319 protein-coding genes, 1 tRNA gene, 1 pseudogene and 3 riboswitches (1 of these 324 only partly in view) are annotated in these 365,707 nt (G+C 74.1%); of the genes and pseudogenes, 134 read left to right on the top strand and 187 right to left on the bottom strand.

Translation table 11 applies throughout. The features are described 5' to 3' along the window. The 6 genes from IE219_RS13210 to IE219_RS13235 form a co-directional block, all read left to right on the top strand. Window positions 1-42, top strand: partial view of a hypothetical protein gene (locus tag IE219_RS13210; protein WP_189976872.1) — the final stretch only. It extends 180 nt beyond the left edge of the window; only the last 42 of its 222 coding nucleotides appear in the window; the start codon falls outside the window, past its left edge; the stop codon is at window positions 40-42. 159 nt (window positions 43-201) lie between these two features. Then, window positions 202-283, top strand: a riboswitch (cobalamin riboswitch). Between the two features lie 54 nt (window positions 284-337). Beyond that, on the top strand, window positions 338-1,312 hold the full coding sequence (locus IE219_RS13215) for a cobalamin biosynthesis protein (protein ID WP_189976873.1): 975 nt from the start codon (window positions 338-340) through the stop codon (window positions 1,310-1,312). Then, window positions 1,309-2,880: a cobyric acid synthase gene (locus tag IE219_RS13220; RefSeq protein ID WP_189976874.1), complete on the top strand. Its 1,572-nt coding sequence runs from the start codon at window positions 1,309-1,311 to the stop codon at window positions 2,878-2,880. Before IE219_RS13215 ends, IE219_RS13220 begins: the two co-directional genes overlap by 4 nt. 49 nt (window positions 2,881-2,929) lie before the next feature. Beyond that, entirely contained in the window at window positions 2,930-5,005 is a 2,076-nt protein-coding gene (locus IE219_RS13225) for a putative cobaltochelatase (RefSeq protein WP_189976875.1), read from the top strand. Further along, a complete protein-coding gene (cobO, locus tag IE219_RS13230; protein WP_189976876.1) occupies window positions 5,005-5,613 on the top strand; it encodes a cob(I)yrinic acid a,c-diamide adenosyltransferase in 609 nt (202 codons plus the stop codon). Before IE219_RS13225 ends, cobO begins: the two co-directional genes overlap by 1 nt. Beyond that, window positions 5,607-7,007: a cobyrinic acid a,c-diamide synthase CobB gene (locus tag IE219_RS13235; protein ID WP_189976877.1), complete on the top strand. Its 1,401-nt coding sequence runs from the start codon at window positions 5,607-5,609 to the stop codon at window positions 7,005-7,007. The genes cobO and IE219_RS13235 overlap by 7 nt, the downstream gene beginning before the upstream one ends. Window positions 7,008-7,009: 2 nt before the next feature. On the opposite strand, the gene IE219_RS13240 is transcribed toward IE219_RS13235, so the two are convergent. Further along, window positions 7,010-7,789 carry a ZIP family metal transporter gene (locus IE219_RS13240; protein WP_189976878.1) on the bottom strand — a complete coding sequence of 260 codons (780 nt, stop codon included), beginning with the start codon at window positions 7,787-7,789 and terminating at the stop codon, window positions 7,010-7,012. Window positions 7,790-7,795: 6 nt separating this feature from the next. On the opposite strand from IE219_RS13240, the gene cobC reads away from it, so the two are divergent. Further along, on the top strand, window positions 7,796-9,448 hold the full coding sequence (gene cobC / locus IE219_RS13245; protein WP_189976879.1) for an Rv2231c family histidinol phosphate aminotransferase CobC: 1,653 nt from the start codon (window positions 7,796-7,798) through the stop codon (window positions 9,446-9,448). A 203-nt stretch (window positions 9,449-9,651) separates the two neighbouring features. Here the strand turns inward: cobC and IE219_RS13250 are convergent, their stop codons facing one another. Next, entirely contained in the window at window positions 9,652-10,662 is a 1,011-nt protein-coding gene (locus tag IE219_RS13250) for an SCO1860 family LAETG-anchored protein (protein WP_189976880.1), read from the bottom strand. 343 nt (window positions 10,663-11,005) lie between these two features. Next, on the bottom strand, window positions 11,006-11,722 hold the full coding sequence (locus IE219_RS13255; protein ID WP_189976881.1) for a siderophore-interacting protein: 717 nt from the start codon (window positions 11,720-11,722) through the stop codon (window positions 11,006-11,008). Window positions 11,723-11,829: 107 nt separating this feature from the next. On the opposite strand from IE219_RS13255, the gene IE219_RS13260 reads away from it, so the two are divergent. Both IE219_RS13260 and IE219_RS13265 read left to right on the top strand, forming a co-directional pair. Beyond that, the gene (locus IE219_RS13260; RefSeq protein ID WP_189976882.1) at window positions 11,830-13,911 is read left to right on the top strand and encodes a penicillin acylase family protein; all 2,082 of its coding nucleotides are present in this window, start codon (window positions 11,830-11,832) and stop codon (window positions 13,909-13,911) included. Further along, a complete protein-coding gene (locus IE219_RS13265; protein ID WP_189976883.1) occupies window positions 13,908-14,471 on the top strand; it encodes a GNAT family N-acetyltransferase in 564 nt (187 codons plus the stop codon). Before IE219_RS13260 ends, IE219_RS13265 begins: the two co-directional genes overlap by 4 nt. 68 nt (window positions 14,472-14,539) lie before the next feature. Here IE219_RS13265 and IE219_RS13270 read toward each other — a convergent pair whose 3' ends face one another. After that, entirely contained in the window at window positions 14,540-15,625 is a 1,086-nt protein-coding gene (locus tag IE219_RS13270; protein ID WP_189976884.1) for an amidohydrolase family protein, read from the bottom strand. Window positions 15,626-15,710: 85 nt separating this feature from the next. Here IE219_RS13270 and IE219_RS13275 point away from each other — a divergent pair, with 85 nt between their 5' ends. Then, window positions 15,711-16,808 carry a pyridoxal-phosphate-dependent aminotransferase family protein gene (locus tag IE219_RS13275; RefSeq protein ID WP_189977294.1) on the top strand — a complete coding sequence of 366 codons (1,098 nt, stop codon included), beginning with the start codon at window positions 15,711-15,713 and terminating at the stop codon, window positions 16,806-16,808. 65 nt (window positions 16,809-16,873) lie between these two features. Here the strand turns inward: IE219_RS13275 and IE219_RS13280 are convergent, their stop codons facing one another. Further along, window positions 16,874-17,941, bottom strand: coding sequence for an alkene reductase (locus tag IE219_RS13280; protein WP_189976885.1), 1,068 nt, complete (start codon window positions 17,939-17,941; stop codon window positions 16,874-16,876). 134 nt (window positions 17,942-18,075) lie between these two features. On the opposite strand from IE219_RS13280, the gene IE219_RS13285 reads away from it, so the two are divergent. After that, window positions 18,076-18,579 (top strand): MarR family winged helix-turn-helix transcriptional regulator, encoded by a 504-nt coding sequence (locus IE219_RS13285; RefSeq protein WP_189976886.1) that lies wholly within the window; start codon window positions 18,076-18,078, stop codon window positions 18,577-18,579. A gap of 21 nt (window positions 18,580-18,600) precedes the next feature. Here the strand turns inward: IE219_RS13285 and IE219_RS13290 are convergent, their stop codons facing one another. From IE219_RS13290 to IE219_RS13305, 4 genes are all read right to left on the bottom strand, one after another. Then, window positions 18,601-19,659, bottom strand: a complete 1,059-nt coding sequence (locus IE219_RS13290) for an aminotransferase class V-fold PLP-dependent enzyme (protein ID WP_189976887.1) — start codon at window positions 19,657-19,659, stop codon at window positions 18,601-18,603. A 100-nt stretch (window positions 19,660-19,759) separates the two neighbouring features. After that, window positions 19,760-20,476, bottom strand: coding sequence for a DsbA family oxidoreductase (locus tag IE219_RS13295; RefSeq protein ID WP_189976888.1), 717 nt, complete (start codon window positions 20,474-20,476; stop codon window positions 19,760-19,762). Window positions 20,477-20,535: 59 nt separating this feature from the next. Beyond that, a complete protein-coding gene (locus IE219_RS13300; protein ID WP_189976889.1) occupies window positions 20,536-21,012 on the bottom strand; it encodes a GNAT family N-acetyltransferase in 477 nt (158 codons plus the stop codon). Window positions 21,013-21,079: 67 nt separating this feature from the next. Continuing rightward, window positions 21,080-22,576 (bottom strand): aldehyde dehydrogenase (NADP(+)), encoded by a 1,497-nt coding sequence (locus IE219_RS13305; RefSeq protein WP_189976890.1) that lies wholly within the window; start codon window positions 22,574-22,576, stop codon window positions 21,080-21,082. Window positions 22,577-22,701: 125 nt separating this feature from the next. Between IE219_RS13305 and IE219_RS13310 the strand changes: the two genes are divergently transcribed. The 7 genes from IE219_RS13310 to IE219_RS13340 all read left to right on the top strand — a co-directional run bounded on the left by IE219_RS13310 (window position 22,702) and on the right by IE219_RS13340 (window position 33,104). Beyond that, a complete protein-coding gene (locus tag IE219_RS13310) occupies window positions 22,702-23,472 on the top strand; it encodes an IclR family transcriptional regulator (protein WP_189976891.1) in 771 nt (256 codons plus the stop codon). An 87-nt stretch (window positions 23,473-23,559) separates the two neighbouring features. After that, complete coding sequence (locus IE219_RS13315) at window positions 23,560-25,008, top strand: peptidoglycan D,D-transpeptidase FtsI family protein (RefSeq protein WP_189976892.1); 1,449 nt, start codon at window positions 23,560-23,562, stop codon at window positions 25,006-25,008. Window positions 25,009-25,216: 208 nt separating this feature from the next. Then, window positions 25,217-25,621, top strand: coding sequence for a hypothetical protein (locus IE219_RS13320; protein ID WP_189977296.1), 405 nt, complete (start codon window positions 25,217-25,219; stop codon window positions 25,619-25,621). Between the two features lie 73 nt (window positions 25,622-25,694). Then, entirely contained in the window at window positions 25,695-26,903 is a 1,209-nt protein-coding gene (locus IE219_RS13325; protein ID WP_189976893.1) for an MFS transporter, read from the top strand. A gap of 45 nt (window positions 26,904-26,948) precedes the next feature. Continuing rightward, window positions 26,949-29,066: a SpoIIE family protein phosphatase gene (locus tag IE219_RS13330; RefSeq protein WP_373298823.1), complete on the top strand. Its 2,118-nt coding sequence runs from the start codon at window positions 26,949-26,951 to the stop codon at window positions 29,064-29,066. Continuing rightward, on the top strand, window positions 29,063-31,825 hold the full coding sequence (locus IE219_RS13335; RefSeq protein WP_189976894.1) for a SpoIIE family protein phosphatase: 2,763 nt from the start codon (window positions 29,063-29,065) through the stop codon (window positions 31,823-31,825). Before IE219_RS13330 ends, IE219_RS13335 begins: the two co-directional genes overlap by 4 nt. Before the next feature lie 34 nt (window positions 31,826-31,859). Continuing rightward, window positions 31,860-33,104 carry an amidohydrolase gene (locus IE219_RS13340; protein WP_189976895.1) on the top strand — a complete coding sequence of 415 codons (1,245 nt, stop codon included), beginning with the start codon at window positions 31,860-31,862 and terminating at the stop codon, window positions 33,102-33,104. A 370-nt stretch (window positions 33,105-33,474) separates the two neighbouring features. Here IE219_RS13340 and IE219_RS13345 read toward each other — a convergent pair whose 3' ends face one another. After that, on the bottom strand, window positions 33,475-34,443 hold the full coding sequence (locus IE219_RS13345; protein ID WP_229849750.1) for a helix-turn-helix transcriptional regulator: 969 nt from the start codon (window positions 34,441-34,443) through the stop codon (window positions 33,475-33,477). A 56-nt stretch (window positions 34,444-34,499) separates the two neighbouring features. On the opposite strand from IE219_RS13345, the gene IE219_RS13350 reads away from it, so the two are divergent. Together IE219_RS13350 and IE219_RS13355 are read left to right on the top strand one after the other, a co-directional pair. Then, window positions 34,500-34,739 (top strand): hypothetical protein, encoded by a 240-nt coding sequence (locus IE219_RS13350; RefSeq protein WP_189976896.1) that lies wholly within the window; start codon window positions 34,500-34,502, stop codon window positions 34,737-34,739. A 36-nt stretch (window positions 34,740-34,775) separates the two neighbouring features. Then, window positions 34,776-36,032 carry a TerD family protein gene (locus tag IE219_RS13355; RefSeq protein WP_189976897.1) on the top strand — a complete coding sequence of 419 codons (1,257 nt, stop codon included), beginning with the start codon at window positions 34,776-34,778 and terminating at the stop codon, window positions 36,030-36,032. Window positions 36,033-36,051: 19 nt separating this feature from the next. On the opposite strand, the gene IE219_RS13360 is transcribed toward IE219_RS13355, so the two are convergent. The 4 genes from IE219_RS13360 to IE219_RS13375 form a co-directional block, all read right to left on the bottom strand. Then, the gene (locus IE219_RS13360) at window positions 36,052-37,068 is read right to left on the bottom strand and encodes a 1-aminocyclopropane-1-carboxylate deaminase (RefSeq protein WP_189976898.1); all 1,017 of its coding nucleotides are present in this window, start codon (window positions 37,066-37,068) and stop codon (window positions 36,052-36,054) included. Next, on the bottom strand, window positions 37,059-37,868 hold the full coding sequence (locus tag IE219_RS13365; RefSeq protein ID WP_189976899.1) for a GntR family transcriptional regulator: 810 nt from the start codon (window positions 37,866-37,868) through the stop codon (window positions 37,059-37,061). The genes IE219_RS13360 and IE219_RS13365 overlap by 10 nt, the downstream gene beginning before the upstream one ends. A 115-nt stretch (window positions 37,869-37,983) precedes the next feature. Next, on the bottom strand, window positions 37,984-39,426 hold the full coding sequence (locus IE219_RS13370) for an alkaline phosphatase PhoX (protein WP_189976900.1): 1,443 nt from the start codon (window positions 39,424-39,426) through the stop codon (window positions 37,984-37,986). 137 nt (window positions 39,427-39,563) lie between these two features. Beyond that, window positions 39,564-41,021, bottom strand: coding sequence for a hypothetical protein (locus tag IE219_RS13375; protein WP_189976901.1), 1,458 nt, complete (start codon window positions 41,019-41,021; stop codon window positions 39,564-39,566). 257 nt (window positions 41,022-41,278) lie between these two features. Between IE219_RS13375 and IE219_RS13380 the strand changes: the two genes are divergently transcribed. Both IE219_RS13380 and IE219_RS13385 read left to right on the top strand, forming a co-directional pair. Further along, the gene (locus IE219_RS13380; RefSeq protein WP_189976902.1) at window positions 41,279-41,734 is read left to right on the top strand and encodes a GNAT family N-acetyltransferase; all 456 of its coding nucleotides are present in this window, start codon (window positions 41,279-41,281) and stop codon (window positions 41,732-41,734) included. Window positions 41,735-41,816: 82 nt separating this feature from the next. Beyond that, window positions 41,817-42,701, top strand: a complete 885-nt coding sequence (locus IE219_RS13385) for a 4-hydroxy-tetrahydrodipicolinate synthase family protein (RefSeq protein ID WP_189976903.1) — start codon at window positions 41,817-41,819, stop codon at window positions 42,699-42,701. On the opposite strand, the gene IE219_RS13390 is transcribed toward IE219_RS13385, so the two are convergent. Next, complete coding sequence (locus IE219_RS13390; RefSeq protein ID WP_189976904.1) at window positions 42,680-42,904, bottom strand: hypothetical protein; 225 nt, start codon at window positions 42,902-42,904, stop codon at window positions 42,680-42,682. The genes IE219_RS13385 and IE219_RS13390 overlap by 22 nt on opposite strands. 256 nt (window positions 42,905-43,160) lie before the next feature. Here IE219_RS13390 and IE219_RS13395 point away from each other — a divergent pair, with 256 nt between their 5' ends. Beyond that, window positions 43,161-44,357 carry a PQQ-binding-like beta-propeller repeat protein gene (locus IE219_RS13395; RefSeq protein WP_189976905.1) on the top strand — a complete coding sequence of 399 codons (1,197 nt, stop codon included), beginning with the start codon at window positions 43,161-43,163 and terminating at the stop codon, window positions 44,355-44,357. Window positions 44,358-44,385: 28 nt separating this feature from the next. Here IE219_RS13395 and dapD read toward each other — a convergent pair whose 3' ends face one another. Then, on the bottom strand, window positions 44,386-45,372 hold the full coding sequence (dapD, locus tag IE219_RS13400; protein ID WP_189976906.1) for a 2,3,4,5-tetrahydropyridine-2,6-dicarboxylate N-succinyltransferase: 987 nt from the start codon (window positions 45,370-45,372) through the stop codon (window positions 44,386-44,388). Window positions 45,373-45,524: 152 nt separating this feature from the next. On the opposite strand from dapD, the gene IE219_RS13405 reads away from it, so the two are divergent. Then, window positions 45,525-46,604 carry a DUF7847 domain-containing protein gene (locus IE219_RS13405; RefSeq protein ID WP_189976907.1) on the top strand — a complete coding sequence of 360 codons (1,080 nt, stop codon included), beginning with the start codon at window positions 45,525-45,527 and terminating at the stop codon, window positions 46,602-46,604. A 73-nt stretch (window positions 46,605-46,677) separates the two neighbouring features. Here IE219_RS13405 and IE219_RS13410 read toward each other — a convergent pair whose 3' ends face one another. From IE219_RS13410 to IE219_RS13445, 8 genes are read right to left on the bottom strand one after another with little or no spacing between them, the layout of a single operon-like run. After that, window positions 46,678-47,016 (bottom strand): metal-sulfur cluster assembly factor, encoded by a 339-nt coding sequence (locus tag IE219_RS13410; protein ID WP_189976908.1) that lies wholly within the window; start codon window positions 47,014-47,016, stop codon window positions 46,678-46,680. Continuing rightward, window positions 47,013-47,474: a Fe-S cluster assembly sulfur transfer protein SufU gene (gene sufU, locus IE219_RS13415; protein ID WP_189976909.1), complete on the bottom strand. Its 462-nt coding sequence runs from the start codon at window positions 47,472-47,474 to the stop codon at window positions 47,013-47,015. Before sufU ends, IE219_RS13410 begins: the two co-directional genes overlap by 4 nt. 13 nt (window positions 47,475-47,487) lie before the next feature. Continuing rightward, window positions 47,488-48,756, bottom strand: coding sequence for a cysteine desulfurase (locus tag IE219_RS13420; protein WP_189976910.1), 1,269 nt, complete (start codon window positions 48,754-48,756; stop codon window positions 47,488-47,490). Beyond that, entirely contained in the window at window positions 48,753-49,517 is a 765-nt protein-coding gene (sufC, locus tag IE219_RS13425; protein WP_189976911.1) for a Fe-S cluster assembly ATPase SufC, read from the bottom strand. The genes IE219_RS13420 and sufC overlap by 4 nt, the downstream gene beginning before the upstream one ends. 7 nt (window positions 49,518-49,524) lie before the next feature. Further along, the gene (locus IE219_RS13430; protein ID WP_030492833.1) at window positions 49,525-49,842 is read right to left on the bottom strand and encodes a bifunctional 3-phenylpropionate/cinnamic acid dioxygenase ferredoxin subunit; all 318 of its coding nucleotides are present in this window, start codon (window positions 49,840-49,842) and stop codon (window positions 49,525-49,527) included. After that, window positions 49,842-51,023 carry a Fe-S cluster assembly protein SufD gene (sufD, locus tag IE219_RS13435; protein WP_189976912.1) on the bottom strand — a complete coding sequence of 394 codons (1,182 nt, stop codon included), beginning with the start codon at window positions 51,021-51,023 and terminating at the stop codon, window positions 49,842-49,844. Before sufD ends, IE219_RS13430 begins: the two co-directional genes overlap by 1 nt. A gap of 60 nt (window positions 51,024-51,083) precedes the next feature. After that, window positions 51,084-52,499, bottom strand: a complete 1,416-nt coding sequence (gene sufB / locus IE219_RS13440) for a Fe-S cluster assembly protein SufB (protein ID WP_189976913.1) — start codon at window positions 52,497-52,499, stop codon at window positions 51,084-51,086. Then, complete coding sequence (locus IE219_RS13445; protein WP_189976914.1) at window positions 52,496-53,221, bottom strand: helix-turn-helix transcriptional regulator; 726 nt, start codon at window positions 53,219-53,221, stop codon at window positions 52,496-52,498. The genes sufB and IE219_RS13445 overlap by 4 nt, the downstream gene beginning before the upstream one ends. A gap of 225 nt (window positions 53,222-53,446) precedes the next feature. On the opposite strand from IE219_RS13445, the gene IE219_RS13450 reads away from it, so the two are divergent. From IE219_RS13450 to IE219_RS13460, 3 genes are read left to right on the top strand one after another with little or no spacing between them, the layout of a single operon-like run. Beyond that, complete coding sequence (locus tag IE219_RS13450) at window positions 53,447-54,382, top strand: ABC transporter ATP-binding protein (protein WP_189976915.1); 936 nt, start codon at window positions 53,447-53,449, stop codon at window positions 54,380-54,382. Beyond that, the gene (locus IE219_RS13455) at window positions 54,379-55,143 is read left to right on the top strand and encodes an ABC transporter permease (protein WP_189976916.1); all 765 of its coding nucleotides are present in this window, start codon (window positions 54,379-54,381) and stop codon (window positions 55,141-55,143) included. The genes IE219_RS13450 and IE219_RS13455 overlap by 4 nt, the downstream gene beginning before the upstream one ends. A gap of 52 nt (window positions 55,144-55,195) precedes the next feature. Continuing rightward, window positions 55,196-56,185 (top strand): COX15/CtaA family protein, encoded by a 990-nt coding sequence (locus IE219_RS13460; protein ID WP_189976917.1) that lies wholly within the window; start codon window positions 55,196-55,198, stop codon window positions 56,183-56,185. A 7-nt stretch (window positions 56,186-56,192) separates the two neighbouring features. On the opposite strand, the gene IE219_RS13465 is transcribed toward IE219_RS13460, so the two are convergent. The 3 genes from IE219_RS13465 to IE219_RS13475 all read right to left on the bottom strand — a co-directional run bounded on the left by IE219_RS13465 (window position 56,193) and on the right by IE219_RS13475 (window position 58,766). Next, window positions 56,193-57,269, bottom strand: coding sequence for an amidohydrolase family protein (locus tag IE219_RS13465; protein ID WP_189976918.1), 1,077 nt, complete (start codon window positions 57,267-57,269; stop codon window positions 56,193-56,195). Between the two features lie 93 nt (window positions 57,270-57,362). Further along, on the bottom strand, window positions 57,363-57,716 hold the full coding sequence (locus IE219_RS13470) for a hypothetical protein (RefSeq protein ID WP_189976919.1): 354 nt from the start codon (window positions 57,714-57,716) through the stop codon (window positions 57,363-57,365). A 96-nt stretch (window positions 57,717-57,812) separates the two neighbouring features. Beyond that, window positions 57,813-58,766, bottom strand: a complete 954-nt coding sequence (locus tag IE219_RS13475) for a heme o synthase (RefSeq protein WP_189976920.1) — start codon at window positions 58,764-58,766, stop codon at window positions 57,813-57,815. A gap of 397 nt (window positions 58,767-59,163) precedes the next feature. Here IE219_RS13475 and tkt point away from each other — a divergent pair, with 397 nt between their 5' ends. The 5 genes from tkt to pgl are packed head-to-tail and all read left to right on the top strand — an operon-like array spanning window position 59,164 to window position 65,825. Further along, the gene (gene tkt, locus IE219_RS13480; protein ID WP_189976921.1) at window positions 59,164-61,251 is read left to right on the top strand and encodes a transketolase; all 2,088 of its coding nucleotides are present in this window, start codon (window positions 59,164-59,166) and stop codon (window positions 61,249-61,251) included. 35 nt (window positions 61,252-61,286) lie between these two features. Beyond that, the gene (tal, locus tag IE219_RS13485) at window positions 61,287-62,441 is read left to right on the top strand and encodes a transaldolase (RefSeq protein WP_189976922.1); all 1,155 of its coding nucleotides are present in this window, start codon (window positions 61,287-61,289) and stop codon (window positions 62,439-62,441) included. Between the two features lie 5 nt (window positions 62,442-62,446). After that, a complete protein-coding gene (zwf, locus tag IE219_RS13490; protein WP_189976923.1) occupies window positions 62,447-63,979 on the top strand; it encodes a glucose-6-phosphate dehydrogenase in 1,533 nt (510 codons plus the stop codon). After that, window positions 63,976-65,064, top strand: coding sequence for a glucose-6-phosphate dehydrogenase assembly protein OpcA (gene opcA / locus IE219_RS13495; RefSeq protein ID WP_189976924.1), 1,089 nt, complete (start codon window positions 63,976-63,978; stop codon window positions 65,062-65,064). Before zwf ends, opcA begins: the two co-directional genes overlap by 4 nt. Beyond that, window positions 65,061-65,825, top strand: a complete 765-nt coding sequence (gene pgl, locus IE219_RS13500; RefSeq protein ID WP_189976925.1) for a 6-phosphogluconolactonase — start codon at window positions 65,061-65,063, stop codon at window positions 65,823-65,825. Before opcA ends, pgl begins: the two co-directional genes overlap by 4 nt. A gap of 28 nt (window positions 65,826-65,853) precedes the next feature. Here pgl and IE219_RS13505 read toward each other — a convergent pair whose 3' ends face one another. The 15 genes from IE219_RS13505 to IE219_RS13575 form a co-directional block, all read right to left on the bottom strand. Beyond that, window positions 65,854-67,392 (bottom strand): PH domain-containing protein, encoded by a 1,539-nt coding sequence (locus IE219_RS13505; RefSeq protein ID WP_189976926.1) that lies wholly within the window; start codon window positions 67,390-67,392, stop codon window positions 65,854-65,856. After that, window positions 67,389-67,889 (bottom strand): PH domain-containing protein, encoded by a 501-nt coding sequence (locus tag IE219_RS13510; protein WP_189976927.1) that lies wholly within the window; start codon window positions 67,887-67,889, stop codon window positions 67,389-67,391. The genes IE219_RS13505 and IE219_RS13510 overlap by 4 nt, the downstream gene beginning before the upstream one ends. Before the next feature lie 4 nt (window positions 67,890-67,893). Then, window positions 67,894-69,558 carry a glucose-6-phosphate isomerase gene (pgi, locus tag IE219_RS13515; RefSeq protein ID WP_373298824.1) on the bottom strand — a complete coding sequence of 555 codons (1,665 nt, stop codon included), beginning with the start codon at window positions 69,556-69,558 and terminating at the stop codon, window positions 67,894-67,896. Window positions 69,559-69,706: 148 nt separating this feature from the next. Further along, window positions 69,707-70,042 (bottom strand): RNA polymerase-binding protein RbpA, encoded by a 336-nt coding sequence (locus IE219_RS13520; protein WP_003957010.1) that lies wholly within the window; start codon window positions 70,040-70,042, stop codon window positions 69,707-69,709. Window positions 70,043-70,119: 77 nt separating this feature from the next. Further along, window positions 70,120-70,350 carry a preprotein translocase subunit SecG gene (secG, locus tag IE219_RS13525; RefSeq protein WP_017238647.1) on the bottom strand — a complete coding sequence of 77 codons (231 nt, stop codon included), beginning with the start codon at window positions 70,348-70,350 and terminating at the stop codon, window positions 70,120-70,122. 98 nt (window positions 70,351-70,448) lie between these two features. Continuing rightward, window positions 70,449-71,225: a triose-phosphate isomerase gene (gene tpiA / locus IE219_RS13530; protein WP_189976929.1), complete on the bottom strand. Its 777-nt coding sequence runs from the start codon at window positions 71,223-71,225 to the stop codon at window positions 70,449-70,451. Window positions 71,226-71,231: 6 nt separating this feature from the next. Further along, a complete protein-coding gene (locus IE219_RS13535; RefSeq protein WP_189976930.1) occupies window positions 71,232-72,443 on the bottom strand; it encodes a phosphoglycerate kinase in 1,212 nt (403 codons plus the stop codon). A 118-nt stretch (window positions 72,444-72,561) separates the two neighbouring features. Further along, complete coding sequence (gap, locus tag IE219_RS13540; RefSeq protein WP_189976931.1) at window positions 72,562-73,572, bottom strand: type I glyceraldehyde-3-phosphate dehydrogenase; 1,011 nt, start codon at window positions 73,570-73,572, stop codon at window positions 72,562-72,564. Window positions 73,573-73,802: 230 nt separating this feature from the next. Continuing rightward, window positions 73,803-76,757: a M14 family metallopeptidase gene (locus IE219_RS13545; protein ID WP_189976932.1), complete on the bottom strand. Its 2,955-nt coding sequence runs from the start codon at window positions 76,755-76,757 to the stop codon at window positions 73,803-73,805. Between the two features lie 326 nt (window positions 76,758-77,083). Next, a complete protein-coding gene (gene whiA, locus IE219_RS13550; protein WP_189976933.1) occupies window positions 77,084-78,073 on the bottom strand; it encodes a DNA-binding protein WhiA in 990 nt (329 codons plus the stop codon). Further along, window positions 78,064-79,104, bottom strand: coding sequence for a gluconeogenesis factor YvcK family protein (locus IE219_RS13555; protein WP_189976934.1), 1,041 nt, complete (start codon window positions 79,102-79,104; stop codon window positions 78,064-78,066). The genes whiA and IE219_RS13555 overlap by 10 nt, the downstream gene beginning before the upstream one ends. Next, window positions 79,101-80,117 carry an RNase adapter RapZ gene (gene rapZ / locus IE219_RS13560; RefSeq protein WP_373298825.1) on the bottom strand — a complete coding sequence of 339 codons (1,017 nt, stop codon included), beginning with the start codon at window positions 80,115-80,117 and terminating at the stop codon, window positions 79,101-79,103. The genes IE219_RS13555 and rapZ overlap by 4 nt, the downstream gene beginning before the upstream one ends. After that, entirely contained in the window at window positions 80,104-82,083 is a 1,980-nt protein-coding gene (gene uvrC / locus IE219_RS13565) for an excinuclease ABC subunit UvrC (protein ID WP_189976936.1), read from the bottom strand. The genes rapZ and uvrC overlap by 14 nt, the downstream gene beginning before the upstream one ends. 224 nt (window positions 82,084-82,307) lie before the next feature. After that, complete coding sequence (locus tag IE219_RS13570; RefSeq protein WP_189977301.1) at window positions 82,308-83,156, bottom strand: hypothetical protein; 849 nt, start codon at window positions 83,154-83,156, stop codon at window positions 82,308-82,310. A gap of 2 nt (window positions 83,157-83,158) precedes the next feature. After that, the gene (locus IE219_RS13575; protein WP_189976937.1) at window positions 83,159-83,791 is read right to left on the bottom strand and encodes a papain-like cysteine protease family protein; all 633 of its coding nucleotides are present in this window, start codon (window positions 83,789-83,791) and stop codon (window positions 83,159-83,161) included. Window positions 83,792-84,098: 307 nt separating this feature from the next. On the opposite strand from IE219_RS13575, the gene IE219_RS13580 reads away from it, so the two are divergent. Beyond that, entirely contained in the window at window positions 84,099-85,028 is a 930-nt protein-coding gene (locus IE219_RS13580) for a hypothetical protein (protein ID WP_189976938.1), read from the top strand. A gap of 111 nt (window positions 85,029-85,139) precedes the next feature. Here the strand turns inward: IE219_RS13580 and IE219_RS13585 are convergent, their stop codons facing one another. The 6 genes from IE219_RS13585 to uvrA all read right to left on the bottom strand — a co-directional run bounded on the left by IE219_RS13585 (window position 85,140) and on the right by uvrA (window position 94,212). Continuing rightward, window positions 85,140-85,577 carry a Rieske (2Fe-2S) protein gene (locus tag IE219_RS13585; RefSeq protein WP_189976939.1) on the bottom strand — a complete coding sequence of 146 codons (438 nt, stop codon included), beginning with the start codon at window positions 85,575-85,577 and terminating at the stop codon, window positions 85,140-85,142. 189 nt (window positions 85,578-85,766) lie between these two features. After that, the gene (locus tag IE219_RS13590) at window positions 85,767-87,026 is read right to left on the bottom strand and encodes a wax ester/triacylglycerol synthase domain-containing protein (RefSeq protein WP_189976940.1); all 1,260 of its coding nucleotides are present in this window, start codon (window positions 87,024-87,026) and stop codon (window positions 85,767-85,769) included. A 36-nt stretch (window positions 87,027-87,062) separates the two neighbouring features. After that, entirely contained in the window at window positions 87,063-87,668 is a 606-nt protein-coding gene (locus tag IE219_RS13595) for a phosphatase PAP2 family protein (RefSeq protein ID WP_189976941.1), read from the bottom strand. After that, window positions 87,665-90,070 carry an MMPL family transporter gene (locus tag IE219_RS13600; RefSeq protein WP_189976942.1) on the bottom strand — a complete coding sequence of 802 codons (2,406 nt, stop codon included), beginning with the start codon at window positions 90,068-90,070 and terminating at the stop codon, window positions 87,665-87,667. Before IE219_RS13600 ends, IE219_RS13595 begins: the two co-directional genes overlap by 4 nt. Further along, complete coding sequence (gene uppS, locus IE219_RS13605) at window positions 90,067-90,801, bottom strand: polyprenyl diphosphate synthase (RefSeq protein ID WP_189976943.1); 735 nt, start codon at window positions 90,799-90,801, stop codon at window positions 90,067-90,069. Before uppS ends, IE219_RS13600 begins: the two co-directional genes overlap by 4 nt. 396 nt (window positions 90,802-91,197) lie before the next feature. Continuing rightward, on the bottom strand, window positions 91,198-94,212 hold the full coding sequence (gene uvrA, locus IE219_RS13610; RefSeq protein ID WP_189976944.1) for an excinuclease ABC subunit UvrA: 3,015 nt from the start codon (window positions 94,210-94,212) through the stop codon (window positions 91,198-91,200). A 226-nt stretch (window positions 94,213-94,438) separates the two neighbouring features. On the opposite strand from uvrA, the gene IE219_RS13615 reads away from it, so the two are divergent. The 3 genes from IE219_RS13615 to IE219_RS13625 all read left to right on the top strand — a co-directional run bounded on the left by IE219_RS13615 (window position 94,439) and on the right by IE219_RS13625 (window position 97,251). After that, window positions 94,439-95,128, top strand: coding sequence for a maleylpyruvate isomerase family mycothiol-dependent enzyme (locus IE219_RS13615; RefSeq protein WP_189976945.1), 690 nt, complete (start codon window positions 94,439-94,441; stop codon window positions 95,126-95,128). Between the two features lie 33 nt (window positions 95,129-95,161). Beyond that, complete coding sequence (locus IE219_RS13620; protein WP_189976946.1) at window positions 95,162-95,818, top strand: MBL fold metallo-hydrolase; 657 nt, start codon at window positions 95,162-95,164, stop codon at window positions 95,816-95,818. Window positions 95,819-95,958: 140 nt separating this feature from the next. After that, window positions 95,959-97,251, top strand: coding sequence for an MFS transporter (locus IE219_RS13625; RefSeq protein WP_189977303.1), 1,293 nt, complete (start codon window positions 95,959-95,961; stop codon window positions 97,249-97,251). 81 nt (window positions 97,252-97,332) lie between these two features. Here IE219_RS13625 and IE219_RS13630 read toward each other — a convergent pair whose 3' ends face one another. From IE219_RS13630 to IE219_RS13650, 5 genes are all read right to left on the bottom strand, one after another. Next, on the bottom strand, window positions 97,333-98,340 hold the full coding sequence (locus tag IE219_RS13630) for a TerC family protein (RefSeq protein WP_189976947.1): 1,008 nt from the start codon (window positions 98,338-98,340) through the stop codon (window positions 97,333-97,335). Between the two features lie 253 nt (window positions 98,341-98,593). Further along, window positions 98,594-100,852: a TerD family protein gene (locus tag IE219_RS13635; RefSeq protein WP_189976948.1), complete on the bottom strand. Its 2,259-nt coding sequence runs from the start codon at window positions 100,850-100,852 to the stop codon at window positions 98,594-98,596. A 150-nt stretch (window positions 100,853-101,002) separates the two neighbouring features. Beyond that, window positions 101,003-101,581, bottom strand: a complete 579-nt coding sequence (locus IE219_RS13640) for a TerD family protein (protein ID WP_189976949.1) — start codon at window positions 101,579-101,581, stop codon at window positions 101,003-101,005. A gap of 109 nt (window positions 101,582-101,690) precedes the next feature. Continuing rightward, window positions 101,691-103,829, bottom strand: coding sequence for an excinuclease ABC subunit UvrB (gene uvrB / locus IE219_RS13645; RefSeq protein WP_189976950.1), 2,139 nt, complete (start codon window positions 103,827-103,829; stop codon window positions 101,691-101,693). Between the two features lie 75 nt (window positions 103,830-103,904). Then, complete coding sequence (locus IE219_RS13650; protein ID WP_189976951.1) at window positions 103,905-104,798, bottom strand: MHYT domain-containing protein; 894 nt, start codon at window positions 104,796-104,798, stop codon at window positions 103,905-103,907. 274 nt (window positions 104,799-105,072) lie between these two features. On the opposite strand from IE219_RS13650, the gene IE219_RS13655 reads away from it, so the two are divergent. Further along, window positions 105,073-105,627 carry a methylated-DNA--[protein]-cysteine S-methyltransferase gene (locus tag IE219_RS13655; protein WP_189976952.1) on the top strand — a complete coding sequence of 185 codons (555 nt, stop codon included), beginning with the start codon at window positions 105,073-105,075 and terminating at the stop codon, window positions 105,625-105,627. 359 nt (window positions 105,628-105,986) lie between these two features. After that, on the top strand, window positions 105,987-107,288 hold the full coding sequence (locus tag IE219_RS13660; protein WP_189976953.1) for an MFS transporter: 1,302 nt from the start codon (window positions 105,987-105,989) through the stop codon (window positions 107,286-107,288). Between the two features lie 17 nt (window positions 107,289-107,305). Here the strand turns inward: IE219_RS13660 and IE219_RS13665 are convergent, their stop codons facing one another. Next, window positions 107,306-107,665 carry a cupin domain-containing protein gene (locus tag IE219_RS13665; RefSeq protein WP_189976954.1) on the bottom strand — a complete coding sequence of 120 codons (360 nt, stop codon included), beginning with the start codon at window positions 107,663-107,665 and terminating at the stop codon, window positions 107,306-107,308. Between the two features lie 287 nt (window positions 107,666-107,952). Here IE219_RS13665 and IE219_RS13670 point away from each other — a divergent pair, with 287 nt between their 5' ends. Then, complete coding sequence (locus IE219_RS13670) at window positions 107,953-108,873, top strand: pseudouridine-5'-phosphate glycosidase (protein WP_189976955.1); 921 nt, start codon at window positions 107,953-107,955, stop codon at window positions 108,871-108,873. Between the two features lie 114 nt (window positions 108,874-108,987). Further along, on the top strand, window positions 108,988-109,896 hold the full coding sequence (locus IE219_RS13675) for a carbohydrate kinase family protein (RefSeq protein ID WP_189976956.1): 909 nt from the start codon (window positions 108,988-108,990) through the stop codon (window positions 109,894-109,896). Here IE219_RS13675 and IE219_RS13680 read toward each other — a convergent pair. Next, entirely contained in the window at window positions 109,888-110,532 is a 645-nt protein-coding gene (locus IE219_RS13680; protein WP_189976957.1) for a nucleoside/nucleotide kinase family protein, read from the bottom strand. The two genes, IE219_RS13675 and IE219_RS13680, sit on opposite strands and share 9 nt — an antisense overlap. Before the next feature lie 486 nt (window positions 110,533-111,018). Here IE219_RS13680 and IE219_RS13685 point away from each other — a divergent pair, with 486 nt between their 5' ends. The 3 genes from IE219_RS13685 (at window position 111,019) to IE219_RS13695 (ending at window position 113,615) form a co-directional block, all read left to right on the top strand. Next, window positions 111,019-112,302 (top strand): acyltransferase family protein, encoded by a 1,284-nt coding sequence (locus IE219_RS13685; protein ID WP_189976958.1) that lies wholly within the window; start codon window positions 111,019-111,021, stop codon window positions 112,300-112,302. 131 nt (window positions 112,303-112,433) lie between these two features. Further along, window positions 112,434-113,195 carry an SDR family NAD(P)-dependent oxidoreductase gene (locus tag IE219_RS13690; protein ID WP_189976959.1) on the top strand — a complete coding sequence of 254 codons (762 nt, stop codon included), beginning with the start codon at window positions 112,434-112,436 and terminating at the stop codon, window positions 113,193-113,195. Between the two features lie 42 nt (window positions 113,196-113,237). Further along, window positions 113,238-113,615, top strand: coding sequence for a MerR family DNA-binding transcriptional regulator (locus IE219_RS13695; RefSeq protein WP_189976960.1), 378 nt, complete (start codon window positions 113,238-113,240; stop codon window positions 113,613-113,615). On the opposite strand, the gene IE219_RS13700 is transcribed toward IE219_RS13695, so the two are convergent. After that, a complete protein-coding gene (locus IE219_RS13700; protein ID WP_189976961.1) occupies window positions 113,600-114,352 on the bottom strand; it encodes a winged helix-turn-helix transcriptional regulator in 753 nt (250 codons plus the stop codon). The two genes, IE219_RS13695 and IE219_RS13700, sit on opposite strands and share 16 nt — an antisense overlap. Window positions 114,353-114,444: 92 nt before the next feature. Here IE219_RS13700 and IE219_RS13705 point away from each other — a divergent pair, with 92 nt between their 5' ends. Together IE219_RS13705 and IE219_RS13710 are read left to right on the top strand one after the other, a co-directional pair. Further along, window positions 114,445-115,656, top strand: coding sequence for a pyridoxal phosphate-dependent aminotransferase (locus IE219_RS13705; protein WP_189976962.1), 1,212 nt, complete (start codon window positions 114,445-114,447; stop codon window positions 115,654-115,656). Window positions 115,657-115,738: 82 nt separating this feature from the next. Continuing rightward, complete coding sequence (locus IE219_RS13710) at window positions 115,739-116,473, top strand: DUF2293 domain-containing protein (RefSeq protein ID WP_189976963.1); 735 nt, start codon at window positions 115,739-115,741, stop codon at window positions 116,471-116,473. A 45-nt stretch (window positions 116,474-116,518) separates the two neighbouring features. Here IE219_RS13710 and IE219_RS32415 read toward each other — a convergent pair whose 3' ends face one another. The 3 genes from IE219_RS32415 to IE219_RS13725 all read right to left on the bottom strand — a co-directional run bounded on the left by IE219_RS32415 (window position 116,519) and on the right by IE219_RS13725 (window position 121,582). Further along, window positions 116,519-117,265: a chaplin gene (locus tag IE219_RS32415; protein ID WP_189976964.1), complete on the bottom strand. Its 747-nt coding sequence runs from the start codon at window positions 117,263-117,265 to the stop codon at window positions 116,519-116,521. 181 nt (window positions 117,266-117,446) lie between these two features. Continuing rightward, window positions 117,447-118,724 carry an SWIM zinc finger family protein gene (locus tag IE219_RS13720; RefSeq protein WP_189976965.1) on the bottom strand — a complete coding sequence of 426 codons (1,278 nt, stop codon included), beginning with the start codon at window positions 118,722-118,724 and terminating at the stop codon, window positions 117,447-117,449. Window positions 118,725-118,741: 17 nt separating this feature from the next. Next, entirely contained in the window at window positions 118,742-121,582 is a 2,841-nt protein-coding gene (locus IE219_RS13725; RefSeq protein WP_189976966.1) for an SCO1167/SCO6262 family helicase, read from the bottom strand. 300 nt (window positions 121,583-121,882) lie between these two features. On the opposite strand from IE219_RS13725, the gene IE219_RS13730 reads away from it, so the two are divergent. Both IE219_RS13730 and IE219_RS13735 read left to right on the top strand, forming a co-directional pair. Next, window positions 121,883-122,218, top strand: a complete 336-nt coding sequence (locus IE219_RS13730; RefSeq protein ID WP_189976967.1) for a hypothetical protein — start codon at window positions 121,883-121,885, stop codon at window positions 122,216-122,218. Window positions 122,219-122,293: 75 nt separating this feature from the next. Further along, window positions 122,294-122,608 carry a DUF6343 family protein gene (locus tag IE219_RS13735; RefSeq protein ID WP_189976968.1) on the top strand — a complete coding sequence of 105 codons (315 nt, stop codon included), beginning with the start codon at window positions 122,294-122,296 and terminating at the stop codon, window positions 122,606-122,608. A gap of 19 nt (window positions 122,609-122,627) precedes the next feature. Here IE219_RS13735 and IE219_RS13740 read toward each other — a convergent pair whose 3' ends face one another. The 4 genes from IE219_RS13740 to rpsA all read right to left on the bottom strand — a co-directional run bounded on the left by IE219_RS13740 (window position 122,628) and on the right by rpsA (window position 126,393). Continuing rightward, on the bottom strand, window positions 122,628-122,996 hold the full coding sequence (locus IE219_RS13740) for a tetratricopeptide repeat protein (RefSeq protein ID WP_189976969.1): 369 nt from the start codon (window positions 122,994-122,996) through the stop codon (window positions 122,628-122,630). 55 nt (window positions 122,997-123,051) lie between these two features. Beyond that, a complete protein-coding gene (coaE, locus tag IE219_RS13745) occupies window positions 123,052-123,657 on the bottom strand; it encodes a dephospho-CoA kinase (protein WP_189976970.1) in 606 nt (201 codons plus the stop codon). A 31-nt stretch (window positions 123,658-123,688) separates the two neighbouring features. Continuing rightward, window positions 123,689-124,627, bottom strand: a complete 939-nt coding sequence (locus IE219_RS13750; RefSeq protein ID WP_189976971.1) for a PAC2 family protein — start codon at window positions 124,625-124,627, stop codon at window positions 123,689-123,691. 260 nt (window positions 124,628-124,887) lie between these two features. After that, complete coding sequence (rpsA, locus tag IE219_RS13755; RefSeq protein ID WP_189976972.1) at window positions 124,888-126,393, bottom strand: 30S ribosomal protein S1; 1,506 nt, start codon at window positions 126,391-126,393, stop codon at window positions 124,888-124,890. A gap of 350 nt (window positions 126,394-126,743) precedes the next feature. Between rpsA and IE219_RS13760 the strand changes: the two genes are divergently transcribed. Then, window positions 126,744-127,595, top strand: a complete 852-nt coding sequence (locus IE219_RS13760; RefSeq protein WP_189976973.1) for a class I SAM-dependent methyltransferase — start codon at window positions 126,744-126,746, stop codon at window positions 127,593-127,595. A gap of 106 nt (window positions 127,596-127,701) precedes the next feature. Beyond that, on the top strand, window positions 127,702-130,275 hold the full coding sequence (hrpB, locus tag IE219_RS13765; RefSeq protein ID WP_189976974.1) for an ATP-dependent helicase HrpB: 2,574 nt from the start codon (window positions 127,702-127,704) through the stop codon (window positions 130,273-130,275). Here the strand turns inward: hrpB and pgfA are convergent. From pgfA to IE219_RS13780, 3 genes are all read right to left on the bottom strand, one after another. Continuing rightward, window positions 130,259-131,272, bottom strand: a complete 1,014-nt coding sequence (gene pgfA / locus IE219_RS13770) for a cell envelope lipid trafficking protein PgfA (protein ID WP_189976975.1) — start codon at window positions 131,270-131,272, stop codon at window positions 130,259-130,261. The two genes, hrpB and pgfA, sit on opposite strands and share 17 nt — an antisense overlap. Before the next feature lie 9 nt (window positions 131,273-131,281). Beyond that, window positions 131,282-131,422 (bottom strand): SPW_0924 family protein, encoded by a 141-nt coding sequence (locus IE219_RS13775; RefSeq protein ID WP_189976976.1) that lies wholly within the window; start codon window positions 131,420-131,422, stop codon window positions 131,282-131,284. 183 nt (window positions 131,423-131,605) lie between these two features. Then, window positions 131,606-133,504, bottom strand: coding sequence for a lytic transglycosylase domain-containing protein (locus IE219_RS13780; RefSeq protein ID WP_189976977.1), 1,899 nt, complete (start codon window positions 133,502-133,504; stop codon window positions 131,606-131,608). A 281-nt stretch (window positions 133,505-133,785) separates the two neighbouring features. Between IE219_RS13780 and IE219_RS13785 the strand changes: the two genes are divergently transcribed. Beyond that, entirely contained in the window at window positions 133,786-134,676 is an 891-nt protein-coding gene (locus tag IE219_RS13785; protein WP_189976978.1) for a DUF4184 family protein, read from the top strand. Between the two features lie 82 nt (window positions 134,677-134,758). On the opposite strand, the gene polA is transcribed toward IE219_RS13785, so the two are convergent. Further along, window positions 134,759-137,479 carry a DNA polymerase I gene (gene polA / locus IE219_RS13790; RefSeq protein WP_189976979.1) on the bottom strand — a complete coding sequence of 907 codons (2,721 nt, stop codon included), beginning with the start codon at window positions 137,477-137,479 and terminating at the stop codon, window positions 134,759-134,761. A gap of 123 nt (window positions 137,480-137,602) precedes the next feature. Between polA and IE219_RS13795 the strand changes: the two genes are divergently transcribed. From IE219_RS13795 to IE219_RS13825, 7 genes are all read left to right on the top strand, one after another. Then, complete coding sequence (locus IE219_RS13795) at window positions 137,603-139,891, top strand: FdhF/YdeP family oxidoreductase (RefSeq protein ID WP_189976980.1); 2,289 nt, start codon at window positions 137,603-137,605, stop codon at window positions 139,889-139,891. Between the two features lie 79 nt (window positions 139,892-139,970). Beyond that, entirely contained in the window at window positions 139,971-140,477 is a 507-nt protein-coding gene (locus IE219_RS13800) for a PaaI family thioesterase (RefSeq protein WP_189976981.1), read from the top strand. 994 nt (window positions 140,478-141,471) lie between these two features. Beyond that, a complete protein-coding gene (locus tag IE219_RS13805) occupies window positions 141,472-142,710 on the top strand; it encodes a branched-chain amino acid ABC transporter substrate-binding protein (protein WP_189976982.1) in 1,239 nt (412 codons plus the stop codon). 106 nt (window positions 142,711-142,816) lie between these two features. Then, window positions 142,817-143,746, top strand: a complete 930-nt coding sequence (locus IE219_RS13810) for a branched-chain amino acid ABC transporter permease (protein ID WP_189976983.1) — start codon at window positions 142,817-142,819, stop codon at window positions 143,744-143,746. Next, entirely contained in the window at window positions 143,743-145,587 is a 1,845-nt protein-coding gene (locus IE219_RS13815; RefSeq protein WP_373298827.1) for a branched-chain amino acid ABC transporter permease, read from the top strand. The genes IE219_RS13810 and IE219_RS13815 overlap by 4 nt, the downstream gene beginning before the upstream one ends. Before the next feature lie 3 nt (window positions 145,588-145,590). Next, window positions 145,591-146,610, top strand: coding sequence for an ABC transporter ATP-binding protein (locus IE219_RS13820; RefSeq protein ID WP_189976985.1), 1,020 nt, complete (start codon window positions 145,591-145,593; stop codon window positions 146,608-146,610). Next, window positions 146,607-147,323, top strand: coding sequence for an ABC transporter ATP-binding protein (locus tag IE219_RS13825; protein WP_189976986.1), 717 nt, complete (start codon window positions 146,607-146,609; stop codon window positions 147,321-147,323). The genes IE219_RS13820 and IE219_RS13825 overlap by 4 nt, the downstream gene beginning before the upstream one ends. Window positions 147,324-147,394: 71 nt before the next feature. Here IE219_RS13825 and IE219_RS13830 read toward each other — a convergent pair whose 3' ends face one another. Then, window positions 147,395-148,048: an ANTAR domain-containing response regulator gene (locus IE219_RS13830; RefSeq protein WP_189976987.1), complete on the bottom strand. Its 654-nt coding sequence runs from the start codon at window positions 148,046-148,048 to the stop codon at window positions 147,395-147,397. Window positions 148,049-148,161: 113 nt separating this feature from the next. Here IE219_RS13830 and IE219_RS13835 point away from each other — a divergent pair. After that, window positions 148,162-148,236, top strand: a tRNA-Leu gene (locus IE219_RS13835). A 107-nt stretch (window positions 148,237-148,343) separates the two neighbouring features. Continuing rightward, entirely contained in the window at window positions 148,344-149,126 is a 783-nt protein-coding gene (locus IE219_RS13840; RefSeq protein WP_189976988.1) for a helix-turn-helix domain-containing protein, read from the top strand. A gap of 169 nt (window positions 149,127-149,295) precedes the next feature. Here IE219_RS13840 and pyk read toward each other — a convergent pair whose 3' ends face one another. Continuing rightward, entirely contained in the window at window positions 149,296-150,723 is a 1,428-nt protein-coding gene (pyk, locus tag IE219_RS13845) for a pyruvate kinase (RefSeq protein WP_189976989.1), read from the bottom strand. Between the two features lie 343 nt (window positions 150,724-151,066). Between pyk and IE219_RS13850 the strand changes: the two genes are divergently transcribed. Next, a complete protein-coding gene (locus IE219_RS13850) occupies window positions 151,067-152,866 on the top strand; it encodes a bifunctional metallophosphatase/5'-nucleotidase (RefSeq protein WP_189976990.1) in 1,800 nt (599 codons plus the stop codon). Window positions 152,867-152,877: 11 nt separating this feature from the next. Here IE219_RS13850 and IE219_RS13855 read toward each other — a convergent pair whose 3' ends face one another. From IE219_RS13855 to IE219_RS13880, 6 genes are all read right to left on the bottom strand, one after another. Beyond that, window positions 152,878-154,290, bottom strand: coding sequence for a lysine N(6)-hydroxylase/L-ornithine N(5)-oxygenase family protein (locus IE219_RS13855; RefSeq protein WP_189976991.1), 1,413 nt, complete (start codon window positions 154,288-154,290; stop codon window positions 152,878-152,880). Further along, complete coding sequence (locus IE219_RS13860) at window positions 154,287-155,663, bottom strand: pyridoxal phosphate-dependent decarboxylase family protein (protein ID WP_189976992.1); 1,377 nt, start codon at window positions 155,661-155,663, stop codon at window positions 154,287-154,289. The genes IE219_RS13855 and IE219_RS13860 overlap by 4 nt, the downstream gene beginning before the upstream one ends. Before the next feature lie 299 nt (window positions 155,664-155,962). Then, window positions 155,963-158,449, bottom strand: a complete 2,487-nt coding sequence (gene pepN, locus IE219_RS13865; RefSeq protein ID WP_189976993.1) for an aminopeptidase N — start codon at window positions 158,447-158,449, stop codon at window positions 155,963-155,965. Window positions 158,450-158,693: 244 nt separating this feature from the next. Then, a complete protein-coding gene (locus tag IE219_RS13870) occupies window positions 158,694-159,683 on the bottom strand; it encodes an asparaginase (RefSeq protein ID WP_189976994.1) in 990 nt (329 codons plus the stop codon). Then, the gene (locus IE219_RS32420) at window positions 159,683-160,075 is read right to left on the bottom strand and encodes a chorismate mutase (RefSeq protein ID WP_308434022.1); all 393 of its coding nucleotides are present in this window, start codon (window positions 160,073-160,075) and stop codon (window positions 159,683-159,685) included. The genes IE219_RS13870 and IE219_RS32420 overlap by 1 nt, the downstream gene beginning before the upstream one ends. An 11-nt stretch (window positions 160,076-160,086) precedes the next feature. Next, the gene (locus IE219_RS13880; protein ID WP_189976995.1) at window positions 160,087-160,995 is read right to left on the bottom strand and encodes a helix-turn-helix transcriptional regulator; all 909 of its coding nucleotides are present in this window, start codon (window positions 160,993-160,995) and stop codon (window positions 160,087-160,089) included. 79 nt (window positions 160,996-161,074) lie between these two features. On the opposite strand from IE219_RS13880, the gene IE219_RS13885 reads away from it, so the two are divergent. Beyond that, the gene (locus tag IE219_RS13885; RefSeq protein ID WP_189976996.1) at window positions 161,075-162,835 is read left to right on the top strand and encodes a glycoside hydrolase family 35 protein; all 1,761 of its coding nucleotides are present in this window, start codon (window positions 161,075-161,077) and stop codon (window positions 162,833-162,835) included. An 82-nt stretch (window positions 162,836-162,917) separates the two neighbouring features. On the opposite strand, the gene IE219_RS13890 is transcribed toward IE219_RS13885, so the two are convergent. Beyond that, window positions 162,918-163,667 (bottom strand): S1 family peptidase, encoded by a 750-nt coding sequence (locus IE219_RS13890; RefSeq protein ID WP_189977307.1) that lies wholly within the window; start codon window positions 163,665-163,667, stop codon window positions 162,918-162,920. A 210-nt stretch (window positions 163,668-163,877) separates the two neighbouring features. On the opposite strand from IE219_RS13890, the gene IE219_RS13895 reads away from it, so the two are divergent. Then, a complete protein-coding gene (locus tag IE219_RS13895) occupies window positions 163,878-164,762 on the top strand; it encodes a zinc ribbon domain-containing protein (protein WP_189976997.1) in 885 nt (294 codons plus the stop codon). A gap of 72 nt (window positions 164,763-164,834) precedes the next feature. After that, the gene (locus tag IE219_RS13900) at window positions 164,835-166,310 is read left to right on the top strand and encodes an ankyrin repeat domain-containing protein (protein WP_189976998.1); all 1,476 of its coding nucleotides are present in this window, start codon (window positions 164,835-164,837) and stop codon (window positions 166,308-166,310) included. A gap of 7 nt (window positions 166,311-166,317) precedes the next feature. On the opposite strand, the gene IE219_RS13905 is transcribed toward IE219_RS13900, so the two are convergent. The 7 genes from IE219_RS13905 to IE219_RS13935 all read right to left on the bottom strand — a co-directional run bounded on the left by IE219_RS13905 (window position 166,318) and on the right by IE219_RS13935 (window position 176,276). Further along, window positions 166,318-166,743 carry a guanyl-specific ribonuclease gene (locus tag IE219_RS13905; RefSeq protein WP_189976999.1) on the bottom strand — a complete coding sequence of 142 codons (426 nt, stop codon included), beginning with the start codon at window positions 166,741-166,743 and terminating at the stop codon, window positions 166,318-166,320. 268 nt (window positions 166,744-167,011) lie between these two features. After that, a complete protein-coding gene (locus tag IE219_RS13910; protein WP_189977000.1) occupies window positions 167,012-167,626 on the bottom strand; it encodes a TetR/AcrR family transcriptional regulator in 615 nt (204 codons plus the stop codon). A gap of 37 nt (window positions 167,627-167,663) precedes the next feature. Next, window positions 167,664-168,182, bottom strand: coding sequence for a pyridoxamine 5'-phosphate oxidase family protein (locus IE219_RS13915; protein ID WP_189977001.1), 519 nt, complete (start codon window positions 168,180-168,182; stop codon window positions 167,664-167,666). 173 nt (window positions 168,183-168,355) lie between these two features. Continuing rightward, a complete protein-coding gene (locus IE219_RS13920; RefSeq protein WP_189977002.1) occupies window positions 168,356-168,736 on the bottom strand; it encodes a VOC family protein in 381 nt (126 codons plus the stop codon). 151 nt (window positions 168,737-168,887) lie between these two features. Further along, window positions 168,888-170,348, bottom strand: coding sequence for a glutamate synthase subunit beta (locus IE219_RS13925; RefSeq protein ID WP_189977003.1), 1,461 nt, complete (start codon window positions 170,346-170,348; stop codon window positions 168,888-168,890). Beyond that, window positions 170,341-174,912, bottom strand: a complete 4,572-nt coding sequence (gene gltB, locus IE219_RS13930) for a glutamate synthase large subunit (RefSeq protein WP_189977004.1) — start codon at window positions 174,910-174,912, stop codon at window positions 170,341-170,343. Before gltB ends, IE219_RS13925 begins: the two co-directional genes overlap by 8 nt. A 635-nt stretch (window positions 174,913-175,547) precedes the next feature. Then, entirely contained in the window at window positions 175,548-176,276 is a 729-nt protein-coding gene (locus IE219_RS13935) for a VIT1/CCC1 transporter family protein (protein ID WP_189977005.1), read from the bottom strand. Window positions 176,277-176,577: 301 nt separating this feature from the next. Between IE219_RS13935 and IE219_RS13940 the strand changes: the two genes are divergently transcribed. The 7 genes from IE219_RS13940 (at window position 176,578) to IE219_RS13970 (ending at window position 184,718) form a co-directional block, all read left to right on the top strand. Next, window positions 176,578-177,570, top strand: coding sequence for an ADP-ribosylglycohydrolase family protein (locus IE219_RS13940; protein ID WP_189977006.1), 993 nt, complete (start codon window positions 176,578-176,580; stop codon window positions 177,568-177,570). Window positions 177,571-177,782: 212 nt separating this feature from the next. Continuing rightward, on the top strand, window positions 177,783-179,090 hold the full coding sequence (locus tag IE219_RS13945) for an ADP-ribosylglycohydrolase family protein (protein WP_229849751.1): 1,308 nt from the start codon (window positions 177,783-177,785) through the stop codon (window positions 179,088-179,090). Further along, the gene (locus IE219_RS13950) at window positions 179,071-180,222 is read left to right on the top strand and encodes an ADP-ribosylglycohydrolase family protein (protein ID WP_189977008.1); all 1,152 of its coding nucleotides are present in this window, start codon (window positions 179,071-179,073) and stop codon (window positions 180,220-180,222) included. The genes IE219_RS13945 and IE219_RS13950 overlap by 20 nt, the downstream gene beginning before the upstream one ends. Before the next feature lie 206 nt (window positions 180,223-180,428). Next, window positions 180,429-181,790: an ADP-ribosylglycohydrolase family protein gene (locus IE219_RS13955; RefSeq protein ID WP_189977309.1), complete on the top strand. Its 1,362-nt coding sequence runs from the start codon at window positions 180,429-180,431 to the stop codon at window positions 181,788-181,790. After that, a complete protein-coding gene (gene rbsK, locus IE219_RS13960; protein ID WP_189977009.1) occupies window positions 181,787-182,707 on the top strand; it encodes a ribokinase in 921 nt (306 codons plus the stop codon). The genes IE219_RS13955 and rbsK overlap by 4 nt, the downstream gene beginning before the upstream one ends. Continuing rightward, a complete protein-coding gene (locus tag IE219_RS13965; protein ID WP_189977010.1) occupies window positions 182,704-183,906 on the top strand; it encodes a CaiB/BaiF CoA transferase family protein in 1,203 nt (400 codons plus the stop codon). The genes rbsK and IE219_RS13965 overlap by 4 nt, the downstream gene beginning before the upstream one ends. After that, entirely contained in the window at window positions 183,903-184,718 is an 816-nt protein-coding gene (locus tag IE219_RS13970; protein WP_189977011.1) for an HpcH/HpaI aldolase/citrate lyase family protein, read from the top strand. The genes IE219_RS13965 and IE219_RS13970 overlap by 4 nt, the downstream gene beginning before the upstream one ends. Before the next feature lie 85 nt (window positions 184,719-184,803). On the opposite strand, the gene lgt is transcribed toward IE219_RS13970, so the two are convergent. The 11 genes from lgt to hisI all read right to left on the bottom strand — a co-directional run bounded on the left by lgt (window position 184,804) and on the right by hisI (window position 193,799). After that, window positions 184,804-185,844, bottom strand: coding sequence for a prolipoprotein diacylglyceryl transferase (lgt, locus tag IE219_RS13975; protein ID WP_189977012.1), 1,041 nt, complete (start codon window positions 185,842-185,844; stop codon window positions 184,804-184,806). Between the two features lie 68 nt (window positions 185,845-185,912). Next, a complete protein-coding gene (locus IE219_RS13980) occupies window positions 185,913-186,767 on the bottom strand; it encodes a DsbA family protein (protein WP_189977013.1) in 855 nt (284 codons plus the stop codon). A gap of 75 nt (window positions 186,768-186,842) precedes the next feature. Continuing rightward, window positions 186,843-187,664, bottom strand: a complete 822-nt coding sequence (gene trpA, locus IE219_RS13985; RefSeq protein WP_189977015.1) for a tryptophan synthase subunit alpha — start codon at window positions 187,662-187,664, stop codon at window positions 186,843-186,845. Beyond that, a complete protein-coding gene (trpB, locus tag IE219_RS13990) occupies window positions 187,661-188,899 on the bottom strand; it encodes a tryptophan synthase subunit beta (protein WP_189977017.1) in 1,239 nt (412 codons plus the stop codon). Before trpB ends, trpA begins: the two co-directional genes overlap by 4 nt. Before the next feature lie 188 nt (window positions 188,900-189,087). Next, window positions 189,088-189,324 (bottom strand): tryptophan biosynthesis modulator TrpM, encoded by a 237-nt coding sequence (gene trpM, locus IE219_RS13995; protein ID WP_229849765.1) that lies wholly within the window; start codon window positions 189,322-189,324, stop codon window positions 189,088-189,090. A 7-nt stretch (window positions 189,325-189,331) separates the two neighbouring features. Continuing rightward, the gene (trpC, locus tag IE219_RS14000) at window positions 189,332-190,141 is read right to left on the bottom strand and encodes an indole-3-glycerol phosphate synthase TrpC (RefSeq protein ID WP_189977019.1); all 810 of its coding nucleotides are present in this window, start codon (window positions 190,139-190,141) and stop codon (window positions 189,332-189,334) included. 130 nt (window positions 190,142-190,271) lie between these two features. Then, a complete protein-coding gene (locus IE219_RS14005) occupies window positions 190,272-190,802 on the bottom strand; it encodes a DUF2752 domain-containing protein (protein WP_189977021.1) in 531 nt (176 codons plus the stop codon). 87 nt (window positions 190,803-190,889) lie between these two features. Then, the gene (locus IE219_RS14010; protein WP_189977023.1) at window positions 190,890-191,144 is read right to left on the bottom strand and encodes an HGxxPAAW family protein; all 255 of its coding nucleotides are present in this window, start codon (window positions 191,142-191,144) and stop codon (window positions 190,890-190,892) included. A gap of 118 nt (window positions 191,145-191,262) precedes the next feature. Further along, window positions 191,263-191,913 (bottom strand): TIGR02234 family membrane protein, encoded by a 651-nt coding sequence (locus IE219_RS14015; protein ID WP_189977025.1) that lies wholly within the window; start codon window positions 191,911-191,913, stop codon window positions 191,263-191,265. A gap of 6 nt (window positions 191,914-191,919) precedes the next feature. Further along, window positions 191,920-193,419: an anthranilate synthase component I gene (locus IE219_RS14020; RefSeq protein WP_189977027.1), complete on the bottom strand. Its 1,500-nt coding sequence runs from the start codon at window positions 193,417-193,419 to the stop codon at window positions 191,920-191,922. Window positions 193,420-193,430: 11 nt separating this feature from the next. Continuing rightward, window positions 193,431-193,799 carry a phosphoribosyl-AMP cyclohydrolase gene (gene hisI / locus IE219_RS14025; RefSeq protein WP_189977029.1) on the bottom strand — a complete coding sequence of 123 codons (369 nt, stop codon included), beginning with the start codon at window positions 193,797-193,799 and terminating at the stop codon, window positions 193,431-193,433. An 84-nt stretch (window positions 193,800-193,883) separates the two neighbouring features. Between hisI and IE219_RS14030 the strand changes: the two genes are divergently transcribed. Further along, complete coding sequence (locus IE219_RS14030; protein ID WP_189977031.1) at window positions 193,884-194,519, top strand: TIGR03085 family metal-binding protein; 636 nt, start codon at window positions 193,884-193,886, stop codon at window positions 194,517-194,519. A 7-nt stretch (window positions 194,520-194,526) separates the two neighbouring features. Here IE219_RS14030 and IE219_RS14035 read toward each other — a convergent pair whose 3' ends face one another. The 10 genes from IE219_RS14035 to hisD all read right to left on the bottom strand — a co-directional run bounded on the left by IE219_RS14035 (window position 194,527) and on the right by hisD (window position 202,235). Beyond that, a complete protein-coding gene (locus IE219_RS14035) occupies window positions 194,527-195,765 on the bottom strand; it encodes an MFS transporter (RefSeq protein ID WP_229849753.1) in 1,239 nt (412 codons plus the stop codon). Then, a complete protein-coding gene (locus IE219_RS14040) occupies window positions 195,762-196,349 on the bottom strand; it encodes an ArsR/SmtB family transcription factor (protein WP_189977032.1) in 588 nt (195 codons plus the stop codon). Before IE219_RS14040 ends, IE219_RS14035 begins: the two co-directional genes overlap by 4 nt. A 118-nt stretch (window positions 196,350-196,467) precedes the next feature. After that, window positions 196,468-197,223 (bottom strand): imidazole glycerol phosphate synthase subunit HisF, encoded by a 756-nt coding sequence (gene hisF, locus IE219_RS14045; RefSeq protein ID WP_189977033.1) that lies wholly within the window; start codon window positions 197,221-197,223, stop codon window positions 196,468-196,470. Continuing rightward, window positions 197,223-197,630 carry a RidA family protein gene (locus IE219_RS14050; RefSeq protein WP_189977034.1) on the bottom strand — a complete coding sequence of 136 codons (408 nt, stop codon included), beginning with the start codon at window positions 197,628-197,630 and terminating at the stop codon, window positions 197,223-197,225. Before IE219_RS14050 ends, hisF begins: the two co-directional genes overlap by 1 nt. Further along, window positions 197,627-198,355, bottom strand: coding sequence for a bifunctional 1-(5-phosphoribosyl)-5-((5-phosphoribosylamino)methylideneamino)imidazole-4-carboxamide isomerase/phosphoribosylanthranilate isomerase PriA (gene priA, locus IE219_RS14055; RefSeq protein ID WP_189977035.1), 729 nt, complete (start codon window positions 198,353-198,355; stop codon window positions 197,627-197,629). Before priA ends, IE219_RS14050 begins: the two co-directional genes overlap by 4 nt. Then, window positions 198,352-198,999 carry an imidazole glycerol phosphate synthase subunit HisH gene (hisH, locus tag IE219_RS14060; protein WP_189977036.1) on the bottom strand — a complete coding sequence of 216 codons (648 nt, stop codon included), beginning with the start codon at window positions 198,997-198,999 and terminating at the stop codon, window positions 198,352-198,354. Before hisH ends, priA begins: the two co-directional genes overlap by 4 nt. Then, on the bottom strand, window positions 198,996-199,160 hold the full coding sequence (locus IE219_RS14065) for a CG2302 family histidine operon protein (RefSeq protein ID WP_189977037.1): 165 nt from the start codon (window positions 199,158-199,160) through the stop codon (window positions 198,996-198,998). The genes hisH and IE219_RS14065 overlap by 4 nt, the downstream gene beginning before the upstream one ends. A 2-nt stretch (window positions 199,161-199,162) precedes the next feature. After that, on the bottom strand, window positions 199,163-199,756 hold the full coding sequence (hisB, locus tag IE219_RS14070; RefSeq protein ID WP_030205445.1) for an imidazoleglycerol-phosphate dehydratase HisB: 594 nt from the start codon (window positions 199,754-199,756) through the stop codon (window positions 199,163-199,165). Next, window positions 199,753-200,895 (bottom strand): histidinol-phosphate transaminase, encoded by a 1,143-nt coding sequence (locus IE219_RS14075; protein ID WP_189977039.1) that lies wholly within the window; start codon window positions 200,893-200,895, stop codon window positions 199,753-199,755. The genes hisB and IE219_RS14075 overlap by 4 nt, the downstream gene beginning before the upstream one ends. Further along, entirely contained in the window at window positions 200,892-202,235 is a 1,344-nt protein-coding gene (gene hisD / locus IE219_RS14080) for a histidinol dehydrogenase (RefSeq protein WP_189977041.1), read from the bottom strand. The genes IE219_RS14075 and hisD overlap by 4 nt, the downstream gene beginning before the upstream one ends. Window positions 202,236-202,449: 214 nt before the next feature. Between hisD and IE219_RS14085 the strand changes: the two genes are divergently transcribed. The 4 genes from IE219_RS14085 to ybaK all read left to right on the top strand — a co-directional run bounded on the left by IE219_RS14085 (window position 202,450) and on the right by ybaK (window position 206,538). After that, window positions 202,450-204,057, top strand: coding sequence for an oxidoreductase (locus IE219_RS14085; RefSeq protein WP_189977043.1), 1,608 nt, complete (start codon window positions 202,450-202,452; stop codon window positions 204,055-204,057). Between the two features lie 158 nt (window positions 204,058-204,215). Further along, window positions 204,216-205,274, top strand: coding sequence for a hypothetical protein (locus IE219_RS14090; RefSeq protein ID WP_189977045.1), 1,059 nt, complete (start codon window positions 204,216-204,218; stop codon window positions 205,272-205,274). 10 nt (window positions 205,275-205,284) lie between these two features. Then, complete coding sequence (locus tag IE219_RS14095) at window positions 205,285-206,022, top strand: LON peptidase substrate-binding domain-containing protein (RefSeq protein WP_189977048.1); 738 nt, start codon at window positions 205,285-205,287, stop codon at window positions 206,020-206,022. 18 nt (window positions 206,023-206,040) lie between these two features. Continuing rightward, window positions 206,041-206,538 carry a Cys-tRNA(Pro) deacylase gene (gene ybaK / locus IE219_RS14100; RefSeq protein ID WP_189977050.1) on the top strand — a complete coding sequence of 166 codons (498 nt, stop codon included), beginning with the start codon at window positions 206,041-206,043 and terminating at the stop codon, window positions 206,536-206,538. Window positions 206,539-206,570: 32 nt separating this feature from the next. On the opposite strand, the gene IE219_RS14105 is transcribed toward ybaK, so the two are convergent. From IE219_RS14105 to IE219_RS14120, 4 genes are all read right to left on the bottom strand, one after another. After that, complete coding sequence (locus tag IE219_RS14105) at window positions 206,571-207,194, bottom strand: DUF2567 domain-containing protein (protein ID WP_189977052.1); 624 nt, start codon at window positions 207,192-207,194, stop codon at window positions 206,571-206,573. Between the two features lie 34 nt (window positions 207,195-207,228). Continuing rightward, window positions 207,229-208,047, bottom strand: coding sequence for an ABC transporter permease (locus IE219_RS14110; protein WP_189977315.1), 819 nt, complete (start codon window positions 208,045-208,047; stop codon window positions 207,229-207,231). Window positions 208,048-208,185: 138 nt separating this feature from the next. Next, the gene (locus tag IE219_RS14115; protein ID WP_189977317.1) at window positions 208,186-209,160 is read right to left on the bottom strand and encodes an ABC transporter ATP-binding protein; all 975 of its coding nucleotides are present in this window, start codon (window positions 209,158-209,160) and stop codon (window positions 208,186-208,188) included. 20 nt (window positions 209,161-209,180) lie between these two features. Continuing rightward, window positions 209,181-210,449: an NYN domain-containing protein gene (locus IE219_RS14120; RefSeq protein ID WP_189977054.1), complete on the bottom strand. Its 1,269-nt coding sequence runs from the start codon at window positions 210,447-210,449 to the stop codon at window positions 209,181-209,183. 235 nt (window positions 210,450-210,684) lie between these two features. On the opposite strand from IE219_RS14120, the gene IE219_RS14125 reads away from it, so the two are divergent. Continuing rightward, a complete protein-coding gene (locus tag IE219_RS14125) occupies window positions 210,685-210,855 on the top strand; it encodes a hypothetical protein (RefSeq protein ID WP_189977056.1) in 171 nt (56 codons plus the stop codon). Between the two features lie 75 nt (window positions 210,856-210,930). Here the strand turns inward: IE219_RS14125 and dnaE are convergent, their stop codons facing one another. Further along, entirely contained in the window at window positions 210,931-214,470 is a 3,540-nt protein-coding gene (gene dnaE / locus IE219_RS14130; RefSeq protein WP_189977058.1) for a DNA polymerase III subunit alpha, read from the bottom strand. A 160-nt stretch (window positions 214,471-214,630) separates the two neighbouring features. Here dnaE and IE219_RS14135 point away from each other — a divergent pair, with 160 nt between their 5' ends. From IE219_RS14135 to IE219_RS14155, 5 genes are all read left to right on the top strand, one after another. Continuing rightward, window positions 214,631-215,956 carry a DUF2252 domain-containing protein gene (locus tag IE219_RS14135; RefSeq protein ID WP_189977060.1) on the top strand — a complete coding sequence of 442 codons (1,326 nt, stop codon included), beginning with the start codon at window positions 214,631-214,633 and terminating at the stop codon, window positions 215,954-215,956. A gap of 70 nt (window positions 215,957-216,026) precedes the next feature. Continuing rightward, the gene (locus tag IE219_RS14140) at window positions 216,027-216,710 is read left to right on the top strand and encodes a hypothetical protein (RefSeq protein WP_189977061.1); all 684 of its coding nucleotides are present in this window, start codon (window positions 216,027-216,029) and stop codon (window positions 216,708-216,710) included. Window positions 216,711-216,769: 59 nt separating this feature from the next. Further along, window positions 216,770-217,582 carry a DsbA family protein gene (locus IE219_RS14145; protein ID WP_189977063.1) on the top strand — a complete coding sequence of 271 codons (813 nt, stop codon included), beginning with the start codon at window positions 216,770-216,772 and terminating at the stop codon, window positions 217,580-217,582. A 147-nt stretch (window positions 217,583-217,729) separates the two neighbouring features. Then, window positions 217,730-219,397 (top strand): alkaline phosphatase D family protein, encoded by a 1,668-nt coding sequence (locus IE219_RS14150; RefSeq protein WP_229849754.1) that lies wholly within the window; start codon window positions 217,730-217,732, stop codon window positions 219,395-219,397. A gap of 327 nt (window positions 219,398-219,724) precedes the next feature. Then, complete coding sequence (locus IE219_RS14155) at window positions 219,725-220,684, top strand: zinc metalloprotease (RefSeq protein ID WP_189977065.1); 960 nt, start codon at window positions 219,725-219,727, stop codon at window positions 220,682-220,684. Between the two features lie 78 nt (window positions 220,685-220,762). Here the strand turns inward: IE219_RS14155 and IE219_RS14160 are convergent, their stop codons facing one another. From IE219_RS14160 to IE219_RS14185, 6 genes are all read right to left on the bottom strand, one after another. Continuing rightward, the gene (locus tag IE219_RS14160) at window positions 220,763-221,344 is read right to left on the bottom strand and encodes a dienelactone hydrolase family protein (RefSeq protein WP_189977067.1); all 582 of its coding nucleotides are present in this window, start codon (window positions 221,342-221,344) and stop codon (window positions 220,763-220,765) included. 48 nt (window positions 221,345-221,392) lie between these two features. After that, window positions 221,393-222,979, bottom strand: a complete 1,587-nt coding sequence (locus IE219_RS14165; protein WP_189977069.1) for a Na+/H+ antiporter — start codon at window positions 222,977-222,979, stop codon at window positions 221,393-221,395. 85 nt (window positions 222,980-223,064) lie between these two features. Further along, entirely contained in the window at window positions 223,065-223,532 is a 468-nt protein-coding gene (locus tag IE219_RS14170) for a GNAT family N-acetyltransferase (RefSeq protein ID WP_189977071.1), read from the bottom strand. Continuing rightward, entirely contained in the window at window positions 223,529-224,470 is a 942-nt protein-coding gene (locus IE219_RS14175; protein WP_189977073.1) for an RluA family pseudouridine synthase, read from the bottom strand. Before IE219_RS14175 ends, IE219_RS14170 begins: the two co-directional genes overlap by 4 nt. A 52-nt stretch (window positions 224,471-224,522) precedes the next feature. After that, window positions 224,523-225,101, bottom strand: a complete 579-nt coding sequence (lspA, locus tag IE219_RS14180) for a signal peptidase II (protein ID WP_189977075.1) — start codon at window positions 225,099-225,101, stop codon at window positions 224,523-224,525. 192 nt (window positions 225,102-225,293) lie between these two features. Next, complete coding sequence (locus IE219_RS14185; protein WP_189977077.1) at window positions 225,294-226,232, bottom strand: TraR/DksA family transcriptional regulator; 939 nt, start codon at window positions 226,230-226,232, stop codon at window positions 225,294-225,296. 551 nt (window positions 226,233-226,783) lie between these two features. Here IE219_RS14185 and ileS point away from each other — a divergent pair. Beyond that, window positions 226,784-229,927, top strand: coding sequence for an isoleucine--tRNA ligase (gene ileS / locus IE219_RS14190; protein WP_189977079.1), 3,144 nt, complete (start codon window positions 226,784-226,786; stop codon window positions 229,925-229,927). Between the two features lie 159 nt (window positions 229,928-230,086). On the opposite strand, the gene IE219_RS14195 is transcribed toward ileS, so the two are convergent. The 16 genes from IE219_RS14195 to rsmH all read right to left on the bottom strand — a co-directional run bounded on the left by IE219_RS14195 (window position 230,087) and on the right by rsmH (window position 247,681). Continuing rightward, a complete protein-coding gene (locus IE219_RS14195; RefSeq protein WP_189977081.1) occupies window positions 230,087-231,154 on the bottom strand; it encodes a DivIVA domain-containing protein in 1,068 nt (355 codons plus the stop codon). Between the two features lie 67 nt (window positions 231,155-231,221). Further along, window positions 231,222-231,512 (bottom strand): YggT family protein, encoded by a 291-nt coding sequence (locus tag IE219_RS14200; RefSeq protein WP_189977083.1) that lies wholly within the window; start codon window positions 231,510-231,512, stop codon window positions 231,222-231,224. A gap of 82 nt (window positions 231,513-231,594) precedes the next feature. Then, window positions 231,595-232,215 (bottom strand): cell division protein SepF, encoded by a 621-nt coding sequence (locus tag IE219_RS14205; RefSeq protein WP_189977085.1) that lies wholly within the window; start codon window positions 232,213-232,215, stop codon window positions 231,595-231,597. A gap of 121 nt (window positions 232,216-232,336) precedes the next feature. Next, a complete protein-coding gene (locus tag IE219_RS14210; RefSeq protein WP_189977321.1) occupies window positions 232,337-233,056 on the bottom strand; it encodes a YggS family pyridoxal phosphate-dependent enzyme in 720 nt (239 codons plus the stop codon). Window positions 233,057-233,073: 17 nt separating this feature from the next. Further along, on the bottom strand, window positions 233,074-233,808 hold the full coding sequence (pgeF, locus tag IE219_RS14215; protein ID WP_189977087.1) for a peptidoglycan editing factor PgeF: 735 nt from the start codon (window positions 233,806-233,808) through the stop codon (window positions 233,074-233,076). Further along, window positions 233,805-235,016 carry a cell division protein FtsZ gene (gene ftsZ, locus IE219_RS14220; RefSeq protein ID WP_189977089.1) on the bottom strand — a complete coding sequence of 404 codons (1,212 nt, stop codon included), beginning with the start codon at window positions 235,014-235,016 and terminating at the stop codon, window positions 233,805-233,807. Before ftsZ ends, pgeF begins: the two co-directional genes overlap by 4 nt. Before the next feature lie 278 nt (window positions 235,017-235,294). Next, on the bottom strand, window positions 235,295-236,098 hold the full coding sequence (locus IE219_RS14225; RefSeq protein ID WP_189977091.1) for a cell division protein FtsQ/DivIB: 804 nt from the start codon (window positions 236,096-236,098) through the stop codon (window positions 235,295-235,297). A gap of 25 nt (window positions 236,099-236,123) precedes the next feature. Continuing rightward, the gene (gene murG, locus IE219_RS14230; protein WP_189977093.1) at window positions 236,124-237,218 is read right to left on the bottom strand and encodes an undecaprenyldiphospho-muramoylpentapeptide beta-N-acetylglucosaminyltransferase; all 1,095 of its coding nucleotides are present in this window, start codon (window positions 237,216-237,218) and stop codon (window positions 236,124-236,126) included. A 6-nt stretch (window positions 237,219-237,224) separates the two neighbouring features. Continuing rightward, window positions 237,225-238,556 (bottom strand): putative lipid II flippase FtsW, encoded by a 1,332-nt coding sequence (ftsW, locus tag IE219_RS14235; protein ID WP_189977095.1) that lies wholly within the window; start codon window positions 238,554-238,556, stop codon window positions 237,225-237,227. A 57-nt stretch (window positions 238,557-238,613) separates the two neighbouring features. Further along, entirely contained in the window at window positions 238,614-240,053 is a 1,440-nt protein-coding gene (gene murD / locus IE219_RS14240) for a UDP-N-acetylmuramoyl-L-alanine--D-glutamate ligase (protein ID WP_189977097.1), read from the bottom strand. After that, window positions 240,035-241,105: a phospho-N-acetylmuramoyl-pentapeptide-transferase gene (gene mraY, locus IE219_RS14245; protein WP_189977099.1), complete on the bottom strand. Its 1,071-nt coding sequence runs from the start codon at window positions 241,103-241,105 to the stop codon at window positions 240,035-240,037. Before mraY ends, murD begins: the two co-directional genes overlap by 19 nt. Next, window positions 241,102-242,526, bottom strand: coding sequence for a UDP-N-acetylmuramoyl-tripeptide--D-alanyl-D-alanine ligase (locus IE219_RS14250; protein ID WP_189977101.1), 1,425 nt, complete (start codon window positions 242,524-242,526; stop codon window positions 241,102-241,104). Before IE219_RS14250 ends, mraY begins: the two co-directional genes overlap by 4 nt. Before the next feature lie 4 nt (window positions 242,527-242,530). Continuing rightward, window positions 242,531-244,189, bottom strand: coding sequence for a UDP-N-acetylmuramoyl-L-alanyl-D-glutamate--2,6-diaminopimelate ligase (locus tag IE219_RS14255; protein ID WP_189977103.1), 1,659 nt, complete (start codon window positions 244,187-244,189; stop codon window positions 242,531-242,533). Window positions 244,190-244,207: 18 nt separating this feature from the next. Further along, a complete protein-coding gene (locus tag IE219_RS14260) occupies window positions 244,208-246,172 on the bottom strand; it encodes a peptidoglycan D,D-transpeptidase FtsI family protein (RefSeq protein WP_189977105.1) in 1,965 nt (654 codons plus the stop codon). Window positions 246,173-246,179: 7 nt separating this feature from the next. Then, the gene (gene ftsL / locus IE219_RS14265) at window positions 246,180-246,728 is read right to left on the bottom strand and encodes a cell division protein FtsL (RefSeq protein WP_229849755.1); all 549 of its coding nucleotides are present in this window, start codon (window positions 246,726-246,728) and stop codon (window positions 246,180-246,182) included. Next, window positions 246,725-247,681: a 16S rRNA (cytosine(1402)-N(4))-methyltransferase RsmH gene (gene rsmH / locus IE219_RS14270; RefSeq protein WP_189977107.1), complete on the bottom strand. Its 957-nt coding sequence runs from the start codon at window positions 247,679-247,681 to the stop codon at window positions 246,725-246,727. Before rsmH ends, ftsL begins: the two co-directional genes overlap by 4 nt. A 401-nt stretch (window positions 247,682-248,082) precedes the next feature. Here rsmH and IE219_RS14275 point away from each other — a divergent pair, with 401 nt between their 5' ends. The 4 genes from IE219_RS14275 to IE219_RS14290 all read left to right on the top strand — a co-directional run bounded on the left by IE219_RS14275 (window position 248,083) and on the right by IE219_RS14290 (window position 253,541). Then, on the top strand, window positions 248,083-248,646 hold the full coding sequence (locus IE219_RS14275; protein WP_229849756.1) for a beta-class carbonic anhydrase: 564 nt from the start codon (window positions 248,083-248,085) through the stop codon (window positions 248,644-248,646). A 148-nt stretch (window positions 248,647-248,794) separates the two neighbouring features. Beyond that, window positions 248,795-249,835, top strand: a complete 1,041-nt coding sequence (locus IE219_RS14280) for an AAA family ATPase (RefSeq protein WP_373298831.1) — start codon at window positions 248,795-248,797, stop codon at window positions 249,833-249,835. Window positions 249,836-249,849: 14 nt separating this feature from the next. Then, window positions 249,850-251,214, top strand: a complete 1,365-nt coding sequence (locus IE219_RS14285; protein ID WP_189977328.1) for a DUF58 domain-containing protein — start codon at window positions 249,850-249,852, stop codon at window positions 251,212-251,214. Next, entirely contained in the window at window positions 251,211-253,541 is a 2,331-nt protein-coding gene (locus IE219_RS14290) for a transglutaminase TgpA family protein (RefSeq protein WP_189977109.1), read from the top strand. Before IE219_RS14285 ends, IE219_RS14290 begins: the two co-directional genes overlap by 4 nt. A gap of 145 nt (window positions 253,542-253,686) precedes the next feature. Here IE219_RS14290 and IE219_RS14295 read toward each other — a convergent pair whose 3' ends face one another. From IE219_RS14295 to IE219_RS14305, 3 genes are all read right to left on the bottom strand, one after another. Beyond that, window positions 253,687-254,082, bottom strand: a complete 396-nt coding sequence (locus tag IE219_RS14295; protein WP_189977111.1) for an SCO2097 family morphological protein — start codon at window positions 254,080-254,082, stop codon at window positions 253,687-253,689. Window positions 254,083-254,366: 284 nt separating this feature from the next. Then, complete coding sequence (locus IE219_RS14300) at window positions 254,367-255,155, bottom strand: methyltransferase (RefSeq protein WP_189977112.1); 789 nt, start codon at window positions 255,153-255,155, stop codon at window positions 254,367-254,369. Window positions 255,156-255,221: 66 nt separating this feature from the next. Continuing rightward, window positions 255,222-255,695, bottom strand: coding sequence for an SAV_6107 family HEPN domain-containing protein (locus IE219_RS14305; RefSeq protein WP_189977114.1), 474 nt, complete (start codon window positions 255,693-255,695; stop codon window positions 255,222-255,224). 287 nt (window positions 255,696-255,982) lie between these two features. Between IE219_RS14305 and IE219_RS14310 the strand changes: the two genes are divergently transcribed. From IE219_RS14310 to IE219_RS14330, 5 genes are all read left to right on the top strand, one after another. Continuing rightward, window positions 255,983-256,708, top strand: a complete 726-nt coding sequence (locus IE219_RS14310; RefSeq protein WP_229849763.1) for an ATP-binding cassette domain-containing protein — start codon at window positions 255,983-255,985, stop codon at window positions 256,706-256,708. Next, on the top strand, window positions 256,680-258,824 hold the full coding sequence (locus IE219_RS14315) for a YhgE/Pip family protein (RefSeq protein WP_189977117.1): 2,145 nt from the start codon (window positions 256,680-256,682) through the stop codon (window positions 258,822-258,824). The genes IE219_RS14310 and IE219_RS14315 overlap by 29 nt, the downstream gene beginning before the upstream one ends. Window positions 258,825-258,853: 29 nt before the next feature. Beyond that, the gene (locus tag IE219_RS14320; RefSeq protein ID WP_189977118.1) at window positions 258,854-259,465 is read left to right on the top strand and encodes a TetR/AcrR family transcriptional regulator; all 612 of its coding nucleotides are present in this window, start codon (window positions 258,854-258,856) and stop codon (window positions 259,463-259,465) included. Between the two features lie 477 nt (window positions 259,466-259,942). Then, a complete protein-coding gene (locus IE219_RS14325) occupies window positions 259,943-260,578 on the top strand; it encodes a DUF4126 domain-containing protein (protein ID WP_189977120.1) in 636 nt (211 codons plus the stop codon). A 10-nt stretch (window positions 260,579-260,588) separates the two neighbouring features. Then, window positions 260,589-262,019 (top strand): phytoene desaturase family protein, encoded by a 1,431-nt coding sequence (locus IE219_RS14330; protein ID WP_189977122.1) that lies wholly within the window; start codon window positions 260,589-260,591, stop codon window positions 262,017-262,019. A gap of 97 nt (window positions 262,020-262,116) precedes the next feature. Here the strand turns inward: IE219_RS14330 and IE219_RS14335 are convergent, their stop codons facing one another. The 5 genes from IE219_RS14335 to IE219_RS14355 all read right to left on the bottom strand — a co-directional run bounded on the left by IE219_RS14335 (window position 262,117) and on the right by IE219_RS14355 (window position 266,424). Next, window positions 262,117-262,944, bottom strand: coding sequence for a hypothetical protein (locus IE219_RS14335; RefSeq protein ID WP_189977124.1), 828 nt, complete (start codon window positions 262,942-262,944; stop codon window positions 262,117-262,119). 54 nt (window positions 262,945-262,998) lie between these two features. Further along, window positions 262,999-263,913 carry a methylenetetrahydrofolate reductase [NAD(P)H] gene (gene metF, locus IE219_RS14340; protein WP_189977126.1) on the bottom strand — a complete coding sequence of 305 codons (915 nt, stop codon included), beginning with the start codon at window positions 263,911-263,913 and terminating at the stop codon, window positions 262,999-263,001. A 125-nt stretch (window positions 263,914-264,038) separates the two neighbouring features. Further along, window positions 264,039-264,692 carry a thiamine phosphate synthase gene (gene thiE / locus IE219_RS14345; RefSeq protein WP_189977128.1) on the bottom strand — a complete coding sequence of 218 codons (654 nt, stop codon included), beginning with the start codon at window positions 264,690-264,692 and terminating at the stop codon, window positions 264,039-264,041. Window positions 264,693-264,765: 73 nt separating this feature from the next. Further along, window positions 264,766-265,131 carry an Rv2175c family DNA-binding protein gene (locus IE219_RS14350; RefSeq protein ID WP_189977130.1) on the bottom strand — a complete coding sequence of 122 codons (366 nt, stop codon included), beginning with the start codon at window positions 265,129-265,131 and terminating at the stop codon, window positions 264,766-264,768. 69 nt (window positions 265,132-265,200) lie between these two features. After that, window positions 265,201-266,424: an NAD(P)/FAD-dependent oxidoreductase gene (locus IE219_RS14355; RefSeq protein ID WP_189977132.1), complete on the bottom strand. Its 1,224-nt coding sequence runs from the start codon at window positions 266,422-266,424 to the stop codon at window positions 265,201-265,203. Between the two features lie 83 nt (window positions 266,425-266,507). After that, window positions 266,508-266,620, top strand: a riboswitch (TPP riboswitch). On the opposite strand from IE219_RS14355, the gene thiO reads away from it, so the two are divergent. From thiO to IE219_RS14380, 5 genes are all read left to right on the top strand, one after another. Beyond that, a complete protein-coding gene (gene thiO / locus IE219_RS14360; RefSeq protein WP_189977134.1) occupies window positions 266,618-267,802 on the top strand; it encodes a glycine oxidase ThiO in 1,185 nt (394 codons plus the stop codon). Its footprint overlaps the riboswitch before it by 3 nt. After that, window positions 267,799-267,999 (top strand): sulfur carrier protein ThiS, encoded by a 201-nt coding sequence (gene thiS / locus IE219_RS14365; RefSeq protein ID WP_189977136.1) that lies wholly within the window; start codon window positions 267,799-267,801, stop codon window positions 267,997-267,999. Before thiO ends, thiS begins: the two co-directional genes overlap by 4 nt. A 5-nt stretch (window positions 268,000-268,004) precedes the next feature. Continuing rightward, a complete protein-coding gene (locus tag IE219_RS14370) occupies window positions 268,005-268,799 on the top strand; it encodes a thiazole synthase (RefSeq protein ID WP_189977138.1) in 795 nt (264 codons plus the stop codon). Between the two features lie 126 nt (window positions 268,800-268,925). Then, window positions 268,926-270,839 (top strand): Stk1 family PASTA domain-containing Ser/Thr kinase, encoded by a 1,914-nt coding sequence (gene pknB / locus IE219_RS14375; protein WP_189977140.1) that lies wholly within the window; start codon window positions 268,926-268,928, stop codon window positions 270,837-270,839. 7 nt (window positions 270,840-270,846) lie between these two features. Next, window positions 270,847-271,698 (top strand): deoxyribonuclease IV, encoded by an 852-nt coding sequence (locus tag IE219_RS14380; protein WP_189977142.1) that lies wholly within the window; start codon window positions 270,847-270,849, stop codon window positions 271,696-271,698. Window positions 271,699-271,789: 91 nt separating this feature from the next. On the opposite strand, the gene IE219_RS14385 is transcribed toward IE219_RS14380, so the two are convergent. Then, a complete protein-coding gene (locus IE219_RS14385) occupies window positions 271,790-272,458 on the bottom strand; it encodes a sulfite oxidase-like oxidoreductase (protein WP_189977144.1) in 669 nt (222 codons plus the stop codon). 189 nt (window positions 272,459-272,647) lie between these two features. On the opposite strand from IE219_RS14385, the gene bfr reads away from it, so the two are divergent. Further along, entirely contained in the window at window positions 272,648-273,124 is a 477-nt protein-coding gene (gene bfr, locus IE219_RS14390) for a bacterioferritin (protein ID WP_189977146.1), read from the top strand. Here the strand turns inward: bfr and IE219_RS14395 are convergent. Both IE219_RS14395 and IE219_RS14400 read right to left on the bottom strand, forming a co-directional pair. Then, the gene (locus tag IE219_RS14395) at window positions 273,121-273,381 is read right to left on the bottom strand and encodes a (2Fe-2S)-binding protein (protein WP_189977148.1); all 261 of its coding nucleotides are present in this window, start codon (window positions 273,379-273,381) and stop codon (window positions 273,121-273,123) included. The genes bfr and IE219_RS14395 overlap by 4 nt on opposite strands. A 122-nt stretch (window positions 273,382-273,503) precedes the next feature. Further along, a complete protein-coding gene (locus tag IE219_RS14400) occupies window positions 273,504-274,850 on the bottom strand; it encodes a class II 3-deoxy-7-phosphoheptulonate synthase (RefSeq protein WP_189977332.1) in 1,347 nt (448 codons plus the stop codon). Between the two features lie 244 nt (window positions 274,851-275,094). Between IE219_RS14400 and IE219_RS32665 the strand changes: the two genes are divergently transcribed. Together IE219_RS32665 and IE219_RS14405 are read left to right on the top strand one after the other, a co-directional pair. Continuing rightward, the gene (locus IE219_RS32665; protein ID WP_506004926.1) at window positions 275,095-275,157 is read left to right on the top strand and encodes a trp operon leader peptide; all 63 of its coding nucleotides are present in this window, start codon (window positions 275,095-275,097) and stop codon (window positions 275,155-275,157) included. Between the two features lie 98 nt (window positions 275,158-275,255). Further along, the gene (locus IE219_RS14405) at window positions 275,256-277,127 is read left to right on the top strand and encodes an anthranilate synthase family protein (RefSeq protein WP_189977150.1); all 1,872 of its coding nucleotides are present in this window, start codon (window positions 275,256-275,258) and stop codon (window positions 277,125-277,127) included. A gap of 15 nt (window positions 277,128-277,142) precedes the next feature. On the opposite strand, the gene IE219_RS14410 is transcribed toward IE219_RS14405, so the two are convergent. From IE219_RS14410 to IE219_RS14425, 4 genes are all read right to left on the bottom strand, one after another. After that, complete coding sequence (locus tag IE219_RS14410; protein WP_189977152.1) at window positions 277,143-278,144, bottom strand: 2-hydroxyacid dehydrogenase; 1,002 nt, start codon at window positions 278,142-278,144, stop codon at window positions 277,143-277,145. Window positions 278,145-278,280: 136 nt separating this feature from the next. Continuing rightward, window positions 278,281-278,928, bottom strand: a complete 648-nt coding sequence (locus IE219_RS14415) for a response regulator (protein ID WP_189977333.1) — start codon at window positions 278,926-278,928, stop codon at window positions 278,281-278,283. A gap of 41 nt (window positions 278,929-278,969) precedes the next feature. Continuing rightward, window positions 278,970-280,199, bottom strand: a complete 1,230-nt coding sequence (macS, locus tag IE219_RS14420) for a MacS family sensor histidine kinase (protein ID WP_189977154.1) — start codon at window positions 280,197-280,199, stop codon at window positions 278,970-278,972. A gap of 39 nt (window positions 280,200-280,238) precedes the next feature. Further along, window positions 280,239-280,970: a lysophospholipid acyltransferase family protein gene (locus tag IE219_RS14425; protein WP_189977156.1), complete on the bottom strand. Its 732-nt coding sequence runs from the start codon at window positions 280,968-280,970 to the stop codon at window positions 280,239-280,241. A 190-nt stretch (window positions 280,971-281,160) separates the two neighbouring features. Between IE219_RS14425 and IE219_RS14430 the strand changes: the two genes are divergently transcribed. Together IE219_RS14430 and IE219_RS14435 are read left to right on the top strand one after the other, a co-directional pair. Then, entirely contained in the window at window positions 281,161-281,943 is a 783-nt protein-coding gene (locus tag IE219_RS14430; RefSeq protein WP_189977158.1) for an alpha/beta hydrolase, read from the top strand. After that, window positions 281,936-282,616: a hypothetical protein gene (locus tag IE219_RS14435; protein WP_189977160.1), complete on the top strand. Its 681-nt coding sequence runs from the start codon at window positions 281,936-281,938 to the stop codon at window positions 282,614-282,616. The genes IE219_RS14430 and IE219_RS14435 overlap by 8 nt, the downstream gene beginning before the upstream one ends. 7 nt (window positions 282,617-282,623) lie before the next feature. Here the strand turns inward: IE219_RS14435 and IE219_RS14440 are convergent, their stop codons facing one another. The 6 genes from IE219_RS14440 to IE219_RS14465 form a co-directional block, all read right to left on the bottom strand. After that, on the bottom strand, window positions 282,624-283,400 hold the full coding sequence (locus IE219_RS14440) for an endonuclease/exonuclease/phosphatase family protein (protein WP_189977162.1): 777 nt from the start codon (window positions 283,398-283,400) through the stop codon (window positions 282,624-282,626). 163 nt (window positions 283,401-283,563) lie between these two features. Next, complete coding sequence (locus tag IE219_RS14445; protein WP_189977164.1) at window positions 283,564-284,505, bottom strand: ROK family glucokinase; 942 nt, start codon at window positions 284,503-284,505, stop codon at window positions 283,564-283,566. Window positions 284,506-284,571: 66 nt separating this feature from the next. Further along, the gene (locus tag IE219_RS14450; protein WP_189977166.1) at window positions 284,572-285,030 is read right to left on the bottom strand and encodes a DUF5304 family protein; all 459 of its coding nucleotides are present in this window, start codon (window positions 285,028-285,030) and stop codon (window positions 284,572-284,574) included. Between the two features lie 53 nt (window positions 285,031-285,083). Further along, window positions 285,084-286,376: an ArsA family ATPase gene (locus IE219_RS14455; RefSeq protein ID WP_189977168.1), complete on the bottom strand. Its 1,293-nt coding sequence runs from the start codon at window positions 286,374-286,376 to the stop codon at window positions 285,084-285,086. Between the two features lie 31 nt (window positions 286,377-286,407). Beyond that, window positions 286,408-286,848, bottom strand: coding sequence for an SRPBCC family protein (locus tag IE219_RS14460; protein WP_189977170.1), 441 nt, complete (start codon window positions 286,846-286,848; stop codon window positions 286,408-286,410). 103 nt (window positions 286,849-286,951) lie between these two features. Beyond that, window positions 286,952-287,719: a metallophosphoesterase family protein gene (locus IE219_RS14465; RefSeq protein ID WP_189977172.1), complete on the bottom strand. Its 768-nt coding sequence runs from the start codon at window positions 287,717-287,719 to the stop codon at window positions 286,952-286,954. A 270-nt stretch (window positions 287,720-287,989) separates the two neighbouring features. Here IE219_RS14465 and IE219_RS14470 point away from each other — a divergent pair, with 270 nt between their 5' ends. Next, complete coding sequence (locus IE219_RS14470; protein ID WP_189977174.1) at window positions 287,990-289,786, top strand: AMP-dependent synthetase/ligase; 1,797 nt, start codon at window positions 287,990-287,992, stop codon at window positions 289,784-289,786. Window positions 289,787-289,838: 52 nt separating this feature from the next. Here IE219_RS14470 and IE219_RS14475 read toward each other — a convergent pair whose 3' ends face one another. After that, window positions 289,839-290,981 carry a glycosyltransferase family 4 protein gene (locus IE219_RS14475; RefSeq protein WP_189977176.1) on the bottom strand — a complete coding sequence of 381 codons (1,143 nt, stop codon included), beginning with the start codon at window positions 290,979-290,981 and terminating at the stop codon, window positions 289,839-289,841. A 95-nt stretch (window positions 290,982-291,076) separates the two neighbouring features. Between IE219_RS14475 and IE219_RS14480 the strand changes: the two genes are divergently transcribed. Both IE219_RS14480 and IE219_RS14485 read left to right on the top strand, forming a co-directional pair. Next, window positions 291,077-292,345: a glycosyltransferase 87 family protein gene (locus IE219_RS14480; protein WP_189977178.1), complete on the top strand. Its 1,269-nt coding sequence runs from the start codon at window positions 291,077-291,079 to the stop codon at window positions 292,343-292,345. Between the two features lie 54 nt (window positions 292,346-292,399). Beyond that, window positions 292,400-293,878 carry a DUF2079 domain-containing protein gene (locus IE219_RS14485; RefSeq protein WP_189977180.1) on the top strand — a complete coding sequence of 493 codons (1,479 nt, stop codon included), beginning with the start codon at window positions 292,400-292,402 and terminating at the stop codon, window positions 293,876-293,878. A gap of 58 nt (window positions 293,879-293,936) precedes the next feature. Here the strand turns inward: IE219_RS14485 and IE219_RS14490 are convergent, their stop codons facing one another. From IE219_RS14490 to IE219_RS14515, 6 genes are all read right to left on the bottom strand, one after another. Beyond that, window positions 293,937-294,392 (bottom strand): RICIN domain-containing protein, encoded by a 456-nt coding sequence (locus IE219_RS14490; protein WP_229849757.1) that lies wholly within the window; start codon window positions 294,390-294,392, stop codon window positions 293,937-293,939. A 151-nt stretch (window positions 294,393-294,543) separates the two neighbouring features. Further along, a complete protein-coding gene (locus tag IE219_RS14495; RefSeq protein WP_189977182.1) occupies window positions 294,544-295,770 on the bottom strand; it encodes a hypothetical protein in 1,227 nt (408 codons plus the stop codon). A 60-nt stretch (window positions 295,771-295,830) separates the two neighbouring features. Next, window positions 295,831-296,856, bottom strand: a complete 1,026-nt coding sequence (locus IE219_RS14500) for a C40 family peptidase (RefSeq protein WP_189977184.1) — start codon at window positions 296,854-296,856, stop codon at window positions 295,831-295,833. A 185-nt stretch (window positions 296,857-297,041) separates the two neighbouring features. Then, a complete protein-coding gene (locus IE219_RS14505; RefSeq protein WP_189977185.1) occupies window positions 297,042-298,088 on the bottom strand; it encodes a C40 family peptidase in 1,047 nt (348 codons plus the stop codon). A gap of 262 nt (window positions 298,089-298,350) precedes the next feature. After that, window positions 298,351-299,718, bottom strand: coding sequence for an NYN domain-containing protein (locus IE219_RS14510; RefSeq protein WP_189977187.1), 1,368 nt, complete (start codon window positions 299,716-299,718; stop codon window positions 298,351-298,353). Window positions 299,719-299,753: 35 nt separating this feature from the next. Beyond that, a complete protein-coding gene (locus tag IE219_RS14515; protein ID WP_189977189.1) occupies window positions 299,754-299,996 on the bottom strand; it encodes a hypothetical protein in 243 nt (80 codons plus the stop codon). A 162-nt stretch (window positions 299,997-300,158) separates the two neighbouring features. On the opposite strand from IE219_RS14515, the gene IE219_RS14520 reads away from it, so the two are divergent. The 7 genes and pseudogenes from IE219_RS14520 to IE219_RS14550 form a co-directional block, all read left to right on the top strand. Further along, window positions 300,159-300,893, top strand: coding sequence for a rhomboid family intramembrane serine protease (locus tag IE219_RS14520; RefSeq protein ID WP_189977191.1), 735 nt, complete (start codon window positions 300,159-300,161; stop codon window positions 300,891-300,893). Further along, window positions 300,890-301,171, top strand: a complete 282-nt coding sequence (locus IE219_RS14525; RefSeq protein WP_189977193.1) for an Lrp/AsnC family transcriptional regulator — start codon at window positions 300,890-300,892, stop codon at window positions 301,169-301,171. Before IE219_RS14520 ends, IE219_RS14525 begins: the two co-directional genes overlap by 4 nt. Before the next feature lie 128 nt (window positions 301,172-301,299). Further along, complete coding sequence (locus IE219_RS14530) at window positions 301,300-301,578, top strand: small hydrophilic protein (protein ID WP_189977195.1); 279 nt, start codon at window positions 301,300-301,302, stop codon at window positions 301,576-301,578. A gap of 59 nt (window positions 301,579-301,637) precedes the next feature. Continuing rightward, on the top strand, window positions 301,638-302,990 hold the full coding sequence (locus tag IE219_RS14535; protein WP_189977335.1) for a sensor histidine kinase: 1,353 nt from the start codon (window positions 301,638-301,640) through the stop codon (window positions 302,988-302,990). Between the two features lie 26 nt (window positions 302,991-303,016). Next, window positions 303,017-303,676 carry a response regulator transcription factor gene (locus IE219_RS14540; protein WP_189977197.1) on the top strand — a complete coding sequence of 220 codons (660 nt, stop codon included), beginning with the start codon at window positions 303,017-303,019 and terminating at the stop codon, window positions 303,674-303,676. Between the two features lie 80 nt (window positions 303,677-303,756). Beyond that, a complete protein-coding gene (locus tag IE219_RS14545) occupies window positions 303,757-305,187 on the top strand; it encodes an SLC13 family permease (RefSeq protein WP_189977199.1) in 1,431 nt (476 codons plus the stop codon). Then, a pseudogene (locus IE219_RS14550) lies at window positions 305,184-306,385 on the top strand (glycerate kinase family protein); the annotation flags it as partial. The gene IE219_RS14545 and the pseudogene IE219_RS14550, both read left to right, overlap by 4 nt. Here the strand turns inward: IE219_RS14550 and IE219_RS14555 are convergent. The 6 genes from IE219_RS14555 to ctaE all read right to left on the bottom strand — a co-directional run bounded on the left by IE219_RS14555 (window position 306,346) and on the right by ctaE (window position 313,543). Then, window positions 306,346-307,773, bottom strand: coding sequence for an aminotransferase class V-fold PLP-dependent enzyme (locus IE219_RS14555; RefSeq protein ID WP_189977203.1), 1,428 nt, complete (start codon window positions 307,771-307,773; stop codon window positions 306,346-306,348). The pseudogene IE219_RS14550 and the gene IE219_RS14555 overlap by 40 nt on opposite strands. A 202-nt stretch (window positions 307,774-307,975) precedes the next feature. Further along, window positions 307,976-308,091, bottom strand: a riboswitch (SAM riboswitch). Window positions 308,092-308,175: 84 nt separating this feature from the next. Continuing rightward, window positions 308,176-309,240 carry an anthranilate phosphoribosyltransferase gene (gene trpD / locus IE219_RS14560; RefSeq protein WP_189977205.1) on the bottom strand — a complete coding sequence of 355 codons (1,065 nt, stop codon included), beginning with the start codon at window positions 309,238-309,240 and terminating at the stop codon, window positions 308,176-308,178. A gap of 128 nt (window positions 309,241-309,368) precedes the next feature. Beyond that, window positions 309,369-310,994 (bottom strand): cytochrome bc1 complex cytochrome b subunit, encoded by a 1,626-nt coding sequence (gene qcrB / locus IE219_RS14565; RefSeq protein WP_189977209.1) that lies wholly within the window; start codon window positions 310,992-310,994, stop codon window positions 309,369-309,371. After that, window positions 310,991-312,043: a cytochrome bc1 complex Rieske iron-sulfur subunit gene (gene qcrA / locus IE219_RS14570; protein ID WP_189977211.1), complete on the bottom strand. Its 1,053-nt coding sequence runs from the start codon at window positions 312,041-312,043 to the stop codon at window positions 310,991-310,993. Before qcrA ends, qcrB begins: the two co-directional genes overlap by 4 nt. Further along, a complete protein-coding gene (qcrC, locus tag IE219_RS14575) occupies window positions 312,040-312,849 on the bottom strand; it encodes a cytochrome bc1 complex diheme cytochrome c subunit (protein ID WP_189977213.1) in 810 nt (269 codons plus the stop codon). The genes qcrA and qcrC overlap by 4 nt, the downstream gene beginning before the upstream one ends. 73 nt (window positions 312,850-312,922) lie before the next feature. After that, window positions 312,923-313,543, bottom strand: coding sequence for an aa3-type cytochrome oxidase subunit III (gene ctaE / locus IE219_RS14580; protein ID WP_189977215.1), 621 nt, complete (start codon window positions 313,541-313,543; stop codon window positions 312,923-312,925). Window positions 313,544-313,767: 224 nt separating this feature from the next. On the opposite strand from ctaE, the gene IE219_RS14585 reads away from it, so the two are divergent. Further along, a complete protein-coding gene (locus IE219_RS14585) occupies window positions 313,768-314,169 on the top strand; it encodes a DNA-binding transcriptional response regulator (protein ID WP_189977217.1) in 402 nt (133 codons plus the stop codon). A gap of 27 nt (window positions 314,170-314,196) precedes the next feature. Here IE219_RS14585 and IE219_RS14590 read toward each other — a convergent pair whose 3' ends face one another. From IE219_RS14590 to ctaC, 4 genes are all read right to left on the bottom strand, one after another. Then, the gene (locus tag IE219_RS14590; RefSeq protein ID WP_189977218.1) at window positions 314,197-315,450 is read right to left on the bottom strand and encodes a L,D-transpeptidase; all 1,254 of its coding nucleotides are present in this window, start codon (window positions 315,448-315,450) and stop codon (window positions 314,197-314,199) included. 112 nt (window positions 315,451-315,562) lie between these two features. Then, the gene (locus IE219_RS14595; RefSeq protein ID WP_189977220.1) at window positions 315,563-315,961 is read right to left on the bottom strand and encodes a cytochrome c oxidase subunit 4; all 399 of its coding nucleotides are present in this window, start codon (window positions 315,959-315,961) and stop codon (window positions 315,563-315,565) included. Next, window positions 315,958-317,691 (bottom strand): aa3-type cytochrome oxidase subunit I, encoded by a 1,734-nt coding sequence (gene ctaD, locus IE219_RS14600; protein WP_189977222.1) that lies wholly within the window; start codon window positions 317,689-317,691, stop codon window positions 315,958-315,960. Before ctaD ends, IE219_RS14595 begins: the two co-directional genes overlap by 4 nt. Next, window positions 317,688-318,653, bottom strand: a complete 966-nt coding sequence (gene ctaC / locus IE219_RS14605) for an aa3-type cytochrome oxidase subunit II (protein ID WP_189977224.1) — start codon at window positions 318,651-318,653, stop codon at window positions 317,688-317,690. Before ctaC ends, ctaD begins: the two co-directional genes overlap by 4 nt. A 335-nt stretch (window positions 318,654-318,988) precedes the next feature. Here ctaC and IE219_RS14610 point away from each other — a divergent pair, with 335 nt between their 5' ends. Further along, a complete protein-coding gene (locus tag IE219_RS14610; protein WP_189977226.1) occupies window positions 318,989-320,356 on the top strand; it encodes a cysteine desulfurase/sulfurtransferase TusA family protein in 1,368 nt (455 codons plus the stop codon). Between the two features lie 67 nt (window positions 320,357-320,423). On the opposite strand, the gene IE219_RS14615 is transcribed toward IE219_RS14610, so the two are convergent. Further along, window positions 320,424-321,398 (bottom strand): carbohydrate kinase family protein, encoded by a 975-nt coding sequence (locus IE219_RS14615; protein ID WP_189977228.1) that lies wholly within the window; start codon window positions 321,396-321,398, stop codon window positions 320,424-320,426. Between the two features lie 130 nt (window positions 321,399-321,528). Between IE219_RS14615 and IE219_RS14620 the strand changes: the two genes are divergently transcribed. Together IE219_RS14620 and IE219_RS14625 are read left to right on the top strand one after the other, a co-directional pair. Continuing rightward, entirely contained in the window at window positions 321,529-321,732 is a 204-nt protein-coding gene (locus IE219_RS14620; protein ID WP_189977230.1) for a hypothetical protein, read from the top strand. A 78-nt stretch (window positions 321,733-321,810) separates the two neighbouring features. Next, the gene (locus IE219_RS14625) at window positions 321,811-323,268 is read left to right on the top strand and encodes a hypothetical protein (RefSeq protein WP_189977232.1); all 1,458 of its coding nucleotides are present in this window, start codon (window positions 321,811-321,813) and stop codon (window positions 323,266-323,268) included. Window positions 323,269-323,406: 138 nt separating this feature from the next. Here the strand turns inward: IE219_RS14625 and IE219_RS14630 are convergent, their stop codons facing one another. Then, window positions 323,407-323,763, bottom strand: coding sequence for an iron-sulfur cluster assembly accessory protein (locus IE219_RS14630; protein WP_189977234.1), 357 nt, complete (start codon window positions 323,761-323,763; stop codon window positions 323,407-323,409). A 246-nt stretch (window positions 323,764-324,009) separates the two neighbouring features. Here IE219_RS14630 and nadA point away from each other — a divergent pair, with 246 nt between their 5' ends. Next, complete coding sequence (gene nadA / locus IE219_RS14635; protein WP_189977236.1) at window positions 324,010-325,191, top strand: quinolinate synthase NadA; 1,182 nt, start codon at window positions 324,010-324,012, stop codon at window positions 325,189-325,191. Between the two features lie 93 nt (window positions 325,192-325,284). On the opposite strand, the gene IE219_RS14640 is transcribed toward nadA, so the two are convergent. The 5 genes from IE219_RS14640 to IE219_RS14660 form a co-directional block, all read right to left on the bottom strand. Next, the gene (locus tag IE219_RS14640; protein ID WP_189977238.1) at window positions 325,285-328,407 is read right to left on the bottom strand and encodes an efflux RND transporter permease subunit; all 3,123 of its coding nucleotides are present in this window, start codon (window positions 328,405-328,407) and stop codon (window positions 325,285-325,287) included. 208 nt (window positions 328,408-328,615) lie between these two features. Then, a complete protein-coding gene (locus tag IE219_RS14645; protein WP_189977240.1) occupies window positions 328,616-329,305 on the bottom strand; it encodes a response regulator in 690 nt (229 codons plus the stop codon). Continuing rightward, window positions 329,305-330,525, bottom strand: coding sequence for a sensor histidine kinase (locus IE219_RS14650; protein ID WP_229849764.1), 1,221 nt, complete (start codon window positions 330,523-330,525; stop codon window positions 329,305-329,307). Before IE219_RS14650 ends, IE219_RS14645 begins: the two co-directional genes overlap by 1 nt. Window positions 330,526-330,666: 141 nt before the next feature. Next, window positions 330,667-330,948, bottom strand: a complete 282-nt coding sequence (gene pspAA, locus IE219_RS14655; RefSeq protein ID WP_189977241.1) for a PspA-associated protein PspAA — start codon at window positions 330,946-330,948, stop codon at window positions 330,667-330,669. 29 nt (window positions 330,949-330,977) lie between these two features. Then, window positions 330,978-331,775 carry a PspA/IM30 family protein gene (locus tag IE219_RS14660; RefSeq protein WP_189977242.1) on the bottom strand — a complete coding sequence of 266 codons (798 nt, stop codon included), beginning with the start codon at window positions 331,773-331,775 and terminating at the stop codon, window positions 330,978-330,980. Between the two features lie 305 nt (window positions 331,776-332,080). On the opposite strand from IE219_RS14660, the gene IE219_RS14665 reads away from it, so the two are divergent. The 3 genes from IE219_RS14665 to IE219_RS14675 all read left to right on the top strand — a co-directional run bounded on the left by IE219_RS14665 (window position 332,081) and on the right by IE219_RS14675 (window position 334,822). Next, complete coding sequence (locus tag IE219_RS14665) at window positions 332,081-332,683, top strand: DUF3043 domain-containing protein (RefSeq protein WP_189977243.1); 603 nt, start codon at window positions 332,081-332,083, stop codon at window positions 332,681-332,683. A gap of 65 nt (window positions 332,684-332,748) precedes the next feature. Further along, a complete protein-coding gene (locus IE219_RS14670; RefSeq protein ID WP_189977244.1) occupies window positions 332,749-333,525 on the top strand; it encodes a class I SAM-dependent methyltransferase in 777 nt (258 codons plus the stop codon). A gap of 199 nt (window positions 333,526-333,724) precedes the next feature. Next, window positions 333,725-334,822, top strand: coding sequence for a S1C family serine protease (locus tag IE219_RS14675; RefSeq protein ID WP_189977245.1), 1,098 nt, complete (start codon window positions 333,725-333,727; stop codon window positions 334,820-334,822). A gap of 63 nt (window positions 334,823-334,885) precedes the next feature. Here the strand turns inward: IE219_RS14675 and IE219_RS14680 are convergent, their stop codons facing one another. Continuing rightward, on the bottom strand, window positions 334,886-335,101 hold the full coding sequence (locus tag IE219_RS14680) for a hypothetical protein (RefSeq protein WP_189977246.1): 216 nt from the start codon (window positions 335,099-335,101) through the stop codon (window positions 334,886-334,888). Window positions 335,102-335,192: 91 nt separating this feature from the next. Between IE219_RS14680 and IE219_RS14685 the strand changes: the two genes are divergently transcribed. The 4 genes from IE219_RS14685 to IE219_RS14700 all read left to right on the top strand — a co-directional run bounded on the left by IE219_RS14685 (window position 335,193) and on the right by IE219_RS14700 (window position 340,131). Further along, the gene (locus IE219_RS14685; protein WP_189977247.1) at window positions 335,193-336,395 is read left to right on the top strand and encodes a bifunctional adenosylcobinamide kinase/adenosylcobinamide-phosphate guanylyltransferase; all 1,203 of its coding nucleotides are present in this window, start codon (window positions 335,193-335,195) and stop codon (window positions 336,393-336,395) included. 77 nt (window positions 336,396-336,472) lie between these two features. After that, complete coding sequence (gene cobT / locus IE219_RS14690; RefSeq protein WP_189977337.1) at window positions 336,473-337,552, top strand: nicotinate-nucleotide--dimethylbenzimidazole phosphoribosyltransferase; 1,080 nt, start codon at window positions 336,473-336,475, stop codon at window positions 337,550-337,552. A gap of 111 nt (window positions 337,553-337,663) precedes the next feature. Further along, entirely contained in the window at window positions 337,664-339,424 is a 1,761-nt protein-coding gene (locus IE219_RS14695) for a phosphatidylglycerol lysyltransferase domain-containing protein (RefSeq protein ID WP_189977249.1), read from the top strand. Further along, window positions 339,421-340,131: a hypothetical protein gene (locus IE219_RS14700; RefSeq protein ID WP_189977251.1), complete on the top strand. Its 711-nt coding sequence runs from the start codon at window positions 339,421-339,423 to the stop codon at window positions 340,129-340,131. Before IE219_RS14695 ends, IE219_RS14700 begins: the two co-directional genes overlap by 4 nt. Here IE219_RS14700 and IE219_RS14705 read toward each other — a convergent pair. Further along, window positions 340,071-340,835, bottom strand: coding sequence for a hypothetical protein (locus tag IE219_RS14705; RefSeq protein ID WP_189977252.1), 765 nt, complete (start codon window positions 340,833-340,835; stop codon window positions 340,071-340,073). The two genes, IE219_RS14700 and IE219_RS14705, sit on opposite strands and share 61 nt — an antisense overlap. A 77-nt stretch (window positions 340,836-340,912) precedes the next feature. Between IE219_RS14705 and IE219_RS14710 the strand changes: the two genes are divergently transcribed. Beyond that, entirely contained in the window at window positions 340,913-341,677 is a 765-nt protein-coding gene (locus tag IE219_RS14710; protein ID WP_189977254.1) for an adenosylcobinamide-GDP ribazoletransferase, read from the top strand. A gap of 189 nt (window positions 341,678-341,866) precedes the next feature. Here the strand turns inward: IE219_RS14710 and IE219_RS14715 are convergent, their stop codons facing one another. Genes IE219_RS14715 through IE219_RS14735 form a run of 5 tightly spaced genes read right to left on the bottom strand, consistent with a single transcriptional unit; the run spans window position 341,867 to window position 348,419 of the window. After that, window positions 341,867-342,664 carry an endo alpha-1,4 polygalactosaminidase gene (locus IE219_RS14715; protein WP_189977257.1) on the bottom strand — a complete coding sequence of 266 codons (798 nt, stop codon included), beginning with the start codon at window positions 342,662-342,664 and terminating at the stop codon, window positions 341,867-341,869. Then, on the bottom strand, window positions 342,661-343,278 hold the full coding sequence (locus IE219_RS14720) for a spherulation-specific family 4 protein (protein WP_189977259.1): 618 nt from the start codon (window positions 343,276-343,278) through the stop codon (window positions 342,661-342,663). The genes IE219_RS14715 and IE219_RS14720 overlap by 4 nt, the downstream gene beginning before the upstream one ends. 13 nt (window positions 343,279-343,291) lie before the next feature. Further along, window positions 343,292-344,770, bottom strand: coding sequence for a hypothetical protein (locus IE219_RS14725; RefSeq protein ID WP_189977261.1), 1,479 nt, complete (start codon window positions 344,768-344,770; stop codon window positions 343,292-343,294). Further along, window positions 344,767-346,302 (bottom strand): GT4 family glycosyltransferase PelF, encoded by a 1,536-nt coding sequence (gene pelF / locus IE219_RS14730; protein WP_189977263.1) that lies wholly within the window; start codon window positions 346,300-346,302, stop codon window positions 344,767-344,769. Before pelF ends, IE219_RS14725 begins: the two co-directional genes overlap by 4 nt. A 32-nt stretch (window positions 346,303-346,334) precedes the next feature. Next, window positions 346,335-348,419: a hypothetical protein gene (locus IE219_RS14735; protein WP_229849758.1), complete on the bottom strand. Its 2,085-nt coding sequence runs from the start codon at window positions 348,417-348,419 to the stop codon at window positions 346,335-346,337. Between the two features lie 294 nt (window positions 348,420-348,713). Here IE219_RS14735 and IE219_RS14740 point away from each other — a divergent pair, with 294 nt between their 5' ends. From IE219_RS14740 to IE219_RS14765, 6 genes are all read left to right on the top strand, one after another. Beyond that, window positions 348,714-350,228, top strand: a complete 1,515-nt coding sequence (locus IE219_RS14740) for a leucyl aminopeptidase (RefSeq protein WP_189977265.1) — start codon at window positions 348,714-348,716, stop codon at window positions 350,226-350,228. 312 nt (window positions 350,229-350,540) lie between these two features. After that, window positions 350,541-351,929 carry a dihydrolipoyl dehydrogenase gene (lpdA, locus tag IE219_RS14745; RefSeq protein ID WP_189977268.1) on the top strand — a complete coding sequence of 463 codons (1,389 nt, stop codon included), beginning with the start codon at window positions 350,541-350,543 and terminating at the stop codon, window positions 351,927-351,929. Between the two features lie 63 nt (window positions 351,930-351,992). Then, window positions 351,993-353,753, top strand: coding sequence for a 2-oxoglutarate dehydrogenase, E2 component, dihydrolipoamide succinyltransferase (sucB, locus tag IE219_RS14750; protein ID WP_189977270.1), 1,761 nt, complete (start codon window positions 351,993-351,995; stop codon window positions 353,751-353,753). Between the two features lie 105 nt (window positions 353,754-353,858). Beyond that, window positions 353,859-354,482, top strand: coding sequence for a GntR family transcriptional regulator (locus tag IE219_RS14755; protein WP_189977272.1), 624 nt, complete (start codon window positions 353,859-353,861; stop codon window positions 354,480-354,482). 324 nt (window positions 354,483-354,806) lie between these two features. Continuing rightward, window positions 354,807-357,509: a pyruvate dehydrogenase (acetyl-transferring), homodimeric type gene (gene aceE, locus IE219_RS14760; protein ID WP_189977274.1), complete on the top strand. Its 2,703-nt coding sequence runs from the start codon at window positions 354,807-354,809 to the stop codon at window positions 357,507-357,509. Window positions 357,510-357,543: 34 nt separating this feature from the next. Next, window positions 357,544-358,509, top strand: coding sequence for a helix-turn-helix transcriptional regulator (locus IE219_RS14765; protein ID WP_189977276.1), 966 nt, complete (start codon window positions 357,544-357,546; stop codon window positions 358,507-358,509). Here IE219_RS14765 and IE219_RS14770 read toward each other — a convergent pair. Continuing rightward, complete coding sequence (locus IE219_RS14770; protein ID WP_189977278.1) at window positions 358,500-359,429, bottom strand: SDR family oxidoreductase; 930 nt, start codon at window positions 359,427-359,429, stop codon at window positions 358,500-358,502. The two genes, IE219_RS14765 and IE219_RS14770, sit on opposite strands and share 10 nt — an antisense overlap. A 98-nt stretch (window positions 359,430-359,527) precedes the next feature. On the opposite strand from IE219_RS14770, the gene IE219_RS14775 reads away from it, so the two are divergent. Continuing rightward, entirely contained in the window at window positions 359,528-360,055 is a 528-nt protein-coding gene (locus IE219_RS14775; protein WP_189977280.1) for a DUF4240 domain-containing protein, read from the top strand. 50 nt (window positions 360,056-360,105) lie between these two features. Here the strand turns inward: IE219_RS14775 and IE219_RS14780 are convergent, their stop codons facing one another. Both IE219_RS14780 and IE219_RS14785 read right to left on the bottom strand, forming a co-directional pair. Continuing rightward, a complete protein-coding gene (locus IE219_RS14780; protein ID WP_189977282.1) occupies window positions 360,106-360,963 on the bottom strand; it encodes an SDR family NAD(P)-dependent oxidoreductase in 858 nt (285 codons plus the stop codon). After that, on the bottom strand, window positions 360,963-361,757 hold the full coding sequence (locus tag IE219_RS14785) for an SDR family NAD(P)-dependent oxidoreductase (protein ID WP_189977284.1): 795 nt from the start codon (window positions 361,755-361,757) through the stop codon (window positions 360,963-360,965). Before IE219_RS14785 ends, IE219_RS14780 begins: the two co-directional genes overlap by 1 nt. Before the next feature lie 83 nt (window positions 361,758-361,840). Here IE219_RS14785 and IE219_RS14790 point away from each other — a divergent pair, with 83 nt between their 5' ends. Continuing rightward, window positions 361,841-362,545: a TetR/AcrR family transcriptional regulator gene (locus IE219_RS14790; protein WP_189977286.1), complete on the top strand. Its 705-nt coding sequence runs from the start codon at window positions 361,841-361,843 to the stop codon at window positions 362,543-362,545. On the opposite strand, the gene IE219_RS14795 is transcribed toward IE219_RS14790, so the two are convergent. Beyond that, complete coding sequence (locus IE219_RS14795; RefSeq protein ID WP_189977288.1) at window positions 362,542-363,042, bottom strand: GNAT family N-acetyltransferase; 501 nt, start codon at window positions 363,040-363,042, stop codon at window positions 362,542-362,544. The genes IE219_RS14790 and IE219_RS14795 overlap by 4 nt on opposite strands. Before the next feature lie 46 nt (window positions 363,043-363,088). On the opposite strand from IE219_RS14795, the gene IE219_RS14800 reads away from it, so the two are divergent. Both IE219_RS14800 and IE219_RS14805 read left to right on the top strand, forming a co-directional pair. Continuing rightward, complete coding sequence (locus IE219_RS14800; protein ID WP_189977290.1) at window positions 363,089-364,003, top strand: TIGR01777 family oxidoreductase; 915 nt, start codon at window positions 363,089-363,091, stop codon at window positions 364,001-364,003. 335 nt (window positions 364,004-364,338) lie between these two features. Next, complete coding sequence (locus IE219_RS14805) at window positions 364,339-365,631, top strand: FAD-dependent oxidoreductase (RefSeq protein WP_189977339.1); 1,293 nt, start codon at window positions 364,339-364,341, stop codon at window positions 365,629-365,631. The last annotated feature ends 76 nt before the right edge of the window (window positions 365,632-365,707 follow it).

Raw genomic sequence — 365,707 nt, forward strand, 5'->3', positions numbered from 1 at the left:
GCGGCCGCCGTCGCCTACGGCATCTACCTGATCGTCGCCTGACCGGCGGTCCCCGGACGGGGCGGTCCGTGCCTGCGGGTGCGGGCCGCCCCTCCGTCGTGTCTGTGGCGCTTCGCACAGTGACCCGCCGCAGGTCAAGCCCGGGTTGACGGCTGTTCGCGGGGCGTGGTGGACTGCCGGGGCCATTACGGCGGCAATGGAGAGGAAGCCCGGTGCGATTCCGGCGCGGTCCCGCCACTGTGACCGGCCCCCGCGACCAGCGGGGTCCGGGAGCCAGGAACTCTCGCCGCCGGTCACGTCGACCCAGGGCGCGGACCCTGAGTGAGGACACGCCGCCATGCCCGGCCGCACCCCCGTGGCTTCCCGAGCCACCGCAGTCTTCGCGTACGGAGCGGCCGCCGGCCTCGCCGTCGACCTGCTCCTCGGCGACCCCCGCCGGGGCCATCCCGTCGCCGCCTTCGGGCGGGCCGCCGCCGCCGTCGAGGAGCGGCTGTGGCGCGACGACCGGGGCCGGGGCGTCCTGCACACCGCCGTCTGCGCCGGGACCGCCGTCGCGGCCGGCGCGCTGGCCGCCCGGACGGTGCGGGGCAGCCGCGCCGCCTCCGCCGCGCTGACCGCCGCCGCCGTGTGGGCCGTCGTCGGCGGGACGACCCTGGGCCGGGAGGCCCGCGCGATCGGCGGCGCCCTCGAAGCGGGCGACCTGGAGGCCGCCCGCGAGCGGCTGCCGCACCTGGTGGGGCGCGACCCGCAGGCCCTGGACGGTCCGGCGATGGCCCGCGCGGTCGTCGAGTCGGTCGCCGAGAACACCTCCGACGCGGTCGTCGGCGCCCTGGTCTGGGGCGCCGTCGCGGGCGTGCCGGGACTGCTCGGCTTCCGGGCCGTCAACACCCTGGACGCCATGGTCGGCCACAGGTCCCCGCGCCACCGCCGCTACGGCTGGGCCTCGGCCCGCCTCGACGACGCGGCCGGCTGGCCGGGCGCCCGGCTCACCGCCGCCCTCGCCACCGTCGCGGGAGGGGACCCGCGCGGGGCCGTACGGGCCTGGCGGGCCGACGCGGCGAAACACCCCAGCCCCAACGCCGGACCGGTCGAGGCGGCGTTCGCGGGCGCCCTGGGCGTACGGCTCGGGGGGACGCTCTCGTACGGCGGGCGGGTCGAGCACCGGCCCGTGCTGAACGGGGCGGGGCGGCCCGTGGCGGTCGCCGACATCGACCGGGCGGTGCGGCTCTCGCGCCGGGTGACCTGGCTGACCCTGGCCGCCTGCGCGGGCGGCCGGCTGATCGTGGACGCGGCGAAGCGGAGGACGAAGTGAGGGGTGGGGGGCTGCTCGTCGCCGGGACGACCTCCGACGCGGGCAAGAGCGTCGTCACGGCGGGCATCTGCCGCTGGCTGGTCCGGCGGGGCGTGAGCGTCGCGCCGTTCAAGGGGCAGAACATGTCCCTCAACTCCTTCGTGACCCGGGAGGGCGCCGAGATCGGGCGCGCCCAGGCCATGCAGGCGCAGGCCGCCCGGGTCGAGCCGACCGCGCTGATGAACCCGGTGCTGCTCAAGCCGGGGAGCGACCGGTCCAGCCAGGTCGTGCTCATGGGGAAGCCGGTCGGCGAGATGAGCGCCCGGGGCTACCACGGGGGGCGGCAGGCGTCGCTCTTCGAGCCGGTGATGGCCTGCCTGGAGGAGCTGCGGGCCACCTACGACGCGGTGATCTGCGAGGGCGCGGGCAGCCCGGCCGAGATCAACCTGCGGCGCACCGACATCGTCAACATGGGCATCGCGCGGGCCGCCCGGCTGCCCGTGGTGGTGGTCGGCGACATCGACCGGGGCGGGGTCTTCGCCCAGTTCTTCGGGACAACGGCGCTGCTCGCGCCCGAGGACCAGGAGCTGGTCGCCGGATACCTGGTGAACAAGTTCCGGGGCGACGTGACGCTGCTCGAACCCGGGCTCGACATGCTGCGCGGGCTGACCGGCCGCCGGACCTTCGGCGTGCTGCCGTACGCGCACGGCCTCGGCATCGACGAGGAGGACGGCATGGGGGTCCCCCCTGGTCGAGCGAAGTCGAGACCTTGGGGGAGGGTGTCGCTGCGGGGCGCGGTCCGCGAGTCGGTCGTCGCGCCGCCGGTCGGCGCCGACGTGCTGCGGGTCGCGGTCTGCGCCGTACCGCTCATGTCCAACTTCACCGACGTGGACGCGCTGGCCGCCGAGCCGGGCGTGATCGTGCGGTTCGTGGACCGGCCGGAGGAGCTGGCCGACGCGGACCTCGTCGTCCTGCCCGGCACCCGGGGCACGGTCAAGGCGCTGGCGTGGCTGCGCGAGCGGGGCCTCGCCGACGCGATCGCCCGGCGCGCCGCCGAGGGCCGCCCGGTCCTCGGGATCTGCGGCGGCTACCAGGCCCTCGGCGAGCGCATCGAGGACGAGGTCGAGTCGCGGGCGGGCGCGGTCGACGGGCTCGGGCTGCTGCCCGTACGGGTGCGGTTCGCGCGCGAGAAGACGCTCGCCCGGCCGGTCGGCGAGGCGCTCGGCGAGCGGGTCGAGGGGTACGAGATCCACCACGGCGTCGCGGACGTGCGCGGCGGGGAGGCGTTCGTCTCCGACGGCGAAGGACGCGGCCTGGACGGCTGCCGGGTCGGCGCCGTGTGGGGCACCCACTGGCACGGGTCCCTGGAGGGCGACGGCTTCCGGCGGGCGTTCCTGCGGGAGGTCGCGGCGGCGGCGGGCCGGGCCTTCGTGCCCGCCCCCGACACCTCCTTCGGCACCCTGCGCGAGGAGCAGCTCGACCGGCTCGGCGACCTGATCGAGGAGCACGCCGACACGGACGCGCTGCTGCGGCTCGTCGAGGAGGGCCCGCCGAAGGGCCTGCCGTTCGTCCCGCCGGGCGCGCCGTGAGCGCCCGGTCCGTCCCGTCATCCGTACGCACCGAAGGAGTGGGCCCCCGATGAGCACCCGTTTTCCGTTCACCGCCGTCGTCGGAATGGACGACCTGCGGCTCGCGCTGCTGCTGAACGCCGTCAGCCCGAGCGTGGGCGGGGTGCTCGTGCGGGGCGAGAAGGGGACCGCGAAGTCGACCGCCGTACGGGCCCTCGCCGAGCTGCTGCCCGAGGTGGCCGTCGTCGACGGGTGCCGGTTCAGCTGCGATCCCGCCGCGCCCGATCCCGGCTGCCCGGACGGGCCCCACCGGGACGCGGGGGCGGGGGCGCGGGCCGCGCGGATGGTCGAGCTGCCGGTCGGCGCGTCCGAGGACCGGCTCGTCGGCGCGCTGGACATCGAGCGGGCGCTCGCCGAGGGCGTGAAGGCGTTCGAGCCCGGGCTGCTCGCCGCCGCGCACCGGGGGATCCTCTACGTCGACGAGGTCAACCTGCTCTCCGACCACCTGGTGGACCACCTCCTCGACGCCGCCGCCATGGGCGCCTCGCACGTCGAGCGCGAGGGCGTCTCGGTGCGGCACGCCGCGCGGTTCCTGCTGGTCGGGACGATGAACCCGGAGGAGGGCGAGCTGCGGCCGCAGCTCCTCGACCGGTTCGGGCTGACCGTGGAGGTGGCCGCCTCCCGGGTGCCCGAGGAGCGGGTGGAGGTCGTACGGCGGCGGCTGGCGTTCGAGGACGACCCGGCCGGCTTCGCCGCCCGCTGGGCCGGGGAGGAGACCGCGCTGCGCGAACGGATCGCCGCCGCACGGGAGTTGCTGCCCCGGGTGGTCCTCGGGGACGGCGCGCTGCTCCAGATCGCCGCCACCTGTGCCGCGTTCGAGGTGGACGGCATGCGCGCCGACATCGTCATGGCGAGGACCGCGACCGCGCTCGCCGCGTGGGCGGGCCGGGCGGAGGTGACGGGCGAGGACGTGCGGCAGGCCGCGCTGCTCGCGCTCCCCCACCGGCGGCGGCGCAATCCGTTCGACGCGCCGGGGCTCGACGAGGACAGGCTCGACGAGACCCTGGAGCGGTTCGGGGACGACGCGCCGAAGGACGATCCGGACCCGGAGCCCGACGGGCCCGGTGACGGCGGCCCCGGGGACGGCGGGCCCGGCGGGGGTGGCGGCGGGGTGCCGCCGCAGGGCGGCGAGGGGCCCGCGCCCGAGACCGGCGACGGGCCCGGGGAGACCTCCGCGCCCGAGACCGTCGACATGCCGGAGAAGGCGCCCGCGCCCGCTTCCGGCGGGGGCGCGGGCGAGCGGGCCGCTGTGAAGGCCGCCGAGCCGTTCCGTACGAAGGTGCTGAGCGTGCCCGGACTGGGCGAGGGGGCCGCCGGGCGGCGGTCCCGGGCCCGGACCGAGCACGGGCGGACCACCGGGGAGACCCGGCCCCGGGGCGTGCTGACCAAGCTGCACCTGGCCGCGACCGTACGGGCCGCCGCCCCGCACCAGCGGGCGCGCGGGCGGTCCGGGCCGGGGCTCGTGGTGCGCCGGGACGACCTGCGGCAGGCGGTGCGGGAGGGGCGCGAGGGGAACCTGGTGCTGTTCGTGGTGGACGCCTCCGGGTCGATGGCGGCGCGGCGGCGGATGGGCGCCGTGAAGGGCGCCGTGCTCTCGCTGCTGCTCGACGCCTACCAGCGGCGGGACAAGGTCGGCCTGGTCACCTTCCGGGGGCGGGACGCCGAGCTGGCGCTGCCGCCGACCTCGTCCGTGGACGCGGCGGCGGCCCGCCTGGAGGAGCTGCCCACCGGGGGCCGTACGCCGCTGTCCGCCGGGCTGCTCAGGGCGCACGACGTGCTGCGGGTGGAGCGGCTGCGGGACCCCTCGCGCCGGCCGCTGCTCGTCGTCGTGACCGACGGGCGGGCCACCGGCGGCGGCCCGGACCCGGTGGGGCTGGCGGCGCGGGCCGCGCGGCTGCACGCCGCCGACGGCACGGCGGCCGTCGTCGTGGACTGCGAGGCGGGCCCGGTGCGGCTCGGCCTCGCCGGGAGCCTCGCCCGTGATCTGGGCGGCACCGCCGTCACCCTGGACGAACTGCGGGCCGACGCGATCGCCGGGCTCGTACGAGAAGCACAGGACAACCGCTCTGTCAGGAGGGCCGCTTAATGCCGCAGGGACAGCCGACCGTCGTGCCCGACGACGGCCTCACGACCCGTCAGCGCCGCAACCGGGCACTGGTGATGGTGCACACGGGCGTCGGCAAGGGGAAGTCGACGGCCGCCTTCGGGATGGCGCTGCGCGCCTGGAACCAGGGCTGGCCGATCGGGGTGTTCCAGTTCGTGAAGTCCGCCAAGTGGAAGGTCGGCGAGGAGAACGCCCTCAAGGCGCTCGGCGAGACCGGCAAGGGCGGCACCGTCACGTGGAACAAGATGGGCGAGGGCTGGTCCTGGATCCAGCGCGAGACCGCCGAGGGCGAGCCGTCGCACGAGGACAAGGCGCGCGAGGGCTGGGAGCAGGTCAAGCGGGACCTGGCCGAGGAGACGTACAAGTTCTACGTCCTCGACGAGTTCGCGTACCTGCTGCACTGGGGCTGGATCGACGTGGCGGAGGTCGTGGAGGTGCTGCGGGACCGGCCCGGTCAGCAGCACGTCGTCATCACCGGCCGCAACGCGCCGCGGGAACTGGTGGACTTCGCCGACCTCGTCACCGACATGTCCAAGGTGAAGCACCCGATGGACGCCGGCCAGAAGGGCCAGCGGGGCATCGAGTGGTAGCACGTCTCGTCATCGCCGCGCCGTCGTCGGGCGCGGGCAAGACCACGGTGGCGACCGGTCTGATGGCCGCGTTCGCCGGACGCGGGCTCGCGGTCTCCCCGCACAAGGTGGGGCCCGACTACATCGACCCGGGCTACCACGCGCTCGCCACCGGCCGCCCGGGGCGCAACCTCGACGCGTTCATGTGCGGCACGGGCCTGGTCGCGCCGCTGTTCGCGCACGGGGCGCGCGGCTGCGACCTGGCCGTCGTCGAGGGCGTGATGGGGCTGTACGACGGCGCCGCCGACCAGGGCGAGCTGGCCTCGACCGCGCAGGTGGCCAAGCTCCTGAGGGCGCCGGTGGTGCTGGTCGTGGACGCCTCCTCGCAGTCGCGGTCGGTGGCGGCGCTCGTGCACGGCTTCGCGTCCTGGGACCCGGAGGTGCGGATCGGCGGCGTGATCCTGAACAAGGTCGCGACCGACCGGCACGAGCACCTGCTGCGGGAGGCGCTGGGCGAGTCGGGGGTGCCGGTCCTCGGCGTGCTGCGGCGGGCACCGGCGGTGGAGACGCCGTCCCGGCACCTGGGGCTGGTGCCGGTGGCGGAGCGGCGGGCGCAGGCCGTGGACGCGGTCGCCGCGCAGGCCGAACAGGTGCGTGCCGGGTGCGACCTGGAGGGGCTGCTCGCGCTCGCCCGGTCGGCGCCGCCGCTCTCCGCAGAGCCGTGGTCGCCGTCCGCGGAGCGGGCGGGCGCTTCGCGGGACGGAACGGACGGGCACGACGCGGCCGGCGGCCGGCGGACGGCGCCCGGCTCCGGCCGGAGGCCGACGGTGGCCGTCGCGGGCGGCGCGGCGTTCACGTTCTCGTACGCCGAGCACACCGAGCTGCTGGAGGCGGCCGGCGCGGAGGTCGTCGCCTTCGACCCGCTGCGGGACGAGGCGCTCCCCGAGGGGACGGCCGGCCTCGTCATAGGCGGCGGCTTCCCCGAGGTGTACGGGGCGGAGCTGTCGGCCAACGAGCCGCTGCGGAAGGCCGTGGCGGAGCTCGCCGCGTCCGGGGCGCCGGTCGCCGCCGAGTGCGCCGGGCTGCTGTACCTCGCGCGGTCGCTGGACGGGCACCCCATGTGCGGGATCCTCGACGCCGACGCGCGCATGTCGGGGCGCCTGACGCTCGGTTACCGGGACGCCGTCGCCGTGGGCGACAGCCCGCTCGCGGCGGCCGGGACCCGGGTGCGGGGGCACGAGTTCCACCGCACGGTGATCGAGCCGGGCGCGGGCGAGCGGCCCGCCTGGGGGCTCTTCCAGCCGGAGCGGCGCCTTGAGGGCTTCGTACGGGGCGGGGTGCACGCCAGCTATGTGCACACGCACTGGGCGGGGGCGCCGGGGACGGCCGCACGGTTCGTGGAGCACTGCGGGTGAGTTCAGCCGCCGGAGAGGCCCACCACGAGCCAGATGAAGGCCACGCCCGCCACCGTGCACAGCAGGGTGGAGCGGGCGGGGTGTTCGTGGTGCGCCTCGGGCAGGATCTCGGCGGCGGCCAGGTAGAGCAGGGCGCCGCCGAAGAAGCCGAGATAGGCGCCGAGCAGTTCCTCCGGAAGGGTGAACAGCAGGGTGGAGGCGGCGCCGACGAGCGGGGCGACCGCGTCGGCGACGAGCATGCCGATCGCCTTGCGGCGGGCGTTCCCGTACAGGCTGGTGAGCGTGTACGTGTTGAAGCCGTCGGCGAAGTCGTGGGTGATGACGGCGAGCGCGACGGTGGCGCCCATGCCGCCGCCGACCTGGAAGGCGGCGCCGAGCGCGACGCCGTCCATGAGGCTGTGCAGGACCATCGCGGCGGCGGCCGTGAGTCCCACCTGGGGGACCCTCTCGCCCTCCTTCCGGCCGCCGCCCCCCGGCCGGGTGCCCTGCGCGGCCCCCCAGTCGGAACCGGCGCCGTGGGCGGCGCTGCGGACGGCGAGCAGGCGCTCCATGACGTGGGCGAAGAGGAAGCCGCCGACGAAGAGGAGCAGGGCCTCGGGGACGCCGAAGACGTCCTGCCCGGCGGCCTCCAGGGCCTCGGGGAGCAGGTCGAGGCCGACGACGCCGAGCATGAGGCCGCCGGCCAGGCCGAGGACCAGGTGGCGCCGGTCGGTGACGCGCTGCGCGACCCAGCCGCCGAACAGCGTCATGAGGAACGCGCCGAGCGCGACGACCACAGCCATGGCCCCTTGCTACCGGATGGTGCGCCGGGTCTGCACGTCGGCGTCGGGGTCCGCTCGGGGGCGACGGCGAAGGAGGTCCTGGAGCTGGTGGAGGCGGCGCTGACCCGGGCCGGGGAGGTCCTGGCGGAGGCAGGGCTCCCGGGAGCGGGGACTGCGGGGGGCGGTTCCCCGGAGGGCGGGTGCGTGGGGGTGTCCGCGCGCGTGGCCGGGTTCGCGACGGTGGAGGCGCGGGCGGCGGCGCCGGGGATCGTGGCGGCGGCGCGGCGGCTGGGGGTGCCGGTGACCGGGTTCCCGGCGCGGGTGCTGGCCGCCGTGCCCGTACCGCATCCGTCGGGGACGGTGCTGGCGGCGGCCGGGACGGCGTCGGTGGCGGAGGCGGCGGCGCTGCGGGCGGCGGGCCCCGGGGCGGTGCTGCTCGTGCCGAAGCGGAAGGGGCCGCGCGTGACGTGCGCGATCGCCGTCTCCGTCCCGGTTCGTCCCGGCGACGTGAGATCCGTCGCACGGTTGTCGCTCTTGACGTGCGGGTACATCGGTGGCGAGCCTGACTCACCCCCCACCATCCCCACCCCCCACACGACGGCGGACATGGACACCCACACGGACATCCCCCCGGCGGGCGGCCACGCCCACGACCTGCGGCACCACGGTGATGCCGAGGTCCGGGACGAGAGACTCACCGACCTCGCGGTCAACGTCCGGACGGCGACCCCGCCGGACTGGCTGCGGGAGCGGATAGCGCGGTCGCTGACCTCCCTGGCGGCCTATCCCGACGACCGGGCGGCGCGGGCGGCGGTGGCCGGGCGGCACGGGCTGCCAACCGGCCGGGTGCTGCTGACGGCGGGCGCGGCGGAGGCGTTCGTGCTGCTCGCGCGGGCGCTGCCGGTGCGGCGGCCGGTGGTGGTGCACCCCCAGTTCACCGAGCCGGAGGCGGCGCTGCGGGACGCCGGGCACGAGGTGCGCCGGGTGCTGCTGCGCGAGGAGGACGGCTTCCGGCTGGATCCGGCGGCGGTGCCCGAGGACGCGGACCTGGTGGTGATCGGCAATCCCACCAACCCGACGTCGGTGCTGCATCCGGCGGAGGCGATCGCGTCGCTGGCGCGGCCGGGGCGGTACCTGGTCGTGGACGAGGCGTTCATGGACGCGGTGCCGGGCGAGCGGGAGGCGCTGGCCGGGCGGACGGACGTGCCGGGGCTGGTGGTGCTGCGGAGCCTGACGAAGACCTGGGGTCTGGCGGGGCTGCGGATCGGTTACGCGCTGGCGGACCCGGACACGGTGGCGCTGCTGGAGCGGGCGCAGCCGCTGTGGCCGGTGTCGACGCCGGCGCTGGTCGCGGCGGAGGCGTGCGTGGAGCGGGCGGCGCTGGCGGAGGCCGAGGAGGCGGCGTACCGGATCGGCGTGGAGCGGGACCATCTCCTTGCGGGGCTGGCGGAGTTCGACGAGGTGCGGGTGGTGGCGGCGGCCGAGGGGCCGTTCGTGCTGCTGCGGATCGAGGGCGCGGACGCGGTGCGGGAGCGGCTGCGGCTGCTGGGGTTCGCGGCGCGGCGCGGGGACACCTTCCCGGGGCTCGACCGGCACTGGCTGCGGCTCGCGGTCCGGGACCGGGTGACGACGAATCGTTTCCTCCAGGCCCTGGACCAGGCCCTGCTGCTGGGCGGCTGACGGGCCCTCCGCTCACGGCGGCGGGCCCGGCTTCGGCGCCTTCTTCCGCTCCGGCCGCTGCCGCCCCGCGGACGCGGGAACGGCGGCGGGCCGGGGCGGGCGGTGTGGTCCACCGCCCGCCCCGGCCCGGTTCCCCCTCGGGTCCGCTCGGCCGCCCCCGTCCCCCGTGGGCGCGCTCCCCGTGGCGTCTCCCCCTCGGGCGGTCAGTTCTGGCCGCGGCGCCTGCGGGTCAGGGCGAGGGCGCCGCCGCCGGCCAGGACGAGGGCGAGGGCGCCGGCCGCGAGGTACGGGGTGGTGGAGCTGCCGCCGGTCTCGGCGAGGTTCTCGGTGGGGACCGCTCCGCCGTTGTTCGTCTTCGGGCCGCCGTCGTCCCCGGGCTCGGCGGGCCGCGTCGCGGGCCCGTCGGTCGGCTTGCCGGTGGGCTCCCCGGTCGGCTCCTGGGTGGGCTGTCCGGTCGGCTCCCCGGTGGGGGTGGGCTGCTGGGTCGGGGCGGGGCCGTCGGGCGTCTCGCAGGTGGCCTGCGCGAGGGTGACGGTGCCCTTGACCTTGGCGACGCCGAGGTCGAGCGGGTCGACCGCGACGTCGAGCTCCAGGGCGGTGGCGGCGGCGGTGCGCGCGGTGGTCCCGGTGCGGGAGAGGTCGAGGGTGACCCGGCCGACGCCGGGCACCTTGACCTCGGTGCGGCCGCCCGCGGTGAGGGTGACCTTCTTGCCGAGGACGCGGACGTGTCCGAGGACGTTGGACTCGGCGACCGGCTTCTTCCCGGTCGCGCAGACCGCCCGGGAGGTGACCTTCTCCAGTTCGACGACGGCGATCCGGGGGAGGCCGGGGACGTGGACGCGGGCCTTGGCGAGGTTGACGTACCCCTCGGCCTTCGCCTCGTCGACGGTGGCGGTCGAGGTGGCGACGTCGGCGCTGAGGATGTCGATCGGCTTGCCGCCCTCGGCGCCGCGCACCTTCAGGCTGAGCGCGGTCTCGCTCTCGCTCTCGGGCGCCTGGACCTCGTTGAGCGTGGCGCGGACCGGGACCTGGACGGTCTCGCCGAGGAGGGAGACGTCGAGTCCGGCGCGCAGCACGACGGCGGCGGCGCGGCCCTTGCCGTCCGCGGCCTGTGCCGCCGGTGCCGCGAGGAGCGCGGGACCGACGGCCAGGGCGGCAACGGTCGCGGCGGCCGCGGTGCGGCGTGCGGGCGCGCGGAAGGTGTTGCTGTTCAAGATGGTGGAACCCCCACAGGAGACATGGCGTCGCCGGCCGCTCGCCACGGGGACGGTGGGTCTGCGCGGCTCCGGCGACTGAGACACGGGAATCTTTACGCACGGAGAGTGAACCGACAGTCGCCTGACGTGAGTTCACTCCAAAGGGGGGTTTCCGTGTTCATTTTCGATTATTTTCGGCACAACCGTTCCCGCTTTTCCCGCGTGTTTCACAGGATGGGGTCCCGGAGGCACCGAGCGGACAAGCAGAACGATCCGCGCCCCGGCGGGGTCACGGATCGTCAACGCGGCACCTCACCCGGGTGGACCAGGGCCCGCCCGGCGGACCTTCGCCGGACGGACCCTAGGGCCGCCAGTACCCCAGCGCGTGGACGCGCTCCTTCGGGAGGGCCAGTTCCTTGCGGACGTAGCCGGCCAGGGTCCGGGTGGTGGCGGTGTCGCAGGCGATCCACACGTACGCCTCCGGACCGGCGAGCGCGGGCAGTTCGGCCCTGACCCGCTCCACCAGCGCCGCGCCGGCCCGCTCGCGGGGCACCCGGCGCAGGTCGTGGCGGTCGGGGTCGACGCGGAAGGGCAGTTCCCCGTCCGCGTCGTGCCGGGTCTCGAACCAGACGGTCGCGGGCAGGTCCGGGTGCGCGTCGAGGAGCGAGTTGACGGCCGGCAGCGAGGCCGCGTCGCCGATCAGGAGCAGCCGCTCCGGGCGGGGTTCGGGGGTGGTGAAGCCGGTGCCCTGGAGGGTGGCCTCGACGGTGTCGCCGGGGGCGCAGGCGCGGGCCCAGTGACTGGCGGGCCCGTCGTGGAGGGCGAACTCCAGGCTGAAGGTGCCGGTTTCCGGGTCGGGGTCGACCAGGGTGTAGCCGCGCTGGTGCGGCCGGCCCGCGTTCTCGAACCAGATCCGGACCCACATGGTGGGGTGGACCCCGGCGGCGGCGAGCAGCCCGCCGTCGGTGAAGTGGACCCGCCGGTAGTCGTCGGTGACCCGCTCGGCCCCCGTGACGGTGAACGTGAAGTCCTTGGCGCCCATCAGTCTCAGGACCGCGCCCTGCCATCCGTGTCCCACCGCGTGCTCCTCCCCCGGCGGCCCATGGGTTACCGTGAGCCGACGATCAATTTAGGACAGCCTAACCTAAGGCTGCCCCGCATCGACAGGGACGGATCGGGACGGGCGTGAGCATCGAGGTCTACCGGGACGCGTACGGCGTTCCCCATCTGCGCGCCGGGAATCCCCGGGAACTCGCCTTCGCCCAGGGCCGGGTGACCGCGCGCGACCGGGCCTGGCAGCTGGAGGTCGAGCGCCACCGGGCCCGGGGCACCACCGCCGCCTTCCTCGGCCCCGACGAGACCGGCTGGGACGTCTTCGTCCGGCGCGCCCGGCTCGCCGACACCGCCCGCCGCTGCCTGGCCCGGCTGACGGAGACCGACCCCGCCACCGCGGACTGGGTCCGGGCCTACGCGGACGGGGTGAACGACGGACTGCCCGAAGGGGCCCGCCGCGCCCCCGAGTTCGCCGCCACCGGCCTCGTCCCCGGCCGCTGGGAGGCGTGGACGCCGCTCGCCGTCTGGCTCTCCACCCACATCCTCTTCGCCGGCTTCCCCACCAAGCTGTGGCGCGAGCGGGTCGCGGCCGGGCTCGGCGAGGAGTGGACGGAGCTCTTCGCCGCCGACGGCCCGGCCACCGCCGGCTCCAACGGCTGGCTGGTGACCGGCGAGCGGACCGCGAGCGGCGCCGCCCTGGTCGCCGGGGACCCGCACCGCTTCATCGAGGCGCCCGGCGTCTACCAGCAGATCCGGCTGGCCTGCCCCGAGTACGACGTCCTCGGCCTCGCCGTCCCCGGCGTGCCCGGACTCGCCCACTTCGGCCACGCCGGACCGGTCGCCTGGGCCATCACCAACGCGATGGCCGACTACCAGGACCTGTACCGGGAGCGGCTGCGGCGCACCGGCGACGGCGGCGTGGAGGCGTACGGCCCCGACGGCTGGGAACCGGCCGCCGTCCACACCGAGACGGTCGAGGTCTCCGGCGGCGACCCGGTCGCGGTCGAGGTGGTCGAGACCCGGCGCGGCCCGGTGATCACCGGCGACGGGCCGGCCGGGGTCGAGGGGGAGGGGGAGGGGCTCGCCCTTCGGTACGTGCCCCGGGTCACCGGCCGGCTCGGCTTCGAGGCCCTGCCGCGCCTGCTCGCCGCCCGGACCGTCGCCGACGTCGACGCCGCCCTCGACGACTGGGTGGAGCCGGTGAACGTGGTCCTCGCCGCCGACACCGCCGGTGGGCTGCTGCACCGGGTCGCCGGGCACGTGCCCGTACGGGACCGGGCCAACGCGCTGCGGCCCGTGCCCGCCTGGGACGCCCGGCACGCCTGGGGGCCAAAGCCCGCGCCGACGCCCCGGGCCGAGGTGACCGGCGGGCACGCGGTGATGGCCAACGCCCGGGGCATCGCCGCCCCGCTCGGCGTCGAGTTCGCCCCGCCGCACCGGGCCGACCGGATCGCCGCCCTCCTCGACGCCTCCGACGCCTGGACGCCCGGGGCGACCGCCGCCGTCCACCGCGACACCGACAACCGCTCGGCCGCCCCGCTGCTGGCCGCCGTCGCGCGCGCCGCCGATGGCCTCTCCCCCGCCGCCTCCGCCGTCCGCGACCGGCTGCTGGCCTGGGACCGGCGGATGGACGCCGACAGCGCCGACGCCGGACTGTACGCGGCCGTCCGGGGCGCCGTGGTGCGCCTGCTGACGGCCCACGACGCCTTCGCGGCGCTGCGCGGCCCCGCCCCGTACCCCGCCCTCTTCCACCCCTGGCTGCTGCTCCTCCCCCGGGTCGGCCTCGCCCTGGAGACGCTCCTGACCGGCGGTCCCGTGCCCGCCGGGGACGTCGACCGGATCGTCCGCGAGGCGCTGGAGGAGACCGGCGCGGGCGCGCCGCCGCCCGCCTGGGGGACCACCCACCGGCTCGCGCCCTGGCAGGCGCTGCCCGACCCCGACGACGCGCGGTGGCCGGGGCTCGGCGGCGACCACGACTGCGTGCTCTCCACCTCCAGCGTCCCCGGCTTCACCGACCGGAGCGCGCGGGCCTCCGCCGCCCGGTACGTGTGGGACCTCGCCGACCGCGAACGCGGCGGCTGGGCCGTGCCCTTCGGCGCGTCCGGGGTGGCCGGCGACCCGCACCACGAAGACCAACTCCCCCTGTGGCTGCGGGGCGACCTCGCCCCCGTCACCACCGACTGGCACCGTCTCACCAAGGAGCAGCAGGCATGACCACCCCCGTGCACGTCCAGACCGTCGAGGGCCTCGGCACCGTCTCCGTCCGGCCGATCGACCCGGCCTCGGACGCCCCGCTGATCCACGCCTGGGTCAACGAGGAGCGGGCGGTCTTCTGGGGCATGAACGGCACCACCGTCGAGCAGGTCAGGGACGTCTACGCCCACCTGGACTCGCTCACCACCCACCACGGCTTCCTGGTGGAGCTCGACGGGGAGCCGGTCGCGGTCTTCCAGACGTACGAGCCCGCCGCGGACCGGGTGAGCGAGTGCTACGAGGTCGAGGAGGGCGACGTCGGCTGCCACCTGCTGATCGCCCCGGCCGCCGCCCCGGCCCCCGGCTTCACCGCCGGGCTGCTCTCCGCGCTCGTCGCCTTCTGCCACCGCGACCACCTGCGGATCGTGGTCGAGCCGGACGCGGCCAACGAGAGGGCCGTCGCCCGCATGGTGCGGGCCGGCTTCGAGCTCGGCCCGGAGGTCGTCCTCCCCGAGGTGGACCTGCCGGAGGTCTTCATCCCGGAGAAGCGCGCCCGCCTGGCCTTCCTCCGCCGGGGCTGAACCGGACGGCGGCCGGACCGGCGAGGGCCGGGGGCCGGTCGGAACGCAGGCCCGGCCCCCGGCCCCCGTCAGGCGATGACCCGTCCCCGCAGGACGACCCGGTGGGGGGCGGCCAGGGCGCGGACGTCCGCGCGGGGGTCCTCGGCGTAGACGACGAGGTCGGCGGGGGCGCCCTCCTCCAGGCCCGGACGGCCCAGCCAGGACCTGGCCCGCCAGGTGGTGGCCGCCAGGGCGTCCAGCGCCGGGATGCCCGCCTTCGTCAGCTCCTCGACCTCCTGTGCGACCAGGCCGTGGGCGAGCGAGCCGCCCGCGTCGGTGCCGACGAAGACCGGGATGCCCGCGTCGAAGGCGGCGCGGACCGTGTCGTACCGCCGTGCGTGCAGCCGCCGCATGTGCGCCGACCAGCGGGGGAACTTCTCCTCGCCGCCGTCCGCGAGGTGCGGGAAGGTCGCGATGTTGACCAGGGTCGGCACGATGGCGACGCCCCGCTCGGCGAACAGCGGGATGGTGTCCTCGGTCAGCCCGGTGGCGTGCTCGACGCAGTCGATGCCCGCCTCGACCAGGTCGCGCAGCGAGTCCTCGGCGAAGCAGTGCGCGGTGACCCGGGCGCCCAGCCGGTGCGCCTCCGCGATGGCCGCCCCGACCTCGGCGCGCGGCCAGGACGGGGCCAGGTCGCCCACCTCGCGGTCGATCCAGTCGCCCACCAGCTTGACCCAGCCGTCGCCGCGCCGCGCCTCCCGCCCGACGTACTCCACCAGGTCGGCGGGCTCGATCTCGTGGGCGTAGTTGCGGATGTAGCGGCGGGGGCGGGCGATGTGCCGGCCGGCCCGGACGATCCTCGGCAGGTCCTCGCGGTCGTCGATCCAGCGGGTGTCCGAGGGCGAGCCCGCGTCCCGCAGGAGCAGGGCGCCCGCGTCCCGGTCGGTCAGGGCCTGCTTCTCGGCGGTGGCCGCGTCCACCGGGCCGTGCCGGTCGAGGCCGACGTGGCAGTGGGCGTCGACCAGGCCGGGCAGCGCCCAGCCGGTCACCTCCAGGGCCTCCCCGGCGGGCCGCTCGAAGGTGATCCGCCCGTCCACGCACCAGAGTTCGTCCCGTACGTCCTCCGGGCCGACGAGGACCCGCCCCCGCACGTGCAACACCTCGTGATCGCTCATGCCAGCACTGTACGAGGGCGGCCGGGAGGGTGGGCGTACGCTGGCCCCGGCCGTACCACCGACCCGAGAAGGCACCACCGTGACCGTGACACACCCGCTGCTGGACCTGGCCCCGATGACCGCCGCGCACTTCGCGTCGATCGAGCGGCGGGTCGCCGCGCTGCTCTCGACCGAGCAGGACGTGGTGATCACGCAGGGCGAGGCGCTGCTGCCCCTGGAGGGGTGCATCCGCAGCGGGGCGCGGGCCGGCTCGACCGCGCTGAACGTGGTGACCGGCCCGTACGGGCAGACCTTCGGCGACTGGCTGCGCGACTGCGGCGCCACCGTCGTCGACCTGGCCGTGCCCTTCCACACGGCGGTCACCGCCGAGCAGGTGGAGCGGGCGCTCGCCGAGCACCCGGAGATCGACTTCGTCTCGCTGGTGCACGCGGAGGCGGCGACCGGGAACACCAACCCGGTGGCGGAGATCGGCGAGGTCGTGCGGGCGCACGGCGCGCTGTTCTACCTGGACGCGGTCGCCTCGATCGGCGCCGAGCCGGTGCTGCCGGACGCCTGGGGCGTCGACATGTGCATCATCGGCGCGCAGAAGGCGATGGGCGGCCCGGCGGGCGTCTCGGCGGTGTCGGTGAGCGCGCGGGCCTGGGAGCGCTTCGCCGCCAACCCGGCCGCGCCGCGCCGCTCGTACCTCTCCCTCCTGGACTGGAAGGAGCGGTGGATCGACGGCGGCCGCAAGGCGCTGCTGCACGCCCCGGCGCAGCTGGAGATGCTGGCCCTGGAGGCGTGCGTGGAGCGGATCGAGGCGGAGGGCCTGGACGTGCTGATGGCCCGGCACGCCTCGGCGGCGGCGGCGACCCGGGCGGGCGCGGTGGCGCTGGGCGGCGGTCTGGAGCCGTACGTGCGCGAGGCGCGGGACGCGGCTCCGGTGGCGACGACGCTGCGGGTGCCGGCCGGGCTGAACGCCTCCGAGGTGGTGGCGAAGGCGCTGGCGGCCGACCCGTCGCTGCCGCTGATCGCGGGCGGCGGGGCGCTGGCCGCGGAGATGATCCGGGTGAACCACTACGGGGCCGACGCCACGCCGAACGCGGTGCAGTCGTCGCTGGCCGCGCTGGGCGCGGTGCTGGGCGAGGCGGGCCGGCCGGTGGACCTGGAGGGGGCGCGCCGGGCGGTCACCGCGGCCTGGTAGGCGGGACGCGTACGGGAGGGCGGGGTCCGGTGCCGGACCCCGCCCTCCCGTGCGTCCCGGGCCGGTTACAGCGCGGGGTAGTCGGTGTAGCCGGTCCGGTCGCCGCCGTACAGGGTGGCGGCGTCCAGCTCGTTGTAGGGGCCGCCGGCGCGCAGCCGGGCGGGCAGGTCGGGGTTGGCGGCGAAGAGGCGGCCGAAGGCAACGAGGTCGGCGACGCCCTCCTCGACGAGGGCGAGGTCGGCGGCGCCGGTGGGGCCCTCGGTGGCCGGGTTGAGGACGAAGGCGCCGGCGAAGCGCTTGCGCAGCTCGTGGACGAGGGGGCGGCGCTCGGGGGCGGTCTCCAGGACGTGGAGGTAGGCGATGCCGACGGGCTCGATGGCGTCGAGCAGCGCGCGGTAGATCTCCTCGGTGTCGGTCTCGGCGATGTCGTTGAGGGTGTTGGCCGGGGAGATGCGCAGGCCGGTGCGGTCGGGGCCGATCTCGGCGGCGACGGCGCGGACGACCTCGACGGCGAAGCGGACGCGGTTCTCGACGCCGCCGCCCCACTCGTCGGTGCGGTGGTTGGAGCCGGAGGCGAGGAACTGCTGGATCAGGTAGCCGTTGGCGCCGTGGATCTCGACGCCGTCGAAGCCCGCCTCGACGGCGTTGCGGGCGGCGGTGGCGAAGCCGGTGACGGCCTCGCGGACCTGGTCGCCGGTGAGGGCGCGCGGGGTGACGAAGTCCTTGGGTCCCTCGTGGGTGAAGACCTGTCCGGCGGCGGCGACGGCGGAGGGGCCGACGGGGTGCAGGTCGCCGTCGAGGAGGTCGGGGTGGCCGATCCGGCCGGAGTGCATGAGCTGGGCGAAGATCCGGCCGCCGCGCTCGTGGACGGCGTCGGTGACCTCGCGCCAGGCGGCGATCTGCTCGCGGCTGTGCAGGCCGGGGGTGTCGGGGTAGCCCTGGCCCTCGGGGACCGGCTGGACGCCCTCGGTGATGATCAGGCCGGCGGAGGCCCGCTGGGCGTAGTACTCGACGACGGCGTCGGTGGGGGTGCGGGTCTCCCCGTCGGCCCGGCTGCGGGTCATGGGGGCCATGGCGACGCGGTTGGCGAGGCGGGTTCCGGCGAGGTCGTAGGGGTCGAAGGCGGTGGTCATGACGGTCCCCTCACAGGAATTATGTGGTCGGCCAAGTATGTGGCCCGTCGCCACTGTAACCCATTCCTTGGCCAGCCAATCAAAAGTGCGGGTCACGGTAACCTGGAGGGGAGGAACCGCCCCGAGGAGCCCCGATGACCACAGCCGATCCCGCCTGTACCGACCAGACGCCGTCCGCCGCGCGCGGCGGCCCCGTCGGCATCACCCTGGCCCGGGTCGCCCGGGCGCACCGGATCGCGATGGGGCGGCGCCTGCGCGATCTGGGCCTCTACCCGGGCCAGGAGCTGATGATGATGCGGCTGTGGGACTGCGGGGCGGCCCGCCAGTCGGAGCTGATCCAGTCGCTCGGCCTGGACCCGTCCACTGTCACGAAGATGCTCCAGCGGCTGGAGCAGTGCGGATACGTGCGCCGCTCCCCCGACCCCGCCGACCGGCGCGCGGTCCTGGTCGAGACGACCGAGCGGGGGCGGGCGCTGCGCGCCGGGGTGGAGCGGGCCTGGTCCGACCTGGAGGAGAGCTCGCTGGCCGGCCTGGACCCGGCCGGCCGCGCCGAACTGGCCCGCCTCCTCGGCCTGGTCGCGGAGAACCTCCGCGACGAGGCGGACGAGGCGGGCGGCTGCGCACCGCTGAACTGCTGAAGCGCCGAGACCGGGCCGGGGTCAGCCCGCCAGGACGTCCAGGGCCCGGTCGACGTCCGCCGCCGTGTTGTACAGGTGGAAGGAGGCCCGCAGATGGCCCGCGCGGGCCGAGAGCAGGACGCCCGCCTCCCGCAGGGCCTCGGCGCGGTGCCCCAGCCCGGGGACGGCGACGACCGTCGAGACGTCCGCGACCGGCTCGTGGCCCAGGGAGCGCAGCCCGGACCGGAAGCGGGCCGCGAGCCCCTTGTCGTGCGCCTCGATCCGCTCGACGCCGATCTCCTCCAGGAGCGCCAGCGAGCGGGCGGCGCCGTGGTACGAGGGGAAGGCCGGGGGCTCGTCGAAGCGGCGGGCGGAGCGGGCCAGTTCGCGCACCGGGCCGTAGCTGTTGACCCACAGCTCCTCGCCGCTCGTCCACCCCGCGTGGATCGGCACCAGGCTCTCCTGGGCCTCCTCCGTGACCGTCAGGAAGGACGTGCCGCGCGGGCAGAGCAGGTACTTGTAGGCACCGGCGACCGTGTAGTCCCAGTCCCCCGCCCGCAGCGGCAGCCAGCCCGCGGACTGGGTGGCGTCGAGGAGGGTGCGCGCGCCGTGGGCCGCGGCGGCGGCCCGGACGGCGGCGAGGTCGGCGGTGCGGCCGTCGGCGGACTGCACGGCAGAGAAGGCGACGAGCGCGGTCCCCGGGCCGACGGACCCGGGGAGCCGCTCCAGCGGCACGAAGCGGGTCTTCAGGTCGCCGCGCACGGTGAACGGCGTGATGACGGAGGAGAAGTCGCCCTCGGGGAAGAGGACCTCGGCGCCGGGCGGCAGCGACTGGGCGATCATCCCGCAGTGCACGGCGACCGAGCTGCCGACCGCGACCCGCTCGGGCGCGACCCGGACCAGCCGGGCGTACGAGGCGCGGGCCTCGGCCACCACGTCGAAGCTGCCCGCGCCGCCGGGCCGCCCGGCGGCGGTCTCCTCCATGAGGAGGGTGACCGCCTCGACGGCGCGGCGCGGCAGCAGGCCGCAGGCGGAGGTGTTCAGGTAGGTCCGCTGGGGGGCGAACTCGGCGCCGCCCAGCGGCTGGTCGAGACTGTCCATGGCCCCACCCTGGGCTCCCCGGGACCGCCCGTCAATGCCCGGGGATCACGGGGAGACCCCCAAGCGGCGCTTATCGCCGCAGGTCAGGGCTGGTGCGGGGTCAGTCGCGCGGCGGGACCTCGCAGCCGTCGGGGCCGCATGCCTCCGCGTCCCGGCCGGCGGCGGCGACCGGCTGGAGGGTCCGGCCCTGCCATGCCTGCTCCAGGGCCTGGGTGAAGACCTCGGCGGGCTGGCCGCCGGAGACGCCGTAGCGGCGGTCGAGGACGAAGAACGGCACGCCGTTCGCGCCGAGTTCGGCGGCCTCGCGCTCGTCGGCCCGGACGGCGTCGGCGTACGCGGAGGGGTCGGCGAGGACGGCCTTCGCCTCGGCCTCGTCGAGACCGGCCTCGACGGCGAGGGCGAGCAGGGTCGCGTCGTCGAAGACGGACCGCTCCTCGGCGAAGTTGGCCCGGTAGGCGAGGTCGAGCAGCGCGTCCTGCCGTCCGCGCTCCCTGGCCAGGTGGAGCAACCGGTGGATGTCGAAGGTGTTGCCGTGGTCGCGGCCGTCGGTCAGGTACTCCAGGCCCTCGGCGCGGGCGTTGGAGGCGACGTGCTCCTCCATGGCACGGGCCTCGTCGAGGGTCCGGCCGTACTTGGACGCCAGCATCTCCAGGACCGGGCCCGTCTCGCCCTTGGCGCGGTGCGGGTCGAGCTCGAAGGAGCGGTGCACGACCTCGACGCCGTCGCGGTGGGCGAAGGCCGCGAGCCCCTTCTCGAAGCGGGCCTTTCCTATGTAGCACCAGGGGCAGGCGATGTCCGACCAGATCTCGACGCGCATGGGTTCCTTCTCCGGGGGCGGGGGGTTCGTTCCCCTGTTCAACCCCCGGGGAGCGGATCTCATTCCGTTTCGGTGCCGAGTGTGAGGCGGAGCACCAGGTGGTCGCCCGAGCGGGGGCGCTCCGGGTCGGGCCGCCAGCCGCGGGCCGCGTAGAACGCCCGCGCGCGGGCGTTGTGCTCGAAGACCTCCAGGCGGGCGGTGCGCAGGCCGGCCGCCCGCCAGGCGTCGGCGCAGGCGGTGTGCAGGGCGGTGCCGACGCCGTGGCGCCAGTGGGCGGGGGCGACGTGGAGCTGGGTGAGGTCGGCGACGCCCTCGGCGGTGCGGTGGGCGGCGATCCCGGCGACGGCGCCGTCCCGCTCGGCGACGAGGACGGCGCCCCGCTCGATGGCGGCGGCCCACCCGGCGCGGGAGCGGGCCGTCTCCTCCGCGCCCGCGTACTCCTCCTCCGGAAGGTGGCCCCGGTAGTAGGTGGCACGGGCCTCGGCGTGCAGGGCGGCGACGGCGTCGAGATCGGCGGCGGTGGCGTTTCTGATCATGTCCGGTCAGGACGCCGCCGGTCGGGCCCCGGTTCCCCGCCCCTCCTCCGGGAGCCCGGGCCGGGGGTCAGCCGCGCCGGGGCAGGTCCAGGGGGTTGCCGTCGCGGAGTTCCGGCGGCAGGAGGTGCTGGGGGGTGGACTGGTAGGTGACGGGGCGGAGCCAGCGCTCGATCGCGGTGGCGCCGACCGAGGTGGCGGCGGAGGTGGCGGCCGGGTAGGGGCCGCCGTGGTGCTGGGCCTGGGCGACGGCGACGCCGGTGGGCCAGCCGCCGACGAGGATCCGGCCGGCCAGCGGGGTGAGGGCGGCGAGCAGGCCGGCGGCGGCCGGATCGTCGTCGGCGCAGTGCAGGGTGGCGGTGAGGTTGCCGGGGAGGAGGGCGAGGACGGCGGCGAGCCCGGCCTCGTCGGCGTAGCGGACGACGACGGTGACGGGGCCGAAGCACTCCTCCAGGAGGAGGCCGTGGCCGCCGGCGGCGAGCCGGTCCGCGTCGACGGCGAGGACGCCGGCGCGGACGGTGTGCTCGTCGGCCGCGCCGGGCGGGACGGGGGCGGTGACGCCGTCGAGCGCGGCCCGCTCGGTGACGCCGTCGACGAAGGCGGCCCGCATCCGCCCGTCGAGCAGGACGGCGGGCGCGGTCTCGGCGACGCCCTTGGCGAGGGCCGCGAGGAAGCGGTCGCCGTCGGCGCCGGCCGGGACGAGGACCAGGCCGGGCTTGGTGCAGAACTGCCCGGCGCCCAGGGTCATGGAGCCGGCCAGGCCGGTGCCGAGCTCCTCGGCCCGCCCGGCGGTGGCGGCGGGGGTGAGGACGACCGGGTTGAGCGAGCCGAGTTCGCCGTGGAAGGGGATGGGGACGGGGCGGGCGGCGGCGGCGTCGAAGAGGGCCCGGCCGCCGCGCACGGAGCCGGTGAAGCCGGCGGCGGCGACGAGCGGGTGGCGGATCAGCTCGACGCCGGCGTCGAAGCCGTGCAGGAGGACGACGACGTCCTCGGGCAGGCCGTGCTCGGCGGCGGCCCGGCGGAGCAGTCCGGCGGCCAGCTCGGAGGTGGCCGGGTGGTCGGGGTGGGCCTTGACGACGACGGGGCAGCCGGCCGCGAGGGCGCTGGCGGTGTCACCGCCGGGCACCGAGAAGGCGAGCGGGAAGTTGCTCGCGGCGTAGACGGCGACGACGCCGAGCGGGATCTTCCAGCGGCGCAGGTCGGGGCGGGGCGGGACGGCCGCCGGGTCGGGCAGGTCGATCCGCGCGTCGAGGAAGGCGCCCTCGTCGACGACGTCGGCGAAGGCGCGGAGCTGGGCGGTGGTGCGGGCGAGTTCGCCGGTGAGCCGGGGGGCGCCGAGGGCGGTCTCGGCGTCGGCGGTGGCCACCACCTCGTCCGCGGCGGCGTCGAGGAGGCCGGCGGCCGTACGGAGGAAGGCGGCCCGGACCGCGCGGTCGGCGAGGGCCTCCCGGCCGGCGTGCGCGGCGCGGACCGCGCGGTCCACGTCGGCGGCGGTGGCCTCCGTCGCCACCCGCTCGCGCCGCTTCCCCGTCCGGGGGTCCACACTCCACACTGCTGCTGCCGACACCGCCACACCTCTGTTCACTATGATGAACGCCGTTCTTGTGTATGAACGCTCGTAGGTGGACTCTATGGAGGCGGCGGACGTTCCCACAAGGCCGTCCGGACATCGGAGAGAAAAGGGGAGGGGCCATGGCGGGTGCCGAGGCGAGCGGGGCACAGGTGAAGTCCGCGGTGCGGACGGTGGAGCTGCTGGAGTTCTTCGCCGGGCGGCCGGGGATGCACGCGCTGGCCGCCGTCCAGGAGGCCGTGGGCTATCCCAAGTCGAGCCTGTACATGCTGCTGCGCACCCTGGTCGAGCTGGGCTGGGTGGAGACCGACGCCACCGGCACCCGGTACGGGATCGGGGTGCGGGCGCTGCTGGTGGGGACCTCGTACATCGACGGCGACGAGGTGGTGGCGGCCTCCCGGACCACCCTGGACCGGCTCTCCGACGACACCGCCGAGACCATCCACCTGGCCCGGCTCGACGGCACCAGCGTGGTCTACCTGGCCACCCGGCAGTCCCGGCACCACCTGCGGCCCTTCAGCCGGGTCGGGCGCCGGCTGCCGGCCCACGCGACCGCGCTCGGCAAGGCGCTGCTCGCCACCCACGACAACGACCGGGTGCGGGCGCTGCTGCCCGCCGCGCTGCCCGCGGTGACCGAGCACACGATCACCGACCGGGAGCGGCTGATCGAGGAGCTGGCGGCGGTGCGCGAGCGGGGGTACGCGGTGGACCGGGAGGAGAGCACGCTGGGGCTGCGCTGCTTCGCGGTGGCGATCCCCTACCGGACGCCGTCCCGGGACGCGCTGAGCTGCTCGGTGCCGGTGGCCCGGCTGACCCCGGCCCACGAGCAGCTGGTCAAGGACGCGCTGTTCGACGCCCGGGACCGGCTGACGCTGGCGACCCGGCGGCTGTGAGGCGCGGGCCCGGCCCGCATGAACGTTTCCTGAGAATCCGGGCACATCCGGAACGCCGCGTACCGTGCCGTTCGTCCCCCTGGTGCCATGAACAAGACGATCAGGCGCACCTCGGTCTTCGTCCTGCTCCTCGTGCTGGCCCTGCTGGGCCGGGCCACCTGGGTGCAGGCGTACGAGGGCAAGGCGCTCGCGAACGACAGCAAGAACCGGCGGAAGACCATCGCGCAGTACGCGCAGCCGCTCGGGAACATCGTCGTGGCCGGCACGCCGGTCACCGGCTCGAAGGCCACCGGGAGCGGTGACCTCGCCTATGAGCGGACGTACACGGACGGCGAGCTGTACGCGGCGGTCACCGGCTACAGCTCGCAGGCGTACGGCTCCACCCAGCTGGAGGGCATCTGGCCGGGCGTCCTCGACGGCACCGACGACCGGCTGCGCGACCCGCTGGACGCGGTGACCCGCGCGCCGGGGAAGCCCGGCACCGTGGTCACCACCGTCGACCCGGCCGTGCAGAAGGCGGGCTACCGGGCGCTGGGGAGCAAGAAGGGCGCGGCGGTCGCGATCGACCCGGCCACCGGCCGGATCCTCGCCATGGTCTCCACCCCGTCCTACGACCCCTCCGCCATCGCGGGCACCACCGACGGCGACGCCTGGCGGAAGCTGCTGGACGACCCGGACAAGCCGCTGGTCAACCGGGCGCTGCGGCAGCCGCTGCCGCCGGGCTCCACCTTCAAGCTGGTGGTGGCCGCCGCCGCCCTGGAGGAGGGTTTGTACTCCTCGGTGGACGTGCGGACCCAGAGCCCCGATCCGTACACCCTGCCGGGGACCCGGACCGTGCTGCGCAACGAGAACGCCTCCGCGCCCTGCGAGAACGCCACCCTGCGCACCGCGCTCCAGTACTCGTGCAACAACGTCTTCGCCAAGCTGGCCGTCGACCTGGGGCAGGACAGGGTGCGGGCCATGGCGGAGAAGTTCGGCTTCGACGACGCCGAGCTGGACGTGCCGGTCCGCGCCTACCCGAGCGTCTACCCGAAGGGCATGGACCGGGCGCAGACCGCGCTCAGCGGCATCGGCCAGTTCGACGTGACCGCGACCCCGCTCCAGATGGCGATGGTCTCGGCGGTGATCGCGAACGACGGGCTGCTGGCCGCCCCACACATGGTCTCCGAGGTCGTCGACTCCGACGGCGACGCGCTGGAGTCCTTCGGCGGCGGCGCCCCCGCCCGGGTCGTCTCCGCCGCCACCGCCGAGCAGCTGCGCAGCGCCATGGTGACGGTGGTCGAGGAGGGCACCGGCGGCAACGCGGCGGTGCGCGGGGCCGAGGTCGGCGGCAAGACGGGCACGGCGCAGCACGGCGAGAACAACAGCAAGACGCCCTACGCCTGGTTCACCTCGTACGGGAAGGACGCGTCGACCGGGAAGCAGGTGGCCGTCGCGGTGATGATCGAGGACTCGGGCGCGGCCCGCTCCGAGGTCAGCGGCAACGGCCTGGCGGCCCCGGTGGCCCAGAAGATGATGGCGGCGGCGCTGAGGTAGCGGGCCGGGAGCGGCGCCGGGGAGCGCGGGCCGGGGGCCGGTTTCCCGGCCCAAGTGGGCGGTGCGGGGCCCCGATTGGCCCCGCGGCCCTCCGGCGCGATATGCAGAGTCACGTTCGAACACGCAGCACCCTCTCGAACTGCCGATCTCACCCGTCCCGCGGAGGACCCCCGTGCGCCGCCTGCCCCGTTCCCTGTCCGGCTGGACCATGGCCGTCTTCGGCGTCCTCGCCGCCGCCCTGGGGGTGGTCGGGCTGGTCGCCCCGGACGTCCTGATCACGGTGATGGGGTTCGAGCCGGTGCCCGAGGGCGCGCGGGCGGACGGCGACCACACGCTGGTCTTCCTCACCGCCTCCTCGATGGCCGCGCTCAACATGGGCGTCTACTACGTCCTCGCGGCCCTCTCCGACTGGAAGGCGTTCTTCCGCTGGACGGTCCCCTTCCGGCTGCTGACCTGTACCGTCTTCACCCTCGCCGTGGTCACCGGCCGGGCTCCCTCCGGCTTCCTCGGCGTCGGCCTGTGGGAGGGGCTCGGGGCCGTGGTGACGGGGGCGGCCCTCTGGTACGAGAAGCGGGCCGCCGCCCCGGGGACTCAGTCCGCCGCACGTCCCTGACCTGCGCGGAAGCCGCCGGAAATAGGGCGGTCGCCCGATCCGGCGGGGCCTCCTCAGGGGCCACGCTGCGGTCATGCGCTGGTATCTGACGGGTGTGGTCGTGTCCGGGTTCGGGACGACGGCGATGTGGCTGGTCTCCGGGATCTGGGTCAAGTCGCTGACGGGTTCGGACAGTCTCGCGGCCCTCGCCGCCTTCGCCCTGTGGGCCCCCGCCCTCCTCGGGCCGCTGCTCGGCACGGTCGCCGACCGGTTCCGCCGCCGCCCGCTGCTGGTCGGGCTCGACCTCGCCATGGCGGGGCTGCTGCCGGTCCTGCTGTGGGTGACCTCGGCCGACCGGGTCTGGCTCCTCTTCGCCGTCCTCGTGCTGTACGGCGCGCAGGGCACCGTGCACGACGCGGCCGAGCAGGCACTGCTCTCCGCCGAGGTCGACAGGGAGCGGCTCGGCGCGGTCAACGGCTGGCGGATGACGGCCGGGGAGTCGACCAAGCTGATCGCCCCGCTGGCGGCGGCCGGCCTCTTCGCCCGGTACGGGGGCGAACCGGTGGTCCTGCTGGACGCGGCGAGCTTCGTCCTGGCCGCCGGTGCCTTCGCCGCGATGCGGGTGCGGGAGGAGCCCCCGGCCGCCGCCCCGGCCGGGCGCGGGGCCCGGTGGCGGGAGACCGCCGAGGGCGTCCGGCTGCTGGCCGCCTCGCCGGGGCTGGGCCGGCTGGTCGCGACCGGCTCCTTCACCATGCTGCTCGCGGGGGTCAACGGCGCGGCGGTGTACGCGGTGGTGGACGGGGTCCTCGGCCGCGCCCCGGCGTACGCCGGAGTGCTGTACGCGGTGCAGGGCGCCGGTTCGGTGGCGGCCGGGCTGCTCGCCGGGCCGCTGCTGCGGCGGCTGCCGGAGCGGCGACTCGCCCTCGCCGGGCTCGTCCTCTTCTCGGTGGCGGCCGGGGCGCGGGCCCTGCCGTCCGGGGCGGTGGCCCTGGCGGCGAGCGCGGTGCTGGGGCTCGGCCTGCCGTGGGTGCTGGTGGCGGTGGCGACGGCGGTCCAGCGCGCGGCCCCGGCCGGGGCCGCCGGGCGGCTCGCGGCGACCGCGAACACCCTGCTCTTCGTCCCGAACGCGCTGGCCCTGGCCCTGGGCGCGGCGCTCGTGACGGCCCTGGACCCCCGGGTGCTGCTCCCGGTCCTGGCGGTGGCGGGCCTCGCCGGGGCGGCGGTCGCCGACCGCCGTCCCCGGGCGCCCCGCCCGCCCCGTACGCCCCGGCCGCCGCGCTCGTGGTGCGTGGCCGGGAGGTGACGGGGAGCATGGAAGGGGTGTCGGGCTCGGCGGGAGGAGGGCAGGGTGACGGCCGGTTCCTTCCCGGGCGCGGGCGCGGGCATGGGCGCGGGCACGCATGCGGGCACGGGCGCGGACGGTCTCCCGGGTCCGGTGGCGGACCTCGACGCGAAGGGCCTGCTCGACGTGCTCGGGGTGGCCGCCGTGGTGGTGGACTCCGCCGGGCGGATCGTGCTGTGGAGCCCGCAGGCCGAGGGCCTGTTCGGCTACCGCGCCGAGGAGGCCCTGGGGCAGTACGTGGCCCGGCTGATCGTCGACGAGGAACACCGGGCGGAGGCGGTGCGCCTGTTCGGCGAGGTGCTGCGGCACGGCACCGCCTGGGCGGGCACCTTCCCCGTACGGCACAAGGACGGATCGGCCCGCGAGGTGGAGTTCCGCAACATGCGGCTCACCGACGACCTGGGGGGCCTGTACGCGCTCGGCATCGCCGCCGACCGGAGCGCCGTGGACCGGGTGGAGACCGGGCTGGCCCTCTCCGACCGGCTGGTCTCCCAGTCCCCGATCGGCCTCGCCGTCCTCGACACCGAGCTGCGGTACGTGCTGGTCAACCCGGCCCTGGAGCGGTTCAACGGCATTCCGGCCGCCCGCCACCTGGGCCGGCTGCCCTCGGAGGTGCTGACCGGCGTGGACACCGGGCCGGCGGAGGCGGCGGCCCGGCAGGTGCTGGCGACCGGGGTGCCGCGCCTCGGCTTCCAGGTGCTGGGGTCCGTGCCCGGCGACCCGGGCGGCCGGCGCGCCTGGTCGGTGTCGTTCTACCGGCTGGAAGCGGCCGGGGGCCGGGTCCTGGGGGTGGCGACCTGGGTGGTGGACGTGACCGAGCGGCACCGGGCGGACGCGGCGGCCGACCGGTCCCGGCGGCGGCTCGCGCTGGTCGCGGACGCCTCCGCCCGGGTCGGCACCACCCTGGAGGTGGAGCGGACGGCGGGCGAGCTGGCCTCGGTGGTGGTGCCGGCCCTCGCCGACGTCGCGGCGGTCGACGTCCTCGACGCGGTGCTCTCGCCGCACCGGCCGGGCGGCCCCGGGCACGGTCCGGCGCTGTTCCGGGCGCTGGCGGTGGCCACCGAGCACGAGACGGAGGCGCTGCCGGCCGCCGACCGGCCCGGCTCGGTCGCCCTGTACGGGGCGGACCGGCTGGTCACCCGGTGCGTGCGGACCAGGCGGCCGGTGCTGGTGCCCCGGGTGGGCCCGGCGGACCTGGCGCGGATCGCGCGCGACCCGGAGGCGGCCGAGCGGCTGGCGCGGGCCGGGGTCCACTCGTACCTGGCGGTGCCGCTGATCTCCCGGGGCGAGGTGCTGGGGGCGCTCGACCTGAAGCGGGACCGCAATCCGCTGCCCTTCGACGAGGACGACGTGCTGCTGGCGGTGGAGCTGGCCGCGCGGGCGGCGGTCGGCATCGACAACGCCCGCTGGCACCAGAGCGTGCGCAACGCGGCGGTGACCCTCCAGCGCAGCCTGCTGCCGGGCGAGCCGCCGGCCCGGCCCGGCCTGGAGGTGGCGGCCCGCTACCAGCCGGCCCAGGCGTCCAGCGGGGTCGGCGGGGACTGGTACGACGTGATCGCCCTGCCCCGCGACCGGACCGCCCTGGTGGTCGGCGACGTGATGGGCAGCGGCATCGACGCGGCGGCGACCATGGGCGGGCTGCGGACCGCCACCCGGGCCTTCGCCGACCTGGACCTGCCGCCCGAGCAGGTGCTGCGGCACCTGGACCGGATCACGGTGGCCCCGGAGCACTCCATCGCCACCTGCCTGTTCGCGGTGCACGACCCGGCCCGGGGCCGCTGCCGGATCGCGAACGCCGGCCACCTGCCGCCGGTGCGGCTGCCGGCCGCCGGACCGGCCGAGCTGGTGCCGGTGGCGACCGGGGTGCCGCTGGGGGTGGGCGGCGGGGCCTTCCGCACGACCGGGGTGCCCTTCCTGCCGGACGACCGGCTGGTGCTGTACACCGACGGGCTGATCGAGACCCGGGACGCCCCCATCGACGAGCGGCTGGCGCTGCTGGTGCGGCTGGTGGAGGAGACCCGGGGGCTGCCCCTGGAGGAGAGCTGCGACCGGCTGCTGCGGGAGCTGCGGCGGCCCGGCGCGCCGGACGACGTGGCGCTGCTGATCGCCCGGAGCACCCGGTGAGGCGGCGCCGGCGCGGGCCGGGGCGGGAGCGGAGTTCCGGGCTGCGGAGCCTGGCCGGGCAGGTCTTCGCGCTGGAGGCGCTGATCGCGCTCCTCGTGATCGTGGCGGCGGTGGCGATCACCTTCCACCAGGCCCGGCAGGACGTGCTGCGGGACGCCCGGCTGCGGTCGCTGGCGGTGGCGGAGGCGTTCGCGAAGGCGCCCGGGGTGGAGACGGCGCTGGAGTCGCCGGATCCGACGGCGGCCCTCCAGGGGCGGACCGAGCAGGTGCGGCGGGCGACCGGGGTGGACTTCATCGCGGTCCTCGGCCCGGACGGGGTCCGGTACACGGACCCGGAGCCCGCGCTGATCGGGACGAAGGCGGCCGGTGACTTCTCCCGGGCGGTGGAGGACGGGGAGGCGTACACGGAGACCTTCCGGGGCGCGCCGCACGACGCGGTGCGGGCGGTGGCGCCGGTGGAGGACGCGGGGGGCCGGACCGTCGGGCTGGTGACCAGCGGCATCGAGGTGGAGAGCATCAGCGGGGTGACGCGCGGGCGGCTGCTCGTGCTGACGGCGTCGGGCGCGGGGGCGCTGGTCCTGGCGGTGGGCGGGGCGGCGCTGGTGTCGCGGCGGCTGCGGCGGCAGACGCACGGGCTGGGCCCGGCGGAGATGACCCGGATGAAGGAGCACCACGAGGCGGTGCTGCACGCGGTCCGGGAGGGGGTGCTGATCGTCGGCGCGGACCGGCGGCTGGTGCTCGCCAACGACGAGGCGCGGCGGCTGCTCGGGCTGTCGGCGGACGCGGAGCGGCGGCCGGTGGCGGAGCTGGGGCTCGCTCCCCGGACGGTGGAGCTGCTGGAGTCGGGGCGGGAGGTGACGGACGAGGTGCTGCGGGCGGGCGGGCGGCTACTGGCGGTGAACGTGCGGCCGACGCCGGCCGAGGGCGGGGCGGCGGGGTGCGTGATGACGATGCGGGACAGCACCGAGCTGGCGGCGGTCTCCGGGCGGGCGGAGGTGGCGCGGGAGCGGCTGGAGCTGCTGTACGAGGCGGGCATGCGGATCGGGACGACGCTGGAGGTGGTGCGGACGGCGGAGGAGCTGGCGGAGGTGGCGGTGCCCCGGTTCGCGGACTTCGCGTCGGTGGAGCTGCTGGAGCCGGTGCTGCGGGGCGAGGAGCCGCCGCAGGACGCGACGCTGTCGCGGATGCGCCGGACGGCGCTGAGCGGGGTGCGGGCGGAGGGGCCGCTCCAGCCGGTCGGGGAGGAGATCCGCTTCCACGTGCCGAGCACGCCGATGGCGCAGGCGCTGGCGACCGGGCACGCGGTGGCGCAGGAGCTGGCGGAGGCGGAGGGGTGGCGGGCGCAGGACCCGGCGGGGGCGGCGCGGGCGCTGGCGTACGGGATGCGGTCGCTGCTGACGGTGCCGCTGCTGGCGCGGGGGGTGGTGCTGGGGATGGCGAACTTCTGGCGGACGGAGGCGTCGGAGCCGTTCGGCGAGGAGGACCTGGACTTCGCGGAGGAGCTGGCGGCGCGGGCGGCGGTGGCGGTGGACAACGCCCGCCGGTTCACCCGGGAGCACGCGATGGCGGTGACGCTCCAGCGGAGCCTGCTGCCCCGGGTGCTGCCGGAGCAGGACGCGGTGGAGGTGGCGTACCGCTACCTGCCGGCGAAGGCGGGGGTGGGCGGCGACTGGTTCGACGTGATCCCGCTGCCGGGGGCGCGGGTGGCGCTGGTGGTGGGCGACGTGGTGGGGCACGGGCTGCACGCGGCGGCGACGATGGGGCGGCTGCGGACGGCGGTGCACAACTTCTCGACGCTGGACGTGCCGCCGGACGAGATCCTGGGGCACCTGGACGAGCTGGCCGGGCGGATCGACGAGGAGGCGGATCCGGCGGCGGGCGGCGACGGGCGGCGGGAGGAGAGCATCACCGGCGCGACCTGTCTGTACGCGATCTACGATCCGGCGTCCGGGCGGTGCGTGGTGGCGAGCGCGGGGCATCCGGGTCCGGCGGTGGTGGGCGCGGACGGGCGGGTGGAGTTCCCGCCGCTGTCGCCGGGGCTGCCGCTGGGGCTGGGGCTCGGGCTGGGGGACGTGCCGTTCGAGACGACGGAGCTGCTGCTGCCGGAGGACAGCAAGCTGGTGCTGTTCACGGACGGGCTTCTGGAGGACCACGGGCGGGACCTGGGGGCGGGGCTGCGGCTGCTGCGGCGGACGCTGGAGCGGCCGGACCGGAGTCCGGAGCAGATCTGTGCGGACGTGCTGGCGAACCTGCTGTCGCCGACGCCCCGGGACGACATCGCGCTGCTGGTGGCGCGGGCGCGGCGGCTCCCGGCGGACCGGATCGCCGAGTGGGAGGTGGCGCGGGACCCGGCGGCGGTGTCGCCGGTGCGGAACGCGGCGGCGGCGAAGCTGGCGGAGTGGGGTCTGGAGGAGCCGGTCTTCGCCATGGAGCTGATCCTGAGCGAGCTGGTGACGAACGCGGTGCGGTACGGGGCGGACCCGGTGCGGGTGCGGCTGCTGTACGACCGGACGCTGGTGTGCGAGGTGTCGGACGGCAGCAGCACCTCGCCGCACCTGCGGCACGCGACGGACACGGAGGAGGGCGGGCGGGGGCTGTACCTGGTGGCGCGGTACGCGGAGCGGTGGGGGACGCGATACGGGCCCCGGGGGAAGACGATCTGGGCGGAGCTGCGGGTGGGGCCGGACGGCGGGGAGGGCCCGGAGCCGGGTCCGGCGGCGGATCTCGACCTGGACGCGCTGGAGAAGCTGGCCTGGTGAGCGGGGCGCCGCCCCTCCGGACCGCGGATCCCGCATGGTATACCAAAAGGGTCCGTCCGAACCGAAGGAGAAGCCCGTGAGCCCCACCCCTCCCACCGTGACCCTCTTCCACGACGTACGGCCCTTCGGCGGGCCGTCCGGCGACCTGGTCTCCGTCGACGGCGTGCTGGTCGACCGGGTGCCCGAGGGCGCGGCGGTCGAGCGGGTGGACGGCGGCGGGCGCCTCGCCCTGCCGACCCTGGTCGACGCCCACATCCACCCGGACAAGACCTCCTGGGGCGAGCCCTGGTACCGCCGCCGCCCGGCCGAGGGCATCGCCGAGTTCGTCGCCGGCGACGTGGACCTGGCCCGCTCGCTGCCCACCCCGGTCGGCGAGCGGGCGCTGCGCCTGATGACCCACGCGGCGACCCGGGGCACCCGCGCGATGCGGGCCCACGCCGACGTGGCCCCCGCCTACGGCCTGGCCGGCGTCGAGGGCATCGCGGCCGCCGCCGCGAAGCTGGCCGGGATCGTCGACGTCGAGCTGGTGGCCTTCCCGCAGCACGGCGTGATCCGTGCCCCGGGGGCGGCGGAGCTGCTCGCGGAGGCGGCGGCGAGCGGTCTGGTCAGCCACATCGGCGGCATCGACCCGACCGGTTTCGACGCGGGCGGCGACCGGGACGGCGACCAGCTCGGCCTGGTCTTCGCCCTGGCCGAGAAGCACGGCCTGGGCCTCGACATCCATCTGCACGACCGGGGCGAGCCGGGCCTCGCGGTGATCCGGGACATCGCCGCCCGCACCCGCGCCGCCGGGCTCGGCGGCAGGGTCGCGGTGGCGCACGCCTTCGCCGTCGCGGGCCTGTCCGGGCGGGAGCTCGACGAGACCGCCGACCTGCTGGCCGGGGCCGGGGTGGCGCTCACCACGGTCGCCCTGGGCGAGACGACGATCCTGCCCTTCCGGCGGCTCGCCGAGCGCGGGGTGACCGTCGGCCTCGGCTCGGACGGCGTCCGCGACAGCTGGAGCCCGTACGGCGACGCCGACATGCTGCACCGCGCCTGGCTGGCCGGCTGGGCGCTCGACGCCCGCCTCGACGAGGAGCTGGAGGCGTGCTTCGCCGTCGCCGCCGACGGCGGTGCGGCGCTGCTGGGTCTGCCCGCCGCCGACCTGCGGCCGGGCTCCCCCGCCGACTTCATGCTGGTCGAGGGCGAGTGCCTGCCGCAGGTCGTGGTGGACCAGCCGCGCCGCGACCTGGTGGTGCGGGCGGGCCGGGTGGTGGCCCGGGACGGCCGCCTGGTCTGAGCCGCGCCGGACGCGGGAACGACGGGTACGGACGGAACGGGACGAGCGGGACGGGCGCCGGACCCGGCGGGCCGCGGCGCCGGCGCTGCCGGGGCCGGTCGCCGGACGGAGCGGGCGTCCGCGGGCCCGGCCGGTGATACGGGGGAGCCGGCCGGGCCCGGTTCGACGGCGCGCGCTGGCAGCGCCGGACGCGACCACCGTAGGCCGCCGCCCGGGCGCGCCGCGATCCGCGGAACGCGGCTCCTGTCCGGAATGCGCGGCGGTTCGGCGCACGCGGACGCACGGGAGGGGCGCACGGCTCCCCCACAGGGACCGCACGGGTCCCGGCCCGGTCCAGGCCCGACGCGGCCCCGGACCGGTCCCGGCCCGGTCAGTGGCGTCCGGTGCGCAGGGTCCGGGACGGGGACTCGCCGAACCTCTCCCGGTAGCGGGCCGCGAAGCGCCCCTGGTGGGTGAAGCCCCACCGCCAGGCGACCTCGCTCACGCTCACCTCGTCCGGCTCCGCCGCCCGCAGCTCCTCCCGCACCCGGTCCAGCCGGACCTCCCGGAGGTACGCCATCGGGGACATGCCCACGCACTCCCGGAAGGACTCCTGGAGCCGGCGCACGCTCACGCGCGCGTGCGCCGCGAGTTCGGCGGTGGTGAAGGGGTGCTCGGGGCGCTCCCGCACCGCGTCCATGGCCCGTTTGACGGGGGCCGGCCGGTGCGGTCCCGAGGGGTGCGCGAGCTCGTCCCGCCAGGGGTGGTCGGCGGCCAGCAGCAGCCCGTTGAGCAGCGCCTCCTGGAGCGGCCGGGCGACCAGCTCGTGCCGGACCAGGCCGCCGTCGGCGCGCGCCTCGGCGGCGATCCGGCGGGCGAGCCGGACCCAGCCGAGGCCGGGACCGCACGCGATGTCGAGGCGGGGCCGCAGGACGAGCGGGCCCCGGGGCGGCCGGCCGAGCAGGCACTCCAGCCGGTCGCGCAGTTCGGCGGCGCCCACCTTCACGGAGAGGATCCGCGCGTCGCCGCTCCAGCGGTCGAGGAAGGTGTCCCCGGCCGGGTCGAGGAGCAGCGCCTCGCGGGCGGTGGCCCGCAGTGCGGGGCCCCGGCCCTGGCGCATCTCCATGGTGCCGCCGAGCGGGGCGTTGAGGTGGTGGGCGCCGAGCTCGCCGAAGCTCATCCGGACGTCGGCGCCGCAGCTGAGCTCGCCGATCACCAGCGGTCCGAAGTCGACGATGTCGAAGCGGGCGGCGAAGGTCCGGTGGGGGTCCACGACCGCCATCCGGCTCGCGTAGTACCGCGCGTCGAGTTCCTCGCGCGCCTCGTCGACGTCCCCGGTCGTGAAAGAGCTCCCACCCACGATGCGAAAGATAATTCATATGACGGGCCTGTCCGGGAGCGGGCAGGATGCCCGGCATGCCGCGACCTCAGGGATTCACGTACGAAGAGCGCCGGGACGGCTCCGTCGTCCTCACCCACCAGGGGCGGGCCGCCGGGGTGCTGCGCGGCGCCCGCGCCGCGAAGTTCCTGGCCGAGGTGGCGGCCGGGGACGCCCAGCTGGTGATGGCCCGCTGGACGGGGGCGTACCGCTTCGGCAACGAACGGCAGGCCCGGAACCATCCCCGTAACCTGGGTGGCCGAACCGGCCGAAGGTAAGGGAACGGCAAAGGCCCCTGGCTCGTTGTGCCTGGCATGACCGCAATGACCCCCGGCTCGAACCTTCCTCTCACCGCCGCCCGCGTGGCGGTGGACGTCGCCGCCCCGGTGCGGCTCGACGTCTCGGGCCTGCTGCTCGGCGCCGACGGCAAGGTGCGCTCGGACGACGACTTCATCTTCTACAACCAGCCCGCCGGGCCCGGTGTCACCTACCGCTCCGGCGGCGGCACCGCGCCCGACGCGATCCTGGTGGACACCGCCGCCCTGCCCGCCGGCATCGAGCGGATCGTCGTCACCGCCAGCCCGGACGCGGCCGGCCAGACCTTCCAGGGCATCGAGCCCACCGCGACCGTCCGGGAGGCCGACGGCGGCGCGGTGATCGCCACCTTCACCCCGCCCCGGCTCGCCACCGAGACCGCCCTGGTGGTCGTCGAGATCTACCTGCGCAACGGCGCGTGGAAGGTCCGCGCCGTCGGCCAGGGATACGCGAACGGGCTGGCCGGCATCGCGACCGACTTCGGCGTGAGCGTGGACGAGGAGCCCGCCGCCCCGGCCGCCGCCCCCGTCGCGCCGCCCGCGCCCGCCGCTCCCCCGGCCCCGCCCGCCTCGCACCTCCCGCCCCCGCTGGTGACGCCGCCCGGCGCGCAGGACCCCCGCGCCACCTTCGGCGCCCCCGTCGCACCGCCCGCCCCCGCCGCTCCCCCGGCCCCCACCGGCAAGATCAACCTGGACAAGGGCCGGGTCAGCCTCCAGAAGAACCAGACGGTGTCCCTGGTCAAGGGCGGCCGCCCGCTGCTCTCCCAGGTCAAGATGGGCCTCGGCTGGGAGCCCGCCTACCGGGGCAAGGACATCGACCTGGACGCCTCCGTCATCGCGTACGGCCCCCAGCGCAACCACCTGGACAGCTGCTACTTCGGCAAGCTGACCATCCTGAACGGCTCGATCCGGCACTCCGGTGACAACCTGACGGGCGAGGGCGCCGGGGACGACGAGGTCATCACCGTCGACCTGGGCCGCCTCCCGGCCGACGCCACCGGCCTGGTCTTCACCGTCAACTCCTTCTCGGGGCAGAAGTTCACCGAGGTCGCCAAGGCGTACTGCCGGCTGCTCGACGCGGCCACCGGCGAGGAGCTGGTCCGCTTCGACCTGACCACCGCCGAGCCGCAGACCGGCGTGATGATGGCCAAGCTCATCAAGCAGTTCTCCGGCGAGTGGGAGATGACCGCGATGGGCGAGTTCGTGAAGTCCCGGACCGTGCGGGGCATGGTGAAGCCGGCCGCCCAGTCCCTCTGAGCGGCCGGCCCCGGCGCGGCTAGAAGAGCGCGCTGTAGGCGTTGAGGGCGGGCTGGCCGCCGAGGTGGGCGTAGAGGACGGTCGCGTCACGGCCGATCTCGCCCCGGTCCACCAGGTCGATCAGGCCCGCCATCGACTTCCCCTCGTAGACGGGGTCGGTGATCATGCCCTCGGTGCGGGCGGCGAGCCGCATCGCGTCGAGGGTGGCCTCGTCCGGGACGCCGTAGACGCCTGCGTGGTAGCGGTCGTCCAGCTCCACGTCGGCGCCGGTGAGGTCGCGCTCGACGCCGATGAGGGCGGCGGTGCCCCGGGCGATCCGGGTGATCTGCTCGTGCGTGGCGGCGGGCTTCGCGGAGGCGTCGATCCCGACGATCCGGCGCGGCCGGCCGCCCTCCTCCACCAGCGAGGCGAAACCGGCGACCATCCCGGCCTGGGTGGAGCCGGTCACCGAGCAGACGACGACGGTGTCGAAGAAGACGCCCAGCTCGCGCTCCTGCGCGGCCACCTCGTACGCCCAGTTCGCGAAGCCCAGGCCGCCGAGCGGGTGGTCGGAGGCGCCGGCCGGGATGGCGTAGGGCTTGCCGCCGCCCTCCTCGACCTCGCGCAGCGCCTGCTCCCAGCTCTCCTTGAAGCCGATCCCGAACCCGGCCTTCACCAGCCGCACGTCGGCGCCCGCGAGCCGGCTGAGGAGGATGTTGCCGACCTTGTCGTAGACGGCGTCCGGCCAGTCGACCCAGCTCTCCTGCACGAGGACGCACCTGAGCCCGGCGCGGGCGGCGACGGCGGCGACCTGGCGGGTGTGGTTGGACTGCACGCCGCCGATGGAGACGAGGGTGTCGCAGCCCTTCGCGAGGGCGTCCGCGACCAGGTACTCCAGCTTGCGGGTCTTGTTCCCGCCGTACGCCACGCCGGAGTTGCAGTCCTCGCGCTTGGCCCACAGCGTGGCCCCGCCGAGGTGGTGGCCGAGCCGCTCCATCGGATGGACCGGAGAAGGCCCGAAGAGGAGCGGGTAGCGGTCGAAGTCGTTCAGGGGCATGACGGCTCTCCCAGGGGTGGATGGGGACGGGGTACGACGACGGGTACGGCGGCCTCACGGGCGTCCGGTACGGCATCCGGTACGGCTCCCGGGCCCGCGTCCGGACCGGCTCCCGGCGCCGCGGGGATGCCCGTGACGTCGGCGACCTCGATGGCGTCGTCGGCGAGCTGCTCCAGCGCGGCCCAGATCTCGCTGGTGATGCGGACGGCCCCGTCGGCGTCCCCGGCGGCGCAGGCGTCGATGAGGCGGGCGTGCAGTTCGGCGGAGCCGCAGCTGCCGGTGTCGCCGAAGAGACGGCGCTCCACCCGGCGGACGAGCGGGGTGTACCGGTCGATGGTGGCGGCGACCGCGTGGTTGCCGCTGGCGCCGACGAGGACCTGGTGGAGTTCGTCGTCGGCGGCGAGGGCCGCCTCGACGTCGGCGGCGCGGACGGCGGCGGCGAAGCGCTCGTTGGCGTCGCGCATGGCGCGGATGGCCTCGGGGCCGAGCAGCGGCACGGCGGTGCGGGCGGCGAGCTCGTGCATGACCCGGACCACGGAGGCGGCGTCCCGGACGACGCGGCTGACCGGCCGGGTGACCCGGGTGTAGCTCTGCGGCTTGGTCTCGACGAGCCCCTCGGCGGTGAGCCGGGCGAGGGCGTCGCGGACCGGGGCGCGGGAGAGGCCCAGCCGGTCGGCGAGGTCGGAGTCCTTGAGGAGGGCGCCGGGGGCGAGGTCGCCGCGCACGATCGCCTCGCGGAGCGCCTCGTAGGCCCGGTCGCGCAGCAGGGTCCGGCCCACCGGCCGCAGAGCGTCGTCCATGGACTGACAGGTTAGATGTCAGTCCATGGACGGCGACAGGAGTGCGCGGCGATCTGGCGGGAACCCGTCGGATTCCCGACGGGTTCCCTCACGGGGAGCGGGGGGTGACCAGGGGTCAGCCGCGGGGCTGGCGGCGCCAGGGGCCGGTGATCGCGACCATGATGCCCGGCTCCTGGATGTTGGCGTACAGCGTGTCGCCGTCGGGCGAGAAGACGACGCCGGTGAACTCGCTGTCGTTGAGGTCGTTGCGCGCGATCGGGTAGGTGCGGCCCGAGTCGGTGGCGCCGAAGAGGTGCGACACGCCCTCGCCGTCCTCGGCGATGACCAGGCCGCCGTACGGGGAGACGGTGATGTTGTCCGGGCCGTCGAAGGCGCCGTCCTGCTCGGGCGCGGCGTTCACGCCGAGCAGCACCTTGAGGGTGAGGGTGCGGCGCTTGGGGTCGTAGAACCAGACCTGGCCGTCGTGGGCCGCGCCGGGGCTCTCCTCACGGGCGTACGAGGAGACGACGTAGGCGCCGCCGTCGGCCCACCACATGCCCTCCAGCTTGCGGGCGCGGGTGACCTGGCCGTCGGCGAACTGCTTGCGGACGGGGGTGGTGCGGGCGTCGCGGTCGGGGACGTCCACCCAGTCGACGCCGTAGACGGTGCCGATGCGGGTCGCGCGGGAGAGGTCGTCGACGAACCGGCCGGAGGAGTCGACGCACTTGAACGCCTGGAGCACGCCGGCGTCGGCGGCGAGGGTGCGCAGCCGGCCGCGGCCGTGCTTGAAGCCCTTCGGCGGGACCCAGCGGAAGAAGAGGCCGTTGGGGCCGGAGGCGTCCTCGGTGAGGTAGGCGTGGCCGGTCTTCGGGTCGACGACGACGGCCTCGTGGTCGTAGCGGCCGAAGGCCTTGATCGGCCGGGGGTCGCGGTTGGCCCGGCGGTCGCGCGGGTCGACCTCGAAGACGTAGCCGTGGTCCTTGGTCATGCCGTTCTTGCCGGCGAGGTCGGAGTTCTCCTCGCAGGTCAGCCAGGTGCCCCACTCGGTGCGGCCGCCGGCGCAGTTGGTGGAGGTGCCGGCGATGCCGACCCACTCGGCGACGGTGCCGTCGCGGTGCACCTCGACGACCGTGCAGCCGCCGGCGGCGGCCGGGTCGTAGACGAGGCCCTCGGTGAGCGGGACCGGGTGCTCCCACTTGGAGCGGGCGCCCTTGAGCTCGTGGTTGTTCACCAGGTACGTGACGCCGCGCGGGCCGGCGAAGGTGGCCGTGCCGTCGTGGTTGGAGGGGGTGAACTCGCCGCTCTCCAGACGGGTCACGCCGGTGCGGGTGATGACCCGGTAGGTGAAGCCCTCGGGCAGGGCGAGGACGCCGTCGGGGTCGGCGACCAGCGGGCCGTAGCCGAGGCGCCGGTGGTGGTCGTGCCCGTGGCCGTGGCCGTGCTCCCCACCGTGGCCGCCGTGGGAGCGCTCGTCGCCGGCGAGGGCCTCGGGGGCGGTGGCGAGCACCCCGACGGCGCCGGTGAGGGCGAAGCCCGCGACGGCGGTCTTCTGGGTGAACTCTCTGCGGTTGAGGGCCATGGTGTGCGTTGTCTCCCCTGCTGGTGGCCGGATCTCGCCCCCACCATGGCGGGCCCGCGCGAACGGCGGCTGAACTCCGGCCGAACGGCCGCGGAGCGCCTCCCCCGGAGTGGGGAAAGGCGCTCCGGGGTTTCCGGTCAGGCGGATCCGGCGCGCGAGCGGGCCTTGAAGGCGGCCTTGCGGGCCTCCTTGGCGGCCGTCCGGTCCGGGTGGAGGCGGCCGACGGCGTCGAGGACGTCGGCGGTGGCGGGGTGCTCCACGCGCCAGGCGCTCTCCAGGAAGCCGGTGTGGCTGCTGGTCAGGTTCTCGACGAGGTCGCGGAGCTCCTCCAGGTCCCCGGCGACGTCGAGCTGGGCGGCGATGGTGTCCACGGCGAGCCAGAAGATCATGCTCTCCGGCGGCGGGGGGACGTCCGAGGCGCCGCGCTCGGCGAGCCAGACGCGGGCGAGGCCGCCGAGTTCGGCGTCGTCCAGGACGGCGCGGACGACCGGCTCGGCCTCGGCGCCGACGAGGGCGAGGGCCTGCTGGCAGTGGAGGCGGCGGAGCGGGGCCTCCGGGTCGAGGCCGCGGGCGGCGGCGAGGAGTTCGGCGGCGGCGGGCACCGGCTCGCGGCCGGCCAGCCAGCCCTCGGTCTCGGCGCGGGCGGCCGGGCCGGGGTAGCCGGCGAGGGCGGTGAGCAGGGCGTCGGCGCCCTTGTCGGCGAGGTCGCCGACGGCGGGGGCGTCCACCCCGGCCTCCAGCATGCGGGTGCGGATGGCGTAGAGGCCGAGCGGGGTGAGCCGGACCATGCCGTAGCGGCTGACGTCCTCGTCGTCCACCGGCGGGGCGGGCTCCTCGCCCTCCTCGGCCATCAGGGCCTCGTCGACGGGCCGGTAGGCGACGAGGCCGATCGGCTCCAGGAGCCGGAACTGCTCGTCGAGCCGCATCATCGCGTCGGAGACCTGCTCCAGGACGTCGTCGGTGGGCTCGCCCATGTCGTCGGGGACGACCATGGAGGCGGCGAGCGCGGGCAGCGGCACGGGGCCGTCGCCCGCGCCGCCCTCGCTGACGGTCAGCAGGTAGAGGTTGCCGAGGACGCCCTCCAGGAACTCGGCCTCCGCCTCGGGGTCCCAGTCGACGGCGTCGAGGTCGAGGCCGCCGTCCTCGTCGAGGAGCGGCTCGATGTCGTCGAGGAGGGGGGCGACGGCGTCGGAGAAGACGGCGTCGAAGGCGTCGAGCCAGAGGGCGAGGACCTCGCGGGGCGAGCCGCCGGAGACGGTGGCGAGGGCGGCGCCGGGGGCGGCGGTGCCGGGGGTGTCGTCGTCCGGGCCGTCCTCGACGTCGACGAGGCCGGTGTCGACGGCGAGCCGCCAGGCGTCTCCGGCCCAGTACTCGGCGTCCTCGGCGTCCTCGTCGTCGTCGAGGCCGAGGAGGCGGACGGCCTCGGGGAGCTGCTCGTCGACGAGTTCGCCGCCCGTGCCGACGCGGGTGTCGGGGCCGGCCCAGCGGGCGAGGCGCACGGCGTGGGCGAGGAGGGGGGCGGACAGGGCGTCCCGCGCCAGTTCCGCGTCCGGGAGCAGCCGGACGGGGGGAAGGGTGGGGTGCTCCGCGGCCATGTGGGGGATCTCCTCGACGCGTGCGTGATCGGGCGGGGTCAGCATCCCAGCGTAGACGCAATCGGACGGCCGTCCGGCGGTTCGCCGGACCGTCAGTCTTCGTACAACCGTCGACTCCTGACGGCGCCCCCCGCGCGCGGCGGGAGCGGCGTGCGCGGATCCGTCAGATCCCGCGTCCGGGGCCCGTGGCACCCCTCTCCTCCCCGGCCCTCCTCCCCGGCCCGCCGCCGCCCGCCGGCCGTGGAAGACTTCCGGCCATGTCCGCTCTCCTCCTCCGCCCCGCCCGGCGTGCCGAACTCCCCGCCGTCCTCGCCCTGCTCGCCGACGAGGACCGGGTCGTGGACCCCGCCGCGGTCCGGGTCACCGAGGCGTACGAGCGGGCCTTCGCCGCCATCGAGGCCGACCCGCGCAACGAGATGCTGGTCCTGGTCGACACCGACGGCCTCGTCCTCGGCTGCCTCCAGGCCACCTACATCCCCGGCCTCGGCAAGGGCGGCGCCGAGCGGGCGCTGGTCGAGGCGGTGCGGATCCGGGCCGACCGGCGGGGCGGCGGGCTCGGCCGGCTGCTGATGGGGCTGGCGGCCGACCGGGCGCGGGCGCGCGGCTGCGCGCTGGTGCAGCTGACCTCGGGCAAGGAGCGCGCGGACGCCCACCGCTTCTACGCCTCGCTGGGGTACGCGCGCAGCCACGAGGGGTTCAAGCTGCCGCTCTGAGCCGATCCTTCAGGTGAGGTGAAGCTTCCGGCCAAGCAGATCTAAGTGGACCTTCACGGTCGGGGGCGCCCAGACTTTCCGCATGAGCACTCACCGCCCCTTCGGCCGCGCCCTGTGCGCGATGGTCACCCCGTTCACCGGCTCCGGCGCGCTCGATCTCGACGCGGCCGGGAAGCTGGCCGCCCGGCTCGTCGGCGAGGGCTGCGACGGCCTGGTCCTCAACGGCACCACCGGGGAGTCGCCCACCACCACCGACGCCGAGAAGGAGGCCCTGGTCCGGGCCGTGCGGGCGGCGGTCGGGCCCGGGCCCTCGCTGGTCGCGGGGGTGGGCACGGCCGACACCCGGCACACCGCGGAGCTGGCCCGCCGCGCCGAGGCGGCCGGCGCGGACGGGCTCCTGGTGGTGACCCCGTACTACAGCCGCCCGCCGCAGGACGCGGTCGCCGCCCACTTCCTGGCGGTCGCGGACGCGAGCGGGCTGCCGGTGATGGTCTACGACATCCCCGGCCGCACCGGCACCCGGATCGAGCCCGACACGATGCGCCGGCTCGCCGAGCACCCCCGGATCACGGCCGTGAAGGACTGCGCGAACGACCTGCTGGCGTCGGCCCGGCTGATCGCCGAGACCCCGCTGGCCTACTACTCCGGCTGCGAGGAGCTGAACCTGCCGCTGTACGCGGTGGGCGGCGCCGGGTACGTGAGCACGGTCGCCAACGTGGCGCCGGGCCCGCTGCGGGCCGTCCTGGACGCCTTCGACGCGGGCGACACGGCGCTGGCCGCCGCCCGGCACGCCCGGACGCTGCCGCTGGCCGAGCGGATGATGGCGGCGGGGCTGCCGGGGACGGTCACCGTCAAGGCGCTGCTCGGCGGCCCGGTCCGCGCCCCGCTGCTGCCCGCCGGCCGGGAGGCGGCCGACGGGCTGCGCGCGCTGCTCGGCGCGCTGCTTCAGGCGGAGTCGGTCGTGTAGGTCGTCCCCAGGATCGCGGCGTGCTCCAGGACGTCCTCCAGCGGGTCGTCGATCTGCCCGGTGTGCAGGGAGAACAGGGGCCCGTTGGTGACGGTGGGCCCGTGGTGGACGTGGGTGTGCGTCTCGTCCGCGCGGGCCGCCGCCGCGGGCAGCAGCACCGCCGCCGCGGTGAGCACTCCGGCGACCATCGGTGTCGTCCTCATGTGGGTTCCTCGTCCCGTCTCTCGGTGGAGCGGTCGCTCCGCCCTGCCTAACGCGCCGTGGTCACGGAGGTCGCCGCGCGGTCACGAGCTTCACGGTCGTGTCTCCGTTCCGTACCGGAAACGGATCCGGCCCGTCCGGCTGGCTAGGCTCCAGGCCGTCGCACAGCCGAACACGAGACCGAACCGGTCGAGGAACACGAGGAACGGGGGCGGACGGATGACACCGCGCGCAGGGCACGGGATCTCCCGCAGGGGAATGCTGCGACGGGCGGGCGCCGGGATCGGGCTCGCGGTCCTCGGCGCCGGAGCCTGGGGCTGCGGCCCCGTCGAGGACCCGGCCGCCGCCCCCTCCGGCCCTTCCGCCCCCTCCGCCTCGAAGGGCACTCCCGGCGGCGACGCCTTCACCACCCCGCCGCCCGGCACCGCGCCGAAGCCGCTGTGGCAGCGGAACACCGCCAAGGGCAGCCTCGGCCTGGACGCCCTCGCCGTCGCGGGCGACGTCGTGCTCGTCTCCGGCGACCCGCTGATCGGCCGGGACGTCACCACCGGCGAGGAGCGCTGGCGGCGCGAGGAGGTCGCCATCCCCGGCGCGAAGATGCTGGTGCGCGGCGGCACCCTCTACCTGGCGAGCGCGCAGTACGACGGCGACCTCGTCGGCCTCGACCCGGCGACCGGCCGGGAGACCTGGCGCAGCCGGCTCGGCAAGCGCTACTCCCAGCCCCGCCCGATCGCCGCCGACGAGAAGCGGGTGTACGTCCTGGCGGGCATCCTGGAGAAGGACTTCCGCGTCGAGCGGAACGTGATCGCGGCGATCGACACCTCCACCGGCAAGGTCGCCTGGCAGGAGCGGCGCGACGCGGGCACGGAGGAGTACGGCATCACCGGCGAGGCCACCGGCCGCCACCTCGTCTACACCGACTTCCGGGAGAACGTCACGGTCCGCGACACCGCCACCGGGCGGCAGCTCTGGACGAAGAAGATCGGGCGCTCCAACAGCGGCCGGCTCGCCCTCCACGAGGACCTGGTGATCGTCGCCGACGCGGGGAGGCTGCGCGCCTTCGCGCTCGCCGACGGCACCGAGCGCTGGTCGCTGGCGTCCGAGGAGTTCACCCGCTTCCACGGCATCGGCGTCCTCGACGGGATGCTGTACGCCGCCGACTCCGGCCACGTGCTGCGGGCGGTCGACCCGGCCACCGGCAAGGAGAGCTGGCGCACCGGCACCCTCCTGGAGGTGGCCTACCCCGGGCAGTTCGCCAAGGTCGGCACCACCCTCTACGCGGCGACCGAACTCGACGACAAGGGCGGGGTCCTCGCCTTCGACGCCCGCGACGGAAAGCTGCGCTGGCGGTACAACGACGGCAGCAAGGCGCTCGACCAGTGGTACGTCGCGGCGGCCGGCAAGCGGCTGGTCGCCCTGCACGCCGAGCGGCTGACCGCCCTCCCGGCCGTCTGAGCCGGACCGGGAGGGCGGGCCGGGCCCGTCAGTTGTGGCTGTGCAGGACCTCGTTGAGGCCGCCCCAGACCGCGTTGTTGGGGCGGGCCTCGACGGCGCCGGTGACCGAGTTGCGGCGGAAGAGGATGTTCGAGGCGCCGGAGAGGTCACGGGCCTTGACGACCTCGCCGTCGGGCAGGGACACCCGGGTGCCGGCGGTGACGTACAGGCCGGCCTCGACGACGCACTCGTCGCCGAGCGCGATGCCGACGCCCGCCTCGGCGCCGATCAGGCAGCGCTCGCCGATGGAGATGACGACGTTGCCGCCGCCGGAGAGGGTGCCCATGGTGGAGGCGCCGCCGCCGATGTCGGAGCCGTCGCCGACGACGACGCCGGCCGAGATGCGGCCCTCGACCATGGAGGTGCCCAGCGTGCCGGCGTTGAAGTTGACGAAGCCCTCGTGCATGACGGTGGTGCCGGCCGCCAGGTGGGCGCCGAGGCGGACCCGGTCGGCGTCGGCGATGCGGACCCCGGCGGGCACCACGTAGTCGGTCATGCGGGGGAACTTGTCGATGCTGGTCACGGCGAGGTGCAGGCCCTCGGCGCGGGCGTTGAGCCGCACCTTCTCGACGTCGTCCACGGCGACCGGGCCGAGCGAGGTCCAGGCGACGTTGGCGAGCAGCCCGAAGACGCCGTCCAGGCTCTGGCCGTGCGGCTTCACCAGGCGGTGGCTGAGCAGGTGGAGGCGGAGGTAGGCGTCGTGCGCGTCGAGCGGCTTCTCGTCGAGCGAGGCGATGACGGTGCGGACGGCGACGACCTCGACGCCGCGGCGGGCGTCCACGCCGAGGGCCTTGGCGGCGCCCTCGCCGAGGGCGTTCACGGCCTCGTCCGGGGAGAGCCGCGTCGTGCCGGCCGGACCGGCCTCCTCGGCCAGCTCGGGGGCGGGGAACCAGGTGTCGAGGACGGTGCCGTCACCGGCGATGGTGGCGAGGCCGGCGGCGACGGCGCCGGTGGTACGGGGAGCAGTGCTGGTCATGACGGAAAACCTAACGGTCGGCCCCCCGCCCCGGCCAACCGGTCTCAGGTGACGGTCGTGTCTCCCGGAGCATCCGCCGGAGCCGGGGGCCGCGCCCGGGAGCTTCGCACGGGCCGGTCACCCGTACGGACCCCGCCGCTACCGTATGGCGCATGACCTACGCCCCTGGACCGTACGGATACGGCCACGTCACCGTGCCGCCTCCGCCGAAGCCCGGCGTCATACCCCTGGCGCCGCTCGACCTCGGGGACGTCCTGTCGGGCGCCTTCGGCACCTACCGCCGGTACTGGAAGGTGCTGCTGGGCGTCACCGCCGCCGCCTACGGGGTGGCGGCCGTCCTGGTCCTCGCGGCCGGGACGCTCGGCTGGGCCGCCGTCACCGACGCGCTGGACCGCCTCGCCGACGCCCCCGACCCGCAGGCCCCCGGGCCGGCCGAGATGATGCCGCTGTTCGCCGCCCTCGGCGCGATCTGGCTGGCCGTCGTGGTGGGCATGCTGATCGCGACCGGGCTGCTGCACGCGGCCGTCGCGGCGGTGGTCCAGGAGGCGGTGCTCGGCCGCCCGGCCCGCTTCGGGGCGGTGTGGCGCCGGGCCTGGTCGCGGCTGGGCTCGGTGCTGGGCGCGCTCCTGCTGCCGACCCTGGTCTTCCTGCTGCCGATGGTGGGCTTCCTGATCGGCTTCTGCTTCGTGGTGGTCGGGATCCTCGTGGACATCGGCTCGGACGAGCGGGGCCTCGCCGATGGCAGCGCCGGGCTGTTCCTCACCGGTCTGCTGCTGTTCGTCCTCTCCCTGCTGACCCTGCCGATCGTGCTGTGGATCTGGATCAAGTACAGCCTCGCGCCGACGGCCGCGGTCGTCGAGTCGGCCGGCCCGCTGACCGCGCTGCGCCGCTCCTCGGCGCTGGTGCGCGGCTCCTGGTGGCGGATCTTCGGCTGCACCCTGGTGATGATGCTGATCGTCTCCGGGGTCGGCTTCGTGGTGCAGACGGCGCTGTCGATGGTGGGCCAGGTCTCGATGATCGGCATGGACTTCTCCCCCGACCGGGGCCCGACCTCGGTCTTCGCGGCGCTGACGCCCCTGATGGGCCTCATCGCCCTCGTCCAGTTCCTCGCCCAGGCCGCCCTGGCGCCCCTCCAGCCCCTCACCTCCGGCCTCCTCTACGTCGACCAGCGCCTGCGCCGCGAGAACCTGGGCCCGGTCCTCGCCGAGGCCGCGGCGGGCCCCGCCGCCTGACCGGGGACCGGGACGAAAAGACGCGGAAGGGCCCCCGGCGCACGGCCGGGGGCCCTTCTCGTGGTCACACCGCTCAGACGTTGAAGCCCAGGGCGCGGAGCTGCTCGCGGCCGTCGTCGGTGATCTTGTCCGGGCCCCACGGGGGCATCCAGACCCAGTTGATCCGCAGCTCGTTGACGATGCCGTCGGTGGCGGCGCGGGCCTGGTCCTCGATGACGTCGGTCAGCGGGCAGGCCGCCGACGTCAGCGTCATGTCCAGCGTCGCGATGTTGGAGTCGTCGATGTGGATGCCGTAGATCAGGCCCAGGTTGACGACGTCGATGCCCAGCTCGGGGTCGACGACGTCGTACAGCGCCTCGCGGACTTCTTCCTCGGAGGCCGGCTTGATGGTGGCCTCGGCGTTCTCGGTCATGCCGACTTCCCTTCGGAGCCGCCCAGCGCCTGGGCGGTCGCGTCCTTCCACGCCATCCAGCTGAGCAGCGCGCACTTCACCCGGGCGGGGTACTTGGAGACGCCGGCGAACGCGACCGCGTCCTCCAGCACCTCCTCCATCGCCTCGTCCGGCTCGACCTGGCCCTTGGACTGCATCAGCTCCAGGAAGGTCTCCTGGATCCGGCGCGCCTCGGCGAGCTCCTTGCCGACGAGCAGGTCGTTGAGGACCGAGGCCGACGCCTGGCTGATGGAGCAGCCCTGGCCCTCGTACGAGACGTCCTCGATGCGGTCGCCGTCGTACTTCACGCGGAGCGTGATCTCGTCCCCGCAGGTCGGGTTGACGTGGTGCACCTCGGCGTCGCCGTCCCGCAGGCCCCGCCCGTGCGGGTGCTTGTAGTGGTCCAGGATGACGTCCTGGTACATCGAATCCAGCTTCACAGCTTCTGCCGCCCTATCCGAAGAAGTTACGGACGTGCTCCAGCCCCTCGACGAGGGCGTCGACCTCGGCCGGGGTGGAGTACAGATAGAACGACGCCCGCGTGGTCGCGGGAATTCCGTACCGCAGGCAGACGGGCCGCGCGCAGTGGTGGCCGACCCGGACCGCGATGCCCTGCTCGTCGAGGACCTGGCCCACGTCGTGCGGGTGGATGTCGCCGAGCGTGAAGGAGATCGCCGCGCCGCGGTCCTCGGCCGTGGTGGGGCCGATGATCCGCAGGTCCGGGACCTCCTGGAGGCGCCGGACGGCGTATTCGGTGATCGCGTGCTCGTGGCGCGCGATGTTCTCCATGCCGATCGCCGACAGGTAGTCCACGGCCGCGCCGAGGCCGACGGCCTGGGCGATCGGGGGCGTACCCGCCTCGAACTTGTGCGGGGCCGGGGCGTAGGTCGAGGAGTGCATCGACACGGTCTCGATCATCTCGCCGCCGCCGAGGAAGGGCGGGAGGTCCTCCAGGAGCTCCTGCCGTCCCCACAGGACGCCGATGCCGGTCGGGCCGCACATCTTGTGGCCGGTGAAGGCGACGAAGTCGGCCTGGAGCGCCTGCACGTCCAGGACCATGTGCGGGGCGGCCTGCGAGGCGTCGATGCAGACGAGGGCGCCGACCTCCTGGGCCCGCCGGACGATGGTCTCGACCGGGTTGTAGGTGCCCAGCAGGTTGGAGACGAGGGTGAAGGAGACGATCTTCGTCTTCTCCGTGATGACCTCGTCGATGTTGGAGAGGTCGAGCCGGCCGTCGTCGGTGAGGCCGAACCACTTCAGCTTCGCGCCGGTGCGCTGCGAGAGCAGCTGCCACGGGACGATGTTGGAGTGGTGCTCCATCTCCGTGATGGCGATCTCGGTCTCGTGGTCCACGCGGTAGGGCTCGTCGGCCCAGCCCAGCATGTTGGCCACGAGGTTGAGCGACTCGGAGGCGTTCTTGGTGAAGATCACCTCGTCGCGGCTCGGCGCGTTGATGAAGGCGGCGACCTTGTCGCGGGCGCCCTCGTACAGCGCGGTGGCCTCCTCGGCGACCGTGTAGACGCCGCGGTGGACGTTGGCGTTGTGCCGCTCGTAGTAGGCGTTGAGCGCGTCGAGGACCTGGCGGGGCTTCTGGGAGGTCGCCGCGGAGTCCAGGTACACGATCTTCTTGCCGTCGTGGACCGTGCGATCCAGGAGCGGGAAGTCCTTGCGGATCGCCTCGGTGTCGAGGAGGCCGGTCAGCCCCTGATGGGCGGAAGTCACGCGGATGCGCCACCCTTCACGTACTTGTCGTAGCCCTCGTTCTCCAGCTGGTCGGCGAGCTCGGCGCCGCCGGACTCGACGATGCGGCCGTTCGCGAACACGTGGACGTAGTCGGGCTTGATGTAGCGCAGGATGCGCGTGTAGTGGGTGATGAGGAGGGTGCCGACGTCACCGGTCGAGCGGACGCGGTTGACGCCCTCGGAGACGATGCGCAGGGCGTCGACGTCGAGGCCGGAGTCGGTCTCGTCGAGGATGGCGATCTTCGGCTTGAGGAGCTCCAGCTGGAGGATCTCGTGGCGCTTCTTCTCACCGCCGGAGAAGCCCTCGTTGACGTTGCGCTCGGCGAAGGCCGGGTCCATGGACAGCTGGTCCATGGCCTCGCGGACCTCCTTCACCCAGGTGCGCAGCTTGGGGGCCTCGCCGCGGATGGCGGTGGCGGAGGTGCGCAGGAAGTTGGAGACCGAGACGCCGGGGACCTCGACCGGGTACTGCATGGCGAGGAAGACGCCGGCGCGGGCGCGCTCGTCGACGGACATCTCCAGGACGTCCTCGCCGTCGAGGGTGACGGTGCCGCCGGTGACCGTGTACTTGGGGTGGCCCGCCAGGGAGTACGCCAGGGTCGACTTGCCGGAGCCGTTGGGGCCCATGACCGCGTGGGTCTCACCCTGCTTGATGGTCAGGTCGACGCCCTTGAGGATCTCGCGGGGGCCGTTCTCCGCGTCGACGGAGACGTGCAGGTCGTGGATTTCGAGCGTTGCCATGGGTGACTCAGGACTCCTGGGTGACGGAGACGAGCACATCGTCCCCTTCGATCTTTACGGGGTACACGGGGACGGGGCGCGTCGCGGGAAGGCCGGACGGCTTGCCGGTGCGGAGGTCGAAGCTGGAACCGTGCAGCCAGCACTCGATGGCGCAGTCCTCGACCTCGCCCTCCGAGAGGGAGACGTTGGCGTGCGAGCAGATGTCGTTGATCGCGAACACCTCGCCCTCGGTGCGCACGACCGACACCGGCGTGCCGTCGACCTCGACCCGCTTCGGGGTGTCGGCCTCCAGCTCGCTCAGCGCGCAGACTCGGACGAAGGCCATCAGACGGAGGCCTCCAGCTCGGCCTCGACCTTGGCGATGAGGCGCTCCTCGACGTCCGGCAGGCCGATCTGCTGGACCAGCTCGGCGAAGAAGCCGCGGACGACGAGGCGGCGGGCCTCGGTCTCCGGGATGCCGCGGGCCATCAGGTAGAACAGCTGCTCGTCGTCGAAGCGGCCGGTGGCGGAGGCGTGTCCGGCGCCGGCGATCTCGCCGGTCTCGATCTCCAGGTTGGGTACGGAGTCCACCCGGGCGCCGTCGGTGAGGACGAGGTTCCGGTTGAGCTCGTAGGTGTCGGTGCCCTCGGCGGCGGCCTGGATGAGGACGTCGCCGATCCACACCGCGTGCGCGTCCTGGCCCTGGAGCGCGCCCTTGTAGGCGACGTTCGAGGTGCAGTGCGGGGTGTTGTGGTCGACCAGGAGGCGGTGCTCCTGGTGCTGGCCGGCGTCGGTGAAGTACAGGCCGAAGAGTTCGGCCGAGCCGCCGGGGGCGGTGTAGCTGACGCGCGGGTGGAGGCGGACGACGTCGCCTCCGAAGGTGACGACGACCGACTTGAAGGAGGCGTCGCGGCCGAGGAGCGCGTTGTGCTGGGCGACGTGGACGGCGGTCTCGTCCCAGTCCTGGACGGAGACGACGGTGAGCTTGGCGCCGTCGCCGAGCACGTAGTCGACGTTGGCGGCGAGCACGGCGTCGCCGGTGTGGTCGATGACGACGACGGCCTCGGCGAAGGCGCCGAGCTCGATCACCTGGTGGCCGAAGGCGGTGCCGCCCTGGCCGTGCACCGAGACGCGGATCGGCTCGGTGAGGACGGCCTCCTTGGCGACGGTGACGACCGACGCCTTCTCGAAGGAGGAGTACGCCTGGGCGGCCACGCGGTCGACCGGCTTGCCGGCCTTGCGCAGGCGCTCGTCGTCGCGGCCGACGGTCTCCACGGTGACGCCCTCGGGGGCCTCGATCTCCACGCGGACGCCCTCGCCGGTGGCGACGGCGGTGCCGTCGTGCAGCCCGCGCAGACGGGCGAGCGGGGTGAAGCGCCACTCCTCCTCGCGGCCGTGCGGGACGGGGAAGTCCGCGACGTCGTAGGAGGGCGGGGCGCTCATGCGCGTGGCGACGGTGGACTCGGCGGCCACCGCGATCGAGCCGGCGGTGGTGGATCCCGCCGGGATGTTCTGGACGTCAGCCATGGCTGTCGGTCTGCTCTCTTCCTGCGTACGTGTCGGTCGGTCGCTGCGGGGCGGGGGCTGCTAGCCGACCGCGCCTTCCATCTGCAGCTCGATCAGCCGGTTCAGCTCCAGGGCGTACTCCATGGGCAGCTCCTTGGCGATCGGCTCCACGAAGCCGCGGACGATCATCGCCATGGCCTCCTGCTCGGTCAGACCGCGCTGCATCAGGTAGAACAGCTGGTCCTCGGAGACCTTGGAGACGGTGGCCTCGTGGCCCATGGTGACGTCGTCCTCGCGCACGTCCACGTAGGGGTACGTGTCGGAGCGGGAGATGGTGTCGACCAGGAGGGCGTCGCAGAGCACGTTCGACTTGGAGCCGGGGGCGCCCTCGCCGATCTCGATGAGGCCGCGGTAGGAGGTGCGGCCGCCGCCGCGCGCCACCGACTTGGAGACGATGGACGAGGAGGTGTTCGGCGCGAGGTGGACCATCTTGGCGCCGGCGTCCTGGTGCTGGCCCTCGCCGGCGAAGGCGATGGAGAGGGTCTCGCCCTTGGCGTGCTCGCCCATCAGGTAGACGGCCGGGTACTTCATGGTGACCTTGGAGCCGATGTTGCCGTCGACCCACTCCATGGTGGCGCCCTCGTAGGCGACGGCGCGCTTGGTCACCAGGTTGTAGACGTTGTTCGACCAGTTCTGGATGGTCGTGTAGCGGCAGCGGCCGCCCTTCTTCACGATGATCTCGACGACCGCGGAGTGCAGCGAGTCGGAGGAGTAGATCGGGGCGGTGCAGCCCTCGACGTAGTGGACGTAGGCGTCCTCGTCGACGATGATCAGCGTCCGCTCGAACTGGCCCATGTTCTCCGTGTTGATGCGGAAGTAGGCCTGGAGCGGGATCTCGACGTGCACGCCCTTGGGGACGTAGATGAACGAGCCGCCGGACCAGACGGCGGTGTTCAGGGAGGCGAACTTGTTGTCGCCGACCGGGATGACGGTGCCGAAGTACTCCTTGAAGAGTTCCTCGTGCTCCTTCAGCGCGGTGTCGGTGTCGACGAAGATGACACCCTGCTCCTCCAGGTCCTCGCGGATCTGGTGGTAGACGACCTCGGACTCGTACTGGGCGGCGACGCCGGCGACGAGGCGCTGCTTCTCCGCCTCCGGGATGCCGAGCTTGTCGTACGTGTTCTTGATGTCCTCCGGCAGGTCCTCCCAGGACTCGGCCTGCTTCTCGGTGGACCGCACGAAGTACTTGATGTTGTCGAAGTCGATGCCGCCGAGGTCGGAGCCCCAGGTCGGCATGGGCTTCTTACCGAAGAGACGGAGGCCCTTGAGGCGGAGCTTCAGCATCCACTCGGGCTCGTTCTTCTTGGACGAGATGTCGCGGACGACGGCCTCGTTGAGGCCGCGGGTGGCGGCGGCGCCGGCCGCGTCGGAGTCGGCCCAGCCGTACTCGTACCGACCCAGGCCCTCAAGCTCGGGGTGGCTGATCTCGGTGGTCATGCGGGCTTCCTCCCGGCGGTACTTGCGGATGCTGTCTCAGTGGTCTGTGGGGTGCCGTGCGGGATGAACGTGGTGCAGACGCCGTCACCGTGGGCGATGGTGGCGAGGCGCTGGACGTGCGTTCCCAGGAGGCGCGAGAAGAATTCCGTCTCGGCCTCGCACAGCTGGGGGTACCGCTCGGCGACGTGGGCGACCGGGCAGTGGTGCTGGCAGAGCTGCTCGCCGACCGGCGCGTTCCGCGCAGTGGCAGCGTACCCGTCCGCCGTCAGGGCCTTGGCCAACGCCTCTGCCCGCCGTTCGGGTGCGACCGCCTCGACGGCCTCCCGGTAGGGCTCGGCCTGGGCCTCGATCCGGTCGCGCGCGAAGGCGGCGACGGCCGCCTCTCCCCCGGCGTGGCGCTCGATCCAGCGGAGCGCCTCGACGGCGAGGGAGTCGTACGACTGGTCGAAGGCGTCCCGGCCGCAGTCGGTGAGGGCGAAGACCTTCGCGGGGCGGCCCCGGGTGCGGGCGCCGTAGACGCGCTTCTCGCGGGCCTCGACCACCTGCTCGGCGGCGAGGGCGTCCAGGTGCCGGCGGACGGCGGCCTGGGTCAGACCCAGCCGCTCCGCGAGGTCGGCGACGGTGGACGGCCCGTGGTCCAGGATCGAGCGCGCGACCCGGTTGCGCGTGGAGCGTTCTCGGGTCGCGAGTTCCTCCGCAGGAGCCGCGCCAAGGTTTTTCACAACGCCATTGTTGCGTAATTAATCTGGCAGTGACAACCCACGTCCGGACGGGTGACGATGGCGTGCATCACTCAGGTAAGGCTTACCTGACCTGCGGAAACGATCATTCGTAGGATGAATGATCCCCGTCCTGACCAGCCCGTTCGCCGTCCCCTCCACCCCTTTTCCGCGCCGCGGACCGTCCCCCGCGCCGACCCGCTCCGGCGGGTCCTTAGACTTCCCGGCATGCGAAACGAGTCCGCCGGCACCGCCGTCCGCGTCCGCGGCCTGGTCAAGCGGTACGGGCAGAAGACCGCCGTCGACGGCCTCGACCTCGACGTGCGGACCGGCACCGTCACCGCCGTCCTCGGCCCCAACGGCGCCGGCAAGACCACCACCATCGAGACCTGCGAGGGCTACCGCCGCCCCGACGCCGGCACCGTCCGCGTCCTCGGCCTCGACCCGGTCGCCGACGCCGCCGCCCTGCGCCCCCGCGTCGGCGTGATGCTCCAGTCCGGCGGCGTCTACTCCGGCGCCCGCGCCGAGGAGATGCTCCGGCACACGGCGAAGCTGCACGCCCACCCCCTCGACGTGGACGCCCTGATCGAGCGCCTCGGCCTCGGCTCCTGCGGCCGTACGACCTACCGGCGCCTCTCCGGCGGCCAGCAGCAGCGGCTCTCCCTCGCGATGGCCGTCGTCGGCCGCCCCGAACTCGTCTTCCTCGACGAGCCCACCGCCGGCCTCGACCCGCAGGCCCGCCGCGCCACCTGGGAGCTCGTCCGCGACCTGCGGACCGACGGCGTCACGGTCGTCCTCACCACCCACCACATGGACGAGGCCGAGGAGCTCGCCGACGACGTCGCCATCGTCGACGCCGGCCGGGTCGCCGCCCAGGGCAGCCCCGAGCGGCTCTGCCGCGGCGGCGCCGAGAACACCCTCCGCTTCGGCGGCCGCCCCGGCCTCGACCTCGACTCGCTGGTCAAGGCGCTGCCCGACGGCAGCGAGGCCGCCGAGCCGGCCCCCGGCTCGTACCGGATCACCGGCTCCGTCGATCCCCAGCTGCTCGCCACCGTCACCACCTGGTGCGCCCAGCACGGCGTGCTGCCCGACCGGATCTCGGTCGAGCGCCACACCCTCGAAGACGTCTTTCTGGAGCTGACCGGCAAGGAGCTCAGGTCGTGAGCGCAGGCACCTACTCCCCGAAGCCGGGGGCCGCCCCCGTCGGGCGGATGATCGCCGCCCAGACCGCCCTGGAGACGCGGATGCTGCTCCGCAACGGCGAGCAGCTCCTCCTCACGGTGATCATCCCCTCCCTCCTCCTGGTGCTCTTCTCGACGGTGGACGTCGTCGACACCGGCGAGGGGAAGGCCGTCGACTTCCTCGCCCCCGGCGTCCTCGCGCTCGCCGTGATGTCCACCGCCTTCACCGGCCAGGCCATCGCCACCGGCTTCGAGCGCCGCTACGGCGTCCTCAAGCGGCTCGGCGCCTCCCCGCTGCCCCGCTGGGCCCTGATGACCGCCAAGACGCTCTCCGTACTGGTCACCGAGGTGCTCCAGGTGGTGCTGCTGACCCTCATCGCGCTCGGCCTCGGCTGGTCCCCGCACGGCGACCCGTTCTCGGTGCTCCTGCTGCTGGTTCTCGGCACCGCCGCCTTCTCCGGGCTCGGCCTGCTCATGGCCGGCACCCTGCGGGCGGAGGCCACCCTCGCCGCCGCCAACCTGGTCTTCCTGCTGCTCCTGGTCGGCGGCGGGGTGATCGTCCCGCTGGAGAAGTTCGGAGCGGCCGGCGACGTGCTCGCCCTGCTGCCGATCGCGGCCCTCTCCGACGGCCTGCGGGACGTCCTCCGGGACGGCGCGGGCCTGCCGTGGGCGGACGCCGGGATCCTCGCCGTCTGGGCGGTCCTGGGGCTCGGGGCGGCGGCGCGGTTCTTCCGCTGGGAGTAGCCGGAAGGGTCCAGAGGGTGACGTTTCCCGACAAGCCACCCCTCGTGAAAGCATGCACAAGCCCGCGCCTACGATAGGGCCCGTGCAGACCCCCCTTGCCTTCATCGCCCAGCGCTGGACCCCGTCCCCCCGGATCCTCCGGCGCGCCGCGCTCTCCGCCGTCGTGATGAGCGTGCTCATCATCGTCACGGGCGGGGCGGTCCGGCTGACCGGTTCCGGTCTCGGCTGCGACACCTGGCCCAAGTGCACCGACGACAGCCTGATCGTCACCGCCGAGCAGGGCCTCCACGGCGCCATCGAGTTCGGCAACCGGATGCTGACGTACGTCCTGTCGGCCGCCGTCGGCTGGGCGATCATCGCCGCCCGCTCGACCAAGCCGTGGCGCCGCACCCTCACCCGCTGGGGCTGGGCCCAGTTCTGGATCGTGATGAGCAACGCCGTCCTCGGCGGCATCACCGTCTGGATGGGCCTCAACCCGTGGACCGTGGCCGGCCACTTCCTGGCCGCCAACGCGCTGCTCACCGTCGCCGTGATCACCTGGCACCGGACCGGCGAGGGCGACACCGCCCCCCGCCCGCGCGTGCCCGGACCGGTCCGCAAGCTGTCCTGGGCGATCACGGTCGTCTCGGCCCTGCTGATCGTGGTCGGCACCACGGTCACCGGCGCCGGCAAGCACGCGGGCGACAGCAGCGACGTGCCCCGCATGCCGTGGGACTGGACCGTCGCCGCCCACGTCCACGCCGTCGCCGCCTGGGCGGTCTGCGCCCTCGCCGTCGCGATGTGGCTGGTGCTGCGCGTCGTCGACGCCCCGGACGACACCCGCGCCCGCGCCCGCGACCTCCTGATCGTGCTGCTCGCCCAGGGTGCCATCGGCTATGTGCAGTACTTCACCGGCGTGCCGGAGCTCCTGGTCGGCGCCCACATGCTCGGCTCCTCGCTGATGTGGATCGCGGTGCTGCGACTGGCCCTGAGCCTGCGCGAGCGCCCGCTGCCCACCGCCGACATCCCGGCCCAGGCCGACCCGGAGCTCGCCTCCGCGTGAGCCCGGCTCACCCCAGCCGGTAGACCCGCGTCGCGTTTCCCGCGGCGAGCATCGCGGCGACCCGCCGGGCGTCCGGGAGGGACCAGGCGCCGTCCTGGACCCAGGCGCCCAGCACCCGGCCCAGCGCGGCGCGGAAGGCGTGCGCGGCGACCACGTGGAGCTCGGGCAGGGCGCGGGCGCCGCTGGAGTAGAGCAGCTTGCCGAACGGGGCCAGCTCCAGGATCTCCGCGAGGACGTCCGCCGCCCGCGCCCCGGTGTGCGTCAGGGCGGCGCCCAGGTCCGCGTAGACGTGCGGGAAGGCCCCGGCCAGCCGGGCCGCCGTCCGGTGGTGCGGGGAGCCGTGCAGCAGGACGAGGTCGGCGCCGAGCCCCGCGGTGGCGGCGGCGAAGCCGGCCAGCGCGCCCGGGTCGCGGTCCCCGGTGTGCAGCTGGAGCGGGCGGCCCGCGCCGACCGCGATCCACAGCAGGTGGCGCAGGAGCACCGGGTCGTCGAGGGGGCCTCCGGCGCGGCGGCGGGCCAGCCAGCGCCCGGCGGCCCGGCGCACCTCGACCCGCCCGGGGGTCTCCGGGACGGCGACCAGGCCGCAGCGGGGCGCGGCGGCCGAGGAGAAGGCGACGGAGCGGGTGGCGGCGGCCTGGACGGCCTCCGTGAGGTTGCCGAGGAAGGACTCGGCGGTGCCGGAGGTGTCGGCGACCTGTTCCGCGAGGGGTTCGAGGCGGACGATCTCGTGGGCGCGGGCCGCCCCGGCGCCCGCCAGTTCGGCGGGGCCCGTGAGGTCGCCCGGGGCGCCCGTGTCGACGAGGTACGTGCCGATGCCCGCGGCCCGCAGCAGCCGGCGGCCGGTCTCGGCGACGCCGAGCTCGCGGCGGCGGGCGAGGTAGCGGGCGGGCGGGCAGTGGGCTTCGAGGCCGAGCAGCGGCGGACACCAGCGGCGTACGGCGAAACCGGTCTGGGTGTCGAAGAGGGTGGTGCCGGAGGCGGGCGGGGCGGCGGGGCCGAGGTGGGCCTCGAAGGTGCCGAGGCCCAGCTCCGTCCGGAGCACCCCGTGGCAGTACTGGTCCACCAGGCGCGGCGTGTCGATCATCTCGGGGGGCTCCCTGTGTGGGCGTGTCTCCACACGTCCTAACGGGTGAGCCCCGCGCGAGGTTGTTGCCTGGCGGCGGTGCCGTCGGCCGGTTCAGCCGTTGGCGGGGCCGCCGATCTGGATGCCGGCCATCCGGGTCCACTCGTACGGGCCGGTGACGACCTTCGCGGCGAACTCGCCGTCGAACTCGTCGTGCAGGGTCAGCCCGGCCTGTTCGGCGGCCTGCCGGGCGATGTCGTACGTGGGGGCCACCAGGTCGCCCCAGCCGCCGTCCTCGCCGACGAGGACGATCCGGGTGCCGGCCTGGCCGATGTGGGCGAGCTGGCCCTCGACGCCGCCGTGCTCCTTGCCGAAGGCGCGGATCTCCTTGGCCAGCTTGGCCGCCCGGCGTCCGGTGCGCGGGGAGGCGGCCGGGGCCTCTTCCTTGGTGTCTGCGGTGTCTGCCATGGCCACGATGCTACCGATGGGTAGATCACGTGGCGACGGCCGGGCCGCGTGGGACAGCCCACACGACCCGGCCGTCGGAGCCGGTCGGTTCCCGCGTCAGCGCAGGAAGGGGTCCACCGCGACCGCCACGAAGAGCAGCGACACATAGGTGATGGACCAGTGGAAGAGGCGCATCTCCTTGAGCTTCGCGCCGCCGACCTCGGCCTTGGCGCGGTTGAGGAGGCCGTGCGCCTCCCACAGCCACCAGCCGCCGGTGAGCAGGGCGACGGCGGTGTAGAACCAGCCGGTGTAGCCCAGCGGGGTGAGGAGCAGCGAGACCGCCACCATGACCCAGCTGTAGAGGACGATCTGCTTCGCGACGACCTTGTTGGAGGCGAGGACCGGCAGCATGGGCACGCCCACGCGCGCGTAGTCCTCCTTCACCTTCATCGACAGCGGCCAGTAGTGCGGCGGCGTCCAGAAGAAGATGACCAGGAAGAGGATGACGGCGGCCCAGGACATCGAGTTCGTGACCGAGGACCAGCCGATGAGGACCGGCATGCAGCCGGCGATGCCGCCCCAGACGATGTTCTGCGCGGTCCGCCGCTTCAGGATCATCGTGTAGACGACCACGTAGAAGAGGAGCGCGCCGAGCGACAGCCAGGCGGACAGCCAGTTGACGAGCAGGCCGAACCAGAGGGTGGAGACCACGGCGAGGCTGAGGCCGAAGACCAGGCCCTCGCGCGGCGACACCATGCCGGTGACCAGCGGGCGCTGCGCGGTGCGGTCCATCAGCGCGTCGATGTCGCGGTCGATGTACATGTTCAGCGCGTTGGCGCCGCCCGCGGAGAGGTAGCCGCCGAAGCAGGTGGCGAGCACCAGCCACAGGTCGGGCACGCCCTGCTCGGCGAGGAACATCACCGGGACGGTGGTGATGAGCAGCAGTTCGATGATCCGCGGCTTGGTCAGCGCCACGAATGCCTTGACGCGGGCCCCGAACGGCCGATGGCCCCCCGGGCTGGGAGTCAAGACGACCCCTGCGGGTCGGGACTCGACGGCCGTCACGCACACCCCTGACAGAGAAATCCCAGCAAGTTCCCCGGATAAAGGCGGGGTGAAACTTGCGCGTACCACGCCACTCTAGACGTTGCCCAGACGCCGATCTTCGCGGGGGTGGGGTCGTGTTGGGGCGGCTCTCCCCCGGGCGCGCCCCCGGGACGGGCCGGGCGCGCGTCCGGTCCCCGGCCGAGCGCACGTCAGGCCCCGCGCGCGGTCCGGCGCGCCGCTCGGGAGGCGAAGGCGCGCGCGGGGCGGCAGGCTTGCTCCGTGTGGGGTGGCGGGGTCGCTCCGCGCGCTCATATGAGGGGCATGGACACGGAAAGAGGGGGCCTTTTCGGGGGTAGGCTCGACACCGCCGGTACACCCTCAGTCACCGGCCTCAGACATGTGGAGAGGAGCCCTGACCAGGGTGAGCACTAAGCCGACCACCACAGACCTCGAATGGGCCGATTTGGACCAGCGGGCCGTCGACACCGCTCGCATCCTGGCCGCGGACGCCGTACAGAAGGTCGGCAACGGCCATCCGGGTACGGCGATGAGCCTCGCTCCGGCCGCGTACACCCTCTTCCAGAAGGTGATGCGGCACGATCCGTCCGACCCCGCGTGGGTCGGGCGCGACCGGTTCGTGCTCTCCGCGGGCCACTCGTCCCTGACCCTCTACACCCAGCTGTACCTGGGGGGCTTCGGACTGGAACTGGACGACCTGAAGTCCTTCCGCACCTGGGGTTCGAAGACCCCGGGCCACCCGGAGTACGGCCACACCGCCGGCGTCGAGACCACCACCGGCCCGCTCGGCCAGGGCGTGGCGAACGCGGTGGGCATGGCGATGGCCGCCCGCTTCGAGCGCGGCCTGTTCGATCCGGAGGCGGCGGCCGGGACCTCCCCGTTCGACCACCGGATCTACGTGATCGCCGGTGACGGCTGCCTCCAGGAGGGCATCTCCGCCGAGGCGTCCTCGCTCGCGGGCCACCAGAAGCTCGGCAACCTGATCCTGCTGTGGGACGACAACCACATCTCGATCGAGGGCGACACCGAGACCGCCGTGTCCGAGGACACGATGAAGCGGTACGAGGCGTACGGCTGGCACGTGCAGCGCGTGGAGCCGCAGGAGAACGGCGACCTGGACCCGGCCGCGCTGTACGCGGCGATCCGGGCGGCCGAGGCCGAGACCGAGCGCCCGTCGTTCATCGCGATGCGCTCGATCATCGCCTGGCCCGCGCCGAACGCGCAGAACACCGAGGCCGCGCACGGCTCGGCGCTCGGCGACGAGGAGATCGCGGCCACCAAGCGGGTCCTGGGCTTCGACCCGGAGCGGACCTTCGAGGTCTCCGACGAGGTCATCGCGCACACCCGGGAGCTCGGCGAGCGCGGCCGCGAGGCCCGTGCCGCCTGGGAGAAGCAGTTCGCCGACTGGCGGGAGGCCAACCCGGAGCGCGCCGCCACCTTCGACCGCATCGAGGCCAACGAGCTGCCGGAGGGCTGGGAGGAGAGCATCCCGGTCTTCGAGGCGGGCAAGGGCGTCGCCACCCGCGCGGCCTCCGGCAAGGTGCTCCAGGCGCTGGGCGCGGTCGTCCCCGAGCTGTGGGGCGGCTCGGCCGACCTCGCGGGCTCGAACAACACGACGATCGACAAGACGTCGTCGTTCCTCCCCGAGGGCAACCCGCTGCCCGAGGCGGACCCGTACGGCCGCACGATCCACTTCGGCATCCGCGAGCACGCCATGGCCGCGGAGATGAACGGCATCGCGCTGCACGGCAACACCCGCGTCTACGGCGGCACCTTCCTGGTCTTCTCGGACTACATGCGCAACGCGGTGCGCCTGTCGGCCCTGATGCACCTGCCGGTGACCTACGTGTGGACGCACGACTCGATCGGCCTCGGCGAGGACGGCCCGACCCACCAGCCGGTGGAGCACCTGGCCTCGCTGCGCGCGATCCCGGGCCTGAACCTGGTCCGCCCGGCCGACGCCAACGAGACGGCGATCGCCTGGCGCGAGATCATGAAGCGGCACACCCGCGAGTACCTCAAGGGCGCGCCGCACGGTCTGGCGCTGACCCGCCAGGGCGTGCCGACCTACGCGCCGAACGAGGACGCGGCCAAGGGCGGCTACGTGCTCTTCGACGCCGAGGGCGGTTCGCCGGAGGTCGTGATCATCGCGACCGGCTCCGAGGTGCACCTGGCCGTCGAGGCCCGGGAGGCGCTCCAGGCGGAGGGCGTCCCGGCCCGGGTGGTCTCGATGCCGTCGGTGGAGTGGTTCGAGGAGCAGGACCAGGCGTACAAGGAGTCCGTCCTGCCGCCTTCGGTGAAGGCGCGCGTGGCGGTCGAGGCCGGCATCGGCCTGACCTGGCACAAGTACGTCGGGGATGCGGGCCGGATCGTGTCGCTGGAGCACTTCGGTGCCTCGGCGGACGCCAAGGTCCTCTTCCGTGAGTTCGGTTTCACGCCGGAGGCCGTCGTCGCCGCCGCCCGGGAATCGATCGCCGCCGCCGCGCGCTGACGCGGATACGTACGACTTTTGGAGATGCAACTCTCATGACAGACGCTCTCAAGCGCCTCTCCGACGAAGGCGTCGCGATCTGGCTGGACGACCTGTCGCGCCAGCGGATCACGTCCGGGAACCTGGCCGAGCTGATCGACCAGTCGCACGTGGTCGGTGTCACCACCAACCCGTCGATCTTCCAGAAGGCGATCTCGTCGGGCTGGGGGTCCCCCCGTTCGAGCGAAGCCGAGAACGGGGGAGGGTACGAGCAGCAGCTCGCCGACCTGGCCGCCCGCAAGGTGACCGTGGACGAGGCCATCCGCATGATCACGACGGCGGACGTCCGCGACGCCGCCGACATCCTGCGCCCGGTCTTCGACTCGACCGACGGCCAGGACGGCCGGGTGTCGATCGAGGTCGACCCGCGGCTCGCCCACGACACGGCGGCCACGGTCGCCGAGGCGAAGCAGCTGGCGTGGCTGGTGGACCGGCCGAACACGCTCATCAAGATCCCCGCGACGAAGGCCGGCCTGCCGGCGATCACCGAGGTCATCGGCCTCGGCATCAGCGTCAACGTGACGCTGATCTTCTCGCTGGAGCGCTACCGCGCGGTGATGGACGCCTACCTGGCGGGGCTGGAGAAGGCCCGCGAGCGCGGCCTCGACCTCTCCGAGATCCACTCGGTGGCGTCCTTCTTCGTGTCCCGCGTGGACACGGAGATCGACAAGCGCCTGGACGGCATCGGCACGGACGAGGCCAAGGCCCTCAAGGGCAAGGCCGCGCTCGCCAACGCCCGCCTGGCCTACCAGGCGTACGAGGAGGTCTTCTCCTCGGAGCGCTGGGCGGCCCTGGACAAGGCGCAGGCCAACAAGCAGCGTCCGCTGTGGGCCTCGACCGGCGTGAAGGACCCGGCGTACAAGGACACGCTGTACGTGGTGGACCTGGTCGCTCCCGGCACGGTGAACACCATGCCGGAGGCCACCCTGGAGGCCACCGCCGACCACGGCGAGGTCACCGGTGACACCGTCCGCGGCACGTACGAGCAGTCCCGCGCCGAGCTGGACGCCGTCGAGAAGCTGGGCATCGCCTACGACGACGTCGTGCAGCTCCTGGAGGACGAGGGCGTCGAGAAGTTCGAGGCGGCCTGGAACGACCTGCTCGGTTCGACCGAGGCGGAGCTGAAGCGCCTCGCCCCCTCGGAGGGCTGACCACAGTGAGCACCGTCCACGGAGCCAACCCGCTCCGTGACGCCGCAGACCGACGGCTCCCGCGCATCGCGGGGCCGTCGGGCCTGGTCATCTTCGGTGTCACGGGCGATTTGTCCCGTAAGAAGCTGATGCCTGCCGTCTACGACCTGGCCAACCGCGGCCTGCTGCCGCCGGGCTTCTCGCTCGTCGGCTTCGCCCGCCGGGAGTGGCAGGACGAGGACTTCGCGCAGGAGGTCCACGACGCGGTCAAGCAGCACGCCCGCACGCCCTTCCGCGAGGAGGTCTGGCAGCAGCTCATCCAGGGGATGCGCTTCGTCCAGGGCGACTTCGACAGCGACGAGGCGTTCGAGCAGCTGAAGGACACCATCCAGGAGCTGGACAAGGCGCAGGGCACCGGGGGCAACTTCGCCTTCTACCTGTCCGTGCCGCCGAAGTTCTTCCCCCTGGTGGTCCAGCAGCTGAAGAAGCACGGCCTGGCCGACCAGAAGAACGGCTCCTGGCGCCGCGCCGTCATCGAGAAGCCCTTCGGCCACGACCTGGTCTCCGCCAAGGAGCTCAACGAGGTCGTCCACGAGGTCTTCCCGCCCGAGGCGGTCTTCCGCATCGACCACTACCTCGGCAAGGAGACCGTCCAGAACATCCTGGCGCTCCGCTTCGCCAACACCCTCTTCGAGCCGATCTGGAACCGGTCGTACGTCGACCACGTGCAGATCACCATGGCCGAGGACATCGGCATCGGCGGCCGGGCCGGCTACTACGACGGCATCGGCGCCGCCCGCGACGTCATCCAGAACCACCTGCTCCAGCTGCTCGCGCTGACCGCGATGGAGGAGCCCGCCTCCTTCGACGCCGACGCGCTCGCCGCCGAGAAGACCAAGGTCCTGGGCGCCGTCCGGCTGCCGAAGGACCTGGCGGAGACCACCGTGCGCGGCCAGTACGCGGCGGGCTGGCAGGGCGGCGCGAAGGCCGTCGGCTACCTCCAGGAAGAGGGCATCGACCCCCAGTCGAAGACCGACACCTACGCGGCGGTCAAGCTGGAGATCGACAACCGCCGCTGGGCGGGCGTCCCCTTCTACCTGCGCACCGGCAAGCGGCTGGGCCGCCGGGTCACCGAGATCGCGGTGGTCTTCCAGCGCGCCCCGCACTCCCCCTTCGACCACACGTCGACGGAGGAGCTGGGCCGCAACGCCATCGTCATCCGGGTCCAGCCGGACGAGGGCGTGACCGTCCGCTTCGGCTCGAAGGTGCCGGGCACCCAGATGGAGATCCGGGACGTGTCGATGGACTTCGCCTACGGCGAGTCCTTCACCGAGTCCAGCCCGGAGGCGTACGAGCGGCTCATCCTCGACGTCCTGCTCGGCGACTCCAACCTCTTCCCGCGCGTGGAGGAGGTCGAGCTGTCCTGGAAGATCCTCGACCCGATCGAGCGCTTCTGGGACGAGCACGGGAAGCCCGCGCAGTACGAGTCCGGGACCTGGGGTCCGGTCGAGGCGGACGAGATGCTCGCACGAGACGGCAGGAGCTGGCGCCGGCCATGAAGACCGACCTGACGGACACCACGTCCTCGAAGATCAACAAGGCGCTGGTGCTCGGGCGGCGGGCGATCGGCACGCCGGCCGTCGGCATGGTGCTCACCCTCGTCATCGTCACCGACGAGGAGAACGCCTACGACGCGCTGAAGGCGGCCAGCGAGGCGTCCCGCGAGCACCCCTCGCGGACCCTCGTGGTGATCAAGCGGGTCTCGCGCTCCCCGCGGGACCGTGCCAACACCCGGCTCGACGCCGAGGTCCGCCTCGGCGCCGACGCCGGCTCCGGGGAGACGGTGATCCTCCGGCTGTACGGCGAGGTCGTCGACCAGGCACAGTCGGTGGTCCTGCCGCTGCTCCTCCCGGACGCCCCCGTCGTCGTCTGGTGGCCGGTCAACGCGCCGACCGACCCGGCCCGCGACCCGCTGGGCGCGCTCGCCCAGCGGCGGGTGACCGACACGTACGCCGCCGAGCAGCCCATCGAGGAGCTGACCGCGCGCGCGGACACCTACACCCCGGGCGACACGGACCTGTCGTGGACCCGGATCACTCCGTGGCGCTCGATGCTGGCCGCCGCGCTCGACCAGGTCGCCTGCGAGGTGACCTCGGCCGACGTGGAGGGCGAGGAGTTCAATCCGAGCGTCGAACTGCTGGCGATGTGGCTGGCCGAGCGGCTGAAGGTGCCGGTGCGGCGCTCGAAGTCGGCCGGTCCCGGCCTCACCTCGGTGCGGCTGGAGAGCAGCGCCGGTCCGATCGTGCTCGACCGGCCGGACGGTTCGCTCGCCACCCTCTCCATACAGGGCCAGCCCGACCGGGCGGTGGCGCTCAAGCGCCGCGAGACGGCCGAGCTGATCGCGGAGGAGCTGCGCCGGCTCGACCCGGACGACACCTACGCGGCGGCGCTCCGCTTCGGTCTGGAGCGGCTCGACGAGGAGGCGGCGGTCACCGCCCCCGCCGCCGGGGAGCCGGTCGACGTCACGGCGGCCGGGGAGCCGACCGGCGAGGAGTCCGTGGAGGAGTCCGGCGAGGAGTCCGGGGAGCGGCCCGCGAAGAAGGCTCCGGCCAAGAGGGCCGCGGCGCGGAAGGCGGCGAAGTGAGCGCCCCCCGGCTGGTGGTCCACCGCGACAAGGAGCTGATGGCCGAGGCCGCCGCGGCCCGCCTGATCACGGCGGTCGTGGACGCGCAGGCCGCCCGGGGCACCGCCTCGGTCGTCCTGACCGGCGGCCGCAACGGCAACGGGCTGCTCGCCGCCCTCGGCCGGGCGCCCGCCCGGGACGCGGTCGACTGGTCGCGGCTCGACCTGTGGTGGGGCGACGAGCGCTTCCTCCCCGGCGGCGACCCGGAGCGGAACGTCACCCAGGCCCGCGAGGCGCTGCTGGACCGGGTCCCGCTGGACCCCGCCCGGGTGCACGCCATGCCCGCCTCGGACGGCCCCCTCGGGGACGACGTCGACGCGGCGGCCGCCGCCTACGCGGCCGAACTGGCCGCGGCGGCCGGTCCCGGCGACCCGGCGGGCGTCCCGGTCTTCGACGTGCTCATGCTGGGCGTCGGCCCGGACACCCACGTGGCCTCGCTCTTCCCCGGGCTCCCGGCGGTCCGGGAGACCGGCCGGACGGTGGTCGGGGTGCGCGACGCGCCCAAGCCGCCGCCGACCCGGATCTCCCTGACCCTCCCGGCGATCCGGGCGGCGCGGGAGGTCTGGCTGCTCGCGGCCGGCGCGGACAAGGCGGCGGCCGCGGCCACCGTGCTGTCCGGCGCGGACGAGGCGGCGGCCCCGGCGGCCGGCGCGCGCGGCCGCGAGGCCACGCTGTGGCTGATGGACGAGGCCGCCGCGGCGGACCTGCCGCGCGAGCGGTAGCCCGTACGGTACGGCCCCCGGGCCCGGTTCACCCCTCGGTGGACCGGGCCCGGGGCGTTTCCGGCTGTTCCAGGAAGGGCCGCAGGAGCCCCGGCACGGCCTCGTCGGCCAGTGCCAGGCCCGCCGTCTCCCCCACGTCCAGGACGCTGTAGGCGCCCTCCCCGGCGGCCGTGGTCGCGGTCAGGGTGAGGAGTCCGGCGCGCCGCTGGAAGTACGACTGCTCGACCGTCCAGCCGATGATCCCGGTGCGCCGGAGGGCGACCGTGCTCCGGCGGACGGTCCCGGAGCGGCCCACCAGGTGGCCGCCGGCGAGGGCGTGCCCGAGGGAACGGTACGCGTCCCGGGCGAGGAGCAGGGCGAGCGGGGTGAGGACGACGGTCCAGCCGGCCGCCACGTACAGCAGCACCGGGGTGAGGAGCGCCCCGAGGGCGGCGAGGAGGACAGCGGGGCCGAGGACCGCGGCGAGTGCCCAGCGCAGCCGCCGGGTGCGGGCGGCGGGCGGGTGGGCGGCGAGCGGGGCGGAGGTGGGGGCGGTGGTCTCGCGCAGCACCTCGGCGGCGACCCGGTCGGCGACGGCCCGGGGCACGGCGGGCAGCAGCGCCTTGAGGTCGGTGTGCTTGTCCTCGTCGTCCTCGGTGAGGCCGGTGGCGACGGCGTCGAGGCGGGCGGCGCCGAAGAGGCGGACGCCGAGCGGCTCGACCAGTTCGACCCCGCGCAGCCGGCGCTCCTCCAGGGTCACCGAGCGGCTGGTGAACAGGCCGCGGCGGACCCGGAGGGTGCCGCCGGGTTCGCGTTCGAGCCGGTGGTTCCACCACATCTCGACCCAGAGGCCGAGGGCGCCGACGGCTCCGGCGAGGGTCGCGAGGAGGACCAGGTCGACGATCATCCAGGGCAGCGAGACGTCCCGGAAGCGGTCCCCTATCCAGTCGAGGACCTCGGCCTGGGCGCCGAACCACTCGCTGACCTGCATGACGGCTCCGGCGGCGGCGCCGCCGAGGGCGGGGGCGACGAAGGAGACGGGGGCGTAGCGGATCCAGCGGGGGTCGAGCACGGCGAGGACGCCGTCGTGACCGGCGTCCGGGACGGCGGCGCGGGCGAGGAGGGTGCGGCGGAGCCGTTCGCCCTCGGCACGGGTGACGAGTTCGAGTTCGAGGGTGGACTCGCCGCCGCCGGTGGACTCCCCGGTGCCGATGCGGACCTTGGTGAGGCCGAGGACGCGCTGGAGGGGGTTGGCGGTGAGGTCGACGCTGCGGATGCGGTCGCGGGCCAGCGAGCGGCTCTTGAGCAGCAGCAGGCCGGTGCGGAGGTCCACCCGGTCGGGGCCGATCCGGTAGCGGGTGCGGCGCCAGCGGACCCAGTCGCCCGCGGTGCCGGCGAGGATCAGCAGCAGGGCGCCGGCCAGCACCCAGCCGACGGCCTGGGCGAGCGGCCGGTCGCCGGCGAGTCCGGCGGCGACCGGCACCCCGGCACCGCCGGCGACCCCGGCGAGGACGGCCGCGGTGACCAGGAGGGTGCGCCGGTCGAGCCGCCGCCACTCCTCCCCGTCCGGGTCCCCGGCGGGGCTCACGTGGCGTCCCCGGGGGCGGCGCCGGTGAGTTCGGTGAGCCGTTCGGCGAGCTCCGCGGCGCGCTCGTGGTCGAGTCCCTCGACCCGGAGCGCGCCCTTGGAGGAAGCCGTGGTGACGGTGACGGTGGCCAGCCCGAACAGCTGCTCCAGCGGGCCGCGCGCGGTGTCCACGGTCTGGATCCGGGACATCGGCGCGATCCGCGACTCCTGCCACAGGGCGCCCGTGCGGACGTACACCGCCTCGTCGGTGACCTCCCAGCGGTGCACCCGGTACCACCAGGAGGGGAAGAAGGCGGTCCAGGCCAGGCCCGCCGCGGTGACGGCGGCGGCCGAGGCGAGCAGCCAGCCGCGGGCCGGGTCGATCAGGACGCCGAGGACGGCGAGGACGGCCGCCGGGACGGCGGTGGTGACGAGGCACTGGGTGCGCCACCAGCCGACGGCCCGGGTGTCCACGGCGTGCCGGGGCGGCCGGAGCCGTATCGCGTTCTCCCCCTCCACCGGTCTACTCCCGGCCGCGCAGGGCGCGGTAGGCGGAGACGAGTCCGGCGGTGGAGCTGTCGAGCCCCTCGGCGGCGCCGTCGCCGGTCAGGACGGGTTCGATCCGCTTGGCGAGGACCTTGCCGAGCTCGACGCCCCACTGGTCGAAGGAGTCGATGTTCCAGATCGCGCCCTGGACGAAGACCTTGTGCTCGTAGAGCGCCACCAGCTGGCCGAGGACCGACGGGGTGAGGGCGTCGGCGAGGAGGGTGGTGGTGGGGTGGTTCCCCGCGAAGGTCTTGTGCGGGACCAGTTCCTCGGGCACGCCCTCGGCGCGGACCTCGTCGGGGGTCTTGCCGAAGGCGAGGGCCTGGGTCTGGGCGAAGAAGTTGGCCATCAGCAGGTCGTGCTGGGGGACCAGGCCGGGGGTCAGGTCCTCGACGGGGCGGGCGAAGCCGATGAAGTCGGCGGGGATGAGCTTGGTGCCCTGGTGGATGAGCTGGTAGTAGGCGTGCTGGCCGTTGGTGCCGGGGGTGCCCCAGACGACCGGGCCGGTCTGCCAGTCGACCGGCTCGCCCTGGCGGTCCACCGACTTGCCGTTGGACTCCATGTCGAGCTGCTGGAGGTAGGCGGTGAACTTGGACAGGTAGTGGGAGTACGGCAGGACGGCGTGCGACTGGGCGTCGAAGAAGCCGCCGTACCAGACGCCGAGGAGGCCGAGGAGGAGGGGCGCGTTCTCCTCGGGCGGGGCGGTGCGGAAGTGCTCGTCGACGAGGTGGAAGCCGTCGAGCATCTCGCGGAAGCGGTCCGGGCCGATGGCGATCATCAGGGAGAGGCCGATGGCGGAGTCGTACGAGTAGCGGCCGCCGACCCAGTCCCAGAACTCGAACATGTTGGCGGTGTCGATGCCGAACTCCTCGACCCGCTCGGCGTTGGTGGAGAGCGCCACGAAGTGCTTCGCGACGGCCTCCTGACCGGCCTTCAGCCCGGTGAGGAGCCAGGTGCGGGCGGACGTGGCGTTGGTGACCGTCTCGATGGTGGTGAAGGTCTTCGAGGCGACGACGAAGAGGGTCTCGGCGGGGTCGAGGTCGCGGACGGCCTCGTGGAGGTCGGCGCCGTCGACGTTGGAGACGAAACGGACCGTCAGGTCGCGCCGGGTGTAGGCGCGGAGGACCTCGTAGGCCATGGCGGGGCCGAGGTCGGAGCCGCCGATGCCGATGTTGACGACGTTCTTGATGGGCTTGCCGGTGTGGCCGGTCCACTCGCCCGAGCGGACCTTGTCGGCGAAGGCGGCCATCTTGTCGAGGACGGCGTGGACGGCGGGGACGACGTTCTCGCCGTCCACCTCGATCACGGCGTCGCGGGGGGCGCGGAGCGCGGTGTGCAGGACCGCCCGGTCCTCGGTGGTGTTGATCTTCTCGCCGCGGAACATGGCGTCGCGCAGTCCGGCGACGTCGGTGGCGGCGGCCAGGTCGCGCAGGAGTTCCAGGGTCTCGTCGGTGACGAGGTGCTTGGAGTGGTCCAGGAGGAGGTCGCCGACGCGCAGGGTGTGGCGGGTGCCGCGCTCCGGGTCGGCGGCGAACAGGTCGCGCAGATGGGTGCCGGCCAGCTGTTCCCGGTGCTTGCCGAGTGCCGCCCACTCCGGCAGCCGGTTGAGCCTGGTGCGTCCCTCAGTGGTCATTTCTGACATCGCCCACTTCTTCTCGTACGTTTCTGCCCCGCTGCGCCTCCCAACCTAATTGATCGCACGGGACGATCCGCGCCACCGGAGGCGGACACGTCGAAGGGCCCCGGACGCGAACGTGGTTCGTGTCCGGGGCCCTTCGGCGGGCAGTGTGTCAGATCTCGCCCCGCAGCTTGGCGAGCGCCTCGGCGAGGATGGCCTCGCCGTCCGCGTCGCTGCGCCGCTCGCGGACGTACGCGAGGTGGGTCTTGTACGGTTCGGTGCGCGGGGGGTCCGGGGGGTTGTCCCGGTCCTGGCCGGCCGGGAATCCGCAGCGGGGGCAGTCCCAGGTGTCCGGGACCTGCGCGTCGCTGGCGAAACTCGGCTGGGTCTCGTGCCCGTTCGAGCACCAGAAGGAGATGCGGAGGCGCGGTGCCGACTCGCCCCGCTCGGCCTCCCCCATCGGCCCCGCGCCGACCCGGCTTCCCCGGATCGCGTTGCCACTTGCCACGGTCGTAACTCCCTGCGTGATGGTGCTCGAAGATGCCCCAGTCTACGGAAGGCCCAACGCGCGTCCAGTGTGCGGAGTTACCCGTCCAGCTTCATGAGCAGACCCAGCACCACGATGCAGGCGAACCAGAGCAGCCCGACCACGACCGTGATGCGGTCGAGGTTGCGCTCGGCGACCGAGGAGCCGCCGACGGAGGACTGCATGCCGCCGCCGAACATGTCGGAGAGGCCGCCGCCCTTCCCCTTGTGCATCAGCACCAGCAGCATCAGCAGGCCGCTGAAGACGATCAGGGCGATCGAGAACCCCATAACCACGGCTGGACCAACTTCCTCGGACTGAATAGGGACGGGGGCCGGGCACCTGCCCGACCCCCGCAAGGGTACGACGGATCGCCGCTAGCGCATACTCACTGGTCGCGGAAGCGCACGATCTTGACGAACTCCTCGGCGTCGAGCGAGGCCCCGCCGACCAGGGCGCCGTCGATGTCCGGCTTCGCCATGATCTCGGCGACGTTGCCGCTCTTGACGGAGCCGCCGTACTGGATGCGGATCTTGTCGGCGACGTCCTGGGAGTACAGCTCGGCGAGCTTGCCGCGGATCGCCCCGCAGACCTCCTGGGCGTCGTCGGCGCCGCAGACCTTGCCGGTGCCGATGGCCCAGACCGGCTCGTAGGCGACGACGACCGTCTCGGCCTGCTCGGCCGGGACGTCCTTGAGGCCGCCCTCGACCTGGGCGAGGGTGTGCGCGACGGCGTTGCCGGCCTCGCGCACGTCCAGCTCCTCGCCGACGCAGAGGATCGGGGTGATGCCGTGGGCGAAGGCGGCCTTCACCTTGGCGTTGCACAGCTCGTCGGACTCGCCGTGGTACTGGCGGCGCTCGGAGTGGCCGACGGCGACGAAGCCGGTGTTGAGCTTGGCGAGCATGGCGCCGGAGATCTCACCGGTGTACGCGCCGGACTCGTGGGCCGACAGGTCCTGGGCGCCGTACTTGATCTTGAGCTTGTCGCCCTCGATCAGGGTCTGCACGGAGCGCAGGTCGGTGAAGGGGACGAGGACGGCGACCTCACAGGCGTCGTAGTCCTTGTCGGTGAGCGAGAAGGCGAGCTTCTGGACGTGGGCGATGGCCTCCAGGTGGTTGAGGTTCATCTTCCAGTTGCCCGCCATCAGCGGGGTACGGGTGCTCACGGTTGTTCAGTCCTCCAGTGCGACGAGGCCGGGGAGCTGCTTGCCCTCGAGGTATTCGAGGGAGGCGCCGCCACCGGTCGAGATGTGTCCGAAGGCGTTCTCGTCGAAGCCCAGGGTGCGGACGGCGGCGGCGGAGTCTCCGCCGCCGACGACCGTGAAGGCCGGGGAGTCGACGAGGGCCTGGGCGACGGCGCGGGTGCCGTCGGCGTAGTCGGGGTGCTCGAAGACGCCCATCGGGCCGTTCCAGAAGACGGTGGCCGCGTCGGCGAGCTTCGAGGCGTACAGCTTGTTGGTCTCGGGGCCGTTGTCCAGGCCCATGAAACCGGCGGGAATGGCGTCCGCGGCCACCGTGCGGTGCTCGGTCGGGGCCTTGGCCTTGAGGTCCGGGAAGCCCTCGGAGACGACGACGTCGACGGGGAGCACGAACTCCACGCCCCGGTCCTCGGCCCGCCGGAGGTACTCCAGGACCGCCGGGATCTGGTCCTCCTGGAGGAGCGAGCTGCCGACCTCGTGGCCCTGGGCCTTGAGGAAGGTGTACGCCATGCCGCCGCCGATCAGGATGCGGTCGGCACGCTCCAGGAGGTGGTCGATGACGCCGAGCTTGTCGGAGACCTTGGAGCCGCCGAGGACCACGGCGTAGGGCCGGCGGACGTCCTCGGTGAGCTTCTTGAGGACGCCGACCTCGGTGGCGATGAGGTAGCCGGCGGCGTGCGGGAGCTTGCCGGGGAGGTCGTAGACCGAGGCGTGCTTGCGGTGGACGGCGCCGAAGCCGTCGCCGACGTAGAGGTCCGCGAGGGCGGCCAGCTGCTCCGCGAAGGCGTCGCGCTCGGCGTCGTCCTTGGAGGTCTCGCCGGCGTTGAAGCGGAGGTTCTCGATGACGGCCACGCCGCCGTCGGCCAGGCCCGCGACGGTCGCCCGCGCGGACTCGCCGACGGTGTCGGTGGCGAAGGCCACCTCGGTGCCGAGCAGCTCGCCGAGCCGCGCGGCGGCCGGGGCGAGGGAGAAGGCCGGGTCCGGGGCGCCCTTGGGGCGGCCCAGGTGGGAGGCGACCACGACGCGGGCACCGGCGTCGGCGAGCGCCTTGACCGTGGGGACGACGGCGCGGATCCGGCCGTCGTCGGTGATGGTGGTGCCGTCGAGCGGCACGTTGAGATCGGCGCGGACGAACACCCGCCTGCCCTCGACGCCCTCGCCGAGAAGCTCGTCGATCGTCTTCATCTGTTCACTGACTCCTTGGTACGCGGTGGAGCACACGAGACAGGGCTCGCGCAGCGCTTCGTCGCGCCGCCCGAGCCCTGCTCACATCGAAAGCCCTGCCCTGCCGAACCCTAGTACGTCAGAGCTGGGCGCCGACGAAGGTGGTCAGGTCGACGAGGCGGTTGGAGTAGCCCCACTCGTTGTCGTACCAGCCGAGGATCTTCACCGAGTTGCCGTCCTGGACCATGGTCAGCGAGGAGTCGAAGGTGCACGACGCCGGGTCGCTGACGATGTCGGAGGAGACGATCGGGTCCTCGGTGTAGAAGAGGATGCCCTTCAGCGGGCCGTCCTCGGCCGCCTTCTTGAACGCGGCGTTGACCTCGTCGCGGGTGACCTCGCGGTCCAGGGTGACGACCAGGTCGGTGGCCGAGCCGGTGGGGACCGGGACGCGCATGGCGATGCCGTCCAGCTTGCCCTTGAGCTGCGGGAGGACCAGGGCGGTGGCCTTGGCGGCACCGGTCGTGGTCGGGATGATGTTCTCCGCGGCGGCGCGGGCGCGGCGCAGGTCCTTGTGCGGGAAGTCCAGGATGCGCTGGTCGTTGGTGTAGGCGTGGACCGTGGTCATCAGGCCGCGGACGATGCCGAAGTTCTCGTCGAGGACCTTGGCCATCGGCGCCACGCAGTTGGTGGTGCAGGAGGCGTTGGAGATGACGTCGTGGTTCGCCGGGTCGTACTGGTCCTGGTTGACGCCCATGACGATGGTGATGTCCTCGTCCTTGGCCGGAGCCGAGATGAGGACCTTCTTGGCGCCGCCCGCGAGGTGCTTGGCGGCGTCCTCGCGCTTGGTGAAGATGCCGGTCGACTCGATGACGACGTCGACGCCGAGCTCGCCCCACGGGATGTCGGCGGGGTCGCGCTCGGAGAGCACCTTGATGGTGTGGCCGTCGACGGTGATGGTGTCGGCGGTGTGGGAGACCTCGGCCTTGAGGCGCCCCAGGATGGTGTCGTACTTCAGCAGGTGGGCCGTGGTCGCGGTGTCGCCCAGGTCGTTGACGGCCACGACCTCGATGTCGGCACCCTGCTCAAGAAGCGCGCGGAAGTAGTTGCGACCGATACGGCCAAAGCCGTTGATGCCTACGCGGATCGTCACGAACCGATCTCCTCGTTAGGAACGCCGGTGATATCTCACACCAGCGAGATCTTGATTTTTTGGGATGTCCCCGACCGCTTCCGACCCTACCTCTCCGGGCGCTCCGGAGTGACATCGAGCGCAGCCGTTCGAGCCCGCCACGCAAGGGGAGAACGGTGTGAGAAGCCCGACGGCCCGTACCCGGCAACGGGTACGGGCCGTCCTGGGACCTTCGGCCCCACTACGCGGCGTCAGCGGCGGAGCGCGGTGAGGGCACGGTCGAGGAGCCGCTGCCGGTCGGCCGCGGCGGGGACGTGCTCCAGGCCGAAGCCGAGGAGGACGGTGTCGCGGGTGGTGACGGCGGCGACGGAGTGGAACAGCGCCGGGGAGCGGGTCCAGTCGGTGGTGTTGCCGGGGCTGCCGGCCGGGGCGCCGGGCACGGTCCAGGCGCCGAGGGAGGTCTCGAAGCCCTCCTTCTCGGTGCCGGCGGCGGTGGTGAGGCGCAGGTCGTCGACGAAGGCGCCGGTCTCGCCGGTGCCGGGGTCGGAGACGTACGAGAAGGAGAGTTCGACCTGCTTGCCCGCCCAGGGCGAGAGGTCCACGGAGGCGTCCTTCCAGCCGTTGGAGGGGCCGGTGAAGGCGTTCCAGGCGCCGCTGGTGCCGGTGGGCGCGCAGTCCTCGCCGCCGAGGGTGAGGTAGCGGCCGAGGGCGGGGTGGAGCTGGAGGTAGTAGCCCTCGCCGCAGTCGGCGGGCGGGGTGGCGGAGGTGCCGCCGTTGCGGTCGGGCAGGGTGGTCCAGTCGTCCTGGCCGGCGGTGCGGGCCTCGACGATCAGGTTGTCGTAGCCGGGCTCGGTGTCGTAGCTGATCCGGAAGTCGAGCCGGGGGGCGTCGGCGGCGGTGGTGCCGGTGAGGTCGACGGTGCGGGCGAGCCGGGCCCAGGTGTTGTCGGCGTGCCGGACGGCGGCGAAGGAGCTGCCCTCGGCGGGCTCGAAGGGGGTGCGGAGCCCCGGGTAGTCGCCGGCCGGGGCGCTGCTCGCGAACTGCGGGAAGTCCTTCGGCGGGAGGCTGTCGGAGGTGACGGTGTAGGCGCCCGCGTCGTCGAGCGGGTTGCCCTCGGCGGCGCCGAGGCCGAGGGCCGGGCCGGCGAGGCGGCCGGTGCCGGCGAAGGAGGTCGCGCCGTTCAGTCCGGCGCGGCGGTAGGCGCCGAGGTAGTACTGGGCGAAGTCGTTGGACTCGGCCCGGCCGACCTGGGAGAGCCCGCCGGTCTTCTCACCGGCGTTGACGAGCTTGCCGCCCTCGTTGAGGTAGGAGCGGACGGCGAGCTGGACGGCTCCGGAGGGGCTCTCGGCGCCGGTGTACCAGACGACGGCGGGGAAGTGGGAGAGGACGCCGAGGGCGTGCGGGGCGCCCTGGGCGGCGACGTCCCAGACGGCTGCCTTCCGGCCGGTGGCGGCGAGCGCCTTCACGTAGGTGCCGGTGTTCCGGGCCGCGGCGGTGCCGCCCTCCTCGGCGAGGACGAGGACGTCGGCGCGGGGCCGCTCGGCGACCCGGTAGGTGAAGGGGGTGGTGGAGGCGGTCCGGCCGGCGCGGTCGCGGCCGGTGAACCAGACCTCGACGGAGTTCCCGGGCCGGGTGCCGGTCACGGTGCCCCGGTACTCGTCGTAGAGGAGGTTGTCCTCGCCGCCGTAGGTCTCGCCGCCCTTCCAGGCGGAGAGCGGGGCCCTGTGGACGCGTCCGCCGTCGATCCGGTACTGGAGGGTCTTGCCGCGCAGCGACCTGCGGGCGGTGACGGCGACCGGCTGGTCCTCGCCGCGGGCGGCGTAGGAGGTGGTGAAGGCGTCGGGGACGAGGGCCGGGGCCGGGGCGCCGACCGGGGAGACCGGGTCGTCGGCGCGGGTGGCGGACTCGGCGACGGCGAGCGCGAAGGGGAGGTTCTTGGCGAACTCGGCCTGGATCAGCTTCTCGTCGTCGGGGAAGGTGAAGACGGAGGCGCAGTCGGCGGCCTCCCAGGCGTCGTTCGGGTCGACGCGGGAGGCGGTGGCGCAGGTGGACATCTCCGGGGTGAACATCTGCATCCCGTTGACGTTGGCGGCGTGTCCGTCGGCCTCGCCGTTGGTGGTGTAGAGCTCGGAGGAGACCTGCGGCCGGTAGCCGGGGATCGCGGACTTCTCCGGGGTGCCGGCGAGCGCCTTCAGGGCGGTGTCGTCGGGGGTGTCGGTGGCGACCTGCCAGCCGACGCCGTACAGCAGGAGCTGGGCGGCGGAGTGGTAGTTGATGCCGTAGGCGAAGCCGATCCGCTTCTCGAAGGCGTCGAGGGCGCGGGTCTCCGGCTCGGACATGGCGGACGGGCCGCGGTAGGTCTCGTCGGCGGGGTCGGGGGACGAGCCCTCGTTGTCGTAGCCCCACTTGTAGCCGAAGTTGCGGTTGAGGTCGACGCCGTCGCCCGCGGTGATCCGGCCGTCGCCGTCGTTGTCGCGGAGGTTCTTGCGCCACTGGCGGTTGGCCGGGTCGGCGTGGGTGTGGTCGTAGCCGTCCGGGTTGGCGGAGAGCACGAACCACAGCTCGGTGGAGTCGACGATCCGGGTGGTGCGGGGGTCCTTGCCGTAGCCGTCGAGGTAGTGGTGGAGGAGGCGCCGGGTCATCTCCGGCGTGATCCACTCGCGGGCGTGCTGGTTGGAGACGTACAGGGTGGCGGGCTTGGCGCCGTCCTTCGTCTTCCGGGCGCCCTTGGTGACCTTGACGGCGAGGATGTCCTGGCCCTTGAGGGTCTTGCCGATGGAGACGACCTTGGTGAGGTCGGGGCGGGCGGCGGCGGTGCGGAGGAGTTCCTCCTTGAGGCCGCCGGGGCCGCCGTAGGGGCGGAAGACGCCGTCCCCGGCGGTCGCGGCGCGGCGGGCGGCGGCGGGGCCGGGGTCGTGGGCGGCGAGGGCGACGCCCCGGCCGCGCAGGGCGGCGGCCTGGTCCCCGGTGAGGTAGACCTCGACGGTGGCGGTGCCCCGGGCGGGGACCTCCTCGGTCAGTTCCCGGGCGTCGGCGCCGGCGTCGACGAGGAGCGGGACCTGCGCCCTGGTGAGGGTGGCCCGCCAGACGGAGAGGGCGTCGCCGCCTCCGGGGTCCGCCGGCCGTGCTCCGGCCGCGGGTGCCGCCGCCAGACCGGCGATCAGCAGGGAAGTGGCGGCGAGGATCGCTCGCGCGCTTCGTCTCATGGGCCCCCCTTGATGCGATCCGTCACGAAACCGAACGGAGGCAAGGCTCTTGGGCGCCCCGGGGCCTGTCAAGGGTGCCGCGCGCGGCCCGTCCGTTCGGAGGACCGTCCGCGACTCCGCGTCAGAAACGTTTCTGCACAGGGGAGTTACGGACTCCGCATGAAAAGACGGAGGTACCGGTACCCGGACAGCGTCCCTCCGGTACGCGGACACTCCCCTCCGGTATGCGGACACCCCCCTCCGGTGGGCGGGCCGTTCCCTCCGGTACGCGGACGGCCCCCGCCCGGGAAGGGGCGGGGGCCGTACGGGAGGCCGTCCGGGGCGCGTCAGCCGACGAGGCTCTCGTCGAGCTCCTCCGTCAGGTTCGACTCGGTGCCCGGGATGCCCAGGTCCTGGGCCCGCTTGTCGGCCATCGCCAGCAGGCGGCGGATGCGGCCCGCGACCGCGTCCTTGGTCAGCGGCGGGTCGGCGAGCGCGCCCAGCTCCTCCAGGGACGCCTGCTTGTGCTCCATGCGCAGCCGGCCGGCCGCCGCGAGGTGCTCGGGCACCTCCTCGGCGAGGATCTCCAGGGCGCGCTGCACCCGGGCCCCGGCGGCGACGGCGGCGCGGGCCGAGCGGCGCAGGTTGGCGTCGTCGAAGTTGGCCAGCCGGTTGGCGGTGGCCCGGACCTCGCGGCGCATCCGCCGCTCCTCCCAGGCCAGCACCGACTCGTGCGCGCCGAGCCGGGTCAGCAGCGCGCCGATGGCGTCGCCGTCGCGGACCACGACCCGGTCCACGCCGCGGACCTCACGGGCCTTGGCGGCGATGGAGAGCCGGCGGGCGGCGCCGACCAGGGCGAGCGCGGCCTCCGGGCCGGGGCAGGTGACCTCCAGGGAGGAGGACCGGCCCGGCTCGGTGAGCGAGCCGTGGGCGAGGAAGGCACCCCGCCAGGCCGCCTCGGCGTCGCAGGTGGCGCCGGAGACCACCTGCGGGGGGAGGCCCCGGATGGGCCGGCCCCGGCCGTCGACCAGTCCCGTCTGCCGGGCCAGCTGGTCGCCGCCCGCCACCACCCGCACCACGAAGCGGGAGCCCCGGCGCAGTCCGCCGGGGGCCATCACGATCAGCTCCGAGCTGTGCCCGAAGATCTCCATGATGTCCCGCTTCAGCCGCCGGGCCGCCATCGCCGTGTCCAGCTCGGCCTCGATCACGATCCGGCCGCTGACCAGGTGCAGACCGCCCGCGAACCGAAGGATCGACGAGACCTCCGCCTTCCTGCAGCAGGTCCGGGTGACGGGGAGCCGGGAGATCTCGTCCTTCACCGCTGCCGTCATCGCCATGGGCCGATCCTTCCATGCATCCGAAAAATACGGTCGTACGCGGCGGCCAGGCGCTCCGGGTCGTGCTTCGGAGAGCCGTCGGCGCGGGCCACCGGTGCCAGTTCCAGGGCGGCGCCGAGCCGCTTGGCGGCGTCGACGAGGGGCTCGCTGGCCGACACGTCGGGCACGGCGGCCTCATCGGCCAGCACCACGTCCAGGGCGAGTTTAGGGGCGTGTCGTCCCAAAACCTCCAAATGACGCTGCGGTGAGAAGCCCTCTGTTTCTCCGGGCTGGGGCGCGAGGTTCAGCGAGAGCACCTTGCGGGCCTTCGTCTCGACCAGCGCGTCGAGCAGTTCGGGCACGAGCAGGTGCGGGATCACCGAGGAGAACCAGGAGCCGGGGCCGAGGACCACCCAGTCCGCGTCGAGGACCGCCTCGACCGCCTCCGGCACGGCCGGCGGGTCGTGCGGGACCAGGTGCACGGACTGCACCTCGCCGGGGGTGAGGGCCACGGTGGCCTGGCCCCGGACGGTGTCCACGTCGTCCGGGCGCTCCGGGTCGTGGCCCCTGACCAGGGCCTGGAGCTCCAGCGGCACGGCCGACATGGGCAGCACCCGGCCCTGGGCGCCGAGCAGCCGGCCGACCAGGTCGAGGGCCTGCACGGGGTCGCCGCCGAGCTGCTCCCAGAGGGCGACGATCAGCAGGTTCCCGACGGCGTGGCCGCCCATCTCGCCCTGGGACCGGAAGCGGTGCTGGATGACCCGGGCCCAGGTCTGGCCCCAGTCGTCGTCGCCGCAGAGCGCGGCGAGCGCCTTGCGCAGGTCGCCCGGGGGCAGCACGCCGAGCTCCTCCCGGAGCCGGCCGCTGGAGCCCCCGTCGTCGGCGACGGTGACGACGGCGGTGAGGTCGCCGGTGATCCGCCGCAGCGCGGCGAGGGAGGCGGACAGGCCCATGCCGCCGCCGAGGGCGACGACCTTCGGCTGGGCGCCGCGCCTGCGGAGCGCCCGCTTCACCGAGAGGGTGGAGGAGGGGCGACGGCGGTACGGCTTCACTCGCGCCCCATGTCGCGGTGGACGACCACGGTCTCCACACCCTCGGCGGCGATGCGGGCGGCGAGCTTCTCGGCGGTGGCGACCGAGCGGTGCTTGCCGCCGGTGCAGCCGACGGCGATGGTCACGTACCGCTTGCCCTCGCGGCGGTAGCCGGCGGCGATCAGCTGGAGCAGCTCGGTGTAGCGGTCCAGGAACTCCTTGGCGCCGGGCTGGTTGTAGACGTAGTTCGCCACCTCCTCGTTGAGGCCGGTGTACGGGCGCAGCTCGGGGACCCAGTGCGGGTTGGGCAGGAAGCGCATGTCGACGACGAGGTCGGCGTCGACCGGCAGGCCGTACTTGAAGCCGAAGGACATGACGGTGGCCCGCAGTTCGGGCTCCTCCTCGCCGGCGAACTGGGCGTCCATCTTGGCGCGCAGTTCGTGCACGTTGAGGCTGGAGGTGTCGATGACCAGGTCGGCGTCGCCGCGCAGTTCGCGCAGCAGGTCGCGCTCGGCGGCGATGCCGTCGACGATCCGGCCGTCGCCCTGGAGCGGGTGGGGGCGGCGGACCGACTCGAAGCGGCGGACCAGGGCCTCGTCGGAGGACTCCAGGAAGACGATCCGGCGGGTGACCTGCTTGGCGTCGAGGTCGGCGAGGGACTCCCGCAGGGCGTCGAAGAACTGCCGGCCGCGGACGTCGACGACGACGGCGATCCGGGCCACGTTGCCCTGGGAGCGGGCGCCGAGCTCCACCATGGTGGGGATCAGCGCGGGCGGCAGGTTGTCCACGACGAACCAGCCGAGGTCCTCCAGGCACTTCGCCGCGGTGGACCGGCCGGCGCCGGACATGCCGGAGATGATCACCAGTTCGGGGATGGCCGCCTCGGCGCCGTTCTCGCCGGCGGTCTCCTTCGTGCCCGTACTCACGTGTGCTGCTCCGTCTTCTCGGTGGTGCGCATCGTGCGTGTGCCCGTCGCGCGGAAGTGCTCGGTCGTGGGGGCCGGTCTCCGGGACCGCCCGGTCACAGGGTGGCACCTTCGTCGTCCTCCAGGATCTCGCCCGTGGCCGTGTTCACGGCGGGGGCGGCGGGGGCCGCCGCGGCGAGGGCCGCGGCGACCGTCTCCGCGGTCTTCCGGCCGATGCCGGGGACCTCGCAGATCTGGTCGATTGTCGCCTGCTTCAGCCGCTTCACCGAGCCGAAGTGCTTGATCAGGGCCTGCTTGCGCGTGTCGCCGAGGCCGGGGACGGCGTCGAGGGGGCTGCTGCGGAGCCGTTTGGTCCGCTTGGACCGCTGGTAGCGGATGGCGAAGTCGTGAGCCGTGTCACGCACCCGCTGGAGGAGGTAGAGGCCCTCGCTGGAGCGGGGCAGCACCACGGGGTCGTCGTCGCCGGGCAGCCACACCTCCTCCAGGCGCTTGGCGAGGCCGCAGACGGCGACGTCGTCGATGCCCAGCTCGTCCAGGGCGCGGCGGGCGGCGGCGACCTGCGGCTGCCCGCCGTCGACCACGACGAGCTGCGGCGGGTAGGCGAAGCGGCGGGAGCGGCCGGTCTCCTCCGGCGCCTCGCCGGGCTCCTCGGCCTCCTCCCACTCCCCCGTGCGCTCCTTCTCGGCGAGGTAGCGCCTGAAGCGGCGGCTGATGACCTCGTGCATGGAGCGGACGTCGTCCTGCCCCTCGAAGCCCTTGATCTGGAAGCGGCGGTACTCGCTCCTGCGGGGCAGCCCGTCCTCGAAGACGACCATGGAGGCGACGACGTCCTCGCCCTGGAGGTGCGAGATGTCGAAGCACTCGATGCGCAGCGGCGCCGCGTCCAGCTCCAGGGCCTCGGCGATCTCCTCCAGGGCCCGGGAGCGGGTGGTGAGGTCGCCGGCACGCTTGGTCTTGTGCAGGACGAGGGCCTGCTGGGCGTTGCGCGCGACGGTCTCCAGGAGGTCCTTCTTGTCGCCGCGCCGCGGGACGCGCAGCGAGACGCCGGAGCCGCGCCGGGCGGTGAGCCAGGCGGTGACGGCCTCCGCGTCGTCCGGCAGCTCCGGGACCAGGACCTCCTTGGGCACGGTGTCGCCGCTCTCCTCCCCGTACAACTGCTGGAGGGCGTGCTCGACGAGTCCGGCGGTGTCGACGGCCTCGACCTTGTCGGTGACCCAGCCGCGCTGGCCCCGGACGCGGCCGCCGCGCACGTGGAAGATCTGGACGGCGGCCTCCAGCTCGTCCTGGGCGAGGGCGATCAGGTCGGCGTCGGTGGCGTCGGCGAGGACGACCGCGCTCTTCTCCATGGCCTTGCGCAGCGCCTCGATGTCGTCGCGCAGCCGGGCGGCCCGCTCGTACTCCATCTCCTCGGCGGCCTCCGTCATCCGCTTCTCCAGGCGGCGGAGGTAGGTGCCGGTGCGGCCGGCCATGAAGTCGCAGAACTCCCCGGCGAGTTCCCGGTGCTCCTCGGGGGTGACCCGGCCCACGCAGGGAGCCGCGCACTTGCCGATGTAGCCGAGGAGGCAGGGGCGGCCGGCCGAGGCGGCGTTGCGGAACACGCCGGCCGAGCAGGTCCGGACGGGAAAGACCCGGAGCATCAGGTCGACGGTCTCGCGGATCGCCCACGCGTGCGCGTACGGCCCGAAGTAGCGCACGCCCTTCTTCTTGTGGCCGCGCATGACCTGGACGCGGGGGAACTCCTCGTTCAGCGTGACGGCGAGGTAGGGGTAGCTCTTGTCGTCCCGGTACTTCACGTTGAACCGGGGGTCGTACTCCTTGATCCAGGAGTACTCCAGCTGGAGCGCCTCGACCTCGGTCGAGACGACCGTCCACTCCACGGAGGCGGCCGTGGTGACCATGGTGGCGGTGCGCGGGTGCAGGTTGACCAGCGGCTGGAAGTAGTTCGCCAGCCGCTGCCGCAGGGACTTCGCCTTCCCGACGTAGATCACCCGGCGGTGCTCGTCCCGGAACTTGTAGACGCCCGGGGAGTCGGGGATCTGCCCCGGCGCGGGGCGGTAGCTGGAGGGGTCGGCCATGGCTCCCACCCTACTGGCGCGGACCGACACGGCGGGGCGGGAAGGGGCCCCGGGGAGGGCGCGCGCCCGGCGGCCCGGACCGCCTCGTGGGCGGCCCGGGCCGGGGGTGCCGGCGGCCTCGTGGGCCGGGCGGCGGGTGGGAGGGGACGGCGGTGGAAGGGGAGGGGCGGGGAGCCGTCGGGAGCAGGGGGAAAGCGGATGCGGGTCGGGGACGGGGGGAGCCGTCAGGGGCGGTCGGAGGGGGGTGTGCGGCGGGCGGCGGCGCGGCGGCGGAGGGTGGCGGCGCCGATCAGGGCCAGGGCGGTCGCGGCGCCGAGGGCGGCCGCCGTGGAGGCCGCGGTGGCCGCCGCCGGCTGGTGGCGGGTGCCCGGCTCCGCCGCGGTGGCGGGGGCGGCCCCGGGGGCCGTGCCGGCCGCTTCGGGGCCGTAGCCGCCCGCCGCGCCCTTCCGGGCGTAGCCGGAGCCGGGGAGCTTGTCGCCGTAGGCGCGGGCGACCCGCTCGCGGTAGGCGGCGAGGGTCGTGCCGCCCGCGCCGACGGCCGCCACCGCGTCCTCGTCCAGCGGGAGCACCCTGCCGCCCTTCTGGACGTACCAGGCGTCGATCTGCGGCTCGCGGAAGACGAGGCCGCCGGGGAGCCTGCGGGCCCCCTCGCCGGTGTAGCGGGTCTCGTCGTCGCCGGTGGCGATGTTCACCACCTGCCAGCCGCCGGCGCGCTTCACCGTCCACAGGGAGGCGGTCCGCCCGTCGGCGGCGACGGCGAGGCTGGCGCGGTACTCCTCGCGGGCCACCGGGGCGCCGGGCCGTCCGGCGACGAAGTCCGGGGAGAGGATGCGGACCGGGACGGACGCGCCGGATATCCGGGGCGCGGCGGCGCGGGCCCCGGCGGCGGCGCGGGCGGGCGCCTCGTCGCGGGCGAAGAAGCGGCCGAGGGTGGCGAGCGTCTCCGGCGCGGCGGCGGCGCGCTCGGCGGTGGGCGCGGCCGGCAGCGGGTCGGGGGCGGCCGTGGCGGGGGCCGCGCCCGCGAGGGCGAGGAGGGCGGCGGCGGTCGCGGTCACGAGGGCCTTGGCGGTCATGGTCACGCCCCGATCCGGTAGAGGGAGTGGGTCCAGGAGAAGGAGGCGTTGTTCACGTACCAGGCGTGGGAGGCCCAGTTGTAGCGGGTGCTGGAGGGCCAGGGGTCGCCCCAGTAGACCCAGCTGTTCGCGTCGTCGTAGCCGTACAGCACGTGCATGTGGCCGCCGCCGGAGGACCACTGGATGCGGGTCTCGACCGGCCGTCCCGCGCTGATCTCGGCCTGCACGGTGGGGTAGCGCAGCCAGCCGTCGACGTACGCGCCGGGGCGGACGCCGGCCCAGCTCAGGCCGGTCTGGACGTGGGCCAGGGTGGCCTGGGAGTTGGGGCACTCGTAGCCCTGTTGGCGCTGGAAGGCGGCGTTGCAGAACTGGTTCTGGGTGTAGCCGCGGCCGAACCAGGTGGCGATGGTGTTCCCGGAGGCCGCCCAGCACCAGTTGCTCTTCTGCTGGGCCTGCATGGTGATGTTCAGGCGCTGGGCGCCGAGGACCGCGACACTCCCGGCGGCCGGGGCGGTGGCGGTCGCGGGGGCGGGGGCCGGCGCGGCGGACGCCGTGGCCGCGCCGGGGACGAGGAGGAGTGCGGCGGCGGCGAGCGCCACCAGGCCCTTCTTCCTGCTCTGGAGTCGTCTGCGCATGGGGTTCCTCCCAGTGCGTGGGGGTGGGGATGGGTGGGGGTGGAGGTGACGTCCGGACGCCGCTTGGAGCATCGATCGTTGTCGGGAGCGGGTCAACACGCTTGAATGCGGGGTGGCATCGGGCTGTGAACGGTGCGGCGCGGGTGTGAACGGGCGTCCGTGTCCCACCTGCCCGCCCGCCGTCCGGGCCGTGGCGGTCCGTACCCCGGGCGTGAACGTTCACCACGCGCGCCCGCGCTCCCACCGCCCCGCACATCCGTACGAGCCGTACGCCTCCGCCGTACGCCGAGCACACCGAGGAGCCCGTGTGAGCCACACCGAGGCCGATCTGGTGCAGTTGCTGCACACCGGTCCCTTCCACCTGGCGCTGCGCACCGCGCTCGCCGTGCGCGGGCTGCCGCTCCAGCGGGTCCAGCACCACCTCGCCCACCGGGGCGTGCGGGTCGGGGTGACCTCGCTGAGCTACTGGCAGCAGGGGGCCCGCCGGCCGCAGCGGCCGGAGTCGCTGAAGGCGGTGCGGGCCCTGGAGGAGGTGCTCCAGCTGCCCGGGAACTCCCTCCTGCGGCTGCTCTCCGAGGACGCGGCGGCCCGGGAGGGCGCGGAACGGCCGGCGGGCCGCTCGTACCGCTCGCTGGTGGAGGCGTCGGGGGTGGTGGAGGAGCTGTTCGCGGAGCTGGAATCGCCCGCGGACGGCGGGCTGCACACGGTGGGCCACCACGAGCGGGTGCGGATCGGGGCGGACCGGGAACTCCTGGGCCGCGAATCTCAGCACGTGGTGCGGGCGCACCGGGACGGCGTGGACCGCTATCTCGCCCTCCACCTCGGCGACCCGGGCTGCGACCCGGCGCGGGTGCGGGTGCGGGCGCTGGAGAACTGCCGCACGGGGCGGGTGCGCTGGCACGCCGGGACCGGGGTGGTGGTCGCGGAGCTCCTCTTCGACGCGCGGCTGCGGGCGGGCGACACCCACCTGTTCTCGTACGGCTTCGACGACGGGACGGCCGGACCAGGCGCGGAGTACCAGCGGGGATTCAGCTTCGCGGGCGGGCAGTACGTGCTCCAGGTCCGCTTCGACGAGGCGGCGCTGCCGGTACGGTGCCGGCGCTTCGCCCAGGCGTCGGCGGGCGCGCCGCGCGGGGGCCGCACGGAGCTGACGCTCAGCGGCCGGCACCGCACGGTGCACCTGGTGGAGCAGGGCGTGCGCCCCGGCATCCTGGGGATCGACTGGGACTGGGCCTGAGCCGGGGGCGTCCGGGGTGTGCGGGGCTGTCGGGTCCCCCGGGGCGTCCGGGACTCCCGGGGGCCTGAGGCCCCGGGGCTCCGGTGGCTCCCGGGACCGCGGGGGCGGGCGTCAGGCGCCGGCGGCGGTCTTGGGACCGGCGACGAGCTGCCCGCCCTCGACGCGGATCTCGACCGCGGGGAGCGGCACGGTGGCGGGGCCCTGGAGGGCCTTGCCGGTGGTGACGTCGAAGCGGCTGCCGTGGCAGGGGCAGTTGCCCGCGTTGTCCTCGATCTTGTCGAGGACGCAGCCGGCGTGGGTGCACTGGGCGCTGAACGCCTTGTACTCGCCCTTGGCCGGACAGCTCACCAGGACCCGCTGCTCGCGGTAGAGCTTGGCGCCGCCGACCGGTACCTCGTCCGGCGAGCCGAGCGCGACCGGGGCGGTCGGGGTCGGCGTCTGGGCGTGGCCCAGCTTGGAGTCGGTGGAGCAGGCGGCGACACCCAGCCCGGCGGCACCGGCGAGCGCGGCACCCTTCAGGACGGTGCGGCGGGTGGACTGGCCGGACATGATCGCTCTCCACGGGGCGGGGGACGGGTGGTCTGCCCCGACGATACCCGCGCCGTTTGGGCCGGTTTCGTGCGGGACCCGTCGCGCGGGGACGGCCGGTGCGGACGCCGTACGGGGCCCCTTCGACGGCCGGTGCGGACGCCGTACGGGGCCCCTTCACCGGCCGGTGCGGACGCCGTACGGGGTCCTTCAGGCGGGCGCGGTCGCCGCGTGGGCCTCGGCGACGGCCTCCTCCCACCACCCGGCGAGCCGGTGGAGTCCGGGGAGGGCGGCGTCGGTGAGGAAGTACACGCCGGTGGTGCCGTTGTAGCTGCACGCGACGATCGAGGCGGGGTGGTGGCGGGGCAGCCAGGTGGCGATCCGGACCCCGGTGACCGGGTCGCCCCGGTAGCTCAGCGGGTGGGGGAAGACGACGTGGGAGGTGTCGACGACGGCGCGCGGCGGGGTGGTGACCCGGTCCGCGACGGCCCGGCCGACACACGCGGGCGTCCGGTCGAGGAGGGTGCGGGTGGCCGCGCGGACCAGGGGGTCCTTCGGTCGCCGGGTGGCCGCGACGATCGCGTCGAGCCGCTCCTCGTGGGTGGGCCGGTGGCTGGGCAGCGGGAGCGTGGCGTGGGCGAACAGGTTTCCGGGGCGGTCCGCCTCGTGGGGGCGGCGCACGTCGACCATCATGGCCGCGGGGACCGCCCGGCCGGCCCCGCGCGGCCAGTACGCGCGCGTCCAGGTCCGCAGGGCGGAGGCCAGCGCGGCCAGGAGGGCGTCGTTGCCGCTGCCGCCGCGGGCCGCCCCGACGGCGCGCAGCACCTGGGTCGGGGCACTGGCCCAGGTGCCGGTGCGGGCGTTGCGCAGGGGGTGGGCGGGGTCGTTCCAGAGGTCGTTGCGGGCGAGGGCGCCGAGCATGCCGCCGAGCGTCCGGGCGTGGACGCGGACTCCGGCCCGGGGCTCCGGCCGCGCGGGCGCGGCGGTTGCGGGGACGGCGGTTGCGGGCGCGGCGGTTGCGGGGGCGGCGCCGAACAGCGTGCACAGGACGTGGCGCAGGGCCCCGCCGTTCTGGCAGGAGTGGTGGAGGCGGTAGCAGAGCGCGTACCGGCCGGGGGCGTGGCCGTGCAGCAGCCACAGGTCCCATGGCAGCGGGTGGGCGAGCAGGTCCTCCAGGGCGGCGTCGAGGCGGTCCGGGCCGGCGGCGACCGCCCGCTCCCCCACGCGCCGCTCCAGGTCGGGCCGGGGGTCGTGGGCCCAGCGGGCGCGCAGTCCGGGGCCGTGGAGGTAGTGGGTCAGGGCGGGCAGCCGGTCCAGCCGGCCGGCCACGTGCGCGCGGAGCTCCGCGAGCGCGGGCGGGCGGCCGTCGAGCTGGAGGACGACGCCGAGCGTCTGGTCCAGCCGGGGCTGCTTCTGGGCCATGTCGTGCAGGGTCAGGTCCATGAGACCGGGCCGGGTGGCGGTGAACACGGGGCGCCTTGTCGGGAAGGGGGCGGGGGCGGGCGGTCAGCGCAGGAGGGCGAAGACCGGGCCGCCGACGAGGGTGCCCAGGACGGCTCCGACGACGGTCTGCGCGGGGGTGTGGGCGCCCAGCCGGACCCGGGACCAGCCGAGCAGGACGATCAGCGGGGCCAGGACCAGGGTGGGGGACCCGTACACCAGGGTGAGGACGGTGAGCGTGCCCGAGGCCACCGAGGTGTGCAGGGACACCTTCCACACCGTGGTGATGCCCAGCACCACGGCCGCGGAGCAGACCATCGCGACCAGCAGGGCGGTGATCTCGGCGGGGGCGTCGAGGGCGGCCGTCGCGGCGAGGCCGACGGCGACGGACGCCATGCAGGCGGGCAGCAGGAGCAGACGGTCCTTGAGGCGGGGCAGGTGGCGGCTGTCCCAGTAGCCGAGGCGCCGGCCGGCCGTGATCAGGGCGAGGGGCACGGCGGCGGAGAAGAACGCGGCGAACAGGCCCCACGCGACGCCCTGGAGGCGGCCGGCGTGCCAGCCGGTCAGGACGGTGACGAGGACCAGGCAGGGCACCGGGTCGAGCAGTTCGCTGACGAGGCGGGCGGCGCGCGAGGACGCCGCCCGGGACGGGGCGGGAACGGTGGCGGTCATGAATGCTCCGGGGCGGATGCCGTGGACCGGCGGGCGGCGTCGGCCGCCGCCGTCGGCGGTGTCGGGGGACGGGCGGGTACGGGGACGACCGGGGGCGGCGGGGCGGGCGGGGGCGGTGCCCCGGGCGCGTGCGGTGATGTGACCGGGCTCGATGGGGCGGGCGGGTACGGCAGGTGCGGTGGGTGCGGCAGGTGCGGTGAGGTGGCCCGGGCCGGTGGCGCGGTCCGGGCGGGTGGCGCGGGCGGGTGTTCGTGCGGGCCGACGCGGGCGTGGAGGCGGCGCAGCCACGGCGGGGCCCACCAGTTGGCGGGGCCGAAGAAGGCCAGCGCGGCGGGCACGAGGACCGGCCGGATGACGAAGGCGTCGACCAGGACGCTCAGCGCGCTCCCGATCCCTGCCATCTTCAGCATGGTGAGCGGCGAGGCGGCCAGCGTCAGCAGCACGGTGATCAGGATGACGGCGGACCAGGAGATCGTGGCGGAGGTCCGCCGCGCGGCCTCGACGGCGGCGGCGCGCGTGTCGCCGGTGAGGAGGTGGTGCTCGCGCAGCCGGGAGAGGAGGAACATCTCGTAGTCGGTGGCGAGCCCGAAGCACACGCAGACGACGAGGATGACGACCGAGGGGTCGAGGTATCCGGGGGCGCTGACGTCGCCGAGCAGGAACGCCGCGTACCCGTCCTGGAAGACCGCCACCAGCACGCCCATGCCGACGGTCAGCCCGAGGGCCGCCAGGACCAGGGCCTTCACCGGCATCAGCACGCTGCCGGTGAAGAGGAACAGCAGGACGAAGGTGCCGGCGGCCAGGAAGCCCAGCGCCCAGGGCAGCCGCCCGGCCAGGGCGGCGAGGGTGTCGGCCCGGTCCACCGTGCCGCCCACGGCGGTGACCGGCCCCGGCGCGGGGAGCGCCCGGAGGCGGGCCAGCGTCGCCGCCGCCCCGTCGCCGCTCGGCGCGCCGGCGGTCACCACCCGGACCACGGCGCGGCCCGCCGGACCGGGTGAGGTCAGGACCGCGGCCCGCGCCACGCCCGGGGTGCGGGCCACGGCCCGGAGGTACGCGGCGGTCCCGGCGTCGCGGGCCGAGCCCGGGGGCAGCAGGAGCCACACGGGGTCGAGGTCGCGCGGATCGAACCGTGTACGGATCCGCTCCGTCGCCTCCGCCACGGCCGAGGTGTCGCGCAGCATCCGCTCGTCGGAGGGGGTGAACGTGGCGTGGGCGAAGGGCGCGGCGAGCGCGCACAGCAGCAGCACCGACGGGACGGCCCACCGCCAGGGGCGCGCGCTCGCCAGGGCGGCGAGCCGGGCCCAGCGCTCCCCCTGGGCGCGGGCCGGGGGCGCGGCCGGCAGGAGGAGCCGGTCGCCCCGGTCCCCCAGCAGGGCGACCGCGCACACCACCACGGTCACGGCGCTCACTGCGGCGACGGCGATCACGCTCAGCCCCGCGTAGGCCAGCGACGACAGCGCGTAGACCGGGAAGAACAGCAGGGCCAGCAGGGCGGCGCAGACGGCGAGCGCGGAGTAGGCGACCGTGCGGCCGGCGGTGCGGGCGGTGATGTCCAGGGCCCGGTCGCGGTCGTGTCCCGCGGCGCGTTCGCTCCGGTAGCGGGAGAGGAGGAAGAGGCTGTAGTCCACGGCGAGGCCGAAGCCGAGCGCGGTGGTGAGGTTGAGGGCGAAGACGCCGACCGGGACGACCGCCGTGAGCAGCCGCAGCAGGGCCAGGGTCGTGGTGACGGCCACCACGCCGACGGCGAGGGGCAGCAGCGCCGCGGTCGGGGACCGGAAGGCCAGCAGCAGGGCGAGGAAGGTCAGGGGGACGGCGAGGAGTTCCGCGCGCAGCAGCGCGTCCTGAGCGTCGCGGGTCAGCTCGCCCTGGACCAGGGCCCGGCCGGCCGCCCCCACCTCCACTCCCCCGGTGCGCGCCGCCCGGTCGGCCAGCTTCCGGGCGGTCGCGGCGGCGGCGCGCTCCGGCCCGGCGACGTGCACGAGGACCAGGGCGGTGCGGCCGTCCGCGCTGAAGAGGGGGGAGCCGGGAGGAGCCGTCCACGGGTCGGCCGCGACCGTCACGTCGGGGTGGGCGCGGATCCGGTCCGCCAGGGCCCGGCCCGCGGCGGCCGCCGCTCCCGACCGCACGCCGTCGCGCCCGTGCACGGTGACGACGAGGTTCGCGTCGGCGGGGAGGCGGAAGTCGGAGGCGAGGACGTCGACCGCCCGCCGGGTCGCCGCGTCCCGGTACTGGTATCCGCCCGCCGACAGGCGGTGGGCGGTGTCCGCGCCGAGCACCGCCGACACCGCCAGCAGGACGCCGAGTCCGGCCAGGATCCGGCCGGCGTGGCGCCGCAGCGCGCGCGGCCATCCGGAGGGGCGGCGCCGGGCCGGGTCGTGCTGTCCGTCGGGCCCCGCGCTCACGCGCCCGCGCTGACGGCGGCGGCCGGCTCCGCGGGCCGGGGCACGTCGCCGAAGCGGCGCCGGCGCCGGTGGTAGAGCTCCACCGCCTGGCTGAAGTGCTCGGCGCGGAAGTCGGGCCACAGCACGTCGAGGAAGACCAGTTCGGCGTAGGCGGCCTGCCACAGCATGAAGTTGGACAGCCGGTGCTCGGCGGAGGTGCGCACCAGCAGGTCGATGTCGGGCATGTCGGGGAACTGCATGTGCCCGGCGAGGGTCTCCTCGGTGACCTGGTCGGCCGGTACGCCGTGCGCGACGATCGAGCGCGCCGCGCGCGCCAGGTCGCGGCGGCCGCCGTGGTCGAGGGCCACGGTCAGGGTGAGGGTGCCGTTGTCGCGGGTCAGCTCCTCGGCGGCGGCGATCTCCTCGCGTACGTCCTCCGGGATGCGGGCGTCGGCCACCCCGAGGTAGCGGACGCGGACGCCCATCTCGTTCCAGTCGTGGACGTTGTCGCGGAGCACCCGCCGGTTGAGCCGCATGAGGAAGTCGACCTCGGAGCGCGGACGGCGCCAGTTCTCGGTGGAGAACGCGAAGGAGGTCAGCCAGGTGACCCCGCCGTCCACGGCGGCCCGCACGCTCTCCACGAAGGCGTCCTCGCCGGCCGCGTGGCCGTCGACGCGCTCGCATCCCCGCTGCTCGGCCCAGCGGCCGTTGCCGTCCATGATCAAGGCGACATGACGCGGAGGTGTGTGCACGACCTGCTCCTCACATGCGGTAGCTGGTCTGTAGTGTGCTGCCACCCCGGGGGGCCGGAGGCGCGGGATCACCCTCCGCGCTGCAATCCTCAGCCCTTCGTGTCACCCCGGGTCCGGCGGTTGACGCCGCTCCGGGTCCGGCTCGAACACACCTGGGCGCACCGTCCGGTTCTTCCTGCGAACGACCGACCGGCCCGCGCCGGAGTGCCCGGCGACCGGACCACCGGGGCGGTGGACCGCCGGACGGTCGGAGGCCGGGGCCGGGCGTCCCGCGCACGGGGGGCGGGAGCGCCGCCACCGCGGTGGTCGCACGCGGGCGCACGCGTACGGGAGCCGTACGCGTGCGCCGTCCTTCCCGGGCGGCGGGATCGCGGGGCCTCGGGAGGGCCCCCGCGGTCACGCCTTGCGGGTGCGGGCCGCCGTCTTCTTGGCCGGGGCCTTCTTCGCCGCCGCGGCCGTCGTCCTCGCGGCCGTCTTCCCGGTCGCCGCCTTCTTGGCGGCGGGCTTCTTCGCGGCGGTCTTCCGCGTCCGGGCCGCCGGGGCGGTCGCGGCCGCGTCGCTGACGCGGTCCGCGCCGAGGACCTCGCGGAGGAACTTTCCGGTGTGGCTGGACGGCACCGAGGCGACCTGCTCCGGGGTGCCCTCGGCGACGACGACGCCACCGCCGCTGCCGCCCTCGGGACCCATGTCGATGATCCAGTCCGCGGTCTTGATCACGTCGAGGTTGTGCTCGATGACGATGACCGAGTTGCCCTTGTCGACGAGACCGGACAGCACCTTGATCAGCTTGGAGATGTCCTCGAAGTGGAGGCCGGTGGTCGGCTCGTCGAGCACGTAGACCGTGCGGCCCGTGGAGCGCTTCTGGAGCTCGGAGGCGAGCTTGACGCGCTGGGCCTCGCCGCCGGACAGGGTCGGCGCGGACTGGCCGAGCCGGACGTAGCCGAGTCCGACCTCGTGGAGCGTCCGCAGGTGGCGGGCGATCGTCGGGACGGCCTCGAAGAAGTCCAGGGCCTCCTCGATGGGCATGTCGAGGACCTCGGCGATGGACTTGCCCTTGTAGTGGACCTCCAGGGTCTCCCGGTTGTAGCGGGCGCCGTGGCAGACCTCGCACGGCACGTACACGTCCGGGAGGAAGTTCATCTCGATCTTGATGGTGCCGTCGCCGGAGCAGTTCTCGCAGCGGCCGCCCTTGACGTTGAAGGAGAAGCGGCCGGGCAGGTAGCCGCGGACCTTGGCCTCCATCGTCTCGGCGAACAGCCTGCGGACGTGGTCGAAGACGCCGGTGTACGTCGCCGGGTTCGAGCGCGGGGTGCGGCCGATGGGCGACTGGTCGACGTGCACGACCTTGTCGACGAGGTCGTCGCCCTCCACCCGCGTGTGCCGGCCGGGCACCGCCTTGGCGCCGTTCAGCTCGCGCGCGAGGTGGGTGTAGAGGATGTCGTTGACCAGGGTCGACTTGCCGGAGCCGGAGACTCCGGTGACGGCGGTGAGGACGCCCAGCGGGAAGGAGACGTCGATGTCCCGCAGGTTGTTCTCCTTGGCCCCGTGCACGGTGAGGGCGCGCGCGGGGTCGACCGGGCGGCGGGTGTCCGGGGTGGTGATCGCCCGGCGACCGGAGAGGTACTGCCCGGTCATCGACTCCTCGTTGGCGAGGAGTTCCTCCAGGGAGCCGGAGTGGACGACCTTGCCGCCGTGCTCGCCGGCGCCGGGGCCGATGTCGACGACCCAGTCGGCGACCTTGATGGTGTCCTCGTCGTGCTCGACGACGATGAGCGTGTTGCCCATGTCGCGGAGGCGGACCAGGGTCTCGATCAGCCGGTGGTTGTCGCGCTGGTGCAGGCCGATGGACGGCTCGTCGAGGACGTACAGGACGCCGACGAGGCCGGAGCCGATCTGGGTGGCGAGCCGGATGCGCTGGGCCTCGCCGCCGGAGAGGGTGCCGGCGGCGCGGTTGAGCGAGAGGTAGTCGAGGCCGACGTCGACGAGGAAGCGCAGCCGCTCGTTGACCTCCTTGAGGACCCGCTCGGCGATCTTCTTGTCGCGGGCGTCGAGGGTGAGGCGGGAGAGGAAGTCGGCGCAGTCGCTGATGGACATGGCGGAGACCTCGGCGATGGACCGGTCCATCACCGTGACCGCGAGGACGATCGGCTTGAGCCGGGTGCCGCGGCAGGTGGGGCAGGGCACCTCCCGCATGTAGCCCTCGAAGCGCTCGCGGCTGGAGTCGCTCTCGGCCTCGCCGTGCCGCCGCTTCACGAAGGAGACGGCGCCCTCGAAGGCGGGGCTGGTCCAGGCGCGCTCGCGCCCGTACCGGTTGCGGTAGCGGACCTCGATCTGGGTCTTGTGGCCGTGCATGAGGGCCTTCTTGGCCCGCTGCGGGAGGCCCGCGTAGGGGATGTCGGTGCGGAAGCCGAGGGCCTGGGAGAGGCCGTCGATCATCCGGCCGAAGTACTCCTTGGTGTGGCCGTGGGACCAGGGGTGGATGGCGCCCTCGTCGAGGGACTTCTCCTCGTCGGGGACGACCAGCTCGGGGTCGACCTCCATGCGGGTGCCGATGCCGGTGCAGTCGGGGCAGGCGCCGAAGGGCGAGTTGAAGGAGAAGGAGCGGGGCTCCAGCTCTTCGAAGGAGAGGTCGTCGTACGGGCAGTAGAGGTGCTCCGAGTACATCCGCTCGCGCTCGGGGTCGTCCTCGGCGAGGTCGACGAAGTCGAGGACGACCATGCCGCCGGAGAGGCCGAGGGCGGTCTCGACGGAGTCGGTGAGGCGGCGCTTGGCGCCGTCCTTGACGGTGAGGCGGTCGACGACCACCTCGATGGTGTGCTTCTCCTGCTTCTTCAGCGCGGGCGGCTCGCTGAGCTGGATCGTCTCCCCGTCGACCCGGGCGCGGCTGTAGCCCTTGGTCTGGAGGTCGGCGAAGAGGTCGACGAACTCGCCCTTGCGCTCGCGCACCAGCGGGGAGAGGACCTGGAAGCGGCTGCCCTCGGGGAGCTCCAGGACCTTGTCGACGATGGCCTGGGGCGACTGGCGGGAGATCGGCCGGCGGCACTCGGGGCAGTGCGGCTTGCCGATGCGGGCGAAGAGCAGGCGGAGGTAGTCGTAGACCTCCGTGATGGTGCCGACCGTGGAGCGCGGGTTGCGCGAGGTCGACTTCTGGTCGATGGAGACGGCGGGCGAGAGGCCCTCGATGAAGTCCACGTCCGGCTTGTCCATCTGGCCGAGGAACTGCCGGGCGTACGAGGAGAGCGACTCGACGTACCGGCGCTGCCCCTCGGCGAAGATCGTGTCGAACGCGAGGGAGGACTTGCCCGATCCCGAGAGTCCGGTGAAGACGATGAGGGAGTCGCGGGGGAGGTCGAGCGAGACGTTCTTGAGGTTGTGCTCGCGCGCGCCACGGACGATGAGACGGTCGGCCACGCCGGTCCGCACCTTTCTTCAGAGAGCGGATGTGTCTGTCGTGAGGGGGCGGATGCGCCTGGAGACCCGCAGGCGTCCGGGCACCCGACAAGCGTTCAACGCCCAAGGATGCCGGAAGCTTCCTCGGCGTCGGTCACCTCTCCCGAGCTTATAGCACGTACATTCGATTTCCGGCGGTTGCTCGTCTGCTTCACCCGAACGAGTGGCCGACGCTAGGGTCGGCGTCATGATCGATCACGAGCACGACCTCGCATCCGTCCGCGACGCCACCGAGCGGCTGCTCGCCGACGCCGCCTCCTGGGACAACGCCTCCGCCGCCGAGCCGTCACGGCTTCCCGGCTGGACGCGCGGCCACGTCCTCGCCCACCTGGCCCGGAACGCCGAGGCCCTGGTGAACGTCTTCGAGGGCCGCCCCATGTACCCGAGCGCCGAGGCGCGCGACGCCGACATCGAGCGCGACGCCCCCCGCCCGCTCGACGTCCAGCTCGCCGACGTGCGCGCGACCGCCGGCCTCTTCCAGGAGTCGGCCGCCGCGCCGGCCGACTGGGACCGCGTCGTCGAGCTGCGCAACGGCGTCACCGACAGCGCCTCCCGGGTCCCCTTCCGCCGCTGGGTCGAGGTGGCCCTGCACCACGTGGACCTCGGCTGCGGCTACGAGCTGGAGGACCTCCCGGAGGAGTTCGTCCGACGGGAGATCGACTTCCTCGCCGAGCGCTTCGCCGGCCACCCGCAGGTCCCCTCCACCGGGCTCCGCGCCGACGACGGCCGGACGTGGACGACCGGCGGCGGCGCCGAGGGCGGCCCGGTGGCCGTCTCCGGCCCCGCTCCCGAGCTCCTCGGCTGGCTCGCCGGACGCCGCGACGGCTCCGCCCTGAAGACCGAGGGCGGCCCCCTCCCCCAGCTCCCGCCCCTCTGACCCGAGGAGCCCCGGCGGAGCTAGTCTGAGCCCATGACGTACAGCGGAGCGGTGAGGGTGGGCGGTCCGGCCGACGTCCACGAGCTGAAGGACCTGATGATCTCCAAGGTCGCGGTCGGCCCGATGGACAACAACGCGTACCTGCTGCGCTGCCGGGCCACCGGCGCACAGCTGCTGATCGACGCGGCCAACGACGCGGAGACCCTGCTCACGCTGATCGGTGACGACGGCATCGCCGCCGTCGTCACCACCCACCGGCACGGCGACCACTGGCAGGCCCTGGCCGAGGTGGTCGCCGCGACCGGCGCCGCCACGTACGCGGGCGCGTACGACGCGGAGGGCATCCCGGTCGCCACCGACGTCCCCGTCGAGGACGGCGACGTGGTCCGGGTCGGCGAGGTCGAGCTGACCGCCCGCCGGCTCGTCGGCCACACCCCGGGCTCGATCGCGCTGGTCTACGACGACCCGCACGGCCACCCGCACGTCTTCACCGGCGACTGCCTCTTCCCCGGCGGCGTCGGCAACACCTGGAAGGACCCGGCGGCCTTCGCCAGTCTCCTGCGGGACGTGGAGACCAAGCTGTTCGACGCCCTGCCGGACGAGACCTGGGTCTACCCCGGCCACGGCAAGGACACCACGCTCGGTGACGAGCGCCCGCACCTCGCGGAGTGGCGCGAGCGCGGCTGGTGACCCGCCCGGCACCCGAGCGCCCCCGGTGCCACCGGGGGCGCCTCCGCACGCCCCCGTAACCCGGACGGCGGCCGGGCAGTTGGCGGCACATGCACCCCCGTCACACTCCGTCGCCGCCGGTCTCCCGCCCGGCGCCCCCGATGGCCCGGCTCGCCGCCGCCTCGCTGGTCGGCACCGCCATCGAGTTCTTCGACTTCTTCGTCTACGGGACGGCCGCCGCCCTCGTCCTCGGGCCCCTCTTCTTCCCCACCTTCTCGCCGCTCGCCGGGACCCTCGCCGCCTTCGGCACCTTCGCCGTCGGCTTCCTCTCCCGCCCGCTGGGCTCGGTCCTCTTCGGGCACGTCGGCGACCGGCACGGCCGCCGCCCGGTGCTCCTCGCCTCGCTGCTGCTCACCGGCTGCGCCACCGTCGCCGTCGGTTGCGTCCCCACGTACGAGTCGATCGGCGTCGCCGCGCCGCTGCTCCTGCTCGTGCTGCGCTTCCTCCAGGGGCTCGGTCTGGGCGGCGAGTGGGGCGGCGCCGTCCTGCTGACCGCCGAGCACGCCCCGCCGCACCGCCGGGCGCTGTGGTCGAGCTTCCCGCAGATCGGCCCGGCCGTCGGCTTCCTCCTCGCGAACGGGGTGATGCTGGCGCTCACCGCCGGCCTGAGCGACGCCGACTTCCGCACCTGGGGCTGGCGGGTGCCGTTCTGGGCGGCGGGCCTGCTCGCCGCCGGCGGGCTGCTGCTGCGCTCCTCGCTCGCCGAGACCCCACAGTTCGAGGAGCTGGCCGCGGCCGGACGGCGGGCGGGCGCGCCGCTCGCCGAGGTGGTGCGCGGGCACTGGCGGCTGGTGCTGCTGACCGCCGGGGCGCTGGCCGTGGGGTACGCGATCTTCTACACGGTCTCCACCTGGGCGCTGGCCTACGGCACCGAGCGGCTCGGCGTGAGCAGCACGGTGATGCTGGTCTGCGTGATGGCCGCGGTGGCGGTGAAGGGCGCCGTGACGCCCTTCGTGGCCCTGCTGGCCGACCGCTGGGGGCGGCGGCCGCTCTGCCTGGCGGGGTGCGCGGCGGCGGCCCTGTGGATGTTCCCGATGGTGGCGCTGCTGCACACCCGGCAGCCGGTGCTGATGTTCCTGGGCTTCCTGGGGGCGCTGCTCGCCTTCATCACCATGTTCGCGGTGGTGGCCGCGTACCTGCCGGAGCTGTACGAGCCCCGGGTGCGGTGCACGGGCGCGGCGGTGGGCTACAACCTGGCGGGGGTGCTGGGCGGGGCGCTGACGCCGATCGTGGCGACCGCCCTGTCGGACGGCGGCTCGGGCCCGCCGTGGGGCGTGGCGGCCTATCTGACGGTGGTGGCGCTGGTGAGCCTGGGCTGCTTCGCCCTCCTGCCCGAGACGCTGCCGGAGCGGCTCCCGGAGCGGGAGGAGGCCGTCGGGGGCGCGCCCGCCTGACGGGCGGCGGTACGGGAACGGCGGCGGCCGGTCCGGGGAGTGCCCGGACCGGCCGCCGCCGTCACGCGGGAAGGGGGCGGGTCACGCCTCGACGCCGGTCTTCCCCGCGTCCTCGCTGCCCGCGGCGTCCTTCTCGGCGGCCTCCAGGGCCGCCTTCTCGGACTGCTTCTTCGAGGCGATCAGGCTGGTGATGGTGGTGATCACCAGCACGCCGCAGATGACGCCGAGGGAGACCGGGATGGAGATCTCCGGGACGTGCAGTCCGGACTCGTGCATGGCGTGCAGGATCAGCTTCACGCCGATGAAGCCGAGGATCACCGACAGGCCGTAGCTGAGGTGGACCAGCTTCTTCAGCAGACCGCCGATGAGGAAGTACAGCTGGCGCAGGCCCATCAGGGCGAACGCGTTCGCCGTGAAGACGATGTACGGGTCCTGGGTGAGGCCGAAGATCGCGGGGATCGAGTCCATCGCGAACAGGATGTCGGTCATGCCGATGGCGAGCATGACGACGAACAGCGGCGTCATGACCTTCTTGCCGTGCTGCACGATGAAGAGCTTGGTGCCGTGGTAGCGGTCCGCGACCCCGAACCTCTTCTCGATGGACTTCAGCAGGCGGTTCTCGTCCCAGTCGTCCTCGTCCTCGTCGGACATGGCCTCCTTGACGAGCTTCCAGGCGGTGTAGATGAGGAAGGCGCCGAAAAGGTAGAAGACCCAGGAGAAGCTGGCGATGATCGCGGCGCCCGCCGCGATGAAGATCGCCCGCAGCACCAGGGCGATGAGCACGCCGAACAGCAGCACCCGCTGCTGGAGGTGGCTCGGCACGGAGAACTTCGCCATGATCAGGATGAAGACGAAGAGGTTGTCGACACTGAGCGACTTCTCCGTGATGAAGCCGGCGAAGAACTCCCCGCCCGCCTGCCCGCTGCCCCAGATCGTGATCCCGATGCCGAAGAGCACGGCGAGGGCGATCCAGACGGCGGTCCAGATCCCGGCTTCCTTGATCGACACGTCATGGGGCTTGCGCCCGATGAAGAAGTCGACCGCGATCAGGGCACACAGACCGAGAATGGTCAGCACCCACATGGTCATCGAAACGTCCACTGCGCCTCCGGCGTCGTACGGCTATGGATCAGCGTCGTCGCTGCCGGAGGTCTCTTCCACCCGGGGCCGCTCGCGCGACCGCCGGGCCGACGCCCCGGGATCGGATCTCTCTGATCCGTCCGTATTGACGGGTACGCCGCGCCATGGGGAGTACTCCCCTCCGCCCGAAAAGACTACCCGAAAACCCAAGAGAAGGTAAAGAGAAAGGCAAAGGGAAGACAAAACCCCAGGTGGGGGCGGTTTACCGACGGGCCTCCCGGACCTGGGCGAGGACCCTCCCGAGCACCGCGCTGCCCGCCGGGACCACCGGCGGCTCATAGGTCCAGGCATGCCCGACCCAGGGGTCCGCGAGGTGGTCGTCGGCCACCGGGGTGAGCCGCAGCAGCGAGCGCCACAGCGGGTCGAGCACCGGGCCGTACGCGGCGGCGTCCGCCCGGTCCGCCACCATCAGCAGGTGCACCCCGACCGAGGGGCCCTCGTCGGCGAGGTACCGCAGCCAGGTGACGGCCCGGTCGTCGAAGCCGTGCGGGAAGTCGTGCACCACGAGGAGCTGCCGGGCCGGGTCGAAGCCGGGCGGCAGGTCCTCGGCGGCGTCGCCGCGCATCGCCATCTGGAGCAGGTCCACCCGCTCGGTGAGCTGGGCGAGGACGGCGGCCACCCCGGCCGCGCCCCGGGCCGGCGGGGCGGCCAGCACCCCGGAGTCGGTGAGCGGGGCGAAGGCGGCGGCACCGGCGCCCGCCGCGTCGAGGACGTGGACGCTGAGGGAGCCGGCCGGGTGGGCGGCGAGCAGCCGGGCGGTGTGCGCGACCGCGCTGTCCAGGGCGAGCCGGCGCGTCTCGGCCTCGTCGAGGAGGCCGGCCGCCACCGCGCGGCCCCGGCCGGAGTCCACCCACAGGCCGCGCTCCAGCGGCAGCCGGACCAGGAAGGGGATGCGCAGGCCGGTCCGCTCCGGCAGGTGGAGGTCGCCGAGGCGCACCGCCATCGGCGGCTCCGCCGGGGCGCGGTAGGCGTGCCAGACGGGGTTGTCCCAGCGGGCGTAGGCGGGCGGCAGGGCGGGCTCGACGACCTCGGCCTCGGCGGTGAGCTGGGCGAGGTCCCGGTCGAGGACCTCCTGGGCGCGGCCGACCAGCTCGTCGTGGTGGGCGCGGGCGGCGGCGCGCGCGGCGTCCCCGGCCCCGCCGATCCGGGCCCTCGGGTCGGCGAGGACCTGGTCGATCTCGCGGTCGAGCCGGTGCTCGGCGAACTCGCGGGCGCTGCGGAAGGCGGCGACGGTCCGGGCCAGGTCCTCGAACATGCCCCACACCTGGTTGTAGAGCCGCTCGTCCATGGTCCAGCCGGAGGCGTCCCCGGCCACCGGCACGGGCCGCGCCTCCGCCTCCCCGTCCCGCGCCCCGGGGGCCGCCCCCGCCGGAGGTCCGGACGGAGATCCGGACGGCGGCCCGGACGGCGGTGGCGGTACGGCCCCGGCACCGGCGGCCGGCCCGGACGCGGGCGCGGCGGGCGGCACCACGGGCCGACGGCGCGGGTGGCTGTAGCTGATGGTCGCCCCGGCGTCCCCGCCGTCCGCGGAGGCGGAAGCCGGGTCGGGCGCGGAGTCGAACGCAGACACGGCCGCGGGCCCCGGCACCGGGACGCCGGGCCCGGCGACGGTGTCGGGACTGGCGACGGTGTCGGGACCGGTGACGGGACGGGTGTCGGGACCGGTGACGGGACGGGTGTCGGGCCCGGCGACCGGGTCCGCACCCGGTGCCGGGATCGCGTCCGGCCCCTGGATCGGGCCCGGTGCCGGGATCGGGCCCGGTGCCGGGATCGCGTCCGGCCCCTGGATCGGGTCCGGGGCGGGGCCCTGGGCGGGGGTCGCCTCCGGGGCGGGGAGGGGGTACGAGGCGGGGGCCGGGACCGGCACGGGGCCGGAGTCGGCGCGGGCCGGAACCTGTGCCGGGACGGCCGCCGCGGGGGCCGCCGCGTCCAGGACGGCGGCGGCGAGGTCGGCGGGGGCGGGAGCGCCCAGGTCGGCGAGGAGGGCGGCGAGCCCACCCTCGTACCCCTGTCCGACGGCACGGACCTTCCAGGCGCCCTGGCGGCGGTAGAGCTCCAGCGCGACGAGGGCGGACTCCCGGTCGAGGCCGGTGATCGTGTACGTGGCGACCTCGTCGCCCGCCGGGGTGCCGACCGAGACGAAGGGGGCCGCGGCGGTGCCGAAGCGGGCGGGGCCGCCGGTGCCCGGGGGCAGGGCCAGCAGCAGCGAGACCCGGTGGACGGTGTCGGGAAGCTCCGCCAGGTCCACCGCGACGCGGTGCTCGGCGGCGGCGGAGGAGGGGACCTCGATCCCGGACCGCGCGGGGGCGCCGGGGCGGACGATCCACTCCGCGCCCGCGACCAGGCCCCGCTCGTCGCCGAGGGCGGCTCCGGCGACGACCGGATGGCCCGCGGAGATCCGGAGCTCCAGGCGGGTGTCGGGCAGGGGGTGGTTCTGCCCCCGGACCAGCTCGGCCGTCATCTCGACTCTGTTCCCCTCGGCGGTTCGGTGTGCGGGTTCGGTGGTGCGGAGGCGTGGGTGCGGGGCCGTCGCGCGGTCCCCGTCGTCATGCGGGACAGCTCCCGGCGGACCGGAGTCCGCCGGGAGCTGTGGGTGCGGCGCGGCCGTCGCCTACAGGTGCGGCAGGATCGACGGCATCAGGTCCTGGAAGGTGCGGCCGTTGGCCGGGTTGCCCAGGGCCGTCATCTGCCAGCCGGAGCCGGCCCGGTGCACCTTCGCCATGATCTGGGCGGTGTACTGGCCGCCGCCGTCCAGGGTGTAGCGCGCGAGCTCCTGGCCGTTCGTCTCGTCGACGAGGCGGCAGAAGGCGTTCTGCACCTCCTGGAAGGTCTGCCCGGTGAAGGAGTTCACCGTGAAGACGATCTGGTCGATGTGGACGGGGACCCGCTGGAGGTCGACGAGGATGGCCTCGTCGTCGCCGCCCTGGCCGACGCCGCCCACCAGGTTGTCGCCGGTGTGGCGGACCGAGCCGTCGTCGCTGACGAGGTGGCGGAAGAAGACCACGTCGACCGGCTGCTTCTCGGCGAAGAGGACCGCGGACGCGTCGAGGTCGATCTCGCGGGTGCGCGACCCGAAGAGGCCGCGGCGCGGCGCGGCCTGCCAGCCGAGTCCCATCCGGACCTGGGTGAGGCTGCCGCCGCCCTGCTTCTCCAGGCTGATCGCCTGGCCCTTGGTCATGTTGACCGACACGCGTGTGCCCCTCTCGTCGTTGTGCCAGCACCCTACGCAGGGGGACCGACAGCGTGCCGGTCCCGGCCCGGTTTTGTGTCGCTCTTGCAACACACCGGGCGGCCCCGGATCAGGCCAGTCCCGCTTCCTTCATCTGGCGCAGTTCCTTCTTCAGCTCGGAGACCTCGTCGCGCAGCCTGGCCGCCACCTCGAACTGCAGCTCGGCGGCGGCGGCGCGCATCCGCTCGGTCATCTCCTCGATGACCGAAGCCAGTTCGGCGGCGGGCCGGTCGCCCAGCTCCAGCGTCGAGCCGCCCTTGGCGGCCTTCTTCCCGGCCTGGGGGGCGTGCGCGGCGAGCGAGGGGACGGGGGCCTTGGCGGCCTTGCCGTCCTTCCCCTTGCGGTAGCCGGTGCCGAGGAGCTCCTCGGTGTCGACCTCCTCGCGCGCGATGGTGGCGACGATGTCGTTGATCTTCTTGCGGAGCGGCTGGGGGTCGATCCCGTGCTCCTTGTTGTAGGCGACCTGCTTCTCCCGGCGCCGGTTGGTCTCGTCGATGGCCTGCGCCATGGCGGGGGTGATGGTGTCGGCGTACATGTGGACCTGGCCGGAGACGTTGCGGGCGGCGCGGCCGATGGTCTGGATGAGCGAGGTTCCGGAGCGCAGGAAGCCCTGCTTGTCGGCGTCGAGGATGGCGACGAGGGAGACCTCGGGCAGGTCGAGGCCCTCGCGGAGCAGGTTGATGCCGACCAGGACGTCGTACTCGCCGGCGCGCAGTTCGCGCAGGAGCTCGATGCGGCGCAGGGTGTCCACGTCGCTGTGGAGGTAGCGCACCTGGATGCCGAGCTCCAGGAAGTAGTCGGTGAGGTCCTCGGCCATCTTCTTGGTGAGGGTGGTGACGAGGACCCGCTCGTCGCGCTCGGTGCGCAGCCGGATCTCGTGGACCAGGTCGTCGATCTGGCCCTCGGTGGGCTTGACGACGACCTCGGGGTCGACGAGGCCGGTGGGGCGGATGATCTGCTCGACGAAGCCGTCGGAGCGGGACAGCTCGTAGGCGCCGGGGGTGGCGGAGAGGTAGACGGTCTGGCCGATCCGCTCCTGGAACTCCTCCCACTTCAGGGGGCGGTTGTCGAGGGCGGAGGGGAGCCGGAAGCCGTGGTCGACGAGGGTCCGCTTGCGGGAGGCGTCGCCCTCGTACATGGCGCCGATCTGCGGCACGGTGACGTGCGACTCGTCGATGACGAGGAGGAAGTCCTCGGGGAAGTAGTCGAGGAGGGTGTGGGGCGGGGAGCCGGGCTCGCGGCCGTCGAAGTGCAGCGAGTAGTTCTCGATGCCGGAGCAGGAGCCGATCTGGCGCATCATCTCGATGTCGTAGGTGGTGCGCATGCGGAGCCGCTGGGCCTCCAGCATCTTCCCCTGCTTCTCCAGCTCCTTCAGGCGCCCGTCGAGCTCGCGCTCGATGTCGTTGACGGCCCGCTCCATGCGCTCGGGACCGGCGACGTAGTGGCTGGCGGGGAAGACGTACAGCTGCTGGTCCTCGCTGATGATCTCGCCGGTGAGCGGGTGCAGGGTGGAGAGCGCCTCGATCTCGTCGCCGAACATCTCGATGCGGACGGCGAGCTCCTCGTAGACCGGGAAGATCTCGATGGTGTCACCGCGGACGCGGAAGGTACCGCGGGTGAAGGCGAGGTCGTTGCGGGTGTACTGGATGTCGACGAAGCGGCGGAGCAGCTGGTCGCGGTCGATCTCCTCGCCGACCTTGAGCGGGACCATGCGGTCCACGTACTCCTGCGGGGTGCCGAGGCCGTAGATGCAGGAGACGGAGGCGACCACGATGACGTCCCTGCGGGTGAGCAGGGAGTTGGTCGCGGAGTGGCGCAGCCGCTCCACCTCCTCGTTGATCGAGGAGTCCTTCTCGATGTAGGTGTCCGACTGGGGGACGTACGCCTCGGGCTGGTAGTAGTCGTAGTACGAGACGAAGTACTCGACCGCGTTGTTCGGCAGCAGTTCGCGGAACTCGTTCGCCAGCTGGGCGGCCAGGGTCTTGTTCGGGGCCATCACCAGGGTGGGGCGCTGGAGCTTCTCGATCATCCAGGCCGTGGTGGCCGACTTGCCGGTGCCGGTGGCGCCGAGCAGGACGACGTCCTTCTCGCCGGCGCGGACGCGCCGCTCCAGCTCGGCGATGGCCGTCGGCTGGTCGCCGCTCGGCTGGTAGGAGGAGACGACCTCGAAGGGCGCCACCGAACGTTCGATCTTGGAAACGGGCCGCATGGGACCACCGTACGACCCGGCACCGACAACCGGGCGGCGAACGGTCCTCCGCCCGGTCCCCCGCCCGGCCCCGCGTCACCAGTCCTGGGAGCGGTGCCCGCCGCGCGGCACCGAGCGGCGGAAGGCGCGCCCGGCGGGGCGGGCGGTCCAGTGCGCGGGCTCGCCGTAGCCGGGCACGTGCCGGGCGACCGGGACGCCGGGCCGGTACGGGGTGCGGACCGGGCGCCGGCGGTCGGGCTCGCCCAGGACGAGCAGCGGGTCGAACATGACGACGACCGCGGCCAGGACGAGGAAGACGGCGGGGCCGATCAGCATGGGCAGCAGCAGCGACCCGGGGCCGGCGGTGGCGTCGGTGGAGCCGAGGCCGTGCAGGTGGACGCTGACGGCGGCCATCGCGGTGTAGTGCATGCCGCTGACGGCGACGCCCATGACGACGCTGGCACCGAGGCTGGCGAGGAAGCCGTGCACGGAGACCGCCGCCCACAGGGCGGTGGTGGCCGCGACGACGGCGATGACCACGGAGAGGGCGACGGTCGGGGTGTCGTACTCGATCCGGCCCGGCAGTCGCATCCCCGCCATCCCGAGGTAGTGCATGGTGGCGATGCCGAGGCCGGTGATGGTGCCGCCGGTGACGAGGGTGAGCGCGGTCGCGCCCCGGTAGCCGACGATGAAGATGCCGATGCCGACCATGACGATGGCGACGGCGAGGCTGGCGAAGGTGATCGGCCGGTCGTAGTCGACGGGCGCCTGCCGCACCGAGAAGCCCATCATGGCGATGAAGTGCATGGTCCAGACGCCGGTGCCGATGGAGGTCGAGCCGAGGGCGAGCCAGCCGGCCTTGAAGGAGTCCCGGTGGCGCAGCGAACGGGTCGTGCATCTCAGCCCCAGGGCACCGCCGAGGCAGGCCATGAGAAAGGCCGCCACCGGCGTGACGAGCCCGTAGCTGAATCCGTCGACCGTGCCGTGCATGAGCGTGTGCCCTCCCACCCCTGGAAGTCCGAAAACAGTCGGTACCGCTGGGTAGTGCTACCGGGGCGAGATTATGGCCCGTCAGCGCTCCTTTGGGCACCTGACCGGGGTTTTTCCGGTCGTGAGACCGGAGCGAGACCGGTCTGTGATCTCCGGGCGGGGCCGCACCACCGGATCGCCGGTCCGAGGCCCTTCTGGCCGGAGGGCACCCTACGGGCCCCGGGGCGCGCCGTCACCGGGCGGGGCTGTCGGTGCCGGGCCGTACCGTGGGGGAATGGACATCGAGGACGGGCCGGGCGGGGTCACCGCGGAGTGGACGGTCGTGGACAGCGGCATCGGTCCGCTGTTCCTGGCGGCCACCGGGCGGGGGCTCGTGCAGGTCGGGTTCCACGCGGAGGCGGGGCGCCGGGAGCGGATGCCGGAGCGGCTCGCCGAGCAGCTCGGCGCGCGGGTCGTGGAGCGCGCCTCCGGGCTGCTCGCGGAGCCGGTGCGGCAGCTGGAGGGGTATTTCGCGGGCCGGTCGCGGGGGTTCGACCTGCCGCTGGACTGGTCGCTGACGACCGGCTTCAACCGCCAGGTGCTGCGCGAACTGGCCGAGGGGGTGCCGTACGGGACGGTGGTCGGGTACGGGGACCTGGCGCGGCGCGTCGGGCAGCCGGGGGCGGCCCAGGCGGTGGGCGCGGCCATGGGGTCGAATCCGCTGCCGGTGGTGGTGCCGTGCCACCGGGTGGTGGAGAGCGACGGCGGGCTCGGCGGCTTCGGCGGCGGTCTGGAGACGAAGCGGCGCCTGCTGGCCCTGGAGGGCGTCCTGCCGGAACCGCTGTTCTGAGACGGCGGGGGCGGGCGGGGAACGGCGGGAGCTGTTCCGTCGCACCGGAGGCGGGGGCGGCGAGGACGCTTCTGCCGCACGGGGGCCGGGGCGACAAGGGCCGTTCCGTCGTGACCAGGGCTCGGGGGGGGCGGCGAGGGCCGTTCCGTCGTGACCAGGGCTCGGGGGGGGCGGCGAGGGCCGTTCCGTCGTGACCAGGGCCCAAGGCGGCGAAGTCCGTCGCGTCATACCGGAGGCGGGGTGGGGGTCGTGCGAGTCGTCCTCCCAGGCTGGGGCCGGGGCGGGCGGTCACCGCTTCGACCTGGGGTTTTCAGGGGGCGGGCGTTCCCATCGGGGGGCCGGGCTGGCACACTCCCGTGGTGACCGAAACCCCCGACGCTCCTGACATCGCCCCGTCCGCGAAGGCGCCCGCCCCGATCGCGCCGGACGCGCTGCCGGGGCTGCGTCGGCGGGTGCGGGCCGTCCTCGTCGCCACCCAGATCCTCGGCGGCCTCGGGATCGCGACCGGCGTCGCGCTCGCCGCCGTGCTGGCGACGGAGGTGGGCGGTACGGAGGCGCTGGCCGGGCTCGCCTCGACGGCGACGGTCGCCGGTCCGGCGCTGCTCGCGATGCCGCTGGCGGCGCTGATGGCGCGGCGGGGCCGGCGGGCGGGCCTGGTGCTCGCCTATCTGCTCGGCGCGGCCGGTGCCGTGGTCACGGTGATCGGCGCCCTGGCCGACAGCTTCCCGCTGCTGATGCTGGGCCTGGTGGGCTTCGGGGCGGGGTCCTCCGCCAATCTCACGGCCCGCTTCGCCGCCGCCGACCTGGCGGAGCCGGACCACCGGGCGCGGGCCATCTCGACGGTGGTGTGGGCGACCACGATCGGCGCCGTCCTGGGGCCGAACATCGCGGCCCCGGCCGGGCGGAGCGTCTCGGGGTTCGGCATACCGGTGGCGGCCGGGCCGTTCGTGTGGGCCGCGCTGGTCTTCCTGGTCTCGGCGCTGGTGGTGTGGCTGCTGCTGCGGCCCGATCCGCTGCTGACGGCGCGGGCGCTGGCCGCCGCCGAGGGGTCCGGGGCGGCGGACCGGCCGGAGGGCCGGTCGCTGCGGGCCGGGCTCCGCGCGGTGCGGGAGTCGCCCGGGGCGCGGATCGCGCTGGTGACGGTGGCCGCCACCCAGACCGTGATGGTGTCGATCATGTCGATGACCCCGGTGGCGCTCACCCACCACGGCGCGGACATCGAGCTGATCGGGCTGGTCATCAGCGTGCACATCGGCGGCATGTACGCCTTCTCGCCGGTCATGGGCTGGCTCGCGGACCGGCTCGGGCGGCTGGCGGTGATCGGCCTGGCGGTCGGCCTGCTGGGCCTGGCGGCGCTGCTCGCGGGGACCGCGGGGACCAGCGACGGGCAGATCGCGGCCGGGCTGTTCGTGCTGGGGCTCGGCTGGTCGGCGGGCCTGGTGGCGGGATCGGCGCTGCTGACGGACTCGGTGCCGCAGGAGGCGCGGGCGGCCGTACAGGGCCTGTCGGACACGGTGATGAACACGGTGGCCGGCCTCGGCGGTCTGGTGGCCGGGGTGGTCGTCTCCCAGGCGGGGTACGGGCCGCTCAACGCGCTCGCCGCCTGCCTGCTGCTGCCGATGGCCGCCCTGGCCCTGCGGGGCGCGCTCCGCAGGGCCTGACGGCCGGGGCCGCCGGGTCAGGGCAGGGTGATGTGGTACGCCTTGCGCAGCGTCTCGTGGACGGTCCAGGTGGTCCGGTCGCCCTCGCGCAGGACGCACGCGTCGCCCGGTCCGACCTCCAGCGTGGGGCCGCCCTCGACGGCGACGGTGGCCCGGCCGCTGACCACGACGAAGAGCTCGTTCGCCTCGGTGTCGGTCACGACGCCGGGGGTGATCTGCCAGATGCCGCGCAGCTGCTTGCCGTCGGCGGACTCCCACAGCACCCTGCCGGTCACCTCGGGGGTGCCGGAGACGATCTGGCCGGGGTCGAGCGGCTCGGCTTCGAGCTCGGCGTCGGGGATGTGGACGGCGAAGGAGGGCAGGTCGTGAGTGGTCATGGCCGGTGACTGTAGCGGGGGCCGGCGGCGCCGCGAAGCACCGGGACCGCCGGAACGATTCCCTCCGTTCATGGCCCTGACCAGGCATGTCGTCCTCACGCCTGCGGGCGACGGATTCCGTACCGGCCGCTCCCCCGCTCCCCCGGCGGGCCCCGCCGGGATCGGCCCCGCCGGGGCGGGCGCCGGAGAACCGAATCCGTACCCCACTCGCACCCCCGTACGAAAGGGGTGTGGCGAGAGCTCGCCGCCGGTGTTTGCGGGGCGGGCGGCCGCGCCAGAAATGGACCATGACCACGACCACACTGGTGTCCGAAGAGGTACGGGAGGCGCTCCACGAGGGCCGGCCCGTCGTCGCCCTCGAATCGACGATCATCGCGCACGGCCTGCCGCGCCCCCGGAACCTGGCCGTGGGCGTGGAGCTGGAGGAGTCGGTACGGGCCCGGGGCGCCGTGCCCGCCACCGTCGCCGTGCTGGACGGGGTCGCCCGCGTCGGCCTCGACCGGGCCGCCCTGACCCGTATCGCGGAGGATCCCTCGGTGCGCAAGCTCGGCCACCGGGACCTGGCCCCGGCCCTCGCCACCGGCGCGACCGGGGCCACCACGGTCTCGGCGACGTCCCGGCTCGCCGACGCGGCCGGCATCCGGGTCTTCGCCACCGGCGGCCTCGGCGGGGTGCACCGGGAGTGGCGCGAGACCCAGGACGAATCGGCCGACCTGCGACTGCTCGCCGAGGTCGGCATCACCGTGGTGTGCGCGGGGGTGAAGTCCATCCTCGACGTCCCGGCGACGCTCCAGCGGCTGGAGACGCTGGGCGTGACGGTGGCGGGGTACGGCACCGCGACCTTCCCCGGCTTCTACCTCTCCTCGTCCGGGGAGCCGGTCGACTGGACCCTGCGCACCCCGGCGGAGGTCGCCGCGGTCATACGGGCCCGGGAGGCGCTCGGCCGCCCCTGGTCGGCGCTGGTGGTGGCCAACCCGGTCGCCCCGGAGGAGCAGTTGGACCCGGAGCTGCACGACCGGGTGCTCGCCCGGGGCCTGGCCGAGCTGCGGGAGAAGGGCGTCACGGGGCAGGCGGTGACGCCGTTCCTCCTGGAGTACCTGACGGTGCACACGGACGGCGCGTCGCTGGAGGCCAACCTGGCGGCGGTGCGGGGCAACGTCCGGCTGGCGGCGGAGATCGCGGAGGCGTACGCGGCGGGCGGGCGGTGACGGGGTGACGACGGGGGTACGCGGGGCCCGGGGCGGCGGCGAGGACGGCGGGGAGGCCCGGGGGCGGACCCGTGGGAGGGGCGGCCGGGCACGGGCCGGCGGGAGGACGGTCCGGTGAGCCGGGACGGGGCGCTGCTGGTCGTCGGGGACGTGGTCACCGACGTGATCGCCCGGCACCGGACGCCGCTCGCTCCGGCGACGGACACCGCGGCCGCGATCCGCACCCTGCCCGGCGGGGCGGGGGCCAACGCGGCGTGCTGGGCGGCCCGGTCGGGCCATCCGGACGTGCGGCTGCTCGGCCGGGTCGGCACGGACGCGGCCGACTGGCACGAGCGGGCGCTGACCGGGGCGGGCGTCCGGCCGCTGCTGGTGCCGGACCCCCGGGCACCGACGGCCACCGTGATCGCCCTGGTGGACGCGGCGGCGGAGCGCACCTTCCTGACCGACGGCGGAGCGGTGCTGCGGCTCTGCCCCGCCGACTGGTCGGCCGGGCTGCTGGACGGCGTGGCGGCGCTGCACCTCTCCGGCTACCTGTTCTTCGCCGAGCCGAGCGGGGCGGCGGCCCGGCTCGCCCTGCGGGACGCGCGGGCGGCCGGGATACCGGTGAGCGTGGACCCGGCGTCGGCCGGTTTCCTGGCGGAGCTGGGCCCGGAGCGGTTCCTCGCCGCCGTCGAGGGCGCCTCGGTGCTCCTGCCCAACGCCGACGAGGCCCGCGAGCTGACCGGCGCGCCGGACCCGGAGGCGGCGGCCCGGGAGCTGAGCCGGCGCGTGCCGCTGGTCGTGGTGACGCTGGGCGCGGCGGGCGCGCTGGTCGCCGAGGACGGCGCGGTCACGGCCCGGGTGGCGGCCGTGCCCGTGGCGCCGGAGCGGCGGGTGGACTCGACGGGCGCGGGCGACGCGTTCACCGGCGGGTTCCTCGCGGCACGGCGGGCGGGCGCGGATCCGGTGGCGGCGGCCCGGGCCGGATGCGCGGCGGGCGCGCGGGCGGTGACGGTGGTCGGGGGCCGCCCGCCGTCAGTCTGAGCCGAGCGCGCCGAGCCCGGTCCAGGCGGGGTGCCGGGGGTCGTCGGCGCGGACCACGACGTCGGCGGCACCGGCCGGGTCGGCCTCGGTCTCGTACCGGGCGAAGGCGGGCAGCGTCCACTCCTCCCCGCGGCGGGCGAGGGCGGCGGGCGAGAGCCGCAGGTGGACGGTGAGGTCGAAGGGGAACCAGTGGCCGAGGAGGAAGGGGCCGTGGAGCAGCAGGACCCCGCCGGGCGGCAGCGTGACGTAGGGGCTGCGGGTGGCCCGGTCCTTCACCGGGTCCCACAGGTCCGGCAGCACCCGCCCGGTGCCGCCGGGCTCCAGCGGGGTGAACACCTCGCGCCAGAGGGCGCCGGTGTCGGTCCAGCCCGCGTAGTAGGAGTCGGGGTCCCGCCGGCCGTGCTCGTACCGCAGCGACGCGGGCCGCAGGAAGCCCGCCGTGTCGACGACGTGCGCGGCCCGGCCCCGGTCGCGGAGCTGCTCGGCGAGCAGCCCGGCCAGTTCGCCGCCGCCCGCGGCGGGCGCGCCGTCGAGGGCCACCTTCAGCCGGTCGCCGCCGTCCCCGGGCGCGAGCCCGTCCAGGTGCCGCGCCAGCCGCCCGGCCATCCGGCCCCAGGTGATCGCCTCGTATCGCATCCCGCCCATTCTGCCCGCCCCCCTTCCCTCCCGATACGGACATTTCCCAACGGACCGGAAAACGCCCAGCGAGATGGCTCTCACCCTCCTCACAGAAGAGCCATAGATATGTTTAACTGCCGTGGCTCGGCCGCTGCCGAACTACTGTCCGCTTCACCCGAACCAGAGGGATTCAGTGACGTTCCAGCTCGCTTCTCCTGGGGCGATACCGCTCCGGCGGGCGGAAACTCACGGCGGTTCCCCCCTGCCCCGGGCCGGACAGTTCTTCGACTCGGCCCTTCGGCGCCCGGCCGGCACCGCCGTCCGCCGCCACCCGTAAACCGCACGAGTCCCGCGGCCGGCGCACCGGACCGCGCGATCGGGCTGCTCTGGTCCCGCCCGCAGGACCTCCGGATCCGACACGGTTCCGGCTCGCCGCGGGCGCCCCCCTTCCGAGGGCAGTCCTTTCTACCGCCTCTGGACCAGGGGCATGGGAGGTTGGCAACCATGGCCGGATCCGGCCGGGGGAACAGACTGTACGTACTGGACGGCCTGCGCCTGTTCGCCGCCCTGATCGTGGTCTTCTACCACTACGTCGCCCTCGCGAAGCCATGGGGCCACTCCACCGCGACCATCTTCCCGACCGCGCACAAGTTCGCGCAGTTCGGATGGCTCGGCGTCGAGATCTTCTTCCTCATCAGCGGATTCGTCATCTGCATGAGCGTGTGGGGGCGGACCGTCGGCGACTTCGCGGTCTCCCGTCTGTCCCGCCTCTTCCCCGCCTACTGGGTGGGGATCCTGCTCACCGCCCTCGTGGTGAAGACCTGGCCGGTCATCAGCTCCCTCGACGGCTGGAGCTCGGTCATCACCAACCTGACCATGCTCCAGGGCGGCAACAACACCCCGCCGGTCGACCAGGTCTACTGGACGCTCTTCGTGGAGCTGAAGTTCTACCTGTTGATGGCCGTCGTCGTGTTCTTCGGCGTGACCTACCGCAACTGCCTGATCTTCTGCGGGGTGTGGACGGCCTTCGCCGCCCTCGGCCCCGTCCTGAACACACCGCTGATCACGCAGATGGCGATGCCTGTCTACGCCCCGTTCTTCATCGCCGGCATCGCCTTCTACCTGATGCGCCGCTTCCGGCCCAACGCGGTGCTCTGGACGATCGTCGTCTTCCAGTTGCTGCTCTCGCAGCGGTACGTCGAGTACCGCATGGCCGTCAGCCTCGGCAAGGAAGCCGCCGAGGCCCTGCCCACCTGGCCGGTCCGTCTGGTCATCCTGCTCGGCTTCGCCGCTGTCGCGGCCATCGCCCTCGGGGTCTTCGACCGCATCCAGTGGAAGTGGCTCACCCACGCGGGGGCGCTCACCTACCCCCTCTACCTGATCCACATGTACATCGGCATGACGCTCATCCACAAGCTCCGCGACCGGGTGCCCGCCCCGCTCCTCGTGGTCTCGGTGACGGCGCTGATGATGCTCGCGGCCTGGCTCATCCACCGCTTCGTGGAACGCCCCGCGGGCAAGTGGATCCAGAAGGCGCTCAAGCGCGGGATCCAGGACGTCCGCGAGGGGACCCCCCTGCCCGCCGCCCGCCGCCCCGCGCCCTCGGCCGCCCCCGCACGGGGGTCCGCCGCCGCCCCGGAGCGCGTGCCCGCCCCCGCCGCCGCTCCCCCGCAGGCGACGGCCCCGGCGGAGCGGGACCCCGACACCCTCGCCTTCTTCCCCTCGTTCGACAGCCCGCGACCGCCCCTCGGCTCCTCCTCGGAGACCGGCAGCCGCACCCCGTCCTGACCCGTCCCACCGGTCCGATGGATCCCCGAGGCCCCCGCCCTTCCGGCGGGGGCCTCGCCACGTCCGGGCCGGACCCTCCGGGGGCGCGGGCTTGACCCTGCCGCTGGCGTCACGGTTCCATCCTCGTCCCCATGGAGACCACCACCACCTCGTCCGGCCGGGTCGTCGTCGTCACGGGCGGGGGCACCGGCATCGGCCGGGCCGCCGTGCGGGCCTTCGCCCGGCAGGGCGCGACCGTCGTCGCGGTCGGCCGCCGCCCGGAGCCGCTGCGGGAGACCGCGGCCGGGGCGCCCGGCGCCGTCCACCCGTACCCCGCCGACCTCACCGCCGACGGCGTGCCCGAGCGGCTCGTACGGGACGTGCTCGCCGCCCACGGCCGCCTCGACGTCCTCGTCAACAACGCGGGCGTCGCCGTCGGCGGCCCGCTCGGCACCCTCGGCCGGGAGGTGATCGGCCGGCTCCTGGAGACGAACCTGGTCGCCCCGGTCCTCCTCACCCAGGCCGCCGCGCCCGCCCTCCGCGCCTCCCGGGGCACCGTCGTGAACGTGACGACGGCCGTCGGACAGCGCGGCTGGCCGGCCAACTCCGTCTATCCGGCGACCAAGAGCGCGCTGGAGACCCTCACCCGCTGCTGGGCGCTCGAACTGGCCCCCGACGGCGTCCGGGTGGTCGCGGTCGCCCCCGGCGCGATCGAGACCCCGATCGCCGACCACACGGGGCTGTCGCCCGAGCGGCGGGAGGCGATCCGGGCCTGGCAGCTGGCGCACACGCCGCTCGGCCGGATCGGGCGGCCGGAGGAGGTCGCCTGGGCGATCACCGCGCTGGCCGCGCCGGACGCGGCCTTCCTCACCGGGACGGTACTGCCCGTGGACGGGGGCGCGCTGGTCACCTGAGGCGGGCCGGGTGATAGGAGTGGTCCGGAGGGGGTGGCGCGGGTGCGGATCGGTGAACTGGCCGACAGGACGGGCGCGTCGGTACGGGCGCTGCGCCACTACGAGCGGGCCGGGCTCCTCTCCTCGGCCCGCGCGGCCAACGGCTACCGGGTGTTCGAGGAGGGCGCGACGGTCCGTGTCGCCAACATCCGCTACCTGCTCGCGGCCGGGCTCACGCTGGAGGACGTGGCCGCCTTCCGGTCCTGTCTGGACGGGGACCTGCCCTCGGTGCCGCCCTCCGCCCGGGGCCTGGAGATCGCCCGCGAGCGGCTGGCCGTGCTGGACGCGCGGATCGCCGCGCAGACGGCGGCCCGGGACCGGCTCGCTGCGGCCCTCGCCGCGCGCTCCGGCCCGGAAGCCGCCCCTCAGCCCACCGGCTGAACGGCACCGCCCGCCCGCCGCGCACCACCCGCATCGTCCGCCCCGCCCGCCCCACCCATGCCTTCCGCCCCACCCGTGCCGTCCGCCCCACCCGCTCCGTCCGCCCCGGCCGTCCGCTCGACGACCGCGCGGCCAGAGGCGGTCGCCTCGGCGAGGGTCAGCGTGCCCTCGGCCAGGGCGCGGCAGGTGGCGGCGTCGGTCCGGAGCCGGACGTCGGGTCCCGGACCGCCGTACACCCCGTCCCCGTACCCCTCGTCCCCCCCGGTGCCCTCCCCGCCGCCGGGCAGCCTGAGGTGGAACTCGCCCTCGGCCAGGCTCACCTGGACGACGCCGGGGCCGAGCGGGGCGAGCGCGCCGAGGAGCGGGACGGCGTACCAGTGGGCGCGGACGGCGTCGGTGGGGCGGGGCTCGCCGAGTTCGGGCGCGCCCCAGGCGGCGAGGGCGCGCAGCACCGGGAGCAGCGTGCGGCCGCGCGGGGTGAGTTCGTAGACGTACGCCGAGGCGGGGGGCGCGAGGCGGCGGCGTTCGACCAGGCCGGTGGCCTCCATGTCCTTGAGGCGGCCGGCGAGCATGTCGGTGCTGACGCCGGGGAGGTCGGCGTGCAGGTCGGTGTAGCGGCGCGGTCCGGCGAGGAGTTCGCGGACGACGAGCAGGGTCCACCGGTCGCCGACGAGGTCGAGGGCGCGCGCGGCGGCGCAGTGCTGGTCGTAGCTGCGGCGGCGGGGCTGGCGTGACATGCGAGGCAGTCTAGACATGTTGTTGGACTTTCCAAGCTCGAACTTGGTAAAACCAAGCAACACACGTTCCGGGGTACTTGGGGAGGTCGGACATGGAGTTCCGGCAGTCGAGCAAGCTCAACGAGGTCTGCTACGAGATCCGCGGCCCGGTCATCGAGCACGCGAACGCCCTGGAGGAGGCGGGCCACAGCGTCCTGCGCCTCAACACCGGGAACCCGGCGCTGTTCGGCTTCGAGGCGCCGGAGGAGATCGTCCAGGACATGATCCGGATGCTCCCGAGCGCCCACGGCTACACCGACTCCCGCGGCATCCTCTCCGCCCGCCGCGCCGTCGCCCAGCGGTACGAGGCCATGGGGCTGCCGGACGTCGACGTCGACCACGTCTTCCTCGGCAACGGCGTCTCCGAGCTCGTCTCCATGGCCGTCCAGGCACTCCTGGAGGACGGCGACGAGGTCCTGATCCCCGCCCCCGACTTCCCGCTGTGGACCGCCGCCACCACCCTCGCCGGCGGCAAGGCCGTGCACTACCTGTGCGACGAGTCGGCCGACTGGTACCCCGACCTGGCCGACATGGCGGCGAAGATCACCGACCGCACCCGCGCCGTCGTCATCATCAACCCCAACAACCCCACCGGCGCCGTCTACCCCAAGGAGATCGTCGAGGGCATCCTCGACCTCGCCCGCCGCTACCACCTGATGGTCTTCGCCGACGAGATCTACGACCGGATCGTCTACGACGACGCCGTGCACCATCCGGCCGCCTCCCTCGCCCCCGACCTGGTCGTCCTCACCTTCGGCGGCCTCTCCAAGACCTACCGGGTGGCCGGCTTCCGGTCCGGCTGGCTCGTCGTCACCGGCCCCCGGCAGCACGCCCGCAGCTACCTGGAGGGGCTCACCATGCTGGCCTCCATGCGGCTCTGCCCCAACGCCCCCGCCCAGTACGCCATCCAGGCCGCGCTCGGCGGACGGCAGTCCATCGACGAGCTCTGCGCCCCCGGCGGACGGCTGTACGAGCAGCGCGACCGCGCCTGGGAGAAGCTCAACGAGATCCCCGGCGTCTCCTGCGTGAAGCCCCGGGGCGCGCTCTACGCCTTCGCCCGCCTCGACCCGGCCGTGCACCCGATCCACGACGACGAGAGGTTCGTCCTGGACCTGCTGCTGCGGGAGAAGATCCAGGTCGTGCAGGGCACCGGCTTCAACTGGCCCCGCCCCGACCACTTCCGCATCCTCACCCTCCCCCACGCCGACGTCCTCGAATCGGCGATCAGCCGCATCGGCCGCTTCCTGGGCGGGTATCGCCAGTGACACGGCCGCGTGCGGACCGCGCCGCCCGGCGGCGCACCCGGAGAAGGCCCGCCGCGCCCGTCCCGCACCGGAGGAGGCAGCCGTGGATCTCGTCGCCCCCGTCGTCGTCGAACCGCTGCGCCGCCGCCGCTGCGCGGAGTGCCGGCGCGGCCCGCTGGAGCGGATGATCGTCGAGTACGGCCGTCCGGTCTGTCTGGACTGCGCCGACCTCGGCCACCTGGTCTTCCTGCGCCGCGGCGACACCGCGCTCACCCGGCGGGCCCGGGAGCGGAGCGCCCTGTGGGCGGTGGTGGTGCGCCACAACCGGCGCCGCACCCGCTACGAGCGGCAGGGCCTGCTGGTGGAGGAGACGGCCCTCGCGGAGGCGGAGGCCGCCTGCCTCGCCGACACGGAGGCGCGGGCCCGGCGGCGGGCCCGGGACGCGGAGCGGCGCGCCGTCCTGGACGCCGGCGTCACCGAGGCGCTGCGGGCCGAGATCCTGCGCCTCTTCCCCGCGATGCCGGCCGCGCGGGCGGCCGAGATCGCCGTCCACGCCTCGGCGAAGGGCAGCGGCCGGGTCGGCCGGACGGCCGCCGGGCGGGCCCTGGACCGGGACGCCGTGACGGCGGCGGTGCACGCCTCGGTACGGCACGTGGACACGCCGTACGACTCCCTGCTCATGCGCGGCGTCCCCCGGCACCGGGCGCGCGCCCAGATCGCGCCCGCCATCGAACAGGTCCTGCGCGCCTGGCGGGCGCCGCTCCCCGGACAGCGGGACGCGCCCGGCGCGACAGGCGCGACGGGCGCGGAGGGGGTGCCGGGCCGGACGGACCGCTGACGGCTCGGACGCCGGCGGGACCGGCCCCGGCGGTGGCGGTCCGGGTCAGACCCGGCCGGCCGCGCGGCGGGCGCGGCGGTACATGATCGCTCCGCCGAGGAGGAGGGCGGCGCTGCCCGCGGCGGCGTACCCGGCCGACTCGCTGCCGGTGGAGGCCAGCGACGCGGACTCGCCCTGCGGCGCGGGCGCCGGGGGCTTCTGCTGACCGACCTGCTTCGGCGGCGCCGGGGTCGGCGTCCCCGGGCGCGGGGGCGGGATCACGACCGGCGGCTCCACGGGGGTGCCCGGGCCGTTGACCCCGGTGTTGCCGGTGGCCGGGTTGCCGATGCCGACGACGTTCACCGAGTTGCCGACGACGTTCACCGGCAGGTCGATCGGGAGCTGGAGGCCGTTCCCGGACAGCACGCCCGGGGAGCCCGCCACGTGCGTCTCCGCGGTGGAGCCGCCGCCGTTGACCGCGCTGCCGCCCGGACCGGCCTGCTCGCCGCCGCGCGGCGTGGCCGGCTGGTCCTTGTGGGTCCGGCCGTCCCGGGTCGTCCCCGCCTGCGCCGAGGTGTTGGCGCACGTGTTGCCCATGGCCGGGTTGAGCAGCCCGACCACGTTGACCGTGTTCCCGCAGAGGTTGACCGGTACGTGGACCGGCAGCTGGATCGTGTTGCCGGAGATGACCCCCGGCGAGCCGACCGCGGCGCCCCCGGCACCGGAGTCCGCGTGGGCGGCGCCCGCGGACAGCGCGAGCGCACCGCCCGTGACCATCAGTGTGGTCAGACCACTTCGGCGCATCTGCCTCATGGCTTCCTGCCTTCCGGATTGTGCACGGGCGAGTGCCCGTACCGGAATAAACGCGACGAACCCGTTTGCCGGATCCGTCCTCCGGGTGGATTCACTCCTTCGTGGGAGCCCCCGTTCGAGTGGCGCCCCGGGTCCGTACGGCCGCCGGACCGCCCGGAGTCCGCGCGCCGGAGCGGCGCCGCTAGCGTCCGGCCAGGGCGGTGAGGGCGCGGACCGGGTCGGGGTCCGGGGTGCCGCGCGGCCACCAGTCCTCCCGGTCACGGTCGGATTCGTACGGGTACCAGAGGCCGTCCCGGCCCAGCCGGAGCTGGAGCCCCGGGCGGGAGAGGCGGTTGTGCCGGGGACGGAAGCCGGGGCGGCCCGCGGCGGTCAGCGCGGGCCCCGCCCGGTCGAACGGCCCGGCGGGCGGGTCCCAGGGCTCCTCCAGGACGGCGAGGCCCTCCGCCCCGCCCTGGCGCCAGGCGGCGACGGCGCGGGCGAGGTCGGTGGGGGTCCGGCCGAGGGCGTGGGCCAGGTCCCGGTAGAGGGCGCGGGTGGAGGCGGTGAGCCCGGAGCCGGGGTGGGCGGCGGCCAGCCGGACCGCGTCCTGCCAGGGGGTGAGGGCGGCGACCGGGTCGTGCCCGGTGGTGAGGAAGGCGTGCGCGCGGGCGGCCGCCTCCCCGGCGAGGAGGTCGAGGGCGAGCGGATCGGGCGCGTACGGGTCGGGCGGGAAGACGGCGGGGCGGCCGGGGAGCTCCGGCGGCGGCAGCGGCGCGGGCAGCGGCGGCAGCGGCCGGACGGCGAGCACCTCCCGGGCGGGGACGGCGGGCAGGACGGGCGCGGCGGGGCCGGTCTCGGCGGCGGACCGGGCCGCGTTGCGCCGGGAGAGTTCGGCGAGGAGTTCGCCCTCGCCCCGGCCGCGCATGAGGAAGAGGACGAAGGGGTCCTCGTCGAGGAGGCGGGCGGCCTGGTAGCAGAGGGCGGCGGCGTGCTTGCAGGGGAAGCCGTCGTCGGGGCAGGAGCAGTCCGGCAGCAGGTCGCCGGGGGCGGGCAGCAGTCCGGCGACCGCCTCCAGGGCGTGCGGGACCTCCTTGTCGAGCAGGGCGGCCATGTGCTCGGGGCGGGCGGCGGCCTCGTCGAGGAACAGCTCCCAGCCCTCGTCTCCGAGGGTCCGCATCCGGATCTCGGTGCGGTACGGACGGATCCGGCTGCCGTGCACATAGGCGACGACCCGGCCGGGGGTGACGGTGATCGCGTCGACGTGGCCGCCCTCCGCGTAGGCCCGGCCCCGGGCGAGGCGGGCCTGGTCGAGCGCGGTGCGCTCCAGGGCGGCCGTCCAGGCGTTGCCCCACCAGGTGGCGGCGAAGCGGCCGTCGGCGGCCTCGCGGGGCGGGACGGCCGGGAAGGTGCGGCGGCGGTCGTCGTGGCGGGGCACGGCGCCGCGCGCGGCCCGGGCGAGGCGGCCCGCAGGACGGTTCACGACGGGGCTCCTGGGATTCACGCGGACCTCCGCAGGGAGACCAGATCGGCGAGTTCGCGGTCGGTGAGTTCGGTGAGGGCGGCCTCGCCGGAGCCGAGGACGGCGTCGGCGAGGGCCTTCTTGGAGCGGAGCAGTTCGGCGATGCGGTCCTCGACGGTGCCCTCGGTGACGAGCCGGTGGACCTGGACGGGCTGGGTCTGGCCGATCCGGTAGGCGCGGTCGGTGGCCTGGTCCTCGACGGCCGGGTTCCACCAGCGGTCGTAGTGGACGACGTGGCCGGCGCGGGTGAGGTTGAGGCCGGTGCCGGCGGCCTTGAGGGAGAGCAGGAAGACGGGGACCTCGCCGGACTGGAAGCGGTCGACCATCCGCTCCCGCTCGGCCACGGGCGTGCCGCCGTGCAGGAGTTGGTGGGGGACGCCGCGGGCGGTGAGGTGGTCGGCGAGGAGCCGGGCCATCGTCACGTACTGGGTGAAGACGAGCACGGCGCCGTCCTCGGCGAGGATGGTGTCGAGGAGCTCGTCGAGGAGGGCGAGCTTGCCGGAGCGGCCGGCGAGCCGGGCGGTGCCGCCGCCCGGGACGCTCTCCTTGAGGTACTGGGCGGGGTGGTTGCAGACCTGCTTGAGCGAGGTCAGCAGCTTCATCACCAGGCCGCGCCGGGCCATGCCCTCGGCGGCCTCGATCCGGCCCAGGGTCTCGCGGACGACGGCCTCGTAGAGCGAGCCCTGTTCGCGGGTGAGGGGCACCGGGTGGTCGGACTCGGTCTTGGGCGGCAGTTCGGGCACGATCCCGGGGTCGGACTTGCGGCGGCGCAGCAGGAAGGGGCGGACGAGGCGGGCGAGCCGCTCCACCGCCTCCTCGTTCTCCAGCTCCTCGCGGTTCTCGGCGGCGCGGGCGTGCCGGGAGCGGAACGCCTTGAGGGGGCCGAGGAGTCCGGGGGTGGTCCAGTCGAGGATGGCCCACAGCTCGGAGAGGTTGTTCTCCACGGGGGTGCCGGTGAGCGCGACGCGGGCGGGCGCGGGGAGGGTGCGCAGCGCCTTCGCGGTGGCGGAGAAGGGGTTCTTCACGTGCTGGGCCTCGTCGGCGACGATCATCCCCCACTCCTGCCCGGCGAGTTGGGCGGCGCGGCTGCGCAGGGTGCCGTAGGTGGTGAGGACGATGCCGCCGTCGGCGCCGCCGAGCTCGCGCTCGGCGCCGTGGAAGCGGCGGACGGGCACGCCGGGGGCGAAGCGCGCGGCCTCCCGCTGCCAGTTGCCGAGGAGCGAGGCGGGGCAGACGACGAGGGTGGGGGCGGAGCGGGCGCGGCGCAGGTGGAGGGCGAGGACGGTGACGGTCTTGCCGAGTCCCATGTCGTCGGCGAGGCAGCCGCCGAGGCCGAGCGAGGTCATCAGGTCGAGCCAGGCGAGGCCGCGGAGCTGGTAGTCGCGCAGGGTGGCGGTGAGTCCGGGCGGGGGGTCGACCGTGCCGGGGCCGGTGAGGAGCCGGTCGCGGAGGACGGCGAGCGCGCCGGCGGGGACGGCGGGGACGGTCTCGCCGTCGACCTCGGCGCTGCCGGTGAGGGCGGCGGCGAGGGCGTCGACCGGTTCGAGCAGGCCGAGCTCCCGCTTGCGGGCCTTGCGGACGAGGTCGGGGTCGACGACGACCCACTGGTCGCGGAGGCGGACGACGGGCCGGTGGGCCTCGGCGAGGGCGTCCATCTCGCGCGGGGTGAGGGGGTCGCCGTCGAGGGCGAGCTGCCAGTCGAAGCGGAGCAGTTCGGTGCTGTCGAAGAAGGAGGTGCCGTCGGTGGCGGAGCCGGGCGCGGAGCGGGCCGGGCGGACGACGGCGGTGGCGCTGAGCGAGCGGGCCAGGTCGCGCGGCCAGTGCAGGGCGACCCCCGCGTCGGCGAGGCGGGCCGCGGCGGGGCCGAGGAGTTCGTACAGCTCGCCCTCGGTGACGGCGAGGGCGTCGGGGGTGTCCCGCTCCAGGAGTCGGCCGAGCGGGGGCCAGATCCGGGCGGCCCGGCGCAGGGCGAGGAGGGCGTCGATGCGGGCGCGGGGGCCGAAGTGCTCGCCCTCCCCGGCCCACAGGGCGGCGGCGTCGATGACGAGGGTGGGGTCGGCGAGGCTGTGCACCTGGGGGATCGCGGCCGCGGCCCGCCGGTCCGGCCCGCCCTCGGCCTCCTCGGCGGTGTCGAAGAGCTCGGCGGCGGCGAGGTCGAGGCGGAGCGAGATCCGCACCCCGGCGTCCATGCCCGCGGCGGCCTCGGCGGCCCACGCCCGCGCGCCGGGGAGGTGCTGCGGCCCGGTGGCGGCGAAGGGCGCGCCGACCGCGTGCGCGGCGGCGGGGGTGCGGGGCAGGGTGTCGGCGACCGCGTCGAGGAAGGCCCGCACGAGGGCCTCCGGGTCGGGCAGTGCGAGCGGGCCGGGCCCCGTGACGGGCACGGGGTGCGCCTCGTACGGCATGGCGGCGGCGACGGCCCGCAGGTGGGCGATGTCCTCGGCGTCGAGCGGCCCGGCGCGCCAGGCGTCCAGGTCGTCGGCGGTGAGCCCGGGGAGGAGCCTGCCGCGGGCGACGAGGTGGAGGGCGTGCAGGGCGGCGGCGCCCCAGCAGGCGGTGGCGGGGTGGGCGGCGGGGTGGTGCCGGGCGGCGGTGAGCAGGGGCAGGGCGGTGGCGACGGGGAGGCTGACGGCGGGGACCTCGCGGCCCCGGGCCCCGCCGCCGTGGCGCCGGGCGACGGTGATCCGGGCGTGCTCGGCCCCGGCGAGGCCGTCCGGCTCGGGCAGGGCGGCCCCGTCGGGCGCCCAGAGGGCGACGCGGCCCTCGCGGGGCAGCGCGGCGGGCAGGAAGACGGCGGCGCGGGCCGCCCAGTGCTCGGTCATGCTCCCGCCCCTCCCTCCCCCGGGGTCCACCGGGCCGACGCGGCGGTTCCGCGTCGTCGTCCACGTCCACGACCTTACGGGCGGGGTCTGACAACGGGTCCGCGCCCCGTCCCCTCCCCCGCCCCGACCTCTGTTCCCCGCCCCACCCCGGCGGGGCCGGGGGGGCGTCCCCCTACCGGCCCAGCACCGGATGCCGGTCGGCGCCGGGGGCGGCAGGGTGGCGTCGACCAGGGCTTTTCGTCCCGGGGCCGCCGTCGGCGGTCCCACGGTCCCGACCGACCCGACCGAAGGGGATCCGCCATGTCCGTTCGACGGCGTCTCACGACCGCCACCGGGGCCGTGCTGCTCACGCTCACGGTCGCGGGCTGCTCGGGCCTCGGCCGCACCGCCGTCGGCCCCGTCACCTACGAGACGGCGGTCGGGGAGAAGGTGGTGCGGGTGCTCAGTCCGCCGGTCAAGGGCTGCCACCGGCTGCCGGCGGGCGCGGTGCGGATCGAGAACGGCACGCTGGTGGACCTGGTCCTGTACCGGACGCCGCACTGCCGGGGCGAGAACACGATCTATCTGCCGAAGGACAGTGCCGACTCGATCGCGACGGGGTCCCTGCCCTGGCGCAGCTACACGACCGTGCACTGACCCCGTTTCCCTCGGGGCCCGCGCGGGTGGACGCTGGAAGTGTCCACGGGCATCCGACGGGGAGAAGGCGCCGTCATGCGAACGGGGAGCGAACCGGTCACCGCGCGCAGCACCCTGCGGCTGCGGTTCTGGCTGAGCGTGTGGGGCCTGGCGTGGGCGGTCTTCGGCACGGTTGTGTTCGTGCTGGTGGGCCGTCCGGGCTGGGCCGCCGCCTGCGCGGTGCTGGTCGTGGTGGTGCTGGTCGACATGGTGCTGGTCGTGCGGCACCTGCGGCAGGGCCCGCACTGGCAGCCGGGCCCGGACGTGCCGCCGTACGAGCCGGACGACGGCGGGCGCGGGACCGCCGGCCCCGGGAGGAACGGCGGCGGGGACGGCCGCCGGGGCTCCTGAGGGCGGGCCCGGCGGGCGGTCAGTCCTCCGAGCCGAAGCCGGCGGCCTCCAGGTACTCCGGTCTGGGGTCGAGCGCGGCGGCGAGCCGGAAGTGGCGGATCGCGCGGGCGCCCTGGCCGGACCGCTCCAGGGTGCGGGCGAGGGCGAAGTGCGCGAAGGCGTTGTCCGGCTCGCGCTCCAGGACGAGCTCGAACTCCAGCTGGGCCGGGCGCAGCTGGGCGGCGGCGAAGAAGGCCCGCGCCCGCAGCAGGCGGGCGGCCGTGTTCTCCGGGTGCTCGGCGATGACCGAGTCCAGCAGTTTCACGGCGCCGCGCGGGTCCCGTGCGGCCAGGAGCTGTTCGGCGGCACGGAAGTCGATGACGTGCGTCTCCGGGTTTCTGTCGGCCATGGCAGGGATCCTTCCCACGTTCCGGCGCTCGGACACCGGACGGGGGTCCGGACGCCTACGCGGCCCGGGCCGCCCGCCGTGCCAGTTCTTCCCAGACCTTCCGCACCTGGGGTTCCAGGGCGTCGAGCGGTCCGTCGTTGTCGATGACGAGGTCGGCGATCTCCAGGCGCGCGGCGCGCGTGGCCTGGACCGCCATCCGGGCCTTCGCCTCGTCCTCGGTCATGCCGCGCAGCCCGACCAGCCGGTCGAGCTGCGTCTCGGGCGAGGCGTCCACGACGACCACGAGGTCGTAGAGCGGCGCGAGCCCGTTCTCGGTGAGCAGGGGTACGTCGTGGATCACCACGTCCCCGGGGCCCGCCGCGCCCTCCAGCTCGGCCGACCGGGCGCCGACGAGCGGGTGCACGATCGCGTTGAGCGCGGCCAGCCGCTCGGGGTCGGCGAAGACCACGGAACCGAGCCTGGGCCGGTCCAGGGTGCCGTCCGGGGTGAGGACGTCCTCCCCGAAGGCGGCCACGATCGCCGCGAGGCCGGGCGTGCCGGGTTCGACGACCTCGCGGGCGATGCGGTCGGCGTCGATCAGCACGGCCCCGTACGAGACGAGCAGGCGTGACACCTCGCTCTTGCCGGCGCCGATGCCGCCGGTGAGACCAGTCTTCAGCATGCGCCGCAGCTTAGGCCCTGGCTCCCGGGGGTCAGCCCTCGCCCTCCCGTTCGGCGAGGAAGCGCTCGAACTCGCGGCCGATCTCGTCGGCGGACGGCAGGTCCACGGGTTCGGCGACGAGGCTGCCGCGGGTCTCCGCACCGGCCACCGCGTCGTACTGGTGCTCAAGGCCCTGCACCAGGGCGACCAGTTCCTCGTCGCCCTGGCCGATCTGGCGCTCGATCTCGGTCTGGGTGCGGCGGGCCTCGGTGCGCAGGGAGTGGGCGACGCCGGGGAGGACGAGTCCGGTGGCCGCGGTGACGGCCTCCAGGGCGGTGAGCGCCGCGTCCGGGTAGGGCGAGCGGGCCACGTAGTGCGGCACGTGGGCGGCGACGCCGAGGGTGTCGAAGCCGGCCTCTTCGAGCCGGAACTCGACGAGGGACTCGGCGCTGCCGGGCACCTGGGCCTCGTCGAAGGGGCTGCGGTGGCCGGGCATGAGGTCGGTGCGGTTGCCGTGCGGGGTGAGGCCGACGGGCCGGGTGTGCGGCACGCCCATGGGGATGCCGTGGAAGTTCACCGCGAGCCGTACGCCGAGCCGTTCGACGATCTGGCCGACGGCGGCGGCGAAGCGCTCCCACTCGACGTCCGGCTCGGGGCCGGAGAGGAGCAGGAAGGGCGCGCCGGTGGCGTCCTGGACGAGGCGGACCTCGATGGCCGGGATGTCGTAGGCGGTCCAGCGGTCGCGCCGGAAGGTCAGCAGGGGCCGGCGGGCGCGGTAGTCCACCAGCCGGTCGTGGTCGAAGCGAGCGACGACCTGGTGGGGCAGGGTGTCGAGGACCCGGTCGACGATCTGCTCGCCGGTCTCCCCCGCGTCGATGTATCCCTCGAAGTGGTAGAGCATGACCAGCCCGGCCGACTCCTGCGCCAGGGCCAGGTCGACCACGGCCAGACCCTTCTGGTCCCATTCGTACAAATCCTGGGGATCAAGCACGGTTACCGCTCCTCCTCGCGTCCTCCAGGAGAACAGCCCCGGGGGCAAGGTCATTCCCGGCGGGGGCTTTCCGCGGGTCTTTCTCCGGTCTTTCTCCAGTCTTTCTCCGGTCTTTCCCCGGGCGGGCCCTGGGGGCTCTGCCGGTACGGGAGGGGGCGGGGCGCGGTTCCGCGTCCGGAAACGCGACCGGGGCCCGCTCCCCCGGGAGGGAGCGGGCCCCGGTTGTGCTAGCGACTAGCGCCGCTCAGCGGTGAGCCTGTTCAGCTCTGGCCGCCGGCGAGCTTCTCGCGCAGGGCGGCGAGGGCCTCGTCCGACGCCAGGGCGCCGGCCGTGTCGTCCGACTCCGAGGAGTAGGAGCCACCCGAGATGCCCGCACCAGCGTTGCCGGCGACCGGGGCGGCAGCGCCCTCGGCAGCGGCGGCCTCGTCGGCCTCGCGGGACTTGATGACCTGCGCCTGGTGCTGCTCGAAGCGAGCCTGCGCCTCGGCGTACTGGGCCTCCCACGCCTCGCGCTGGGTCTCGTAGCCCTCGAGCCAGTCGTTGGTCTCGGGGTCGAAGCCCTCGGGGTAGATGTAGTTGCCCTGGTCGTCGTAGGACGCGGCCATGCCGTACAGGGTCGGGTCGAACTCGACCGACGCCGGGTCGGCACCGAAGGACTCGTTGGCCTGCTTCAGGGACAGCGAGATCCGGCGACGCTCGAGGTCGATGTCGATGACCTTGACGAAGATCTCGTCGTTGACCTGGACGACCTGCTCCGGGATCTCCACGTGGCGCTCGGCCAGCTCGGAGATGTGGACCAGACCCTCGATGCCCTCGTCCACGCGGACGAACGCACCGAACGGAACCAGCTTGGTGACCTTACCCGGGACGACCTGACCGATCTGGTGGGTCCGGGCGAACTGCTGCCACGGGTCCTCCTGGGTCGCCTTCAGCGACAGGGAGACGCGCTCGCGGTCCATGTCCACGTCGAGAACCTCGACGGTGACCTCCTGGCCGACCTCGACGACCTCGGACGGGTGGTCGATGTGCTTCCAGGACAGCTCGGAGACGTGCACGAGGCCGTCGACGCCGCCCAGGTCCACGAAGGCACCGAAGTTGACGATCGAGGAGACGACGCCGGAGCGGACCTGACCCTTCTGGAGGGTCGTGAGGAAGGTCTGGCGGACCTCGGACTGGGTCTGCTCCAGCCAGGCGCGGCGGGACAGGACCACGTTGTTGCGGTTCTTGTCCAGCTCGATGATCTTCGCCTCGAGCTCCTTGCCCACGTAGGGCTGGAGGTCGCGGACGCGACGCATCTCGACCAGGGAGGCCGGGAGGAAGCCGCGGAGGCCGATGTCGAGGATGAGACCACCCTTGACGACCTCGATGACGGTACCGGTGACGATGCCGTCCTCTTCCTTGATCTTCTCGATGGTGCCCCAGGCGCGCTCGTACTGGGCACGCTTCTTCGAGAGGATCAGGCGGCCTTCCTTGTCCTCCTTCTGGAGAACCAGGGCCTCGATCTCGTCGCCGACCTTGACGACCTCGTTCGGGTCGACGTCGTGCTTGATCGAGAGCTCGCGGCTCGGGATGACACCTTCGGTCTTGTAACCGATGTCGAGCAGGACCTCGTCCCGGTCGACCTTCACGATGACGCCGTCGACGATGTCGCCGTCGTTGAAGTACTTGATCGTCTCGTCGATCGCGGCGAGGAAGGCTTCCTCGTTACCGATGTCGTTGACCGCAACCTGCGGGGTGGTGGCGGTGGTCTCGGTGCTGCTCGTCATGTGGGAAAGGGCTCCGGTACGGACATTGAAGTCGTAGGTACTGCTACGCCGAGAGCCCGTATCGCAGCTGAAGAAGCCGGACAGCCAAGGAAGCCCCTCTCCCGGGAACCGGGAAGGGCCTCGAAAACCGAGGGGACATACAACAGATGCGAGCGCGGCCTGCTCCGTCTGAGGCGCGCAGGCCCGCAGCGCAACCTTTAGCATACGGGGGCGGCCGGACAGGGTCAATGCGCGAAGCGCACAGCCGGGGCGGAACCACGCACACCCGGCACCATCGGGGGCCGTCCGCGCGCCGACGGCGGGCGTCCGCCGTCCCGCGGCACTGAGCGCAAACTACATCGACGGGCGAGATGAACCAAGACCACGGACAAGACCACGGGCGGGAAGACCGCTTCGGATCGAACCCCGACGAGGCGGAGGCGACCCGGCGTGACGCGGGGGACGCGGAGAGCAGTCGGGCCAGCCGGGGCTGGTGGGACCGGAACGCGGACGAGTACCAGCACGACCACGGCTCCTTCCTCGGCGACGACCGCTTCGTCTGGGGACCGGAGGGGCTGGACGAGGCCGAGGCGGGACTGCTCGGACCGGCGGCGGGGCTGAAGGGGCTCGACGTCCTGGAGATCGGGGCGGGCGCCGCGCAGTGCTCGCGCTGGCTCGCGGCGCGGGGCGCCCGGCCGGTGGCCCTCGACCTGTCGCACCGGCAGCTCCAGCACGCGCTGCGGATCGGCGGGGAGGTGCCGCTGGTGGAGGCGGACGCCGGGGCGCTGCCGTTCCGCGACGGCTCCTTCGACCTGGCCTGCTCCGCCTACGGGGCGGTGCCGTTCGTGGCCGATCCGGTGCGGGTCTTCCGCGAGGTGCGGCGGGTGCTGCGGCCGGGCGGGCGCTGGGTGTTCTCGGTGACGCACCCGATCCGCTGGGCCTTCCCGGACGAGCCGGGCCCGGAGGGACTGTCGGTCGCGGCCTCCTACTTCGACCGCACGCCCTACGTCGAGCAGGACGCGGAGGGGCGGGCGGTGTACGTGGAGCACCACCGGACGCTCGGCGACCGGGTGCGGGACGTGGTGGCCGGCGGCTTCCGACTGCTGGACCTGGTCGAGCCGGAGTGGCCGGCGTGGAACGGCCAGGAGTGGGGCGGCTGGTCCCCGCTGCGGGGGAACCTGATCCCCGGCACGGCGATCTTCGTCTGCGAGCGCGAGGACTGAGCCGGGAACGGTAAGGAAGGTCGGGGAAAGTCCGACAGTCCTACTTAAGGGCGGGCCTGTGGACAACCGGGCCCGCCCTTTTCGCCGCTCGTACGAGACTGAGTGCGTGATCCGACACGACGTACTCGACCTGCTTCCCGTCCGCCATGCCGTTCCGGAGCTGCTGGCCGCGCTCGACGAGCGCGGCACGGCGGTGCTGCACGCGCCGCCCGGCACCGGCAAGACCACACTGGTGCCCCTGGCGCTGGCGGGGCTCATAGGGGACGGGGCCGGGCGCCGGGTGCTGGTGGCCGAGCCGCGCCGGATGGCGGTGCGGGCTGCGGCGGCGCGGATGGCGTGGCTGCTGGGCGAGGAGGTCGGCGGGTCGGTCGGCTTCTCCGTGCGCGGGGAGCGGCGGGCCGGGCCCGCGACGCGGGTCGAGGTGGTGACGACGGGCGTCCTGCTCCAGCGGCTCCAGCGCGATCCGGAACTGGCGGGGGTGGACGCGGTCCTGCTCGACGAGTGCCACGAGCGGCACCTGGACGCCGACACGGCGCTGGCCTTCCTGGTGGACGTACGGGCCGCGCTGCGGCCGGAGCTGGCGCTGGTCGCGGCTTCGGCGACCAGCGACGCGGAGGCGTGGGCGCGGCTGCTGACCGCGCAGGAGGGCGGCGGGCCGGCCCCGGTGGTGCGCAGCGAGGGCGAGGGGCACGGCTTCGCGGTGCGGTACGCCCCGCCGCCGTCGGGGGTCCGGCCCGCGCACGGCACCTGGGTGGATCCCGCGCTGCTGCGGCACGTGGCGGCGACGGTCCGGGAGGCGCTGACGCGGCACGAGGGCGACGTCCTGTGCTTCCTGCCGGGCACCGGGGAGATCGCGCGGACGGCGGGGCTGCTCGACGGGGTGGACGCCGAGGTGCTCCAACTGCACGGGCGGGCTCCGGCGGCGGTGCAGGACGCGGTGCTGCGGGGCTCCGGAGCGGGCGGGCGGCGGGTGGTGCTGTCCACGTCGGTGGCGGAGTCGAGTCTGACGGTGCCCGGGGTACGGGTCGTGGTGGACGCCGGGCTGGCCCGGGAGCCGCGCATGGACCACGCCCGGGGGCTGGGCTCGCTGGCGACGGTGCCGGTGTCGGCGGCGGCCGCGACCCAGCGGGCGGGCCGTTCGGGGCGCGAGGCGCCGGGGACGGTGTACCGGTGCTGGTCGGAGGCGGAGGAGAGCGGCCGGGCCCGGTTCCCCGCGCCGGAGATCCGGATCGCGGACCTCACGGACTTCGCGCTGCGGGCGGCCTGCTGGGGCGATCCGTCGACGGAGGGCCTGGCGCTGCTCGACCCGCCGCCGGCCGGGGCGCTGGCGGCGGCGCGCGGAGTGCTGGAAGCGGTCGGCGCGGTGGACGGCGCGGGGCGGGTGACCGGGCGCGGCACGCGGATGGCCCGGCTCGGGGTGCATCCGCGGCTGGGGCGGGCCCTGCTGGACGGGGCGGCCGAGGTCGGGGCGCGGCGGGCGGCGGAGGTGGTGGCGCTGCTGAGCGAGGAGCCGCCCCGGGAGTACGGGGACGATCTGGCGGCCGCGTGGCGCGCGGCGCGCCGGGGCGGGGACGCCTACGGGGCGCGCTGGCGGGCGGAGGTCCGCCGGCTGGAGCGGGCGGCGGCCTCGGTGGCGGAGGACGGTCCGGGCGCTTCCGGCCGGGCGGAGGGCGGGGGCCCGGCGGCGGGTGGTGGAGGGGAGGACCGGGTGGCGGGGGTGGTGACGGCGCTGGCGTTCCCGGAGCGGGTGGCGCGGGCGCGGGAGCGGGGTGGGCACCTGATGGTGTCGGGGAGCGGGGCGCGGCTCGCGGAGGGGTCGGGGCTGCGGACGGCGCCGTGGCTCGCGGTGGCGGTGGCGGACCGGACGGCCCGGGACGCGACGGCACGGGTGCGGCTGGCGGCGGTGGTGGACGAGGCCGTGGCGCGGCGGGCGGCGGGGCATCTGCTCCGGTCGGGCGAGGAGGTGTGCTGGGAGGACGGCGACGTGGTCGCGCGGTCGGTGGAGCGGCTGGGCGCGGTGGAGCTGACGGTGCGTCCGCTGGGGGCGAAGGCGGATCCGGCGCTGGTGCGGGAGGCGCTGCTCGACGGTTTGCGGCGGGAGGGGACGGGGCTGCTGCGGTGGGGACGGGAGGCGGTGGAGCTGCGCGAGCGGCTGGCCTTCCTGCACGGGGCGGTCGGCGGGGCGTGGCCGGACGTCTCGGAGGAGGCGCTGGTGGAGCGGGCCGGGGAGTGGCTGGAGCCGGAGCTGTCGCGGGCGGTCCGGCGGGCCGATCTGGGGCGGATCGGGGCCGGGGAGGCCCTGCGGCGGTTGCTGCCGTGGGCGTCGGGCGAGGCGGGGCGGCTCGACGAGCTGGCGCCGGAGCGGATCGAGGTGCCGAGCGGGTCGCGGATCCGGGTGGCGTACGGGGAGGGGCGGCCGGTGCTGGCGGTGAAGCTCCAGGAGATGTTCGGGCTGGCCGAGACGCCGCGGGTGGCGGGGGTGCCGGTGCTGGTGCACCTGCTCTCCCCCGCCGGGCGGCCGGCGGCGGTCACCGCCGACCTGGCTTCGTTCTGGCGGGACGGCTACCGGGGGGTGCGGGCGGAGCTGCGGGGGCGGTATCCGAAGCATCCGTGGCCGGAGGATCCTTCGGCGGCGGCGCCGACCCGGCACACGAGCGCGCGGCTCAGACGGGAGGGGTGACGGGCTCGGGGGCGGGCCTCGGGCCGGGGCCCGCTCCAGGGGCGGATGCGGGTGCGGGGCGGCGGGAGCGGTGCTCCAGCCAGAGCGCGAGGGCGAGGAGGAGCAGGGCGAGGACGGCGAAGGACCAGGGGAGGTAGGAGGCGAGGAGGAGGACGCCGACGCGGTTGGCGGAGACCAGGTCGACGGTGGAGGCGATGAAGTCCTCGCGCATCTTCACGTGGCCGGCGAAGACGGTGACGGTGTCGGTTCCCATCAGGGCCTTGGCGCCGCGGAGTTCCTCCCGGTGGACCTCCTCGCCGTTGACGGGGGCGCCGGTGACGGGGTCCACCCAGAACATCCGCTTGGTGGTGTACCAGCGGGTGAGGCCGGTGGAGGCGATGAGTTCGGGGGTGATGCCCTCGATCGGCATCGTCTTGGGCATCGGCACCTGGGTCCAGGGGATGGTCTGCTCGAAGTAGTAGACCTCCAGGCCGCGGAAGGTGCGGGTGCCGGCGTAGTGGATGGGGGCGGAGGTGCGGGTCTGGGCGTCGAAGTAGAGGTAGTCGCGCTTCTCGGTGAAGAAGGGCCACTTGAACTCGATGCCCTCGCGGGTGACCCGGTCGCCGTCGACCGTCGCGCCGGGGACGTTCACGGGTTCCTGACTGTGGGCGTCGAAGACGTACCTCTCGGGGATCTTGGAGACCATCTTGCCGTCGGGGCCCATGACGTAGGAGAGGGCGTCCCAGACGACGACGTCGCGGTCGGTGCCGCGCTCGATCCGCTTCGACTCCTCGACGTTGCCCTTGAGGGTCTGGACGATCGTGATCTTCTCGACCTCGCGGGCCTTGAGGGTGCTGTAGTCGAGGAGGGTGGCGGGGCGGGCCTCCAGGGCCACCACCTGGTACTCGTTCGACGGGACCTTGGCCACCCGGGGGAAGACGTACCAGCGCAGGGTGGGGGCCATGGCGGCGAGGAAGACCGCGACGGAGAGGAGGACGAGGCTGGCTCGGCGGCGCACGGGGGCTCCCTACTTCCTGGGACCGGGATCGGTGGTGAGCAGGGGCCGCGGCGAGGTGGGGCCTTCGGGCGGCAGTTCGACCAGGGCGAAGAGCAGGACGACGCACAAGGCGGCCGCCAGTCCGATGGCGACGGCGACGAGGGCGCGCATGTCGGCCTCCCGGAAGGTGATCTGATGGGTCGTCAGGGCTGGGGCACCGTAGCAACGCGACCGTGAGATGAGAACAGTTCCGGAGCGGGAACAACCGGCGCCGGGGACGGGACGGAACGCGCGCCGCCCCCGGCGTCCCGGAGGGGGACGGCGCGGGGGCGGCGTGAGGGAGAGGGGTGCGGGTCAGGCGGACGGCGAGGGGCTCGCGGAGGTCTTGGCCGACGGGGAGGCGGACGGCGACGCGGACGGGGAGGGCGCCGCGGAGGCGGACGGCGAGGCCGTGGCCGTGGGAGCGGTCGTGGGGGCCGTCGAAGGGGACTTCGAGGCGGTGGGCTCCGGGGAGGGCTCCGTGGTCGCCGGCGGGGTCGTCGGGGGTGTGGTCGGCGGCGTGGTGGGCGGCGTCGGCTCGGTGACGGTGAGCGTCAGCTTGAGGGTGCCGCCGCCGGGCGCGGTGAGCCACAGCACGTAGGTACCGGCCTTGGCGCCCGCGACGAGGGCGTCGAGGGAGACGACGCCCTTGTCGTCGGCCTGGAGGACCTGGGTGCGGACGGGGTTGCCCGCCGCGTCCTTCTTGAAGAAGGGGCCGTCGGCGCTGGCCTCGGAGGAGGTCTCCGAGTCGCTGACCACCGCGGTGACGTCCACGCCGGGGGCGAGTGCGCCGTCGAGGCGGGCCTCGGCCTGGATGGCGCCCTGGTAGGCGGCGCCGGTCTCGGCGGTCAGCGCGCCGTCGCCGAGGCGGGTGAGGGCGTCGGCCTTGCGGACGTCGACGGTCGCCCGCAGTTCGGCGGCCGGCAGGTTGGCGCGGCCGGGGACGGTGGCGCGGATGGTGAAGTCGCCGGTCTTCTCGCCCGCCGTGAGCGCGGGGGCCTTGGCGAGGCCCTTCGCGTCCGAGGTGACGGTGACCTTGGCGGCGCCGCCCGCGAAGCGGGAGTCCGCGGTGCCGGTGATCTCGAAGAGGACGCTGACGCCGGCGACCGGGCGGCCCGCGGCGTCGAGGGCGGTGACGGCGGCGGTCTCGGCGAAGGCGCCGCCGGCGGTCGCGGTCAGCTTCGCCGTGCCGGCCTTGAGGGAGGCCACCTTGAGGGTCGCGGGGACCTCGGGCGGCTTGGTGGCCGGCGGGCGGGTCTCTCCGGGGGCGGGCTTCGACGGTGTGGTCGGGGAGGGCCGGCCCGGGGTCGGGGAGGGCGGGGCGGGGGTCGGGTTCAGCGGGACGCCGGGGCGGGGCCGGTCGCTGCGGTCGACCGGGAGCTGGCCGGTGCCGTCCGGGATCGTGTGGGTGCCGCGCTTGTAGTAGTCGAACCAGGAGAGGACGGTGTTCAGGTACTCGGTGGAGCGGTTGTAGCTGAGGATCGCCCGGTCGAGGTCGGCCTTGATGGCCAGGTTCCGGTCACCGGCGCACAGGTACATGCCCGCGGCCTGGGCGGCGTCGTAGATGTTGTTGGGGTCCTTCTTCCCGTCGCCGTTGCCGTCCTGGCCCCAGGAGGCCCAGGTGGACGGGATGAACTGCATCGGGCCGACGGCGCGGTCGTGGACCCGGTCGCCGTCGTGGAGGCCGCCGTCGGTGTCGGTGATCCTGGCGAAGCCGGCGCCGTTGAGGACCGGGCCGAGGATCTTGGTGTAGGTGGTGCCGTTGCCGTCGACGCGGCCGCCGCTCGCCTGGCCGGACTCCACCTTGCCGATGCCGGCGAGGAGTTGCCAGGGCAGGTTGCAGGCGGGGTCGGAGGCGCGGATCGACTGCTCGGCGCGGCGGTAGGCGTCCAGCACGGTCGCGGGTATGCCGGCCGCGGCGGGGCCGGTGACGATCGGCGTCTGGGGCTGGAGGGGCAGGCCGGTCACGTTCGGCGGGTTCAGCGGCGGCAGGTCGGTGTAGTAGGGCGAGTCACCCGTCGCCGAGCCGCCGTCCCCGCCGGGCGGGGTCGTGGCGTCGCCGGTGCCGATGGCCCGGTCGCCGCTGAGGTTGTCGGCGGGGGGCGGGGATATCGCCCCCGGTCCCTGCGAGGCGGCCAGTGCCGCGACCGCCGCGGCCACGATCGCTCCGCTCGTGGCGCCCCTGCGCAGTCGGCGGCCGAATTGCGCTGCCATACCGGTGCCCTCCCCATTCGACGTCGGCCGCACGCTCCCCGCGCGTGGCTCAGGCGACCCTACGCGATGTCCGTATCACGAGACACCGCAGGACGACCGGGTTTCACGCTTTCGTCACCCCTCGGCCTCCCGGCGGCCCGAGACGGAACACCGCACTCCGCATGTCCGGAAACCGTCGGGCGGTCCGCGGGGGAACCGCGCCGGGGGTGCGGCGCCTCTTGCACTCGGGCCGTCGATGCGCACGCGGGCCGTCGATCCGTACGACCGGGAGGTTCCGTTCCGTGCCCTTCACCCTGAGCCATGCCGCCGCCGTGCTGCCCGCGCTGCGGCGGGACGGGACCGCGCGCGGCCCGTTCGTCGCCTCGGCCCTCGTCGCGGGCAGTTTCTCCCCCGACCTCACCTACTTCGCGGCGACGGCCGTGCCGGGGGCGATGGAGTTCGGCGACGTGACCCACTCCCCCGTGGGGCTGGTCACCGTCGACGTGCTCATCGCGGCGGTGCTGGTGGGGCTCTGGCTGACGGTCCGCGAGCCGCTGGTGGGGCTGCTGCCCCGGCGGTGGCGCGGGCGGGTGCACGGGGTGCTGCGCGGGCGGCCGTGGCGGGACGGGCGGCCGGTGGCGCTCGCGGTCCGGTTCGCGGTCTCGGCGGCGCTCGGCGCGGCCACGCACCTCGTCTGGGACACCTTCACCCACATCGACCGCTGGGGGACGCGGACGCTGCCGTTCCTGGCGGAGGTGGTGGGCGGCTTCCCCGTCTACCAGTACGCGCAGTACGGGGGTTCGGCGCTGGCGCTCGGGCTGCTGGGGTGGTTCGGGCTGCGGGCGCTGCGGTCCGTGCCGGACGTGCCGGGGACGCCCGCCGGGGTGCCGGTGCCGGGCCGCCGGGGCCGCCGGGCGGCGGTGCTGCTGATCGGGGGCTGCGTCCTGGCCGGGGTCGCGCACCGGGTGCTGCGGTGGGCGGCGTACTGGGGCTGGAGCCGGATCGAGACCCCGCTCGACATCGTCCCGACCGCCTGCTTCGGCGCGGGCGCGGGCCTCTTCGCGGGACTGCTGCTGTACGGGACGGCGGCCCGGCTGCGGTGGCGGACGCCGGTGCCCGTACCGGCGCCCTCCCCCGTACCGGCATCGCCCGTGTCCTCCTCCGCGCGGCGCGCGCCCGGTTCCGGGGGCTGAGGGGAGACGCCGGGGGCCCGTTCCCTCCGGTCCCCTATAGCATAGAGACAGGGGACGGGAGGGAACGGGCCTCGGGTGTGCGTCAGTGGGCGGCGGAGTCCCAGTCGGGGCCGACGCCGACGGAGACGTCGAGCGGGGCGCGCAGGTCGGCGGCGGCCGACATCTGCTCGCGGACCAGGGCCTCGACGCGCTCGCGCTCGCCCGGCGCGATCTCCAGGACGATTTCGTCGTGGACCTGGAGGAGCATCCGGGAGCCGAGGCCGGCCTCGGTGAGCGCCCGGTCGACGCCCAGCATCGCGATCTTGACGATGTCGGCGGCGGTGCCCTGGATGGGGGCGTTGAGCGCCATCCGCTCGGCGGCCTCGCGGCGCTGGCGGTTGTCGCTGTTGAGGTCCGGCAGGTAGCGGCGGCGGCCGAGCATGGTCTCGGTGTAGCCAGTGGCGCGGGCCTCCTCGACGACCCGGTGCAGGTAGTCGCGGACGCCGCCGAAGCGCTCGAAGTAGGTGTCCATCAGACCGCGGGCCTCGGCCGGGTCGATGTTCAGCTGCTGCGAGAGGCCGAAGGCGGAGAGCCCGTAGGCCAGGCCGTACGACATGGCCTTGATCTTGCGGCGCATCTCGGCGTCGACGGCGGACCGCTCGACGCCGAAGACCTGGGAGGCGACGGTGGTGTGCAGGTCCTCGCCGGAGGTGAACGCCTCGATGAGGCCCTCGTCCTCGGAGAGGTGGGCCATGACCCGCAGTTCGATCTGGCTGTAGTCGGCGGTCATGAGGGACTCGAAGCCCTCGCCGACGACGAAGCCGTGCCGGATGGCGCGGCCCTCGTCGGTGCGCACCGGCACGTTCTGCAGGTTGGGGTCGGTGGAGGAGAGGCGGCCGGTGGCGGCGACGGTCTGGCTGAAGGTGGTGTGGATGCGGCCGTCGGCGGCGACGGTCTTGATCAGGCCCTCGACGGTGGAGCGGAGCCGGGCCTGCTCGCGGTGCCGGAGCATGATCACCGGGAGTTCGTGCTCGGTCTGGCCGGCCAGCCAGGCGAGCGCGTCGGCGTCGGTGGTGTAGCCGGTCTTGGTCTTCTTGGTCTTCGGCAGGTTCAGCTCGCCGAAGAAGACCTCCTGGAGCTGCTTGGGCGAGCCGAGGTTGAACTCGTGGCCGACGGAGGCGTGGGCCTCCTTGACGGCCTGCTGCACGGCCCCGGCGAACTGCTGCTCCATCGCCTCCAGGTGGTCGCGGTCGGCGGCGATGCCGTGCCGCTCCAGGCGGGCGAGGAGGGCGGAGGTGGGCAGCTCGACCTGGTGCAGGAGGTCGCGTGCGCCGACCTCTTCGAGCCGGGTCTCGAAGGCGGCGGCGAGGTCGAGGACGGCGCGGGCCTGGCTCATCAGGGCCTCGGCCTCGGCGTGGTCCTCGGCGCCGAAGGCGAGCTGGCCCTCGGTGGCGGCGGCGGGGGCCAGCTCGCGGCCGAGGTACTCCAGGGAGAGCGCGTCGAGGGCGAAGGAGCGGCGGCCGGGCTTGACCAGGTAGGCGGCGAGGGCGGTGTCCATGGTGACGCCGCCGACGGTCCAGCCGTGCTCGGGGAAGACCCGCATGGCGCCCTTGGCGTTGTGCAGGACCTTGGGGCGGTCGGGGTCGGCGATCCAGGCGGCCCAGGCCCGCTCGTCGGCCTCGTCGAGCTCGCTGGGGTCGAACCAGGCGGCCTCGCCGCCGGCGCCCGCGAGGGCGACCTCGGAAACGCTGCCGGTGCCCAGCGCCCAGGTGTCGACGGTGGCGACACCGAGGGGCCGGTCGCCGTGGGCGGCGAGCCAGGGGGCGAGTTCGCCGGAGCCGAGCACGGTGAAGTCGAGTTCGACGCCGGGGGCGGGGGCGGCCTCGGCCTCCTGGGCGGCGCCGGGGTCGACGGCGAGGAGCCGCTCGCGCAGCGAGGGGTTGCGGATCTCCAGGGTGTCGAGGACCAGGGTGAGGGCCTGGCGGTCGTACGGCTCGCGGGCCAGCTCGGCGACGGTCTTCGGCAGCTCGACGTCCCGGACCATCTCGGTGAGGACGCGGTTGAGCTTGACGGCGTCCAGGTGGTCGCGGAGGTTCTGCCCGGCGACGCCCTTGACCTCGTCGGCGCGCTCGACCAGCTCGGCGAAGGAACCGAACTGGTTGATCCACTTGGCGGCGGTCTTCTCGCCGACCTTGGGGATGCCGGGAAGGTTGTCCGACGGGTCGCCGCGCAGGGCCGCGAAGTCGGGGTACTGCGAGGGGGTGAGGCCGTACTTCTCCTGGACCTTCTCCGGGGTGAAGCGGGTCAGCTCGGAGACGCCCTTGGTGGGGTAGAGCACGGTGGTGTGCTCGGTGACGAGCTGGAAGGAGTCCCGGTCGCCGGTGACGATGAGGACGTCGAACCCGGCCGCCTCGGCCTGGGTGGCGAGGGTGGCGATGATGTCGTCCGCCTCGAAGCCCTCGACGGCGAACCGGGGCGCGTGCATGGCGTCGAGGAGCTCGCCGATCAGCTCGACCTGGCCCTTGAACTCGTCGGGGGTCTTGGAGCGGTTCGCCTTGTACTCGGGGAACTCCTCGGACCGCCAGGTCCGGCGGGACACGTCGAAGGCGACGGCGAAGTGCGTGGGCGCCTCGTCGCGGAGCGTGTTCGCCAGCATGGAGGCGAATCCGTAGATCGCGTTGGTGGGCTGCCCGGTCGCGGTGGTGAAGTTCTCCACGGGCAGTGCGAAGAACGCCCGGTACGCCAGGGAGTGCCCGTCCATGAGGAGCAGGCGCGGGCGGTTCTCTTCGGTCATCTGCGTCTTCTTCGCTGCTGTCTCGGCCACGGTGACGATCCTGCCACGGACCGCCGACATTCCCGTCCCGCTCCGGGCGGGGTGCCCGCTGTCGGTGGCGCGTGACAGGATCGGAGGCGTACCCCTCAGGTTCACCGCTCAAGGGAGAGCGCGATGGTCAGCAAGCCGCCGGCCGGCGACCCGGTCCAGGACGCACCGCAGGTCACGCCGCCGCAGCACGCCGCGGCCGGGCTGCCCGCGGTGGGGCACACCCTGCGGATCGCCCGGGAGCAGATGGGGTCGGTGCGCACGGCGCGGACACTGCTGAAGGTGAACCAGAAGGACGGCTTCGACTGCCCCGGGTGCGCCTGGCCGGAGGGCGACCGGCGGCACGTCGCCGAGTTCTGCGAGAACGGGGCGAAGGCGGTCGCCGAGGAGGCGACGCTGCGGCGGGTGACGCCGGCCTTCTTCGCCGCGCATCCGGTGGCGGAGCTGGCGGAGCGCAGCGGGTACTGGCTGGGGCAGCAGGGGCGGATCACGGAGCCGGTGCTGCTGCCGGAGGGCGGGGACCGGTACGAGCCGGTGACCTGGGAGCGGGCCTTCGCGATCATCGCGGAGGAGCTGACGGCGCTCTCCTCGCCCGACGAGGCGCTGTTCTACACCTCGGGGCGGACGAGCAACGAGGCGGCGTTCCTGTTCCAGCTCTTCGCCCGCGAGTTCGGCACCAACAACCTGCCGGACTGTTCGAACATGTGTCACGAGTCGTCGGGCTCGGCGCTGACGGAGACCATCGGCGTCGGCAAGGGCAGCGTCTCCCTGGAGGACCTGCACCGGGCCGACCTGATCATCGTGGCGGGGCAGAACCCCGGCACCAACCACCCCCGGATGCTGTCGGCGCTGGAGCGGGCGAAGGCGGCCGGGGCGCGGATCATCTCGGTGAACCCGCTGCCGGAGGCGGGCCTGGAGCGGTTCAAGAACCCGCAGACCGCGAAGGGCATGCTGCGGGGCGCGGCGCTCACCGACCTCTTCCTCCAGATCCGGATCGGCGGCGACCAGGCCCTCTTCCGGCTGCTGAACAAGCTGGTCCTGGAGACCCCGGGCGCGGTCGACGAGGAGTTCGTACGGGAGCACACGCACGGCTTCGAGGAGTTCGCGGCGGCGGCCGGGGAGGCGGACTGGGCGGAGACCCTGGCCGCGACCGGGCTGTCCCGGGAGGAGATCGGGCGGGCCCTGGAGATGGTGCTGGCCTCGGAGCGGACGATCGTCTGCTGGGCGATGGGCCTGACCCAGCACAAGCACTCGGTGCCGACGATCCGCGAGGTGGTGAACCTGCTCCTGCTGCGGGGGAACATCGGGCGGCCGGGCGCGGGCGTGTGCCCGGTGCGCGGCCATTCGAACGTGCAGGGCGACCGGACCATGGGCATCTTCGAGCGCCCCGCGCCGGCCTTCCTGGACGCGCTGGACAAGGAGTTCGGGATCGTCTCGCCGCGCCACCACGGCTTCGACGTGGTGCGCTCGATCCAGGCGCTGCGGGACGGCGAGGCGAAGGTCTTCTTCGCGATGGGCGGCAACTTCGTCGGCGCGACCCCGGACACCGAGGTCACCGAGGCGGCGATGCGCCGGGCGCGGCTGACCGTGCACGTGTCAACGAAACTGAACCGCTCGCACGCGGTGACCGGCCGGCGGGCGCTGATCCTGCCGACGCTGGGCCGCACCGACAAGGACGTGCAGCGCGGCGGGCGGCAGTTCGTGACGGTCGAGGACTCGATGGGCCTGGTGCACGCCTCGCGCGGCAACCTGCCGCCGGCGGGTCCGCACCTGCTCTCCGAGCCGGCGATCGTGGCGCGGATGGCGCGGGCGGTGCTGGGCGCGGACTCGGCGACGCCGTGGGAGGAGTTCGAGGCGGACTACGCGGCGGTGCGGGACCGGATCGCGCGCGTGGTGCCCGGTTTCGAGGACTTCAACGCGCGGCTGGCGGCGAGTCCGGGCGGTTTCGCGCTGCCGCACGCGCCGCGCGACGAGCGGCGCTTCCCGACGAAGACCGGGAAGGCGAACTTCACGGCGGCGCCGGTGGAGTACCCCCGGGTGCCGGAGGGGCGGCTGCTGCTCCAGACGCTGCGCTCGCACGACCAGTACAACACCACGATCTACGGCCTGGACGACCGCTACCGGGGGATCCGGGGCGGGCGCCGGGTGGTGCTCGTCCATCCGGAGGACGCCGAGGCGCGCGGGCTGGCCGACGGGGCGTACGTGGATCTGGTGAGCGAGTGGACGGACGGCACCGAGCGGCGGGCGCCCGGCTTCCGGGTGGTGCGCTATCCGACGGCCCGGGGCTGCGCGGCGGCGTACTACCCGGAGACGAACGTGCTGGTGCCGCTGGAGTCGACGGCCGACGTGAGCAACACCCCCGCGAGCAAGTCCGTGGTCGTGCGTCTGGAAGAATCACCGGCACCCTCCGCCTAAGCGCTTGCTCAGCCGCACGGGCGGGGGAAATCGACAGCCGTACGCAGAAGCAGCCGTACGAGGACGAACGGAGCCGGGCATGGGTGACGAGCAGCAGCAGGTGAAGTTCCCGCAGGGGGTCGTCGACGAGTACGCCGCGCTCGGCGTGGATCTGCCGGCCCTCTTCTCCGCCGGGCACCTGGGGAACCGGATGGGGGTCCGGATCGTGGAGGCGTCGGCGGAGCGGGTCGTCGGCACCCTGCCGGTGGAGGGCAACACCCAGCCGTACGGGCTGCTGCACGGCGGCGCGTCGGCGGTGCTCGCGGAGACCCTCGGGTCGGTCGGCGCCATGCTGCACGGCGGGGCGTCGAAGATCGCGGTGGGCGTGGACCTCAACTGCACCCACCACCGGGGCGCGCGCAGCGGTCTGGTGACCGGCGTGGCGACCCCGGTGCACCGCGGGCGGTCGACGGCGACGTACGAGATCGTCATCAGTGACGAGGAGGGTCGCCGGGTGTGCTCGGCGCGGCTGACGTGCATGCTGCGCGAGATCGGCCCGAAGGACGCGGAGAGCCTGCCGCAGGGCGGACGGACCGAGAGCGCCTGACCCACGGCCGGGCGGGCGGAAGCCGGACACCGGACCGGCCGCCGAATCGGCCGCCGCCGAGCCGACCGCCGCCGGACCGGCCGGGCACCGGACCGACCGCTGCCGGATCGGCCGGCCGCCGGGCTCCGGACCGGCGGGCGCCGAACGGCCGGACACCGCACGGCCGGAGAGCCGGAGGGCCCGACGGAGCACGGTCACGACGCGGTCCGGGCACGACCGGGCCGGCGGGGGCGACCTGAGCGCAAGCCGGAGCACGACCGGGGACCGGCGGGGGCGACCGGGGCCAGACCGAGGGGCGGCCGGGGCGGCGGGGCACCGGGGCGGCGATTGTCCGGATACCCGGTGGAGAAAGGCCGGAAAGGGGCGGTACGCAGGCGCGTACCGCCCCTTCGGCGTTCCGGGGGTGCTCACCCCCCGTGTCCCAACTTCCGCACGCCTGTGCCGCTTTCACGCCAGCCCCTCCCAACTCCCTTTCCTCGTAGACACGTTCGAAGGCGGTCACTTCCGGCCGTCCGGCGCCACGGCCGACCCCTCCCCCGGCCTTCACTTTCGTCACCATGTGTAATCAGTCCCGGGTTCCGCCGTCGAGTGCCGAGGCTTGACATCCGTCCGCTCAGTTCGGACCCCCTGTCCGATATCCGGAGACCCGGCGAAGTTCCCCGTCAGTACCAAGATTCCCTCAAGCCCCTTAGCGGAACTGGGCGTTCTCACGATGTGAACACCGTGTTACACGCCGCTATGACCAGATTCGCCCGGCGCGACGGGGCCTCCTCCACCCGTCGGCATAACAAGACAGTCACATCCTTCCCCCGCCGCTCCCCGACCCTCCCCACCTGCGCTTAGAGTCACGGCCAGTCACCGCGCCGCCGGGCGCGTCCTACTGCACGGCCTCGTACCAACCTCAGTACGGCCCGGCGTTCATACGGCACCTCTTGCTCCGCAGCTCCACGGCACCGCCTCAGCAGAGGGGGCCGCGCCTGGGAAAGGAACCTTCGTGCGAAACCGTTCGTTGCTCATACTCACCACTGCGGTCACCGCGGGAGCACTCACCCTCACCGCCTGCGGTTCGCGCGACGACAAGGGCGGCAGTGACGGCGGCGCGAGCGGTGGCGTGACCGTCACCATCGGTCTCGACGCCCCGCTCACCGGCGAGCTGTCGGCCCTCGGCCTCGGCATCAAGAACTCCGCCGACCTCGCGGTCCAGACGGCCAACAAGAAGGAGTACGTCAAGGGCGTCACCTTCAAGCTGGTCGCCCTCGACGACCAGGGCCAGCCTTCCTCCGGCCAGCAGAACGCCACCAAGCTGGTCGCCGACAAGTCCATCCTCGGCGTGGTCGGCCCGCTGAACTCCTCCGTCGCCGAGTCGATGCAGAAGGTCTTCGACGACGCGAAGCTGGTCGAGGTCTCCCCGGCCAACACCAACCCGTCGCTGTCCCAGGGCCCGAACTGGGCCACCGGTGACAAGAAGCGCTCCTACGCGTCGTACTTCCGCACGGCCACCACGGACGCCATCCAGGGCCCGTTCGCCGCGCAGTACGTCTTCAACAAGGCCAAGAAGACCAAGGCCTTCATCATCGACGACAAGAAGACCTACGGCGCCGGCCTCGCGGGCACCTTCAAGGGCGAGTTCGAGAAGCTCGGCGGCAAGGTCATCGGCACCGAGCACGTCAACCCCGACACCAAGGACTTCTCCGCGGTCGCGACCAAGGTGAAGAGCTCCGGCGCCGACGTCGTCTACTACGGTGGCGAGTACCCGGCCGCCGGCCCGCTGGCCAAGCAGATCAAGGAGGCCGGCGCGAAGGTCACCGTCGTCGGCGGTGACGCGCTCTACAGCCCCGAGTACGTGAAGCTCGCCGGCGCGGCCGCGGCCGAGGGCGACATCGCGACCTCCGTCGGTTCGCCGATCGAGAGCCTGCCGTCCGCCAAGGAGTTCCTGGCGAACTACAAGAACGGCGGCTACAAGGAGGCGTACGAGGCGTACGGCGGCTACTCCTACGACTCGACCTGGTCGATCATCGAGGCCGTCAAGAAGGTCGTCGACGGCAACGGCGGCAAGCTGCCCGACGACGCCCGCGCCAAGGTCGTCGAGGCCATGCAGTCCGTCTCCTTCGACGGTGTGACCGGCAAGGTCTCCTTCGACGAGTTCGGTGACACCACCAACAAGCAGCTCACCGTCTACACGGTCAAGAACGGCGCCTACGCCCCGGTCGAGTCCGGCACCTTCGGCGGCTGATCACCGGTCCCGCTCGCACCACTCAGCACCACCTACATCGCGCGGGGGGCCGCACCAGGCGCCCCGCGCGGTGTCACATCCGTCGAAAGTCTCGGAGGACAATGCGGTGAACGAACTGCCGCAGCAGCTGGTCAACGGCCTGCTACTGGGATCCATGTACGGGCTGGTCGCCGTCGGCTACACGATGGTCTACGGCATCGTCCAGCTCATCAACTTCGCCCACGGCGAGATCTTCATGACCGGCGGCTTCGGCGCCCTCACGGTCTGGCTGATCCTGCCCGGCGGCACGACCCTCTGGATCGCGCTGCCCCTCATGATCATCGGTGCCGTGCTCGTCGCCACGACGATAGCCGTCGGAGCGGAACGCCTGGCCTACCGCCCGCTGCGCGGGGGCCCTCGTCTCGCTCCGCTGATCACCGCCATCGGTCTCTCGCTCGCCCTCCAGCAGGCCGTCTGGTCGCTGTACCCGGAGGCGAAGTCCGCCCGGACCTTCCCGCAGATCCCCGGCGGCCCCATCGAGCTCGGCCCGGTCACCATCCAGACCGGCGACGTCTTCCTGCTGATCGCCGCCCCGGTCTGCATGGCCTTCCTCGCCTTCTTCGTGATGCGGACCCGCACCGGCCGCGGCATGCAGGCCACCGCGCAGGACCCGGACACCGCGAAGCTCATGGGCGTCAACACCGACCGGATCATCGTGATCGCCTTCGCCCTCGGTGCCGCCTTCGCCGCCGTCGGCGCGGTCGCGTACGGCCTCAAGTACGGCGTCGTCGACTACAAGATGGGCTTCCTCCTCGGCCTCAAGGCGTTCACCGCCGCCGTCCTCGGCGGCATCGGCAACATCTACGGCGCCATGATCGGCGGAGTCGTCCTCGGTGTCGCCGAGACCATGGCGACGGCGTACATCAGCCACATCCCGGGCATGAGCCAGCTCGGCGGCCAGTCCTGGGCCGACGTCTGGGCCTTCGTACTCCTCATCGTCGTACTCCTCGCCCGGCCCCAGGGTCTGCTCGGCGAGCGCGTCGCGGACAGGGCGTGAGCACCATGACCACCATCTCCGAGAACCCCCAGGCGCCCGGGAAGGCACCGGCCGCGCCGGCCGGCGGCACCGGCCTCATCGGCTTCCTGCCGCCGAAGGCCGCCCGCGCGCTCACCCTGACCGGCGCCGTCCTCACGGTCGCCAGCTGCTTCCTCTCCTGGACGTGGACCCCCGCCTTCCCCGGCGACCTCACGGTCTACGGCTACCCGGGCGGCCTCCAGCTCCAGGTCCTGGTGCTCGGCGCGCTCACCACGCTGTTCGCGCTCTCCTCGTACGGCGTCAAGGGCACTCGCTGGCTGACCCCGGCCGGCGCCGACGCGGCCCTGCGGCTCGCCGCCCTCGCGTCCTTCGCCACCGCCTGGTTCACCGTCGGCGCGATCAGCGTCGAGCTCGGCGGCCCGATCAACCTGGAGCCCGGCGGCGCGGTCGTCGCGGTCGCCACCCTGCTGGGCCTCGTCGGCGCCCTCGGCCTGCCGTTCACCCGGCCGAAGCTGCTGCCGCTGGACCCGGAGGACACCGGCTGGGACCGCTTCAAGCACCGCTGCGGCAACGGCTGGGCCACCTTCAAGGCGTCCTTCGCCACCGGCCCGGCGCGCAAGCTGCCGTCGATGCACTCCTCGGTCGAGATCCTGATCATCACCGGCGTCCTCGCCGTGGCGCTCGGCATCTTCACCTACGGCGTGGGCACCGAGTACGACGAGCTGTTCCTCGGCTTCCTGATCACGACCGGTCTCGGCTTCGCCGCAGTCAGCAAGTCGGGGCTGGTCCAGCAGGCCACCTCGCTCACCGGCAAGCACCAGAACCTCTCGATCGCCGGCGCGTTCATCGCCGCGGCCCTCTTCCCCTTCACCCAGACCGACGACCAGTACGCGACGCTCGGCGTCTACATCCTGATCTTCGCCACGGTCGCCCTGGGCCTGAACATCGTGGTCGGCCTCGCCGGTCTCCTCGACCTCGGTTACGTCGCCTTCCTCGGCGTCGGCGCCTACGCCGCCGCCCTGGTCTCCGGCGCCCCGACCTCGCCCTTCGGCCTGCACCTGCCCTTCTGGGCGGCGGTCCTGGTCGGCGCGGCGGCCTCGCTGGTCTTCGGCGTCCTGATCGGCGCCCCGACCCTGCGGCTGCGCGGCGACTACCTCGCCATCGTGACCCTCGGCTTCGGCGAGATCTTCCGCATCGCGGTGAACAACACGGACGGCACCTCCGGCCCGGACATCACCAACGGCTCCAACGGCATCGCGTCCATCCCGAACCTGAACATCTTCGGCTTCGACTTCGGCGCCGAGCACGTGATCGCCGGGTTCACCATCGGCCGCTTCGCCAACTACTTCTTCCTGATGCTGCTGATCATGGCGGTCGTCGTGCTGGTCTTCCGGCGCAGCGGCGACTCCCGCATCGGCCGCGCCTGGGTCGCCATCCGCGAGGACGAGACCGCCGCGCTCGCCATGGGCATCAACGGCTTCCGGGTCAAGCTGATCGCCTTCGCGCTCGGCGCCTCGCTGGCCGGCCTGGCCGGCACCGTGCAGGCCCACGTCACCTACACGGTGACGCCGGAGCAGTACCTCTTCGCCGGTCCCATCCCGCCCAACTCCGCCTTCCTGCTCGCGGCCGTCGTCCTCGGCGGCATGGGCACCATGAGCGGCCCCCTGGTCGGTGCCGCGCTGCTCTTCCTCATCCCGAACAAGCTCCAGTTCATGGGCGAGTACCAGCTCCTCGCCTTCGGCGTCGCGCTGATCCTGCTCATGCGCTTCCGCCCGGAGGGCATGATCGCCGACCGGCGCCGCCAGCTGGAGTTCCACGAGAAGGACGAGACGCCGGACGCGCTCGCCAAGGCAGGTGCCTGAACCATGACGACCACCACGAACAAGGCCGGGGCCCCCGCCGCGCCGGCCGCCCGCGAGACCGTGCTCGACGCGCGCGGGGTCACCATGCGCTTCGGCGGCCTCACCGCCGTCCGCGGCGTCGACCTCACCGTCAACAGCGGCGAGATCGTCGGTCTCATCGGCCCCAACGGCGCCGGCAAGACCACCTTCTTCAACTGCCTGACCGGCCTGTACGTGCCCACCGAGGGCGAGGTCCGGTACAAGGGCACGGTGCTGCCGCCGACCTCCTTCAAGGTCACCGACGCCGGCATCGCCCGTACCTTCCAGAACATCCGCCTCTTCGGCAACATGACCGTCCTGGAGAACGTCCTCGTCGGCCGCCACACCCGGATGAAGCAGGGCCTGTGGTCCGCGCTGCTCCGGCTGCCCGGCTTCCGCCGGGCCGAGGCCGAGGCGTCCCAGCGGGCCATGGAGCTCCTGGAGTTCATCGGCCTCCAGGACAAGGCGCAGCACCTCGCCAAGAACCTGCCGTACGGCGAGCAGCGCAAGCTGGAGATCGCCCGCGCGCTCGCCAGCGACCCGGGCCTGATCCTGCTCGACGAGCCGACGGCCGGCATGAACCCGCAGGAGACCCGGGCGGCCGAGGAACTCATCTTCGCCATCCGGGACATGGGCGTCGCCGTGCTCGTCATCGAGCACGACATGCGCTTCATCTTCAACCTGTGCGACCGGGTCGCCGTCCTCGTGCAGGGCCAGAAGCTCATCGAGGGCGACAGCCAGACCGTCCAGAGCGACGAGCGGGTCATCGCCGCCTACCTCGGCGAGCCGATCGACGAGACCCCGGCCGCCCCTGCGAAGACCGACGGGGCCGCCGAAACCGACGCCGCCGCCGAGACCGCCGAGGCCCCGGCGGACGAGGACGGCTCCGGCGAGGACGGCGCCGACGAGGCTCCGGCCTCCGAGGCCCCGGCCGAGGACGACACCCCGGCGGACACGGCGGACGCCCCGAAGGACGCCGCTGCGGGCAAGGAGAACGACGCATGACCGCACTGCTCGAAGTCGAGGACCTGCGCGTCGCCTACGGAAAGATCGAGGCCGTCAAGGGCGTCTCCTTCTCCGTGGAGGCGGGCGAGGTCGTCACCCTCATCGGCACCAACGGCGCCGGGAAGACCACCACCCTGCGGACCCTCTCCGGGCTCCTCAAGCCGGTCGGCGGCCAGATCAAGTTCGAGGGCAAGTCCCTCCGCAAGATCCCCGCGCACAAGATCGTCTCGCTGGGTCTCGCCCACTCCCCCGAGGGGCGGCACATCTTCCCGCGTATGTCGATCGAGGAGAACCTGCTCCTCGGCGCCTTCCTCCGGAAGGACTCCGCCGGGATCGCCAAGGACGTGCAGCGCTCCTACGACCTCTTCCCGATCCTGGGCGAGCGTCGCAAGCAGGCGGCCGGCACGCTCTCCGGCGGCGAGCAGCAGATGCTCGCGATGGGCCGGGCACTGATGTCCCAGCCCAAGCTGCTCATGCTGGACGAGCCCTCCATGGGCCTCTCGCCGATCATGATGCAGAAGATCATGGCGACCATCGCCGAACTGAAGGCCCAGGGCACCACGATCCTGCTCGTCGAGCAGAACGCCCAGGCCGCGCTCGCGCTGGCCGACCACGGCCACGTGCTGGAGATCGGCAAGATCGTGCTCTCGGGCACGGGCCGGGACCTGCTGCACGACGAGTCGGTCCGCAAGGCGTACCTCGGCGAGGACTGAGCCGCCGCACGGCCACGAGGAAGGCCCGCCCCGCGTCGCGCGGGGCGGGCCTTCCGCCGTACCGGTACGGGCTACTGCCCCTTCGCGGCCTTCTTCTCCTCGGCGTCCTCGATGACGGCCTCGGCGACCTGCTGCATGGACATGCGGCGGTCCATGGAGGTCTTCTGGATCCAGCGGAAGGCGGCGGGCTCGGTCAGGCCGTACTGGGTCTGGAGGACCGACTTGGCCCGGTCGACCAGCTTGCGGGTCTCCAGGCGCTGGCTGAGGTCGGCGACCTCCTGCTCCAGGGCGCGCAGCTCGGCGAAGCGGGAGACGGCCATCTCGATGGCGGGCACCACGTCGCTCTTGCTGAAGGGCTTGACCAGGTAGGCCATGGCGCCGGCGTCGCGGGCCCGCTCGACGAGGTCGCGCTGGGAGAAGGCGGTGAGCATGAGGACCGGGGCGATGGACTCGCCGGCGATCTTCTCGGCGGCGGAGATGCCGTCGAGGACGGGCATCTTCACGTCGAGGATGACCAGGTCGGGGCGGTGCTCGCGGGCCAGCTCGACGGCCGTGGCGCCGTCGCCCGCCTCCCCCACGACGGTGTACCCCTCCTCCTCCAGCATCTCTTTGAGATCGAGGCGGATGAGCGCCTCGTCCTCGGCGATGACGACACGGGTGGTCAGCGGCGGGACGTGGGACGCGTCGGCGTCGTCGGCGGGCTGGGGCGACTCGGGGGCGGTCACTCGGGCTCCTCGTTCCATGGCCTCGTTCCGAGGCGGATACAGCTCCCCATGAGCCTACCCACCTCCTGTAAGGTGGTGATCCGCAGGGGGCTACGCCACCCTTGGTTTCCAAGGCCCCAGTACTCCAATTGGTCAGAGAGGCCGCTCTCAAACAGCGGACAGTGTGGGTTCGAATCCCACCTGGGGCACTTTCCTGCGATTGCCAAAAACCGATCGACGCGAATCCGTCGCCCGCGCGTGTGAAGTCCGGGCGTGCGCACTCCGCAACCCGGGCACGGCGACGACGCTCAGTCGCATGCACGACATCGAAACACGCCGCCGGGCGCTCACCCTGCTGCGGGACGGCACCGGGAACGCGGACGTGGCGCGCCGTCTCGACGTCCCTCTGGGCACGATCGGCTACTGGAAGCACGTGGACCGGGCGCGGCGCGGAGAGGCTCCGGGCAGAAGGACCGCCGCCTGCCCGCGATGCGACGGCCGCGAGCTCGACGTGCGGGCGTACGCGTACCTCCTCGGGCTCTATCTCGGCGACGGTCACATCAGCCTGCCCCGGCAGCGCAGGACCCCGAGCCTGCAGATCAGCCTGGACGACGCGTGGCCCGGTCTGCAGCGAGAAGCCCGGACGTCCCTGCACGCGGTGTTTCCGGGCAACGCGACCTGTTGGATCCGGAGAACCGGATGCCACGACCTCAAGGTGTATTCCAAGCACCTCCCCTGTCTCTTTCCGCAGCACGGCCCCGGCAGGAAGCACGAGCGCCGCATCGCCCTCGAAGACTGGCAGCGGGAGGTCGTCGATTCCCGCCCCGGGGACTTCGTCCGGGGGCTGATCCACTCCGACGGTTCGCGGATCGTCAATTGGACGGAGAAGACGATCGGTGGCCGCACGAAGCGTTACGAGTACCCCCGCTACTTCTTCACCAACGCGTCGGACGACATCGTGCGGCTGTACACCGATGCGCTGGACCGGCTCGGCGCGCCCTGGCGGAGCAGGCGCCGTGCGACGGGGGCGCAGGACGTCTCCGTGGCGCGGCGCGAGGCCGTCGCCCTGCTGGACGTCCATGTGGGTCCCAAGTACTGACGACGCCTGCGCGGGCTCCGTGTGCCGCCCCGTCAGTTCACGCTCCTCGGTCAGCGGATGTGCGAGGACCCCGCCACCCAGGTGCCGGTGGCGGGGTTCAGTTTGGTACGCCTTCGCGTCCGGAGGGCGTGAGGGCGACCCGTCGGGGCCGTGCTCGCGGCCCCGACGGCTAGGACAGCGGTTCTCCGATGTGGTGGACGCGGACCAGGTTCGTGGAGCCCGAGACGCCGGGCGGGGAGCCCGCCGTGATCACCACGACGTCGCCCCTCTCGCAGCGCCCGATGCGCAGCAGCTCCTCGTCCACCTGGGCGACCATCGCGTCGGTGGAGTCCACCCGCGGGCCGAGGAAGGTCTCCACGCCCCACGTCAGGTTGAGCTGCGAGCGGGTCGCCGGGTCCGGGGTGAAGGCCAGCAGCGGGATCGGCGAGCGGTAGCGCGAGAGGCGCCGGACGGTGTCGCCGGACTGGGTGAAGGCGACCAGGAACTTGGCCTCCAGGAAGTCGCCCATCTCGGCGGCGGCCCGTGCCACCGCGCCGCCCTGGGTGCGCGGCTTGCTCCGCTCGGTCAGCGGCGGCAGCCCCTTGGCGAGGACGTCCTCCTCGGCGGCCTCGACGATCCGGCTCATGGTGCGGACCGTCTCGATCGGGTGGCGGCCGACGCTGGTCTCGCCGGAGAGCATCACGGCGTCGGTGCCGTCGATGACCGCGTTGGCCACGTCGGACGCCTCGGCGCGGGTCGGCCGGGAGTTGTCGATCATCGAGTCGAGCATCTGGGTGGCGACGATGACCGGCTTGGCGTTCCGCTTGGCGAGCTTGACGGCGCGCTTCTGGACGATCGGCACCTGCTCCAGCGGCATCTCGACGCCGAGGTCGCCGCGGGCGACCATGATGCCGTCGAAGGCGGCGACGATCTCCTCGATGTTCTCGACCGCCTGCGGCTTCTCGATCTTGGCGATGACCGGGAGGCGGCGGCCCTCCTCGTCCATGATCCGGTGGACGGGCTCGACGTCCCGGGCGGAGCGGACGAAGGAGAGCGCGATGACGTCGGCGCCGGTGCGCAGCGCCCAGCGGAGATCCTCGACGTCCTTCTCGGAGAGCGCCGGGACGGAGACCGCGACGCCCGGCAGGTTGAGCCCCTTGTGGTCGGAGACCATGCCGCCCTCGACGACCCGGGTGCGCACCCGGGGGCCGTCCACGGCGGTGACCTCCAGGGTGACCCGGCCGTCGTCGACGAGGATGCGCTCGCCGGCGGTGACGTCCTCGGCGAGGCCCGGGTAGGTGGTGCCGCAGATGTGGCGGTCGCCCTCCATCGGCTCGACGGTGATGGTGAACTCGTCGCCGCGTTCAAGGAGTACGGGGCCTTCGCGGAAACGGCCGAGGCGGATCTTCGGGCCTTGAAGGTCGGCGAGGACGCCCACGCTGCGGCCGGTCTCGTCGGCCGCCTTGCGGACGTGCCGGTAACGCTCCTCGTGCTCGGCGTAGCCGCCGTGGCTGAGGTTGAGTCGGGCCACGTCCATCCCGGCCTCGATCAATGCCTTGATCTGGTCGTATGTTTCGGTGGCGGGCCCCAGGGTACAAACGATTTTCGCTCGGCGCATGAGGCGAGCCTAGGGGCTACCACCCAGTAGCCGAGAGGCCGCGCATGACTACTCAACAACCTTTCCGTGAAAGCTTGTTGACAAGACATGAATCTGTGCGGAGCACTGCTCCGATGAGCGTTTTCCGCCCCCTCCGGCGACCCGTCCCGCAGTGCGGACACGCCCCCCGCACGCCCCCGCGCACCCCCTCCGGCGCGCCGGAGCCGCCCGGCACCGAGATCGATGGCATACGAACACTTTCCCACTCCGTAACCCGAAAGGGCTGTTCCCCGGGAGGCACGTGAGCCAGAATCTACGCGCGTTGTGCCACAAGCCGGCGCCGAACGAACCAAGGAGTACACACATGCCGCTGAACCGCCGGACGTTCCTGGAGAGCTCCGCAGCCCTCGGAGCCGGGGCCGCCCTCGCCGCCGGGGCCACCACCCCCGCCGCGGCCGCGCCCGCCCCCCGCCCCAAGCCGGCCAAGCGGTACTCCTTCACCGTCATGGGCACCACCGACCTGCACGGCAACGTCTTCAACTGGGACTACTTCACGGACAAGGAGTTCGACGACAAGGCCCACAACGACGTCGGCCTCGCCAAGATCTCCACCCTGGTCAAGAAGGTCCGCGCCGAGAAGGGCCGCGGCAACACCCTCCTCATCGACGCCGGCGACACCATCCAGGGCACCCAGCTCTCGTACTACTACGCCAAGGTCGACCCGATCACGAAGACCGGCGGCCCGGTCCACCCGATGGCGCGGGCCATGAACGCCATCGGCTACGACGCCGCCGCCCTCGGCAACCACGAGTTCAACTACGGCATCCCGGTCCTGCGCCGCTTCGAGGAGCAGTGCGACTTCCCGCTGCTCGGCGCCAACGCGCTCGACGCGAAGACGCTGCGCCCGGCCTTCGCCCCGTACAGCATCCACCGGCTGCGCACCCCGCGGGGCCGGGACGTCCGGGTCGCCGTCCTCGGCCTCACCAACCCCGGCATCGCCATCTGGGACAAGGCCAACGTCACCGGCAAGATGGTCTTCCCCGGCCTGGAGGAGCAGGCCGCGAAGTGGGTGCCGAAGCTGCGCTCCATGGGCGCCAACGTCGTCATCGTCTCCGCCCACTCCGGCTCCAGCGGCACCTCCTCCTGGGGCGACCAGCTCCCCTACGTCGAGAACGCCGCCGCCCTCGTCGCCGAGCAGGTCCCCGGCATCGACGCGATCCTCGTCGGCCACGCCCACACCGAGATCCCCGAGTACCGGGTGACCAACAAGGAGACCGGCAAGGAGGTCGTCCTCTCCGAGCCGCTGAAGTGGGGCCAGCGCCTCACCCTCTTCGACTTCGACCTGGTCTGGGAGAAGGGCCGCTGGACCGTCGAGAAGGCCGGCGCCCGCGTCCTCAACTCGAACACCGTCGAGGAGGACCCGGCCGTCACCGGGATGCTCGCCGCCGAGCACCGCGAGGTCGTCGCCTACGTCAACCAGGCCATCGGCACCTCCACCGCCGCCATGACCACGGCCGACGCGCCGTGGAAGGACGAGCCGATCATCGACCTGATCAACGTCGTCCAGGTCGAGACCGTGAAGGCGGCCCTCGCGGGCGGCGCCCACGCCGCCCTGCCGGTGCTCTCCCAGGCGTCCTGCTTCTCCCGCACCGCCAGCTTCCCGGCCGGCCGGATCACCATCAAGGACGCCGCCGGCCTCTACCCCTTCGAGAACACCCTGGAGGCCCGCCTGATGACGGGCGCCCAGCTCAAGGAGTACCTGGAGTACTCGGCGAAGTACTACGTCCAGACCCCGGCGGGTGCCCCCGTCGACACCGCGAAGCTCACCAACGCGGAGAACACCCCGGACTACAACTACGACGCCGTCTCCGGCCTCACCTACGACATCGACATCGCCAAGCCGGTCGGCTCCCGCATCACCGGCCTGTCCTTCGGGGGCAGCCCGATCGACCCGGCCGCGAAGTTCGTCCTCGCCGTGAACAACTACCGCGCCAGCGGCGGCGGCGCCTTCCCGCACGTCGCCAGGGCCGAGCAGCTGTGGGCGAACTCCGAGGAGATCCGCACCACCATCATCCAGTGGGTGCAGGCCCAGGGCACCATCGACCCGGCCCGCTTCGCCTCCGCGGACTGGAAGCTGACCCGGGACGGCGTGCCGGTCTTCTAGGCACGGCCCCCCTACTGCTGGACGAGAGGCGTCAGCTTCCGGCCCTGGGCCGGGATGCCGGGCGCCTCTCGCGCTTCCAGGCCGAAGCTGGTGAAGGCGGTGCGGCGCGGCAGCGGGTACGGCTCCTTGCCGGTGACCGCGTTCAGGATCACCGCGCTGCGCCAGGCCGCCAGGCCCAGGTCGGGGGCGCCGACGCCGTGGGTGTGCCGCTCGGCGTTCTGCACGAAGACCGCGCCGGTGACGGACGGGTCGAGGACCAGCCGGTAGTGCTCGTCGATCCGCGCCCGGCCCTCCGCGTCGTGCCGCAGGTACGGGTCGAGCCCGGCCAGCATCCGGTCCACCGGCCGCTCCCGGTAGCCGGTGGCGAGCACCACCGCGTCCGTGGTGAGCCGGGAGCGGGTGCCCTGCCGGACGTGTTCCAGGTGCAGCTCGACCTGGGTGGTGGCCACCCGGCCCGCCGTGCGGACCCGCACCCCGGGGGTCAGGACGGCGTCCGGCCAGCCGCCGTGCAGGGTCCGCCGGTACAGCTCGTCGTGGATGGCGGCGATCGTCTCCGCGTCGATCCCCTTGTGCAACTGCCACTGGCCGGGCAGGAGTTCGCCGCGCGCCTGCTCGGACAGGCCGTGGAAGTAGCGGGTGTAGTCGGGGGTGAAGTGCTCCAGGCCCAGCTTGGAGTACTCCATCGGCGCGAACGCCTCGGTCCGCGTCAGCCAGGTGATCCGCTCGGCCCCGGCCGGGCGGGCCCGCAGCAGGTCGAGGAAGACCTCGGCGCCGGACTGCCCGGAGCCGATGACCGTGACGTGCCCGGCGGCGAGCAGCTCCTCCCGGTGAGCCAAGTAGTCAGCGGAGTGCAGCACCGGCACCCCGGGGGCCTGCGCCAGCGGGCGCAGCGGCTCGGGGACGTACGGCTCGGTGCCGACGCCGAGCACCACGTGCCGGGTGTACGCGCGCCCCAGCGCGGCGGCCTCGCCGTCCTGGTCGAGCTGGGTGAAGTCGACCTCGAAGAGGCGCCGTTCGGGGTTCCAGCGGACCGAGTCGACCTGGTGGCCGAAGTGCAGGCCGGGGATCCGCTCGGCGGCCCAGCGGCAGTACGCGTCGTACTCGGCCCGCTGGATGTGGAACCTCTCCGCGAAGTAGAAGGGGAAGAGGCGCTCGCGGCCCTTCAGGTAGTTGAGGAAGCTCCACCGGCTGGCCGGGTCGGCGAGGGTCACCAGGTCGGCGAGGAACGGCACCTGGAGGGTGGCGCCCTCGATGAGCAGGCCCGGGTGCCAGTGGAAGGCCGGGCGCTGCTCGAAGAAGGTGGCGGCGAGGGGGCCGGGGACGCCGTCGGCGAGGGCCGCGAGCGAGAGGTTGAACGGGCCGATGCCGACGCCCACCAGGTCGTGCGGGCGGTCGAGGTCCTGCTGGGGGGTGGTGCCGGTCATCGGTGCGTGCTGCCTTCCACGAGGGTGACGAGCTGGGCCAGGTCGTCGGGGGTGGTGTGCGGGTTGAGCAGGGTGGCCTTGAGCCAGAGCCGGCCGTCGGCCGTCGCGCGGCCGAGGACGGCCCGGCCGTCGGCGAGGAGGGTGCGGCGGATCCGCGCCACCTCCTCGTCGGCGGCGCCGGCCGGGCGGAAGAGGACGGTGGTGAGGACGGGCCGGTCCCGCAGGTCGAGGCCGGGGGCCTTCTCCACCAGGTCGGCCAGGTCCCGGGCGCGCTCCAGGCAGAGGTCGACCAGGGCGCCGAGCCCGGAGCGGCCCAGCGCCCGCAGGGTGACGGCGGCCTTCAGGACGTCGGGGCGGCGGGTGGTGCGCAGCGAGCGGCCGAGGAGGTCGGGCAGGCCGGCCTCGGTGTCGTCGTCGGCGTTGAGGTAGTCGGCGGTGTGGGCGAGGGCGGCGAGGTCGCCGGGGTCGCGGACCGCGAGGAGTCCGGCGGCGACCGGCTGCCAGCCCAGCTTGTGCAGGTCGAGGGTGACGGTGCGGGCCCGGTCGAGGCCGTCGAGGAGGGGGCGGTGGGCGCGGCTGAAGAGGAGCGGGCCGCCGTAGGCGGCGTCCACGTGGAGGTCGGTGCCGTGCCGCTCGCACACCTCGGCGAGCTCGGGCAGCGGGTCGATCAGTCCCTCGTCGGTGGTGCCGGCGGTGGCGGCGGCCAGCACCGGGCCGTCGGCGGCGGCCAGTGCCCGGTCCAGCTCGCCGGGGTCGAGGACGCCGCGCGGGGCGGGCAGCACGAGCGGTGCGGGCAGGCCGAGGAGCCAGGCGGCGCGGCGCACGGAGTGGTGGGTGTGGGCGCCGGTGACGACGGTGGTGCCGGGGCCGAGCCGCTCCCGGGCGAGGAGCAGGGCGAGTTGGTTGGACTCGGTGCCGCCGGTGGTGACGAGCGCGTCGGGGCGGGCGGCGGCCGGGAAGACCTCGGCGGCGAGGACGGCGGTGACCTCCGCCTCCAGGGCGGAGGCGGCCGGGGCCTGGTCCCAGGAGTCCATGGAGGGGTTGAGGGCGGCGGCGGCCAGGTCGGCGGCGGCGGCGACGGCCAGCGGCGGGGTGTGCAGGTGGGCGGCGCACAGCGGGTGCGCGGGGTCGGCGGCGCCCGCCGCGAGCAGGTGGACCAGGGTGCGCAGGGCCTCGTCCTGGCCGGTGCCGGTCTCGGGCAGGACGGCGCCGAGGGTGTCGCGGACCCGGGCGGTGACCGCCCGGGGGCCGCCGGCCGGGAGCGGGCCGCCGCGTTCCTCCGCTCCGGTGCGCAGGGCGTCCAGGGCGATGCCGAGGAGGCGGCTGAGGGAGGTGGGCCGGGCGGCGAGCGGGGGTGGTGGTGCGGCGCGCATGGTCGCCAGGGTGCCGGGGGCGGCCGGGCCGTGTCCGGCGAGCGCGGCGACGTGACCCGAACGGGGGACGGGGCCCCGCCGGGGTGCCGCCCCGGGGGCCGCCGGCCCCGGACCGTTCGGAGGCCGGCCGGCGTGCCCCGTCTCCTCGTGTCCGCGCCGACGGGCGGCCGGGGCGGAGGCCGGACCGCCGGGGGCGGCCGGTGGCCCGGCGGCGGGCGCGGCGCGCCTGCCGCACGCCGCGCTCACCGGCTGGGACCGGGCGGCGGGCCCGGTCCAGGGCCGCCGCCGGGGTCCTGGGGTCAGGCTTCGCGGACGCGGAGGGCGCGGGCGAGGTCGTCGAGCTGGTCGACGAGCTTGCGGCGCAGGGCCGGGATCATGGTGTCGTCCGCGAGGTGCCGCTCGCCGCGGGCGAGGGCGTCGGCGTCGACCGCGTAGGCGGGGAAGGCGTACCGGCCGGCGGCCTCGGCCATGGCGGGGCCGCGCCGGTCGCCGAGGGCGGTGGCCGCCGGGTAGAAGCGCTCGACGTACTCCTGGACCAGGTCGGCCTGTTCGGGCTGCCAGAAGCCGAGGGCGGTGGCGGTGAAGAGGTAGTTCGACAGGTCGTCGGAGTCGAACATGGCGGCCCAGGCGGCGGCCTTGGCGTCCGGGTCGGGCAGTGCGGCGCGGCAGCGGGCGGCGCCCTCCTGGCCGGTGGCGCTGGGGTCGCGGTCCAGTTCGGCGGCGATGGCGGTCTCGTCGGTGGCGCCGAGGACGGCGAGCCGGGCGAGGATGCGCCAGCGCAGCTCGGGGTCGAGTTCGGGGCCGCCGTGGACGGTGCCCTCGTCGAGCCAGGAGGCGATCTGGTCGGGGGTGGTGGCGCTGTCGACGAGGGTGCGGACGGCGGTGAGGCGCAGGCCGGGGTCCTCGCCGTCCTCGGTGCGGCGGAGCAGGGCGCGGGCGATCTCGCGGAGGGTGGCGAGGGCGGCGGGGCGCTGGCCGGCGGGGACGTACCGGTCGGCGACCTGCTGCCGGGCGAAGGCCAGGACGCCCTGGACGATGCCGAGTTCGGTCTCCTCGGTGAGGTGGGCGAGGGCGAGTTCGAGGTAGTCGGCGGGGGCGAGTTCGCCGTCGCGGACCATGTCGCGGGCGCTGTTCCACACCACGGCCCGGGTGAGCGGGTCGGGGATGCGGGAGAGGCCGCGCAGGGCGGTCTCCTCGGAGACCTCGTCGAAGCGGAGCTTGGCGTAGGTGAGGTCGCCGTCGTTGAGGACGACGAGGGCGGGGCGGGGGCCGGTCAGGTGGATCGGCTCCCGCTGCGGCACGTCGGTGAGGACGCTGTCGCGCAGGGCGAGTTCGCCGTCGGGGCGGCGGTCGTAGAGGCCGGCGCGGACGCGGTGGGGGCGGCTGCCGTCGTGGTCGACGGAGAGTTCCCAGCGGTTGGCCTCGCCGGTGAGGCGGGGGGTGAGGGTGTCGACGCCGGTGGTGCGCAGCCAGCGCTCGGCCCAGGCGTGGACGTCGCGGTCGGTGGCGGCGGCGAGGTTGTCGATGAAGTCGGCGAGGGTGGCGTTGCCGAACTTGTGCCGCTTGAAGTGGATGTTGATGCCGGCGAGGAAGTCCTCCTCGCCGAGCCAGGCGACGAGTTGGCGCAGGGCGGAGGCGCCCTTGGCGTAGGAGATGCCGTCGAAGTTGAGGAGGGCGGAGGCGGTGTCGGGGACGGCCTGCGGGTCGGGGGCGACGGGGTGGGTGGAGGGGCGCTGGTCGGCGTCGTACCCCCATGCCTTGCGGCTGACGCCGAAGTCGATCCAGGTGTCGGCGAAGAGGTCGGAGCAGGCTTCGTTGACGGTCTGGTAGCCCATGTACTCGGCGAACGACTCGTTCAGCCAGATGTCGTCCCACCAGCGGAGGGTGACGAGGTCGCCGAACCACATGTGGGCCATCTCGTGGGCGATGACCATGGCGCGGGTCATCCGCTCGGTGGCGGTGACGGCGGAGCGGAAGACGAATTCGTCGCGGAAGGTGACGAGGCCGGGGTTCTCCATGGCGCCGGCGTTGAACTCGGGGACGAACGCCTGGTCGTAGGAGTCGAAGGGGTAGGGCTCGTCGAACTTCTCGTGGAAGCGGTCGAAGCACGCCTTGGTGACGGCGATGATCTCGTCGGCGTCGGCGTCGAGGTGGGGGGCGAGGGAGCGGCGGCAGTGGATGCCGAAGGGGAGCCCGGCGTGCTCGGTGCGGATCGAGTGCCAGGGGCCGGCGGCGACGCAGACGAAGTAGGTGGAGAGCGGCTGGGTGGGGGCGGAGGTCCAGCGGCCGTCCGCGCCGCGCTCGGTGACGCTGTTGGTGAGGACGGTCCAGCCCTCGGGGGCGGTGACGGCCAGTTCGAAGACGGCCTTGAGGTCGGGCTGGTCGAAGGCGGCGAAGACGCGCTGGACGTCCTCCATGAAGAGCTGGGTGTAGGTGTAGGAGGCGCCGTCGGTGGGGTCGAGGAAGCGGTGCATGCCCTCGCCGGTGTGCGAGTAGCGCATGGTGGTGGTGAGGGTGATCTCGTGCTCGCCCTCGGCCAGGCTCAGCGGGAGCCGGTTGCCGTCCAGGGCGGCGGGGTCGAGGGGCTGTCCGTCCAGGACGGCGGAGTGCAGGGTGACGGGCTTCAGCTCGACGAAGGTGTCCCCGGCGGCGCGGGCGGTGAACCGGATGGTGCTGGTGGAGCCGAAGGTCTCGTCGCCGGTGGTGAGGTCGAGGTCCACCCGGTAGTGGTGGACGTCGAGGAGCTGGGCACGGGTCTGCGCTTCGTCGCGCGTCAGTACGGACATGGGCCCTATGCTGCCCGATCGTCCGGTCGGCGGGCAGGGGTGGTGCCCCGTGGTGGTGCCGGGTACGCGCCCGGCGAACACGGGCCGGGGCGGCGGTCCGGGGTGGGGCCGGGGGTGGTGAGGGGAGTGCGGGTGGGGGCGGTGGTGCGGGGGGCCGGGGGCGGGCGGGGCGGCTCGGAGCCGTACGACTCCTGCTGTACGGGTGTTTCCGTACGGCTCCGTCCGCGCGGGGGCGGGGTGGGGGTCAGGCGCGGCCGGTGCCGTCGAGGTGGGCGAAGGCGGCGGTGATGCGGGGGCGGTCGTAGCCGTCGGGTCCCGCGGCGCCGCTGGAGACCAGGGCGGCGAGGAGCAGCCGGGCCTTGGCGGGGTCGAGCGGGCCGGCCGGGATCAGGCCGTGGTGGAGGAGGTCGTACTCGGAGCCGGGGCCCCGGTAGGTGGCGGTGAGGCCGGTGCCGGCGCCGGTGCGGGAGGCGAGGACGACGGGGATGCGGCGGGCCAGTGCGGCGAGCGGCTCGACCAGCCGGGCGGGGGCGTGGCCGGCGCCGAAGGCGGCGACGACGAGGCCCTGGAAGCGGTCGTCGACGGCGGTCAGGAGTTCGCCCCGGTCGCCGAGGACCAGGGTGACGAGGGCGATCCGGACGGCGGGGTCGTACGAGAGCGGGCCGGACGCGGTGGGGACGGCGGGCCGCAGCAGGACGCGCGGGACGCCCTCGACGACGGTGCCGAGGGGGCCCGCGCCGGGCGAGGCGAAGGTGGCGACGGAGGTGGTGTGGGTCTTGCGGGCGTGCCGGGCGGCGTGGATCTCGTCGGCGAGGACGACGAGGACGCCGAGGCCCCGGCAGCCGGGGTCGGCGGCGACGGCGAGGGCGGCGGCGAGGTTGGCGGGGCCGTCGGCGCCGGGCAGGTCGGCGCGTCGCATGGCGCCGGTGACGGCGACGGGGGCCCGGTCGGTGGGGCAGAGCAGGTCGAGGAGGAAGGCGGTCTCCTCCAGGGTGTCGGTGCCCTGGACGACGACCACGCCGGAGCCGGTGGCGAGGGTGGCGTTCACCTCGGCGGCGAGGGCGGCGAGGTCCTCGGGGGTGAGGGAGGAGGAGGGCAGCCGGCGGAAGTCGCGCAGGGCGACGTCCTCGGGGGCGCCGAGGGCGGCGAGGACCTCGGGGCCGGTCAGACGGGCCGCGTCACCGCCTCGCGCGGAGATGGTCCCTCCGAGGGTGAAGACCGTGACGCGGGCCATCAGCGGGCGCCGTCCGCGATCGTCTCGTGGTGGCGGATGACCTCGGCGATGATGAAGTTGAGGAGCTTCTCGGCGAAGGCCGGGTCGAGGCGGGCGCTCTCGGCGAGTTCGCGCAGCCGGGCGATCTGGCGGGCCTCGCGGTCCGGGTCGGCGGGCGGCAGCTGGTGCTCGGCCTTGAGGACGCCGACCTGCTGGGTGCACTTGAAGCGTTCGGCGAGCATGTGGACGACGGCGGCGTCGATGTTGTCGATGGACTCGCGCAGCCGGGTCAGGTCGGCGCGGACGGCGGGGTCGATCCCGGTGCTCCCGCCGGTGCCTCCGGGGGCTTTTCCGGGGGTTTCCTCGCGGTTCTCTTCGTGGGCGGCGCTGGTGTCGTTCCTGGTGTCGCTCATGGTCAGCGAGCTTAGACGGACTCCCCGGCCGGGGCCGGGGGGTGTTCGGGATCCGGAACGCCGCCGCCCGGAACGCCGCCGCCCGGGGCGCCGGGGGCGGGGCGGGCCCGCTCGGTGCGGAAGCGGGCGGGGGCGGTGCCGACCCTGCGGGTGAAGAGGCGGGAGAAGTAGGCGGGGTCGTCGTAGCCGACGCGGCGGGCGACGGCGGCGACGGGGAGTTCGGTGGCGGCGAGGAGTTCCTTGGCGCGGTCGAGGCGGACGGTGAGCAGGTAGTCCTTGGGGCCCCGGCCGGTGGCGCGGTGGACGGCGGCGCGCAGGGCGGCGGGGGTGAGGCCGTGGCGGGCGGCGTGTTCGGCGACGGTGAGGGGGCGGAAGGCGTCGCGGGCGAGGCCGGTGAGGACGGGGTCGGTGCCGGGGGCGGGGCCGGTGCCGGCGCGGGTGCGGCGCAGGACGACGAGGAGTTCGTGGACGGCGGCGGCGGTCTCGATCTCCAGGAGCGGGTTGCCGTGCCGGGCGGCGTGGGCGATGCGGGCGACGACGGCGCGGGCGGGGGCGGCGTCGGTGAGGGGGACGAGGGGCCGGTCGGCGTCGATGCAGCCGAGTTCGGCGTAGGCGGCGGTGGCGGGGCCGGTGAAGTCGACGAACGCCTCGTCCCAGCCGGTGGCGGGGTCGGCGCCGTAGTGGTGGGGGACGCCGGGGGTGAGCCAGAGCAGGGCGGGGGCGGTGACGGGGTGGCGGCGGCCGTCGGGTCCGGCGTACCAGCCGCCGCCGGCGGTGACGAGGACGGCGACGTGGTGGCCGAGGACGCGGGGGCCGACGACGGGCAGGGTGCCGTGCTGGAGGCCGACGCCGAGGCAGACGAGGCCGAGGCGGTGGTGGACGGGGCCGGGCGTGAGGTAGCGCGTCCAGGTGTGGTGCATCGGCCCGTCCTCCCAAGGTCCAAGCTGCGACGATCTTTGTCCATGGACCGGTCCGCCGCCAGGGGGCGAGGGTGGGGTCATGAGCACGTTCGCTGTGGGTGACGAGGACTTTCTGCTGGACGGGCGGCCGGTGCGGCTGCTGTCGGGGGCGCTGCACTACTTCCGGGTGCACGAGGGGCACTGGGGGCACCGGCTGGGGATGCTGCGGGCGATGGGCCTGGAGTGCGTGGAGACGTACGTGCCGTGGAACCTGCACGAGCCGGAGCCCGGCCGGTACGCGGATCCGGAGGCGCTGGGGCGGTTCCTGGACGCGGTGGCGGCGGCCGGGATGCGGGCGCTGGTGCGGCCGGGGCCGTACATCTGCGCGGAGTGGGAGAACGGCGGGCTGCCGCACTGGGTGACGGGGCCGCTGGGGCGGCGGGTGCGGACCCGGGACCCGGAGTTCCTGGCGCCGGTGGAGGCGTGGTTCCGGCGGCTGCTGCCGCAGGTGGTGGCGCGGCAGGCGGACCGGGGCGGTCCGGTGCTGATGGTGCAGGTGGAGAACGAGTACGGGAGTTACGGGAGCGACGCCCGCTATCTGGAGTGGCTGGCGGGGCTGCTGCGGGAGTGCGGGGTGACGGTGCCGCTGTTCACCTCGGACGGCCCGGAGGACCACATGCTGACGGGCGGTTCGGTGCCGGGGGTGCTGGCGACGGCCAACTTCGGCTCGGGGGCGCGGGAGGGCTTCGCGGCGCTGCGCCGGCACCGGCCGTCGGGGCCGCTGATGTGCATGGAGTTCTGGTGCGGCTGGTTCGACCACTGGGGGACGGCGCACGCGGGCCGGGACGCGGCGGACGCGGCCGGGGCGCTGCGGGAGGTCCTGGAGTGCGGGGCGTCGGTGAACGTCTACATGGCGCACGGCGGGTCGAACTTCGGCGGCTGGGCGGGCGCGAACCGGTCCGGGGAGCTGCACGACGGGGCGCTGCTGCCGACGGTGACCTCGTACGACTACGACGCGCCGGTGGACGAGCGGGGGCGGCCGACGGAGAAGTTCCACCGCTTCCGGGAGGTGCTCGCGCCGTACGCGGCGGGGCCGCTGCCGCCGCTCCCGGAGCCGCCGCCGGTGCTGGCGGCGGGCGCGCGGGCGGAGTTCGGGGGGTGGGCGCCGCTCGGCGCGGTCCTGGCGGAGCTGGGCGGGGCGGAGACGGAGGCGGGGGCGCCGCCCTCGTTCGAGGAGCTGGGCGTGGACCGGGGGCTGGTGCGCTACCGCTTCGCCGTGCCGGGGCCCCGGCGGCCGTATCCACTGGCGGTGCGGGGGCTGCGGGACCGGGCGCAGGTGTGGGTGGACGGGGTCTTCGCCGGGGTGCTCGCCGAGGAGGACGCGGTGCTGCCGGAGCCGGTGGCGGGTCCGGCGGTGGTGGAGCTGTGGGTGGAGTCGCTGGGGCGGGTGAACTACGGGCCCCGGCTGGCCGAGCCGAAGGGGCTCACCGGGGGGCTGCTGCACGAGCGGCAGTACGTGCACGGGGTGCGGGCCCGGGGGCTGCGGCTGGACGCGTTCACGGCGGAGGCGGTGGGCCGGGTGCCGTTCGGGGCGGTCCCGGCGGGCGGCGGGCACGGGCTCTACCGGGCCGTGGTGGAGGTGTCGGGCGCGGGGGACGCGGAGCTGCGGCTGCCGGGCGCGGGGCGGTGCTTCGTGTGGGTGAACGGCTTCTGCCTGGGGCGGGCCTGGCCGTCGGCGGGCCCGCAGGAGGGGCTGTTCGTGCCGGGTCCGGTGCTGCGGGAGGGCGCGAACGAGGTGTGGGTGCTGGAGGTGGAGCCGGCGGTGGGGGGCGGCGGGCCGGAGGGGGTGGAGCTGGCCTGACCCGTTCCCGCCGTGGAGGGGGCGGGCGCGGGACGGCCCCGGGGCGCGGTGCCGCGCTCCGGGGCCGTACGGGAGGAAGGCGCTACAGCGTGGCGGCCGCCGACTTGATGGCGGCGGCGAAGGTGGAGACCTCGGTGTAGACGCCCGGGTAGCCGGCGCGGGCGCAGCCCTCGCCCCAGCTCACGATGCCGACCTGGATCCAGGCGCCGGCGCTGTCCTTGCGGAACATCGGGCCGCCGGAGTCGCCCTGGCAGGTGTCGGTGCCGCCCTGGCTGTAGCCGGCGCAGATCTCCTCACTGGGGACGAGGTCGTTGCCGTAGGCGGACCGGCAGGAGGCGTCGGAGACGAAGGGCACGGTGGCCTTGAGGAGGTAGCGCTGCTGGGCGCCGCCCTCGCGGGCCGCGCCCCAGCCGGCGATGGTGAAGGTGCCGCTGTTGTAGGCGGTGGTGTCGGCGATCTTGAGGGTGGGGAGCGTGGTGATGGGGGAGGCCAGCTTGATGAGGGCCCAGTCCTTGCCCTTGCCGGTGTAGCCGGGGGCCTGGAGGACCTTGGTGGAGCGGACCTTGACGGCGCTGGAGGACTGGAGGTCCACGACGCCGGCGGTGGCGGTGATGCCGGTGTTGTTGCCGGAGCCGCTGACGCAGTGGGCGGCGGTGAGGACGATCTGGGGGCTGATGAGGGAGCCGCCGCAGCCCATGGAGAGCCGGACCATCCAGGGGAACTCGCCCTGGGCGGCGCGGGTGCCGCCGACGACGGGGGCGGGGGCGGCGGAGGCGCTGGTGACGGGCTGGAGGCTGAGGGCGGCGAGGGCGACGGCGCCGGCCGCCGCCATCTTCTGCAGGGCACGGACGAGTCGGTTCTTCTGCACGTGTCTGCCTTCTCTCGTGGGGGGATCGGCCCTGACGGCTGGGAGGCATGTACGTGACATGCGCCCGTCAAGGCATGTCCGGATTATGGACAGCGCCCGGCGACCGCCACAAGGAAGCCTTTTCGGCCAGATCCGGTGAGGGGACCGTACAGTTGACGGAGAGGGGGATCCGGCATGCCGAACCGCGAAGGGGCCGACCGTGTCGTCCACGGCTTCCCGCACCGCGCCGCCGTACGGGCCTCGCTGACCGCGCTGTACCGCCGCGTCTCCGCCGACGGCATCCGCCGCCACCCCGCCAGCGTGACCGCCGCCGAGGTCGCCCTCGGCGACGGCGAGGACCTCCACCTCGGCACCCTGCGGGTGGCCCGCGCCCTGGTCGGACAGCTCCGCATCCCCGACGTCCGCCTGGTGGTCGGCTTCCGCCGCATGGAGGAGGCCGCCGCCGTCGAACTCGGCCCGGGGCCCGAGTACTTCGTCGAGCTCAACGACCGCTTCCGGACCCGGCGCGCCGACATCGGCGCGGCCCTCGCCCACGAACTCACCCACATCCTGCTGCACCGCCTGGACCTCGCCATGCCCACCACCGCGGAGAACGAGATCCTCACCGACGTCACCGCCGCCTACCTCGGCGCCGGGTGGCTGCTGCTCGACGCCTACCGGCGCGACGGCGTCGAGAGCCAGAAGCTCGGCTACCTCACCCCGGAGGAGTTCGGCCACGTGCTCGCCAAGCGGGCCGCCCTCTTCGGCGAGGACCCCTCCCCGTGGTTCACCAGCGCCGTGGCCTACGAGGCGTGGGTACGCGGCCGGGCCGAGGCCGCGCGGGAGGCGGCCGCTCCCCCGCTGGCCGGCGCCGGCTGGGCCGAGCGGCGCCGCTACGGCTGGGAGCGCCGCCGCGGCCGGGCCTCCGACGGCGCCCCGTACGCCTTCACCGGCGGCTCCCCCGCCACCGCGGTCGCCTTCCCCTGCCCGGTCTGCGGGCAGCGGCTGCGCGTCCCGGCCGGACGGCGGCTGCGGGCCCGCTGCGGACTGTGCGGCACCGTCCTGGAGTGCGAGACCTGAGCCGCGCCCGGCCCCGCCACCGGCCCCGTAAGGGATTTGCGCCGGGACCGGACGGCGGGTCAAGGTCGGTCCATGCACACGCTGTGGGAGGCCGTCGGGGACCGGGACGAGGACGCCGTCGTCCGGGCGCTGCGCGCCGGGGCCGACCCGGACGCCCGGGACGACGACGGCGAGAGCGCCCTGTACCAGGCGGCGGTCGCGGACGCGCCGGGCATCGTCCGGCTGCTGCTCGCCGCCGGGGCCGACCCCGGCCGCCCCTCCGGCCCGGACGACGGCGACCTGCCGCTGTGCGGGGCGGCCTGCGGCGGCGACACCGAGACCGTGCGGGCGCTCCTCGCCGCCGGCGCCCCGGCCGACCAGGAGGAGGAGTTCGGCTTCACCGCGCTGGCCTGGGCGGTCCGGCTCGGCCACGCGGAGACCGTGCGGGCCCTCCTGGAGCACGGCGCCGACCCCGACCGGCCCGGCCCCGACGGGCTCGCCCCGCTGGTCGCGGCGGCCCGGCGCGGCTCCACCGGCTGCGTCCGGGCGCTCCTCGACCACGGGGCGCGGGCGGCCGGACCCGCGCTGGACGAGGCCCGCCGGTGGATCGGCGCCGACCTCGCGGCCGAACTCCGGCGCGGCCTGGTCGCCGGGAACGACGGCGGGGAGACCTACGAGGCCGTGGTGCGGCGGGTCCGGGAGGACGGCGGGATCACCGTCGTGGTGGAACTGCTGCGGGAGGACGGCCGGCCGGGGCGCGGCGACGAGCGGCAGACCGGGCACGCGGCCATCGCCACCCTCCTGGAGGAGGCGCTCGGCCGGGCCGCCCCGCACGAGGAGCTGGCCGGGCGGGCCCTGGCCGGCGGCGACCCGGAGCTCGACGACTGGACGACGGCGGTGGCCGCGCTCGCCGCCCGCGCCGACGAGGAGACCTTCGTGGCGGCGGCCGGCTGGTGCGCCCACCGCGACCCGCTGCGGCGGGCGCTGGGCGCGCGGGTGCTCGGGGCGCTGCCCGGCTTCGCGGCGAGCGCGGTGCCGGTGCTGCGGCGGCTGGCCGCCGGGAGCCTCCCGCCCGGACGGGAGCCCGCGCTGTCGGCGGTGACCGCGCTCGGCGCCTGCGCGGACCCGGCGGCCGTACCGGAACTCCTCGCGGCGGGCGGGCACCCCGACCCGGAGGTGCGGCGGGCGGCGGCCGGGGCACTGGTGGGACTGGTGCCGGCCGGGGACGTGGAGGCGCTGGGGGTGCTGCTCGGACTGAGCCGGGACGGCGACGCCCGGGTGCGGGACTGGGCGGTGCTGGCCCTCGCCGAACTCCCGGACGACACGCCGCTGGTGCGGGAGGCGCTGGCGGAGCGGCTGGCCGATCCGGACCCGGAGACGGCGGCGGAGGCGGCCCGGGGGCTGGCGATCCGGCGGGACCCGAGGGCCGTGGACGCCCTGGCGGCCGTCCTCGCGCACGGCGACCCGGACGGCGCGGCGCGCGAGACGGCGCTGGCCGCCCTGGAGTTCGTCCACGACCCCCGGGTGCGGACCCGGCTGGAGTGGACGCTGCCGCGCCGCCGGGCCTGACACCGGATCAGCAGGTCCGGTCGATCAGGTCGAAGGTGGCGTAGTGGTCGGCGGTGTAGTAGTCCTCGCGGTAGGCGGTGCCGGTGACGATCCGGCGGGCGCCGCGGGTGGACGAGCCCGGCGTCCTGACCGTGTACTCGTGGTAGTAGCCGAGGGTCCGGGAGGGCAGGACGCCCTCCCGGTTCTGGAAGACGGACCCGTCCTGGCGGTACGGGAACGGGCCGCCCGCCGCGATGAGGCGGAGCGTGTCGTACGCCTGGGAGGGCAGGGCGGAGTAGCAGATCTCCCCGTACGAGGCGGCCCGGGCGGCCGACGCGGTGACGGGCGCGGGGGCCGGGGCCGGGGCGGCGGTGGCCGGGGCGGTGAGGAGGAGGGACGACAGGAGGGCGGCTGCGACGCCGCCGGCGAGGCCGAAGCGGGATGAGGTGCGCATGCCATCGATGCTGACGCGCGTAGACCCCGCGCGGAAGCGGGGCCCCGTTCCCTTCCCCGGACGTTCACCGGCCGCCTCCCCTCGTTCACCGGCCCCCGCCGGACGTCCGCACCGCGTCCACGGAACGCCCGCACGACCGGGGTACGTACGGCCCGGGTGCGTACGGCTCGGTCCCGCACGGCTCGGTTCCGCACGGCCGGGGTGCGTACGGCTCGGTCCCGCACGGCCGGGACACGCGCGGCCCGGTCCCGTACGGCCGGGGTGCGGCTCAGTCCCGTACGGCGATCCCGTCGAGGACCATCGACAGGTACTGCCGGGCGATCTCCTCCGGGCTGTGCTGCCCGCCCGGCCGGTACCAGGAGGCGGCGACCCAGACCGTGTCGCGGACGAAGCGGTAGGTGAGCCGGACGTCGAGGTCCGCGCGGAACGTCCCGTCGGCCACCCCGCGCTCCAGCGTCCCCAGCCACGCCTTCTCGAACCGGCGCTGCGAATCGGCCAGGTAGCCGAAGCGGGGCAGGTCCACCAGGTGGCGGGACTCCCTCTGGTAGATGGCGACGGCGGCCCGGTGCCGGTCGATCTCCCGGAAGGACTCGGTGACCAGGGCTCCGATGGTCGCGCGGGGGCCGAGCCCGGCGGCGAGCACCGCGTCGTACCCCTCCCACAGCTCGGTGAGGAAGGTCGAGAGGATCTCGTCGAGCATCGACTCCTTGGAGTCGAAGTGGTAGTAGAGGCTGCCCGCGAGCATCCCCGCCGCGTCCGCGATCTTGCGGACGGTGGTGGCGTTGTACCCCTGCGCGGCGAACACCTCGGCGGCGGTCGCGAGGAGTTCCCGGCGCCGTTCGGGCGCGGCGGTGGTCACCTGGTTCTTCTTCTTGGCTGGCACCCGCCCATTGTCGGGCTTCGGCCGGCGGCCCGGCCGCTCAGGGCAGTTCGCGCGCCGGGACGTCGTCGTTGCCCCGGCCCAGCGTGCGGGCCCGGCGGCCCGGCCGCCAGGTGGTGAAGCGGATCTCGTCGCCCTCCACCCGGACCCTGACGACCTCGCCGGGCACGGCCCGGAAGAGGTGGAAGGGCTGCGGCGCACCCGTCCGTGCCGCGTACGCCGCGAGGAGGGCCGGCTCTGTGACCTCCTCGGCCCGCCCCGAGATCCGGACGTCGCCGCCGTCCATGTCCGTGCCGGGGCCCGGGTTGGCGAGCAGCGAGAAGCGGGGGTCGCGGCTCAGGTCACGCGCCTTGAGGGAGCCCGGCATCATGCCGAGCCACAGCTCGCCGTCCCGGAAGTCGGCCTCGATCCCGCTGAGCCGGGGCGAGCCGTCCTTCCGGAGGGTGGCAAGAACGTGGTGGACGTACCGGCCGAAGCGCTCGCGCACGGTCGCGGCCAGGACGGGTTCGGCGGCCTCGAAGGCCGCCCAGGAGGGCGTGGGGTCTCCGGTGGCGGACATGCCTCCAGGAGACACCGGAAACCCGACACCTCCTGTCCGGATTACTCCGCACGCCTCACACGTCCGTACGCCTCACACTCCCGTACGGCCCCGTGCTTCCACACGCCTCACGCTGCCGCACGCCCCGCGCTTCCGCGCGCCCCGGGTCGCCCGCACCCCGGGTCGCCCGCGTCTCAGGCTCCCGCCTCCCGCTCCCCCTTGCTGCGCTCCACGCAGAATTCGTTTCCCTCAGGGTCGAAGAGGGTGACCCAGCCGGTCCCGTCCGGCCGCCGGTGGTCGCCCGCGAGGGTCGCGCCGAGGGCGAGCAGCCGGTCGACCTCCTCGTCGCGGGTGCGGTCCTGTGGCTGGAGGTCGAGGTGGACCCGGTTCTTGACCGCCTTCGCGTCGGGGACGCGGATGAAGAGGAGGGCGGCGCCGGCCGACTCGACGAGGGCCTCGGGGTCGCCGGGGTGGTCGTCGTCGGCGAGCCTGCCGTCGAGGACCTGTGCCCAGAACCCGGCGAGCGTGTAGGGGTCGGCGCAGTCGATGGTGACGTGGCGTACGAGAGAAGTCATCCCGTGATGATCCCGGGGAGCACGGCACCGGGCCACCGTTTTATCGCGGACGCGCCGCGGCGCTCGCCCTGTTGTCCTTGGTCGGGGACGGGTCGGGCGAGCGCCGCGCTCAGTTCCGCACGTCGTTGTACGGGACGGTGGTGGGGCCGGATCAGACCAGCAGGGAGCGGTCCGTCGGGCGGATCGGGGCCGGCAGGGAGCTGGCTCCGGTCAGGTGGCGGTCGACGCCTCGGGCGGCCGAGCGGCCCTCGGCGATGGCCCAGACGATCAGCGACTGGCCGCGGCCGGCGTCACCGGCGACGAAGACGCCATCGACATTGGTGGCGAAGTCCGCGTCACGGGCGATGTTACCGCGTTCGTCCAGCTCGACGCCGAACTGGGCGACCAGGCCGTTGGCGACGTCGGTGCCGGTGAAGCCCATGGCGAGGGTGACCAGCTGGGCGGGGATCTTCCGCTCGGTGCCGGGCTTCTGGGTCAGCCTGCCGTCGACGAACTCGACCTCGACGAGGTGGAGGAACTGGACGTTGCCGTCCTCGTCGCCCTCGAAGTGGGTGGTGGAGACGGAGTAGACCCGCTCGCCGCCCTCCTCGTGCGCCGAGGTGACCTTGTAGAGCATGGGGAAGGTCGGCCAGGGCTGGTGGGCGCCGCGCTCCTCGCCCGGCTTCGGCATGATCTCCAGCTGGGTGACGGAGGCCGCGCCCTGGCGGTGGGCGGTGCCGACGCAGTCGGCGCCGGTGTCGCCGCCGCCGATGACGACGACGTGCTTGCCCTCGGCGGTGATCGGCGGGGCGACGAAGTCGCCCTCGACGACCTTGTTGGCGAGCGGCAGGTACTCCATCGCCTGGTGGATGCCGTTGAGCTCGCGGCCCGGGACGGGCAGGTCGCGGGCGGTGGTGGCGCCGGCCGCGACGACGACCGCGTCGAAGCGCTTGCGCAGGTCGGTGGCGGTGATGTCGCGGCCGACCTCGACGCCGGTGCGGAACTTGGTGCCCTCCGCGCGCATCTGCTCGACGCGGCGGTTGATGTGCCGCTTCTCCATCTTGAACTCGGGGATGCCGTAGCGGAGCAGACCGCCGATGCGGTCGGCGCGCTCGTACACGACCACGGTGTGGCCGGCCCGGGTGAGCTGCTGGGCGGCGGCGAGGCCGGCCGGGCCGGAGCCGATGACGGCGACGGTCTTGCCGGAGAGGCGCTCGGGGACCTGCGGGCGGACGTCGCCGCCGTCCCACGCCTTGTCGATGATCGAGACCTCGACGTTCTTGATGGTGACGGCCGGCTGGTTGATGCCGAGCACGCACGCCGACTCGCAGGGGGCCGGGCAGAGGCGGCCGGTGAACTCCGGGAAGTTGTTGGTGGCGTGCAGGCGCTCGGACGCCGCCGACCAGTCCTCGCGGTAGGCGTAGTCGTTCCACTCGGGGATGAGGTTCCCGAGCGGGCAGCCGTTGTGGCAGAACGGGATGCCGCAGTCCATGCAGCGGCCGGCCTGCTTGCTGATGATCGGCAGCAGGGAGCCGGGGACGTAGACCTCGTTCCAGTCGCGGACGCGCTCCGCGACGGGGCGGGTCTCGGCGACCTCGCGGCCGGTGGTGAGGAAGCCCTTCGGGTCAGCCATGGGTCGCCGCCTCCATCATCTTCTCGGTGGTCTCGCGCTCGGAGAGACCGGCGAGCTCAGCGGCGTCCTTGGCGGCGAGCACTGCCTTGTACGTGGTCGGGATGATCTTGCTGAAGCGGCCGGCCGCCGCGTCCCAGTCGGCCAGGAGCCGCTCGGCGACGGTGGAACCGGTCTCCTCCTGGTGGCGGCGCACGACGTCGTGCAGCCACGCGGCGTCGGTCTCCGACAGGGCCTCGACCGCGCCCTGGTTGCCGGGGTTGACGTTGCGGGGGTCGAGGTCGATGACGTAGGCGACGCCGCCGGACATGCCGGCCGCGAAGTTGCGTCCGGTCTCGCCGAGGACGACGGCCGTGCCGCCGGTCATGTACTCGCAGCCGTGGTCGCCCACGCCCTCGGAGACGACGAGGGCGCCGGAGTTGCGGACGCAGAAGCGTTCGCCGGTGCGGCCGCGCAGGAACAGCTCGCCGCCGGTGGCGCCGTAGCCGATGGTGTTGCCCGCGATGGTGGAGTACTCGGCCAGGTGGTCGGCGCCCCGGTCGGGGCGGACGATCACGCGGCCGCCGGAGAGGCCCTTGCCGACGAAGTCGTTGGCGTCGCCCTCCAGGCGCAGCGTGACGCCGGCCGGGAGGAAGGCGCCGAAGGACTGGCCGGCGGAGCCGGTGAAGGTGAGGTCGATGGTGTCGGCCGGGAGGCCGGCGCCGCCGAACCGCTTGGTCACCTCGTGGCCGAGCATGGTGCCGACCGTGCGGTTGATGTTGCGGATGGCGACCTGGGCGCGGACCGGCTGGGCCTGCTCGGCGGTGGCCGCGTTCAGGGCCTCGGCGGCGAGCTGGATCAGCTCGTTGTCGAGGGCCTTCTCCAGGCCGTGGTCCTGGGCGATCAGGGCGTGGCGGACCGCGCCCTCGGGCAGCTCGGGGACGTGGAAGAGCGGGGCGAGGTCGAGGCCCTGCGCCTTCCAGTGGTGCACCGCGCGGCTGGTGTCGAGGAGTTCGGCGTGGCCGACGGCCTCCTCCAGGGTGCGGAAGCCGAGCTCGGCGAGGAGTTCGCGGACCTCTTCGGCGATGAACTCGAAGAAGTTGACGACGTACTCGGCCTTGCCGGAGAAGCGGTCGCGCAGGACCGGGTTCTGGGTGGCGATGCCGACCGGGCAGGTGTCGAGGTGGCAGACGCGCATCATGACGCAGCCGGAGACGACGAGCGGCGCGGTGGCGAAGCCGAACTCCTCGGCGCCCAGGAGGGCGGCGATGACGACGTCGCGGCCGGTCTTGAGCTGGCCGTCGGTCTGGACGACGATCCGGTCGCGCAGCCCGTTGAGGAGCAGGGTCTGCTGGGTCTCGGCGAGGCCGAGCTCCCAGGGGCCGCCCGCGTGCTTGAGCGAGGTCAGCGGGGAGGCGCCGGTGCCGCCGTCGTGGCCGGAGATGAGGACGACGTCCGCGTGGGCCTTGGAGACGCCGGCCGCGACCGTGCCGACGCCGACCTCGGAGACCAGCTTCACGTGGACGCGGGCCGCCGGGTTGGCGTTCTTGAGGTCGTGGATCAGCTGGGCCAGATCCTCGATGGAGTAGATGTCGTGGTGCGGCGGCGGCGAGATGAGGCCGACGCCGGGCGTCGAGTGACGCGTCTTGGCGACCCACGGGTAGACCTTGTGGCCGGGCAGCTGGCCGCCCTCGCCGGGCTTGGCGCCCTGGGCCATCTTGATCTGGATGTCGTCGGCGTTGACGAGGTACTCGCTGGTGACGCCGAAGCGGCCGGAGGCGACCTGCTTGATGGCGGAGCGGCGCGCCGGGTCGTACAGGCGCTCCGGGTCCTCGCCGCCCTCACCGGTGTTCGACTTGCCGCCGAGCTGGTTCATGGCGATGGCGAGGGTCTCGTGCGCCTCCTGGGAGATGGAGCCGTACGACATGGCGCCGGTGGAGAAGCGCTTGACGATCTCGGAGACCGGCTCGACCTCGTCGAGGGGGACCGGCGCGCGGCCGGAGGAGAAGCCGAACAGGCCGCGGAGCGTCATGAGGCGCTCGGACTGCTCGTTCACCCGGTCCGTGTACTTCTTGAAGATGTCGTACCGCTTGCTCCGCGCGGCGTGCTGGAGGCGGAAGACGGTCTCCGGGTCGAAGAGGTGCGGCTCGCCCTCGCGGCGCCACTGGTACTCGCCGCCGATCTCCAGGGCGCGGTGCGCGGAGGAGATGCCGGTGGCCGGGTACGCCTTGGCGTGGCGGGCGGCGACCTCCTCGGCGACGACGTCCAGGCCGGCGCCGCCGATCTTGGTGGCGGTGCCGTGGAAGTAGCGGGCGACGAAGGCGTCGTCGAGGCCGACGGCCTCGAAGACCTGGGCGCCGCGGTAGGAGGCGACGGTGGAGATGCCCATCTTCGACATGACCTTGAGGACGCCCTTGCCGAGGGCGTAGATCAGGTTCCGGATGGCCTGCTCGGACTCGATGTCCGACAGGAAGGTGCCGGCGCGGAGCAGGTCCTCGACGGACTCCATGGCCAGGTACGGGTTGACCGCCGCGGCGCCGTAGCCGATGAGGAGGGCCACGTGGTGGACCTCGCGGACGTCGCCGGCCTCGACCAGCAGGCCCACCTCGGTGCGCTGCTTGGTGCGGATGAGGTGGTGGTGGACGGCGGCGGTGAGCAGCAGCGACGGGATCGGCGCGTGCTCGGCGTCGGAGTGCCGGTCGGAGAGGACGATGAGGCGGGCGCCGCTCTCGATCGCCGCGTCGGCCTCCGTGCAGATGGCGTCGATGCGGGCGGCGAGGGCCTCGCCGCCGCCGGAGACGCGGTAGAGGCCGGAGAGGGTGGCGGCCTTCATGCCCGGCATGTCGCCGTCGCGGTTGATGTGGATGAGCTTGGCCAGCTCGTCGTTGTCGATCACCGGGAAGGGCAGGGTGACCGAGCGGCAGGAGGCCGCGGTCGGGTCGAGCAGGTTGCCCTGGGGGCCGAGGGAGGAGCGCAGCGAGGTGACGAGCTCCTCGCGGATGGCGTCCAGCGGCGGGTTGGTGACCTGCGCGAAGAGCTGGGTGAAGTAGTCGAAGAGGAGCCGGGGGCGGGCCGAGATCGCGGCGATCGGCGAGTCGGTGCCCATGGAGCCGATCGGCTCGGCGCCGGTGCGGGCCATCGGGGCGAGGAGGACGCGGAGCTCCTCCTCGGTGTAGCCGAAGGTCTGCTGGCGGCGGGTGACCGAGGCGTGGGTGTGGACGATGTGCTCGCGCTCGGGGAGGTCGGGCAGCTCGATCTCGCCGGTCTCCAGCCATTCGGCGTACGGCTGCTCGGCGGCGAGGGCCGCCTTGATCTCGTCGTCCTCGATGATGCGGTGCTCGGCGGTGTCGACGAGGAACATCCGGCCGGGCTGGAGGCGGCCCTTGCGGACGACCCGGGCGGGGTCGATGTCGAGGACGCCGACCTCGGAGGAGAGGACGACGAGGCCGTCGTCGGTGACCCAGTAGCGGCCGGGGCGCAGACCGTTGCGGTCGAGGACCGCGCCGACCTGGACGCCGTCGGTGAAGGTGACGCAGGCGGGGCCGTCCCAGGGCTCCATCATCGTGGAGTGGTACTGGTAGAAGGCGTGCCGGGCGGGGTCCATGGAGTCGTGGTTCTCCCACGCCTCGGGGACCATCATCAGGACCGCGTGCGGCAGCGACCGGCCGCCGAGGTGGAGCAGCTCCAGGACCTCGTCGAAGGAGGCGGTGTCGGAGGCGTCCGGGGTGCAGATCGGGAAGAGCCGGTCCAGGCCCCGGCCGTCGCGGCTCTCGCCGAAGACGTCGGTGGCGAGCTGGGCCTCGCGGGCGGCCATCCAGTTGCGGTTGCCCTTGACCGTGTTGATCTCGCCGTTGTGGGCGACGAAGCGGTACGGGTGGGCGAGCGGCCAGCTCGGGAAGGTGTTGGTGGAGAACCGGGAGTGGACGAGGGCGACGGCGGAGGCCAGGCGCCGGTCCGAGAGGTCCGGGAAGAAGGGCTCCAGCTGGCCGGTGGTCAGCATGCCCTTGTAGACGAGGGTGCGGGCGGAGAGCGACGGGAAGTACGTCGCGGCCTCGCGCTCGGCGCGCTTGCGCAGCACGAACGCCTTGCGGTCCAGGGCGATGCCGGTGCTCTCGTGGTCGGTGACGAAGAGCTGGCGGAAGACCGGCATGGTGGAGCGGGCGGTGGCGCCGAGCAGGCCGGGGGCGACGGGGACCTCGCGCCAGCCGAGGACGGTGAGGCCCTCGTCCGCGGCGATGGCCTCGACGGCGGCGGCGGTCTCGTCGGCGGTGTCCACCGGGAGGAAGGCGGTGCCCACGGCGTAGGCGCCGGCCTCGGGCAGGGCGAATCCGGCGACCTCGCGGAAGAAGGCGTCCGGGACCTGGAGCAGGATGCCGGCGCCGTCACCCGAGTCCGGCTCGGAGCCGGTGGCCCCGCGGTGCTCGAGGTTGCGCAGCACGGTCAGCGCCTGCTCGACCAGATCGTGGTCGGGCACACCGGTGAGGGTGGCCACGAACCCGACACCGCAGGCGTCGTGTTCGTTGCGGGGGTCGTACATGCCCTGGGGGGCGGGGCGACCGTCCATGGGCGACCAGGCGTCGGAACGCATCGGCTCTCCCGTCGTCGTCGTGGCATTGAGAGCTGCCGAGGGACGACGTTGGCCCTCCGCGAAAGTTGGAGCAGGTTACATGATGGAGGGCTTCTCGCCTAGCGGATAGCTCGTTCCAACATGCGGACACGCGCGACGGCGCGCGAGGGTCCGCGTTCACCTGGTGGTTCGGGGGTGCGGAGGCGGTGGCGACATCGGAACCGCTCCACGGGGGACGGCGCCTTCCGGGCCGTCGCGGAAGGGCCTCGTTGCCCCACGACGCTCCTGCCTCATTCCCCTGGCTCATGAGTTCGAAACCGAGGGGTAACCGGCTAGATATGTGGCGTCCTGCATAGTGTCTCACCGCCGCGGGGGTTCCGGACAGGGATGTTCGTCACAGCGAGGATGCGCCATTCCTCCCGCAAAGGCACCCCGAAAAGCCCGAAAGGTCCCTTGTGGGACCTCGCGGGCCGTGGTGGGGGTACGGATTCCGTTCCGCCGCGGAGGGCGCGGAGCACGGGGTACGGGGGCGGGGTGCGCGCCCGCGCCCCGGGCGCCGGGTCGTATCCGGAAGGCCCCGCCGCACCCCCGGAGGCGCGGTCCGGAGCGAGACCGACGCCGCCGAGCCGGCCCGGGCCGCGCCCCGGAGACGCGGTCTAGAGGGCCGCGCCGAAGAGCATGCCGAGGCCGTACGTGACGGCCGCGGCGGCACCGCCGAGCGCCAGCTGGCGCAGCCCGCTGAACCACCAGCCGCGGGCCGTGACCCGGGAGACCAGCGCGCCGCAGGCGAAGAGGCCGAGGAGCGCGAGGAGCACGGCCGGCCAGAGCGCGGTGGCGCCGAGCAGGTACGGCAGCAGCGGCAGCAGCGCGCCGAGCGCGAAGGAGCCGAAGGAGGAGACGGCGGCGACGGTGGGCGACGGCAGGTCGTCCGGGTCGATGCCCAGCTCCTCGCGGGCGTGGATCTCCAGCGCCCGCTCCGGGTCCTTCGACAGCTGCATGGCGACCTCGCGGGCGAGCGCGGGCTCGACGCCCCGGGAGACGTACAGGGCGGCCAGCTCCTCCATCTCGTCGATCGGGTGCTTGCGCAACTGGCGCCGTTCCACGTCCAGTTCGGCCTGGACGAGCTCGCGCTGCGAGGCGACGGAGGTGTACTCGCCGGCCGCCATGGAGAAGGCGCCGGCCGCGAGTCCGGCGAGGCCGGTGATGACGATGGCCTGCGAGGAGACCGCGCCGCCGGCGACACCGGTCATCAGGGCGAGGTTGGAGACGAGGCCGTCCATCGCGCCGAAGACGGCGGGACGCAGCCAACCGCCGTTCACGTCGCGGTGGGTGTGGTTGTCGCGGTGGGCCTCGTGCAGCGGCGCCTGGGCCTCGATGATGGACATGGTTCTCCCCTCGTTCCGGCGGGCCGGGTCGCTCCCGCCGCCCCCAACACCCTCGAAAATACGCGCGATGTAAGGGTCGCGCCAGCAAGGCAGGCCGTACTTACTAAGGCCCGCCTCACTGTGGCAACACTTACTTGACACGACGTCATCCCCCTTTCCCCCTACGGACGGACGGGTGACGGAAGCCCGCCCACCGGCGAGTCGCCGCCCCGCCGTGGCACAGATCCAGGCGAAGGGGTACCGCCGAGGGAGTGCCCCCGCACCGAGGGCGACCCGGAGCGCCGGGGAGAGGGGCCGCACCATGACGACCGCCGCATGCGACACACGGGACCGGGCGAGGGGAGCGCTCCTCGGCCTCGCCGTCGGCGACGCGCTCGGCGCCCCCGCCGAGAACATGAAGCCCTCCGAGATCCGGCGCCGCTGGGGCCGGATCGAGGGCTTCCTGACCGACCGGCCGGCGGGCACCGACGACACCGAGTACGCGATCTTCTCCGCGCTGCTCCTCGCCCGGTACGGCTCCGGCCTCACCGCCGCCCACGTCGAACGGGCCTGGCACCACTGGATCGCCGACCTCGACGAAGGCCCCTTCCGGGGCGCGGGCTTCTCCGAGCGCGGCACCCTGGAGAACCTCCGGCGGGGCCTCGCCGCCCCCATCTCCGCCCAGCACCGGCACGCCTGGAGCGACGGCCTCGCCATGCGGGCGGCCCCCTTCGGGGTCTTCGCGGCGGGCCGCCCGGCGGAGGCCGCCCGGCTCGTCGCCGTCGACGGCAGCGTCAGCCACGAGGGCGAGGGCATCTACGGCGGGCAGGCGGTGGCGGCGGGCGTCGCGGCCGCGATGACGGGCGCGACGGTGACCTCCGTCATCGCGGCGGCCCTCTCGGTGATCCCGATGGACTCCTGGACCGCCCGCTCGCTGCGCCGCGCGGTGGTCGCCGCCCAGCGCGTCCAGCCCGACCCGCTCATCCGCGAGCGCCAGGTCCGCTCGGCGGTCGTCATCGGCGGCTACCCCTGGACGGACCTCGCCCCCGAGGCGGTGGGCCTCGCCTTCGGCGCCTTCGCGGCGGCCCGCGGCGACTTCCGCACGGCGGTCCTGACCGCCGTCAACATGGGCCGCGACGCCGACACCACGGCCGCCGTCGCCGGCGCCCTCGCGGGCGCGGCGGGCGGCCTCGGCGCGATCCCCGGCGAGTGGGCCGCCGCCATCTCCCCCGTCACCGGCAGCTGCCTGCCCTCCATGCGCGGCTACCACGTCCTCGACATCGCCGACCTCCTCACCCCGGAGCCCTCCCCATGACCCCTGACCCCACACCGACCCCCTTCCCTCCGGCCCACCCGGCACCCGCCCGGGGCCGGGCGGACACCTCCCCGGCCCCGGCCCCCGGTGCCGTACCGGCGCACCCCTCCCCCGCGAACGCCGCACCCGCCCCGGCACCCGGCGCCCTCCCGACACACACCGCGCCCCTCCCGGCAGGCACCTCTCCCGCTCCGGCGCCCGACACCGCGCCCATGGACGCCCCACCCGCCCCGGTCGGCGTCCCTCCCGTCCCGGCGTCCGGCGTCCTCCCGGTGCGGCCCGGTGCCCGGGGCACGCCCCCGCCGGGCACCGGGCCGAGGGCCGCGCGCCCCCGGGCCGGTGCCGCCCCGGCCCCCGTCCCGTGTCCGTCCGCCGGGTCCCGGCGGGACCGGGTGGAGGGGCTGTTGCTCGGGATCGCCGCCGGGGACGCCGCCGGGTGGCCCGCCGCGCGGCACCGGGCGGCGCGGATGCCCGAGTGGACGCGGCGCCTGACCCGCGAGCTCGACACCTTCGCGGAGCGGAACGCGACGACGACGCTGCCCGTGCCCATCGCCCTGAACCAGCCGCCCGAGCCGCTCCGCCTCGGCCCCTCCGACGACGCCGAGTGGGCGGCCTTCACCGCCGAGGCGGTGCTCGCCTCGGCCGGGCCGTCCTTCGCCGCGCTGCCGCCCGGGCGCCGGGCGCGCGCCGCCGTGGACCTGGCCTGGAACCACCTCGCCTGCCAGGTCGCCGCCGCGGCCGACCGCGCGCCGGAGGTCGAGTCGGCGGTGCTGCCGCTGCGCGCCCGGATCTCGGTCCGCGCCGGGCTCGGCAACCTCGCCACCGGCCTGCGCCCGCCCGCCACCGGCCACGACAACCCGCACTACTTCGACGACGCCGCCTGCGTGCGGGCCGCCGTCCTCGCGGTCGTCCACCCCGGCGATCCGCGCGCCGCCGCCGCGCTCGCCGAGTTCGACGCCCGGTACACCCAGGACGGCGACGGGGTGCACGGGGCCCGCGCCACGGCGGCGGCCGTCGCCGCGGCCCTCGGCGGCGCGGACACCCGCGCCGCCGTGGACGCCGCGCTCGCCGAGCTGCCGCCCGGCACCGAGATCGGCCGCAACGCCCGGCACGCCGTGGCGCTGGCCCGTACCGCCGGTTCCGCCTTCGAGCTGGTCCCGCTCCTGGAGCACCAGATCGTCGACCACGTCTACAGCTACGGCGTGGCCGCCGCCGAGACCGTCCCGGTGGCCCTGGCCCTCGCCACCGCCGCGCGCGGCGCGCTGGCCCGGGCCGTACCGGCGGCGGCCTGCCTGTCGCGGGTGGCGGACTCGGCGCCCGCGCTGGCCGGGGCGCTCACCGGCGCGCTGGGCGGCGGGCGTTCGGTCCCGGCGAGCTGGCGGGACGCCTGCCGGACCCTCTCCGGCTGCGCGCTGCCCCGGCTCGCCGGGACGGACCTGGTGGAACTCGCCGGGCTGCTGGCAACCGTGGAACCGGCCCCCCTCGATGGACAATTCGGGCATGACACCCACACTGGATGACCGGATCACCGGCAGCCTCCTCGGCGCCGCCGTGGGCGACGCCCTCGGCGGCCCCGTGGAGGGGTACGCCCCCGAGCAGATCGCGGAGCGCCACGGCGGCCGGGTCACCGGCGTCGTCGGCCCCTGGAACGGCGACGACTGGCGCACCGCGCGCCCGATCGCGCCGTACCACAAGGGCGACGGGCACGTCACCGACGACACCCTGATGACCCACGCCCTGGTCCGGGTGTACGCGAAGGTCCGCGACCACCTGGACGCGTACGCGGTCGCGGACCACCTGGTCCCCGAACTCATGGACGCCCCCGTGTGGATCCCCGAGCTGGAGGCGGAGGCCCTGCCCCTCCAGCGGGTCTTCCTCGCCGAGAAGTGGATCGTGGCCCGGCTGCACTACGGCCACGCCGACCCGCGCGAGGCCGGCACCGGCAACATCGTCAACTGCGGCGCCGCGATGTACATGGCGCCGGTCGGCCTGGTCAACGCGGCCGACCCGGCCGGCGCCTACGCCGAGGCGCTGGACGTCGCGGGCGCCCACCAGTCCTCGTACGGCCGCGAGGCGGCGGGCGTCTTCGCGGCGGCGGTCGCGGCGGCCTGCGCCCCCGGCGCGACCCCCCGCTCGGTGGTGGACGCGGCCCTGGCCCTCGCCAAGGACGGCACCCGCGCCGCGATCGGCGCGGTCGCCGAAGCCGCCGAGGGGCACCGGGACTTCGAGTCCGCGCTCGTCCCGCTGCGCCGGGCGGTCGCCCCGTACGACTCGGTCGGCCCGGACTACCGCCGCCCCGGCCTGGACGCCCGCCGCCCCTCCCGGCTCCACTCCATCGAGGAGCTGCCGATCGCGCTCGGCATGCTGCTGGTCGGCGAGGGCGACTACCGCCGTACGGTGCTCGGCGCGGTCAACTACGGCCGCGACTGCGACTCGACCGCCGGCATGGCGGGCGCGCTCGCGGGCGCCCTGCACGGCGAGGCGGCCGTCCCCGCCGCGTGGGCGAAGCGGATCGCGGAGGCGAGCCGCCTCGACCTGCACGCCCCGGCGACGGCCCTGGCCGCCGTGGCCCGCGAGGTCTTCGCCCGCGACGCGGCCCGCCACCGCGCCCGCGAGACCGCCCGCGCCGCCCTGACGGGCACCCCCCGATGACCTCCCCCGCCACGACCCCCGGCGCACCCCCCACCGGCCCGGCCGCCCCCGGCCCCGCCACCACGCCCGGCCCCGGCCCCGCCTCGGCACCCGCCCTCGCTTCCGGCCCCGCCACGGCGCCCACCGCCGCTCCCGACCCCGGCCCCGCCTCGGCACCCGCCGCCCCCGGGCCAGGGGCCACCGGCGCGGCCGGCCGCCCGGCTGGCCTGGTCCGGGTCACCTGGGTGCAGCCCGAGGACCTCGTCGGGCACGAGCTGCGGCAGGCCGCCGAGGACGGGCGGGACGCGCGGAAGATCGCGGCCCGGTGGGCGGCGGCCGGCGGGGATCCGGCGCCGACCGCCGCCGGGGCCTCGGCCGCTCCCCGCCCGGAGCTCCGGCCGCTCGCCGAGGAGCTGCTCGACGCCCTCGCCGCGCTCCCCCGCCCGCACGCCGCCGACGAGCCCACCGCGCTCGGCGCGATCCGGGCGGCCTGCCCCGGCTGGCCCGGCTCCCCCGGCGGCCCGGTCCGCCCCGGCCTGTACGACCGGCTGCACGCCGCCTGGCTGGGCCGGGCCGCCGGGTGCCTGCTCGGCAAGCCGGTCGAGAAGCTGCCGCTCGACGCGATCCGGGCACTGGGCCGGGCGGCCGGGAACTGGCCGCTGGACGGCTGGTTCACCGCGCGCGGCGTGCCGCCGGAGCTGCTGGCCGCGCACCCCTGGAACCGCCGCTCCGCCGCCACCTCGCTCGCCGAGACCATCGACGGGATGCCCGAGGACGACGACCTCGACTTCCCCCTGCTGGGGCTGCTGCTGCTCCGCCGCCACGGCCGCGCCTTCACCACCGCCGACGTGGCCCGGCTCTGGCTCGACGAACGGCCCGCAGGACGCCTCTTCACCGCCGAGCGGATCGCCTACCGCAACCTCCTCGACGGGGTGGAGCCGCCGCTGACCGCCGTCCGCCGCAACCCCTTCCGGGAGTGGATCGGCGCCGCGATCCGGGCCGACGTGCACGGCTGGACCCGGCCCGGCGACCCGGCCGGGGCCGCCGCCCAGGCGCACCGGGACGCCGTCCTCAGCCACACCGGGAACGGCGTGTACGGCGCCCTGTTCACCGCCGCGACCGTCGCCGCCGCCGCGGGCGGCACGACCGACGTGCACGGGGCGCTGGCCGCTGGCCTCTCCGTCGTCCCGCCCCGCTCCCGGCTGGCCGAGGCCGTCCGGTACGGCATCGCCACCGCCCGCGCCGTCCCCGCCCTCGACACGGTCGTGGACCGGCTGCACGCCCGCTACGGCGGGTACCACTGGGTGCATGCCGTACCGAACGCCGCGCTGCTCGCCGCCGCCCTCACCCACGCCGACGGCGACTTCACCCGCTCCGTCTGCGCGGCCGTGTCCGGCGGCTGGGACACCGACTCCAACGGCGCCACCGCCGGTTCGGTCGCCGGTCTCCTGGCCGGGCACCCGGACCGGCTGCCGGCCCGCTGGACCGCGCCCCTGCGCAACCGGCTCACGACCTCGGTGGCGTCCTTCGACGGCACCGGCTTCGACACCCTCGCCCGTCTGACCCTTCTGGAGGCGGTCCGCCCGTGACCGGCATCGTGGTGCTCGGCAGCACCAACATGGACCTCGTCGCCTACGTGCCCCGGGCCCCGGCCCGCGGCGAGACCGTCACCGGCCGCGCCTTCCGCACGGTCCCCGGCGGCAAGGGCGCCAACCAGGCGGTCGCCGCCGCCCGCGCGGGCGGCGAGGTCGCCATGATCGGCGCGGTCGGCACCGACGACTTCGGCGTCCGGCTCCGCGCCGTCCTGGAGCACTCCGGCGTCGACACCGACCTGCTGCGCACCGCCGAGGGGCCGTCCGGCACCGCGCACATCGTCGTCGACGACGAGGGCGGCAACGCGATCGTCGTCGTCCCCGGCGCCAACGGCTCCGTCACCTCCCTCAGCCACGGCGACGAGGCCCTGATCGCCACCGCCGGCCTGCTCCTCCTCCAGCTCGAACTCCCCCTGTCCGCCGTCACCGAGGGCGCCGCGCACGCCCGCGCCGCCGGGGTCCGCACCGTCCTCACCCCGGCCCCCGCCCGGCCGCTGCCGCCCGAACTCCTCGCCGCCACCGACCTGCTGGTGCCGAACGAGCACGAGGCCGCCGCCCTCACCGGCCGCACCGACCCGCACGCCGCCGCCCGCGCCCTCCTCGACGCCGTGCCCGAGGTGGTCGTCACCCTCGGCGCGGCCGGCTGCCTGTACGCGGCCCGGGGCGCCGCGCCGCTCGCCGTGCCCGCGCCCCGGGTGCGGGCCGTGGACACCACCGCGGCGGGCGACACCTTCGCCGGGGTCCTCGCCGTCGCCCTCGCCGAGGGCCGCCCCGTCCCCGAGGCCCTGGCCCGCGCGGGCACGGCCGCCGCGCTCTCCGTCCGCCGCGAGGGCGCCTCGACCTCGATGCCGTACCGCGCCGAGATCGAGGCGGCGCTCGCCGACCCCGCGACCCTGGAGGCCGATCCCGCATGACCACCGCCCCCGCGCCCGCCCCGCTGGAGGGGCTGCGCGTCCTGGACCTCGCCACCCTCTTCGCCGGGCCGCTGGCCGCCATGATGCTCGGCGACTTCGGCGCCGACGTCGTCAAGGTCGAGCACCCCCGCAAGCCGGACCCGTCCCGGGGCCACGGCCCCGCCAAGGACGGCATCGGCCTGTGGTGGAAGGTCCTGGGCCGCAACAAGCGGACCGTCACCCTCGACCTGTCCTCCCCCGGCGGCCGGGACGCCCTGCTCCGGCTGGCCGCCGACGCCGACGTGGTCGTGGAGAACTTCCGCCCCGGCACCCTGGAGCGCTGGGGCCTGGGCTGGGAGGAGCTGTCCGCGGCCAACCCCCGGCTGGTGCTGGCCCGCGTCACCGGCTTCGGCCAGTTCGGCCCGTACGCCCGCCGGCCCGGCTTCGGCACCCTCGCCGAGGCCATGAGCGGCTTCGCCGCGATCACCGGCGAACCGGACGGCCCGCCGACCCTGCCCCCGTTCGGCCTCGCCGACTCGATCGCCGCCCTCGCCACCGCGTACGCCGTGATGACGGCGCTCACCGCGCGGGCCGCCACCGGCCGGGGCCAGGTCGTGGACATGGCGATCATCGAGCCGATGCTGTCGGTCCTCGGCCCCCACCCCCTCTGGTACGACCAGCTCGGCTACGTCCAGCCGCGCACCGGCAACCGCTCCCGCAACAACGCCCCGCGCAACACCTACCGGACCTCCGACGGCTCCTGGGTGGCCGTCTCCACCTCCGCGCAGTCGATCGCCGAGCGGGTGCTGCGGCTGGTCGGCCGCCCGGAGCTGATCGACGAGCCGTGGTTCGCCGACGGTGCCGGCCGCGCCGCGCACACCGAGCTCCTCGACGAGGCCGTCGGCTCCTGGATCGCCCGGCACACCCGCGAGGAGGCGATGGCCGCCTTCGAGAAGGCGGAGGCGGCCATCGCCCCGGTCTACGACGTCCGGGACGTCCTCGCCGACCCGCAGTTCCGGGCGCTCGGCACGGTCACCGAGGTCCCCGATCCGGAACTGGGCCCGCTCCGCATGCAGAACGTCCTCTTCCGGCTCTCCGAGACCCCCGGCGCCATCCGCTGGGCCGGCCGCCCGCACGGCGCCGACACCGACGAGGTCCTCGCCGAGGCCGGTCTCACCCCCGCCGAGATCACCGGCCTGCGCGCCCGGGGCGCGGTATGAGCCCCCGCCCGCCCGCCCCGCTCCCCCTCACCTGGCTGTACGCCCCCGGGGACCGGCCCGAGGTGGTCGGCAAGGCGCTCGGCTCCGGCGCCGACGTGGTCATCGTCGACCTGGAGGACGCGGTCGCCGCGGACCGCAAGGCGTACGCCCTCGCCGCCACCGCCGAGCTCCTCTCCGACCGCCACCCCGTCCCGGTGCACGTCCGGGTCCACACCCCGCGCGACATCCCCGTGCTCGCCTCCCTCCCCGGCCTGTCCGGGCTCCGTCTCCCCAAGGTGGCACACGCCTCCGACATCCACCGGATCACCGAGCTGGCGCCGGGCCTCCCGCTCCACCCGCTCCTGGAGAGCGCCCTCGCCGTGGAGCAGGCGTACGCGATCGCCACCGCCCATCCGGCGGTCCGCGGCCTCTCCCTCGGGGAGGCCGACCTCCGGGCCGACCTGGGGGTGCGGGAGGACAGCGGGCTGGACTGGGCGCGCGGCCGGGTCGTGGTCGCCGCCCGGGCCGCCGCGCTGCCGCCGCCGGTGCAGTCGGTCCACCCGGACGTCGGGGACCTGGAGGCGCTCGCCGCCGGGTGCGCCCGGGGCCGGGCGCTGGGCTTCCTCGGCCGGGCGGCCATCCACCCCCGGCAGCTCCCGGTCATCGAGCGGGCCTACCTGCCGACGCCGCAGGAGGTGGAGGCGGCCCGCGCGGTGGTCGAGGCGGCGGCCGCCGAGCCGGGCGCGCTGGCCCTGGCGGACGGCCGGTTCGTGGACGCGGCGGTGGTGGCGGGCGCCCGCCGGGTCCTCGCCCTGGCGGAGCGGCCGGGCTGAGCCGCCCGCGTCCGCCGGGGTACGCGAAGGGGCCGCCGGGACCTGGTGGTCCCGGCGGCCCCGGTGTTCCGGTGCGGCGGGCGGTTCAGCCCTTGGCGGCCGTCCCCGCGCCCCGCTCGGCTCCGTCGGCCTCCTCGGAGGCGTCCTTCTTCCCGTCCGGGGAAGCGTCTCGGGAAGCGTCCTCGGAAACCGCGCCGGCGTCCTCGGCCGCGTCCTTCGGAGCCTCCTCGGCGGCGTCCTCCGCGGCGTCCTTCTCCGTGTCACCGGCGTCACCGGCGTCCCCGGCGGCCTCCGCGGCCTCCGCGGCCTTCTGGGAGCGCGGCTCGACGATCTCCTCGCGGCCCGGGCGCACCCGCGCCGAGACCACGATGTAGACGACGGCGAGCAGGAAGACGAGGATCGCGGTCCACACGTTGAGGCGCAGGCCCAGGATGTGGTGGGCCTCGTCGACGCGCATGTACTCGATCCAGGCGCGGCCCACGCAGTAGGCGGCCACGTACAGGGCGAAGGCGCGGCCGTGGCCGAGCTTGAAGCGGCGGTCGGCCCAGATGACGAGGAAGCCGACGCCGACGCACCACAGCGACTCGTAGAGGAAGGTCGGGTGGTACAGGCCCGCGACGCGGTTGCCGCTCTCGCTGATCTCCAGCGCCCACGGCAGGTCGGTCGGCTTGCCGTACAGCTCCTGGTTGAACCAGTTGCCCCAGCGGCCGATGGCCTGGGCGAAGACGATGCCGGGGGCGATGGCGTCGGCGTAGGCGGGCAGGGCGATGCCCCGGCGGCGGCAGCCGATCCAGGCACCGACCGCGCCGAGCGCGATGGCGCCCCAGATGCCGAGGCCGCCCTCCCAGATCTTGAAGGCGTCGACCCAGTTCTCACCCTCGCTGAAGTACAGCTGGTAGTCGGTGATCACGTGGTACAGGCGTCCGCCGACGAGGCCGAAGGGCACCGCCCAGACGGCGATGTCGGCCACGGTGCCGGCGGTGCCGCCCCGGGCGATCCAGCGCTTGTTGCCGAGCCAGACGGCGACGAAGACACCGAGGATGATGCAGAAGGCATAGCCGCGCAGCGGGATCGGTCCGAGGTTGATCACGCCGGTCGACGGGCTGGGAATGTAGGCAAGGTCCATGGCAGGACCGACGCTACCCTGCCGGGCGGGCGAAGCGGCAGCCCGCCCGGCAACGTCTGCATAACCAATCAGCCCGCGGAGGGCGTTCCGGTGGCGGCGGAGGGCGCCGCCGAGGGGAAGGCCGTGCCGGGCTTCTTGCCCTTGTTGGCCTCGGCGACCCACTTCTTCAGGTTCGCCGGGGAGATCTGCTCGGCGCCCTTGGCGGGGAAGACGGACTCGCCGTTGAGCAGGACGGACGGGGTGCCGCGGAAGCCGCCGTTCTGGAAGGCCTGGTTGGCCTTCTCGACCCAGCTGTCGTGGGTGCCGCCCTCGACGCAGGAGCGGAAGGACGGGGTGTCGAGGCCCGGCACCTTGCCGGCCAGCTCGATCAGCTTCGCGTTCTCGCCGAAGGCGTCGTCGGTCTCCTGCGGCTGGTTGATGTAGAGCGTGTCGTGGTACGCCGGGAACTTTCCGGCGTCCTGGGCGCAGGCCGCCGCGTTCGCCGCGCGCAGCGAGCCGCTGCCGCCCATGTTGCCGTCGATGAGGGTGGCGAGGTGGTACTCGACCTTGAGCGCGCCGGACGACTCCAGTTCGTGGACGGTGTCCCGGAAGACGTTCTCGAACTGGGCGCAGGCCGGGCAGCGGAAGTCCTCCCAGACCTGGAGGGTGGACGGGGCGTCGGAGGCGCCGACCGGGATGGCCGGCTTGTCGCCCTCGATCGAGCCGGCCGGGGCGACGACGGGGCCCGCCTTGTCGGAGCCGCCGTCCTTGCCGGCGTTGGCGGCGATCACGCCGACGACGGCGGCGAGGCCGAGGACGCCGACCACTCCCGCCGTCACGATCAGGACCCGGCGCTGCTTCTCCCGGGCCTTCTCGCGCTCGCGCTGCTGCTGGAGGCGCTCCCGCGCGCTCTGGTTCCTGCCATCACGGTTCTTCTCGCTCACGCCCACAGCAACGAACCGGGGAGGCGCCACCGCGCCTCCCCGGTCCGATGTCCACCCGAACGGGCGACCTCGCGGTCACCGTGTGCGGCGCACGCCCTCCGCGAGTTCGGCCGCCAGTTCCTTTACGGCGGCGAGCCCGGCGGCCTCGTCGCCGTCGGCGTCCAGGATCCGCTGGACGAAGGCGGAGCCGACGATGACGCCGTCGGCGAAGGCGGCGACCTCGCGGGCCTGGTCGGCGTTGGAGACGCCGAGGCCGACGCAGACCGGGATCTTCGAGGTGACGCGGGTGCGGCGGACCAGGTCGGCGGCCTGCTCGCCGACCGAGGCGCGGGTGCCGGTGACGCCCATCAGGGAGGCGGCGTAGACGAAGCCGGAGCCGGCCGCCGTGATGGTGGCGAGGCGCTCGTCCCGGCTGCTGGGGGCGACGACGAAGACGGTGGCGAGGCCGTGCTTCTCGGCGTGCTCGCGCCACAGGGCGGACTCCTGGACCGGCAGGTCGGGCAGGATGCAGCCCGCGCCGCCGGCCGCGGCCAGCTCCTCGGTGAAGCGCTCGACGCCGTACCGGTCGATGGGGTTCCAGTAGGTCATGACGAGGACCGGCTTGCCGGTGGCCTCGTGGGCCTCCTCGACCGTCCGCATGACGTCCGCGATCCGCACGCCGCCGCGCAGGGCGATGTCGTCGGCGGTCTGGATGACCGGTCCGTCGAGGACCGGGTCGCTGTGCGGGAGGCCGACCTCGACGATGTCGGCGCCGCCGTCGAAGGCGGCCTTGATCGCCTTGATGCCGCCGTCCACGGTCGGGAAGCCGGCCGGGAGGTAGGCGATGAGCGCGGCCCGGTCCTCGGCCTTCGCCCGGTCCAGGGTGTCGGCGAGCAGCTGGATGTTCCCGGTGGTCACTTGGAGCCCTCCCCGTCGTACAGCCCGAAGTAGCGGGCGGCCGTGTCCATGTCCTTGTCGCCGCGGCCGGAGAGGTTCACGATCATGAGCCCCTCCTCGCCGAGTTCCCTGCCGAGCTCCAGCGCCCCGGCGAGGGCGTGGGCCGACTCGATGGCCGGGATGATGCCCTCGGTGCGGGAGAGCAGGCGCAGCGCCCGCATGGCCTGGTCGTCGGTGACCGCGCGGTACTCGCCGCGGCCGCTGTCCTTGAGGTAGGCGTGCTCCGGGCCGATGCCGGGGTAGTCGAGGCCGGCCGAGATGGAGTACGGCTCGGTGATCTGGCCCTCGTCGTCCTGGAGGACGTACGACCGGGAGCCGTGCAGGATGCCGGGCTCGCCGGCGGTGAGGGTGGCCGCGTGCTCGCCGGTCTCGATGCCGTGGCCGGCCGGCTCGCAGCCGACCAGGCGGACCCCGGCGTCGGGCAGGAAGGCGTGGAAGAGGCCGATGGCGTTGGAGCCGCCGCCGACGCAGGCGACGGCCGCGTCGGGCAGCCGGCCGGCGCGCTCCAGGATCTGGCGGCGGGCCTCGACGCCGATGACCCGGTGGAAGTCGCGGACCATGGCGGGGAAGGGGTGCGGTCCGGCGACGGTGCCGAAGAGGTAGTGGGTGCGGTCGACGTTGGCGACCCAGTCGCGGAACGCCTCGTTGATGGCGTCCTTGAGGGTGCGGCTGCCGGAGGTGACGGCGACGACCTCGGCGCCGAGCATCCGCATCCGGGCGACGTTGAGCGCCTGGCGCCGGGTGTCGACCTCGCCCATGTAGATGGTGCAGTCGAGGCCGAAGAGGGCGCAGGCGGTGGCGGTGGCGACGCCGTGCTGGCCGGCGCCGGTCTCGGCGATCACCCGGGTCTTGCCCATGCGCCGGGTGAGCAGGGCCTGCCCGAGCACGTTGTTGATCTTGTGGGAGCCGGTGTGGTTCAGGTCCTCGCGCTTGAGGAAGATCCGGGCGCCGCCGGCGTGCTCGGCGAACCGGGGCACCTCGGTCAGGGCGCTGGGCCGGCCGGTGTAGTTCGCCATGAGGTCGCCGAGCTCGCGGGCGAACTCGGGGTCGTGCTTGGCCTTCTCGTACTCGACGGCGACCTCGTCGACGGCGGCGACGAGGGCCTCGGGGATGAAGGTGCCGCCGAAGGCGCCGAAGTACCCCTCGGGCGAAGGGACCTGGCCCTCCGGGTCGGGGACGAAGAACTCGTGGGACATGCGGATGCTGCTCCTCGCGGGGCGATGCGGTCGGATTGAGGACGTGACTCGCTTCGTACGCGCGCGTGGCGGTGCCGCCGCCGTTTTGCGGTGGCCGGTCGTTCCGCTCGGGGTCCCCCTGGACGAAGTCCTCGGGGGAGGAACGGGTGGGCACACCGGGACGGCGGGTGCGGCCCACGAGGGGCCGGTCAGGAGGTCGCGCGCGAAGGACGGGCGCGCCATCGCATGCCCGGGACCGTGCCGGGCTCGGCGCCGATGCAGTGGCGGACCCGGCGGCCGTGGATCCGGCGGGCGGGCGCCCGGCAGCCCCGGGGCCGGCAGCCCCGGGCGAGCCGGGCGTGGGCCGGGGCGGCGGCCGTGCGCACGCCGACCGGCCCGCGGGCTGCGGAGCCCGGGGTGGTCGGCACGGCGCGGCGGAGGGTCACGGCGGGGTCAGCTCCGGCCGTGCCGCAGGGCGGGGTGGGCGCCGGCGGCGACGAGGTCGGCGACGGCGGTGCGCGGGTCGCGGCCGGTGACGAGGGACTCGCCGACCAGGACCGCGTCGGCGCCGGCGTTGGCGTACGCGATGAGGTCGTGCGGGCCCCGGACGCCGGACTCGGCGACCTTGACGATGCCGGCCGGGATCTCGGGGGCGACGCGCTCGAAGGTGGAGCGGTCGACCTGGAGGGTCTTGAGGTTGCGGGCGTTGACGCCGATGATGCGGGCGCCGGCGTCGACGGCGCGCTCGACCTCCTCCTCGTCGTGGACCTCGACGAGCGGGGTGAGCCCGATGGACTCGGCGCGCTCGATGAGGGAGACGAGGGCCTCCTGCTCCAGGGCCGCGACGATGAGGAGCGCGAGGTCGGCTCCGTACGCCCGGGCTTCCCAGAGCTGGTAGGCGGTGACGATGAAGTCCTTGCGCAGCACCGGGATGTCGACCTTGGCGCGGACGGCCTCCAGGTCGGCGAGCGAGCCGCCGAAGCGGCGCTGCTCGGTGAGGACGGAGATGACGGCGGCGCCGCCCGCCTCGTAGTCGGCGGCGAGGCCGGCCGGGTCGGCGATGGCGGCGAGGGCTCCCTTGGACGGGCTGGAGCGCTTGACCTCGCAGATCACGGTGACGCCGTCGCCGCGCAGCGCGGCGACCCCGTCCTTGGCCTGCGGGGCCTTGGCGGCCCGCTCCTTGAGCTCGTCGAGGGTGACCCGCGCCTGCCGCTCTGCGAGGTCGGCGCGCACGCCGTCGATGATCTCGTCGAGCACACTCACGCGAGGGGCCCCCTTCCGGGACGGTGACGGTTCTGCGGAACCCTGGGAACACGGTTCGGCCCTGTCGATGGTATCCGCAGGTGGCCCTCTGGTCCGCATCGAGCCGCGCGGTGTCCCACGGGCTGGGACCTCAGGGGACCAGAGCGGAGCCGAACGGCAGGTTCCGGATCAGCGTGAACAGCGCGGTCAGGGTGCCGAGCGCCCACCACCAGGCGGGGTGGAGCGCGATCCGGCTCGGCGTGCCGCGGACCGCGCGAACCAGCCAGACGGCGAACAGGACGGCGCAGAGGGCGTAGCCGGCGACGGCGAGGGCGTTGGCGCCGAGGGCGGCGGCGAGGTCGCCGTGGGCGACGGCGTGGGCGCTGCGCAGGCCGCCGCAGCCGGGGCAGTACAGGCCGGTGAAGCGGAGCAGCGGGCAGACCGGGTAGTGGCCGGGCTCGTTGGGGTCGACGGCGCCGACGTACGCGAAGGCGGCGGCGGTCCCGGCGAGGGTGCCGAGCGGGGCGAGCAGCCTGCGCGCGAGGGGCCGCCGCCGGAAGGCCGCGGCCTCCTCGGCCGCCCGGAGCCCGGGGTGCCACGGCGGGGCGGGCGCCGTCCCGGGGCCGGGCGCGCCCCCGGCGGCGGGGGGCGGGGTGGTCTGCGGTGTCGGGTCGGCGGTCACGCCGTGATTCTCGCCCGGGACGCACGACGGCGCAGCCCGGCCGGGCCGGACTGCGCCGGCCGGGTGGGACCGGGGGTCACATCGTGGTCAGGCGGCGGCCTTGATCGCGGCCGTCGCGCTCTCGCGGGCCTCGGCGACGGCCTGCGACTGCTTCGGCATGCCGAGACCGGCGGCCTTCATCCCGAGGCCGACGACGCCGCCGAGGAGGATGACGCCGCAGCCGGCCCAGAAACCGGGCACGTTGGCCGCCACCATGAAGACTCCGGCGACGCAGAAGCCGATGAAGGAGATGATGACACCGGTCCAGGCGGCCGGGGTGTGTCCGTGGGCGCTGCCCGACATGAGTTGCTCCTCGTAGATGTTGCTCGGTGGCGGCCTCGAAGCCGACGGCCGTCACGTGGTGACGGCGCCATTCTTCCGCACAAGGCGCCGCGAAGGTGACTCGGGGGGTCCCGGACGATCACGCGTCGCGCGTCGGGTCCTCGCCCCGGTCGAGCGCCTTCCACAGGTCCTCGGGCCGGTCGGGGTCGCCCGCGGCCGGGCGGCGGGCGGCGCGGGGGGCGCCGGCGCGCTCGTAGCGGCCGCCCATCGCGGGCCACGTCCGGCCGAAACGGAGGGCGAAGAGGCCCGCGAGGAGGATGAGGAGGGCCCCGGCGGCGGTCACGTACGGCCAGGCCGTGTGGGTGAGGCCGGCGACGGCGGAGGCCGTGTTGCCGCTGACCCGGGCGGCCTCGGCGTCGAGGGCGGCGCTGTCGGAGGCGCCGAGGAAGGCGGCGAGGGCGGCACCGGCGCCGCTGAGGGCGAGGAGCCCGGCGACCAGGAGGCGGCCGGTGCGGCGGACCGCGAAGACGGCGACGAGGGCGGCGAGGCCGACGATCGCGAGGGCGGTCGGGACGCCGGTGACGGTGCCGCCGTCGGCCTCGACGGGCACGGTGCCGCCGGCGACCGCCGCGGTGCCCTCGGCCCAGATCTGGCCGGTGGAGAGCAGGACGACGGTGGCGCCGAGGGCGCCGAGGAGCAGGGCGACGGCGAGGCTCCGCCGGCCGCCGGGGGAGGCGGCCTGGCGGGCGGCTCGGGGCTGGGGTACGGGTACGGCGGTCACGCCTTCCACTATCCCCTACCGGGTCGGCGAACCGTTCATCCGGTTGGCGGTGTGGACCGCGCGCAGGACGGCGGCGGCCTTGTTGCGGCACTCGGCGTCCTCGGCGGCCGGGTCGGAGTCGGCGACGACACCGGCTCCGGCCTGCACGTACGCGGTGCCGTCGCGCAGCAGGGCCGTACGGATGGCGATGGCGGTGTCGGAGTCGCCGGCGAAGTCGAGGTAGCCGACGCAGCCGCCGTACAGGCCGCGCCGGGAGGGCTCCAGCTCCTCGATGATCTGCATGGCCCGGGGCTTGGGGGCGCCGGAGAGGGTGCCGGCCGGGAAGCAGGCGGTGAGCACGTCGAAGGCGGTGCGGCCCTCGGCGACCCGGCCGGTGACGGTGGAGACGATGTGCATGACGTGGGAGTACCGCTCGATCGACATGAAGTCGACGACCTCGACGGAGCCGGGCTCGCAGACCCGTCCGAGGTCGTTGCGGCCGAGGTCGACGAGCATGAGGTGCTCGGCGCGCTCCTTGGGGTCGGCGAGCAGTTCCTCGGCGAGGTCGTGGTCCTCCTGCGGGGTGGCGCCGCGGTGCCGGGTGCCGGCGATGGGGTGGAGCATGGCCCGGCCGTCCTCGACCTTGACGAGGGCCTCGGGGCTGGAGCCGACGACGTCGAAGCCGTTCTCGAAGCGGAAGAGGTACATGTACGGGGACGGGTTGGTGGCCCGCAGGACCCGGTAGACATCGAGCGCGGAGGCGGTGCAGGGGGTCTCGAAGCGCTGCGAGGGGACGACCTGGAAGGCTTCGCCGGCCCGGATGCGCTCCTTGACGTCCTCGACGGCGTCCTGGTAGGCGGGGCCGCCCCAGAGGGCCGAGTACGCGGGGAGCTCGGAGGCCGGGAGGGCGGCGGGGACGCCCGCGACGGGGCGGGCGAGGTCGGCCTCCATCGCGTCGAGGCGGGCGACGGCGTGCGCGTACGCCTCGTCGACGCCGGTGTCGAGGTCGTTGTGGTTGATCGCGTTGGCGATCAGCAGGACCGTGCCGTCCCAGTGGTCGAGGACGGCGAGGTCGCTGGTGAGGAGCATGGTGAGCTCGGGGAGCTCCAGGTCGTCGCGGCCGTGCTCGCCGATCTTCTCCAGGCGGCGGACGATGTCGTAGCCGAGGTAGCCGACCATGCCGCCGGTGAAGGGCGGCATGCCGGAGGCGAGGTCGCGCGGGGTGTGGAGGGTCTCGACGGTGGCGCGCAGGGCGGCGAGCGGGTCGCCGTCGACGGGGACGCCGACGGGCGGGGTGCCGAGCCAGTGGGCCTCGCCGTCCCGCACCGTGAGGGTGGCGTCGCTGCGCACGCCGACGAAGGAGTAGCGGGACCAGCTCCGGCCGTTCTCGGCGGATTCGAGGAGGAAGGTGCCGGGGCGTTCGGCGGCGAGCTTGCGGTAGAGCCCGACCGGGGTGTCGCCGTCCGCGAGGAGCCTGCGGCTGACGGGGATGACGCGGCGGTCGGCCGCCAGCTTGCGGAAGGTGTCGAGATCCATGGCGCCAGACCCTACTCGGAGGCGAGGAGCACGTCGGTGTCGAAGCAGGTGCGGGTGCCGGTGTGGCAGGCGGCTCCGACCTGGTCGACCTTGACGAGGATCGTGTCGGCGTCGCAGTCGAGGGCGACGGAGCGGACGTGCTGGACGTGGCCGGAGGTGTCGCCCTTGACCCAGTACTCGTTCCGGCTGCGGGACCAGTAGGTGCAGCGGCCGGTGGTGAGGGTGCGGTGCAGGGCCTCGTCGTCCATCCAGCCGAGCATCAGCACCTCGCCGGTGTCGTACTGCTGGGCGATGGCGGGGACCAGTCCGTCGGGGCCGCGCTTGAGGCGGGCGGCGACGGCCGGGTCGAGGTCGCTGGGGGTCCGGGGCGCGGTGCTCATGGGGTCATTGTGCCGCGCGGGAAGGGGGTGTCCGGCGGGGCGTCCACTGGGCGGACGGCGCCGCCCGGTCGTACGCTGGCGGGCATGTCGACCCATGCCGCACGTGAACGGCTTCTGCTCGCTGATCTGTTGGAGACGGCCGGTCCGGACGCGCCGACGCTGTGCGAGGGCTGGCGGACCCGGGACCTCGCGGCGCACGTGGTGGTGCGCGAGCGGCGGCCGGACGCGGCGGCCGGGACGCTCGTACCGCTGCTGAAGGACCGGCTGGAGCGGGTGCGGGAGGAGTTCGCGCAAAAGCCGTACGAGGAGCTGGTCCAGCTGATCCGGACGGGTCCGCCGCGCTTCTCCCCGTTCGCGGTCAAGCAGGTGGACGAGGGGGCGAACGTCGTCGAGTTCTACGTGCACGCGGAGGACGTGCGCCGGGCCCAGCCGGGCTGGTCGGCCCGGGAGCTGGACCCGGTCTTCTCGGACGCCCTGTGGTCCCGGCTGGAGCGCGGGGCGCGGCTGCTGGGCCGGAAGGCGCCGGTGGGGCTGGTCCTCCGCCGTCCGAACGGGCAGACGGTGGTGGCGCACAAGGGCACCCCGGTGGTGACGGTCTCCGGCGAGCCGGGCGAGCTGACCATGTACCTGTACGGGCGTACGGACGTGGCGAAGGTGGCGCTGGACGGCGAGCCGGACGCGATCGAGCTGCTGAACACGACGAAGCAGCTCGGGATCTAGCCGCTTCTCAGTCCCGGGGCAGTTCGGCGCGGCGGAGGGCCGGGACGGCCAGGGCGAAGACGCCGGAGAGGGCGCAGACGGCCGCACTGGCGACGAAGACCGGGCCGGTGCCCCACAGGCCGATCGCCGCGCCGCTGACCGGCATGCCCAGCGGGGCGAGCCCCAGGCTGCCCAGACTGGCGACGGCGCTGACCCGGCCGAGGTAGGCGGGGTCGCACTCGGTCTGGAGGAGGGCGGAGCAGAGCGAGCCGGAGAGCCCGGCGAGCAGGCCGATCACCAGGGCGACGGCGACCGCCGCGGGGAGCAGGGGCACGAAGGCGAGGCCGGCGATCGAGGCGGCGCCGAGGGCCATGGTCCAGCCGATGAGGGCGCCGGCCCGGGGCAGTCGGCCGCGCACGGCGAGGAGCAGGGAGGCGGCGCCCGCGCCGGTGCCGAAGCCGGCGAGGAGCCAGCCGATGCCGGGGGCGCCCCAGCCGCGCTGCTCCGCGAGGACGGCGAGGCCGACGTTGAGGGGGCCGACGAAGCCGAGGTCGGCGAGGAGGATGGTGATCATCAGCGGGCCGAGGACCCGGTGGCCGCGCAGGTGGCGCAGGCCGGCGGTGAGGTCGCGGGCGGCGGCCCCCTCGGTCTTCTCCCCGGCCGGGAGCGGCCTGATCCGGAGGGCGCACAGGAGCGGCAGGGAGAGCGCGAAGAGGAGGCCGGCGGCGCCGAAGGCGCTGGCGGGGCCGCCGGTGGCGACGGCGAGGCCGCCGAGCGGGGCGCCGAGGACGGCGCCCATGCGGTGGGCGAGGCCGCGCAGGCCCTGGACGCGGGCGAGCTGGTCGCGCTCGGCGATCCGGGGCGGGAGGGCGCCGACGGCGGGCAGGAAGACGGCGTCGACGGTGCCGAAGACGAGGGCGGCGACGGCGAGGACCCACGGGCCGGGGGCGGCGGCGAGGAGGACGGCGGCGAGGCCGAGGGTGACGAGGCAGCGGACGGTGTCGGAGACGAGGACGACCCGGCGCGGGCCGAGCCGGTCGGCGATGACGCCGCCGACGAGGAGGAGCAGGGCGCGGGGGACGGCGGAGACGGCCATGACGAGCCCGGCCTGGGCGGGGCTGCCGCTGCTGACGGCGGCCCAGGAGAGGGCCAGGTAGTAGACGCTGTCGCCGACGGTGGAGGCGGTGTAGGCGCCGAGCCAGCGCATGACCTGGGGGTCGCGGTGGGCGGGGCGGGCGGTGGGCGCGGCCACCGTGGTGGCGGTCACGGGCGGTGGGGGAAGCCGTTGAGGTGGATCGCGACGTTCTCGCGGCCGTCGGTGTCGCCGGCGTCCTCGGCGGCGCGGGCGGCCTCTTCGTGCCTGCGGACGACGGCCTCCAGTTCGGTTCCGAGGGCGTCGAGTTCGGCGGCGGTCAGCCGGGGGAGCCATTCGGAGGCGAAGGAGGCGGAGCGCCAGGCGTCGGACCAGGTGCCGCGCTCGTCGATGAAGCGGCGGTGCATCAGGGCGCGCTGTTCGCCGACGGTACGGCCGAAGGCAGCGGCGGCGGCGTTGAGTTCGGGGGCGTCCTTGATGTCCTCGTCGCGGATGCTGAAGCCGTGGGAGCTGAGCCGCCACCAGCGCTCGCGGCCGTCGCTGGACTGGGCCTCGGCCTCTTCGATGAGGCCGTGCTCGGCGAGCTTGCGCAGGTGGTAGCTGACGAGGGAGACGGCTTCGTCGACCTGGTCGGCGAGTTGGGAGGCGGTGGCGGTGCGGGCGACGAAGAGGGCGCGGTAGAGGCGCATCCGCAGCGGGTGCGAGATGGCCTTGAGGGTGCCGAGGTCGGTGATGCGGCGGTACTCCGGGGAGGTCATGTCCACGACGGTAGATACGAAAGGAAAGTTGCGCAACATAAATTGCACAACTTTCCTTTCGCGTCTGGGGAAAGAAGAAGGGCCCCCGCCGGGGCCCTTCCACAAGCGGAACGAGGTCTCAGCGGACCTCGTGCCCCGCCTCCCGCAGCGCTCCCTTGACCTCGCCGATCCGCAGGTCGCCGAAGTGGAAGACGGAGGCGGCGAGCACCGCGTCCGCGCCCGCCGCGACGGCCGGCGCGAAGTCGCCGAGCTTGCCGGCGCCGCCGGAGGCGATCACCGGGACCGTGACGTGCTTGCGCACGGCCTCGATCATCTCGGTGTCGTAGCCGTCCTTGGTGCCGTCCGCGTCCATCGAGTTGAGCAGGATCTCCCCCGCGCCCAGCTCGGCGGCCCGGTGCGCCCACTCGACGGCGTCGATGCCGGTGCCCTCGCGGCCGCCGTGCGTCGTCACCTCGAAGGAGCCGGAGGCCGTACGGCGGGCGTCGACCGAGAGGACGAGGACCTGCCGGCCGAAGCGCTCCGCGATCTCGCGGATCAGCTCCGGGCGGACGATCGCGGCCGTGTTGACGCCCACCTTGTCCGCGCCGGCCCGCAGCAGCCGGTCGACGTCGTCGGCGGAGCGGACTCCGCCGCCGACGGTGAGCGGGATGAAGACCTGCTCGGCGGTGCGGCGCACCACGTCGTAGGTGGTCTCCCGGTTGCCGGAGGAGGCGGTGATGTCGAGGAAGGTCAGCTCGTCGGCGCCCTCGGCGTCGTACAGCTTGGCCATCTCGACGGGGTCGCCCGCGTCCCGCAGGTTCTGGAAGTTGACGCCCTTGACGACCCGGCCGCCGTCCACGTCCAGGCAGGGGATGACCCTTACGGCGAGACCCATCAGGACGCCTCTCCTCGGTCTTCTCGGTACGCCTCGACCTCGACCTCGACCACCAGGCGGGGGTCGACGAGGCCCGAGACGATGACCATCGTGGCGGCCGGGCGGACCGCGTCGAACAGCTCCTTGTGGGCCCGGCCGACCTCGTCCACGTCCCGCGCGTGCGTGAGGTACATGCGGGTGCGCACGACGTGCTCGGCGCCGAGGCCCAGCTGCCGCAGCGCGTCGAAGGCGACGCGGAAGGAGTTGACGGCCTGCTCGTAGGGGCCGCCGTCCGCGATGGCCCCGTCGACCACCGACGTGCAGCCGGAGACCAGGACGGTGCCGTGGGGCAGCTCGACCGCGCGGGAGTAGCCGAAGACCTCCTCCCACGGGGCGCCGGTGACGACCTTGCGCACGGATCCGGTCATACGGCGGCCACCGTCCGGAGGGCCTCCTCCAGCGTGAACGCCTTGGCGTAGAGCGCCTTGCCGACGATCGCGCCCTCGACGCCCAGGCCGGTGAGGCCGGCCAGGACCCGCAGGTCGTCCAGCGAGGAGACGCCGCCGGAGGCCACGACGGGCTTGTCGGTGGCGGCGCAGACGTTGGTCAGCAGCTCCGTGTTGGGGCCGGTGAGGGTGCCGTCGCGGCCGATGTCGGTGACGACGTAGCGGGCGCAGCCCTCGGCGTCGAGGCGGGCCAGCGTCTCGTACAGGTCGCCGCCCTCGCTGGTCCAGCCGCGGCCCTTGAGGGTGGTGCCGCGCACGTCGAGGCCGACGGCGATCTTGTCGCCGTGCTCCGCGATGACCTTGGCGACCCACTCGGGGGTCTCCAGGGCGGCGGTGCCGAGGTTGACCCGGGTGCAGCCGGTGGCCAGCGCGGCGGCGAGCGAGGCGTCGTCGCGGATGCCGCCGGAGAGCTCGACCTTGATGTCCATGGCCTCGGTGATCTGCCGGACCAGGTCGCGGTTGTCACCGGTGCCGAAGGCGGCGTCCAGGTCGACCAGGTGGAGCCATTCGGCGCCGGAGCGCTGCCAGGCGAGGGCGGCCTCCAGCGGGGAGCCGTAGGAGGTCTCGGTGCCGGACTCGCCGTGGACGAGCCGGACGGCCTGGCCGTCGCGGACGTCGACGGCCGGGAGGAGTGCGAGGGTGCTCACAGCGTTCCGATCCAGTTGGTGAGGAGCTGGGCTCCGGCGTCGCCGGACTTCTCGGGGTGGAACTGGGTGGCCCACAGGGCGCCGTTCTCCACCGCCGCGACGAACGGTTCGCCGTGGGTGGCCCAGGCGACCTTCGGGGCGCGGATGTTCTTGTTGCCGACCTCCAGGGTCCACTCGCGCACCGCGTAGGAGTGCACGAAGTAGAAGCGGGCGTCGGCGTCGAGCCCGGCGAAGAGTTCGCTGCCCTCGGGGGCGTCCACGGTGTTCCACCCCATGTGGGGCACGACGGGGGCCTTCAGCGGCTCGACCGTGCCGGGCCACTCGTCCAGGCCCTCGCTCTCGACGCCGTGCTCGATGCCGCGCTCGAAGAGGATCTGCATGCCGACGCAGATGCCCATGACGGGGCGCCCACCGGAGAGGCGGCGGCCGACGATCCAGTCGCCGCGGGCCTCCTTGAGCCCCCGCATGCAGGCCGAGAAGGCGCCGACGCCGGGGACGAGGAGCCCGTCGGCGTTCATCGCGGTCTCGTAGTCGCGGGTGATCTCGACCTCGGCGCCGACCCGGGCGAGCGCCCGCTCGGCGGAGCGGACGTTGCCGAAGCCGTAGTCGAAGACGACGACCTTCTTGCCGGTGCCCGCCGTCATGACCACACGTCCAGCCGCAGCACGCCGGCGGAGAGGCACATCGCGGCGCCGATGGAGAGCAGCACGATGAGGCCCTTGGGCATCTGCTGCTTGACGAAGGAGTAGATGCCGCCGAGCAGGAAGAGCCCGACGACGATCAGGATGGTGGAGAGACCGGTCACGGTTACAGCGCGCCCTTCGTGGAGGGGAGGATTCCGGCGGCGCGCGGGTCGCGCTCGGAGGCGTAGCGCAGGGCGCGGGCGAGCGCCTTGAACTGGCACTCCACGATGTGGTGGGCGTTGCGCCCGTACGGCACGTGGATGTGGAGGGCGATCTGCGCCTGGGCCACGAAGGACTCGAAGATGTGGCGCGTCATGGTGGTGTCGTACGAGCCGATCATCGGCGCCATGTTCTCGGGCTCGGTGTGCACGAGGTACGGGCGGCCGGAGAGGTCCACGGTCACCTGGGCCAGCGACTCGTCCAGCGGGACGGTGCAGTTGCCGAAGCGGTAGATGCCGACCTTGTCGCCGAGCGCCTGCTTGAAGGCGGCGCCGAGCGCGAGGGCGGTGTCCTCGATGGTGTGGTGCGAGTCGATGTGCAGGTCGCCGTCGGTCTTGACGGTGAGGTCGAACAGCCCGTGCCGGCCGAGCTGGTCGAGCATGTGGTCGTAGAAGCCGACCCCGGTCGACACGTCGACCTTCCCGGTGCCGTCGAGGTCGATCTCGACGACGACGGACGTCTCCTTGGTGGTGCGCTCAACGCGGCCTACGCGGCTCATGCGTCCTGCTCCTTCTTCAGTTCACGAACCGCGTCGAGGAACGCGTCGTTCTCTTCGGGGGTGCCCGCCGTGACCCGCAGCCGGCCCGGTACGCCGTTGTCCCGGACCAGGACGCCCCGGTCGAGGATCCTCCGCCACGCCTCGTGCGCGTCGGCGAAGCGGCCGAACTGGACGAAGTTGGCGTCGGAGTCGGTGACGTCGTAGCCGATCGCGCGCAGCTCGGCGACGAGCCGGTCGCGCTCGGCCTTGAGCTGCTCGACGTACCCGAGGAGGGTGTCGGTGTGCTCCAGGGCGGCGAGCGCGGTGGCCTGGGTGACGGCGGAGAGGTGGTACGGCAGCCGGACCAGCTGCACGGCGTCGACCACGGCCGGGTGCGCGGCGAGGTAGCCGAGGCGCAGCCCGGCGGCGCCGAACGCCTTGGACATGGTCCGGGAGACCACCAGGTGCGGCCGGCCGGCCAGCAGCGGCAGCAGCGAGGCGCGGTGGCTGAACTCCACGTACGCCTCGTCGACCACGACCAGCGAGGGCTTCGCGGCCTGCGCGGCGGCGTACAGCCGCTCCACGGTGTCCCCGCCGACGGCGGTGCCGGTGGGGTTGTTGGGGGAGGTGATGAAGACGACGTCCGGCCGGTGCGCGGCGATGGCCGCCTCGGCGGCCGCCACGTCGATGGTGAAGTCGTCGTTGCGCGGGCCGGAGAGCCAGCCGGTGCCGGTGCCGCGGGCGATCAGGGCGTGCATCGAGTACGAGGGCTCGAAGCCGATCGCGGTGCGGCCGGGGCCGCCGAAGGCCTGGAGGAGCTGCTGGAGCACCTCGTTGGAGCCGTTGGCCGCCCAGACGTTCTCCGCGGCGACCGGGTGGCCGCCGGTGCGGGTCAGGTAGCGGGCCAGCTCGGTGCGGAGCTCCACCGCGTCCCGGTCGGGGTAGCGGTTGAGGCCGCGAGCGGCCTCGGCGACGCGCTCCGCGATCCGGGCCACCAGCGGCTCGGGCAGCGGATAGGGGTTCTCGTTGGTGTTCAGCTGGACGGGCACGTCGAGCTGAGGGGCGCCGTAGGGCGACTTGCCCCGCAGCTCCTCGCGGATCGGCAGGTCGTCGATGCCGAGGGCGTTGTTCCGGTCGTTCCGGTCGTTCTGGTCGCTCACTTGCTCTCGGGCACCTTCCAGCCGAACCTGGCCTTGATGGCGGCGCCGTGGGCCGGGAGGTCCTCGGCCTCGGCGAGGGTCACCACGTGGTGGGCGACGTCGGCGAGCGCGTCGCGCGTGTAGTCCACGATGTGCACGCCGCGCAGGAAGGACTGCACGGAGAGGCCCGAGGAGTGGCAGGCGCAGCCGCCGGTGGGCAGCACGTGGTTGGAGCCGGCGCAGTAGTCGCCGAGGGAGACCGGCGCCCAGGGGCCGACGAAGATCGCGCCGGCGTTGCGGACGCGGTCGGCGAGGGCGGCGGCGTCGGCGGTCTGCACCTCCAGGTGCTCGGCTCCGTACGCGTCGACCACCGTGAGGCCGTCCTCCAGGTCGGAGACGAGGACGATCGCGGACTGCCGGCCGGCCAGGGCCGGGGCGATCCGGTCCTCGACGTGCTTGGCGACGGCGACCTGGGCCGCCAGTTCGGCCTCGACCGCGGCGGCCAGCTCCTCGGAGTCGGTGACCAGGACGGAGGCGGCCATCGGGTCGTGCTCGGCCTGGCTGATCAGGTCGGCGGCGACGTGCACCGGGTCCGCGGTCGCGTCCGCGAGGACGGCGATCTCGGTCGGGCCGGCCTCCGCGTCGATGCCGATGCGGCCCTTGAGGAGGCGCTTGGCGGCGGCGACGTAGATGTTGCCGGGGCCGGTGACCAGGTCGACGGGGGCGCAGCCGGGCTCGTCGCCGAGGGCCTCGGTGCCGTACGCGAACATGGCGACGGCCTGGGCGCCGCCGGCCGCGTAGACCTCGTCCACGCCGAGCAGGGCGCAGGCGGCCAGGATCGTCGGGTGCGGCAGGCCGCCGTGGTCCTTCTGCGGCGGCGAGGAGACGGCGACGCCCCGCACGCCGGCCTCCTGCGCCGGGACGACGTTCATCACGACGGAGGACGGGTAGACGGCGCGGCCGCCGGGCACGTACAGGCCGACGCGGTCGACCGGGATCCACTTCTCGGTGACCGTGCCGCCGGGGACGACCTGGGTGGTGTGGGTGGTGCGGCGCTGCTCGCGGTGGACCAGGCGGGCGCGCCGGATCGACTCCTCCAGGGCCGCGCGGACGGCCGGGTCGAGCTCGTCGAGGGCGCGGGCGATCTCCCCGGCGGGGACGCGCAGGCCGGTGACCCGCACGCCGTCGAACCTCTCCCCGTATCCGATCACCGCCGCCGCGCCATGATGCCGGACGTCCTCGCAGATCGGCCGCACCGTCTCCAGGGCGGCTTCCACGTCGAACTCGGCACGGGGCAGCAGGTCGCGCAGGGCGGAACCCTCGGGGAGGGCCTCGCCGCGCAGATCGATTCGAGAGATCACGGGTCAATTCTCTCAGACGGCTTTCGGCACCGGACTCCCGTATCACTGGCTGATACACGGCTTGATACGCGCCACGGTGGCGTCTCCTCGCCACTCCTGACCGTTAGCGTTCAGCCCGTCACACTGCGGGAAGAACGACTGTGCGAAACGGACGGGTCCGCGGCTCCCGGGGAGCGGAGCGGCGGGGACGGGCCGGGAAAGCGAGGGGGCGGCCGTGACCGAGCCGCGCGAGTCCGGGATGCCGGACGGTCTCACGGAGCCGGAGCGGGCCATGTGGCAGGCGTTCCGGATCGGGGCGACCTGCGATCTGACGGAGGGGGTGCCGGAGCGGGACGACCCGTTCGGGACGGCGCCGTGGGGGCCGGAGCGGAGCGTGCGCGCCGAGGTGGTGGCGGCGCTGCTGCTCGACGGCCCTGCGGCCCGCTCGGGCCGGGTGGCCGCGCTGAAGCTGCGCGGGGCGCGGATCACCGGGGTGCTGGGCCTGGCCGGCGGCACGGTCGGGCCGTACGTGGAGCTGAACGGCTGCCGCTTCGACGCGGAGGTGGTGCTGCCGGAGGCCCGTTTCGGCACGCTGCGGATGGTCGGCTGCGTGCTGCCCCGGCTGGAGGCGGCCCGGCTGCACACCGAGGGCGACCTGCACCTGCCGCGCTGCCGGGTGCGGCGCGGGATCCGGCTGACGGACGCGCAGATCGGCACCGACCTGCTGATCAACCAGATCCGGGTGGGCGCGGACCGGCGGGGCCGGGCGGTCACGGCGGACGGGCTGGTGGTGGCGCAGGACCTCCAGGCCGAGCTGATCGAGACGGAGGGCGAGGTCAGCCTGCGCGGGGCGAAGGTGGGGGTCTCGCTCAGCCTGCGGGGCAGCGTGCTGCGCGCGGCCCCGGGCCGCCGCGCGCTGAACGCCCCGCAGCTGACGGTGGAGCGCTCGCTCTACCTGAACGCGGCGTGGGTGTACGACGGCGGGGCCGACGGCGCCGGCCGGTCCACCGCCACCCCGCCGTACGGAGTGGACCCGACCCGGGAGGCCCGGCGCAAACCGGTCGAGTTCCACGGCGGGGTGCGGCTGGACGACGGACGGTTCGGGGACGCGGTGGACCTGAACCACGCCCGCTTCGTGCTGAGCGGGGCGCGCCGGGAGGAGCTGTCGCTGCGCCGGATCGCCACCCCGGAGCTGCGGTTCAACGGGGAGCGGCCGCAGGAGGGCCGGGTGGTGCTGAACGGGGCGAAGGTGGTGACGCTGATCGACCTGTCGACGAGCTGGCCGGGTCCCGGCGGGCTGGCGATGAGCGGTTTCGTCTACGAGAACCTGGTGCCGTACGGGCACTTCCCGCTGACCCGGCGGCTGGAGTGGGTGGCGGCGGCGACGCCGGAGTACGCGCCGGAGCCGTACGAGCGGCTGGCGGCGGTGCTGCGCAACAGCGGGGAGGACGCGGACGCGCGGGAGGTGCTGCTCGCCAAGCAGCGGCGCAGACGGGAGACGCTGCCGCTGGCCGGGAAGCTGTGGGGGTACGTGCAGGACTGGACGGTGGCGTACGGCTACCGGCCGGGCCGGGCGATGCTCTGGATGGCGGTGCTGTGGGCGGCGGGCTCGCTGGCCTTCTCGCGGTACGAGCCGCTGCCGATCAAGGAGGGCGAGGGCCCCGAGTGGAACGGCCCGCTGTACGCCCTGGACCTGCTGCTGCCGGTGATCACCCTGGGCCAGGACGGCTCCTGGCGCCTGGAGGGCCGCTGGCAGTGGGTGGCGGCGGTGCTGATCCTGCTCGGCTGGATCCTGGCCACGACGGTGGCGGCGGGCGCGACCCGGCTGCTGAGACGGGGCTGAGCCCGGGCTGAGGGGCGGTTCCGGGCGGGGTCCCGAGGCGGGTTGCGGGCCGGGACGCCCGGGGCGTGACGGCGGCGGGGAGACCGGGTGAGACCGGGGTGAAGGGAGGGCGGCGGGCCGGGCCGGGCGGACGGCCCGGTGGGAAGATACGTCCTGCCATGTCCTTCCTCCGCTCCCTGGTCGGCTCCGTCCGTTCCGTCCGGCACGCCCCGCTTCTCGCCGAGGGTCTGACGCCGGACGACGACGTGCTGCTCGACGCCCCCGACGGGCGGCTGGGACCGGCGCTGGTGGCCGCCGCCCATGACGATCCGGAGCCCGCCGCGAAGCTGCTGGCCACCACCCGGGACGCGGCCGAGTGGGAGGACCGGGACCGGTACGCCGGGCGGCTCGCCGTCTTCGCGCGGCACCGGGGCGAGTGGCTGGAGCGGTGGCGGGAGGCCGCCCCGCGGGACCCCGGCGCGCTGCTGGTGGCGGCGCAGCTCGCGGTGGACCGGGCCTGGCGGTCGCCGGCCCGCGCGGAGCGGCTGCGCGAGCTGGACCCGCTGGTGCGGCGGCTGGCCGAGGAGTCCGGGCCCGACCCGGTGCCGTGGCGGCTGGCGCTGGACCACGCGCGCGGGGCGCACGCCGGGGACGCGGTCTTCGCCCGGCTGTGGGAGCAGGCGCTGCTGCGCTCGCCGCACCACCACGGCTGCCACGTCGCCGCGCTCGCCTACCTGTCGGCGCGGTGGTACGGCTCGCACCGGGCGGCCTTCGACTTCGCCGAGCAGGCGGCCGACGACGCGGCGCCGGGCTCGCTGGTGCGGGCCCTGCCGGTGCGGGCCGCCTACGACCTGCTGCGGCCGGGCGCCGGGCCCCAGGCGGTTTCTCAGGCGGGTCCGGCGGCGGACGGCGCGCGGATCGACCGGGCGGCGGACCGGGGCCGGGCCCTGTCGGCGGCCTTCGCGGCGGGCGACCCGTGGCCGGCGGAGGTGCGGAACCTGCTGGCGTACGTGCTGGTGGAGCGGGGCCGGTGGGCGGCGGCGCTGGAGGAGTTCCGGCGGACGGGGCCGTACGCGGTCTCCTTCCCGTGGGGGTCCGGCGGCGGCGATCCGCTGCGTCGTTTCCTGGCCACCCGGGACCGGACGCGGGTGGAGCTGGCCCGCCGGACCCCGCTGTGGGGGCGCCCGGGGGGAGCCGCTCGGGGAATCTCCGGACGGAGCGGTCCCGGCGGCCATTAGGCTGGCCGCTGTGACCACCGCTCGCCTTCCCCTCTTCCCGCTCAACGCGGTGCTGTTCCCGGGGCTCGTGCTGCCGTTGAACGTCTTCGAGGAGCGTTATCGCGCCATGATGCGCGAGCTGCTCGCCCTCGACGAGTCCGCGCCTCGGCGCTTCGTCGTGGTCGCGATCAGGGACGGCTCCGAGGTCGCGCCGACCGCGCCGGGCATGCCGGACGGGACGGCGCTGCCGGAGAAGGGCCCGGCGGCGGGCTTCGGACCGGACCCGATCAAGAGCTTCCACCCGGTGGGGTGCGTCGCGGACGCGGCGAGCATCCGGCAGCGGGCCGACGGCACGTACGAGGTGATGGTGACCGGCACGACCCGGGTGCGGCTGCGGTCGGTGGACGCGGACGGCGCGTTCCTGACGGCGGAGACCGAGGAGCTGCCGGAGGAGCCGGGCGAGGAGGCGGAGGCGCTCGCCGAGGGGGTGCTGCGGGCCTTCCGGGCGTACCAGAAGCGGCTGGCGGGGGCGCGGGAGCGGTCGCTGACGACCAGCGAGCTGCCCGACGACCCGTCGGTGGTGTCGTACCTGGTCGCGGCGGCGGCGATGGTGGACGTGCCGACGAAGCAGCGGCTCCTGGAGGCGCCGGACACGACGGCCCGGCTGCGCGAGGAGCTGGCGCTGCTGCGGGCGGAGACGGCGGTGCTGCGGCACCTGCCGTCGCTGCCGGCGGTGGAGCTGACCCAGGCCCCCATGTACCCGAACTGACGGAGCGAGAAGGTCCCCGTGGCGAAGAAGAAGCAGAAGGCCGGCGGCGGCACCCCGGCGACGGTGGCGCTGGCCGCGGCCGGGACGGCGTACACGGTGCACGCGTACGAGCACGATCCGGCGACGCCCTCGTACGGCGAGGAGGCGGCCGAGGCGCTGGGCGTCTCGCCGGACCGGGTCTTCAAGACGCTGGTGGCGGACGTCGACGGGGAGCTGACGGTGGCGGTGGTGCCGGTGGCCGGGCAGCTGGACCTGAAGGCGCTGGCGGCGGCGGTCGGCGGCAAGCGGGCGGCGATGGCGGACCCGGCGGCGGCCGAGCGGACCACGGGGTACGTGCGGGGCGGGATCTCGCCGCTGGGCCAGCGCAAGCGGCTGCGGACGGTGCTGGACTCCTCGGCGTCGGCGCACGAGACGATCTGCGTCTCGGCGGGCCGGCGGGGCCTGGAGGTCGAGCTGTCCCCCGCCGACCTGGCCGCGCTGACGTCGGCGGTGCTGGCCCCCATCGGCCGGGGCTGAGCCCCCGCTCCCCCGTCCCCCGGGCCCGGTGCTCAGCGGGGCTTGTGGGCGTCCCAGGGGGCGGTGAAGGGGTCCGGGTCGCGGGGGCCGAAGAGGCCGGTGAGCGACAGGTGGACGACCGTCGCGGCGAGCGGCCAGGCCAGCATCGCCGCGGCCCCCATCCGGAGCTTGAGCGGGGCGTCGAAGACGACGCCCGCGCCGACCGCCTTGGCGTGCGCGACGACGTCGGCGGTGGGTCCCAGCCGGGTCCCCAGCCACCAGGCGAGCAGCGAGCCGAGGACGCCGCCGAGGGCGAGGCCGAGGACGAGCGGGACGCCGCCCCGGCGGCGGAGCAGGAAGACGGCGAGTCCGGCGACCGCGCCGAAGGCCAGGGCGAGGAGGACGAAGGTGCCGTCGGCGCCGATCGCGGCCTCCCCCTCGGAGTCGCGCAGGTAGACGCCCCTGCCGTCGGAGATGAGCCGGATCGCGGGCGCGAGCCAGACCCACAGGACGCCCAGGAGCGCCCCGGCGACGGCCGAGGCGGCGGTGACGACGAGTCCCTGGACGACCTCGGCCGCGGTGATCGGGTCTCCGGCCGGGCCGCCGTACGGCGGGGGCGGCGGCGGCCATGAGGGATCGTGCGGCGGCGGCTGGGAGGGCGTCAGAGGTGCGGTCACCCCGCCATCGTGCCAGGTGTCCCTGTGCCCCGCCTCAGCGGACCGCGGCCCTGCGGTAGGCCCAGGTGGCGACGGCCAGCGAGAGGACGCCGACGGCGCCGCAGACGGCCAGGTCGAGGGCGACGGCGGCCCAGTCGGGGTGCGGGTCGAAGGCGCGGGCCAGGGCCTCGACGCCGTAGGTGGAGGGCAGCAGGTCGCGGGCCCAGCCGATGGGCCCCGGCATCCGCTCGGCGGGCAGCACGCCGAGGAGGAGGGCGGCGGACATGCCGAGCTGGCCGAGGAGGGTGGCGAGCTCCTGGCGGGGGGCGAGCAGGCCGAGGGCGGCGCCGAGGCCGGAGAGGGCGGCGCCGGCGAGCGGGACGACGGCGGCGAGGAGCCACAGGTTGCCGAGCGGGAGGCCGAAGAGGACGGCTCCGGCGACGGCGGTGACGACCGTGCCGGGGACGGTGAAGGAGGCGTACGCGCCGGCGGCGCCGAGGACGACGGCGGCGGGCGGCACCGGCAGGGTGGCGTAGTGGTCGAGGCCGCCGGTGGCGCGGAGCTGGCCGAAGTACTGGGCGAGCAGGTTGAGCGCGACGAAGGCGACGACGAGGACGGCGGAGCCGGCGACGACGGCACGGGCCTCGGAGCCGCCGTCGACGACCCCGCGCATCAGGATCATGATCCCGACGGACTGGAAGGTCGCGACGAAGAGGAGCGGGATGCGGGCGACGCGGGCCCGGGAGAGCTGGGCGCGGTAGACGGCGGCCAGGGAGGGCAGCAGCCGGGCGGCCGGGGCGAGGGGGGCGGCGGCGTCCTCGCCCGCGGTGGTGCGGGCGGCCGGCGCGCCGGCCGGCGGGGCCTCGGCGGGCAGGGTGCTCAACGCGGACAGCTCCTGGGGGTGGCGTGCGGTGCGTGGGGGGTCGCGCCGGGCGGACGTGAGGGGGCGGCGGACGGGCGGGGCCGGCGGGCGGGTGGTGGGGAGTGGCGGTTCATGCCTTCACCAGGTGGGTCATGCCTTCACCAGGCCGTCGCGGGCCGCGCCGCCGAGGGCCAGGTAGACGTCCTCCAGGCTGGGGGTGGCGAGGGTGAAGTCGTCGAGGGCGGCGAAGGCGGCGCCGCCGGTGACCGCGGCGACGGCGGCGCGGGCGGCGTCGGGGGCGAGGCGGAGGACCCAGCGGCGGCCGGACTCCTGGGCGTGCGCGCGCAGGGCGGCGACCTCGGGGAGGGCGAGGGGCGCGGCCTCGCGCCAGACGAGTTCGACGCGGACCTCCCCGGCGACGCGCTCCTTGAGCCCGGCGGGGGTGTCGCAGGCGATGACCCGGCCCCGGTCGAGGACGGCGACCCGGTCGAGGACGGTCTCGGCCTCGATGACGTTGTGGGTGACGAGGAGGACGGTGGCGCCGTGCTCGGCGCGGCGGCGGTCGACGGCGGCCCAGACGGCGCGGCGGGCGACCGGGTCCATGCCGGTGGTGGGCTCGTCGAGGACGAGGACGGGCCGGTGGCCGACGAGGGCGGCGGCGAAGCAGGCGAGCCGCCGCTGGCCGCCGGAGAGCTTCTTGAGGGGCCGCCCGGCGAGCTCGGTGAGGCCCAGCTCGTCGAGGACGGCGTCGCGCTCGGCGCGCGCCGCCGCGGCGCCGAGGCCGCGCAGGCGGCCGGTGGTCTCGGCGGCGAGGGCGACGGTCAGCTCGTCGAGGGCGGTGGACTCCTGGCCGAGGTAGGCCAGGAGGCGGGCGGCGCGCTCGGGGTGGCGGACGAGGTCGTGGCCGAGGAGGCGGACGGTGCCGGAGTCGGGACGCATCAGGCCGGTGAGCTGGCGGACGAGGGTGGACTTGCCCGCGCCGTTGGGGCCGAGCAGGCCGAAGATCTCGCCGCCGCGCACGTCGAGGCTGATCCCGTCGGTGGCGCGCACCTCGGGGGTCGGGGGCGCACCGCGCCTGCCGCGCGTGGCGGGGTACGTCTTGACCAGATCCCGCACCGCGCACACCGTACTCACGGGGAAGAAGCCTACGGGGTCGCCGGTCCCGCTCCGGGCGCGGGGGTTTGTTCGGCGGCGGCGCGGACGTCGATCTCGCGCCAGAATCCGGCGCGGATGGCGTAGCGGTCGTGTTCGTCGATCTGGTCGTCCTTGTGGGCGAGGAGGCCGAACCGGGCGGCGTAGCGGAGGAGTTCGCCGTCGATGCGGTGCGGGACGCGGGGGTAGAGGACGGAGAGCCGCTGGATGTGGTGGGGGTCGGGGAGCCGCTCCAGCCACCTGCGGGCGAACACCTGTCCGACTTCGAAGGGGTCGCCGCCGACGGTGGTGATGTCCTCCTCGCGGTCGGCCCAGCGCTGCTCGGCGCTGGTCAGGTGGGCGAGGGTGGGCAGCGAGGCGGTCTCGGGCGGCTCGCCGAGGGGGGCGGGGCGCTCGACCCAGCCCCGGTCGGAGGACCAGCGCAGGGCGCTGGCGGGCTGGGGCGCGGGGTGCGGCGGCGGGGCGGCGGCGGGGCCGCGCAGCCCGGCGAGGTCCTTGGGGGTGGGTACGGCCCGGCCGGGGGCGGCGGCCCCGTGGCCGTCGGCGGCCGGGGCGGCGGGCTCCTCCGGGGCGGTCCGGTCGGCGGGGGCGGTGGTCCCGGCGGCCCGCTCGGCGGAGGCGAGGGCGGCCTCGGGGAGCGGCGCGGAGAGGATGGCGGCGATCTCGGGGCGGGGCGCGGGCGCGGGGGCGCACAGTCCGGTCAGGTCGCGGGCGCGGACGGCGCGGGTGATCCAGGCGCGGTCGAGGACGCGGCGCTCGTCGGCCTCGGCGACGAGGTCCTCGGACTGGTTGTAGTCGCCGCCGGCGGCCTGGACGGCCCAGAGGTGGACGGCGACGCCGTGCTCCTTGGCGGACATCAGGCCGGGCAGCAGGTCGCCGTCGCCGGTGACGAGGACGATGTCGGAGCAGGCCCGGTTGCGGGCGAGCTCGGTGAGCTCGGTGTGCATGGCCGCGTCAACGCCCTTCTGGGCCCAGCGGCCGTCGCTGCGGGTCAGGGCGCCGAGCCGGACGGTGACCCGGGGCATGACGCGCAGCCGGCGGTGCTCGGGCTGGGGCACCCGGTCGGGGGCGCCGTCGAACCAGTAGATCCGCAGCAGGGGGAGGCCGGTCTCGGTCTCGGCGCGGTCGCGGAGCTGCTGGACGAGGCCGGCGTGGTCCACGCTGATGCGGGACCGGGACGGGTCCCCGGCGAGCAGGCTGGCGGCGGCTCCCAGCAGATAGCCGGCGTCCACCAGGACGACGCATCGGTCCACGTGCTCCACCTCTTTCGGCTCTCGGGCCGGACTCGGGATCTCAGGTGTTCCGGGTTCTTTCGAGTCTGCCCGACCGCCGGGGGCTTGACGGCCGGAACTGGATCTTCGGCGTGGCGGAGGGGCCGCCCGGCGCGGAGCGGGGCGCCCTCACGCACCGTAATGATCCAACATGCGGCGGTTTCTCCCGTATGTGAGTCTGACAGCGGCCCAGGCCCCAGATCCCCTTCGAGGAGGCATCATCCCCATGGCCAAGAACCGCAACCAGAACCGTCAGAAGCAGCAGTCGCCGGCCGAGCGCGGCACGCAGCAGGCGCAGCAGTCGGCGATGGAGTCGCAGGCCGAGAGCCGCGCGTCCCAGGTGACTCCGGGAGACATGGCGCGCAAGGGCCGTCAGAAGCGCTTCGGCCACAACTGACGCCCGGCCCACGGCAAAGGGGCGCGCCCGTGACGACGGGCGCGCCCCTTGCGCGTGCGCGGGGTCCGGCGGCGGCTATCCGGCCAGGCAGGCCGGGCCGAGCAGGACCTTCAGGTCGCCGAAGAGGGCGGGGTCGGCCGTCACCCGGTGCCGGTCGAGCCGGAGCACGGTGGTGGAGCGGGGGCCCTGGAGCTTGATCCGCACCTCGGTGTTGCCCTTGTGGTGGCGGAGGATCTCGCCCAGCCGGCTCACCATCGGCGGGGTGACCTTGAGGGCCGGGATGGTGAGGATGACGGGGGCGTTGGCCCCGGCGTTGGAGAGGTCGGGGACCTGGAGCTCCATGGCGACCAGGCGGGGGACGTCCTCGCGCTTGTCGAGCCGGCCCTTGACGAAGACGACGGCGTCCTCGACGAGCTGGGTGGAGACCAGCTGGTAGGTGGCCGGGAAGAACATGCACTCGATGGAGCCGGCGAGGTCCTCGACGGTGGCGATGGCCCAGGCGTTGCCCTGCTTGGTCATCTTGCGCTGGAGGCCGGAGATGATGCCGCCGATGGTGACGACCGCGCCGTCGGCGTGCTCGCCGCCGGTGAGCTGGGAGATGCCGGCGTCGGTCTTGTCGGAGAGGACGTGCTCCAGGCCGAAGAGGGGGTGGTCGGAGACGTACAGGCCGAGCATCTCGCGCTCCTGCGCGAGGAGGTAGGTCTTCTCCCACTCGTCGGTGGTGAACTCCACGTCGAGCCCGAAGCCGGGTTCGCCGCCGTCGTCGTCGCCCATGCCGCCGAAGAGGTCGAACTGTCCCTCGGCCTCCTTGCGCTTCACCGCGACCACGTTGTCGATCATGGTGTCGAAGTGGGCGGTGAGGCCCTTGCGGGTGTGGCCGAGGGAGTCGAAGGCGCCCGCCTTGATGAGCGACTCGGTGGTGCGCTTGTTGCAGGCGACCGCCTCGACCTTGTCGAGGTAGTCGGGGAAGGAGGCGTACTTCCCCTTGGCCTTGCGGCTCCTGATGATCGACTCGACCACGTTGGTGCCGACGTTGCGGACCGCCTCCAGGCCGAAGAGGATCACGTCGTCGCCCTGGGCGGCGAAGTTGTGCACCGACTCGTTGACGTCCGGCGGCAGGACCTTGATGCCCATGCGGCGGCACTCGTTCAGGTAGACGGCGGACTTGTCCTTGTCGTCCTTGACCGAGGTGAGCAGGCCCGCCATGTACTCGGCGGGGTAGTTCGCCTTGAGGTAGGCGGTCCAGTAGGAGACCAGGCCGTACGCGGCGGAGTGGGCCTTGTTGAAGGCGTAGCCGGCGAAGGGGACCAGCACGTCCCAGAGGGCCTGGATGGCCTCGTCGCTGTAGCCGTTCTTCTGCGCGCCGGCCTGGAAGATGGTGAAGTTCTTCGCCAGCTCGTCGGGCTTCTTCTTGCCCATGACGCGGCGGAGGATGTCGGCCTCGCCCAGCGAGTAGCCGGCGATGATCTGGGCGGCCTTCTGCACCTGCTCCTGGTAGACGATGAGGCCGTAGGTGACCGCCAGGACCTCCTGGAGCGGCTCCTCCAGCTCCTTGTGGATGGGGGTGATCTCCTGCTGGCCGTTCTTGCGCAGCGCGTAGTTCGTGTGCGAGTTCATGCCCATCGGGCCCGGCCGGTAGAGGGCCGACACGGCGGAGATGTCTTCGAAGTTGTCGGGCTTCATCAGGCGCAGCAGGGAGCGCATGGGCCCGCCGTCGAACTGGAAGACGCCGAGGGTGTCGCCGCGCTGGAGCAGTTCGAAGGTCTTGGGGTCGTCGAGCGGGAGGGCCAGGAGGTCGAGCTCGATCCCCTTGTTGGCCTTCACCATCTTGACGGCGTCGTCCATGATCGTGAGGTTGCGCAGGCCGAGGAAGTCCATCTTCAGCAGGCCGAGCGACTCGCACTGCGGGTAGTCCCACTGCGTGATGGTGACGCCGTCGGTGTGCCGCACCCAGATCGGGGCGTGGTCGACGATCGGCTCGCTGGACATGATCACGCCGGCGGCGTGCACGCCCATCTGGCGGACCAGGCCCTCGACGCCCTTGGCGGTGTCGATGACCTTCTTCACGTCCGGCTCGTTCTCGTACATCGCCCGGATCTCGCCGGCCTCGCTGTAGCGGGGGTGCGAGGGGTTGGTGATGCCGTCGAGGTCGATGCCCTTGCCGAGGACGTCGGCGGGCATGGCCTTGGTGAGCCGGTCGCCCATGGCGTAGGGGTAGCCGAGGACGCGCGCGGAGTCCTTGATGGCGTTCTTGGCCTTGATCTTGCCGTAGGTGCCGATCATGGCGACCTTGTCGGCGCCGTACTTCTCGGTCACGTACCGGATGACCTCGACGCGCCGGCGCTCGTCGAAGTCGATGTCGACATCGGGCATGGAGATGCGCTCGGGGTTGAGGAAGCGCTCGAAGATCAGGCCGTGCGGGATGGGGTCGAGGTCGGTGATGCCCATGGCGTACGCGACGATCGAGCCGGCCGCGGAGCCGCGGCCGGGGCCCACGGCGATGCCCTGCTTCTTGGCCCACATGATGAAGTCGGCGACGACGAGGAAGTAGCCGGGGAAGCCCATCGAGATGATGGTGTCCATCTCGTACTCGACCTGCTTCATGCGGTCCTCGGGGATCCCGCCCGGGAAGCGCCGCTCCATGCCCCGCATGGTCTCCGCGCGGAACCAGGTGACCTCGGTGTACCCCTCGGGGATGTCGAACTTCGGCATGAGGTTCTTGGCCTCGAACATGCCGGTGGTGTCGATCTGCTCGGCGACGAGGAGGGTGTTGCGGCAGCCCTCCTGCCAGGCGTCCGAGGAGTCGACGGCGTACATCTCGTCGGTCGACTTCAGGTAGTAGCCGGTGCCGTCGAACTTGAAGCGGTCCGGGTCGGAGAGGTTCTTGCCGGTCTGGATGCACAGCAGGGCGTCGTGGGCGATCGCCTCGTGCGCGTAGGTGTAGTGCGAGTCGTTGGTGACCAGCGGCGGGATGCCGAGCTTCTTGCCGATCTCCAGGAGGCCGTCGCGGACCCGGTGCTCGATGTCGATGCCGTGGTCCATCAGCTCCAGGAAGTAGCGGTCCTTGCCGAAGATGTCCTGGTACTCGGAGGCGGCCTTCAGGGCCTCGTCGAACTGGCCGAGGCGCAGCCGGGTCTGGAGCTCGCCGGAGGGGCAGCCGGTGGAGGCGATCAGCCCCTCGGACCACTGGGAGATGGTCTCCTTGTCCATCCGGGGCCACTTCTGGAGCCAGCCCTCGGCGTAGGCGTCGGAGGAGAGCTTGAAGAGGTTGTGCAGTCCGGTGGCGTTCGCCGCCCAGATCGTCTTGTGGGTGTAGCCGCCGGAGCCGGAGACGTCGTCGCGCTTCTGGTGCGGCTGGCCCCACTGGATCTTCCGCTTGTTGCGGCGGGACTCGGGGGCGACGTACGCCTCGATGCCGATGATCGGCGTCACACCGGCCTTCTTGGCGGTGTGGAAGAAGTCGTACGCCCCGTGGAGGTTGCCGTGGTCGGACATGGCGATGTGGGTCATGCCCATCTCGTTGCACGCGTTGAACATGTCCTTCAGCCGCGCGGCACCGTCCAGCAGGGAGTACTGGGTGTGGACGTGGAGGTGCGTGAAGGGCGGCTTGGTCACGGGAGGTGCCTCCGAGCATGAACTTCTGGGGGGACAGCGTCGAAGTCTACGTCGCTCCGGCGGCACGGGCGGGGCACTCGGGACTAGGGTCGCGGCGGAGGCGGACCGGGAACGCCTGTCCCCCTTTGTCATGACCAGTGTCCCACCAGGAGGTCCCCCGATGCCGGTCCCGCAGCCCACCGCCGCCGAGCGCGGCGAGCAGATCCTCGCCGTCTTCGACACCGCCTTCGGCGAGCTGCTCGCGGCCGACCCGGCCGCCTTCCGGGTCAAGTTCCGGAAGATGGCCGCCTCCGCCTTCGCCTTCTACCGGGGCACCGCCTGCCTCTTCTACCGGGACCTGGCGGAGGAGGCGCACGGCGGCCCGTTCCTGGACGGGCGGACCGGCCGGGTGTGGATCCACGGCGATCTGCACGCCGAGAACTTCGGCACCTACATGGACGCCAACGGGCGGCTGGTCTTCAACGTGAACGACTTCGACGAGGCGTACGTCGGCCCCTTCACCTGGGACCTCAAGCGGCTCGCCGCCTCCCTCGCCCTGCTCGGCCGCGCCAAGGCGCTCAGCGACGACCAGATCACCCTCCTGGTGCGCGGCTGCGCCGCCGCCTACCGGGAGAGGATCCGGGTCCTGGCCGGCGGCGCCGAGGGCGACGGGGCGCCCGGCTTCACCCTGGAGACCGCCGACGGGGCGCTGCTCGGCGCGCTGCGCCGGGCCCGCGCGCGGACCCGCTTCGCGCTGCTCGACTCGATGACGGAGATACGGGGGTACGAGCGCCGCTTCTCCTCGGGCGGCGGGGCGGTCGAGCTGGACGCGACCACCCGGAACAAGGTGCTGGCCGCCTTCGACGGCTACCTGGCGACGCTGCCGGAGGCCAGCCTGGCCCGCCCGGACTCGTACCGGGTGAAGGACGTCGTCGGGCGGCGCGGCATCGGCATCGGCTCGGCCGGCCTGCCCTCGTACAACGTCCTCCTGGAGGGGAACAGCGACGCCCTGGAGAACGACGTCGTGATCTACCTCAAGCAGGCGCAGACGCCGGCGGTGTCGCGGCACGTGACGGATCCGGCGGTGCGCGGCTACTTCCGGCACGAGGGGCACCGCACGGTGATCTCGCAGCGGGCGCTCCAGGCGCACGCCGACCCGTGGCTGGGGTGGACGGAGCTGGACGGCGCCGGGCAGCTGGTGGCCGAGGTGTCGCCGTACGCGGTGGACCTGGACTGGTCCGACATCGACGACCCCGGGGAGATCGCGGCGACCGTCGCCGACCTGGGCCGGGCGACGGCGACCATGCACGCGGCGGCGGACGACTCCAGCGGCCACTCGCTGGTGCCGTTCTCCACCGAGCGGGCCATCGACGCGGCGATCGCGGCCGACGAGGAGGGCTTCGCGGAGCTGCTGGTGGAGTTCGCGCACGCCTACGGGGCGCGGGCGCGCGCCGACCACCAGATCTTCGTGGACCTCTTCCGCAACGGCCGGATACCGGGGCTGTAGCCGCCCGGCGGGGGTTCACAGGTCTTCCTTAGGGACCCCTTACGGGCGAACGTGGCACACTCGCTTGACGATGGACATGTCGGGTACGCGGCTCAGGGCGCTGCGGGCGGGGTTCTTCACGGCGCTGGTCGTGACCCTGTCCGTGGCTTCGCACGTCCTGCTCTCCGGAGTGCCGCTGCCGCTGGGCACGGTCGTGCCGGTCGCCGCCGCCGTCTTCGCCGTGGCGTACGCCCTGGCCGGCCGCGAGCGCGGCTTCGGCCCGATCGCCGGGCTCCTCGTCCCGCTGGAACTGGCGGCGGACACCCTCTTCACCAGCGGCCAGGCGGCCTGTTACGGCCCCTCCGGCGGGCCGGTCGCCGGGGCGCTGCGCTCCTTCGGCGTGGAAGTGCTCTGCGGCGGGGCCGTGGGCGCGCCGCTGCCCGGGGTCGCGGTGCCGGAGGGCGGGACCGCCGCGCCGCTCGCCTCCCCCGATCCGGCGCTGCCGTGGCTGCTGCTCGCCGCGCACGTGCTGGTCGGGCTGTCGGCGGCCTGCTGGCTGCGCGGCGGGGAGCGGGCGCTGGCGCGGATGCTCGGCGCGGTGGCGGCGGCGGCCTTCCGGCCGCTGGAGCTGCTCGCGGCGCTGACCGGCGCGGCCGGTGCGGCGGCGCCGGGCCCGGTGCGGCCGGAGGGGCGTCCCGGGCCGTCCCGCACGCGGCTCCTGGTGCACTCGGTGGGGCGGCGGGGGCCGCCTCGGGGACCGCTCGCTCTCGTCTGAGCGAGCCTCCGAGCCTTCCCCCTCGTCCGCACGGATTTCCCTTACGGAGTCACCCCGTCATGAGTGCACGCAACAATCAGGCCAACAAGGCAGCCGCCCGTGAGCGTCTGCGCGAGGAGCGCGAGCGCCAGGCCAAGAAGGAGCGGACCCGGCGGCGGCTGGTCGTCGGCGTCTCGGCGGTGGCGGTGCTCGCCGTCGCCGGCGGCATCGGCTACGCGGTCGTCCGGTCCAACCAGCCGTCGGCGTGGGACGCCGCCGCCGACGCCGCGGTCACCGCGCCGAAGAACACCGAGGGCGAGAACGGCACGACCGTCGTCATCGGCAAGGACTCGGCGAAGAAGACCCTGGAGCTGTACGAGGACTCGCGCTGCCCGGTCTGCGCGACCTTCGAGCAGCAGGTCGGCCCCACCGTCGAGAAGGACGTGGCGGCCGGCAGGTACAAGGTGAAGTACGTGGGCGCCACCTTCATCGACAACTTCGACCAGGGCGAGGGGTCGAAGAACGCCCTGTCGGCGCTGGGCGCGGCGCTGGACGTGAGCCCCGAGGCGTTCCTGAAGTACAAGGAGGCGCTGTACTCCGCGAAGTGGCACCCGGACGAGAAGACCGACAAGTTCGCCAAGGACTCCTACCTGCTGGAGGTCGCGGACACCGTCCCGGCGCTGAAGGGGAACGCCGCCTTCAGGAAGAACGTGGAGGCGGGCACCTTCGACGCGTGGGCGATGAAGATGTCCGAGGCGTTCGACGCGAGCGGGGTGACCGGGACGCCGACGCTGAAGATGGACGGCAAGGCGCTGACGGTCGGGAACTCGAAGAACCCGCCGCTGTCGGCGGAGGAGTTCGAGACGGTCCTCGCCCCGGCCCTGGCCGGCTGACCCCCGCGCTCCCCCGCACCCGCGCGGCCCCGGACGGCTTCCGTCCGGGGCCGTCGCCGCAGGAGCGGCGGAACCGGGGGCGAAGCTCCGGCGAACTTTCCGGATTTCGCCTTCCCTTCCGGATACCCGTCAGTAATCTGACTGTCCGTGACCAGTCACCCCACCTCCCCGATATCCGCCGACGCCTCCGCGCCCTCGCGGCGCACGGTCGTCAAGGCGGCCGCCGTCACCGCCGCCGTCGCGCCCGCCCTGCTCGGCGCGGCCGCCCCGGCCCTCGCGGACGCCCCGGCGCCCGCCTTCCTCCACGGCGTCGCCTCGGGCGACCCGCTCCCCGACGGCGTCCTGCTGTGGACGCGCGTCACCCCGTCCGCCGAGGCCGTGCCCGGCTCCGGGCTCGGCGCGGACGTCGCGGTCGGCTGGGAGGTGGCCGAGGACCGCGGCTTCGGGCGGGTCGTCGCCTCCGGCACGGCCACCGCGCGCGCGGCGTCCGACCACACGGTGAAGGCCGACGTCCGGGGCCTGCGCCCGGCCGCCACCTACTTCTTCCGCTTCACCGCCGGCGCCGCCGTCTCGGCGACCGGCCGCACCCGCACCGCGCCGGCCGCCGACGCCGCCGTGGACGGCGTCCGCTTCGGCGTGGTGTCCTGCGCCAACTACGAGGCCGGGCACTTCTCCGCGTACCGGCACCTCGCCGCCCGGACCGACCTGGACGCGGTGCTGCACCTGGGCGACTACCTCTACGAGTACGCGAGCGGGGTCTACCCGGAGGCGAAGAAGACCGTCCGGCCGCACGAGCCGCGCCACGAGATCGTGACGCTGGCCGACTACCGGACCCGGCACGGCCGCTACAAGACGGACCCGGACCTCCAGGCGCTGCACGCGGTCCACCCGGTGGTGGCGATCTGGGACGACCACGAGTTCGCCAACGACGCCTGGTCGGGCGGGGCCGAGAACCACACCCCGGGCGCCGAGGGCGACTGGGCGGCCCGGGTCGCCGCCGCCAAGCGGGCCTACTTCGAGTGGATGCCGGTCCGCACCTCGACCGAGGGCACCGTCTTCCGCCGGATCCGCTTCGGCCGGCTGGCCGATCTGCACCTGCTCGACCTGCGCTCGTTCCGCTCCGCCCCGGCGAAGACGGGGTCCGGCACGGTGGACGACCCGGAGCGGACGATCACCGGCCGGGCGCAGCTGGACTGGCTGAAGGCGGGGCTGGCCGGTTCGGACGCGGCCTGGCAGCTGGTCGGCACCTCGGTGATGATCTCGCCGGTCGCCTTCGGCGCGCTCCCGGCGCACCTGCTGGAGCCGCTCGCCGAGCTGCTGGGGCTGCCCGCCGAGGGGATCGCGGTCAACGTCGACCAGTGGGACGGCTTCACCGACGACCGCCGGGAGCTGCTGGGGCACCTGGCCTCCCGGGCGGTGCGGAACACGGTCTTCCTCACCGGCGACATCCACATGGCCTGGGCCAACGACGTGCCGGCCAAGGCGGCGACGTACCCGCTCTCCGGCTCGGTGGCGACCGAGTTCGTGGTGACCTCGGTGACCTCGGACAACCTGGACGACCTGCTGAACGTGCTGCCGGGGACCCTCTCGGTGGTGGCCGCGGGCGCGGTGAAGGCGGCCAACCGGCACGTGAAGTGGGTGGACATGGACCACCACGGCTACGGCGTCCTCGACGTGACCGCGCAGCGCTCGCAGATGGACTACTACACGGTCTCCGACAAGCGGGACCCGGCGGCGACGGCGGCGTGGGCCCGGTCCTACCGGACGCTCAACGGAACGCAGCGTGTCGAGCGGGTGTACCAGCCGGTCATCTGACCGATGCTTTTCAGCCATGATCCCGTTTGTTAACGGAAGATCACATGGCTACGGCGGGTGGCGGGTCCGGACGTTCGAATCCGGACACACCACCCGCCTCCGGCCTGGCTTCTGTTACGTCGTCGTCTCAAACTCCGGAAGCCACACCAAAATTTCTTCCCGTTGCCCCGATTCGCCCCACGAATGATTGGGCCTGATCGCCGCTCAACGGCGTCTGACATGAACGCGTAATCTCCCCGCCGTGGCGAGGAAAGACCTCCCACCACCCCCCGCGAGGAGACACCTGTGCGTGCTCTTGTCCGTATATCGCCGCGTACCTCACGTCGTGTGCTCGGCACCGCCGTTCTGGCCGGAACCCTGGCCCTGGCACCCCTCTCCTCCCCCGTCGTGGCCCAGTCCTCCACCACCCTGGCGGGCGCCTCCGCCGAGGAGTGCGCCGACGGCCCGGCCGCCGTCTCCGGGGCCCGCAAGGCGCGCGGCGCCGACGGCCACTCCGCCGAGCCCAACGAGGTCACCGCCGCCACGGCCAAGGCCATGGACGACGACCTGCGCAAGAAGCTCTCCGCCGCCAAGGCCAACGGCCGGCTGAGCGGAGCCGCGAACGCCGCCGCGACCGTGACCATCCCGGTCTACTTCCACGTCATCCACAGCGGGACGACGGGCAAGCTGACGTCCACCCAGATCAACAACCAGATGGCCGTCCTGAACGCCGCCTACGCGGGCCAGGGCACCGGCAACGTGAACACCGGCTACCAGTTCGCCCTGGCCGGCACCGACTACACGGACAACGCCACCTGGTACAACCTCAGCGACGGCACCTCCGCCGAGACCAGCATGAAGAACACCCTGCGCAAGGGCGGCGCCAACGCGCTGAACGTCTACACCGCCAACCTCGGCGGCGGACTGCTCGGCTGGGCCACCTTCCCGTCCTCGTACAAGTCCAGCCCGAAGATGGACGGCGTCGTCATCCTCGACGCCTCGCTGCCCGGCGGCTCCGCCACCAACTACAACCAGGGCGACACCGCCACCCACGAGGTCGGCCACTGGATGGGGCTCTACCACACCTTCCAGGGCGGCTGCAACGGAAACGGCGACTACGTCTCCGACACCCCGGCCGAGAAGAGCCCGGCCTACGAGTGCCCGACCGGCCGCGACTCCTGCACCAACAAGACCGGCGTGGACCCGATCCACAACTTCATGGACTACACGTACGACGCCTGCATGTACCAGTTCACCTCCGGCCAGGTGACCCGCATGAACGACAGCTGGACCGCCTACCGGGGCTGACGCCCCGTCCGCGCACGGCGTGCGGCCCCCCGGGTCTCCCCCGGGGGGCCGCACCCCTTTCCCGTCTCCCGCCGCGCCTCACTCCTCCCCGGCGAGCCCGTCCAGGAAGTCCAGGACGACCGCCCAGGTCCGCCCGGCGGCCTCCGCGTCCCAGTCCGGCAGCTCCGGGTCCGTGTACAGGTGCCCGGCCCCCCGGTACCGGTGGACCTCCACGTCCGCGCCGGCCCTCCGCATCTGGAGGTACCAGGCGGACAGCCAGTCGTCCGTCTCGTACGGGTCGGGCTCGGCCACGTGCAGCTGGACGGGCAGCTCGTCCACCGAGGCGTTCGGCGCCAGGTCCGAGGTGCCGTGGAGCAGCACGAGGCCGCGCGCCCGCTCGTCCCCCAGCGCCAGCGTCTGGGCGGCCGAGGCGCCGAAGGAGAAGCCCGCGTAGACCAGCCCGCGCTCCGAGTACGGGGCGGCGGCCAGCACCGCCCGCCGCAGCAGCTCGTCCGAACCGATCTCGTCCCGGCGCGCCATGCCCTCCTCCACCGAGTCCGTCGTCCAGCCGTCGAAGAGGTCCGGCGTCCACACCTGGTGACCGGCGGCCCGCAGCCGCTCGGCCGCCGCCCCGACCGCCGGACGCAGCCCGTACACCGAGTGGAAAAGCATGATGTCCATGCCCGCCATCCTGCCACCCGGCACCGGCCGCGCCCGCGTCCCCGCCGGTCAGCGCATCGAGCGGACGTCGAGCTGCCGCAGCACCCGGTCCACCACCTCCGGGTCGGAGCCCGGCTCGCTGCGCGCCGCCAGGACCTCGTGCCGGGCGGCCGACATCATCTCCCGCTGGATCCGCTGGAGCGACTTCACCCGCTCGACCCGCTCGGTGAACGCGGCCCGCCGCTCGTCGTCCACCATGTCCGGGCTGATCCGCGCCCCGATGTCGAAGGCCCCGCGCTGGAGCCGCTCGGCCACCTCCTCCGGCAGCTCCTCGACCTCCTCGATCTCCTTCAGCCGCCGCTTGGCCGCCTTCGCCGCCCGGACCGCGAGCTGCCGCTCGAAGTCCCGCTCGGCGTCCGCGTCGGCCTTCACCCCGAGCAGCCGCACCAGCCGGGGCAGGGTCAGCCCCTGCACCACCAGGGTGGCCAGGATCACGCAGAAGGCGATGAAGATCAGCTCGTCGCGGCCGGGGAACGGCTCGCCCGCGTCGGTCGTCAGCGGGATGGCGAGGGCGAGGGCCACCGACGCCACCCCGCGCATCCCCGACCACCACATGACGACGGTCTCCCGCCAGCTCGTCGGGATCTCCTCCGCGACGTCCTTCCGGTCGTGCATCCGCTTGGCCAGCCAGGTGGCGGGCAGCAGCCACAGCAGCCGGACCCCGACGACCACGGCGACCACCACGGCGCCCCAGCCGAGCATCTCGCCGAGCCGCCCCTCCGCGACGCCGAAGACGTGGATCAGCTCCAGCCCGATGAGACCGAAGGCGATGCCGGTGACGAGGGTGTCGACGACCTCCCAGAAGGTCTGCCCGGCGAGCCGCCCCATCACGTCGTCGGCGTCGACCGCGTACTCGGCGAGGAACAGCGCGGTGACGAGGACCGCGAGGACGCCGGAGCCGTGCAGCTCCTCCGCGAGCACGTAGGAGACGAAGGGGACGAGGAGGGTGAGGCCGGTCTGGAGGGTGACGTCGCCGAGGAAGCCCATCAGCTTGTTGGTGGCCCAGCCCAGCGCGAGCCCGACCGCGACCGCCACCACCGCCGACAGGAGCAGCTCGGCCAGCGCCTCGGGCCAGGAGAACTCGCCGCTCACCACCGCCGCGATGGCCACGTGGTAGAGCACGATCGCGGTGACGTCGTTGAAGAGGCCCTCGCCCTCCAGGATCGACACCAGGCGCCGGGGCAGCCCGAGCGCGCCGGCCACAGCGGTCGCCGCGACCGGGTCGGGCGGGGCGACGAGCGCGCCGAGGGCGAGCGCGGCGGCCAGCGGGATGCCGGGCACCAGGGCGTTCGCGACCGCGCCGACGGCGGCCGTGGTGACGAAGACCAGGGCGACCGCGAGCAGGAAGATGGGCCGCCGGTTCGCCGCGAACTGCCGCCAGGAGGTCCGCTGCGCGGAGGCGTAGAGCAGCGGTGGCAGCACCAGCGGGAGGATCATCTCCGGCGGGATGTCGACGTTCGGCACGAAGGGCAGGAAGGCCAGCACGATCCCGAGGAGGGTCATCAGGACGGGTGCGGGCAGCCCGAGCCGGTCCCCCAGGGGGACGGTCAGCAGGGCGCCGAGGAGCAGCAGGAACAGGAGGGCCAATTGATCCACGGCCCCACCCTGTCACGCACGTCCGTTTTGACGATGATTGACCCCTGGTGGGAGGTAAATGTCCCGTGTGGTACGGGACGACCCGCTACAGGGCCTTGCGCATGGCCCGGTGCGGAATGCCCGCGTCCGGGAACTCGCCGCCGTACGCCGCGTACCCCAGCCGCTCGTAGAAGCCGAGCGCGTGGGTCTGCGCGTGCAGGTCGACGGCGGCCAGACCGCGCTCGCGCGCCGCGTCCTCGATCGCCCCGACCAGCGCCGCGCCGACCCCGAGGCCGCGCGCGGCCCCGGCGACCGCGAGCCGGCCGAGCGAGCCGACGGAGGCGTCCCCGCCGGTCCTGGCCACCGCGTCGGCGCCCAGCAGCAGCCGGCCGGTGCCCAGCGGCACGCCGTCCTCGCGGACCGCGAGGACGTGCACGGCGGTGGCGTCGCAGGCGTCGTACTCGATCTCCTGCGGGACGCCCTGCTCGACGACGAAGACCTCGCGGCGGACCGCGAAGCAGGCGTCCAGGTCGCCCTGGCCCCCCACCGCGCGGACGGTGTACGCGACGGTCACCGGCTCTCCGCCTCGATCCGGTCCAGGGCGGTCCTGAGGTCGGCCGGGTAGGTGGAGGAGAACTCGACCCACGCCCCGTCCCCGGGGTGCTCGAAGCCGAGCCGCACCGCGTGCAGCCACTGCCGGGTGAGGCCGAGCCGCTTGGCCATGGTGGGGTCGGCGCCGTAGGTCACGTCGCCGACACAGGGGTGCCGATGGGCGGACATGTGCACCCGGATCTGGTGGGTGCGGCCGGTCTCCAGCTTGATGTCGAGCAGCGAGGCCGCCCGGTACGCCTCGATCAGGTCGTAGTGGGTGACGGACGGCTTGCCGTCGGCGGTCACGGCCCACTTGTAGTCGTGGTTCGGGTGCCGGCCGATGGGCGCGTCGATGGTGCCGCTCAGCGGGTCCGGATGGCCCTGCACCAGGGCGTGGTAGCGCTTGTCGACCACGCGCTCCTTGAACTGGCGCTTGAGCGAGGTGTACGCGTACTCGGACTTGGCGACGACCATCAGACCGGAGGTGCCGACGTCGAGCCGGTGCACGATGCCCTGGCGCTCGGCGGCGCCGGAGGTGGAGATCCGGTAGCCGGCGGCGGCCAGGCCGCCGATCACGGTGGTGCCGGTCCAGCCGGGGCTGGGGTGGGCGGCGACCCCGACCGGCTTCATGATCACGACGATGTCGTCGTCGTCGTGGACGATCTCCATGCCCTCGACCGGCTCGGCGACGACCTGCACGGGCGCGGGGGCGCCCGGCATCTCGACCTCCAGCCACGCGCCGCCGCTCACCCGCTCGGACTTGCCGACGACGGCGCCGTCGACCTGGACCTTCCCGGAGGCGGCCAGCTCGGCCGCCTTCGTACGGGAGAACCCGAACATGCGGGCGATGGCGGCGTCGACGCGCTCGCCCTCCAGGCCATCGGGAACGGGCAGGGTGCGGATCTCGGGACTCGTACTCACCCGTCGAGTATGCCTTGTGCGGAGGGCACCGCGTCCGCCGCGGGCCGCGGGCTCAGTCCTTGTGGATCGTGCCGTCCGGGTCCAGGCCCCGGAAGGACAGGATCACGATGAGGATGCCGCCGCAGACGATCGCGGAGTCCGCGAGGTTGAAGACGGCGAAGTGGGCGGGGGCGATGAAGTCGACCACCGCGCCCTCGAAGACGCCCGGCGAGCGGAACAGCCGGTCGGTCAGGTTGCCGAGCGCGCCGCCCAGCAGCAGGCCGAGCGCGATCGCCCAGGGCAGGCTGTAGAGCTTGCGGGCCAGCCGGATGATCACCACGATCACGGCCGCCGCGATCACGGTGAAGACGACCGTGAACGCCTCGCCCATGCCGAAGGCCGCGCCCGGGTTGCGGATCGCCTCGAAGCGCAGCAGGTCGCCGATGACCCGGATGGGCTCGCGGCCCTCCAGCTTCTCGACCACGAGCATCTTGCTGCCGAGGTCGATCAGGTACGCGAGGACGGCCACGACGAAGAGGGCGACGATCCGCCGCCTGCCCTTCGGCTGCTCCTCCGGAGCGGCCGAGTCCTCGGACCCCGCCTCGTCCGGTGCTGAATCCGGCGTACCGATGACGCTCTCCGCCTCTGCCACGTGAGTCCCTCGTACCTCGATGCCTGACCGTGCACCGAGGGTACGGCACAGACGTACGAGACCGGCAGCCCGGACCGCCGGTCCCCGCACGTCGGAAGGCCGATGAGCCGCCCCTCCCGGCCCGCCCCCGGCCCGGGAGGGGACGGCCCGGACCCCTGTCCGGCGGCCCTTCGCGGACCCGCCGGACAGGACCTAGCCCCGCCGCTCCTGCTTCTGCTTGTCCTCCACGCACAGGGTGGCGCGCGGGAACGCCTGCATGCGCGCCTTGCCGATCGGCCTGCCGCAGACCTCGCAGAGGCCGTAGGTGCCCGCGTCGAGCCGTTCCAGGGCGTGCTCGGTCTGCTCCAGCATCTCCCGCGCGTTCGCCGCCAGGGCGAGCTCGTGCTCGCGCGTGATGTTCTTGGTGCCGGTGTCGGCCTCGTCGTGACCGGCGCCGTCGCCCGAGTCCCGCATCAGCCCGGTCAGCTCCTCCTGGGAGTGGACCAGCTCGCTGCGCAGCCGCAGCACCTCGGCCTGGAGCTCGCTGCGCGCCTCCGCGACCTCGTCCGGCGTCCACGGCTCCTCGCCGGGCCGCACCGCCAGCTCCCCGGTCCGCGCCGGAGGCACGGCCGCCTCGTCGCCGGCGGTCGTGACGCCGCCCGCGGTCTTCTTCGCTGCCACCGTCCTGGCTCCCGTCTGCTTCTTCGCGGCGGCCCTCGGGCCGACGGCCTTCTCCCCTGGCTTCTTCCCGTCCGGAGCCGTCCCGGCCCCGGACACCCCCTCCCCTTCCCGCCCGCCCTTTACGCCCCCGGCCGCGCCCGCCGCCTCCCCGGACTCCGCCTTCCCGGCGGCGGCCTCCCCTGCGGCGGCCTTCTCGGCGGTCGTCTTCGCGGCGGCCTTCTTGGCGGCGGTCTTCTTGGCCGCCGCCTTCTTCGCCGTCTTCTTCGCGACCGCTTTCTTAGCCGTCTTCTTCGCGGCCGTCTTCTTCGCGGCCGTCTTCTTCGCGGCCGCCTTCTTCGCCGGGGCCGCCGGTACCCCCGCGGCCGTCTCCTCCGGGGCCCCGGGATCGCCGGGATCGCCGGGGGAACCGGCGGTCCCGGTGGCCCCGGCGACGGCCGGGGACTGCTGCGCGGCGGGCTTCTTCGCCACCATGTCGCGGCCCCTTCACATTTTGTGATCTTGCTCGCGAATCGTGCTGGGACGATAAATCGGCCCAGGCCCCACGGCAACGGGGCGCACCGCCCGTATCCCCCTCCCCGCCCCCGCCGCGTCACCCCCGCCGGACCCGCCGCCCAGTCCCCCGCCGGGTCCGCTCCCCCACGTGGCCCCCGGGAAGTCCGCGGCGCCCCGTGTGCCCATTCGGGTCACCCGGAAACGGGTCGGCCGCCCGCCCCCGTGCCCCGTACACTGGCGGGAGCGAGAGGCGTCGATGGGGACCAGTAGCGTCGTACGCAGCCATGAGCGACCCGGGGACGGTGAGAGCCCGGGGGCGAGCCCGATGCGAAGCATCACCCCGGAGCTGCCGGAAGAAAGCCGCGCGGAAGCACCCAGTGCGAAGCACGGCGACTAGACCCGGTGTCGCGACCCCAATGAGGGGGCTTCGGACGTGCCCGTCCGGGGCCAAGGAGGGTGGTACCGCGGGAGCACTGCTCTCGTCCCTCCGACGGAAGCAGGAAATGTCCGTCCGGAGGAGAGTCCGCCGCATGACACCGCCCCAGTACCGTCCGGTGCCCGCCCAGGTCGAGCTGCCCGCCCTGGAGCACGCCGTGCTCCAGTTCTGGCAGGAGAACAAGGTCTTCGCCAAGTCCCTGGAGCAGTCCGAGGGCCGCCCCGAATGGGTCTTCTACGAGGGCCCGCCGACCGCCAACGGCATGCCCGGCGCCCACCACATCGAGGCCCGCGTCTTCAAGGACGTCTTCCCCCGCTTCCGCACCATGCGCGGCTACCACGTGGCCCGCAAGGCCGGCTGGGACTGCCACGGCCTCCCCGTCGAGCTCGCCGTCGAGAAGGAGCTCGGCTTCTCCGGCAAGAAGGACATCGAGGAGTACGGCATCGCGGAGTTCAACGCGAAGTGCCGCGAGTCGGTGACCCGCCACACCGACGCCTTCGCCGAGCTCACGACCCGCATGGGCTACTGGGTCGACATGGACGACGCCTACCGCACCATGGACCCCTCGTACATCGAGTCGGTCTGGTGGTCGCTGAAGCAGATCTTCGACAAGGACCTCCTCGTCCAGGACCACCGCGTCGCCCCCTGGTGCCCCCGCTGCGGCACCGGCCTCTCCGACCACGAGCTGGCCCAGGGCTACGAGACGGTCGTCGACCCCTCCGTCTTCGTCCGCTTCCCGCTGACCTCCGGCCCGCTCGCCGGCAAGGCCGCGCTCCTCGTCTGGACGACCACCCCGTGGACCCTGGTGTCCAACACGGCCGTCGCCGCCCACCCCGAGGTCACCTACGTCGTCGCCACCGACGGCGACGAGCGCCTCGTCGTCGCCGAGCCGCTCCTCGACAAGGCCCTCGGCGAGGGCTGGGTCACCACCGGCGAGTCCTTCACCGGCGCCGAGATGGAGCGCTGGACCTACCGGCGCCCCTTCGAGCTGATCCCCTTCGACGCCCCGGCCCACTACGTGGTCAACGCCGAGTACGTCACCACCGAGGACGGCACCGGCCTCGTCCACCAGTCCCCCGCCTTCGGCGAGGACGACCTCAAGGTCTGCAAGGCGTACGGCCTGCCGGTCGTGAACCCGGTCCGCCCCGACGGCACCTTCGAGGAGGACGTCCCCCTCGTCGGCGGCGTCTTCTTCAAGAAGGCCGACGAGGCGCTCACCGCCGACCTCGACGCCCGCGGCCTGCTCTACCGGCACGTGCCCTACGAGCACAGCTACCCGCACTGCTGGCGCTGCCACACGGCCCTGCTCTACTACGCGCAGCCGTCCTGGTACATCCGCACGACCGCCGTCAAGGACCGTCTCCTCGAAGAGAACGAGAAGACCAACTGGTTCCCCGACTCGGTCAAGCACGGCCGCTTCGGCGACTGGCTGAACAACAACATCGACTGGGCGCTCTCCCGCAACCGCTACTGGGGCACCCCGCTGCCCATCTGGCGCTGCGAGGAGGGCCACCTCACCTGCGTCGGCTCCCGCGCCGAACTCTCCGAGCTGACCGGCACCGACCAGTCGGACCTCGACCCGCACCGCCCGTACATCGACGACGTCACCTTCGGCTGCACCGCCGAGGGCTGCTCCCTCGAAGCGGTCCGCGTCCCCGAGGTCATCGACGCCTGGTACGACTCCGGCTCCATGCCCTTCGCCCAGTACGGCTACCCGTACCGGAACAAGGAGCTGTTCGAGGCCCGCTACCCGGCCCAGTTCATCTCCGAGGCCATCGACCAGACCCGCGGCTGGTTCTACACGCTGATGGCCGTCGGCACCCTGGTCTTCGACCGGTCCTCGTACGAGAACGTGGTCTGCCTCGGCCACATCCTCGCCGAGGACGGCCGGAAGATGTCCAAGCACCTCGGCAACATCCTCCAGCCCATCCCCCTGATGGACCAGCACGGCGCCGACGCCGTCCGCTGGTTCATGGCCGCCGGCGGCTCCCCCTGGGCCGCCCGCCGCGTCGGCCACGGCACCATCCAGGAGGTCGTCCGCAAGACCCTCCTGACGTACTGGAACACGGTCGCCTTCCAGGCCCTGTACGCGCGCACCGCCGGCTGGGCGCCGTCCGCCGCCGACCCGGCCCCGGCCGACCGCTCCGTCCTCGACCAGTGGCTCCTCTCCGAGCTGAACGCGCTCGTCGCCGAGGCCACCGAGGCGATGGAGGCGTACGACACCCAGCGCACCGGCAAGCTCCTGTCCGCCTTCGTCGACGACCTCTCCAACTGGTACGTGCGCCGCTCCCGCCGCCGCTTCTGGCAGGGCGACAAGGCGGCCCTGCGGACCCTGCACGAGGTCGTCGAGACCGTCACCCGCCTGATGGCCCCGCTGACCCCCTTCATCACCGAGCGGGTCTGGCAGGACCTCGTCGTCCCCGTCACCCCCGACGCCCCCGAGTCCGTCCACCTCGCCACCTGGCCCGAGGCCGACGCCTCGCTCGTCGACGGCACCCTCTCCGAGCAGATGGCGCTCGTCCGCCGCCTGGTCGAGCTCGGCCGCGCGACCCGCGCCGAGTCCGGTGTGAAGACCCGTCAGCCGCTCTCCCGCGCCCTCGTCGCCGCCACCGGCTTCGCGGCCCTCTCCCCGGCGCTCCGGGCCCAGATCACCGAGGAGCTCAACGTCTCCTCCCTGGCCTCGCTCTCCGAGGTGGGCGGCAGCCTCGTCGACACCACCGCCAAGGCCAACTTCCGGGCCCTGGGCAAGCGGTTCGGCAAGGGCGTCCAGGACGTCGCCAAGGCCGTCGCCGCGACCGACGCGGCCGCCCTGGCGCTGGCCCTGCGGGACGGCGGGGCGAGCCTGGAGGTCAACGGCGAGACGATCACCGTCACCCCCGACGAGATCATCATCACCGAGACCCCGCGCGAGGGCTGGTCCGTCGCCTCCGACTCCGGCGCGACCGTCGCCCTCGACCTGGAGATCACCCCGGAACTGCGCCGCGCCGGCCTCGCCCGCGACGCGATCCGGCTCATCCAGGAGGCCCGCAAGAACAGCGGCCTCGATGTCGCCGACCGCATCGCGCTCCGCTGGGCGACCCCGTCGGAGGAGACGGCGGAGGCGCTGACGGTCCACGCGGACCTCATCGCGGACGAGGTCCTGGCGACCGACTACGCGCAGGGTGAGCCGACCGGGGCGTACGGCCCCGCCTTCCAGGACGAGGCGCTCTCCCTCACCTTCCACCTCCACAAGGCGTGACCGCCGGGCGGCCGCGGGGAGGGACACCCCTCCCCGCGGCCGCCGCCTCCCTCCGCGGGGGACCGGGTACGGCGAAGGGCCGGGTACAGGAGGAAACTCCCGTACCCGGCCCTTCGGCTGCCGACGGCCAACGTGCTCAGAGCACGTTCAGGCGCCGCCTCAGTTGTCGTCCTCGTCGATCAGGAAGCCGCGCATCGGCGCCGGCGCCTGCATCGGCTGCGGCGCCTGCGGGCGGACCGGAGCCATCGGCTGCGTCATCGCCGGGGCCATCTGCTGCTGGCCGCCGTAGGACGGGCCGCCCATGGACGGACCGCCGCCCATCGGGCCGTTGGCACCGTAGGACGGGGCACCCGCACCGGCCGACGCCATGGACGGGGCCGGCGGCAGCGAAGCGGCGGCCGGGGTCCGCGGCGGGGCGAGCGAGTCGTCCGCCTGGCTGTCCAGCTGGCGCAGCTGGGACTCCAGGTAGGACTTCAGCCGCGTGCGGTACTCGCGCTCGAAGCCGCGCAGGTCCTCGACCTTGCGCTCCAGCGTGGCGCGGGCGGACTCCAGGGAGCCCATCGCGACGCGGTGCTTCTCCTGCGCGTCCCGCTCCAGCGCGTCGGCCTTGGCGCGGGCGTCCCGCTCCAGGCCCTCGGCGCGGGAGCGCGCCTCGCCGACGATCTTGTTGGCCTCGGAGCGGGCCTCGGCGATCGCCTGGTCGGCGGTCTGCTGGGCCAGCGAGAGGACACGCGCGGCGCTGTCGCCGCCGGGGCCCTGCTGGGGCTGCGGCTGCGGCGGCATCTGCTGCTGCGGGTGGCCCATGGGGCCGCCCTGCATCGGGCCGGGACCCATCGGTCCGCCCTGCATCGGGCCCGGACCCATGGGTCCGCCCTGCATGGGGCCGGCGGGAAGCTGGGGGGCACCGGAAGGCAGCTGCGGCGGGCCCATCTGCGGCGGCTGCTGCTGGACCGGCGGTCCGGATATGGCGGCGGGCACGGGAGCCCCGGGTCCGACGGGACGGTCCTGCGGCTCCGGCGGCTTGCGCATGGCCTGCTGCTGGTTCTGCGCGGCGGCGCGCGTCGCGGCGGCCAGCTTGGCGCGCAGGTCCTCGTTCTCGCGGAGCAGGCGGGTCAGCTCGGCCTCGACCTCGTCGAGAAAGGCATCGACCTCGTCCTCGTCATAGCCTTCTCGAAGGCGGACGGTCGTGAACTGCTTGTTCCGCACGTCCTCGGGGGTCAGCGGCATCTCTTCTTCACCTCTACGTAGTCGTCGGCAGTCGGCAAGACCGTATCGTCCACTCTCTCCTCCACCGTCACCTCGCGAGAGTGCTGACGACGGAGATCAGGATGTAGACGATGATCATCAGAACGAAGAAGGACAGGTCGAGTGCCACGCCCCCGAGACGCAGCGGCGGGATCAGCCGCCGCAGAAGCTTGAGCGGTGGATCGGTGACCGTGTAGGTGGCCTCCAGAACGACCACCATCGCCTTGCCGGGCTGCCATGAACGGGCGAACTGGAAGACGTAGTCCATGACCAGCCGGAAGATCAGGAAGACGAGGAAGCACATCAGCGCGATGTAGACCACCTGTAGTGCGACGCCCATCCCGCGGTTCCCTCTCCCCTGGCTCTCGTGCTCTCACTTGCTTCCGGCCGCCCCTGCGGCCGGTCCGTCCGGTCTCGTGTTCTCAGCTCTGGTTGAAGAATCCGCCCTCTGCGATACGGGCCTTGTCCTCCGCCGTGACATCGACGTTAGCAGGCGACAACAGGAACACCTTCTGCGTCACGCGCTCAATGCTGCCATGGAGTCCGAAGACCAGTCCGGCGGCAAAGTCGACAAGTCGCTTCGCGTCGGTGTCGTCCATCTCCGTGAGGTTCATGATCACCGGAGTGCCCTCACGGAAGTGTTCCCCGATGGTACGGGCCTCGTTGTAGGTCCGGGGGTGCAGTGTGGTGATGCGGTACGGCTCCCGCTCGGACACGACCTTGGGCATGATCACCGGTGCGTTCTTCTCCAGGCTCGGGCGTTCGGGTGTGATGGATGCCACGGGGGCAATTCGGGCCGGACGACCGCTTTCGGCGAGTACCGGGACAGAGTGGGCGACCGGCTCCCGGGGGGCCGGGGGTGCCACCACGCGCACCGGTTCCTCGCGCTCGACCTGGCGCGGGGGGGTGTGGCGCCGCTCCCTCTCGGGCTCCGGCTCCAGCTCGGGCTCGAAGTCGTCGTCGGGGTCGAAGCCCCGGCCGTCGTACCCATCGTCCTCCACGAGACCGAGGTAGACCGCCATCTTGCGCATCGCGCCGGCCATGCTCCGCTTCCTCCGCTCTGTGGTGGATCGGCCTCGTCACCAAGTGCCAGCGATCCACGGGCCACTCCGCCGTTCACGGAATGACCATATTTTCTGCTGTGGTCCGACCTGCTTGGCGACGTTACCCGAGCTTCGGGCGGACACCGAGTACCGCCGTACCGACGCGTACGTGTGTCGCCCCGGCAGCGACGGCGTCCTCGAGGTCCGCACTCATCCCCGCTGACACCATGTTCGCAGCCGGACGGTCCGCGCGCAGGGCAGTCGACAAATCCATCAGCCGGTCGAAGGCCGCCCGTTGCCGTCCGGCGTACGCGCCGACCAGCGGGGCCACGGTCATCAGACCGTCGAGCCGCACGCCCGGGGCCCGGTCGAGGGCCTCGGCCAACTCCCCGATCCCGTCCGGCGCGACGCCGCCGCGGTCGCCGCGGCCGCCGGCCTCGGCGTCGAGGGCGACCTGGATCAGGCAGCCGAGCTCGCGCCCGGCCCTCTCCGCCGCGGCGGAGAGCGAGGAGACCAGTTTCAGCCGGTCGACGGATTGCACCACATCGGCATAACCCACCACAGATCTGACCTTGTTGGTCTGCAACTGACCGACGAAGTGCCAGGTGAGATCGAGATCGGCACAGGCGGCGGCCTTGGGGGCGGCGTCCTGGTCGCGGTTCTCGGCCACGTGCCGGACACCGAGTCCGTGCAGGATGCGCACATCGCTCGCCGGGTAGGTCTTGGTGACCACGATCAGGGTCACCTCCTCGCGCGGGCGGCCTGCGGCGGCGCAGGCGGCGGCGATCCGCTCCTCCACCCGTGCCAGGTTCGCGGCGAGTTCGGCCGTACGGTCCGTCACGTCTTCGTCCTGCCCCATCAGCGGTCCAACCAGACATATCCCGCGAGTCGCCCCGTGGTGCGGTCCCGGCGGTACGAGTAGTGGTCGCCGGACTCCAGGGTGCAGACCCCGGCGTCCTCGACGTCCGTCACGCCGAGCCGCGCGAGCTGGGCGCGGACCCCGGCGGCGACGTCGACGGCGGGGGTGCCCCAGGAGGTCTCGGCCCAGGCGTCGGGTTCGGCGGCGGCGACCTCGGCGCGCATCGCCTCCGGCACCTCGTAGCAGCGGCCGCAGACGGCGGGGCCGGTGCGGGCGGTGATCCGGCCGGGCTCGGCGCCGAGTCCGGTCATCGCGGCGACGGCGGCGGGGACGACCCCGGCGACCATGCCGGGCCGTCCGGCGTGGGCGGCGGCGACGACCCCGGCGACCGGGTCGGCGAGGAGGACGGGGACGCAGTCGGCGGTGAGGACCGCGAGGGCGAGGCCGCGCCGGGTGGTCACGAGCGCGTCGACGGCGGGGACGGGACCGCCGTCCTCCCAGGGGCCGTCGACCACGGCGACGCCGGCGCCGTGGACCTGGTTCATCCAGACCACCCGGGCCGGGTCGAGGCCGAGGGCGGCGGCGGCGCGGCCCCGGTTGGCGCGGACGGCCTCCGGGGCGTCGCCGACGGCGCCGCCGAGGTTGAGCTCCTCGTACGGAACGGCGCTCACCCCGCCCCACCGGTCGGTGAAGGCGAAGTGCGCGCCGCTCGTCGTGAGGTGGTGCCCTATCACTTCAGGAAGTCCGGGACGTCCAGTTCCTCGGCCGGGCTGTCCGCGTACGGGCGGGCCGGCGGGACCACCGGCGGGACGGGCGGGAGCGGCGCCTCGTGGTGGACGGCCGGGGCCGGCTCCGGGGCGGCGGGCTCCTCGCGGGGGGAGACCGTGCCGAGTCCGCCGAGCGGGCGGGGGGTCTCGGCGGCGCGGGGGGCCGGGGCCGGCTCCTCGCGCTTGGCGGTGACCGAGCCGATGATGTTGTCCCGGCGGGCCGGCGGCTGGCCGCCGTCGAAGCCGGCCGCGATGACGGTGACCCGGACCTCGTCGCCGAGGGCGTCGTCGATGACGGCGCCGAAGATGATGTTCGCCTCGGGGTGGGCGGCCTCGCTCACCAGCTGGGCGGCCTCGTTGATCTCGAAGAGGCCGAGGTCGCTGCCGCCGGAGATGGAGAGGAGCACGCCGCGGGCGCCGTCGATGGACGCCTCCAGGAGTGGCGAGGAGATCGCCATCTCGGCGGCGGCCACGGCGCGGTCGTCGCCGCGGGCGGAGCCGATGCCCATGAGGGCGGAGCCGGCCTCGGACATGACCGACTTGACGTCGGCGAAGTCGAGGTTGATGAGGCCGGGGGTGGTGATGAGGTCGGTGATGCCCTGGACGCCGCTGAGCAGGACCTGGTCGGCCGACTTGAAGGCGTCGAGCACCGAGACCTGGCGGTCCGAGATGGACAGCAGCCGGTCGTTCGGGATGACGATGAGGGTGTCGACCTCTTCGCGGAGCTCGGCGATGCCGTCCTCCGCCTGGTTGGCGCGGCGGCGGCCCTCGAAGGTGAACGGGCGGGTGACCACGCCGATCGTCAGGGCGCCGAGCGAGCGCGCGATGTTGGCGACGACGGGGGCGCCGCCGGTGCCGGTGCCGCCGCCCTCGCCGGCGGTGACGAAGACCATGTCGGCCCCCTTGAGGACCTCCTCGATCTCCTCGCGGTGGTCCTCGGCCGCCTTGCGGCCGACGGCGGGGTTGGCCCCGGCCCCCAGGCCGCGGGTCAGTTCACGGCCGACGTCGAGCTTGACGTCGGCGTCGCTCATCAACAGCGCCTGTGCGTCGGTGTTGATGGCGATGAACTCGACGCCCTTGAGGCCGACCTCGATCATTCGGTTGATGGCATTGACACCACCGCCGCCGACACCGATGACCTTGATGACTGCGAGGTAGTTCTGCGGTGCTGCCACGTCGAAGGCCTCTCGCCTCGAGTTACGTGCCGCCGCTGCGCTGTGGTTGGTGCGCCGCGACGGCGGATGCCGATGGGGTGGTCCGGACGCCGACCCCAACCCTAACGTTGAAGTTTAGGGTTACCAGTGTCTCTGTTCGCTGGACTCTTCCGGACAGGACACTAAGTCGACAAGTGGCGCGCGTTCAACGAACACGCCGAACCTCCCGTTTTTCTTTTCACCCTATGTGATCACCCGTAGCGCTGGCCAACCAGGGTGCTGACCGGCACATATGCGCGTCAACTACCCGACGAGGCGGGCGCGCTGGGAGCACTTACGTCGAAGTGTCCCGCTTTGGGGGTCGCCTTCATGAGGGCGGTGAGCACCCGGGCCTTGACGGGCCCGTGTTCGGCACTGCCCCAGAAGACGGTGCGTCCCCGGGCGAGTTCCAGAGTGACGGAGTCGTACGAGGAAAGCCGTACGACACGAGTGTCCTTCGCGATCGCGTCGGGGAGTTCACCCCGGACGCGTACCGCTTCGGCGAGCAGCCGGTCCGCGTCGAAGCGGCGCAGGCTGGGCGAAGCGGCGGCGTCGAGGACGAGGCGGGGGACGCCGGGGGGCGGGGTGGTGACGGTCGCGAACGGAACGGCGGTGGCGTCGACTTCGACGAATCGCCCGCTTTTCTCCATGAGGAGCACAGGTTTCCGTTCCGTCACCTTCAGCGTGATTTCGTGCGGCCAGGAGCGTTTCACCTCGATCGAGGCGATCCGGGGGAGTTCGTCCCGCAGTCGGGCCTCGATGGCTCCGGTGTCGACGGTGACCAGCGGGGCGCCGACCGGGACGGCGGCGACGGACTCGACCTGGGCCCGGGTGAGGACTCCGGTGCCCGAAGTCTTCACACGTTCTACACGGAACCAGCTGGAGCCGTAGAGGGCCCAGACCGTGCCGCCGACGAGCAGGAGCACGCCGGCGGCGATCAGCGAGAGGCGCAGGGCGGACGAACGGAGGAGCCCGCCGCGGCCCTCCGGCCGGGGCGGCCGGCCCGACGGTCCTCTGGATCTCCCGGTGCCGCGCTTCTCCGCGGTCGTCGGTCCGGCTGCCACACGCGCCTCCTGCCTCGGTCCTCCGCTACGCCTGCCGGCGGGCGGCGATCGCCTCGTACACCATCCCGACGAGCAGGTCGTCGGCGTCCCGGCGGCCGAACTCGGAGGCGGCGCGGGACATCTCGTAGAGCCGGTGCGGATCGGCCAGTACGGGCAGGACGTTGCCCTGCACCCACTGCGGGGTCAGCTCCGCGTCGTCGACGAGGAGACCGCCGCCCGCCTTGACCACCGGCTGCGCGTTGAGCCGCTGTTCGCCGTTGCCGATGGGCAGCGGCACGTAGGCGGCGGGCAGTCCGACGGCGGAGAGCTCGGCGACGGTCATGGCGCCGGCGCGGCAGAGCATCATGTCGGCCGCCGCGTAGGCGAGATCCATCCGGTCCACGTACGGTACCGGCACGTAGGGCGGCATTCCGGGCATGTTGTCCACGCGCGGCAGTTCGTTCTTCGGGCCGACCGCGTGCAGGATCTGGATGCCGGAGCGCTGGAGCACCGGGGCGACCTGCTGGATGACCTCGTTGAGCCGCCGGGCGCCCTGGGAGCCGCCGGAGACGAGCAGGGTCGGCAGGTTGGGGTCGAGGCCGAAGGCGGCGCGCGCCTCGGGCCGGACCCGGGCCCGGTCGAGGGTGGCGATGGTGTGCCGCAGCGGGATGCCGATGTAACGGGCGTTGCGGAGCTTGGAGTCGGGGGTGGCGACGCCGACCCCGGCCGCGTACCGCGAGCCGATCTTGTTGGCCAGGCCGGGCCGGGCGTTGGCCTCGTGGACCACGATCGGCACGCCGAGGCGCTTGGCCGCGAGGTAGCCCGGCAGCGCCACGTAGCCGCCGAAGCCGACCACGCAGTCCGCCTTGGTGCGCTCCAGGACCTGCTCGGCGGCCTTGATGGTGCCGCGCAGCCGTCCGGGGACGGTGATCAGCTCGGGGGTGGGCCTGCGGGGCAGCGGCACGGCGGGGATGAGCGCCAGCTCGTAGCCCCGTTCGGGGACGAGCCGGGTCTCCAGGCCCTTCTCCGTGCCCAGCGCCGTGATGCCCACGCTGGGGTCCTGCCTGCGCAGGGCGTCCGCGAGGGCGAGCGCCGGCTCGATGTGACCGGCGGTCCCCCCGCCGGCGAGTACGACATGCACCGAAATTCACCGCTCTCCGGACGGGCGCTTCTTGACGCGCCGTCGCATCGACTTCCATCTCACCGCGGCCCGCTTGCCCCAGCCGGGGCGGCGCATGGCCAGGGCCGCCTTCGCGGCGGGTTCCTGTCGCGCGAAGGCGATCAGGAGCCCGACGGCGAACATGGTCGGCAGCAGGGCCGACCCCCCGTACGAGAACAGCGGGAGGGGGACACCGGCGATCGGCAGCAGACCGAGCACCGCACCGATGTTGACCACGGCCTGGGCCGTGATCCAGGTGGTCACGCCTCCCGCGGCGAATCTCACGAAGGGGTCCTCCGTGCGTCCGGCCACGCGGATACCCGCATAGCCTAGGGCCGCGAACAGGGCGAGCACCGACAGCGTCCCCGCGAGGCCCAGTTCCTCACCGGTCACCGCGAAGATGAAGTCGGTGTGCGCTTCGGGCAGTTGGCCCCATTTTTCCACACTCGCCCCGAGTCCGGAACCGAACCATCCGCCCGACGCCAGAGCATAGATACCGTGCGCGGCCTGGAGGCACGGGGCCCCCTCGCCGCCCGGGTCGGTGGCCCCGATGCACTGGAATCGCCGCATCCGGTTGTCGCTGGTCTTGATCAGCAGGAAGCCGATGGAGACCGCGACCACCAGCACCCCGGCGAAGAGGCGGGTCGGCGCGCCCGCCGTCCACAACAGGCCGAAGAGGATGGCCGCGAGGATGATCGAGGTGCCCATGTCGCCGCCGAGCATGATCAGCCCGAGCAGCATGAAGGTGCCCGGGACCAGCGGCACCAGCATGTGCTTCCACTGCGTGAGCAACTTCATGTCGTGCTTGCGGGCGAGCAGGTCGGCGCCCCACAGGATCAGCGCCAGCTTGCCGAACTCGCTGGGCTGGAGCTGGAAGGGGCCGCCGAGCGAGATCCAGTTCTGGTTGCCGTTGACCGCGTGCCCTATCCCCGGGATCTGCACCAGCACCATCAGGAAGACCGCGCCGACCAGGATCGGATAGGCCAGCGCCCGGTGCAGCCGGACCGGCATCCGGGAGGCGGCGAACAGCAGCCCGGCGCCCAGGACCGCGGCGAAGAACTGCTTCCGGAAGAAGTACGACGGCACCAGGTCGTAGGTGAGCGCCGTGATCATCGACGCCGAGTAGACCATCACCAGGCCGAGCCCGGTGATGAGCAGGCCGGCGCCGATGATCACGTAGTACGCGGTCAGCGGCCGGTCCCAGGTCCGGCGCAGGCGCGCGGGCAGTCCCCGTACGCCTCCGCCGCGCGGGGCCGCGGGCATCCGCCCCCCGCCACGGGCGGCGGACGGACGGCGTGGCCCGGCGATCTTGCTCGGCATGGTGTCGCTGCCCCCTCCGGTCGGGCCCGGTGCGGCCGGACCCGTCCGCTGGCCGGGTCAGGCGTCTCCGGTGGCGGCGAGCTCGCGGACCGCGTCCGCGAACGCCTCGCCCCGCTTGTTGTAGTTGGTGAACATGTCCATCGAGGCGCAGGCCGGGGCCAGGAGGACGGTGTCCCCCGGGCGGGCGAGCCGGGCCGCCTCGCGGACCGCCTCGGACATCGCCCCAGTGTCGGTCCGGTCGAGGTCCACCACCGGCACCTCCGGCGCGTGTCGCGCCAGGGCTTCGCGGATCAGCGCGCGGTCCGCGCCCATCAGGACGACCCCGCGCAGCCGCTTCGCGGAGCGCTCCACCAGCTCGTCGAAGGTGGCGCCCTTGGCGAGGCCGCCGGCGATCCAGACGATCGGCTCGTAGGCCGCCAGGGAGGCTTCGGCGGCGTGGGTGTTGGTGGCCTTGGAGTCGTCCACGTACATCACGCCCCCGACCTCCTCCACCGGCTCGATCCGGTGCGGGTCGGGGCGGAAGGCGCGCAGCCCCTCGCGGACGGCCTTCGCGTCGACGCCGAAGGCGCGGGCGAGGGCGGCGGCGGCGAGCGCGTTGGCGATGTTGTGCGGGGCCGGCGGGCGGACGTCGGCGACCTCCGCCAGCTCCTGGGCGTTCTTCTGCCGGTTCTCGACGAAGGCCCGGTCGACGAGGAGGCCCTCGACGACGCCGAGCTGGGACGGGCCGGGGGTGCCGAGGGTGAAGCCGATCGCCCGGCAGCCCTCCTCGACGTCGGCCTCGCGGACCAGTTCCTCGGTGGCCGGGTCGGCCGTGTTGTACACGCAGGCGACCTGGTTGCCCTCGTAGATCCGGCCCTTGTCGGCGGCGTACGCCTCCATCGAGCCGTGCCAGTCGAGGTGGTCGGGCGCCAGGTTGAGCACGGCGGCCGAGTGGGCGCGGACGGAGGGCGCCCAGTGCAGCTGGTAGCTGGAGAGCTCGACGGCGAGGACGTCGTACTCCTCCTCGCCGAGGACGGCGTCGAGGAGCGAGACGCCGATGTTGCCGACGGCGGCGGTCCGCAGCCCGGCGGCCTCCAGGATGGAGGCGAGCATCCGGGTGGTGGTGGTCTTGCCGTTGGTGCCGGTGACGGCCAGCCAGGGGGCCGCGCCGGGGCCGCGCAGGCGCCAGGCCAGCTCGACGTCGCCCCAGACCTCCACGCCCGCCGCCGCGGCGGCCGCGAAGAGCGGCTTGTCCGGCTGCCAGCCGGGCGCGGTGACGACCAGTTCGGTGCCGGCCGGCAGGGTCGCCCCGTCGCCGAGGCGGACGGTGATCCCGTCCGCCTCCAGGGCGGCGGCCTGGGTACGGGACCGCTCGTCGTCGCCGTCGTTGACCACGGTCACGACGGCGCCCCGGGCGGCCAGGGCGCGGGCGGCCGGGATGCCCGACACGCCGAGTCCCGCGACCGTGACCCGCTTGCCCCGCCAGTCCAGCTGTTCGCTCACTTGTCGGCTGCCCATCCCGCGTAGAAGAGGCCCAGGCCCACGATGACGCACATGCCCTGGATGATCCAGAACCGGACGACGACCAGGACCTCGGACCACCCCTTGAGTTCGAAGTGGTGCTGGAGGGGGGCCATCCGGAAGACGCGCTTGCCGGTCATCTTGAACGAGCCGACCTGGATGACCACGGAGAGCGTGATCAGCACGAACAGGCCGCCGAGCAGCGCGAGCAGCAGCTCCGTGCGGGAGCAGATGGCGAGACCGGCCAGCGCGCCGCCGAGCGCGAGGGAGCCGGTGTCGCCCATGAAGATCTTGGCGGGCGAGGTGTTCCACCACAGGAAGCCGAAGCAGGCGCCCATGAGGGCGGAGGCCACCACCGCGAGGTCGAGCGGGTCGCGGACCTCGAAGCAGGCGTTCGGGTTGGTGAGGGTCAGCGCGTTGGCGCAGGACTCCTGGAACTGCCACAGCCCGATGAAGGTGTAGGCGCCGAAGACCATCACGGAGGCGCCGGTCGCCAGACCGTCCAGGCCGTCCGTCAGGTTCACGCCGTTGGACATGGCCAGGATCATGAAGAGAGCCCAGACCACGAAGAGGACCGGGCCGATCGCCCAGCCGAAGTCGGTGATGAAGGAGAGCTTCGTGGAGGCCGGGGCGAGGCCGCGCGAGTCGGAGAACTGGAGCGCGAGCACCGCGAAGGCGATGCCCACGATCAGCTGTCCGGCCATCTTCGCCTTGGCCCGCAGGCCCAGCGACCGCTGCTTGACGATCTTGATGTAGTCGTCGAGGAAGCCGACCAGGCCCATGCCGGTCATCAGGAAGAGGACGAGCACGCCCGAGTACGAGACGGGCTCGCCGGTGATGACCTTGGCCAGGGCGTAGGCGATCAGGGTCGCCAGGATGAAGGAGATGCCGCCCATGGTGGGCGTGCCCTTCTTCCCGGCGTGGCCGCGCGGGCCGTCGTCCCGGATGAACTGCCCGTAGCCCTTGCGGGCCAGCAGCTTGATCAGCAGCGGGGTGCCGATCAGGGTGAGGAAGAGGCCGATGGCCCCCGCGAAGAGGATCTGCCTCATCGGCCGGCCACCTCGCCCTCGGCGTCGAGCAGTGCCAGGGCCACCTGCTCAAGACCGACCGACCGGGACGCCTTCACCAGGACCACGTCCCCCGGACGCAGTTCCCTGCGCAACAGGTCGACCGCCGCCCGTGCGTCGGACACGTGCACCGACTCCTCACCCCACGAACCCTCGTTGTAGGCGCCCAGTTGCAACCAGGACGCTTCCCTGTCCCCGACCGCGACGAGCTTGCTGACGTTGAGCCGGACGGCGAGCCGTCCGACCGCGTCGTGCTCGGCGAGCGACGCGTCACCGAGCTCGGCCATCTTGCCGAGCACCGCCCACGTGCGGGCCCCTCGGGCCTGTCCGGCCCTGCCCATGGCCGCGAGCGCGCGCAGGGCGGCTCGCATGGACTCGGGGTTCGCGTTGTAGGCGTCGTTGACGATCGTCACGCCGTCCGGACGCTCGGTGACCTCCATGCGCCAGCGGGACAGGGAGCCGGCCTCGGAGAGCGCGGTGGCGATCTCGTCGACAGGCATGCCCAGCTCGTGCGCGACGGCGGCTGCCGCGAGCGCGTTCGACACGTGGTGCTCACCGTACAGGCGCAAGGTCACGTCGCTGCACCCGGTGGGTGTGTGGAGGCGGAAAGAAGGCCGGCCGGCGTCGGTGAGACGGACGTTCTCGGCACGTACGGCCGCTTCGTCCGCTTCTCCGAAGAGGGTCACGCGGGCCTTGGTGCGGCTCGCCATCGCGCGGACGAGGGGGTCGTCGGCGTTGAGCACCGCCACTCCCCCGTCCTCGGCGGACGGCAGCGACTCGACCAGCTCGCCCTTGGCCCGCGCGATCTGCTCGCGTCCGCCGAACTCGCCGATGTGGGCGGTGCCCACGTTGAGGACGAGCCCGATCCGGGGCGGGGTGAGCCCGGTCAGGTAGCGGATGTGGCCGATGCCGCGGGCGCCCATCTCCAGGACGAGGTGCCGGGTCTCCCCGGTGGCCGTCAGCGCGGTGAGTGGCAGGCCGATCTCGTTGTTGAGGGAGCCGGGCGTCCAGACGGTGGGCGCGTGCCGGTCGAGGACCTGGGCGATCAGGTCCTTGGTGGAGGTCTTGCCGGCCGAGCCGGTGAGGGCGACGACATCGGTGCCGAGCCGCTCGACGACCGCGCGGGCGAGGGCGCCGAGAGCGCCCTGCACGTCGTCCACGACGATCGCGGGGACGCCGACGGGGCGGGCGGCGAGCACCGCCGCCGCACCCGCCTCGACGGCGCGCACCGCGTAGTCGTGGCCGTCGACGCGCTCCCCGGCGAAGGCGGCGAAGAGACTGCCGGGCTTCACCTCACGGGAGTCGATGACGACGGGCCCGGTGATCCGGGCGGCCGGATCCGGTATGTCGTGCGCCTGCCCGCCGACGATTTCGGCGATCTCGGCGAGGGAGAGGGCGATCACTGCTTCATCCCTGACTGTTCTGGTGACGGTGTTCGATCGCTGCGCGCAGGACCTGGCGGTCGTCGAAGGGACGGACCGTCCCGGCGATCTCCTGGCCCTGTTCGTGGCCCTTGCCGGCGACCAGGACGGTGTCGCCCGGCTCGGCGCGGGCGACGGCCGCCGCGACGGCGGCGGCCCGGTCGGGCTCGACCAGGACGTCGCCGCGCTCCGCGGCGGGCACCTCGGAGGCGCCCGCGAGCATCGCGGTGAGGATGGCGAGCGGGTCCTCGGACCGGGGGTTGTCGGAGGTCAGTACGGCGGTGTCGGCGAGCCGGGCCGCGGCGGCGCCCATCGGGCCGCGCTTGGTGGTGTCCCGGTCGCCGCCGCAGCCGATGACCACGTGCAGCCGTCCCCCGGTGACCTCGCGCAGCGAGCGGAGCACCGATTCGACGGCGTCGGTCTTGTGCGCGTAGTCGACGACGGCGAGGTACGGCTGGCCGGCGTCGACCCGCTCCAGCCGGCCGGGGACGCCGGGGACGGCGGCGACGCCGTCGGCGGCCGTCCTCGGGTCGAGGCCGGCGGTGGCGAGGGTGGCGACGGCGGCGAGGGCGTTGGCGACGTTGAAGGGGCCGGGCAGCGGGGCGGTGGCGGGGATCCGCACGCCGCCGGGGCCGACGGCGGTGAAGGTGGAGTCGGCGGCGCCCAGGACGACGTCCTCGGCGCGCCAGTCGGCGTCGGCGCGGCCCTCGGCGGAGAAGGTGACGACCGGGACGGACGCCTCCTTCGCGAGCCGGCGGCCGTACGCGTCGTCGGCGTTCACGACGCCCACGCGGCTGCGCGCGGGGGTGAAGAGGCTCGCCTTGGCCCGGAAGTAGTCCTCCATGTCGGAGTGGAACTCCATGTGTTCCGGGCTGAGGTTGTTGAAGACGGCGACGTCGAAGACGCAGCCGTCGACCCGGCCGAGCACGAGGGCGTGGCTGGAGACCTCCATGGCGACGGCCTCGACGCCGCGCTCGCGCATGACGGCGAAGAGGGCCTGGAGGTCGGTGGCCTCGGGGGTGGTGCGCTCGGACTTGATGCGCTCGTCGCCGATCCGCATCTCGACGGTGCCGACCAGGCCGGTGTGCTTCCCGGCGCCGCGCAGCCCCCCCTCGACGAGGTAGGCCGTGGTGGTCTTGCCGGAGGTGCCGGTGATGCCGATGCTCAGCAGGCCCTCGCCGGGGCGGCCGTAGATCTCGGCGGCCAGCTCACCCATCCGGCCGCGCGGGTCCTCGACGACGAGGACCGGCAGGCCGGTGGCGGCGGCGCGGTCGGCGCCGGCCGGGTCGGTGAGGACGGCGGCGGCACCGAGTCCGGCGGCCTGGGCGGCGAAGTCGGCGCCGTGCAGGCGGGCTCCGGCGAGGGCCGCGTAGACGTCGCCGGGGCGCACGGCCCGGGAGTCGTGGGTGATCCCCGAGACCCGGACGTCCTGTGCGGCGGCGGGGAGCTCGGTGCCCAGCCGTGCCGCGAGCTCGCCCAGGGGTGTCGGGCGGGCCCGCTCCGGGCGGGGCGGGGTGGTTCGGGACTGATCAGCGTGTGGCACGGCGGTGAGCGTACCGGGCTCACCCTGCGGGGGACCAAACGAGCGGGGGGCGTCGCCGGAGTTCGCGTTCCGGTTCCCGGAGTGGGGGGTGATCGTCGTCACTGGTGGTGCTCCCGGGGGTCACGGGGTGGGTTCGAAGGTGACCGGCAGGTCGGCCGGCCGGCTGCCGGTGGGGGCCACGTGGAGGGTCTTGAGGGCGAACTCCATGACCTTCTTGTAGATGGGTCCGCAGATCTGGCCGCCGAAGTAGCTGCCCTTTGTGGGGTTCTGGATGGCGCAGTAGACGGTGACGCGCGGCTTGTCGGCGGGGGCGAAGCCGGCGAAGGAGGCGGTGTAGCCCTTGTAGCGGCCGAGTTCAGGGTCCACCCGGTTGGCGGTGCCGGTCTTGCCGGCGACGCGGTAGCCGGGGATGGCGGCCTTGGTGCCGGTGCCCTCCTCGCTGACGACGGACTCCAGCATCCGGGCGAGGGCGGTGGCGGTCTTCTCGCTGACGACCCGGGTCTCGGCGGGCCGCGGGGCGGGGGTGAAGCGGCCGTCGGGGCCCTGGGTGCCGCGGACGAGGGTGGGGGCGACGCGTACGCCTCCGTTGGCGATGGTGGAGTAGACGGAGGCGGCCTGGAGGGCGTTGACGGAGAGGCCCTGGCCGAAGGGGATCGTGTACTGCTGCGAGGTGGACCACTTCTGGGGCTTGGCGAGGATGCCGGGGGTCTCGCCGGGGAAGCCGAGGCCGGTGGGGCTGCCGATGCCGAAGCGGCGGAGGTAGTCGTCGAGGACCCGGTTGGACTCGGCCTGGGTCCGGCCGAGCTGGCCGGTGGCGAGGATGGTGCCGATGTTGCTGGAGCGGGCGAGGACGCCGTTGAGCGTCAGGTACCAGGTCTTGTGGTCGACGTCGTCCTTGAAGAGGCGGTCGCCCCGGTGGAGCCGGTTGGGGACGGTGACGTGGGTGTCGGGGGCGGCCCTGCCCTCCTCCAGGACGGCGGCCATCGACATCACCTTGCTGGTGGAGCCGGGTTCGTAGGCGTCCTGGAGGGCGGCGTTGCCGAGGGTGGCGGCGTCGGCGGCGGAGAGGTCGTTGGGGTCGAAGCCGGGGGCGTTGGCCATGGCGAGGACCTCGCCGGTGCGGGTGTCCTGGACGATGACGTAGCCGCGGTCGGCCTTCGACTTCCGCACCTGTTCGGTGATGGCCCGCTGGGCGGCCCACTGGATGTCCCGGTCGATGGTGAGTTCGATGTCGGAGCCGGGCACGGCGGGGGTGCCCTGGGAGCCGGCGGTGGGGACCTGGCGGCCGTTGGACTGGGTGAAGCGGATGGTGCCGTCGCGGCCGGCGAGCTGGGGGTCGAGCATGGACTCGACGCCGCCGGAGCCGCGGCCCTCGGCGTTGACGTAGCCCAGTATCCCGGCGGCGAGGTCGCCGTTGGGGTAGACCCGCTTGGTGCTGGGCTCGCTGAGGACGCCGCCGAGGAGGTTGACCCGGTTGCCGCCGGGGGCCTGCGCCTTCTGCCCGTACAGCTTCTTGAGGTCCTTGATCTGGTTCCACACCTGCGGGGTCTGCTTGCGGGCGAGGAGGGTGTAGCGGGACTTGGGGGTGCGGAGCTTCTTGGCGAGGTCGGCCGGGGCCTTGCCCAGGATCGGGGCGAGGAGGGCGGCGGCCTGCTCGGGCGCGTCGCGGACCTTGGACTCCTCGGGGGTGAAGAGCTTGGGGTCGGCGGTGATGTCGTAGGCGTCGACGCTGGTGGCGAGGGCGATGCCGTTGCGGTCGGTGATCTCGCCGCGTTCGGCGGAGAGCGTGTACTCCTGGAAGCGGTACTTGTCGGCCTTGGCCGCGTACGCGCCGGCGTCGACGGCCTGGACCTGGAGCAGCCGCACCACGAAGACCAGCATGACGAGGGTGAGCCCGACCGAGATCAGCCGCAGCCGGGGGCGGGGGCTGCCGAGCGTGAGGGTGCGGGGCCGGCGGGCGGGCGGCCGGGGCGCGGGGCGGCGGGCGGCCGGACGCGGCGCGGGCCGGGGGGCGCGGGCTCCGGCGGCGGGCCGGGGGCGGGCGGGGCCGGGGACGCGGCGGCGCGGGGGCTCCTGGGAGGGCACGGCTCGGTCACCTGCCGGAGGTCGTGGGGGCGGTCGCGGGCGGTGTCGGGGTGGTGCCGGGCCCGGGTGTCGTCGGGGTGGTGCCGGAGTCGGGGGTCGCGGTCCCGGTGGCCTTCGGCGCGCCGGACGGGGTGGCGTCGGGGGCGGCGTCGGTCGGGGGCGGGGTCGGGGTCGGGGTGGGCTCCGGGGAGGGGGCCGGTTCGGGGTCGCCGAGGACCGTGCCGCCGGGGCCGAGGAAGGCGGGGCTGCCGCCGGGGACCATGCCGAGCTCGCGGGCGCGGCGCTCCAGGGCGTCGGGGGCCGCGTAGGCGTCGACGTCGCGCTGGAGGGCCTGCTCCTCGTCGGTGAGCGCGGTGGTGCGGTCCTTGAGCTCGCGGAGCCGGAAGGAGCCCTGGTTGAGGGCGGAGTTGAGCATCAGCAGGCTGATGAGGCCGCCGCCGAGGAGGACGACGACGAGCAGGACGAAGGGGGTGCGGGCGGCCGGTCCCGAGCGGGCCGGCATCAGCCGGCCGAGCCGGGCGGCCCGGCCCTTGAGCGGCCCCCGCGCCCCGGTCACAGCACGTCCGCCCGGATGCGCTCGACGCCCCGCAGCCGGGCGGGGGCGGCCCGGCGGTTCTCGGCGATCTCCTCCTCGGTGGGGAGTTCGGCGCCGCGGGTGAGGAGTTTGAGGCGGGGCTGGTACTGCTCGGGGACGACCGGCAGTCCGGGCGGGGCGGTGGTGGCCGCGCCGGCCGCGAAGACCTGCTTGACGAGCCGGTCCTCCAGGGAGTGGTACGAGAGGACGGCGACGCGGCCGCCGACGGCGAGGGCCTTCACGGCGGCCGGGATCGCCCTTTCCAGGACGCTCAGTTCGCCGTTGACCTCGATGCGCAGGGCCTGGAAGGTGCGCTTGGCGGGGTTGCCGCCGGTGCGCTTGGCGGCCTGCGGGAGGGCGTCGCGGATGAGTTCGACGAGCCGGGCGCTGTTGCCGAAGGGCTCCTTGTCGCGCTCGCGGACGACGGCGGAGACGATCCGCTTGGCCTGCTTCTCCTCGCCGTACGCCCGCAGGATGCGGACGAGTTCGCCGGCCGGGTAGGTGTTGAGGACCTCGGCGGCGCTGATGCCGGTCGTCTGGTCCATGCGCATGTCGAGCGGGGCGTCCTGCGCGTAGGCGAAGCCGCGGTCGGCCTCGTCGAGCTGCATGGAGGAGACGCCGAGGTCGAAGAGGACGCCCTCGACCCGGTCGATGCCGAGCCGGTCGAGGACCTCGGGCAGTTCGTCGTAGACGGCGTGGACGAGGGTGGCGCGGTCCCCGTAGGGGGCGAGCCGCTCGCCGGAGAGGCGCAGGGCCTCCTTGTCGCGGTCGAGGGCGACGAGCCGGGCCTCGGGGAAGGCGCGGAGGAGGGCCTCGCTGTGTCCGCCGAGGCCCAGGGTGCAGTCGACGACGACGGCGCCGGGGCGCTGGAGGGCCGGGGCCAACATGTCCATGCACCGCTGGAGCATCACCGGGACGTGTCGGTCGTTGCTCAACGCACCCTCTCAGATCGGTCACGGGGGTACGTACGGCCGGGGTCCCGCCCGCTCGGGGGACGACGGGCGGTCGTCCGGTGCCGGAGGGGGCGCATCGGCCGGCCGGCGAGCGGGGAGGGGCGAGCCGCGGGTGCCGCCGCGCACAGAATGGGGAGAAACCGTTTCGAATCGATCGATTGTCTCCGTGAACTCCGCGTCACTCTAGTCCACGGACCGGGCCGGTCAATCAACCGGCGGGCGCGTCGCGCGGCGCCGGGGGCGCGCGGGCGGACCCCGGTTCGTTCACCCGTCCGGCGGCGCCGGAGGGGTGCTGTGGGGTGACTCACACATGGGTTCCTTGGCATTCTTTGTCCGCTTCTCACAGCGGTGCCGCCGGGCCGGTGCCCACTACCGTCGGAACCATGACGACCTCCGCACACCCCTCCCCCGGCGCCCTGCTCGCCGGTGCCCCGGTCACCGACCGGCTCGTCGAGGCGAACGCGCGGTACGCCGCCGGCTTCCGCGACCCCGGCATGGACGCGCACCCGGTGCTCCGGGTCGCCGTCGTCGCCTGCATGGACGCCCGGCTCGACCTGCACGCGGCGCTCGGCCTCGAACTGGGCGACTGCCACACCGTGCGCAACGCGGGCGGGGTCGTCACCGACGACGTGATCCGCTCGCTCACCATCAGCCAGCGGGCCCTGGGCACCCGCAGCGTGATGCTGGTGCACCACACCGGCTGCGGCCTGGAGTCGCTCACCGAGGACTTCCGGCACGAGCTGGAGGACGAGGTGGGGCAGCGCCCGGCCTGGGCGGTGGAGGCGTTCCGGGACGTGGACCAGGACGTGCGGCAGTCGATGCAGCGGGTCAGGACCTCGCCGTTCCTGCCGCACACCGACGACGTCCGGGGCTTCGTCTTCGACGTGACCACCGGCCTGCTGCGCGAGATAGACCCGCGTAGCAGCACATCTTTCGACGCCGCGTAAGACCGCAAACCCCGGCATTTCGCCTGCGGTTGTCCGCAGTCGAGTGACACGGCCCGGCAAACCCAACAAGAATGCCGGGGTGACACACCCCCGACCATCCCACCGGGGGCGGGTGTCCCGTGTTCCTGCAAGGCCGAGGAGGGCCGGGGTGACGACCTACGACGAGCGGGCGAGCCAGGGGGGTGCCCCCACCCGAGCGGAGTCGGGCGCCGGGGCCGACCTGACCACGACCGCGGAGCGGATCCGCGGCTCGGTGGAGAGCGTGATCGAGGGCAAGCCCGAGGTCGTACGGCTCGCGCTGACGGTGCTGCTCGCCGAGGGCCACCTCCTCATCGAGGACGTGCCCGGCGTCGGCAAGACCATGCTCGCCAAGACGCTCGCGCGGTCCATCGACTGCTCGGTGCGCCGCATCCAGTTCACCCCCGACCTGCTCCCGTCGGACGTCACGGGCGTGTCGATCTTCGACCAGCAGCGGCGGGAGTTCGAGTTCAAGCCCGGCGCGATCTTCGCCCAGATCGTCATCGGCGACGAGATCAACCGCGCCTCGCCCAAGACCCAGTCCGCGCTCCTGGAGTCGATGGAGGAGCGCCAGGTCACCATCGACGGCCAGACCTACGAGCTGCCCAGCCCGTTCATGGTCGTGGCCACCCAGAACCCGGTCGAGATGGAGGGCACCTACCCGCTGCCCGAGGCCCAGCGCGACCGCTTCATGGCCCGCGTCTCCATCGGCTACCCGAGCGCCGAGGCCGAGTTCCAGATGCTCGACGTGCACGGCGCGGCCAGCCCGCTGGACGGGCTGCGCCCGGTCGCCCACGCCCACGACGTCCTGCGGCTGATCGAGTCGGTCCGCGCGGTGCACGTCGCTGACTCCGTCCGGCGGTACGCCGTGGACGTCGTCGCCGCCACCCGCAACCACCCCGACCTGCGGCTCGGCGCCTCCCCCCGCGCCACCCTCCACCTGCTGCGGGCCGCCCGCGCCTCCGCCGCCCTCGCCGGCCGCGCCTACGTGCTGCCCGACGACCTCCAGGCGCTGGCCGCCCCGGTCCTCGCCCACCGGCTGCTGCCCACCGCGCAGGCCCAGCTCAACCGCCGTACCGCCGAGCAGGTCGTCCACGACATCCTCCAGCGGACCCCGGTGCCGTCCTCGGCGCCGCCCCACGGCCGGCAGCCCGGAGGCCGGCAGCTGTGACGACCACCCCCGCCGTGCCCCCGGGGCAGCGGGCCGACGACCGTGACGGCCCCCGGCCCGAGGACGGCAGGACCGGACTGCGGGCCGCCCTCGGCGGGCTCACCACCCGGGGCCGCTCCTTCCTCGCCGCCGGGGCGGCGGCGGCCGTCTGCGCCTATGTGCTCGGCCAGGCCGACCTGCTCCGGGTCGGCCTGCTGCTCGCCGTCCTGCCGCTGCTCTGCGTCGTCGTCCTGCACCGCACCCGCTACCGGGTCGCCACCTCCCGGCGGCTCACCCCGCAGCGCGTCGAGGCCGGCACCGAGGCCCGGGTCCAGCTGCTCATGGAGAACGTCTCCAAGCTGCCCACCGGACTGCTGATGCTCCAGGACCACGTGCCGTACATGCTCGGGCCCCGCCCCCGCTTCGTCCTCGACCGGGTCGAGGCGGGCGGCCGCCGCGAGGTCTCGTACCGGGTCCGCTCCGACCTGCGCGGGCGCTTCCCGCTCGGTCCGCTCCAGCTCCGGCTGAGCGACCCCTTCGGGATGTGCGAGCTGACCCGCTCCTTCAGCGCGTACGACACCCTCACCGTCGTCCCGCGCACCACCCCGCTGCCCCCGGTCCGGCTCGGCGGCGAGGCGTCCGGGTACGGCGACGGGCAGCAGCGCGCGCTGGCGCTGGCCGGCGACGACGACGTCATCCCGCGCGCCTACCGGTACGGCGACGACCTGCGCCGGGTGCACTGGCGCTCCACCGCCCGGTACGGCGAGCTGATGGTCCGCCGCGAGGAGCAGCCGCAGCGCTCCCACTGCACGGTCCTCCTCGACACCCGCCGGGCCGGCTTCCAGGGCGCGGGCCCCGACTCGGCCTTCGAGTGGGCGGTCTCCGGCGCGGCCTCCGTCCTCACCCACATGCTGGAGCGGGGCTACGCGGTCCGGCTGCTCACCGACACCGGCGCCACCGTCCCCGGCGAGGGCACCGACGGCTACGCGGGCGGCGCCTCGCACGACGCGGCGGAGACGGCCGGACTGCTGATGGACACCCTCGCGATCGTCGACCACTCGGACGGCGCCGGGCTCTCCCGCGCCTCCGACGCGCTGCGCGCCGGGAGCGGCGGGCTGCTCGTCGCCTTCCTCGGCGACCTCGACGAGGAGCAGGCGGCGCTGGCCGGCCGGATGCGCGGCCGGGCCGGTTCCGCCGTCGCCTTCGTCCTGGACTCCGGTTCCTGGCTCACCGGCGGGGCCGTGACCGGCGCCGTCGAGGAGCGGACCCGGCAGCTGCGCGAGGCCGGCTGGACCGTGCTCCCGGTGCCGCCGGGGGCCCGGCTGGCCGACCTCTGGCAGCAGGCCGCCGGGGCCCTGCGGGACACCGCCGCCGCGGACAGCCACGGAGGATGGGCATGAGCGGGCGCACCCGTCTGACGCTGGCCGCCTGGGCGGCCTCCCTGATGGCCGCCGGGGCGCTGCTGCCCCTGGTGAGACCGGCCACCTGGATCTTCACCGCGGGCTTCCTGCTGGTCCTGCAGAGCGCCGCCGGCCTGCTGGGCCGGCGGGTGCCGCTGGCCCGGCCGGTGACGGTCGCCGCCCAGGTGGTGGTCGACGTCGTCGCGCTGACCGTGGTCTTCGCGCGGGAGCAGGCGATCCTCGGCTTCCTGCCCGGGCCGCTCGTCGTCCAGCACGTGGCCGAGCTGTTCCGGCTGGGCGCCGAGGACGTGAGCACGTACGCGATCCCCGCCCCGGACACCGAGGGCATCCGGCTCATGCTGGTCGTCGGCGTGCTGGTGATCGGGCTGCTCGTGGACGTGCTGGCGGTCACCTTCCGCCGGGCCGCCCCGGCCGGGCTGCCGCTGCTCGCGCTGTACTCGGTGGCCGCCGGGCTCTCCGGCGGCAAGGCGGGCTGGCTGTGGTTCCTGCTGGCCGCCACCGGCTATCTGCTGCTGCTCCTGGCCGAGGGCCGCGACCGGCTCTCCGCCTGGGGCCGGGTCTTCGGCGGCGCCCGGCGCTCCGGCCGGTCCGGCTCCGCCGCCGTCGGCGGGACGGCCTTCGCGCCCGCCCGCACCGGCCGCCGGATCGGCCTCGCCGCCATGGGCACCGCCCTGGTCGTCCCGCTCGCCCTGCCCGGCTTCTCCGGCGGGCTGCTGGGCGGCGGTGCCGGATCCGGCGGGAGCGGCCCGGGGCGGGGCGGCACCATCGCCGCCGTGAACCCGCTGGTCTCCCTCCAGGACAACCTCCGCCAGCCGGACGACTTCGAGGTCCTGCGCTACCGGACCAACGCCCGGGACAACAGCGGCCTGTACCTGCGGCTGGTCGCCCTCGACCAGTTCGACGGCGCCTCGTGGAAGTCCTCGGTGCGGCCCATCGAGGCGGTCCCGAAGGGGCTGCCGTGGCCCGACGGCCTCGCCCAGTCCGTCCGCACCACCGAGATCACCAGCAACTTCGTCGCCTCGGAGGCGTACGACCAGAAGTGGCTGCCGATGCCCTTCCCGGCCTCCCGGGTCGAGGCCGAGGGCCGCTGGCGGTACGAGCCCGCCGGCCGGATGCTCGTCGGCGACGACAAGCAGACCACCAAGGGCGTCCGCTACCAGGTGACCAGCCTCGACGTGCAGCCCACCGCCGAGCAGCTCGCCGCGGCGGGCCCGGCTCCGGAGGTGCTGCGCCGCGAGTACACCAAGGTGCCCGCGGGGCTGCCCGCCGACGTCAGGGCGACCGCCCTGGACGTCACCCGGGGCGCGCGCGGCGACTACGAGCGGGCCGTCCGGCTCCAGAACTGGTTCGCCGAGGACGGCGGCTTCCGGTACGACGTGGACGTGACCTCCGGCACCGGTACGGAGGCGATCTCCCGCTTCCTGAAGGACAAGCAGGGCTTCTGCGTCCACTTCTCCTTCTCCATGGCGGCGATGGCCCGCACCCTGGGCATCCCGGCGCGGGTCGCGGTCGGCTTCATGCCCGGCACCACCCAGACCGACGGCTCGGTCTCGGTCGGCATCCGGGACGCCCACGCCTGGCCCGAGCTGTACTTCGAGGGCGCCGGCTGGACCCGGTTCGAGCCCACGCCCTCGCGCGGCTCCACCCCCGGCTACACCCGCTCGACCACCCCGACCGGCAACCCCACCGGCCCGGCCCAGCCCTCCGCGTCCGCCTCCGCCCAGCCCTCGGCGGCGCCGAGCGCCGCGGAGAGCTGCCCGCCGGAGGAGCGGAGGCTCGGCGAGTGCGGCAAGAACGCGGCGGCGGGCGCCGGCGCGGACGGCGGCGGCGGTACGGACTGGGCGGAGGTCGCGCTGTGGACCCTGGCCGCCCTCCTCGTCCTCGCTCTCCCCTTCCTGCCGCTGCTGTGGCGGGAACGGCTCCGGGCCCGGCGGCTCGCCCCGGCGGCCGGTCCGCTGGCGGCGTGGCGGGAGATCGGCGACACCGCCTGGGACTACGGCGTCGAACCCGATGACGCGCACACCCCCCGGGGCGCCGCGGAGCGGATCGTCGAGGAGGGCGGGCTCGACGGGCCGGCCGCGGAGGCGGTGCGGCGGGTGGCGCGGGCCGTGGAGGAAGCCCTCTACGCGCCCTCGCCGGGGCCGGCGTCGGGGCTGGCGCGGGACGCGGCGCTGGTGCGGGCCGGGCTGGACGCGGGGGCGGTGCGCGGAGTCCGTCTGCGGGCCCGTTTCGCGCCGCGCTCGGCGGCCCGCCTGCACTGGGCCGCCTCGGCCCGCTGGACCACCCTCCGCGCCCGCCACTCCTGACCGCCGGGTCCCCGTCCCCCGCGGGGGGGGGGCGGGGACCCGCGGCGGCGCGGTGCCGGGGCGCGATCGGGGGCGGACGTGAAAAGGCCCCGTCGGGGCTCGGGGCCGACGGGGCCGGGGTGCGGGGCCTCCGCTCAGGGGGGCGTCAGTGGCCGCCGCCCTGCTGCTCGTCGCGGCGCCGCTGCCAGCGCGCCTCGATCCGGTCCATCATGGAGTGTCGCGTCCTGCCGCCGCTCTGGCGGCCCCTGGCCTGCTGTTCTCCCGGCTTGGGCGCCTTGCGCCAGCCGGTGACGGCGAGGACCGCGCAGCCCAGCATGACGAGGAATCCCACCACGCTGATGATCCAGAACTGCGGGGCGACCACTCCGGTCATGAGGAGCGCGATACCCACCAGGAAGCCGACGACTGCCTGGTAGACCCGTCGCCGGGTGTACGTGCGCAGTCCGCTTCCCTCGAGCGCTGTCGCGAACTTGGGATCTTCGGCGTACAGCGCTCGCTCCATCTGCTCGAGCATGCGCTGCTCGTGCTCCGAGAGCGGCACGGAGTCCTCCTAGTCGTCGGTCGCGGGGGCGACCGGTTTGCGGCCCTTTCAGGATAGGCAGGGATTCGCCCCCGTGAAACCCGCCCTCAACACCGATCTGCCCACCCGAACCGCCATGCGGATCGGTTGGTGAGGCGTTGATTCCCCAGTCCTCCGCCCGTCATGCCGGATGGTTTCCCTCGATCATACGGCGCGGGGCCGCGTATGGGGCGGCCTGCGGCAGAGCGGGCCCGCACCGCCGTCCGGGTGGCCGGGCCGGGTGGCGGGCGGGACGGCGGGCGGGGTCAGGCCGGCTTGCCGGCGAGCACGTGGAGCTGGGTGGCGACGGCGTGGTACGCGGGCAGTTCGGCGGCGGCGGTCTCCAGCTTCAGCAGGGCCTCGGCGGCACCGGGCTCGGTGTCGACGAGGACGCCGGGCACGAGGTCGGCGAAGATCCGCACGCCGTGCACGGCGCCGACGGCGAGGCCGGCCTGTTCGACCAGTCCGGTGAGCTGTTCGGCGGTGAAGCGGCGGGGCACGGGGTCGCCGGAGCCCCAGCGGCCGTCGGGGTCGCCGAGGGCGGTGCGGGCCTCGGTGAAGTGGCCGGCGAGGGCGCGGGCGAGGACCGCGCCGCCGACGCCGGCGGCGAGCAGGCTGAGGGTGCCGCCGGGGCGGAGCGCGGCGACCGCGTTCCGCACGCCTTCGGCGGGGTCGTCGACGTACTCCAGGACACCGTGGCAGAGCACGGCGTCGTGGCCGCCGCGCTCGACCACGTCGAAGAGGCCGCGGACATCGCCCTGGACGCCGGTGACGAGGTCGGCGACCCCGGCCTCGGCGGCGCGGCGCTCCAGCGCGAAGAGCGCGTTGGGGCTGGGGTCGACGACGGTGACGCGGTGGCCGAGGAGGGCGACGGGCACCGCGAAGTTGCCGGAGCCGCCGCCGGTGTCGAGGACGTCCAGGGCGGCTTTCCCGGTGGCCTCGGCCCTGCGGTCGAGGGCGTCCTGGAGGACGTTCCAGACGACGGTGGTGCGCAGGGAGGCGCGCGACGGTCGCGACGACGCCTCGCGGCCGAAGGCGGGGGAAGGGTCCGGCACGGCTCTCGACTCCTCGGTGACGGGTACGGGCGTTCCCACCCTATGGCCTCCGGACGGCCTTCCGGATCATCCGGCCGCGCCGTCCGCCGGGGGCTGCCGGGGCAGGACCGGCTGGAGTGCGAGCAGCCGCTCGACCAGGCGCAGGAAGTGGGCGGCGTCCCTGAGGAGGTCGTCGGCCTGGCGCGGGGTGGCGGCGCCGGCGACGCCCGCTTCGGCGAGGGCCCGGCGGCGGGCGCCGGCGGCGAAGAGGGCGCTCCACTCGGTGAGCTCGGGCGCGAGGTTCGGCAGGAGCTCCCAGGCGCTCCTTATGGCCTGGCGGCGGCGGGTGGGGGGTGTGGGGCGGGCCCGGGCGGCGAGGACGGCCGCGGCGGCGCGGAGCGCGGCGAGGTGGGCGGTGGCGTACCGCTCGTGGGGGCGGTCGAGGGTCGCGGCCTCGTCGAGGCCGGCACGGGCCTTGGCGAGCAGGTCGAGGGCGGCGGGAGGGGCCGTGGTGCGGCGGGACACGGGATGGACGTCGGCTGCTGCGAACGGACTGGCCATGACGAACCTCCTGTCGTCGGGTGACGGTCTTGTCGCCGTCTGTGTCCATGGTGGCGGCCGCCACTGACAATCAGGCTGACCTGGGGTTTTGCCAGCAAGGCGACGCGCGGGTAACTTTTGAACTGACCAGTCAGTTCAAAAGTGGGGAAGCGGGGGGTGGATCCGTGGGATCCGACGACCTGACCACACGCCCGTCTCCGGAGGGAGCCGGCGGGGAGCCCGGCACCGGCGGGGCGGGCGACGGGGCGGGGGCGCACGGCGCCGCGCTCGTCGTCGAGGGGCTCGGCCTGAAGGGGCCGCGCGGCTGGGCCTTCCGGGAGGTGTCCTTCCGCGCCGGGGCCGGTTCCCTGGTCGCGCTGGAGGGCCCGTCCGGCACCGGCCGCACCTGCCTGCTGCTCGCGCTCACCGGCCGGATGAAGACCCAGGAGGGGCACGCCGAGGTGGGCGGGCTCCGGCTGCCCCGGAAAATGGCCGCCGTGCGCCGCGTCGCCGCGCTCGGCCAGGTCCCCGGGGTCAGCGAGCTGGACCCGGCCTTCACGGTGGCCGAGCACCTGCGCGAGCGCGCGCTGCTCCAGCGCCGCTTCGACGGCTCGGTCCGCGCGCTGCTGCGCCGCCCCGGCACACGGGCCGCGGAGGCGCGGGCCCGGATCGACGAGGCCGTGGCGGCGGCCGGGCTCGACCTGGCCGCCCTGCCGAAGGGCGAGCGGACCTCCGTGCGGGACCTGGAGCGCCTGGAGGCGCTGCGGCTGTCGATCGCGCTGGCCCTGATGGGCCGGCCCCGGCTGCTCGCCGTCGACGACACGGACCTGAAGCTGTCGGACGCCGACCGGGCCGAGGCGTGGGCGCTGCTCCGCTCGGTGGCCGGCGCCGGCACCACCGTCCTCGCCGTCTGCAGCGAGGCCCCGGCGGACGCCCTGCGGGTCACCACCACCGGCATCCCGGCGGCCGGCGCCGGGGACGACTTCACCGAGGAGGGGGCGGCCGATGCGTTCGCCGAGACTGGCCGCGCTTGAGCTGAGGCGCTTCGGCAGGGGACGGCTGCCGCGCGCCGCGCTCGTCGCGGTCCTGCTGCTGCCGCTGCTGTACGGCGCCCTGTACCTGTACTCGTTCTGGGACCCGTACAGCAGGCTCGACCGGCTGCCGGTGGCCCTGGTGAACGAGGACCGGGGCGCCACCGCCGACGGCAAGCCCGTCACCGCGGGCGCCGACATCACCGAGAAGCTGCTCGACAGCAAGACCTTCGAGTGGCACCGGGTGAGCGACGCGGAGGCCCGCCGGGGCGTCGAGGACGGCACGTACTACCTGTCCCTGACGGTGCCCGGCGACTTCAGCGAGCGGATCGCGTCCAGTTCCGGCGACTCCCCCGAGGCGGGCGCCCTGGAGGTCCGCACCAACGACTCCAACAACTACATCGTCGGCCAGATCTCGCGGACGGTCTTCGCCGAGGTGCGCACCGCCGCCTCGACCAAGTCCTCCCGGACCTTCCTCGACAAGATCTTCATCTCCTTCTCCGGCATCCACGAGGCCACCGCCGAGGCGGCCGACGGCGCGGCCGACCTCAAGAAGGGCGTGGACAAGGCGAAGAAGGGCTCCCAGGACCTCTCCGACGGCCTGAAGGACGCCAAGAAGGGCAGCGGCGACCTGGCCGGCGGCCTGAAGAAGCTGGACCAGGGCTCCCAGGACCTCCAGAGCGGCGCCCGGCAGGTCGCGAACGGCACCCAGGCCCTCGCCGACAAGGTGAACAGCACCGCCGACAAGGTCCGCCCCTACCTGGCGAACAACGGGAAGTCCATCAGGGACACCGCCAAGCTGGTCTCCGACTCCGCCACGGCCGCCCGGCACGACCTGGACGACCTGGTGAAGCGCGCCCCGCTGCTGCGCACCGCCGCCCACACGGCGGACGACACCCTGGGCCGGCTGCACCGCGAGTCCTGCGCGAAGCCCGGCGGCACCCCGCCGGTCGCGCTCCCCGAGGGGGTCACCCTGCCGGAGGGCGTCACCCTGCCGGACAGCAAGGAGTTCTGCGCCGCCCTGAAGGAGGCGTCGACCACCGCCGGCGACGTGGCGGCCATCGCGGACGACGTCCACGAGCTGACCAAGGACAGCAAGGGCGACCTGAAGACGCTCGACGCCCGCCTGGCGCGGCTGAAGAAGGAGGCCGACGAGCTGGCCGCCCGCGCGCCGCACCTGGACGAGGACGTCGAGGGCGCCATCCGGAAGATCAACGAGCTGAACACGGGCGCCAAGAAGGTCGCCGCGGGCGCGGAGAAGCTGCACACCGGCCTCACCGGCGCCCGGGACGGCTCGGTCAGCCTGGACACCGGCGTCGGCAGGCTGAAGAAGGGCGCCGGCGACCTCGACGGCGGCCTGTTCAAGCTGGCCGACGGCTCCGGCTCGCTCGCCACCGGCCTCAAGGACGGCGTCGACAAGATCCCGGACTACGACCAGGACGAGCGCGACCGGCGCACCGAGGTCATGGCCGACCCGGTCCGGCTGGCCGCCGAGTCGCTGCACAAGGCGCCCAACTACGGCACCGGTTTCGCCCCGTACTTCATCCCGCTCTCCCTCTGGGTCGGCGCGATGGTCGCGTACATGATCATCGCTCCGATGAACCGGCGGGCCCTCGCCGCCGGCGGTTCCGCCTGGCGGATCGCGCTGGCCGGCTGGTTCCCGGTGGCGGCCATCGGGATCCTCCAGGTGGGCGCGCTGCTCTCCGTGCTGCACTGGGGCCTCGGCCTGGAGATGGCCAGGGCGGCCGGCACCGTCGGCTTCCTCGCCCTCGTGACCTGCTGCTTCGCGGCGATCATCCAGTGGCTCAACGCCCGCTTCGGCGCGGCCGGCCGGATCCTGGTGCTCGCGCTGCTCATGGTCCAGCTGACCTCGGCGGGCGGCACCTACCCGGTGCAGACCAGCCCCGGCTTCTTCAACGCCGTCCATCCGTTCCTGCCGATGACCCATGTGGTCGAGGCCCTGCGCCGGCTCATCACCGGCGGCGGCCTGCAACCGGTCTGGACCGCCGTGGCCGTCCTCACCGCCTTCACCCTGGGCGCGCTCGCCCTGACGGCGGTCACCGCGCGGCGCAAGCAGGTGTGGACGCTGGACCGGCTCCACCCCGAACTGTCGCTGTGACCGGCGGCACCTCTGTGAGAATCGACCCCATGGACAGCAGCAGCACCCGCCGCCGGGCCACCCGCGCCAAGCTCTACGAGGCGGCCGTCACCCTCATCGCGGAGCAGGGCTTCTCGGCCACCACGGTCGACGAGATCGCCGAGCGGGCCGGGGTGGCCAAGGGCACGGTCTACTACAACTTCAAGAGCAAGACCGAGCTGTTCGAGGAGCTGCTGCGCCACGGGGTCGCCCTCCTCACCGCCTCCCTGCGGACGGCGGCCGAGGAGACGGCGGCCCGGGGCGGCAGCCGGGTCGCCGCGCTCGACGCGATGATCCGGGCGGGCCTCGTCTTCATCGACCGCTACCCGGCCTTCACCCAGCTGTACGTGGCCGAACTCTGGCGCACCAACCGGGCCTGGAACTCCACCCTCCTGGTGGTCCGCCAGGAGGCGGTCGCCGTGGTCGAGGGCGTCCTGCGCGACGGCGTCGAGGCCGGTGAACTGAGCGACGAGATCGACGTCCAGCTGACCGCGGCGGCCCTGGTCGGCATGGTCCTGGTGGCGGCGCTGGACTGGAAGGCGTTCCAGAGCGAGCGCTCCCTGGACGACGTCCACGCGGCGCTCTCGCTGCTGCTGCACGGGCGGGTGGGCGGCGGGCGCTGAGCCGAGGGCGTTGGATTTTGGATCCAGGATCCGGAAGCCAGGCTCGTGGATCCCTTGTCCAGGATCTTGGATCCAGAACATTGGATCCAGGAGGTTGGATCCAGGATGGTGGATCTCGGACATTGGATCCAAGATCCACCATCCAGAACCCGCCCAACGAAAAGCGCCGCCCCCGCGAAGCTCGATCCCCCCGAGCCACGCCGGACCGGCGCCCTTCGTCGTACTTCCCCCGTACCGGCAGGCGCACGGCTCCGTTCCGCCGCCCCGTGTCGGCGGTTCCGGAGCCGCGCCCCTTCCGTTGGGCTCCACTCTCTCCTCCGGGCGGTGGCGGCCCCATCCGCGCGGGTACTCATCTCGGCGTCTAGGTACGCGTACTCAGCCCGGCGGACGGAGCACGGCGGGCGAAGCGCGGCGGCCCCCGGCGGGGCGCGGACACCCCGGTGACGGAGGGAAGGGTTCCTCGTTACGATCGCCGGCGTGTCCGTACTTCCCCTGGTCTTCACGAGCGGCTGGGCGAGCGGGATCAACGCCTACGCGGTGGTCCTGCTGCTCGGTCTCTTCGGCGCGACCGGAATCAGCGACGAGGTGCCCGAGGCGCTCCAGCGCCCCGACGTCCTGATCGCGGCCGGTGTGCTCTTCCTGTGCGAGGCGGTGGCCGACAAGGTCCCGTACGTGGACAACGTGTGGGACTCGGTCCACACGGTGGTCCGGCCGCTCGCGGGCGCCGTGGTCGCGGCGCTGCTGGCCGGGCAGAGCGGGTCGCTGCCGGAGCTGGCGGCGGGGGCGATCGGCGGTTCGACGGCGCTGCTGAGCCACCTGGTGAAGGCGGGGACGCGGATGGCGGTGAACACCTCGCCGGAGCCGTTCTCGAACATCGTGCTGAGCACGGCCGAGGACCTGGGCGTCGCCGCGCTGATCACCTTCGCGATATTCCATCCGGTGGCGGCGTCGGTGATCACCGCCGTGCTGCTGGCGCTCGGCGTGGCGCTGCTGGTCTTCCTGGCCTCCCGGATCCGGCGCTTCCTGCGCCGCCGGGCCCAGCGCCGCGAGGAGCGCAGGGTGGCCGCCGGGGGCGGCCCACCTGCGGGCGGGCCGCCGGGCGGGGGCCGATAGGGTCCCTGCCATGGGACGGATTGTGGTGATCGGCGCGGGTCTGGGCGCCATGGCGGCGGCGGCCCGGCTGGCGGTCGCCGGGCACGCGGTGACGGTGTACGAGCGGTCGGCGACGTACGGCGGGGCGGTGGGCCGCTTCGAGCGGGACGGCTTCGCCTTCGACACCGGTCCCGGGCTGCTGCACCTGCCGGCGGTCTACCGCGACCTGTTCGTGAAGACGGGGAGGAAGCCGCTGGAGGAGTGCGTCGGGCTGCGCCAGGTCGATCCGGCCGCCCGGCACGTCTTCGCGGACGGCACGCGCGTGGACCTGCCCAACGCCTCCCGGGCGGGCACGGTCGCCGCCCTGGACGCGGCGCTCGGCGCGGGCGCGGGCGCGCGCTGGGGGGACTTCCTGACGCGGGCCCGCGAGGCGTGGGACCGGACCCGGCGGCCGCTCCTGGAGGAGCCGCAGCCGGCCGATCCGCGGGCCCTGGCCGTCGAGCCGTACCCGGCGCTCAAGGCGGGGCTGCTGCGCCGCCCGACGCGGACGCTGGCGCAGCTGGGGGCGCGGGAGCTGGGCGACGGCCGGCTGGTCGCGCTGCTCGGCTCGTACGCGGAGGCGTACGGCTTCCCGGCGGCGTCCGCCCCGGCGTCGGCGGCCGTGCTGCCGTACATGGAGCAGACCTTCGGCAGCTGGTACGTGGCGGGCGGCATGCGGGCGCTGGCGGACGCGGTGTACGAGCGGTGCCGGGAGCGGCGGGTGGAGTTCGTCTTCGGCGAGCCCGTGGACGAGGTGCTGACCGGGGCCGGGCGGGCCGTCGGGGTCCGGCTGGCGTCGGGCGCGACGGTGGAGGCGGACCACGTGGTGGCGGGGGCTCCGGTGCCCGCGCTGCTGCGGGAGCAGGTCGTGCCGTGGGAGCGGTCGGACGAGTGGCCGCGCTTCCAGACGCACGGCACCGGCCGGCTGACGGTGCTGCTGGCCCTGCGGGGCGCCCGTGAGGAGGACGCCGCGCACCGCACGGTCGTGCACGGCGGGGACCACGCGCCGGTGACCGTGCTGCGGCCGGACGATCCGGCGCTGCGGCCGGACGCGGAGCACGAGTCGGTGGTCCTGTCGGCGGCGGTGGAGACGTTGCCGGGGCAGGACTGGCCGGGGCTCGCCGACGCGCTGGTCGAGGCGGCCGGGCGGGCGGTGCCGGGGCTGGCCGGGCGACTGCTGTGGCGCGAGGTCCGCACGCCGGAGGACGTACGGGAGGCGACGGGGGCGGCGGAGGTGCCGGGGCCCGCGCTGGCGGACGCCCGCGGGGAGTGGCTGCCCGCGCCGAACCGCTCCCCGGTGCCGGGGCTGTACTTCGCGGGCGGCTGGTCGCACCCGGGCGGCGGGCTCGCCCACGCGGGCATGTCGGGGGCGCTGGTGGCCGGGCTGATCGTGGAGGGCGCGGAGTTCCGCGGCTCGCGGTGACCGGCCGGCCCCCGGGCCGGGCGTCCGCGGCCGGGACCGGCCCCGGGCAGACCGGCCGCAGGCGGGCCGGCCCCGGTGGGTCCGGCCCGGCGGCGCGTCAGTAGCGGTGGGGCGTCTGCTCGTCGGGGTGCTGCCCGTAGCCGTACGGCCCGGGGGCCTGCGGCTGGGGCTGCTGGCCGTCGGTGTCGCGCTGCTGCGGGACCCAGACGCCGCCGGGCGGGGTGTCGTAGGCGTACGAGGGGGCGTAGGGGTCGCCCTGGTACGAGGTGTACTGCTGGCCGTCGGTGCCGGGGCCGATGTACGGGTCGGAGTAGGCGGCGTACTGCTGGGTGCCGTAGTCGTAGCCGGGCTGCTGCCCGTACCCCGTCTGCGGCTGCTCGTAGCCGGTGGCGTAGGGGTCGTGGCCGGTCGCGTAGGGGTCGTGGCCCGGGTAGGGGGCGTCGTGGCCGGCGGTCTGCGGGGCGGGGTCGTAGACGCCGTACTGGCCGGTGTCCTCGTGCATCGGGACGGGCTCGTAGACGGAGGTGGGCTCGTCGTGCCCGCCGTGCAGCTGCTCCGCGCCGGGGCCGGGGCCGTGGGCGGCGCCGTCCTCGTAGGCGAGGCCGGAGACCTCCAGGGTGGGGCCCGCCTCGGGGGCGCGGCCCGCCTTGCGGCGGCGGCTGGCGCCGGGGCTGCCGCCGATGGCCCAGCCGGTGGAGAAGCCGCGCCGGAAGGAGAGGGTCACGAAGGTCTGGCCGACGGCGAAGGCGATCGCGCCGACGACGATGATCAGGACCTGTGACAGCAGCACGCCGGCGACGACGGCGAGGAAGCCGCCGAAGGCGAGGATCCGCCAGCGCAGCCGCGCCTTGTACTGGAGGAGCACCTCGCCCAGCAGCCAGAGCGCGACCAGACCGAACGCGATGTAGAGGACCGTCCACCCCATGCCCCGCCGCCCCTCTCTACGGCCACCGCCGCGGGTCGGGGCGGGTACGACCGGTCAGGACTGCTGGTGCAGTCCGAGATTCTCGTAGATCTCCAGTGTCGCGGTGGAGCTGTTGAGCGTGATGAAGTGCAGCCCGGGGACGCCCTCGGACAGCAGACGCGCGCAGAACTCCGTCGCGAACTCGATACCGATGGAGCGTACAGCGGCGGCGTCGTCCTTGACCGCGAGGATGCGGTCTTTCACGTCCGGGGGGAAGGCCGCGTTGCTCAGCTGGGGCAGCCGGTCGAGGGTCTTCGCGGTCACGACGGGCATGACCTCGGGGATGATCGGGGTGTCGCAGCCCGCCTTCTCGACGCTGTCGCGCAGCCGCAGGTAGTTCTCCGGGTCGAAGAACATCTGGGTGATCGCGTAGTCGGCGCCGGCGCGGCACTTGTCGACGAAGTGGCGGACGTCGGTGTCCCAGTCCGTGGACCGGGGGTGCATCTCGGGGAAGGCGGCGACGCCGACGCAGAAGTCGCCGGAGTCCTTGATGAGCCGGACCAGGTCGGCGGCGTAGGCGACGCCCTGGGGGTGCTCGATCCAGTCGCCCAGCGGGTCGCCGGGCGGGTCGCCGCGCAGCGCCAGCATGTTGCGGATGCCCGCGTCGGCGTACCGGCCGAGGACGTTGCGCAGTTCGGCGACGGAGTGGTCGACGGCGGTGAGGTGGGCGACCGGGGTGAGCGTGGTGTCCGAGGCGATCTTCTGGGTGGCCTTGACGGTGCCGCCGCGGGTGGAGCCGCCGGCGCCGTAGGTCACGGAGACGAAGCTGGGGCCGACGGCCTCGACGCGGCGCATGGCGTTCCAGAGGACCTGCTCGCCCTTCGCGGTCCGGGGGGCGTAGAACTCGAAGGAGTACGACGTGCCGGAGGCGAGGATGTCGCGGACCGTGCGGGCGCGGTCCGGCCGGACGGAAGCGGTTCCAAGGGCCATACGGGCAGGTTAGACGGGGTCCGGGCAAGCACGTGCATCGCGTCCGCCTTGTGGACACCTTTTCGGACACCGGTACGCCCCCGGTCCCGGCGCCGCGCCCGGCCGGGGGCGCGGCGCGCGCGGGGTCAGGCCCCGGCCCGCTCCCGGACCCTCCTGGCCAGATCGGCGGCGGCCCCGGCCGGGTCGTCGGCCTCGGTGAGCGCGCGGACGACGACGATCCGGCGGGCGCCCGCGTCGAGCACCTCGTCCAGGTTGGCCGCGTCGATGCCGCCGATGGCGAACCAGGGCCGGTCCTGGGCGAGTCCGGCGGCGTACCGCACGAGGCCGAGGCCGGGGGCGTGCCGGCCGGGCTTGGTGGGGGTGGGCCAGCAGGGGCCGGTGCAGAAGTAGTCGACGCCGGGCTCGGCGGCGGCCGCGGCCACCTCGGACTCGGCGTGGCAGGAGCGGCCGGTCAGGACGGCGTCGCCGAGGATCGCGCGGGCGGCGGGGACGGGCAGGTCGCCCTGGCCGAGGTGGAGGACGTCGGCCCCGGCGGCGTGGGCGACGTCGGCGCGGTCGTTGACGGCGAGGAGCCTGCCGTGGCGGCGGGCGGCCTCGGCGAAGACCGCGAGGTGCTCCAGCTCCTCGGCGGCCTCCATGCCCTTGTCGCGGAGCTGGATCACGTCGACGCCGGAGGAGAGCACGGCGTCGAGGAAGGCGGGCAGGTCGCCCTGGCGCTTCCGGGCGTCGGTGCACAGGTAGAGCCGGGCGTCGGCGAGCCGTTCGCGAGGCGTGGGCATGGTGGTTCCCCCCGTCGGGTGGTGCCGGCGCCGCGGCGCGGGGCCGCGGCGCCGGCCTGGTGGTCCGGGTGCGTCAGACGGCGAGCGCCTGGGCGCGGCGCTTCACCTCCGTGCCGCGATTCTCCCCGAGGGCCTGCGCGGGGGTGCCGGGCAGGGTCGGGTCCGGAGTGAAGAGCCACTCCAGCATCTCCTCGTCGGTGAAGCCGTCGTCCCGCAGCAGCGTCAGGGTGCCCACGAGGCCCTTGACGACCTTGCCGTCCTGGAGGAAGGCGGCGGGCACCTGGAGCGCGTTGTTCTCCCCGCGGCGGATGGCGATGAGCTGGCCCTCCTTCACCAGCTGCCGCACCCGGGTCACCTCGACGTCGAGCAGTTCGGCGATGTCGGGGAGGTAGAGCCAGGCGGGGACGAGAGCATCGATGTTTGCGTCAATCTCGGTCACGGGACAAGCCTGCCATCCGGGACGGACGGCCGGTAGTCGGGCCCGTCCCGGCCGCCGCCGTCCGGGGTGCTACCGGACGGCGGACTTGAGCGGGACGGACGGGTCGGCGGCGCGGACGGGGTCGACGGGGGTGCCGGCCTCGATGAGCCTGCGGCCCTGGGCGAGGTCGCGGGGGCGGCCGACGGCGAGGAGCGCGACCGGCACCCCGGCGCGCAGCCAGAGCACGCTCCAGGCGGGTCCGGCCGGGTCGCCGCGCCGGACCATGGTGTCGGCGCCGGCGTGGTGGCCGGCGTACTGGACGAAGCGGCCGAACTGCTCGGACCAGAAGTACGGGACGGGGTCGTACGGCTCCGGGGCGGCGGCGGGGTCGCCGGTGACGGCGGCGGCGACGGTGCGGGGGCCCTGGAGGGCGTTGTCCCAGTGGTGGACGAGGAGCCGCTCGCCGTAGCGGGCGGAGGGGAAGGAGGCACAGTCGCCGACGGCGTACACGTCGGGCAGGGAGGTGCGCAGCCGGTCGTCGGCGGTGACGGCGCCGCTCGGGTCGAGGGCGACGCCGGAGCCGTCGAGCCAGCGGGTGGCGGGGCGGGCGCCGATGCCGACGACGACGGCGTCGGCGGGGAGTTCGCGGCCGTCGGCGAGGACGACCGCGCCGGGGCGGACGGTGTCCACGCGCGCGTGCGTGAGGAGTTCGGCGCCGTTCTCCGCGTACCAGCCGGCCATGGCGGTGGTGACCTCGTCGGGCAGGGCGCCGGAGAGGGGCAGCGGGGCGGCCTCGACGACGGTGACGGCGCAGCCGGCGGCGCGGGCGGCGGTGGCGAACTCGGCGCCGATCCAGCCGGCGCCGACCACGACGACGTCCTGTCCGCGGGCCAGGACGGGGGCGAGGCGGAGGGCGTCGTCGTAGGTGCGCAGCAGGTGGACGCCGGGGACGCCGTCGGTGCCGGGCAGGGTGAGCGGGTCGGCGCCGGTGGCAAGGACGAGGACGTCGTACCGGACGGGTCCGGCGGCGGTGGCGATCTCGTGGTCGGCGGGGCGCAGTCCGGTGACCTCCAGGCCCAGCCGGAGGTCGACGCCGAGGGAGGCGAAGTCGACGTCGAAGGCGGAGTGCTCGGCCTTGCCGAGGAGGACCGCCTTGGAGAGCGGGGGGCGGTCGTAGGGCGGGTGGGGTTCGGCACCGATGAGGGTGACGGGGCCCTCGAAGCCCTGTTCGCGCAGGGCGACGGCGGTCTGGACGCCCGCCATGCCCGCGCCGACGATCACGACGTGCCGCTGGGTCTGCTTCTGCTCGCTCACCCGCCCACCTTACGCATCTGACGAACCGTCAGGAAGGGAGGGCCCCTGTGACGCTCCGGCGGCGGGGGCTAGGGTGGCGGGCGTACACGACTCGCGGGAGCCCGGACGCACCGGGCTGAGAGGGAGGCTGGCCGGCCTCCGACCGTACGAACCTGATCCGGGTCATGCCGGCGAAGGGAGGGGCGGGAACGCCGTGCGTTCTTCCACCGACATCCGGTCCACCACCGACGTCCTCGTGATCGGCGGCGGCATCATCGGCCTCGTCACGGCCTGGCGGGCGGCCCGGCGCGGGCTCTCCGTCGCGGTCGCCGACCCCGACCCCGGGCGCGGCGCCGCCCGGGTCGCGGCCGGCATGCTCGCCGCCGTCACCGAGCTGCACTACGGCGAGGAGACCCTGCTCGGGCTCGACCTCGCCTCCGCCGCCCGCTACCCGGCCTTCGTCGCCGAGCTGGAGGAGGCGTCCGGCCTCGGCACCGGCTACCGCGCCTGCGGCACCCTCGCCGTCGCCCTCGACGCCGACGACCGCGCCCACCTGCGCGAACTCCACGCCCTCCAGACCCGCTGCGGGCTCTCCTCCACCTGGCTCAGCGGCCGCGAGTGCCGCCGCCTGGAACCCATGCTGGCGCCCGGCGTGCGCGGCGGACTGCGGGTGGACGGCGACCACCAGGTCGACCCGCGCCGGCTCGCCGCCGCCCTGCTCACCGCCTGCGAGCGGGCCGGGGTGGTGCTGCACCGGACGCTCGCCGCGCGGCTCACGGTGACCGGCGGCCGGGCCCGCGGCGCCGTCCTCGCCGACGGCACCGCGCTCGCCGCCGGACAGGTCGTGCTCGCGGCGGGCAGCCTCAGCGGCCGGCTGGCGGGCGTGCCCGAGGAGGTCGTGCCGCCGGTCCGGCCGGTGAAGGGCCAGGTCCTGCGGCTGCGGATCCCCGCCCCGTACGCCCCCTTCCTCTCCCGCACGGTCCGGGCCGTGGTCCGCGGCAGCCACGTCTACCTGGTGCCGCGCGAGGACGGCGAGCTGGTCGTCGGCGCCACCAGCGAGGAGCTGGGCTGGGACACCACGGTCACCGCCGGCGGGGTGTACGAGCTGCTGCGCGACGCCCACGAGCTGGTCCCGGGCCTCACCGAGCTGCCGCTCACCGAGACCCTCGCCGGACTGCGCCCCGGCTCCCCCGACAACGCGCCGATGCTCGGGCCGACCGCCCTGCCCGGCCTGCTGCTGGCCACCGGCCACTACCGCAACGGGATCCTGCTCACCCCGATCACCGGCGACGTCATGGCGGAGGCGCTGACCACCGGCGTCCTGCCCGAGGAGGCGCGCCCCTTCTCCCCCCGCCGCTTCTCCCCCGCCACCTCCGCCCGTCAGGAGCAGCCCGCATGAACGTGTCCGTGAACGGCGAGCCGCGCGCGCTCGCCGCCCCCGTCTCCCTCTCCGCCCTGGTCGCCGGCCTCACCACCGCCCCGTCCGGGGTGGCCGCCGCCGTCAACGAGACGGTCGTGCCGCGCGGCGCGTGGGCGTCGACGCTGCTCGCCGACGGCGACCGGGTCGAGATCCTGACCGCGGTGCAGGGGGGCTGAGCGCGATGTCCGACGACGTCTTCGTCCTCGCCGGTACGGAGTTCTCCTCCCGCCTGATCATGGGCACCGGCGGCGCCCCCAGCCTGGACGTCCTGGAGCGCGCCCTGACCGCCTCCGGCACCGAGCTGACCACGGTCGCCATGCGCCGCCTCGACCCCACCGTCCAGGGGTCGGTCCTCTCCGTCCTGGACCGGCTCGGCATCCGCGTGCTGCCGAACACGGCGGGCTGCCGCACGGCCGGCGAGGCGGTCCTCACCGCCCGGCTCGCCCGCGAGGCGCTGGGCACCGACTGGGTCAAGCTGGAGGTGGTCGCCGACGAGCGGACCCTGCTGCCCGACGGGGTGGAGCTGCTCGACGCCGCCGAGGCCCTGGTGGACGACGGCTTCACCGTCCTGCCGTACACCAACGACGACCCGGTCCTGGCCCGGAAGCTGGAGGACGTCGGCTGCGCGGCGATCATGCCGCTCGGCTCCCCCATCGGCTCCGGGCTCGGCATCCGCAACCCGCACAACTTCGAGCTGATCGTGGAGCGGGCCGGCGTGCCGGTGATCCTCGACGCCGGGGCGGGCACCGCCTCGGACGCCGCCCTCGCGATGGAGCTGGGCTGCGCGGCGGTGATGCTCGCCTCGGCGGTGACCCGCGCGCAGGAGCCGGTCCTGATGGCGGCGGCGATGCGGCACGCGGTCGAGGGCGGCCGGCTGGCCCGCCGCGCGGGCCGCATCCCCCGCCGGCACTTCGCGGAGGCGTCGTCGCCGGTGGAGGGCACCGCCCGGCTCGACCCGGAGCGCCCCGCCTTCTGACCCGGAGCGCCCCGGCGGGCGGGGGCGCGCCCGGGTCACGGGCGGGCGCGCGGTCACGTCACAAGCGTGCTGCGGAACGGGCCGCCGGGCGGAGGGCACCGGTGTGCGGCTCGTAGACTCGACGCCGTGGACACGACCCTTCAGGACCCCCTCGTCGGGCGGCTGCTCGACGGCCGCTACCGCGTCGACGCGCGCATCGCCGTCGGCGGGATGGCCACGGTCTACCGGGCCGTCGACACCCGCCTCGACCGCGTCCTCGCGCTCAAGGTGATGCATCCGGCGCTCGCCGCCGACGCCGTCTTCGTCGAGCGGTTCATCCGCGAGGCGAAGTCCGTCGCCCGGCTGGCCCACCCCAACGTGGTCGCCGTCTTCGACCAGGGCGCCGAGGGCGCGTACGTCTACCTGGCCATGGAGTACGTCTCCGGCTGCACCCTGCGCGACGTGCTCCGCGAGCGCGGCGCGCTGCGGCCCCGGGCCGCCCTGGACATCCTGGAGCCGGTCCTCGCCGCGCTCGGCGCCGCCCACCGGGCCGGCTTCGTGCACCGCGACATGAAGCCGGAGAACGTCCTGATAGGGGACGACGGCCGGGTCAAGGTCGCCGACTTCGGGCTGGTCCGCTCGGTGGGTTCGGCGACCGCCACCACCGGCGCGGTCCTCGGCACCGTCTCCTACCTGGCCCCCGAGCAGATCGAGCACGGCACCGCCGACACCCGGGCCGACGTGTACGCCTGCGGGGTCGTCCTCTACGAGATGCTGACCGGCGGCAAGCCGCACTCCGGCGAGACCCCCGCCCAGGTGCTCTACCAGCACCTGCACACCGACGTGCCCGCCCCCTCCGAGGCCGTCCCCGGTCTGCCCGCCGCGCTGGACGGGCTGGTCGCCGCCGCGTCCGCCCGCGACCCCGAGCGCCGCCCGCACGACGCGGTGGAGCTGCTGGGCCTGGTCCGGGAGGCGCGGGCGGGGCTCACCGACGCGCAGCTGGACACGGCGCCGCCGGCGGCACGGACCGAGGACCGGGACACCGGCGAGGACCGCACCAGCGTGATCGCCCGCCCGGTGGGGTCCGCCGACCCGCAGCCGGTGCAGCACACCAGCCGCCTCGCGACCCCGCCCGCGCCGCCCGCCCGGACCGGCCGCCGGGGTCTGCGGAGCCTCCCGCGCGTCCCGCTCCTGATCGTCCTCGGCCTGCTGCTCGCCCTCGGCGTCGGCACCGGCGTCTGGTACATCAACGCCGGGCAGTTCACCCGCGTCCCCGCCGTCCTCGGCCAGACCGAGGACGCCGCCCGCGCCCGGCTCGCCGACGCCGGTCTGGAGGCGGGCACCTCGAAGCGCGCCTTCAGCGACGTGTACGAGCGCGGCACCGTCATGGCCGTCGACCCGGCGCCCGGCGAGCGGATCCGGGGCAACACCGCGGTCACCCTGACCCTCTCCCGGGGCCCGGAGATCGTGAAGGTCCCCAACCTGAAGAACAAGCCGCTGGCCGAGGCCCGCCGCGTCCTGACCGAACAGGGGCTCGCCCCCGGCGTGGTGACCAGCGCCTTCAGCGACAGCGTCCCGCAGGGCGCGGTGATCGGCTCCGACCCGGAGCCGGGCACCGAGCGCGCCCCGGACTCGGCGGTGGCGCTGGTGGTCAGCAAGGGCTCGCCGGTGGACGTCCCCGACGTGACCGGCGAGACCGTCGCCGACGCCACCGCGGCCCTCCAGGACGCCGGCCTGAAGGTGACGGTCGCCCCGGAGCGGGTGTACTCCCCCGAGGACGCCGGAGCGGTCGCCGCCCAGTCCCTCCCCGAGGGCAGCCGGGCCGCGAAGGGCGACGCGGTCACCCTGACCGTCTCCAAGGGCCCCCGCCGGGTCGAGGTCCCGGACGTGGTCGGCATGACGACCGGCGAGGCCCGGCAGGAGCTGGAGGACGCGGGCTTCGAGGTGAAGGTCCAGAAGTCCTTCCCGTTCCTCGGCGACGAGGTCACCGGCCAGTCCGTCGAGGGCGGGGAGAGCGCCCCGGAGGGCTCCGTCGTCACCATCACCGTCAAGGGAATCTGAGAAGCGCATGCGCAACCCCGTCGGCGGCCACGTCCCCGTGGCCGGCGGTCTCGCCACGGTCGGCCTCGGCTACGCCCGCGAGCTGGCGGCCGAGACCGTCCAGGTCTTCGTCGCCAACCCGCGCGGCTGGGCCACCCCGACCGGGAACCCGGCCCAGGACGAGCGGTTCCGCGAGGAGTGCGCGGCCGCGTCCCTGTCGGCCTGGGTGCACGCCCCGTACCTGATCAACTTCGGCTCGCACACGGAGGCCACCGCCGAGAGGTCGGTGGAGTCGCTGCGCCACTCGCTGCGGCGCGGCCGGGAGATCGGCGCGCGGGGCGTGGTGGTGCACACCGGCTCCGCGACCGGGGACCGCCCGCGCGCGCGGGCGCTGGCCCAGGTGCGCGAGCGCCTGCTGCCGCTGCTCGACGAGCTGACCCACGAGGACGATCCGTACCTGCTCCTGGAGTCCACGGCCGGGCAGGGCTCCTCGCTCTGCTCGCGCGCGGAGGACTTCGGGCCGTACTTCGACGCGCTGGACCACCACCCCCGGCTGGGGATCTGCCTCGACACCTGCCACATCTTCGCGGCGGGCCACGACCTGGCGGAGCCGGGCGGGGCGGCGCGGACGCTGGACGAGCTGGTCGCCACGGTCGGCGAGGGCCGGCTGCGGCTGATCCACGCGAACGACTCGAAGGACGTCGCGGGCGCGCGCAAGGACCGGCACGCCAACATCAACCTCGGCCACATCGGCGAGGACGCCTTCCGCGAGCTGCTGCGCCATCCCGCCACCGAGGGCGTGCCGCTGATCATCGAGACGCCCGGCGGCAAGGAGGGGCACACCGCCGACATCGAGCTGCTCAAGAAGCTCCGCGACTGATCGTTCCCGATGGAGGAATACCCGGCGGGGTGCACGGTGACGCACGCGTACCACCACTGAGCGGGCGGGCGGCGCGGCGGCGGTCCGGGGGCTACAGCTCCGGGCCGTCGCCCGGCCCCTCCTGGTACGAGTAGCGCTGCTCCGTCCAGGGGTCGCCGAGGTTGTGGTAGCCCCGCTCCTCCCAGAAGCCCCGGCGGTCGGCCGTCATGTACTCCACGCCCCGGACCCACTTCGGGCCCTTCCAGGCGTACAGGTGCGGCACGACGAGCCGCAGCGGGAAGCCGTGCTCGGCGGTGAGCAGCTCGCCGTCCTTGTGGGTGGCGAAGACGGTGCGCTCGGCGGCGAAGTCGGAGAGCCGCATGTTGGCGCTGTAGCCGTACTCGGCCCAGACCATGACGTGGGTGACCTGCGGCGCGGGCGGCGCGAGCTCCAGGACGGTCCGGGCCAGGACCCCGCCCCACTCGGCTCCGGTCATGCTGAACTTGGTGACGCAGTGCAGGTCGGCCACGACCGCGGAGAACGGCAGGGCCGAGAACTCCTCGTGGTTCCAGCACCGCTTGTCGCCGTCGGCGGTCGCCCCGAAGACCCGGAACTCCCAGCGGTCCGGCTTGAACTTGGGCACGGGCCCGTAGTGGGTGACCGGCCAGCCTCGCTGGAGGCGCTGTCCGGGCGGAAGATCCGACGCGACACCCGGCGGCTGAACCGTCGAACGATCCGGCTGACCCGCTTCCCGGTGTACCCCGCTCTCCGGCTGACCCATGTCATCCATGGTGACAGACGGCGAGGGGTGGTCATGACCAGCCACCCGCCCGGCCGCGCCCATTCGGGCAAGTCCCACTAAGCCTGCACTTACTGGACGGCCTCCCCGGGGGATGCGAGGATGCGGCCGTCCACGCCCCGAGACGGGCCGGACACCCCGCGTGACGGAAGACGGAAGGAAGCTGGAGCGATGCAGGGCGACCCCGAGGTCCTGGAGTTTCTGAACGAGCAGCTGACCGGCGAGCTGACGGCCATCAACCAGTACTGGCTGCACTACCGCATCCAGGACAACAAGGGCTGGACGAAGCTCGCGAAGTACACCCGCGAAGAGTCCATCGACGAGATGAAGCACGCGGACAAGCTGACCGAGCGCATCCTGATGCTCGACGGCCTGCCCAACTACCAGCGCCTCTTCCACGTGCGCGTCGGCCAGACGGTCACCGAGATGTTCCAGGCGGACCGCCAGGTCGAGGTGGAGGCGATCGACCGGCTCAGGCGGGGCATCGAGGTCATGCGCGCCAAGGGCGACGTCACCTCGGCCAACCTCTTCGAGGAGATCCTCGCGGACGAGGAGCACCACATCGACTACCTGGACACCCAGCTCGAACTGATCGAGTCGCTGGGCGAGGCGCTCTACCTCTCGACGCTCATCGAGCAGCCGAGCTAGGCGGCCTCGGGGAGGGCGGCGGGGGCTGCTTCGGGCAGCTCCGCCGCGAGGGCGGGGGCGCCCCGGTCGAGGAGCTCGCGGCGCGGGCAGTCGCCGCGCCCGAGGAGGGCCTGGATGCGCCGGACGCAGGAACCGCAGTCGGTGCCCGCCTTGCAGGCGGAGGCGATCTGGCGGGGCGTGCAGGCGCCGGCCTCCGCGTGCTCCTTGACCTGCTTCTCCGTGACACCGAAGCATGAGCAGACGTACACGCGGTTCACCTCCCACCGAGATCGATTAGGCTAACCTAACCTTACCCGGCGGCCGGGGAGCGTAAAAGCCTTCGATACGGCGATGGGGCGCGGATCACAAGGATCCGCGCCCCATCGCCGTAGCTGCTCACTCACTGGTCGCGGTACATCTCCGCCACCAGGAAGGCCAGGTCGAGCGACTGGCTGCGGTTGAGCCGCGGGTCGCAGGCCGTCTCGTAGCGCTGGTGCAGGTCGTCGACGAAGATCTCGTCGCCGCCGCCCACGCACTCGGTGACGTCGTCGCCGGTCAGCTCGACGTGGATGCCGCCCGGGTGGGTGCCCAGCGCCTTGTGGACCTCGAAGAAGCCCTTGACCTCGTCGAGGACGTCGTCGAAGCGGCGGGTCTTGTGGCCCGAGGCCGCCTCGAAGGTGTTGCCGTGCATCGGGTCGGTGACCCAGGCGACGGTGGCGCCCGAGGCGGTGACCTTCTCGACCAGCTCGGGGAGCTTGTCGCGGACCTTGTCGGCGCCCATGCGGACGATGAAGGTCAGCCGGCCCGGCTCGCGGTCCGGGTCGAGGCGCTCGATGTACGTCAGCGCCTCCTCCGGGGTGGTCGTCGGGCCCAGCTTGATGCCGATCGGGTTCGCGATCCTCGACGCGAACTCGATGTGGGCGTGGTCCAGCTGGCGGGTGCGCTCACCGATCCAGACCATGTGGCCGGAGGTGTCGTACAGCTTGCCGGTGCGCGAGTCGGTACGGGTCAGGGCGCCCTCGTAGTCGAGCAGCAGCGCCTCGTGGGAGGCGTAGAACTCGACGGCCTTGAACTCCGCCGGGTCGGTACCGCACGCCTTCATGAAGTTCAGCGCGTTGTCGATCTCGCGGGCGAGCGCCTCGTAGCGCTGACCGGAGGGCGAGGAGCGCACGAAGTCCTGGTTCCAGGCGTGCACCTGGCGCAGGTCGGCGTAGCCGCCGGTGGTGAAGGCGCGGACCAGGTTCAGCGTCGACGCGGAGGCGTGGTACATCCGCTTCAGCCGCTCGGGGTCCGGGATGCGGGCGGCCTCGTTGAAGTCGAAGCCGTTGACGGAGTCGCCCCGGTAGGTGGGGAGCGTCACGCCGTCACGGGTCTCGGTGCCCTTGGAGCGCGGCTTGGAGTACTGGCCCGCGATGCGGCCCACCTTGACGACGGGCACGGAGGCCGCGTACGTCAGGACGGCGCTCATCTGGAGGAGGGTCTTCAGCTTGGCCCGGATGTGGTCGGCCGACACCGCGTCGAACGCCTCGGCGCAGTCGCCGCCCTGGAGGAGGAACGCCTCGCCCCGGGCGACGGCCCCCATCCGGGCGCGCAGCTGGTCGCACTCGCCGGCGAAGACGAGCGGAGGATACGACTCGAGGTCCGCGATCACATCGCGCAGAGCCTCGGCATCGGGGTACTCGGGCTGCTGCGCCGCGGGCAGGTCTCGCCAGGTCGCCCCGGCGACGGCGTGGGATTCAGCGTTCACGGTCACGCGGACCACCCTACGGGGTTCTCCGCCCTGTCCCGTGCCGTGCCCAGACACTGAGACGCGGCCGACCGGAGTACGGGTGGGATCCTTCACCCCGGCGGGTGACGCCCGGCCCCCGGAGCCGCTCCCCGGGCCGCCCCGGGGGCCCTGCCGGGGCCGCCCCCGGGGTCCCTGCCGGGGCCCGCCGTCCACGGTGCGGAACGGGCCCCGGTCCCGTTCCCCGCTGGGTTACAGTGCTCGCATGTACGCGCCCCAGACCCAGAACCAGAACTGGTGGTGGACCGTCCCTCCGGCGGCCCACTGACTGCGCGTACCCGAATCCACGCGAAGGCCGCCCGAGGGGCGGCCTTTCTCGTACCCGCGAGGCCGTTCCTCTCCGCACCCCGACCGGAAGGAACCCCCATGGACCTCTCCCGCCTCCTCGACGACTCCGCCCCGCCCTTCGCCCTGCTCCGGCGCCGCACCCCCGGCCGCGACCACGACACCGTGGAGCTGCTGATCGGCCCCGTCCACGAGGCCGAACACCTCGCCGACCTGCCCGTCGGCCCCTCCCCCACCCTCGCCCTGGTGCCGTTCCGGCAGATCCGGGAGCGCGGCTTCGACGTGCGGGACGACGGCACCCCGCTCTCCGTGCTGGTCGCCGAGGAGGCGTACGAGCTGCCGCTCGGCGAGGTCCTGGCCGCGCTGCCCGCGCACCGCGTGACCGTCGGGAACGGCGGCTTCGACGTCTCCGACGAGGAGTACGCCGGGACGGTGCGGCGGGTCATCGAGGACGAGATCGGCGGCGGCGAGGGCGCCAACTTCGTCATCCGGCGGACGTACACCGGCGAGATCCCCGGCTTCGGGCGGGCCGACGCGCTGGCCCTGTTCCGGCGGCTGCTCACCGGCGAGCGGGGCGCCTACTGGACCTACGTCGTGCACACCGGCGACCGGGTCCTGGTCGGGGCCAGCCCCGAGGTGCACGTCCGGATGGCGGGCGGCACGGTCACGATGAACCCGATCAGCGGCACGTACCGCTACCCGGCCGGGACCACCCCCACCGCCGACGACCTGCTCGCCTTCCTCGGCGACCGCAAGGAGACCGAGGAGCTCTCCATGGTGGTGGACGAGGAGCTGAAGATGATGTGCACCGTCGGGGACCGGGGCGGCGTGGTGATCGGGCCCCGGCTGAAGGAGATGGCCCACCTCGCGCACACCGAGTACGAGCTGCGCGGGCGGTCCTCGCTGGACGTGCGGGAGGTGCTGCGGGAGACCATGTTCGCCGCGACCGTGACCGGCTCGCCGGTGCAGAACGCCTGCCGGGTCATCGAGCGGCACGAGGACGGCGGCCGGGGCTACTACGCGGGCGCGCTGGCGCTGCTCGGCACCGACGCGCACGGCGCCCAGACCCTCGACTCCCCCATCCTCATCCGGACCGCCGACATCGCCCCCGACGGGCGGGTGCGGGTGCCGGTCGGCGCCACCCTGGTCCGGCACTCCGACCCGGCCGGGGAGGTCGCCGAGACCCACGCGAAGGCGGCGGCGGTGCTGGCCGCGCTCGGCGTGCGGGAAGGACGGCCCGCGGCGGAGGACGCCTCCGGGCGGCCCCGGCTGGCCGACGACCCCCGGGTGCGGGCCGCGCTGGACTCCCGCCGGGCCGGCCTGGCGCCGTTCTGGCTGCGGATGCAGACCCGGTCGGCGGAGCTGGACGGGCACGCGCTGGTGATCGACGCGGAGGACACCTTCACCGCCATGCTGGCCCACCTGCTGCGCTCCTCGGGCCTTGAGGTGTCGGTGCTGCGCTACGACGAGCCGGGGCTGCGGGAGCTGGCGCTCGGCCACGAGGGGCCGGTGGTCCTGGGCCCCGGTCCGGGCGACCCGTCGGACGCGGCCGACCCGAAGATGCGCTTCCTGCGCGGCCTCACCGCCGAGCTGCTGCGCGGCCACCGGCACGGGCTGCTCGGCGTCTGCCTCGGCCACGAGCTGATCGCGGCCGAGCTGGGCCTGGACATCGTCCGCAAGCGGACGCCGTTCCAGGGCGCGCAGGTCCAAATCGACCTCTTCGGCCAGGAGCGGACGGTCGGCTTCTACAACAGCTTCACGGCGCGCTGCGGCGAGCGGGAGGCGACCGAGCTGGCGCTGCACCGGATCGAGGTGAGCCGGGACGCGGCGACGGGCGAGGTGCACGCGGTGCGCGGCCCCGGCTTCGCCGGCGTGCAGTTCCACCCCGAGTCGGTGCTGACCCTGGAGGGCGCGGCGGTGACGGCCTCGCTCCTCGCCGGGGTGCTCGTCTGAGGCGGCTTTCCCGGTCTAGCGGGTGAGGCGCGGGACCAGGACGTTCTCGCCGCGCCGCCCGGCGAGGTGGTCGAGGACGTTCTGGACCGTGGTGTCGATGATCTGGCCGACCGCGTCCAGCGTGTAGTACGCCTGGTGGCTGGTGACCACCACGTTCGGGAAGGTCACCAGGCGGGCCAGGGTGTCGTCCTCGACGCCCGCGAGGGACTTGTCGAGGAAGAAGAGGCCGGCCTCGGCCTCGTAGACGTCGAGGCCGACGCCGGTGAAGCGGCCGGCGCGCAGCTCGGTGACGAGGGCCTCGGTGTCGACGAGGCCGCCCCGGCTGGAGTTCACCAGGATCGCGTCGTCCTTCATGGACCGCAGGGCGGCGGCGTCGATGAGGTGGTGGGTGGCGGGCAGCAGCGGCACGTGGAGGCTGACCAGGTCGGCCTCGGCGAGCAGCCGGTCCTTGTCGACGTACTCCATGCCCAGCTCGGCGCAGGCGGGGTTCTCGGCGACGTCCCAGCCGAGCAGCCGCATCCCGAAGCCGTGCGCGATCCGGGCGAACGCCTCGCCGATCTTTCCGGTGCCGAGGACGCCGGCGGTACGGCCCCGCATGTCGCGGCCCATGAGGCCGTCGAGGCGGAAGTCGAAGTCGCGGGTGCGGTTGGAGGCGCGGACGATCCGCCGGTTGACGGCCATCGCGAGGGTCCAGGCGAACTCGGCGACGGAGTACGGCGAGTAGTACGAGACCCGGGCGACGGTGAGGCCGAGCCGCTCGGCGACCTCCAGGTCGATGTTGTTGAAGCCGGTGGAGCGCTGGGCGATCATCTGGGTGCCGCCGGCCGCCAGAGTCTGTAGGACCCGGTGGTCGAGGCTGGCGTTGACGCTGGTGGAGATCACCTCGTAGCCGGCCGCGATGGGGGCGGTGTCCTCGGTGAGGAAGACGTCGAGGCAGCGGACGTCGTGATGGCCCGCGAACGCCTTCTCGATCAGCGGCTTCTCGTCCGCCTGCACCCCGAATGCCAGGATCTCCACGGTCTTCCCCTCGTCACGGCGGCGGGCCGCACCTGCGCGCATGTCCGTACAAGCGCGAATATACGGCCCGCCCCGGGGGCCCGCCCGGCGTGGCGCGGGCCCGGCCGTGCCCCGGTCCGGCCCGCCCCCGGCGGGCTCAGCCCTCGTCGAGGCCGCGCTCGATCGCGTACCGCACCAGCTCGACGCGGTTGTGCAGCTGGAGCTTGCCCAGGGTGTTCTGCACGTGGTTCTGCACGGTGCGGTGCGAGATGACGAGCCGCTCGGCGATCTGCTTGTAGCTGAGGCCCTTCGCGACCAGCCGCAGGACCTCCGTCTCGCGGTCGGTGAGCCGGGGCGCGGCGGGCTCGTCCGGGCCGGCCGGGGCGGCGGGCTCGGAGGCCAGCCGGCGGTACTCGCCGAGGACGAGTCCGGCCAGGCCCGGGGTGAAGACCGGGTCGCCCGCGGCGGTGCGGCGCACCGCGTCGATCAGCTCCTCGGCGCCCGCCGACTTCAGCAGGTAGCCGGTGGCGCCGGACTTCACGGCCTCCAGGACGTCGGCGTGCTCGCCGCTCGCGGACAGCACCAGGACCCGCAGTCCGGGCAGCGTCCCGACCAGTTCCTTGCAGACCTGGACGCCCGGCTTGGCGGGCAGGTTCAGGTCCAGGACGAGGACGTCCGGGGAGACGGCGGGGGCCCGCCGGACGGCCTGCTCGCCGTCCCCGGCGGTGGCCACCACGTCGAAGCCCGCCTCGGCGAGGTCCCGGGCGACGGCGTCCCGCCACATGGGGTGGTCGTCGACGACCATCACCCTGATGGGCCGCTGCTCCGGCCCCGACTGCGACTCGCTCACTTCTCTCCTGCCTTCCCCCGCGCGCCCCGCGGCGGTCGCGGGACCTTCAGTTCGACCTCGGTGCCCTGCCCGGGGACCGAGATCAGCTCGGCCGTGCCGCCCAGGTCGCGCAGCCTGCCCCGGATGGAGAGGGCGACGCCCATCCGGCCCTCGCCCTCCGCCTCGGCGAGCCGCCCCTCGGGGATGCCCGGCCCGTCGTCCCGGACGGTCACGACGACCTCGTCGTCCCAGTCCTCGACCAGGATCCACGCGCGCGCGTCCGCGCCCGCGTGCACCCGGACGTTGTCCAGGGCGGCGCCGACGGCGGCGGCCAGTTCGCGCGCGGCGGCGCCGGGCAGCGGGACGGGCACGCCGGGGTCGGCGAGGGTGATCCGGGCGCCGGCGCGCGGCGCGAGGAGGGTCCGCAGGTCGACGGGGGCGGCGTCGCCGGGGTCGTCGTCCACCTCGACGACCCGGACCACGGCCCCCTCGGCCGCGTCCTCGGAGACGTGGCTGGTCCGGGTGAGGCCGCCGGCGACGAGGGTGCGCAGGGCGACCTCCTGCTCCCCCGCCATCCGGCCCAGTTCGGCGGCCTCGCCGCCGAGCGCGGTGCCGCGCCGCTGCACCATGGCGAGGACCTGGAGGACGCTGTCGTGGATGTCGCGGGCGAGCCGCTCGCGCTCCCGGGTGGCGGCCTCGATCTCCAGGGCGCGGGCGAGGGTGCGCTCGGAGGCGCGGGCGACCTCGACGACGTAGCCGATGGCGATGGAGGCGACCCAGACGAGGACCACGTTGTGGACGGTGTCCCGGCTGGGGTGGACGCGTTCGACGATGTTGGCGACGGCGACCAGGGAGGAGGCGAAGGCGGCCCAGCGCCAGCCGCCCTTGATGGCGAAGGCGAGGACGGAGCCGGCGGTCCATATGGACGGCAGGGTGGGGCCGTCGACGGACTGGGCGTGGGCGTCGGCGAGCGGGGTGAGGAGGATGCCGGTGAGGGCGACGGTGAGGTCGGCGGCGAGGAAGCGCTTGGTGCAGTGGGCCGCGTTGGCCACCTTGGGGAGGGTGGCGAGGGTCCAGACGCAGAGCACCGCCAGGTAGGCGACGGCGATCCAGGGGCGCTCGTACCGGTCCCGGCCGGTGAGGAAGATCAGCACCGCGTAGACCATGGTCAGGATCCGGTAGCCGGTCAGCGCCCGCCACAGCGGCTGCTCGACCGACATCCGTACGACGCGTTCGCGTCGGGCCATCTTCCCCACCCCCCGTGGACGCGCTCCCGGCCGGGAGCGTCAGGCGCCGGACTCTTCGCGGGCCGCGATCTCGGCCTTCACGGCCTCCTTGGCGGCCTTCTCGGCCTCCGCGATCTGCCGCTTGGCGGCGGTCGCGTAGATGTCGACGTACTCCTGGCCGGAGAGCTTCATGATCTCGTACATGACCTCGTCGGTCACCGAGCGGAGGATGAAGCGGTCGCCGTCCATGCCGTGGTAGCGGGAGAAGTCGAGCGGCTTGCCGATCCGGATGCCCGGCCGCATCAGCTTGGGGACGATCTTGCCGGGCGGCTGGATCTTCTCGGTGTCGATCATGGCGACCGGGATGACCGGCGCGCCGGTGGCCAGCGCGACCCGGGCCAGGCCGCCGGGCTTGCCCCGGTAGAGGCGGCCGTCGGGCGAGCGGGTGCCCTCGGGGTAGATGCCGAAGAGGCCGCCGCCCTCGATGACCTCGATGCCGGCCCGGATGGCGGCCTCGCCGGCGCCGCGGCCGCCCGAACGGTCCACCGGGAGCTGGCCGACGCCCTTGAAGAAGGCGGCGGTGAGCCGGCCCTTCACGCCGGGCGTGGTGAAGTACTCGGCCTTGGCGATGAAGGTGACCTTGCGGTCCAGGACGGCGGGGAGGAAGAAGGAGTCGGAGAACGACAGGTGGTTGCTGGCGAGGATCGCGGGGCCCTCGGCGGGAATGTTCTCCAAGCCCTCGACCCAGGGCCGGAAGGCCAGCTTGAGGGAGCCCCCGATGGAGAACTTCATTGCGCCGTAGATCAACTCGTCATGCCTTCCGTGTGCCGTGGCGACGACTTTATCCCGTACCGGCGCGCGGCCCCCGCTGCGGCCCTGGTCGGTGTCGGTCCGGTCGCGTACGGTGAAGGTCCTTCCCCCATATCGCCGTACGTCCCGGGCGCCCCGCGCGCGCCGGACGCGAATCGAACAGGAGACCCCGGTGCCGGTCCTTCCCGGAGCCGAGCCGTACCGCCATGACGGCGGAGAGGTCGGCGTTCTTCTCTGTCACGGATTCACCGGTTCCCCGCAGTCGATGCGCCCGTGGGCCGAACACCTGGCCGGGCGCGGCCTGACGGTCTCGGTGCCGCTGCTCCCCGGGCACGGCACGCGCTGGCAGGACATGCAGCTGACCGGCTGGCAGGACTGGTACGCGGAGGTGGACCGGGCGCTGCGCGAGCTGACCGCCCGCTGCTCGGCCGTCTTCGTCTTCGGCCTCTCCATGGGCGGGGCGCTGACGCTGCGGCTGGCCGCCAAGCACGGCGACGCGGTGCGCGGCGTCGTCCTGGTCAATCCGGGCAACAAGGTGCACGGCCTGGCCGCGCACGCCCTGCCGGTGGTCCGGCACCTGGTGCCGACGACGAAGGGCGTCGCCAACGACATCGCGAAGGAGGGCGTCACCGAGGTCGGCTACGACCGGGTGCCGCTGCACGCGGCGCACTCGCTGCGGGAGTTCTTCCGGCTCGTCGACGGCGAGCTGCCGCAGGTCACGCAGCCGCTCCTGCTGCTGCACAGCCCGCGGGACCACGTGGTGCCGCCGGCCGACTCGGCCCGGGTGCTGAGCCGGGTCTCCTCGACCGACGTCGAGGAGGTGCTGCTGGAACAGAGTTACCACGTGGCGACGTTGGACCATGACGCGGAGCTGATCTTCGAGAAGAGTCTGGCGTTCGTCGAGCGCCTCGCCCCGGAGGCCGTGGGCGGGAAGGGGAGCAGGAGCGGTGGCTGACCAGCAGGACGGCGGCGAGCGGGAGCCGCAGCCCATCGACGAGGAGGCGGCGTGGGCCGCGATCGTCGCGGGGTACGGCGAGGAGCCGGCGGACCCGCCGGGGACGCGGCCCTTCCGGCCCGTCGAGAACCTGGCGCTGCCGGAGGCCGAGGAGCCCCCGGCGCCGGCTCCGGGGGCGCCCGGCGCGGAGAACACGAAGGACCCGAAGGACACGGTGAAGCCGCCCTTGCGCAAGCGGGAGGCGGAGCCGGACGAGCCGGGTCCCGACGCGGACGAACCGGAGGACGGGCGGCCGGCGCTGGGCAGTTCGATCACCTTCGCGCCGGGGGTCCGGCCGGGCGGTCCGCGCGACTACAGCCTGGCGGAGCCGGACGCGGGCCCGGCGGGCGCGGCGGGTTCCGGTGGTTCGGCGGACGAGGGGCACTTCGTGCCGCCGGAGCCGCCGCCGCTGCCGGAGGCCGACACGACGACGAAGTTCGCCTGGCTTGCGGTGGTGGGCGGCCCGGTCCTGATGCTGCTCGCGGTGCTGCTCCAGTGGGACATGACGTGGTGGCTGACCACCCTGTGCGTCGGCGGTTTCCTGGGCGGCTTCGTGACCCTGGTCGCCCGCATGAAGGGCGACGACGAGGACGACGACGGCTACGACGACCCGGGCCGCGGCGCGGTGGTGTGACCGTCTCCTAGACGACGGGGCCGGGGCCGGGAGCGGGGGCGGGGAGCCGGACCGCCGCGAGGACCGGCAGGTGGTCGGTGGCGGCGGTCAGGTCGGCGGGGTCGAGGTCCGGGGGGACCCCGCAGCCGAGGAACTCGACGCCGGGGGTGGCGAGGATCGCGTCGATCCGCTGGTGCGGGTCGGCGGGGGTCCAGGTGTGCTCGCCGCCCCACGGGGCGGCCTCCCAGCCGTCCCGCAGGGTGCCGGTGAGCCGGGTGAAGGCCCGGCCGCCGGGCCGTTCGTTGAGGTCGCCGGCGACGATCGCGTACGGGGTGCCGAGCGCGGCGACCCGGTCGAGGACGAGTCCGGCCTGGGCGTGGCGCTCGTCCGCGCGCAGGCTCAGGTGGCAGCTGACGAGGCCGAGGCGGGCGGCGCCGAAGCGGACGACGGCGGTGGCGAGGCCGCGCCGGTGGAGTCCGGGGGTGAGCGGCAGCAGGACGTCCTCGGTCCGCTCCACGGTGGCGCGCAGCGAGCAGAGCAGCAGCGGTCCGGCGGCGGTGGCCCCGCCGGAGAGGACGACGAGCCCGCTCCCGGCGGCCAGCCGGGCGGCGTGCTTGCGCCACCGGAAGAAGCGCGGCGCCTCCTGGACGAGGACGACGTCGGGGGCGCAGGCGCTGATCACCCGGGCGAGGGCGGCCTCGTCGTCGCGCATCGAGCGGATGTTGTAGCTGAGGACCCGGACCACGGCCGAACCGTCCGGCTCGGTACGGGAAGCGGGCAGCACGCCGGTCTCGTCGGGGGCCATGGGGTCACCCTAGGGCGTTTCCTCCCGATCGGACCGGACCGGGGAGCGTGCCGGGGAGCGTGCCGGGGCCGCGCGTCCGGTCCGGCGGGGCCGCGCGGGCCGATGCCCGCCTCGCCCCGGGCGGGGGCGCGGCGGGCATCGGCCGGGCGGGTGGTGGCGGAGGTCAGCCCTGGCGGGCCAGGTCCGCCGCGCCGACCAGGCCGGCCTTGTTGCCGAGCTGGGCGGCGAGGACCTGGGCGTGCGGGCGGTAGCTGCCGCCGATCAGCCAGCGCCGGAAGGACTTGCGGATCGGGTCGAGGACGAGTTCGCCCTCGTCCGAGACGCCGCCGCCGACGATGAAGGCGGACGGGTCGAAGAGGGAGGCGAGGTCGGCGAGGCCGGCGCCGGCCCAGCGGGCCAGTTCGCGGAAGGAGTCGATGGCGACCGGGTCGCCCGCGCGGGCGGCCTCGCTGACGTGCTTGCCCTGGACGCCCTCGGGGGTGCCGTCGCCGAGGGCGAGCAGCGCCCGCGCGTTCTCGGGGGTGGCGGCGGCGCGCTGGCGGGCGTAGCGGACGAGGGCGCGGCCGGAGGCGTACTGCTCCCAGCAGCCCTGGCTGCCGCAGCCGCAGAGCAGGCCGTCGGGGACGACCCGGATGTGGCCGAATTCGGCGGCGACGCCGAAGCGGCCGCGGCGCAGCTTGTTGCCGATGATGATGCCGCCGCCGAGGCCGGTGCCGAGGGTGATGCAGATGACGTCCTCGTGGCCCTGGCCGGCGCCGAAGCGGTACTCGCCCCAGGCCGCGGCGTTGGCGTCGTTCTCGACGACGACCGGGAGGCCGACGCGCTGCTCGACCTTGTCCTTGAGCGGTTCGTGCCGCCAGTCGATGTTGGGCGCGAAGAGGACGGTGGCGCGCTTGTCGTCGACGTAGCCCGCGGCCCCGATGCCGACGGCCTCGATCGGGTGGCCCTTGCCGGCTTCGGAGACCGCCGCGCAGATCGCGTCGACGATGCCCTCGGGGGTCGGCGGGGTCGGCACGGTGTGGGTGTCGAGGATGCTGCCCTCCTCGTCCACCACGCCGGCCGCGATCTTCGTGCCGCCGATGTCGACGCCGATGGTGAGTCCCATGTGTCCCTCAGTTTTCGGTCGAGCCCCGCTAGGGCCCACCGTACCCGAGGGGCGGGGGGCTACCGATCAGTCCAGGTCGATGGGGCGGCCGGCGGGGGGAGCCGCGGGGCCGCCGTCGTCGTCGCCGCGGGGGTCGTCCCCGGCGGGGCCGGGGCCCCGGGTCCAGCGGGTCTCGTGGCCCTCGACGGCGGAGCGGTAGGCGGCGAGGAGTTCGCCGCCCGCGGCGGCGAGGTGGTCGAAGACCCGGGGGTTGCGCTCGATGACCGGTTCGACGGCGGCCCTGGCCTGCTCGACGAGGCCCTTGACCGTCTCGGTGACGGTCTCGGCGGCCTGGGCGGCGGGGCCGCCGAGTCCGCCGAGGAGAGGCGCCGTGCCGGTGATCTTCTCGGCGACGGCCTCGAAGAGGCGGCGGAACTCCTCGGCGGGCGAGCCGGGTTCGTCCCCGCGCTCCGCCCGGCGGCGGGCCTTCTCCGCCTCCAGGTCCTCGGCGCACGCCTTCGCCCAGGCGTCCGGATCGCTGCTCATGGCGTACTCCTCCGTCGCTTCCCTCCTTCGACGGTACACGCCGGGGGCGCCGGTCAGGAGGGCCTGGGCCAGAGGCCGGGGTCGGGGGTGAAGCGGATGCGGAGGTCGCCGTCGACGAGGCCGGCGCCGGTGACGGTGCAGCGGCGCAGGGCGGCGGGGAGGTCGAGGGCGCGGCGGAAGGGTCCGGCGCCGAGGAGCAGTTCGTCACCCCTGCGGACGAGGGAGAGCTCCCCCTTGACGGCGCCGGGCAGCGGCAGGTGCCAGACGAGGACGCCGTCCTCGGCGAGCCGGTCCTCGACGCGGGGCGCGGGGGCGGGCGGTCCGGCGGGGCGGTGCGGGTCGGGCAGGGCGGCGAGCAGCGCGGGGTCGGCGGGGCGGTGCGGGTCGGGGCCGAGGTGGGGCAGGGCGCTCAGGAGGTCCCCGGCGGTGGCGCGCAGGGCCTCCAGGTGGTGGCGCTGCCGGTCGGCGAGGGCGGCGAGCCAGGGGTCGGGGGAGGCGGCGGGGAGCAGCCGGTTGGCGAGGACGGCGTCGAGGGCGAGGCCGTGGAGGGCGAGGCCGAGGCGGGCGTCGCGCAGGACGCGGGCGGCGTCGGGCCCGGGGTCGAGGACGAGCCGGACGGTGGTGCCGGGGGCTTCGACGAGGGCCTGGACGGCGGCGAGCTCCCTCTCCCAGCGGGCGGTGGTCTCGTACAGCCACTGGGCGGGCATGGGGACGCCGGCGAGCTGGGCGAGCATCGGGCGCAGGGCGCGGGCGGCCTGGCGTTCGGCGGGGAGCAGGCGGCGGAGGTAGCGGCGGAGCTGGGCGGGGAGGGCGAGGACGGCGAGGGCGTCGTGGAGCGGGGGGAGGTCGACGACGGCGGTGTCGTGGTCGCCGGTGGCGGCCTCGCGCAGGGCGCGGAGGAGGGCGAACTGCCGGCTGCCGGGGGGTTCGGTGAGTTCGGCGTCCTCGAAGGGGGCGGCGCCGAGCAGGTCGAAGAGGGTGCCGGAGCGGTCCTGGAGGGCGAGGAACTCGCGCCGGAATCCGGCGGCGGGGTCGGTGCGCAGCACGGTGAGCGCGCCGGGACCGCCCTCCGGACCGCCGCTCGTACCGTCTCCGGGACCGCCCTCCGTACCGGCGCCGGGGCCGGCGCCCGTGCCACCGCTCGTACCGTCCCCGGGGCCGGCGCCCGGGGCGTCACCCGGCGTGTCACCCGAGTCGGCGTCGGGGCCCGCGCCGAGGCCGTCGCCCGGGTCGCCGTCCGGGACGAGGAGGACGCGCCGGCCGGCGCGGGCCTCGGCGAGGGCGGTCGCCGCGGCGACGGTGCTGCGTCCGGCGCCGCCGGCCCCGGTGACAAGGATGATCCGCATGCGGGTGACGCTATCGCGGCCCCGCGGCGGCTCAGGCGCCGGACTCCACGCGCTTCTTCAGGCCGGCGAGGGCGCGGTCGATGATGACCTTCTCGGCCTTGCGCTTGATCATGCCGAGCATGGGGATCTTGACGTCGACGGTGAGCTGGTAGGTGACCTCGGTGCGGTTCCCGCCGAGGTCGGCGAGCCGGTAGGAGCCGTCGAGGGAGCGGAGCATCTGGGACTTGACCAGGGTCCAGCTGACCTCGTCGGAGCCGGTCCAGGTGTAGGCGAGGGTGTGGTCGTCCTTGATGGCGCCGGCGTCGAGGAGGAGGCGGACCTTCTCGGCGCGGCCGGCGGCGTCGGTGGCGAGCACCTCGGCCTCCTTCACCTCGCCGGTCCAGTCGGGGTAGCGGGCGAAGTCGGCGATCACACCCATGACGGCGGCCGGGGCCGCCTCGATGGTGATGCTGGAGCTGGTGTGTTCGGCCATCGCGGTGGCTCCTCCACTGTGCGGTCCGGCGGACGTACGAAGGGCACACACGTGCCGGTGGCAGGCTATCGCGCCCGCGACCCCGCGCCGGTGACGGGCCCGCTCACCACTCCAGGGCGTAGGGCCGGCCGGTGGCGGCGAAGTGGCCGACGTTGACGCATTCGGTGGCGCCGATCCGCATCCGGCGGGCCAGCGGCTGGTGGACGTGGCCGAAGAGGGCGTAGCGGGGGCGGACGCGGCGGATGGCGTCGAGGAGGGCGCGGCTGCCGCGCTCGAAGCGGCGGGCGACGGTGTCGTAGGTGAGGTCGGGGACGTCGGGCGGGATGTGGGAGCAGAGGACGTCGACCTCGCCGAGGGCCTCGACCTTGGCGGCGTACTCCTCCTCGGAGATCTCGTACGGGGTGCGCATCGGGCTGTGCAGGCCGCCGCCGACGAAGCCGACGGTGAGGCCGCCGAGCTCGATCCGCCGCCCGTCGAGGACGGTGGTGCCGGGGCGGGCGTACTCGGGCCAGAGGGCGGGGATGTCGACGTTGCCGTAGGTGGCGTACGTGGGGGTGGGGAAGGCGGCGAAGAGTTCGGCGTACTGGCGGCGGACGGCGCCCTCGACGGCGGTCTCGCGGTCGACGTCGAGCCCGGCCCACAGGGAGCGGCCGAAGTCGCGGGCCTCGTCGAAGCGGCGGGCGGTGCGCAGCTCGACGATCCGGTCGGCGTTGGCGGTGCCGAAGAGGTCGGGGAAGATGCCGCGGCTGTGGTCGGCGTAGTCGAGGAAGAGGACGAGGTCGCCCAGGCATATGAGGGCGTCGGCGCCGTCCCCCGCCCGGGCGAGGGCCTCCGCGTTGCCGTGCACGTCGCTGACCACATGGACTCGCATGGCCCCACCCTAGGGGGTGCCGTCCCGGTCGGACCTGCGATTACTTGGGAGTCGGGAAAGCCGTGGATTACTGTGCCGAGAGGGCCGTCACGCTGGTGTGACGCACGGAACATCTGGCCGGGACCCCCTATCGGGAACCGCGTACTGGTGGGTAACGTCCGGGCAGTCCACAGTCGTGCTCACCCCCACCGAGCACCTGCCCGATGATGGACCGCACCGGTGCACCCACCACAGAGCCGTGGCACCGGAGCCCGATGAGGAGCAGCAGTCTTGCGCGAGTTCAGCCTTCCGGCCCTGTACGAGGTCCCTTCGGACGGCAACCTGACGGATCTCATCCGCCGCAACGCCTCCCAGCATCCGGACGCCGTCGTGATGGCCCGCAAGTCCGGCGACGGCTGGTCGGACGTGACCGCCACCGCCTTCCTGGCCGAGGTGCGCGGGGTCGCCAAGGGCCTGGTCGCGGCCGGGGTCGAGGTCGGGGACCGGGTCGCGCTGCTCTCCCGGACCCGGTACGAGTGGGTGCTCCTCGACTTCGCGATCTGGAGCGCGGGCGCGGTGACCGTGCCGGTGTACGAGACCAGCTCGCCGGAGCAGATCCAGTGGATCCTCGGCGACTCGGGCGCCTCGCTGGCGATCGTGGAGACCGCCGCGCACCAGGCGTCGGTGGAGTCCGTACGGGACGGGCTGCCGGCCCTCACCGGCCTGTGGCAGATCGAGGACGGGGCGGTCGCGCGGCTCACCGCCGACGGCGAGACCGTCTCCGACGAGACGCTGGACGCCCGCATGTCGGCGGCGACGGCGGACGACCCGGCGACGATCGTCTACACCTCGGGCACCACCGGCCGCCCCAAGGGCTGCGTGCTGACCCACCGGGCCTTCTTCGCCGAGTGCGGCAACGTGGTGGAGCGGCTGAAGCCCCTCTTCCGTACCGGCGAGTCCTCCGTGCTCCTCTTCCTGCCCGCCGCGCACGTCTTCGGCCGGCTGATCGAGGTGGCCTCGGTGATGGCCCCGATCCGCCTCGGCTGCCTCCCCGACATCAAGACCCTCACCGACGAGCTGGCCTCCTTCCGGCCGACGCTGATCCTGGGCGTGCCGCGCGTCTTCGAGAAGGTCTACAACTCGGCGCGGGCCAAGGCGCAGGCCGACGGCAAGGGCAGGATCTTCGACCGGGCGGCGCTCACCGCCATCGCCTACAGCCGCGCGCTGGCCACCCCGCGGGGCCCGTCGCTGGGCCTGCGGCTGCGGCACAAGCTGTTCGACAAGCTGGTCTACGGCAAGCTGCGGGCGGTCCTCGGCGGGCGGGGCGAGTACGCGATCTCCGGCGGCGCGCCGCTGGGCGAGCGGCTCGGCCACTTCTTCCGGGGCATCGGCTTCACCGTCCTGGAGGGGTACGGCCTGACGGAGTCGTGCGCGGCGACCGCCTTCAACCCGTGGGACCGGCCGAAGATCGGCACGGTGGGCCAGCCGCTGCCGGGCTCGGTGGTGCGGATCGCGGACGACGGCGAGGTGCTGCTGCACGGCGAGCACATCTTCTCGGAGTACTGGAACAACGAGGCGGCGACGGCCGAGGCGCTGGCGGACGGCTGGTTCCACACCGGCGACATCGGCACCCTCGACGAGGACGGCTACCTGGCGATCACCGGCCGCAAGAAGGAGATCCTGGTGACGGCCGGCGGCAAGAACGTCGCCCCGGCGGTCATCGAGGACCGGATCCGGGCGCACGCGCTGGTCGCCGAGTGCATGGTGGTCGGCGACGGGCGGCCCTTCGTGGGCGCGCTGGTCACCCTGGACGAGGAGTTCCTGGGCCGCTGGGCCGCCGAGCACGGCAAGCCGGCCGGCACCACGGCGGCGGCGCTGCGCGAGGACCCGGAGCTGCTCGCGGAGGTCCAGCGGGCGGTGGACGACGGCAACGCCGCGGTGTCGAAGGCGGAGTCGGTGCGCAAGTTCCGCGTCCTGGGCGCCCAGTTCACGGAGGAGGCGGGCCACATCACGCCGTCCCTGAAGCTGAAGCGGAACGTGGTGGCGAAGGAGTTCGCGGACGAGATCGAGGCGATCTACGCCAAGTAGGCGGACGTGCGGAAGGGGCCCGGCGCATCGGCGCCGGGCCCCTTCGCAGGTCCTAGAGGAGTTCCCTGAGCCGTTCGGCCAGCAGGTCCCAGCGCCACTTCTCCTCCACCCAGGCCCGGCCCCGCTCCCCCATGCGGGCGCGCAGCGCGGGGTCGAGGAGGAGGGTGGCGACGCGGTCGGCGGCCTCCTCGGCGGACTCGCCGCGCACGACCCAGCCGGTCTCGCCGTCGAGGACGGCGTCGGGGGCGCCGCCCGAGTCGCCGGCGACGACCGGCAGGCCGGTCGCGGACGCCTCCAGGTAGACGATGCCGAGGCCCTCGACGTCCAGGCCGCCGCGCCGGGTCCGGCAGGGCATGGCGAAGACGTCGCCCGCGCCGTAGTGGGCGGGCAGCTCCGCCCAGGGGACGGCGCCGGTGAAGCGGACCGAGGCGGCCACCCCGGTCTCGGCGGCGAGGCGGCGCAGGTCCTTCTCGTACGGGCCGCCGCCGACGATCAGGAGGACCGCGTCGGGCACCCGGCGCAGGATCGCGGGCAGGGCCCGGATCAGGGTGTCCTGGCCCTTGCGGGGGACGAGCCGGGAGACGCAGACGACGACCGGGCGGTCGGTGAGGCCGAGGCGGGCCCGGACCTCGTCGCCGCCGGAGCCGGGGTGGAAGGTCTTCTCGTCGACGCCGGGCGGCAGTTGCACCATGCGGCCGGCGGCGGCCGGGGTGAGCGCGGAGGCGATCCGGGAGCGGGTGTACTCGCCGAGGTAGGTGATCGTGTCGGTGCCCTCGCCGATGCGGCGCAGGAGCTGCCGGGCGGCGGGCAGCTGGGCCCAGCCGGCCTCGTGCCCGTGGGTGGTGGCGACCAGCCGCCCGGCGCCGGCCCGGCGGAGCGCGGGGGCCATCAGGCCGAGGGGCGCGGCGGCGCCGAACCAGACCGAGGAGCAGCCGTGCTCGCGCAGCAGGGCGGTGGCCCGCGCGGTGACCCGGGGGGTGGGCAGCAGCATGGTGGTGCGGTCCCGGACAACCGTGAAAGGCTGTTCCGCGTCGAACAGAGCGGTGGCCTCCGCTCCCTCGCGGCCTCGCTTCCAGGTGGAGGCGTAGACCACGAGCCGGTCGGGGTCCAGTCGCAGCGCCATGTTGTGCAGGAACGCCTGGATTCCCCCGGGACGCGGCGGGAAGTCGTTCGTTACGATCAGGGTCTTGTGCATCGTGACAGACAGTACGTGATGGCACGCGAGGACACCCCGCCCGGCACCTTCCCCCCTCCGCGCGAGCGGACCGACAGGACAGGAACAGGACAGGTATGACGGGCGCATCGGGGACCGGCCCGCGCACGGATCTGCGACTCGTCCTCGCACTGTGGGGCCTGACCCGGCTCCTCCTCCTGCTCTGCGCCTTCAAGGTCGTCGTGGTGCCGGGGCCCGACGTGACCTTCGAGGTCGAGCAGATCTACCGGAGCTGGTTCGAGCTCCTGAGGACGGGCGAGTACCCGCGGGCGGACGTCACCTGGCAGTACCCGCCGGGGGCCGCGCTCCCCGTCCTCACCCCCGCGCTGCTGCCCTTCCTCGACTACACGGCCGGCTTCTTCGTGGCCGCGCTGCTGTGCGACGCCCTGATCCTGGGGCTGCTCCTGCGCACCGGGCGCCGTCCGGGGCGGTCGACGCGGGGCGCGTGGCTGTGGCTCGCGGCGCTGCCGCTCCTTGGGCCGACGGCGTACGCCCGCTTCGACATCATGGTGACGGCGGTGGCCGTCGCGGGCCTGCTGGCGAGCACCAGCCGGCCCCGGCTGTTCGGTGCGCTGATCACGCTGGGGGCCTTCATGAAGATATGGCCCGCGCTGCTCCTGGCGGGGACCCCGAAGGGCCGTGCCACCCGGCTGTCCTGGGGTACGGCGGCGGCCGGCGCGGCGGGCACGCTGCTGGTGTGCGCGATCTGGGCGCCGGGCTCGCTGTCGTTCCTGTCGAACCAGAGCGAGCGGGGCACGGAGATCGAGTCGATGGGCGCGATGGTCTTCCACGTGGCCCGGCACTTCGGCTGGGAGGGCACGGCCCGGATGAACTACGGGTCGATGGAGTTCCTCGGCCCGTACGTCTCCTGGGTCTCGACGACCGCCCTCGTGCTGACCCTGCTCACCTTCGGCTGGCTGCTGCTGTGGCGGTTCCGGGCGCGCCGGTTCGCGGCCTCCACGACCGCGGACGCCGCCTTCACGGCGGTGCTCCTCTTCACCGTGACGAGCCGGGTCATCTCGCCCCAGTACATGGTCTGGCTGGTCGGCGCCGCCGCGGTCTGCCTGGCCTACCGGTCGAGCCGGATGCGGCGCCCCGCGCATCTGGTGCTGTGGGCGACCGCGGTCACCCAGTTCGAGTTCCCCGTCTGGTTCTCGCACGTGAACGAGAGCGGTCCGCTGGGGATCGCGGTGCTCTTCGTCCGCAACGCCCTGCTGCTCGCCGCGGCGGTGTCGGCGTGCCGGATCCTGTGGCGGCACACCGTGACCGAGCCGGCCGCGGAGCCGGCCGCACCGCTGCCGGGCCCGTCCCGGGAGAACCGGAAGGTCCTGGCAGGATCCGCCTGAGCCCGGCCGCCGCCCCGCCCCACCGCCCGTCCCCCCGTTAGGTTCACATCCTCCATGCGCACTCCGAACTCGTCGGTCGACTCCCCCCCGCGGCGCGCGGGCGCGGGCCGCGGAACAGCAGCCGGGCAGGAGGGGCACGGGGTCTTCGCGGGGTGGCCGTCGCGGCAGACCCTGCTGGTGGCGGCGGGGTTCCTCGCCGTCTATCTGACGCTGTCGATGCGACGCCACGCGGTCAACCTGACGACCGGGTACGACCTCGGCATCTTCACCCAGATCATCCAGTCGTACGCCGACCTCACGGCCCCGTACTCCTCCCTCAAGGGGCCGGAGTACAACACGCTCGGCGACCACTTCCACCCGATCCTGGTCCTGCTGGCGCCGGTCTACAAGGTCTTCCCCTCGCCCTACACCCTGCTGGTCTGCCAGGGACTGCTGGTCGCCCTCTCCGTGATCCCCCTGATGGAGTGGGCCGCCCGGGCGCGCGGCGCCCGGTTCTCCCTCTGGGTCGGCGTCTCGTACGGCGCCTCCTGGGGGCTGGCCTCGCTCATCTTCTTCGACTTCCACGAGGTGGCCTTCGCGGTTCCGCTGGTGGCGGTGTCCGTGTGCATGCTGGGGCAGGAGCGGTGGCGGGCGGCGGTCCTCTGGGCGCTTCCACTGACGCTGGTGAAGGAGGACCTGGGGCTGACGGTCGCGGCGATCGGGGCGTACGTCGCCTGGAAGGGGCCGCGCCGCACCGGTGTCGCCCTGGCCGTGTTCGGGCTCGCGGCGACGGCGTTCGCGATGCTGGTGGCGCTGCCCTACTTCAATCCGGTCGGGCAGTTCGCGTACTGGCCGCCCCAGACGGGCGAGGAGGCGGGCCTGCCGGCGCAGGCGGCGGGCTTCTTCTGGCCGCCGGTCAAGTGGCTGACGGTGCTCCTGATCGTGGCCCCGACCGGGTTCCTGGCCGTGCGCTCGCCGCTGCTGCTGATCGTGCTGCCGACCCTCGCCTGGCGCTTCGCCTCGGCCAACCCGTTCTACTGGGGGACGGGCTTCCACTACAGCGCGGTCCTCATGCCGATCGCCTTCGCGGCGGCCGTGCACGCCGTCGCCACCGGCCGGTTCCCGGTCCGCCGGCTGCGGGCCGCCTGCGCGGTCGGCGCGGCGGTCACGGCCGTCACCTTCTTCACCCATCCCCTGCACGAGCTGGTCGCGCCCCGCACCTGGGTCGTCTCCGCGCAGGTCAGAGCCGGGGACGCGCTCCTGGCGAGGATCCCGGACGGGGCGGGCGTGGCCTCCTCCAACCGGCTGTCCGCCCAGCTCGCGAACCGGACCACCGTGACCGAGGTGTGTCTGTACGCCCGCGCCTTCCCGCCGGTGGAGGCTCCCGAGTGGGTGATCTACGACACCGCCGACCGGAGCGACCCGGAGTGCGCCGTCGGCGCGGCGCTGGAGGCACCGGCGCCGAAGCTCGACGGCTACCGCCTGGTCGAGAGCCGCAGCGGCATCGTCCTGCTGCGCCGGGTGCCCGGCGGGCCGGCGCCGTCGCTCTGGTGACGGCCGGAGGGCCGGGCCCCCGGGGCCCGGCCCTCCTCATGGGGTCACCGCGCGGCGGTCAGCTCCAGCGCTGGTAGTTCCCGCTGTTGGCGGTGTGCGTGTAGACCTGCTTGCCGGCGTTGCTGTCGAGCACGAAGCCGGTGGCCACGTTCTTCAGGACGTAGCCCGCGCCGCTGCGGCGGATGACCCACTTCTGGTAGCTGCCGCCGTTGCACGCGTGCGTGTAGACCTGCTTGCCGGCATTGCTGTCCAGACAGAATCCGGTGGCCACGTTCTTCACGGTGTAGCCGCCGCTGACGGACGAGACCGTCCACTTCTGGTAGGAGCCGCTGTTGCAGCCGTGGGTGTAGACCTGCTTGTTGGCGTTGCTGTCGAGGCAGAAGCCCGTGGCGACGTTCTTGAACTGCTCGGTTCCCGGGACGGATGCCTGTGCCGGTGCCGTCATGGCGAAGACTCCGGCGCCCGCCACGACCGTGGACAGCAGGACGGAGGCCAGGTTCTTTCGCGTGGACATCGTTCTCCCCTTCCGTCGGCGACTTTCGCCGGATCGAAAGTATCCGAGTCCCGCCGGGCCGGGTGGAAAAATGTTCACCGACCACCGATCGGCCCTTTGAGAATACGATGACCTCACCATTCTCGAAGAATATGAAATAAATATCCGACCATCATTGGGACAGTTTTTCCCGCAGATAGGAACGCCAGTCCGCGGTGAAGCGGTCCGGGTCGGTGTCCAGGACCTCGCGCAGGGCGCTCTCGACGGCGCCGGACCGGCCCGGGTGGGCGCCGACCTCCCGGTAGAAGGCGGTCAGCCGGTCGGCGCCCCAGCGGTCGGCGATCATCGCGCAGGCCAGCCAGCCGCTCTCGTAGGCCCGGCCCACCGCCTCCGCGTCGCCGCCGAAGGAGAAGTCGCCGTCCTCGGGGAGGGCGGCGGGCGGGTTCCCGGCGCGGACCTCCCGGCGCAGTTCGGGGGCGGCCTCGGCGGGGGTGCGGCCGGTGCCCCGGTAGGCGGTCCAGTCGGCGAAGCCCTCGGAGAGCCAGACCGGGGTGGCGGCGGAGGTGTGGGCGCGGGTGGCGACGTGGACGGTCTCGTGGGTGAGGACCAGCTGCCGCCCGAAGTCGCCGAGCATCCCGTACGCCTCCGGGTTGACGATCACCCGGTCCGCGGGCGCGTCGGCGCGGCCGGTGGTCTCGCCGGTGGTGACGGCGGCCGTGCCCCGGTAGGCGGCGGCGTCGGCGGCGAGCAGGCCGCCCATGCCGTCGAGGCCGGCGGGGACGAGGACGAGGACCCGGCGGGGCCAGGACTCCGGCCAGACCGCGCCGGCGGCGGGCACGGCCCGGTCGGCGAGGCGGGCGATCTCGGTCAGCCGCTCCCGGTCCTGGCCGGAGCCGAGGACGAGCGAGCGGGCGCCGCGGACGGCGGTGACCTCGCCCTGGTCCCAGAGGAGGTCGGGGGCGCCCTCGGCGGGCCGGTCGCCGGTCACGTACCACCGGCCGCCCCGGGCGGCGAGGTCCACGGTCCGGGCGGTGGTGAGCGGCCCCCGGTCGTAGCCCTCGACGCGGTGGCCGAGGTCGACGCGGGCGGTGAGCCGGTCCCCGCCGGTCCGGTCGAGGCCGGTGACCCGGTAGGCCCAGCCGGCGAGCGGGACGGCGGCGAGCCGGCGGAAGGCGGTGCGGGCGGCGGTCCGGTGGGCGGGGTCGGCGTCGGCGAGCCAGCCGGCCTCGTCCCGGGCGAGGAGGGCGGCGGCGTGCCGGTCGAGGAGGGCGCGGACCTCGGCGAGCGCCGGGTCGGCGGGGCGGGCGGCGGTGCCGCAGCCGGTGAGGGCGGCCAGGGCGAGGAGCAGGGCGAGCAGCACGGTGCCCGGCCGTCGTGCCCCGCTCGCCTGTTCCGCCACGCCGTCGATCGTACGGAAGGGTGACGGCGGCCCGCCTCCGGGCGGCGGACGGCGGGCGGGTCAGACCCGGGTGACGGTCACGTGGGACATCATGTTCACCGGGTCGTAGCGGACCCGGGCGCCGGGGTAGGGGGCGTGGATGACCTGCCCGTTCCCGGCGTAGATGGCGACGTGGCTGGCGTCGCCCCGGTAGGTGACGAGGTCGCCGGGGCGGATCTGGGAGAGCGGCACGCGCCGGCCCGCGTAGCGCTGGGCGGAGGAGGTGCGGGGCAGGCTGACGCCGGCCTGCCGGTACGACCAGACCATCAGGCCGGAGCAGTCGAAGGCGGAGGGGCCGGTGGCGCCCCAGACGTACGGCCTGCCGACGGCGCTGCGGGCGGCGAGCACCGCGGCGGCGGCCCGCGCGTCGGTGCCGCCGAGGTCGGCCGGGGGGAGCAGGCCCTCGCCGGGGCCCGCGGCGCGGCCGCCGGAGCGGGAGGCCCGCTCGTAGTCGGCGCGCTCGGCGGTGGTGAGGGAGGCGAGGGTCCGGCGGGCCTCGGCGAGCTTGCCCTCGACGGTCCGCTTGTGGCGGGCGACCTCGGCGCGGCTGCGTTCCAGTTCGCCGAGGGCGGCGCGGGCCTCGGCGCGCTCCTGGTCGAGGCGGTGGTTCTCCCGGCGCAGCTCGGTGAGGGCGGTGCTCTGCCGGGCGGTGGCCCGGTCGAGGGCGGAGGCGCGGTCGAGGTAGCTGTCGGGGTCGGAGGAGAGCAGCAGGACGAGGGCGGGGTCGAGGCCGCCGGAGCGGTACTGGGCCCCGGCGAGCGAGCCGAGGGCGCCCCGCATGCGGTTGACCCGCTCCTGGCCGCGGGCCAGGCCGTCCTGGGCCCGGTGGACCTGGCGGCGCAGGGCGTCGGCCTTCTCGTCGGCCTTGTTGTAGCTCTCGGTGGCGCGCTCGGCCTCTTCGTAGAGGCGGTCGACCCTGGCGCGGACGCCCTCGGTGGCGGTGCCCGGGTCGGCGCTCGCGGGGACGGCGCCGAGGGAGGCCGCCGCGGTGGCCGCGGCGGCTGCGGTGAGGACGGTGACCCGGGCGGGTCGTCGGTGGGACGCCACGGCTTCGCGCTCCGTTCGGCTCGTGCGGACTGGCGCGGCAGACAGTAGCCGCTCCCCCCGTCCCGTCCAACGAAGGCGCCGGGCGCACGACGTGACGCCCCGCCGGAGATCACGAGGTCACCGGCGGGGCGTCAGGTCAGCGAGGGCCGCGGCGAACCACCCGTTCGGGCGGCCCGCCGGGCGGGTCAGCCGGCGATGCGGACGCCGAACTGGAAGGTGCCCATGTAGTTCATGGACTCGTAGCGGACGTAGGCGCCCGGCTTGGGGGCGTGCAGGATCGTGTTGTTGCCCGCGTACAGGCCGACGTGCGACAGGCCGTTGAAGAAGACCAGGTCGCCGGGCTTGAGCTGGCTGCGGCCGATCTTCACGCCGTCGTTCTGCTGGGTGTAGGTGACGCGGGAGAGCTTGATGCCCGCCTTGCCGTACGCCCACTGGGTCAGGCCGGAGCAGTCGTACGAGCCGGGGCCCTCCATGCCGGAGGCGTACGGCTTGCCGATCTGGGTGGCGGCGGCGGAGAGGGCGGCGGCGCCGAAGCCGCTGGCCGGGGCCTCGTTGCCGAGGTCGGGGCGGCTGCTGGTGGCATCGCGGCTGGCGCGCTGGACCTGCTCGCGCTCCTGCTGGTCGATGCGGGCGCGCTCGGCGGCCGTCAGCGTGTTGAGGAGCTTGCGGGCGTCGGCGAGCTTGCTCTGGATCTTCCGCTTCTTCTCGCCGAGGGTCTTGCGGACGTCCTCCAGGTCGGCGAGCTTCGCGGTGGCCTCGGCGCGCTGCTGGGCGAGGGCCCGCTGCTTGTCCTGGATGGAGGCGAGGACGTCGGCCTGCTGGTCGGTGACCCGGCCGATGGCGGACGCCTTCTCCAGGTACGTGTCCGGGTCGGAGGAGAGGAAGAGCTGGAGCGCCGGGTCGATGCCGCCGGAGCGGTACTGGGCGCTGGCGACCGAACCGATCTGGTCCCGGAGGGTGTTCAGCTCCTGCTGGCCGCGCGCCACGCGGTCCTGGATCTGCCCGATCTCCTTCTGGAGCTGGCCGCGGCGCTCCTCGGCCTGGCTGTGCTGCTCGGTCGCTTCCTCGGCCTCGTGGTAGAGGTCGTCCACCTTGGACTTGACCTCGTCGATCTTCGGCTTGGGGGCGGCCTGGGCTCCCTGGGCGGAGAACGCGACGGCGGCTGCGGCGGTCGCGGTGAGCACGGTCACACGGGTGCGGCTCGGCTGCTTGGGTCGACGGTGGGACGCCACGAAGGCGAGCTCCTTCTTCCTCGAGCCGCCCGGCCGGTCAGGGGCAGGCGGTTCCCCGCGGATCACCCGGATGGGCGATCAACCGCGCGGAGGTTCGAGCCCCGACCCTAGTGACCGAGTTGTGATCAGTTCAAATCCCGTCAGCAAAAATATCGGTCACGCAGCACTTTGTTCACAGACATCGCACCGCACGTGACCGCCACTTGACGGTCCGCCACCCACAATCCGGGCATAAGACTCAAGAGTTGAGCCTACGGAAAGATCACGACGAAAGCCGCGAAAGCCGCTTGAGGAGCAGAGCGGACGCCACCGGGCGCGCGCCCGCCTTGGCCACTCCGTCGGCCACCTCGCGGTCGGTCGAGACCACCACCACCGGCCGGCCCGGCGGCTCCGCCCGGACCAGCTGGCGGATCAGCTCGTCCGCCGTCACGCCCGGCTTGGAGAACAGCACCCGCACCCCGCGCGGCGGCGCCAGCAGCACCGGCGCGGCCAGCTCCGCCCCGTCGAAGACACAGGTGACCTCGGCCCCCGAGCGGGCCGCCAGCGCGGAGAGCCCGCCCAGCAGCCGCAGCCGCTGCTTCTCCAGCGGCATCGTCGGATAGCCGGTCTTGGTGACGTTGTAGCCGTCCACCACCAGATGGGTCTGCGGCAGCGACAGCAGCTGGTCCAGGAGCGCCGGATCGGTCTCCGACAGCGCCCGCGCCGCGATGTCCTTCGGCGACATCCGCCCCGGCTCCACCGCGTCCACGGTGTCCGCCGGATGCACCGACACCGGGGGCAGGGCCAGTTCGCGCCGCAGCCCCTGCGCCGCGTCGAGCACCGTGTCGAGCAGCAGCCGCAGCCGCATGTCCTCCACCGAGCGCCCCTCGCGGGCGGCCCGGCGGCTCGCCTCCAGGGCCGCCTCGACCTCGCCGAGCCGGGCCTTGAGCCGCCGCGACTCGCTCTCCGCCGCCGACACCTGGGCGGCCGACTCGGCCCGGACCGCCTCGGTCTCCGCGTGGGCGCGCCGCAGCGCCGCCTCCCCGCGCTTCACGTCGCTCTGCGCGCCGCGCAGCTTGCGGTGGAGCGACTCGGCCTCCTTGCGGGCCGCCTCCAGGTCGTGCCGGAGCTGCTCGGTCTCGCCCCGGGTCCGCTCGCGGGCGGCGGCCAGCTCCTCGCGCAGCCGCTCCAGCTCGCGCCGGCCCGCCTCGTCGGCGCGCTCGGCGTCGGCCCGCTGGACCTCCTCGCCGGCGGCGGCCACCAGCTTGGCCCAGCCCGGCGGGCGGAGCACGTAGGCCGCCGCGGCCACGTCGACCGGGTCGGCGGCGGCGGGCGGGGCACCGGTCTCCACGGCCCCCGCCAGCTCCGGCTGGGCCTGCTTGAAGCGCTCGCCGATCCGCTGCCGGAAGATCGGGTCGCCCTCCAGCGCGGCGGCCATCGCGTTGCCCGCGAACTTGGCGCGCCGGCTCGCGGTGAAGCGGGCGTACTGCCGCAGGGGCGCGGGCAGCTCGGCGACGGTCAGGCCGCCGAAGGCGTCGGCGACCAGCGCGACCACCCGCCGCCGCACCCCCTCCGGCAGGGGATGGTCGAGCCGCTCGGCGGCGTCACCTGCCGCGCCGGCCGGTTCACCACCGTGCGCGGGCTGCTCCACGATCCGTCACCCCTACTGTCGTCCGCGCCGTCCCGTCAGGACTCGGCGCCCGGCTTGGCCACCAGTTCGATCTGGTCCACCGCGTTGCACCAGCGGCAGCGGACCGAGTCGATGGTCTCACTGAGCACCTCGCGCTCCTCGACCCTGGACTCCCCGGCGAGGTCCAGATGGACGTACTCGACGACCTTCGAGGAGCGCGTCACGTCGAAGCGGGTCAGGTTGCCGCACAGGGTGCAGCGCCAGCGGGTCTCTTCGGTCGGCAGGGGAACCGTCGTCATGGTCGCCGTCCTTCTTCCTGTTTCGTGGTGGTCCCAGGTGCAAGAGCCGCGGTGCGCCGTCGAACTGCGGTGCTCGATCCCGTAACCCTACGGCCTCACGGCGGGCGTCCGGCACGGCGAGGCACTCTGTCCACTTCGTCCCTGTTGGGTCATGATCTGCCCATGATCGACTGGCGAGGCGCGACCCAGGGCGCCTATCGGGGCGTCCGCACCGGCCCCGCGGTGACCTACGGGCTGATCGCCGCCTGCTGCCTCCTCTTCGCCCTCAGCCCGGTCTCCGGCCTCAACCCCTCGCACGGGACCGGCGACGAGGTGCTGGCGGCGCAGAGCGCGTACTTCCTGCGGTGGGGCGTGGTCCCGGCCGAGCTGACCCGGGGCGATCCGGACGCCCTGCTCACCCCCTTCACCGCCCTCTTCGTGCACGGCGGCTGGCTCCACCTGCTCGGCAACATGCTCTTCCTGTGGGTCTTCGGGGCGATGGCCGAGGAGCGGATGGGGCACGTCGAGTTCGCCCTCTTCTACCTGGGCACCGGCTACCTCGCGCTGCTCGGCTACGCGGTCGCGCACGCCGACAACGAGCAGACCCTGGTCGGCGCCTCCGGGGCGATCTCCGCGGTGCTCGGCGCGTTCCTCTTCCTCTTCCCCCGCTCCCGGGTCACCAGCCTCTTCCCCTTCCTCTTCTTCCTGCCGCTGCGCTTCCCGGCCTGGATCGTGCTGGTCTTCTGGTTCACCCTCCAGTGGCTGGCGGCGCGCAGCGCGGGCGCCGGCCCCGGGGTCGCCTACCTGGCCCACGTCGTGGGCTTCTCCGTCGGCTTCCTCTACGCCTGGGTGCGGTTCCGGGGTGGGGATAGAGTGAAAACCCCAGCAGCGGCGACCGAGGGAGACAGCCAGCCGTGATCACCGCGATCGTCCTCATCAAGACCAGCGTGGACCGCATCCCCGAGATCGCCGAGTCGATCGCCGCGCTCGACAGCGTCAGCGAGGTCTTCTCGGTGACCGGCACGTACGACCTCATCGCGATGGTCCGGGTGCCCCGCCACGACGACCTGGCCGAGGTCATCCCCGGCCGGATCAGCAAGATCCCCGGTGTGGAGGCCACCGACACGCACGTCGCCTTCCGCACCTACTCGCAGCACGACCTGGAGGCCGCCTTCGCCATCGGCCTGGAGTCCTGAGGGCCCCGGGACCGGCCGCCGGGGACCCGGAGCCGTCCGGGGTCCGGCCCTCCCGTCCGCCCGGATGATGAAGGAATCCTCATCCGGGCTTCATCCGGGAGCCCTCCCCGGCCCCCGAGGCTGGGCCCATGCCCTTCACCCACCGCATGGCCGGCCTCGCCGCCGTCGTCGCCGTCCCGCTCGGGATCGCCGCGACCAGCTACGCCCTGACCGAGGAGCCCAAGGCCCCGCGGGTCCCGCCCGCCGTGCGCCTGACCGTCACCCCGACGCCGGACCCGGCCCCCTCCTCCGTACCGCCCTCCGCGTCCCCGGGGAGTCCCTCCGCGACCCCGTCGGGGACGCCCTCCGACTCCGTCGTCCCCGGCCCCTCGGCCACCGGCGACGACGACGATGACGACCACGAGTGACCCGTACCGAACGCCACCTCTCCGCCCGCGTCCGCATCCTGCTGTGGCTGCTGCTCGTGATGACGGTCGCGCTGGCCGCCGTCTCCCTGGTCACCCGCACCCTGCTGCTGCGCGACGCCGACCAGCGGATCAACCAGCTCCTCACCCAGGAGACCCGGGAGTTCGCCAACTTCGTCGCCCAGGGCGTCGACCCGCAGACCGGCCGCGCCTTCACCGACCCCGAGGCGCTGCTGCGGGTCTTCCTCCAGCGGCAGTACTCCGACCCCGACGAGGAACTCCTCGGCCTGGTCGGCACCGACGGCCCGGAGCTGCGGGTCGTCCGGCAGTCCCGGGAGCTGCCCAGCCCGCTCCCGCTGCACCGGGACCGGCCCCTCCTGGAGGCCGTCGCCGCCGACCCCGCCCCCTCCGGGCGCGCCGACCGGGCGGGCGGCGAGGTGCGCTGGGCGAAGGTGCCCATCGAGACCGGCGGCGCCTCCGCCGCCTTCGTCGTGGCCTTCCACGCCGACCGGCAACAGGCCATCGCCGACGAGGCGTTCCGCATCCTGCTCGCGATCTCGGGGGTGGCGCTGCTGCTCACCACCGGCGTCGGCTGGGTCGTGGCGGGGCGCATCCTGGCCCCGGTCCGGGTGGTGCGGGCGACCGCCGCCGAACTGACCGAGCGGGACCTCACCCAGCGGATCCCCGTCCAGGGCAAGGACGACATCGCCGCCCTCGCCGAGACCTTCAACGCGATGCTGGACCGGCTGGAGCGCGCCTTCGCCGGGCAGCGCCAGTTCGTCGACGACGCCGGGCACGAGCTGCGCACCCCCATCACCATCGTCCGCGGCCATCTGGAGCTGATGGGCGACGACCCGGCCGAGCGCGCCGAGACCGTCCGGATCGTCACCGACGAACTCGACCGGATGAGCCGGATCGTGGAGGACCTGCTGCTCCTCGCCAAGGCCGAGCGGCCGGACTTCGTGCGGACCGAGCCGGTGCAGCTCGCCGAGCTGACCGCCGACGTCTTCGTGAAGGCCCGCGCCCTCGGCGACCGCGACTGGGTCCTCGACGGGGTCGCCGACCGGGAGGTCGCGCTCGACGCCCAGCGGATCACCCAGGCCATGGTGCAGCTCGCGCAGAACGCGGTGCAGCACACCGTGCCCGGCGCGCGCGTCGCGATCGGCTCGCGGTCCGCCGCCGGCCGCACCGAGCTGTACGTCGCCGACCGCGGGCCCGGCGTCCAGGAGGCGGACGCCGAGGTGATCTTCGAGCGGTTCCGCCGGGGCACCGCCCGGCGCGGCGCCCGGACCAGCGGCGCCGGGCTCGGCCTCGCCATCGTCCGGGCCATCGCCGAGGGGCACCGGGGCGGCCGGGTCGAACTGCGGCCCACCGAGGGCGGCGGCGCCACTTTCGTCCTCGTATTCGAAGAATGAATCCACCGGTCCGCAGAGGAGCACCTATGAACCGCGTCCTGATCGCCGAGGACGAGGAGCGCATCGCCTCCTTCGTCGAGAAGGGCCTGCGCGCCAACGGCTTCACCACCACCGTGGCCGCCGACGGGGACACCGCCCTCGGCCTGGCCCTCACCGGCGGCTTCGACCTGATGGTCCTGGACATCGGCCTGCCCGGCCGGGACGGCTTCACCGTCCTGCGCGAACTGCGCGAGGCCCGGGTGACCCTGCCCGTCCTGGTCCTGACCGCCCGCGACTCCGTCCGGGACACCGTGGCCGGCCTGGAGGGCGGCGCCGACGACTGGATGACCAAGCCCTTCCGCTTCGAGGAGCTGCTCGCCCGGATCCGGCTGCGGCTGCGCACCGCCGCCCGCGCCCCCGAGGTCACCCTGCTGCGCAGCGGCGACCTGAGCCTGGACCTGCGCACCCGGCGGGCCCGCTCCGGGGACCGGACGGTGGACCTGACGGCCCGCGAGTTCGTCCTGCTCGAACTGTTCCTGCGCCACCCCGGCCAGGTGCTGTCCCGGGAGCAGATCCTCTCCCACGTGTGGGGGTACGACTTCGACCCCGGGTCCAACATCGTCGACGTCTACGTCCGGGCGCTGCGCAAGAAGCTGGGCGCGCAGCGGCTGGAGACGGTCCGGGGCATGGGGTACCGGATGCCGTGACCGGCCCGGCCGGGCCCGCGTGAACCTTTCTTCATGGAGGGCTCATCGACGGCTCACCGCCCGCCCGGAGGGTGGATCCCGTGAACCTCTCCCTCCGGCAGACGGTCTGGGCCTGCCTCGCCCTCGGCGTCTGCGCCGTCCTCGCCGTCCCCGGCACCGCCCCCGGACTGGGCGGCGAGGCCCGCCTGACCCTGGCCGTCTTCGCCCTCGCCACCTGCGCCTGGATCGCCGCCCCGGTCGACGACACGCACGTCGCCCTGGGCGCCGGCCTCGCCCTCACCGTCACCGGGGCGATCAGCTCCGACACCCTCTTCGCCACCCTCGGCGACTCCACCGTCTGGCTGCTGATCTGCGCCTTCGTGCTGGCGGCCGCGGTCACCCGGACGGGCCTGGCCGGGCGGGCGGCGGCCTTCCTGGTCTCCGGCGCCCGCACCGTGCGCCAGCTCGTCCACCTCACCACCGCCGCGCTGGTGGTCACCGCCTTCGCGGTGCCGGCCACCTCCGGGCGGGCCGCGCTCGCCCTGCCCGTCTTCCTCGCCCTCGCCCACGCGCTGGCCGCCCGGCGGCGGCTGGTGGTGATGCTCGCGCTGCTCTTCCCCACCGTCGTGCTGCTGTCGGCGGTCGCCACCCTGATCGGCGCGGGCGCCCACCTCATCACCGTCGGGGTGCTCCTGGAGCAGACCGGCGAGGGCATCGGCTTCACCCGCTGGCTGGTCCTCGGCCTGCCGCTCGCGGTGGTCTCCTCCCACCTGGCGGCGGAGGCGGTGCTCCTGACCACCACCCGGCGGGAGGACCGCCGGGGGCCGGTGGAGATCACCGTCGCCGAGATCCAGGCCCACTCCGAGACACCCGTCTCCGGGCCGCTCTCCCCGCCCGAACTGCGCTGCCTGCTGCTGCTCGGCACGGTCGTGGCGCTGTGGTGCGCGGAGCCGCTGCACGGGGTGCCGCCGGCGCTGGTCGCCCTGATCGGCGCGGTGGTGGCCTCCTCCCCCGCGCTCGGCACGGTCCGGATGAAGGACGCGCTGCGGTCGGTGCCGTGGCCGATGCTGCTCTTCATGGCGGCGACCACGGCGATGGGCGTGGCGCTGGTCGATTCGGGGGCGGCGGGCTGGCTGGTCGGCGGGCTGCCGTCGGCGGTGCCGCCGTGGGCCTTCCTGGCCGCGGTGGTCGCCGTGAGCACCGCCGCCCACCTGGTGCTCCAGTCCCGTTCGGCGCGCTCCTCGGTGCTGGTGCCGCTGGTGGTGGCGGCCGCGGCGGGCGCCGGGGTCAACCCGGTGGCGGCGGCGCTCGCCTCCACCGCCGCGGCCGGTTTCTGCCAGACCCTCCCGGCGTCCGCGAAACCGGTCGCCCTCTTCGCCGACCCCCCGGCCGGCGTCCCCTCCTTCACCCCGCGCGACCTGCTGCGGCTGTCCGCCGTGCTCGCCCCGCTCAGCGCCGCCCTGGTGCTGTTCTTCGCCCTCGTCGTCTGGCCGCCGCTCGGCGTGCCCGTCCTCCTGGAGTCCCAGCCGTGAGTCTGCACATCGCCGTCGCCCCCAGCGGTTTCAAGGAGTCGCTGTCCGCTCCGGAGGCCGCCGAGGCCATCGCCGAAGGGCTGCGCCGGGTCCGCCCGGACGCCGTCGTCGACCTGATCCCGCTGGTGGACGGCGGGGAGGGGACGGCCCGGGCGCTGGCCGCCGCGACCGGGGGCAGGCTGCTGCCCCGGGTCGCGACGGGCCCGCTGGGGCACCCGGTCGAGACCCACTTCGCGCTCCTCGACCGCTCCTCCGCGGTGGTCGAGATGGCGGCCGTGGCGGGCCTCTCCCTGGTGCCGCCCGGCCGGCGCGACCCGGGCTCGACCACCACCTACGGGGTGGGCGAGCTGATCCGGGCCGCGCTGGACGCCGGGGTCGGCCACGTCCTGGTCGGCTGCGGCGACTCCGGCACCTCGGACGGCGGAGCGGGTGCGCTCCAGGCCCTCGGCGCCCGGCTCCTGGACGCCGAGGGAGTCGAACTCCCCCTGGGGGGTGCCGCGCTGGCGCGGCTGGACCGGATCGATCCGGCGGGCCTCGATCCCCGGCTCGCCCGCACCGACCTGCTGGTGGCGTGCAATCCGTACAACGTGCTGTGCGGGGAGCGGGGCGTGGCCCGGGTGTTCGGCCCGCAGAAGGGCGCGGGCCCGGAGCGGGTCGAGGAGCTGTCGGCGGCCCTGGAGCGCTGGGCCGCGCTCCTGGTCCGGGACCTGGGCGCGCCCGCCGGGATCGGTACGGCCCCGGGCTCGGGCGCCTCGGGCGGCCTCGGCGCGGGCCTGGCCGCGCTGGGGGCCCGGCTGCTCCCCCGCTTCGAGGTGCTCCTCGGCCACGTGGACCTGGACGCCCGGCTGGCCCGCGCCGATCTGGTGATCACCGCGGAGGGCGCCCTGGACGGGCAGACCGTGCGGGGCAAGGTCCCGGCGGAGGTGGCGCGCCGGGCCAGGGCCCACGGGGTGCCCGTCCTGGCCCTGGCCGGCACCCTCGGGCGGGGCGCCCACGAGGTCCGGGCGGTCGGGGTGGACGCGTACGGCTCGATCCTGCCCGCGCCGGTGGCGCTGCCCGAAGCCCTGGACCGGGGCGCCGAGTTCCTCGCGGACGCGGCCGAACGGTCGCTGCGGATGGTCCTGTTGGGGACCCGGCTGGCGGCCTGAGCGGGGCGGGTCAGCCGCGGTCGGGGACGCAGCGGCCGTCCTCGGTGCGGTACTTCCACCGGGCGCCGTCGCGGACCAGTTCCCGTACGGCCCCGAGGAAGCGCTCGACGTGCTCGTCGGGGGTGCCGGCGCCGAAGCTGACCCGGATGGCGTTGAGGCCGGGGGCCGCCTCGGGGGCGCCGCACTCGCCCGGGTCCTGCGGGTCGCCGCCGAGCAGGGTGCGGACCAGCGGGTGGGCGCAGAAGAGGCCGTCGCGGACGCCGATGCCGTACTCGGCGGAGAGGGCGGCGGCGAAGTGCGAGCTGTTCCAGCCGTCGACGACGAAGGAGAGGACGCCGACGCGCGGCGCGTCGTCGCCGAAGAGGGAGAGGACGCGGACCTCGGGGACGTCGGCGAGGCCGGCCCGGACGGTGTCGACGAGGTGCCGCTCGCGGGCGACGAGGGTGTCGAAGCCGGCCTCGGTGAGGGCCTTGCAGGCGGCGGCGATGGCATAGACGCCGATGACGTTCGGGGAGCCGGCCTCGTGGCGGGCGGCAGTGGTGTGCCACTCGACGTCGACGCCGCCGTCGGTCCGGCGGGCGACCGTGCGGGAGGCGCCGCCGCCGGCCAGGTAGGGCTCGGCGGCCTGGAGCCAGTCGGCGCGGCCCGCGAGGACGCCGGAGCCGAAGGGCGCGTACAGCTTGTGGCCGGAGAAGGCGACCCAGTCCACGTCGAGTTCGCGCACGGAGACCGGGTGGTGGGGGGCGAGCTGGGCGGCGTCGAGGACGATCCGGGCGCCGTGCGCGTGGGCGGCGGCGGCCAGTTCGCGCACCGGCCACAGTTCGCCGGTCACGTTGGAGGCGCCGGTGACGCAGACCAGGGCGGGGCCGTTGGGGTATCCCCTGCTCGAGCGAAGCCGAGAGCTCGGGGAAGGATCGCGGTCGGCGAGGGCGCGCTCCAGGGTCTCGACGGCCTGGGCGGGGGTGCGCGGCGCGTCGAGGTAGGTGACCTGGGCGTCGCCCCAGGGCAGCAGCGAGGCGTGGTGCTCGGTCTCGAAGACGAAGACGCGGCAGCCGGCGGGCAGGGCGCGGGCGAGCAGGTTGAGCGAGTCGGTGGTGGAGCGGGTGAAGACGACCTGGTCGGCCTCGCGGCAGTCGAGGAACTCGGCGACGGTGGCGCGGCTCTGCTCGAAGAGGTCGGTGGAGAGCTGGGAGAGGTAGCCGGCGCCCCGGTGGACGCTGCCGTAGTACGGGGCGTAGGCGGCGACGTCGTCCCAGACCCGCTGGAGGGCGGGGGCGCTGGCCGCGTAGTCGAGGGCCGCGTAGGTGACCTCGCCGCCGGTGACCAGCGGGACGGTGACGTCGCGGCCGAGGACGGGGAGCGGTCCGGCGCAGCAGGCGTCGGCGGTGTCGGAGGCGGGGGCGGCGGTCTCGGCGGCGGCGTTCGGGCGTGCGGACATGGCGGTATCTCCCGGCGGGCGAAAGGGCGTGAAGGACCCGCGGGGCAGCGTGGAACGGCGTGCCGCGTACGGGTGTTGCCTCGACGCACGGCGAAGAAGGGGGTGCCGTACGGAGGAGGGGAAAAAGGGGCCGGAAAGCCCTAGCGCATTCGCTTGCTCACGAGACCGCTCCCTTGAGGACCAGGACCCCAGGGATGGCAGGGGTCCGCGCTTGCCATGGACCTTGCTGTCCACGACCTGGTCTTCACCCGGGGCACCCCGCCACGGACGGAGGGTTGCCGGACAGTCAGCCGGGGCTATGGACTGTCACTCATGACCTGTCACCGAACGTATGCCACCGCTCCCGGTCCGCGCAACCCCGTCCGCATGCCGGGACGGGGCGCGCGGTCCGCGCGGCGGTGCTCAGGCGTGGGTGGCGGCGACCCACCGCTCCAGGGTCGCGCGGGCGGCCCCGGAGTCGATCGAGGCGGCGGCCCGGTCCATGCCGGCCCGCAGCCGCTCCGGGAGGGGGCCGTCGCCGGGCTCCAGGGCGGTGAGCGCCGCCGCCGCGTTGAGCAGCACCGCGTCCCGTACCGGACCGGTCTCGCCGGCGAGCAGCCGCCGGGCGACGTCGGCGTTGTACGAGGCGTCGGCGCCGCGCAGCGCCTCCAGCGGCACCGGCTCCAGGCCCACGTCGCGCGGGTCGAAGACCTCCTCGCGGACGGAGCCGTCGCGGACGGTCCAGACCCGGGAGGTGCCGGTGGTGGTCAGTTCGTCGAGGCCGTCGTCGCCGCGGAAGACGAGGGCGGAGTTGCCGCGCTCGGCGAGGACTCCGGCGACGATCGGCGCCATCCTCGGGTCGGCGACGCCGACGGCCTGCGCCTTCACCCGGGCGGGGTTGGTGAGCGGGCCGAGGACGTTGAAGGTGGTGCGGATGCCGAGCTGGCCGCGGGCGGCGGCGACGTGCCGCAGCGAGGGGTGGAACCGTACCGCGAAGCAGATGGTGATGCCGGCCTCCTCGGCGACCTCGGCGACCCGGCGCGGGGTCAGGTCGAGGTTGACGCCGAGCTTCTCCAGGACGTCGGAGGAGCCGGAGGCGGAGGAGGCGGCGCGGTTGCCGTGCTTGACGACCTTGGTGCCGGTGCCGGCGACGACGATCGAGGCCATCGTGGAGATGTTGACGGTCTTGGCGCCGTCGCCGCCGGTGCCGACGATGTCGACGGCCGGGCCGGGCACCTCGATGGTGTGGGCGTGCGCGTACATGGTCCGGACGAGGCCGCTGATCTCCTCGACGGTCTCGCCCTTGGCCCGCAGCGCGACCATGAAGCCGGCGATCTGGGCGTCGGTCGCCTCGCCGCTCATGATCAGGTCCATCGCCCAGGCGGTGTCGTCGGCGGCGAGGTCCCGCCCCTCCAGGAGGCCGTTCAGGAGGACGGGCCAGGAGCGGCCCGCCGTGGTAGGTCCTCCAGCGGGGGTCACAGCGCTCATGGCAGCTCCTGGTCATCGTGCGACGGGTACGGAGTCACCCTATCGACCCACCGGCACGGCAAAGAGCCCCGTCCAGCGAATGGACGGGGCTCTTGCCGTGGCGACCTGTGTCAGGAGGTCAGGGAGAGTCAGTGGTGGCCGTGGCCGTTCTGGATCTCCTTGTACTCCTCCTGGGTGGGCTTGGCGACCTGGTTGTCGTCTCCGTAGTAGCTCTTGTTGAGCTTGACGCGGAGCTTCTCCAGCGCGCCGGTCCTGCGCTCCACGCCGTTGTCGTCGACGGACGGCGGCAGCGCGGCGGGCTCGTACTGCTCGTGCGCGGTGAGCTTGTACAGCTCGCCCTGGCTGAGCGGCTCGTGGATCTCGACGAACTCACCGTGCGGCAGGCGCTTGATGATGCCGGACTCGCGGCCGTGCAGCACCTTGTCCTTGTCGCGGCGCTGGAGGCCGAGGCAGATCCGCTTGGTGACGATGAACGCGATGACCGGGCCGACGAAGAAGAAGATCCGGACGAACCAGGTGATGGCGTTGATCGACAGGTGGAAGTGGGTCGCCCAGAGGTCGTTTCCACCACCGACGAGCATGATCATGTACGCGGTGATCCAGGCGACACCGAAGGCGGTGCGCGTCGGAGCGTTGCGCGGGCGCTGCGCGATGTGGTGCTCGCGCTTGTCGCCGGTGATCCAGGACTCGATGAAGGGGTAGACCGCGATCGCGGCCAGCACCGCCGGGAAGATCGCCAGCGGGATCATCACGCCCAGGACGAGCGTGTGGCCCCACAGGTTGATCTCCCAGCCCGGCATGACGCGGATCAGACCCTCGGCGAAGCCCATGTACCAGTCGGGCTGGGCGCCGGTGCCGACCTGGTCGGGCCGGTACGGGCCGATGGCCCAGATCGGGTTGATCGTGGCGACCGCCGCGACGATCGCGATCACGCCGAAGACCAGGAAGAAGAAGCCTCCGGCCTTCGCCATGTAGACCGGGAGCAGCGGCATGCCCACGACGTTGTCGTTCGTCCGGCCGGGGCCGGCGAAGTGCGTGTGCTTGTGGACGAACACCAGGATGAGGTGCGCGACCACCAGGCCCAGCATGATGCCGGGGAGCAGCAGCACGTGCGCCGAGTAGAACCGGGCCACGAAGTCGCCGCCGGGGAACTCGCCGCCGAAGAGGAACATCGACAGGTAGGTGCCGACGATCGGCACCGACAGGATCGCGCCCTGCATGAAGCGGACACCGGTGCCGGAGAGCAGGTCGTCCGGGAGCGAGTAGCCGGTGAAGCCGGTGAACATACCCAGGAAGAACAGCAGGAAGCCGAACAGCCAGTTGATCTCACGCGGCTTGCGGAACGCGCCGGTGAAGAAGACGCGCATCATGTGGACGAACATGCCCGCGAGGAAGATCAGCGCGGCCCAGTGGTGGATCTGCCGGATGAGCAGACCGCCGCGGACCTCGAACGAGATCGTCATCGTCGAGTTGAACGCCTCGGACATCAGCTGTCCCTGGAGCGGGACGTACGAGCCGGCGTACTCCACCTCGTTCATCGACGGGTGGAAGAACATCGTCAGATAGACGCCCGTCAGGATGATGATGAGGAAGCTGTAGAGGCAGATCTCGCCCAGCATGAAGGACCAGTGGTCCGGGAAGATCTTCCGCATGTTGGCCTTGGCCAGCGTGTAGATCCCCAGGCGTCCGTCGGCCCAGTCGGCGACCCGCTCACCGGCGGGCGCCTTCTTCTGCGTATTGGTCACAGTGCTCATCCGCGCTCCCAGAATGCGGGACCGACGGGCTCGTCGAAGTCGCCGTGCGCTTCGAGGAAGCCCTTGTCGTTCACGCCGATCCGCAGCTGCGGGAGGGCGTGGCCGGCCGGGCCGAAGATGACGCGCGCGCCGTCGGACAGGTCGAAGGTGGACTGGTGGCACGGGCAGAGCACGTGGTGCGTCTGCTGCTCGTACAGCGAGATCGGGCAGCCCACGTGGGTGCAGATCTTCGAGAAGGCGACGATGCCCTCGTGCGACCACTCGAGCTCGCGCTTGTCCTTGATGTCCTCCGGCTGGATCCGGACGATCATCAGGGCGGCCTTGGCGATCTCGGTCTGGAAGTTCTCGTCGTGCTCGGAGAGGCCCTCGGGCATGACGAAGGTGAGCGAACCGACGGCGACGTCCTCGGGACGCAGCGGCTCGTGCGTGTTCATGTTGATGAGCAGCTTGCCCTTGGCCCACAGCGTCGTGCGGAGCTTCTTCTCGGGCAGCGGACCCAGGTCACGCAGCAGCACGACGCCGGAGAGCGGCACCAGGGCCAGCGCGCCGAACAGCGTGTTGCGGATGAGCTTGCGACGGCCCATGCCGGACTCGGCGGCGCCCTGCGCGAAGTCGGCCATGACCTGCGCCTTGACCTCGGGCGTGGCGGCCATCGGGTGGCGCTCGTCCGCGACCTCGACATCGGACATCAGGGTGCGGGCCCAGTGGACCGCGCCCGCGCCGATGAAGAAGAGGGCGAGGCCGAGGGTCCAGCCGAGGGAGAAGTTGAGCGCGGACACGTGGCCGAAGGGCCAGATGTACACGTTCTTGTCCACCGGGAAGATCACGTACGAGGCGATGAAGCCGACCGTGGCCAGCATCGACAGCACGAACATGAAGGCGACAGCGCGCTCGGACCGCTTGGCGGCCCGCTCGTCGATGTCCTGGACGCGCGGCTTGTGGGGCGGAAGGCCCGGGTCGGCGAACGGGTTGTCCGCGACCTTCACCGCGCCGTGCGCGGTGTCCTGCCCTGCCGGCAGGTTCTCTTCAGGAATCTCTTGGGTACTCATGACTTCTTGGCCTTAGCGGTGTGGGCCGCGACCCAGATGGCAACTGCGATCAGTGCGCCCAGACCGAAGATCCAGGCGAAGAGGCCCTCGGAGACCGGGCCGAGACCGCCGAGCGTCAGGCCGCCCGGGCTGACCGTCTTGTCGCCGTTGACGGCCTCGACGTACGCGATGATGTCCTTCTTCTGCTGCTCCGGCATGGTGCTGTCGGGGAAGGAGGGCATGTTCTGCGGGCCGGTCTGCATGGCCTCGTAGAGGTGCTTCGGGCTGACCCCGTCGAGCGGCGGCGCGTACTTGCCGTAGGTCAGGGCGCCACCCTTGCCGGTGAAGTTGTGGCACTGGGCACAGTTGGTGCGGAACAGTTCGCCGCCCTTGGCGGCGTCGGCGCCCGCGGGGTCGTACTGCGCCTCCTTCGGCGTGATCGGGCCGGCCCCGAGGGAGGCCACGTACGCCGCGAGCTGATCGATCTCAGCCTGCGTGTAGATGACCTTCTTCTTGGGGACCTGGGCGCCCGGCTGCTGGGCCGGCATGCGGCCGGTGCCGACCTGGAAGTCGACGGACGCCGAGCCGACGCCTACGAGGGACGGGCCGTCAGTGGTGCCCTGACCGCCGGTTCCGTGGCAGCTGGCGCAGCCGACGGAGTAGAGCTTCTTGCCCTCCTCGATGGCGAGGGACTGGGCGGTTACGTCGGCCTTCGCCGTGCCCGCGGGCGCGAACGCGGCGTACAGCCCCCCCGTGGCCGCCAGCGCGAGAAGTAGGACGACGACCGCCGCCAGCGGATGGCGTCGTCGTGCGGAGAGCTTTTTCACGGATTACCCCGGTGTCAGGATCTTCTGCGTCGATGCTTGCTGGATGTCGGTCCGCCGCGGTCGCGGCGGCCGACTACTTGATCAAGTAGATCGTGGCGAAGAGGCCGATCCAGACGACATCGACGAAGTGCCAGTAGTAGGACACGACGATGGCGGCGGTTGCCTGCTCGTGAGTGAACCTCTTGGCGGCGTACGTCCGGCCGAGGACCAGCAGGAAGGCGATGAGACCGCCCGTCACGTGCAGGCCGTGGAAGCCGGTGGTCAGGTAGAACACCGTGCCGTACGGGTCCGAGGACAGCGAGAGGCCGTCCTTCTTGACCAGCTCGGTGTACTCGAAGACCTGGCCGCCGATGAAGATCGCACCCATCACGAACGTGATGATGAACCAGCTCCGGAGCTTCTTCACGTCACCCCGCTCGGCGGCGAAGACGCCGAGCTGGCAGGTGAGGGAGGAGAGCACCAGGATCGTGGTGTTGGTCGCCGAGAACGGGAGGTTGAGGGCCGAAGCCTTTTCCGCCCAGAACTCGGGACCCATCACGGATCGCAGGGTGAAGTACATCGCGAAGAGGGCCGCGAAGAACATCAGCTCGGAACTCAACCAGATGATGGTTCCGACGCTGGTGAGGTTGGGTCGATTGACCGTCGGGTGCGCGTGCCCGGTTTCTACTGTCGTTACTGTCGCCACGACCGACATTATGTCGGTCGCTTATCCCGCCCTCACTCCGGGGGGTGCCGTTCGGAGTGTCAGGGGGGTGTGTCCAGCCCGAACGGCCCAGTGGGAGGCCCCCCGGACGGCCCTCCGGGGGCGGCCCGGCCCCTTTCGAACAACGGTTGAACGGGTGTTGACGGGGTGTGGGGCGGAGTAGCATCCGGCGGACCGGTCGAGGACGACCGGCCCGCCTTCCGGACGGAGGAACGATGCAGTCGAGTGCCACGGTCCTGGTCTACAGCGACGACGCGAACACCCGGGAGCAGGTACGGCTCGCGGCCGGCCGGCGGCCGGCGGCCGATGTGCCGCCGGTGGAGTTCGTGGAGTGCGCGACGCTCCCGGCCGTGCTGAAGCGGCTGGACGAGGGCGGGATCGACGTCTGCGTGCTGGACGGCGAGACGGCTCCCGCCGGCGGCATGGGCGTCTGCCGGCAGATCAAGGACGAGATCTTCCGCTGCCCGCCGGTGCTGCTGCTCATCGGGCGCCCGCAGGACGCCTGGCTGGCCACCTGGAGCCGCGCGGACGCCGCGGTCACCCTTCCGGTGGAACCGGTCGAGTTCGCGGCGTCCCTGGCGGGCCTGCTGCGCTCCCGCCTCTCGATCGACGCGTAGCGGCGGCCGGCGGCCCCCGGGCGCGCCTCAGATGCTGGGGCGGAGCCTCGCTCCGGCGTCGCGGGCCGCCGTGGGGTCGCCCTGGTCGGCGACCAGGGCGCTGCCCCGGCGCCACTTGTCCCAGGGCATGTTCCAGTCGCCGAAGCCGTTGCCGAAGGTGTCCATCATCTCGCCGTAGCTGTTGACGGTGCGGACGATGTCGCCGGGGCGGACGGTCTCGTAGAACCAGGCGGCGTTCCCGGTGGACATGCCGACGCAGCCGTGGCTGACGTTGGCGACGCCCTGGGAGTCGACGGACCAGGGGGCGGCGTGCACGTACTCGCCGCTCCAGGTGACCCGGGTGGCGTAGTACACCGGCAGGTCGTACGAGTCGGAGCTGCCCTCCGAGATGCCGATGCTGGTGCCGCGCATCCGGACGTAGTACTCCTTGCCGAGCACCACTTTGATCCCATTACGGGTGGAGAAGCCCTCTTTGCCGGTGGTCACCGGAATGGTGTTGATCACTTCTCCGTTGCGCTTGACCGTCATGGTGTGGGCCCCGGCGTCGGTGACGGCCTCGATCCGGTCGCCGATCTTCAGCCGGAGCGCCTTGGACGGGCCGCCGTAGAGCTTGTCGCCGACCCGGAGGCCGTCGAGGTTGGCGGTGACCGAGACGAGCGCGCCGGCGGGCCAGTACTCCTTCGGACGGAAGTGCAGGGTCTTGTCGTCCACCCAGTACCAGGAGCCCTCGACGGCGGGCGTGGAGCCGACCTTGAGGGCCCGTTCGACGACGGCCCGCGCGGCCCGGTCCTTGACGGGGAGGCTGAGTTCGGCGGTGATCGGCTGCCCGACGCCGTACGTGCCCGCCTCCGGCCCGAAGGCGACGGTGAGCGCCTTCTTGGCCGGGGCCGTCTCGAAGGTGTACGTACGGGCCCCGGGGGCCCCGTCCTCGTCCTCGGCCGCCACCCGGACCGTGTAGCGGGTGCCGGCGGCCAGGGAGCCCGTGGAGCGCCAGGCACGGCCGTCGGCGGTGAGTTCGCCCGCCAGGTGGCGGCCGGCCGCGTCGACGGCGGTGACGTCCGTGATGCGCCCGTCGTCGCCCCTGGCGGTGATCTCCAGCGGCTTCTCGGGGTTCAGACGGGCCTCGTCGGCCGCGGCGAAGGAGATCTGGTCCGCGGCGTCGTAGGGGCCGGCCGACAGCGGGTTGCCGCCCGATCCGGCGCACGCCGTCACACCCGCGGTGACGGTGAGGGCCAGGAAGGCGCAGCTCAGAACAGTCCTGATGCGCGGCGTGTCGTTCATGACCCCACGCTAAGGACAGTCGCGCGCCGGGGCGCGCCGAGCGTGCCAAAAGAGGGGCCCGGCCGCTTCGCGTGCGAAGTGGCCGGGCCCCTCGGGGTGTTGCGGGGTGCTGCTACTGGTTCTGGTTCTCACCGCGGTAGAACTCGAAGACCCAGCCCCAGATGCCGACGAGGAGCAGCGGGGCGGAGAAGTACATGATCCACCACCCCATCGCGATCGAGAGGAACGCGAGGGCGCCGCCGACGGCCAGCGAGAGCGGCTGCCAGCTGTGGGGGGCGAAGAAGCCCACCTCGCCGGCCTCGTCCGCGACGTCGGCCTCCTTGTCGTCCTGCGCCATGGCGTCGACCCGCTTGGCCGTGAAGGCCAGGTAGAAGCCGACCATGATGGACAGGCCGAAGGCCAGGAAGAGCGCCGTCGTACCGACCGGCTCCTTGCTCCAGACGCCGTACAGGACCGCCATGGCGAGGATGAAGACGCTCAGCCAGATGAACATCTTGCCCTGGATCTTCACTTGCCGGCCTCCTTGCCACCGGTGACGGCCGCGACCTCGTGAGGCTTGTTCTCCAGCTGGTCGACGGCGGCGATCTCAGGGTGGTGCAGATCGAACGCGGGCGATTCCGAGCGGATGCGCGGCAGGGTGAGGAAGTTGTGCCGCGGCGGCGGGCAGGACGTCGCCCATTCGAGCGAACGGCCGTAGCCCCACGGGTCGTCGACCTCGATCTTCTTGCCGTACTTGGCGGTCTTCCACACGTTGTAGAAGAACGGCAGCATCGACAGGCCGAGCAGGAAGGACGAGATCGTCGAGATCGTGTTCAGGGCGGTGAAGCCGTCGGCGTCCAGGTAGTCCGCGTAACGACGCGGCATGCCCTCGGCACCGAGCCAGTGCTGCACCAGGAAGGTGCCGTGGAAGCCCACGAACAGCGTCCAGAACGTGATCTTGCCGAGGCGCTCGTCGAGCATCTTGCCGGTGAACTTCGGCCACCAGAAGTGGAAGCCGGAGAACATCGCGAAGACGACGGTGCCGAAGATGACGTAGTGGAAGTGCGCCACGACGAAGTACGAGTCGGAGACGTGGAAGTCCATCGGGGGCGAGGCCAGGATGACGCCGGTCAGACCACCGAAGGTGAAGGTGATCAGGAAGCCGACGGCCCAGAGCATCGGTGTCTCGAAGGACAGGGAGCCCTTCCACATCGTTCCGATCCAGTTGAAGAACTTCACGCCGGTCGGTACGGCGATGAGGAACGTCATGAAGGAGAAGAACGGGAGGAGCACGCCACCGGTGACGTACATGTGGTGCGCCCACACGGTCACGGAGAGGCCGGCGATCGCGATGGTCGCGGCGATCAGACCGATGTAGCCGAACATCGGCTTGCGGCTGAAGACCGGGATGACCTCGGAGATGATGCCGAAGAAGGGCAGGGCGATGATGTACACCTCTGGGTGTCCGAAGAACCAGAAGAGGTGCTGCCACAGCAACGCGCCGCCGTTGGCCGCGTCGAAGACATGGGCGCCGAACTTTCGGTCGGCCTCAAGGGCGAAGAGCGCGGCCGCCAGGACCGGGAAGGCGAGCAGGACCAGGACACCGGTCAGCAGCACGTTCCAGGTGAAGATCGGCATGCGGAACATCGTCATGCCCGGAGCGCGCATGCAGATGATCGTGGTGATGAAGTTGACCGAGCCGAGGATCGTGCCGAAGCCGGAGAAGGCCAGACCCATGATCCACATGTCGGCGCCGACACCCGGCGAGCGGACCGCGTCCGACAGCGGGGAGTAGGCGAACCAGCCGAAGTCGGCCGCACCCTGCGGGGTGAGGAAGCCGGCCACCGCGATGATCGAGCCGAACAGGTAGAGCCAGTAGGCGAACATGTTCAGCCGCGGGAACGCCACGTCGGGCGCGCCGATCTGGAGCGGCATGATCCAGTTCGCGAAACCGGCGAACAGAGGCGTCGCGAACATCAGCAGCATGATCGTGCCGTGCATCGTGAACGCCTGGTTGAACTGCTCGTTCGACATGATCTGCGTACCCGGACGGGCCAGCTCGGCGCGCATGAAGAGCGCCATCAGACCGCCGATGATGAAGAACACGAACGAGGTGACCAGGTACATCGTACCGATGGTCTTGTGGTCGGTGGTGGTCAGCCACTTCACCACCACATTGCCGGGCTGCTTGCGGCGGACGGGTACCTCGTTCTCGTACGAGTCCTCAGCCGCGGCACCCTTGGTTTCGTTGGGGATGCTCACAGTTGGTTCTTCTCCGCGTTCCTGGCCGGGTCCGTCTGCTCGATGCCGGACGGGATGTAGCCGGTCTGGCCCTTGTCGGCCAGCTCCTTCAGGTGCGCCTGGTAGCGCTCCGGGGAGACCACCTTGACGTTGAAGAGCATCCGCGAGTGGTCGACACCGCACAGCTCGGCGCACTTGCCGAGGAAGGTGCCCTCACGGGTCGCGGTGACCTCGAAGGCGTTGGTGTGACCCGGGATGACGTCCTGCTTCATCAGGAAGGGGACCACCCAGAACGAGTGGATGACGTCACGCGAGGTGAGGACGAACCGGACCTTCTCCCCCTTCGGCAGCCACAGGGTCGGGCCCGGGTTGCCGGTCTGGGGGTTCCGGTCGCCCGGGATGCCGGCGTCGTACACGCCGCCCGCGTTGTCCGGGAACTGCTCGATGAACTTGTCGGGGATCGACGCGAGGTTCTTGTCCTTCTTCGCGTCGCCCTGGACACCGGGCACGTCCTCGACGTAGTTGAAGCCCCAGCTCCACTGGTAGCCGACCACGTTGATGGTGTGGGCCGGCTTCTCGGAGAGCTCCAGGAGCTTCGACTGGTCGCGCGCGGTGAAGTAGAAGAGCACCGAGACGATGATGAGGGGGGTGACCGTGTACAGCGCCTCGATGGGCATGTTGTAGCGGGTCTGCGGAGGTACCTCGACCTTGGTCCTGCTGCGCCGGTGGAAGATCGTCGCCCACAGGATGAGGCCCCACACCAGGATGCCGGTGAGGAGTGCGGCGGCCCAGGAGCCCTGCCACAGGGAGAGGATCCGAGGCGCCTCTTCCGTGACGGGGGTGGGCATGCCAAGGCGGGGGAAGTCTTCCCAGTTGTACGAGCAGCCGGTGGCTGTCGCCAGGATCAGGCCCGCAGTCAGCACCTGCGGCAGCTTCCGCCGCATCGGGCGCCGCGACGAGCGGTCGGAGCCGTTGGGACTCACGTAGCGCCTTCCCGAGAGTCTCGGCCCGCGTTTGGTCGGCCACGGCCGTCCGTCTCGCTGGTCGGTCGCCGCCCCGGCCGCGGGCAGGGGTTTGGATGTTTATGCGGACCAAACCCTACTGGACGCTATTTGGGGTCGCGCGGGGAGGGTGCCCAACGCGCCGTCCGAGTCCCCGAAGGGGTGGATGCGGAGCTTCCGCGGACCCTCCGGAGGCGCCCGTCCGGGGGGCTGACGACCTGTCGCACAGGTTTTCTGACACGGGCTCACGGGGGTGGGACGGCGGGGGCGGGGCGGGTGCGGGCCGGGCGGGAGGGGCCGGGGCCTACCGTGGGCGGATGCCGTACTTCGACGCAGCGTCCGCCGCTCCCCTGCACCCCGTCGCCCGTCAGGCGCTCCTCGCCGCCCTGGACGAGGGGTGGGCCGACCCGGCCCGGCTCTACCGGGAGGGGCGCCGGGCCCGGCTGCTGCTCGACGCGGCGCGGGAGGCCGCGGCGGAGGCCGTCGGCTGCCGCCCCGACGAACTCGTCTTCACTCCTTCGGGGACACGCGCCGTCCACTCGGGCGTGTCGGGCGCGCTCGCCGGCCGGCGGCGGGTGGGGCGGCGGCTCGTCGTCTCCGCCGTCGAGCACTCCTCCGTGCTCCACGCGGGCGAGGCGCACGCCGCGGCGGGCGGGGAGCTGGTGGAGGTCCCGGTCGGCCGGACCGGCGCCGTGGACCCGGCCGTCTTCGCGGCGGCGCTCGGCGAGGGCACCGCGCTCGCCTGTCTCCAGACGGCCAACCACGAGGTCGGCACCGAGCAGCCGGTGGCCGAGGTCGCGGCGGCCTGCCGGGCGGCCGGGGTCCCGCTCCTCGTCGACGCGGCCCAGTCGCTCGGCCGGGGGCCGGTGCCGGAGGGCTGGTCGCTGCTGGCGGCGAGCGCGCACAAGTGGGGCGGACCGGCGGGCGTCGGGCTGCTGGCCGTGCGCAAGGGCGTCCGGTTCGCCCCGCAAGGCCCCTCCGACGAGCGGGAGTCGGGGCGGGCCCCCGGCTTCGAGAACCTCCCCGCCATCGTCGCCGCGGCGGCCTCGCTGCGGGCGGTGCGGGCCGGGGCCGCGGCCGAGGACGCCCGGCTGCGGGCCCTCGTGGACCGGATCAGGACCCGGGTCCCGGAGCTCGTGCCCGACGTGGAGGTGGTGGGCGACCCGGTGCGGCGCCTCCCCCACCTCGTCACCTTCTCCTGCCTGTACGTCGACGGGGAGACGCTGCTGTCGGCACTGGACCGGGAGGGCTTCTCCGTTTCGTCCGGTTCTTCGTGCACCAGCTCGACGCTGACGCCCAGCCACGTGCTGCGTGCCATGGGCGTCCTGAGCGAGGGCAACGTCCGGATCTCGCTCCCCGACGGTACGGAGGAGGCCGACGTGGACCGCTTCCTCGCCGTCCTGCCCGGCGTCGTCGCGGCGGCCCGCGACCGGCTCGGCGCCGCCCCCGCCCCCGCCGCCGCCCCCGTCGACGAGGTCGTGGTCGACGCGCTCGGCAAGCGGTGCCCGCTGCCCGTGATCGAACTCGCGAAGGTCATCGGGACGGTGCGGGTGGGGGGGACGGTGGTGGTCCTGGCGGACGACGCGGCGGCCCGGCTGGACATCCCGGCGTGGTGCGAGATGCGGGGCCAGGAGTACGTGGGCGAGGCCCCGCCCCACACGTACACCGTCCGCCGCACCTCCTGACCGCGCCGGGGCCGGGCCCGGGCCCGGCCGTCCCGCGCGGGGTGCGCGGGGGCCGGGCGCGGTCCCGTCAGACGAGGTGGGGGCGGACGGCCGCGGCGGCTTCCTCGCCGTAGGCCTTGGTGAAGCGGTCCATGAAGTTGGCGCGCCGCAGCGTGTACTCCTGCGTGCCGAGCGTCTCGATGACCAGCGTCGCGAGCATGCAGCCGACCTGCGCCGCCCGCTCGTGCCCGACGCCCCAGGAGAGGCCCGTGAGGAAGCCCGCGCGGAAGGCGTCGCCGACGCCGGTGGGGTCGACCTTGGCCTCCTCCTCCGGGCAGGCGACCTCGACGACGGGCTCGCCGACGCGCTCGATGCGGACGCCGCGCGAGCCGAGGGTGGTGACGCGGTGGCCGACGCGGGACAGGATCTGCTCGTCGGTCCAGCCGGTCTTGGACTCGATGAGGCCCTTCTCGTACTCGTTGGAGAAGAGGTAGGTGGCGCCTTCGAGGAGAGTGCGGATCTCCTCGCCGTCCATGCGGGCGATCTGCTGGGAGAAGTCGGCCGCGAACGGGATGGACCGGGTCTTGCACTCCTCGGTGTGCCGGAGCATCGCCTCGGGGTCGTCGGCGCCGATGAGGACCAGGTCGAGGCCGCCGACGCGGTCGGCGACGGCCTTGAGCTCGATGAGGCGGGCCTCGCTCATGGCGCCGGTGTAGAAGGACCCGATCTGGTTGTGGTCCTTGTCCGTGGTGCAGACGAAGCGCGCGGTGTGCAGGACCTCGGAGATGCGGACGGACGCGGTGTCGACGCCGTGCCGGTCGAGCCAGGCGCGGTACTCGTCGAAGTCGTAGCCCGCGGCGCCGACGAGGATCGGGCTGCCGCCGAGCTGGCCCATGCCGAAGCAGATGTTGGGGCCGACGCCGCCGCGGCGGACGTCGAGGTTGTCCACGAGGAAGGACAGCGACACCGTGTGGAGCTGGTCGGCCACGAGCTGGTCGGCGAACCGGCCGGGGAAGGTCATGAGGTGGTCGGTGGCGATGGAGCCGGTGACTGCGATACGCACGGCTGGGCGCTCCTGCGGCTGGAGGGTGATGACAATCCACGCTACCCGGTGCCGGACCCGCTGCCGAACAGTGGAAACTACCCCAGAGTAGGTCTTTTCCCCGGGGGCGCGGGGTGCATACGGTGCGCCCATGACCACGTACCCCGTTTCTCCCGAGCGACACGACTCCGACCCGAGCCTGGCCGAGCTGCTCGGCGCCGGTGAGCGGATGGCCCCGCACTGGGTGGTTCCGGCGGATCCGGCGCCCGCGCCGGTCTCTCCGGCGGCGATCCACGGCGTGGTGGTGCCGGACGCCTCGGCGCGGCTGATCGCGGCCAGCGCGTACGGCGGCTGACGGGACGGAACCGTCCGCGCCCCCGCCCCGTCCCACCCGTGTCCGATCGGCACGGGGACGACACGAGGGAGCGTTGCGGTGAGCGGTACGGAGAGCGGGCGCGGGCGGCGGACCGCGCTCGTCGCCACGGTGGCGGCGGGTGTGCTGCTGGCCGGGGGCGGCGGGGTGTACCTGACCGCCTCGGCCTCCGGCGGCGGGGACGGCGACGGTACGGCGTCCCGGGCCGCGGGCGCGCCCGCGGCACCGTCCCCGGAGCTCGGGGGCGGGAGCGGAGGTACGGCGCCGGGCGCGGGGATCGCGCCGGGCGAACCGGACCCGGGCGGTGCCCGGGGGACGGTCTACAGAGCCGAGGGCCCACTCCCCCAGGGGCCTTCGTCGGCCGCTGTCCACCGGCCGAAGGGCCTGGTCACCTCTCAGGAGGTGGCCGGGCTGGCCGGGGTCCTGGGGCTCGGCGGGCGGACGCCGGTGCGGGTCGGGGACGTGTGGACGATCCGGCCGGAGAAGGACGGGCGCGGGCCCCGGCTCGACGTGTCGGTGCGGGCGCCGGGCGACTGGTCCTTCTCCTGGTACGACGGCGGTCCCGCGGGCGACACCTGCCTGAAGGGGAAGGCGTGTCCGCCGCCGGGCGAGGCGAGGCCCCCGGCGGGCGGCCCGGTGAGCGAGGCGGCGGCGCGGGCCGCGGCGGCGCCGGTGCTGAAGGCGCTGGGCCAGGAGGACGCGAAGGTGTCTGCGGGCCAGGTGCTGAACGGTTCGGTGCGGGTGGTGAACGCCGATCCGGTGGTGGACGGGCTGCCGACGTACGGCTGGGCGACGGGGCTGCACATCGGTCCGGACGGGCGGCCGGTGGCGGGCAGCGGGACGCTGAAGGAGCCGGTGCGGGGCGAGACGGCCCGGCTGGTGCCGGCGGAGCGGGCGCTGGCCCGGCTGAACGAGACCTCGCGGGGCCGGATCGCCGACCGGGTCACCGACTGCGCGACGGACCCGCCGGCGGCCGAGCCGGGCACCGCGCGAAAGCCCGGGGAGGGCTCGCCGTGCTTCGGGGTGGGCACGCCGGTGAAGCCGCTGGAGGTGCCGGTGACCGGGGCGGTCCTCGGCCTGGCGGCGCGGGACTCGGCGGAGGGCCGGCTGCTGGTGCCGTCGTGGCTGTTCACGGCCGATCCGGCGGACGCGGCGCCGTACACGGTGACCTCGCCGGCGCTGGTGGAGGAGAACCTGCCGCCGGCGGCCACGCGGGCCCCCGAGCCGCCCGCGGCCGACGGTACGGCTCCGGTGGCGCCGCGGATCACGTCGTACGCGGTGGCCGCCGACGGGCGGACGGTGTCGCTGGTCTTCTGGGGCGGGGTGTGCTCGACGTACACGGCGCACACCTCCGAGGAGCCGGGGCGGGTGCGGGTGCGGATCGACGAGCGGAGCGATCCGGACGCGGTGTGCGTGGCGCTCGCGAAGGAGATCACCGCGGAGGTGGTGCTGAAGGCCCCGCTGGGCGACCGCCCCGTGCTCGACGAGGCGAGCGGGCGGCCCGTGCCGAGGCGGTGAGGGGCCGGGAAAGGGCGGGGGCGGTGGCCCGGGAGGTCGGTCTCCCGGGCCACCGCCCTCGTCATCGCCCGGCGACGCCCCCAGGGGGTGTCCGGCAGATCACGACCGGGCGTCCGGTCCTGACCCGCCGGGTGTTCCCTAGCTGAACGAGTCGCCGCAGGCGCAGGAGCCGGTGGCGTTCGGGTTGTCGATCGTGAAGCCCTGCTTCTCGATGGTGTCGACGAAGTCGATCGAGGCGCCGCCGAGGTAGGGGGCGCTCATGCGGTCGGTGACGACCTTGACGCCGCCGAAGTCCTTGACGACGTCGCCGTCGAGCGAGCGCTCGTCGAAGAACAGCTGGTAGCGCAGGCCGGAGCAGCCGCCGGGCTGGACGGCGACGCGCAGCGCGAGGTCGTCACGGCCTTCCTGGTCGAGCAGGGCCTTGACCTTGGCCGCGGCGGCGTCGCTCAGAAGGATGCCGTCGGTGGCGGTGCTGGTCTCGTCCGATACGGACATCTACATCTCTCCCGGGTTGTTCGGAGACTGCTTGCCGACGGTGGAAACCGGCGGTGCCCCGGATTCATTCCGGGTCGGGTGGGATTTCCCTCCTTCATGCTCGCACACCCTGTCCAGCCGTGCGGAGCGCGAATTCGTCACATCGACACTATGGACATCGTCAGAATGACGTGAAGCGGTTATCATAGATAGCGTCATTTAGACGAGAAGGCTCTCCGGAGACCCCCCGAAGAAAGGGTGCGTGACGTGACCACCGCCCAGACCCCCCTGGACGTCCAGCCGACGCCGCTCGCCCTGCTGCTGCTCGGCCGCGAGGCCGACCCCAAGAGCGAGCGCGGCGTGGAGTGCCCCGGCGACCTGCCGTCGCCCTCCGACCCCGACCTGGTGGAGCGCGCCCGCGCGGCCAAGGAGAAGCTCGGGGAGAAGGTCTTCGTCCTCGGCCACCACTACCAGCGGGACGAGGTCATCCAGTTCGCCGACGTCACCGGCGACTCCTTCAAGCTGGCCCGTGACGCCGCCGCCCGCCCGGAGGCCGAGTACATCGTCTTCTGCGGCGTCCACTTCATGGCCGAGTCGGCGGACATCCTCACCGGCGACGACCAGAAGGTCGTCCTGCCGGACCTCGCGGCCGGCTGCTCGATGGCCGACATGGCCACCGCCGAGCAGGTCGCCGAGTGCTGGGACGTGCTGACCGAGGCCGGGATCGCCGACACGGTGGTGCCCGTCTCGTACATGAACTCCTCGGCCGACATCAAGGCCTTCACCGGCCGGCACGGCGGCACCATCTGCACCTCGTCCAACGCCGAGCGGGCCCTGAACTGGGCCTTCGAGCAGGGCGAGAAGGTGCTCTTCCTCCCCGACCAGCACCTCGGCCGCAACACCGCCGTCCGCGACCTGGGCATGTCCCTGGAGGACTGCGTCGTCTACAACCCGCACAAGCCGAACGGCGGTCTGACCGCCGAGGAGCTGCGCGCCGCGAAGATGATCCTGTGGCGGGGCCACTGCTCGGTGCACGGCCGCTTCTCGCTGGAGTCGGTCGAGGACGTGCGCGCCCGGATCCCCGGGGTGAACGTGCTGGTCCACCCGGAGTGCAAGCACGAGGTGGTGGCCGCCGCCGACCACGTCGGCTCGACGGAGTACATCATCAAGGCCCTGGAGGCGGCCCCGGCCGGCTCGAAGTGGGCGATCGGTACGGAGCTGAACCTGGTCCGCCGCCTGGCGAATCGTTTCGCTCCCGAGGGCAAGGAGATCGTCTTCCTCGACAAGACGGTCTGCTTCTGCTCGACCATGAACCGGATCGACCTGCCGCACCTGGTGTGGACGCTGGAGTCGCTGGCCGAGGGCAACCTGGTCAACCGGATCGAGGTCGACAAGGAGACCGAGACGTACGCCAAGCTGGCGCTGGAGCGGATGCTCGCACTGCCGTAACGGTCCCCGGGACCTCCCGGCGGCTCCCGGAGCCGTACGGACGAACGCCGAAGGGGCGCCCCCGCGCAGAGCGGGGGCGCCCCTTCGCGTGCCTCAGGCGCCGGCCGGTTCCTTCTGCCGCGGCGGGACGGGCGCGGTGCCGTCCTTCGCCGCCCGCTTCGCCGCCCGCTTAGCGGCGCGGCGCTCCTTGCGGAGCTCCACCATCGCGTAGAGCGTCGGGACGAGGAGCAGGGTCAGCAGGGTGGAGGTGATCAGACCGCCGATCACCACCACGGCGAGCGGCTGGGCGATGAAGCCGCCCTCGCCGGTGATGCCGAGGGCCATCGGCAGCAGGGCGAAGATCGTCGCCAGGGCGGTCATCAGGATCGGGCGGAGCCGGTGCCGGCCGCCCTCGACCACCGCGTCGACGACCCCGTACCCCTGGGCCCGGTACTGGTTGATCAGGTCGATCAGGACGATCGCGTTGGTGACGACGATGCCGATGAGCATCAGCATGCCGATCATCGCAGGGACGCCCATCGGGGTGCCGGTGGCGATGAGCAGGCCCAGCGCGCCGGTGGCCGCGAACGGCACCGAGACCAGCAGGATCAGCGGCTGGATCAGCGACCGGAAGGTCGCGACCAGCAGCATGAAGACGATCGCCACGGCGGCGAGCATCGCCAGGAAGAGGTTGAGGAACGCCTCGTTCTGGTCCTCGGAGACGCCGCCGACGGAGGCGGAGGCGCCCTCCGGCAGGTCCAGGGCCGCGATCTTCGACTGGAGCGCGGTGCCCACGGCGCCGGTGTTGTCCGTGGTCGGCCGGGCGGTGACCGTCGCCGCGCGGGCGCCGTCGATCCGGGTCATCGAGACCGGGCCGGGCACGAGCTCCACGGTGGCGATGTCACCGAGCTTCACCGGGCCGAGCGGCAGCGCCTTCAGCTGGTCCAGGGTGGTCGCCGGGGTCGCCGAGGTGACGAGGACGTCCCGCTGGGTGTCGTCCAGGGTGGCCTTGCCCGCCGGGGTGCCGCGGACGGCCTGGGAGACGGCCATGCCGAGGGTGGTGGCGTCGAAACCGGCGTCGGCCGCCTTCTCGTTCGGCTTCACCGAGATCCGGGGGACGGACTGGGAGAGGTCGCTGCGGACGTCGGTGACGTCCTTCAGCTCCGCGACGGCCTTCTCGACCTGCTCGGACGCCTTCCGGAGCAGCTCGCGGTCGCCCGCCTTGACGACGACGCTGAGGTCCTGGCCGCCGAAGCCCGCACCGGCCGCGAGCGAGGTGTCGCCGATGCCGTCGAGCTTCGCCAGCCCCGCCTCGACGGCGGCGCGGGTCTTCTCGTACGAGGCGGACTCGTCCAGGGTGACCTGGAAGGACGCCTGGTTGGCGCCGGTGCCGCCGCCGAAGGCCGCCATGAAGCCGGAGGAGCCGACGGTGACCTGGTAGTCCTTGACGCCCTCGGTCTCCGCGAGGACCTTCTCGATCTTCTTCGCGGCCTCGTCGGAGGCGCTCAGGCCGGTGCCCGGCGCCAGCTTCTGCTTGACCGTCAGGACCTGCTGCTCGCCCTGGTCGAAGAAGTTGGTCTTCATCAGCGGCGCCATGCCGAAGGTGACGACCAGGACGACGAGGGCGATGGCCACGCTGGTGAGGCGGCGCCGGGTGGCGAACCGCAGCACCGGCACGTACGCGCGCTGGAGGCGGCTCCTGGCCTCCTTCTCCTCGGCGGCCCTGCGGGCCTCGTCCGGGTCCTCGGAGGTGCCCTTGGGGGCGCGCAGGAACCAGTACGAGAGCACCGGCACGACCGTCAGGGAGACCAGCAGCGAGGCCAGCAGGGCGGCCGTCACGGTGAGGCTGAAGGAGCCGAACAGCTCGCCGACCATGCCGCCGACCAGGCCGATCGGCAGGAAGACGGCGACCGTGGTGAGCGTGGACGAGGTGACCGCGCCGGCCACCTCCTTCACGGCGGTGACGATCGCGGACTGGCGGTCCTCGCCGTAGCCGAGGTGCCGCTTGATGTTCTCCAGGACCACGATCGAGTCGTCGACGACACGGCCGATGGCGATGGTGAGCGCGCCGAGCGTCAGCACGTTCAGCGACAGGTCGCGGGTCCACAGCACGATCAGCGCGAGGACGACCGAGAGCGGGATGGAGACCGCGGTGACCAGGGTGGAGCGGATCGAGGCGAGGAAGACCAGGATCACCAGGACGGCCATGACCAGGCCGAGGGCGCCCTCGGTGGTGAGGCCGGAGATCGACTTGGCGACGGCCGGGCCCTGGTCGGAGACCACGGTCAGCTCGGCGCCCGCGCCCAGCTGCTCGCGCAGCCCGGGGAGCTTCTTCTCGACGGCCTCGGAGATCGCGACGGCGCTGCCGTCCTTGTCCATGGTGGCCAGCACGGCGAGGCTGGGCTTGCCGTTGGTGCGGGTCAGGGAGGTCCGGACGGACTCCTCCTGCTTCACCTCGGCGACGTCGGCGAGCCGGACCGCCTTGCCGCCCTGGGGCGCCCTGACCCGCAGGTCCTGGATCTGCCGGAGCGAGGTGTAGCCGCCGCCGACCTGGACGGTGCGGCTCTTGCCCGCCTCGGTGAAGGAGCCGGCGGGCATGGTGCCGCCGCCGGCCTGGATCGCCTGGGCGAGGGTCATCGGGTTCAGACCGGCCGCGGCGAGCTTGCCCGCGTCGGGGGTGACGGAGACCTGGAGGGCCTGGACGCCGTCCACGCTGACCTGGCCGACGCCGTCGATGTCCTCCAGGGCGGGCACCACGGTCCGCTCCAGCCGGTCGGCCAGCGCCTGCTGGTCCTGGCCGGAGGTGGCGGCGAGGACGACGGTCGGGATGTCGTCGGTGGAACCGGCCACCACCTGCGGGTCGACCGTGTCCGGCAGCATCGCGCGGGCCCGGTTGACGGCCTGCTGGACGTCGGCGACGAGCTGCTTGGTGGACTCGTCGCCGTAGTCGAAGGAGGCCATGATGACGGCGCTGCCCTCGGAGGCGGTGGAGGTGATCCCCTTCAGGCCGTCGACGGCCTTGAGGTTGTTCTCCAGCGGCTCGACGACCTGCTTCTCCACCACGTCGGGCGAGGCGCCCTGGTACGGGGCGATGATCGAGACCATCGGGAGCTCGATCGAGGGGAACAGCTGCTGCTTCAGCTGGGGTATCGCGATCAGTCCGAAGACGATCGCGATGAGGGAGGTCAGGCCGATCAGGGCCCGTTGCGCGAGGCTGAATCTGGACAGCCAGGACATGGGGTCTCTCTTCCGGTGACGTACGCGGCGGCGGGCGGCGGCAGCCAGATCCGAAAGACGCGGCAGAGCATGCCCCCCGGTCCCAACGATCGGCCATCCCCGGAGCGAATTCCTCGCCCCCCGGTTCCAGTTCGCCGCGGGGCGCGTACCGCGTCTGGAGTACGCCGGTCGGACGGGCCGTCCGCGCCGGGCGCGCGGGCCCGGCCGCTCACTCCCCCCGGGGCCGGACCAGGCCGCTCTCGTACGCGGTGACCACCAGCTGGGCCCGGTCGCGGGCGCCGAGCTTGGCCATGGCGCGGTTGACGTGCGTCTTCACGGTGAGCGGGCTGACGTCGAGGCGGTCGGCGATCTCGTCGTTGGAGAGGCCGCCGCCGACCAGGACCAGGACCTCGCGCTCGCGGGCGGTGAGGGCGGCGAGCCGGCCGGCGTCCACCCGTACGCCCGCGCCGGCCGGGTCGGTGGCGGCGCTCTGGGCGAGGAAGCTGGCGATCAGGCCCTTGGTGGCGGCCGGGGAGAGCAGGGCCTCGCCGGCGTGCGCGATCCGGACGGCGGCGAGCAGCTCCTCGGGCTCGGCGCCCTTGCCGAGGAAGCCGGAGGCGCCGGCGCGCAGCGACTCGACGACGTACTCGTCGACCTCGAAGGTGGTGAGCATGACGATCCGGACGGCGGCGAGGTCCGGGTCGGCGGTGATGGCGCGGGTGGCGGCGAGGCCGTCGGTGCCGGGCATCCGGATGTCCATGAGGACGACGTCGGGCCGTTCGCTGCGGGCCAGGGCGGCGGCCTGGGCCCCGTCGGCGGCCTCCCCGACCACCTCCATGTCGGGCTCGGAGTCGACCAGCACCCGGAAGGCGCTGCGCAGCAGTGCCTGGTCGTCGGCGAGCAGTACCCGGATCGTCATCAGTCCTCCCCCGGCTCCCGGGCGGTCCCGGGGGCCAGCGGCAGTATCGCCTGCACCCGGAAGCCGCCCCCGTAGCGGGGTGCGGCGGAGAGGACGCCGCCGAGGGCGGTGACCCGCTCGCGCATGCCGAGCAGGCCGTGGCCGCCGGAGGGCTCGGCGGGCGGGGCGGCGGCCGGGGAGCCGTCGTCGAGGACGGTGACCTCGACGGTGCGGCCCACCAGGACGACGCTGACCTCGGCGCGGGCGCCCGGCCCGGCGTGCTTGCGGACGTTGGTGAGGGCCTCCTGCACGATCCGGTACGCCGCCAGGTCCACGGCCGACGGCAGCGGCCGGCCGCCGTCGGCGCGGGCCAGCGAGACCGGCAGGCCGGCCTTGCGGAAGCCGTCGAGGAGTCCGTCGAGGACGGCGAGTCCGGAGACGGGTTCGGTGGGGGCCTCCGGGTCGCCGGACTGACGCAGCAGGCCGACGGTGGCGCGGAGCTCGTCGAGGGCGGAGCGGCTGGCCTCGCGGACGTGCGCGAGGGCCTCCTTGGCCTGGTCGGGGCGGCGGTCCATGACGTGGGCGGCGACGCCGGCCTGGACGTTGACCAGGGCGATGTGGTGGGCGACGACGTCGTGGAGGTCGCGGGCGATCCGCAGCCGCTCCTCGGCGACCCGGCGGCGGGCCTCCTCCTCGCGGGTCCGCTCGGCCCGCTCGGCGCGCTCCCGGATGGCGTCGACGAAGGCCCGGCGGCTGCGGACGGCGTCGCCCGCGGCGGCGGCCATGCCGGTCCAGGCGAAGACGCCGAGGTTCTCCTGCGCGTACCAGGGGGTGGGGCCGAAGGCCATGGCGGCGGCGGCCAGCGCGGTCATGGTGGCGAGGCCGACCCGCCAGGTGGTGGGGCGGTCGGTGCGGGAGGCGACCGTGTAGAGGGCGACGACGGCGCTGACGGTGACCGGCGCGGGCCGGTTCTCGCCGAGCAGCTCGACGAGGCTGAGCGAGCCGGTGACCGCGAGGACCGCGAACGGCCTGCGGCGGCGCAGCACCAGGGCGAGCGCGGCGGCGGTCATCATCACCGTGCCGAGCGGGGTCGGCGTGCGGTCCCCGAAGGTGGGTCCGGTGACGCTGCCGTGCGGGTCGGTGAAGGACGCCGCGATCATCGCGACGAGCACGCCGAGCGCCAGCAGCGCGTCGGAGGCGAGCGGATGCTCCCGGAACCGCCCGCACAGACGTGCGGCGATCCCGGCGGCGGGCGCGACGGGCGCGGACGGTCCGGTGAGAGTCACCAGGGAACGGTACGCGGCGGGGCGCCGCAACCGGGAGGGGGCCGCCGGGCGGGGACGGCCGGGGACGCGGACCGCCCCGCTCCGGGGCGGGTCCGGTCACTGCCCCGGGATCAGGCCGTCGTCCGAGAGCATGCGGCGGACCTCCGCCAGGGTGGCGTCGGGGGCGGGCAGGATGAGCTCCGACGGGGCGAGCACGTCGTCCGGGAGCGGTGTCCCGAGGCGGCGGACGGCGTCGAGGAGGGCGCCGAGCGTGCGGCGGAACCCCTCCTCGTCCCCCGATTCCGTCTCGCCGAGCAGTTCGTCGTCGAGCCGGTCCAGCTCGGCGAGATGGCTGTCGGCCAGCTCGCGCTGGCCCTCCCCCATGATCCGTACGATCATGACGCGTCCTTGCCGGTCGGCGGGCGCTCCTACTGCTTGTCGAAGCGCGGGTGGGACTGCTGCTGGTTCTGCTGCGGGGCGCCGGCCTGGCCGCCCTCGATGGCCTGCTGCTGGGCGGAGGGCCCGCCCGCCAGCTCGGCCTTCATGCGCTGGAGCTCCAGCTCGACGTCGGTGCCGCCGGAGAGGCGGTCCAGTTCGGCCTGGATGTCGTCCTTGGCGAGGCCCGACTGGTCGTCGAGCGCGCCGGAGGCGAGGAGCTCGTCGATGGCGCCGGCCCGGGCCTGGAGCTGGGCGGTCTTGTCCTCGGCCCGCTGGATGGCGAGGCCGACGTCGCTCATCTCCTCGGAGATGCCCGAGAAGGACTCGGCGATCCGGGTCTGCGCCTGGGCCGCCGTGTAGGTCGCCTTGATGGTCTCCTTCCGGGTGCGGAAGGCGTCCACCTTGGCCTGGAGCCGCTGCGCGGCGAGGGTCAGCTTCTCCTCCTCGCCCTGGAGGGTCTGGTGCTGCACCTCCAGGTCGCTGACCTGCTGCTGGAGCGCGGCGCGGCGGGAGAGGGCCTCGCGGGCGAGGTCCTCGCGGCCGAGCGCCAGCGCCTTGCGGCCCTGGTCCTCCAGCTTGGCCGACTGGCCCTGGAGCTGGTTGAGCTGGAGCTCCAGCCGCTTGCGGGAGGTCGCGACGTCGGCGACGCCCCGGCGGACCTTCTGCAGCAGCTCCAGCTGCTTCTGATAGGAGTAGTCGAGGGTCTCGCGCGGGTCCTCGGCCCGGTCAAGGGCCTTGTTCGCCTTCGCGCGGAAGATCATCCCCATACGCTTCATGACACCGCTCATGGGCTTCGCGCGCCCCCTTCTGACGGACTCGGCACCGGCTCTACGCAGGATCCACCCTACGGGCCCTGCTTCCATTACCGCACTGTTCGGAGCAGGATGCGCTCCTCCCCAAGGACGACTGGTGCCGGTGATCCCTCCCGCCGAAGGAGTAGGGCGGTCTCCGGGAGACCCCCCGCCACCGTCGGCGCGGCCCCCTTCCGGCCCCGCGCGTCCTCGTGTGCGTACCGGCTACGACGCCGGCTGTGAGCGGATCGTTCCCTCCCGGACTGGGGTTCCATGCCTGCCACCCCGTACGCTTGGGTTTTGTGTTCCGTAGCCGTTCGAAGGATGAGAAGGCCCCCACCGAGAAGGTGACGGCGGACCTCTCCAAGCAGCCCCGCGACCCCGAGGCCCCCAAGGGCCGCCCGACCCCGAAGCGGAGTGAGGCCCAGTCACAGCGCCGCCGAGCGCAGACCGTCCCGCTCGACCGCAAGGAGGCCGCCAAGCGCCAGCGTGAGGCGCGGCGGGCCGACCTGACCCGTCAGCGCGAGGCGCTGAACAGCGGCGACGAGCGTTATCTCCCGGCCCGCGACAAGGGTCCGGTGCGCCGATTCGTGCGCGATTTCGTCGACTCGCGCTTCACCATCGCCGAGTTCTTCCTGCCGATGGCCGTGGTCATCCTGGTGCTCTCGCTGTTCGGCAACACGAACCGCGGGCTCCAGAACATCTCGCTGCTGCTCTGGCTCGGCGTGATCGTGATGATCATCATCGACTCGATCGGCATCTGGATCCGGCTGCGCAAGCAGCTGGCCGTCCGCTTCCCGAACGAGCCGAAGCGCGGCGCCATCGCCTACGGCCTGATGCGCACGCTCCAGATGCGCCGCCTGCGGCTGCCGAAGCCGCTGGTCAAGCGCGGAGAGCGACCCTGACCGGGGACGGCTCGGCCTCCGGCGCGCACGCCTTCGGTGCGGACGCCGCCGGGACGGGCGGCCCCGTGCTGCCCGCCGTCGCCCACTGGCCCACCGGTCACGGCGGGCTCCGGGACACCATCCGGCAGGAGATCGTCGCGCGTCAGCTCGACGAGCGGATCACCGGCCGCTACCCGGTGGGCCAGCGGCTGCGGATCCTCGACGCGGGGATGGGCGCCGGTACGCAGGCGCTGCGCCTCGCCCGGGCCGGGCACACGGTGACCGGCCTGGAGGCCGATCCCGAGCTGCTGAAGACGGCCCGGGAGTCGCTGTCGACGGAGCCCGCCGGGATCCGCGAGCGGGTCCGGCTGATCGAGGGCGACGGCCGCGAGACCGGCGTCCACTTCCTGCCGGGCAGCTTCGACGTGGTGCTGTGCCACGGGGTGCTGATGTACGCCGACGAGCCGGACGCGCTGCTGGCGGGGCTGGCCCGGATGCTGGCCCCCGGCGGCCTGCTCTCCCTGGTCGTGCGGAACGCGGACGCCCTCGCCATGCGGCCGGGGCTCGCCGGGGACTGGACGGGCGCGCTGGCCGGCTTCGAGTCGGACGTCTACCAGGACGACGACGGGGTGAAGGTGCGGGCCGACCGGCTGGAGTCGCTGACGGCGACGCTGGCCGGGATCGCCGCGCCGCTGGACGCCTGGTACGGGGTGCGGGTCTTCACCGACGGCGTCCCGGCGGAGGCGGGGCTGCCCGCCGCCGAGGAGCTGGAGCGGCTGCTGGCCGCCGAGGAGCGGGCGGGCCGGACGGATCCGTACCGGCGGGTGGCGGCGCTGCTGCACCTGTGCGGCGTGCGGGGCTGAATCCGGAAGAGGGAACGAGCACGGCGGGAGGCCGGTGCGCCGGTGCGGCGCGCCGGCCTCTTCGCGTGGCACCTGCTCCCGGCCCGTACCCCTGCCCCGTCCGCCGTCCGGCACACCCGCCTGCGGGCGGCCGGGGCCGTACGCCTGATCGGCGGTGCCCACCGGGACGGACACAGGGGGCGGAACGGATACTCCGGACATGGACGTCTCCCGTACCCCGGACCCGGACGGCTCTCCCGTCCGCTCCCGCGCCCGGCGCCTCGCCCTGCCCCTCGCCGCCGGGGTCTGCGCCGCCGCGCTGACCGCCGGCTGCTCCGACGGCTCCGGCACCGCCGCGCCCGAGCGGTCCACCCAGGCCGCCCCGGCCCGCGCCGCCAACGACCTCCAGGACGACTACCAGGCCGTCATCAAGAACGTCCTGCCGTCCGTGGTGCAGATCGACGCCGCGGAGGGCCTCGGCTCCGGCGTCGTCTACGACGGGCAGGGGCACATCGTCACCAACGCGCACGTGGTCGGCCAGGAGAAGACCTTCAAGGTCACCGCCGCCACCGGCGGGCAGGCCGTCGCCGCCCGGCTGGTCGCCGCCTACCCCGAGCAGGACCTCGCGGTGCTTAAGCTGGACTCGGTGCCCGGCGGGCTGAGGCCGGCCGTGTTCGGCGACTCGTCGGCGGTCGCGATGGGGCAGATCGTGCTGGCCATGGGCTCCCCGCTGGGGCTCTCCGGCAGCGTCACCCAGGGCATCGTCTCCGCCACCGGCCGCACCGTCAGCGAGGGCCGGACCGGCGGCGGCACCGGCGCCACCATCGGGAACATGGTGCAGACCTCGGCCGCCATCAACCCCGGCAACAGCGGCGGCGCCCTCGTCGACCTCGACAGCAAGGTCATCGGCATCCCGACGCTGGCCGCCACCGACCCGCAGCTGGGCGGCGGCTCCGCGCCGGGCATCGGCTTCGCGATCCCCGCCTCGATGGTGCGGACCGTCGCCGACCAGATCATCAAGGACGGCAAGGTCACCGACTCGGGCAGGGCCGCCCTCGACATCACCGGCCGCACCGTCCTGGACGACTCCTACGAGCCGGCCGGGGTCGCGGTGGTGGAGGTCGAGGCGGGCGGCGCGGCGGCCGGCGCGGGGCTGCGGGCCGGCGACGTCATCACCCGGCTCGGGGACGACGACATCACCACCATCACCTCGCTCGCCGAGTCCCTGGCGGCCCGGAAGCCGGGCGACCAGGTGCCCCTGACGTACACCCGGGGCACCCAGAGCCACCAGGTGCGGGTGACGCTCGGCGAGATGTGACCGGCCGGGCACGGCAGAGGGGGCGGGACCCGGCGGCCCCGCCCCCTCCCGCGCGGCGCCCGGTCAGGCCTCCGCGCCCTCCGCGTCCAGCGACATCGGGCCGTAGATCTTCGTCCCGTCCTCGGAGAGCACCACCTGGTCGGCGCCGCCCGCGAGGAGGTCGCGCCAGTGCTCGCCCAGCCAGCTCTCGGCGTCTCCCTGGGTGGGGAACTCCTCCGGGGTCACCACCGGTACGACCTCCGTGCCGTCGGCCTTCTCGAACCGCCACGTCCACGCCATGTCCGCCTCCTGGGGCTCACGGGATGATCGGTTTCCTGCCCGCAGCGTAGCCGGGCGCGCACCCCGCGCGGGGGCGCGGGAGGATCAGGACGTGGAACTGACTCTGCTCGGCACCGGCGCCCCGCTCGGCCTCCCCCGTCCCGACTGCCCGTGCGCCGTCTGCGCGCGCTCCCGGGGCCCGCACGCGCGGGCCGCGACCGCGCTGCTCGTGGACGGGGCCCTGCTGCTCGACCTCACCCCGGGGGCGGCGCTCGCCGCGGCCCGCGCGGGGCGGTCGCTGGTGGGGGTGCGGCAGGTGCTGCTGACCTCCCCGCACGACGGGCCGCCGGTGGAGCTGCCGGCCGGGCTGCCGACGGCCGGGCGGGTGCCGGACGGCCGGGAGCTGACGCTGATCAGCGGGCACCGGGTGCGGGCGGTGCCGATGGACTCCCCCGGGACCGGCTACGAGGTGGTCTCGCCGGAGGGCGAGCGGCTGCTGTACCTGCCGCGCGGCGGGGCGCCGGCCGGGCTGCCGGAGCACCACCCGCGGCCGTACGACCTGGTGGCGGCGGACGTGACGGGCCGCCCGGAGGCGCTGGCCCGGCTGCGGGCGAGCGGCGCGGTGGGGCCGGACACCGAGGTGGTCGCCGTCCACCTCGACCACGACGCGCCGGCCGGCGCCGAGCTGGACCGGCGGCTGGCGGCGGCCGGGGCGCGGGCGGTGCCGGACGGGACGGTGCTGTACGCGGGCGAGTACCGCGAGCTGCCCCGGGTGCCGCGCCGGACGCTGGTGACCGGCGGGGCCCGGTCGGGGAAGTCGGTGGAGGCCGAGCGGCGCCTGGAGACCTTCCCCGAGGTGCTGTACGTGGCCACCGGCGGCACCCGCGAGGGGGACGCGGAGTGGGCGGAGCGGGTCGGGCTGCACCGGGAGCGGCGGCCCGCGTCCTGGCGCACCGCCGAGACCACCGACCTGGTGCCGCTGCTCGCCGGGGACGGTCCGGCGGTGCTGGTCGACTGCCTGTCGCTGTGGCTGACGGACGCCATGGACCGGGTGGGCGCCTGGGACGACGCGCGGTGGGAGGAGAGCGGCCGTGCGGCGCTGCGGGAGCGGACGGCGGAGCTGGTGGCGGCGGTGCGGGCGACCCGGCGGACGGTGGTGGCGGTGACCAACGAGGTGGGTTCGGGGGTGGTGCCGGGGACGGCGGCGGGGCGGCGCTTCCGGGACGAGCTGGGGCGGCTGAACGCGGCCTTCGCCGACGAGTGCGAGCAGGTGGTGGTCGTGGTCGCCGGTCAGCCGCTGGTGCTGCGCGGGTAGGGTGCTGATCCCGATGGCCCGTGCCGAAACTCGCTGATGTCACAAGGCGGAAACCTCCGATGGACCCTCTGCAGCCCCTGAATCTCGACGACTTCTCCGACCTGATCGAGCGCCCCGACGGCGGGATCCGGCGCGACGCCGAGGAGCGCCGGGAGCGGCTCGTCGTGCCGCCGGGCGCGCTCGGCCGCCTCGACGAGCTGGGCGAGTGGCTCTCCGCGGCCCAGTCGGCGGTGCGGGTGCGGGCGATCGGGCAGCCGAAGGCCGTCCTCTTCGCCGGTGACCACGGCGTCGCCGCGCTCGGCGTGTCGGGCCGGCCGGCCGGGACCGGGCACCTCCTGGCGCGGGCCGTGCTGGACGGGGAGAGCCCGGTGGCCGTGCTGGCGCGGTCGATGGACGTGCCGGTGCGGGTGGTGGACGCGGGTCTGGACTGCGATCCGGAGCTGCTGCCGGAGGCCGTGGTGCGGCACCGGGTGCGGCGCGGCAGCGGCCGGATCGACGTCGAGGACGCGCTGACCCCGGAGGAGACCGAGGCGGCGGTCCGGCTCGGGATCGCGCTCGCCGACGAGGAGGCCGACTCGGGCACCGATCTGGTGGTGCTTGGCGATCTGAGCGTGGGCGGCACGACGGCGGCGGCCACCCTGATCGCGGCGCTGTGCGGGACGGACGCCTCGGTGGTGACCGGGCGCGGCGGCGCCGGCATCGACGACCTGGCGTGGATGCGCAAGTGCGCGGCGGTCCGGGACGCGCTGCGGCGGGCCCGGCCGGTCCTCGGCGACCAGCTGGCGCTGCTCGGCGCGGTCGGCGGGGCGGACCTGGCGGCCATGACGGGCTTCCTGCTCCAGGCCGCGGTGCGGCGGATGCCGGTGGTGCTGGACGGGGTGGTGGGCGCGGCCTGTGCGCTGGTGGCGCAGCGGGCGGCGTTCCGGGCGCCGGACTGGTGGCTGGCGGGCCAGGTGTCCGGGGAGCCGGCGCAGGCGAAGGCGCTGGACCGGATGGCGCTCAACCCGCTGCTCGACCAGGGCGTCCATGTGGGTGAGGGAACCGGGGCACTGCTCGCGCTTCCCCTCGTCCGGGCCGCGGCGGCGCTCGCCGCCGAGCTGCCCGAGCGTCCCGAGCCGGCCGCCGAGGAGGCGGACCCGGCGGTCGAGGTGCTGTGACGGGGAGGGCGTCTTCCGATCGGTGAGGTCCGGGGGCGGCCGTCCGCGACGCGCGGGCGGCCGTCTCCGGCGTCGCCGCACGGCCCGGAGTGCCCCATATGATCGCTTTTCATGGGAGAGGTCCGTTTGTCCGCCGAAGGAGCGCCCCGGGGCACCGAACGATCGCGGCGCGGTGCCGCGTTCGCCGTCTGGTACCTCCGCGTCGTCACGTTCATCAATTTCCTGAGCGCCGTCTGGGTCTCCTTCGGGCAGGACCTGCGCCGGCACAACGCGAACGACTACTTCACGCCGTACATGCTCACCGCGGGCTTCGCCTCCGGCGTCTTCACCCTCTTCCTCGCGATCACCATGCGCCGCCGCAAGCGGGCCGCCTGGATCCTGAACACGGTGCTCGCCGGGCTGTTCCTGCTGCTCTTCGCGGTGGTGATGATCCTTCCCGAGATCCGGCGGCACCCGCAGAACTGGATCTCGCTGGGCCTCACCGCCGCCTTCTTCGCCGCCCTGCTGCTGGGCCGCAGGGAGTTCTACGCGAAGGGCGACCGGTCCAACCCGTGGCTGGCGGCGGTCGTCGCGGCCGGCGGCCTGCTCGTCACCTCGCTGCTGGCCGCCCTCCTGGTCACCGCCACCAACACGGCCCCCGGCCACGCCGGCTTCCTGGAGCGCTGGCGGTACGGCGTGATGCGGCTGGTCACGCTGGCCACCGACGACGGCCGCTTCCCCGCGATCACCACCCCGGGCTGGGTGGACGTCGTCATCAACGTGATGTCCACGCTGCTGCTGTGCGCGGTCCTCTTCGCCGCCTTCCGGTCCCGGCGGGCGGTGGACCCGCTGACCGCGGAGGACGAGCGGCGGCTGCGGGCCCTGCTCGACAAGCACGGCGACCGCGACTCGCTCGGCTACTTCGCACTGCGCCGCGAGAAGAGCGTGATCTTCTCGCCGAGCGAGAAGGCGGCCGTCGCCTACCGGGTGGTGGGCGGGGTCTCGCTCGCCTCCGGGGATCCGATCGGCGACCCCGAGGCGTGGCCGGGGGCGATCGAGCCGTGGCTGGCCGAGGCCCGGGAGCACGGCTGGATCCCGGCGGTCATGGGCGCGGGCGAGGAGGCCGGGGTGATCTACGGGCGGCACGGCCTGGACGCGCTCGAACTGGGCGACGAGGCGATCGTGGAGACGGCCGACTTCACCCTGGAGGGCCGGGCGATGCGCACCGTCCGGCAGGCGTTCAACCGGGTGAAGCGGGCCGGGTACGGGGTGCGGATCCGGCGCCACGAGGACATCCCCGCCGACGAGATGGACGCGCTGCTGCGCAAGGCGGACGACTGGCGGGACGGGGCGACCGAGCGGGGCTTCTCGATGGCCCTGGGCCGGCTCGGCGACCCGGACGACGGGCGCTGCGTGATGCTGGAGTGCACCGACGGGGACGGGGAGCTGCGGGCGCTGCTCTCCTTCGTGCCGTGGGGGCCGAAGGGGCTCTCGCTGGACCTGATGCGCCGGGACCGGGACTCCGAGAACGGGCTGATGGAGTTCATGGTGATCGAGCTCCTCCAGCGGTCGAAGGAGATCGGGATCACTCAGGTCTCGCTGAACTTCGCGATGTTCCGCTCCGTCTTCGAGCGTGGCTCGAAGCTCGGCGCCGGTCCGGTCCTGAGGCTGTGGCGCTCCCTGCTCGGCTTCTTCTCCCGCTGGTGGCAGATCGAGTCGCTGTACCGGGCCAACGCCAAGTACCGACCGATCTGGGAGCCCCGTTTCATGCTGTTCGAGAAGAGCGCGGACCTGCTGCGCATCGGCCTCGCGGCGGGCCGCGCCGAAGGCTTCCTGGAGGCCCCCGGGCTGCCGAAGTGGCTGCACCGCAGACACCTGGCGGGCCGGCGTTGAACCGGTCCGTCCGCTCCTGGGCCGGCCGGGAGTGGGGGCCGCTGTGCACCACCCTGCGGACCGCGCTGGTCACCCGGCGGTGGCGGGCCGTCCCGATGACGCTGGCCGCCGTCTGCCTCACCTCGCTCTTCCAGCTCGTGCAGAACCAGGACTGGGGGTACGGGCCGGTGCAGGCGATCGGCTCGGTGCGGGCCGAGGACCCGCTCTGGCTGTCGCTGCTGCGCACCCCGCTCTCGCTGTTCGTGCCGGCGCTCGACCTGCCGGTGTGGGGCGCGCTCGCGCAGGTCCTGCTGGTCTTCGGGATCGCCGAGATCTGCCTGGGCCGGTGGCGGACCCTGGGGGTGGCCTATCTGGCGACGCTGGCGGGGACGCTGTACGCGCGCGTGGGCATCGCCCTGGGCCCGGACTCGCCGCTGGGGCTGCCCGCCTCGGACGCCCTGGTGGTGGACACCGGCCCGTCGGCGGCGGTGGTGGGCCTCGCCGTCTACGTCTGCTGGCGGTACCGGGCGTACGCGACGGGCTCGGCGGTCGTCCTCGCGATGGTCGTCGAGGTGGTGATCAAGCCGAACCTGGCGGGGAAGGAGCACCTGGCGGCCATCGCGGGCGTGCTGGTGCTGATGGCGGTCGTCCGGTGGCGGGAGCGGGGTCAGGACGGGGTGGAGCCGCGGCCGGGCACCCGCTCCTGGAAGCCGCCGATCAGGTCCTGAAAGCGCCGCCGCAGCCGGGTCCACCGCTTGTCGTGGCGGTACGCGCGCAGCCGGGAGCGGGCCCGCGCGCGGGGGCGGCGGCGGTAGAGGCGGCGGGCCCACCAGGAGCCGGGGCGGGCCAGCCGGACGGCGCCGACGAGGGCCACGAAGGGCACGAAGACGCCGATCAGGGCCATCCGGAGCTTGCCCTTGACGAGGGTGACCAGGGCGAAGAGGAAGTTGAGCAGCAGGGTCAGGATGAAGGTGGTCCGGTCGGCGCGCTCGCCGGAGGTCATGTCGTCGACGCCGAGCGGGGAGAAGCCGCTGAGCGCGAGGAGCATGAGGGCGGCGGTGAGGACGACGACCTCGACGCTCTGGCGGCCCTCCTCCGACCAGTACACGTCGTCGAGGTGGAGGATCAGCGCGAACTCGTCGAGGACGAGTCCGGCGCCGACGCCGAAGACCACGGCGAAGGCGGCGGCCCCGGCGCCGTGCCGGCCGCTGGCGACCGCGCCGAAGCCGCCGAGGACGGTGAGGACCACGCCGGGCACGACGTGATGGATGTGGAGCCCGCCGGAGGAGACGTTGCGGAAGGGTCCCTTCCCGGCCCGGATGAGCCGGGTGACGGTGCGGGTGACCAGGAAGGTCAGAACGAAGGAGGCCAGGGCCAGGAGCATCGGGAGCTTGCCCGGCTCGACGATGTTGCGGGAGAACCAGTGACCCATGCCACCCCGTTCCGATACGCCCGACAAGTCCCTTTCCTGGCAATCTACCGTCCGGTCACGGCGATTACCCTGCCCGGATGGACGGCCTGCGTTTCGCCTTCGGCACCCTCACCGTGTTCCCCGCCCGCATCACCCGCTGGGACCGGGACGCGGCGCGCGCCGGCATGCTCTGCGCCCCGCTCGCCGGGCTCGCCGTCGGCCTGACCGCCGCCGCGGCCGGCGGGGTCCTCCTCCCGCTCGGCTCCGGGCCGCTGGTCGCCGCCGTCGTCTCCGTCGCCGTCCCCGCCCTGCTCACCCGGGGCCTGCACCTCGACGGCCTCGCCGACACCGCCGACGGCCTCGGCAGCGCCAAGCCCGCCGAGGACGCGCTGCGCATCATGAAGCAGTCCGACATCGGCCCCTTCGGCGTCATCTCCCTGGTCCTCGCCCTGCTCGCCCAGGTCGCCGCCGTGTCCGAGCTGTACGGGGCCGGGTGGGCGCGCGGCGCGCTCGGCGTCGTCCTGGCCGCCACCGTCGCCCGGCTCGCCCTCACCCACGCCTCCCGGCACGGTGTCCCGGCCGCCCGGCCCGAGGGGCTCGGCGCGATCGTCGCGGCCACCGTCCCGGTCCGCGCGGCGACCCTCGCCACCGCCGCCGTCCTGCTGGCCGCCGCCGCCGCGGGCCTGCTGCTCTCCCCGTACGACGCCGTCCGCGCGGTCCTCGCCGCCGGCGCCGGCCTGGCCGCCGCCGCCCTGCTGCTGCGCCGCTGCGTCCGCCGCTTCGGCGGTGTCACCGGCGACGTCTTCGGCGCGCTGGCGGAGGCCGCCGCCACCACGGTCCTGCTCGCGCTGACGCTGGGCTGAGCCGGGCACGACCTAGGTCGTGTCCGGAAAGTCTCGCCGTGCGCCCGGAGGGCGCGGTCCGCGGCGTCCGGTGCGTGCTCTCGGCGTGCCGGCCGTGATCCCCCGTACTGGATGTACTGGGGATTTCGGCCGGTGCGGCGAGAGTGCGTGCCGGGCGTCGCGGGCCAGGCGAGACTTTCCGGACACGCCCTAGCAGGGGCGGCGCCAGGCGTCGAGCTCGTACCGCTTGAGCATGGAGGAGAGGCCCAGTTCGCGGGCGTGCGGGCAGAAGCGGGCGGTGGGCAGTTCGTACTCGGCGTGGAAGACGGCCTTGCCGGCGGCGACGAAGGGGGCGAGGCGGTCGCACTCGGCGTACTGGGCGCACTGCTCGTTGACCGCGAAGTCGACGTCGGGCAGGAGCTGCGGGATCTGGTCGAGGTCGTTCTTGAGGCCGACGGCGAGGCCCCGGTCGTGGGCGAGGCGGGCGATCAGGCGGTGGTAGCGGAGCTGGTCGGCGGCGGTGAGGGGGAAGCCGGTGCGGTTGCGGTAGCCGTCCATGTTGTCGGGCTCCACCGCGTCGAAGCCCTTGTCGCGGCACATGTCGAGGCGCTTCGCCATCAGGGGTTCGAGGACGTCGGTGCGGCGGATGTCGAGCCACCGCTCGCCCTCCCAGCCGTTGCCCTCGCCGAGGACGGCCTCGGGGAAGCGGTCGGCGTCGGGGCGGAACTCCTCCCAGGCGCCGGTGGAGAGGTAGCAGATCACCTTCCGGCCGCGCCGGTGCAGGTCTGCGACGGTGGCGGCGGGGTGGTCGAAGCCGTCGATGTCGTAGACGGGGACGTCGACCGCGGGGTCGAGGCGTCCGCTGAGCTGCCACTGCCAGGCGAGGCCGGGGGCGGGCCGCCAGTGCCCGCCGTCCGGCGACGGCTTGGGGTCGGGGGCGGGCGGGCCCGCGCAGGCGGTGGCGAGCAGCAGCAGGGCGGCGAGGAGGGGCGGGAGGAGGCGTCTCACCGGGCGGGCTCCGGGAAGTGCGGCAGGGTGCCCCAGGGGTGGGCGCCGGTGCCGGGGACGGCGCAGTGGACGTCGGTGGCGGGGCGGAAGCCGGGCGGGGCGGCGTAGACGAGGTGGCAGTAGTGCGGGGCCACCGGCAGGTCGAGGGTGCGGTAGGCGTCCCACGGGCCCTCGAAGGTGACGAGGAGGTCGGCGAGTTCCTCGTAGCCGGGGTCGGGGTGGGCGCCGTGGTTGAGGACCAGGGTGGCGGCCCCGGCGGCGCGGGCCGCGACCGCGAGCCGCCGGTAGTGCGGCAGGGCGGCGGGCGCGGTGGAGACCTGGTCGAGGAAGGCGCCGTCCGCCCCGTACCAGTCGCGGTGGCGGAGCAGGTCGGCGACGACCTCGGCGTGCGGGCGGCGGCCGTAGGCGGTGTCGGCGTAGCCCAGGACGCGGACGCCGGCGGCGCGCAGCCGGTCGGCGGCCTCGGCGAAGGCCGGGTCGGGGGCCTCGCCCGCGCCGTCGGCCGGGTTGAGGATCACGCCGTGCAGGGACGGGGCCGCCCCGGTGAGGGCCGCCCACGCCTCGGGCCGGTCGGCGGGGTGCTCGTAGAACGGCACCAGGAGGGAACGGGACACGGTGGGGCTCCCCCTAGGGGCGGTGGGCGGTCGGTCGTACCAGCAGAACACGGCTGAGGACGGCCAGCGCGGCCGCCGCTCCCCCGGCGGCGAGCGCTCCGGCCGCCGGGTCGAGGGTCTGCGCGGCGGCGGCGAGGAGGCAGACGGCGGCCGCGCCGAGGACGGCGCCGAAGGACTGGAGCAGCAGTCCCAGCCAGAGGACGGTGCCGACCAGGAGCAGGGTCAGCAGCCGGGCCGGGTCGGGCCGGGGGTCGCCGGGTCCCAGCGGGGCCGCGGCGAGGGCGAGCAGGAGCAGCACGGTCAGATAGGCGCCGAGGCAGAGGACCAGGGTGCCGGTGGCGGCCCGGCGGAAGGCGCGGGCGGTGGTGAGGGTGCGCAGCCGGGTGAGGCTGCCGCGGCGGAAGCGGTGCAGGAGCCATTCGGCGGGGCCCATGGAGAGGGTGAGCGCGACGACCGTGCCGGCGCCGGCGGCCAGGGTGGTGCCGAGGCCGGTGTGCAGCACGAGGAGGCCGCTGCCGAGGCCGAAGAGGCCGTACGGGACGGAGTCCGCGAGCGGGGGTCCGCCGCGTCCGGCGGCGCCGCGCGCGGTGCCGGGGCGCAGGGCGCGGGCGGCGGCGAGGACGGCGGCGGCGAGCGAGAGGGCGGGCAGGGCGGCGCGGAGCGGGTCGGGGAGGTCCCAGCGGAGGGCGGGGAGGGCGCCGAGGAGCGGCAGCAGGGCGGTGAGCAGGGCCCGTTCGCGGCCGAGGACGAGGAGGACGGTGGCGGCGGCGAGGTAGAGCGCCTGTCCGGCGGCGAAGACGACGGCGGGGCCTTCGCCGCCGGTGGCGGCCGCGAGGGCGGCGGCGGTGCCGGCGAGGGCGCCGGCCGGGGCGCCGGTGAGCAGGGCGCGGGCGGCGGCGGGCCGGTCGCCGAGGCCGAGCCAGGTGTGGGCGCGGTGGGAGAGGACCTGGTTCCACGTCCAGCCGGTGACGGCTCCGGCGAGCAGCGGGACGGTCCCGGCGGGCAGTCCGTACCGGCCGGGCTGTCCGGCGAGGAGGGGTCCGGCGAGGACGTGGGCGAGGCCGGGGAGGGCGAAGAGGAGGCCGCGCAGCAGGCAGGCGGCGAGCCCCTCGGCGGAGGCGGCGGGGGCAGCGGGTCCGGTCGGGGCGGGGGCGGGGTGGCGCCGTTCGACGCGGGCGTAGAGGTCCTCCGCGAGGGCGAAGGAATCGTTCCTTCCGTAGGAGAGGCGGATGTGGTCGTCGGTCATCCCGTCGGATTCCAGGAGGGCGGCGACCTCGTCGGGGTGGACGGCGGCGGCGACGAAGTCGTCGAGCCGGTCGGCGAGTTCGTCGAGCGGGTCGGGGGCGGTGCCGACGGGTGAGCCGCCGTCAGGTGAGGGGGTGTCGGGGGCGGTACCGTCGGGGGCCGGGGCGGTGGGCCGCCGCCGGGGGCGGGGCGGGGCCGGCAGCGGCGGGGTGGCGGCCGGGGGTTTCAGCCAGAGGGAGCCGCTCATGCCGGGGTGCCTTCCGGGACGCGGGCCGCGAGGCGGCGGGGGGACGGGATGCTGACGCGGAGCGGGGGCTCGGCGGGGGTGGCCGGGCCGGTGGGCGCGGCGAGTTCGCGGTAGATGCGGCGGAAGCCGTCGACCGAGCGGTGCAGGGTGAACTCGTCGATGACGCGCTGCCGGGCCCGGCGGCCGAGTTCGGCGCGGCGGGCGCCGTCGCGCAGCAGGGCGGAGACGGCGGCGGCCATGACGGCGGGTTCGCGGGGCGGGACGACGACGCCGGTGTCGCCGACCGCCTCCCGGACCCCGCCGACGTCGGTGGAGACGGTGGCCCGGCCGCAGGACATGGCCTCGATGAGGGAGAAGGGGAAGCCCTCGCTGATCGAGGAGAGCATGACGACGCTGCCGGCGGCGTAGGCGGAGGGCACGTCGGAGACCCGGCCCTCGAAGGTGACGCCGTCGGCGACGCCGAGTTCGGCGGCGAGCTTCTCCAGGCGGGTGCGGTAGTCCTCGTTCCCGGCGGGGACGGGGCCGAAGAGGCGCAGGCGGAGCTCGGGGAGTTCGGCGCGGTTGATCGCGTAGGCCCGCAGGAGGGTCTCCAGGTCCTTGATGGGGTCGATCCGGCCGCACCAGCTGAGGGTGGGCACCGCGGGCTCGGGTCCCGCCTCGGGGAAGCGGGCGGGGTCGACGCCGTTGTAGACGGTGCGGATGCGGTCGGCGGGGGCGCCGCCGCGCTCCTCCCAGCGCCGGTTGTACTGGTTGCAGGGGGTGATGAGGTCGGCCTGCCGGTAGCCGAGGGAGTTCAGCTCGCGGTAGAAGGCGAGCATGAGGGCCTTGACGGGCCAGCGCTGGGTCTCGGTGCGGTAGCCGAGGTAGCGCTCGCGGAGGTAGATGCCGTGCTCGGTGAGGAGGAAGGGCACGCCTTCGAAGTGCTGGGCGGCGAGCGCGGGCAGGGTGGCGAGGCCGCTGGAGACGGCGTGGGCCACGCTGCCGTCGGCTATCCGGGCGCCGAGCGGCCGCAGGGCGTGTTCGAGGAGGTCGGTGGCGGTGAGGGCGTCGTCGACGGTGGGGCGGGCCGCGCGCGTCGGCAGGTGGGGCATGGTCCAGATCCACATGAGGGAGCGGAGGGCGGCCTCGGAGCGCAGCGCGGGGGTGAGCCGGCCGTCGCGGGCGAGGGCGGCGAGTTCGTACAGGCCGGGGGCGAGGTCGTGGCCGGCGTCCGGGTCGAGGAGGGCGAGCAGGACGTGCTCGTAGGCGGCGAGGAAGCGGCGGCGGTCGCGCCCCCGGGGGGAGCGGCGCGCGCGGCGGGGCGCGGCCGGTCCCCTCGGGTGGCCCCAGAGGGGGAAGGCGGTGTGCCGGGCGATGTTGGGCGGCAGCTCCCAGGTGACGGGTTCGCGGCCGCTGCCGGTGAGGGCGAGGATCTCGAAGGTGACGTCGGGCATGCCCCGGACGAGTTGGTCGCACCAGGTGCTGACGCCGCCGTGAACGTGCGGGTAGGTGCCTTCGGTGAGCATGGTGACATGGCGGCCGCGGCTCGGCATGTGCGTTCCCCCCAGAACGTGCTTGCTGCTGGTCAGGCGGTCGGGAGCTGGAGTGTGACGGCGGTCTGGAGCAGTTCGGGCGCGGTCCAGGCGGAGCGGGCGCCGGCGTAGGCGGTGCCGAAGGCGGTGGTGCCGAGGAGGAGCCGCTTGCGGGTGCCGTCGGGCGCGGTGAGCGGGATCTGGACGCCGGCGGGGGCCTGGACGGTGACGGCGGTGCCGATCCGGTAGGCGGTGACCTTGCCGGCGGCGAGGGCGGCGTCCCAGGCGGCGCGGCGCTCCAGTTCGGCGCCGGCCTCCTTCTGGCGGGGGTTCTCCAGCGGGGTGTCGGCGGCGAAGAGGGCCCGGTAGTCGGCCAGGACCTTGTCGAGGACCGGGTAGAGGAGGCGCTCCTCGGCCAGGTTGGACTGGTGGACGTAGTGCGGCCGGGGGTCGTTGCCCAGCACGTGGGAGAGGGCGGTGCGGGCTTCCCTCGGGACGATGTACGAGGCGTAGCCGGTGGCCGTGTCGAGGGGCGCGGGCAGGCAGGTGGAGGCCGGGTTCGACTCGCAGGCGCCGCTGCCGCCGTCGGCGCGGGAGGTGTAGATCCAGTTGTACTCGTCGGCCATCTCGGCGGCGGTGCCCACGTTGTAGTACACGTTCATGGGGTGCCGGGGGACGGTCTTCGCGGCGCCGACGGCGCGCTGGGCGGGTTCGCGGGAGTTGTCGCTGCCCGTCCACTTGACGCCGTTGTCGGCGAGGGCGCCGGCGAGGTGGGGGTTGTCGGCGGGCTGCTGGGGCAGGGTCCTGAGGCCGGAGTGCTCGCCGGTGACGAGTTCGGAGCGGTCGACGGAGACGCCCTTGCTGGCGGCCCAGGTGAGGTTGTCGCGGATCTGGGCGGAGAGTTCGGCGCGGCCGACCCAGCGGGTGGCGCCGGAGGCGTCCTTCGCGCACTGCCAGGGGACGGTGGTGTCGTCCTGGACGCAGCCGAGGTAGGGGTGGGTGTAGGTGTGGTTGACCCAGCGGTAGCGGGCGCGGTCGGCGATCAGCCGGGCGGCGAGCGGGTCGGTGCCGCCGTGCTCGGCCTTCCACTGCTCGCCCTGGCCGCCGTTGTAGACCATGTCGAGGGTGAAGCCGGACTCCCGCTGCCAGGCGGCGGCGCGGGCGGCGTCGTCGGCGGTCATCCGGATGGGGTTCTCGGTCTCGCCGCCGCCGACGCAGTCGAGGTCGCCGGGGGTGCAGTCGCGGACGGTGTCCCAGCGGGCGTCGGGGGCGAGGACGTCGTCGACGTGGACGGAGAGGTAGTTGCGGCTGCGGCCGAGGTGGATGCCCTGGGTGAGCCATTCGACGATGCCGCGGGCGAGGGCGCGGAACTGCCGCTGGTACTGGTTGTAGGCGAAGGTGACGACGAGTTCGCGGCGGCCGTCTGCGGTGTACTCGCCGATCAGGCTGGCCCGGCCGCCGGCGCCGTCGGGCAGGTCGAGGTAGCTGGTGTAGCCGGGGCGGGGGCGGCCCGCGTAGCCGTAGCTCTCGGCGATCGCGGGGTCGTTGTCCTCGAAGGCGAGGGCGCCGGCGAGGTAGCCGAAGGGGCCGGCCCTCCCGGCGGGGGTGACGCCGGCGGTGGCGCCGTCGAGGACGCCGGACCAGCCGCCGTCGGAGGTGTAGTCGAGGCCGACGCCGGGGTGGGCCCAGGTGTAGGCGTCGACCTGCGGGATGCCGAAGGTCCGCTCGTACGCCTGGAGGGCGGTGTGCTCGGCCGAGTCGGGGCCGAAGGCGGCCTCGTGGGGCAGGACGACGCCCTGGTACCGGGCGCGGGGCCGGCCGCCGACGGTGTCGCTGAGGAAGGCGGGGGTGAGGACGGGGCGGCCGGGGTCGTTCAGGTCGACCGTGCGGTACGGGACGCCGGAGCCCTTCAGCTCGGCGGTGATCGCCTCGACGGCGCTGCCGCCGTCGTCGACGACGAGGACGGTGAGGTCGATCCGGGGCGCGGGGGCCGTGGCGGCCTGGGCGGACGGGACGACGGTGGCGAGGAGCGCGGCGGCGGCGAGGACTCCGGCGGTGCGGGCGGCGCGGCGGGGCGCACCGCCGTTTCCGGCCTTCCTCGGCGCGGCCGCGGGCGTGCGGGATCTCTGGGCGTGCATGGTGTGGTGTCCCCCCTCGGCAGGTCCCGGGGTGCGAGGGGACCTGTGGAGATGTCGCGAGGACGGGTGCGCCTCGCTCGTTCGGATGAGGCGAGTGTGGCGCCGCTGCCGGAGCCGGAAGGACAAACATGAAAGAGACACCACGGATGAGTGAACCGACGCCGCGGTGAGCGAACGGGGTGAGCGAGCGTAGGCTCGTTCTCGGCGCTCATCGGGCCGAAATACGATGCGGCGGGCTCGGTCGGCCCATCCCTCGACCGCCACAGAACTCAATGGAAGCGAGAATTCACCACCGTGACTGCTCTCACTCTCAGCACTGCCGGAGCGGCGACGCTGCGTGCCGACGCCCTCGTCGTCGGCGTCGCGAAGTCCGGGAAGGCGCTGGTCGTCGCCCCCGGCGCCGAGGCCGTCGACAAGGCGTTCGACGGTCGGCTCGCCGCCGTCCTGGAGACCCTGGGCGCCTCCGGTGCCGAGGGTGAGGCGACCAAGCTGCCCGCGCCCGCCGGGCTGAAGGCCCCCGTCGTCCTGGCCGTCGGCCTCGGTTCCGCCCCCGAGGACGGCGAGCCGTACGACACCGAGACCCTGCGCCGGGCCGCCGGCACCGCCTCCCGCGCCCTGTTCGGCTCGAAGAAGGCCGCGTTCGCGCTGCCCGCCGGCACCGCCGAGGAGGCGGGCGCCGTCGCGGAGGGCGCGCTGCTGGGCGCGTACTCCTTCGACGTCTACAAGGAGCGGGCGACCGGCAAGGACGCCAAGAAGCCGCTCGCCGAGGTGGCGCTGCTCGGCGCCAAGCCGCGCGACAAGGCCCACAAGGCCGCCGCGGAGCGCGCCCTGGCCGTGGCCGAGGAGATCAACCGCGCCCGCGACCTGATCAACACCCCGCCGAACGACCTGACCCCGGCCGCCTTCGCCGCGCTCGCGCAGACCGCCGGCAAGGAGCACGGGCTGAAGGTCCAGGTCCTCGACGAGAAGGCGCTCGCCAAGGGCGGCTACGGCGGCATCCTCGGCGTCGGCGCCGGCTCGGAGAACCCGCCGCGCCTGGTCAAGGTCGCCTACACCCACCCGAAGGCGGAGAAGTCCCTGGCCCTGGTCGGCAAGGGCATCACCTACGACTCGGGCGGCATCTCCCTCAAGCCGGCCGGCCACAACGAGACGATGAAGTGCGACATGAGCGGCGCCGCCGCCGTCTTCGCCGCCGTCGTCGCCGCGGCCCGCCTGGGCCTGGAGGTCAACGTCACGGCGTGGCTCGCCCTCGCCGAGAACATGCCGTCCGGCTCCGCCACCCGCCCGGGTGACGTGCTGCGCATGTACAGCGGCAAGACCGTCGAGGTCCTCAACACCGACGCCGAGGGCCGGCTCGTCCTCGCCGACGCGCTGACCCGCGCCTCGGAGGAGACCCCGGACGCGATCGTCGACGTGGCGACCCTGACCGGCGCCATGATGCTGGCGCTGGGCAGCCGCACCTTCGGCATCATGGCCAACGACGACGACTTCCGCACCGCCCTGCACGGCATCGCGGACGAGGTCGGCGAGCAGTCCTGGCCGATGCCGCTCCCGGCGGACCTGCGCAAGGGCATGGACTCCCCCACCGCCGACATGGCGAACATGGGCGAGCGGATGGGCGGCGGCCTGGTGGCCGGCCTCTTCCTCCAGGAGTTCGTGGGCGAGGGCATCACCTGGGCCCACCTGGACATCGCGGGCCCGGCCTTCCACGAGGGCGCCCCGTACGGCTACACCCCCAAGGGCGGCACCGGCTCCTCGGTCCGCACCCTGGTCCGCCTCGCGGAGCTGACGGCGGCCGGCGAGCTCTGAGCGCCGGCGCCCGCGTGACGGACACGTGACGCGGACGTGGGGGAAGGCCCCGGAAGCCTCGGCTCCGGGGCCTTCCCCCGTTGTTCGCCCGTGACGAAATCCGCACGTACGTCCCCGTTCGCGGACGGCCGTACGGACGATCGGCCGGTCTCATCCACCGGCCCCGCGTCCCGCCACCCGCCAACAAGTGCGAAGATGGGTTCTCGGCAGGACAGGGCCCCCACCACAGGGCCGACAGACATGCGGCCGGACACCAGCCGCCGCCCCGTCACCGAAGACGGGCGACGAGCGCACATGCATGGAGGACGTGACGTGGCGAACGACGCCAGCACCGTTTTCGACCTAGTGATCCTCGGCGGCGGTAGCGGCGGTTACGCCGCGGCGCTGCGCGGAGCCCAGCTGGGCCTGGACGTCGCACTCATCGAGAAGAACAAGCTCGGCGGCACCTGCCTGCACAACGGCTGCATCCCGACGAAGGCCCTGCTCCACGCCGGCGAGGTCGCCGACCAGGCGCGCGAGGCGGAGCAGTTCGGTGTCAAGGCCACCTTCGAGGGCATCGACATCAAGGCCGTGCACCAGTACAAGGACGACGTGATCTCGGGCCTGTACAAGGGCCTCCAGGGACTCGTCGCCTCCCGCAAGGTCACCTACATCGAGGGCACCGGCCGCCTGTCCTCCCCGACCTCCGTCGACGTCGACGGCCGCCGGGTCGAGGGCCGCCACGTCCTGCTCGCGACCGGTTCCGTGCCGAAGTCCCTGCCGGGCCTGGAGATCGACGGCAACCGGATCATCACCTCGGACCACGCCCTCACCCTGGACCGTGTGCCGCAGTCCGCCATCATCCTCGGCGGCGGTGTGATCGGCGTGGAGTTCGCCTCCGCGTGGAAGTCCTTCGGCACCGACGTCACGGTCATCGAGGGCATGAAGCACCTCGTCCCGGTCGAGGACGAGAACAGCTCGAAGCTGCTGGAGCGCGCCTTCCGCAAGCGGGGCATCAAGTTCAACCTCGGCACGTTCTTCCAGGGCGCCGAGTACACCGAGAACGGCGTGAAGGTCACCCTCGCCGACGGCAAGACCTTCGAGGCCGAGGTGCTGCTCGTCGCCATCGGCCGCGGCCCGGTCTCGGCCGGCCTCGGCTACGAGGAGCAGGGCGTCGCGATGGACCGCGGCTACGTCCTGGTCGACGAGTACATGCGCACCAACGTGCCCACGATCTCCGCCGTCGGCGACCTGGTCCCGACCCTCCAGCTCGCGCACGTCGGCTTCGCCGAGGGCATCCTCGTCGCGGAGCGGCTGGCCGGTCTGAAGGCCGTTCCGATCGACTACGACGGCGTGCCGCGGGTGACGTACTGCCACCCCGAGGTCGCCTCCGTCGGCATCACCGAGGCCAAGGCCAAGGAGATCTACGGCGCGGACAAGGTCGTGGCCCTCAAGTACAACCTCGCGGGCAACGGCAAGAGCAAGATCCTGAAGACCGCGGGCGAGATCAAGCTCGTCCAGGTCAAGGACGGTGCCGTGGTCGGCGTCCACATGGTCGGTGACCGCATGGGCGAGCAGGTCGGCGAAGCGCAGCTGATCTACAACTGGGAGGCGCTGCCGGCCGAGGTCGCGCAGCTCATCCACGCCCACCCGACGCAGAACGAGGCGCTCGGCGAGGCCCACCTGGCCCTGGCCGGCAAGCCTCTGCACTCCCACGACTGACGCTCACGTCACTCACAGGGCGCGACGACCAACTTCCGCAATTCGTTAGGAGCAACTGAAACCATGTCGGTTTCCGTAACCCTGCCGGCGCTCGGCGAGAGCGTCACCGAGGGCACCGTCACCCGCTGGCTCAAGGCCGAGGGCGAGCGCGTCGAGGCGGACGAGCCGCTGCTGGAGGTGTCGACCGACAAGGTCGACACCGAGATCCCCGCTCCCGCCTCCGGCATCCTGGCCTCCATCAAGGTCGCCGAGGACGAGACCGTCGAGGTCGGCGCCGAGCTGGCCATCATCGACGACGGCACCGGTGCCCCGGCCGCCGCCGAGGCGCCCGCCGCCGAGGCCGCTCCGGCCCCCGCCGCCGAGGCTCCGGCCGCTCCGGCGCCGGTCGCCGAGGGCACCGTCACCCCGGCCCCCGCCGCCGAGGCCCCCGCGGCCCCGGCCGGTGGCGCCACCGGCACGGACGTCGTGCTGCCCGCGCTGGGCGAGTCCGTCACCGAGGGCACCGTCACCCGCTGGCTGAAGTCGGTCGGCGAGACCGTCGAGGCCGACGAGCCGCTGCTGGAGGTCTCGACGGACAAGGTCGACACCGAGATCCCGGCGCCCGCCTCCGGCGTGCTCCTGGAGATCGTGGTCGCCGAGGACGAGACCGCCGAGGTCGGCGCCAAGCTGGCCGTCATCGGCGCCGCGGGTGCCGCCCCGGCCGCCGCCGCTCCGGCCGCGCCCGCCGCCCCGGCTCCGGCTCCGGCCGCCCCCGCGGCTCCGGCGCCCGCCCCGGCCCCGGTCGCGCCCGCCGCCCCGGTCGCCGCTCCGGCTCCGGTCGCCCCGGCCGCGCCGTCGATCGCCCCGGCCGTGGTCACCCCGGTCCCGGCCGCTCCGGCCCCGGCCGCCGCCCCGGCGGAGGACGGCGCGTACGTGACCCCGCTGGTGCGCAAGCTCGCCACCGAGAACGGCGTCGACCTGGCGTCGGTCAAGGGCTCCGGCGTCGGCGGCCGCATCCGCAAGCAGGACGTCCTCGCGGCCGCCGAGGCCAAGAAGGCCGCCCCGGCCCCGGCCCCCGCCGCCGCTCCGGCCGCCGCGAAGGCTCCGGCCCTGGAGGTCTCCCCGCTGCGCGGCCAGACCGTCAAGATGACCCGCATGCGCAAGGTCATCGGCGACAACATGATGAAGGCGCTGCACGGCCAGGCGCAGCTCACCTCGGTCGTCGAGGTGGACATCACCAAGCTGATGAAGCTGCGCGGCCGCGCCAAGGACTCCTTCGCCGCGCGCGAGGGCGTCAAGCTCTCCCCGATGCCGTTCTTCGTGAAGGCGGCGGCCCAGGCGCTGAAGGCCCACCCGGTCATCAACGCCCGGATCAACGAGGACGAGGGCACGATCACCTACTTCGACACCGAGAACATCGGTATCGCGGTGGACTCCGAGAAGGGCCTGATGACCCCGGTCATCAAGGGCGCGGGCGACCTGAACATCGCCGGCATCTCCAAGGCCACGGCGGACCTGGCGGGCAAGGTCCGCGCCTCGAAGATCACGCCGGACGAGCTCTCGGGCGCGACCTTCACCATCAGCAACACCGGCTCGCGCGGTGCCCTCTTCGACACCGTCATCGTGCCGCCGAACCAGGTCGCCATCCTGGGCATCGGCGCCACGGTGAAGCGTCCGGCGGTCATCGAGACGGCCGAGGGCACGGTCATCGGCGTCCGCGACATGACCTACCTGTCGCTGTCGTACGACCACCGCCTGGTGGACGGCGCCGACGCCGCCCGCTACCTGAGCGCCGTCAAGGCGATCCTGGAGGCCGGCGAGTTCGAGGTGGACCTCGGCCTGTAAGGCAACGTAACGAGCCTCACCAGCGGTGTCCCCGTCCGGATGTGGGTCCGGGCGGGGGCACCGCCGTATTGTCGTAGGGTCGAGCACTCCCGGAGGAGCCTTTCCATGACCGTCCCCGTCGTCCACTCGCTGCGCGAGCAGATCCGCGAGCACATCGTGGAGGGGATCGTCAGCGGCCGCTGGAAGCCGGGCGAGCGGATCGTGGAGCGCCGGATCGCGACCGAGCTGGAGGTCTCGCAGACCCCGGTGCGCGAGGCGCTGCGCGAGCTGGAGTCGCTGCGGCTGATCGAGTCGGCGCCGAACAAGGGCGTCCGGGTCCGCAACCTCACGGCGGCCGACCTGGAGGAGAGCTACCCCGTCCGGGCCGGCCTGGAGCAGATCGCGGCCGAGCTGGCGGCCCCCCGGCTCTCCGCCGACTGCTCGACGCTGGAGCCGCACGTGGCGGCGCTGTACGAGGCCGACGCGAGCGCGGACGGCACGGCGCAGGTCCGGCACACGGTGGCCTTCCACCGCGAGCTGGTGAAGGCGGCGGGCAACAGCGTGCTGCTGCACACCTGGGAGGGGCTGGGCATCGAGGTCTTCACCGCCCTGTCGATACGGTGGCTGGGCACGGTGCAGAAGTCGTACGCGGAGGAGCACCAGGAGCTGGTGGAGGCCTTCCGCCGGGGCGATCCGCAGATCGGGGCCCTGGTGAAGGCCCACGTCCTGGGCTGCGCGCCGCGCGCCTGACGGGGTCCCGGGGCCCGGCGCCCGTCCCGTACCCGTGAAGCCCCGTCCTCACCGGCGGGGCTTCGCTCATGCGTGCGGGTGTCACCTCAGACAGCCCCTCCGACCTGCGGGAACACCGCGAATCCAAGGCACCGGGTGCCCTTTTTCGCGGCACCCTGTGCCGACTTTCTCGATTTGAAGAGGTTTCCTGCTTCAACCCTTTGATCGATCATCGATCGGCGGTTTACAGTCTTCGGCGGGCCGTCACCCGGTCCGCAGCCCTGTCCTGCCAGACAAGGCACCCCGTTTTTATCTCCACCCCCATCTGTCCGGAAGGCGGCGATCATGACCGATCCCGTAGGCAAGATTCCGAGCGAGCTCGACCAGCTCCCGGACCGTGACACCGAGGAGACCGCCGAGTGGGCGGCCTCCCTGGACGCCGTCACCAAGGCCGCCGGCCCCCACCGGGCCGCCTACCTGATGCGCCGCACGCTCCAGCACGCCGAGGGCGCGGGCCTGGCCCTGCCCAAGCTGCTGGAGACGGACTACCTCAACACCATCCCCACCTCCGCCGAGCCCGTCATCGACGGCGACGAGGAGATGGAGCGGAAGATCACCGCCTGGAACCGCTGGAACGCGGCCGCGATGGTCACCCGCGGCTCGAAGCACGGCGTCGGCGGCCACATCGCCACCTTCGCCTCCGCCGCCTGGCTCTACGAGACCGGCTTCAACCACTTCTTCCACGGGAAGGAGGGCGACGGCTCCGGCGACCAGCTGTACATCCAGGGCCACGCCTCCCCCGGCATCTACGCCCGCGCCTTCCTCGACGGCCGCCTCACCGAGGCGCACCTCGACAACTTCCGGCAGGAGTCCGGCGGCGAGGGCCTGCCCTCCTACCCGCACCCGCGGCGCCTCCCCTGGCTGTGGGAGTTCCCCACCGTCTCCATGGGCCTCGGCCCGCTCTCCGCGATCTACCAGGCGCGCTTCAACCGCTACCTGACCAACCGCGGCATCAAGGACGTCTCCGCCTCGCACGTGTGGGCGTTCCTCGGCGACGGCGAGATGGACGAGCCCGAGTCGACCGCCGCCCTGGCGCTCGCGGCCCGCGAGGGCCTGGACAACCTGACCTTCGTCATCAACTGCAACCTGCAGCGCCTCGACGGTCCGGTCCGCGCCAACTTCAAGATCGTGCAGGAGCTGGAGGCCCAGTTCCGCGGCGCCGGCTGGAACGTCGTGAAGTCGCTGTGGGGCAACGCCTGGGACGAGCTCTTCGCGCTCGACACCACCGGCGCCCTGGTCCGCCGGCTCCGCGAGGTGCCGGACGCGCAGGTGCAGACGTACCAGACCCGCGACGCCGCCTACATCCGCCAGGACTTCTTCGGCAAGGACCCGGAGCTCGTCGCGATGGCGCGGCTGCTCTCCGACGACAAGATCCTGGAGTGCTTCCACCTGTCGCGCGGTGGCCACGAGCCGCGCAAGGTGTACGCCGCGTACAAGGCCGCCCTGGAGTTCAAGGGCGCGCCGACCGTGATCCTGGCGCAGACCGTCAAGGGCTTCACCCTGGGTGAGGGCTTCGCGTCGAAGAACGCGAACCACCAGATGAAGAAGCTCAGCGCGGACGAGTTCAAGAACATGCGGGACCTTCTCGAACTCCCCATCTCCGACGCGCAGTTCGTCGACGGCGTGGTGCCCTACGGCCACCCGGGCGCCGACTCCCCCGAGGTCCGCTACCTCCAGGAGCGCCGCGCGGCCCTCGGCGGCCCCGCCCCGGCCCGCCGCCTGCACCCGGTCGCCCCGCTGCCGGCCCCGGCCGAGAAGGCGTTCGCCTCCTTCGACAAGGGCTCCGGCTCGCAGTCGGTCGCCACCACGATGGCCTTCGTCCGCCTCGTGAAGGATCTGGTCCGCGACAAGGAGACCGGCAAGCGCTGGGTCCCGATCGTCCCGGACGAGGCCCGCACCTTCGGCATGGAGTCCCTCTTCCCCTCGCTCGGCATCTACTCGCCGAAGGGGCAGACGTACGAGCCGGTCGACCGCGACCAGCTGATGTACTACAAGGAGGCCGTCAACGGCCAGATCCTGAACGAGGGCATCACCGAGGCCGGCTCGATGGCCGACTTCATCGCCGCGTCGACCGCGTACTCCACGCACGGCGAGACGATGATCCCGTTCTACATCTTCTACTCGATGTTCGGCTGGCAGCGGACCGCCGACCAGATGTGGCAGCTCGGCGACCAGCTCGGCCGCGGCTTCCTCGTCGGCGCGACCGCCGGCCGCACCACCCTGACCGGTGAGGGCCTCCAGCACGCCGACGGCCACTCCCCCGTCATCGCGGCCACCAACCCGGCGGCGCTGACCTACGACCCGGCGTTCGCCTACGAGGTCGCGGCCATCGTCAAGGAGGGTCTGCGCCGGATGTACGGCGAGGCCGCGCCGGGCGAGGACCAGGACGTCTTCTACTACCTGACGGTCTACAACGAGCCGATGCCGCAGCCGGCCAAGCCGGGCCACGCGGGCGTCGACGAGGGCATCGTCAAGGGCCTCTACCGCTTCAACACGGCGGAGTCGGCCGGGCTGACGCTGCCCGCCAACGCCCCCCGGATCCAGCTGCTCGGCTCGGGCACCGCGATCCACTGGGCGCTGGAGGCGCAGAAGCTGCTCGCCGAGGAGTGGGGCGTGGGCGCCGACGTGTGGTCCGCCACCTCCTGGACCGAGCTGCGCCGCGACGCGCTGGAGGCGGACGCCGCCCTGCTGCGCGGCGAGGAGCGGGTGCCGTACGTCCGCCAGGCCCTCGCGGGCGTCGAGTCGCCGGTCCTGGCGGTCTCCGACTACATGCGCCAGGTCCCGGACCAGATCGCGCAGTGGGTCGAGCAGGACTGGTCGTCGCTGGGCGCCGACGGCTTCGGCCTCTCGGACACCCGCGCCGCGGCCCGCCGCCACTTCGGCGTCGACGCCCAGTCGATCGTGGCCGCGTCGCTGGCGCGGCTCGCCCGCCGCGGCGAGGTCCCGGCGACGGCCGTGAAGGAGGCGCGCGAGCGCTACGGCCTGTAGGCCCCCTGTCGGCGGCGGCGCGCATGATGGCCTCATGCGCGCCGCCCGACTGATCAAGATGGTCCTGCTCCTCCAGAACCGCGCCGCCATGACGGCGGCCGAGCTCGCCGCCGAGCTGGAGGTGTCGGAGCGGACCGTCACCCGCGATGCCCTCGCCCTCTCGGAGGCGGGGGTTCCGGTGTTTTCGGAGCGGGGCAGGGCGGGCGGGTACCGGCTGGTCGGCGGGTACCGGACGCGGCTGACCGGGCTGGCGCGGGACGAGGCGGAGGCGCTGTTCCTGTCCGGGCTGCCGGGCGCGCTGCGGGACATGGGGCTGGCGGACGCGGCGTCGGCGGCCCGGCTGAAGGTGACGGCGGCGCTGCTGCCCTCGCTGGCGGACGCGCCGCGCTCGGCGGCCCGCCGTTTCCACCTGGACGCGCCGGGCTGGTACCGGGAGCCGGTGACGCCGGAGCCGCTGCCCGCGGTGGCGGAGGCGGTCTGGGGCGACCGGCGGCTGTCGGCGCGCTACCGGCGCCGGGACGGCGAGGAGGTCGGGCGGGAGCTGGAGCCGTACGGGCTCGTGCTGAAGGCGGGGGTCTGGTACCTGTGCGCGCGGGCGGACGGCTCGTACCGCACCTACCGGGTGGACCGGTTCACGGCGGTGGAGGACGGCGGGGAGCCCTTCGAGCGGGATCCCGGATTCGATCTGGCGGCCTTCTGGACGGAGCGCGCGGCGGAGTTCGCGCGCTCGCTGCTGCGGGCCGAGGTGGAGCTGCTGCTGACGGCGGCGGGGGCGGGGCGGCTGCCGTCCGTGACGGACCGGGAGGCGGCCCGGGAGGCGCTGGCGGCGGCCGTGCCGGAGGACGACGGCCGGGTGCGGGCGGTGCTGCGGGTGGAGAGCGAGGAGGTCGCCTTCGGCCAGCTGTTCGCGCTGGGTCCGGAGGCGGAGGTGGTGGCCCCCGCCTCGCTGCGCGAGCGGTTCGCCGAGGCCGCGCGGGCGGCGGCCGCGCGCTACCGGTAGTCCTCGACCCGGGTGGCCGGGTCGGTCTCCTTGGCCAGGATGAAGCCCCAGGAGTCGGGGCGGGAGCCGTCCTCGTCGGTGAAGCCGTACTCCCGGGCGAGCAGGCCGCTGTCGAGGGACCGGCCGTTCCAGCGGGCGCGGTCGGGGTCGGCGGCGAGCGCGGCGATCCCCCGGGCGACGTAGGCGGGGGATTCGGAGACGCCGAAGTCGGGGAGCTGTGCGGTGGCGTCGCGCCAGTTCTCCTCGGTGACGCCGAAATGGGCGAGCATCTGCTCGGAGCGGAGCCAGCCGGGGCTGACGCAGACGGCGGTACCGCCGCTGTCGGCGAGTTCCTCGGCGAGGCCGAAGGCGATGCGGATCGGCGCGTTCTTGGCGAGGTCGTAGAAGAGGTTCTCGCGGTAGTGCGCGGCGTTGTACGCGGCGGTGCCGTCGGTGACCTCGACGACGAGGCCGCCGGGGTGGCGGTTCAGCAGCGGCAGGGCGGTGTGCGCGGTGACGAGGTGGGTGCGCACGCCGAGTTCCAGCATGCGCAGTCCGGCGGTGAGGTCGATGTCCCAGGTCCTCTTGCCGAAGGTGTCGACGAGGAGGTGTTCGCCGCCCCAGACGTCGTTGACGAGGACGTCGAGCCGGCCGTGGTCGCGGTCGATCCGGTCGACGAGGGCGCGGACCCGGTCGGGGTCGAGGTGGTCGGTGGGGACGGCGACGCCCTCGCCTCCGGCGGCCGTCACCAGTTCGGCGGTCTCCTCGATGGTCTCGGTGGCGCGGCCGACCTCGCTGACCTTCGCGCGGGTGGTGCGGCCGGTGGCGTAGACGGTGGCCCCGGCGGCGCCGAGCCGGACGGCGATGGCGCGGCCGGCGCCCCGGGTGGCACCGGCGACCAGGCAGATCCGGCCGTGCAGGGGCTTCGTTTCGGTGGTCATGGGCCCAGACTGGCAGGGATACCCGACATCCTCTGTCCGGTTGGCGTCCGGACTTTCCGGGTGCGTCGTCCGGTCCGAGCCCCGATCCTGGAGCGGTGATGGACGAGACCGAGTTCTGGGAGATCATCGACGCCACCCGCGAGGAGGCCGAGGGCGACCCCGACGAGCAGGCGGACCTGCTCGTGGAACGGCTGACCCGGCTGGATCCGGACACGGTGCTCGACTACGCCCGCCATTTCGAGGCGCGGTTCAACCGGGCGTACCACTGGGACGTGTGGGGCGCGGCGGCGGTGCTGCTCGACGGGTCGGGGACGGTCGAGGAGGGGTTCGACGCCTTCCGCTGCTGGCTGATCGGGCAGGGCCGGGAGGTGTACGAGACCGGGGTGGCCGATCCGGACGAGCTGGCGGAGCTCCTGGAGGAGTTCGATCCGGAGCTGGACGGGGACGGCGAGGAGCTGGGCTTCGCGGCGGACGAGGCGTACGAGACGCTGACCGGCTCGGAGACCCCGGACCTGGGGGTCCCGCTGCCGCCGGAGGACCCGGAGGGCACTCCCCTGGAGCTGGCCGACCGGGCGGCCCTGGCGGTCCGGCTGCCCCGGCTGTGGGAGCGCTTCGGGGACGGGTAGGCCCCGGCGGGAGGGGGTGCCGGGGCCTGCGCGGTGGTGACGGGTGGGGCTCAGCCCGTCCGGAGGCGGGGGTTCTCCCGCGCGAGGATCATGTCCGTGCGCGGCTGGAGGGCGGGGAAGAGCTGCTCGGGCTGGGGGATCGCCCAGTACTTCCCCTCGGCGACCATCTGGAAGACCCGCTCGGCGTGCTCCTCGGGGGTGAGGCCGTGCTCGTCGGCGAGGGTCTGGAGGTGGTCGTTGAAGGCGGCGATCTCCGGGGGCTCGGTCTCGCCGGGCCGGGCGGCCTTGAAGATCTCGCTCTTGACGGAGCCGGGGGTCACGACGGACACCTGGATCGGCGCGCCCTTCATGAGCATCTCGTAGTGGAGCGACTCGGTGAGGGCGAGGGTGCCGAACTTGGTGACGCTGTACGGGGCCATGAGCGGGCTCGGCAGCAGGCCGCCGACGGAGGAGACGTTGACGATCCACGCCTTCTCGCCGCGCTCCAGCATGCGGGGGACGAAGGCCCGGACGCCGTTGACGTAGCCGCCGATGTTGACGCGGAGCATGGCGTCCCACCGCTCGGCGGGGATCTCCCAGGAGTACCCCATGGCCATGATCCCGGCGTTGTTGACCAGGAGGTCCACGGTGCCGAAGCGGGTGTACGCGGTGTCGGCGAGGGCCTCGACGGAGGCGGGGGCGGAGACGTCGGTGACGACGCTCTCGACCTCGGCGCCGGCGGCCCGCAGTTCCTCGGCGAAGAGGGCGAGGCGGTCGGCGGCGATGTCGGCGAGGACGAGCTTCATGCCGAGCTTCGCGGCGTGCCGGGCGAGGCCGGAGCCGATGCCGGAGGAGGCGCCGGTGATGACGGCGACGCGGCCGGCGAAGACCTCGGCGGCGGTGACGGGGGCGGGGTCGGCGGCGGACATCAGAAGTGGGTCCCGCCGTCGATGCGGACCTCGGTGCCGGTGATGAACTTCCCGTCCTCGCTGGCGAGCATGGCGACGACGCCGGCGACGGTCTCGGGGCCGGCGAAGCCCTGGCCGAGGGCGGGGGCGAGCTTGACGAACAGCGACATGTCGGCGTCCTCGGGGAGGCCGGGGCCCACGGACTGCCGGCTGGCGCCGGAGCCGTCGGTCATGCCGGAGGAGATGGAGCCGGGCTGGACGGCGGTGAAGCGGATGCCCCGCTTGGCGTACTCGGCGGCCAGCGCGTGGGTCATGGACTGGACACCGCCCTTGCTGGCGGCGTACGCGGCCATGTACGGGTGGGCGAACATCGCGGAGGTGGAGGAGAAGTTCACGACGGCGGAGCCGTTGCCCTCCAGGAGGGCCGGGATCGCCTCGCGGATCATGAGGAAGGTGCCGGTCAGGTTGATCCGGAGGACCTGCTCGAAGGCGTCGAGGGCGGTCTCGTGGGTGTGCGAGGAGCGCAGCACGCCGGCGGCGTTGACCAGGACGTCGAGGCCGCCGAGGGCGGTGACGGCGGCGGCGACGCCGGCCCGTACGGACTCCTCGTCGGCGATGTTCACGACGACGGTGGTGAGGCGGGCGGCGTCCTCCCCGGCCTTGGCGGCGGTGTCCTTCAGGCCGTCCTCGCTGATGTCGGCGGCGACGACGCTCCCGCCCTCGGCGAGCATGCGCAGGACGGTGGCCTGGCCGATGCCGGAGCCGCCGCCGGTGACGAGCGCGCGGCGTCCTTCGTAACGGGTGAGCTGGTTCATGGCGGCGACCTCTCGATGTCAAGACTTTCCGATCTGTCTGCCACCGTACGCCTGAGTGGCACGTTTTGCCACACCTGCACGACATGCCTTCCTCACACCTCGCGGCGTACCCTCGTACGGTGAGCAATCGACCCGGACCGTCCGCGACGCCCTCCCTGACCCAGCGCCGCAAGGCCGCCACCCAGCTGGACATAGCCCGCGCCGCCGTCGAGCTCTTCACCGAGCGGGGACCCGACGGCACCACCGCCGAGGACGTCGCCCAGCGGGCGGGCGTCGCGCTGCGCACCTTCTACCGCTACTTCCGCTCCAAGCAGGACGCCGTGGCCCCGCTCCTCGCGGGCGGCGCCGACCGCTGGCGGGACTCGCTCGCCGCCACCGCCCCCGGCACCCCGCTGCCGACCGCGCTGGAGAGCTCGATCGCCGCCTCGCTCGTCCCCGCCGACGAGGAGGCGGCCGAGGGGCTGCGGTGGACCCGGGGGCTGCTGCGCGCCTCGGCCGGGGACCCGGCGCTGCGGGCCGTCTGGTACCGGGTGAACCAGGAGTCGGAGGAGCGGCTGCGGGAGATCCTGGCCGTCCTCGCCGGGCCGGACGCCGACCCGCTGGAGGTGCGGCTGGCCGCGGCGGCGGCCACCGACGCGATCCGCATCGCCCTGGAGGGCTGGGCCGAGTCCGACGCGCCGGTCGACGGTCCGGCCGGCCCCGCCGCCCTCGCCCTGCGCTGCCTGCGGGAGCTGATGGGCGGGGTGTCCCTGTGGCAGCAGGGCGCCGGGGGCACCCGGGGGGACTAGGAGAGCGGGCGGCCCATGTGGACGTCGTCGACGGGCAGGCCGTCGAGGAGGAACTCGCCGGGCAGCACCCCCTCGACCGCGAAGCCCTCGGCCTCGTAGAGGGCGCGGGCGGGCACGTTGTGCCCGAGGACCCGCAGGGTGATCCGGGTGGCGCCGTCGGCGCGGGCCTTCGCCAGGGCGGCGCGCAGCAGCGCCCGGCCGACCCCCTGGCCGCGGGCCTCCGCCGCGACGGCGAGGCCCTGGATCTGCCGGACGTGGGCGTTGGACGGGAAGGGCGTCGGGCGGCCGACCCGCACGTAGCCGAGGAGGACCCCGCCCCGCTCGGCGACGAGCAGCTCCTCGGGCCGGCTCCGCTCGTCGAAGAAGGGCGGGTACGGCTCCGCGGGCGCGGGCAGCACCGCGTGCAGCGGCGACCAGGCCGCGCGGTCGAGCAGGCCCAGCGGCCCGCCGTCCTCGGGCAGCGCGCCCCGGATCACGAAGGTCCCCGGCTCGGTCATACCGGCCACTCTGCCACGTCCCGCCCGCACCGGGCAGGATGGGCGCATGCAGCCTTCCGCCACCCGCAAGCGGGTCGCCGTCACCGGGGCCTCCGGGCTCATCGGCGCCGCCCTCGTCCGCTCCCTGCGCGCCGACGGCCACGACGTCCTCCGGCTCGTCCGCCGCCCCGCCCGGACCGCCGACGAGGTCGAGTGGGACCCGAAGCGGCTGTACGTGGACGGCGCCGGGCTCACCGGGGTGGACGCGGTCGTCCACCTGGCGGGCGCGGGCGTCGGCGAGCGCCGCTGGACGGAGGCGTACAAGAAGGAGATCCGGGACAGCCGGGTGCTCGGCACCACGGCGATCGCGCGGGCCCTGGCCGGGCTGGCCGAACCGCCCGGGGTCCTGGTGTGCGGCACGGCGCTCGGCTGGTACGGGGACACCGGCAGCCGCGCGGTGGACGAGGACGCCCCGCCCGGCACCGGCTTCCTGCCCTCGGTCTGCGTGGAGTGGGAGGCCGCCGCCGCGCCCGCCGAGGAGGCCGGGATCCGCGTCGCGTACGCCCGCACCGGCCTGGTGGTGGCCCGTCAGGGCGGCGCCTGGGGGCGGCTGTTCCCGCTCTTCCGGGCGGGGCTCGGCGGCCGGCTGGGCGACGGGAGCCAGTACTGGTCCTTCATCTCGCTGCACGACGAGGTGGCCGCCCTGCGGCACCTGGTGGACACCCCTGGACTCTCCGGGCCCTTCAACCTCACCGCGCCCGAGCCGGTCACCAACCGGGAGGTGACGGCGGCGATGGGCCGGGTGCTGCGCCGCCCGACGCCCTTCCCGGTCCCGGCGGCCGCCCTGCGGCTGGTCCTGGGCGACTTCGCGGCGGACGTCCTCGGCAGCCAGCGGGTGCTGCCCCACCGGCTCCTGTCCTCCGGCTTCTCCTTCGCCTTCCCCACCGTCGACGCCTCGATCCGGGCCGCGGCGGCCCGCTGAGCGCGGCTCCGCGCCCCCTGCGCTCCCCCGTGCTGCGGCAAGCCCGCCGCGCGCGGGCCCGCCGCCGTGGGAGCGCTGCCTAGCCTCGATGCCCACCAGTCGACACGGATCGCGAACTCGGGCATTCCGGGGGCCCGTTGGGGGCATAGCCCACCAACAGGCGGCGCAGACCTGGGGAGGGGCACGTGCTCAGTACCGCACGCAGCGCACAGCAGGCACAGCAGTCACGGCAGGAGCGGCAGGCGGACCCGGCCCGGCCGGCGGACGGCGTCCCGGCCGTCCCGGCCCCCCGGGAGGCGGCCGGACCCGGCACCGGCGGGGCCGGGCCCGGGAAGGTGGACGTCGTCGTCGTGGGCGCCGGGATCGCGGGGCTCGCGGCGGCCCGGCGGCTGATCGGCGCGGGGCTCGCGGTGACGGTCCTGGAGGCCGGACCGGCCCTCGGCGGCCGGCACGCGACCGCCGTCGTCGACGGCTTCCGGCTGGACCGGGTGGGCCGGCTGCTCACCCTGGCGCCGGAGGAGCTCGGCGCCCTGCCGGGCCTCGACGGCCTGGTCCCGCGCCCCTTCGCGCCCGGCGTGCTGGTCCACACCGACGGGCGGTACGCCCGCTGGGGCGCCCCGCACCCCCGCGCACGCAGGGGCGCGCTCACCGTGGCGCGCGCCCTCGCGAGCGCTCCCCGGCATCCGGCGGCCTCCCTCGACCAGGCGCGGCTCGGCGCCTCGCTGGTCCGGCTCGCGGCCACCCCGACCCAGCGGCTGCTGGCCCGCCCGGACCGGACGGCCCGGGAGGCGCTGACGGGCCGGCTGCCCGCGCGGACCGTGCAGACGGTGCTGCGGCCGCTGCTCGCGGCGCTGCTCGCCGATCCCGACCTGGCGGTGTCGAGCCGGCGGGCGGACCTGGCGCTGCGGGCCTTCGCCCGGGGCCGGGTGTCGGTGCCGGAGGGCGGCTCGGGGGCGCTCCCGGAGCGGCTGGCGGCCCTGCTGCCGCCGGGCACGGTACGGACCGGGGTGCGGGTCACGGAGGTGTCGGCGGCCCGGGTGGTGACGGCGGAGCACGGCGCGGTCGCCTGCCGGGCGGTGGTCCTCGCGACGGGCGCCCGGTCGGCCGCCGAGCTGCTGCCGGGCCTGCGGGTGCCCGCGTACCACCCGGTGACGGTGCTGCACCACACGGCGCCGGTGGCGCCGACGGCGGATCCGGCACTGCTGGTGGAGTCCGACCCGGGCGGGCCGGTGGCGCACACGGCGGTGATGAGCGCGGTGGACCCGGTACGGGCCCCGGGGGGCCGGCCGCTGATCACCTCGACGGTCCTGGGGACCCCGCCGGACGACACCGAGCGGCGGGTCCGCAAGCACCTGGCGGCGCTGTACGGGACCTCCACGGACGAGTGGGAGCTGCTGGCCCTGCACCACACGCGGGACGCGGTGCTCGCCACTCCCCCGGCGCACGACCCGCGCCGCTCGGTCCGGCTGCTGGCCGGGCTCTACGTCTGCGGCGACCACCGGGGGGCGGGCACCCTGCGCTCCACCCTGGCCTCGGCGGACCGGGCCGCCGGGGCGGTCCTGGCCGACCTGGGGCTGCGCGCGGCCGACTGGGACGACCCGGGCGAGACCGGGGAGGAGGCGGCCTAGGCAGTGTCTTCAAATGATTACCGCTGGTGGATCATGGTGCTGTGATACGTCGCCATGAACTGTCGGATGCCGAGTG

It is taken from the genome of Streptomyces termitum (genome assembly GCF_014650175.1).
Classification (GTDB): domain Bacteria; phylum Actinomycetota; class Actinomycetes; order Streptomycetales; family Streptomycetaceae; genus Streptomyces; species Streptomyces termitum.

Coding starts and splice junctions, on each gene's coding strand:
- hisI (WP_189977029.1), bottom strand. CDS start 193,799: ATGAGCACCGCGCCCCGGACCCCCAGCGACCTCGACCCGGCCGTCGCC.
- IE219_RS13385 (WP_189976903.1), top strand. CDS start 41,817: ATGAGCACTCACCGCCCCTTCGGCCGCGCCCTGTGCGCGATGGTCACC.
- IE219_RS13860 (WP_189976992.1), bottom strand. CDS start 155,663: ATGCGCGCCGCACCACCACCCCCGCTCGCCGCCCGGCCCACCTCCCTC.
- IE219_RS14145 (WP_189977063.1), top strand. CDS start 216,770: ATGAGTGCACGCAACAATCAGGCCAACAAGGCAGCCGCCCGTGAGCGT.
- IE219_RS14675 (WP_189977245.1), top strand. CDS start 333,725: ATGGACGTCTCCCGTACCCCGGACCCGGACGGCTCTCCCGTCCGCTCC.
- IE219_RS13940 (WP_189977006.1), top strand. CDS start 176,578: ATGACGACCGCCGCATGCGACACACGGGACCGGGCGAGGGGAGCGCTC.
- IE219_RS13840 (WP_189976988.1), top strand. CDS start 148,344: ATGCACGACATCGAAACACGCCGCCGGGCGCTCACCCTGCTGCGGGAC.
- IE219_RS13700 (WP_189976961.1), bottom strand. CDS start 114,352: ATGTCACGCCAGCCCCGCCGCCGCAGCTACGACCAGCACTGCGCCGCC.
- IE219_RS14315 (WP_189977117.1), top strand. CDS start 256,680: ATGCGTTCGCCGAGACTGGCCGCGCTTGAGCTGAGGCGCTTCGGCAGG.
- IE219_RS13295 (WP_189976888.1), bottom strand. CDS start 20,476: ATGCGCGTCGAGATCTGGTCGGACATCGCCTGCCCCTGGTGCTACATA.
- IE219_RS14040 (WP_189977032.1), bottom strand. CDS start 196,349: ATGACCTCCCCGGAGTACCGCCGCATCACCGACCTCGGCACCCTCAAG.
- whiA (WP_189976933.1), bottom strand. CDS start 78,073: ATGGCGATGACGGCAGCGGTGAAGGACGAGATCTCCCGGCTCCCCGTC.
- IE219_RS13215 (WP_189976873.1), top strand. CDS start 338: ATGCCCGGCCGCACCCCCGTGGCTTCCCGAGCCACCGCAGTCTTCGCG.
- IE219_RS13585 (WP_189976939.1), bottom strand. CDS start 85,577: ATGTCCGGCCAGTCCACCCGCCGCACCGTCCTGAAGGGTGCCGCGCTC.
- IE219_RS13825 (WP_189976986.1), top strand. CDS start 146,607: ATGACCGCACTGCTCGAAGTCGAGGACCTGCGCGTCGCCTACGGAAAG.
- coaE (WP_189976970.1), bottom strand. CDS start 123,657: ATGCTGAAGACTGGTCTCACCGGCGGCATCGGCGCCGGCAAGAGCGAG.
- IE219_RS14710 (WP_189977254.1), top strand. CDS start 340,913: ATGGACGGCCTGCGTTTCGCCTTCGGCACCCTCACCGTGTTCCCCGCC.
- IE219_RS13390 (WP_189976904.1), bottom strand. CDS start 42,904: ATGAGGACGACACCGATGGTCGCCGGAGTGCTCACCGCGGCGGCGGTG.
- IE219_RS13575 (WP_189976937.1), bottom strand. CDS start 83,791: ATGCGCAGACGACTCCAGAGCAGGAAGAAGGGCCTGGTGGCGCTCGCC.
- aceE (WP_189977274.1), top strand. CDS start 354,807: ATGACCGATCCCGTAGGCAAGATTCCGAGCGAGCTCGACCAGCTCCCG.
- IE219_RS14640 (WP_189977238.1), bottom strand. CDS start 328,407: ATGTCCTGGCTGTCCAGATTCAGCCTCGCGCAACGGGCCCTGATCGGC.
- IE219_RS13410 (WP_189976908.1), bottom strand. CDS start 47,016: ATGACCGAGAACGCCGAGGCCACCATCAAGCCGGCCTCCGAGGAAGAA.
- IE219_RS14415 (WP_189977333.1), bottom strand. CDS start 278,928: ATGGTCGTCGACGACCACCCCATGTGGCGGGACGCCGTCGCCCGGGAC.
- IE219_RS14490 (WP_229849757.1), bottom strand. CDS start 294,392: ATGTCCACGCGAAAGAACCTGGCCTCCGTCCTGCTGTCCACGGTCGTG.
- IE219_RS13800 (WP_189976981.1), top strand. CDS start 139,971: ATGGGTGACGAGCAGCAGCAGGTGAAGTTCCCGCAGGGGGTCGTCGAC.
- IE219_RS13670 (WP_189976955.1), top strand. CDS start 107,953: ATGACCACGACCACACTGGTGTCCGAAGAGGTACGGGAGGCGCTCCAC.
- IE219_RS14450 (WP_189977166.1), bottom strand. CDS start 285,030: ATGAGCAGCGATCCGGACGCCTGGGCGAAGGCGTGCGCCGAGGACCTG.
- IE219_RS13735 (WP_189976968.1), top strand. CDS start 122,294: ATGCGAACGGGGAGCGAACCGGTCACCGCGCGCAGCACCCTGCGGCTG.
- rpsA (WP_189976972.1), bottom strand. CDS start 126,393: ATGACGAGCAGCACCGAGACCACCGCCACCACCCCGCAGGTTGCGGTC.
- thiS (WP_189977136.1), top strand. CDS start 267,799: ATGAACGTGTCCGTGAACGGCGAGCCGCGCGCGCTCGCCGCCCCCGTC.
- IE219_RS14705 (WP_189977252.1), bottom strand. CDS start 340,835: ATGGGTCACTGGTTCTCCCGCAACATCGTCGAGCCGGGCAAGCTCCCG.
- IE219_RS13650 (WP_189976951.1), bottom strand. CDS start 104,798: ATGCACGGCACGGTCGACGGATTCAGCTACGGGCTCGTCACGCCGGTG.
- IE219_RS14790 (WP_189977286.1), top strand. CDS start 361,841: ATGCCTTCCTCACACCTCGCGGCGTACCCTCGTACGGTGAGCAATCGA.
- pyk (WP_189976989.1), bottom strand. CDS start 150,723: ATGCGCCGAGCGAAAATCGTTTGTACCCTGGGGCCCGCCACCGAAACA.
- sufC (WP_189976911.1), bottom strand. CDS start 49,517: ATGGCAACGCTCGAAATCCACGACCTGCACGTCTCCGTCGACGCGGAG.
- pepN (WP_189976993.1), bottom strand. CDS start 158,449: ATGTCCGTACTGACGCGCGACGAAGCGCAGACCCGTGCCCAGCTCCTC.
- sufB (WP_189976913.1), bottom strand. CDS start 52,499: ATGACCACCGAGATCAGCCACCCCGAGCTTGAGGGCCTGGGTCGGTAC.
- IE219_RS32420 (WP_308434022.1), bottom strand. CDS start 160,075: ATGAGCGACACCAGGAACGACACCAGCGCCGCCCACGAAGAGAACCGC.
- dapD (WP_189976906.1), bottom strand. CDS start 45,372: ATGACCAGCACTGCTCCCCGTACCACCGGCGCCGTCGCCGCCGGCCTC.
- IE219_RS13760 (WP_189976973.1), top strand. CDS start 126,744: ATGAACCAAGACCACGGACAAGACCACGGGCGGGAAGACCGCTTCGGA.
- IE219_RS14585 (WP_189977217.1), top strand. CDS start 313,768: ATGCAGTCGAGTGCCACGGTCCTGGTCTACAGCGACGACGCGAACACC.
- IE219_RS13740 (WP_189976969.1), bottom strand. CDS start 122,996: ATGGCCGACAGAAACCCGGAGACGCACGTCATCGACTTCCGTGCCGCC.
- IE219_RS13535 (WP_189976930.1), bottom strand. CDS start 72,443: ATGAAGACGATCGACGAGCTTCTCGGCGAGGGCGTCGAGGGCAGGCGG.
- IE219_RS13300 (WP_189976889.1), bottom strand. CDS start 21,012: ATGATCAGAAACGCCACCGCCGCCGATCTCGACGCCGTCGCCGCCCTG.
- IE219_RS13895 (WP_189976997.1), top strand. CDS start 163,878: ATGCCGAACCGCGAAGGGGCCGACCGTGTCGTCCACGGCTTCCCGCAC.
- IE219_RS14330 (WP_189977122.1), top strand. CDS start 260,589: ATGGGACGGATTGTGGTGATCGGCGCGGGTCTGGGCGCCATGGCGGCG.
- IE219_RS14755 (WP_189977272.1), top strand. CDS start 353,859: ATGACCGTCCCCGTCGTCCACTCGCTGCGCGAGCAGATCCGCGAGCAC.
- IE219_RS14320 (WP_189977118.1), top strand. CDS start 258,854: ATGGACAGCAGCAGCACCCGCCGCCGGGCCACCCGCGCCAAGCTCTAC.
- qcrB (WP_189977209.1), bottom strand. CDS start 310,994: ATGAGCACTGTGACCAATACGCAGAAGAAGGCGCCCGCCGGTGAGCGG.
- pelF (WP_189977263.1), bottom strand. CDS start 346,302: ATGCCGAGCCGCGGCCGCCATGTCACCATGCTCACCGAAGGCACCTAC.
- IE219_RS13290 (WP_189976887.1), bottom strand. CDS start 19,659: ATGGACAGTCTCGACCAGCCGCTGGGCGGCGCCGAGTTCGCCCCCCAG.
- IE219_RS13280 (WP_189976885.1), bottom strand. CDS start 17,941: ATGACCACCGCCTTCGACCCCTACGACCTCGCCGGAACCCGCCTCGCC.
- IE219_RS13945 (WP_229849751.1), top strand. CDS start 177,783: ATGGACGCCCCACCCGCCCCGGTCGGCGTCCCTCCCGTCCCGGCGTCC.
- IE219_RS13375 (WP_189976901.1), bottom strand. CDS start 41,021: ATGGCCGCGGAGCACCCCACCCTTCCCCCCGTCCGGCTGCTCCCGGAC.
- IE219_RS14125 (WP_189977056.1), top strand. CDS start 210,685: ATGGCCAAGAACCGCAACCAGAACCGTCAGAAGCAGCAGTCGCCGGCC.
- IE219_RS14370 (WP_189977138.1), top strand. CDS start 268,005: ATGTCCGACGACGTCTTCGTCCTCGCCGGTACGGAGTTCTCCTCCCGC.
- thiE (WP_189977128.1), bottom strand. CDS start 264,692: ATGCCCACGCCTCGCGAACGGCTCGCCGACGCCCGGCTCTACCTGTGC.
- IE219_RS14160 (WP_189977067.1), bottom strand. CDS start 221,344: ATGGACATCATGCTTTTCCACTCGGTGTACGGGCTGCGTCCGGCGGTC.
- IE219_RS13225 (WP_189976875.1), top strand. CDS start 2,930: ATGAGCACCCGTTTTCCGTTCACCGCCGTCGTCGGAATGGACGACCTG.
- IE219_RS14460 (WP_189977170.1), bottom strand. CDS start 286,848: ATGGCCGAACACACCAGCTCCAGCATCACCATCGAGGCGGCCCCGGCC.
- IE219_RS13405 (WP_189976907.1), top strand. CDS start 45,525: ATGACCTACGCCCCTGGACCGTACGGATACGGCCACGTCACCGTGCCG.
- opcA (WP_189976924.1), top strand. CDS start 63,976: ATGAAGACCGACCTGACGGACACCACGTCCTCGAAGATCAACAAGGCG.
- sucB (WP_189977270.1), top strand. CDS start 351,993: ATGTCGGTTTCCGTAACCCTGCCGGCGCTCGGCGAGAGCGTCACCGAG.
- IE219_RS13890 (WP_189977307.1), bottom strand. CDS start 163,667: ATGGCGGCGGCCGGCGCCGTCGCCCTCGCCGCCCTCAGCCTCCAGCCC.
- IE219_RS13915 (WP_189977001.1), bottom strand. CDS start 168,182: ATGTCCGCCACCGGAGACCCCACGCCCTCCTGGGCGGCCTTCGAGGCC.
- IE219_RS14090 (WP_189977045.1), top strand. CDS start 204,216: ATGTCCTTCCTCCGCTCCCTGGTCGGCTCCGTCCGTTCCGTCCGGCAC.
- IE219_RS14555 (WP_189977203.1), bottom strand. CDS start 307,773: ATGTCCGCACGCCCGAACGCCGCCGCCGAGACCGCCGCCCCCGCCTCC.
- IE219_RS14695 (WP_189977249.1), top strand. CDS start 337,664: ATGGGAGAGGTCCGTTTGTCCGCCGAAGGAGCGCCCCGGGGCACCGAA.
- IE219_RS13270 (WP_189976884.1), bottom strand. CDS start 15,625: ATGAGCGATCACGAGGTGTTGCACGTGCGGGGGCGGGTCCTCGTCGGC.
- IE219_RS13970 (WP_189977011.1), top strand. CDS start 183,903: ATGAGCCCCCGCCCGCCCGCCCCGCTCCCCCTCACCTGGCTGTACGCC.
- IE219_RS14205 (WP_189977085.1), bottom strand. CDS start 232,215: ATGGCCGGCGCGATGCGCAAGATGGCGGTCTACCTCGGTCTCGTGGAG.
- IE219_RS14050 (WP_189977034.1), bottom strand. CDS start 197,630: ATGACCGGATCCGTGCGCAAGGTCGTCACCGGCGCCCCGTGGGAGGAG.
- IE219_RS13920 (WP_189977002.1), bottom strand. CDS start 168,736: ATGACTTCTCTCGTACGCCACGTCACCATCGACTGCGCCGACCCCTAC.
- IE219_RS13690 (WP_189976959.1), top strand. CDS start 112,434: ATGGAGACCACCACCACCTCGTCCGGCCGGGTCGTCGTCGTCACGGGC.
- IE219_RS13265 (WP_189976883.1), top strand. CDS start 13,908: ATGACCACCCCCGTGCACGTCCAGACCGTCGAGGGCCTCGGCACCGTC.
- lgt (WP_189977012.1), bottom strand. CDS start 185,844: ATGGACCTTGCCTACATTCCCAGCCCGTCGACCGGCGTGATCAACCTC.
- IE219_RS14535 (WP_189977335.1), top strand. CDS start 301,638: ATGACGGTCGCGCTGGCCGCCGTCTCCCTGGTCACCCGCACCCTGCTG.
- IE219_RS13705 (WP_189976962.1), top strand. CDS start 114,445: ATGGAGTTCCGGCAGTCGAGCAAGCTCAACGAGGTCTGCTACGAGATC.
- IE219_RS13285 (WP_189976886.1), top strand. CDS start 18,076: ATGACCACAGCCGATCCCGCCTGTACCGACCAGACGCCGTCCGCCGCG.
- ftsW (WP_189977095.1), bottom strand. CDS start 238,556: ATGCCGAGCAAGATCGCCGGGCCACGCCGTCCGTCCGCCGCCCGTGGC.
- metF (WP_189977126.1), bottom strand. CDS start 263,913: ATGGCCCTTGGAACCGCTTCCGTCCGGCCGGACCGCGCCCGCACGGTC.
- IE219_RS13430 (WP_030492833.1), bottom strand. CDS start 49,842: ATGGCCTTCGTCCGAGTCTGCGCGCTGAGCGAGCTGGAGGCCGACACC.
- mraY (WP_189977099.1), bottom strand. CDS start 241,105: ATGAGGCAGATCCTCTTCGCGGGGGCCATCGGCCTCTTCCTCACCCTG.
- IE219_RS14140 (WP_189977061.1), top strand. CDS start 216,027: ATGGACATGTCGGGTACGCGGCTCAGGGCGCTGCGGGCGGGGTTCTTC.
- IE219_RS13855 (WP_189976991.1), bottom strand. CDS start 154,290: ATGACCGGCACCACCCCCCAGCAGGACCTCGACCGCCCGCACGACCTG.
- pgi (WP_373298824.1), bottom strand. CDS start 69,558: ATGTCAGAAATGACCACTGAGGGACGCACCAGGCTCAACCGGCTGCCG.
- IE219_RS13950 (WP_189977008.1), top strand. CDS start 179,071: ATGACACCCACACTGGATGACCGGATCACCGGCAGCCTCCTCGGCGCC.
- IE219_RS14785 (WP_189977284.1), bottom strand. CDS start 361,757: ATGAACCAGCTCACCCGTTACGAAGGACGCCGCGCGCTCGTCACCGGC.
- IE219_RS14680 (WP_189977246.1), bottom strand. CDS start 335,101: ATGGCGTGGACGTGGCGGTTCGAGAAGGCCGACGGCACGGAGGTCGTA.
- IE219_RS13900 (WP_189976998.1), top strand. CDS start 164,835: ATGCACACGCTGTGGGAGGCCGTCGGGGACCGGGACGAGGACGCCGTC.
- IE219_RS13665 (WP_189976954.1), bottom strand. CDS start 107,665: ATGACCACTCACGACCTGCCCTCCTTCGCCGTCCACATCCCCGACGCC.
- IE219_RS14305 (WP_189977114.1), bottom strand. CDS start 255,695: ATGGCCAGTCCGTTCGCAGCAGCCGACGTCCATCCCGTGTCCCGCCGC.
- IE219_RS14630 (WP_189977234.1), bottom strand. CDS start 323,763: ATGTCCGTATCGGACGAGACCAGCACCGCCACCGACGGCATCCTTCTG.
- IE219_RS14540 (WP_189977197.1), top strand. CDS start 303,017: ATGAACCGCGTCCTGATCGCCGAGGACGAGGAGCGCATCGCCTCCTTC.
- IE219_RS13880 (WP_189976995.1), bottom strand. CDS start 160,995: ATGCACCACACCTGGACGCGCTACCTCACGCCCGGCCCCGTCCACCAC.
- IE219_RS14770 (WP_189977278.1), bottom strand. CDS start 359,429: ATGACCACCGAAACGAAGCCCCTGCACGGCCGGATCTGCCTGGTCGCC.
- secG (WP_017238647.1), bottom strand. CDS start 70,350: ATGGGGTTCTCGATCGCCCTGATCGTCTTCAGCGGCCTGCTGATGCTG.
- IE219_RS13470 (WP_189976919.1), bottom strand. CDS start 57,716: ATGGCAGACACCGCAGACACCAAGGAAGAGGCCCCGGCCGCCTCCCCG.
- IE219_RS13370 (WP_189976900.1), bottom strand. CDS start 39,426: ATGGCCCTCAACCGCAGAGAGTTCACCCAGAAGACCGCCGTCGCGGGC.
- cobO (WP_189976876.1), top strand. CDS start 5,005: ATGCCGCAGGGACAGCCGACCGTCGTGCCCGACGACGGCCTCACGACC.
- IE219_RS13465 (WP_189976918.1), bottom strand. CDS start 57,269: ATGATCGACACGCCGCGCCTGGTGGACCAGTACTGCCACGGGGTGCTC.
- trpD (WP_189977205.1), bottom strand. CDS start 309,240: ATGAGCGCTGTGACCCCCGCTGGAGGACCTACCACGGCGGGCCGCTCC.
- IE219_RS14485 (WP_189977180.1), top strand. CDS start 292,400: ATGCGCACTCCGAACTCGTCGGTCGACTCCCCCCCGCGGCGCGCGGGC.
- IE219_RS14010 (WP_189977023.1), bottom strand. CDS start 191,144: ATGTCGGGCAGCGCCCACGGACACACCCCGGCCGCCTGGACCGGTGTC.
- IE219_RS14385 (WP_189977144.1), bottom strand. CDS start 272,458: ATGGGTCAGCCGGAGAGCGGGGTACACCGGGAAGCGGGTCAGCCGGAT.
- IE219_RS14020 (WP_189977027.1), bottom strand. CDS start 193,419: ATGGATCTCGACACCTTCCGCAAGCTGGCGGCCGACCGCCGCGTCATC.
- IE219_RS14200 (WP_189977083.1), bottom strand. CDS start 231,512: ATGGGCGTCGCACTACAGGTGGTCTACATCGCGCTGATGTGCTTCCTC.
- macS (WP_189977154.1), bottom strand. CDS start 280,199: ATGGCCCGACGCGAACGCGTCGTACGGATGTCGGTCGAGCAGCCGCTG.
- hisF (WP_189977033.1), bottom strand. CDS start 197,223: ATGGGTCTCGCCGTAAGGGTCATCCCCTGCCTGGACGTGGACGGCGGC.
- IE219_RS13620 (WP_189976946.1), top strand. CDS start 95,162: ATGACGTACAGCGGAGCGGTGAGGGTGGGCGGTCCGGCCGACGTCCAC.
- IE219_RS14405 (WP_189977150.1), top strand. CDS start 275,256: ATGGACCTCTCCCGCCTCCTCGACGACTCCGCCCCGCCCTTCGCCCTG.
- murD (WP_189977097.1), bottom strand. CDS start 240,053: ATGGGCAGCCGACAAGTGAGCGAACAGCTGGACTGGCGGGGCAAGCGG.
- qcrA (WP_189977211.1), bottom strand. CDS start 312,043: ATGAGTACCCAAGAGATTCCTGAAGAGAACCTGCCGGCAGGGCAGGAC.
- IE219_RS14620 (WP_189977230.1), top strand. CDS start 321,529: ATGACCACGTACCCCGTTTCTCCCGAGCGACACGACTCCGACCCGAGC.
- IE219_RS14445 (WP_189977164.1), bottom strand. CDS start 284,505: ATGGGACTCACCATCGGCGTCGACATCGGCGGCACGAAGATCGCGGCC.
- IE219_RS13655 (WP_189976952.1), top strand. CDS start 105,073: ATGGACATCGAGGACGGGCCGGGCGGGGTCACCGCGGAGTGGACGGTC.
- IE219_RS13355 (WP_189976897.1), top strand. CDS start 34,776: ATGACCGCAATGACCCCCGGCTCGAACCTTCCTCTCACCGCCGCCCGC.
- IE219_RS13725 (WP_189976966.1), bottom strand. CDS start 121,582: ATGACCGAGCACTGGGCGGCCCGCGCCGCCGTCTTCCTGCCCGCCGCG.
- IE219_RS14765 (WP_189977276.1), top strand. CDS start 357,544: ATGCGCGCCGCCCGACTGATCAAGATGGTCCTGCTCCTCCAGAACCGC.
- IE219_RS14135 (WP_189977060.1), top strand. CDS start 214,631: ATGCCGGTCCCGCAGCCCACCGCCGCCGAGCGCGGCGAGCAGATCCTC.
- IE219_RS14530 (WP_189977195.1), top strand. CDS start 301,300: ATGCCCTTCACCCACCGCATGGCCGGCCTCGCCGCCGTCGTCGCCGTC.
- bfr (WP_189977146.1), top strand. CDS start 272,648: ATGCAGGGCGACCCCGAGGTCCTGGAGTTTCTGAACGAGCAGCTGACC.
- IE219_RS14590 (WP_189977218.1), bottom strand. CDS start 315,450: ATGAACGACACGCCGCGCATCAGGACTGTTCTGAGCTGCGCCTTCCTG.
- IE219_RS13545 (WP_189976932.1), bottom strand. CDS start 76,757: ATGAGACGAAGCGCGCGAGCGATCCTCGCCGCCACTTCCCTGCTGATC.
- IE219_RS13680 (WP_189976957.1), bottom strand. CDS start 110,532: ATGCGATACGAGGCGATCACCTGGGGCCGGATGGCCGGGCGGCTGGCG.
- IE219_RS13240 (WP_189976878.1), bottom strand. CDS start 7,789: ATGGCTGTGGTCGTCGCGCTCGGCGCGTTCCTCATGACGCTGTTCGGC.
- IE219_RS13885 (WP_189976996.1), top strand. CDS start 161,075: ATGAGCACGTTCGCTGTGGGTGACGAGGACTTTCTGCTGGACGGGCGG.
- IE219_RS32415 (WP_189976964.1), bottom strand. CDS start 117,265: ATGAGGCAGATGCGCCGAAGTGGTCTGACCACACTGATGGTCACGGGC.
- hisB (WP_030205445.1), bottom strand. CDS start 199,756: ATGAGCCGCGTAGGCCGCGTTGAGCGCACCACCAAGGAGACGTCCGTC.
- IE219_RS14440 (WP_189977162.1), bottom strand. CDS start 283,400: ATGGCCCCCGACGAGACCGGCGTGCTGCCCGCTTCCCGTACCGAGCCG.
- IE219_RS14275 (WP_229849756.1), top strand. CDS start 248,083: ATGACGACCTCCGCACACCCCTCCCCCGGCGCCCTGCTCGCCGGTGCC.
- IE219_RS14610 (WP_189977226.1), top strand. CDS start 318,989: ATGCCGTACTTCGACGCAGCGTCCGCCGCTCCCCTGCACCCCGTCGCC.
- IE219_RS14645 (WP_189977240.1), bottom strand. CDS start 329,305: ATGACGATCCGGGTACTGCTCGCCGACGACCAGGCACTGCTGCGCAGC.
- IE219_RS14380 (WP_189977142.1), top strand. CDS start 270,847: ATGCGCAACCCCGTCGGCGGCCACGTCCCCGTGGCCGGCGGTCTCGCC.
- IE219_RS13395 (WP_189976905.1), top strand. CDS start 43,161: ATGCTGCGACGGGCGGGCGCCGGGATCGGGCTCGCGGTCCTCGGCGCC.
- IE219_RS14520 (WP_189977191.1), top strand. CDS start 300,159: ATGATCGACTGGCGAGGCGCGACCCAGGGCGCCTATCGGGGCGTCCGC.
- trpB (WP_189977017.1), bottom strand. CDS start 188,899: ATGTCCCACGAGTTCTTCGTCCCCGACCCGGAGGGCCAGGTCCCTTCG.
- IE219_RS14775 (WP_189977280.1), top strand. CDS start 359,528: ATGGACGAGACCGAGTTCTGGGAGATCATCGACGCCACCCGCGAGGAG.
- IE219_RS13925 (WP_189977003.1), bottom strand. CDS start 170,348: ATGGCTGACCCGAAGGGCTTCCTCACCACCGGCCGCGAGGTCGCCGAG.
- IE219_RS13310 (WP_189976891.1), top strand. CDS start 22,702: ATGGCGGGTGCCGAGGCGAGCGGGGCACAGGTGAAGTCCGCGGTGCGG.
- IE219_RS13460 (WP_189976917.1), top strand. CDS start 55,196: ATGCACAAGCCCGCGCCTACGATAGGGCCCGTGCAGACCCCCCTTGCC.
- uvrB (WP_189976950.1), bottom strand. CDS start 103,829: ATGCGGCCCGTTTCCAAGATCGAACGTTCGGTGGCGCCCTTCGAGGTC.
- IE219_RS13360 (WP_189976898.1), bottom strand. CDS start 37,068: ATGCCCCTGAACGACTTCGACCGCTACCCGCTCCTCTTCGGGCCTTCT.
- IE219_RS13340 (WP_189976895.1), top strand. CDS start 31,860: ATGGTATACCAAAAGGGTCCGTCCGAACCGAAGGAGAAGCCCGTGAGC.
- IE219_RS13320 (WP_189977296.1), top strand. CDS start 25,217: ATGGCCGTCTTCGGCGTCCTCGCCGCCGCCCTGGGGGTGGTCGGGCTG.
- IE219_RS13780 (WP_189976977.1), bottom strand. CDS start 133,504: ATGGCAGCGCAATTCGGCCGCCGACTGCGCAGGGGCGCCACGAGCGGA.
- IE219_RS13795 (WP_189976980.1), top strand. CDS start 137,603: ATGGTCAGCAAGCCGCCGGCCGGCGACCCGGTCCAGGACGCACCGCAG.
- IE219_RS13350 (WP_189976896.1), top strand. CDS start 34,500: ATGCCGCGACCTCAGGGATTCACGTACGAAGAGCGCCGGGACGGCTCC.
- IE219_RS14660 (WP_189977242.1), bottom strand. CDS start 331,775: ATGAGCGGTGTCATGAAGCGTATGGGGATGATCTTCCGCGCGAAGGCG.
- IE219_RS14515 (WP_189977189.1), bottom strand. CDS start 299,996: ATGACGACGGTTCCCCTGCCGACCGAAGAGACCCGCTGGCGCTGCACC.
- IE219_RS13850 (WP_189976990.1), top strand. CDS start 151,067: ATGCCGCTGAACCGCCGGACGTTCCTGGAGAGCTCCGCAGCCCTCGGA.
- ctaE (WP_189977215.1), bottom strand. CDS start 313,543: ATGTCGGTCGTGGCGACAGTAACGACAGTAGAAACCGGGCACGCGCAC.
- sufD (WP_189976912.1), bottom strand. CDS start 51,023: ATGGCTGACGTCCAGAACATCCCGGCGGGATCCACCACCGCCGGCTCG.
- uvrC (WP_189976936.1), bottom strand. CDS start 82,083: ATGGCCGACCCCTCCAGCTACCGCCCCGCGCCGGGGCAGATCCCCGAC.
- IE219_RS13905 (WP_189976999.1), bottom strand. CDS start 166,743: ATGCGCACCTCATCCCGCTTCGGCCTCGCCGGCGGCGTCGCAGCCGCC.
- hisH (WP_189977036.1), bottom strand. CDS start 198,999: ATGACGGCGGGCACCGGCAAGAAGGTCGTCGTCTTCGACTACGGCTTC.
- IE219_RS14455 (WP_189977168.1), bottom strand. CDS start 286,376: ATGCGGATCATCCTTGTCACCGGGGCCGGCGGCGCCGGACGCAGCACC.
- IE219_RS13730 (WP_189976967.1), top strand. CDS start 121,883: ATGTCCGTTCGACGGCGTCTCACGACCGCCACCGGGGCCGTGCTGCTC.
- IE219_RS14800 (WP_189977290.1), top strand. CDS start 363,089: ATGCAGCCTTCCGCCACCCGCAAGCGGGTCGCCGTCACCGGGGCCTCC.
- IE219_RS13685 (WP_189976958.1), top strand. CDS start 111,019: ATGGCCGGATCCGGCCGGGGGAACAGACTGTACGTACTGGACGGCCTG.
- IE219_RS14335 (WP_189977124.1), bottom strand. CDS start 262,944: ATGGGGTGGACGGTCCTCTACATCGCGTTCGGTCTGGTCGCGCTCTGG.
- IE219_RS13935 (WP_189977005.1), bottom strand. CDS start 176,276: ATGTCCATCATCGAGGCCCAGGCGCCGCTGCACGAGGCCCACCGCGAC.
- IE219_RS14290 (WP_189977109.1), top strand. CDS start 251,211: ATGAGCGGGCGCACCCGTCTGACGCTGGCCGCCTGGGCGGCCTCCCTG.
- pspAA (WP_189977241.1), bottom strand. CDS start 330,948: ATGATCGTACGGATCATGGGGGAGGGCCAGCGCGAGCTGGCCGACAGC.
- ileS (WP_189977079.1), top strand. CDS start 226,784: ATGACACCGCCCCAGTACCGTCCGGTGCCCGCCCAGGTCGAGCTGCCC.
- IE219_RS13595 (WP_189976941.1), bottom strand. CDS start 87,668: ATGACCGCCACCGTTCCCGCCCCGTCCCGGGCGGCGTCCTCGCGCGCC.
- IE219_RS13615 (WP_189976945.1), top strand. CDS start 94,439: ATGATCGATCACGAGCACGACCTCGCATCCGTCCGCGACGCCACCGAG.
- IE219_RS14735 (WP_229849758.1), bottom strand. CDS start 348,419: ATGCACGCCCAGAGATCCCGCACGCCCGCGGCCGCGCCGAGGAAGGCC.
- IE219_RS14475 (WP_189977176.1), bottom strand. CDS start 290,981: ATGCACAAGACCCTGATCGTAACGAACGACTTCCCGCCGCGTCCCGGG.
- IE219_RS13365 (WP_189976899.1), bottom strand. CDS start 37,868: ATGGACGACGCTCTGCGGCCGGTGGGCCGGACCCTGCTGCGCGACCGG.
- IE219_RS14185 (WP_189977077.1), bottom strand. CDS start 226,232: ATGGTGGCGAAGAAGCCCGCCGCGCAGCAGTCCCCGGCCGTCGCCGGG.
- IE219_RS13870 (WP_189976994.1), bottom strand. CDS start 159,683: ATGGCCCGCGTCACGGTCTTCACCCTCGGAGGGACCATCTCCGCGCGA.
- IE219_RS13820 (WP_189976985.1), top strand. CDS start 145,591: ATGACGACCACCACGAACAAGGCCGGGGCCCCCGCCGCGCCGGCCGCC.
- IE219_RS13570 (WP_189977301.1), bottom strand. CDS start 83,156: ATGACCGCCAAGGCCCTCGTGACCGCGACCGCCGCCGCCCTCCTCGCC.
- IE219_RS13635 (WP_189976948.1), bottom strand. CDS start 100,852: ATGACGGCCGAGCTGGTCCGGGGGCAGAACCACCCCCTGCCCGACACC.
- tal (WP_189976922.1), top strand. CDS start 61,287: ATGACAGACGCTCTCAAGCGCCTCTCCGACGAAGGCGTCGCGATCTGG.
- IE219_RS14725 (WP_189977261.1), bottom strand. CDS start 344,770: ATGAGCGGCTCCCTCTGGCTGAAACCCCCGGCCGCCACCCCGCCGCTG.
- IE219_RS14480 (WP_189977178.1), top strand. CDS start 291,077: ATGACGGGCGCATCGGGGACCGGCCCGCGCACGGATCTGCGACTCGTC.
- gltB (WP_189977004.1), bottom strand. CDS start 174,912: ATGCGTTCCGACGCCTGGTCGCCCATGGACGGTCGCCCCGCCCCCCAG.
- IE219_RS13315 (WP_189976892.1), top strand. CDS start 23,560: ATGAACAAGACGATCAGGCGCACCTCGGTCTTCGTCCTGCTCCTCGTG.
- IE219_RS14465 (WP_189977172.1), bottom strand. CDS start 287,719: ATGCGAGTCCATGTGGTCAGCGACGTGCACGGCAACGCGGAGGCCCTC.
- IE219_RS14195 (WP_189977081.1), bottom strand. CDS start 231,154: ATGCCGCTGACCCCCGAGGACGTGCGGAACAAGCAGTTCACGACCGTC.
- IE219_RS14780 (WP_189977282.1), bottom strand. CDS start 360,963: ATGTCCGCCGCCGACCCCGCCCCCGTCACCGCCGCCGAGGTCTTCGCC.
- IE219_RS13325 (WP_189976893.1), top strand. CDS start 25,695: ATGCGCTGGTATCTGACGGGTGTGGTCGTGTCCGGGTTCGGGACGACG.
- IE219_RS13775 (WP_189976976.1), bottom strand. CDS start 131,422: ATGCGCGCCCTCGTCGCCGTCGCCATCGGACTGGCGGCCGCCTTGTGC.
- IE219_RS13630 (WP_189976947.1), bottom strand. CDS start 98,340: ATGACCATGTGGGTGCTGACCATTCTCGGTCTGTGTGCCCTGATCGCG.
- IE219_RS13450 (WP_189976915.1), top strand. CDS start 53,447: ATGCGAAACGAGTCCGCCGGCACCGCCGTCCGCGTCCGCGGCCTGGTC.
- IE219_RS14795 (WP_189977288.1), bottom strand. CDS start 363,042: ATGACCGAGCCGGGGACCTTCGTGATCCGGGGCGCGCTGCCCGAGGAC.
- IE219_RS13380 (WP_189976902.1), top strand. CDS start 41,279: ATGTCCGCTCTCCTCCTCCGCCCCGCCCGGCGTGCCGAACTCCCCGCC.
- IE219_RS13965 (WP_189977010.1), top strand. CDS start 182,704: ATGACCACCGCCCCCGCGCCCGCCCCGCTGGAGGGGCTGCGCGTCCTG.
- IE219_RS14030 (WP_189977031.1), top strand. CDS start 193,884: ATGTCGACCCATGCCGCACGTGAACGGCTTCTGCTCGCTGATCTGTTG.
- IE219_RS13625 (WP_189977303.1), top strand. CDS start 95,959: ATGGCCCGGCTCGCCGCCGCCTCGCTGGTCGGCACCGCCATCGAGTTC.
- IE219_RS14425 (WP_189977156.1), bottom strand. CDS start 280,970: ATGAAGTTCTCCATCGGGGGCTCCCTCAAGCTGGCCTTCCGGCCCTGG.